General features: G+C 39.1%; 405 protein-coding genes, 3 tRNA genes, 2 other RNA genes, 13 pseudogenes, 1 CRISPR repeat array and 1 riboswitch (1 of these 425 running past the window's edge). Of the genes and pseudogenes, 180 read left to right on the top strand and 243 right to left on the bottom strand.

What is annotated here, in order from left to right; genetic code table 11:
• On the bottom strand, positions 1 to 1,403 hold the 5' portion of the coding sequence (locus AC012T_RS08800) for a type I restriction endonuclease subunit R (RefSeq protein ID WP_487064901.1). 1,330 nt of this gene lie to the left of the window's left edge; only the first 1,403 of its 2,733 coding nucleotides appear in the window; it begins with the start codon at positions 1,401 to 1,403; the stop codon falls past the left edge of the window.
• Positions 1,404 to 1,583: 180 nt separating this feature from the next.
• Positions 1,584 to 2,075: a crossover junction endodeoxyribonuclease RuvC gene (ruvC, locus tag AC012T_RS08795; protein ID WP_487064899.1), complete on the bottom strand. Its 492-nt coding sequence runs from the start codon at positions 2,073 to 2,075 to the stop codon at positions 1,584 to 1,586.
• Between the two features lie 269 nt (positions 2,076 to 2,344).
• Between ruvC and AC012T_RS08790 the strand changes: the two genes are divergently transcribed.
• Genes AC012T_RS08790 through tsaE form a run of 3 tightly spaced genes read left to right on the top strand, consistent with a single transcriptional unit; the run spans position 2,345 to position 4,282 of the window.
• Positions 2,345 to 3,718 carry a gluconeogenesis factor YvcK family protein gene (locus tag AC012T_RS08790; protein ID WP_487064897.1) on the top strand — a complete coding sequence of 458 codons (1,374 nt, stop codon included), beginning with the start codon at positions 2,345 to 2,347 and terminating at the stop codon, positions 3,716 to 3,718.
• Positions 3,696 to 3,830, top strand: a complete 135-nt coding sequence (locus AC012T_RS08785) for a hypothetical protein (protein WP_487064895.1) — start codon at positions 3,696 to 3,698, stop codon at positions 3,828 to 3,830. Before AC012T_RS08790 ends, AC012T_RS08785 begins: the two co-directional genes overlap by 23 nt.
• The gene (gene tsaE, locus AC012T_RS08780; RefSeq protein WP_487064893.1) at positions 3,827 to 4,282 is read left to right on the top strand and encodes a tRNA (adenosine(37)-N6)-threonylcarbamoyltransferase complex ATPase subunit type 1 TsaE; all 456 of its coding nucleotides are present in this window, start codon (positions 3,827 to 3,829) and stop codon (positions 4,280 to 4,282) included. Before AC012T_RS08785 ends, tsaE begins: the two co-directional genes overlap by 4 nt.
• Here the strand turns inward: tsaE and AC012T_RS08775 are convergent.
• The gene (locus AC012T_RS08775; RefSeq protein ID WP_487064891.1) at positions 4,268 to 5,587 is read right to left on the bottom strand and encodes a dihydroorotase; all 1,320 of its coding nucleotides are present in this window, start codon (positions 5,585 to 5,587) and stop codon (positions 4,268 to 4,270) included. The genes tsaE and AC012T_RS08775 overlap by 15 nt on opposite strands.
• A gap of 229 nt (positions 5,588 to 5,816) precedes the next feature.
• On the opposite strand from AC012T_RS08775, the gene lepB reads away from it, so the two are divergent.
• The 5 genes from lepB to rnpB all read left to right on the top strand — a co-directional run bounded on the left by lepB (position 5,817) and on the right by rnpB (position 10,669).
• The gene (lepB, locus tag AC012T_RS08770) at positions 5,817 to 6,470 is read left to right on the top strand and encodes a signal peptidase I (protein ID WP_015213050.1); all 654 of its coding nucleotides are present in this window, start codon (positions 5,817 to 5,819) and stop codon (positions 6,468 to 6,470) included.
• 193 nt (positions 6,471 to 6,663) lie between these two features.
• A complete protein-coding gene (locus tag AC012T_RS08765) occupies positions 6,664 to 7,983 on the top strand; it encodes an IS4 family transposase (protein WP_487066390.1) in 1,320 nt (439 codons plus the stop codon).
• Between the two features lie 280 nt (positions 7,984 to 8,263).
• Positions 8,264 to 9,406: a magnesium/cobalt transporter CorA gene (corA, locus tag AC012T_RS08760; protein WP_487064889.1), complete on the top strand. Its 1,143-nt coding sequence runs from the start codon at positions 8,264 to 8,266 to the stop codon at positions 9,404 to 9,406.
• 66 nt (positions 9,407 to 9,472) lie between these two features.
• Positions 9,473 to 10,192 carry a hypothetical protein gene (locus AC012T_RS08755; RefSeq protein WP_487064887.1) on the top strand — a complete coding sequence of 240 codons (720 nt, stop codon included), beginning with the start codon at positions 9,473 to 9,475 and terminating at the stop codon, positions 10,190 to 10,192.
• 46 nt (positions 10,193 to 10,238) lie between these two features.
• Positions 10,239 to 10,669, top strand: an RNA gene (gene rnpB, locus AC012T_RS08750) — RNase P RNA component class A.
• 60 nt (positions 10,670 to 10,729) lie between these two features.
• On the opposite strand, the gene AC012T_RS08745 is transcribed toward rnpB, so the two are convergent.
• Positions 10,730 to 10,933, bottom strand: a complete 204-nt coding sequence (locus AC012T_RS08745; RefSeq protein ID WP_487064885.1) for a hypothetical protein — start codon at positions 10,931 to 10,933, stop codon at positions 10,730 to 10,732.
• Positions 10,934 to 11,171: 238 nt separating this feature from the next.
• Between AC012T_RS08745 and rnc the strand changes: the two genes are divergently transcribed.
• Entirely contained in the window at positions 11,172 to 11,894 is a 723-nt protein-coding gene (rnc, locus tag AC012T_RS08740; protein WP_487064883.1) for a ribonuclease III, read from the top strand.
• Between the two features lie 35 nt (positions 11,895 to 11,929).
• The gene (locus AC012T_RS08735; RefSeq protein WP_487064881.1) at positions 11,930 to 12,988 is read left to right on the top strand and encodes a Gfo/Idh/MocA family protein; all 1,059 of its coding nucleotides are present in this window, start codon (positions 11,930 to 11,932) and stop codon (positions 12,986 to 12,988) included.
• Between the two features lie 48 nt (positions 12,989 to 13,036).
• Here AC012T_RS08735 and AC012T_RS08730 read toward each other — a convergent pair whose 3' ends face one another.
• Complete coding sequence (locus AC012T_RS08730; RefSeq protein ID WP_487064879.1) at positions 13,037 to 15,037, bottom strand: sensor histidine kinase; 2,001 nt, start codon at positions 15,035 to 15,037, stop codon at positions 13,037 to 13,039.
• Positions 15,038 to 15,956: 919 nt separating this feature from the next.
• Here AC012T_RS08730 and AC012T_RS08725 point away from each other — a divergent pair.
• Both AC012T_RS08725 and AC012T_RS08720 read left to right on the top strand, forming a co-directional pair.
• Positions 15,957 to 17,141, top strand: coding sequence for a GNAT family N-acetyltransferase (locus AC012T_RS08725; protein ID WP_487064877.1), 1,185 nt, complete (start codon positions 15,957 to 15,959; stop codon positions 17,139 to 17,141).
• A gap of 105 nt (positions 17,142 to 17,246) precedes the next feature.
• Positions 17,247 to 17,630 (top strand): DUF4346 domain-containing protein, encoded by a 384-nt coding sequence (locus AC012T_RS08720; protein WP_487064875.1) that lies wholly within the window; start codon positions 17,247 to 17,249, stop codon positions 17,628 to 17,630.
• Between the two features lie 131 nt (positions 17,631 to 17,761).
• Here AC012T_RS08720 and AC012T_RS08715 read toward each other — a convergent pair whose 3' ends face one another.
• Both AC012T_RS08715 and psb32 read right to left on the bottom strand, forming a co-directional pair.
• The gene (locus AC012T_RS08715) at positions 17,762 to 18,547 is read right to left on the bottom strand and encodes a CsgG/HfaB family protein (RefSeq protein ID WP_487064873.1); all 786 of its coding nucleotides are present in this window, start codon (positions 18,545 to 18,547) and stop codon (positions 17,762 to 17,764) included.
• Positions 18,548 to 18,768: 221 nt separating this feature from the next.
• Entirely contained in the window at positions 18,769 to 19,500 is a 732-nt protein-coding gene (gene psb32 / locus AC012T_RS08710) for a photosystem II repair protein Psb32 (protein WP_487064871.1), read from the bottom strand.
• 174 nt (positions 19,501 to 19,674) lie between these two features.
• On the opposite strand from psb32, the gene surE reads away from it, so the two are divergent.
• On the top strand, positions 19,675 to 20,355 hold the full coding sequence (surE, locus tag AC012T_RS08705) for a 5'/3'-nucleotidase SurE (protein WP_487064869.1): 681 nt from the start codon (positions 19,675 to 19,677) through the stop codon (positions 20,353 to 20,355).
• Positions 20,356 to 20,364: 9 nt separating this feature from the next.
• On the opposite strand, the gene AC012T_RS08700 is transcribed toward surE, so the two are convergent.
• Both AC012T_RS08700 and AC012T_RS08695 read right to left on the bottom strand, forming a co-directional pair.
• Entirely contained in the window at positions 20,365 to 20,724 is a 360-nt protein-coding gene (locus AC012T_RS08700; protein ID WP_015213037.1) for a hypothetical protein, read from the bottom strand.
• Positions 20,725 to 21,014: 290 nt separating this feature from the next.
• Positions 21,015 to 21,698, bottom strand: coding sequence for a HupE/UreJ family protein (locus tag AC012T_RS08695; RefSeq protein ID WP_487064867.1), 684 nt, complete (start codon positions 21,696 to 21,698; stop codon positions 21,015 to 21,017).
• Between the two features lie 230 nt (positions 21,699 to 21,928).
• On the opposite strand from AC012T_RS08695, the gene AC012T_RS08690 reads away from it, so the two are divergent.
• The 6 genes from AC012T_RS08690 (at position 21,929) to AC012T_RS08665 (ending at position 26,169) form a co-directional block, all read left to right on the top strand.
• Positions 21,929 to 22,285 (top strand): translation initiation factor, encoded by a 357-nt coding sequence (locus tag AC012T_RS08690; protein WP_015213035.1) that lies wholly within the window; start codon positions 21,929 to 21,931, stop codon positions 22,283 to 22,285.
• A gap of 89 nt (positions 22,286 to 22,374) precedes the next feature.
• Entirely contained in the window at positions 22,375 to 22,533 is a 159-nt protein-coding gene (locus AC012T_RS08685) for a YqaE/Pmp3 family membrane protein (RefSeq protein WP_015213034.1), read from the top strand.
• 81 nt (positions 22,534 to 22,614) lie between these two features.
• Positions 22,615 to 23,265: a methyltransferase family protein gene (locus AC012T_RS08680; protein WP_487064865.1), complete on the top strand. Its 651-nt coding sequence runs from the start codon at positions 22,615 to 22,617 to the stop codon at positions 23,263 to 23,265.
• 65 nt (positions 23,266 to 23,330) lie between these two features.
• On the top strand, positions 23,331 to 23,720 hold the full coding sequence (locus AC012T_RS08675) for a hypothetical protein (RefSeq protein WP_487064863.1): 390 nt from the start codon (positions 23,331 to 23,333) through the stop codon (positions 23,718 to 23,720).
• Positions 23,721 to 23,941: 221 nt separating this feature from the next.
• Positions 23,942 to 24,376 (top strand): hypothetical protein, encoded by a 435-nt coding sequence (locus AC012T_RS08670; RefSeq protein WP_487064861.1) that lies wholly within the window; start codon positions 23,942 to 23,944, stop codon positions 24,374 to 24,376.
• A gap of 113 nt (positions 24,377 to 24,489) precedes the next feature.
• Positions 24,490 to 26,169, top strand: coding sequence for a tetratricopeptide repeat protein (locus tag AC012T_RS08665; protein WP_487064859.1), 1,680 nt, complete (start codon positions 24,490 to 24,492; stop codon positions 26,167 to 26,169).
• On the opposite strand, the gene AC012T_RS08660 is transcribed toward AC012T_RS08665, so the two are convergent.
• Positions 26,147 to 27,487 (bottom strand): transposase, encoded by a 1,341-nt coding sequence (locus tag AC012T_RS08660; protein WP_487059178.1) that lies wholly within the window; start codon positions 27,485 to 27,487, stop codon positions 26,147 to 26,149. The two genes, AC012T_RS08665 and AC012T_RS08660, sit on opposite strands and share 23 nt — an antisense overlap.
• A gap of 78 nt (positions 27,488 to 27,565) precedes the next feature.
• Between AC012T_RS08660 and AC012T_RS08655 the strand changes: the two genes are divergently transcribed.
• From AC012T_RS08655 to AC012T_RS08645, 3 genes are all read left to right on the top strand, one after another.
• Complete coding sequence (locus AC012T_RS08655; protein WP_487064857.1) at positions 27,566 to 28,075, top strand: tetratricopeptide repeat protein; 510 nt, start codon at positions 27,566 to 27,568, stop codon at positions 28,073 to 28,075.
• A gap of 72 nt (positions 28,076 to 28,147) precedes the next feature.
• A complete protein-coding gene (locus tag AC012T_RS08650) occupies positions 28,148 to 28,507 on the top strand; it encodes a DUF433 domain-containing protein (protein WP_487064855.1) in 360 nt (119 codons plus the stop codon).
• A gap of 4 nt (positions 28,508 to 28,511) precedes the next feature.
• On the top strand, positions 28,512 to 28,874 hold the full coding sequence (locus tag AC012T_RS08645) for a DUF5615 family PIN-like protein (RefSeq protein WP_487064853.1): 363 nt from the start codon (positions 28,512 to 28,514) through the stop codon (positions 28,872 to 28,874).
• Between the two features lie 46 nt (positions 28,875 to 28,920).
• On the opposite strand, the gene nifJ is transcribed toward AC012T_RS08645, so the two are convergent.
• Complete coding sequence (gene nifJ, locus AC012T_RS08640; protein ID WP_487064851.1) at positions 28,921 to 32,514, bottom strand: pyruvate:ferredoxin (flavodoxin) oxidoreductase; 3,594 nt, start codon at positions 32,512 to 32,514, stop codon at positions 28,921 to 28,923.
• Positions 32,515 to 32,886: 372 nt separating this feature from the next.
• Here nifJ and AC012T_RS08635 point away from each other — a divergent pair, with 372 nt between their 5' ends.
• The gene (locus AC012T_RS08635) at positions 32,887 to 33,804 is read left to right on the top strand and encodes an AAA family ATPase (RefSeq protein ID WP_487064849.1); all 918 of its coding nucleotides are present in this window, start codon (positions 32,887 to 32,889) and stop codon (positions 33,802 to 33,804) included.
• Between the two features lie 134 nt (positions 33,805 to 33,938).
• On the opposite strand, the gene AC012T_RS08630 is transcribed toward AC012T_RS08635, so the two are convergent.
• The 3 genes from AC012T_RS08630 to AC012T_RS08620 form a co-directional block, all read right to left on the bottom strand.
• Positions 33,939 to 34,379, bottom strand: a complete 441-nt coding sequence (locus AC012T_RS08630; RefSeq protein ID WP_487064847.1) for a YidH family protein — start codon at positions 34,377 to 34,379, stop codon at positions 33,939 to 33,941.
• A 508-nt stretch (positions 34,380 to 34,887) separates the two neighbouring features.
• Complete coding sequence (locus AC012T_RS08625) at positions 34,888 to 35,628, bottom strand: DUF4079 domain-containing protein (protein WP_487064845.1); 741 nt, start codon at positions 35,626 to 35,628, stop codon at positions 34,888 to 34,890.
• Between the two features lie 309 nt (positions 35,629 to 35,937).
• Positions 35,938 to 36,342 (bottom strand): hypothetical protein, encoded by a 405-nt coding sequence (locus AC012T_RS08620; RefSeq protein ID WP_487064843.1) that lies wholly within the window; start codon positions 36,340 to 36,342, stop codon positions 35,938 to 35,940.
• Between the two features lie 191 nt (positions 36,343 to 36,533).
• Between AC012T_RS08620 and AC012T_RS08615 the strand changes: the two genes are divergently transcribed.
• The 4 genes from AC012T_RS08615 (at position 36,534) to AC012T_RS08600 (ending at position 40,528) form a co-directional block, all read left to right on the top strand.
• Positions 36,534 to 37,586: a DMT family transporter gene (locus AC012T_RS08615; RefSeq protein ID WP_487064841.1), complete on the top strand. Its 1,053-nt coding sequence runs from the start codon at positions 36,534 to 36,536 to the stop codon at positions 37,584 to 37,586.
• A gap of 76 nt (positions 37,587 to 37,662) precedes the next feature.
• Positions 37,663 to 38,403 carry a cytochrome c biogenesis protein CcdA gene (locus AC012T_RS08610; protein WP_487064839.1) on the top strand — a complete coding sequence of 247 codons (741 nt, stop codon included), beginning with the start codon at positions 37,663 to 37,665 and terminating at the stop codon, positions 38,401 to 38,403.
• Positions 38,404 to 38,405: 2 nt separating this feature from the next.
• The gene (locus tag AC012T_RS08605) at positions 38,406 to 39,773 is read left to right on the top strand and encodes a cytochrome c biogenesis protein (RefSeq protein WP_487064837.1); all 1,368 of its coding nucleotides are present in this window, start codon (positions 38,406 to 38,408) and stop codon (positions 39,771 to 39,773) included.
• A 53-nt stretch (positions 39,774 to 39,826) separates the two neighbouring features.
• Positions 39,827 to 40,528, top strand: a complete 702-nt coding sequence (locus AC012T_RS08600) for a serine/threonine protein kinase (RefSeq protein WP_487064835.1) — start codon at positions 39,827 to 39,829, stop codon at positions 40,526 to 40,528.
• Between the two features lie 226 nt (positions 40,529 to 40,754).
• Here the strand turns inward: AC012T_RS08600 and queF are convergent, their stop codons facing one another.
• The 5 genes from queF to AC012T_RS08575 form a co-directional block, all read right to left on the bottom strand.
• On the bottom strand, positions 40,755 to 41,183 hold the full coding sequence (gene queF, locus AC012T_RS08595) for a preQ(1) synthase (protein ID WP_487064833.1): 429 nt from the start codon (positions 41,181 to 41,183) through the stop codon (positions 40,755 to 40,757).
• A 65-nt stretch (positions 41,184 to 41,248) separates the two neighbouring features.
• Entirely contained in the window at positions 41,249 to 41,650 is a 402-nt protein-coding gene (locus AC012T_RS08590; RefSeq protein ID WP_487064831.1) for a hypothetical protein, read from the bottom strand.
• A gap of 167 nt (positions 41,651 to 41,817) precedes the next feature.
• Positions 41,818 to 42,201 carry a phasin family protein gene (locus AC012T_RS08585; protein ID WP_438891919.1) on the bottom strand — a complete coding sequence of 128 codons (384 nt, stop codon included), beginning with the start codon at positions 42,199 to 42,201 and terminating at the stop codon, positions 41,818 to 41,820.
• A gap of 25 nt (positions 42,202 to 42,226) precedes the next feature.
• Positions 42,227 to 42,323: signal recognition particle sRNA small type (gene ffs, locus AC012T_RS08580), an RNA gene on the bottom strand.
• A 38-nt stretch (positions 42,324 to 42,361) separates the two neighbouring features.
• Complete coding sequence (locus tag AC012T_RS08575; RefSeq protein ID WP_438891918.1) at positions 42,362 to 42,628, bottom strand: YciI family protein; 267 nt, start codon at positions 42,626 to 42,628, stop codon at positions 42,362 to 42,364.
• Positions 42,629 to 42,942: 314 nt separating this feature from the next.
• Here AC012T_RS08575 and AC012T_RS08570 point away from each other — a divergent pair, with 314 nt between their 5' ends.
• Positions 42,943 to 43,704 carry a glycoside hydrolase family protein gene (locus tag AC012T_RS08570; protein ID WP_487064829.1) on the top strand — a complete coding sequence of 254 codons (762 nt, stop codon included), beginning with the start codon at positions 42,943 to 42,945 and terminating at the stop codon, positions 43,702 to 43,704.
• A gap of 368 nt (positions 43,705 to 44,072) precedes the next feature.
• On the opposite strand, the gene gcvH is transcribed toward AC012T_RS08570, so the two are convergent.
• Complete coding sequence (gcvH, locus tag AC012T_RS08565) at positions 44,073 to 44,462, bottom strand: glycine cleavage system protein GcvH (protein ID WP_015213010.1); 390 nt, start codon at positions 44,460 to 44,462, stop codon at positions 44,073 to 44,075.
• Between the two features lie 81 nt (positions 44,463 to 44,543).
• Positions 44,544 to 45,710 (bottom strand): glycine cleavage system aminomethyltransferase GcvT, encoded by a 1,167-nt coding sequence (gcvT, locus tag AC012T_RS08560; RefSeq protein ID WP_487066515.1) that lies wholly within the window; start codon positions 45,708 to 45,710, stop codon positions 44,544 to 44,546.
• 186 nt (positions 45,711 to 45,896) lie between these two features.
• Here gcvT and AC012T_RS08555 point away from each other — a divergent pair, with 186 nt between their 5' ends.
• Positions 45,897 to 46,403 (top strand): pentapeptide repeat-containing protein, encoded by a 507-nt coding sequence (locus AC012T_RS08555; RefSeq protein ID WP_487064826.1) that lies wholly within the window; start codon positions 45,897 to 45,899, stop codon positions 46,401 to 46,403.
• Between the two features lie 196 nt (positions 46,404 to 46,599).
• Positions 46,600 to 46,758 carry a hypothetical protein gene (locus AC012T_RS08550; RefSeq protein WP_487064824.1) on the top strand — a complete coding sequence of 53 codons (159 nt, stop codon included), beginning with the start codon at positions 46,600 to 46,602 and terminating at the stop codon, positions 46,756 to 46,758.
• Positions 46,759 to 46,870: 112 nt separating this feature from the next.
• Here the strand turns inward: AC012T_RS08550 and AC012T_RS08545 are convergent, their stop codons facing one another.
• The 8 genes from AC012T_RS08545 to hisF form a co-directional block, all read right to left on the bottom strand.
• Positions 46,871 to 47,509, bottom strand: coding sequence for a histidine phosphatase family protein (locus tag AC012T_RS08545; protein ID WP_487064822.1), 639 nt, complete (start codon positions 47,507 to 47,509; stop codon positions 46,871 to 46,873).
• Between the two features lie 129 nt (positions 47,510 to 47,638).
• Positions 47,639 to 48,346, bottom strand: a complete 708-nt coding sequence (locus tag AC012T_RS08540; RefSeq protein ID WP_487064820.1) for a M48 family metallopeptidase — start codon at positions 48,344 to 48,346, stop codon at positions 47,639 to 47,641.
• 1 nt (position 48,347) lies between these two features.
• On the bottom strand, positions 48,348 to 51,398 hold the full coding sequence (locus AC012T_RS08535; RefSeq protein WP_487064818.1) for a type I restriction endonuclease subunit R: 3,051 nt from the start codon (positions 51,396 to 51,398) through the stop codon (positions 48,348 to 48,350).
• On the bottom strand, positions 51,395 to 52,609 hold the full coding sequence (locus AC012T_RS08530; protein ID WP_487064816.1) for a restriction endonuclease subunit S: 1,215 nt from the start codon (positions 52,607 to 52,609) through the stop codon (positions 51,395 to 51,397). Before AC012T_RS08530 ends, AC012T_RS08535 begins: the two co-directional genes overlap by 4 nt.
• A gap of 5 nt (positions 52,610 to 52,614) precedes the next feature.
• A complete protein-coding gene (locus AC012T_RS08525; protein WP_487064814.1) occupies positions 52,615 to 55,026 on the bottom strand; it encodes a type I restriction-modification system subunit M in 2,412 nt (803 codons plus the stop codon).
• Positions 55,027 to 55,147: 121 nt separating this feature from the next.
• Positions 55,148 to 55,220: transfer RNA gene (locus AC012T_RS08520), tRNA-Ala, on the bottom strand.
• A gap of 123 nt (positions 55,221 to 55,343) precedes the next feature.
• The gene (locus tag AC012T_RS08515) at positions 55,344 to 55,535 is read right to left on the bottom strand and encodes a hypothetical protein (RefSeq protein WP_487064812.1); all 192 of its coding nucleotides are present in this window, start codon (positions 55,533 to 55,535) and stop codon (positions 55,344 to 55,346) included.
• Positions 55,536 to 55,633: 98 nt separating this feature from the next.
• Positions 55,634 to 56,407, bottom strand: a complete 774-nt coding sequence (gene hisF / locus AC012T_RS08510; RefSeq protein WP_487064810.1) for an imidazole glycerol phosphate synthase subunit HisF — start codon at positions 56,405 to 56,407, stop codon at positions 55,634 to 55,636.
• A gap of 193 nt (positions 56,408 to 56,600) precedes the next feature.
• On the opposite strand from hisF, the gene ruvB reads away from it, so the two are divergent.
• From ruvB to AC012T_RS08485, 5 genes are all read left to right on the top strand, one after another.
• Positions 56,601 to 57,704, top strand: coding sequence for a Holliday junction branch migration DNA helicase RuvB (gene ruvB / locus AC012T_RS08505; protein ID WP_487064808.1), 1,104 nt, complete (start codon positions 56,601 to 56,603; stop codon positions 57,702 to 57,704).
• A gap of 30 nt (positions 57,705 to 57,734) precedes the next feature.
• Positions 57,735 to 58,526, top strand: a complete 792-nt coding sequence (locus AC012T_RS08500) for a TIGR01548 family HAD-type hydrolase (RefSeq protein ID WP_487064806.1) — start codon at positions 57,735 to 57,737, stop codon at positions 58,524 to 58,526.
• A gap of 399 nt (positions 58,527 to 58,925) precedes the next feature.
• Complete coding sequence (locus AC012T_RS08495; RefSeq protein WP_487064804.1) at positions 58,926 to 60,479, top strand: cytochrome P450; 1,554 nt, start codon at positions 58,926 to 58,928, stop codon at positions 60,477 to 60,479.
• Positions 60,480 to 60,688: 209 nt separating this feature from the next.
• Positions 60,689 to 61,192 (top strand): dihydrofolate reductase, encoded by a 504-nt coding sequence (locus tag AC012T_RS08490; protein WP_487064802.1) that lies wholly within the window; start codon positions 60,689 to 60,691, stop codon positions 61,190 to 61,192.
• Between the two features lie 104 nt (positions 61,193 to 61,296).
• The gene (locus tag AC012T_RS08485) at positions 61,297 to 62,511 is read left to right on the top strand and encodes an RNA-guided endonuclease InsQ/TnpB family protein (RefSeq protein WP_487064800.1); all 1,215 of its coding nucleotides are present in this window, start codon (positions 61,297 to 61,299) and stop codon (positions 62,509 to 62,511) included.
• Positions 62,512 to 62,806: 295 nt separating this feature from the next.
• On the opposite strand, the gene AC012T_RS08480 is transcribed toward AC012T_RS08485, so the two are convergent.
• Complete coding sequence (locus AC012T_RS08480) at positions 62,807 to 63,613, bottom strand: tetratricopeptide repeat protein (protein ID WP_487064798.1); 807 nt, start codon at positions 63,611 to 63,613, stop codon at positions 62,807 to 62,809.
• On the bottom strand, positions 63,606 to 63,755 hold the full coding sequence (locus tag AC012T_RS08475; RefSeq protein ID WP_487064796.1) for a hypothetical protein: 150 nt from the start codon (positions 63,753 to 63,755) through the stop codon (positions 63,606 to 63,608). Before AC012T_RS08475 ends, AC012T_RS08480 begins: the two co-directional genes overlap by 8 nt.
• A gap of 45 nt (positions 63,756 to 63,800) precedes the next feature.
• On the opposite strand from AC012T_RS08475, the gene AC012T_RS08470 reads away from it, so the two are divergent.
• Entirely contained in the window at positions 63,801 to 64,100 is a 300-nt protein-coding gene (locus AC012T_RS08470; RefSeq protein ID WP_013190996.1) for a 30S ribosomal protein PSRP-3, read from the top strand.
• A 365-nt stretch (positions 64,101 to 64,465) separates the two neighbouring features.
• Here AC012T_RS08470 and AC012T_RS08465 read toward each other — a convergent pair whose 3' ends face one another.
• From AC012T_RS08465 to AC012T_RS08440, 6 genes and pseudogenes are all read right to left on the bottom strand, one after another.
• Positions 64,466 to 66,577, bottom strand: a complete 2,112-nt coding sequence (locus AC012T_RS08465; RefSeq protein ID WP_487064794.1) for an SPFH domain-containing protein — start codon at positions 66,575 to 66,577, stop codon at positions 64,466 to 64,468.
• 196 nt (positions 66,578 to 66,773) lie between these two features.
• Positions 66,774 to 67,187 carry an ATP synthase F1 subunit epsilon gene (atpC, locus tag AC012T_RS08460; protein WP_487064792.1) on the bottom strand — a complete coding sequence of 138 codons (414 nt, stop codon included), beginning with the start codon at positions 67,185 to 67,187 and terminating at the stop codon, positions 66,774 to 66,776.
• Between the two features lie 108 nt (positions 67,188 to 67,295).
• Entirely contained in the window at positions 67,296 to 68,744 is a 1,449-nt protein-coding gene (atpD, locus tag AC012T_RS08455; protein ID WP_015212783.1) for a F0F1 ATP synthase subunit beta, read from the bottom strand.
• Positions 68,745 to 68,972: 228 nt separating this feature from the next.
• A pseudogene (locus AC012T_RS08450) lies at positions 68,973 to 69,077 on the bottom strand (PEP-CTERM sorting domain-containing protein); the annotation flags it as partial.
• A 995-nt stretch (positions 69,078 to 70,072) separates the two neighbouring features.
• Entirely contained in the window at positions 70,073 to 70,615 is a 543-nt protein-coding gene (locus AC012T_RS08445) for a DUF2231 domain-containing protein (RefSeq protein WP_487064790.1), read from the bottom strand.
• 145 nt (positions 70,616 to 70,760) lie between these two features.
• Positions 70,761 to 71,621, bottom strand: a complete 861-nt coding sequence (locus tag AC012T_RS08440) for a choice-of-anchor L domain-containing protein (RefSeq protein ID WP_487064788.1) — start codon at positions 71,619 to 71,621, stop codon at positions 70,761 to 70,763.
• 535 nt (positions 71,622 to 72,156) lie between these two features.
• Here AC012T_RS08440 and AC012T_RS08435 point away from each other — a divergent pair.
• Positions 72,157 to 72,981, top strand: a complete 825-nt coding sequence (locus tag AC012T_RS08435; RefSeq protein WP_487064786.1) for a SirB1 family protein — start codon at positions 72,157 to 72,159, stop codon at positions 72,979 to 72,981.
• Positions 72,982 to 73,071: 90 nt separating this feature from the next.
• Here AC012T_RS08435 and AC012T_RS08430 read toward each other — a convergent pair whose 3' ends face one another.
• On the bottom strand, positions 73,072 to 73,521 hold the full coding sequence (locus tag AC012T_RS08430) for an SRPBCC family protein (RefSeq protein WP_487064784.1): 450 nt from the start codon (positions 73,519 to 73,521) through the stop codon (positions 73,072 to 73,074).
• Positions 73,522 to 73,677: 156 nt separating this feature from the next.
• Complete coding sequence (locus AC012T_RS08425; RefSeq protein WP_487064782.1) at positions 73,678 to 75,243, bottom strand: B12-binding domain-containing radical SAM protein; 1,566 nt, start codon at positions 75,241 to 75,243, stop codon at positions 73,678 to 73,680.
• A gap of 194 nt (positions 75,244 to 75,437) precedes the next feature.
• Here AC012T_RS08425 and AC012T_RS08420 point away from each other — a divergent pair, with 194 nt between their 5' ends.
• From AC012T_RS08420 to AC012T_RS08395, 6 genes are all read left to right on the top strand, one after another.
• The gene (locus AC012T_RS08420) at positions 75,438 to 75,737 is read left to right on the top strand and encodes a type II toxin-antitoxin system HigB family toxin (RefSeq protein WP_487064780.1); all 300 of its coding nucleotides are present in this window, start codon (positions 75,438 to 75,440) and stop codon (positions 75,735 to 75,737) included.
• Positions 75,721 to 76,122 carry a helix-turn-helix domain-containing protein gene (locus tag AC012T_RS08415; protein WP_487064778.1) on the top strand — a complete coding sequence of 134 codons (402 nt, stop codon included), beginning with the start codon at positions 75,721 to 75,723 and terminating at the stop codon, positions 76,120 to 76,122. The genes AC012T_RS08420 and AC012T_RS08415 overlap by 17 nt, the downstream gene beginning before the upstream one ends.
• Positions 76,123 to 76,164: 42 nt before the next feature.
• On the top strand, positions 76,165 to 76,509 hold the full coding sequence (locus AC012T_RS08410; protein ID WP_487064776.1) for a helix-turn-helix domain-containing protein: 345 nt from the start codon (positions 76,165 to 76,167) through the stop codon (positions 76,507 to 76,509).
• Positions 76,510 to 76,677: 168 nt separating this feature from the next.
• Positions 76,678 to 77,685 carry a tryptophan--tRNA ligase gene (gene trpS / locus AC012T_RS08405; protein WP_487064774.1) on the top strand — a complete coding sequence of 336 codons (1,008 nt, stop codon included), beginning with the start codon at positions 76,678 to 76,680 and terminating at the stop codon, positions 77,683 to 77,685.
• A gap of 59 nt (positions 77,686 to 77,744) precedes the next feature.
• Entirely contained in the window at positions 77,745 to 78,659 is a 915-nt protein-coding gene (locus tag AC012T_RS08400) for a methylenetetrahydrofolate reductase (protein ID WP_487064772.1), read from the top strand.
• A gap of 93 nt (positions 78,660 to 78,752) precedes the next feature.
• Positions 78,753 to 79,454, top strand: coding sequence for a Uma2 family endonuclease (locus AC012T_RS08395; protein WP_487064770.1), 702 nt, complete (start codon positions 78,753 to 78,755; stop codon positions 79,452 to 79,454).
• 41 nt (positions 79,455 to 79,495) lie between these two features.
• Here the strand turns inward: AC012T_RS08395 and AC012T_RS08390 are convergent, their stop codons facing one another.
• From AC012T_RS08390 to AC012T_RS08365, 6 genes are all read right to left on the bottom strand, one after another.
• The gene (locus AC012T_RS08390; RefSeq protein ID WP_487064768.1) at positions 79,496 to 81,073 is read right to left on the bottom strand and encodes a protein kinase domain-containing protein; all 1,578 of its coding nucleotides are present in this window, start codon (positions 81,071 to 81,073) and stop codon (positions 79,496 to 79,498) included.
• Positions 81,074 to 81,135: 62 nt separating this feature from the next.
• Positions 81,136 to 82,200 carry a serine/threonine protein kinase gene (locus AC012T_RS08385; protein ID WP_487064766.1) on the bottom strand — a complete coding sequence of 355 codons (1,065 nt, stop codon included), beginning with the start codon at positions 82,198 to 82,200 and terminating at the stop codon, positions 81,136 to 81,138.
• Between the two features lie 130 nt (positions 82,201 to 82,330).
• Positions 82,331 to 82,657 carry a DUF5615 family PIN-like protein gene (locus tag AC012T_RS08380; protein WP_487064764.1) on the bottom strand — a complete coding sequence of 109 codons (327 nt, stop codon included), beginning with the start codon at positions 82,655 to 82,657 and terminating at the stop codon, positions 82,331 to 82,333.
• Entirely contained in the window at positions 82,641 to 82,865 is a 225-nt protein-coding gene (locus AC012T_RS08375) for a DUF433 domain-containing protein (protein WP_487066513.1), read from the bottom strand. The genes AC012T_RS08380 and AC012T_RS08375 overlap by 17 nt, the downstream gene beginning before the upstream one ends.
• Positions 82,866 to 82,958: 93 nt before the next feature.
• Positions 82,959 to 84,005, bottom strand: coding sequence for an N-acetyltransferase DgcN family protein (locus AC012T_RS08370; RefSeq protein WP_487064762.1), 1,047 nt, complete (start codon positions 84,003 to 84,005; stop codon positions 82,959 to 82,961).
• On the bottom strand, positions 83,989 to 85,041 hold the full coding sequence (locus AC012T_RS08365; protein ID WP_487064760.1) for a dipeptide epimerase: 1,053 nt from the start codon (positions 85,039 to 85,041) through the stop codon (positions 83,989 to 83,991). Before AC012T_RS08365 ends, AC012T_RS08370 begins: the two co-directional genes overlap by 17 nt.
• Before the next feature lie 140 nt (positions 85,042 to 85,181).
• Here AC012T_RS08365 and AC012T_RS08360 point away from each other — a divergent pair, with 140 nt between their 5' ends.
• Positions 85,182 to 85,736 (top strand): NUDIX hydrolase, encoded by a 555-nt coding sequence (locus AC012T_RS08360; RefSeq protein WP_487064758.1) that lies wholly within the window; start codon positions 85,182 to 85,184, stop codon positions 85,734 to 85,736.
• 275 nt (positions 85,737 to 86,011) lie between these two features.
• On the opposite strand, the gene AC012T_RS08355 is transcribed toward AC012T_RS08360, so the two are convergent.
• Entirely contained in the window at positions 86,012 to 86,935 is a 924-nt protein-coding gene (locus AC012T_RS08355; protein WP_487064756.1) for a nucleoside hydrolase, read from the bottom strand.
• 17 nt (positions 86,936 to 86,952) lie between these two features.
• On the opposite strand from AC012T_RS08355, the gene AC012T_RS08350 reads away from it, so the two are divergent.
• The 3 genes from AC012T_RS08350 (at position 86,953) to AC012T_RS08340 (ending at position 88,250) form a co-directional block, all read left to right on the top strand.
• Positions 86,953 to 87,384 (top strand): nucleoside deaminase, encoded by a 432-nt coding sequence (locus AC012T_RS08350; protein ID WP_487064754.1) that lies wholly within the window; start codon positions 86,953 to 86,955, stop codon positions 87,382 to 87,384.
• A gap of 369 nt (positions 87,385 to 87,753) precedes the next feature.
• Complete coding sequence (locus AC012T_RS08345; RefSeq protein WP_487064752.1) at positions 87,754 to 87,990, top strand: type II toxin-antitoxin system Phd/YefM family antitoxin; 237 nt, start codon at positions 87,754 to 87,756, stop codon at positions 87,988 to 87,990.
• A complete protein-coding gene (locus AC012T_RS08340) occupies positions 87,987 to 88,250 on the top strand; it encodes a Txe/YoeB family addiction module toxin (RefSeq protein WP_487064750.1) in 264 nt (87 codons plus the stop codon). The genes AC012T_RS08345 and AC012T_RS08340 overlap by 4 nt, the downstream gene beginning before the upstream one ends.
• An 83-nt stretch (positions 88,251 to 88,333) precedes the next feature.
• Here AC012T_RS08340 and rbsK read toward each other — a convergent pair whose 3' ends face one another.
• Together rbsK and dapF are read right to left on the bottom strand one after the other, a co-directional pair.
• On the bottom strand, positions 88,334 to 89,248 hold the full coding sequence (gene rbsK / locus AC012T_RS08335; RefSeq protein ID WP_487064748.1) for a ribokinase: 915 nt from the start codon (positions 89,246 to 89,248) through the stop codon (positions 88,334 to 88,336).
• 284 nt (positions 89,249 to 89,532) lie between these two features.
• Positions 89,533 to 90,372 (bottom strand): diaminopimelate epimerase, encoded by an 840-nt coding sequence (gene dapF, locus AC012T_RS08330; RefSeq protein WP_487064746.1) that lies wholly within the window; start codon positions 90,370 to 90,372, stop codon positions 89,533 to 89,535.
• 77 nt (positions 90,373 to 90,449) lie between these two features.
• Here dapF and AC012T_RS08325 point away from each other — a divergent pair, with 77 nt between their 5' ends.
• On the top strand, positions 90,450 to 90,731 hold the full coding sequence (locus AC012T_RS08325) for an Hfq-related RNA-binding protein (RefSeq protein ID WP_487064744.1): 282 nt from the start codon (positions 90,450 to 90,452) through the stop codon (positions 90,729 to 90,731).
• A 231-nt stretch (positions 90,732 to 90,962) separates the two neighbouring features.
• Here AC012T_RS08325 and AC012T_RS08320 read toward each other — a convergent pair whose 3' ends face one another.
• A complete protein-coding gene (locus AC012T_RS08320) occupies positions 90,963 to 93,233 on the bottom strand; it encodes a cation:proton antiporter domain-containing protein (protein WP_487064742.1) in 2,271 nt (756 codons plus the stop codon).
• A 372-nt stretch (positions 93,234 to 93,605) separates the two neighbouring features.
• Positions 93,606 to 94,160 (bottom strand): acireductone dioxygenase, encoded by a 555-nt coding sequence (locus AC012T_RS08315; RefSeq protein WP_487064740.1) that lies wholly within the window; start codon positions 94,158 to 94,160, stop codon positions 93,606 to 93,608.
• 199 nt (positions 94,161 to 94,359) lie between these two features.
• Here AC012T_RS08315 and AC012T_RS08310 point away from each other — a divergent pair, with 199 nt between their 5' ends.
• Positions 94,360 to 95,796, top strand: a complete 1,437-nt coding sequence (locus tag AC012T_RS08310; RefSeq protein WP_487064738.1) for a deoxyribodipyrimidine photo-lyase, 8-HDF type — start codon at positions 94,360 to 94,362, stop codon at positions 95,794 to 95,796.
• Positions 95,797 to 96,086: 290 nt separating this feature from the next.
• Here the strand turns inward: AC012T_RS08310 and AC012T_RS08305 are convergent, their stop codons facing one another.
• Positions 96,087 to 100,448, bottom strand: coding sequence for a PAS domain S-box protein (locus AC012T_RS08305; protein WP_487064736.1), 4,362 nt, complete (start codon positions 100,446 to 100,448; stop codon positions 96,087 to 96,089).
• 516 nt (positions 100,449 to 100,964) lie between these two features.
• On the opposite strand from AC012T_RS08305, the gene AC012T_RS08300 reads away from it, so the two are divergent.
• Positions 100,965 to 104,858 (top strand): DUF2157 domain-containing protein, encoded by a 3,894-nt coding sequence (locus tag AC012T_RS08300; protein WP_487064734.1) that lies wholly within the window; start codon positions 100,965 to 100,967, stop codon positions 104,856 to 104,858.
• A gap of 197 nt (positions 104,859 to 105,055) precedes the next feature.
• On the opposite strand, the gene uvrC is transcribed toward AC012T_RS08300, so the two are convergent.
• The 7 genes from uvrC to AC012T_RS08265 form a co-directional block, all read right to left on the bottom strand.
• A complete protein-coding gene (uvrC, locus tag AC012T_RS08295; protein WP_487064732.1) occupies positions 105,056 to 106,933 on the bottom strand; it encodes an excinuclease ABC subunit UvrC in 1,878 nt (625 codons plus the stop codon).
• A gap of 732 nt (positions 106,934 to 107,665) precedes the next feature.
• A complete protein-coding gene (locus AC012T_RS08290; protein WP_487064730.1) occupies positions 107,666 to 108,682 on the bottom strand; it encodes an NF038130 family PEP-CTERM protein in 1,017 nt (338 codons plus the stop codon).
• Between the two features lie 321 nt (positions 108,683 to 109,003).
• Positions 109,004 to 110,212, bottom strand: a complete 1,209-nt coding sequence (locus AC012T_RS08285) for an LL-diaminopimelate aminotransferase (protein WP_487064728.1) — start codon at positions 110,210 to 110,212, stop codon at positions 109,004 to 109,006.
• A gap of 62 nt (positions 110,213 to 110,274) precedes the next feature.
• Positions 110,275 to 110,610 carry a thioredoxin family protein gene (locus AC012T_RS08280; protein ID WP_487064726.1) on the bottom strand — a complete coding sequence of 112 codons (336 nt, stop codon included), beginning with the start codon at positions 110,608 to 110,610 and terminating at the stop codon, positions 110,275 to 110,277.
• A 321-nt stretch (positions 110,611 to 110,931) separates the two neighbouring features.
• A complete protein-coding gene (locus AC012T_RS08275) occupies positions 110,932 to 111,711 on the bottom strand; it encodes a PspA/IM30 family protein (protein WP_487064724.1) in 780 nt (259 codons plus the stop codon).
• Between the two features lie 233 nt (positions 111,712 to 111,944).
• On the bottom strand, positions 111,945 to 112,646 hold the full coding sequence (locus AC012T_RS08270) for a PspA/IM30 family protein (protein ID WP_487064722.1): 702 nt from the start codon (positions 112,644 to 112,646) through the stop codon (positions 111,945 to 111,947).
• Between the two features lie 280 nt (positions 112,647 to 112,926).
• The gene (locus AC012T_RS08265) at positions 112,927 to 114,114 is read right to left on the bottom strand and encodes a hypothetical protein (protein ID WP_487066511.1); all 1,188 of its coding nucleotides are present in this window, start codon (positions 114,112 to 114,114) and stop codon (positions 112,927 to 112,929) included.
• Between the two features lie 97 nt (positions 114,115 to 114,211).
• On the opposite strand from AC012T_RS08265, the gene AC012T_RS08260 reads away from it, so the two are divergent.
• The gene (locus AC012T_RS08260; RefSeq protein WP_487064720.1) at positions 114,212 to 114,757 is read left to right on the top strand and encodes a DciA family protein; all 546 of its coding nucleotides are present in this window, start codon (positions 114,212 to 114,214) and stop codon (positions 114,755 to 114,757) included.
• 444 nt (positions 114,758 to 115,201) lie between these two features.
• Positions 115,202 to 115,516, top strand: a complete 315-nt coding sequence (locus tag AC012T_RS08255; protein WP_487064718.1) for a hypothetical protein — start codon at positions 115,202 to 115,204, stop codon at positions 115,514 to 115,516.
• 136 nt (positions 115,517 to 115,652) lie between these two features.
• Here AC012T_RS08255 and menB read toward each other — a convergent pair whose 3' ends face one another.
• Positions 115,653 to 116,486, bottom strand: a complete 834-nt coding sequence (menB, locus tag AC012T_RS08250) for a 1,4-dihydroxy-2-naphthoyl-CoA synthase (RefSeq protein ID WP_487064716.1) — start codon at positions 116,484 to 116,486, stop codon at positions 115,653 to 115,655.
• Between the two features lie 172 nt (positions 116,487 to 116,658).
• Entirely contained in the window at positions 116,659 to 116,799 is a 141-nt protein-coding gene (locus AC012T_RS08245; protein ID WP_487064714.1) for a hypothetical protein, read from the bottom strand.
• Here AC012T_RS08245 and AC012T_RS08240 point away from each other — a divergent pair.
• Both AC012T_RS08240 and AC012T_RS08235 read left to right on the top strand, forming a co-directional pair.
• A complete protein-coding gene (locus AC012T_RS08240) occupies positions 116,798 to 116,986 on the top strand; it encodes an RNA-binding S4 domain-containing protein (protein ID WP_015213699.1) in 189 nt (62 codons plus the stop codon). The genes AC012T_RS08245 and AC012T_RS08240 overlap by 2 nt on opposite strands.
• A 248-nt stretch (positions 116,987 to 117,234) precedes the next feature.
• On the top strand, positions 117,235 to 117,495 hold the full coding sequence (locus AC012T_RS08235) for a hypothetical protein (RefSeq protein ID WP_487064712.1): 261 nt from the start codon (positions 117,235 to 117,237) through the stop codon (positions 117,493 to 117,495).
• A gap of 42 nt (positions 117,496 to 117,537) precedes the next feature.
• On the opposite strand, the gene AC012T_RS08230 is transcribed toward AC012T_RS08235, so the two are convergent.
• Positions 117,538 to 118,506, bottom strand: coding sequence for a glycosyltransferase family 2 protein (locus AC012T_RS08230; protein WP_487064710.1), 969 nt, complete (start codon positions 118,504 to 118,506; stop codon positions 117,538 to 117,540).
• On the opposite strand from AC012T_RS08230, the gene AC012T_RS08225 reads away from it, so the two are divergent.
• On the top strand, positions 118,498 to 118,629 hold the full coding sequence (locus tag AC012T_RS08225; protein WP_487064708.1) for a hypothetical protein: 132 nt from the start codon (positions 118,498 to 118,500) through the stop codon (positions 118,627 to 118,629). The genes AC012T_RS08230 and AC012T_RS08225 overlap by 9 nt on opposite strands.
• 236 nt (positions 118,630 to 118,865) lie before the next feature.
• Here AC012T_RS08225 and ctpB read toward each other — a convergent pair whose 3' ends face one another.
• Positions 118,866 to 120,203, bottom strand: a complete 1,338-nt coding sequence (gene ctpB / locus AC012T_RS08220) for a carboxyl-terminal processing protease CtpB (protein ID WP_487064706.1) — start codon at positions 120,201 to 120,203, stop codon at positions 118,866 to 118,868.
• Positions 120,204 to 120,522: 319 nt separating this feature from the next.
• Between ctpB and AC012T_RS08215 the strand changes: the two genes are divergently transcribed.
• Together AC012T_RS08215 and AC012T_RS08210 are read left to right on the top strand one after the other, a co-directional pair.
• Positions 120,523 to 121,257 (top strand): YdcF family protein, encoded by a 735-nt coding sequence (locus AC012T_RS08215; RefSeq protein ID WP_487064704.1) that lies wholly within the window; start codon positions 120,523 to 120,525, stop codon positions 121,255 to 121,257.
• Positions 121,258 to 121,378: 121 nt separating this feature from the next.
• Positions 121,379 to 121,942: an Rpn family recombination-promoting nuclease/putative transposase gene (locus AC012T_RS08210; protein ID WP_487064702.1), complete on the top strand. Its 564-nt coding sequence runs from the start codon at positions 121,379 to 121,381 to the stop codon at positions 121,940 to 121,942.
• Here AC012T_RS08210 and AC012T_RS08205 read toward each other — a convergent pair.
• The 9 genes from AC012T_RS08205 to AC012T_RS08165 form a co-directional block, all read right to left on the bottom strand.
• On the bottom strand, positions 121,935 to 122,153 hold the full coding sequence (locus tag AC012T_RS08205; protein WP_487064700.1) for a hypothetical protein: 219 nt from the start codon (positions 122,151 to 122,153) through the stop codon (positions 121,935 to 121,937). The genes AC012T_RS08210 and AC012T_RS08205 overlap by 8 nt on opposite strands.
• A 36-nt stretch (positions 122,154 to 122,189) precedes the next feature.
• Positions 122,190 to 122,675, bottom strand: a complete 486-nt coding sequence (locus AC012T_RS08200; protein ID WP_487064698.1) for a hypothetical protein — start codon at positions 122,673 to 122,675, stop codon at positions 122,190 to 122,192.
• Complete coding sequence (locus AC012T_RS08195) at positions 122,672 to 122,917, bottom strand: hypothetical protein (protein WP_487064696.1); 246 nt, start codon at positions 122,915 to 122,917, stop codon at positions 122,672 to 122,674. The genes AC012T_RS08200 and AC012T_RS08195 overlap by 4 nt, the downstream gene beginning before the upstream one ends.
• Positions 122,917 to 123,498 carry a hypothetical protein gene (locus AC012T_RS08190; RefSeq protein ID WP_487064694.1) on the bottom strand — a complete coding sequence of 194 codons (582 nt, stop codon included), beginning with the start codon at positions 123,496 to 123,498 and terminating at the stop codon, positions 122,917 to 122,919. The genes AC012T_RS08195 and AC012T_RS08190 overlap by 1 nt, the downstream gene beginning before the upstream one ends.
• Before the next feature lie 108 nt (positions 123,499 to 123,606).
• On the bottom strand, positions 123,607 to 124,422 hold the full coding sequence (locus AC012T_RS08185; RefSeq protein WP_487064692.1) for a hypothetical protein: 816 nt from the start codon (positions 124,420 to 124,422) through the stop codon (positions 123,607 to 123,609).
• Positions 124,423 to 124,424: 2 nt separating this feature from the next.
• Positions 124,425 to 126,470 carry a hypothetical protein gene (locus AC012T_RS08180; RefSeq protein ID WP_487064690.1) on the bottom strand — a complete coding sequence of 682 codons (2,046 nt, stop codon included), beginning with the start codon at positions 126,468 to 126,470 and terminating at the stop codon, positions 124,425 to 124,427.
• Positions 126,471 to 126,486: 16 nt separating this feature from the next.
• Positions 126,487 to 127,323: a hypothetical protein gene (locus AC012T_RS08175; protein ID WP_487064688.1), complete on the bottom strand. Its 837-nt coding sequence runs from the start codon at positions 127,321 to 127,323 to the stop codon at positions 126,487 to 126,489.
• Between the two features lies 1 nt (position 127,324).
• Positions 127,325 to 127,873 (bottom strand): hypothetical protein, encoded by a 549-nt coding sequence (locus AC012T_RS08170; protein WP_487064686.1) that lies wholly within the window; start codon positions 127,871 to 127,873, stop codon positions 127,325 to 127,327.
• Positions 127,873 to 128,193, bottom strand: coding sequence for a hypothetical protein (locus AC012T_RS08165; RefSeq protein WP_487064684.1), 321 nt, complete (start codon positions 128,191 to 128,193; stop codon positions 127,873 to 127,875). Before AC012T_RS08165 ends, AC012T_RS08170 begins: the two co-directional genes overlap by 1 nt.
• A 220-nt stretch (positions 128,194 to 128,413) precedes the next feature.
• On the opposite strand from AC012T_RS08165, the gene AC012T_RS08160 reads away from it, so the two are divergent.
• A complete protein-coding gene (locus AC012T_RS08160; RefSeq protein ID WP_487064682.1) occupies positions 128,414 to 128,992 on the top strand; it encodes a tyrosine-type recombinase/integrase in 579 nt (192 codons plus the stop codon).
• A gap of 129 nt (positions 128,993 to 129,121) precedes the next feature.
• On the opposite strand, the gene AC012T_RS08155 is transcribed toward AC012T_RS08160, so the two are convergent.
• From AC012T_RS08155 to AC012T_RS08145, 3 genes are read right to left on the bottom strand one after another with little or no spacing between them, the layout of a single operon-like run.
• Positions 129,122 to 130,048 (bottom strand): hypothetical protein, encoded by a 927-nt coding sequence (locus AC012T_RS08155; RefSeq protein WP_487064680.1) that lies wholly within the window; start codon positions 130,046 to 130,048, stop codon positions 129,122 to 129,124.
• Between the two features lie 37 nt (positions 130,049 to 130,085).
• Entirely contained in the window at positions 130,086 to 130,274 is a 189-nt protein-coding gene (locus tag AC012T_RS08150) for a hypothetical protein (RefSeq protein ID WP_487064678.1), read from the bottom strand.
• A gap of 19 nt (positions 130,275 to 130,293) precedes the next feature.
• Positions 130,294 to 130,998: a hypothetical protein gene (locus tag AC012T_RS08145; RefSeq protein ID WP_487064676.1), complete on the bottom strand. Its 705-nt coding sequence runs from the start codon at positions 130,996 to 130,998 to the stop codon at positions 130,294 to 130,296.
• Between the two features lie 1,048 nt (positions 130,999 to 132,046).
• On the opposite strand from AC012T_RS08145, the gene AC012T_RS08140 reads away from it, so the two are divergent.
• From AC012T_RS08140 to AC012T_RS08105, 8 genes and pseudogenes are all read left to right on the top strand, one after another.
• Positions 132,047 to 132,280: a hypothetical protein gene (locus AC012T_RS08140; protein ID WP_487064674.1), complete on the top strand. Its 234-nt coding sequence runs from the start codon at positions 132,047 to 132,049 to the stop codon at positions 132,278 to 132,280.
• Positions 132,281 to 132,414: 134 nt separating this feature from the next.
• Positions 132,415 to 132,485 (top strand): annotated as a pseudogene (locus AC012T_RS08135).
• Between the two features lie 24 nt (positions 132,486 to 132,509).
• The gene (locus AC012T_RS08130; RefSeq protein WP_487064672.1) at positions 132,510 to 132,680 is read left to right on the top strand and encodes a hypothetical protein; all 171 of its coding nucleotides are present in this window, start codon (positions 132,510 to 132,512) and stop codon (positions 132,678 to 132,680) included.
• 284 nt (positions 132,681 to 132,964) lie between these two features.
• On the top strand, positions 132,965 to 133,306 hold the full coding sequence (locus AC012T_RS08125) for a hypothetical protein (RefSeq protein WP_487064670.1): 342 nt from the start codon (positions 132,965 to 132,967) through the stop codon (positions 133,304 to 133,306).
• Positions 133,306 to 133,590 carry a hypothetical protein gene (locus AC012T_RS08120; RefSeq protein WP_487064668.1) on the top strand — a complete coding sequence of 95 codons (285 nt, stop codon included), beginning with the start codon at positions 133,306 to 133,308 and terminating at the stop codon, positions 133,588 to 133,590. Before AC012T_RS08125 ends, AC012T_RS08120 begins: the two co-directional genes overlap by 1 nt.
• Before the next feature lie 2 nt (positions 133,591 to 133,592).
• Positions 133,593 to 133,856, top strand: a complete 264-nt coding sequence (locus tag AC012T_RS08115) for a hypothetical protein (protein ID WP_487064666.1) — start codon at positions 133,593 to 133,595, stop codon at positions 133,854 to 133,856.
• Between the two features lie 282 nt (positions 133,857 to 134,138).
• Positions 134,139 to 135,332, top strand: a complete 1,194-nt coding sequence (locus AC012T_RS08110; protein WP_487064664.1) for an IS110 family transposase — start codon at positions 134,139 to 134,141, stop codon at positions 135,330 to 135,332.
• Positions 135,333 to 135,560, top strand: a complete 228-nt coding sequence (locus AC012T_RS08105) for a hypothetical protein (protein WP_487064662.1) — start codon at positions 135,333 to 135,335, stop codon at positions 135,558 to 135,560. It abuts the gene before it with no gap.
• 148 nt (positions 135,561 to 135,708) lie between these two features.
• Here the strand turns inward: AC012T_RS08105 and recJ are convergent, their stop codons facing one another.
• From recJ to def, 5 genes and pseudogenes are all read right to left on the bottom strand, one after another.
• Complete coding sequence (gene recJ / locus AC012T_RS08100) at positions 135,709 to 138,012, bottom strand: single-stranded-DNA-specific exonuclease RecJ (protein ID WP_487064660.1); 2,304 nt, start codon at positions 138,010 to 138,012, stop codon at positions 135,709 to 135,711.
• Positions 138,013 to 138,071: 59 nt separating this feature from the next.
• Positions 138,072 to 138,254 (bottom strand): annotated as a pseudogene (locus AC012T_RS08095) (GNAT family N-acetyltransferase); the annotation flags it as partial.
• Positions 138,255 to 138,354: 100 nt separating this feature from the next.
• Positions 138,355 to 139,158, bottom strand: coding sequence for a PD-(D/E)XK nuclease family protein (locus tag AC012T_RS08090; protein ID WP_487064658.1), 804 nt, complete (start codon positions 139,156 to 139,158; stop codon positions 138,355 to 138,357).
• Between the two features lie 468 nt (positions 139,159 to 139,626).
• Positions 139,627 to 139,833, bottom strand: coding sequence for a hypothetical protein (locus AC012T_RS08085; RefSeq protein WP_487064656.1), 207 nt, complete (start codon positions 139,831 to 139,833; stop codon positions 139,627 to 139,629).
• A gap of 13 nt (positions 139,834 to 139,846) precedes the next feature.
• The gene (def, locus tag AC012T_RS08080; protein WP_487064654.1) at positions 139,847 to 140,410 is read right to left on the bottom strand and encodes a peptide deformylase; all 564 of its coding nucleotides are present in this window, start codon (positions 140,408 to 140,410) and stop codon (positions 139,847 to 139,849) included.
• A 144-nt stretch (positions 140,411 to 140,554) separates the two neighbouring features.
• On the opposite strand from def, the gene AC012T_RS08075 reads away from it, so the two are divergent.
• A complete protein-coding gene (locus tag AC012T_RS08075; protein WP_487064652.1) occupies positions 140,555 to 141,457 on the top strand; it encodes a cell division protein FtsX in 903 nt (300 codons plus the stop codon).
• A 184-nt stretch (positions 141,458 to 141,641) separates the two neighbouring features.
• A pseudogene (locus tag AC012T_RS08070) lies at positions 141,642 to 142,711 on the top strand (anthranilate phosphoribosyltransferase family protein).
• 93 nt (positions 142,712 to 142,804) lie between these two features.
• On the opposite strand, the gene AC012T_RS08065 reads toward AC012T_RS08070, so the two are convergent.
• From AC012T_RS08065 to cas6, 4 genes and pseudogenes are all read right to left on the bottom strand, one after another.
• Entirely contained in the window at positions 142,805 to 143,674 is an 870-nt protein-coding gene (locus AC012T_RS08065; protein ID WP_487064650.1) for an Rpn family recombination-promoting nuclease/putative transposase, read from the bottom strand.
• An 80-nt stretch (positions 143,675 to 143,754) separates the two neighbouring features.
• A CRISPR array of direct repeats spans positions 143,755 to 149,516; the repeat unit is 37 nt; unit sequence GTTTCAATCCCTAATAGGGAGTAATAGAAATTGCAAT.
• A 42-nt stretch (positions 149,517 to 149,558) separates the two neighbouring features.
• Positions 149,559 to 150,008: pseudogene (gene cas4 / locus AC012T_RS08060) on the bottom strand (CRISPR-associated protein Cas4); the annotation flags it as partial.
• Positions 150,009 to 150,034: 26 nt separating this feature from the next.
• Positions 150,035 to 150,403 carry a four helix bundle protein gene (locus AC012T_RS08055; RefSeq protein WP_487064648.1) on the bottom strand — a complete coding sequence of 123 codons (369 nt, stop codon included), beginning with the start codon at positions 150,401 to 150,403 and terminating at the stop codon, positions 150,035 to 150,037.
• 55 nt (positions 150,404 to 150,458) lie between these two features.
• Complete coding sequence (gene cas6, locus AC012T_RS08050) at positions 150,459 to 151,277, bottom strand: CRISPR-associated endoribonuclease Cas6 (protein ID WP_487064646.1); 819 nt, start codon at positions 151,275 to 151,277, stop codon at positions 150,459 to 150,461.
• Positions 151,278 to 151,372: 95 nt separating this feature from the next.
• Here cas6 and AC012T_RS08045 point away from each other — a divergent pair, with 95 nt between their 5' ends.
• Complete coding sequence (locus AC012T_RS08045) at positions 151,373 to 151,792, top strand: hypothetical protein (RefSeq protein WP_487064644.1); 420 nt, start codon at positions 151,373 to 151,375, stop codon at positions 151,790 to 151,792.
• Here the strand turns inward: AC012T_RS08045 and cas5d are convergent, their stop codons facing one another.
• The 6 genes from cas5d to cas3 all read right to left on the bottom strand — a co-directional run bounded on the left by cas5d (position 151,793) and on the right by cas3 (position 160,927).
• Positions 151,793 to 152,500: a type I-D CRISPR-associated protein Cas5/Csc1 gene (cas5d, locus tag AC012T_RS08040; RefSeq protein ID WP_487064642.1), complete on the bottom strand. Its 708-nt coding sequence runs from the start codon at positions 152,498 to 152,500 to the stop codon at positions 151,793 to 151,795. It abuts the gene before it with no gap.
• A 5-nt stretch (positions 152,501 to 152,505) separates the two neighbouring features.
• On the bottom strand, positions 152,506 to 153,516 hold the full coding sequence (gene cas7d / locus AC012T_RS08035; protein WP_487064640.1) for a type I-D CRISPR-associated protein Cas7/Csc2: 1,011 nt from the start codon (positions 153,514 to 153,516) through the stop codon (positions 152,506 to 152,508).
• 176 nt (positions 153,517 to 153,692) lie between these two features.
• Positions 153,693 to 157,151, bottom strand: a complete 3,459-nt coding sequence (gene cas10d, locus AC012T_RS08030) for a type I-D CRISPR-associated protein Cas10d/Csc3 (protein WP_487064638.1) — start codon at positions 157,149 to 157,151, stop codon at positions 153,693 to 153,695.
• Positions 157,152 to 157,167: 16 nt separating this feature from the next.
• On the bottom strand, positions 157,168 to 158,187 hold the full coding sequence (locus tag AC012T_RS08025; protein WP_487064636.1) for a PDDEXK nuclease domain-containing protein: 1,020 nt from the start codon (positions 158,185 to 158,187) through the stop codon (positions 157,168 to 157,170).
• A gap of 12 nt (positions 158,188 to 158,199) precedes the next feature.
• Entirely contained in the window at positions 158,200 to 158,445 is a 246-nt protein-coding gene (locus tag AC012T_RS08020; RefSeq protein ID WP_487064634.1) for a hypothetical protein, read from the bottom strand.
• Positions 158,446 to 158,710: 265 nt separating this feature from the next.
• Complete coding sequence (gene cas3, locus AC012T_RS08015) at positions 158,711 to 160,927, bottom strand: type I-D CRISPR-associated helicase Cas3' (RefSeq protein ID WP_487064632.1); 2,217 nt, start codon at positions 160,925 to 160,927, stop codon at positions 158,711 to 158,713.
• A gap of 154 nt (positions 160,928 to 161,081) precedes the next feature.
• On the opposite strand from cas3, the gene AC012T_RS08010 reads away from it, so the two are divergent.
• Positions 161,082 to 161,948, top strand: coding sequence for a helix-turn-helix transcriptional regulator (locus tag AC012T_RS08010; protein ID WP_487064630.1), 867 nt, complete (start codon positions 161,082 to 161,084; stop codon positions 161,946 to 161,948).
• A gap of 188 nt (positions 161,949 to 162,136) precedes the next feature.
• On the opposite strand, the gene AC012T_RS08005 is transcribed toward AC012T_RS08010, so the two are convergent.
• The 8 genes from AC012T_RS08005 to AC012T_RS07970 all read right to left on the bottom strand — a co-directional run bounded on the left by AC012T_RS08005 (position 162,137) and on the right by AC012T_RS07970 (position 168,796).
• On the bottom strand, positions 162,137 to 163,036 hold the full coding sequence (locus AC012T_RS08005; RefSeq protein WP_487064628.1) for an MBL fold metallo-hydrolase: 900 nt from the start codon (positions 163,034 to 163,036) through the stop codon (positions 162,137 to 162,139).
• A gap of 11 nt (positions 163,037 to 163,047) precedes the next feature.
• A complete protein-coding gene (panD, locus tag AC012T_RS08000) occupies positions 163,048 to 163,431 on the bottom strand; it encodes an aspartate 1-decarboxylase (RefSeq protein WP_015213674.1) in 384 nt (127 codons plus the stop codon).
• Positions 163,432 to 163,737: 306 nt separating this feature from the next.
• Entirely contained in the window at positions 163,738 to 164,250 is a 513-nt protein-coding gene (locus AC012T_RS07995; protein WP_015213675.1) for an inorganic diphosphatase, read from the bottom strand.
• A 154-nt stretch (positions 164,251 to 164,404) separates the two neighbouring features.
• On the bottom strand, positions 164,405 to 164,554 hold the full coding sequence (locus tag AC012T_RS07990; protein ID WP_487064625.1) for a hypothetical protein: 150 nt from the start codon (positions 164,552 to 164,554) through the stop codon (positions 164,405 to 164,407).
• A gap of 94 nt (positions 164,555 to 164,648) precedes the next feature.
• A complete protein-coding gene (locus tag AC012T_RS07985) occupies positions 164,649 to 164,837 on the bottom strand; it encodes a TLTLP motif-containing protein (RefSeq protein WP_438889580.1) in 189 nt (62 codons plus the stop codon).
• Positions 164,838 to 165,780: 943 nt separating this feature from the next.
• A complete protein-coding gene (locus AC012T_RS07980) occupies positions 165,781 to 166,752 on the bottom strand; it encodes an Npun_F2552 family protein (protein WP_487064623.1) in 972 nt (323 codons plus the stop codon).
• Between the two features lie 40 nt (positions 166,753 to 166,792).
• Positions 166,793 to 167,242: a DUF29 domain-containing protein gene (locus AC012T_RS07975; protein ID WP_487064621.1), complete on the bottom strand. Its 450-nt coding sequence runs from the start codon at positions 167,240 to 167,242 to the stop codon at positions 166,793 to 166,795.
• A gap of 126 nt (positions 167,243 to 167,368) precedes the next feature.
• Positions 167,369 to 168,796: an aspartate ammonia-lyase gene (locus AC012T_RS07970; protein ID WP_487064619.1), complete on the bottom strand. Its 1,428-nt coding sequence runs from the start codon at positions 168,794 to 168,796 to the stop codon at positions 167,369 to 167,371.
• Between the two features lie 209 nt (positions 168,797 to 169,005).
• Here AC012T_RS07970 and rseP point away from each other — a divergent pair, with 209 nt between their 5' ends.
• The 3 genes from rseP (at position 169,006) to rpsN (ending at position 171,522) form a co-directional block, all read left to right on the top strand.
• The gene (rseP, locus tag AC012T_RS07965) at positions 169,006 to 170,106 is read left to right on the top strand and encodes an RIP metalloprotease RseP (protein WP_487064617.1); all 1,101 of its coding nucleotides are present in this window, start codon (positions 169,006 to 169,008) and stop codon (positions 170,104 to 170,106) included.
• A gap of 234 nt (positions 170,107 to 170,340) precedes the next feature.
• The gene (nth, locus tag AC012T_RS07960) at positions 170,341 to 170,985 is read left to right on the top strand and encodes an endonuclease III (protein WP_487064615.1); all 645 of its coding nucleotides are present in this window, start codon (positions 170,341 to 170,343) and stop codon (positions 170,983 to 170,985) included.
• Between the two features lie 234 nt (positions 170,986 to 171,219).
• Entirely contained in the window at positions 171,220 to 171,522 is a 303-nt protein-coding gene (gene rpsN, locus AC012T_RS07955; RefSeq protein ID WP_438889585.1) for a 30S ribosomal protein S14, read from the top strand.
• A 253-nt stretch (positions 171,523 to 171,775) separates the two neighbouring features.
• On the opposite strand, the gene AC012T_RS07950 is transcribed toward rpsN, so the two are convergent.
• Positions 171,776 to 172,105: a hypothetical protein gene (locus AC012T_RS07950; protein WP_438889586.1), complete on the bottom strand. Its 330-nt coding sequence runs from the start codon at positions 172,103 to 172,105 to the stop codon at positions 171,776 to 171,778.
• Positions 172,106 to 172,220: 115 nt separating this feature from the next.
• On the opposite strand from AC012T_RS07950, the gene aat reads away from it, so the two are divergent.
• A complete protein-coding gene (gene aat, locus AC012T_RS07945) occupies positions 172,221 to 172,796 on the top strand; it encodes a leucyl/phenylalanyl-tRNA--protein transferase (protein ID WP_487064612.1) in 576 nt (191 codons plus the stop codon).
• Between the two features lie 313 nt (positions 172,797 to 173,109).
• On the opposite strand, the gene AC012T_RS07940 is transcribed toward aat, so the two are convergent.
• The 6 genes from AC012T_RS07940 to AC012T_RS07915 all read right to left on the bottom strand — a co-directional run bounded on the left by AC012T_RS07940 (position 173,110) and on the right by AC012T_RS07915 (position 177,697).
• On the bottom strand, positions 173,110 to 173,928 hold the full coding sequence (locus AC012T_RS07940; protein ID WP_487064610.1) for a DUF3598 family protein: 819 nt from the start codon (positions 173,926 to 173,928) through the stop codon (positions 173,110 to 173,112).
• 240 nt (positions 173,929 to 174,168) lie between these two features.
• Complete coding sequence (locus tag AC012T_RS07935; protein ID WP_487064608.1) at positions 174,169 to 175,110, bottom strand: LysR family transcriptional regulator; 942 nt, start codon at positions 175,108 to 175,110, stop codon at positions 174,169 to 174,171.
• Positions 175,111 to 175,241: 131 nt separating this feature from the next.
• Positions 175,242 to 176,468 (bottom strand): HEAT repeat domain-containing protein, encoded by a 1,227-nt coding sequence (locus AC012T_RS07930; RefSeq protein WP_487064606.1) that lies wholly within the window; start codon positions 176,466 to 176,468, stop codon positions 175,242 to 175,244.
• Between the two features lie 23 nt (positions 176,469 to 176,491).
• On the bottom strand, positions 176,492 to 176,941 hold the full coding sequence (locus AC012T_RS07925; protein WP_487064604.1) for a QcrA and Rieske domain-containing protein: 450 nt from the start codon (positions 176,939 to 176,941) through the stop codon (positions 176,492 to 176,494).
• 78 nt (positions 176,942 to 177,019) lie between these two features.
• Positions 177,020 to 177,211, bottom strand: coding sequence for a PIN domain-containing protein (locus tag AC012T_RS07920; RefSeq protein ID WP_487064602.1), 192 nt, complete (start codon positions 177,209 to 177,211; stop codon positions 177,020 to 177,022).
• A 219-nt stretch (positions 177,212 to 177,430) separates the two neighbouring features.
• Complete coding sequence (locus AC012T_RS07915) at positions 177,431 to 177,697, bottom strand: hypothetical protein (RefSeq protein ID WP_487064600.1); 267 nt, start codon at positions 177,695 to 177,697, stop codon at positions 177,431 to 177,433.
• 318 nt (positions 177,698 to 178,015) lie between these two features.
• Here AC012T_RS07915 and AC012T_RS07910 point away from each other — a divergent pair, with 318 nt between their 5' ends.
• Complete coding sequence (locus tag AC012T_RS07910; protein ID WP_487064598.1) at positions 178,016 to 178,339, top strand: muconolactone Delta-isomerase; 324 nt, start codon at positions 178,016 to 178,018, stop codon at positions 178,337 to 178,339.
• 217 nt (positions 178,340 to 178,556) lie between these two features.
• Here the strand turns inward: AC012T_RS07910 and AC012T_RS07905 are convergent, their stop codons facing one another.
• From AC012T_RS07905 to AC012T_RS07865, 9 genes are all read right to left on the bottom strand, one after another.
• Positions 178,557 to 178,793, bottom strand: a complete 237-nt coding sequence (locus tag AC012T_RS07905; protein ID WP_487064596.1) for a DUF7219 family protein — start codon at positions 178,791 to 178,793, stop codon at positions 178,557 to 178,559.
• Positions 178,794 to 179,000: 207 nt separating this feature from the next.
• A complete protein-coding gene (locus AC012T_RS07900; protein ID WP_487064594.1) occupies positions 179,001 to 179,297 on the bottom strand; it encodes a hypothetical protein in 297 nt (98 codons plus the stop codon).
• A gap of 101 nt (positions 179,298 to 179,398) precedes the next feature.
• A complete protein-coding gene (locus tag AC012T_RS07895) occupies positions 179,399 to 180,364 on the bottom strand; it encodes a chlorophyll a/b binding light-harvesting protein (protein ID WP_487066509.1) in 966 nt (321 codons plus the stop codon).
• A 119-nt stretch (positions 180,365 to 180,483) separates the two neighbouring features.
• Positions 180,484 to 181,518 carry a chlorophyll a/b binding light-harvesting protein gene (locus AC012T_RS07890; RefSeq protein WP_487064592.1) on the bottom strand — a complete coding sequence of 345 codons (1,035 nt, stop codon included), beginning with the start codon at positions 181,516 to 181,518 and terminating at the stop codon, positions 180,484 to 180,486.
• A 304-nt stretch (positions 181,519 to 181,822) separates the two neighbouring features.
• Positions 181,823 to 182,575 carry an alpha/beta fold hydrolase gene (locus AC012T_RS07885; protein WP_487064590.1) on the bottom strand — a complete coding sequence of 251 codons (753 nt, stop codon included), beginning with the start codon at positions 182,573 to 182,575 and terminating at the stop codon, positions 181,823 to 181,825.
• A gap of 112 nt (positions 182,576 to 182,687) precedes the next feature.
• On the bottom strand, positions 182,688 to 183,200 hold the full coding sequence (fldA, locus tag AC012T_RS07880; protein WP_487064588.1) for a flavodoxin FldA: 513 nt from the start codon (positions 183,198 to 183,200) through the stop codon (positions 182,688 to 182,690).
• A gap of 28 nt (positions 183,201 to 183,228) precedes the next feature.
• The gene (locus AC012T_RS07875; protein WP_487064586.1) at positions 183,229 to 184,650 is read right to left on the bottom strand and encodes a chlorophyll a/b binding light-harvesting protein; all 1,422 of its coding nucleotides are present in this window, start codon (positions 184,648 to 184,650) and stop codon (positions 183,229 to 183,231) included.
• Between the two features lie 2 nt (positions 184,651 to 184,652).
• The gene (locus AC012T_RS07870) at positions 184,653 to 185,672 is read right to left on the bottom strand and encodes a chlorophyll a/b binding light-harvesting protein (RefSeq protein ID WP_487066507.1); all 1,020 of its coding nucleotides are present in this window, start codon (positions 185,670 to 185,672) and stop codon (positions 184,653 to 184,655) included.
• 493 nt (positions 185,673 to 186,165) lie between these two features.
• Positions 186,166 to 186,594 carry a hypothetical protein gene (locus AC012T_RS07865; RefSeq protein WP_487064584.1) on the bottom strand — a complete coding sequence of 143 codons (429 nt, stop codon included), beginning with the start codon at positions 186,592 to 186,594 and terminating at the stop codon, positions 186,166 to 186,168.
• A 321-nt stretch (positions 186,595 to 186,915) separates the two neighbouring features.
• On the opposite strand from AC012T_RS07865, the gene AC012T_RS07860 reads away from it, so the two are divergent.
• Positions 186,916 to 187,305 (top strand): hypothetical protein, encoded by a 390-nt coding sequence (locus AC012T_RS07860; RefSeq protein WP_487064582.1) that lies wholly within the window; start codon positions 186,916 to 186,918, stop codon positions 187,303 to 187,305.
• A 50-nt stretch (positions 187,306 to 187,355) separates the two neighbouring features.
• Here the strand turns inward: AC012T_RS07860 and AC012T_RS07855 are convergent, their stop codons facing one another.
• The 3 genes from AC012T_RS07855 to infC all read right to left on the bottom strand — a co-directional run bounded on the left by AC012T_RS07855 (position 187,356) and on the right by infC (position 192,784).
• Positions 187,356 to 188,927, bottom strand: coding sequence for a cation:proton antiporter (locus tag AC012T_RS07855; RefSeq protein WP_487064580.1), 1,572 nt, complete (start codon positions 188,925 to 188,927; stop codon positions 187,356 to 187,358).
• Positions 188,928 to 188,997: 70 nt separating this feature from the next.
• Positions 188,998 to 192,006, bottom strand: a complete 3,009-nt coding sequence (locus AC012T_RS07850) for an MFS transporter (protein ID WP_487064578.1) — start codon at positions 192,004 to 192,006, stop codon at positions 188,998 to 189,000.
• Positions 192,007 to 192,250: 244 nt separating this feature from the next.
• Positions 192,251 to 192,784 carry a translation initiation factor IF-3 gene (infC, locus tag AC012T_RS07845; RefSeq protein WP_015213272.1) on the bottom strand — a complete coding sequence of 178 codons (534 nt, stop codon included), beginning with the start codon at positions 192,782 to 192,784 and terminating at the stop codon, positions 192,251 to 192,253.
• Between the two features lie 367 nt (positions 192,785 to 193,151).
• On the opposite strand from infC, the gene AC012T_RS07840 reads away from it, so the two are divergent.
• Entirely contained in the window at positions 193,152 to 194,105 is a 954-nt protein-coding gene (locus tag AC012T_RS07840; RefSeq protein ID WP_487064575.1) for an alpha/beta fold hydrolase, read from the top strand.
• A 24-nt stretch (positions 194,106 to 194,129) separates the two neighbouring features.
• On the opposite strand, the gene AC012T_RS07835 is transcribed toward AC012T_RS07840, so the two are convergent.
• Positions 194,130 to 194,483 carry a phospholipid-binding protein gene (locus tag AC012T_RS07835; protein WP_487064573.1) on the bottom strand — a complete coding sequence of 118 codons (354 nt, stop codon included), beginning with the start codon at positions 194,481 to 194,483 and terminating at the stop codon, positions 194,130 to 194,132.
• A 364-nt stretch (positions 194,484 to 194,847) separates the two neighbouring features.
• Between AC012T_RS07835 and ilvN the strand changes: the two genes are divergently transcribed.
• Entirely contained in the window at positions 194,848 to 195,366 is a 519-nt protein-coding gene (gene ilvN, locus AC012T_RS07830; protein ID WP_438889249.1) for an acetolactate synthase small subunit, read from the top strand.
• An 82-nt stretch (positions 195,367 to 195,448) separates the two neighbouring features.
• Here the strand turns inward: ilvN and AC012T_RS07825 are convergent, their stop codons facing one another.
• The 5 genes from AC012T_RS07825 to AC012T_RS07805 form a co-directional block, all read right to left on the bottom strand.
• On the bottom strand, positions 195,449 to 197,644 hold the full coding sequence (locus tag AC012T_RS07825; protein ID WP_487066505.1) for a pentapeptide repeat-containing protein: 2,196 nt from the start codon (positions 197,642 to 197,644) through the stop codon (positions 195,449 to 195,451).
• 41 nt (positions 197,645 to 197,685) lie between these two features.
• Positions 197,686 to 198,687, bottom strand: coding sequence for a zinc-dependent alcohol dehydrogenase family protein (locus tag AC012T_RS07820; RefSeq protein WP_487064571.1), 1,002 nt, complete (start codon positions 198,685 to 198,687; stop codon positions 197,686 to 197,688).
• A 754-nt stretch (positions 198,688 to 199,441) separates the two neighbouring features.
• Positions 199,442 to 200,428, bottom strand: a complete 987-nt coding sequence (arsS, locus tag AC012T_RS07815; RefSeq protein WP_487064569.1) for an arsenosugar biosynthesis radical SAM (seleno)protein ArsS — start codon at positions 200,426 to 200,428, stop codon at positions 199,442 to 199,444.
• A 324-nt stretch (positions 200,429 to 200,752) separates the two neighbouring features.
• A complete protein-coding gene (arsM, locus tag AC012T_RS07810) occupies positions 200,753 to 201,721 on the bottom strand; it encodes an arsenosugar biosynthesis arsenite methyltransferase ArsM (RefSeq protein ID WP_487064567.1) in 969 nt (322 codons plus the stop codon).
• 94 nt (positions 201,722 to 201,815) lie between these two features.
• Entirely contained in the window at positions 201,816 to 202,490 is a 675-nt protein-coding gene (locus tag AC012T_RS07805) for a response regulator transcription factor (protein ID WP_042464489.1), read from the bottom strand.
• A gap of 175 nt (positions 202,491 to 202,665) precedes the next feature.
• Between AC012T_RS07805 and AC012T_RS07800 the strand changes: the two genes are divergently transcribed.
• The gene (locus AC012T_RS07800) at positions 202,666 to 202,821 is read left to right on the top strand and encodes a hypothetical protein (RefSeq protein ID WP_487064565.1); all 156 of its coding nucleotides are present in this window, start codon (positions 202,666 to 202,668) and stop codon (positions 202,819 to 202,821) included.
• Positions 202,822 to 202,943: 122 nt separating this feature from the next.
• Here AC012T_RS07800 and AC012T_RS07795 read toward each other — a convergent pair whose 3' ends face one another.
• The 10 genes from AC012T_RS07795 to sixA all read right to left on the bottom strand — a co-directional run bounded on the left by AC012T_RS07795 (position 202,944) and on the right by sixA (position 212,609).
• Positions 202,944 to 204,374, bottom strand: a complete 1,431-nt coding sequence (locus AC012T_RS07795) for a HAMP domain-containing sensor histidine kinase (protein ID WP_487064563.1) — start codon at positions 204,372 to 204,374, stop codon at positions 202,944 to 202,946.
• Positions 204,375 to 204,505: 131 nt separating this feature from the next.
• Positions 204,506 to 204,961 (bottom strand): DM13 domain-containing protein, encoded by a 456-nt coding sequence (locus AC012T_RS07790; protein WP_487064561.1) that lies wholly within the window; start codon positions 204,959 to 204,961, stop codon positions 204,506 to 204,508.
• Positions 204,962 to 205,054: 93 nt separating this feature from the next.
• Complete coding sequence (locus tag AC012T_RS07785) at positions 205,055 to 205,855, bottom strand: GNAT family N-acetyltransferase (RefSeq protein ID WP_487064559.1); 801 nt, start codon at positions 205,853 to 205,855, stop codon at positions 205,055 to 205,057.
• Positions 205,856 to 206,442: 587 nt separating this feature from the next.
• Positions 206,443 to 207,363: an NAD(+) kinase gene (locus AC012T_RS07780; protein ID WP_015212765.1), complete on the bottom strand. Its 921-nt coding sequence runs from the start codon at positions 207,361 to 207,363 to the stop codon at positions 206,443 to 206,445.
• A gap of 6 nt (positions 207,364 to 207,369) precedes the next feature.
• Positions 207,370 to 207,675: an NADH-quinone oxidoreductase subunit NuoK gene (gene nuoK / locus AC012T_RS07775; RefSeq protein WP_006199065.1), complete on the bottom strand. Its 306-nt coding sequence runs from the start codon at positions 207,673 to 207,675 to the stop codon at positions 207,370 to 207,372.
• 134 nt (positions 207,676 to 207,809) lie between these two features.
• Positions 207,810 to 208,421, bottom strand: a complete 612-nt coding sequence (locus AC012T_RS07770; RefSeq protein WP_487064555.1) for an NADH-quinone oxidoreductase subunit J — start codon at positions 208,419 to 208,421, stop codon at positions 207,810 to 207,812.
• Positions 208,422 to 208,500: 79 nt separating this feature from the next.
• Positions 208,501 to 209,085: an NAD(P)H-quinone oxidoreductase subunit I gene (ndhI, locus tag AC012T_RS07765; protein WP_487064553.1), complete on the bottom strand. Its 585-nt coding sequence runs from the start codon at positions 209,083 to 209,085 to the stop codon at positions 208,501 to 208,503.
• 99 nt (positions 209,086 to 209,184) lie between these two features.
• Positions 209,185 to 210,303, bottom strand: coding sequence for an NADH-quinone oxidoreductase subunit NuoH (gene nuoH, locus AC012T_RS07760; RefSeq protein WP_487064551.1), 1,119 nt, complete (start codon positions 210,301 to 210,303; stop codon positions 209,185 to 209,187).
• A gap of 562 nt (positions 210,304 to 210,865) precedes the next feature.
• Positions 210,866 to 212,002, bottom strand: coding sequence for a citrate synthase (locus tag AC012T_RS07755; RefSeq protein ID WP_487064549.1), 1,137 nt, complete (start codon positions 212,000 to 212,002; stop codon positions 210,866 to 210,868).
• A gap of 112 nt (positions 212,003 to 212,114) precedes the next feature.
• Positions 212,115 to 212,609, bottom strand: a complete 495-nt coding sequence (sixA, locus tag AC012T_RS07750) for a phosphohistidine phosphatase SixA (protein ID WP_487064547.1) — start codon at positions 212,607 to 212,609, stop codon at positions 212,115 to 212,117.
• A 380-nt stretch (positions 212,610 to 212,989) separates the two neighbouring features.
• Here sixA and gap point away from each other — a divergent pair, with 380 nt between their 5' ends.
• The 3 genes from gap (at position 212,990) to AC012T_RS07735 (ending at position 216,927) form a co-directional block, all read left to right on the top strand.
• On the top strand, positions 212,990 to 214,015 hold the full coding sequence (gap, locus tag AC012T_RS07745; RefSeq protein WP_487064545.1) for a type I glyceraldehyde-3-phosphate dehydrogenase: 1,026 nt from the start codon (positions 212,990 to 212,992) through the stop codon (positions 214,013 to 214,015).
• 127 nt (positions 214,016 to 214,142) lie between these two features.
• Entirely contained in the window at positions 214,143 to 215,573 is a 1,431-nt protein-coding gene (gene pyk, locus AC012T_RS07740; RefSeq protein ID WP_487064543.1) for a pyruvate kinase, read from the top strand.
• Between the two features lie 352 nt (positions 215,574 to 215,925).
• A complete protein-coding gene (locus tag AC012T_RS07735) occupies positions 215,926 to 216,927 on the top strand; it encodes a transaldolase (RefSeq protein WP_487064541.1) in 1,002 nt (333 codons plus the stop codon).
• Positions 216,928 to 217,033: 106 nt separating this feature from the next.
• Here the strand turns inward: AC012T_RS07735 and AC012T_RS07730 are convergent, their stop codons facing one another.
• The 13 genes from AC012T_RS07730 to AC012T_RS07670 form a co-directional block, all read right to left on the bottom strand.
• Entirely contained in the window at positions 217,034 to 219,475 is a 2,442-nt protein-coding gene (locus AC012T_RS07730; protein WP_487064539.1) for an ABC transporter substrate-binding protein, read from the bottom strand.
• 179 nt (positions 219,476 to 219,654) lie between these two features.
• Entirely contained in the window at positions 219,655 to 220,776 is a 1,122-nt protein-coding gene (locus AC012T_RS07725; protein ID WP_487064537.1) for a DUF1822 family protein, read from the bottom strand.
• 6 nt (positions 220,777 to 220,782) lie between these two features.
• Positions 220,783 to 221,448 (bottom strand): sigma-70 family RNA polymerase sigma factor, encoded by a 666-nt coding sequence (locus tag AC012T_RS07720; RefSeq protein ID WP_487064535.1) that lies wholly within the window; start codon positions 221,446 to 221,448, stop codon positions 220,783 to 220,785.
• Positions 221,449 to 221,525: 77 nt separating this feature from the next.
• Positions 221,526 to 223,181: a tetratricopeptide repeat protein gene (locus tag AC012T_RS07715; RefSeq protein ID WP_487064533.1), complete on the bottom strand. Its 1,656-nt coding sequence runs from the start codon at positions 223,179 to 223,181 to the stop codon at positions 221,526 to 221,528.
• Positions 223,182 to 223,277: 96 nt separating this feature from the next.
• Positions 223,278 to 224,132: a glycine-rich domain-containing protein gene (locus AC012T_RS07710; protein ID WP_487064531.1), complete on the bottom strand. Its 855-nt coding sequence runs from the start codon at positions 224,130 to 224,132 to the stop codon at positions 223,278 to 223,280.
• Positions 224,133 to 224,718: 586 nt separating this feature from the next.
• On the bottom strand, positions 224,719 to 226,302 hold the full coding sequence (locus AC012T_RS07705; RefSeq protein ID WP_487064529.1) for a beta-barrel domain-containing protein: 1,584 nt from the start codon (positions 226,300 to 226,302) through the stop codon (positions 224,719 to 224,721).
• 92 nt (positions 226,303 to 226,394) lie between these two features.
• Positions 226,395 to 229,400 carry a peptidase domain-containing ABC transporter gene (locus tag AC012T_RS07700; RefSeq protein ID WP_487064527.1) on the bottom strand — a complete coding sequence of 1,002 codons (3,006 nt, stop codon included), beginning with the start codon at positions 229,398 to 229,400 and terminating at the stop codon, positions 226,395 to 226,397.
• An 87-nt stretch (positions 229,401 to 229,487) separates the two neighbouring features.
• Positions 229,488 to 230,213, bottom strand: coding sequence for a peptidylprolyl isomerase (locus tag AC012T_RS07695; protein ID WP_487064525.1), 726 nt, complete (start codon positions 230,211 to 230,213; stop codon positions 229,488 to 229,490).
• A gap of 501 nt (positions 230,214 to 230,714) precedes the next feature.
• Complete coding sequence (locus AC012T_RS07690; protein WP_487064523.1) at positions 230,715 to 232,937, bottom strand: FG-GAP-like repeat-containing protein; 2,223 nt, start codon at positions 232,935 to 232,937, stop codon at positions 230,715 to 230,717.
• A 351-nt stretch (positions 232,938 to 233,288) separates the two neighbouring features.
• Positions 233,289 to 234,062, bottom strand: a complete 774-nt coding sequence (locus tag AC012T_RS07685) for a COP23 domain-containing protein (RefSeq protein ID WP_487064521.1) — start codon at positions 234,060 to 234,062, stop codon at positions 233,289 to 233,291.
• Positions 234,063 to 234,215: 153 nt separating this feature from the next.
• Positions 234,216 to 235,349, bottom strand: a complete 1,134-nt coding sequence (locus AC012T_RS07680) for a CO2 hydration protein (protein ID WP_487064519.1) — start codon at positions 235,347 to 235,349, stop codon at positions 234,216 to 234,218.
• A gap of 102 nt (positions 235,350 to 235,451) precedes the next feature.
• Positions 235,452 to 236,951 (bottom strand): NADH-quinone oxidoreductase subunit M, encoded by a 1,500-nt coding sequence (locus AC012T_RS07675; RefSeq protein WP_487066503.1) that lies wholly within the window; start codon positions 236,949 to 236,951, stop codon positions 235,452 to 235,454.
• 220 nt (positions 236,952 to 237,171) lie between these two features.
• Positions 237,172 to 239,028 (bottom strand): NAD(P)H-quinone oxidoreductase subunit F, encoded by a 1,857-nt coding sequence (locus AC012T_RS07670; RefSeq protein ID WP_487064517.1) that lies wholly within the window; start codon positions 239,026 to 239,028, stop codon positions 237,172 to 237,174.
• 657 nt (positions 239,029 to 239,685) lie between these two features.
• Between AC012T_RS07670 and AC012T_RS07665 the strand changes: the two genes are divergently transcribed.
• The 8 genes and pseudogenes from AC012T_RS07665 to AC012T_RS07630 all read left to right on the top strand — a co-directional run bounded on the left by AC012T_RS07665 (position 239,686) and on the right by AC012T_RS07630 (position 247,298).
• Positions 239,686 to 239,994: a carbon dioxide-concentrating mechanism protein CcmK gene (locus AC012T_RS07665; RefSeq protein WP_015212739.1), complete on the top strand. Its 309-nt coding sequence runs from the start codon at positions 239,686 to 239,688 to the stop codon at positions 239,992 to 239,994.
• A gap of 89 nt (positions 239,995 to 240,083) precedes the next feature.
• Positions 240,084 to 240,428, top strand: a complete 345-nt coding sequence (locus AC012T_RS07660) for a carbon dioxide-concentrating mechanism protein CcmK (protein ID WP_015212738.1) — start codon at positions 240,084 to 240,086, stop codon at positions 240,426 to 240,428.
• Positions 240,429 to 240,434: 6 nt separating this feature from the next.
• Positions 240,435 to 240,734 carry a beta-carboxysome shell vertex protein CcmL gene (ccmL, locus tag AC012T_RS07655; protein WP_487064514.1) on the top strand — a complete coding sequence of 100 codons (300 nt, stop codon included), beginning with the start codon at positions 240,435 to 240,437 and terminating at the stop codon, positions 240,732 to 240,734.
• A gap of 115 nt (positions 240,735 to 240,849) precedes the next feature.
• A pseudogene (gene ccmM / locus AC012T_RS07650) lies at positions 240,850 to 242,519 on the top strand (beta-carboxysome scaffolding protein CcmM).
• A 163-nt stretch (positions 242,520 to 242,682) separates the two neighbouring features.
• Positions 242,683 to 243,447, top strand: a complete 765-nt coding sequence (gene ccmN / locus AC012T_RS07645; RefSeq protein ID WP_487064512.1) for a beta-carboxysome scaffolding protein CcmN — start codon at positions 242,683 to 242,685, stop codon at positions 243,445 to 243,447.
• Between the two features lie 52 nt (positions 243,448 to 243,499).
• Positions 243,500 to 244,294 carry a beta-carboxysome assembly protein CcmO gene (gene ccmO, locus AC012T_RS07640; RefSeq protein ID WP_015212734.1) on the top strand — a complete coding sequence of 265 codons (795 nt, stop codon included), beginning with the start codon at positions 243,500 to 243,502 and terminating at the stop codon, positions 244,292 to 244,294.
• A gap of 247 nt (positions 244,295 to 244,541) precedes the next feature.
• Positions 244,542 to 245,483, top strand: coding sequence for a LysR substrate-binding domain-containing protein (locus AC012T_RS07635; protein WP_487064510.1), 942 nt, complete (start codon positions 244,542 to 244,544; stop codon positions 245,481 to 245,483).
• A 186-nt stretch (positions 245,484 to 245,669) separates the two neighbouring features.
• Positions 245,670 to 247,298 carry a mucoidy inhibitor MuiA family protein gene (locus AC012T_RS07630; protein WP_487064508.1) on the top strand — a complete coding sequence of 543 codons (1,629 nt, stop codon included), beginning with the start codon at positions 245,670 to 245,672 and terminating at the stop codon, positions 247,296 to 247,298.
• Positions 247,299 to 247,534: 236 nt separating this feature from the next.
• Here AC012T_RS07630 and AC012T_RS07625 read toward each other — a convergent pair whose 3' ends face one another.
• From AC012T_RS07625 to AC012T_RS07615, 3 genes are all read right to left on the bottom strand, one after another.
• Positions 247,535 to 248,236, bottom strand: coding sequence for a DUF3226 domain-containing protein (locus tag AC012T_RS07625; protein ID WP_487064506.1), 702 nt, complete (start codon positions 248,234 to 248,236; stop codon positions 247,535 to 247,537).
• Positions 248,229 to 249,317 (bottom strand): AAA family ATPase, encoded by a 1,089-nt coding sequence (locus tag AC012T_RS07620; protein ID WP_487064504.1) that lies wholly within the window; start codon positions 249,315 to 249,317, stop codon positions 248,229 to 248,231. Before AC012T_RS07620 ends, AC012T_RS07625 begins: the two co-directional genes overlap by 8 nt.
• A 302-nt stretch (positions 249,318 to 249,619) precedes the next feature.
• Positions 249,620 to 249,754 carry a DUF29 family protein gene (locus AC012T_RS07615; RefSeq protein WP_487064502.1) on the bottom strand — a complete coding sequence of 45 codons (135 nt, stop codon included), beginning with the start codon at positions 249,752 to 249,754 and terminating at the stop codon, positions 249,620 to 249,622.
• Between the two features lie 147 nt (positions 249,755 to 249,901).
• On the opposite strand from AC012T_RS07615, the gene AC012T_RS07610 reads away from it, so the two are divergent.
• Positions 249,902 to 250,612, top strand: a complete 711-nt coding sequence (locus AC012T_RS07610) for a Uma2 family endonuclease (RefSeq protein WP_487064500.1) — start codon at positions 249,902 to 249,904, stop codon at positions 250,610 to 250,612.
• Here AC012T_RS07610 and AC012T_RS07605 read toward each other — a convergent pair.
• The gene (locus AC012T_RS07605) at positions 250,609 to 250,809 is read right to left on the bottom strand and encodes a hypothetical protein (protein ID WP_487064498.1); all 201 of its coding nucleotides are present in this window, start codon (positions 250,807 to 250,809) and stop codon (positions 250,609 to 250,611) included. The genes AC012T_RS07610 and AC012T_RS07605 overlap by 4 nt on opposite strands.
• Positions 250,810 to 251,013: 204 nt before the next feature.
• Between AC012T_RS07605 and mnmE the strand changes: the two genes are divergently transcribed.
• Positions 251,014 to 252,408, top strand: coding sequence for a tRNA uridine-5-carboxymethylaminomethyl(34) synthesis GTPase MnmE (gene mnmE / locus AC012T_RS07600; protein WP_487064496.1), 1,395 nt, complete (start codon positions 251,014 to 251,016; stop codon positions 252,406 to 252,408).
• Between the two features lie 617 nt (positions 252,409 to 253,025).
• Here mnmE and AC012T_RS07595 read toward each other — a convergent pair.
• A complete protein-coding gene (locus tag AC012T_RS07595) occupies positions 253,026 to 254,219 on the bottom strand; it encodes a DUF4336 domain-containing protein (protein WP_487064494.1) in 1,194 nt (397 codons plus the stop codon).
• Positions 254,220 to 254,397: 178 nt separating this feature from the next.
• Between AC012T_RS07595 and AC012T_RS07590 the strand changes: the two genes are divergently transcribed.
• Positions 254,398 to 255,141: a DUF561 domain-containing protein gene (locus tag AC012T_RS07590; RefSeq protein WP_487064492.1), complete on the top strand. Its 744-nt coding sequence runs from the start codon at positions 254,398 to 254,400 to the stop codon at positions 255,139 to 255,141.
• A 122-nt stretch (positions 255,142 to 255,263) separates the two neighbouring features.
• Here AC012T_RS07590 and AC012T_RS07585 read toward each other — a convergent pair whose 3' ends face one another.
• A complete protein-coding gene (locus tag AC012T_RS07585) occupies positions 255,264 to 256,649 on the bottom strand; it encodes a hypothetical protein (protein WP_487064490.1) in 1,386 nt (461 codons plus the stop codon).
• 44 nt (positions 256,650 to 256,693) lie between these two features.
• Positions 256,694 to 257,263: a glycosyltransferase family protein gene (locus tag AC012T_RS07580; RefSeq protein WP_487064488.1), complete on the bottom strand. Its 570-nt coding sequence runs from the start codon at positions 257,261 to 257,263 to the stop codon at positions 256,694 to 256,696.
• Between the two features lie 117 nt (positions 257,264 to 257,380).
• On the opposite strand from AC012T_RS07580, the pseudogene AC012T_RS07575 reads away from it, so the two are divergent.
• Positions 257,381 to 258,458 (top strand): annotated as a pseudogene (locus tag AC012T_RS07575) (IS1380 family transposase).
• Between the two features lie 200 nt (positions 258,459 to 258,658).
• Here the strand turns inward: AC012T_RS07575 and AC012T_RS07570 are convergent.
• The 4 genes from AC012T_RS07570 to AC012T_RS07555 form a co-directional block, all read right to left on the bottom strand.
• Entirely contained in the window at positions 258,659 to 259,213 is a 555-nt protein-coding gene (locus tag AC012T_RS07570) for a glycosyltransferase (RefSeq protein ID WP_487064486.1), read from the bottom strand.
• An 87-nt stretch (positions 259,214 to 259,300) separates the two neighbouring features.
• A complete protein-coding gene (locus AC012T_RS07565; protein ID WP_487064484.1) occupies positions 259,301 to 259,594 on the bottom strand; it encodes a hypothetical protein in 294 nt (97 codons plus the stop codon).
• A 33-nt stretch (positions 259,595 to 259,627) separates the two neighbouring features.
• The gene (locus AC012T_RS07560) at positions 259,628 to 260,680 is read right to left on the bottom strand and encodes a glycosyltransferase family protein (RefSeq protein ID WP_487064482.1); all 1,053 of its coding nucleotides are present in this window, start codon (positions 260,678 to 260,680) and stop codon (positions 259,628 to 259,630) included.
• Between the two features lie 120 nt (positions 260,681 to 260,800).
• On the bottom strand, positions 260,801 to 261,655 hold the full coding sequence (locus AC012T_RS07555; protein WP_487064480.1) for a hypothetical protein: 855 nt from the start codon (positions 261,653 to 261,655) through the stop codon (positions 260,801 to 260,803).
• Positions 261,656 to 261,897: 242 nt separating this feature from the next.
• Here AC012T_RS07555 and AC012T_RS07550 point away from each other — a divergent pair, with 242 nt between their 5' ends.
• Entirely contained in the window at positions 261,898 to 262,923 is a 1,026-nt protein-coding gene (locus AC012T_RS07550) for an IS630 family transposase (protein ID WP_487064478.1), read from the top strand.
• Positions 262,924 to 263,237: 314 nt separating this feature from the next.
• On the opposite strand, the gene AC012T_RS07545 is transcribed toward AC012T_RS07550, so the two are convergent.
• Both AC012T_RS07545 and AC012T_RS07540 read right to left on the bottom strand, forming a co-directional pair.
• Positions 263,238 to 264,578, bottom strand: a complete 1,341-nt coding sequence (locus AC012T_RS07545) for a transposase (RefSeq protein ID WP_487059178.1) — start codon at positions 264,576 to 264,578, stop codon at positions 263,238 to 263,240.
• Between the two features lie 82 nt (positions 264,579 to 264,660).
• Entirely contained in the window at positions 264,661 to 265,365 is a 705-nt protein-coding gene (locus AC012T_RS07540) for a hypothetical protein (protein ID WP_487064476.1), read from the bottom strand.
• 163 nt (positions 265,366 to 265,528) lie between these two features.
• Between AC012T_RS07540 and AC012T_RS07535 the strand changes: the two genes are divergently transcribed.
• Entirely contained in the window at positions 265,529 to 266,776 is a 1,248-nt protein-coding gene (locus AC012T_RS07535; protein WP_487059515.1) for an ISL3 family transposase, read from the top strand.
• Positions 266,777 to 267,033: 257 nt separating this feature from the next.
• Here the strand turns inward: AC012T_RS07535 and AC012T_RS07530 are convergent, their stop codons facing one another.
• From AC012T_RS07530 to AC012T_RS07515, 4 genes are all read right to left on the bottom strand, one after another.
• Positions 267,034 to 268,572, bottom strand: coding sequence for a lipid II flippase MurJ (locus AC012T_RS07530; protein ID WP_487064474.1), 1,539 nt, complete (start codon positions 268,570 to 268,572; stop codon positions 267,034 to 267,036).
• 73 nt (positions 268,573 to 268,645) lie between these two features.
• Entirely contained in the window at positions 268,646 to 269,755 is a 1,110-nt protein-coding gene (locus tag AC012T_RS07525; protein ID WP_487064472.1) for a glycosyltransferase family 4 protein, read from the bottom strand.
• Positions 269,755 to 270,579 carry a CpsD/CapB family tyrosine-protein kinase gene (locus AC012T_RS07520; RefSeq protein ID WP_487064470.1) on the bottom strand — a complete coding sequence of 275 codons (825 nt, stop codon included), beginning with the start codon at positions 270,577 to 270,579 and terminating at the stop codon, positions 269,755 to 269,757. The genes AC012T_RS07525 and AC012T_RS07520 overlap by 1 nt, the downstream gene beginning before the upstream one ends.
• A complete protein-coding gene (locus AC012T_RS07515; RefSeq protein WP_487064468.1) occupies positions 270,533 to 271,900 on the bottom strand; it encodes a GumC family protein in 1,368 nt (455 codons plus the stop codon). Before AC012T_RS07515 ends, AC012T_RS07520 begins: the two co-directional genes overlap by 47 nt.
• A gap of 1,253 nt (positions 271,901 to 273,153) precedes the next feature.
• Between AC012T_RS07515 and AC012T_RS07510 the strand changes: the two genes are divergently transcribed.
• Together AC012T_RS07510 and AC012T_RS07505 are read left to right on the top strand one after the other, a co-directional pair.
• Positions 273,154 to 274,557 carry a sugar transferase gene (locus AC012T_RS07510; protein WP_487064466.1) on the top strand — a complete coding sequence of 468 codons (1,404 nt, stop codon included), beginning with the start codon at positions 273,154 to 273,156 and terminating at the stop codon, positions 274,555 to 274,557.
• A pseudogene (locus AC012T_RS07505) lies at positions 274,554 to 274,829 on the top strand (NAD-dependent epimerase/dehydratase family protein); the annotation flags it as partial. The gene AC012T_RS07510 and the pseudogene AC012T_RS07505, both read left to right, overlap by 4 nt.
• A gap of 268 nt (positions 274,830 to 275,097) precedes the next feature.
• On the opposite strand, the pseudogene AC012T_RS07500 reads toward AC012T_RS07505, so the two are convergent.
• Positions 275,098 to 276,175, bottom strand: a pseudogene (locus AC012T_RS07500) (IS1380 family transposase).
• Between the two features lie 85 nt (positions 276,176 to 276,260).
• On the opposite strand from AC012T_RS07500, the pseudogene galE reads away from it, so the two are divergent.
• Positions 276,261 to 276,986 (top strand): annotated as a pseudogene (gene galE / locus AC012T_RS07495) (UDP-glucose 4-epimerase GalE); the annotation flags it as partial.
• Positions 276,987 to 277,066: 80 nt separating this feature from the next.
• Here galE and AC012T_RS07490 read toward each other — a convergent pair.
• Positions 277,067 to 278,215 (bottom strand): DegT/DnrJ/EryC1/StrS family aminotransferase, encoded by a 1,149-nt coding sequence (locus AC012T_RS07490; RefSeq protein WP_487064464.1) that lies wholly within the window; start codon positions 278,213 to 278,215, stop codon positions 277,067 to 277,069.
• A 200-nt stretch (positions 278,216 to 278,415) separates the two neighbouring features.
• Here AC012T_RS07490 and AC012T_RS07485 point away from each other — a divergent pair, with 200 nt between their 5' ends.
• Entirely contained in the window at positions 278,416 to 279,192 is a 777-nt protein-coding gene (locus tag AC012T_RS07485) for an ABC transporter permease (protein ID WP_487064462.1), read from the top strand.
• Positions 279,193 to 279,270: 78 nt separating this feature from the next.
• On the opposite strand, the gene AC012T_RS07480 is transcribed toward AC012T_RS07485, so the two are convergent.
• Entirely contained in the window at positions 279,271 to 279,633 is a 363-nt protein-coding gene (locus AC012T_RS07480) for a hypothetical protein (RefSeq protein ID WP_487064460.1), read from the bottom strand.
• 351 nt (positions 279,634 to 279,984) lie between these two features.
• Here AC012T_RS07480 and uvrB point away from each other — a divergent pair, with 351 nt between their 5' ends.
• The 3 genes from uvrB to AC012T_RS07465 all read left to right on the top strand — a co-directional run bounded on the left by uvrB (position 279,985) and on the right by AC012T_RS07465 (position 284,799).
• On the top strand, positions 279,985 to 281,982 hold the full coding sequence (gene uvrB / locus AC012T_RS07475; RefSeq protein WP_487064458.1) for an excinuclease ABC subunit UvrB: 1,998 nt from the start codon (positions 279,985 to 279,987) through the stop codon (positions 281,980 to 281,982).
• A 283-nt stretch (positions 281,983 to 282,265) separates the two neighbouring features.
• Positions 282,266 to 282,943, top strand: a complete 678-nt coding sequence (gene cobO, locus AC012T_RS07470) for a cob(I)yrinic acid a,c-diamide adenosyltransferase (protein ID WP_487064456.1) — start codon at positions 282,266 to 282,268, stop codon at positions 282,941 to 282,943.
• Positions 282,944 to 283,458: 515 nt separating this feature from the next.
• A complete protein-coding gene (locus AC012T_RS07465) occupies positions 283,459 to 284,799 on the top strand; it encodes a transposase (protein WP_487064454.1) in 1,341 nt (446 codons plus the stop codon).
• A gap of 33 nt (positions 284,800 to 284,832) precedes the next feature.
• Here the strand turns inward: AC012T_RS07465 and AC012T_RS07460 are convergent, their stop codons facing one another.
• Positions 284,833 to 285,558, bottom strand: coding sequence for a hypothetical protein (locus AC012T_RS07460; RefSeq protein ID WP_487064452.1), 726 nt, complete (start codon positions 285,556 to 285,558; stop codon positions 284,833 to 284,835).
• A 438-nt stretch (positions 285,559 to 285,996) separates the two neighbouring features.
• Here AC012T_RS07460 and AC012T_RS07455 point away from each other — a divergent pair, with 438 nt between their 5' ends.
• The 3 genes from AC012T_RS07455 (at position 285,997) to AC012T_RS07445 (ending at position 287,190) form a co-directional block, all read left to right on the top strand.
• Entirely contained in the window at positions 285,997 to 286,452 is a 456-nt protein-coding gene (locus AC012T_RS07455; RefSeq protein WP_487064450.1) for a hypothetical protein, read from the top strand.
• 202 nt (positions 286,453 to 286,654) lie between these two features.
• Positions 286,655 to 286,858 carry a hypothetical protein gene (locus tag AC012T_RS07450; protein ID WP_487064448.1) on the top strand — a complete coding sequence of 68 codons (204 nt, stop codon included), beginning with the start codon at positions 286,655 to 286,657 and terminating at the stop codon, positions 286,856 to 286,858.
• Between the two features lie 8 nt (positions 286,859 to 286,866).
• Complete coding sequence (locus tag AC012T_RS07445; protein ID WP_487064446.1) at positions 286,867 to 287,190, top strand: hypothetical protein; 324 nt, start codon at positions 286,867 to 286,869, stop codon at positions 287,188 to 287,190.
• 131 nt (positions 287,191 to 287,321) lie between these two features.
• On the opposite strand, the gene AC012T_RS07440 is transcribed toward AC012T_RS07445, so the two are convergent.
• The 6 genes and pseudogenes from AC012T_RS07440 to AC012T_RS07415 form a co-directional block, all read right to left on the bottom strand.
• Positions 287,322 to 287,957: a tetratricopeptide repeat protein gene (locus AC012T_RS07440; RefSeq protein WP_487064444.1), complete on the bottom strand. Its 636-nt coding sequence runs from the start codon at positions 287,955 to 287,957 to the stop codon at positions 287,322 to 287,324.
• Positions 287,958 to 289,217, bottom strand: coding sequence for an ISAs1 family transposase (locus tag AC012T_RS07435; protein WP_487059489.1), 1,260 nt, complete (start codon positions 289,215 to 289,217; stop codon positions 287,958 to 287,960).
• Between the two features lie 144 nt (positions 289,218 to 289,361).
• Positions 289,362 to 292,290, bottom strand: a pseudogene (locus tag AC012T_RS07430) (CHAT domain-containing protein); the annotation flags it as partial.
• Positions 292,291 to 292,548: 258 nt separating this feature from the next.
• On the bottom strand, positions 292,549 to 293,532 hold the full coding sequence (locus AC012T_RS07425; RefSeq protein WP_438889332.1) for an RNA polymerase sigma factor, RpoD/SigA family: 984 nt from the start codon (positions 293,530 to 293,532) through the stop codon (positions 292,549 to 292,551).
• Positions 293,533 to 294,070: 538 nt separating this feature from the next.
• Complete coding sequence (locus tag AC012T_RS07420; RefSeq protein WP_487064442.1) at positions 294,071 to 295,801, bottom strand: helicase HerA domain-containing protein; 1,731 nt, start codon at positions 295,799 to 295,801, stop codon at positions 294,071 to 294,073.
• A gap of 113 nt (positions 295,802 to 295,914) precedes the next feature.
• Positions 295,915 to 296,709, bottom strand: coding sequence for a glutathione S-transferase (locus tag AC012T_RS07415; RefSeq protein WP_487064440.1), 795 nt, complete (start codon positions 296,707 to 296,709; stop codon positions 295,915 to 295,917).
• Between the two features lie 789 nt (positions 296,710 to 297,498).
• On the opposite strand from AC012T_RS07415, the gene AC012T_RS07410 reads away from it, so the two are divergent.
• Positions 297,499 to 298,287, top strand: a complete 789-nt coding sequence (locus tag AC012T_RS07410; protein ID WP_487064438.1) for a fasciclin domain-containing protein — start codon at positions 297,499 to 297,501, stop codon at positions 298,285 to 298,287.
• A gap of 302 nt (positions 298,288 to 298,589) precedes the next feature.
• Here the strand turns inward: AC012T_RS07410 and AC012T_RS07405 are convergent, their stop codons facing one another.
• Positions 298,590 to 299,141 carry a YciE/YciF ferroxidase family protein gene (locus AC012T_RS07405; RefSeq protein ID WP_487064436.1) on the bottom strand — a complete coding sequence of 184 codons (552 nt, stop codon included), beginning with the start codon at positions 299,139 to 299,141 and terminating at the stop codon, positions 298,590 to 298,592.
• A gap of 191 nt (positions 299,142 to 299,332) precedes the next feature.
• Between AC012T_RS07405 and AC012T_RS07400 the strand changes: the two genes are divergently transcribed.
• The 13 genes from AC012T_RS07400 to gshB all read left to right on the top strand — a co-directional run bounded on the left by AC012T_RS07400 (position 299,333) and on the right by gshB (position 315,321).
• On the top strand, positions 299,333 to 300,013 hold the full coding sequence (locus AC012T_RS07400; protein WP_487064434.1) for a HEAT repeat domain-containing protein: 681 nt from the start codon (positions 299,333 to 299,335) through the stop codon (positions 300,011 to 300,013).
• A gap of 73 nt (positions 300,014 to 300,086) precedes the next feature.
• Entirely contained in the window at positions 300,087 to 300,659 is a 573-nt protein-coding gene (locus AC012T_RS07395; protein WP_487064432.1) for a phycobiliprotein lyase, read from the top strand.
• A gap of 200 nt (positions 300,660 to 300,859) precedes the next feature.
• Entirely contained in the window at positions 300,860 to 302,440 is a 1,581-nt protein-coding gene (locus AC012T_RS07390; protein ID WP_487064430.1) for a CPBP family intramembrane glutamic endopeptidase, read from the top strand.
• Between the two features lie 855 nt (positions 302,441 to 303,295).
• Positions 303,296 to 303,571 carry a TM2 domain-containing protein gene (locus AC012T_RS07385; protein ID WP_487064428.1) on the top strand — a complete coding sequence of 92 codons (276 nt, stop codon included), beginning with the start codon at positions 303,296 to 303,298 and terminating at the stop codon, positions 303,569 to 303,571.
• A 43-nt stretch (positions 303,572 to 303,614) separates the two neighbouring features.
• A complete protein-coding gene (locus AC012T_RS07380) occupies positions 303,615 to 303,800 on the top strand; it encodes a hypothetical protein (protein ID WP_487064426.1) in 186 nt (61 codons plus the stop codon).
• Between the two features lie 193 nt (positions 303,801 to 303,993).
• Positions 303,994 to 306,402: a heavy metal translocating P-type ATPase gene (locus tag AC012T_RS07375; RefSeq protein WP_487064424.1), complete on the top strand. Its 2,409-nt coding sequence runs from the start codon at positions 303,994 to 303,996 to the stop codon at positions 306,400 to 306,402.
• Positions 306,403 to 306,861: 459 nt separating this feature from the next.
• Complete coding sequence (locus tag AC012T_RS07370) at positions 306,862 to 307,362, top strand: FHA domain-containing protein (RefSeq protein WP_487064422.1); 501 nt, start codon at positions 306,862 to 306,864, stop codon at positions 307,360 to 307,362.
• Positions 307,363 to 308,104: 742 nt separating this feature from the next.
• Positions 308,105 to 309,679 (top strand): tetratricopeptide repeat protein, encoded by a 1,575-nt coding sequence (locus AC012T_RS07365; RefSeq protein ID WP_487064420.1) that lies wholly within the window; start codon positions 308,105 to 308,107, stop codon positions 309,677 to 309,679.
• 198 nt (positions 309,680 to 309,877) lie between these two features.
• Positions 309,878 to 311,203: an ATP-binding protein gene (locus AC012T_RS07360; protein WP_438889310.1), complete on the top strand. Its 1,326-nt coding sequence runs from the start codon at positions 309,878 to 309,880 to the stop codon at positions 311,201 to 311,203.
• On the top strand, positions 311,200 to 311,787 hold the full coding sequence (locus tag AC012T_RS07355; protein ID WP_487064418.1) for a hypothetical protein: 588 nt from the start codon (positions 311,200 to 311,202) through the stop codon (positions 311,785 to 311,787). The genes AC012T_RS07360 and AC012T_RS07355 overlap by 4 nt, the downstream gene beginning before the upstream one ends.
• A gap of 156 nt (positions 311,788 to 311,943) precedes the next feature.
• Positions 311,944 to 313,680 carry a GTPase HflX gene (hflX, locus tag AC012T_RS07350; RefSeq protein ID WP_487066501.1) on the top strand — a complete coding sequence of 579 codons (1,737 nt, stop codon included), beginning with the start codon at positions 311,944 to 311,946 and terminating at the stop codon, positions 313,678 to 313,680.
• 341 nt (positions 313,681 to 314,021) lie between these two features.
• A complete protein-coding gene (grxC, locus tag AC012T_RS07345) occupies positions 314,022 to 314,285 on the top strand; it encodes a glutaredoxin 3 (protein WP_487064416.1) in 264 nt (87 codons plus the stop codon).
• Positions 314,286 to 314,349: 64 nt separating this feature from the next.
• Positions 314,350 to 315,321, top strand: a complete 972-nt coding sequence (gene gshB, locus AC012T_RS07340) for a glutathione synthase (protein WP_487064414.1) — start codon at positions 314,350 to 314,352, stop codon at positions 315,319 to 315,321.
• Between the two features lie 223 nt (positions 315,322 to 315,544).
• On the opposite strand, the gene ftsZ is transcribed toward gshB, so the two are convergent.
• Positions 315,545 to 316,834, bottom strand: a complete 1,290-nt coding sequence (gene ftsZ / locus AC012T_RS07335; RefSeq protein WP_487064412.1) for a cell division protein FtsZ — start codon at positions 316,832 to 316,834, stop codon at positions 315,545 to 315,547.
• 148 nt (positions 316,835 to 316,982) lie between these two features.
• On the opposite strand from ftsZ, the gene AC012T_RS07330 reads away from it, so the two are divergent.
• A complete protein-coding gene (locus AC012T_RS07330) occupies positions 316,983 to 317,114 on the top strand; it encodes a hypothetical protein (RefSeq protein WP_487064410.1) in 132 nt (43 codons plus the stop codon).
• A gap of 767 nt (positions 317,115 to 317,881) precedes the next feature.
• Here the strand turns inward: AC012T_RS07330 and AC012T_RS07325 are convergent.
• A complete protein-coding gene (locus AC012T_RS07325; RefSeq protein ID WP_487064408.1) occupies positions 317,882 to 318,799 on the bottom strand; it encodes a cell division protein FtsQ/DivIB in 918 nt (305 codons plus the stop codon).
• Between the two features lie 230 nt (positions 318,800 to 319,029).
• Complete coding sequence (locus AC012T_RS07320) at positions 319,030 to 319,338, bottom strand: hypothetical protein (protein WP_487064406.1); 309 nt, start codon at positions 319,336 to 319,338, stop codon at positions 319,030 to 319,032.
• A 412-nt stretch (positions 319,339 to 319,750) separates the two neighbouring features.
• Between AC012T_RS07320 and psbO the strand changes: the two genes are divergently transcribed.
• The 10 genes from psbO (at position 319,751) to AC012T_RS07270 (ending at position 329,199) form a co-directional block, all read left to right on the top strand.
• The gene (gene psbO / locus AC012T_RS07315) at positions 319,751 to 320,581 is read left to right on the top strand and encodes a photosystem II manganese-stabilizing polypeptide (RefSeq protein WP_015212390.1); all 831 of its coding nucleotides are present in this window, start codon (positions 319,751 to 319,753) and stop codon (positions 320,579 to 320,581) included.
• A 612-nt stretch (positions 320,582 to 321,193) separates the two neighbouring features.
• A complete protein-coding gene (locus AC012T_RS07310; protein WP_487064404.1) occupies positions 321,194 to 321,970 on the top strand; it encodes an RNA polymerase sigma factor SigF in 777 nt (258 codons plus the stop codon).
• A 164-nt stretch (positions 321,971 to 322,134) separates the two neighbouring features.
• Positions 322,135 to 323,004 (top strand): hypothetical protein, encoded by an 870-nt coding sequence (locus AC012T_RS07305; RefSeq protein WP_487064402.1) that lies wholly within the window; start codon positions 322,135 to 322,137, stop codon positions 323,002 to 323,004.
• Between the two features lie 165 nt (positions 323,005 to 323,169).
• Positions 323,170 to 323,421 (top strand): hypothetical protein, encoded by a 252-nt coding sequence (locus tag AC012T_RS07300; RefSeq protein WP_487064400.1) that lies wholly within the window; start codon positions 323,170 to 323,172, stop codon positions 323,419 to 323,421.
• A 163-nt stretch (positions 323,422 to 323,584) separates the two neighbouring features.
• Complete coding sequence (locus AC012T_RS07295; RefSeq protein WP_487064398.1) at positions 323,585 to 325,444, top strand: hypothetical protein; 1,860 nt, start codon at positions 323,585 to 323,587, stop codon at positions 325,442 to 325,444.
• A 442-nt stretch (positions 325,445 to 325,886) separates the two neighbouring features.
• Positions 325,887 to 326,141: a SemiSWEET transporter gene (locus AC012T_RS07290; RefSeq protein ID WP_438889261.1), complete on the top strand. Its 255-nt coding sequence runs from the start codon at positions 325,887 to 325,889 to the stop codon at positions 326,139 to 326,141.
• 16 nt (positions 326,142 to 326,157) lie between these two features.
• Positions 326,158 to 327,789: a B12-binding domain-containing radical SAM protein gene (locus AC012T_RS07285; protein ID WP_487064395.1), complete on the top strand. Its 1,632-nt coding sequence runs from the start codon at positions 326,158 to 326,160 to the stop codon at positions 327,787 to 327,789.
• Between the two features lie 140 nt (positions 327,790 to 327,929).
• The gene (locus tag AC012T_RS07280) at positions 327,930 to 328,118 is read left to right on the top strand and encodes a CPXCG motif-containing cysteine-rich protein (protein WP_015212398.1); all 189 of its coding nucleotides are present in this window, start codon (positions 327,930 to 327,932) and stop codon (positions 328,116 to 328,118) included.
• A gap of 19 nt (positions 328,119 to 328,137) precedes the next feature.
• On the top strand, positions 328,138 to 328,584 hold the full coding sequence (locus AC012T_RS07275; RefSeq protein ID WP_487064393.1) for an SRPBCC family protein: 447 nt from the start codon (positions 328,138 to 328,140) through the stop codon (positions 328,582 to 328,584).
• 189 nt (positions 328,585 to 328,773) lie between these two features.
• The gene (locus tag AC012T_RS07270) at positions 328,774 to 329,199 is read left to right on the top strand and encodes a hypothetical protein (RefSeq protein WP_487064391.1); all 426 of its coding nucleotides are present in this window, start codon (positions 328,774 to 328,776) and stop codon (positions 329,197 to 329,199) included.
• A 109-nt stretch (positions 329,200 to 329,308) separates the two neighbouring features.
• Here AC012T_RS07270 and AC012T_RS07265 read toward each other — a convergent pair whose 3' ends face one another.
• Positions 329,309 to 329,971, bottom strand: coding sequence for a DUF2834 domain-containing protein (locus tag AC012T_RS07265; protein ID WP_487064389.1), 663 nt, complete (start codon positions 329,969 to 329,971; stop codon positions 329,309 to 329,311).
• A gap of 301 nt (positions 329,972 to 330,272) precedes the next feature.
• Here AC012T_RS07265 and AC012T_RS07260 point away from each other — a divergent pair, with 301 nt between their 5' ends.
• On the top strand, positions 330,273 to 331,013 hold the full coding sequence (locus AC012T_RS07260; RefSeq protein WP_487064388.1) for a dienelactone hydrolase family protein: 741 nt from the start codon (positions 330,273 to 330,275) through the stop codon (positions 331,011 to 331,013).
• 108 nt (positions 331,014 to 331,121) lie between these two features.
• Positions 331,122 to 331,919, top strand: coding sequence for a Uma2 family endonuclease (locus AC012T_RS07255; protein WP_487064386.1), 798 nt, complete (start codon positions 331,122 to 331,124; stop codon positions 331,917 to 331,919).
• Positions 331,920 to 332,186: 267 nt separating this feature from the next.
• On the opposite strand, the gene rimM is transcribed toward AC012T_RS07255, so the two are convergent.
• Both rimM and AC012T_RS07245 read right to left on the bottom strand, forming a co-directional pair.
• Complete coding sequence (rimM, locus tag AC012T_RS07250; protein WP_487064384.1) at positions 332,187 to 332,894, bottom strand: ribosome maturation factor RimM; 708 nt, start codon at positions 332,892 to 332,894, stop codon at positions 332,187 to 332,189.
• Between the two features lie 5 nt (positions 332,895 to 332,899).
• Entirely contained in the window at positions 332,900 to 334,183 is a 1,284-nt protein-coding gene (locus tag AC012T_RS07245) for a valine--pyruvate transaminase (protein WP_487064382.1), read from the bottom strand.
• A 351-nt stretch (positions 334,184 to 334,534) separates the two neighbouring features.
• On the opposite strand from AC012T_RS07245, the gene AC012T_RS07240 reads away from it, so the two are divergent.
• The 4 genes from AC012T_RS07240 (at position 334,535) to fghA (ending at position 337,915) form a co-directional block, all read left to right on the top strand.
• Positions 334,535 to 335,644 carry an S-(hydroxymethyl)glutathione dehydrogenase/class III alcohol dehydrogenase gene (locus AC012T_RS07240; RefSeq protein WP_487064380.1) on the top strand — a complete coding sequence of 370 codons (1,110 nt, stop codon included), beginning with the start codon at positions 334,535 to 334,537 and terminating at the stop codon, positions 335,642 to 335,644.
• A gap of 384 nt (positions 335,645 to 336,028) precedes the next feature.
• Positions 336,029 to 336,133: a hypothetical protein gene (locus tag AC012T_RS07235; RefSeq protein ID WP_487064378.1), complete on the top strand. Its 105-nt coding sequence runs from the start codon at positions 336,029 to 336,031 to the stop codon at positions 336,131 to 336,133.
• A 155-nt stretch (positions 336,134 to 336,288) separates the two neighbouring features.
• Entirely contained in the window at positions 336,289 to 336,945 is a 657-nt protein-coding gene (locus AC012T_RS07230; protein WP_487066499.1) for a Uma2 family endonuclease, read from the top strand.
• 124 nt (positions 336,946 to 337,069) lie between these two features.
• Positions 337,070 to 337,915, top strand: a complete 846-nt coding sequence (fghA, locus tag AC012T_RS07225; protein ID WP_487066497.1) for an S-formylglutathione hydrolase — start codon at positions 337,070 to 337,072, stop codon at positions 337,913 to 337,915.
• A gap of 128 nt (positions 337,916 to 338,043) precedes the next feature.
• Here fghA and AC012T_RS07220 read toward each other — a convergent pair whose 3' ends face one another.
• Positions 338,044 to 338,253: a hypothetical protein gene (locus AC012T_RS07220; RefSeq protein ID WP_015213621.1), complete on the bottom strand. Its 210-nt coding sequence runs from the start codon at positions 338,251 to 338,253 to the stop codon at positions 338,044 to 338,046.
• Between the two features lie 240 nt (positions 338,254 to 338,493).
• Here AC012T_RS07220 and AC012T_RS07215 point away from each other — a divergent pair, with 240 nt between their 5' ends.
• The 3 genes from AC012T_RS07215 to AC012T_RS07205 all read left to right on the top strand — a co-directional run bounded on the left by AC012T_RS07215 (position 338,494) and on the right by AC012T_RS07205 (position 342,831).
• The gene (locus tag AC012T_RS07215) at positions 338,494 to 339,291 is read left to right on the top strand and encodes a Tab2 family RNA-binding protein (RefSeq protein ID WP_487064376.1); all 798 of its coding nucleotides are present in this window, start codon (positions 338,494 to 338,496) and stop codon (positions 339,289 to 339,291) included.
• Between the two features lie 170 nt (positions 339,292 to 339,461).
• A complete protein-coding gene (locus AC012T_RS07210) occupies positions 339,462 to 339,968 on the top strand; it encodes a DUF2085 domain-containing protein (RefSeq protein ID WP_487064374.1) in 507 nt (168 codons plus the stop codon).
• Positions 339,969 to 340,002: 34 nt separating this feature from the next.
• Positions 340,003 to 342,831 (top strand): helicase-related protein, encoded by a 2,829-nt coding sequence (locus AC012T_RS07205; protein ID WP_487064372.1) that lies wholly within the window; start codon positions 340,003 to 340,005, stop codon positions 342,829 to 342,831.
• Positions 342,832 to 342,853: 22 nt separating this feature from the next.
• Here AC012T_RS07205 and AC012T_RS07200 read toward each other — a convergent pair whose 3' ends face one another.
• Together AC012T_RS07200 and AC012T_RS07195 are read right to left on the bottom strand one after the other, a co-directional pair.
• On the bottom strand, positions 342,854 to 344,605 hold the full coding sequence (locus AC012T_RS07200) for an N-acetylmuramoyl-L-alanine amidase (protein WP_487064370.1): 1,752 nt from the start codon (positions 344,603 to 344,605) through the stop codon (positions 342,854 to 342,856).
• A 149-nt stretch (positions 344,606 to 344,754) separates the two neighbouring features.
• Entirely contained in the window at positions 344,755 to 346,509 is a 1,755-nt protein-coding gene (locus AC012T_RS07195; RefSeq protein WP_487064368.1) for an N-acetylmuramoyl-L-alanine amidase family protein, read from the bottom strand.
• Between the two features lie 311 nt (positions 346,510 to 346,820).
• On the opposite strand from AC012T_RS07195, the gene pyrG reads away from it, so the two are divergent.
• The 3 genes from pyrG (at position 346,821) to AC012T_RS07180 (ending at position 349,230) form a co-directional block, all read left to right on the top strand.
• Entirely contained in the window at positions 346,821 to 348,458 is a 1,638-nt protein-coding gene (gene pyrG / locus AC012T_RS07190) for a CTP synthase (RefSeq protein ID WP_487064366.1), read from the top strand.
• A 161-nt stretch (positions 348,459 to 348,619) separates the two neighbouring features.
• Positions 348,620 to 348,817 carry a hypothetical protein gene (locus AC012T_RS07185; protein WP_487064364.1) on the top strand — a complete coding sequence of 66 codons (198 nt, stop codon included), beginning with the start codon at positions 348,620 to 348,622 and terminating at the stop codon, positions 348,815 to 348,817.
• On the top strand, positions 348,802 to 349,230 hold the full coding sequence (locus AC012T_RS07180) for a hypothetical protein (protein WP_487064362.1): 429 nt from the start codon (positions 348,802 to 348,804) through the stop codon (positions 349,228 to 349,230). Before AC012T_RS07185 ends, AC012T_RS07180 begins: the two co-directional genes overlap by 16 nt.
• Positions 349,231 to 349,279: 49 nt before the next feature.
• Here the strand turns inward: AC012T_RS07180 and AC012T_RS07175 are convergent, their stop codons facing one another.
• From AC012T_RS07175 to trxB, 5 genes are all read right to left on the bottom strand, one after another.
• Positions 349,280 to 350,164, bottom strand: a complete 885-nt coding sequence (locus tag AC012T_RS07175) for an ROK family protein (protein ID WP_487064360.1) — start codon at positions 350,162 to 350,164, stop codon at positions 349,280 to 349,282.
• A gap of 15 nt (positions 350,165 to 350,179) precedes the next feature.
• Positions 350,180 to 350,341, bottom strand: a complete 162-nt coding sequence (locus tag AC012T_RS07170) for a hypothetical protein (RefSeq protein WP_487064358.1) — start codon at positions 350,339 to 350,341, stop codon at positions 350,180 to 350,182.
• 112 nt (positions 350,342 to 350,453) lie between these two features.
• Positions 350,454 to 351,341 (bottom strand): ABC transporter permease, encoded by an 888-nt coding sequence (locus AC012T_RS07165; RefSeq protein WP_487064356.1) that lies wholly within the window; start codon positions 351,339 to 351,341, stop codon positions 350,454 to 350,456.
• A 101-nt stretch (positions 351,342 to 351,442) separates the two neighbouring features.
• Positions 351,443 to 351,598 carry a hypothetical protein gene (locus AC012T_RS07160; RefSeq protein ID WP_487064354.1) on the bottom strand — a complete coding sequence of 52 codons (156 nt, stop codon included), beginning with the start codon at positions 351,596 to 351,598 and terminating at the stop codon, positions 351,443 to 351,445.
• A 116-nt stretch (positions 351,599 to 351,714) separates the two neighbouring features.
• Positions 351,715 to 353,082, bottom strand: a complete 1,368-nt coding sequence (gene trxB / locus AC012T_RS07155) for a thioredoxin-disulfide reductase (protein WP_487064352.1) — start codon at positions 353,080 to 353,082, stop codon at positions 351,715 to 351,717.
• 306 nt (positions 353,083 to 353,388) lie between these two features.
• Here trxB and AC012T_RS07150 point away from each other — a divergent pair, with 306 nt between their 5' ends.
• From AC012T_RS07150 to AC012T_RS07130, 5 genes are all read left to right on the top strand, one after another.
• Positions 353,389 to 354,717, top strand: a complete 1,329-nt coding sequence (locus AC012T_RS07150; protein WP_487064350.1) for a class I SAM-dependent methyltransferase — start codon at positions 353,389 to 353,391, stop codon at positions 354,715 to 354,717.
• A 368-nt stretch (positions 354,718 to 355,085) separates the two neighbouring features.
• Positions 355,086 to 355,286 carry a hypothetical protein gene (locus tag AC012T_RS07145; protein WP_487064348.1) on the top strand — a complete coding sequence of 67 codons (201 nt, stop codon included), beginning with the start codon at positions 355,086 to 355,088 and terminating at the stop codon, positions 355,284 to 355,286.
• 514 nt (positions 355,287 to 355,800) lie between these two features.
• Positions 355,801 to 357,450: a peptide chain release factor 3 gene (gene prfC / locus AC012T_RS07140; RefSeq protein WP_487064346.1), complete on the top strand. Its 1,650-nt coding sequence runs from the start codon at positions 355,801 to 355,803 to the stop codon at positions 357,448 to 357,450.
• A gap of 136 nt (positions 357,451 to 357,586) precedes the next feature.
• Positions 357,587 to 359,809 (top strand): M48 family metalloprotease, encoded by a 2,223-nt coding sequence (locus AC012T_RS07135; protein ID WP_487064344.1) that lies wholly within the window; start codon positions 357,587 to 357,589, stop codon positions 359,807 to 359,809.
• A 597-nt stretch (positions 359,810 to 360,406) separates the two neighbouring features.
• Positions 360,407 to 360,901: an RNA recognition motif domain-containing protein gene (locus AC012T_RS07130; RefSeq protein WP_015212794.1), complete on the top strand. Its 495-nt coding sequence runs from the start codon at positions 360,407 to 360,409 to the stop codon at positions 360,899 to 360,901.
• 57 nt (positions 360,902 to 360,958) lie between these two features.
• On the opposite strand, the gene AC012T_RS07125 is transcribed toward AC012T_RS07130, so the two are convergent.
• On the bottom strand, positions 360,959 to 361,132 hold the full coding sequence (locus AC012T_RS07125) for a hypothetical protein (protein WP_487064342.1): 174 nt from the start codon (positions 361,130 to 361,132) through the stop codon (positions 360,959 to 360,961).
• A gap of 1,017 nt (positions 361,133 to 362,149) precedes the next feature.
• Between AC012T_RS07125 and AC012T_RS07120 the strand changes: the two genes are divergently transcribed.
• The 5 genes from AC012T_RS07120 (at position 362,150) to AC012T_RS07100 (ending at position 369,614) form a co-directional block, all read left to right on the top strand.
• The gene (locus AC012T_RS07120; protein ID WP_487064340.1) at positions 362,150 to 363,421 is read left to right on the top strand and encodes a glycosyltransferase family 4 protein; all 1,272 of its coding nucleotides are present in this window, start codon (positions 362,150 to 362,152) and stop codon (positions 363,419 to 363,421) included.
• Between the two features lie 319 nt (positions 363,422 to 363,740).
• Positions 363,741 to 364,013: a hypothetical protein gene (locus tag AC012T_RS07115; protein WP_015212796.1), complete on the top strand. Its 273-nt coding sequence runs from the start codon at positions 363,741 to 363,743 to the stop codon at positions 364,011 to 364,013.
• Between the two features lie 190 nt (positions 364,014 to 364,203).
• Positions 364,204 to 365,961, top strand: coding sequence for an Rqc2 family fibronectin-binding protein (locus AC012T_RS07110; protein ID WP_487064337.1), 1,758 nt, complete (start codon positions 364,204 to 364,206; stop codon positions 365,959 to 365,961).
• Positions 365,962 to 366,058: 97 nt separating this feature from the next.
• Positions 366,059 to 369,076, top strand: coding sequence for a valine--tRNA ligase (locus AC012T_RS07105; RefSeq protein WP_487064335.1), 3,018 nt, complete (start codon positions 366,059 to 366,061; stop codon positions 369,074 to 369,076).
• A 106-nt stretch (positions 369,077 to 369,182) separates the two neighbouring features.
• The gene (locus tag AC012T_RS07100; protein WP_487064333.1) at positions 369,183 to 369,614 is read left to right on the top strand and encodes a hypothetical protein; all 432 of its coding nucleotides are present in this window, start codon (positions 369,183 to 369,185) and stop codon (positions 369,612 to 369,614) included.
• Positions 369,615 to 369,754: 140 nt separating this feature from the next.
• Here the strand turns inward: AC012T_RS07100 and AC012T_RS07095 are convergent, their stop codons facing one another.
• Positions 369,755 to 371,737, bottom strand: a complete 1,983-nt coding sequence (locus AC012T_RS07095) for an ABC1 kinase family protein (protein WP_487064331.1) — start codon at positions 371,735 to 371,737, stop codon at positions 369,755 to 369,757.
• A 561-nt stretch (positions 371,738 to 372,298) separates the two neighbouring features.
• Positions 372,299 to 372,745 (bottom strand): BON domain-containing protein, encoded by a 447-nt coding sequence (locus tag AC012T_RS07090; RefSeq protein WP_487064329.1) that lies wholly within the window; start codon positions 372,743 to 372,745, stop codon positions 372,299 to 372,301.
• 592 nt (positions 372,746 to 373,337) lie between these two features.
• Between AC012T_RS07090 and AC012T_RS07085 the strand changes: the two genes are divergently transcribed.
• The gene (locus AC012T_RS07085) at positions 373,338 to 374,828 is read left to right on the top strand and encodes a sensor histidine kinase (protein ID WP_487064327.1); all 1,491 of its coding nucleotides are present in this window, start codon (positions 373,338 to 373,340) and stop codon (positions 374,826 to 374,828) included.
• Positions 374,829 to 374,872: 44 nt separating this feature from the next.
• On the opposite strand, the gene AC012T_RS07080 is transcribed toward AC012T_RS07085, so the two are convergent.
• Positions 374,873 to 375,097, bottom strand: coding sequence for a DUF167 domain-containing protein (locus AC012T_RS07080; protein ID WP_487064325.1), 225 nt, complete (start codon positions 375,095 to 375,097; stop codon positions 374,873 to 374,875).
• A 171-nt stretch (positions 375,098 to 375,268) separates the two neighbouring features.
• Between AC012T_RS07080 and AC012T_RS07075 the strand changes: the two genes are divergently transcribed.
• Complete coding sequence (locus AC012T_RS07075; RefSeq protein ID WP_487064323.1) at positions 375,269 to 376,474, top strand: glutathione S-transferase family protein; 1,206 nt, start codon at positions 375,269 to 375,271, stop codon at positions 376,472 to 376,474.
• A 306-nt stretch (positions 376,475 to 376,780) separates the two neighbouring features.
• Here the strand turns inward: AC012T_RS07075 and AC012T_RS07070 are convergent, their stop codons facing one another.
• From AC012T_RS07070 to AC012T_RS07055, 4 genes are all read right to left on the bottom strand, one after another.
• Positions 376,781 to 376,996, bottom strand: coding sequence for a hypothetical protein (locus AC012T_RS07070; RefSeq protein WP_487064321.1), 216 nt, complete (start codon positions 376,994 to 376,996; stop codon positions 376,781 to 376,783).
• A 393-nt stretch (positions 376,997 to 377,389) separates the two neighbouring features.
• Complete coding sequence (locus AC012T_RS07065; RefSeq protein ID WP_487064319.1) at positions 377,390 to 378,526, bottom strand: tyrosine-type recombinase/integrase; 1,137 nt, start codon at positions 378,524 to 378,526, stop codon at positions 377,390 to 377,392.
• Positions 378,527 to 378,704: 178 nt separating this feature from the next.
• Positions 378,705 to 378,777, bottom strand: a tRNA-Phe gene (locus AC012T_RS07060).
• Between the two features lie 81 nt (positions 378,778 to 378,858).
• Entirely contained in the window at positions 378,859 to 379,728 is an 870-nt protein-coding gene (locus tag AC012T_RS07055; protein WP_487064317.1) for a metal ABC transporter permease, read from the bottom strand.
• Positions 379,729 to 379,962: 234 nt separating this feature from the next.
• Between AC012T_RS07055 and AC012T_RS07050 the strand changes: the two genes are divergently transcribed.
• Entirely contained in the window at positions 379,963 to 380,226 is a 264-nt protein-coding gene (locus AC012T_RS07050) for an ArsR/SmtB family transcription factor (RefSeq protein ID WP_371834367.1), read from the top strand.
• A 225-nt stretch (positions 380,227 to 380,451) separates the two neighbouring features.
• Here AC012T_RS07050 and AC012T_RS07045 read toward each other — a convergent pair whose 3' ends face one another.
• Entirely contained in the window at positions 380,452 to 381,213 is a 762-nt protein-coding gene (locus tag AC012T_RS07045; protein ID WP_487066495.1) for a metal ABC transporter ATP-binding protein, read from the bottom strand.
• Positions 381,214 to 381,341: 128 nt separating this feature from the next.
• Positions 381,342 to 382,340: a metal ABC transporter solute-binding protein, Zn/Mn family gene (locus tag AC012T_RS07040; protein WP_487064315.1), complete on the bottom strand. Its 999-nt coding sequence runs from the start codon at positions 382,338 to 382,340 to the stop codon at positions 381,342 to 381,344.
• Positions 382,341 to 382,689: 349 nt separating this feature from the next.
• Here AC012T_RS07040 and AC012T_RS07035 point away from each other — a divergent pair, with 349 nt between their 5' ends.
• The 3 genes from AC012T_RS07035 (at position 382,690) to AC012T_RS07025 (ending at position 386,333) form a co-directional block, all read left to right on the top strand.
• Positions 382,690 to 384,270 carry an iron uptake porin gene (locus AC012T_RS07035; RefSeq protein WP_487064313.1) on the top strand — a complete coding sequence of 527 codons (1,581 nt, stop codon included), beginning with the start codon at positions 382,690 to 382,692 and terminating at the stop codon, positions 384,268 to 384,270.
• A gap of 537 nt (positions 384,271 to 384,807) precedes the next feature.
• On the top strand, positions 384,808 to 385,401 hold the full coding sequence (locus tag AC012T_RS07030) for an L-threonylcarbamoyladenylate synthase (RefSeq protein ID WP_487064311.1): 594 nt from the start codon (positions 384,808 to 384,810) through the stop codon (positions 385,399 to 385,401).
• 26 nt (positions 385,402 to 385,427) lie between these two features.
• Complete coding sequence (locus AC012T_RS07025) at positions 385,428 to 386,333, top strand: sensor histidine kinase (protein ID WP_487064309.1); 906 nt, start codon at positions 385,428 to 385,430, stop codon at positions 386,331 to 386,333.
• Here the strand turns inward: AC012T_RS07025 and AC012T_RS07020 are convergent.
• From AC012T_RS07020 to AC012T_RS06965, 12 genes are all read right to left on the bottom strand, one after another.
• A complete protein-coding gene (locus tag AC012T_RS07020) occupies positions 386,275 to 386,742 on the bottom strand; it encodes a GNAT family N-acetyltransferase (protein ID WP_487064307.1) in 468 nt (155 codons plus the stop codon). The genes AC012T_RS07025 and AC012T_RS07020 overlap by 59 nt on opposite strands.
• Positions 386,743 to 386,863: 121 nt before the next feature.
• Complete coding sequence (locus AC012T_RS07015; RefSeq protein ID WP_487064305.1) at positions 386,864 to 387,070, bottom strand: hypothetical protein; 207 nt, start codon at positions 387,068 to 387,070, stop codon at positions 386,864 to 386,866.
• Positions 387,061 to 387,474 (bottom strand): hypothetical protein, encoded by a 414-nt coding sequence (locus AC012T_RS07010; protein ID WP_487064303.1) that lies wholly within the window; start codon positions 387,472 to 387,474, stop codon positions 387,061 to 387,063. The genes AC012T_RS07015 and AC012T_RS07010 overlap by 10 nt, the downstream gene beginning before the upstream one ends.
• Before the next feature lie 83 nt (positions 387,475 to 387,557).
• The gene (gene secF, locus AC012T_RS07005; protein WP_487064301.1) at positions 387,558 to 388,535 is read right to left on the bottom strand and encodes a protein translocase subunit SecF; all 978 of its coding nucleotides are present in this window, start codon (positions 388,533 to 388,535) and stop codon (positions 387,558 to 387,560) included.
• Positions 388,532 to 389,947, bottom strand: a complete 1,416-nt coding sequence (gene secD, locus AC012T_RS07000) for a protein translocase subunit SecD (RefSeq protein WP_487066493.1) — start codon at positions 389,945 to 389,947, stop codon at positions 388,532 to 388,534. Before secD ends, secF begins: the two co-directional genes overlap by 4 nt.
• A 180-nt stretch (positions 389,948 to 390,127) precedes the next feature.
• The gene (locus AC012T_RS06995; RefSeq protein WP_438891251.1) at positions 390,128 to 391,111 is read right to left on the bottom strand and encodes an alpha-ketoacid dehydrogenase subunit beta; all 984 of its coding nucleotides are present in this window, start codon (positions 391,109 to 391,111) and stop codon (positions 390,128 to 390,130) included.
• Positions 391,112 to 391,630: 519 nt separating this feature from the next.
• Positions 391,631 to 393,313 (bottom strand): hypothetical protein, encoded by a 1,683-nt coding sequence (locus AC012T_RS06990; RefSeq protein WP_487064299.1) that lies wholly within the window; start codon positions 393,311 to 393,313, stop codon positions 391,631 to 391,633.
• 213 nt (positions 393,314 to 393,526) lie between these two features.
• Positions 393,527 to 394,432, bottom strand: a complete 906-nt coding sequence (locus AC012T_RS06985) for a hypothetical protein (RefSeq protein WP_487064297.1) — start codon at positions 394,430 to 394,432, stop codon at positions 393,527 to 393,529.
• A gap of 186 nt (positions 394,433 to 394,618) precedes the next feature.
• Positions 394,619 to 395,059, bottom strand: coding sequence for a hypothetical protein (locus AC012T_RS06980; protein WP_487064295.1), 441 nt, complete (start codon positions 395,057 to 395,059; stop codon positions 394,619 to 394,621).
• A 384-nt stretch (positions 395,060 to 395,443) separates the two neighbouring features.
• A complete protein-coding gene (gene thiC / locus AC012T_RS06975; RefSeq protein ID WP_487064293.1) occupies positions 395,444 to 396,817 on the bottom strand; it encodes a phosphomethylpyrimidine synthase in 1,374 nt (457 codons plus the stop codon).
• An 8-nt stretch (positions 396,818 to 396,825) separates the two neighbouring features.
• Positions 396,826 to 396,922, bottom strand: a riboswitch (TPP riboswitch).
• 261 nt (positions 396,923 to 397,183) lie between these two features.
• Positions 397,184 to 398,821, bottom strand: coding sequence for an alpha/beta hydrolase (locus AC012T_RS06970; RefSeq protein WP_487064291.1), 1,638 nt, complete (start codon positions 398,819 to 398,821; stop codon positions 397,184 to 397,186).
• 11 nt (positions 398,822 to 398,832) lie between these two features.
• A complete protein-coding gene (locus tag AC012T_RS06965) occupies positions 398,833 to 399,699 on the bottom strand; it encodes a phosphodiester glycosidase family protein (RefSeq protein ID WP_487064289.1) in 867 nt (288 codons plus the stop codon).
• 72 nt (positions 399,700 to 399,771) lie between these two features.
• Here AC012T_RS06965 and AC012T_RS06960 point away from each other — a divergent pair, with 72 nt between their 5' ends.
• The 3 genes from AC012T_RS06960 to AC012T_RS06950 all read left to right on the top strand — a co-directional run bounded on the left by AC012T_RS06960 (position 399,772) and on the right by AC012T_RS06950 (position 403,811).
• The gene (locus tag AC012T_RS06960) at positions 399,772 to 400,359 is read left to right on the top strand and encodes an rRNA large subunit pseudouridine synthase E (protein WP_487064287.1); all 588 of its coding nucleotides are present in this window, start codon (positions 399,772 to 399,774) and stop codon (positions 400,357 to 400,359) included.
• 187 nt (positions 400,360 to 400,546) lie between these two features.
• Positions 400,547 to 402,475 (top strand): serine/threonine phosphatase, encoded by a 1,929-nt coding sequence (locus tag AC012T_RS06955; RefSeq protein ID WP_487064285.1) that lies wholly within the window; start codon positions 400,547 to 400,549, stop codon positions 402,473 to 402,475.
• A gap of 94 nt (positions 402,476 to 402,569) precedes the next feature.
• Positions 402,570 to 403,811 carry a protein kinase domain-containing protein gene (locus AC012T_RS06950; RefSeq protein WP_487064283.1) on the top strand — a complete coding sequence of 414 codons (1,242 nt, stop codon included), beginning with the start codon at positions 402,570 to 402,572 and terminating at the stop codon, positions 403,809 to 403,811.
• Positions 403,812 to 403,851: 40 nt separating this feature from the next.
• Here AC012T_RS06950 and AC012T_RS06945 read toward each other — a convergent pair.
• Both AC012T_RS06945 and AC012T_RS06940 read right to left on the bottom strand, forming a co-directional pair.
• Positions 403,852 to 404,172: pseudogene (locus tag AC012T_RS06945) on the bottom strand (Uma2 family endonuclease); the annotation flags it as partial.
• Positions 404,173 to 404,306: 134 nt separating this feature from the next.
• Positions 404,307 to 404,525: a DUF4327 family protein gene (locus AC012T_RS06940; RefSeq protein WP_487064281.1), complete on the bottom strand. Its 219-nt coding sequence runs from the start codon at positions 404,523 to 404,525 to the stop codon at positions 404,307 to 404,309.
• A 637-nt stretch (positions 404,526 to 405,162) separates the two neighbouring features.
• Between AC012T_RS06940 and AC012T_RS06935 the strand changes: the two genes are divergently transcribed.
• Entirely contained in the window at positions 405,163 to 405,558 is a 396-nt protein-coding gene (locus tag AC012T_RS06935) for a tetratricopeptide repeat protein (RefSeq protein ID WP_487064279.1), read from the top strand.
• 101 nt (positions 405,559 to 405,659) lie between these two features.
• Here the strand turns inward: AC012T_RS06935 and AC012T_RS06930 are convergent, their stop codons facing one another.
• The 10 genes and pseudogenes from AC012T_RS06930 to AC012T_RS06885 all read right to left on the bottom strand — a co-directional run bounded on the left by AC012T_RS06930 (position 405,660) and on the right by AC012T_RS06885 (position 418,519).
• Positions 405,660 to 408,959, bottom strand: a complete 3,300-nt coding sequence (locus AC012T_RS06930; RefSeq protein WP_487064277.1) for a glycosyltransferase — start codon at positions 408,957 to 408,959, stop codon at positions 405,660 to 405,662.
• A 37-nt stretch (positions 408,960 to 408,996) separates the two neighbouring features.
• Entirely contained in the window at positions 408,997 to 410,202 is a 1,206-nt protein-coding gene (locus AC012T_RS06925; protein WP_487064275.1) for a DegT/DnrJ/EryC1/StrS family aminotransferase, read from the bottom strand.
• A gap of 116 nt (positions 410,203 to 410,318) precedes the next feature.
• On the bottom strand, positions 410,319 to 411,272 hold the full coding sequence (locus AC012T_RS06920; protein ID WP_487064273.1) for an SDR family NAD(P)-dependent oxidoreductase: 954 nt from the start codon (positions 411,270 to 411,272) through the stop codon (positions 410,319 to 410,321).
• A gap of 22 nt (positions 411,273 to 411,294) precedes the next feature.
• Complete coding sequence (locus tag AC012T_RS06915; RefSeq protein ID WP_487064271.1) at positions 411,295 to 411,918, bottom strand: acyltransferase; 624 nt, start codon at positions 411,916 to 411,918, stop codon at positions 411,295 to 411,297.
• Between the two features lie 124 nt (positions 411,919 to 412,042).
• Positions 412,043 to 412,577: pseudogene (locus AC012T_RS06910) on the bottom strand (DegT/DnrJ/EryC1/StrS family aminotransferase); the annotation flags it as partial.
• A complete protein-coding gene (locus AC012T_RS06905; protein WP_487064269.1) occupies positions 412,574 to 413,608 on the bottom strand; it encodes a Gfo/Idh/MocA family protein in 1,035 nt (344 codons plus the stop codon). The pseudogene AC012T_RS06910 and the gene AC012T_RS06905, both read right to left, overlap by 4 nt.
• Positions 413,605 to 414,084: an acyltransferase gene (locus AC012T_RS06900; RefSeq protein ID WP_487064267.1), complete on the bottom strand. Its 480-nt coding sequence runs from the start codon at positions 414,082 to 414,084 to the stop codon at positions 413,605 to 413,607. The genes AC012T_RS06905 and AC012T_RS06900 overlap by 4 nt, the downstream gene beginning before the upstream one ends.
• Positions 414,085 to 414,228: 144 nt before the next feature.
• Positions 414,229 to 416,442: an O-linked N-acetylglucosamine transferase, SPINDLY family protein gene (locus tag AC012T_RS06895; protein WP_487064265.1), complete on the bottom strand. Its 2,214-nt coding sequence runs from the start codon at positions 416,440 to 416,442 to the stop codon at positions 414,229 to 414,231.
• A 137-nt stretch (positions 416,443 to 416,579) separates the two neighbouring features.
• The gene (locus AC012T_RS06890) at positions 416,580 to 417,143 is read right to left on the bottom strand and encodes a type IV pilin-like G/H family protein (protein ID WP_487064263.1); all 564 of its coding nucleotides are present in this window, start codon (positions 417,141 to 417,143) and stop codon (positions 416,580 to 416,582) included.
• A 1,034-nt stretch (positions 417,144 to 418,177) separates the two neighbouring features.
• A complete protein-coding gene (locus AC012T_RS06885) occupies positions 418,178 to 418,519 on the bottom strand; it encodes a hypothetical protein (protein WP_487064261.1) in 342 nt (113 codons plus the stop codon).
• A 124-nt stretch (positions 418,520 to 418,643) separates the two neighbouring features.
• Here AC012T_RS06885 and AC012T_RS06880 point away from each other — a divergent pair, with 124 nt between their 5' ends.
• Entirely contained in the window at positions 418,644 to 419,003 is a 360-nt protein-coding gene (locus tag AC012T_RS06880; RefSeq protein ID WP_487064259.1) for a DUF4870 domain-containing protein, read from the top strand.
• 270 nt (positions 419,004 to 419,273) lie between these two features.
• Positions 419,274 to 420,251 (top strand): porphobilinogen synthase, encoded by a 978-nt coding sequence (hemB, locus tag AC012T_RS06875; RefSeq protein WP_487064257.1) that lies wholly within the window; start codon positions 419,274 to 419,276, stop codon positions 420,249 to 420,251.
• A gap of 203 nt (positions 420,252 to 420,454) precedes the next feature.
• Here the strand turns inward: hemB and prmC are convergent, their stop codons facing one another.
• The 4 genes from prmC to AC012T_RS06855 all read right to left on the bottom strand — a co-directional run bounded on the left by prmC (position 420,455) and on the right by AC012T_RS06855 (position 423,727).
• Positions 420,455 to 421,375: a peptide chain release factor N(5)-glutamine methyltransferase gene (gene prmC / locus AC012T_RS06870; protein WP_487064255.1), complete on the bottom strand. Its 921-nt coding sequence runs from the start codon at positions 421,373 to 421,375 to the stop codon at positions 420,455 to 420,457.
• 2 nt (positions 421,376 to 421,377) lie between these two features.
• The gene (locus AC012T_RS06865) at positions 421,378 to 422,181 is read right to left on the bottom strand and encodes a Tic22 family protein (RefSeq protein ID WP_487064253.1); all 804 of its coding nucleotides are present in this window, start codon (positions 422,179 to 422,181) and stop codon (positions 421,378 to 421,380) included.
• Between the two features lie 671 nt (positions 422,182 to 422,852).
• Positions 422,853 to 422,926, bottom strand: a tRNA-Pro gene (locus tag AC012T_RS06860).
• Between the two features lie 273 nt (positions 422,927 to 423,199).
• Positions 423,200 to 423,727: a GNAT family N-acetyltransferase gene (locus tag AC012T_RS06855; RefSeq protein WP_487064251.1), complete on the bottom strand. Its 528-nt coding sequence runs from the start codon at positions 423,725 to 423,727 to the stop codon at positions 423,200 to 423,202.
• A 1,096-nt stretch (positions 423,728 to 424,823) separates the two neighbouring features.
• On the opposite strand from AC012T_RS06855, the gene AC012T_RS06850 reads away from it, so the two are divergent.
• On the top strand, positions 424,824 to 425,543 hold the full coding sequence (locus tag AC012T_RS06850; RefSeq protein WP_015212803.1) for a hypothetical protein: 720 nt from the start codon (positions 424,824 to 424,826) through the stop codon (positions 425,541 to 425,543).
• A gap of 120 nt (positions 425,544 to 425,663) precedes the next feature.
• Positions 425,664 to 426,557, top strand: coding sequence for an alpha/beta fold hydrolase (locus AC012T_RS06845; protein WP_487064249.1), 894 nt, complete (start codon positions 425,664 to 425,666; stop codon positions 426,555 to 426,557).
• A 168-nt stretch (positions 426,558 to 426,725) separates the two neighbouring features.
• On the opposite strand, the gene tsaD is transcribed toward AC012T_RS06845, so the two are convergent.
• A complete protein-coding gene (tsaD, locus tag AC012T_RS06840; RefSeq protein WP_487064247.1) occupies positions 426,726 to 427,775 on the bottom strand; it encodes a tRNA (adenosine(37)-N6)-threonylcarbamoyltransferase complex transferase subunit TsaD in 1,050 nt (349 codons plus the stop codon).
• A 247-nt stretch (positions 427,776 to 428,022) separates the two neighbouring features.
• Between tsaD and AC012T_RS06835 the strand changes: the two genes are divergently transcribed.
• From AC012T_RS06835 to AC012T_RS06825, 3 genes are all read left to right on the top strand, one after another.
• A complete protein-coding gene (locus tag AC012T_RS06835) occupies positions 428,023 to 428,517 on the top strand; it encodes a Photosystem I reaction center subunit III (RefSeq protein ID WP_487064245.1) in 495 nt (164 codons plus the stop codon).
• Positions 428,518 to 428,557: 40 nt separating this feature from the next.
• A complete protein-coding gene (psaJ, locus tag AC012T_RS06830) occupies positions 428,558 to 428,704 on the top strand; it encodes a photosystem I reaction center subunit IX (RefSeq protein WP_323358621.1) in 147 nt (48 codons plus the stop codon).
• Between the two features lie 123 nt (positions 428,705 to 428,827).
• Positions 428,828 to 429,349, top strand: a complete 522-nt coding sequence (locus AC012T_RS06825; protein ID WP_487064243.1) for a photosystem I reaction center protein subunit XI — start codon at positions 428,828 to 428,830, stop codon at positions 429,347 to 429,349.
• Between the two features lie 88 nt (positions 429,350 to 429,437).
• Here the strand turns inward: AC012T_RS06825 and gmk are convergent, their stop codons facing one another.
• The 5 genes from gmk to hetZ form a co-directional block, all read right to left on the bottom strand.
• Positions 429,438 to 430,049, bottom strand: coding sequence for a guanylate kinase (gene gmk / locus AC012T_RS06820; protein ID WP_487066491.1), 612 nt, complete (start codon positions 430,047 to 430,049; stop codon positions 429,438 to 429,440).
• 171 nt (positions 430,050 to 430,220) lie between these two features.
• A complete protein-coding gene (gene remA, locus AC012T_RS06815) occupies positions 430,221 to 430,487 on the bottom strand; it encodes an extracellular matrix/biofilm regulator RemA (RefSeq protein WP_012410221.1) in 267 nt (88 codons plus the stop codon).
• A 654-nt stretch (positions 430,488 to 431,141) separates the two neighbouring features.
• Positions 431,142 to 433,439 (bottom strand): transglutaminase TgpA family protein, encoded by a 2,298-nt coding sequence (locus AC012T_RS06810; protein WP_487064240.1) that lies wholly within the window; start codon positions 433,437 to 433,439, stop codon positions 431,142 to 431,144.
• Between the two features lie 301 nt (positions 433,440 to 433,740).
• Positions 433,741 to 434,586 (bottom strand): PatU, encoded by an 846-nt coding sequence (locus AC012T_RS06805; RefSeq protein ID WP_487064238.1) that lies wholly within the window; start codon positions 434,584 to 434,586, stop codon positions 433,741 to 433,743.
• Between the two features lie 150 nt (positions 434,587 to 434,736).
• Positions 434,737 to 435,927 (bottom strand): heterocyst differentiation protein HetZ, encoded by a 1,191-nt coding sequence (gene hetZ / locus AC012T_RS06800; RefSeq protein WP_487064236.1) that lies wholly within the window; start codon positions 435,925 to 435,927, stop codon positions 434,737 to 434,739.
• 176 nt (positions 435,928 to 436,103) lie between these two features.
• Here hetZ and AC012T_RS06795 point away from each other — a divergent pair, with 176 nt between their 5' ends.
• Entirely contained in the window at positions 436,104 to 436,580 is a 477-nt protein-coding gene (locus AC012T_RS06795) for a hypothetical protein (RefSeq protein ID WP_487064234.1), read from the top strand.
• A 63-nt stretch (positions 436,581 to 436,643) separates the two neighbouring features.
• Here the strand turns inward: AC012T_RS06795 and sds are convergent, their stop codons facing one another.
• Complete coding sequence (sds, locus tag AC012T_RS06790) at positions 436,644 to 437,615, bottom strand: solanesyl diphosphate synthase (RefSeq protein ID WP_487064232.1); 972 nt, start codon at positions 437,613 to 437,615, stop codon at positions 436,644 to 436,646.
• A gap of 66 nt (positions 437,616 to 437,681) precedes the next feature.
• Here sds and AC012T_RS06785 point away from each other — a divergent pair, with 66 nt between their 5' ends.
• Positions 437,682 to 437,834, top strand: coding sequence for a hypothetical protein (locus tag AC012T_RS06785; protein ID WP_487064230.1), 153 nt, complete (start codon positions 437,682 to 437,684; stop codon positions 437,832 to 437,834).
• A gap of 681 nt (positions 437,835 to 438,515) precedes the next feature.
• The gene (locus AC012T_RS06780) at positions 438,516 to 438,704 is read left to right on the top strand and encodes a hypothetical protein (protein WP_487064228.1); all 189 of its coding nucleotides are present in this window, start codon (positions 438,516 to 438,518) and stop codon (positions 438,702 to 438,704) included.
• Between the two features lie 141 nt (positions 438,705 to 438,845).
• On the opposite strand, the gene murI is transcribed toward AC012T_RS06780, so the two are convergent.
• Together murI and AC012T_RS06770 are read right to left on the bottom strand one after the other, a co-directional pair.
• Positions 438,846 to 439,703 (bottom strand): glutamate racemase, encoded by an 858-nt coding sequence (gene murI, locus AC012T_RS06775; RefSeq protein ID WP_487064226.1) that lies wholly within the window; start codon positions 439,701 to 439,703, stop codon positions 438,846 to 438,848.
• Positions 439,704 to 439,828: 125 nt separating this feature from the next.
• Positions 439,829 to 441,748 (bottom strand): N-acetylmuramoyl-L-alanine amidase, encoded by a 1,920-nt coding sequence (locus AC012T_RS06770; protein ID WP_487064224.1) that lies wholly within the window; start codon positions 441,746 to 441,748, stop codon positions 439,829 to 439,831.
• Here AC012T_RS06770 and AC012T_RS06765 point away from each other — a divergent pair.
• Positions 441,702 to 441,884: a hypothetical protein gene (locus tag AC012T_RS06765; protein WP_487066788.1), complete on the top strand. Its 183-nt coding sequence runs from the start codon at positions 441,702 to 441,704 to the stop codon at positions 441,882 to 441,884. The two genes, AC012T_RS06770 and AC012T_RS06765, sit on opposite strands and share 47 nt — an antisense overlap.
• Before the next feature lie 212 nt (positions 441,885 to 442,096).
• Here AC012T_RS06765 and AC012T_RS06760 read toward each other — a convergent pair whose 3' ends face one another.
• Together AC012T_RS06760 and AC012T_RS06755 are read right to left on the bottom strand one after the other, a co-directional pair.
• Positions 442,097 to 443,971, bottom strand: a complete 1,875-nt coding sequence (locus tag AC012T_RS06760) for an N-acetylmuramoyl-L-alanine amidase (RefSeq protein WP_487064222.1) — start codon at positions 443,969 to 443,971, stop codon at positions 442,097 to 442,099.
• Positions 443,972 to 444,652: 681 nt separating this feature from the next.
• Positions 444,653 to 446,104 carry a cation:proton antiporter gene (locus tag AC012T_RS06755; RefSeq protein ID WP_487064220.1) on the bottom strand — a complete coding sequence of 484 codons (1,452 nt, stop codon included), beginning with the start codon at positions 446,102 to 446,104 and terminating at the stop codon, positions 444,653 to 444,655.
• Between the two features lie 660 nt (positions 446,105 to 446,764).
• Between AC012T_RS06755 and AC012T_RS06750 the strand changes: the two genes are divergently transcribed.
• A complete protein-coding gene (locus AC012T_RS06750; RefSeq protein ID WP_487064218.1) occupies positions 446,765 to 447,508 on the top strand; it encodes an SIMPL domain-containing protein in 744 nt (247 codons plus the stop codon).
• 97 nt (positions 447,509 to 447,605) lie between these two features.
• Here the strand turns inward: AC012T_RS06750 and AC012T_RS06745 are convergent, their stop codons facing one another.
• Positions 447,606 to 447,968 carry a single-stranded DNA-binding protein gene (locus AC012T_RS06745; RefSeq protein WP_487064216.1) on the bottom strand — a complete coding sequence of 121 codons (363 nt, stop codon included), beginning with the start codon at positions 447,966 to 447,968 and terminating at the stop codon, positions 447,606 to 447,608.
• A 373-nt stretch (positions 447,969 to 448,341) separates the two neighbouring features.
• Here AC012T_RS06745 and AC012T_RS06740 point away from each other — a divergent pair, with 373 nt between their 5' ends.
• The 4 genes from AC012T_RS06740 to ribD all read left to right on the top strand — a co-directional run bounded on the left by AC012T_RS06740 (position 448,342) and on the right by ribD (position 452,037).
• Entirely contained in the window at positions 448,342 to 449,349 is a 1,008-nt protein-coding gene (locus tag AC012T_RS06740) for a rod shape-determining protein (RefSeq protein WP_438892488.1), read from the top strand.
• A 92-nt stretch (positions 449,350 to 449,441) separates the two neighbouring features.
• On the top strand, positions 449,442 to 450,227 hold the full coding sequence (gene mreC, locus AC012T_RS06735) for a rod shape-determining protein MreC (protein WP_487064214.1): 786 nt from the start codon (positions 449,442 to 449,444) through the stop codon (positions 450,225 to 450,227).
• A 23-nt stretch (positions 450,228 to 450,250) separates the two neighbouring features.
• Complete coding sequence (gene mreD / locus AC012T_RS06730) at positions 450,251 to 450,889, top strand: rod shape-determining protein MreD (RefSeq protein ID WP_487064212.1); 639 nt, start codon at positions 450,251 to 450,253, stop codon at positions 450,887 to 450,889.
• A 20-nt stretch (positions 450,890 to 450,909) separates the two neighbouring features.
• Positions 450,910 to 452,037 carry a bifunctional diaminohydroxyphosphoribosylaminopyrimidine deaminase/5-amino-6-(5-phosphoribosylamino)uracil reductase RibD gene (gene ribD, locus AC012T_RS06725; RefSeq protein WP_487064210.1) on the top strand — a complete coding sequence of 376 codons (1,128 nt, stop codon included), beginning with the start codon at positions 450,910 to 450,912 and terminating at the stop codon, positions 452,035 to 452,037.
• A 48-nt stretch (positions 452,038 to 452,085) separates the two neighbouring features.
• Here ribD and AC012T_RS06720 read toward each other — a convergent pair whose 3' ends face one another.
• Positions 452,086 to 452,301 carry a hypothetical protein gene (locus tag AC012T_RS06720; RefSeq protein WP_487064208.1) on the bottom strand — a complete coding sequence of 72 codons (216 nt, stop codon included), beginning with the start codon at positions 452,299 to 452,301 and terminating at the stop codon, positions 452,086 to 452,088.
• Between the two features lie 1,151 nt (positions 452,302 to 453,452).
• Here AC012T_RS06720 and AC012T_RS06715 point away from each other — a divergent pair.
• On the top strand, positions 453,453 to 455,636 hold the full coding sequence (locus AC012T_RS06715) for a DNA phosphorothioation-associated putative methyltransferase (protein ID WP_487064206.1): 2,184 nt from the start codon (positions 453,453 to 453,455) through the stop codon (positions 455,634 to 455,636).
• Between the two features lie 470 nt (positions 455,637 to 456,106).
• Here the strand turns inward: AC012T_RS06715 and AC012T_RS06710 are convergent, their stop codons facing one another.
• The 5 genes from AC012T_RS06710 to AC012T_RS06690 all read right to left on the bottom strand — a co-directional run bounded on the left by AC012T_RS06710 (position 456,107) and on the right by AC012T_RS06690 (position 461,168).
• Positions 456,107 to 456,682 carry a hypothetical protein gene (locus AC012T_RS06710; RefSeq protein ID WP_487064204.1) on the bottom strand — a complete coding sequence of 192 codons (576 nt, stop codon included), beginning with the start codon at positions 456,680 to 456,682 and terminating at the stop codon, positions 456,107 to 456,109.
• Between the two features lie 303 nt (positions 456,683 to 456,985).
• Entirely contained in the window at positions 456,986 to 458,521 is a 1,536-nt protein-coding gene (locus AC012T_RS06705) for a restriction endonuclease subunit S (protein WP_487064202.1), read from the bottom strand.
• Positions 458,522 to 458,928: 407 nt separating this feature from the next.
• Complete coding sequence (gene vapC / locus AC012T_RS06700) at positions 458,929 to 459,330, bottom strand: type II toxin-antitoxin system tRNA(fMet)-specific endonuclease VapC (RefSeq protein WP_487064200.1); 402 nt, start codon at positions 459,328 to 459,330, stop codon at positions 458,929 to 458,931.
• Positions 459,327 to 459,599: a DUF2281 domain-containing protein gene (locus AC012T_RS06695; protein WP_487064198.1), complete on the bottom strand. Its 273-nt coding sequence runs from the start codon at positions 459,597 to 459,599 to the stop codon at positions 459,327 to 459,329. Before AC012T_RS06695 ends, vapC begins: the two co-directional genes overlap by 4 nt.
• Before the next feature lie 99 nt (positions 459,600 to 459,698).
• Entirely contained in the window at positions 459,699 to 461,168 is a 1,470-nt protein-coding gene (locus tag AC012T_RS06690) for a class I SAM-dependent DNA methyltransferase (protein WP_487064196.1), read from the bottom strand.
• Positions 461,169 to 461,373: the final 205 nt, after the last annotated feature.

The following is a 461,373-nucleotide window of genomic DNA, read 5'->3' as shown; positions in this document are numbered from 1 at the left end:
ACAGAAATAGCAATGCGGGGCATATCATCTTTTTTGAAATTCCCTGTTAGCTTGCCTTTGTATTCTGTTTTGTGGGTAATTACTCGCACTAAATCAGAATATTGTGGATACATTTCTTCAAAAGTTTCACATAGCCGTAAAGCGTGTTCTTGAGTCAATGCAAATACAATTGTTTTCGCTGGTAGTTGCCCTGATTCATCCTTATGGCAAACTTCCATGATTTCTTCCCACTGCTTGCGGAGAGTGTCTTTATTACTAACCTTTTTTTCTAAATCTGTACCTGAAAAATCAATATCATCTGGATCATGTCCTTGTGCTATCAATATATTCTGTTCTTCTTCTGAAAGTTTAGCACCTTGAATACCTTCACTTTGAAATTTAGTTTGTGCTTGATAAAGACTAAAATCAACTAAATTTTTCTCTTCAATTGCTTGTTTATAGGTGTAGAGAAAAGTAGGAATCCCATCAAAACAATGAAAAGTATTAAAAGTATTCCTATCAATAAAACCTGCGGGTGTAGCTGTTAAGCCAATCATCCGCCCATCAAAATATTCCATTACCTCTTGAAAGAGATTGAAAATAGAACGATGTGCTTCATCAAAAATAATTAAATCAAAAAAAGCCGGACTAAATTTTTTATAGGAATTCCTCAAAGTCTTTTCCACAACAACATACAGCCGTTTAGTTTTATCTATGTTGTAGCTGAAAATGCGATCGCATGGTTCATGGGGTATATGTTCCATAAAACCATCTTCCAAAGCTTGTTTGACTAAATTATCCCTATCAGCAACAAATAAGATTTTCCGACTTTGATTAGCTTTTAAAAATAAGTCAATAATTGCCATTGCAGTGCGGGTTTTCCCTGTTCCCGTAGCCATTACCAACAAAGTGCGGCGTTTTCCTTCATCAAATGCTTCACAAACCCGACGAATAGCTTCCTGTTGATAATCTCTGCCGGCAATTTGGGTATTAATTGGTAATGAACTTAACGCAATTTGATTTTGACGAATATATAGTAAATTTTCTAAATCTGATGGCGAAAAAAAGCCAGCTACTTGACGTTTTGCAGAATTTCCCACATCCCAAAAATAAGTTTCCTCCCCATTAGTCATAAACGCAAAAGGGCGGAAACTTTGATGCTTTTCTATTTCTTTAACGTAGTATTCTACCTGGGTTTGGGCAATTTGAGGATCACTGCTTTGGCGTTTTGCTTCCACCACTGCAATAACTTCCCCATTGGGTTGGTACAAGCAATAATCAGTAACTCCATTCCAAGGTTCAGCATTATAGCCATCAACAGGAATTTCTAACCCCACTTGGTTAGGGTTTTTGATGTTCCATCCTGCTAGGGTTAAAGCAGGGTCAATAAATTGTTTCCTAGTGTTGGCTTCGTTCGCTGACATTACAGCATCCTTTATTACATTCCGCTTTGCAGAGTATTACTGTGCTTTCAAATTACTCTACTGTAATAGTCTAGTATGCTTTTTAGCTTGACAGACCACTAGGGTAATGTAACAAATCATAACCAATTCTGTGGGTGTTCTCCTTAACCGGACTAGTAATTTTTATTCTCTTTATACATCTCACAACTGAAACGAAGCAGTTAACGCCACCGCTAAAGCATCTGCTGCATCATCAGGCTTGGGAATTTCATCTAAATCCAACTCTCGCGCTACAGCATCTTGGACTTCTGCCTTATCTGCATTACCATAATTTGTTAAAGCTTGCTTAATTTGTCCAGGGGTAAATTCTACATAAGGAAGCTTGCACTGTCCCAAAACCAACATAAGTACGCCTCTGGCCTGTGCAACAACAATAGTACTTGACATACGATAGAAGAATAATTTTTCAATTGCCACCAAATCTGGCTGCAACTCCTTCATCAGGGTGTGTAAATCGTCATATAAAATACATAGCCGCTGTGTCATTTCAGTATTAGAAAAAGTGCGAATCACACCAAAATCGATCATCTTTACTGTCGTATCTTGTACTTTACCTTGACTTTGTTGCCAAGTAATTGCCCCAAACCCTAAAGTTGCTAGTCCTGGATCTAATCCTAAAATTCGCTTTTCCATAAAATTCATTTTCACAAATACAGGGTGTCTTTACATACAAAATAATTACTGATGAAAATGTTTCCCATCTTATGAAACATCCCCATAGACTGAATTACCAAGCTCACATAGAAAATCTCAAACTGATACGACAGGTAATATTAACAACTTTAAAGATCGACTCCAAATATAAAGGAATTGAAAAATATCATGGTTCCACCCTTGGTCTTGAAACCAGGTAGTGTACATTTTCTGTTAAACATTGTTTGTACCACTGTTCCCTATTAGGTATGTCAATCGGTTTTCTCAGACAAGCCCTCAATGCCCTACAACTACAGTCCCACAGCCGCACTTCCCATCGGGTTAACCAGTGGTTTAAGTGGCTATCCCCTGGAATATCGGTGAAACGCTGGTTTTTAATCAGTATTGGGGGTGTTTTCTTGGCTAGTTTGGGGTTGGCTATTTGGATTAAGCTAACCCCCATTTTTTGGGGGATAGAATTGCTGAGGGGTTTTCTGGGATTCCTCGCCAATATTTTACCCAATTACATCAGCGGTCCCTTGGTTTTACTATTCGGTGTGCTATTGGTGTTGTGGGGACAATCCCGCACAGTGGGTTCAATTACTGAAGTTTTAAGACCACAAGGTGATGACGAAGAACTGATAGATGTGCTGTTAGCCCATCGTCGCTTGTACCGGGGTCCCAAAATTGTGGTAGTTGGTGGTGGGACTGGACTTTCTACTTTACTCAGAGGCTTAAAAACCTATAGTGCTAATATTACTGCCATTGTTACCGTAGCTGATGATGGTGGTTCTTCTGGCAGGTTGCGCCAAGAATTTGGTGTTTTACCTCCTGGGGATATTCGCAACTGCTTGGCCGCACTAGCAGATGAGGAAAAGTTATTAACAGAATTATTTCAATATCGGTTTCGGGCTGGGGATGGTTTGACAGGTCATAGTTTTGGCAATTTGTTTTTAACTGCCATGACTGATATTACTGGAGATTTGGAACAGGCTGTTGCGGCTAGTTCCAAAGTATTAGCAGTGAGAGGACAAGTTTTACCTGCAACCCTCAGTGATGTGCGTCTCTGGGCAGAATTGACAGATGGCCGCCGGATTGAGGGGGAGTCTAGCATTCCCAAAGCTGGGGGAAAAATTGTCAGAATTGGCTGTATTCCTGAAAATCCACCAGCCTTACCCGCAGCAATTAAGGCGATTAAAGATGCTGATTATATTATTATTGGGCCGGGTAGTCTTTATACTAGCTTAATACCGAATATGTTAGTTCCAGAAATTGCGGATGCGATCGCTTCCAAAAATGTTCCCCGCATCTATATTTGCAATATCATGACCCAGCCAGGAGAAACTGACAGTTACACAGTTGGCGAACACATTCAAGCAATAGATGCCGCTTGCGGTAACAGAAGGCTTTTTGATGCCGTATTAGTACATAAAAAAACACCTTCCGCCCAAGCACTTATCCGCTATGCCCAACAAAATTCTCATCCGGTTTTCTTAGATCGTGAAGTTATCAGCCAATTAGGTCGGCGTATTATCCCCGCTAATATCATCTATGAAGATGAAAATGGTGCAGTTCGCCACGACCCGCAAAAACTAGCTAAGGTTTTACTGAAATGGTACAGTGGGGCGCATCACGGAAAGTGATGGGGGCAGGAGTTCGGAGTTCGGAGTTCGGAGTTCGGAGTCAGGAGTCAGGAGTCAGGAGTCAGGAGTTCAGGAAGCAGAAGAAGAATCACCAATTACCAATTACCAATGACTAAAATTTTCCTTTCTGATACAGAGGCAACACAGAGATTAGGTATTACCCTGGGAGAAAACCTGACTGCTGGGAGTGTCATTTTACTAGAAGGTGATTTAGGTGCAGGTAAAACTACCTTAGTCCAGGGTATTGGTAAGGGTTTAGGAATAACTGAATCTATTGTCAGTCCTACTTTCACTCTGATTAACGAATACATTGAAGGGCGCATTCCCCTTTACCATCTCGATTTGTATCGTCTAGAACCTCAAGAAGTGACAGGCTTGAATTTAGAAAGTTACTGGGAAGGGATGGAAGTTATACCGGGAATTGTCGCTATTGAATGGGCTGAACGAATGCCATATCTACCAGATAGTTATTTAAAAGTATCTTTAACCTATGGTGAAAATGGCACTCGTCAAGCAGAAATTACTCCTGTAAACTGTACGTTAAATTGTTTACAAGAATGTTAAAGCTTGCCCGCGAATTTCCGTATTTACCTGGCCTTTGTCATAGACAATCTCACCGCCGACAATTGTTGTGACAGGCCAACCTGTCAGGTTCCAACCTTCAAAGGAATTCCAACCGCACTTGCTTAAAACTTCTTCACGTTTAACTTCACGGTAGTTGTTTAAATCTACCAACACTAAATCAGCATCGTAACCAGGGGTAATTTCTCCCTTATTAGGAATACCATAAGCCACAGCTACAGCCTTAGACATCCAATTAGCGACTTGGGCAACAGTACATTTTCCTGCCATAGCAGCCGTTAACATTAAAGGTAGGGAAGTTTCTACACCAGGCATTCCTGAAGGGGTATTGGGGTAAGGTTGAGCTTTTTCTTCTAAGGTGTGTGGTGCGTGGTCGGTAGCGATAAAGTCAATGATGCCATCACGTAAAGCTTGCCACAGTATTTCATTATCGTGGGGCGATCGCAATGGTGGATTCATCTGCGCTAAACTCCCAATAGTTTCATAAGCACTGGTATTTAACAACAAATGTTGTGGTGTCACCTCCGCCGTTACCCAACTTGGTTTATCCTCACGCAGCAACTCTGCCTCCTCAGCCGTTGACATATGTAGAATATGTAACCGTCGGTGGTATTTTTTAGAAAGTTTTAATGCCAATTGGGTTGCTAACAATGCAGCTTGATTATCTTGAATTTGGGAATGAACAGCAGGATCATCAATCCCAGCAAACTCCAGACGGCGTTGCTTAATTCTCTCTTGGTCTTCAGCATGAACAGCAATTAACCGGTCTCCTTGGGCAAAAATAGCCTCTAGCAGCCCTTCTTGGTCAACCAGCAACTGCCCATGCATCGACCCCATAAAAATCTTAATTCCCGGTGTCGGCTGCGCCGAAAGTAATTCTGCTAAATTATCAGCCGTCGCCCCAATAAAAAAGCCATAATTAACTAAGCACTTATCGGCAGCACGTCGTAACTTGTCGTCCAAAGCTGACTGGCTAATTGTCAAAGGCCTTGTATTAGGCATTTCTAAAAAGGAGGTGACTCCCCCCTTAGCACAAGCACAACTAGCAGTGAACAAGTCTTCCTTGTGTTCTAGTCCCGGTTCCCGGAAATGTACCTGTGGATCAATTACCCCAGGCAACAAAGTTAACCCTTGTGCGTCAATTTCTTGAGTTGATGTAGCATGATTAATTTGAGTCCCTACCTCGACTATTTGCCGTCCAGCCGTCAGCACGTCCCCAATCATCAACTCACCATTGGGTAGAATTAGGCGTGCTTGGCGAATCAGTAAACTTTTTGGAGATGACATGGATTTAACAACGTTAGGTATAGAGATTCATTGATAATAGATAAATTTATCTCCAAGGTAAACTTTTTTAGGCTTTATTCTGAATGCTTTCTCCGGCGAAAATTTTACGAAACACGCTCCCCAAATACCATGTTAATGAGGAAAATACGCTTCCCTAGTTAAGATAATAAATAAAGTCTCCCCCAACGAGTTAAGTACTTGCTTCTTACCGTAAAATTTAAGTAATTTCATGCAAAATCAAGTGTCTGATAACAAATCTAGCCAACAACCTGATAACTCCTGGATCTTAGAGCTAGGTAAAACGGTTATCTTGAGTATCTTTCTTGCTCTAGGAATTCGTACCTTTGTCGCTGAAGCACGTTGGATTCCCTCTGGATCAATGGAACCAACTCTGCATGGTGTACCAGACCAATGGAAGGCAGACAAGATTATTGTTGATAAGGTGAAGTACAAATTTGCTACTCCTGAACGGGGAGATATAGTAGTATTTTCACCAACCGAGGAACTACAAAAAGAACAGTACCAGGATGCCTTTATTAAGCGAATAATTGGTTTACCTGGAGAAAAAGTAGAACTTAGGGATGGCAAAGTCTATATTAATAACAACCCTCTCCAAGAAAATAAATATTTATCCCCTTCTGTACGTACAGTTGTCGATGTTTGCACATCAGGGCCGCAACCTCCCTTTTTAGCTACGCCCGAAACCATACCACCCAATTCATACTTAGTGTTAGGTGACAACCGTGGTAGTAGTTATGATGGTCGTTGTTGGGGTCTAGTTCCTCAAAAAAATATTATTGGTCGTGCTGTAGTCAGATTCTGGCCGCTTAATAATATCGGGGCGTTAGACAAGTCACCTTTGTATCCCACTTCCAATCCTTAAACCTACATTCCGCTATAGCTTATGGCTATGGCGGTGAAAATAATTAGAGACTTCCAAATTAAAAAATATATATCCCAAAATTTCCTGTAGAAGGACGGGCAGGATGCCATTGGTGTCAAGTTAAGAAAAATGGATTTGTGTCAAGAGTGGGAAATAAATGGTAAAAGTCAACACAGGGGTGTTGAAAAGAGCCATGAGTAAACCAAGGAAAAAACAAGGGAATCCAGACTTTCGCCATCAAGTTAGCGTACCTGCTCCAGCTAGTGAAGAAATAGAATCACGGTTGATTGGGCTATTAAGTCCAGGGACATTTGCCAACCTCAAAGGGGTAAAAGACAAAGAGCGAAGCTTGCGCTCAAGAGTATTAACCCTACCAGTAATGGCAGCAATAATACTGAGTCTAGTATATCGACAAGTACAACACTTAACAGATGTATTGCGCTGCCTAGAAGTAGAAGGATTAATGTGGGTAGAGGCAACAAAAGTCAGCAAGCAAGCTCTGTCCCAAAGACTCAACAGTTTACCGGCGCATCTATTTGCCAAGATGTTTGAGCAAGTAGTAGAACGTCTAGCAGCAAAAAGGAATGCAAAAGAATTAGCTCCAGCCTGGGCATCAGTGGCGCAGAGATTTTCCGCCATTTGGATTTGTGATGCCTCAACACTCGAAGCCATGAAAAAGCACTTCGGACAATTGCAAGAAAAAACAGGTTCAGTGTTGGCAGGAAAAATGCTGATGGTAGTAGAAGCTTTCACTCATATTCCTGTAGCAGTTTGGTATGATGCTGATGCCAAGCGGAATGAGACTCGTTGGTGGCAAGCATTGTTAGAACTTTTACCTGATGGTGGTTTACTCATAGTAGACATGGGATTTTATGGTTTTGAGTGGTTTGATTCTCTAACTGCTGCCGGCAAGTATGTTCTCACGCGCCAAAAGGAAAAGGTTAGATATAAGGTAGTGCGTGTACTTTCTAGCGGCTCTCACTACAGGGATGAAATTATTCAAATGGGATTGCATCATACCAACCCATGTCGCTATCCCATGCGCCAAGTATCCGTATTATGGGGTAAGACTTGGTATCATTATTTGACTAATGTTCTTGACCCACAACAGCTTTCACCACAGGAGGTTTGTGATTTATACCGCCGACGTTGGCGAATTGAGGACGCATTTTTATTGACTAAGCGTTTATTGGGCTTGTCCTATTTGTGGGTTGGTGGCACTAATGGTGTACAGATGCAAATATATGCTACCTGGATTTTCTACGCTGTCCTCAATGACTTGTGTGCTGATGTCGCTATTGCTTTACAACAACCTTTAGAACGCATTTCTGTGGAAATGGTTTTTCGCAGTTTATATTTTTTCCACCGCGCACTTTTACTCGCTCCTGATTTGCAACTTATTCCTTGGCTTGTCGAACATCATCGTTCTATGGGTTTAGTCAAGGCCGTCCGTCAACGTCACCGACGAACGGCTGCTCGCTCTCTTGACATTTGGGCTGATGCCTTAACTTGACACCAATGGCAGGATGCCCATCCCACAAGATTGGATCATCAGGGACTTGCAATTAAAAATATCCCAATTTGTAGTATGGATGTAGGGGTTTAGCACTGCTAAACCCTTAGTTGTGTGACACACCACTAAAAAAAGTTGGATAAATTATTTTTTGTTACTCCCTAACACACCCTACAATACTTATAATCAAGCTATTCTATTTGATAATTGCTCTCACCAATTTACCCTAACTTAGGGAAGTTTCAATCTGGGAGTCTTCCGTTGCACAAAGTAAAATTTCATGATTAAAAAAATTCACCATCTTCCCAAAGTCATAACCAAACCTTTCAGCAAGTCATACTATCACCAACCTGGAACTTTACCAGGTACAATCATCATTGATGAAAATGCTGAACCACCAAATATTATTTTGATTGACTATAACCAAAGTACTTTAATCCGAGAACAAATAACTAACCCAGAAGATTGCGCCAATTATTTGGATACAGAATCTGTTTCTTGGGTAGATGTCCAAGGTTTAGGGAATCAAGATATTTTAGAAAGATTGGGTAAAGTTTTTGATTTACATCCTCTTGTTTTAGAAGATGTGGTCAATATGGTAGAGCGACCAAAAATAGAAGATTATGAAGACCAGTTAGTGATCATTGCTCGCATGGTAGTACCAAAAGAACGAGGCTATGGTTTTTATAGCGAACAAGTCAGTTTAGTCTTGGGTCAACATTATTTACTTACTGTTCAAGAAGAGCCAGCATATGATTGTTTTGAAGGAGTAAGAACGCGAATTACTAAAGGTAAAGGCATAATTCGTAAACAAGGATCAGATTATTTAGCTTATTGTCTATTAGATGCAATTATTGATGGTTTTTTTCCGATCTTAGAACTTTATGGAGAGCATATTGAAGAATTAGAAGAAGAAGTAATAGTTAAGCCTACTCCACAAACCCTACAAAAAATATATCAAATCCGAAGAGAATTACTGCAATTACGTCGAGCAATTTGGCCTCAACGGGATACAATTAATTTTTTGATTAGAGATAGCAGTGAACTAATTAGTGATGAGGTAAGAATTTATCTGCGAGATTGTTACGATCATACAGTCCAAGTAATGGATATGGTCGAAACTTACCGAGAACTGGCTTCTGGATTAATGGATGTCTATCTTTCAGCAGTAAGTAACAAAATGAATGAAATCATGAAGTTCTTAACAGTGGTTTCATCAATTTTTATTCCCTTAACTTTTGTAGCTGGAATTTATGGCATGAATTTTAATACAGATAAATCTCCATACAATATGCCTGAACTGAATTGGTATTGGGGCTATCCATTGTGCTTGGGGTTAATGGCCATAATTGCCTGTGGATTAATATTCTTCTTTTGGCAACGGGGTTGGCTTTCAAATTCAGTAGGGATGAAACGAGATTAAAAATAATTAATTGGTAATTAAATAAAAATATTCAAAAATATTCAGAGGGAGTTTGTATTTAGGTTTATGGCAGTACAAAATGGCGACCAAAATCTCATTGTTTTAACAGTTTATATTCTGGGTGTGTATTACACATTCAATCGGATGATTGAATCCATTGATGATATGGTGATGCTAAATTTTGAAAAAGGTATCGTTGATCAGCAATTGAAAGAGCAAAATCTCCAAGACCAAGTAGGAATTTCTTTTAAAACTGGGACATATTCTTTAGAAAAGCTGAAAGATGATTTGAAAGAGATGTCTATGAGTATTGAGAATAAGTCAGAAAGTTTAGCTGTATATGTTGATTGGGATAATAGCTCTTGGGTAGTTGAACATACTAAACAATCCCGCCGTGTAATTCGCAAATCACCAGACTTAATCCGCGATTTAGCAATACCACAAGTTCCTACTATTATTGCCCCTAAGAAAACAATTTCTGAGACTATTACCGCAGAAGATGTTTTACAAAGAGATAAAGATACGGGAACATATAAAACAGGTTCACCATTAATTAATATAGTTGGGCTAAAGGATCAGAAGCCTTTCAAGAGTTTGTACAAAGATTTTATGGATGGTAAAAAAAAGGTAGAATTTTCTCTCCAGTTGGTGCTAAGGATATCTGAGTTGCGTGTCGGTTTAGCTCCTGGTATGAATGTTCCACCGATATCAATTATCAATTGTCCCTTCACTATCGAGAAACTACATTGGAGTTATGCCCTACCTTGGAATAAAAAGAAGTCTTAATCATCCGGACAGAAGGGGCTATCAAGGCTTAAACTGGATCTAGGGGAGAGTAGGCGCAGGCAGTTGCAGATCAGTTTTTATGACTGGTTTGAGGAAAGTCCGGACTCCCGAAAGACCAAACTTGCTGGATAACGTCCAGTGCGAGCGATCGTGAGGATAGTGCCACAGAAAGATACCGCCAATATTGGGGACTGGGTACTAGGTACTGGGGACTAGGGAAGAATTTTCCCTATCTCCAATCATTGATGCCTAATTCTCTACGTTGGTAAGGGTGCAAAGGTGCGGTAAGAGCGCACCAGCAACGTTGAGAGGCGTTGGCTCGGTAAACCCCGGTTGGGAGCAAGGCCGGAGGAACTACGGTTGGTCTTTTACCAGTTCCGTAAGTAAAGAGCCGCTAGAGGCGTTTGGTAACAAGCGTCCCAGATAGATAACTGCCCTCGCAAGAGAACAGAACCCGGCTTATGTCCGACTCTCTCTTTAAACGAATTATGGATGTTTATTTTCCATAGTTCGTTTTTTATGGTGGTGGCTTTCGGTTTAGCTATGAATATTTTGAGGATGAATGATGGTAATTCCTGGGATAGCTATAAAATCTTTTGGATTTAAAGTTAAAATATGACTGATATATTGATGATTATTAGATATTAAATATTTAATTGTTTTATCAACTAAATGAAAATCAGGAGAATTGATATCTCTTGAACGTAACAGAATATTTGTATCTAGTAAGTAATTAGTCATTTTCCTCTATCATCATACATATTTTCTCGACGTAGTGCTTCAACTGCAAGAAGAAGCTACAGTTATTGATTCCAACTAGAATACGGCGCTTTTATGAGTGTTCCAACCCCATTGCAAATTCTAAAAATTGATAAAGATGCTGGTACAGTAACTTTGTTAACAAAAAACTGACTTGTATTTATACTTTATAATTAATGTTAAGTTAGGACTTATTAGCCCTTTTTTCTACCCTTACTGAATGTCCCGCGTTTATCCTCGCCGTCAACGGCAACTTGAAAGTTTAGTCCAAAAGTTAGGTTTGTCGAAAGATAGTCCGATAAAGTGGCCATTGCTTGATTTGGCGTTAACTCACGCCACTGTTTCAGACTCGGCAAATTATGAACAGTTAGAGTTTGTTGGTGATGCGGTGGTACGGCTGGTGGCTGCTGTGGTGTTATGGGAACATTACCCAGATTGCTCGGTTGGTGATTTTGCGGCTATTCGTTCGGTGTTGGTGAGCGATCGCATTCTCGCCCAATTAGCAAGAGGATATGGTTTAGAATTATACTTGCTTGTTGCTGGTAGTGCTACTGCTGACCATGTGGGTCAAGAATCACGTCTCGCAGATGCTTTTGAAGCAGTTCTGGGGGCGCTTTATCTCAGCACTCACAATCTTGACCTCATTCGTCCTTGGCTAGATCCCCACTTCCAAGAACTAACCACAGAAATTCGTCTTGACCCGGCTCGACTCAATTATAAAGCGGCATTGCAAGAATGGACTCAGGCTCAATTTAAAGTTTTGCCAGAATATAGAGTTGTGGAAGTTAATCAACCCCACCGTACTCATGAGCGTTTTGTCGCTGAGGTTTGGTTACATGAGAAAATGTTAGGACAAGGCAAGGGACGCTCGATTAAAGCCGCTGAACAGGCTGCTGCTAAAATAGCTTATTCGGCAGTTACGGAAGAGGTGAGTAATGACTAATGACTAATAACTAAATAACTAATAACTAATAACTAATGACTAACATTAAACTTGCAGTTATCGGTGTTGGACGTTGGGGAGTACATTTGCTCAGGAATTTTCTGGCACATCCCCAAGTGAGCGTTGTAGCGGTTGTAGACCCGCATTTAGAACGATTGATGGTTATAAAAGAACAGTTTAATTTAGATGAAAATATATTATTAACAACCAACTGGCAGCAGGTGCAGGAGGTAGCTGGACTAACAGCAGTTGCGATCGCAACTCCAGCTAATACTCACTATGCCTTAATTAAAGACTCTCTCCAACATGGATATCATGTTTTAGCAGAAAAACCCCTCACTCTTGACCCAGAAGAATGCCGGGAACTTTGTCAATTAGCTGAACATCAGCAATTGATACTCGTGGTTGACCACACTTATTTATTTCACCCAGCAGTACAAAAAGGTCAAACTGTAGTTCAAGCTGGTCAGTTAGGCGATTTACGTTATGGCTATGCTACCCGCACTCATTTGGGGCCAGTCCGGCAAGATGTTGATGCACTGTGGGATTTAGCTATTCATGATATTGCCATCTTTAATACTTGGTTAGGTAAGTCACCTGTGAAAGTGCAAGCAACGGGTACTGTGTGGCTACAGGAAACTGCGGAAATAGCAAGAAACACTGCAATATCTGAAACCCAAGGTTTAGCGGATTTGGTGTGGGTAACGCTGACTTATCCAGATAATTTTCAAGCATATATTCATCTCTGCTGGCTGAATCCTGATAAACAGAGACGCTTAGGGATTGTCGGTAGCAAGGGTAGCTTGATTTTTGATGAAATGTCCCCTTCATCACCTTTAACCTTGATACATGGCGAATTTGCTAGGGATGGGAATCAATTTATGCCAGTGAATCAATATCAGGAAGTGCTGGAACTAGAAAAGGGTGAACCATTGGGACGAGTGTGCGATCGCTTTATCACCTCTATTCTCCACAATACACCTTCACAGGTTTCCTCTGGTTGGGTAGGTAGAGAGTTAGTAGAAATTCTCACCGCTTTGACAAAATCTCTGAATCAAGGCGGCCAAATTATCAACATAATTCCTAATTCCTAATTAAGCCCAATAGCCGCTATCATGACCTTTTTAGGCTGATTTTCTGTCTTATTTACTAGCAATGTGCTGTATATCTGGCGTTGTATTCATCTCTCCCTTTGAAGAAGCATAAATATTTGCAGATTGATCTTGCTGCAAGTTAGAATAACTACTTCCTTTCACTTCATTATTACCCAAATCTCCCTTTTTCTCGGCAGTCGGTAATAGAGAAATATCAATTAAAGGTAAGATAATTTGCACAGTTGTACCTTGGAGAGAACCCAAACTTTCCAGAGTAATTTTTCCTCCCATCAATTCGATTAAATTCCGAGAAATCGCCAATCCTAATCCAGTACCTTCAAACTTGCGTGCGCTTGTGCCACCTACCATCACAAAGGGACGGAATAGTTTATGTTGCTGTTCAGGATCAATACCTATACCTGTATCTTTCACCGAAACTATGACATGAAAGCTGCCATTGATCTGCTGAATATCGGTACGAATTATAATGCTACCTTGGTCTGTGAATTTAGTAGCATTACCAATAATATTAATGAGAACTTGTTTGAGTTTTCCCTTATCTGCCTTAACTGGCAACAATTCATTACCTAACTCGCATTTTAATTGTAATCCCTTTTGTTGCACATTAAGCGATTGTAAATTAATCACCTCTAGTAATAATTGCCGCAAATCCAGAGGTGCTGTCACAACGGAAAGTTTACCTGCTTCAATTTTAGAAATATCAAGTAAATCATTAATAATACCTAATAAATGAATTGCCGTGTCATCAGCTCGTTTGAGAAATTCTAATTCTTCTTCTCGACTATCACACAAATCATCTCTAACTAAGCGAACACAGTTAATAATGATATGCAACGGATTTCTCAATTCATGGGAAGTCGTGGCTAAAAATTGACTTTTAACTTGATTGGCTGATTTGGCTTCTTTCCAAGCTATTTCTAATTCTTCTGCCCAAGCTTTGAGTCGTTCAACCATTTGATCTAACGCTTGAGCTAGTTGATTAAACTCCCGGATTTTAAAGTTACGGGGAATTGGTTGTGCAGCGTGGTGACTGTGAATATTTAAAGCATAGTCTCTGAGTTCTTCTACCGGCCCCGCTAAATAAGGAGCTAAATAAAAAGATGCCAATAAAGTAGTGCCAATTAAACCCACTGTTAAGACAATGAGAATAAGTTTGATTTCTTCTAATCCATACAATGCATCTTGAACACTAGCAACAGCTAAAATAATCCATTTTTGTTGCTGCTGTTGTGTTAGGGGATTAGGAATCGCTGTATAGCCGGCAATTGATTCCTTATTTTTTTGTAAATTCAACTTGATTGAATCATTATTGCCCTTAATCGCATTTTTGACCAAATTTTGTAGTTCTTCAGCATCTGAGTAATTTCTAATATTAGTTCCTACTCTTTCTGAAGATGGGTGCGCCATAATAGTACCGTCTTCAGCAATGACTACTAAAGAACCTATCAAAGAGCCTGTCTTATTTTCAATTTGTTGGTGTAATGTAGTTTGAAGAATTAAGGCGTAAGCTAAATTTCCTCGCTTATTATAGACTGGGACTGATAAAACTAATTGCAGTTGATGTTGGTTATTTCTTTTACCAGTTGTTCCTGGTTTAGGTGGTAAAATAGCTGTAATTTGAACTTCATCATTAGTAAAAGATAATGGCAATTTATCAATTGTTTTATCACCACAACTACTAGCAATAATTTCGGCTCTTTGGATATGCTTGAGTTGAATACAATCAATTTGGGTCGGTAGTTGTTGCGCTAACTGATTGAGAAATTTTTGGGCTGGAGTTGATGAACCAGACTGAATAACTCTGGTTTGACTAGCACTCAGTAAATTAGTTTTTAGTGCTGCGATCGCATCAGTAATTTTTTCCCCTTTATGGATAGCACTCTCTGTTAAGTTTTGCCGAGCAGTATTCAAGAGGCTAGAACGAGCTTTATTCAGTGCAGCCATCTCCCCGATTAATAAAACTGGGACAAATAGCAGCAATATTTTGGTTACTAAAATCCGCCGAAATGACGATTGAAAGTTAGGCATCGAGTGTCTCACTTCGCATCTGCAAACCACAACAAAAAATATATGTAATTAGATCGGCTAAATGAGACATTGTATTAGTTTATGAAAACTTTATTGTAACTTTTAGAAAATATCAAACTGTGATTTGCTAAAAAGAAACTTGATATACCAAAACTCTGATTAAGTAGATTTAATAATGATTTGTGTGACATATCCATCCAGGTATGAAATTAACCAACATTTTCTTGTATGCAGGGATTTTTATTCACTTAGAGAACTCCATAAAAAACGTGATCCAATGGAGTATAAATAATTCATGAATTACCCCTACTTTCGCGTGGATAAGCTTGATGGGAATGATATTAAAACAGGATCAATCATTCTATGGAGTTCTCTTACTTAAAAAATCAACACACTGACAAGAGAAAGATCAAAACTATCAAACTAAATAAATGGTTCAATATATTCCTCATACCAGAGTAGTTTTGGCCACAAGTGCAGATGGCAAGATGGTTGATTTGAGGCGAAATCACCTGCTCGGTTTAACTCAGGGACTGACAAAACACACCTGGAAAAACAAATTGCTGTCTCTGATGCCGTTCTATTTGGTGTTGTTACGCTCCATGCCTAAGGTACAACACTTGCAGTACTACGTCCAATACTGCTGCAACAGAGAAAAAAATAAATCTCCTTAGCTAGTTCATATAGTGTTTTCGAGTTCTGAAAACCTCAATCCGGTTAAATTCTTTCCGCAACCAGTTAGTTAAATGCTGGTTAGTTACAACTACGATGGGAAAAATTTTTGGCACTGCGAGAATTTCAGCAGTTGATCAAGAGGTATTTTACATGATCGGCTGCAACAATCAGTGCGATGGATTAGGCTAAAAAAAGCTTTTGCTCACTTCTTGAGATATTCAAAGTAGATATTTAAACCCACACGATGGTCAAACAACTCAAATCTAACTATTCTGTCATTTGGACTAACAAAATTGCCGAAATTCCCCAAGCAGCCTGGGATGATTTGGCTATGCCACTGCAAACCCCATTTTTAGAGTGGGAGTGGCTGAATAATATGGAAACCTCCCAGAGTGCTACGGCAAATGCAGGTTGGTTGCCAAATCACCTGACATTATGGCGAGATAGAAGCTTGGTTGCTGCTGCTCCACTTTACTTAAAAGGGCATAGTCAGGGCGAATTTGTCTTTGATCATCAGTGGGCAGAGTTAGCTTCTCGCATTGGGGTAGAATATTATCCGAAACTTTTGGGTATGGCACCATTTACTCCTGCGGAAGGCTATCGCTTTTTAATTGCACCTGGGGAGGATGAAGAGGAAATAACAGCAGTAATGTTGCATGAAATTGACTCTTTTTGCCTGAGAAATGGCATTTCTGGCTGTCATTTTCTCTATGTTGATCCCCAATGGCGACCTGTGTTAGAACGTCAAGGTTTTACGCCGTGGTTGCACCATAGCTATATTTGGGAAAATTCTGAATTTAAAACTTTTGATGATTATTTGGGAGTGTTCAATGCTAATCAAAGACGGAATATTAAGCGGGAACGCAAAGCTGTAGATAAGGCAGGTTTACGTCTGCAAGCGTTGACTGGTGAAGAAATTCCCAAGTCGCTGTTTCCGTTGATGTATGATTTTTATGCTGATACCTGCGATAAGTTTGGTTGGTGGGGTAGCAAGTATCTCACAAAGCGATTTTTTGAGCAGTTATATACTAATTATCGCCATCGGGTGGCTTTTTTTGCCGCCTATAGTGAACAAGATGATCGCCAACCTGTGGGGATGTCATTTTGTTTGTTTAAGGATGATAAACTATATGGGCGATATTGGGGGAGTTTTCAAGACATAGATTGCTTACATTTTGATGCTTGTTATTATGCACCTATTGAATGGGCGATCGCTCATGGTATCCAATCTTTTGACCCTGGTGCAGGGGGTAGACACAAGAAACGGCGCGGTTTTCCGGCTAAACCCAATTATAGTCTCCACCGCTTTTACAACAATCGTTTGGGGCAAATACTGCGCCCCTATATCCTGGAGGTGAATCAAATGGAAGCAGAGGAAATTAAGGCAATGAATGCAGAATTACCTTTTGCTGCCAAGAGTCCAGAATAAAAATATAGTTCCAGCTTGTAATTTTCAAGGAAAAGGTAGCTTAAGAATTACACTGGAAATGTAATGTAAAAAACTGTTGAAATAATTTCTCTTTTTAGAATTGGTATGGATTTAATAGTTGATGATTTAGCGGCAATTGATAATAAACTTTCTCAGCGTCATATTGATCTTGATCCCGGTGGATATTTCATTATTTATGTGGATGAAAATGCAAGGTTAATTTATGCCAAGCATTTTACAAATGTGATTGATGAACGTGGTTTAGCAGTAGATCCTGAAACAGGTCAGGTAATTCCAGCACGGGGAAAAGTGGAGAGAATTCACACCACTGTATATTGTGCGCGGACGGCAAAAGAATTGTGTGTGAAGATTTTTGAAGAAACTCAACCCTGTCCAGTAACTATGTTCGACCATGCAGCTTATCTGGGGCGGGAATTTGTCCGCGCTGAAGTTGCTTTGGTGACGGGTAAGGAATACGTACAGGATTAGGAACTGGAGATTGGAGTTTAGGGACAGTTATCAGCAATCTCTGGTTACTGTTCACAGCCTCCAATCATGCCAACAGCTTAAAAATAGTTGCCATTGGTAGATAGAGTCTTAGAGGTTGGCAATGATGCCATTTATTCAAGGTCTAAAACTTTTTGGGTGTTATCACGGCGACGCTGTTCTTTCTGTTCAAACTCACTTACACAGCCACCTTTATCAACCATCACACAGCTGAGATAATTCGTTATTTCTATCAACCCTGCTCGGATTGCTTTACCAACAGGGGCTTTACTTGTTTTCTGATTATCACCTCCAATGTTGATACCAGCGATACCCAGACTCCCAGCATTGCTTTCAGATTCACTAGTGGCACGTCCTTCAATAGTACGGGAATGAACTACTTCCCCAGTACTGGAATCCACTACACGCAAGTCAATAGCAACGTAAGCCTTTTCTTTATTTTTGCGGTTGCCACCACCAAAACTGAAGGGGCCTACACGAACTCCTTGCACCCCTACTCCACCGGATTCAGTATCAACGCCTTCTTCATAAGAGCTTACTTTGCCCAAAATAATATACTTCGCCCCAGTGAGTTGTCCTTTCTTTGCGCCGGTGTCTTTGCGAACTAGCCCAAGTTCAGCAAGCTCTTGTTCGGAAATGACTTCTCCTAACTTTTGTCGCTCCACAACAGTGAATTTTCCAGTTGATGTTAATTCATTGCTAAGAACATCTGCCAATTGCCGAGATGTATCACTTTTCCACCACCACCAAGTATTTTCATTCTTGAAGTCTGGTACTGAGATACTAGGTTTTTCTTGAGCAAAAGCATTAACGCTACCGATAGACAAACTTAAAGTTAGGGTTGCTAAAGCAAGTGCAGTATTGCCACTTAATCGCTTATAAAGAGAGGATGCTTTCATAATTAGAGTATTGTTATTACAAAGAAGAGACGTAGTTTTATTTAAACGACAAACACACAGAGAAGTTATCATATTCTCAGGTAAATAACAATACTTTCATTAATTTATTTAGAATGCCCTCATAATTGCGGTATAAAATTTTATTCTTGATTTTTAGAAAATATTGCCAATTTTAGGGAATAGGGAATGATTTTTGTATGCAATCCCCAATCCCCAATTACCTATGCCTCATTTGATGGCTGATTGATTTGATAGATGTAGTAAGTTGCCATTGGGATGACAGTGGCAGCAATTAACAATCCGACTACCCAAGCTGTAGCATTACCTTGATCAGTATCTTCAGCTTTTGTAAATGTACCTTCTACCTGTAGAGTTTCTACTACTTTTGGGGGGCCAGGATCTGGTTGACCAGAGATGACAGCAACCAAGCGATCGCTCACGTCAATAAAGGCTTGGTTATATTTATTACCATTTCTTAATGGAACACCCAAGGTTTCCTCAGCCACACTATAAGCTATAGCGTCAGTTAACACCGACTTGACTTGATTCCCGCTAATCATAGCCGCGTTATTAGTAACAGTATCAATCACTAATAAAGATTGATTTGCTTGCGCTTCTGGGGTAGGAAACCATTTCTCAAATAGTCCTTTAGCAAAACTTTCTGGTGTTTCCCCATAATCAAGACGGTGAACAGTGACTATTCTGACTTCATTACCAGTTTCTTTTGCCAATTCTTTGAAAGCGCCACTAATTTGACCTTCATTAAAACGGCTAATAACATCACCTTGATCTACAATCCAGGTATCTGGTGTCAGGTTTGGTATTTGATAAACACCTGTAGCCAAAGCTGGTACAGCAAACGGAGAACTCACCATCATCATCACCATTAAAGGTAAAATGAGGCGAATAAAGTATTTTTGCATACTAAATAATTGCTTGAATAGCTGTTTCATTGGATGAATCCTAAGACAGTATTGCAATCAAAATACTACAGAACCTATACCAAAAGCATCTTATCTGTGAATAATTAATTCTAAGCTGCTTGAGTCTACCAACGAAAACTAACAGAAAACCTCAGCGTAACTCTGCGCTAACCTCAGCGTTCCTCTGCGTTAAAAAATACAATAATGACCATAATCTTAACTAACGACGACGGCATCGACGCACCTGGTATCCAAGCCTTACTCAAAGCTGTCAACGGTAAAAACGTAATTATTGCTGCACCGCAAGAACATCAGTCAGGTTGCGGACATCAAGTGACAACTACTAGTCCTATTAACCTACAACGTCGTTCTGAAGTTGAATATGCTATTAACGGAACTCCCGCTGATTGTGTGAGAATTGCCATAACACAAATAGATAAAAATGTCAAATATGTCCTCTCAGGTATTAATGCTGGAGGAAATTTGGGAGTTGATGCTTATATATCTGGTACTGTCGCTGCTGTCAGAGAAGCTGCAATGCATGGTATTCCCGGAATCGCTATTTCCCAATATCGTCAAGCCAAGCTTAATTATGATTGGGAATTAGCTGCTAAATGGACATCAGCAATTTTGGCTGATTTACTCCCACGTCCTTTAGAACCTGGTAGTTTCTGGAATGTAAATTTGCCCCATCTTTTACCAGAAAGTCCAGATCCTGAAGTAGTATTTTGTCAACCTTGTACCAAACCTTTACCTGTCAACTATCGGATAGAAGGTGATAATTTTTATTATGTAGGGGAATATGGTAAACGCAGTAGAACTTTAGGCAGTGATGTGGATGTATGTTTTTCTGGAAATATTGCGATTACTCAATTAAGAGTTTGAGTTAAAAGTTTACGTTTCTTCATCTACACTTTGTAGCAAAGACACAATTTTGTTTACAGTTTGTGTCAATTGACTAATTTCTTGTAATGAATCTTTCTGAGATTCAGCCAAACTTTGGACAGCATCACATAGAGCAAAAATTTGATAACCTTGTTGCTGCACCTGTTTTCCTTGAGCTTCCACTTGCAAACTCAGTGCATCTACTCTTTGAGCTAGACTATCAATTGTTTCAGTAGTAGATAGTACCGCTTCACCGATTTGCTCAACAATGGATTCTAATCTACTTATTTTAGCTTCGACTGCTGTTGAAATCATTTCCTGTCCACCCCAATTTTGAGAAATCATCATAGTAATACGGTTAATATTCATCAAATAATTTCATAATCAGCACTAAATTGTGTTAATCGAGATTTAAAAATCAAATGCAAACAGTATTTATAGCCATGCTATTTGATTTGTGAATCTACGAATGATTAAGGATTACTAAAATCCTGTAATTTGTAGTTGTTTGGTAAAAATACTGGCGTTTTTTTCAGAACTAGTTGGGATGTTGAAAAAATAATACTAAGTGGGTAATTGTTTAAACATTTTTACAGACAATTACCAACCTAGTAATTATCGAAGTTGCAAAAACTACGTTAGAAGTATTTTCTTGATCTTTAGATTACTGCGTTGCCCAAAAATACGATACCAATTGCAGAAAAAGTTAACCCAATCCAGCGAATTGTTTTCGGGAACATCTGGTTAATTGCGGATTTGCTGATAATTATGCCTATATTTCTAGCACTCATCACAATTACGGTTTGAGTTAAAGCAACACCAATCACATAAAGTAATAGAGTTACCGTTTCTGCACCGATGATTGCTTGACTATCAACATAACCCTGAGATAAACCAGCGATGCCAGCAGCGATCGCACTAATTATGATACAAGCTAACCTACTGTTTGGAGTAGGCAGGACTAATATTACACCAAAGATGATAGTGCAAATAGCCAGTACTATTCCTGTACCGGGTAAATTTAGTTGACACAGATGCATTAATTGCCCACAGAAAGCCGCTAGTAAAAAAGATACACTTATCCAAATACCACGTACAAATTTGGCAGAGAGTAAACCGATAGCCACCATAGCAGCTAGACGATCTAAGCCAATAACTGGATCTGCAATTCCCCAAATAAACCCTTCCCAACAGTTAGAAATGGTATGCTGCACTGGCGCTCCACCGGATGAACTCAGTAGACTAATTAAGATTAAAGCAGCAATACCACCCAAAAGACGATACTGTTTAGAGATGGGGGGGTTCCCAGAATCAGAAGAAGTTGATAATGCAATTTTGAACATAATTATAGCTCAAATTAATCTTTTCGGTAATTTATATCACTTTAATCCTCTCCTCCTCAAAAAAATTAATGTAGTCACATAGATTTACCAGAATGCTGGTTACAAATGGATAAGGTGGGCGATTGATTGGCTAAAATGACAGAACAGAGTCAATTGAAATGCTAGAAATCAGTCCCATTCTGTAACGCTGACTATTTCCCCAAACGTTTATTTTCCCTGAATTAAATTTTATGTCTTCTTCCAATCCCAAATCGGACAAACGCTTTGTCTACCAAGAATTTGGTAACGGTAGCTCACCCGCACTAGAACGCGCTGTAGAACGCGGAATCCAAGATTTACCCCCAAACCAGCAAAATGTAAGAATACAAGCCACTCGCGCTGGACGCAAAGGTAAAACTGTGACGGTAATTACTGGTTTTCAAACCAAACCAGAAACCTTAGCAGCTTTGCTGAAACAGTTAAAAGCCCAATGCGGTACAGGTGGTACTGTCAAAGAAACCGAAATTGAGATTCAGGGCGATCATAAACAGAAGATTTTGGAGATTTTAATTAAGCTTGGTTACAAAGCTAAAATCAGTGGTGGTTAATGAGTGCGGTTTACCGTATCATTTCAGGAATTGTATTTATAGAACATGATGTTAACTCTAGAGATGTCGAACATTAATAGGAGGCTGAAATGGATTTAGTACGGATTTTATGCGCGGTTTTTCTGCCACCTTTAGGAGTATTTTTGCAAGTAGGTTTTGGTGCAGACTTTTGGATTAATGTTGTCTTGACTTTATTCGGCTATTTCCCTGGTATTATCCACGCAGTTTGGATCATTGCGAAGAAATAATTATTGCAGAGAGGTAGGTTGGATTTGCCTATCTCTCTATTTTTTTCACTAACTTAAAAAATTTCCCCAAAAGACCAGAATATGAAAATAAAGTATCCCATTAATTTTCACAAAGGTCTAACTTTCTTGATTGTGTTGGGACTAATGGTTTTATACCATAATTTTACTATTGGAGCTTGGGTTTATCTTGCCCTTCATAGTACTTATGGTTTCCTTTGGTTAATAAAAGATAGTATCTTTCCAGATAAACAATGGGAGCAAGAAATTCCCACTGTCCAAGGAATAATTACCTTTTTTCTACTTGGCTTGTACTGGGTAGCACCATTTATTCTCATTAGTAGTGGTACTGTTCCACCTTTACCATTAGTAGCTGCTGCTATTTCTTTGAATATTGTGGGTGTGTTTTTACATTTTACCAGTGATGCCCAGAAATACTATACACTCAAGTATAAAACTGGACTAATTACAGAAGGTTTCTTTGCCAGATGTCGTAACACTAATTACCTAGGAGAAGTATTGATTTATTTGGCATTTGCTATGTTAGCTCAACATTGGCTACCTTTCTTAATTCTGGGGTTATTTATAGCCATGATATTTGTTCCTAACATGATCAAAAAAGATAAATCTCTATCTCGATATCCTGAATTTGAGAAATACAAAGAGAGTTCTGGTTTGCTGTTTCCTAAACTATTAATTTCTGGAAATATTCAGGAAAAAGAAACTACAGCATAACGGCAACGAGTTTGTCCACAACTAAATACACAACGATACAATTTATTGTCACCAAAGAGAGTTTTATGAACTACAAAGCTATTACATTAGCTGCAATTTTAGGTATTTCTACACCTGCAATTATTGATATGGCTATTCCTAATCAAGCTGTTGCTGTACAACGATTTGATTACCCAGCCGGGGAATTTAGAGATAAAGATTGGATAGTGAATTTATCCTTTAGCAATAATGTTTATTACTATTATGGAGAGAACCGTAATAATAACTCTAATATCAATTTGTCTGGTGCTGTTGCTTCGGGAAATAAACAACGTCAAGTTTACACATGGAATAATAATGGCTTGAAATATCAAGTTACCTGGCGACCAAGTGATCCAAACTTTATTCGTGTTGAGGTGATTAGACCTAATGGTAAGGTAATTTTAAATCGGGTACTTAAAGCTGTTAGCAATTAAGTTTATTTATTGGTAAATAGGTAATAAGTGAAAACTTATTACCTATTTTTTATGGGGTTTTGTTGGTAAAGCTATCTAACGACTGTAAAGGTGTTTTTATATCTGATTGTAACAAATTATTACCCTGTACCTGTAATATTCCCCTAGCCTTAACCCTCAACCTGTTGGGAATGGGTTAATATACACTTGTATAAATAACAGTAGTTAAACCGCATAAATTCATGGATATTGCTGTAATTGTTAAGTTTCTCGCTCCCTGTCTGCCTTTTCTGCTTACTATGGGTACTAAAGCCGCAGAAGGTGCTTCCCAAAAAATAGGTGAGGATGGTTGGAATAGGGCTAAAGCAATTTGGGCTAAGTTACAGCCGAAGGTAGAAGCCAAGGAAGCTGCAAAAGAAGCCGCAGAGGATGTAGCTAAAAATCCAGATGATGAAGATTTACAAGTAAGTTTTAGAGTCCAACTGAAGAAGATTTTAGAAGCAGATGCAGAATTAGCTAAAGAAATAGCTGAGATTTTGCAAACACAAAACTCTGATAGTGGTGCTGCTGCTGCTGTTAATAATCCTCAATCTTTTGATGAAAGTGTACAAATTAATAAAGCAGGTGGGGTTGATAACGCAACTTATGACTTTAGGAGGTACGACAACCCAAAGTAATTAATATCTATAGTGCTGATATTTCTGAAATACATAAGATAGCAGCATTCATAGAAAGCAGCACCAAACAACAATCACCGGGGATTCTCAAAGCGGGAAACCCACGCAAAAACTTGGACTATTGGCAAGGAAGAACAGAAGAAATTGCCAGTTTAAAACAATGGTTAAATAATCAAAATATTTCTCTAATTGGTATTGAAGGCATTGGTGGTACAGGAAAATCAATGTTAGCGGCTAAGATTTATGAAGATGAAAATATAGGACATTTCCCTAAACGATTTTGGGCAGATGTGAGTTATGGTGTGGTTTTTAGTGATCTAGCTACTCAAGTTTTGCAAGAATTTGGTTTTCGTATCCCAGATCAAGAAACAGAGTTAGTACAATCTTTGGTGAAATGTTTACAGTCAGGTGAATATTTACTGATTATTGATAACTTAGAAAGTCTGTTAAAAACAAATGGATTTTGGGAAAGTCAATTCTATGAAGAATTTTTTACAACTTGGATCGAATGTGGTGGTAAAAGTAAAGTAATTGTCACCACTAGAGAAAGACCAGAATTACCGAAAAGATGGGAATGGCTACCCTTATCAGGTTTAAAGATAGAAGATGGAATTAAATTATTAACAGTATTAGGTATTCAGGGCAATTTAGAGGAATTTGTCAAATTAGTAGATGGCTATCCTTTGCTGCTGCAATTTGTGGCAGATTTATTAAAAGCAGAATATCCCCAAGATTCCAATTTAAACAGGTTAGAAAGTTTAGGTTTAGGAAATTTACAGCAATTATTAATAGATGAAAAAGTTGTAGGTGTACACCGTCGAGAAAATGTGGCGATGGTGTTGGTATTAGATGCCAGTTGGCAGCGGTTGAGTGATTTCCAAAAATCTCTATTAAAAAATATTAGCGTTTATCGTGGTGCAATAAATAGTCAAGCTGCGGTAGCTGTTTTACCTGACACTGCAAAAAAAAAGATGACGACTAGATTTTTTGGTAATGATCACCCTACAAGAGATATTAAAGAAGAATTAAGAAAGGTGATCAAGCGTTCTTTTTTATCAGAAAAACTGATTGATGATTGCAGATGGTTTGAGTTTCAGCCTGTGGTTTTGGAATATGTGCGGTATAAAGCTGGGAATCAGACAGCAGCACATCAAAAAGCTATTAATTATTATCGGTCAATTGCTAAACAACAACCTTGGCAAACTAAAGATGATATTCAGGAATATTTAGAAATCTTTTATCATTTTTACCAATTGGCAGATTATGACTCAGCATTTGCAGCAATTAGACATTGCGATGATTTTTTGACTTTGCGGGGTGATTATGCCAACCAAGTCGAATTATATGGGCAGTTGGTAAATAAATGGTCTGAAATTGATGATAGACAAAATTGGCGTTATTTGGGTTCTCTGAGTTCATTAGGCAATGCTTACTACTCCCTGGGACAGTACGAAAGGGCGATCGCTTCCTTCCAGCAGTCTTTGGAGATAGCTAAGGAGATAGGGCATATTCAGGGGGAAAGTAATTCCTTAATCGGTTTAGGCAATGCTTACTACTCCCTGGGACAGTACGAAAGGGCGATCGCTTTCTACCAGCAGTCTTTGGAGATAGCTAAGGAGATAGGGCATATTCAGGGGGAAAGTGCTTCCTTGGGCAATTTAGGCAATGCTTATGAATCCCTGGGACAGCACGAAAGAGCGATCGCTTTCTACCAGCAGTCTTTGGATATAGATAAGGAAATAGGGCATATTCAGCAATACTGTAGCCAAATTACGAGGGTTCAACGGCTGTAGAAGCATTGTGAATACGACCAAGAGAGGTAAGCTTGGCAAAAATCTGGGATAATAAAATAGGCTCAGGCTGTTGCGGAAGCATTTTTAATATTTCCCGAACATATCGAAAACCCCGACAATAAGCCTGAAGATCAACAATGCCAGCACCGGGATTATCTTCACGAAACTGAGCTAGAAGATAATGAGACAAATTGACCATAAAAAAAGAAAGATTAACAGCATTAGTCACAGCAGTTTGACCTCTGTTCATAAAATCTTCCAATCCCCAAAACTGTTTGGCATCTCGGAAATTAAATTCGATTTGGAAGCGCAACTTATAGTAGTCAATTATTTTTTCAGATGATAAAGTTAAGTCACTAGAAAACAGAATTACGTGACTGCGAGCATTAGTTTTGAGATTGGTTTTCACCAAAATAACTACATTCAGTGGTTGGCCAAATTCTTTGTGCAGTAGAGTAGCTTGATAAGTATCAGTTTTAATATCTTCTTCAAGACTACTTTGACGCAAATATGCCCCAGGAATATTACGCCAGTCCAACTTCTCTCCGTATTTACGACGGGAACGATGATTAGGGTCAGGATTGTGGTAAGGTATATATAATGCCGAATCGTGACGTAACTTGGAAATTATGTGTAACTTTACCTGCCTAGCCATCTGCAAAGCATTATTGTTCCCAAAGTGACCATCTACGACCAAGTAAGTGAGGGGAATAAAGTTAGCTATTAACTTAAATAGCTCATTAATCATCTTCTTAATTCTTAGCAATTCAGGTGTAAAAGTCACCTCCTTTTTATTTTTGTTTTTACTTCCTTTTGGTCGTCCCCGTCCACGTTTTTCTTGAGGTTTTACTTCTGGACTTGGCGAGACACTACTTTTTTCTACATCGCTTTTTATTACCTGTTCTATCTGAATCGGAAATGAGTGTCTTTGTTGAACACTTACTAATGATAATGTAAAGAAAGATAGTCCCAATATTGGTTTACTTATTAGACTGGAAAAGAACCTATCTAATCCATAGGTTTTTTTCCCGGCTTTGCTTATTACTACTTCGTCTCCTGCCAACAAATAAACATCATTTGGGCAGAACAAATGCCGCCGAAAAAACACCCAGAACACCGTTGTCCACGGTATGACTGTACGAAAAAATCTGATTACCGTCCGATAACTACCACCACTAAGCGTCCAACGCGATATTCCCAACATTGTGACTCGCCCGCTCATGGCTAACATGGCCGTGATGATCTGGCTTAACTGCCGCATCGTCGTCACTTTTATTTCTGGTAGTAGGCATTGCAACAGTGCTAGTATGTCAAACATGGGCTGTATGTGGCTTTCGAGTTGTCGTTGTGGAAGACTATAACTCTACTACATCAGCCCTCTTTTTATACTCTTTTTTTGGCTACAGTATTGATTCAGGGGGAAAGTAATTCCTTAAACAATTTGGGACTTGCTTACAACGCCCTGGGACAGTACGAAAGGGCAATTGATTTCCACCAGCAGTCTTTGGATATAGCTAAGGAGATAGGGCATATTCAGGGGGAAAGTAATTCCTTAATCGGTTTAGGCAAGGCTTACAACGCCCTGGGACAGTACGAAAGGGCGATCGCTTTCTACCAGCAGTCTTTGGATATAGCTAAGGAGATAGGGCATATTCGGGGGGAAGCAAATATTTGGTTTAATTTAGGTCTTGCATTAGAAAAAGTGGATAGGGAACAAGACGCAGTTGGTGCTTATCGCAATGCGCGGGAACTATATCAAACAATGGGACTTGATGCCAGTGTGCAAGATTGCAATAATAAAATTGAGGGTCTTTATCAACCAAAAAAACCTGTAGTTTCTCAGCGTGGGTTTTGGGGTTGGTTGCGTCGGTTATGGCGCTGGCTACGTGGTTCGTTTCGGCGATAAATAAAATCTGTTCAGTTATAATTAATCTAACTTGTTAATTTCCAAATCTTTAAAAATCATGGTTTCAAATTTATGAACAGCGAAACTATTCCTCAAATTATTCCTAACAAAGATATCGCAGAATATTTCAACTTTCTCTCTCCTGGAGATATTAGACTAAAAAACTCCAGAATAGGAATTGAAACAATACTTTATGAATATCTTGATTGTGGTCGTTCTCCAGAAGAAATTGCTCAAATATATCAATCAATTTCCTTAGAACAAGTCTATGCGACCATTCTTTACTATTTGCAAAATAAAGCAGTTATCAGCGATTACATGAAAAATTGGATAGAACATGGTCATAAAATGAGAGAACAACAGCGACTTAATCCTCCACCAGTATCAGAAAAACTCCGCCAACTTAGAATAGAAAGACAAGCGAAAATATAAGTAAATGGCAATTAAATATCTGATTGATGAAAATATCAATCCTCTATATCCAAAACAAATTAAGCTCAAAGAACCTGATATTCTTGTTCAGGTAATAGGAGAAACAGGAATACCACCGAAAGGGACACTTGATCCTGAAATTCTCTGTTGGTGTGAGGAGAATAATTTTGTGTTAGTCACAAATAACCGTACTTCTATGCCTGTACATTTAGCTGATCATGTTGCTGTGAATCGTCACATACCGGGAATTTTTATTCTCAATCCTAATTTAAGTGTTGGTGACAATATAGAAGAATTAATCTTAGTTGCTTTAGCTTCAGAAGATGGTGAATATCAAGACCGCATAGTTTATTTACCATTACCATAATAATGTTGGGTTTCCTTGCGTCAACCCAACCTACACCAATTACCAATTACCTACTCGCTAAATATTGATACATTTTCCAACGTGCGTTAACTTCCGCTTGCGCTTGTTCTAGCAACAGTTTCGCAACTTCCGGTTTACTCTTCGTCAACATCTTGAATCGGTTCTCTTGATACATTGACTTTTCCACCGATTCAGAAGGCGCTTTCATATCCAATTGTAAGGGATTTTTACCCTGTTCTTGTAATGCGGGATTATAGCGATATAACAACCATCTTCCTGCGTCTACCAAAGCCTTTTGCTGTTGTAAACCTTTGGTCATATCAATACCGTGAGCAATACAATGACTGTAGGCAATTATGATTGATGGCCCGTCAAAAGCTTCGGCTTCTAAAAATGCTTTGAGTGTATGTTCATCTCGCGCACCTAATGCCACACTCGCTACATAGACATTACCGTAAGTCATGGCCATTAAACCCAAGTCTTTCTTTGGTGCAGGTTTTCCACCAGTTGCATATTTAGCGATCGCACCTTTGGGAGTTGCTTTGGAAGATTGCCCCCCTGTGTTAGAATAAACTTCGGTATCCATGACAAGGATATTGACGTTTTTACCACTGGCTAAAACATGATCAATACCCCCAAAATCTATGTCATAAGCCCAACCATCACCCCCAACTATCCAAACGCTTTTCTTGACGAGATAGTCTGCAAGGGATTTGAGATTTTCAAACGCAGATAAACGCTGATTAACGCGGATATTCTTTTCTTCTATCTGCGTATATCTGTGTGCATCTGCGTTTGTAATTTCTTCTAGCTTTTGTTTGAGAATTGCGACTCTTTCCCGTTGTTCCCAAATGTCAGCTTCATCTTTTTGTTCAGCGTTGAGAATACCGTTGACCAAATTATCCCCTAACTCGCTGCTGAATTGTTGCACTAATTCCGCTGCAAACTGCGCTTGTTTGTCGAGGGAGAGACGATAACCAAAACCAAATTCCGCGTTATCTTCAAACAGGCTATTAGACCATGCAGGCCCTCTGCCGTCAGCGTTTTGACTCCAGGGTGTGGTGGGGAGATTTCCACCGTAAATGGAAGAACAGCCGGTCGCGTTGGCAATGAGAGCGCGATCGCCAAATAATTGTGTTAATAATTTAAGGTAGGGCGTTTCTCCGCACCCAGCACAAGCACCAGAAAACTCAAACAACGGTTCCTGCAATTGCTGCTGACGAATTTGGTTTAACTTCAATTTTGTGCGATCGGGATTTGGTAAACTCAAAAAGAAATTCCAGTTTTCCCGTTCTTGTTCCCGCAATGGTAACTGCGAACTCATATTAATAGCCTTCCGTGTCGGTTCTGCTTTGTTTTTCGCAGGACAGACATTAACGCAGATAGTACAACCTGTACAGTCTTCTGGTGCTACTTGAATGGTAAATTTCTGATTAGCGAAATCCTTATCTTTCGCGTTAGTTGATTTGAAAGTTATCGGTGTGTTAACTAACTCGCTTGGTTGATAAGCTTTAGCACGAATTGCACTGTGGGGACAAACCATCACGCATTTCCCACATTGAACGCAGACATCTTCATCCCATACTGGAATTTCTTCCGCAACGTTGCGTTTTTCCCATTTTGCAGTTCCACTGGGGAAAGTTCCGTCAGCAGGTAAAGCACTGACAGGTAAATCATCACCTTCCCATACCATTATTTTCCCAAGAACATTCTCGACAAATTCGGGTTTGGTGATTGGTAATTGGTGATTGGTGATTGATGATTGGTAATTCTCCTTTTTGGGAATTTCGATTTCATGCAGATTTTCTAGAGTATTATCTACAGCTTGTAGGTTCATGCGGACGATTTCTGCACCTTTTTTACCATAGGTCTTTTCTATGGCTTGTTTGATTTTAGCAATTGCTTCTTTTTCTGGTAAAACTCCCGCTAAAGCAAAGAAACACACCTGCATGATAGTGTTAATTCTTCTACCCATACCGCTATTTTTTGCTACTTGACTAGCATTAATAGCATACACCTTCAGATTTTTGTCAATAATTTGCTGTTGTACTTTTGGTGGTAAATTTTCCCAAACTGTATCAGCTTCATAGGGACTATTTAACAACAAAATTGCCCCCGGTGCAGCAGTCTTTAAAATATCAATACTTTCAACAAATCCCCAATGATGACAACCAATAAAATTAGCTTGATTTATCAGGTAAGTTGAACGAATTTTTCCAGCCCCAAAACGCAGATGAGAAACAGTCATTGAACCAGATTTTTTGGAATCATAGACAAAATAACCTTGAGCGTTATTATCAGTTCCTTCACCAATAATTTTGATAGAATTCTTATTTGCACCAACTGTACCATCAGAACCCAAACCGTAGAACATAGCCCGAACCACATTATCCGGTTCTGTCGAGAAATTGGCATCAAAATTCAAAGAGGTGAAAGTCACATCATCATTAATACCAATGGTAAAATGATTCTTGGGTTTAATTTGGGTGAGGTTATCAAAAATACTCTTCACCATTGCAGGAGTAAATTCTTTAGAAGACAGTCCATATCTGCCACCAACTATTTTTGGAAATGTGGTTTTTTTCCATCCTTCATAAATAGCTGTCACCACATCTAAATATAATGGTTCTCCAGCACTTCCTGCTTCTTTAGTTCTATCCAAAACAGCAATAGATTTAACACTATTAGGTAAAGCTTCTACAAATCTAGATACATCAAAAGGACGATAAAGCCGCACTTTTAAGACCCCGACTTTTTCTCCTTGTTGATTCAGATAATCTACAGTTTCATGTACCGTTTCACACCCAGAACCCATAATCACAATTACTCTTTCTGCATCCGGTGCGCCATGATATTCATAAAGTTTGTAATATCTACCTGTGCGTTCCCCAAATTTATCCATGATATTTTGGACAATATCAGCACAAGCATTGTAATAAAGATTTGCACCTTCACGAGATTGAAAGTAAACATCAGGATTTTGGGCTGTTCCTCGTAATACTGGTTTATCTGGTGTTAAGCAACGCTGACGGTGTGCAGATACTAAAGATAGGGGAATAAAACATTGTAAATCTTCATCTGATAATAACTCAACTTTTTGTACTTCATGGGATGTTCTAAACCCATCAAAAAAGTGCATAAATGGTACTCGTGCTTCTAAAGTTGCAGCGTGAGAAATCAATGCAAAATCTTGACTTTCCTGCACAGAAGCCGAACACAAAAAAGCGAAGCCAGTTGCCCTAGCAGCCATGACATCGCTATGATCACCGAAAATAGATAAAGCGTGTGTAGCTAAAGAACGGGCTGCAACATGAAGTACAAAACTGGTTAATTCTCCCGCAATTTTGTATAAATTAGGAATCATTAATAACAATCCCTGAGAAGCGGTGAAAGTTGTACTTAATGAACCTGTTTGTAATGCACCATGTACCGCAGCAACAGCCCCTCCTTCACTTTGCATTTGAGTAACACTAGGAACAGTTCCCCAAAGATTCGGTTTATTTTCTGACATCCAAGCATCAGCCCATTCACCCATTGCAGAAGATGGGGTAATAGGATAAATAGCAATTACTTCATTTAATTTGTAAGCTACACGCGCAACGGCTTCATTACCATCAATTGTGGCAAAAGATTTGTTCATGATTCTCCTTCCTGTCTCTTCTCTGGTTGTTTAAACTGTATGCAGATAAACCAAAAATATAAGCATTGGAAATAGCTAAAGTCAGGAAGTTATTTTGTGATATTTTCTACATTTTTATGAATTGATAATTATTAATTACGAATTATTTTGACTTTTAGCCAATCTTTTAAATTTTAGCAGGTGGTAAATATCCTATCTATATCAATATTAATGTTGTACTCAATATTTATCGTCTTTGATTTATCAAGGTTTAATGATTGTTATAGGGTAGAGGTGCGGGAAATTTTTGGGGAGAGTAGTTGGGAATTTTTTAGGACTTTGATGTATAATTAGATTCATCTGCTATGCATTTATACCCAAAAAATATAAATTATGACTTACCGAGATCCTGATATTGAAGCTGAACTACAACGGATGAAAAGAGAGTTAAATATCCCTGGAAGTAAGAAGGTTAATAGTACAGGTAATCATGATTCTAAATCGCAAGGATTAGATCATGTTATCAATAAGCTAAATCATCTTGTGGGAATGGAAAATGTCAAAAATGACATCAACACTTTCATCAATTTTCTCAAAGTTCAGAAAATGCGGCAAGAACAAGGTTTACCGAATATTTCTATTTCCCTACATTCAGTATTTTGTGGACCTCCTGGAACTGGTAAAACGACAGTTGCACGTTTAATGGGTGAAATATACAAAGAATTAGGAATACTTTCCCAAGGACATCTTGTGGAAACTGATAGATCAGGTTTGGTTGCAGGATATGTTGGACAAACAGCTTTAAAAGTAGATGAAGTTGTGAAATCAGCATTAGATGGAGTTTTATTTATTGATGAAGCTTACGCACTAGCACCAGCAGGTTCAGGAAAAGATTTTGGACAAGAAGCGGTAGATACTTTATTAAAAAGAATTGAAGACTACCGAGATAGATTAGTTGTAATTGTTGCTGGTTATAGTGATGAAATGTCGCATTTTATTGATGCTAATCCTGGTTTACAGTCTAGATTTAATAGATATTTTTATTTTGATGACTATAAACCAGAAGAACTATTAAATATTTTTGAGGGGATATGTAAGCAACAACATTATAGAATAACTCCACGAGGTAAAGAAAAACTACTGCAACATTTCACCAAGTTGTATAATGAAAAAAACAAGAATTTTGGAAATGGTAGACTTGTCAGGAATATCTTTGAAAAAACAATTGAAAAACAAGCTAACAGATTAGTGAAAATAAAAGAAATTAACAAAGAAATGATGATGACAATTACTTGGGAAGATATAGCGTAAATAATTCAATAAATAAATAATATATCAGTAAATTTTAAATTGTAGGGTGCGTCAGACTTGATAAATCCTACAAACAAACAGATTTTTAAAATCTGACGCACCGTAATAATGTGCCGATTGAGTAATTCCTGAAATTAACGAATATAAAAAGATTGATTTTGTTTAGGTGCAGAAGACGGACGCTGGGGTATTTGATTTCGCATTAAAAGTAAAGGAAGACTGAGTAAACCAAAAACCATAACTACTCCCGTCATAATCAAAACTGGTAAACGTTTAGGTCTATAGTCTCCTTGTTCAATTTGCCAAAAAACTTGATTATATCTCCATGCTGCTAAACCAATAGTAAGAATACCAAATACTACTAAAAAAACGCCTAAGTTTTCAGAATTGATTAAGGGGTTTACAGTAGTTTCTTGTTGTGTAAAAGCAATATTAATTTGACGCAAAAATATACCAAATCTAGAAATTGCAAAACCAAACCCAATTAAGGCAATAGAAGTACGTAACCAAGCTAAAAAAGTTCGCTCATTTGCTTGATGTTCTCGGATACGATCAATATTAGGCAATTTACTCATTAATACCAATTATAGCCTTTCCCACTCTAGTTAGATACAAAATTACCCCTCCCCAACCCTCCCCTTGGTAAGCTACGGTGTACACACAAGTCCTATTTAAGATTAAATCGGCGGTTAGAAACCGCAACTACACAGGCAAAACCCACCTCCGTGGGTTAAAAACCAGTATTGTTTCTTAGTCCACGCAGGTGGACTTTGTTTGTGTAGCCGTGATTTATAATCGCCAGGGCTTGTTTTGGGTAATCAGATCACTTGTGTGTACACCGTAGCCTTGGTAAGGGGAGGGTGCGCGACAGCGCGGGTGGGGTGTATTTCACGAGCTTGGGAATTGCTATATATCCCTTCATTATCTAGTATAGACAAGTAATTATTGCTTGTTCCCAGTTCTCGTTCCCAGACTGGGAATGCTATCAAAGGTTCTACCTCCAGTTAATTTCCCATAATTCCGATTGATCAAGAATCACAGTTTGACAACTACAAGATTGTTTAAAAACTGAATAAATTTGATTCAAGGTTTATCAGGTAAAAGAGGATTAGTAATTACACAAGGATTAGCATCACACTGTTTTTGATATAATTGATTGACATAACTTTTTTGCCAAGCCAGAGGAACTTCTAACAAAGATAAAGTCCCAGTCATTGCCAAACCTAAAAATAATAAGAGTGCAACACAATTAGCAATAATATGTACCCTTCGCCAAACATTGGTTTTATCTTTATAAATTTCCGGTAAAATTGCCAAAGATATAATCATTAATAAAACCGCAGCCATCCCATAATAGTAATGAGACATATACCATTTATTTGTTAGACGATAAACGCCATCTTGGCAACCAAGGACAACTAAACCCATACCTGTCAGAGTAGCAAACACACCACGCCAATTTTTATCCTTGGCTTTAGCTTTATAGAGGAGAATTGCAGAACCTATCGTTGCCGCAAAAAGCAAGACAATAAATACTACTTGAAAAGATGATTGCAGCCAAAGTTTTTTTTCTAAAATATTACTAAAAATAGCAAAAGCTAGTGCTATCAAGACAATACTAATAACAAAACCTGTTAACCAGCGACCTAATTGCACGTGTTCTTGTCCTGCAACTGGTGGAATTTTACTTTTACCAGTAGCTATAGTTTCTAAGCGACGTTGACGTACTTGTAAAGCACGATTTAACACTATACCAATTAACGGAAAAACGACAGTTACAGCAATGACTGGATGCAGGAGTAAGATTATATCTTTGAGTGTCATATCAACTATTCAAAGTATTTATTGAGTTCTGAAAATTGTAAAAAACACATTAGGAATAATACCTAAAATGCCTTGACATTTATATGTGGTAAAAACCACAAAGCTCGGTCTTAAGAAAATAGTAGGTTGGGTTAAGCGACAGCGCAACCCAACAAAACCCCAAAAATTTTGGGTTTCCCTACAGCACATACCATTTGCCACAAACAGGTAAAACCAACGCCCCAACCTATACAGTGTCAGGTTGTTGGATTTAACTGAACTATTTTGTAGTAAAAATGTAAATTAACCACAGTGAAAAAAAGGAAAAAATTATTTGACTTCGCCAGCTTGAAATCTAGTTACTTTACCTTGCTTGATATTTACTACCACATCATAAGTAGCGCAGTAGGCAATTGTCACATTGTTGGCTTTATTGTATAAATTAACTACCATACCTGCACCACCTGGTTGTACAGCAATTGGTTCTAAGTCACCAAAAAAGAAACGACGTAGTTGATCACCGCTACCAAACTGGCCTTTATTCTTCATCAGCATATCAATCTTTTGTTTAGCAGTTAAGCCAGTAGTATCTTTCATTTCGGCTTTCTGCATTTGCTTAACTTCTTGGGCTGACGCTTGAACTAAACTAGGATTAATAGCTTTGAGTGGAGCATCCCAAACTGTCATCATACCAGCTAGAGCCACAGTTGCAAGCAGAGAAGAAGTAAATTTCATTAGCGTTTTCCTGAATTAATTTCAACTATGCAAAGCATCCCATTCAATACTGAACCAGAGATGAAGGCAAACCATAAATTTTCTGAGTTTATCGGAAATAATAATTAAATTTCTACTCAGCATTTTCTCATAAAAACTTTACTTAGCCAATATAGTATGATTTATTGTGGCTGAATAGCATCAGATCTATAGTGAATAAACTCAAAAAATGGCATGATTTAGTTGACAAAATTCCCGGACAAGTATATCTTTGTTTGGCTACTTTGATTTTTGGTATTTCTAGTGCCGTAACTCGCAAGTTAACAGAAATTGGAGCGCAGAATTTAATAGCTGATCGCAATCCCATTTCTTTGTGTAACGTCTTATTTGTAGGGAATCTCTGCGCCTTAATATTTTTAGTCATCATTTATTGGCGACAGTGGACCAAAGCTACTCTCCAGAAACTTTCTCAACGGGATTGGTTTTATCTCACCATAGTAGCCATTCTTTCAGGAGCCTTAGCTCCTAGTTTATTTTTCCAGGCTTTAGCTCTCACCAATGTCAACAACGTCGTTTTAGTTGGACGCTTAGAACCACCTCTGACACTAGCTTTATCAGTCTGGTGCTTAAAAGAAAGGGTAACTCGTTGGCAAGTTATAGGAGCATTTTTAGCTTTTGTTGGTGTTACCTTGAGCATTATCCTTCAGCCACCAGCACAAGCCATGATGAACATGGGAGGTTTTACCATAGGACTAGGCGAAATTCTTACGGCTGTAGCCTCAGTAGCCGTAGCTGTTGCCGCAATTATTGCTAAACAACGTCTTTCCCAAATTCCTTTAGGTATCTATAGCATTTTTCGGACTGCTTTGGGAACGGTGATATTTTTTGTTGTGGCTTTAACACTCTATGGTAAAGAGCATTTTATGGATGTATTCTCACCGTTCCTTTGGCAGTGGATGTTATTGTATAGTGCAGTAATTGTGGTTTTAGGTCAATTACTGTGGCTCAGAGGCTTCAAAACTTCCTCTGTATCCACAACTATTTTAGTTGGCTCAGTGACACCAGTTATCAGTATTTTAGGAGCTTATTTAATCTTGGGTGAAATTCCTACTCAAGCACAATATATTGGTGGTAGCTTGGTTTTAGTTAGTATATTGTTGAGCCAAATCCAAACAAAACGCCAAATTAGTCCGTTTGTATCCCAGATGAATTTAACTCCAATCAAACAAAAAATAGAAGCAGAAATGGGCTTTAAGGGTTTTTAACCACAGCTTGATTCTCACCTGATTATCCAAAATACGCTAAAATTCAAGCAGAGCAAGCATTCCCACACACATATCCATGCTAGAAACTCTCGCTTCCCGAATTTACGAACTTGAACAATTTGCCAACACCCTTGTCACTAACCAACTCACCCACCTCAGCATTGTGAGTATTGGCATCATCTTTGCAGCTGGCTTGCTCACCAGCCTTACGCCATGTATGCTATCTATGTTGCCAATTACCATTGGCTATATTGGTGGTTATGAAGCCAAAAGTCGTTTACAAGCCGCCGCACAATCTACTTGGTTTGCTTTGGGATTAGCAACCACATTAGCAGGCATGGGAATTATAGCAGGTTTAGTTGGAAAAGTCTACGGTCAAGTGGGAATTGGTTTACCAATTATTGTCAGCATTATTGCTATTATTATGGGGCTGAATTTATTAGAAGCCTTACCTCTACAATTTCCATCTTTGAACGAAACAAATTGGATTTCCCAAGATTTGCCTCCCGGAGTCCGTTCCTACTCCATTGGTTTAACATTTGGGTTAGTCGCTTCACCTTGTAGTACACCAGTTTTAGCTAGTTTATTAGGTTGGGTTGCTAATACTCAAGATTTAATTTTAGGTGCTGTTTTATTACTTTCTTACACAGCTGGATATGTAGCCCCTTTAATTTTAGCAGGTACATTTACTGCGTCGATTAAAAAACTATTAGAATTGCGTCGCTGGTCTGGTTGGATTAATCCTATCAGTGGTGCATTATTAGTAGGATTTGGTGTGTTTTCCTTAATTTCTCGCATTCCTCTTAGTAATTTATAGGCATGACTTTAGATAATACAACATCCACAGAATTAAGTTGGTGGTTAATACCTTGGCGATTTATCCGGCGTGAAATTCTGCCTGTATTGACCGATTTACGTTTGGCAATTATCCTATTATTAGTAATTGCCTTATTTAGCATTAGTGGTACGGTAATTGAACAGGGACAGTTGCCAGCATTTTACCAATCTAATTACCCAGAACATCCTGCTTTATTTGGTTTCCTATCTTGGAAAGTAATTCAGGTTGTAGGCTTAGATCACGTATATCGAACTTGGTGGTTTTTATCTTTATTAGTTCTATTTGGAACTAGCTTAACTGCTTGCACTTTTACCCGGCAATTACCAGCTTTAAAAGCTGCACAACGTTGGAAATATTATGAAGAACCTAGACAATTTCAAAAGTTAGCTTTGAGTGCAGAATTAGATGCGAGTTCTTTGCAATCACTCACTCCCATATTACAAGAAAAACGTTATCGCATATTTCAGGAAAAAGATGATCTTCTCTACGCCCGTAAAGGTATAGTCGGACGCATAGGGCCAATTATTGTTCATATTGGCATCGTCGCTATCCTCTTAGGGGGAATTTGGGGTGCCATGACAGGTTTTATGGCTCAAGAACTGATTTCTAGTGGTGAAACTTTTCAAGTTAAAAATATTATTGATGCTGGCCCTTGGTCATCTCAAGATGTGTTGAAAGATTGGTCTGTGCGTGTAAATCGGTTTTGGATTGATTACACTCCTACGGGGGGAATTGACCAATTTTATTCTGATCTATCTGTGTTGAATAATGAGGGTAAAGAAGTTGACCACGAGAAGATTTATGTCAACCAACCTCTGCGTTATCATGGCGTAGTTTTTTATCAAACTGATTGGGGAATTTCTAGTGTCCGTGTGAGATTAAATAAAAGTCCGATTTTTCAATTACCTATGGCGCAATTAGACACCAAAGGAAAAGGACGAATTTGGGGAACTTGGATTCCGACTAAACCTGATTTAAGTGAAGGTGTATCTCTGCTGGCAAAGGATCTGCAAGGCATGGTATTAATTTATGATGCTCAAGGCAAATTAATTAATACTGTTCGTGCAGGAATGTCTGTTCCTGTAAATGGAATCAATTTGAAAATCCTTGATGTTGTTGGTAGCACGGGGTTACAAATTAAATTTGACCCTGGTATTCCCATTGTTTATACAGGGTTTGCTTTGTTGATGTTGGGTGTAGTGATGAGTTATTTTTCCCATTCCCAAGTTTGGGCTTTACAAAAGGGCAATATGCTTTATGTAGGTGGGAAAACTAACCGCGTTCAAGTTGCTTTTGAAAGAGAGGTTTTAGGGATTTTAGATCAACTGACTAACCCAGCACAAAAATAATTTTTTCTTCATCTTTGGGGCATAATAGCAATTGAGTGGTGTATTTTATTGCTATGAATAAATCCAATATTCAATCACTGATTGCAAGTATCCACCAAGAACTGATCCCACAGTTAATTGTGGAAAGTGTCCATCCTCACAACCCAGCACAAGTACGCCATATTCCTGCGCCTTGGCAACTACTAGGTACAGGAAACTACGCAGCAGTAGTTTATCATCCTGAATACCCGGACTTGGTGGTTAAAATTTACGCACCCGGTCGTCCTGGCTTTGAGGAGGAACTAGAAGTTTACGGTCGTCTTGGTTCTCACCCGGCTTTTTCTGAGTGTTTTTATGCCCACGAAGGCTTGTTAGTCTTAAAAAGATTATATGGTGTTACCCTTTATGATTGTCTGCACAAAGGTTTGCGTATTCCTCCCCAGGTAATCAAAGATATTGAGAGTGCTTTGGACTATGCGCGAACTCGTGGGCTTTACCCTCATGATGTTCATGGCAAGAATGTGATGATGTCTGAGGGGAGAGGTTTAGTTGTTGATATTTCTGATTTTCTGCAACAGGAATACTGCTCAAAATGGGATAATTTGAAAAAGGCTTATTATTTGATATATTTGCCTATTTTCTATCCTTTGCGGTTGCGAGTACCTTATCCACTTTTAGATAGGGTTCGCAAAACCTACCGCTTTGTAAATTCTTTTGCAGGTAAGGTATTTAAATTCATTAACAGGTTAATTCGTCGGAAATCTCTCAAAAATTAATGGTGTGGGTTTGAAAAGATGCTCAAATTTCATTTTATACTTCTCAAACATTCTTTTAGAGACTTGTAAATCAACAAATATCCAAAACATTACAGGACTTACGCAAGTATAAAATTTAATATCATTTATTCGGTGCGTCAGATATTGTAAATCTAATAACCAATTTATAGGTCTGACGCACCCTACAAAGCAAGCCAGTTGGGTAAGTCCTCACTAGTAACCTGTGTTAAAAAATCTCGTCTTTTTCTTTTATATGTTTTACCTCAACCACAGTATGTACATTTCCACGGGGAGTAAAATCTGTCTTTACAGTTACTTCCAACGGGTCGCAAGCAGCGACAAAATCATCTAAGATTTGATTTGCTGTTTCTTCGTGGGAAATATAGCGATCGCGATAACTATTAATATACAGCTTCAAAGCCTTTAGTTCTACCACCCTTTCATCAGGGATATAGGTAATATAAATAGTCGCAAAGTCAGGATAACCGGAAAATGGACATTTACAGGTAAATTCCGGCAAGGTAATACTAATATCATAGCGTCTACCCACACGCGGATTAGGGAATGTAATTAATTTCCCTTCTGCAATCTCGCGTTCACCATATTTCATTTCTGGGTTTGCTGAGGTAATAGTCTCAGGTAAAGTATTACTCATAAAATTTAGTCAAAAAAATGCAGAGATTCATAACTACTAACTTAACACTCATTACTCATAACTCGCTACTCAGTACTCTTGTCCCAGTCTGGACAATTCGCATCATCCCAACCGTGGGGATGCATAGCACAAACTAGCAAGTTACCGCTATAAACTTGTCCATGATAGTTGCTACAACCAATACAAGCAGCGTTTTTTTCTATTGTAGGTTCGACTGCATAAGGAAAACCGGGATCTACATCTCCTACCACGTCTTCCAATTCCCAGAAAACTTCCAAAAGCGGTTCGGCTAATTCTTGTAAGTACTGGTCAATATCAGCAGCAATGTTATTGTGTATCTGTTCGGTAATTTCTTCTGTCAGCTCAAAAAATGAATCTACCATGTCATTCATTGCTAGGAAGAAGCTCTCTACTTCATCAGCCACAGTTTCGATGATTTCAACTAAGTCTTTTTGCCACGGTTCCATAAGCTTAACTGCCTTAATGGCTACAAACAGGATGCTTAATATACCTGCTTGTAAGTGCTAGTGTACACAATAGGAAATGCACATAAAACAAGCTGTGCATATAGAATCATTGCCAACTGACAACTTTTGCTGAGTCCTCAAAGTAAAAAGTAATTTTTTGTAATTTTTTACTGATCGCTTTTGAGTTGCTCTAACTTTTGCTGCAATTCTAGTACTTGTTGGCGTAAATGATCAACGTTTCCAGTTGGTTCTTGTTTAACAGTTGGTTCTTCATCTACCTCCAAGATTTCGATGCGACGAGGTTCAGAAGGGGCTGTTTTTTCAGGTGTATCACCAGGTGCTTGGGGCTGTTGGGCTTGCTTCATCATATCTTCGACGAAACGACGAGCTTCTTCTGTATTCATTTCGCCCTTAGCAACCATCTCATCAGCCAATTTTTGGACTTGCGATCGCAGTTCGGCTAATTTCCCCCCTGCTTTCTCACCAGCGTAAGAAGCCAAGCCTACACCGAGGTAAAAAGCTTTTTGAACAATATCTCCAAAACCAGGCATTGCTGCAAAGCGCTCCTAAAAATGGGGCGACCCGGAGACTACGCCTACCACAAGCATCCCTTATTGCTGCTACCTTCCGGTCCTGACAAGATTTGGGCGTTGAAGTTGCATAGATCCAGGTCTAAAAGTAATCATAACATGAAAATTCAGTAATTGTGTGTCATTCCATAACAATTCGCCATTCGTAAAGCTGATAAGTGACACAACCGTTATGTACCAAGGGATCACCAGCAACTATGGCCTGTGCTTCATCCATTGACGCTGCCTCAAACAACATCATTCCCCCTCCTCGTTGCGCCCAATAGCCTGTTTTAGCTTTGTGTCCTTTATCTATCAAGTCTTGTACATAGGCTGTGTGGGCGGGTACATATTGATCAAAGGTGGGTTTATCCACTTTACCTGCTTCAATCTTTACAAACCAAGGCATATCAATTTTAGATTTGGAATTGGCAATAACTTATCATATCCTTGATTTTTGTCCATATTGCATGATCATGACAATGGACATTGACAAAATTAAATATGCCTTCCCCAACACTCTGCTGGAAACGCTACTAATTGACGACGCTAAACACTGCAATATTAAATCAGAGTTTTCTTTTTGGTCTTGTAGATGTTGAGCAAAATATGTTTAAAAAATGGTTACGAATATTTATTTTTATTCAATTATTACAATATACCAATGATGGATAATAGGGAAAATACGGATTTTCCTCAAATTAAATCCACCACGATAGCATCATGATCACCGAACTAATTCTCAATCCCAATCAAGCTCTCAGACTAGGCTCAAAAGGTGAAAAAGTTGAGCAGTTGCAACAAATATTAAAAGCACTCAACCTAGATCCAGGTTTGATAGATGGTGATTTTGGCAACAAGACTTTAGCCGCAGTGCAACAGTTTCAACAACAACAGAAACTTGAAGCTGATGGAATTGTGGGAGTGAATACTCAGAATGCTTTAAATCAGTCTATTGCCAACTTAAATCAAAACCTTTATGGTGGCAAATCTGGAAAACTACCGCTTTCAGGAATTGCTATTATTAAAGAATTTGAAGGGTTGTTTTTAGAGGCCTATCCTGATCCTGATCCTAAAAATGGTGGTAAACCTATCACCATTGGTTGGGGAACCACTCGCAAAAAAGATGGTAGTGAATGGAACTTAGGTGAAAAAATTACCAAAGAAGAAGCAGAAGAACTTTTGATTTCTCAACTAGAAAATAATTATTTACCAAGTCTGCAAAAAATTCCTGTATGGAATGAGTTGAACCCTAACCAACAGGGAGCTTTATTAAGTTTTGGTTACAACTTAGGTGCTAATTTTTATGGTGCTGCTAATTTCCAGAGCATTACTAGAGTCTTAAAAAATAAACAGTGGGATGAAATAGAAGAAACTTTTGTTAAGTACAGAAACCCTGGTAGTCTTGTTGAAGAGGGTTTAAAGCGCAGGAGATTGGCAGAAGCTAAACTATTTTTAACTAATTTGCCGTCAGCCCCCTACTGAACCTAAAAGGTTAGTGGCAAGCCAATACTTGTCGGTTAAGCTCAAAACAATGAAATTATGTAGGTTGGGTTGAACAAAGTGAAACCCAACAAACCCTTGTAAATGTTGGGTTATGCCTCCGGCACACTACGTGTTCACGAAGTGTCCTGTAGGGATAGGTTTCTCAAGCCAACCTACGAAAATCCGTAACCGAACAGTATTGAGTGGCAAGCAATATCTGAAATTTGGTTGGGGAAGGTTCGTCTTTGCTGTAGGAGGGGAGGTAAGACCAAAGCTTAGACTTTCGTCTAAGTTGCGGCACTCCCCATGCTTACAGAAGCCGAAACTGTTCTTGGTACTCCAATTCAGTGTGGGTAGTTCACACTATATTACTCACCTTCGACCAAAGCACGATATTCGTCGGCTGTCATGGCTTCATCAAGCTCACCAGGGTCATTGATACGGACTTTGATCAACCAACCTTCACCATGTGGGTCGTCTGATACTTGTTCGGGAAATTGAATCAAAATCTCATTGCGTTCTATTACTGTACCGCTGATTGGCGCATTGAGTTCCTCAACGGCTTTTACTGATTCGATTGTACCAAATTTGTCGCCCAGGCTGATCGCATCTCCAATGTCTGCCAGTTCTAAATGTACAATATCACCCAATTCATCTACAGCAAATGCGCTAATACCAATAGTAGCAATTTCTCCATCTAGGCGTGCATACTCATGAGAATCTAGATATCGCAAATCTTGCGGATATTCAAAAGACATAAAACTTCCTCTTCCACGTTCAAAAATTAGTGTTACAACAGTAACCCAAAACACATTATTCCTTAAAACCTTCAAAGGTTATCAATTAGTTACACGATTTTTTGAGCGATAAAAGGGACGTTTGATAACTACTGCGGGGTACGCTTTACCCCGAATTTCCACTTCTAGCTGCTGTTTGACGGTTGCTAATTGGGTAGGAACGTAAGCTAAGGCTATGGGATAACCGAGTGTTGGTGAGATAGTTCCACTAGTTACTTCTCCAACAACTTGACTTGAGGATAACACTGGGTAGCCATGACGAGCAATATTCCTGCCTTGGGTTTGTAAACCTATGAGTTTACGCTGCACTCCTTCAGTTTTTTGTTGTTCTAAAACACTACGCCCAATAAAATCGCCTTTGGTATCTAAATGAACTAACCAACCTAAACCAGCTTCTAAGGGTGTGGTATTATCGTCGATGTCTTGACCATAAAGCGCCATTGCTGCTTCTAGACGCAGAGTATCTCTGGCACCGAGTCCACAAGGGATGACACCAAGATTATGGAGATGTTGCCATAATTTTACCCCTACTTCTGGATCTACCATGACTTCAAAGCCATCTTCCCCAGTGTAGCCTGTACGGGCGAGGAAGGCGGGTTGACCGAGAATGTTTGTTTCTAGATGCCCAAAGGCTTTGACTGGTGTTAAATCTGCTGATACTAAGGACTGGAGATGGCTGGTGGCTTTTGGCCCTTGTACGGCAATTAAGACTTTATGCCGTGACAGGTCTTGGAACTGGACTGTATCAGGGTCTAAGTGTGCTAAGATCCATGCTTTATCTTTATCGGTGGTTGAGGCATTGACTATAATGACTACATTTTGTGTATCTGTGGTGTCTTTGCCTAAGTAATAAATAATGATGTCGTCAATAATTCCGGCTTGATCATTTAACAATACTGTGTATTGGGCTTGACCTGGTTGTAAGCGACTCAAGTCTGAGGGAACTAGGTTTTCAAGCTGGTCAATGAGGGTTTTACCTTGAAGGGTAAACTTACCCATGTGGGAGATGTCAAACATTCCAGCGTTGTTTCTGACCGCTGCGTGTTCACTGCTGATACTGCTATATTGTACGGGCATTTCCCAGCCACCAAAATTGGTGAAACGGGCTTTGAGTTCTAGAGCCGTTTGATACAGAGGGGTTCGCGCTGGAGATTGGGAGGTCGAGGTATCATGGAGGGTTCCCCCATGAGTTACTGCCGACGGGGTAATATTTTCTTGATTAGTCACAGGTAGTTAGTTAGGCGTGCGATCGCGGGTACGCTTGCCGGAGGCATCGCACCTCAATATCTATCTATCCTACGAGATGAGTTCTAATTTAGCAGATAATTACTCAACACTCCCTAGTACGGTTTAATAATTAATAGTGGAAGTGTTGAGATTTATTAAGCAGAAATTATGAAGTATTGGCAAATATTGGCTAGTTTTGTTTTAGCTGTGGTGCTGTTTGTGTCTCCCTTACCAGCAGAAGCTGCGAGTTCTTCTAGTGTTAATAGTTCTATTGGTAACATTGATAACAAAGGAGCCAGTGGACAAGACTATTCTGGTCAAAACTTAGCCGGGACTGAGTTTACTAGCGTGAAATTAGAGAATACTAACTTTAGCAATGCTGATTTACGTGGTGGTGTATTTAATGGTGCTTTATTAGAGGGCGTAAATCTACATGGTGTAGATTTTAGGCAGGGTATTGCTTATCTTGCCAGGTTCAAAAATACAGATTTCAGTGATGCGGTGTTGACAGATGCCATGATGTTACGCACAACTTTTGATGATGTTGATGTCACTGGAGCAGATTTTACTAACGCAATTTTAGATATGACACAGGTGAAAAAACTCTGTGCAAATGCTAGCGGTGTCAATTCTCAAACTGGGGTAGACACTCGTGAGTCTTTAGGTTGTAAGTAAATACCAGAATAATTTTATCCCTCTCCCCACTGTTTCCTGTGGAGGGGGATTTTCTCAATTTACAGAAGATTTTGCTAACTCTACAAAAAAGATGATCCAATCTTGTGAGACGGGCATCCTGCCTATTCTTCTTTTAGGTTACTAGGTTACGTAGTTTATTAAACTGGCACTTTAGTATTAATTCTCCATAAAAATAATGCAAGAGCCAGAAAAAGCTGGTTGGTGTTGTTCTAAATGCGATCGCCTTTTACCTTCGGATCAACCAAAAGAATCCCGTACACATACATCTACAAGTACACCACTGGAACAGAAATCCATCGGACAACAGACCCAAAAATTTAGCCCCTCTATATAACCAAGGTGTCATCTTAGTTACCATCGGGGCGGTAGGGGTAATATTTTTGCGGGGCAATTGTCGCTGTTTGATAGTCAAAAGTTGAGAAGTGCTGAATTTTTTGGAGGAGCTATTATGTTCCAGGACGGGAGCGAATATGATCGGGTATATGATAGCGATCGCCTAATATTTCTAACAAAGGACCATTCACGTCAAATTTAACCATACTTACCGAAGCGACCAAAATATTTACCCGATAACGATAGCGTCCCAAATCAATTCCCAGTAAACTACAAAGCATAATCCGAATCGTGGCTTTATGGGCAACTACTAAAACATTACCTTGGGGATGTTTTTCTTGAATTTCCGCAATTACAGCCATAGAACGGTTAGCTATCTCTACCGCAGTTTCTCCTCCTAGTGGTGCATTCCAAGCGGGTTCTGTCAACCATTTTACATAGTTTTCTGGGTAATTTTCTTGAACAAACGATTTACTCTTGGTTTCCCATTCACCGTAACTACCTTCTCTAAGTCCTTCACGCAACTGCATCTCCATACCAGTAGCATTACAAAATGGCTGGGCAGTGGCAATGGTGCGTTTCATGGGACTAGCATAAACTGCTGACCACTTCAAGTTTTGATAAACATCAGCAAAACTCTCTGCCATCTGTATTCCTTCAGAGGTCAATTCTGCATCAGTTGCACCGCAGAAATTACCACTTTGACTAAAAGTAGTTTCGCCATGTCGTAGTAAATATAAATTGAGTGTCATAGCTGGCGATGGGGATAAAAGAGTTTGTGCAAAAATAAAATACCATCAATCTCGCAATCGAGTCTGCTCCCCCAGGACAAAGAAATCCTCCAAAAAAGTCAATTCCCCCACAAACTTTTGTCTGCGAGTTCACCTGAGACTGCTAAGGGGGGAACGGTTCAACTCATCCTTATAAAATTGCCAATTGGGCATAAATTTATTCATTAAAGCCACAAATCTCTCTCCATGATTGCGTTCTAACAAATGCACCATTTCATGAACTACAACATATTCTAAGCAGTGGGGGTATTTTTTGGCTAATTCGAGATTTAGCCAGATGCGTTTGGCTTGGATGTTGCAAGTACCCCATTTGGTTTTCATTAGTTTTATCCCCCAGTCATTCACCTTAACGCTCATGTTGGGTTCCCACTTGGCGATTAATGGGGGAATATCCTTTTTTAACTGCTGTCGATACCAGGACATCATTACTTGTTGTCGTTGGGCTTCATTACTTCCTGCTTTCACATAAAGGTCAATATAAGTATTATTTTTAATTTCTACTTTAGGATTAGCCTGAGAATAGATAACATTTAATAAATAGGATTTACCTTGAAAATAATGACTTTCTCCAGACACAAATTCTCTTGGTGATTGGCGTTCTTGGGTGGCAAAATTAGCTTGATGTTTTTTAATCCAGGCTAGTTTGGAAATAGCAAATAAACGTACAGAATCGTCATCAATGTGTAAGGGTGTGGCGATACGTACCCGCCCATCAGGTGGATAAACTCCCAAGTGTAGGTTTTTAATGTCTTTTCTGGCAACGTCTATGACGAGTTCACCGATTGTTATTTGGTGCATTTTAATACTCGCTTTGGCTTTTGACAATTTCAAAAATTCGCTCTAAATCTGCTGATGAATCTAGATATTTCTTAATAGCATTTTTGACTTGGCGCTCTTTGATGATGTTTCCCCGCCACCCATCTTTTTTGGTTTGACGAATTATATCATCTATCGCTAGAGCTAATACTTCATTTTGATTGAGGTTGTCGTATAACGCCCTTTTCGCAGGAGAGTTCAAAGATTGAGGATACTGAGATGAGTTATTAGGTTGAGCAACTTGTTTACTTAACTCAACAATTTGCTGCAAATAGGCTTTATAATCGTCGGCTGCTGCGTTGCGGGTTTGAATTAATTCATCCAGCAAGATGGACATTTTATCAAAATATTTGGGGTTGGTGGGCTGCTGTTCAATAATCAGTTTGCGGAGGTTGTTTTCGATGGTTTCCGCTACGGCTTTGGGGTTTTGCTGGATGCTTTTGGGTAATGCGTCAACAGCATTTGCTCCACGTTCAACAATTAACTGAATTAGTGTCATGTCGTCAAAGTTGGAAATAACTTCGCTTTCTTCTGCGCCAATATAACTATCAATTAAGTGACGCATGGCGGGTTCATAAGTTTTCAAATCAATATAATCGCTACTGGCTAGTTTTACTTCGGCGCGTACCTGTTCGTAATGTTTAACTTCTTGTTTAATAATTGCGATTTCTGCGGGGGTATATCCGGCTGCTTCCATATCATTGGCAAGATTAGCATAAGCCCGGATAAGTGCAGCGACACTTTTATAAAGAGTTATTCGTTTTGGTTCGTTACTTTTTAAATTTTCGGCGTTTGCAGTGTCACCACAGAAATAGCGAATATAGGCGGGTGTGTCTTGGGGAGGTTCTACCAATTTGCACAAAGCTTGAATAGTTTCTCTGGCAATTTCCAGGTTTTCTCTACCTTTTTCGAGTCTGTCTTTTAATAACCCGACAATATCATTGATATCATAATCTGCAAAGGCTTCTGAGGTATAATCATTAACGGATTTTTCTAAACTTTTAAATAGGTCTTTGTAGTCTATAATATAACCATAATCTTTGTCTTCACTATCTAAGCGATTGACGCGACAAACTGCTTGAAATAATCCATGATCTCGCATGGTTTTATCAATGTAGAGATAGGTAGCAGCAGGAGCATCAAAACCTGTGAGGAGTTTATCTACTACTATCAGCAGTTTCATTTGAGCAGGTGATTTAATAAATGTATTTTTGACATCTTTCTCAAATTGCTCTGAGGTTTTACCATTGAGCATTTTTTGATAAATTTCATATTGTTGAATTTTTTCGGTGTATTCATCTTCTCCTGTACTTTCACCTTTAATACTTTGCAGTGAAGCATCATAAGAGGTGATAATGGCGCATTTTGTAAAGCCTTCAGCTTGGAATAATTCATAATATTTACAAGCTTCGTAAATGCTCCCAGCTACAAGGATGGCGTTACCCCGTCCGCTTTGTAATCGGTCTTTAGTGCCAAAGTCAAATAAGATATCATTGACTATTTGACTAATGCGTGATTTTGAACTGAGGAGTTTTTGCATAGTTCCCCAGCGTTTTTTGAGTTCGGTTTTAGCGTCTTCGGTTAAGCCTTGGGTTTTGGCTTCAAACCATTTATCAATTTTGGTTTGTGAAGTAATATACTGCTCAACATTGCGAGCTTCATAACGCAAATCTAAGACAACTTGATCTGTTACAGCTTCGTCAAATTTGTAATAGTGAATGTAATTACCAAAAATCTCGTTACTATTTTGTTTGTCTTTTTTGAGTAAGGGAGTACCTGTAAAACCGATGAATATAGCCTTGGGCAAAATTTTCTTCATGGCTTTGTGTAAATCACCAGATTGGGTGCGGTGACATTCATCAACAAAGACATAAATATCGCCTTTAGCTTGAAAATTTTGGGGTAAATTGCTTTTAAGTTCGGCAATATAGTTATCGTAATCGGCTTGATTTTTTTCTTTTTTATGATCTTTTCTGCCAAATTTATGGATTAAGGAACAGAGTAACCAAGGGGTAGTTTTATTCAATTGGTTAATTAAGTCTCTCCCGCTTTTGGTGCGATAGATGTTTTCGTTGACTCCGAGAAAGACGTTTTTAATTTGCTCGTCGAGTTCATCCCTATCAGTGATAATTAAGACGCGAGCATTAGGGTTATATTCCCGAATCCATTTGGTAAGCCAAACCATTGTTAAGCTTTTACCACTGCCTTGGGTATGCCAAATGATACCTCCTTCCCGGCGTTGGAGATAAGTTTGGGCAGCTTTGACTCCAAAATATTGGTTATGACGGCAGAGTTTTTTGATGCCACTGTCAAAGACGATAAAGTTGTGAATGAGTTCTAAAAAACGCTCTTTTTCACAGAGTTGCAGTAGATGTTTGTCTAAGGGATTTTCGATGTCGCTGGCTTCTTTCCAGGTGAGATAATATTTTTCTGAGGTTTCAATAGTTCCATAACGAAGTCCTTCGGTGTCGTTACCTGCCATGACTAGCTGCATGGTGTTAAAGAAGGATTTGATAAAAATAGATTTTTGATTGTCGAGGTTTTGGCGAATACCTTCGGAAACTGAGACGGTGCTGCGTTTGAGTTCCAGAACTCCGAGGGCGATGCCGTTGATGTATATAACTATATCTGGGCGTTTGGTGTTTTCACCTTTGACGGTGACTTCTTCGGCAATGGCAAAGTCGTTTTCTAGGGGTGCTTCCCAGTTAATCAGCCAAACGGTTTGGGTGTTTTCTCCTGCTTCTTCTTTGACTTTGACTCCATAGCGCAGGAGGCTATAGACTTCTCTGTTGATGTCGTATAGGTTTTTGCTTTGGTCGCCGGCGACTTTGTTGAGTTCATACAAGGCTTTGGTGATTAGGGTGTCGTTGTAGCCTTGGGTGTCGCGGAGGAAGGTGGTGAGGATGTCGGTTTCGATGTTGCTGTTGTTCGGTCGGTCTTGCCAATTACCCAAATAGCGATAGTTTAATTGATGCTGAAATAGTTGCACGATGCGGTTTTGGGTTTGGCGTTCACGTTGTCCGACTTGATTCATAGCAACCTCGTTTTTCCGGTGAGAAGTTCTTGTATCATCCCCTGTTTTATGGCTTTGTGTTTATCGCGTTTTTGTTCTAAAGCCTCAATCTCTGCGTCCATGTCGCTGAGGATTTGCGTAATGGCTTTTTGTTCTGCTATTACGGGGAGAGGAATTCTATAATTTCTTAAACTTCCTACTAAAACATTTGGCTGACTTGAGGTTGCATTAAATCTTAGCACTTCGTTTAATCCAAGGGGACTCATCAAATAATGAGCCAAATAATATGATGAAAGGATGCCTTTTATTGGAGTTATTTTTGCAATGTTTTGCTGAATATGGTATTTATCATTTTCCTCTATAACAACTGCGTTTCCGATTGTTCCTACGCAAGGATAGATTACATCACCTATATAAAGTCTTGATCTGTTTAACTTCAAAGAAAGTTCATTTGAAATTCTGGCTAAGTCTTTCTCAATAATTCGGTTTTTTCCAATATTAAATCCTCTCAATGCAATTATTTCACCATTGTCGTCCTCCTTCCATACAGAAGAATATTCTGCACCTGCTAGTCTTGTAATTGTCGTTAATTCTTCCAGTCTCTTCACCTCCCACTCACCGCTAAAACCGGGTAGGCGTTTTTTACCCGTGAGTAGTTGCTGCATTGTACCCTGCTTGATGTTGCGTTTTTTGGTGATAAGTCGCTCCAACACTGTAATCAGGGCATCTACATCACTTAGGGATTGTGCGATCGCTTTTTGTTCTTCTATTGTTGGAGGGATAGCACACGGAATTTGGAGCAAAGTATTTTTTGTTAATTTATATCTTCCTGCCCCCTGGCGTGTTAAATACGGCGTGAGTTCTCTATGTCCGAAGTAATAATAAAACCACTCAGTAAGATTTTTAGTTCCTTTAATTAAGTGGGCATGATTGTTAACATTAAATTTTCCTTTTACCAATAATGTCATTGATAATTCACGCCATTTTAGAAAATGGTCTCCATCTTCTCCAATTAAGGCATACTCTCCTTCAACTCTATATTCATCAATATAGCCCTGTATTTTTGTGGGTCCATAGTATGGATAATCTCCAACCTTCTTTTTTCTAACTTCTTCACTAATGGGATAACGAAGGTTATTAACAATCTCAAACGATTCACCAACTGATTGAACTTCCCAATCATCAGGAATAATCCCTACCTCAGTTTGTTTATAGCCTTCTGATATCTTCATTTCCATTACCACACCATCCCCATTTTTTGCAAATGTCCCTCAACCTTCCTTGTCAACTCCTCAACCTCATCAGTCAACTGCGGCAAAGGCCTATCATACCGTTCTCCCAACTCCTGAATCCTTTGCGTCAACCGTTGCGAAATCCGATCCATCTCCGAATTAATCGCCTGTCTTAAAGTCTGCATCCATTTATCATCAACCACCAGAGTTTTAATTTCTTCCTCTGTTAATTCTCCATATTTTTTAATCACCTGATTATGTAAAGATTGAGTTACATCCCTGATTTGTTTACTAACTTCTGCCTCTTTATCAATCAATTTTAAATAACTCTTTAACACCTTTAATTCATCGGCATCTGCAAAAAGTGGATTTTTCTGAATTTCTTTAATGCGAACATTAAGATTAGTTTTGGTGACTTTTCCACTGTCATTAGTCACTTCTGCTAATAAACCCTCTTCTCCACCATATTCTTCTTGTAGTTCTTCCTGCTGGCGGACAATTTCATCTTTTTGAGTTTCCAGCTTATCAATTTCCGCTTGTTCAGCTTGAAAATAGCGGCTAATCATCAACTCCTTGGGAATCAGTTCGCAGACATAATCTATAACTGCACCTTTTTTATTTGTTACCGTTGTTAGTTCTGCCTTCCAACCATCCTCAACCAAAATATAAACATCGTCCCGCATGATTTCCACCCAATAAGTCATCAGGTGCTGATAAACATCATACTTATCAATCAGGCTTTTACCCGTAAATCCTTGCAGTAAATCTTCCGACAGGGCATGAATAATCGCTTTTGGCTTGTCTCCCGGCTGGATAGCCTTTAGCAAAGGCGTGTGTTTTCTTTGCCACGTCTCAAACACCGCTTGAATGTCTTTCCCATAGTTGATAAATTCAGGATGAGCAAAAATACAAGCTTTGACTTCTGACGCTAAAATCTTTAATACCAAGTATCCTGGGCGATTTGCTGGCTCAAATAACGACTGTTGCAGCGTCGGGTAAACTTGCCAGTAATCGCTCAAAGCCTCAATATCTCCCTTGGGTATCCCCCCCAATAAATGCGCCTCAATATCCTGAATATCTTCCTCTTCCTGAGAGTCAATGTAACGGGGGATATTCAGATTGTAGTCATGAGTTTCAATTTCCTGAATTGGAACTAGGCGCGAATATTTCGCCACTTCTAGCTGCTTATTAAAGACATCAACAATTTTATGAATGTCTTGCTCTCGCAAACGGTTTTTATTGCCGTCTTTCACAAACCCCTTGCTGGCATCAATCATAAAAATGCTTTGACGATTCTCGGCATCTTCTTTGTCTAAAACAATAATGCAAGCAGGAATCCCCGTTCCATAAAACAGGTTCGGTGGTAGCCCAATAATCCCTTTAATAATGCCCTTGCAAATCAGATTTTTGCGAATTTCTGCCTCGGCATTCCCCCGAAACAGTACCCCATGCGGCAAAATAATCGCCCCTTTACCATTGCTTTTGAGGGAGCGAACAATGTGCAGCAAAAAGGCATAGTCGCCATTTTTAGCGGGAGGGATGCCATAACCATCAAATCGTTGAAATTCGTCCTTGGCTGGATTTAGTCCATTACTCCAAGCTTTTGAGGAAAAGGGAGGATTAGCTACGGCAAAATCAAAGGTTTTCAGGCTACCATCGTCATCTTTGAAGTAAGGACTTGATAAAGTGTTATCCTGCCAAATTTCGGCGGTATCGTGTCCGTGGAGGATCATGTTCATCCTCGCCAAGGCGCGGGTGGCGTTGTCCATCTCCTGCCCGTAGATAGTTAAACCCCGTTCCGCTTCATCGGCAGACTTTAACAACAAAGAACCACTACCACAGGTAGGATCATAAATTGTTTGCTCCTGGCTTTGGGCGGAATTAACGCCTATCACTTGAGAGATAACACGGGAAACTTCCGCAGGTGTATAAAATTGTCCTTTGCTTTTACCCGATTGGGTGGCAAAATTCCGCATCAGATACTCATAGGCATCGCCTAAAATATCATCACCATCGGCGCGGTTTTTACTAAAATTTAAAGCAGGGGTTTCAAAAATCGCCACTAAGTTGGAAAGCCTGTCCTGCATTTCCTTACCTCTGCCCAGTTTATCGGCATCATTGAAATCAGCGACATCAATAACACCTTTTAAATCATTAGCTTCAGCTAAATTGGCGATAATTTTGTTGATACCATCCCCGATATTTTTCTGTCCTTTGAGGGCGACAATATCCTGAAAGCCTCCACCTTCAGGGACTTCAATCAGGGCATCTGCAACACCAGCATATTTATCAGATACATATTTAACAAATAATAAAACCAATACATAATCTTTATACTGGGAGGCATCCATACCCCCCCGCAATTCATCACAGCTTTTCCATAACGAACTATAAAGTTCACTTTTTTTAATTGCCATTTTGTGTCGCCTTCAAAAGATTCCCCTGATCCAATACTTGTCAGTTAAGCTCAAAAAATAGAATTACGCGGCGACTGTCCCTCAGATTGGTAAAGTTGGACAATAATTATTTAATAGACAATGGAGCTAAGGGGAATCGAACCCCTGACCTCTTGAATGCCATTCAAGCGCTCTACCAACTGAGCTATAACCCCGTGAAACGCATTTACTATAATGCCTTAATTATTGGTGTTTTGTCAAGAAATTGATTGTTAAATATTAAATTTGAAATTATATGTGAGCTATACCCTTTACTTTATTTAGATGTGAGTACTCGCCTAAGAAACTTGCAACAGATAAGTCATGCAATGACCCATCAAAAAGTAGACTACTAACATAGCGGCAGCAGCTACGGCAACCAATGTACCAGCCAACATCAGAGAAAATTCTTTGCTCTCGTAGGCTCTCTCCATCAGGTGCAGCGACCAGGCTACCAGCGCCACATCAAAAAGTAAAATAGGAATCAACATAGTTCTTAATATTTATTCATACTAGTAAACATAATCTTAACATTGTTTTGGGTAACTGTGTCTAACTTAAGATAGATGTGGTTAGTTTCTATTTGGTACTAGCAGGGGATTCTGACTGGAACAGATCGCTCTTGCAAATAATTCTTAATTTGGGCTACGCTTAACTGCCCGTAATGTAACAGCGATGCTAATAATGCGGCTTCTGCTTTACCTGTGGTGAGGGCATCGTGGATATGTTCACAATTTCCTGCACCTCCAGAAGCAATGACGGGAATTTCTACAGATTGAGCGATCGCTCGTGTTAACTCCAAATCATAACCAGCTTGAGTACCATCTGCATCCATACTTGTCACCAACAATTCACCTGCCCCGCGTTGTTCCACTTCCTGCGCCCACAGTAGGGCATCCTTGCCAGTGTTTTCTCTACCCCCTCTTACATAGACATCCCAGCCTGGGTTATTGGGGTCAACTCTTCGCCTAGCATCAATTGCCACAACGATACATTGATTACCAAAGCGATCGCTTGCCCGATTAATTAAGTCTGGGTCACGGACTGCCGCAGAATTAATACTAACCTTGTCAGCTCCGGCTCGTAACAAACCTTTAACATTTTCTAAGGTTTGAATCCCACCCCCCACAGTCAATGGAATAAAGACCTGTTCAGCAGTTCGGTAAACCACATCAATAATCGTGTCCCGGTCTTCATGAGTCGCCGTAATATCCAGAAACACTAACTCATCAGCACCGGCTTCGTTATAAACCTTGGCCAGTTCTACCGGATCACCCGCATCCTTCAAATTTACAAAGTTAACTCCTTTGACAACCCGTCCCGCCTTGACATCCAAGCAAGGTAAAATTCTTTTAGATAACATAACGACTTTCATCCTCCTGGTAATTGCCGGAATTTAAATTGTAAAGGTAATTGGGAAATAGGTGACAAGAGGATGAAAACACTCAAGCTCTCAGAAGATAATGAAGACTGCAAATATCTTATACTGGTTGTAATTCTTGACTGCTGTAACGATTTATCGGTGCTAAACCTCTACTTCTGAATTTCTGAAAATTATGGCGATAATCTCCTCAAGAAAAAGCGGACAAGAACCTAATCAAGAACCTCGACAGCCGAGAGAGTCAGCAAAAGTACCTCCCCAGGAAAATAATATATTGCAACCTGAAGCGGCTATTGATGAAGAAGGTAAGCAAGAAGAGAGTATTCGACCCCAGCGATTTGCAGACTACATCGGGCAAAAAGACTTAAAAGATGTACTAGATATTGCCATTAAAGCTGCTAAGTCTAGGAGTGAAGTGATGGATCATCTGTTGCTGTATGGTCCTCCTGGCTTGGGTAAAACCACAATGGCGATGATTTTAGCCTCGGAGATGGGAGTAAGTTGTAAGATTACCAGCGCCCCAGCATTGGAACGACCAAGGGATATAGTTGGGTTATTGGTGAACCTCAAAGCCGGAGACGTGCTTTTTATTGATGAAATTCATCGCCTGTCGCGGATGACTGAAGAGATTTTGTATCCAGCGATGGAAGATTATCGCTTAGATATTACGGTGGGTAAGGGTTCCAGCGCTCGGATTAGAAGTATACCACTGGTTAAGTTTACCTTAGTGGGGGCGACAACCCGTGTAGGTGCATTAACATCACCTTTGCGCGATCGCTTTGGCTTAGTTCAAAAACTGCGATTTTATGAAGTTGACGAACTCAGTCAAATTGTTCTCCGCACCGCTGAATTATTAAAAACACCAGTCAATGCAGATGGGGCTACAGAAATTGCCAAACGTTCACGGGGAACGCCACGGATTGCGAACAGATTATTAAAACGAGTCCGTGATTATGCTGAGGTGAAAACCTGTGGAGAAATCAATGAAAATGTTGCTGCTGAAGCTTTACAACTCTTCCAAGTAGATCCTTGCGGCTTAGATTGGACAGATAGAAAAATGCTGAGTATGATCATTGAAAACTTCAATGGTGGGCCAGTGGGCTTAGAAACCATCGCCGCAGCAACAGGTGAAGACACCCAAACCATTGAAGAAGTTTATGAACCTTATTTAATGCAAATTGGCTATTTAAGCCGCACCCCTCGTGGTAGAGTTGCCACGCAAGCCGCATATAAACACATGGGATTTAAACCACCCAATGAGCAATTATCATTGCTTTAATTCCCTGCAAACATCAATTCCCCCATTCCCATGACTCAACAAACAAAAGCAATAGTCGTTTTTGATATAGATGGCGTTATCCGTGATGTTGGTGGTTCTTATCGCCGCGCCTTAGCAGATACCGTAGAGCATTTTACCGCTCAAGCTTACCGTCCCACACCAGAAGACATTGATAACCTCAAATCAGAAGGAATTTGGAATAACGATTGGGAAGCCTCCCAGGAATTCATTTACCGTCACTTTGTTACCCAAGGACAAAACCGCGAACAATTACAATTAGATTATCAAAATATTGTTGCTTATTTTCAAACCCGTTACCGAGGTACAGACCCAGAAAATTGGAATGGCTACATTTGTAATGAACCTTTATTAGCCCAACCTAATTATTTTCAAGAACTCACACAAACGGGTGTTGGTTGGGGATTTTTTAGCGGTGCTACTCGCGGTTCTGCGACTTATGTTTTAGAAAAACGCTTAGGTTTGCAATCTCCGATATTAATTGCAATGGAAGACGCACCCGGTAAACCTGACCCCACAGGACTTTTTGCCACTATTAGCTTATTAGAAAATGGTAGTGACAGAAAACCAACAGTAGTTTATGTAGGTGATACGGTTGCAGATATGTACACCGTCGAAAAAGCCAGAAATATAGATGATTCTCGCACTTGGCTGGCTGTAGGAGTTTTACCACCCCATGTGCAAGAAACAGCAACCCGACGTGATGCTTATACTGAAACATTAATTCAAGCAGGGGCAAATATAGTATTTAGTAATGTGCAGGAATTAACTTTCGAGCAGATTCAGAAATTGCAAAAAGGATAATCAGTATTTTAAAATTAATTAAAATCAATCAAGCAATGGGTTCAAAAGCGATCGCTCTATAGAAGTGTGAGAGCGATTCCTACAGATATCTGTACGCTATCGCATTAATAGACATCTGATGAAAACTTGCGGGCATAGTGACGAAATTGAATTATTTATGGATTGGAAGTCCATTAATCTCTCAAGTTTAGACCTAAATCCTTAAAAAAAATCTGTATCCAATACGATCGCATTAATAGACATCTGATGAAAACTTGCGGGCATAGTGACGAAATTGAATTATTTATGGATTGGAAGTCCATTAATCTCTCAAGTTTAGACCTAAATCCTTAAAAAAAATCTGTATCCAATACGGTAGAATCTGGATAAATTAAGTTTTTGTTGGATGAAGGAAAATTTATGTCCCCAGAGATTTCTACTCAGATAGCTTTTTCTTCCTTGCATCTAAATTTAGTCATAGTCTTAGGCGTTACTAGCGCAGCGGGAATACTTGGTGGGCGGCAGTGGAAACAAAAAAACGCTTACAAATCTCTACAGTCACTTCCTTCTCCTCCCAAACATTGGCTATTAGGAAATATTCCTCAAGTATTAGCAGCAGTAAAACAAAAGAAATTTTTCCAATTATTATTTGATTGGAGCAAGCAACTAGGACCGATGTATGTTTATTGGACTGGCCAACCAGTTCTTGTGTTGAGTCAGCCAAAAGTTATAGAAGAAACCATCGTTAATGGAATGAGAGATGGTAGTTTAGTTAGATCCGCACGCGCAAGCAAAGCTTGGAACGACCTCGGTGGACCGATTCTTTTAGGTCAACAGGGAACTGAGTGGCAGTGGCGACGTAAGGCTTGGAACCCCGAATTTAGTTCTAGCAGTTTGTCCAAATATGTGGATATTATTAGCCAAGCTTGCGAACAAGTAATTGAGAAAATTCAGGAAACGGAACCATCAAAAGAACTTCAGGTAGATCCTCTATTTGTAGAACTAACAATGAGGGTGATTTCCTGTCTAGTACTGGGCATTCCTGTGAATAGAAAAACCCCTACTCCAGAAGGTCCACCCCTTGATGTTGCCAAGGTGTACGAGGCGATGTCTATTCTAACCTATCGGTTCTTACGGGTAGCTACTGGTGAGAAGAGTTGGATGAAATATTTACCAACTAAAAATTCACGAGATTATTGGGCAGCAAAGCGATATGTAGAGGATTTTATTACTCCCCGTGTAGACTTAGCTTTGCAGATGAGAGAACAAAATAAAACCGATTTACAACAGGTAAGTTCTTTGTTCCAAGAATCAATGTTAGTGAAAATAGCTGCCAAAGAACCAAACTACAATCGTGAATCACTAATAGGGGAATCTATTGAACTTTTACTAGCTGGTACTGATACAACAGCCCATACTTTATCCTTTGCAGTAGCAGAATTATCCTTAAATCCAAGGGTTTTTCAGCAGGCACAGGTTGTAGTTGACAAAGTTTGGGAAAATCAAGGCGCTATTAATACAAACAGCTTCAAGGAATTGAGTTATATTCGCGCTATTATCAAAGAAACCTTACGTCTTTATTCCGTTGCTTCCGGCTCAACTTCATTGGAGGCTAAACGAGAAATTGTGATTGAGGGTCAAGTGATTCCTAGTGGTACGAAAATATTTTGGTCAATGCTTGCTGCTGGAAGAGATCCAGAAGTTTATTCTAGTCCTGAAGAATTTATGCCAGAGCGTTGGTTAGATAACAGCAAGGAAATTAGTCAACTGCCCATGATAGATTTTGGCTCTGGTTCTCATCGTTGTTTGGGAGAGCATTTATCAATGCTGGAAGCTACGGTAATGCTGGCACTACTGCTGCATCACTTTGAATGGGAATTAGCTGAAGGTCGTTCATCTGTGGAACAATTACAGCAGAACCTTTTGATTTATCCATCTGATGGTATGCCAGTGCGTTTTCGTTCGAGACAGTAGGGAATTTCTGAGTAAATTTTTGGGAATAGTGCAACAGAAAGACAGCTAAAAGTTAAGTATGCTAATACATCTGTAGGAGAAATAAAGCCTCATACTTAGTTTTATGTGAAGTTGCATAAAATAGAAAGATAGTCAGAAGATAATAGCTGAAAAAAATAACCTAACTTGAATTAGCAAAATTTACATTTCAAAAATAAGGATAGTGTTATATGCCTCTAATTAGCCTCATTGCAGCTATTTCTGAAAATCGGATTTTAGCTGACTCAACAAAGGAACATATTCATGTGGGTATTCCTTGGAATATTCCCACGGATGGACATCATTTTCAAGAAATTACCTGGCGGCATCCTGTGATTATGGGTCGGAGAACTTATTCTACTTTTTATCAACCGCTGCCAAATCGTACAAATATAATTGTTACCAGAAATCTTGATTATCAAGCTCCCGGTTGTGTTATTTTTCATTCACTTTTGGAGGCAGTTGAATGGGCTAAAATGAGTGAAACAGAGGAGATATTTATTGCTGGTGGTGGAGAAATTTATGCTGAGGCGATCCAATTTGCAGATAAGCTTTATTTGACAATTGTGGAAGGTAATTTTGAGGGAGATATATATTTTCCTGAGTTTGCAGATTTCGGTAAAGTAACCAAAGAAGAACATTTGCAGGAAAATGGCTTTAAGTTTAAGTTTGTGGAGATGGAAAGGGTTAATTAACAGTAGCTGAAAAGCTAACAATTAATACCAATTACTCACTTATGATTCCAGCCAAAGTCATCAGCTATTGTGACTAGATTGGCATTTGGCTGTAAAATACCTACATGCTACTAGGATTCAAGACCGAACTCAAGGTAAACAAGCAACAACGTCTACTACTGGCACAACACGCAGGAGTAGCCAGACACGCTTGGAATCAAGGATTAGCATTGTGTCAACAGGTTCTCATACATAACAAACTTAATCCTGAAGACAAAATTAAATTTCCCACAGCCATAGATTTACATAAATGGTTAGTAGCAGCAATTAAATCTACCCATCCTTGGTATTATGAAGTATCTAAATGCGCTCCTCAATACGCATTAAAATATTTGTCAGATGCCTTTAAATCCTTTTTCAAAAAAGTTAAAGGGTTTCCTAAATTCAAGAAAAAAGGTAGACATGATTCTTTTACGTTAGATGGTGCAATTCATATTGACCATAAAAAAGTAAAAGTTCCCATAATTGGATGGTTAAAAACTTATGAGATTTTACCTTTTGGATATAAACCCAAATCAGTCACAATCAGTAAACAAGCTGACAAGTGGTTTATCTCTTGGAAAATATCAGTAGAAACCAGTAGTTCGACTTCCTTCGACTTCGCTCAAAACAAGTCGCCCACTAACCATGAAACTCCTGACAAACAAGAGTTTATTGGAGTTGACTTAGGAATAAATCATCTAGCAGTGTTGTCAACAGGAGAGATATTTGATGGAGCAAAAAGCTATAAAAAGTATGAATACTTACTAGCAAGAATACAATACTTGAATCGGCATAAAAAAGTTGGGTCAAGTAATTATAGAAAAGCACAAATCAAAATAGCGAGACTACACCAAAAAATAGCCAACATCAGAAAAGACACATTACACAAAATCACCACCTATATCAGCAAAAACCACGCGGTTATAGGGATAGAAGATTTGAATGTATCCGGGATGTTAGCCAATGGGAAATTATCAAAAGCTATAGCGGATATGGGCTTTTATGAATTTAGAAGGCAGCTAAAATATAAAACCCAACTCTATGGTAGTAAGTTATTGATTGTGGATAGATTTTATCCCAGTAGTAAGACTTGCTCTAGTTGTGGACAGAAGAAAACATCACTGTCATTATCTCAAAGAGTGTTTAAATGTGATAGCTGTGGCTTTGAGTGTGACAGAGATTTAAATGCTGCTTTGAACTTAAAACAAGAAGCGGTCAGATTGACCGTGTTAGCCTGTGGACTAGATAGTGCCGACACTTCTAGGATGAAGCAGGAAGAAAAAGCTGGCTCTTGTTAGCATTTGTTAGCTTTTTTGTATCGGTTTAGTCTAAATTTGTTTGGAGTGTGATGCAAGCATCGCATCCAGTAGAGCTTTTGTTTAACCCTCTATCTTACCACAAAACTTTTTTGCAAGAGGTCTATTGAAACCTATACACAAAACCAGTACAGAGCGATGAGTAACGAGTAACGAGTAATGAGTAAGAAGGAGAGTCAAGCACTCGGTACTTAATACTCACAACTCTTCCGACTCCGTTCGGCTGACGCTCACGGCGAAGCCTGACTCCTGAATTCTGCTGTAATAGCAAATCCATTTACTGTAATTTCAGAAATTTATCCAAGGCTGCTACCATACTGGGAGGCCAACGACGGATATTTTGTACCCAGTTCATATCTTTATAGCGGGTATCAAGTCCATAGGCTGCTACCCAGTTGCTTTCAGCTTCGCCTTTTTGTCCACTTACCCAGTATGCAGCTGTTAAGGCGGCACGCATATCAGCGAATTTGGGATATTTACGGACTATATTTCGCATTTCCCGGATAGCTTTGTCTGTTTGACTAGTTTCATATAAAGCTAGGGCATAATTAGCTCTAGCGAAGGCAAAATTGGGAGCGATTTCTGTGGCTTTTTGGTAATCTGCGATCGCATCTTCCCATTTTCCTAACCCTGTTTTGGCGTTACCCCGATTGTTGTAAGCCATTGCATCATTAGGATCTAGCTCTAAAACATGATTATAATCTGCGATCGCTTCTTCCCATCTCCCCAAACCTTCTAACGCTGTCCCTCGATTTAAATAAGGGTCTGTAACATTGGGTGCTAATTCTACAGCCTTGTTATAATCTGTCAGTGCTGCCGCTAATTTATTCTGGCTAACGCGGGAATTACCCCGATTACTCCAAGCACCGGCATTAGTGGGAAACTTTTCAATAATCTCTGTCCAATAGCTTTCAGCCGTAGCAAAATCACCTTGATTTGTAGCGGCAAATGCCTTAGTTGCTAACTCATCCCCTTGCTGTAACTCTTCTTGGGTAGTACTCCCTATTGAGGATTGTGCCATCACTGGTGTACTCCAGCTAAAGACAATTAACAAACTCAAAAAAATACAGATTATTTTAATCATTGATCGCTCTGTGGTGGGCAATAAAATTAATCATAAAGCATAAATATTCCTTATCGGTTCCATCCTCTTCCAGTCCCAAAGGGCTGGTCAATTGGTCAGAGTTTGCGTTAAAATGAGCCTCTGTGTAGGTTGCCGCAGGCATCGCTAATTTAGTTAAGTAATAGCCGGATTTTTCCCGGAGGTGTAATTGACCAAGTTCATTTTAAAAATTCTCTGGTTAGATGAGAACGTCGCTCTAGCAGTTGATCAGGTTGTTGGTAAAGGTACTAGTCCTTTGACCAAGTATTTTTTCTGGCCCAGAAATGATGCCTGGGAAGAATTAAAAAAAGAGTTAGAATCCAAACACTGGATTACAGATGTTGACCGCGTTGAGTTGCTCAACAAAGCAACAGAAGTAATCAACTACTGGCAAGAAGAAGGCAGAAACCGTCCCATGGCCGAAGCCCAGTTGAAATTCCCAGAAGTTGCCTTCACAGGTAGTGCTTGATCCTTTTAGTAATCGCTAATTGGTGATTGAAGGCAGAAAGAAGGTGACAGGTGACAGGTGACAGGTGACAGGTGACAGAGAGGAAATAGCTAGAACGTTATTTTTCTGATCTCCCTATCCTCCCTAGTCACCTTTTTTGATTGTCGAAGATTATGCTAGCAATCGTTTATTGCTAAAACAATTTTTGCCAATTTCGATTTTGAAGTACAGGAAGCTGAAAATGGAATGGAGAAGATGCGGCACTCAGGCAGCAATGACAACCTTATACGGTTCAATTAAACAGTGGGGGTAGGGAAGCAGTTCCCCACACCCTGTTTTTGGTCAACTGTAGAAATGTTTTATGGAACATCTCTACAAACGGCATATTATTTATCTACTGGCAATTGCACAACTAACTGGGAATTACTGTTGTGATCATCTGGTTCAATTTTAGTCAGCGGTGGAGGTGGTGGTACAGGCATTTTGGTTTCTGGATGTGTTTTGCCTGTTTGATTCCATAAAATCATCGACAGTAAACCATCTACCAAACCGTTGCTATTGCCATTGTTACCGGCAACCATAACATCAGGAATGAGACGCACATTGCGATCGCCTATAATCTGCATTAATTGCATGGCTGTATAACCCTGAGAACCCAAAGCTTGCACACCTGTACGGTAGGTTTCGGCTTTAGCATTACCTGTAGCCCGGATACCTTCTGCTTCCGCTATGGATTTGAGTTTTGTGGCTTCTGCTTCACCATTGGCTTCCTTAATTGCAGCTTGGGCTTTAAGTTCAGCAATTTGGACACTTTGCTCAGATTTGACCATTTCTTGCTGAATATTCGCCAAGGCTGTTTCCCGTACCAGTTGTTGGCGTTGGGTTTGTGCCATTTGCTGAACTTCATAAGTTTTGCGTTCTTCTTCCGCAATTTTCCGGTCTGTCTGTGTCTGCATTAAGGCCGCAGGTGGTTGAATATCACCAATTAAAGTATCAATTGCTTGTACATCATAGGCACGCAAAGCTGCCTTAATAAATTCAGCAGCTTCAGTTTGGCGTTCACTCCGCGCTGTTAAAAAGTCGAGTACAGTGCAGTTTTGAGCAGAGTTGCGGAAATAGTTGCCAATTGTGGGTTCTAGGACATGATCTACCAAATTTTGCATTGCACCAACGCGGGAAATGACCTTTGGTGCATCTAAAGCACCGACATGAATGATTTGTGCTACTTCCAAATCAAATGCGAACCCATCACGCGATCGCACGGTTAAAGATTGTAATTTCTCATCATAGCTATGTCTTTCCGTCCGTCCTGACCAATTTAAAACTATGTTCGTCGTCGGTACTAACTCAATTTTCATAATCCGGGAGTTAGTCGGGTGTTTACCAGGATACAGAGGTTCTACCCAAACGCCTTTATGTCCCTGATGCACCAAATTACCATGAGTGAAAGCTGCACCGCTGATATCTTCCTGCTCTTGCCCCACGAAAGAAATTACCACACCCACATAACCAATGGGTATTTCTGTCATCGGTACTTGTTCTACCTGTACAAACCAAGGATTCAAATTCCAAGAACCAGATAGCAGAATCTGCTCTTGCAAACCCCTTCTACCACCACCATTAATAAATTTCTGTCCATTTTGGAAGTTGTCATGTCCTTCAATCACAACCCCAGCAATTTCTCCTGGTGAAATGGGCAACCCATCCAAAGTGGTGACAATGCCGACTTTATCAGATTTGACACTATATACATTCAATTGTTCTGCACTCATGCCATGACTACTAGCGTTAGCAGCTGTAATCACTTTGAACAAAGCAGTGTTAATCCGGTAACTACCAGCGGTGAGAAAGCCCATTTGCCGTCCTTTTTCCCCACCTTTAGTCAAGAATTTACGGGCATCTTGGAAATTATCACATTCGACAATTTTGCCTAAAATCCGTTCTGGTGGGTTTTGTGCGCCATCTGCGGCAACAATTAAGGCTATTTGACCTTGAGGGACAACAATTATCGGCTCTTTTTTAACTGAATATTGCCAAGGCCAATGTCCCCAATGCCAACCAGGTGCAAGGGTATCTGCTTGTAAACCTGCTTCTCCGTTGAGGGCTATTATCCTACCCGCAGGTAATCCTTTACCAGTCAAGGCGAATTTTTTCACCACAATTCCGACTTCGCGCTCACCGATAACTACCAGTCCCCCAAATATCAGAGGAACACTAATCACGAAACCACCGACTAAAATCAAAGGTATCAGTGCAAAAGGTTCTAGCCCCATTGCTTGATATTGAGGTCTATTATTTGTTAACTGGTTGATGTTAGGTTCTGTTTGACTAGGCTGGACTGAGGCGGAAATAACTTCTGTTGCTGTGGGCGTTTTTATACTTGTCGCATTGGCGGCATTAATACCACTAGCTAAGGCTAAAGCTGCTACAGTCGATGCTGTCAACTTTACAAACTTATTTTGTTTACTCTTACCAAAGGAAGATAGAAAGCTTTTCATATTTTTGCCCCTTTGGGCAATTAATCATCTAAGATATCACTTCACTAAGGCAGAGGTTATTTTCTTAAACTTGATGTAATTTTTTTGAGTATAAATAATAAAGCCAGAATTCTGCTATATACCTTAAAGACAATAGGGGTTTAACACTGTTAAACCCCTACTAGGCAAAATGCCTGTTCTGACAATTTGAATGTTTTTAAACCAAACCACCAGCAGCTTGAAAACGAGCGCGGGCGCGTTTAAAGGCTTGTGTTGCCTGGATTTGTGCTTGACGGTCGCCTGCGGCAACTTGATTCAGAACAGTTTGGGCTTGGTTGTAAGCTGTACGGGCTTCTTCCAGGTTGATTTTGTCGCCACGTTCAGCACCATTGACCAAGATTGTGACTTCATCTTCATCAACTTCAGCAAAACCGCCCAAAAGAGCGATCGCTTGCCAATCTTGATTTTTGTTGGCACGAACACGCATTACACCTGTATCTAAGGCTGATAACATCGGTGCGTGTCCAGATAGGATACCTAATTGCCCAGTCGTGCTAGGTAAAATCACTTCTTCAGCTGGGGCATCCCAAACAGTCTTATCTGGGGCAATTACACGAACAGTTAGGGTCATATTGTTAATTTCTAATTGGTGAAAGGGTGACTGGTAACTGGGAAAAAGGCAATTGGTGATTGGCAAGAATTTCTTACCCATTACCTATTACCTATTACCCATTACCTATTAACCTTTGAGCTTTTCACCTTTAGCGATCGCTTCGTTAATATCGCCTACCAAGTAGAAAGCTTGCTCTGGTAAAGCATCCAACTCACCAGACAGAATTTGTTTGAATCCTTTAATGGTGTCTTCCAACTTCACATACTTACCAGGAGAACCAGTAAATACTTCTGCTACGAAGAATGGCTGAGACAAGAAACGCTCAACTTTCCGCGCCCGTGCCACAATTAGACGGTCTTCTTCAGACAATTCATCTAAACCAAGAATAGCGATGATATCTTGTAGTTCTTTGTAACGTTGTAGGGTTGATTGTACAGCACGAGCAGTGTTGTAGTGGTCTTCACCAACAATGTTAGGTTGAAGCATGGTAGAAGTAGAACCCAGGGGATCAACCGCAGGATAAATACCCTTAGATGCTAAACCACGAGACAATACTGTTGTCCCATCCAAGTGAGCAAATGTAGTTGCAGGTGCGGGATCTGTCAAGTCATCCGCAGGTACATATACAGCTTGAATAGAAGTAATAGAACCCTCTGTAGTTGAAGTAATCCGTTCTTGCAACGCACCTACGTCAGTACCCAATGTAGGCTGATATCCTACCGCAGAAGGCATCCGACCCAACAGTGCCGATACTTCAGAACCAGCTTGTACAAACCGGAAAATGTTATCAACAAACAGCAATACGTCTTGCTTGTTGACATCACGGAAATACTCAGCCATTGTCAAACCAGACAAACCAACCCGCATTCTAGCTCCGGGTGGCTCGTTCATTTGACCATAAACGAGAGCAATTTTGGATTCATTGAGATTATCTTTATTGATAACCCCAGATTCCATCATTTCGTTGTAGAGGTCATTTCCTTCCCGTGTCCGCTCGCCTACACCAGCAAACACAGACACGCCACCGTGTTGAGTAGCGATGTTGTTGATCAATTCCATCATGATCACGGTTTTACCAACACCCGCACCACCGAACAGACCGATTTTTCCACCGCGTCGATAGGGAGTTAGCAAGTCAACAACCTTAATCCCTGTTTCAAACACAGAAGGATTGGTTTCCAAATCTGTGAATTTAGGAGCAGGACGGTGAATGGGTAGAGTTGCTTCAGCATTTACAGGGCCCCGGTTGTCTACGGGTTCACCCAAAACGTTGAAAATTCGTCCTAAGGTAACTTTACCTACGGGTACAGTGATGGGAGCGCCAGTATCAACAGTTTCCAAACCGCGCACTAGGCCATCTGTAGTACTCATAGCCACAGCTCGTACTTGGTTGTCGCCTAGTAGTTGCTGTACTTCAACTGTGAGGTTGATTTCCTGTCCGGCTTCGTTGGTGCCTTTGATGGTCAAAGCGTTGTAGATTTGAGGTAATTTCCCGCTGGGAAATTTAACGTCTACGACTGGACCAATGATTTGAGTAATGTAACCGATGTTTGTTTTTTCTGCGGTGGTGACCATGCTGCGCCTAAATGATTGAAGCTATTTTTGAGAATGGGTCGTAAACGACCTGAGATCAAGCAATGTCATCTTTTAGGTTAGCACCTAACGCCCCCACCTTCGCCTTAAATTCATTATTAAGAGGAGATCCCCGATTTCTTGAACAAGTCCAGGATCTCTGGTATCAAAATTCAAAATGCCATGTCTGGAGTTGACACGGCAAGGATTGAATTATATTTAATGCTAAATTTATGCTTTAACTGCGATCGCTTGTTTACGTTTGCGAAGTGAGGTAACACCAAAAGCACCTAAGCCTAGGATACCAATGAGGGAAGCTGGTTCAGGAACAGACTTAGCTCCGATGGTTAAATTGTCAATTGTAATATATCCAGATTGAGTTGATAGTCCATTTTCAAGACCAACATGAAGTGTTTTAATGCTTTTATCAGAGGTAATACCCCAAAAGTTTTGTCCAGCAAGGGAGAAGTTTTCAGTACTATTATCCCCAAAGGTGACATAAGCATAATAATCAGTCGGATCTAAAATATTAAAGCCTGCACCAAATACCCCTAGCGCATTTCCCAATGCTGTTTGGGTAAAATCTAATAAGAAAGAACCATTACAACCAGCACAGTAAATGTGATTTCCCGGAGTTCTTTCAAATATTAAGTTGTATCCGTTAACACCAAAATTAGTGGTTGTTGTGTATTTGGTTTCGCCAAATACATCGTTCATGGAAGCATTCGTATGAATACTTAGAGAACTAGAATTAAATATATCACCATTCTGGTAGCTGAGACTTTCATAATCATCAATGATGAAATTACTTAGGGAATTCTGAAATAGTGTCTGATCATTAAACAGCGTTGTGGCTTGAGCAGCTTGTAGGGATACACCCAAAGCAATAACCGCTGCTCCTGCGGTAGCCATTGATAACTTTGTCAATACATTTACGTTAGTCATAGTATTTTTCCTGAAAAACAAGTTTTTTTATTGCCTGCGATGCCACTGATACTAATACGGCTATTAAATGCCTGTAAAGCGGTTTTCGGATCTTCACAGAAAATTCACCGTCAGAAAAAATACTCTTTTCGAGAGAGTAGCGTCAAATACTTATGGTGTAAAGCTTTCAAATAGAAGAAGTAGTATACCCAACCGATATCAGTATATAAAGTTATTATGAAGCTAGTAAAAATACTATTTTGTATGCAGTGGAGTATGAGCAAGTGTACTACTTCCCGGTAGTAGCAAATATACAGATATTCTGTCTCCATAATATGAGACATAGAATATCCAACAGAAAATTCCCAGTTTGGAGACTGGAAACTAGAAAACCTGACCTGTTGTGATTATGGATATCTTTTACTACCCGCACCAACTACACCGATTTTATGGCGATAAGAAAGTTCTGCTCCAAACCAACCAGTCATACTCGTTAATGTCCCGACCAGTGCGGAGAGAGCGAAACCCCAAGGGAGTATACGTAACTCAGCATCTCCGTAACGCAGAATAAAGTTTATGGCTGTGAAGATAAGAATAGAAAGGTTAAGAATCAAATGCGCCCAGCCTGCGGAGCGTTTGCGGACTCGTTCAATTTGCAAAAAATCGCTCATGCCAATTATTGAGGCAATGATACCAGTAACTAACCCCGAACCGATTAACCACAGAGAAGCCCTAGCCCAAAAGAAATCACGAGTTAACCAGTAGCCAAAATCGCTACCCAAAGCTGCTGCTAGAAAGGCGATAGGGAAAATTATACTTAAGGGATGTAAGGGATGTCCAGCGATCGCTACTGTACTGGGTACTCCGCTATCTCGATATTCTCTATCATCACTTTCAATAATTGGTGGAACATTCGGGAATGGTGTAGAAGTCGGTTCCGTAGTTTCCATGAATTTAGCTCCTTTTATTTCCCTATTTGAGGAAACTAAACATCAGATTTTATCTATCTAGCGGAGGAATTGGGTATCGTTGGTATTAAAATAAAAAATGCCATGTCCAGAATGAACACGGCAAGAATTAAATTAAATGATAGATTTATGCTTTAAATGTAGCTTGTTGCTTGCGTTTGCGAAGAGAAGTAACGCCAAATGCACCTAAGCCTAAGATACCGATGAGTGAAGCGGGTTCGGGAACTGGCTTAGGTGGTACTACATTAATAGATCCGCCCTTTAAAAACACAGCAGAATCCCAAGCACTATCACCTACATCCTTAATTTTGATGCTGAGAGTATTTACCGCATTTTTATTTACAGCACCCTGAAAAGTAAGATTTGTGGTGTATCCATCTAACTGGGTGTCATTACCAATATTATTGATGTAAGCAGGATCAAAAGGTCCAGTAGGACTATTTGCCAGGTTATTGATACTGACTGGGTTACTATTAGCTAAAAGTGCTAAGTTGGTTCCGTTCAATAAAAGCTCGAAGGAATCGTTGAATCCGCTACCGGCCCACTCTAAAAATTCTTCTGAACCAAATACATATTCAAAGAAGACATTGCTTACTGTATTGTCAGCAAAGAAGGAAATATCTAGTTGAGCTAAGTCGAAAGATCCAGCAGTGTCACCTGCTGTTCCATAATTGGTAGTTTTGCTAGATGTATCATTGGGACCAACTACATCTAAAACATTTCCTGTACTGAGAACAACACCAGAACCCAAACCAAATGGATCATCACTGAACAAGCCAAACGCATTTGCGTTACCTGTAGTGGTGACACTGAAACCACTGAGTCCATTAATATTTGATCCTAGTAATGAGTTGAGTAATGTATTACCATCATTGTTTTGGGTTACAGTAAACGCGAAAGCTGCACCTTGACCACCTAGAGCTACAGTTGCACTCACCGCAGCAGCTGCTACCATTGAGAATTTTTTCAAAACACTTATAGTATTCATTGTGTGATTTCTTTGGAGACTAAGTTTTTATTTGCTGTCTATGCTGTTAATACTAATACTGACTAAAAGTGCCTGTAAAGCATTTTTTAGTAGCTTTACAGAAAATTTACTGAGGGATAGAAATACTATATGTAGAGAGATCACAGGACAAAACACTTGCTTGATATGGATTAAAGACTGATTTTGTAGCAGATTTTACGGTTATTTATACATAAAGAAAATATGAAGTTGGTATCAATATTAGTAAATTGGGTGTGAATTAAAAAGCTATTTTTGACAATTTTTCATACCTTGGATAGATGTGTTAATTTTGAAAATACATAAAAACTTCTTTCGTGTTCATGGTCTAGGTGCGATATTAGGAGGTGTCCATATACGAACTAAGATATGGGAGGTATGACATCCAGAACAGCTTTCTCAGTCTGGAAACGGGTAACGAAAGAATAGACATTTCTAAATCCTCTAAATACCCTAAAATAAGAGTAAGTACAAAAAACCGTTTACTTTTCCCTCAGTCGCTTCATCCCTATTGCTTATGAATTTCTCGTCAGCACGTCAGTATTTTTACCAAGAGATTCAACAATCTGACGAGTCTATCAACTTGGCCAAGGCAGCTTTGTATATTGCTCAAGAAGAATATCCTGATATTGATATAGAAGAATATTTCAACGCCCTTGATACAATGGCTGTTGAGTTACAAGAGCGTTTACCATCTTCCCGCTATCCACTGCGGGTAATTCAAAGTATTAATCAGTATTTATACGATGATTTGGGCTACAAGGGTAATAAAGTCAATTACTATGACCCGCGTAATAGTTTTTTCAATGATGTAATTGAACGCAGAACGGGGATTCCCATTACTTTAGCCCTGGTTTACCTAGAAGTTGCAAAACGTATTGATTTCCCAATGGTGGGGGTGGGAATGCCTGGACATTTCCTGATTCGTCCTGATGTTACTGATATCGAGATTTTTGTTGATGCCTTTAATGGTGGTGAAGTGATGTTTGCACAAGATTGCCAAGAAAGGCTTTCGCAAATTTATCAGCAATCTGTGACTCTACAACCTGAATTTTTGGCCGCAGTTAGTAATAAGCAGATTTTAGCCCGAATACTGGCAAATTTGAAGTATATTTACCTCAAACAGCAGGATTCAGAAAGAAGTCTAGCCGCAGTGGAGCGAATTTTGTTGTTGTTTCCTGGCGTGAGTTTAGAATTGAGAGATAGAGGTTTGCTCTACTATAAACTTGGTCAGTTCACTCAAGCTATAGAAGATTTACAAAGTTATTTAGCCAAGGTTCCCGACGCTGAAGATGCAACTGTAATTCGCCAATTACTGGCACAATTGGGTAGAAAAAACTAAATTAATTCAAAATTACTTATAGAAGGGGGCAGAGGAGCAGAGAAGAATAACTTTCTACCTATTCCCTATTCCCTATTCCCTATTCCTCAATTACGAATTAGCCAGTTCTTCTGCAACTCGTTTGAGACGACGCAGTTGAGCTTGCATATCTGCTTGTGTCCAAGATGCAGCAAAGGTGTTAAATCCCCAACTAACTAAAGGGTTGGGAATCTGAAACTCAAAGCGATTAATTAGAAGTGTGCCTTTTGCTACAGGTTGACATTCCCAGCGATCGCTTCCTTGGAAAAATCCTTTGAATCCCCAGATTACCAAACCTGGTTGCCGTTCGATCACAATTGTGTTCAATGTGGGCTTAATTACAGGAATTTGAATTATAAACCGACTACGACTGCCAATATCTGTACTCCAAACTTTTCCCACAGGTTCGCAACGGAGAACGGGGTTAAGCCAGCGGTGCATTAGTGTTAAATCGGTGACACATTGCTCTACTACTGTAGCAGCGGCTTTAATTTTAATTGATTGTTCTAAAACCTGGGACATTTTTTGGTGGTGATGCTATTGCTATTTTTATAGTAAGCTATAGGCTAACTCTCTGCCAGATGCTATGTTTTGGCGATAGAGGGAGGCAATAGGAACGATAAGCGGTAGATTGGTACGGTGTTTTGAAGGGGTAGAACACAGATCAAAAGCATGAAATTAACGCACAGTTTCTAACTGTAGGCTTGTTTTTTCTTGCTGTTGTAAAGTTTCTAGTTGTTCTTGCAGTTGTGCTTTTACTTCATGACGAAAATTAAAAAAGTGTTCACCTACACCCAAAGCAATCAAATAGTCATACAATAAATTTGGTTTACGAAATGCGATCGCTATCAATTGCCACCAAAATAGAAACCGAGTAGAACGCATCATACCCTGTCTCCAGCAGATAGCAAGGAAAAATCGCAACTCTGCCACAGTCAAAATCCGGTAGTGTTGAGGCCGCCAACCATCCATGATGATAAAATGGCGAAATGTTCGTTTAAGATAAGGCAAGGGTTGATATATATTCCAGAAAGCTTCAATAAACTCGTTGACAATTTCAGACATTGGACGAGTGGGGGCAAAATTCATCAAAGACTTCTGAGTAGTAAAGAATTCACCTACCCCTTCCTGTAACCGTCCTTCTTGTTCCAGACGAGTCCACATTGTTGTATTGGGTAACGCTTGCAATAAACTTAGATGAGCTTGGGGAATACCGGTTTCTTCGATAAACTGCTGAATGCGTTTACCAGCACCTACACGTTCATTATCAAAACCCAAAATAAAACCAGACATTATTTGCAATCCTGCGCGGGTAATTTTGTCGCATGATTCCTGCAAAGATTGACGTGTATTTTGTTCTTTATTAACTCCTACTAAGCTATTAACATCTGGGGTTTCAATTCCCATAAATACAGTTGTGAAACCTGCTTTCACCATCAAATCTATCAGTTCATCATCTTCTGCTAGATTCAGCGAAGCTTCTGTAATAAAAGTGAATGGATATTTGCGTTCCTCCATCCAAGGAATCAAAGCCCGTAAAAATATCTTAGCATTACGTTTATTACCAATAAAATTATCATCTACCAAAAATATATAACGATTCCAGCCCATTTGATAGAGAACTTCCAGTTCAGCTAACATCTGTTCAGGGGTTTTAGTGCGTGGCTTACGACCAAATAAGTTGATAATATCGCAAAATTCACATTGAAAAGGACAACCCCTAGAAAACTGCACCGTGATTGCATAATAAGCATTTAAGTCGAGCAAATCAAACCGGGGGATAGGAGTTTGGGTGACATCCGGTTTTTCTAGAGAACGGAAAATACCTTGTTCTTCCCCCCTTTCCAAAGCCTCCAAGAACATGGGGATAGTGCATTCACCTTCATCTAAAATGAGGTAATTAGCTCCTGCTGCTAAAGCAAATTCTGGGACTGATGTGGGAAAAGGGCCACCCACGGCCACTTTTTTACCTAATGCAATTCCTTTTTGAATTAATTCACCAAAATCTTGTTTTTGGATAATCATTGCAGAGATGATGATGATATCGCACCATTGCCAATCTGCATCAGTTTCAAGATGGACATTGCGATCGCACAATCTAATCTCCCAGTCACTCGGTAACATCGCTGCAACTGTGACTAAACCCAAGGGGGGACTTGTGGCACTTAAACCAGCCAAATCAAGGGTTTCCTGGTAAGACCAGAAGGAATTAGGCATGATTGGCCAGAGTAGTAAAGCTTTCATCAACCATATCCCCCTGATTTGCTTTATTATCAAAACCCATTCAGTTTTGAATTGTAAAATCTGGGTAACTTAGTTTTTATCCATCTGGAGATACAGATTTTTCAATTAATATCTAGACAAGATATGATTAGGGCATTATAATTATCTAACTTAGTTTATTTATTTATTCAACAATCAGGGAGATTCAAAGAGGAGTGAATGTTATTAGTCGGAAAATTTTGCGAGAGTTTTGTTTTACTCATGCTGATGCTTGTGATGCACTTTATAACTGGTATAGAGTAGCTAGTAAGGCTCAATGGCAAAACTTAATTGATGTCCAATCAGTTTATAAAACTGCTGAATCAGTTGGTAATTTTACGGTTTTTAACATTAAAGGAAATAACTATCGCTTAATTGTTGATATTGTCTATTCTAGCCAAAGAATTTATATTAAGTATATTTTCACTCATGCTGAATACGATCAAGGAAAATGGAAACATGACCCTTACTTTTAATCCAGAGTCCTATGCCGCTTTACTTGCTCAGTATCAACCAAAAGTAATCACTACTGAGGAAGAAAATGAAGCAGCAATCGCTATTGTGCAGAATTTAGAACACCGTTCCCATCTAACGCTAGAGGAAAAAGCACTATTGGAATTGTTGGTAACACTCATCTCCAAATTTGAGGAAGAAAATTATCCTATACCTCTAGGAACACAGCATTCTATGTTATTACACTTAATGGAGGCACAAAATATTACCCAAGAAGATTTAGTTGAAGTGATTGGCTCGCCTAATATAGTTTCTGAGATTATTAGTAATCAGTTACCGATAAATGAAACGCAAGCTCAAGCTTTAGCAAATTTTTTTCAGGTAGATGTAGAACTTTTACAACGGTAAAAATCTGATTAGGTGTGCAAAATATAAAGATACTTTCGCAAGATGTTTATTATAAATGAACAAGAATTAATTGCCACCCAAAACCAAATTAATTCTATTTTAGATAAAGTAAATATTACAGAAGATAATCGAGACTATCTCAAAGCTCTTGGTACTCTTGTTTATGATTATGAACAGCAACATGAAATAATACCTACCCTAAAAGGGGTTGCACTTCTTCAAGCTTTGCTAGAAGAATCTAATCTCCAACCAAAAGATTTAGTTTCTATTTTAGAAAGTGAGTCAATAGTTTTAGATATTTGTAATGGTAAACGCCAATTGACAGCGAATCAAATTCAAGACTTAGCGGCTTTTTTTCAAATAGATCCTACTTATTTAGTTGAGTAATGGTTCAGTATTGAAGTAATAGACTTCTTGCAAAAGTCTAGAGAATTTGGGTCTTTTTACTAAGGTTAGATTAACCAATCCCCAATCACTAATTCCCAATGACTACTAAAATGGGTTTTGTGACCGCAACCTAAAAAAGCGGTGATTGGAGATAACTAACTAATAATTATGGGTAAGCAGCGCGTTTTGTCGGGAGTTCAACCAACTGGTAATTTACACTTAGGTAACTACTTAGGTGCGATTCGTAACTGGGTAGAAATTCAAGACCAGTATGAAAATTTCTTTTGTGTGGTAGATTTGCACGCAATCACTGTACCGCATAATCCCGCCACTTTAGCGGCTGATACTTACAATATTGCTGCTTTATATTTAGCTTGTGGTATTGATTTAAGTCATTCTCACATTTTTGTCCAATCTCACGTTTCCGCGCACAGTGAACTTACCTGGTTGCTAAACTGCATTACACCGCTTAACTGGTTACAAGATATGATCCAGTTTAAGGAAAAAGCGGTTAAACAAGGTGAAAATGTCGGTGTTGGTTTGTTAGATTATCCCGTGCTAATGGCTGCGGATATTCTGCTTTATCAAGCGGATAAAGTGCCGGTGGGTGAAGATCAAAAACAACACTTGGAACTAACAAGGGATATCGTCAACAGGTTTAATCACCAATTTGCGAAAGATGCACCTGTGCTGAAGTTACCAGATCCTTTAATTAGAAAGGAAGGTGCAAGGGTGATGAGTTTGACAGATGGAACACGGAAGATGTCAAAATCTGATCCTTCAGAATTGAGTCGAATTAATGTTTTAGATCCACCAGATCAAATTACGAAGAAAATTAAACGCTGTAAAACTGATTTGGTGCGGGGTTTAACCTTTGATGACTCAGAACGTCCAGAATGTCATAACCTGTTAACGCTGTATACTCTGCTGGCTGGAAAAACCAAAGAAGAGGTAGCGGTTGAATGTGCAGATATGGGTTGGGGACAATTTAAACCATTATTGACAGAAACAACAATTAATGCTTTAAAACCAATTCAAGAAAAATATGCGGAGGTAATGAAAGATAAAGGTTATCTAGAGTCGGTGTTGCGAGATGGTAGGGAAAAAGCGGAAGCGATCGCTTGCTCTACTTTAGCAGATGTTAAAGCAGCTTTGGGTTTCTCTGTTCCTCTCTAAGGTTTGCGCTTTTGGGTGTGATTTGTTTTACCCTTTAAGGAAACCGAACTGATAACATTATGCCGGATACCCATAGCTTTAGTGCATTAAATAACTTCCGCAAGGCGGTAGCAGCAGGTGAGTTTCTCGTTACTGCTGAAGTCGCACCTCCCAAGGGAGGAGATCCCACGCAGATGCTGAAAATGGCAGCGACTCTTAAGGGGAGAGTTCATGCTGTCAACATTACTGATGGTAGCAGAGCCGTGATGCGGATGTCTTCGTTGGTTGCGTCAGCGATTTTATTGCAAAATGGAATTGAGCCGATTTGCCAAGTTGCTTGTCGCGATCGCAATCGGATAGGATTACAAGCAGATTTAATGGGCGCTCATGCTTTGGGTATCCGCAACATTTTAGCTTTAACTGGCGACCCTGTAAAAGCAGGTGATCATCCTGATGCAAAGGCTGTATTTGATTTAGAAGCTGTGCGGCTGTTGCAATTAATTAGGAAGATGAATCAGGGTGTTGATTTTAATGAAAAAATTCTCAATGATGGTGCATTAGATTTATTTGCAGGTGCAGCGGTAGATCCTCAATCTAAAAGTTGGTCAGGTTTGCAAAGTCGTTTTGAAAAGAAAGTAGAAGCCGGAGCGCAATTTTTTCAAAGTCAATTAATTACAGATTTTGAAATCCTTGAAAAATTCATGGATAAAATTGCCGCAGGTTATAATAAACCAATTTTGGCGGGAATTTTTCTGTTGAAATCTGCAAAAAATGCCCAGTTTATTAATAAGGCTGTTCCCGGTGTAAATATTCCCCAACATATTATTGATAGGTTAGCAAAAGCGAAAGATCCGCTAGAAGAAGGAATGAAAATTGCAGCGGAACAAGTGCAGATTGCGCGGCAATTGTGTCAGGGTGTGCATATGATGGCGGTGAAACGGGAAGATGCGATCGCACCTATCTTGGATTTAGCAGGGGTGGAGAAGGTTATTTAGAGGGAAATGCGATCGTATTGAGTTAGTTAGGTGCGATCGCTTTCCTTCCCAATATTGCTAAACTAAAACAAACCTCATCCAGCGCGAGGGTATATGACCGCTGCAATCAACCGTCCCTACCTAGAAACCAGCCTTCCAGATCATACGCAACTTCCAGAGTCTGATGGTACTTTTGTAAAAAACTTTCAGGCACATCCCCAAAGCATTTTACTAACCGATTCCATTAAACCTGTATTGCAAAAACTTCATTCAGATGGGCAATATATCATAGGTCAAAATAGTGCTATTTATTGGCGCATTACCGAGCCACCAGAAATTGGCACACTAGCTCCAGACTGGTTTTATATACCCAATGTCCCACCTTTACTAGATGGTAAAATCCGACGTTCTTATGTTCGTTGGTTAGAATGGATTTCGCCATTGATTGTTGTAGAATTTGTTTCTGGGGATGGTGCAGAAGAGCGAGATAAAACTCCTTGGAAAGGGAATTTTTGGATTTATGAACAGGTAATTAAACCTGCTTTTTATGGAATCTATGAAGTAAATAAAGCCAGTTTAGAAGTTTATAAATTTATTGGTGGACAATATCAGCTATTACCAGTAAATGAACAGGGACATTATCCAATTACACCTATGGGTGTTGAGTTGGGTTTATGGCAAGGTGAATATCAGAATATGGAATTACCCTGGTTGCGGTGGTGGGATTTGCAAGGTAATTTATTATTAACTGGTGAGGAAAGAGCGAATCGCTTGACTGCACAGTTGCGGGCTTTGGGAGTTGAACCAGAAGCTTAATATTAGTTACTTTAGTTCTCATTTTTGATCTAGTAGGTAGGTTATTTATTGACTTTCTGAGAAGCGATTTTCCAACGCCCGTCTACAAATTGAAAATTGTAAGTAATATTCATCGTTTCTAGAGTTTTCGTAACAAGTATATTACTCTCGTATAAGAAAATCTCTTCAGTAAGTTTTAATTGAATCACTGCGCTATTACCATTTTGCGAAAATCTGTATACATCGTCAATACGCTGTGTACCATATTTATAATATGAGTTATTTAATTGAAGCCAATCTATATTAGAATTTTTTCCAGCTAATTCTTCATATTTCTGACCTGTAGTCAATTCAGCAGCAAATTGACGATCATAGGGAGGAGCGACCATTAATTGTTTTGCTTTTAGGTAAGTATTAATTAAAGAAACCGCTTGCTCTTGGGTAATTAAAACAGGCTGATTTGATTTAGGAACTGTAGCGTTTTTACTTGAAATTGACGGATTGGATTTAGGGACTGTAGCATTTTTACTTGAAATTGACGGATTGGATTTAGGAAATATATCATATACAGTTGCCAATACAAAAAAAATAAATGTATAAAATACTTTTTTAATTTGAGTTTTATTGAAAGGTATTTCAATTTTGAGAATGTCTAAAAATGAATAATTTCCAATACCCGCTAAAAATTCAACTACATCTAGTGCCATTATTCTAACACTTCTCATAAACAGATTTTCTACAATTTCTATTATTTCAAGAATGATGGATAAATTCTTATCTTGAAAACTTGAAACTTGTGGCTCATAACTTGAAACTTGAGCCTCGTAGTCTAACATTTCTAACCATGCTTGCATTGATTGGGGGCGGTCTTTTGCCTCCAAAGCCATACCGTTGACAATTGCCTGATTTAATCCATCGCTGACACTGGAAATAAGCTGTTGTGGTGGAATCAGAGGATCATTATCTAGCTTACGAGCTAAGGAATTTGTGGGGTTTTGACCAGTGACCCCATAATAAAGACTAGCAGCTAGACAGTAAATATCAACCCGTGGATCTCTACTACCTTTGTATCTCTGTTCATAAGGTGCAAAGCTCTCATGAGCCGCTTTATCCGTTGAACTCTGGGTTGCCGGGATTATTTGTTTGGCAATACCAAAGTCAATCAAAACCGCTCTGCCATTACTCCGCAGCATGATATTTCCAGGGTGAGCATCTCGGTGTACTAATCCCGATTGATGCACCACCATCAAAGCTTCCCCGATTTGGCGAATATAAGGAACGATTTCCTCCTCTGGTAATGCTCCCCTACGCTTGACTACCTGAAATAAATTTTCCCCTGGTACAAATTCCATCACTAAGCAATGGGTGTTACCTTCCTCGAATAGTTCAATTACTCCCACAATGTGAGGATGGGGGTCTTGAGTTAGACGTGCTAGTGTCTGTCCTTCTGTAATAAATCTCTTTATATACTTGTCATACTCTGAGTCATAGTGAAGATATTCATCAGGAGTCTTAATGACAACTTGCCGATTGAGGTTAACCTGCAATGCCCTGTAAGTAATCCCAAATCCCCCTTTTCCCAGAACCTGCTCAATAATATAGTCACCACCTTTCAATTTTTGCCCTATTGGCCAGGTCATGAATACCTCTGATTAAAAAATATTTATTTTCATACCACCTCATAAGAAAAGTTTACTTGATTCTACGGTGTCTTGGTAGGTGAAGAAGTAGGAGAAGGTGACGGTGTGTTGGTAGGTGGAGATTGCTTGAAAAGAGGAATCCAGCCAACTAAGCCTGAGAGTAATGTTCCAATAGCAGCGATCGCACCTATAATCAATGTCCAGAACTGGATTTTTTTATCCCAATTTGGGTTAGTTTGAGGATTTACAGTTGACTTAGGTTTGCTTGCTTCTCCAGGTAATCCCAAAGAATCGAGCCATTCTCTCATTGATTGCGATCGCTCTTGGGGAGATAATTTCATACCGGTTAAAATTGCTTGGTTGACGCGATCGCTAATTTGTGGATTGATTTCTTTTGGTTCTGGTAAATTAATATTATCCACTTTACGTTTGAGAGCATCCACAGGTATTTTTCCTGTCAAAAGTACATAGAGAGTTGCAGCCAAAGAATAAATATCACTTGCAGCAGTTGGTTTAGTACTTTTAGCGTAAAGCTCAGGAGATGTAAATCCTTCGGCGTTTTCCTTCGCCCGTCGCGTCGTTAGTTCATTGCTAAAATCTAGGGCTAAATCAAAATCTATTAATACTGCTTCAGGTCTTCCACCGCGCAGAATAATATTTTCTGGTTGCACATCTCCATGAATCAAATTGTTTTCATGTACAACTGTCAAAGCTTCCCCAATTTGTCGAATATAAACTAATGCTTGTTCTTCAGGAATTTGTAATTGGCTACGTTCATCTAAATTTACTCCGTCCACATACTCCATCACCAAACACGAAGACTCTGCTTCTTTAAAAGGTTCGGCAAATTTAACAATATGCTGGTGCTGACAGCGAGTAAGTTTTACCGCTTCTTGCCAAAACATCGTTTCTACCCGTTCCCGGTCTGATTGGCTCAGGGATGTGAGTAAATTAACATCTAAGGTTTTAATAATTTGGCGATGATTATTTTTGTTTCTCACCAAATAAGTAATACCAAAGCGTCCCCTTCTCAACTCTCTTTCAATGGTGTATTTTCCACCTTGCAATTGATTACCTGCTACCCAAGCCATTTTTGCAACTTCCAAAATACTTGGATCAATTTTCACATAAAAAGCTCGTGTAGCTTAAATCTGTCTTGATGGTGACCGCTATAACTAACCCCGCATCACCGCATCTAAGAACACTGACGACTTTCGCTATTAGACTTAAAATTTATTCTGAGCCGTGCTAAGTAAGTCAGAAGCTTCCAATTTCAATTACTTCTCCTGGAGTAATGCTATTCAAAACATTACGAGCATCTGGTATGAGAGGAAGTAAGTCAGAGAGCTTATTACTGGGTGCTACAAGAACGACGACTGCCACTCCAGCTTGCTGTAAATTTTGCTGATAACGCAAATTTTGATCAGTAGTGAGCAGAATTGTGAAGCCATCCTGACTCATAAGCCGCAGCAATTCACCATTCTTTTTTCCTGACCATCCCATCTCGACAACTGTGCGTATCTTGTAATCAGAAAGTTCACGCTTTAGAGGACGTGGGACACATTCATCAAGCAGGATTCGCATAGGCTGTCAGCATTTCTTTTGCTAATTCTAGGGCTGCAATCGCCTGTTCTCGACTGACGCTGGGAAAATGGTCTAGAAATACTTCTAATGAATCACCCGCTTCAAGATAATCAAGTAGGGTTCTCATTGGTACACGAGTTCCCACAAAAACAGGGATTCCTCCTAGAATGTCTGGGTCGGTATGAACAATACGGGATGTTAATGCCATCACAAATACAGCCATAAGGCTACCAGCTTGTACGGTAATTGTATCTTAAAAGTAAGTTAGTGGAATTTATATAAAGTGAGAAACTTAATATGGTTAACCACGCATGACTGCATCTAACAACACTCCAGCATCAAAACGCACAGGATCTGTACAAGGTAGACCGGTTTCGGCTATAGTTTGAGCGATCGCACTCCTAGCTCCAGCTTCATCTAAATTTCTAGTATTCAAAGCAATACCCACCACCGGAACTTTAGCAAAAGCACCCGCTGCACTAGCCACCATTTCATACATCTTAATTACTTCTGGTAACGGTGGAATTGGCACATGAGGATTATTGCGGTTATGAGTTTGTCCGGCTTGATGAACTAATACCAAATGTGTTGGTTGGGAACCACGAATTAAAGGTAAAGTTGCAGTCGAACCAGGATGCAACAGAGAACCTTGTCCTTCAATTTGCAGAATATCGTAGTGCTTACCAAAACGCATTACCAACTGTTCTACAGCACCCGCAGCAAAATCTACCCGTACAGCATCCAAAGCTACTCCATCACCTTCTAACATTAAACCAGTTTGACCAGTTGCCAAAAACTTAGAACGCCAACCACGCAATTTCGCAGCCCAATGTAATTCTAAACTAGTGGACATTTTACCAATAGCCATATCAGTTCCCACCGTCAACACCCGACGACAGGGAAGAGTCCGCGCTAACCCCGAAGCTACATCTAAATTAGCTGGTTCTTTGCGGACATCCCAAATTAACTGTCCTGGTTTTAATAGTGCATTTAACTCCGGGATATTAGCTAAAGGTGTGTGTAAACCGTTAACCAAAGACATTCCTCCTTTGAGAGCATCTTTAATATCAGGCCAGTAATTATCCGGTACTAAACCACCTTTGGGAGCAATACCAATTACTAATACTTCCGGCATATACCGAAAGGTTTCAGCTACCGATGCCACAATGGGAACATCACGCTTGATACCTGTTAACTCTGATAAAGATTTACCAACAGATTCACGGTCAATAACTGCGACAATTGGGGCTTCACTGTAGCGTAAAATGGACAAACCGGTTTTACCCTGAGTACCACTGAGTCCCTCATGCAGTAAAATTGCTGTTTTTTGATTAAGCGGCAAACGCACTATATTTTACTCCCAAACCAGGTAAATCATTAGGTAAAACTCGTCCTTCATGCACCACTGCACCCATAAAAGGGTCATCAATTAAATTGAGGTGACTATCTAAATCTAAATAATCTGCTAAAGGTGCAAGTTGTAAAGCTGCTGTATTAGCCAGTGAACTATCAGAATAACAGCCAAACATCACTTTTAAACCATGTGCTTTAGCTGTATGTACCATTCGCATGGCTTCACTTAAACCACCAGATTTCATTAGCTTGATGTTGATACCATCTACATAGTCGGCTAATTCAGGAATATCAGCATTTGTAAAACAACTTTCATCTACAAAAATTGGTAAAGGGGAATGCTCCTTCAGGGTAGCTAAATTGTTTTCTTGACCCCGTGGTAATGGCTGTTCTATATATTTTATACCTAAATCAGCTAACCAAAGAGACATTGCGATCGCATCTGCCAAATTCCAACCCCCGTTAGCATCTACAAATAACTCTGTTTCTGGTGCTTCTTTCTGCACAGCTAACAGCATTTTTCGGTCTGCATCTATCCCTGCTGGTGAACCTAACTTCACCTTTAACAGCCGCACATCCATGTATTCTAGCCAGTCTCGCGTCCTCGCTGCTGCTCCTTCTGGGGAATTAATACCAATTGTCACCGAAGTGGGTGCGATCGCATTTTTATCCAGTCCCCAAATTTGCCATAGAGGTAGTCCCAGATGTTTACCCATCCAATCATACAGCGCCATATCTAAAGCCGCCCTCGCTGCCGAAGGAACCTGCTTTTGAGCCAATACCTTCTCTATCTGCTGCCGTTCCCAAGGGCTAAATGTCTGCAAAATAGGCGTAATTTCCTGCAAAGCTGCTCTAATTGTATCAGTAGACTGTTTGCGATCGCCCACACCAAAAGGTGATGCTTCCCCCCAACCTTCAACCCCATCATGGGAAATCTGCACCCACACATTAGTCGTCTGTGCCGTAGTCCCTCTACTAATAGTTAATGGAAATCGTTTGTTAACAGTAAATATTTTGACATTAATTTGCATATATATACTGGATATTGAATTGAGGCAAGCAAACAGTTTAAGTTCAAAGTTTAGGTTTTTTAGTATATCTGTTATACTTTTTTACATTTGCACTTAACCATATAACATTTTAAGTAATTTTTTATCCGCAACTTGAATATATGACTAATTTACAAAAATGGAAAACTCTAACATCAAACATGATCATAGACCATCACTGGTGTAAGGTTAGACAAGATAAAATAGAATTGCCTAATGGGCAAATTATAGATGACTATTTTATCAGTATTAAGCCAGATATTGCACTCATTTTACCGATTACTAATCAACAAGAAATAATTTTTGTTCGTCAATACAGACACGCTGTAGGGGAATTTTTTTTAGAACTACCCGCAGGAAGCTTTAATCCCACCAAAGAAAGTGCAGAAACAGCAGCAATCAGAGAATTAAGAGAAGAAACAGGTTATTCTGTCCAGAACTTACAAAAAATTGGCACTCTTTATGACAAACCGAGCAAAGATACCAATCAAATACATTTATTTTTAGCAGAAAATGCCGTTAAAGTTGGTGAACAAAATCTAGATATTACCGAAGAAATTGAAATTGTTTTAATTCCCATAAAATCAGTATTAGATAAAATTGCTCAAAGAGAAATCTCTGTAGCTGGGACTATAGCAGCCCTTTTCTTAGGTTTAAATTTCCTCAAGCAGGGATAATTACGAATTACAAATATCTCGATCTCGTTCCCAGTCTCCGACTGGGAATGCTATCATATAGGCTCTGCCTAAAGCCTTCATGGGAAGGCAGAGCCTTCTAGAATTCATTCCCATACAGAGTATGGGAACGAGAAAAATTACGAATTATAAATATCTCGATCTCGTTCCCAGTCGGAGACTGGGAATGCTATATATAGGCTCTGCCTAAAGCTTTCATGAAAAGGCAGAGCCTTCTAGAATTCATTCCCATACAGAGTATGGGAACGAGAAATCAATTATCTTGCCCATTGCTGTAAAATATAAGCATAAAAAGCCTCCTTATCTACTTTATCCATCGCGTAGATTTTCCTCCCTCCAGATACTACCTTAGTTCGTCCTTGACTAACACCAGTAGTAATAATTTCTGTTTCCCATTCTCGCAATTCATAAAATTCAGGTTTACCTAAATAAGCCGTTGCTAAAACATCCCAAAAATAATAATCTTGATGGGCAACTAAAGCATAACATTGACCTGCTAAATCAGAAATAGGATATTGGCGTTGTCTAGTAATTTTTTTGAATAACTCTAATGACATAGGTACATTATTAGTTAAATCCAAAGGACACATAATAACTTCAATTTGTGTTTCCCAAACTCGTGCTGCTGAAACTGCATCCCAATAAACATTCCATTCAGCAGAACCATCTTGTCCTGCTTCTATACTTTTTTCCACATTTCCTGGTACATTTAAAGCACCACCCATCCAAGCAATTTTAGCAATTTTTTCTTCAATTTCCGGTGCTTTATCTAAAGCTACAGCTACCGTTGTTAAAGGGCCAGTTACCATCAGCGTGACTGGTTCTTGTGCTTCCCGCAACACCTGCACCATAAAATCTTGACCTGTTTGTGCAACTAAAGGCGTATTAATAGTTTCTTCTTGATTGAGAATAGGTAAACGATCAATAATAAAAGAATCACGACGATAAAGACGAGGAAAAGGATTAATTCCGCGCACAGTACTTTCTGCAACTGGAATATGAGAAAATCCCATTAAATCAAGAATTTTACGAGTAGCGCTAACAGATGCTTGAATATAACAATCTGCGGGAGTTGCAACAATGCCAAGAAGTTGGATATGATCCATTGTCAGCAATAGCATAGTTGCTAAATAATCATCTACACCGCCATCATGATCTAGTAATACCAGTTGTTTTTTCATAACAGGAGAATTTATAAATGGACGAATTTATGCAAGCTGCGATTAGCGAAGCTAAACAAGGCAGACAAGAAGGAGGAATTCCCATCGGTTCTGTTTTGGTCAAAGACGGCAAAATTCTCGGTAAAGGACACAATAAACGGGTACAAGATGGTGATCCTGTCACCCATGCCGAAATTGATTGTTTAAGGAATGCTGGGAGAATCGGTAATTACAAAGGTACAACATTATATTCTACCTTAATGCCTTGTTATTTATGCGCTGGTGCAGTTGTACAATTTGGCATTAAAAAAGTAATTGCTGGAGAATCAAAAACTTTTCCTGGTGCAAAAGAATTTATGGTTTCTCATGGAGTAGAAGTCATTGATTTAAGCCTTGATGAATGCGAAAATATGATGAATGAATTTATTACACAAAAACCAGAATTATGGAATGAAGATATTGGAAATTGAGGATTCTTTAATTCTGCATTCAATATTTATAAAGTAAGTTGGGTTGGTTTATATCAACCCGAAAATCATTATTCTATTGTTAATAAACAATGTCATGCTGAACAAAGTATTTACAAAGGTTATCAAAATTCATAGGGTTATTAATTTTCTATTAATATTTAACTGTCAGAATCAGGATATCCAGGATTAAAGGATTAACAGGATTAATTTTCATATTATAGTAATTACTATTGAAGTGAGGTACAAACTGTAATCATTAAACGCAGATGGACGCAGATAAACGCAGATGATTTTGTACTTCACTAGACTAGGAAACGCTATATTATATTATATTAGATAGAAAGAAGCATAATTGACAGATGGAGGATTATGATTCCAATTAATGAAGCTCAACAGCAGTTACAGGATTTAATTGATTCGGTGAATCAGTCCCATCAACCTATTATTATTGCTGGACAAAATAGCAATGCAGTATTATTATCGGAAGCAGATTGGGCATCTATACAGGAAAGCCTCTATCTTCTGTCTATTCAGGGGATGCGGGAATCAATTAAAGAAGGACTAGCAACACCGATTGAAGAATGTGATCGGGAGTTACAGTGGTGAGTTGGAATTTAGTCTACACCAAACAAGCTCAGAAAGATGCTAAGAAACTAGCTGCTAGTAATTTACGAGATAAAGCACAAAGCTTACTTGATTTAATTCAAATAAATCCGTTTCAAAATCCGCCACCTTATGAGAAATTAGTGGGAGATTTAGAAGGTGCATATTCTCGACGAATTAATATTCAGCATCGGTTAGTATATGAAGTAATTGAATCTGAAAATACGGTAAAAATTTTGCGAATGTGGACGCATTATGAGTAGTATATTTGTTAATGAATTTATGAAAAAACCAGAATTATGGAATGAAGATTTTGGTAATTAAAGTAGGGATATATTCAAAACGCCTACATTAGTAAAAACTTTTCTAAAGTCATTCTATCAGGTAAAGAACTCTGCGCCCCTAATTTTGTTGTTGCTAAAGCACCTGCGGCTGCACCCCAAATCACAGCTTCACGTAAAGGATGTTTGTGAAAAAGTGCTGCTGCTAAAGCTGCATTAAAAGCATCACCAGCAGCGACTGTATCAACTGCTTGAACTGAAAAAGCTGGGATAAAGAAATTTTGGTCAGCAGTGGCACAATAAACTCCTTTTGCGCCTAATTTTATGACTGCACATTTCACTCCTCGTTGCAATAAAATAGTTGCTGCTTTTGCTGCTGTTTCTTCTCCATTTACAGGGAAACCTACTAATTGACTCGCTTCTATTTCGTTGGGTGTAATAATATCTATGAGCGGGTAAAGTTCATCTGGTAATTGAGATTGTGCTGGGGCAGGATCGAGAATAACTGTAATGTTTGCTTTTCTGGCAGATTGGGCTGCTTTAACAACGGTTTCAATAGGGATTTCTAATTGTAAAAGTATGGCTGCTGCTTGTGGTAATAGATGAGATAATCTTTCTATATCATCTTGATTAACTTGTGCGTTTGCGCCGGGTATTACAATTATGTGATTTTCCCCAGCATGATCTACGGTGATGATGGCAACTCCAGAACTGACATTTTCAGAAATTGAGATATTCTCTGTTTTTACACCGGAAATTTGCAAATTGTTGATGAGTTCTTCACCAAAACTATCAGCACCTACACGTCCTATCATGTGGGTAGGAATTCCCAATTTTGCTAATGCTACTGCTTGATTTGCACCTTTACCTCCTGGTGTTTTAAAAAAGGTTTCTCCTAGCAGGGTTTCACCTGCAATTGGTAAGCGGGGGGTTATTGTTACTAAGTCTATGTTGATGCTGCCAAAGACGATTATAGTCATAATATATATAATTTATTCACTAGATAAATTGGATATAATTGGAATCATAGATAATTGGTTATTGCAGGCTTTTAGGACAACTATAGAAAATATGTTACAGCGATTTTCAGGTAAATTAACCACATTTTATATCTCACGCAAAGGCGCAAAGACGCAAAGGAAGAAAGGAATAGAAAAATTAGTGTGTGGTACAAATACATGAAGACTGCTGTAAGCTTTTGTGCTAAGTTATCGAGCCTGAAAATTTTGTAGATTAGGGGCATATTAAAATACGCCCCTACAGGCTAGAATTTACTTGTAAAGACCCGTTCTGCTGGCCCTGTCATGTAAATTCGTTGATCAATTTCTGACCATTCAATTTCTAGGAGTCCTCCTGGTAATTCTATCGTGGCTGTGCGATCGCACTTATCATTCAAAACTCCAGCTACCAAAACAGCACAAGCACCTGTACCACAGGCTAAAGTAATACCTGCACCCCGTTCCCAAACCCGCATTTTTAAATAATTACGGTTAACAACTTCAATAAATTCTGTGTTGATTCTTTGGGGAAAAGCTGGGTGATGTTCAAATTTGGGGCCAATGGTTTCTAAAGGAATAGCCGCAACATCCTCAACAAAAGTTATACAGTGAGGATTTCCCATACTGACACAGGTAACATCCCAAGTTTTTTCTGCGACTTCTAAAGGTTGATTAATGACTTTACTATCAGCTGCAGCGAGGGTAGTAGGAATTTCTTGTGCGAGTAACCGAGGTAAACCCATATCCACCTTAATTTGACCATCATCAGTGAGTTGGGGAGTCATCACACCTGCTAGAGTATGAATGCGATAATAGTCTTTAGTGCGGGATACACCTTCCAACTCAGTTAAAAATGCTGCTAAACAACGAATGCCATTACCGCACATTTCTGGTTCAGAACCATCGGAATTAAAAATCCGCATAGAGTAGTCAGCACCATTTTCACCTGGTAAAGCAAAGATAACACCATCAGCGCCAATACCAAAATGGCGATCGCACCACTTCACAGCTTCCTCTGGTTTAATGACTGGTGTAGAAGCAGAACGGTTATCAATGAGGATGAAATCGTTACCCAGACCATGATACTTAGTAAATTCGATTGCCATTTTTCTCTAGATGAATTATCAAAGATAGATGAGTGCTGATTTAAACATTATCCCTCGTACATATATCATTACCAAAAATGGCAACAACTGACTTTAATACGAGCTTACCTAGCATTCGACAAGTGCAAACTTGGATTAAACAAAAACCAACAGTCGAATTCAAACTAGTGACTGGAGACCTAATCATAGGTCAGGTTTTTTGGCAAGATCACAATTGTGTATGTATTGTAGATAGCAACAACGAGCAGATAATTGTTTGGAAACTAGCGATAGTTTATATGAAATCTCACAGTGAAGCAGTATTAGAAAGGGGATTAGTCCCACGAGAAGCCAGCGTTGAAGTTGCCAATATAGAATAGGAGGCAGGCTCACAGGTGTAGGTTTTTTACATTGTCGTGAGGGCAAGACTTGGGGGACAAGGCTGACAAGGTGACAAGGGAGGAAAACTTGACAAACTCTGTATGATTAGCAACAAGAATAGCCCGTCAACAGACCATTATCCGTATAAAATCTTCCTTGTCTACAATACCTCCTTGTCTTCCTAGTCCTGCCTTCACAGTATTCTTCTTTTGATTTAACATCCCCCACCCCTACGGAATCACAGGTAACTCACAAGCAGGAGTAAAAAATTCTTGGAGTTCCTTCAAACTGGTTAAACTACCGCAAAGCAGCACTTGATCGCCTATTTTCAAATCCATATTGCCACGAGGAAAGCGGATAAATTTGCCATCTCGCCGAATTGCCTGAACCTTGACCCCATAATGTTCATCAACAGTTAAATCTGCCAGAGTCTTACCCAAAATAGGACAATTTGCGGGAACACTTATCCACTGACAAGCATTACTTTCTCCAGGAACAGCGGCTTTTCCCTGAGCAAACTCTGCTAAAGCTGCCAATTCCTCACTTGCTCCCACAACTAACAAGCGATCGCCCGCTTCTAGTTTAATCTGACTATTAGGATAATCAATCTCCTCCCCAGTATGGCGACGAATAGCCATTAAACTGACCCCAATGAGATAGCGCATATCCGCTTCTTCTAAAGTCATCCCAATCAACGGAGAACCAGAAGGTAAGTCATACCAACGACGATTCAAATCGCGGGTTACTTCCTGTAAATATTCAGAAACCTCAGTTGCAGAACGTTCAGGACGCAAATCTAAATAATGGTCTTTGCGGATTTCCTGCATTTGCTGTTGTACCACTTCTGGCAACAAACCAACACGACCCAGTAAGTAAGTAGCCATTTCTAAACTAGCTTCAAACTCAGGTTGGACAACTTCCCTAGCCCCCAATTGATAAAGGATTTCAATATTTTTATCTTGGGTAGCGCGGACAACTAAATCTAATTCTGGGGATAATTCCAAAGACCGTTTCAAGCATAAACGGATACTAGCAGGATCTGGGAGTGCGATCGCCATTCCTTGAGCATCATTGACCCCAGCAGTTTCCAAAACATGAAAACTCACCCCATTCCCATAAACATAAGGTATTCCCGCATCCCGTAATTGCTGAATTCGACTTTCTGCTTGGTCAATAACTACCACCGGTAAATTATTTTGTTGTAACAACTTGACCAAATTCTTACCTATGCGACCATAACCGCAGACTACTACATGGTCTTTGCGTGGTAAATCTTCCGAAACATCACGTACCTGATCTTCTTCTAAGTAAGGTTTCAACCAAGGCATTGATTCCGCAAAATTGAATAAAAATGGTACCAACCGCAAAACAAAAGGAGTCAACATCAGCGTGACTGCGGTAGTTCCTAAAATTAGTAAATATATGCGTCGGGACACCAACCCCAAAGCCTGTCCTTCACTAGCCAGCACAAAGGAAAATTCCCCAATTTGCGCTAGTCCCAACCCCACAATTAACGCTGTTTTCAGTGGATAGCCGAATAATTTAACTAGGGGAGTGATAATTAAAAATTTACCAATAAAAACAAGTCCCACCAAGCCGAGAATCAATTCTAGATTATTCCATAAAAATACTGGGTCGATTAACATCCCAATAGCAGCGAAAAATAAACTAGCGAAGATATCCCGTAAAGGTTCGACAATGGTGAGAGTTTCGTCAGCGTATTCCACCTCAGAAATCATCAAACCGGCAACAAATGCCCCCATTTCAATTGATAAACCCAAATATTCAGTTAGTAGGGCAATACATAAACATAAAGTCACCACCCCTAATAAAAATAACTCCCGGCTTTCAGTGCGAGCTATGAGTCTGAGTAAAGGGGGAATTAACCAAATTCCGGCCACAACTGCACCGGCAGCAAATAGACCAATTCGCACCAAAGCTGTGATTACAGCTATCCCCAGGACTTCTCCGGGTTCATGCAGGGCTGGTAATACTGCTAACATTAGCCCCAAAGCCAAGTCTTGGACTACCAAAATCCCCAACATGACTTGACCGTGAGGTGTTTCTGTTTCGTTGCGTTCCATTAAGCACTTGAGAACAACTGCGGTGGAAGACAAAGACAGAATTGAACCTAAAAATACCCCTTTTGCGGGTAAAGTTCCCCAAGCACCTGTGATCCCACACACCAAAACAGTGATGAGAATGGTGAGGATAATTTGTAGTCCACCTCCTCCCAGTGCGATCGCTTTTACTTTCTTCAGTTCCCCAAAGGAAAACTCCACACCCAAAGCGAATAACAAAAAAGCCACCCCAAACTGAGCCAGAGTTTCTACCTGCACAACCTCTTTAATTACCCCCAGTCCAGCAGGCCCCACGACCATACCGCCAATCAGATACCCCAGCAGTACAGGTTGTTTTAATAAAGCAGCCAGCAGTCCACCACAGGCGGCGACTGCAAGAACCGACACCAAATCAACAATTAACCGAAAATCCTCTTGCACCAGTTTTTATAAGAACTATGAAGAACTATAAGAATCCTAAATCATTTGTGAAAAATTTGGAGTAGTGTCCGATGGACATTACCCACTAAACATCTAGTGACAAAGAACGTAGAGCCGAAAATCTCTACCCATGTCAAGTCTTTACACAAATGGGGATCAACGCATATTTGATTGCTGAATATATCGAATAACCAGGGTGATAAAAATTGGTAGATATTGCAGGTATATGATGTACAACACTTTATCCCCAAGCTATGCTGAAAAAGGCTTTTCCCCCTTGTCCTGAGCAAAGTCGATAGCGTAGCGTGGCATTAGCCATAGGGCTGACTCCATTCGACTGAGGCTCACGGCGAAGCCTGAATTCTACTGTATTTAGCGTGGTTTCTTGAGCAAATCACTCAACTGAGTTCCTGTATAATTTGGCATCCAACCCTCTACAGTTGTGAAATAGCGAATCACCTTAAAATGCAACAATGCAGAAGGACTACTCCAGTGTTCAACTACCGGAGGAATGTGAATATAGTCTTGTGCTTGAATTAATAACTTGACTTGGCTACCATCAGGTTTAACAAAACCATACATCATCTCTCCTGCTAATAAATAAACAGCTTCAGCCGCAGTATGAGTGTGGTAACGTCCATAGGTTGCTATCAGTGTTTCTAGATTGGGTGAACCTGGATGAACATTCAGCAAGTCACACCATAAATAACCATTTTCTTGCTGTAGAAACTCAAACACACTATTATGAAGTCCCACAGCATAACGCTTCTCTGCTTCTGTCACCACATCTTGGTCTAGTAGATGTGGAAACAGCAACGATGTTCCTGGGTCATAATGTCTGATTTTGATTCCTAAAGGTGCTAATTCATCTATAATTCGATTTAAATCAGTTTCAATCGTCCCGTCGTCCAGTAATAGAGTCGCCATGACAAAATCAAAATACTAAATAATCTGTTAAGAATAGTATAGTTAAATTTACATGAAAAAGCCACTATTCCGACCAAGTAAATGGCGTTTTTTATAATACCGAATTTTTATATGTGTATCTAATAAATTTACTCAGTGGAGTGATGCTAAATACTACTTTTAGTTCTAAACTAGTACAAATAAACTGTATAAAGAAAGAATGTCTGACCTAATTTTATTTTGGCATCGCCGCGATTTACGTATTTCTGATCATACAGGACTGGCTAAAGCTAGAGAACAGAGTGCAAAGGTAGTAGGGGTGTTTTGCCTTGATCCTGATATTCTCCAACGAGATGACATAGCACCAGCTAGAGTCACTTATATGATTGGATGTTTACAAGCACTGCAAAAGCGATATGCCCAAGCTGGTAGCCAGTTGTTAATTTTGCAAGGTAATCCAGTCGATGTAATTCCAGCTTTAGCAGCAGCATTACAAGCTAAAGCAGTATTTTGGAATTGGGATGTAGAACCGTATTCTCAAACACGAGATCTGGCTGTCATTGATTCCTTAACAACAAAAGGGATTCAGTTTCTCAACCAAAATTGGGATCAGTTACTTCATTCACCAGCCGAGATTTTTAGTGGTTCTCAAACTCCCTATACTGTTTATACTCCTTTCTGGAAAAATTGGATTAGTAAACCGAAAGCAACTCCAGTAGAAACGCTCCCAAATTTTACAGGTTTAACAGCACAAGAACAAGAAATTGCTCAACAATCAGGTGCAATTAATTTACCTTCTGCTCAAGATTTAGGCTTTGCTTGGGATGGAGAATTAATTATTGAACCAGGGGAAGCAGCAGCACAGGAACGTTTAGAAACTTTTACAAATTCTGCTATTACTGAATATCAAGAACAGCGCAATTTTCCTGCCATTGATGGCACATCGCAATTAAGTGCAGCTTTAAAATTTGGTGTTATTGGTATTCGTACTGTTTGGCAGGCGACAATAGAAGCATTAGAAAATAGTAATAGTGAAGAAGCAACAACAAGTATTCGCACCTGGCAACAAGAATTAGCTTGGCGGGAATTTTATCAACACGCCATGTACTATTTCCCAGATTTGGCTGATGGTGCATATCGAGATAGTTTTAAAAATTTCCCCTGGCAAAATAATGAAAAACATTTTCAAGCTTGGTGTGAGGGAAAAACGGGTTATCCCATAGTTGATGCAGCCATGCGGCAATTAAATGAAACAGGTTGGATGCACAATAGATGTAGAATGATAGTCGCCAGTTTTTTAACTAAAGATTTAATTATAAATCCCCAATGGGGAGAAAAATATTTTATGCAAAAACTCATTGACGGTGATTTATCTGCTAATAATGGTGGTTGGCAATGGAGTGCTTCGAGTGGCATGGACCCGAAACCATTAAGGATTTTTAACCCCGCAAGTCAAGCACAAAAATTTGATGGAGAAGGGGAATATATTCGCCAATGGGTTAGAGAATTAAAATCTGTGGAAACGCAGTTTTTAATAACTGGTAATATTACACCTTTAGAGCGTCGTGCTATTGGTTATCCTGCACCAATTGTAGACCATAAAAAGCAGCAAGCTTTGTTTAAGGAGATATATAAAGAACAGAAAGCTCCGATTTAAAACTACTCCCTACTCTCTTAAATAGGGCTTGCTTAATAAAGCTAAAACTTAGATATATCAAGAGTTTGAAGGTTAAAAAGGTGAATCAGGTGCAAGGAATAAGCGTTGAAACTAGCAAAAACCTATCACTTGACGAGATTCAAGACGATTCTTCTCTTCTTCTAATTCTTCCTCCTGACTCCTGACTCCTGAATTCTGACTCCTAGCCCTCACAGATAACTTTTTCAGCAAACCCTAAATAATAGTTCTGTAATGTGACATAATTAGGGCTTTACAGCAAGTCCTAATTATTAAATTATTCCCGTTAACAGTTTTTGGATCAAATTTGCCATCTGTTTTAGTTTTACAGGTTTACTTAAATACTCATTAGCACCAGCTTGGAGACATTTTTCCTCATCACCGGGCATAGCTAAGGCAGTCAGGGCAATAATTGGCATCGAGACTAGTTGAGGATTAGCGCGAATCTGGCGTATTGCTTCTAAACCGTCCATATCTGGCATCTGGATATCCATGAGAATAAGATCGGGGGTTTGAGTGGTAGCCTGAGCGATCGCTTGATGTCCATTATTGGCCAGGATCAACTGATAGCCACAAGCTTCAAGATAGGCACAGAAAGTCTCAATATTGTCGAAATTATCCTCTGCTAGAAGGATGACTGGTTGCTTAATTACTCGTTCAGGTGTGACGGTTGCAGCCGATGTTTGGGTGACACCCGTTTGCTGTAGTTTCTCTATGGTGTCTGCAAATGGCAATACACTGGAACTAAGCGAGGTTGGTGGGGTAGGACTTACAGACCGTTTGGGGATGTGAGGTAAACGCACAGTAAAGCAACTACCTTGGCCTAGTTGGCTATTGACAGTGATACTAGCACCATGCAGTTCGACGATTTGCTTGACTAAAGTCAGCCCCAACCCTGTACCTGCATACTTACGATTCAAGCTGCTGTCAATTTGCATAAAGGGCTGAAAAAGTTTATCTATATCTGTAGCGGCTATGCCAATGCCTGTATCAATAACGGAAAAGCAGAGGGAATAGAGGAAATTTGGCGGCTCTGGAGGACAACCTCCATCTGCTTGACAGACTTCTAAATATTCTAGACCAACATCCAGTATTACCTGACCACCGGCAGGGGTAAATTTGACTGCATTCATCAGCAAGTTAATCAACACTTGTCGCATCCGTCGTTCATCGACAATGATTTCTCCCAGGTCTTTTTGAAAAGCAGTTTTGAGTTGAATATTTTTCTGCATTGCCTGTTGTTTGACAAAGGCCAGACTGGAGTTGCACAGTTGTAGAACAGAAACGGAAGTCATCTCAAGTTCTACTTTCCCGGCCTCAATCTTCGAGACATCCAGGATATCGTTAATTAATTCAAGTAAGTGTCTACCACTGCGTTCAATCGTCGAGATCGATTTTTTCTGGCGTTCATTGAGGTTTCCAAAAACCTCGTCCTGTAAGCTTTCTGATAAACCCAGAATGGCATTAAGGGGGGTGCGAAGTTCATGGCTCATGTTGGCAAGGAACTCATCTTTGAGACGGGTAGCACGGAGCAATTCAGCATTGGAACGTTCTAATCTCTGTTCGTATTCCTTGCGAACCCGGATATCACGGATAATAGTCGAGAAAAATTCTACTACTCCTTGGGGAGATTTATGGGCGATGACCAATTGTGATACGGGAATTTCTTCTCCTTGGGCGTTCAGTAATGCAGTTTCTCCCATCCAAGTGCCATTAGCGATCGCTCCAGGTAATCCTTCTTCCAGCACCAATTTTAGCGCCCATTGGGGATGGTAATCGGAAACACGTTTGTCTTGTATTGATGCGTTGCTATCTAAACCCAAGAGTCGCCTAAACTCAAGGTTGTTCCAGAGTATATCACCATCTGCGTTGGTCATGCCAATGTAATCGGTAGAGGCTTCTAGGATGGCAATGAGTCGGTTTTGTTCTTGTTCTAAACGTTTGCGTTCGCTCACATCTTTCATGAAACAGTGATTGCCAATGAATTCCCCCTGCTCGTTATAGGTAGAAATCATTGTTACTTGCTTATAAAATACTGTTCCATCTTTGCGAATTCCCCTAGCTTCGGCTTCTATTTTGCCCATTTTCAGCATTTGGTCATAAGCAGCTTCCATGTAGGCAATGTCGTCTGGATGCACAGTTTGTTGCCACATCATACCAATCATTTCCTCTGGTTCATAGCCACAGGTATGAGCATAGGCCGGATTAACAGAAGAATAATGTCCTTGTGTATCTAACCGCGAGATTCCCTCAACAGCATTTTGCATCGCTGTATTCATCTCTCGTAGTGCGGCTGTTCGTTCTGCAACCTTAATTTCTAGTTCCTGGTTTAACTGTTCCAATGCTTTCTCTGTCTGGACACGCACATCAACATCCTGTACAGTGCCAAACAACCGTTTAATTATTCCCTGATCATTAAGTTCGGCTCTAGCTATCACTTCTACGAATCGAAAAGAACCATCAGACTGCAAAACTCTCAACTGTAGTTGATAGGATTCTCCATCATAAATCGTCCGTTCCACTGCTTGGTGGAGTTTTTCAGCGTCTTCTGGATGGTAAAGTTGCAGGTTCTCTACGTAATTGGGTTCTCCCAAAGACGGATCACGTCCTAAAATTCGGAATAGTTCCGTAGACCAGGTAATTTCCTCAGTTTTAATATCAAATTCCCAGTTGCCAATCTTGGCTACCCGTTGGGCTTCTGCTAAACGAGATTGACTTTGGTGTAGGGCAAGTTCGGTTTGCTTGCGTTCAGTAATAGGTGTACTTGTACCCACGATGCGATAAATTCGGGATGAAGCATCTTGGATTGGGGTTAAGGTGGTAATCCACCAAGTGATGTTGCCCTGAAAAGAAATAGATTCTTCATAACAAATAGGGACTCCAGCCTGGACACAATCAGCATAATGCTGTTTTATTGCTGTTTTAGGGGATTTTCCTTGCATTTCTTGAGTCAACATCCCCGTTAAGCGTTCGCAGGCTGGGTTAAATGTCAGAAACTGAAATTCGCCATTTTCTAAAACATCAATGGTAAAAACGGCTTGTTCTATGCCTTCATAGATGCTGCGTAAAAATTCTTCTTTTTCCCGTAGGGCTACTTCTGCTTTTTGTCGTTCTGCTAGTTCGGTTTGCGCTGCTTGGTGAGAGGTGGCTTGTTGAATAGCGATCGCTAGTTGGATGGCTATTTCGTCTAACAAAGTCAAATCGGTAGTATCCCAGTGGCGATAATCTGCACAGTGATGCCCAATTAACAATCCCCAAATCTGTCCCGAAACCAAAATTGGCACAACTAAATTAGCTTTTACTTGATATCGCTCTAAAAGTTGCACGTGACATTCTGTATAGTCGGTTTTGTAGATGTTATCAATAGCAATAGTCTGCCCTGAGCGAAACATTTCTACTACCTGCTCCTGAAAACAGGTATCTTCAATGCGATGGGTGATGGATGCAGTCCAACCTTCACCAACGGACTCAGCGACAACAATACCATTCCCATCTGCTGGAAACTGATAGACAAGGATGCGATCGCACTTTAAGAACTCCCGCACTTCTGTAACGGCTGTGCTGAGTATTTCCTGTAAGTTCAAAGAAGACCGAATTTGAGTAGAAATTTTGGTCAGCAAACGTTCCCGTTCTACTTGCACCTCTAAAGCTGCGGTACGCTCTTTCACCTGACGTTCTAAGTGCTTATTCCGGGCTTGCAGTAACTCTAGTTTTTCAGACTCCAATCGAGATACTTTTTCTTCTAGGGTTTCTACCATGCGGTAGATTTCCATCGGATTCAGCACATTTAATAAACTTGTCTGGGTGACAATGCCCAATAAGCTATTTTCTTCATCTGTCACCACCACCCGATTAATTTGTCGTTCCTGCATCAACATCCGTACTGACCATAGGGAAATATCTCCCCGCACAGAAAACACAGGAGTACTCATGACTGTCTGTGCCTGTATGTTGGCAAAATCTAGCTCTAAGGCTAAAAACTGGACTATATCTCTCTCTGTGATCATTCCTACAGGAATCAACCGCTGCTCGTTGGCGGCTACAATCACTACTGAACTCACCCGATTTGCTGTCATTAATTGAGTTACGTCAACTATGGTAGCGGTGGGTTGAGTGTGAATTACCTCTGTAGTCATCACCTCCGATGCTACACGCAAATGTAACAAGTCAATGGGGCGTAACAGTTGCCGCAAGCTCTCAGGGGTAATCAATCCTAGCACTGTTCCCTGTTTATTTACCAAGGGCAAATGGCGAATATGATGACGCTGAAATAGGTTAAGAGGCACAAATAGGTTAGTGAATTCTGAAGCTTCCAGGGTCAGCACTGGAGATACCATAACTTCAGCAATGGTTAAACCTGCTAGATTAAGTCCTCTAGAACTCAGTCGCACTAAATCGCGCTCAGTGACAATCCCCATCAACTGATTGTTTTCCACGACCAGTACGCAACTACTTTGAGCATGAGCTAGTATTAGTTCTGCTTCTGCGTCAATTTCGCAACTAAAAGAGCAATTTGTACCCCCAGCACTCATCAAAGTGATAGCTTCTACCACACAGGCAGTTGGTGCGATCGTCAGAGGTCGGCGAGAAATTGCAGGTTCTAAATCAATTGCTGTCAGAATAGTTCCAGCCACCTTGTTACCTCATCTAGAAATGGTGGTTTTGCTTCTTACCTGCTAGGATATAGCGGCTTTAATAACTAAACCTTGTCCAAGTTGAGAACTGGAGTTTTTCAAAAGGGAACAGGGAACTCTTAACAGGGAAGAGTATAGGATTTAGGAACAAAAACCGATTAAGCAATACCTTGTCCAAATCGAAAGTCTTGATTTGTAGGTTAGGTTGAGGGACGTTCACGTAGTGTGCTGGAGGCTTAACCCAACCAATGCGTTGGATTGCGCTTTCGCTTAACCCAACCTACAAAAAATGGACAAGGTATTGATTAAGAAAAAACTATTGGTTTCAAAGTAGACGTGGTTTATCAAGACAGAATTAATTATATATTGCTTATTTGCCAATTCTTTGCCAGTCAAAAATTTCCGACCAGATTTTGTGTACTTAATTTTGTACGATTACTTAAGTGTCACAATTTGCGCCAAAATAAACTTTAATTGCCACCATAATTACAGTATCCACTTATACTATTGCGGCTTATGTCACCCCCTTTTGACCGTCCGCCAATTATTACAGTTAGACTACCGTCCTCCCATGCTAATTTATTAGACGGACTCGATGAATTACTGTACTTGGGTTTGATATCTGATGCCCAAGTTAGGCAAATATGTCGAGAGTCTCTTGTTTGTTCTGTGATAGTGCAAACACAAGCTGAACCTGAAACACAGGTTGTATTTCCAACTTCTCAACCTGAGAAAATACCTGTAGTTGCCAGTTTGCCTCCAGAACCGAAACCACCAGCACAACCCAATTTCGTCACCTCAATGTTGCAGTCATTGGGGGAAGAGTTGAGTGTCCGCTGGTTGCTGTTTTTAGGGATATTTTTGGTAGTAGTTTCCTCTGGAGTGCTGGCCGCAAGTCAGTGGGAAAGGTTTCCAGCAGTTGGACAGTATGGGGTTTTATTAGCTTATACTTTGAGTTTTTGCGGTTTTACCTTCTGGGCGGGTAAACAAAGTAATTTAAGATTGACAGCGCAGACTTTGTTGATTGCGACTTTGTTGCTAGTTCCGGTCAATTTTTGGGCAATGGATAGCCTGAAATTGTGGCAAAATCCTATTAATTGGCTGGTAATGGCTTTTGCTGCTGTGTTGTTATCGACAATGACAACTTTACTTTACCGCGATCGCACAATTATTACTAATTTTCCCAGTGCTAAATTACCTTTAGTCAATATTCTGGCTTTGAGTTATCTGCATTGGGGTTGGAATTTAGCTGGATTTCCCCTCATTGCCGTATATTTGGCCATGGTCAGCACAACTATTATTACTGTTTATCAAAACCCACAACAAAATCAAGGTGAACAGGGTTTTAGTGGGAGTTTTGGTATATATGGCTATGTCATCATTTATGCTTTAGCATCTCTGTTAACACGGGCAATTTTTCTGGCTGGGGTAAATGTCACTCAGTTGGGTTTAGCTATTGGTATTTGTGGTGGGTTAGTGATTTGGTTAGCAGAGAAGAACCTCACCCCCAGCCCCTCTCCGCAAGCAGAGGGGGTAAGAAATGTAATAGATTCGACCTCATCTCCTGAACTCAACTTACTTTGGGAAAAGCTAGGGGGAATTTTGCTGTTTTTAGGCTGGTTTGTGTCGGTATGGACACAACCTGCACAAGCTGTAGTTGTCAGTACTATAAGTTTGTGGTTTTGTAGCCGTCGTTTACAAAGGTGTAGTTTTAAAGTTGATGTCGCTGCTATTTTCTTTATTGGTTTGCAAACAACTTGGCTAATTTGGCGGTTAGTACCCGATGAATTGCAGACATTAGCAATTAATACAGCAACTTATCTTACCAATTCCCAAAATCAACCTTGGGCATTATTGAGTATTGCTTTATTTCCTTACATCATTTTGATGTTGGTGTTAACAGATCGTCTTGATCGTGATCAAAAGCCGGAATTAGCAATATTTGGCGAACAGTTAACCCTATTATTAGGGGTTTGTTTAACGATGTTCGCTTTACTAAATCCGACATTACTAACTCTCAATTTACTATTTTCTACCATCACTCTAGCTATCGTCACTAAACGCCATGATTCCCTACCCTTACTGGTTTATTTAACTCATATCACCGGAATTTCGACACTTTTTTCTACTATCAATTGGCTGTCACCAAATTTAAATCAGGAAATTTGGGCAGCAATTTTATTAACTGTAATGGTTGCAGAATGGGTATTTAGTCTGGGTGCAGGAATCTGGAAACGTAGTGCTTGGTATATTGGTTTAGGGCTGGCGGCTTTCAGTTTTGCCTTATTATTTGTAAATCTGCAATCATCTACCTATGGCGTGATTTACAATTACAACCGCTGGGGAGTGATTTGGTTAATTACACCTTTAGCACTAACAGGTTTAGGGATTCGCACTACAGAACAGCGTCGCATTATTAATACTTATTTGAGTGTTATAGCTATTATAGTTGCCCAATTTCTCACTTTACCCCTACCAGAAACCCGATTAATTGGTTTGGGTGTGGGTGTAGGTGTGATGTTTGTGAATACTGGCTATTTGAGAAAAGAAGAAACTGCGAGGTTAACAATTGGTTTTGGGTTGGGTTTGATTGCAGCGTTATTGTGGAGTTTTCACAGTTTAGCAGTATCTACTTGGTTGATAGTGGGAGCTATAACTACCTTAAGTTTATGGTTAGGGCGTACTGTGCTTTTACGAAAAGGTACAGAATTAGCGGTTATTTACGCGGTAGCAAGTGATAATTGGGCGATCGCTCTAACTATCCTAGAATTATTAGGCATCACTGTCCATTCATTCCTGATTTATTCAGGAAATGCGAATGCTGGAATTCCCTATCTTATCGCCACAGCTATTACTTTCACCGCAATTATCTATCGCACTTGGCAACAACCGACAAACTGGGCGTTTTATAGTATCGGGTGGTGTTTAGAATTATTAACCGCCGAAATACTAGGATTTGGAGAACACTCAATTATTAAAATCGGCATTGCCAATATCGCCCTCGGCTTAACAACCCAACTATTCGGGGAATGGTGGCGACGAAAATATCAATTAACAAACTTACCCAGTAGTTTCCACATTTTACCCCTCATTTATGGTGCATTTAGCCTTCTCTTGAGGTTTAACACCTTCACCGACTGGACAGGTTTATATAGTTTAGGTGTAGCCTTGATTCTTATTGGCATAGGACGCAGAAGAGAAGAATTTAAACCCCTGCTTTACTTCGGCATCATCGGAGTATCCATTTCTGCCTACGAACTCCTCTTTTATCAAATGTCCCAAGCCTCAGGAGGCGCATTAGGTGATGGATTAATTGCCATGTCAGCCCTTGGTGCTACCATCATGTATGCTTACCGCATTCTCTCTCCTTGGCTGATTAGTTACTTGTGTCTCACTCCTGGAGAACTCAAAAATATTGCTCATCTACATTGGGTTTGGAGTAGTTGCTTATTCCTAGCTGCCATTACAGTTCCCATTCAAATAAACCTCTCTGTAGGAATAGGCACAGGGTTATTTTTGATGCGCTATGCCATTTGGCAAGGAAGGAAAAACACCCTCAATATTCCTGTACAAAGGTATTGGGGAATAGAAATAGATGAAATCTGGGTTTACCTGGGTTTAATAGAAGCAGCCATCGTAAATATTTACTTGCAGCATTTACCCGTAGTAAGTTTTATAGGCAAACTGTTACTACCTTGGCGTGGTGCATTAGCTTGTATAGTCGCCTACTTCCTTTACATCATACCTTGGGAAAATTGGGGTTGGTCAAAAACACCTTGGCAACGAGCCGCATACATCCTGCCATTATTCATTATTTGGCAAACCCAACAACAAATCTATCCCATTACCCTAGTTCTGTGTGCTGGTTTTTATATCTTTCTAGCTATAGTCACATCACAATTGCGTTTTACATATCTGAGTGTGGCATTAATTGATTGGGCTTTATTTCGTGAATTTAATCATTTAGGCCTTACAGATAGCTTATGGTATGTCACACCCATTGGATTATCTTTCTTATATATTACCCAAATAGATCAACAACTCAGACTACCCGAATCTAAATCACTTCGCCACAGCTTACGAATCCTAAGTAGTAGTTTAATTTGTGGCTGGCCAGTCTTGTTTCATCAAAATCTGCCCTTCATACCTGGAATTTTCAGCCTCATTGCCATTTTTGCCGGATTAGCTTTGCGAGTACGTGCTTTTCTCTATGTTGGTACAGCCGCTTTCTTAATCACCAGCATCTATCAATTAGTGATTTTCAGCCTTAGTTATTCCTTCTTAAAATGGATTGTAGGTTTGCTAGTTGGTATTCTCTTAATTTACATTGCAGCCAACTTTGAAACCCGACGTACCCAAATCAATATTCTAATTCGCAATACCATCAACGAATTTGAAAATTGGGAATAACCTGAGTTCGGAGTTTCTCCTCCGGAGACGCTACGCGAACGGAATTATGATTTTTAAGGGCGAGAGAATAAGGATTTGAGACTCTTAGTGTGAGGGAGTTTTCCACAAATTATCTTATGTCGAACTCAGGTGGGAATAGGTTAATAGGACTTACGCATCGACAAAATCTTATCAAATATGGATTATTACATCTATACTCAAGATGGATGAAAATAATTATAAATCTCCTGTGCTAAATGAGTTCCAATTCCCGAAACTTCAGCAAGTTGTGCAGGTGTCGCTTGACGGATATAATCAACAGAACGAAAATGGGCTAAAAGTAACTTTTGCCGATGTTGTCCTAAACCGGGAATTTCATCTAAACGCGATCGCTTTAGTTTATCACTTCTTTGCTGACGATGGAAACTCACCGCAAACCTGTGTGCTTCGTCCCGTAAGCGTCGCAGCAACTGTACCCCAGGTTGTTCAGCATCTGTTTTTAAGGGTTGAGATGAGCCAGGTAAAAAGATTTCTTCACGCTTTTTCGCTAAACTCACAACCCGTAAATCTGCAAGTAAATCCATTTCTTGCAAAATAGCCACAACAGAAGATAACTGACCTTTACCACCATCAATCATAATTAAATCAGGCCAGTCAGGATTATCTATGCGTGATAATTTTGGATCTTCAATATATTTTCTAAATCGTCTTTGAATAACTTCTGCTAAACTAGCAAAATCGTCAGAGTGTCCGATAGTAACATTGGGATTTTTAATTTTGTAATGACGGTAATATTGTTTTGCTGGTAAACCATCAATAAATACGACTTGAGAAGCTACCGCATTAGAACCTTGAATATGAGAAATATCATAACCTTCAATGCGTTGGGGTAAATCTGGTAAATCGAGAATTGCAGCTAAATCTTGGGTAGCTTGAAGATTACTATTTCCCAATTTTTGCATTCTTTGTAACTCAAATTGGGCGTTACGTTCCACCATCTCAATTAATTCTGCTTTAGTTTGTCGCAAAGGAGCTAAAATTGTGACTTTTTTACCTTTGCGTTGAGTTAAAATATCCGTCAAAATTTCTCCGTCAGATAACTCATGTTGTACCAAAATCTCTGTGGGAATTTCTACACTTTCCGCAGTTTGGTAATGTTCTTCTAAAACTCGTTGTAAAATAGCCCCAGGTTCAGCGTGTGCATCGGCTACAAACCCCAATCTTCCTACTAATTGACCTGCACGAATTTGGAATAATTGAATACAAGCGTGTTGATCATCTGCGGCTAAGGCTATGGCATCTCGTGATACAGTATCATCAGGTAAGGATACTTTTTGTTGTGCATTTAGAGATTTTAGACCAGTAATTTGATCGCGAACTCGCGCTGCTGTTTCAAAATTCAATTCTTCAGCCGCAGTTTGCATTTGTGCTGTCAAAATATCAATTAGTTCCTGTGTCCTTCCTTGGAATACCATTGCTACCTTTTGAACAATTTTGCGATATTCTTCGGTAGAAACTAATTTTTGACAAACACCAGGACAGCGACCAATATCATAATTTAAACAAGTACGGTCTTTAAATAAAGGTTGTGGTCTTTGTCTGAGGGGAAATATGCGTTTACACAAATGAACAATTTCGCGCAATAGGCCAGAATCTGTATAAGGCCCGTAATATTTATCTTTGGCTTTTCCTAATTGGCGTTTGCGGGTAATAAAAATACGCGGATAGTCTTCTGACCAAGTGATGCAGAGATAAGGATATTTTTTATCATCTTTGAGTAAGATGTTAAAATATGGCTGGTGCTGTTTAATTAAATTGGCTTCTAGTGCTAAAGCTTCTACTTCGGTATCGGTGACGATAAATTCAATTTCTGTCACCAGCTTGACCATTGTGTTGATGCGTTCCGTCTTGTTGGTGGAGTCCCGGAAATAGGAACGGACACGCGATCGCAATTTGCGCGATTTACCTATATATATGATGCGATCGCTCCCATCTCGCATCAAATAAACTCCCGGTTCAGCAGGAATCTCCCCAAGACGATTTTCCAGTCTTTCAGGATTTTTAACTAGTGGTAGTGTTTGAGCAGATAGAGTCACGGTTAAAGTTAGGTAATTTGACAGATATACCCTTCTTTATTTTAAGAAATATTTCTAAGAAATTGGCTGCTGCTATCAAGGATATCTAAGAGGTTGTTTGAAAAGTCTCAATCTATACTAACCCTAGCGACTAGAAGTCTCACGCCACTTGCTACAAGTCGGGGAACCCGCCCAAAGCAGTGGCTTGGCTACACAGACAAAACCCACGGAGGCGGGTTTGAAACACCTGTTTTTTGGTTATTCCACGCAGTAGCGAATTATATTTGCCTAAAACTTTTCAAACATCCTCTAAGAGCATGTTTGAAAAGTTTAGGGACGTATAATTTGTCATTCTGAGTGGAGTCTTACGCAACGAAGAATCTGGAGTTTAGCCCACATACTGAGATGCTACCCTGCGGGAACGCTAAAAGCGAACGTTCCTCAGCACGACATGGAAGGAGACTTTTCAAACAACCTCGCCGCAAGCTCTCAGGAGTAATCAATCCTAGCTAAGAGTATTCCAAGTAAAAAAATGCTCAATTTGTAGAGTGGGTTAGCGCAGCGTAACCCACCATTATCCTAGAAATTTATAGTGGGTTACGGACTAGCGTCCTCAACCACCCTACGATTTTTGGATAATTTATGTCTTGCAACACTCTAAAGAATTGTTTGTAATACATAGAAATAGTAGAGGTAAGTAAAATCCTCAACCCCTACCTTCTATATTTATCGTATTGAATTCAAATTTGAGTTTTAAGCAGAAACGTTTTTTAATTTACGTTGTGCAGCTACAATACCAGCGACACCAAATAAACCCAGCATTACAGAAGGTTCTGGTACTGGTGCTGGTTTGTATCCAGGCGTATTCCAGGTATAAATTGCATTGTAAGATACACCATCATCAGAAGCTGTAATTCCAGATGCAGCCGGGTTAAAACTGTAAGCGTAGCGAGTTTGTCCACCTGTTACAACTTTGGCAATTTCACTTGCTTGGAGTAGTCCTTGGTATCCGTTTAATGTTGATTTTAGGGTGAATACATCCTTAAAAGTTTTTAGTCCATCTAGCTTTAATTGCAAAGTTGCTTTTGTAATTCCTGAAGCTGAATTAACCTGTACTTGCAGTTGTGAAATCTTCGTATTAATTACTGTAGTGGTTAGTGAATTTAACGTTGTTCCTGTTGCAAATAATGAACTGACTCCACTATTCCACGCAGTATTGAGTTGACTAGAAACTGTAGTCTTAAGTTTTTCCTTTACATCGAAATGACCAATCAATTTAAGTTCTACACCGCCATTTTGACCGAATGCGAAATTACCAATGTTAGGATCTCCCATACCCAATGCAGGAAAATAACCTGTAACTAATGATTTGGTATTTACCGAAAAACCGTTCCATACCGACTGAAATGGTTGATACGCGTTCAACAAATCACCTAGCCATTGAGAACCAAAAGTATTCCAATCACTAGCTGTAACACTGCTGACGGTAGCACTATATGCTCCTTGTGTAGCGGTAAAGCCAACGTTAGCCGTGGGATTTTCGTCAGTGTACCAAAGTTCCACGTTTGAGGTAACATCAGCATCGGTCAGGGCGTTGGTAGCGGTGGCGGTATTATTGGGAATGAAAACTCCATTTGACCCACCTGTGTAGGTTTTAATTTGATTGGGATTGTTGTAACTAAAGGATACAGCTTGTGCTGGGGTAGCTGCTACAGCACCCAAACCAATCACCATTGCACCGACCAACAATTTTCCAAAAGAGTTTGTCATTGTTTTAGAGTTGAGTTTAAAGTTATTTCTATCTTTGATCCGAGTTAATAATAGACATCTCTGAAAAGTAAAGACGTTTCATAAAGCTTCTCTACAAGGGTTCTAGGAAACGTACATTTAATTTTTTGGAGATGTCTAATAGGGTTGCTAATAAGTAGCAGCTATTGCCGATTTAATAGTGGAACACACAAATATACTGTAAGGTAATTTAGCGCTTTATTTGATAAAGCTAATGTATTTTTTCAATAAAAATATGAAGATTATTACTGTATTTTTCTACGTTTATTTACTTAGAGAACTTAGAGCAGCCTTGATTGACAATTATTTCAGAAACTCTGCAATTCTCTCTACGGCAGTTTCTAAAATATCTGGTTCTTGTACCAAAGCAAAACGCACATAGCCTTCTCCAGCTTTGCCAAAACCTGCACCTGGGGAAGCGGCTACACCAGTTTTTTTAACTAGCTCGGTGCAAAATTTGATGGAATTGTTACACCAAGGTTCAGGTAATTTTGCCCAAATGTACATTGTCGCTTCGGGTGTGGGAACGTTCCAACCAATGCGGTGTAAGGCATTTATAAAAGTATCACGGCGTTGACGGAAGATATCAACGGCAACTTTGACACCAGCTTGATTTCCTGTGAGTGCTGCGATCGCACCGTTTAAAATTCCTAAATACTGATTAAAGTCAACTGCGGCTTTTACTTGCCTTAAAGCTTGAATTAGTTCGGCATTACCGATCGCATAACCTATGCGGAAACCACCCATATTGTAAGATTTCGACAGGGTAAAGAACTCAATAGAAACGCTTTTTTCTGGATCAGCTTGCAAAATTGAAGGGACTAAGGATTTTGGATTTTGGATTTTGGATTTTGGATTAAAAGTTTCTTCTTCGGTAAAGACCAAATCTACGTAGGGGAAATCGTGAACTAGGACGATATTATTTTGCTGACAAAAAGCTACGGCTTCTTTGAAGAAAGATAAAGGTGCGATCGCACTGGTGGGATTATGGGGATAGCTTAATACCATCATCCGTGACTGAGCCAAAACTGAAGCGGGAATATCAGTCAACACGGGTAAAAAATTATTTTCTGCCTTTAATGGCATTGTGTAAATTTGCCCACTAGCTAAATAAACTCCTCCAACATGGGAAGGATAGCCAGGGTCTAATAATAGGGCAAAATCGCCGGGATTGAGAATTGCTAAAGGTAAATGAGCCGTTCCTTCCTGAGAACCAATCAGAGGTAAAACTTCTGTTTCTGGGTCAACTTTAATACCAAACTTTTGTTCATACCATTGTGCCGCAGCTTGACGAAACCCCTTTGTACCCCGAAACAGCAAATAACCGTGAGTACTGGGATCATAGAGAGATTTGGCGATCGCTTCAATGACATGATTTTCCGCCGGTAAATCGGAAGAACCAAGAGATAAATCAATTAATTCTCTTCCAGCAGCCACAGCAATAGCCTTGGCTCTGTCCATATCAGCAAATACATTAGATTGTAGAGGTTGTAACCGATTTGCAAATTGCATTTTATTTATTAGTCGTTGGTCATTAGTCAATGGTCAAATATTATCAACCACTGACTAAAAGATTAATTATTATTTAAATGCTGTTCTAAAAGGCTGAGTAATTTATCTTTGGTAATTACTCCTTCTGTGGATTCTATGAGTTTGGTATCTTTAATTAGCCTTAAAGCTGGGACACCTTCCACCTGATACTGTTTGACAGTTAAAGGATTGGGGTCTATTTCCATTTTCACAATTTTCAAGCGATCGCTGTAAGTATTAGCAGCTAAGTTAATCATTGGCGACATCAATTGACAAGGCCCACACCAGGAAGCCCAAAAGTAAACTAATACAGGCTGCTCGGCTTTTAACACTTCTGTTTCAAAGTCAGCATCAGTGATAGTGATTACACCCTTACTCATTAAAGTCTCCATTAGGTGGCATTGATCAAAGTTGACTCACAAAATACTTTATCCCAATCTGAGGGAACAGGGAACAGGGAATAGGGAACAGGGAACAGGTGACAGGTGACAGAAGGAAGTTTACTAATTACTCATCCCCATTACCAACAGGACTTACGCAAAACAGAACGGAAGTAGGGGTAATTCATGAATTACCCCTACGCAAGAATCAAGTTTTGAGTTTAATCTTGCGTAAGTCCTAACCAATTACCAATTACCAAGGAAACAAAATCCCACAACCAAGAGGTGCGGGATTTTCTCAAGTTTCTTGGGGAGCAAAAGTTACAGATTATCCAATTGCTTGCGTAGAGCTTCCAACTCAGAATCTACTGGTTCAGCAGTTTCAACAGGTTTAGCAGTACTGGTTGGTTGAGAGGGAGGTAATTCTGCTATGGGTGCAGGTGCAGGTGCTAAAGATGCTTTTAGGGCTGCTAATTCATCATCTACATCACTACCAGATTCTAACCGCGCAAATTGGCTTTCTAAATCTGCACCTGCCAACTCTCCCATAGACTGAGCGCGGGCTTCCTGGATCATTACCTTTTCTTCCATGCGCTCAAAAGCGGACATGGCGCTACTGGTATTCATCCCACTGACCATACCTTGCAGTTGCTCTTGGGCTTTAGCGGTAGTAATCCGGGCTTTGAGCATTTCTTTCTTGGTTTTAGCTTCAGAAATTTTGCTTTCTAGTTGGATTAAATTGCGCTTCAGGCTATCTACCTGAGTAACTTGCTGATCTAGGCTGGCTTTGAGGGCTGTACCGGTTTCTGTGTAAGTCTTTTTGCGCTCCAAAGCTTGACGTGCCAGGTTTTCATCACCTTTTTGCAAAGCTAGTTGGGCATTGCGTTGCCATTTGTTGATTTCATTTTGGCCATCATTGTACTGTTTCTCGGTTCGTTTTTGGGCTGCGATCGCTTGAGCCACCCCCTGACGTAGCTGTACCAAGTCTTCCTGCATTTCCAGGATGGCTTGTTCTAGCATTTTTTCTGGATCTTCGGCTTTACTGATCAGATCGTTAACATTAGAACCAATTACTCTTTTAAGACGATCAAATAATCCCATAAGTTTGTTGTTCCTGTTGAGGTTTACGCGCTTTGTTGGAAAGTTAGCTTTTTTATGGTTTAATAGCTACCTATTTAAATTTAATCTTTTCAGTTGGGATTGGTATCCTCTCTCCATTCTGAATCATGAAGCTATAATTCAGCTACATTAACTTAAGTTGCAATTTAGTCATAGGAGTATGGTTTACGCCAAGCTACGTTATCAGTAGTGATGAAACATCTCCCTCATCCTCCTCATCTTCCCATCTCCCCATCTGCTTGGGTTTTTTTATCTACCTCGCCTAACATCTGAGTTTTCATCGCTGTCAGTTCAGCATCAATGTTATTACTAGATTTCAACTTAGCAAATCTTGTTTCCAGATCATCACTACTAAGTTGAGCAATTACTTCTGTTTGCGCTTCCATCTGTAAAACTTTTTCTTCCATTCGTTCCCAAGCGCTCAAGCTAGTTGTGGCAGAAACTCCACTTAGCATTTCCTGGAGTTTATAAGATGCCTGGGCAGAACGAGCGCGAGCAATGTACATATCTTTTTTGGTTTTTACCTCCACAATTTTTAACTCTAGCGTCCGCATATCCTGTTTCAGCTTCCCTACAACTACTTGTTGCTGATCCATTTGCAAAGAGAGAGAAGCACTAGTTTCTTGGTAAGCTTGGCGTTTGGTGAGAGCTTCCCGTGCTAGAGGTTCATTACCTTGTTGCAGAGCTAGTTGGGCCAGACGATACCATTCTTCTACTTTAGATTGAGCAGCGATCGCTTGACGTTCAGTACGTTTTTGAGTTGCGATCGCACAAGCAACCCCTTGCCGCAATTGCACCAAATTTTCCTGCATCTCCAGAAAAGCTCTCTCCATCACTTTTTCCGGATCTTCAGCACCATTCACCAAATCATTAAGATTAGAACGAATTACCCGCAAAATACGCTTCATTACTTCCATCTTGGCTCTACTCCATTAGGGGGGATTGGGGACTGAGGAGATGGGGAGGATGAGGAAGAGTATTTTTCTCCTGCTTCTTTCCTTCTGTCACCTGTTACCTGTCACCTGTCACCTGTCACCTGTCACCTGTCACCTGTCACCTGTCACCTGTCACCTGTCACCTGTCACCTGTCACCTGTCACCTTTCACCTGTCACCTGTCACCTGTTACCTGTCACCTGTCACCTGTCACCTGTCACCTGTTACCTGTCACCTGTCACCTGTCACCTGTCACCTTCTTCTCACTTCTGTACACTAGCTTTAATTCCCTTGGCTTTTAGTTGTTGCAACCTGAGTTTTACTTCCTCTTTAGTCTTCAACGCACCCAGATAAATATACTTTTGGTTAGGGGATAAATAAGCATCAGGAACTACTTGCCGCGCAGCAGTTAAAGCACCAGCGCCTTGATTATCAACTACTACATAATAGAACCCATCTGATGACGGTTGAATTTCTTCATTTAGCGTTGGTGAGGTTGCCGTTGACTGAGGCTGAAGTATTGGAGTGACAGGGGGGACAGGGGGGACTGAAGTTAGGGGAATTACTGGATTTTTTGGAGTTTGGACGGCGATAGGTTGAGGTATTGCTGTCGGAGTTGGTTGGACTTTAGGTTTCAAACCCACTACATCATTAGGATCGTTCACTTCTGGAAATTCACGAGTAGCCAAATTAGGATATTTGGGTATTGGTGTAATTTCTGGTACTGCTATCGGTGGGGTATTACTCTCAGTGATTTCAGGATTTACAGTATTTGGTGAAGAAGTAACGTTAAATAATTTACTTAAATTGAATTGCGGTAAAGTTTTGGGATTGAATACCACATAACCTAAAGTCAGACTAGCCAATAGCAGCAGCAGCATAGAACCAATACCCAAAGGTGATAGCAAGCTGTCACTAGAATTACTTGATTTCTTTGTTGGTGGTTGTTCTTCAGTCAAACTCCGTAGCAGTGCTTCACTAGATTCTAAATAGTCATCTGGCTGTTTAGAAGTATCCTCGGCTGGGAGGAGAGCTTGATGTTCAGAAGCTTTAACCTTTGTCGGTACTATGCTGCTGATGGATTTTGAATCTGTTGGAGTTTCTGTTTTGCTAGACTCTTGGCTAGAAGACAGATGCAAATGATCAATTTCTTCCTGTTTGTCTATCCCTGGGGATGGGCTTTCCTGGGGAATTGGGTTAGTGTTGACTTCTACTGCTGACTGAGTTTTTCCCAGTGTTGCAGTCATGCCATTTTGTTGGGGTTGATTACTCATGTAAGTCTCTACACCAACTTGTTTTGGTGGACGAAATCCACTGCGTGTGCGTCGGTATCGAGTTAACTCTTGATCTAGCTGCACTTCTAAACTCGCCAGTGCTGTGGCTAGTACTGGCTTTAAGCCAGACTGGTTAGGCGGTTGAGTGCCAGAATCGATTATGGGATTTTGACTCATTGCCATGATGCCTCAAACCTAATACTGCTGGATAAATTTTATTAGAATTTTATTAAATTCTATACCAAGCTCAATTTTCGCTTTGTTTGGATAAAAGATGTCATTCAAATCTGTTAATGATATTTTAGGCATTCTGGAACAGAAAGCCAAATGGCAAGAACAACCATTTCAATACGTGCTTAAGTGTTGGGTAGAAGTTGTTGGTGCTAAGGTTGCGGCTCAAACTCGTCCTGTGTCAATTCAGCGAGATGTGTTGTGGGTAGCAACTTCTAGTGCTGCTTGGGCGCAAAATTTAACTTTTGGACGCAATGCCATACTTCTAAAGTTAAATAAAAAGTTACCTGCGCCTTTGATGGATGTTCGGTTCTCAACTGCTGAGTGGAAGCTCACGCCATTAAAAGGAAATCAGCCACCAACGGTTTCACCACCAGAACATCCTAGTTACCTCGGTGCTAAGAGTGGTTCTGAGTCTGAAGTTAGAAAATCTGTTGATGATGTTCAAACTGCGTTTGCTCTTTGGGCTAGGGCGATGCAAGAGCGATCGCACAATTTACCCCTTTGCCCCCAGTGTCAATGTCCCACCCCACCCGGTGAACTCCAGCGTTGGCTTGTTTGTTCTCCCTGTGCGGCTAAACAGTGTTAAAGGGGGATTCGGAGTTCGGAGTTCGGAGGCAGGAGTTCGGAGTTCAGGAGGCAGGAGTCAGGAGGCAGGAGTTGGGAATTTTTTTTAGATATAAGAAAATTATCTGCTATCATATCCAGCCTTGAGATACGAAACTGATGAATTATCCTCCTAAAGAGTGATTTAAGAGTATGTGAAGGAATAGTTTCAAAACCTGGCTAAATGTAAAGTTAAACTTTTAACTTTGATCCCCAATGCTTTTTAGCCAAAAACAAGTATGTAACCACTCTAGTAATTATTTACATATATAACAAGATTCTAAAGACATCCTAAAGTTTATTTTTCATAAAAATAGCTAGAACCCAGATAAAATAATACCTTTTTGGCTCTTATACCTATTTTGTCATAGAAGGAAAATATTTAAGTGTGATAACCAGCCCTAAACGGCACTAAAGATGAACCCAAATGAAACCTAATCACCATTTAACATCTGCCTGTCGATATTGCCGTCATTACCAACCAGAGGGTCGTCGTGGTGGAATGTGTCAGAAATTGGGCGCACCAGTGCAAAGTACTTGGAAAGCGTGTCATTTAGCACTACCAGCCTTTGCACCTCCTTGGGAAACTTTAGAAGATTCTTGGAGTTTACCAGTAGCAAAACCAGTATTACCTGTTGCTCAAACCTTAAATTCAGATTTAGAAGTTCTAGCACTTGCTCCTGTGGAAGAAACATCTGTTTCCACACCACAAGAAGTCAAGACGACAGCAATCCTAATTTAGTTGCTCTTTTTACTGTAATTACTGTAATCAATTTTTTCTTTGTTCAAAATAAAATTTGACTTTAAAATTTTAAGTTTTGCCAATTTTTACTTTTCAAAAATCGCACCTGTCAACAAGGTGCGATTTTGCCATTATTTTAAGGTAACCAAGGAAATTCCCGAAAATTCGGGGGACGTTTTTCGAGAAAGGCTTGTTTTCCCTCAGATCCTTCCTCTGTCATGTAATAGAGTAGGGTGGCATTACCAGCAAGTTCTTGTAAACCAGCTTGTCCATCACAGTCAGCGTTAAATGCAGCTTTGAGACAACGAATAGCAATAGGGCTTTTTTCTAAGATTTCTTGCGCCCATTGTATACCTTCAGCTTCTAGTTGTTCTATGGGGACGACAGTATTAACTAAACCCATTTCTAAAGCTTGTTCGGCATTATATTGACGACAAAGATACCAAATTTCTCGTGCTTTTTTTTGTCCTACTATCCGCGCTAGGTAACTCGCACCAAAACCACCATCAAAACTGCCAACTTTAGGGCCTGTTTGTCCAAAAATGGCGTTATCGGCAGCAATTGTGAGGTCACAAATTAAATGTAAAACGTGACCACCACCAATGGCATATCCAGCAACTAATGCGATTACTACTTTTGGCATGGAACGAATGAGACGTTGCAAGTCCAAAACGTTTAAACGGGGGATACCTGCATCATCAACATAACCAGCTTGCCCGCGTACACTTTGATCACCACCAGAACAGAAAGCATATTTACCATCTGTGTGGGGGCCTGCACCCGTAAATAGAACTACGCCAATGTTAGTATCTTCACGGGCATCACAAAAAGCTTCGTATAATTCAAAAACTGTCTTAGGGCGAAAAGCATTACGTTTATGGGGACGGTTGATGGTGATTTTAGCGATGCCGTCGGTTTTTTGATACAGGATATCTTCGTAGGTTTTGACGGTTTTCCAGTCTATTTGCATGGGTATGAAGTACGTTATTGTGCTAGAGAATTTTATCGCGGAGTTAAGAAAAAGAGATAATTTAAGTTTGTATTTATAGCTTGATAATAAGTGTCTTTTAAGGTATATCAAACTCTATAATTTGGTAACAATCAAGCAATTTTACGCATTTGACGCACCTGACTAACCTTTCTCAGGACATATTCCGTAAGTAAGAACGAAAAAGAAGGTATTTAAGGATAGAATAATCTGCGATCGCTTCTGATGCCGCGTAGCCCATCGCCTTTCTTAAAGGTAAAAAACAATGACAATTACATTCAACAAGTTTTAACATGATTAAGCTCGACCAGTTTTTAAAGTTAGTGGGTATCACTGCAACGGGAGGACAAGCCAAATTGATGATTATTGATGGCGAAATCAAAGTCAATGGCACAATTGAAACCCGACGCGGGCGAAAATTAGAGCCTAACGACCAAGTAACAGTAGCAGGGAAAACTTTCAATGTTGGGGATGTAATTTAAGGCAAGAGGCTTGAGAGGCAAGGGTTTGAGCTTCTTTATTAAAAAATTCTTGATTAGACCACTCGTATTTTCTGTAAATTTGTTGTATCCTAGTTTTCCGCAGGTAGTTTTTTACAACTCTATTTCATAAGAGCTTTTTGCTGATCTTTCTGACTGTTATTGAAAGACTATATTGGTCTGGCTTAAATTTCAGTCTGGAAATTTTTTTCCTTTAATGCCCACTTGTCAAAATTTTAAATACAGAAACTATGAAACTGATTAAAAAATCCGAAAAACTCCTTCTCGATAAAATCAAGAATATGGAGGAAGAAGAGCAAAATCTGCAAAAGGAATCTCTGTATTCTCCAGAAGCATTAATTGATGAAACAACTTTCGCAAGTGAAGCAAATCAAGAACCTCAATATATCCCCTTGCGAGATAATCCGGTAGTTTACTCTATTGGCAACACAGGGTGGCAGGTTTCTGAAATTTGGAAAGATGTGAGATTAGATGATTTCTGTGGTGGTTGAGCCGATTTTTTCAGCATCTCCAATCCTTCGAGTTGGAGACTATCACAACCATTCAATGATTTTGGCATTTTCTGGCAATTTTGCCTTTTTTTGTCCTTCAGAACGCGCCCTAGCAGTAAATAAACCAATGGGAGTTTCTAACAAATCTACAAGACTTGCTTTACCAATGATGTTGTTGAAACTTTCCTTTGGTAATTCTTTGAGTAACCAACGTAGTAGACGATAACCGTAGTCTTGGGGTGTCATTTCACGCATCAAGTCTACGCCATGTAGTTCATGTAAATAGCGATTAGAACGTCCGTAACGTCGCCATTGACTAGCTAATTCTTTTATTGTCAATCGGTGACGGTGTTGGACAATGGCATCTGGAGCAAATTCTAAACGGCCAAGATTAGCTTTGAGAATACGCCAACAAATATCTGCATCTCCACCAGTGGTGAGATAGGGACGAAATAAACCTGCTGTGGTGAAGATGTGACGACGAATTGCTAAATTTGCAGTTTGACCATAAGGACAAAATTTATGGGCTAGGGTATGTTTTTGAGATAAGGTTTCTTGCTTGTCTGCGTGTTGTTCAAGCAGGGTTTTACCTGGTAGTGCCAAAATTTCACCAGCGACAATTACGACTTCTGGGTTAATGAAAGGCTGAATTAATGAATTTAGCCATTGGGGTTGGGGACGACAATCCGCATCGGTAAAGGCAATGATTTCACCTACTGCGGTTCTAATACCTGTGTTGCGTGCGGCGTAAGAACTTTGAATTTTGTTTTCACTTAAGGGCAGGATAGGGATGGGGGAATTTTCAGCAGTTGCTTTGATAATGGAGAGAGTGCGATCGCTGCTATTATTATCCACTAGCAAATACTCTACTTGGTCTTGGGGATAATTTTGCGACAACAGACAATTAAGCAAGTCTGGTAAATCTGCCTCACCATTATAAATAGGTATTACCACCGAAACCTTTGGGAGTAAGCTTTGGCTGGTATTTGCCTCAACTGGCTGATGATTCATAAATCTGAATTTTTCTGGCTGATATCAATAAATATACAGCAGGAGTTAGGAGTTAGGAGTTCGGAGTCAGGAGTTCGGAGTTCGGGGTTTGGAGTCAGGAGTTCGGAGTTCGACATAAGATAATTTGTGGAAAACTCCCCCCAGTAAGAGTCTCAAACCCTTATTCTCTCGCCCTTAAAAATCATAACTCCGTTCGCGTAGCGTCTCCGTTCGGCGAAGCCGTGCCGTAGGCATAGGAGAAACTCCGTTCGGGTAGCGTCTCCGGAGGAGAAACTCCGAACTCAGGTAAAATCCCACCCTGTATTGCCAGAGTGGGAGGAGATTAATCGCAAAAATATATGAACATCTAACAACGAAGCTTAAAATTTCAAGTCTTCGGCACGAACGCTCAGTGGCTGTGAGTTAGGAATTACCAGGGGTTGAGCAAATTTGCTATTAGAGAGAACTGCGATCGCACGGGCATATTGTGGATCACTCAAAGTCCCGATTAAATCTGGATTAGAAGCCAACTGACGCTCTTGTGCTTCTGTCAAATCTAGTTGAATATCAGGAGTAATCCCCTTATGGTTAATATCTGTACCTTTAGGGGTGTAGTAGTGAGCAATGGTAACTGCTAACCCAGAACCATTTGTCAGTTCATGGACTGATTGCACCAAAGCTTTACCGAAGGTTTGACTACCAACAACAACCGCCCGTTTATTATCCTTGAGTGCGCCGGTGAGAATCTCGCTGGCACTAGCAGAATTACCGTCTACTAACACAGCCAAGGGTCGATTTGTCAAGGCTGTACGATTGGCTTTAGTTTCTTCGCTACCTCCCACACGGTCTACAGTCTTGACAATTGCGCCATTGTCATACCACATCCGCGCAATTTCTATGCTTGCTTGCAACAAACCACCAGGATTTCCTCGCAAATCCAAAACATAGGAATCGACTTTTTGACCGTTCAAGTCACGAATAGCCCGACGCATTTGATCAGCTGCATGGGCGCTAAACTCTCTTAAACGAATATAGCCGACCCGACGACCACCTTCTTGCTTGAGGGTATAACGCACTGTGGGGACTTCTATATTTGCCCTTGTCAGCTTTAAATCAAATTCATTTTTTCCCGTTCTTCCCAATCGTAAGGTGATGGCAGTACCAGCTTTCCCTCGAATCAGGTTAGAGGCATCATCCACTTTCATCTTGAGAGTCGGTTTACCGTCAATTGCCAAAATCTCATCGCCTGCTTTTATGCCTGCTTTGAGTGCGGGAGAATTTTCTATAGCCTCAACAACGGTCAATCGCTTGGTTTTTTCGTTTACTTCCATGCGAACACCAATTCCAGAAACTTCCCCTGATGTTTGACTGGTAAGGGTTTCAAATTGTTTGGGGTCCATAAACCGCGTGTAGGGATCTCCCAGTTTTTGCAGGGCTTCGCGGATGGCTACATAAGCTTGTTCATTGGAAGTATAGTCTTTATTTAACAGGCTCTGCCTAGTTGCTAGCCAATCTTGTTGATTAAATTTGCCATCAACATATTCACGATTCACCAGTTGCCATACCTGGTCAACTAACGCCTTGGGACTATCTTGTAGAGCCGCGTGAACGCACCTCGTCCAAGCTTGAGCAAATACAGATAGAGTAGCAGTAGTAGCGATCGCTCCACTAATCAAGGCTACTTGGAGCGGTGAGTGACGTTTCGCAGATTGGTTCATGTATATTCAGATGGAATAGTTGGGTTATTGACAGTTTAGCAATCAGGCTTTCCTGATATTTTTAAGTTTTTATATCCTCATCTTCAGTTATGCTTAATTCATCATTTTTTTCCTTGTAAATGATGTGGGAATTACTGTCTTTTTATTAAGAATAATCTCTTGGATTTTTCTATTTTTCCGTAAAAACAACTACAGGATCAATGTGACACTAGTCACAGGCAGATCTTTACACCCTAAATTCTTTTTCTAAGATAGCACTTTGTTGATTTGATGGCAGTATTTATCAATATTAGACAACAAAGCTTTTATTTTCTATGTTATGAAGCACAAATCTATCATCAATTCATCAATTTACTTGAAGAACAGATTGAGAAAATTCAAGCGGTTGTTACAAAATATTGCTGTCGCTTTGTGCTTGATCTTGGGTATTTGGTTGACTTTCACTACTATAACCTTAGTTTCTGCTTCCTCACAGCCGATAGATGCTTTTTTCGTGCTGGGGGGCAGCATTCGCAGGGAGATTTATGTAGCCCAACTAGCAAAACAGTATCCCCAAATCCCGGTTTTAATTTCTCATGGTTCACTAGATCCCTGTATTTTGCTGATTTTTCAGCGGGAAGCAGCAGACTTAGAACAAGTTTGGTTAGAGAATTGTGCTAATTCCACCTTTGAGAATTTTTATTATGGAATACCAATTTTGAGAAGTTGGGGAGTAAAAAAAGTAAAATTGATTACTTCCGGTACGCATATTTTCCGCGCCAAGTTGATGGCACAGATTATCTTAGGCGCTCATGGCATTTGGGTAGAACCAGAAGTAGTTAAAGAAATTGGTATTCCTGGCAATCGTGAATCTTGGATAAAAACCGTATTAGATATTATACGTAGTTTGTTTTGGGCGCTGTTCAGTCAAGTCATTCAGCCCCAATGCTCACAGGTAACAAAACTAGTAGAAGTAGATATACAAACGTGGGAACAGCGTGGTTTTCAATGTGAACATCAGGGGGGTGTGGGGAAAAAGGGTCAGCCCCAGAGGGCTGTTAAAAATTCAAAATAGTGCAAGCTGACAGCACTCAGCACTGAGTTTGCTCAAAACCCCAAAGCGATTCCTTCGCCAACCAATTGTACGGATGATTATTATTCTATGTAGGCTCGCATAAAATTGGTATAACCAAAGAATGAAGACAGACACAATATTTTATACCCTCCTGCAAAATCTCCCCAGCGTTTTATTTGAACTGCTGGAAAAACCACCCCAACTAGCTGCACACTACGAATTTTCATCAGTAGAAATCAAAGAACTAGCACGTCGCATAGATGGTGTATTTCTACCCAAAGCCGAGTACCCAGATGATCCGATTTATTTTGTTGAAGTCCAATTTCAGCCCGATGAAGATTTATACTGGCGGTTAATTACCGAAGTATTTCTTTACTTAAACCAGTATAAACCTGATAAAAAATGGCAAGCTGTAGTATTGTGGGCTAAACGGAGTCTTGATCCTGGAATACCTTGTGCATATCAAACTTCACTAGCTGCGGGACAAATTCATGTAGTTTATTTAGATGAATTAACTGATACATCATCTTCAATTGGTTTAGGAATTATTCAATTAGTAGTTGCACCAGAAGAGGAAGTAGTACAAACAGCAAGAAGTTTAATTAATTTAGTACAACAAGCAGATGCGGCCAACAGTCGTTATCTTTTAGAATTAGTAGAAAGAATCCCCAATCGGATTAATTAGATGTTTTGGCAGTTCGTAGCCCTTCTAATTTATCCAGGCGATAATTTTGAATTTCGTTTTGGGCCACAACTTCAGACCTAATCAGCTTGATTTCAGCACCCATATCAGAAACCTTGCTACCAATAGAAAAACCACCGGTAATTAAATAAAGTCCTGACTGTGTGGCAATAGTCAGGACTGTGATCAACATCGTCAGTCGTTCGGTACTCATTGAATTTCTGGAAAAGTTAGGATAAGCGATCGCATTCTATGGTGGTGTGAGTGCATCAATTTTGAAATTCAAATTAGCAAACTCTTGGGTAAGTAAAATTTCCTCAGAGGTATCGTCAACACCAGTATATTGCCAAACAATAATTTGAGCGTCTCGGAACCACCGGGGTAAAATAATACTCAAACTGTAACTAGCACTTATTTTTGGAAACATCACCAAATTAATCTGATTCAAAAATAATGCTTGAGATTTGTTGAGCGTGGCATCTTGAGAACCACCCAACACTACACCAGTTGATATCTTTTGATTGACATAACCAGAAAATCTCCAAGTAGCATCTTCCGGAACCGTTGTACTGATGCTAATGGCAAAAATGAAGGATTCCAATAAAAACGGGATAGTTACAGGAGGGATAGGCAAAAGAATAGGTTTACCATCATCTGTGTAAACAGTCCCTCCTGTAACGCTTGTATTGTAAAGACTTTCCCAGTTTGCATTATTGGAAAGTTCGACAACTCTCATAGCAGAAGTAGCGGTGATAGTTGGTTGTTATACACTAATTCTTCTACAGGCTGAACGTGTTCAAAGGGGTTAACCCCGTACTCATCCAAAATGTCAAAGTATGTTCCGGTATCAATTTTGCCCATAAGCCAATCAGCAGAACCCTGATTAATAATGAGCATACCTTCGATACTTCGAGAATCAGTCGCGGAAACGAAAAGTAAATCCCGGTTGTCACCGGGAAGTATTAAGCCATGCTGCATTACACAATCTCAGGGGTGAAGTAAATTCGGTTGCCTGGTGTAGTTAGAAAAGTTTCGACTGCTGTAATGGCTTTGATGGCATCTACCGCAGTGCTGTAAGCTTCACCACCTGTTTGCTGAGATCCAAACGGTGACGAAACAGATTTGTTGTTGTAGCGTGCATATTCAATCTCAGTCACACGAGACTTATTATCAGTTACAGCCGCGCCACGTTCGATAGCACCAAATCTTGCAGCCTTGAACCCAGTCAAGCCATCAAGCAGGACTCCACCTGTAGGAAGGGTGAAACCTACAGCCACAGTTCGTCCAGTTGTTGCAGCAGCAGTCCTGACCAAGCTGATAAGGTCAGTATTTGCCGTTTGAGATGAAGAAAGCAATTTTACAGGTAAATAAATACGACCCGCCAAATTAAAGGATTCTATGTACCCCTTAACTTTATTTGGCTTAACTTTTACAGCAGTACCTCGTTGAGCTTTGTATGCTGCTTGTTTTTGCGCCCTGGTCTGGTCTTCGTAAGCCCGAACTTTAATTAGCGCTGCGTTAAGTTCTGCACCGCGTCTAATGTCAGAATATCTTCCCATACAAAATTCTCCTCTGTGACTGAAACCCAGTCTAGCAGCGCATTTTAAGAAGAATTAAACCAGCGACAAGTTAACTTGTCGAAAAAGAAGTACAGCGTAGTAAAAATCCTAAACCTCTTCGATCGCATTTCTTAAGCGTCCTGCAACGGATACTAGGTTAACTGGCTTGATTTGTCCTGGAATAATTAAGTGAGCGTGGGTAAATTTCACATCAGCCGTTGGTCTTTGGCGTGATTTTTTAACTGTCCTGCCATATACCAGATGAGTGCCTGGTACTGCTGGGTAAGATTTTGTATTTTCTATGAACTGGAAAAAATCATCATTGTAAGTTTTATCTAGGATTTTCAAGACACTTTGGATAGTAGAAATACCTTCAGCCTTGCTAATAGCTAATATTCTTAAATCAAAGCCATTTTCGAGGTCGAGATAGGTGCATTTGTATTTACCTTTTTTCCACACCAGAGGAGGTGTAGCAAATTCAGCTTTTATTTCTCTGGCATACTCCACAGCGTCAGCACGAGTTATGGTTTGCGCGGTTTTATTCATTACACGAAATGTGATTTCACCGCGAACTTGTTCAGCCCCATTACCATGCTTTTCAAAGTCATATGGTTCCTTGAAATAAAGGCATATTTGCGGTTTAAACTTGCTATCTCTTTGGAGTTCTTGTACTGGAATTCCATAAATAGGCACTTGTATGGATTGCGCGTGTCCTGCGGTGATTTCAAAAAGCCACATTCTTAATAGCACCAAAATCACCGTATCTTTTGGCTGGATAATGCAAGCAACTTTTAAAGACCTTTTTTCTGTAGAAATATCATTGTCAGGCTGGTTTTTATAAAATGCTCTCACCCGCCGATTATGAATAAGTTCTACAGTGTCCCGTAAATGTTTCCAACTATTAAAACCTTCAGGTAAAGCCATAATTATTCATCTGCCTCCAAGTCAGCTTCTGGAGTCTCTTTCCCTGCACTTGCTGCGGCTGCGGCTGCTTCATCAGCCTTTAATTTATCCGGCTCAGGAATAGGAATGGCGTTGTTTTCGGCTTTATCATCCTCTTTTACTGACTTCACGAATTCAGTTGAAGCTGTTGTTAATCCCGTGGTTGCATCCACGAAATCCAGAGGCACTTGAGTCACCATTTGTATCGTTGACGCAGCTTGTTGAAAATTTTCTAAAGTTTGCGAAACACGATTAAATTTAGGGCTTGGATTCATCCAGCCATAACTATCATCAAGAACTTGTCCGGCCTTCTTTAAAGCATTCCCAATCTTCCCGGTGTAAGCCGCTATCATTTCAGAAGCTTGCAGCACGATTTGCGTCAGGCTCATGAAGTTATTTAGAACATTAGTTGTAGCCTGGTAGATTCTATTAGCTCTAGCCCAAGCATTTGAGAGATTTACGTAATTATCCTCGCCTACAATTCCCTTAACAACATTCTCCACAGTATTGCCAATTGCTTCACCAATATTGAACGCATTACCAGCATCATCCTTGGGAAGGATTAAGGTAAGTACGTTAGTCAATGCCCCTACTAGAGTTTGAACAATATCATTTGATAACATTGCGGCATTATGAACTGTAGCCGCAAAAGTAAGAATATTTAACGCTCTATCAAGCTGTAACCACTTGAAGCCATCGACCAATTTCCCACCAATTCCTCCTACAATTTGCGCTCCTAACTTATTATCAATTCGGGTAAGTAGTCCCAATTGAACAGCGTTAGCACCTGTATTAAATAGATTGGAAATCTTACTAAATAAATTGTCATTGGCATCATTGATGGCTTTGTGACCACATCCACCCGGCTGCATTGTTTGACAAGTTCCCGCAGCCGCAGCCGCGATAGTCTGCGGTGCGGACAACGGTGTAGGACGTGCGACCAATGCCGGAATAAATGCTGCATTGCCATTGATATTCCTGATCAATGCTTTCATTTCTGCATCCACTTCCAGATCCCTCCCGTCTTTACCGTCTTTACCGTCTTTACCATCACGTCCCGGCGCTCCATTAAATCCTGAAATGCCATTTTTACCATCACGACCTGGGGTTCCATCTTTACCATCACTTCCTTGACTTCCATCGCTGCCATCACGTCCTGGTTTACCTGGTTCACCTTGCTTTCCTGGTTCACCTGGTTCACCTTGCTTTCCTGGTTTACCCGGTTCACCTTGCTTCCCTGGCTGTGATGACTTATTTAAAGCTTGAGTAGCTTTTTCTCCTATTTCTGTCAGCTTTGATTGGATTGTTCCTATTGTTTTTTTTGTTTCATAATTTTCACTGTTCCTATTTTCTGCCTTCTTTTCTAAAGTGTTAATCTGTGCGTCAAAAGTCCTTTTTTGTGTGGCGACTTCTCTTTCTAATTCCAGCAATTCTGTCTGGTTGGAATCAGCTATTTTCCTCGCTGCTCTAACTTCATACAAAGCTTCATTGGCTTTTTCTCTTACTGGTACGGCTTGCTTTTCTAGCGCATAAGTCCTATCCCTCGTTCGCTGGTCTGATTGTTTGAGTTCTTGAATGTCTTTTTTTGATTTGTCAATATTAGATTTATTCGTTTGAATTCCGGTTAATGCTTTCGATAGGTCACGGGAAAGTGAATCATTCATCCCGTCTTGAGCTTTTTGAAGCATAGGACGCAGCCAATATAAATCAGCCAGGATAATTCCATAAGTTGCTGCGCCTACAGCCAAACCGCCAAGTGCCAGGCTTGCCTTACCTGCCTTTTGTATGGTGCTGCCACCGCCCGGCACTTTCTCCAATACTTTGTCTGTGACTTCTTTGGTTTTCTTTGCGACTTTCTCTACCTGGTCAACCTGCTTTTTATAGTTAGCTGTTGACTTCGCGAACTCGTCAAAAGTCCGCACTAATTTACCTTGTTTTGCAAGATATTTCCCCAGCGACTCAGTTTTAGAAAAAGCCTGTTTATATGCCTGCAAAACTTCGGCATTGACTGAAACCATAGCTTGAGACATTTAATCATCCTTTCTCTTAAATGAATTTATCTATAAATGAGGTTACGGTTTTTATAAAATTACTGATAACCAAAACCACTTTTTCAATATCAGAAATATCTTTTTCATGGCGATTTAGCCGCGCTTTTATAGCTGCCAAATCAGGCTTTTCTGGTGATGAATTGCTGCCATCGGCATTCTTACCCGGAACACCCTGCAAGCCTCTATCACCTTTAGCACCAGGCTTTCCAGAAACACCCTGCAAGCCTCTATCACCCTTAGCACCAGGCTTTCCAGAAACACCCTGCAAGCCTCTATCACCCTTAGCACCAGGCTTTCCAGAAACACCCTGCAAGCCTCTATCACCCTTAGCACCAGGCTTTCCAGAAACACCCTGCAAGCCTCTATCACCCTTAGCACCAGGCTTTCCAGAAACACCCTGCAAGCCTCTATCACCCTTAGCACCAGGCTTTCCAGAAACACCCTGCAAGCCTCTATCACCCTTAGCACCAGGTAAACCCGGAATACCCTGTAATCCCCTATCACCTTTGTCCCCCTTGATGCCAGGCTTGCTCATTACCTGCCTAGCTAAATTCAAAGCTTGATTAGCAATAGATTTTACTCCTGTTAGTTGGGATAGAATTGCTGAAACTTGATTTTCTAATTGCGCTACTCTTCTAGCCAAATCATCAGAAGGCTTGAATAGTCCTTCGATATAAGCAAGAATTGCATTGTAAATTTCAGAATAGGCTTTATTTACAGCTTCACGAATAATATTCGCTCTATCAGATTTTGGGATAAATTTATTATTAAGAGCCGCAATTTCTGCACTCAGCGCAGATAATTGATTTGAGATTTCATCACAACTACTCATTTTATTTAATACCTGCTACTAACCTTCTAGCATTAGAAATCCCATTAAAAATATCAGCACAATCCAAACAGCAATCGCCGCAATCAAGAGAGTTTGGCGGGCATCCTTCAATACATTCAACAGAGTAATCATCTGTAGAAAATATTTCCTCATAAAGCACCTCGTTGCTTGCACTATTAACGGTTATGCGATAGTTCGCTGGTGTGATGCTACTAACAAGGCTACCTTCGTAAATAAATCTATTTACCGAACTGATGTCGTCCCACTGGGTGGACGTTCCCGGAGGACAAAGATACAAAGCGCTTTTGACCTCCAGTGATGAACCGGTAAACCGCCAGCCTTCATAAGGGTATTTCCCTATAAACCCCAAGGTTCGATTAGGGAAATTCACACCAGCCTGTATATAGCTGGCTGTAAAAGTAGCTGTAAAAGTAGCGCAAGGGGTAGTATCCGGTTCGGCTGTTATTGTGATCGGCGTATCAGTAAAATCCTGAACGCTACTATCAGGAAAAGTTACGCGGGCTGTATCGCCCGCATTGCAGTAGGACATTAGTAGTCGTTAGGGTCAAGGGTTGCACCAGTATCAACCTTGGATAAGGTTATCGTTAGCTGATCAGTTCTGTACTGGGTGTTATCTTCTCCACGATTGACAAAACCTGGAAAGCCATTGGCGACGACAATCGACTGGTCAATATTCGCGTCGTAGTTAGCCTGCGTCAAATAAGTTTGAGCCTTGAGAGCAGCACCAGTCAAAATTGCTTCGCCTGTGGCTGATGATGCTGTTACGCCAATTTCAGATTTTGTAATAGTTACTGTAGTAGCGTCTTGAGTTGCGCTTGCTCCAAAAACTTGCTGTAGAGTCGGTTCCATGTTAATGGTTTTATTGAAGGTTGTTAAACCATTAATAAATCGCTATCAATTAAATGTAAATATTCCACTTTTATGTAAAATTGGAATGTTGAAGAATCGACTGAAACTATTGCTGTATATAAAATACAAGTTATTATAGATGGTGGGTAACAAAGGTTTTATTCCATTTTTACCAATCCAAAAGGTAAAACCGGAATGCCCAAAGGAAATAATTTTTTGTATGAAAAATGAGCGAAGTGGAAAAGCTGCAATCTTAACCGAGAACGACTACTCTAAGTTAAGAAGAAATATTAGAACTCTTAAATATAAACTTTTTTTAGATTTAGCTTGGTACACGGGAGAAAGGTGGGGCGCTTTGGTTCAGTTGCGAGTGAGTGACGTTTACCTGCCTAACGGAATGCCACGGGATGTAATCACATTCCGAGCGGTCACTAGAAAAAAGAGAAAAGATGGCAGCGCGGACACTCGACAAGTTCCGGTACATCCTACCTTATTTGAAAATCTGAGAAGTTTCGCCCCTGGTGCGAGTCCTTGGCTGTTTCCCAATAGAGAAGGTGATGGGTGCGTGTGCTGGAGAAATCTTTATGACATACTGATGAAAGCTGTAGATAAAGCGGGTTTAGCAGCCAAGGGAATTAGTACTCATAGCACCCGCCGGACGTTTATAACCAAGCTTCATAGTAATGGCGTGTCAATTGCAACAATAAAAAAAATCACGGGACACCGTGACCTAAAATCAGTTGAAGGATATATAGAAATAGAATCAAGTCAGATTCGCGGTGCGATCGCAACTCTCTAGATATGGTATATTTGTACTCGCGGGAAGATTCCAGCCTTGTACTCTGTGAAAACGCCCGCACCCCCATAACTCACAATTACGATGCACATTGATAGGTATAGCCCGGCGCGTGGGAGATACCTATTTTTATTAGGCACTTTTAATCATCTGCTCAATTTGCTGGGGAGTTTTACCCAGTGCGATCGCTTTTTCAATTCCCTGCTTCACCAGTTCGCACCGTTCCGAATTTACCCGCCCGCCTGGAATGTGGACGTGTTTTATCTTCTTCTGGTAGTAGCAATACCTGTAATACCAATACTTTGAGCCGCTGCGACTCACATAGTAAGTCTCAATCCACTGGTTAATTTTGGATTTTTCCTGAACCTCATTTACTTGTTCTGGAAGAGTTGGACTTGGTTTTTCCGGGTAATCCACATCCTCATCAATCGGGTGCAACTCAGAAAGTAGGACTTTCTCCTTGATAATCTCACCAGCAAAATAACCTTGTGCCTTGGAAACGGATGCGAGTAATTTGGTGATTTTGAATTTACAGTTTCTGGAAGAATGCCAGTAAATTTCACCTTCCTCAAAATGAAAACCTTTAATTGGTGTGACGGCAACATCATCAGCAAAATCCTGGGGCAACTCTTCCAGATGTTGAGGAGCAACATCTTTGACCAGTTCCAACTCTGACCAGTGGAAAACTCCAGCCGTTCCCCAAAGTTCGGTGCAGACTGAACACCTCACAATTTTCTTGACTTTGGTAATTACTCCAAAATATTTAGAATCCGGTTTGGTAACTGCGACCTGTTGCCCTGGTTTGAATTTGGTTTTAATTTCTTCAGCAATTTCTGGAAACTGCTTTTCCCAATTTAGCCACGCTTGCTGGAAGTCATAGGGAGTTTCATAATCGTCAGGGTCTGGTGGTTCACTGGACGAGTCGTAAAATAATGTAGCTTGACCGTTCTCGTCAACTCTTCCAGAACAATCTAAAACTACTTCATCCCACGCCGGGTCTGTCACCCTGGGAGACTCTGGTAGTGAGTGGAACTCATCAAGGTTAAATAAGGTATTCATGGTAAACAATTGGTAATTGGTAATTGGTAATTGGTAACTACCTGCCTGATGCTCTAGTAGTTCGGCGACGACGGAATGGTACTATTTCATGCTTGACTGTAGCTGCCACTTCCCTCATAGCATCAGCCCAAGCTAAAGCTAAATCTAAGGGCATATCAAGTAATTCTGCTTCTGTCACAAAGCGGTTACGTATCCAATTCTTGAATAATTCTGTTTGATAATTCATGGCTTTTATTCTGAATTGGCTAAGTCAACACACTCACATCAAGTCCAACAGTTGCGAGGTTTTCTAGCAACCATTCCCTAGCACTAGGTCTAAGATGCCACTCAGAGCGCCATGTTCTTAGGGTTTGTTCTGCGTGTTGGTAAGCAATGCCGAAAATGCCAGAAATACGCTTTATTGTCTTAATTTCTTCCTCTTCATTCTTAACCAAAACCCCTTCGCTCTCTGTCTTTAACTTTGGATGAACTATATTGAACTCTATATTATTCACCGCGCTGGTTTGAGCGCTGGAATCGTCATATTCTTCTAATGGAATTGGCATTACCTCATCTTCGATTTGCTCATCCTGACAAATGAGTGAATTCAATGCTTCCTGGACTTTCTCTACTTCTAATTTGTACTGCCATGTCCGGTCATACTTGATGTGTGGATTATGGCGCTTGCTGATGAATCCAAGGTCATGCAGGATATTAATTGCTTTTCTAATGGAGTGTATGCCGTGTTCACCCATTAGCTCATTGTGTAAGCAGTCCAATGATTTATAAATCCAATCTCGCGCTGTTCTACCCAGTGCGTTTAATTTATTTGTCCAGAATTCAAAGATTGCTAATAATTTGGCAGCACAATGATTGCCAGTAATTTCTAAGTATTCGCTCCTGAGTAAAACTAAGGGGACTTTTTCAGGGTGTTGAATGCAGCTTTTTGGCTTTTTAGTGGTTGTTGTCATGATTTTTGAATGCAGGAATCTATCACCACCTGTTAATTAGGTGGTAGGGTTGTCAATTGCGATCGCGCTCCAGGTCCCAAATCACTTTTTCCCAACACCACTGCTCTGACTTGTCCGGAAACGAATTTCTTACGTGTCGAACTAATCTATATGCGGACTCTTCATCTCCCTGCACCATCTGCAATAGCTGTCTTTTGGTTGATGAACTAACTCGCGTCGGCTGCTCACTCTTGGGACTCTTTCTAGCAGAACGTCTGTAGCCGCGCTGCGCTGATTTATGGGAAGCAACAACCAACCATGCCAGATACAAAGACCCTGCCAGCATTGCCAGTAACAGCATTAGAATTAGATGGCTCATGATGAATTAATAAGGTGAGTGGTATTAATTCATCATGTAGCTTTTAAGTCTTTCTCTTCAGTGATATTGGTCATAAGCATTAAAAAACCGTCCTGACCTGTGGGCATAGGTGGACGGTTTAATCAGTTGATTCTGAAAGTTGCCTTAACTCTTTGATTCTGCTTTTCAGAAGTTGAGACTGTTGATCATGATATGCCAGTTGTTTCTCAGCCTCGTTTATCAGCTGGCTAATTAGTTTCCCAGCGACTCCCTCAATTGACCTTCTTCTGAAGACAGAGATATCTGATTCATGGCTATCTTCTCCACTAGCTCCGACCTGGTAAGTCCCATCCCCTGAGCCAGTTCTTGGAAAAGTTCCCACGCATCCGGGTTGACTTTTAAGCTTACCCCCTTTGTTTCCCGCCCCTTGGGCCGTCCCGTTCTTGCCATAGTTACTAGCCTGCATAATATTTTCTTGCTTCTAATTATTGCATATCCGAAAATCCATAAACTAATATTGACACAGGATATCTGGATATGCAATAGTATGGTTAATCGGATTTTCAGATATCCGATAGCTCTCACCCCACACCGGGGAATACCACGACTAGAGCAAGCACCCACACCTAGACCTTGTGTGGAAACACCCTGAACAACAAATCACCGGAGATTATGCGCTGATCACGAGTTGACAGCGCGGTGATTTCTTCCATGTCTGCAATAACCAATAACCATTACCTATTAACTGATGACCAAAAAAGCATGGCAGTAATGACGGTGGAGGCACTAATCAAACTACTTGAACAGTTCAATGGTCAAGCAGCAGTGCAAGGTTTAACCGCCCAAGGTGACGCTTTCAAACTCACCGGAGTTGAGGAATCCGACACCACAGGCAACGTAATTATCAACATCCAACCCGTTCAAGGATATTTTTTAGAGGATTAAATGATGCAAAAAATTGAAGATTATCTTGTCAGCGTGTACGGGCTACTCATTCGTTACCCGCTAACATTTGCAACTGTTTTTGTACTCTGGTGCATCTTGCTGGCTCTTTTTCTACCTTACCGGTAAACCTCATGGGAGGTGTGGCGAAATTGGTAACGCATGGGTAATGCCAACCAGGTTGTAGGTTCGAGTCCTGCCACCTCCCAGATTTTCACCAAACACAAAAACCATGACAACTACAGTTCAAGAATTAATTATCAAGCTCGACGGTTTTGAAGACGGTGCAACTGTTCAAGTTCAAATTGATGGCGTTGACCTCCATGTCAGCAACATCAAAGAAAAAGACGGTAACGCAATTTTGATTATTAATCCTGAGTATGAAGGAGAGGAAGAAGATTAGACGACAAAACTGAATTGTATTGTTTATTCCCAGTTCTCCCACTGGGTATTTATCCGCTAACTGCTATTTGATGGTCAAGCCAGTATTAGCTGGTGGCTGATACTGGCTTTTTCTCTAGGAGCAAATATGTACAGACAATTGAAACCGTGGGCTGTGTATCGTGTTGGCATTCCGCATCTACTGTTGATTAGATTCAAAAAGCGAACGGATGCAGAGGAATACGCCAAGCTTTTAAAACAAGGTAGCACACCATTCAACTTCGAGATAATTTTTGATAACTAATCATGATTAAAACCATCACCTACAAGCGAGTTTTGAACATAGGCAACTATGAATCAAGACATCTAGAAGCAGCATTTGAATTTCCAGAAAATTCAACTTCTGACTGGGTAGAAGAAGAGACTACTGAATTAATGGAGTTCGTCGAACGCAAAATTAGAGAGGATCATTCAGTCGAAATCAGACAACAAATAGCTTCTCTAGAGAGAGAAGTAGCACAACTCAGAAAAGATAGAAACTCTCTCAAATCTTTACTGGAGTCATCACGAGAAAAACAGCCAGCAACAGAGGAATATTTACCACTTGTGGCTGAAGAATGCGGTGTGGGTGAGGGAGGACTATTTTAATGGAAGAACCAAAATCTTTAATTCCTTATTCTGGCGACTACGTATTAATTCACAAACGCGCATTGTTTGTAAATAATTTTGCAGCTTCGCTCATTGTTCAATACTTGGTACAGGAAGTCCCAAGATTTAAAGGTGCAGATATCAAGGCAGTTATGGATCAATTTTCTCTAATTGCTGTCGGGGAATCAAACAAGATAACGGACGAGAAGATTAACGAAATAATTCTAGAGAGCCTAGCCAAATGCCACGGCACTCAAGACAAGGTAATTCAGGTCAAATTTTAACAATGCACAACAAACCCCAGCAAATTCTCCCTCATGACGACGAATACATTTTGATTCGTAAACGTCGTTTTTTAGCTTCTAATTTAGCGCTGGCTTCGATGGGTAAATATATTTCGGGTGTTAGCAATCGGTCATTGGTTGAAGTTGTTAATAACTTCGCCGAAGGTGCAGCGAGACAGGCTAGAACAATGTCAGATGATGAGGTGGAAAAGCACATAGTGGATGCAATAGAAGCCTCATCTAAATCAAATTCTCAATCCGCCTGATGAGTCTGGGTAGAACTCCCCAGACGAAACACACCGCTCCTGGTGTGTCGCGGTCTGAGTCCAAATCAGTTCCGCACAAAGCACAATCAGCTTAGGGTTTTGAGAAAGAACTAAGCTCTCGGCTTTTTAGCATTCATAAGCTCGGTTGATTGTGTTTTAAAAATGTGTCCACCCAACATTTGCAGTGTTGGGTATTGCTTTGAGACTGAATCAGGCTGTAACGGCCTTTGGGTGATTCACAAGCGTAATTGACACATATTTCACCTACACAGAGAAAACAGAATGACCAGAGTTGTTGGGTTGGATGTTTCCAAGTCAAGCGTTTCTTGCTGCTTACTTACCGAAAAACCAAGCACCCCAAGAGAATTTTACTATGAATGTAGTTTTTATAAGTTCGGGACTGACAGAGCCGGCTTGACTGGGTTGCTGCTGCTAAAGCCAGAAGTGGCCCTACTAGAACCCACTGGAATGAATTACTCTAAGTTTTGGGTGGAACACTTGACCCGTGCAGGTTGTGAGGTGCGATTTGTGGGACACAAGCAGCTGCGAAACTACCGCGAGAATCACTTAGCGTTACCTGACAAAGATGACGATGCTGATTCGTTGGCACTGGCCTGTTATCAGTTCGATTACGGAAATGAGTTGAATCGGTTTGTTCAAGTGCGCGATCGCATAATTTCCAGAATGCGGGAACTAGTGCTGAGACTCAACCACCTTTCCAGAATTCAATCACCTATCATCAATCGCGCCCGTCAGGATTTAGCATGGCAGTTTCCAGAAATTGCACTGGTAACTTCAGTCAGAGGAAATTCTGGAAAAGTACCGCTAATGTGGGGATGGTTAGCCGGTCAACGAGAAAGTAAAAAATACGATCGCATTTATTCCACCACTGCGGGACTAGGATTAACCGATTCGGTAAAGTTCCATGCTCAAAGAATTTGTAGTTTGCAACTAGAAGAACAGGCGATAGAGGATGAATTAGATACACTGCTCACTGATGAAAGGTTTAAAACTTATCGTGAAGTCTTCCAGAAATTCAACTTTGGGAACCGGGTACAGTCTGTAATTCTCTCCCAAATTTTCCCGCTAGAAAACTTCTTAGGTGAAGATGGTAAGCCAGAAATTAAAATTCGCAAGGGTAGAAAGTCTGGTAATCCCACCAAACGCCATTTATCACTGCGGCGGTTTCAGAAGGCTTTGGGTGTTGCACCGTCACAAGAATCAAGCGGTGATATTTCTAAATCTAAAGTTTCCGGTGGTTCTGCACTTTGTCGCCGTTCACTGTGGCAGTGGGTATTCAGTGCAGTGGAACCCGCCCGCCGTCGTACCAATCCCACATTAAATGGCTTGGGAAATTTCCTCGATGTGGAGAAAGCAGCGGGTAAGCCAGTGAAGTTAATCAGAATGCGTGTAGCGGTTAAAGCAGTCAAACTACTGTTCAAGGAACTGGTTTTGTCAAGAAAAGTTGTAGACTGAATGCTAATTTACAAGTTTTCCACCTATAGCCGTCAGGAGTTAGAAGCGATGTTTGGATTAACAGAATGGCGACAAACCAGATTTTATCAAGAAGTTAAGGAAGAAACTGAGCTAAAAACTAAACTAGAAACTATTCCTCGTCTTTTAAAAATGGGGTTGAGTGTAGAACAAATTGCGGAAGCACTAGAATTAAAAATCGAAGTAGTACAACAAGCTATGGAAAAGTAAAGTCCAGAAGAATACCAATACCGCTATTCAAGCGATTGCCGCTTTCCAAATCGGAATGTAGTTAGGGTAATTACTAGCGATTTTCAAAGAAATATTAACCATAACTGCAAATAATAGAGGTAGGTGAATTTATTGTATCTTGCTATTCTCAAAGCAGACTATCAAAAGTGATCATCGCTTGAATAATAGATAGAGGTACTGTGGCAAAATATTCTTGTTGAAATTGTTCTTCACGGACTGCGAATAAAAATTGGTTAATCACAGTATCAGCATTGGTTTCGTTACTCGTTTCTGCATTCCAGGTAATTTGCAAAGAACGGTCTTGTCGTTGAACTGTAAATCCTAAGTATTTTAAAGCTTGAAATCCTAAATGTAAACTCTTATCGCTGATACATAGTTTCTCTAAAAGTTGGATGCGAGTCACAAGTTGATTTGTACGACTGAGGTATTTAGCAATTCCTACTAAAGTGAACCAGATATCTCTGGGTTCAGAGTTTTGAGGTTTCGACCAAGCTAAGGCTAGTTGTTGCTGATTATAAAGTGACTTTCTAAACCATGCGCGTAAATCATCCCAACTTGTTGGAATATTTGGAATCTTCAGGACTGAGTTTTTCTCGGAATAGTCCTGATTTCGCCAGTCTAGAATCATCACTAAGTTTTGAGTTTTTACATCTGCTTCAACACTGGGACGGACAGCAACTAATCTAATTTCATAGCGTTTTTTATAGCTGTTGTAATCTATTTCGGCAATACAATCACATCTACCTAGAGGTAATTCATCTTTATAGTGTCCCCACCAAATACCAGGAAAAGGGTTGTGAGTAGAATCATCCCGAATATCAAACTCTGTTTTAATATACTGTATTTTTTTACCCTGTAAATCTTGCTGATTGCGATGCCAAGAATTTTCAAACCAACAATTTTTAATTAATAGTTTGGGAATTGGGTTTCCCATTCCGCATGGTTCTAAAACTTTGAGTTCTAAAAATAATTCTTTTCCTAAATCTGCAACTTTTACTTCTAAATCTGCTGTTACGGTGGGTGCGAGATTTATTCCTCCTAAAGATTGCCGCAATTTTTGGTTAATGGCATCTGTAAATAAAGGAATATTTTCAACTAATAAACTTAAACCAGCTGCAAAGGGATGTCCACCGAAACGATGCAATAAATGTGCTTGTTCTTTAACTAATTGATATAAATCAACTGAATTAATAGAACGTGCTGAACCTCGTGCAAAAATTGGCTGAGATTCTCCACTTTCTGTACTTAATAAAATCGTGGGACGACCAGTTTCTTGGGCAACTTGACCTGCGACTAAACCTAAAACACCACTAGGCCATTGAGGGTCTTCTAAAACAATTACACTAGTAGTTGATAAATCTAATTGGGAGAGTTTTTTAAATACTTGATTCTGGACATCTTTTTGTAATGACTTGCGTCGGCTGTTAGCTAATTCTGTTTCTTCTGCCAGTTGCTGACAACGTTGAATATCCCGACTTGTTAGTAATTCTACGCAGAAACTAGCATCACCATGAATGCGACTAACAGCGTTAATACGGGGGCCAAGACCGAAAGAAATATCTGTGGGGCGATCGCCATTTTTCTGACATAATTCCAATAATCGCCCTACTCCTGGTCGTCTTCGTTCTGTAACTGGTTTTTTATAATCTGCTTGGAGTTGTTGAATACCTAACTGGGCTAAATAACGACAATCACCACTTAACTGCACTAAATCGGCAATTAATCCCACTGCAACTAAATCTAATAAATCAGTTAATGGATGCTGCGGTATATCAGGTAAAGTTTCATATAGTGCTTCTACCAATTTATAAGCTACTGCAACCCCAGAAAGATGAAATAAAGGATGTTCTTTTGGTAGATAACGAGGGTTGATAATTGCACTGACTGGAGGACGTTCGAGGGGTAAGGTATGATGGTCTGTAACGATGACATCTATACCTAATTGTTGAGCATAAATAATTTCATCAATATTTGTGCTGCCGGTATCACAAGTTACGATTAATTTGCAACCTTGTTCAGCTAAATTATCAATTCCTGCTTGATTCAGTCCGTGAGATTCTTTTAACCGATTAGGAATGTAATAAACTAATTGCTTATTTTGAATAAAAAATTGTCCTAAACCATCCCACAATACAGAGGTTGAGGTAATACCGTCTGCGTCAAAGTCTCCCCAAATAGCCACTTTTTCACTTTTTTCTCCTGCATCTTTAAGGCGTTTTACCGCCAAATGCATTTCTGTTCCAAATTCAAAGGAACTCGCTGGTTGATAATTTTGAAAATTAGCAAATGCGGCTAATTGTAATTCATTTTTTATCCCTCTTTGCCAAAGTAATTGGGCGGCAAAAATTCCATTTGATAGAGGTGTGTAGTTTTTCACTACTTGAATAAACCACTCAGGAGGTTGTTCAGTTGCTGCTAAAATCCACTGCATTTAATTAATAAAAAAAGATAAAACTGATTAAAAACTATTCACCATTCATAATTAAATCTGATGAGGCAATATTCTGGATCTGTGTTATAAAGTCCAATCACTTCCCATTCATCCCAGGTGCGGTATAAATAAGGATATAAATCGCTGGTAAATAGCTTTTCACCTAAGTGATAAACTGGAGCTATATCATCAATTCCTATTTCACGAACATAAATTGTGTCAGTTTCATCAAAGGCTTTCATAATTATTGCTGACTTTGATATAGCAGGGAACTCTTAACAGAAGAGAAAAATATTCCTCTTCCTTCTTCCTTCTTCCTTCTTCCTTCTTTCTCCTGACTTCTTACATTGATACTTCTTGGATATGATCAATGTTTGGTAAATTATTAGAATTTATTGCTAATGGATTATTTGTTTGATTGTAACACAGGAAAGCATATTGACAAGTTTCACAAGATTTTTTAGATGCCGTTTTTTGGGGAAATGGCTGATTTTGGTGATATTGTTCTAAGCAATTAGTTAAATTATTCAATAGTTGATTTAATTCTTGTTGTGTTTGTTGGTGTTGTTGAGTGTCGTAGTTAAACTGAATACTTTTAGGTTTACCCTGAGTTTGAACAAACCAATAAGTCATGGATATATTTTCTGGTAAATATTCACTAGTTTCTGCCAGAACATACATATAAAGACGTGTTTGCCAATTTTTAGCTAAATAGCTTTTATTTGGTGGTTGGGGATAGGTTTTCCAGTCGAGAATTTGTGCTTTTTGAGGATCTGCAATTAATAAATCATAGATAACTGTAAATAGGTAATCTTGAATTTGCAAAATCCGATAGTGTTCACTGTCGTGGAAAGATTGGTTATCAATATCAGGTGTTAATATTTCTGGTGCAACTTTGGCAAAAGATGTCATCCATTTTTGCAGTTGAGTATCTGTTTGGAGAAAGCTATTAATTGGTAAACCCATTTCTTGCTGTTGCATAAGCAAGTGAAAACGACTACCTAGAGTTTGATATTCTTCTTGTTGGGGGTCAGTGGGTGCGGTAATCTGTTCTAAGTAGGTATGCTGGAATTTACGAGGACAAGCTGCGAGCAGGTTGAGATGTCCTTGAGAGAGTCTGAGTAGATGGGTAGAAGTGGGTAGCATTCTTCTATTGGGGGAAATCGGGAAGCGATCGCAAAATTTTTAATCTATTATCTGCTATCTGCTGTGAATTAATTAATACAAAGGCAAAAAATAAAAGGTAAAAGGGTGAAGTTTACATTTTTCTTTCATCCTCTTACCTTTTTTATGTACCTGATGCTTATTTAATGTTAGCCGTTCTACAGCAATTGCACAAAACCAAACAAAGTGTAACATTGCTAGGATTTCTTTCTGCTTCATGCTGGTAGTGTGGAGTACCCACTAGTTACCGTAATTGTACTGTTGAGATTATGAGCAACTTGGCTGCTCTATTCCATTATTTTCACCATTATTAAGGTGTTTTAATTTCTCAACCGTGAGGAAATAGGTGGCCGACTCTGAAAAGTTTTGTACTGAATCTCAAGCCTTGACTTGATTTGCTTGATTTTTGCGTGATCACAAGTATAACAACTTTTGTGTTTGCCTAACTATTTAGTTGGAGTTGTTAGCCCGCGCATCCCTGACTGCGGCAATAAAAAATAATATGGTCAAAGGAATGCTCAAAGCTAAGATAATGGCAGTGGTTGGGACACCTAAATCTGGTTGTCCAGAACTGAGTTCAAATACAGAACCGACAGATGCGATCGCAGTAAAACAAGAACCACCTAAAAATAAACCGCTTTTTGGAGTTAAATACACGCTCTAGATCACCCTATACTACTGGTTTCACTGTTTGATACGAGAAGCCATTTTTAGATAACTCCTGTGCCAAAGTCAAGGAATTTTCTACACGATCTACAAATACCACACCGTTGAGGTGATCCATTTCGTGTAAAATACACCGTCCTAGTAAATCGCCGGCTTTTAATGTTTTGGGACGACCATATTCGTCTTTATAGGCGATTTCTACCACTTGGGGGCGTTTCACATCTAAATAAACTTTAGGGATGCTCAAACAACCTTCTTGAGCTACACATAGTTCACTGCTAACCTGCTTAATAACTGGATTAATTAGTACCAGTGGAGGCGCTTCTGGCTTGTCTGGTTCGCAGTCAATTACAATGAGTTGTTTATTAATTCCCACTTGGGGGGCTGCCAAACCGATGCCATCTTCGCTGTACATAGTTTGCAGCATTTCCCGCACCAGTTGGCGAAGTTCATCATCTATTTTTGTCACACGCTTTGCGGGTTGACGCAAGACGCGATCGCCTAAATAATGAAGCTTCAAAGGTGGATTTTTTAACTTTTTCTTCTCTACAGCTATATCAGAGGGCATGATTCTCGTGGCTTAATAGTGAATGTCTTACTACTCAATTCTATCGTTAGGTGACAGGAAATAGGTGACAGGTGACAGTTGACAGGTGACAGTTGACGGTTGACAGTTGACAGAGAATAATTATTCGCCAATCACCAATTTTCGATGTTTAAATTTTTTACCAAACTAGACTATCTGCTGAAAGAAACTTTCCTGGGGTTGCTGCGGGGGGGATGGATGAATTGGGCAGCTGTGAGTACTGTGACAGTGTTGCTATTTCTATTCGGCTTAAGTCTGCAAACCTCTTGGCAAGTCGAAAGACTTCTCAATCAGTTCGGTAGTCAGTTGGAATTATCGGTTTATCTAGAATCGGGTATTCAAGCGGTTAATATTGAACCATTAATAGCGCAAATGCCGGAAGTAGCGACGGTGCAAGTAATTACCAAAGAACAAGCTTGGACGAAGTTAGTCAAGGACTTGGGAATTGCTGATATTGATGGTGCTACCCAGCAATTAGGGGATAATCCGCTAGTTGATGAAATGAAGGTAAAAGCCTTGAATCCGCAAGTTGTGCCGAGTTTAGCGACACAGTTAGCCAAGTTGCGGGGAGTTGATGTGGTGCAGTATGTAGACGAAGCTGTAAAACGCATTACCCAGTTGCATCGGGGGCTAAATTGGATTACTTTAACAATTACTATAATTTTGACTTCGACTGCGATCGCTGTGACAACAACCACAATAGGCTTGATTGTCATGGCACGACGACGAGAAATTGAAATTATGCAACTAGTAGGTGCAACTTCAGCTTGGATTTACCTACCATTTATTTTACAGGGAATTTCCTTTGGTTTAGTTGGTGGTGCGATCGCTTGGAGTTTTATTTCTCTAACTCAACAATTTCTTAATCGCTTACTAGCCAATCAACCTGAATTTATCCAATTTATCAGCAACGGTTTACAACTAACTGTTTCTCAAACCTTATTATTACCTTTGATTCTTTTAGGATTCGGTGCCACAGTTGGCTTAATGGGTAGCTTATTTGCCGTCCGCAGGTTTGCTAAGAGTTGAAATACCTGAGTTCGGAGTTCGGAGTTTCTCCTTAGGAGACGCTACGCGAACGGAGTTATGATTTTTTAAACGAGATAATAAGGGTTTGAGACTCCTCGTGGAGGCGAGTTTTCCACAAATTATCTTATGTCGAACTCACGTTGGATTAAATGAACCGCAAAGACGCGAAGAGCGCGAAGGAAGAATGAGCAATATATTTAGAGAGTTATTAAAAAAAGTAGGTAGCGGAAGTCATACGTCTGAGAGTTTAACTCGTGGGGAAGCTGCTGCTGCCATGAAAATGATGTTGTTGGGTGAAGCAAAACCGGCGCAAATAGGCGCATTTTTGATTGCCCATCGCATTAAACGTCCCACTGGGGAAGAATTAGCGGGGATGTTGGATGCTTTTGATGAGTTGGGGCCAAGTTGCAACCAATTGATGCTGCACGTCCGGTAATGGTTTTGGGTATACCTTATGATGGCAGAACTCGGACTGCACCAATTAATGTTATTACGGCTTTGTTATTAGCTGCGGCTGGACAACCTGTGGTTATGCATGGGGGCGGTGCCTTTGGCGAGCGAAGCTATCGCTTGCCGACTAAATATGGTTTACCTTTAATAGAGATATGGCAAGGTTTAGGAGTCGATTGGACTACTTTATCACTGGCTCAAACTCAGCAGGTTTTTGCACAAACAGGAATTGGTTTTGTTTACACACCACAGCATTTTCCCCTCACTCAAAAGCTTTGGGAATATCGTGATCAACTTGGTAAGCGTCCACCATTAGCGACTATGGAGTTAATTTGGTGTCCTTACGCTGGGGATACTCATATTATTGCTGGGTTTGTTCACCCCCCTACAGAAGCTATGTTTCAGGTGGCTTTGGGGTTAAGAGGGACAAGAAAATATACTTTTGTCAAGGGTTTGGAAGGTAGTTGTGATTTACCGCGCGATCGCACTGCTATTATCGGTTTATCTTCAACTAATTCACAAGAGTTAGAACGCTTACAACTCGCACCCCGTGAATATGGTTTTACTACCAAAAATGTCCCTCTTGGTACTACGGAAGAATTAATCACCGATTTACAAGCTGTTTTGGCTGGTAAACCAAGTGAACTAATGCAAACTGCCTTATGGAATGGTGGTTTTTATCTCTGGTTGAGTGGTATTTGTCCAGATATGATTTCTGGTATTGCTAAGGCAGAGGAGTTATTTATTAGTGGTGCTGTAGCTAATCAACTTCTCCTACTGCCATTGTCTAATCAAAAAGTTTAATAATGGTCTAAAAGCTATTAGAAATCAGATATTCAATGCTATTTAGCGGAATTTTGGCAAAGGCTTCCAATAGGTTTTGGATACCCTTGGCACTCAATCCCCTGAGTTTGTCGCTTGTAATTGTTGCACCTGTTCAAACGTTAAACCAGTTACTTTTGCCACAAATTCAATAGACATACCCTCCTTAAGCATATTGACAGCAACAAGCTGAACAGCTTCTTCTCGACCTTCTTCTCGACCTTCTTCTCGACCTTCTTCTCGACCTTCTTCTCGACCTTCTTCTCGACCTTCTTCTCGACCTTCTTCTCGGCCTTCTTTCCGACCTTCTTCTCGACCTTCTTCTACCAATAATTGATAAGTTACTGACTCACGCATAATATCTCTCCGCAGCAAACGCTGAATCACTTCTTTTTCTAATACTAACCCAGCTAAAATAAATGCAGATGCAGCCAGGTTACTTTGCATCTGTTTGTCAGGGATGTTATCAATGACAGTTGCTACTTCCTGCAAAGTGTTGACTTTATTACCAGTATTGCTTAAAACTGCAAAAGGCAATAGACCGGGAGTCTGCAAGAATGTTTCTGTCGGTTGTTCCCATAAGCGAATCACTTGGAAACGATGGCACGTTTCTTCTAAGGTAAATGTAGTTTGCTGAACGAGTTCTGAATCAGTCTTTTGCAAGTAAACCACTACTTGACGCATTTGCTTGCTAGGAAAGCGACGATATCCCCGCAAACGGTAATCTGTCATGCGGAAAGGAATGTTTTTGTCTGGTTGAGTCTGAAACTCAATATGCAAGACCATTTCTTCTGATTGTCTAAGAATAAGAGCATCAGCGCGAATTGGTTCTAATGATAGTTCTTTTGGACTTAATTCAGTTAGGATGATAGGTTCACCTAACAACCAAGTAGCGAAGTCGCTAGAAAAGTTTTCTACAAGAAATTTACATAAATTGTCAAACATGAAACAACTTTATCAGAAATTTTGATAAATAAGCAAGATTACCATCTTCTGTAGTGATCAAACCTGCATTTACTTACACGGTTTCAATCCCTAATAGGGAGTAATAGAAATTGCAATCGGTGAGGTCACTATACGGTTTCAGTATCAGTCTAAGGAGTTTCAATCCCTAATAGGGAGTAATAGAAATTGCAATTCCACTGAAATTTGAAACATATTAAATACGTAACCTGAATGTTTCAATCCCTAATAGGGAGTAATAGAAATTGCAATGGATGAAGACCCAAAGCAAGATTCCCAAGATAGTGTTTCAATCCCTAATAGGGAGTAATAGAAATTGCAATGAATGCCAATCAACCAAAATTCCTGTTTTCGTAAGTTTCAATCCCTAATAGGGAGTAATAGAAATTGCAATCTTAAAGCTAAGATGTACACCACTATTAAGACAGGTTTCAATCCCTAATAGGGAGTAATAGAAATTGCAATACCTAGCGTGTATGGTCAAGTTACACATTTTTTCGTTTCAATCCCTAATAGGGAGTAATAGAAATTGCAATTAAGCGTGAGGTTATCTTTGCTGGTGATATTATAATGTTTCAATCCCTAATAGGGAGTAATAGAAATTGCAATATGAGTGTAGTACATTTAGCTAGTTACAAAGTATGAGTTTCAATCCCTAATAGGGAGTAATAGAAATTGCAATTTACCAATAGGCGTAATATTGTTATATAGCAATATGGGAAGTTTCAATCCCTAATAGGGAGTAATAGAAATTGCAATCACTACCGATGAATGGTGGACAATTGATAATGTGGGTTTCAATCCCTAATAGGGAGTAATAGAAATTGCAATTCTTCACTGAGTGCATGGAAATTAATCGTCAATTGTTTCAATCCCTAATAGGGAGTAATAGAAATTGCAATTTTAGTTAAAACTCGCGCTTTTTCATCTTCCGCTAACGTTTCAATCCCTAATAGGGAGTAATAGAAATTGCAATGAGCTATTTATAAAAAAGGTAAATTAACACTATTTAGTGTTTCAATCCCTAATAGGGAGTAATAGAAATTGCAATCCCCTTCTCCCAAAGCTTAAGGAAGTTGTGGGGATTTGTTTCAATCCCTAATAGGGAGTAATAGAAATTGCAATGGGTGTGGGCATATCGGTTAGAGGGTCTACACCAGTGTTTCAATCCCTAATAGGGAGTAATAGAAATTGCAATTTTAGAGTTTTCTTAAAACATGGGCGGAACATACCTGTTTCAATCCCTAATAGGGAGTAATAGAAATTGCAATAGGGATTTCCTGTCGTTTTTAAAGCAGCAGCCATCGTTTCAATCCCTAATAGGGAGTAATAGAAATTGCAATTTACTTTCATGTCTACCTGTTTTGTATTTCTATTAATTAAGTTTCAATCCCTAATAGGGAGTAATAGAAATTGCAATAATTAATGGGGTTCGCGGACAGTTGTTTTTTGAAGGTTTCAATCCCTAATAGGGAGTAATAGAAATTGCAATCCCATAGATCAACAGTTCCCCATTGGTAGTTGGGTGTTTCAATCCCTAATAGGGAGTAATAGAAATTGCAATATGTGACAGAAGAATCTCAACTAGAAAGACGCAATAAATTCGTTTCAATCCCTAATAGGGAGTAATAGAAATTGCAATAGAATATTTATGTCTCGGATGGATTCTCTAGTTTTACGTTTCAATCCCTAATAGGGAGTAATAGAAATTGCAATCAGATCGTGGCTGCTTTAGTGATTAAAGCTAAGGCGTTTCAATCCCTAATAGGGAGTAATAGAAATTGCAATTTTTCGGACTTCTAAATACTGTTATTGAACTGATTAAGTTTCAATCCCTAATAGGGAGTAATAGAAATTGCAATCCATTCATTTTTGTTCTTGCCCGTGGCAGTCATGGTTTCAATCCCTAATAGGGAGTAATAGAAATTGCAATAAGAATAAAAAAAGTTTGAAACTCTAAAGGGTCGTCGTTTCAATCCCTAATAGGGAGTAATAGAAATTGCAATTATCATTTTATCCTTGAGTTTTAGTAAACAAATAAGTTGTTTCAATCCCTAATAGGGAGTAATAGAAATTGCAATAAGCGCTAGAGATTGCGAGACTTCACCCCTATTTCTAGTTTCAATCCCTAATAGGGAGTAATAGAAATTGCAATTTTTAGACAACAAATCATTGTCAAAACAAAGATAGTTTCAATCCCTAATAGGGAGTAATAGAAATTGCAATTACTTTACAACCTGGCTGCCTTGCTCGTGCCACTGCTGGTTTCAATCCCTAATAGGGAGTAATAGAAATTGCAATTTGGAGATAGCAGAGATGAAATTTATTGATATAGTTTCAATCCCTAATAGGGAGTAATAGAAATTGCAATTTATATTGTTATGTAGCGATATAAACATATAGCAAGTTTCAATCCCTAATAGGGAGTAATAGAAATTGCAATGATGCACTGTTTCGGAAGCTGCCAAGTGGCTGCAAGATGTTTCAATCCCTAATAGGGAGTAATAGAAATTGCAATTCAAAATAATCAATCAGTCTTATTATCTGGTTTGGCAAAGTTTCAATCCCTAATAGGGAGTAATAGAAATTGCAATTGGGTAGGATACTAGAGTTAAGTAATGCTGCAAATTGGGGTTTCAATCCCTAATAGGGAGTAATAGAAATTGCAATCTGAATAACTTAATGAATGTAAATGCTGTAATTACAGTTTCAATCCCTAATAGGGAGTAATAGAAATTGCAATGCGTCATCATCTATAAGTCAGGGTGTTTCCGTGCGGTTTCAATCCCTAATAGGGAGTAATAGAAATTGCAATCTACTGAGAAAAATGAAGTTGTTCCACCTGTAGTTTCAATCCCTAATAGGGAGTAATAGAAATTGCAATCTGCAAATTTGCCGATCTTTAGCTCATCAGCGATACGATGGTTTCAATCCCTAATAGGGAGTAATAGAAATTGCAATGAAATTCAATCTCTAGAAAAGCAAGTTAATTTACTCGTTTCAATCCCTAATAGGGAGTAATAGAAATTGCAATGCTCCTGTAGAAGGTCAATACTTTAGTTTAAAAGGTTTCAATCCCTAATAGGGAGTAATAGAAATTGCAATACAATACCGGAGTTGAGGCAGTATCTAGCTGATAGTTTCAATCCCTAATAGGGAGTAATAGAAATTGCAATCAATTCTCGTGTACCGGAATAAAAGACTCTGATATGATACCAGGTTTCAATCCCTAATAGGGAGTAATAGAAATTGCAATCTGATACTACACTCAGAAATATAGTAATGACTATCAAGTTTCAATCCCTAATAGGGAGTAATAGAAATTGCAATTTACTCATTTACATCTAGTAGAAATAATAGATGTAGTTTCAATCCCTAATAGGGAGTAATAGAAATTGCAATTATGCAGTGTTTTTTCATGGAGCGTAAGCTAAGTGTTTCAATCCCTAATAGGGAGTAATAGAAATTGCAATCAATGAAAGACTACCTTGCCTAAAGAAGCGTGGTTGTGGCGTTTCAATCCCTAATAGGGAGTAATAGAAATTGCAATAAATGCTCGATACCCTTCACTTACTAGTAATTTATAGTTTCAATCCCTAATAGGGAGTAATAGAAATTGCAATAATAGAACTCGTCAACTGAATGCAAGAATTGATTTATTGTTTCAATCCCTAATAGGGAGTAATAGAAATTGCAATTTGCAATGCGGCTGGTACAAAAATAGTCGAGGCTATTAACAAGTTTCAATCCCTAATAGGGAGTAATAGAAATTGCAATGGACTAATGGCTTTACCGGATGACTTTAACCCATTTGGTTTCAATCCCTAATAGGGAGTAATAGAAATTGCAATGAGGTGGTGTGAGGAATCGCCCTACTGGGAATTAAGTTTCAATCCCTAATAGGGAGTAATAGAAATTGCAATTAGTAGCTACCCTTGACAACAAGAATTTACTAGGTTTCAATCCCTAATAGGGAGTAATAGAAATTGCAATTTCCCCCAGAAATTGAAATAGATTCCGTTGATGTTTCAATCCCTAATAGGGAGTAATAGAAATTGCAATTTATCTTTTTTAATCCCCATCCAATAAAATCAGGTTTCAATCCCTAATAGGGAGTAATAGAAATTGCAATGCGTGACGCGATTAAATTTAGGTTGTGGATTCATCCGTTTCAATCCCTAATAGGGAGTAATAGAAATTGCAATCATGGAGAAGCTTTTGCACTGGATTGGGCTGATATGTTTCAATCCCTAATAGGGAGTAATAGAAATTGCAATCAAAAACCCTTATTTTTCAAGCCAGACAATACTAAATTTTTGTTTCAATCCCTAATAGGGAGTAATAGAAATTGCAATCTGCATTGGCGGCTCTAGGTTTGTCTCTTGGGTTTCAATCCCTAATAGGGAGTAATAGAAATTGCAATAGAGGTCTGCAAGGCATCCCCGGTACTAAGGGAGGTTTCAATCCCTAATAGGGAGTAATAGAAATTGCAATGAAAAGTACCGCTACTTTGGGGATGGTTAGCAGGTCGTTTCAATCCCTAATAGGGAGTAATAGAAATTGCAATAAGCAAGGCGGGACTTCTTATACTTTCCCCTTCGGTTTCAATCCCTAATAGGGAGTAATAGAAATTGCAATCTGGGAAAATCCTCCAGCGCCTTGAATTAGTAGGTTTCAATCCCTAATAGGGAGTAATAGAAATTGCAATCTCTAGGTTTCCCCTTTCATTTTACCTTTACAAGTTTCAATCCCTAATAGGGAGTAATAGAAATTGCAATCAAAATCATTAAATCTAGCATCAGCGTCTAGTTTTGATGTTTCAATCCCTAATAGGGAGTAATAGAAATTGCAATTAGGGGAAGCTAAAAAAGTGAAAGAAGAAAGAGACGGTTTCAATCCCTAATAGGGAGTAATAGAAATTGCAATTTACTAAGGCTCTTTGAGAATTATCTAAGGCAGTGTTACCGTTTCAATCCCTAATAGGGAGTAATAGAAATTGCAATTTACTCAATACTTCAGGCGTGCCGGGCTGCCATTTAAACCTGTTTCAATCCCTAATAGGGAGTAATAGAAATTGCAATACCATGACTTGATATTTATGGTTTTGCAGGAAATAAATGTTTCAATCCCTAATAGGGAGTAATAGAAATTGCAATTAATAACTATGTGGAACGTTATCTATCAGCGAAAGTTTCAATCCCTAATAGGGAGTAATAGAAATTGCAATAGAAGAGGCGAAACAATAAAAAAGTCTCAGGAGTCGGTTTCAATCCCTAATAGGGAGTAATAGAAATTGCAATCATCAAGCCCGTGAGCCTCAGTACGCCGCAATCCTTAAAGTTTCAATCCCTAATAGGGAGTAATAGAAATTGCAATAAACTGGTTATCGGCTGGTTTACCCGTTCCATCCAGTTTCAATCCCTAATAGGGAGTAATAGAAATTGCAATTAAGCAGCAGTCCCCACAATCTAAAGTGTTTGGAGGTTTCAATCCCTAATAGGGAGTAATAGAAATTGCAATAATCTGGAGTTATCAGCCACTGATAACGCTGTTATCATTCGTTTCAATCCCTAATAGGGAGTAATAGAAATTGCAATACGCAAATTATTTACGGACAATCACAACCAAAGCCGATAAGTTTCAATCCCTAATAGGGAGTAATAGAAATTGCAATCCTTGCTACACGCCGATTGAAGGGCTGCTAATTTCTCGGTTTCAATCCCTAATAGGGAGTAATAGAAATTGCAATTTTGTAGAGAATATTTCCTCGTAGAGTAAATCGCCTGAGTTTCAATCCCTAATAGGGAGTAATAGAAATTGCAATCCGGCTGCATCATTCAATCCCCCCACAGTTAGCCCCGATTGAAGCATAATAGACATAACCAGAATTGATACTTTTCCCCGTCATTTCCTCCAAACACAAAGCCTGAGCGCAAACCTGTAACTCATCATTATCCCATTCTCCCTTCCGTCCGCGTTTATATTCAATTGGATAAAATTCACCATTTTCAAACTCAATTAAATCAGACTTACCAATAAGTTGATATTGATCAGACTTCAAATAAATTGCCCGTGTCTGCCAAGTTTCATCACGATTTACTTCCCCCACAGTGTGAACTCGTTCATGTAAACTTGTACCTTCAATAGTATATTGATTATCAATAAACTCACCAGCACAATGAATTCGCCAACAACGATGATGACAATAGGAATATTGATTTAAAGACGCAATATTCACATAATCATCATCAGAGGTGACAGTTGACAGGTGACAGGTAACAGTGGGAAGAGAGTTAGGTATATTTAGATTATTCATGACAAGTAATGTTATTTAGGATTAATTCAGGGATTATTTAATATTCGATAACGAAGAGAGGTGAGCATTTTGCTAATTTCTATAATCAGCGATAATGTAGAATCTGCTTGTTCTGAAGTTAGATAATTTAATCTAACAGCAAGCATTAAAAAAGTTTCTGTTTCCATTAATGAACCTTTAGCTATAGATAAAAAATGTGCAAAGTCGTTTTTAGTTGCTCCTCGTGCATGACCTTCGGCAATATTGGCTGGAACAGAAGCAGCCGCACGGGTAATTTGTGAAGTAAGACGATAATTTTCTATGGATGGAAATAACGTTGATAATTGATAAATTTGGACTACCATATCCATTGATTTCTGCCACACAATTAAATCTCGATGTGATTCAATCTTCATAAATAACTCCTCTTCTCTTGTTACTTCTTACTTCTTCCCTCTTGACTGTCACCTGTCACCTTCTTCTTACCATTCCCATACCCATAGTTGTTTTACGTCCTATTCCTGCATATAAAGCAAAATTAGCCAAAGCGTTAATTTGCTTAATACCTATTGTTTCCACATTGCCAAGAATGCGATAGCTTATATCACCTAAACAGCCAATAAACTTATTTTCATAGTTGCCAATAACTTCAGTTCTGACATTAAAAGCACTAGGATAAATTGATTCAATGGAAATATTATTCAATTCAATACCACTATATTTATTCCAGCGATTGAGAAGACTATTAAACACAGATTCCCTAGTTGGTAAAGCATTATCAAAAGCACCTTGACGAAAAGCAACAGGCGTAGAAAAAATGAAATTAAGATTGCGGTCTGTTTCACTTGCTTGTTGATAAAGTTGGTTATAACTACAAACATTCGCCCAAGGTTGTATAGATTGGGGAGTACCTTGAATGCTAGTAATATATAAATTAGCTGAACCCAAATGCCAAGGTTGCTCAGGGTTAAGATTCAACCATAAAGGTGTGAGTTGACCAAATAAATTATCATCTAATAACGATATGCGCCACCAACAAGAAGTACCAGCAGCGATAGGATTTTGATGGGCATATTGCAAAATATAAGATTGATTTTTATGTCTGCTTTGTACCTGCAATGGTGAGAGGGTAAAGGCTTTATCGGCGTTTGATTCGTGGAGGTAGTCGCCTAATTTTCTATCAACAGAACTGACCAGGTTAAGGAATAAGGCGTGGTAGTGTCTGCCCGTGAGGAAATTGGGGTAAATGGGAGATTGGGGGGTGATATTGAGAATGAGACTGTGAGGCATATTTTTTGCAGAGTGACACAATTTGTAAATAGATAATGAAAATTAAGAGAGATTGAGAGTATAAATTAATAAAGGTTGCATAAAGAGTAAAACAAATGAAAGTTGATAATTATCTTGAAGCAAAGGCACTCACTAAAAAGTTAGAAACCTGTTTACCAATTAAAGTCAAGGCGGCAAAAGAATTATTGAAAATGCTGAAGACAAGAGGAGACATAATAAATCCAGATAAAGAATTTGAAGTTAATTGGGTAGCATATTCTGGAGATGAAGGCGGGATTATGTGCAGATTAATCAGCAAAAACGATAATCCCGAAGATGAAGATAAAGCGCAATATGTAGTATCTATTACCCATCTCAAAATAGATCCAGATCATCCCCATGCAGAAGAAATAGCTACTTATCAACGCGAGCGAAATCGTAAGTTAATGTTACAAAATCGTGGTAGTTTGATAACTGAATTAATGCCTTCACGCCCTCCTAAAACAAAGAAGAGCAGTAAAGGTTTTGGTAAATAATTAGCTCCGAAAACGGTATTGCATTAGCTTGGGAAGTTTTACATTTTTGACATCATCAAAATAGTAATATTCTCCTCTCATTTGCACATTTTGAATTAGGCTTACTGGAGGCATATTTACCACATCATAGCTAATAACTTGATTAGTAAACATGACATCCAAGGGATTTAAAGGATGAGTACAGGTGAATAAATCAGTTTTTGCTTTTGGTTGTGGTAATTTCTCAACTCTGACTTCTGCTTTACTCATCCATTTACCTAAGCGAATCCATTTAGGTAATTTGATTTCTTTTTGAGCAATTAGAAAAAATTCAAATTGACTTTCTGGGGCAATTTCCTTTGCTCGTCCAAAACTAGGAATATTCTTTTGGGTTTTTTCCATTTCTACATGGTAGTTATTATTTGCATATTTCCATGTATTCAGAATAGCTGCATGATTCAAAGAACGAGCCGGAGTTAAATAGATTCCTTGCTCATTTAAAGGGGTTAAATGTTGCTCATATTTTGGCACTTGTTCGGGGCAGAAATAGCGATAGGAATCTTCTTCAGCGACGGTTGTTGAGTAGATTTGACTATCAACTAAACCAAGTGCGTAACAGAGGGCATAATTATGAATTATTGGCTCTGTTTCGTAGAGTCTGCCAATTTCACGGGTGGCAAAATATAGGCTGTCGTGTAGTTCTAATTGACAACGGTAGATAATTGTCATGGCTGTTACTTAGTCTTAGCAGCAGTTTTCTTTTTGCTGATATGTTTACTGGCATATTCTTTAGCTTCAGTGTCAGCTTTTTGCAAAATTGATTTAATTCCCGCTTCGTTATTCGTGAGGTTTTTAACTTCATTAATTAGAGGTACAAAAGCATTACCAATAAAATCTGTATGCACGATAAATTCATCATTCATTAAATTCTCAATTGCACTTTTAGCAGCAGCAATTACATCATCTTCATCTAAAGGATCAGGTGATTTGAGAGTATTATTAGCTTTCATTTGGTCATAGATTGCTTGAGTCCACCGCAGGTTACTAGTGATCTCACCATCAGCAAATACAACGCCAATTAACTCATTTCTAATTCTACCTGTACGAGTTGTTTGTGCGCCATAATGACGAGTTCTCAGGACGTTATTAAAAACGTAAAGAAAATTAGCCTCTGTGGGATCTTTCAATGTGACAATGCTAGGAAAAAATACCTGTGGTCTAATATGATCTTGTTGATTAATCCTACTGGTGACTTCACCAGGTTTAGAACCACTTTCTCCTTTAGAAGCCATTGTCCCATTTTCAAAAGGAGCATTGAGAGTAAATGTTTCATGAGATTCATCAAAAGCTGTAATAGAAAATGCAGTATCAACAACAACTTTTGATTTTTCAGAACCAGAATCACCAATAGCGAAACCGTAAATAATACAATCAGGATTATCCATTGCAAAAGATACGTTATATTCACATTCTTCTGCTGTCATGAATTCGTATTTACGTAATAATTCTCTACCTACCAATCTTTCTGGAGTGGATTGTTTACGCTTGAACATTGAAAGACGGCTAATGGTGTTTTTGTCTTTGACTCCTGCTCTAACTCTTGCTTTGTTGAGTTCGCTATCTGTTTGGAATAAAGGGTAAGATTCGGTAACGCGAATAGTGAGAAAATGAGCATATTTACCCATTGGTTTGTAAGGAATTTCTGCTTGAAATAATTTAGCGTCAACGGTTTTTAAAAGTGTCATGATGTTTCTCCAAAATGAAATTAATTGACGTAATAAAGTAGATTTATTTTCTCGTTCCCATACTCTGTATGGGAATGAATTTTTGAAGGCTCTGCCTTCTGTAAAATAAGGTAGAGTCAGAGACTCTATTAGGCATTCCCAGTCAGAGACTGGGAACGAGAAAAGGTGTGGTTTGATTATTCATTTTCATCAATTTCAGATTTAGTTTTTCCTGCGTTTTCTTTGTCATCTTCTAAACGGTAAAGAAACTCACAAGTATCTCGAATGAGGTTTAATTGACGACCTGCTAAACGTGCGCGATCTTTTGCAAACGATTTTTCAAATACATCCACAACAAAATAGTTTGCAAACTCTAAAACTGCTTGTCTTTCTTCCTCCCTTTTACTCATGATCCAACGTCCTTCCGCAGTAGAAGAATGTACCCGATCCATCAGTTTAAAAACCTCTGCTGCTACGGCTGAAATTAAAGTTTCTCCATCAAATACAATGGAATCTGCTTTAAGAATAGTTTCCGCAGCAATATCAATGGGTTTTAAAACAGCATTAGCTTTAGGATTAAACCGCTTATTTGCCCGATAAAAACGGCGATATAATTCCGTTAATTTCTTTGGATGATTCAAGGTTGATATTTCTCCCACAATTAATTCCTCCTTAGTAGAATCAAATTTTGTATAAGAGTCAAAACAAGGGTAAAAATGATAGGTGTAAAGTTTGATTTTCTCAATTCTTGCGTTTTCAACTCCTTGGTTACGTACCCATTTATTCAGATAAGCAAAGACATACAGAGGACTGGTTTCAAAATCTTTTGCTAATTCCGTAAATTTCCCCCAATTAGCATCATATCCAGTTTTACCTTGTCTAGCATTCACATCTAAATGAATAGCGTAAGCCGCAGTTAAAACATTTAAAGGTGCAGGATATTGAATACCGTACTCTTCCCAGCCTTCTAGAATGTAATCAAGTCTGAATCTATCTCTTTTTACCAAAGTCCGAAAGGCATGAGGCGCACTATCCAGAAATACGGTTTCTTCAAATTCTGCACCATCATTAAATGGAGGAATAGGAGACTCAGAAACTACAGTTTTCACATCTAAAATCATGGGGAAAGCAAACGCTAACCAACTCGGCATTATCCAAGATTCGGTATCAGTGCTGTCTCTTCCTGGTGGTAAAGCCATGAAGTAAAATGTTAATGGTTGATCTTCAGGATAGGAAAGTTTAAATGTGCGGTCTTTTTCACTATCTAAATTCTCATCAATTAAGAAACTATCCACACTTTGATAATTTTCTTTACCTAAATCAACCTGTAAATCTTTACTTATGAAATGATTACGGATGCTAGTATCAAAGCGAGTTTGAGCAATATTCATGTAAGCTTTTTGTAAAAACTTATTAGTTTCTGGAGTGAAGTAATAAGTTGGATAAAAATAGAGATAGCGATATTTACCATCTTCAAATCTTTTACCTACAGCTTGAGTTTGATTCATGAGAATCTGTCTCAACATCATTTCTACACCAGCAATACTAGAAATATTTCGTTTAGCGTTAGAACCTCCTAACATTTGTTTATTTGTATAAACTTGAGGTGTAAATAAAACTGCTGATTCCATTTGCTCAGTTACAGAATAAGCAGAATGAGAAATTGAACAAATTAATTGTTTACCTCTCCCTGGCTTTTTAGCAGCATTATAATTACTCAACTCATTGATAAAATTATCAATTTCAGTTTTTACAGATGTTTCTGTATTGGTAGTGGGTAACATCACAACTCTTGATACCCACAGTCTTAAATCATCCCAACCATCAGGTAATTGATATTGTGCAAGAATTGGGGAAATTAAATCTGTTAAGTAATAAATTACCTGTTGACAATTTTCGCGGACATCTTCAATACCTGGATTTTTTTCTAAATATTTAGCCGCTAGATAATACCATTCATAAGGTACACCTCCTGTATTACCTTTGAGTTTTTGTTCTTTCAAACTTTCATTGATACATTGAATTTCTCTAACTTGGGGAAGATATTCTGTTAAATTCCAAAATTCCGCGACTTTGTGCGTTAAATCAAAATTGGGAACTTCTGGTAATTTTTTATCTTTCTTTCTTGCTGTTTCAATTCTCTCAACTGTTTCATCCCAAATTTTGCGAGTAATTAAATCTCCAAATTCGGCAATTTGATCAATGCGAATACTATCATCAAAGTTAAAATCATAATCAACAGATAAAACATTCTGTTTTTGGAACTTTACTAAATTCTCACTGCGGCTTTTAGCAACAGATGGTTTATTAGTATTGAGAATTCGTAAAGTAGCATCTAACGCAACTTGCATTAAACCAGGAGATTCAAAAAAGAGGTTGTAATATTCAGCATATTTCATTCCTTTTCCATCTCTACCAAATCCCGTTTGTCTCAGTTTTAATTGATCTCTACAAAGGGATTTAATTTTATTAACTACCAAGTCTGGTAAATCTTCTAGTGAGATAGGAGGAGCATCACGCAACGCTAGATAAATTACCCCTGTTGGTAGATATAATAAGGGTTGATAATATCTATTTTCTTCTGTATTTAAGTTAGTGTGAGCTTCAATTACAGCATTATTAACAACGTTGGTTAAAACACCTCTATTTTCAGCAATGTGATGATAGGTGAATTTTAATTTACCATCGCTGAGACTGTGGAGAATCCCATTTAATGTCTGATTTTCGGCATCTTGAGGATGTTTGATAATTGAAGAAAGTAAATCAGCTAAACAAGTTAAATCAGCAAGACATATCAGTATATTATCATCAATTAGTGGTTGTAACCCATACTCAGAAAGATTGAGATTTGTATCATTTCTACGCTGGGCATTATAGGCAATAAATAACAAATCATCTCGATATTCTAACCATGCTGATGGTTCATCAGGGCTGACAAATTTATCAAGTCCTAATTCACAAACCATAACATCTATAATTTCTCTGTGAGCATCTACAGATAACTTACGAATGTCTTGTTCTTTATCTTGACAAATTTCTTTATAAGCATCTGGCATTTTGGGAAATAGCCGATAATCAAATTTTTCAAAATCATGAAGAATAAATCCAGCAATTAATAAACGCCGTTCTTGTTCTTGAATAACTCTTTTTACAGTTGTATTAAGTTTCTTTAGACGACGTTCTATTAAATTAGCTGGTAGTAACCCATTGAGTAAATGAGTATTTAAGGATTGATCACCTGCATTTCTACGATCAATTTTTTTCGGCTCTTTTAATTTTTGATTCTTTCCTAAATTATTTTGATAGTAATTTTCTATTTCTTCCGCTTTCTTCTGATCGAGATAATCAAAAAATTTACCACCTTTGGCTGTGACTCCAACCGCTACCCGTAAAAGATTAGGTAAAACACAATCACTAAATTCTTGCATGATTAAATCATCAGAATTTTCTGATTTAATTGCATTTTGCAATAACCTGAGTGTGAGTATTGCTCCTGTTTTTGTTTCAATTTTTAGATTAGATGTATATTCAAAATCAGAATCATCACCTGTCATCCAATCATCATCTGATAATTCAGGGTTTGAATTATCTGTTATTTCCACTTCTAAAAGTGATAATTGTTGATGCTCATCTGATTTTTTACTTTTTTTAGCCATTTTCTGCACCTAATGTTTATTCAAATCCTTCTAGCAATTTAGCAACTTGTTCTGGATCTGGAAGTTGATTTTTTAGTTCTTGTGGTAATTTAGAAACTATTTGGTAAGTTGCCACACCAATAGGTTTATTAGATTCTTTTAGTGCATATTCAACAATGGTTCTCTGTTTGGATTTACAAAGAATAATCCCAATAGAAGGGTTTTCATCTGGTAATTTGACAGTTTCATCTAAAACAGCTAAATAAAACTGCATTTTGCCCACATATTCAGGTAAAAATTTACCAATCTTTAATTCTATTGCTACCAAACACTTTAAACGCCGATGATATAATAGGATATCTATAAAATATTCTTCATCATCAACTTCTAAGCGATATTGACTACCAATAAAGGCAAATATACCACCCATTTCTTGTAAGAATGGTTGAACTTTTGCTAAAATTGACTCTTCTAGCTGTCGTTCGCTGTGTTCATCTGCTAATTCCAAAAAATTAAAGGTATATTCATCCTTAACTGCTAGTTTTAATTGGTTACGTATCTCTACTGAAATATTTTGATCAAAGTTAGTTTGATTAAGAAGAGTTTTTTCATAAGTTTGATTTTCAATTTGGTGAATTAAAACATTTTTTGTCCAGCCAAATTTTCGAGTCATTCTAATATAAAACTCTCGTTCTAAATCATCTTTACACCTTTCCAAAATGACTAAATTGTGAGTCCACCCAATTTCTGCAACCAATGGTTGCAGTTTTTCATTTTGGCTATATGTGATGTAAAAATTCCGCATATTCCAGATATTTCTAGCAGAAAAACCACTAATACCAGGAAATTCTGTTTGTAAGTCTTTTGCTAATTTTTCTACTACTGATTTACCCCAAACAGCATCCTGTTGTTTAATAACAATCATCTGTCCAATATCCCAATACAAGTTAATCATTTCCCGATTAACTGCCTTTAATGCTTCATACTGGGCTGAACGAATCCGCTGTTGTACTTCCATAAGTAGATGTGTGTATTCGTCAGAAATGGAATTACTCATAAAAGCAATGTTCTAATCTTTACAGTCAAAATTATTTTTTTCTTCTAGTTCCTGATTTCTACCAATTAGATAATCAAATTGACCGAGTTTTCTAAAGAATAAGTCCATTGATTCCTCCATTTCTTCAATTCGACGGTCATGTTCTGAAATTCGATTATCTTGAATAAGATTGTGTTGCTGCTGCGCTTTAATCCGATCAATTAGATCATTGATGACATAACGAAGTTGATCTAAAGGGTCGAGGTTTTGGCTTTGCATCTCCGTTTTCCCTGTCTAAAGGATTACTTAGAGCCTAGCACACTCTTTTTTATAAGACCAGCAAATATTAGTCAAATTTGTTCTTTCAACAAATAATCTGTGAATATGATTCTGTAACCATAAAAAATCTAGATGGCTTTTTTATGCTATCCTTAGTTCGTAGGGTCTTAGAAATAATCCCTTCTTAGGGATTGAAACACAGACTCATCATTCACTGATGCTGACTCTACCCTGCTTACAAAGCAGCGAACCCCTATTAGGGATATCAACACTGCGCTATCCAGATCTCATCCCCTTTACTCTTAAACCAGTGTGTCAAGGTGTCTAGCAATAGTGCAGACTGCCCAAAGGCGATGCAGTATGGAGGTGTATTATCCAAAACACTATACTGGTCACTAATAGGGTAAATCTGAAAGTGCATGGGTAATCTTCCTTGCTGACGTACTTTCTCCACAGGAAAAGGCAATATATAACTAACTAATGCCTGTTTTTTCAATTGTTTGTTAATTTCACTAATCCAATAATTTACAGGTTGCCAAACTTGAATATCTAATAATACCTGTACATCCCAAGTATCAGCAAAAGGTTTTAAATTCCCAGGATAAGTAAATTTCCAATTTAGTCTTTCTTCACGATAGCGAATTAATTTCATAAACCCTAGACATTGTTTAAATCTACCTTTGGGAATGGCTATATCTGTGCGTTCTGAAATTTCTTTGCGACGACGTTCAAATTCTGTAGCTGTCATTGGTTCAATTTCCAAGTTGCTAAGAATGCCAGGTAAATCGTAGGTTTTGAATTTATCAGTCTCATTTTGTTCTGTAATGTCATAAATTCCGCACAGTAAAGGACTTTTACCGCGAAAACTCACAGCTTCTTCTAAAATAGGATTTCCTTTATCTTTTCCTGAAAGTTCCTGCCATTTTTCTTCCCATTCTTTGCTACGAATAAATGCTGCTTTAAGATTAGCTTTTCTTTTGTCAGTGCCAAAAACTATCTCGCAATCTTTCTTGAGTGATTCCTGACTACCTGCTGCATATTGTTGTTTAATATTAGGATGTCCCAATTGTCGAACCAGTCGCATAGATTGAACAATTCCCCACTTAAAGTAATAGCCTGTAAAATCATTGATTTTGCGGTATTTATCTCTAATTTGATCATGAAAAAATGGACGTTCATAAACTTCACCTGCTTTTAAAGGAGGTGTTTCATCATTTTCATGTTTTTCAAAAAGCCTTTTCACTAGAAAATCTGGGACAAGTGCATAAGCAGTAAAATCATTGAAATTAATCTGCTTTCCATCCCGTTCATAACTATCATGTCTTCCGAGTCTACCTAAACGCTGGATAAAATTACCCGCATCTGCTGATTCAAAAAACAAAAAGTTAATTTTGAAATCTACACCAACATCAATAGTACTAGTCCCTAAAACTAAATCAGCATCAAAAGATTTTTCTTTGGTTTTCTTACCAGATAACCCAGTATTTTCTTCAACTGTGAAATTATAAGGCTGGAAAAAAGTTGTAAAAAAATCCTTTAAGCGTTTTACAGCAGCAATGGAATTTAGAATAATTGCGCCTTTGCTACCTGGATGGTTTTGTAAATGTTTTAATATCAATTCTGCATTATCTTTTAACCAAGTTTCAGAAGCTTTAGACGTAGATTCTAAACTAACAAACTGCAATGATATTTCCCCGACTACTTTTCGCCAATCTTGGTTTTTTAGCTGCTGACAATCATCAATACTATTGGGAAAGTAATATTTTTTCTCTTCCAGTGGGTTAATTTCATGACAGCGAAATTCTGCTGATTTAAGTCTTTCAATTAACTGGGGATTGGGTGTAGCAGAAAGAAATAAAAACTTTTTCCGTCTGTTAGTACGACGAATTAACAACATTGTGTTAATTACGCTGGCAATTTGTGGAGATTGAAATACATGAAATTCATCAAATATGATAACATTAAATCGTTTATCTATTCTATTCCAGAGTTTATCAGGATTATCTTTGTACAGTAAATATGCACCATAATGAAGATAGTGAAAAATATCAGGGTTGGTAAGTAAAATTTCAGATTGTGCAGCGCGAGTTTCTAAGGCTACTCCTTTTTTTAAGTTTTCTTTTTCAGCATAAATTTCTAATTCTTGTCCACTTAAACGATTAACACGTGGTTCATGTTCAGGTTTAAATTTATCAATATATCCCCTAATTTGTTTCTCTTGATCTCTAGCAAGTTCATTTGTAGGATATAGCCCCAAAACCGGAGAATGTCTTTGTAAAATGTCTAAATATCCAGCTAAACTTTTACCATCTCCAGTCATTGCAGTATTGAAAACTACGTCAATATTGGGATCGCGTAATGCTTTTAAAGTCTCTAATTGATGCCAAGATAAAGACCAACCATCTGGCAATTTTACCCCGTCAGGTGTGGGAACCGTTTGCGAATAAACAGGTTTGAGTTGAATACTGTAATTTTCTGACATACCCTTAATAACTTATTTCAATTTCTGCAACCATTGGTTGCAGTTTTTCATTTTTACCTTAAAAACTGTCCGTAACTCGTTGCTAAAACCTATAATGGCACTGAAAATAAAAGTTGGCAAGAGAAAACAAGTATAAAGTATACGGACACTTTTAATGAGTCGTAAAGGTCAGTCTATAACCCTGTCGGTATCAGAACGAGATAAAAGCGAACTAGAAGCGATCGCTCTCGAATTCGGTATGATGTGGGGAGAAGATCCCAATATCTCCAAACTCATCAAAGCGATCGCACAACGTGAATTAATAGTTGGTAAAAATCATGACTGGCAGGATTCACGTATCCGTGCCTTACATCGCTGTATAGCTGTATTAACCGACATCGGACAAGTTGAACAAGCGGAAATTATCGCCCATTTGTTACTAGAACGCAGCGAATTATCCGTACCCATGCGGAAGGAAATTGAAGCTTTCCTCAATAATTCTCTTCCATCATGGCGTTTACAAGTTGATCACTATATATTGCGTCAACAACCCTTTCAACTGGCTTATCAAGATGCAGCAGAACGAGTGTTTAATTTTACAGTTCGTTATGCAAAAATTACTCCTCACGAAAAGCGTCAATATCTTGACTGTTGGTGTGAAGAAACTGAAGGCAATTTTGATATCCCAGAATTACAACATAACTGGTGTTTCCGTTTAGACAGAATTAACGAAGCAGCAGTTACGGAAATTACTGGAAAATGGCGTACTAGCTTAGATCAAATAGATGTGGAAATGCACATATTGAACAACTTAGCTTTTGCATATCAAACCAAACCAGAGGATAAAACAGTGGAATGGATACCAGATAAAACACAAGTGAAGCGAGTCATTAGAAAGGTATCGAATACATTTTGGTTTATTCGGGAAATCATGCAATATTCATCTGATTGTATTGTAGTCTCACCGGATAATGTGCGATCGCTCATCAAAGCCAAACTTATCACCCTATCTCAACATTATGACTTAAACTTTCATTCCTAAAATCCATCAAAAAACGATTCAGGAGTTATAATCTGTCGCAGCGGGAAAGCAAGCCACAGAATAAAACGTCAAATTAACTCCTGAATTTATTTCTAAATTTCATCAAACTCCATTTAGAAACGCATAAATAAAATTACTTAAATATCACTATTTAAGCTAACCCTACCGTCTTAGGTAATTTAAAATTACTAATTTACAAGTAATACCATACCCTCAGAAGCTAATAACACATTAGGAAAAGCAGCTTTAAGTTGGTTTTGAATTTGGTCAAGAAAAACATCATCATCATCTGGATGATGGTGTGAAATCACCAAGCGTTTGACACCAGCACTTTGTGCTAAATCCACGGGAGTTTTCCAGAGTAATTCAGCATATTCATGGTTTTTATTAGTTGGTGGAGTGTAAGTGGCATTAGTAACCAGCAAATCAACACCGTCAATAATTTGTAGAATTTGTTTTTGTTCTTCTAAATCCAGACTTTGATGCAAATCTGTCGCGTAAGCAACACTATAGTCCCCCCAGCTGATACGATAACCAATTGACCTCTGATTTTTATTGATTAATGCCGTTGTAATTTTGACTTCGCCTAACTCTACCAAATTACCAGGAGTCAAATTATAAAAAATCAACTCCGACTGCATCACCTGCAAAGGGTAAGGAAAGTGAGGCTGGAGCATCTGATCACATAAACATTGTTTAATTGACGCACCATTTGAGGCAGCAGTACCATAAATATGAAAGCTGTTGTCGGCAATAAATGCAGGAGAGAAAAAAGGAAATCCTTGGATACGATTTGACTGGCAATTGGTAAAAAATAAATGCGCCTCTAGCGGATTTTCCTGTTGTTGCCAAGTTTTACCTAGTACGCGTAAGCCAGTACCTCCATCAAAAACCAAACGTTTTCCTGCTACATATATTTCTACACAAGCAGTATTACTGCCATACCCGCAAGTATGGCTATTTGGGGTAGGAATTAAACCGCGTACCCCCCAAAATTTAACCCAAAACTCCCCAGCAAGGTTATTTAGCATGGGAGTTACTTCTTGATCGACATAGGTTTGAGAATCAGATAGCTCAAAATTTGGCATTTTTTTTGAAATTAGAGCTTACTGAGCAGATCATCGTAGTTTCTTACTTCTAGCATCCTGTTTATTTCATCCACAATGACGACCGTAGGAGAGTAGTTTTTTAACTCTTCTAAAGTAAACTGCCCGTAAGTCATTATAATCAAACGATCACCAATAATGCCTAGACGTGAGGCCGCTCCATTTAACTCAATTGTTCCTGAGTTAGCGGGGGCAGGAATAGCATAAGTAATAAAACGCTTACCATTAGCATTATTTACTACTTGTACTTGCTCGTAAGGTAAAATACCAGCTTGATCTAAAAGAATTTCATCTATGCTGATACTACCCACATAGTGGAGATTTGCCCCCGTGAGGGTACAGTTATGAATCTTAGCCAAAAGGAGAGTGCGCTGCATTTCGTTTTGGGTTTTTCCGTAACAACCGCGAGTAGTTTAAGTCTCTTTAGTTGATTTATAGGTGCTTGTTGAAATTGTAACATCAGTAATTTGTGAGTCAGCGCGATTGGGTGGGTTCTTCCGCTTCAAGCTACTGCCAAACCCCTAAGGATCGGCTTCCCTATATAGCTGGCTTCTCCACCAGGGTGCGACTGACGAATCCGAAGGGTAATTGGTAATAAGTAAACAGCAGGTTATAGGTAACACAGAACAGTATCTATTCCTTGTTTCCCTTTTACAGTCAACCATTACCCATTACCCCACCATCTATTTTTTAGCAGCTTTGATGAACTTCTCTACTAAGGGTGCAACCCTGTCTACATCTTGCCAACCGAGAATTTCTGTCACCTTTTTTTCCAAATTTTTATAACTACGGAAAAATTCGGCAATTTCGTCCAGACGGTGGGGCGCTATGTCTTTCAAAGATTTTACATGGGCGTAGCGTGGATCTTTGTCGGGTACACAAAGAATTTTTTCGTCGCGATCGCCACCATCAATCATTTCTAAATAACCAATCGGTCTTGCTGGAATGACGCAACCAGGAAAGGTGGGTTCATCCATGATGACCATACCATCTAGCGGATCGCCATCATCAGCTAAAGTGTTAGGTATAAAACCATAGTCGTAAGGATATTGTACGGAAGAAGAAAGTACCCGGTCTAGGGCAAAAGCTTGCAAATCCTTATCAAATTCGTATTTATTTTTACTCCCGCCAGCAATTTCAATCAGAACATTGATCACACCCGGTTTCGGTTGGGCAGGAATAAGAGATAAATCCACAACAAAACTCCTTCGCTAACAGTGAATCAAGGTAGCACGCAGTTCGGCTCCCCGTATCAGATTTTAGGGCAATAGTGGATCTCTTCCCAAGCTATTCATCATAAACTGCAATTTATAGTCCTTTTGTACTATTTCAATAGGGAGAGGACTTACCCTAGATGTGGCTGAAAACCTGATTATTACGTAGTGGTAATTCATGTAGCTTGCTTGCCCGTTGAGGTATTACCCCTACTTTCGTAATGTTTTGCGTCAGTCCTGCTATAAAAAAACGCTGCCAATTTCTAGCAACGCTTTTTTCCGTCATTATTTGAGATTTCGCTGGGACTTATTTACCTTTGGGGGTAATTTTGGTCAATACCAGCTAATTTCTCGCTGGTGGTATTTTCTGGAGTTTATGTTTATTCTTTACCTCTGGCCAGATGATAGGTTAGCTGTTGCTGATTATTTTGAACATCAGGTGAAGAATAGTGTGAAATTATAAACACCGGTAGGATAAGGGTAATGAGAGCGATCGCAGTTCCCACAATGTCTGCCAAACGTTGGGAATATGTGTCGTGAGAATTGGCAGACGGGCTATTTGAATTCATACAAAATTGTGGTTCTTCATATCACTGTAGTTTTGCTCTCCAAAAAAGAGAGTCTCAATACTATTTTAGCTATTTTTCTTCGGTAAAATCTGTAGCTTTAAAGAATTTCATCCAGTTTAAAAAGTGGCACACTCTGTTTTTATACATGGCTATTTTGTTACAAATTAAAGATCAAAGATTTGATGCTTTATTTGGTGACTAATTCTTTCATAAACTTCCTTCTTTCATGTCAGGATTACTTGACTTAGTGATCATGATCACAGCATGATTAATTACCCTGTGGATTTGAATTGAGATTTGAGAATCTAGGGAGATTACTCGCATATTCTATCAGTCTAACACCTCAAAATACTTGTATTTAGGTTAATTGCGCCGATTTCTTGGGGTTTGATACACCAAAAAGTTAGCTAAACCCACTTACAGCATATTTGGTATTTTCGATCGCTCAGATGTAGATACAATCAAAGCTACCAGCATTCCGGAAAATCACTGCCATAATTTTTTTACAAAATATTTCTACGCTGAAAATAAAGTTACTGTGATAAAAATTTTCTACTAACATTCAGTAATTTTAACTAAAAATATGAACAACTAAAAATTGTATATCGTAGTACTTATGACTAATTTTTTAGCAATCTATATATCAGTAGATTAAATAAGTTAGCCCCCTTTATTCCCAAAGCAGGAGGCTAAAGAAGTTAGTTTTAGTTAATGCTTTGAAAGGTTAAGGAAACACAAAAAAATAAATTACCCCAAAATTGTAGCGTGGGTTACATTCCGCTAAGGAACGCAAATTTAATAACCTGCAATTCTGATTTAACGTGGAATGGTGCGTTACGCTGTCGCTAACACACCCTACTTTTGCACTTTATTTAATTCACATTCCTAACCCACCATTATTCCTTCAGTTTAAAGTGAGTTAGGAGAGTAGCCCCGAAATAGCTCAACCTTTGCCATAAGCACTCATTGGTTCTTTGATAAATCGGATATAAAGATGTCTAAATGTAGACTTAATCACACGAGGCATGGCAAAATCAATGGGCATTAATTTTTCTGGTAATTGCCAATCTGCAATTTGGAGTAAATCTGGTGATAAATTAGGAAACTCAATATCGCTTAATTCGGGGCAAATTCCTAATCTTTGGGAAGCTGCAACGGTGGGAACTTGTGCAGGTGAAACTTGGAGAACTTCTAACATTGCTCTATCTAAAGCAAACACATTCTCTGATGCTGCTAAAACTTCTAAATTACGAGGTTCTCCGCCACTTGGACCATTGCCTTCATGACCGATAATACCATCTAAAATAGTTAAAGTGGGATTAATAGCCCTGGCAGTTTCTACCAACATTTCGCCAAATCTTTCAGCATCTTTTCCTGCTTCCATGTGCCACCAGGCTTTCATTTTCCCAGGAACACAACCAAAGAGATTTTTGACTCCTAAAGTAACAGTTAATTGCATATGAGATTTAACTTTGGGTAAGTTAATAATCACATCTGCTTCCATTGCTTCTTTAGAGAGTAGCAGGTGATTAAAATTGTCGTTGACTGTTTGATAACGTTTACCGTGAAACTCCACAATTGGTAAATTTAATGCTTCTAAAATTGGTAATAAACCATTAGCGATAGCGACACCTTTAGCACTACCAAAAGCGGGACTATCTCCTAAAAATGGCTTACCACCAACAGCAATTACCATTTCGGCAACGGCGCGAACTAATTCTGGGCGCGTGGTACACTCTTTAGTAGGACGAGAACCGGTGAGTAGGTTAGGTTTGAGTAAAACGCGATCGCCCTTTTTGACAAAAGCAGCCATTCCCCCATAGGCTTCTAGCAGGGTTTCCAAGGATTCTTTTAAAGCATCTTGTTCGTAAGATTTAGCCCGAATCAGGCTGACAGACGGTTTTTGTGTTTGCATGGTTAATAATTGCGTTATATGAAAATAATATAAACGAAATTTAATTGAGAAACCACTCGATATCAAGTAATTGATCAAGGGAGTAAGGGCATTCTGGTGGAAAATTAACGGAATTTTGAGTTTTAATTTTCACAAAACCTAACGCATCCTTATAAATAGAATTTAATTCTGCTTCTAAATAATTACGAAGATTATTAGTAATCTTGCGTTTTAATTGAATTCTAAAAGTATAAATTTCTCCTTGCCAGTGAACTGAATTACTTTCATATTCACTTGTCCAATATTGAAGTAGTAATAAATGACGTATAATCTGTTCTAGAAGACTGGCTACAGCATTTTTATCTCTTTTTCCCAAATCTTCTAACTCCTCAATTAAATTATCTAAGTCTAATTTTTGAAATTGGTGATTTTTAAGCAATTTGATTGTTTCTTCTAGCCATTGAGAATCATCAATTTCGTAGAGTTGTTTTAAATCGGTAATAGTTTTCATAACTCTGACCTATTGAGAGTATTCTATTTATATAGTAATATGAATTAATTTTTGTGGGGATGATCGCCATAAATTATAAGAATTAAACATTTTTTGAGGGTTTAGCATTGCTAAACCCCTACATCTTTATAAAGGAATGATACCGGAGGTCAGCGCAACGATCGCACTCATTTGCTCTAAATCTAAGACGGTGGCTAATTCTGCTTCCGTCATTAAGCCTTTTTCTAGCACTATTTGACGCAGAGATTTACCTGTTTCCAAAGATTCTTTAGCCACAGCCGCAGCATTTAAATAACCGATGTGAGGATTTAAGGCGGTGACTAATGCTAAACTACCTTCTGCGTAAGCTAAACAACGTTCTTTATTAGCCGTAATACCTTGAATACAGCTGGAAGTGAGAGCAGAAATAGTATTACCTAAAATTTCGATACTGTGAATTAGATTATAGGCAATGAGGGGCATCATCACATTTAATTCTAATTGTCCAGCTTGGGCAGCGAGTGCGATCGCACTATCATATCCCATCACCTGAAAACAGACCATTGAAGTCATCTCTGCCATCACCGGGTTATATTTCCCCGGCATAATCGAAGAACCAGGTTGGACTGGAGGCAGTTGAATTTCCTTAAACCCTGTTTTGGGGCCAGAATCCATTAAACGTAGGTCATGGGAGATTTTCACCAAGTCCTGGGCTAAATTCCGCAACGCCCCGGAAACATTCACAAATGCACCCATACTTTGCATTGCAGCCATTAAATGCGGTGCAGGTTCTAGGGGAAACTCTAATAACTGTGAAAGCACTTCTACCACCCGTTTGCGATATTCAGGATGAGTATTCATACCTGTTCCCGCAGCACTACCACCTAAACCCAACACCATCAAATCTCCAGAAGCGATATAAAGACGGTTTTGATGCTCTGAAAGAATATAAGCCCAAGCCCGGAAATTTTCACCCAAACGCACAGGTACAGCGTCTTGCAGGTGTGTTCTCCCAGATTTGACAATATCTTGAAATTCGGCCGCTTTTGCTTCTAAAACCGAAATTGCCTGTTCTAAAGCTGGGTGTAGAGTTTGGGTAAGTGCCAATAAACCACCAATGCGAATAGCTGTAGGGATAACATCATTGGTAGACTGGCCATAGTTCACATGATCGTTAGGACTAACCCGTTTGTAATTGCCTTTTTCATCCCCAAGAATTTCCAAAGCCCGATTTGCGAGAACTTCATTAACATTCATGTGGTGAGAAGTTCCTGCACCAGCTTGGTAGATATCAACTACAAACTGATCTCGTAACTTACCTGCAAGGATTTCATCAACAGCTTTGATAATAACTTCACTTATATCTGCGGGAATACAACCCAGTTCACCATTGACAATTGCGGTAGCTTTTTTAATATATAAACAAGCATCAACGTAAGTGGGTAAAGGTTTTAAACCGCTAATGGGGAAGTTTTCGATAGCGCGTTGGGTTTGGATACCGTAATAAACATGATTAGGGATAGAGCGATCGCCCATCGAATCCCGTTCAATGCGAAAATCTGTATTGTCAGTCATAGTCTGGTTTGAATAATCTCAAAATAGAGATCATCCCATGCAAGTACACTAAAAGCCTAATTTAGAAATTATATATTTCGCGTCCAGAGGTTGTCGCAGACTCCAAAGCAACCCAGACAGCGCTGATATTGTCGGATAGTTCATCCCTCTAAGCCCATTCCCAAACTACAATAAGAAGATATATGTCAGTATTTTGATTAATTTGCTCTATGTCAGTTTTAGCAGCGATCGCAGTTTTGGCTATTTTGATTTTGGTACATGAGTTTGGACACTTTATAGCTGCCCGTTCTCAAGGCATTTACGTTAACCGCTTTTCCTTGGGTTTTGGGCCGATTCTTTTAAAGTACCAAGGATCACAAACGGAATATACTATCCGCGCTTTCCCTCTAGGTGGCTTTGTCGGCTTCCCTGATGACGATCCTGATAGCCAAATTCCACCCAACGACCCAAATCTGCTGCGGAACCGTCCAGTTTTAGACCGAGCAATCGTCATTAGTGCTGGAGTAATAGCAAATCTCATATTTGCCTATTTAATGCTGGCTCTGCAATTGGGTATCGTTGGCATACCACAAGAATTTAAGTATCAACCCGGTGTCATTGTCAAACCAGTTAATGAACAATCCGTTGCTTACCAAGCCGGTCTGAGAGAAGGAGACATTATACTGGCAGTTAATGGTCAAGAACTCGCAGCTGATAGCAGTTCAACTTTGTTACTCACCAAAGAAATTCAAACCCATCCAAATCAGCAAATCGATCTGAAAGTTCAGCAACAAAACCAACAAATCCCCCTGAAATTAACTCCTCAACAGGGTGCTGACGGTAAAGGCTTAGTTGGGATTGAACTAGGCCCCAATGGCAAAGCAATTTATCGTCGTCCTCAAAATCCTGGGGAGATATTCACCGTTGCAGCTAATCGGTTTCAACAGTTATTGGTGGGTACACTCAAAGGCTTTGGACAATTAGCTACCAACTTTCAACAAACCGTTGGTCAAGTTTCCGGCCCAGTAAATATTGTTAAAATTGGCGCAAAATTAGCTGCTGACAATCTTGCTAATTTGTTCTCTTTTGCAGCAATTATCAGCATTAACTTAGCAGTTATCAATATTTTACCTCTACCAGCCTTAGACGGTGGACAACTGGCTTTTCTGCTCATTGAAGGTTTACGCGGTAAGCCTTTACCTATGAAAATTCAAGAAGGTGTGATGCAAACTGGTTTAGTGTTACTCTTAGGATTAGGTATTTTCCTAATTGTTAAAGAAACAACTCAGTTAACATCCCAGTTAGATTGGGTACAAAAATTGTTCCAGTAGTATATCTCGTTCCTAGTCTCCGGCTGGGAATGCCATGACTGAGGCTCTGCCTCAACTATCCTAAAATTGTTCCAGTAACTGTGATTACAGTAGTATATCTCGTTCCCAGTCTCCGGCTGGGAATGCTATTACTGAGGCTCTGCCTCAACTATCCTATCAGGCAGATTCTAGAATCAGAGACCGAGAAAAACTAGAAAATAAATCCAAAATCGTCAATCTAAAATCTAAAATTTCTTGACTCGTAAATCATTATCAAAAAAGCAACGCGCTTTAGAAATTCTCTCTCGTCTCCAGCATCTTTATCCAGATGCTACTTGCTCTTTAGACTATTCAACTCCTGTACAATTATTAGTAGCAACTATTCTCTCCGCTCAATGTACAGATGAACGAGTCAATAAAGTTACCCCGGCATTATTTGGGAAATTTCCTGATGCGGAAAATTTAGCCAAAGCTGATTTATTAGAGTTAGAAGAATTAGTACGTTCGACTGGATTTTATCACAATAAAGCCAAGAATATTCAAGGCGCTTGTCGGATGATTGTGAATGATTTTAACTCTATTGTTCCTAATCAAATGGAACAACTTTTAAAACTTCCAGGAGTAGCACGGAAAACAGCAAATGTAGTCTTAGCTCATGCTTATGGCATCAATGCTGGGGTGACAGTAGATACACACGTAAAGCGGTTAAGTCAACGTTTAGGATTGACTACAAATACTGAACCTGTGGGGATTGAAAAAGATTTAATGAAGTTATTACCCCAACCAGATTGGGAAAATTGGTCAATTCGTTTAATTTATCATGGTCGGGCTGTGTGTAAGGCTCGTTCTCCTGGTTGTGATGTCTGTGAATTGGCTGATTTATGTGCAAGGAAGTTATAATTTTATACACATAAAGATTCAGGATACAAAACCGCCGGTCTGCGTAGCGTCTCCAAACTCCTGCCTCCTGCCTCCTGCCTCCAAACTCCGAACTCCGTTCGCGAAGCGTCTCCGTTCGGCGAAGCCGTGCCGTAGGCATAGGAGAAACTCCGAACTCCTTATTAGCAATTTCCCTATAATTGTTCTGGACATTGTATGATGGGGAATGGTGTCTTTAACTAGATTAGGGAATTCATGGCAAAAAAGAGCATGATTGAGCGCGAGAAAAAACGCGCCAAGATGGTGGAAAAATATGCTGACAAGCGGGAAGCACTATTAGACGAGTTCAAAAGTGCGGAATCTCCCCTAGATAAGCTGGAAATCCACCGCAAAATTCAACAATTACCTCGTAACAGTGCGCCTAACCGTCGTCGTAATCGTTGCTGGGTTACAGGTCGTCCTAGAGCTGTATACCGTGATTTTGGACTGTCTCGGAACGTACTGCGGGAATGGGCGCACCAAGGGCTTTTACCTGGCGTTGTTAAGTCTAGCTGGTAATCAATGGTCAATCAATTTTGGATTTTAGATTTTAGATTTTAGATTGACCCCACACCTTTATTCTGGGGCTTAGGCAAGAGATTTTGGATTGGCGAGTACAGGATTTTTCCATAGTTGAAGCAGCGGTAGCTCTGAAACCTAGTTTCAATTGAAGATTTTGATGATTCAATCCAAAATCCCAAATTTAAAATCTAAAATTCGGTCATTAGTCATTTACTCTAAATCAATGACCAATGACCAATGACCAAGATAATTATTGACCACAACAACGATCAATTCCCAGACTTTCTAAGAGTAGATCGCTAACGGCGTTGGCGATCGCAAATTCTCCATAAAAGCTCTTGGAAAAATCGAATGCCTGCATCTCTGTCACAATCGCAATTACCAGAGATCCTAAGTCGTTCTCTCCTTCCATACGTTGTCGCACAAAAATCTGTGCTGCCCGTTGAGCGATTTTTTGATTAATTAATTCAGGAAGAAATTCAGCATCTAGCCACCGCAGTAGTCGCTTTTGCAACCATTCACCTTCTAACTGAGGATTCTCAGACGGTGGTAAAGTAATGGACGAAATTGGCTCAGTCATCTTTGTATATCTTAAATAGATTTTGTTTACCAAGGTAATCTCAGAAGAACTTAGAATCTTGCTGATAATAGCAAGGTGCTTTCGTCTGGGGCTTTTTTTGATGATCTGCTGAACTATGCAATATGATGTCGCCGCTATTATTCGAGGTTATGCTCAAGGTTATTTTCTCATGGCTGATGAGAGCAATGGACTGGGATGGTATGGAAGTAAGGAAAGAACTCTAATCCCTTTGGATGAAAAATTTCGCTACCCCAAGTCCTTACAGCGTGTTCTCAACCAAAACAGGTTTACAGTAGCGATTAACCGCGATTTTCTCGGTGTGGTTGCTGGTTGTGCTAACCGTGAAACAACCTGGATTTCTCCAGAATTACAAAAGATTTACTGGTCACTTTACCAGACAGGCTATGCTTATAGTTTTGAAACTTGGCAAGGTGATCAACTTGCAGGGGGAATTTTAGGAATTGTGATTGGTGGTGTTTTCATTGGTGAATCAATGTTCTACCGCATTCCTGAAGGTTCTAAAGTAGCAATGGTGAAATTGGTAGAAAGGTTGCGCCAACAGAAATTTATGCTGTTTGACGCGCAAATGATGAATCCCCATTTAGCCAGATTTGGGGCTTATCCTATTAATAATAAAGAATATGATATTTTGCTTCAGCGAGCTTTACAACTTCCTTGTTCCCTAGAGTGAGTGCGGGGCGGATGGGGAAATGGTCAAATATTGTTCCCTGTTCCCTGCCTCTACGAAAAATATGGCTTACACCTCCCGTAAGGGATACATAAATCAAATCGGATCACTATATCTGTTTCACATAAACCATCAAATATAGGACTTACTCACTGTACAAATTCATCAAACATAGGTCGTTTTAGGGTTTGATTACTCATGACTTTATGGGTAAAGCTCATTCCTAAACCCCTGCGACAGATCCGGTTTTTTCCATAAAATATATTCGGTATGTTCTGTCAATGCGTAAGTCCTATTATCTTTCCTCTGCCTTCAATCACCTGCTGACGCGATTTTCTGTGACTAGGGTAAGGCTAACCCATGCGCCTTTATCGTCATAGCTACGAATTAAGCGTTGGCGTAAATTTGGTTTAATCAGCCACCCTACCTCTAAAAATAAAGGTTGACGCAACTGCATTTGTAAGGGAGAAGTTGCCGAAGCGCCATCAGGTAAGAGTAAAACTTGTACCTGCTTTTGGGGATTTTGATCAAAGATGATGATTGAATCTTTTATAGTAGCGGTGGAGGTGATTGTGCGACCATTAAAACTGGTATTTTGAATTAATTTTCCTGCGGCATCCAATTGTAGGTGCAGTTTTGTAGAGTAGGTATTGGGCTTTTGCAAATCTGGATATATAGTTACTGCTTCACCTTGCCATTCTCCCAATAAGTCATCTATTTGTAAGATTGGGGTTTCTACTGGTGGTTGAGTTCCCCCTAGATATTCACGAATCAGGGTTATTTTATCTAATTGTCCATTTTTATCAAATAATTGGACTAGACGTTTACGTCGATTTTCATAAATCAAACCGAGTTCAGCCCCAAATTCTGTAAATGGTGCTAGTTGAATCGAACCTTGGGAAAAAGCGCCATTTTCAAAAAACAACGTACTCTGCGCCAGGGAACTGTATTCTAAAATTAAATCTTCTTGCCCTTGACGGCTAACAACCTGGCGAATAGTCTGATTATTGTTTAAACCTGCCAAGGAAACTACACTAGGGATATCTGCCAATAGTTTCCCTTGAGGTGAATAACGAGCAAATGAACCTTGCCATTCACCAAGATTTTGCAGCAAGCATTCCCATTGTGATGTCATAAAATAAGTCCTGTAATTTAACCAGACCAGAGGCAATATTACGAATTACAAATTACGAATTACGAATTATTTCACCTGAGTTCGACATAAGATAATTTGTGGAAAACTCGCCTCCGCGAGGAGTCTCAAACCCTTATTATCTCGCCCTTAAAAATCATAACTCCGTTCGCGTAGCGTCTCCTAAGGAGAAACTCCGAACTCCGAACTCACGTTAATCCATATTCTTCTGATAGGAAGTATTTAAGAAACTGAGCGTTTTTCCTCAACTTGCGGAGGAATATTATCCTTAACTAATTGCCAAAAATGCTGAATAGGAGGAATCTGGAGACGGTCGTGAGTTGTTACCATCACTACCCGACGGGTTAAGCTGGAATTATCAGCTAAATTAGTATTGCAGGCTAGAGGACGAACAGCCAGACTAGGATCACATTTTGCTTCCATTAATGCAGACTGTGGTAGTAAAGCAATGAGTTCTCCTTGACGGACTACACCGCGAAAAGCATCTAAAGTGTTTACCTCCAAAGCAGCGATAAGTGTAGCTTCCAGTCGCTCAAATCTATCTTGGATGAGACGTTGCATTCCATATCCATCTTTAAATACCACTTGTGGATAACGAATTAAATCTGACCAAGGGATAGATTCATACTTGGCTAGGGGATGATTAGCTGCGGTTAAAACTTCAATTGGCTCTTCATATAGTACTTCCACCGCCATTTCTCTACCAGTGATTAAAAAGCGATTATGCATAACAATTGCCAAATCTACCAAACCGTCTTTGAGAACTTTCAAAGAGCGATCGCTTCCTAATGATGTTACACGCAACTGTACATCTGGATAACTATGACAAAATTTTTGCAGAACTGGTGGTAAATAAGATGCACATACAGAATGAATAGCTGCAATACATAATTCTGGCTGTTTTCCCGCGACTAAATCGGCTAATTCTGCCGTTGCAGTTTCCCACTCTTGGCAAATTTTGCGGACACGAGGTAACAATCGTTCACCCCCTAGGGTCAGTTTAGCGTGAGTTGTTCTATGAAATAGTTCTACACCTAAATCTGCTTCTAGTGCTTGAATTTGTCTGCTGACAGTCGATTGAGTAACACCACACTTTTTTGCTGCTTGTTGAAAACTGCCAGTTTGTGCGATCGCCAAAAAAGCTTGCAACTGCTCTAAACGCATTTTAATAATTCGTAATTCGTAACTGAGATTGAGACAGCGATACAAAATCTGCTGCTTTATCCTAGTACATTTTGATACAAGTCCATCAATTTTGGATTTTGGATTTTGGATTTAATCCGTACTCTTGTGCGCTAAGTCTCTAACTGCTGTGATTGTTGAAGAGCAATTTCTGGTGAGATATGTTTCAAAGCGGCAATTACGTGCATTCTAACGTGGGCATCAGCATCTACTAACATAAAAATTAGCGGTTCAAGAGATTGGATTTGTCCCAATGTTCCTAAAGAAAGGGCAATAGAACTTTTAAGGCTAGTAATATGGATTGCTGGGTGCTGAAGTTGCAGCAATTTTAATAAAATATCAGTAGCCAAAGTAGTTAAATGCGGTTTTTTCACTCTACCCAAAACCGTCACAATTTCTTGCCACAGCAATGGTAGAGAAACTTGATAAAGTGCTTTTTGTAAACACTCCAAACTTGATTTACTTTCCATCCAACTTAAAGCCCGGATGATTTCTAACTGTAATATTACTGCTGTTTGAGGTAATATTAACGCTTGGAATAAACACTTAGCTGCATTATCACGCCCCATCCGAGAAAGGGCAATTGCCGCTGCACAACAGACATCAATATTAACGTCATGCAAACGGGTTTGCAGTTTTCTAACTGAATCTAAAGAGTCTTGTAAATCAGGACGAAAACCTAAACCCAGCACAGCTAAACGTCTAACTACACTTTCTTCATCTTCTAAAGCATTGAGTAAAATTGGTGGTATCCTTGCATCATGAAAACTGCTCAAAGCCTCAATAGCAGCAGCACGGATAGCAGGTTGGCAATCTTCAACTACACTTAATAAAGGTGCAATTGTTTCTGGAGTAGAAAGCTGGGAAAGCGATCGCACCGCCAAAAGTCTAGAATCTTCCTGTGCTAAAAGTTTTGACAGTGTAGCAACTCCAATTTTACCCATTTGTCCCAAAGCTGCGATCGCAATATCCTTCAATTCCCCATTTTCATTACTACTCAACAACTCCACCAAAGCCGTAACCGCATCTGGGTGTTGAAATTCCCCCAAAGTCCGCGCAGCATACCAGCGTAACTCTTCCTCTGCATTTTCATCTGCTAAAATTTCGATTAACGGTGGTATAGCAATGTTTCCTAAACGTAGCAAAACCTTAGTAATCTGCCAGCGTTCGTGAAAGTCCCCCATTTGTAAAGCTGAAAGTGCTAATTGCAGCAAATATTCTTGATTTTCAACTATTTCTGAATCTGGAGATTCCAAAACTGATGCTTGCAGATATTCAATCAGTGATGAAAAATCTGTGGTTTGCGACTTTAGCAAAACATGGGGGATCTTATGCACCATAACCTGTATAAATTTGTATTAGTTTAAGTTGTTTTCACTAAAACTGAATTTCCCTCAATCTTGGCGCTGAAAGTTTTGAGTGGTTTTTCTGCTGGGCCTGCTTGTACCTTACCATTACCGCTAAATTCTGCATCATGACAGGGACAAACAAAGTTATTTTTATTTGTTTTCCATTCAACTGTGCAACCTTTGTGAGTGCAAGTAGGGTTAACAGCAATCAAATTTCTGGCATTTTTAGATGTACCAACTACCAATATCGTACCCAGAGGAGAATCTTTCACCAAGAGTTGGCCAGTTTTATCTAATTCTGCCACAGTACCAACTTTTTGCCAGTTTGCAGCAGCGGAATTATTTTGAGAAGCTGCGGAAGATGCTGTTGTATTCGTTTCAGGAGAACAAGCAGCAAGCGCTACAGGTAAAGAACTAGCTAAACAACCCAAACCTACCCAATTGATAAAATCACGACGCTTCATAGTTGTTTTAATTTGCTGTCTGTTTTTTGAATATTCATTATTATTACTGATAAATTTCATGCTGTCATTATTTTGACTTTATTCCTGTAACCAATTTTCTAAACTTAACCCCTCAACCCTCAACAAATCACTATCATTAGAAACTACAATAAACCCCTTAATAATAGCAGTCGCAGCAATTAAAATATCTTCTGTTTGTATTGGTAAACCTCTTAATCTGAGATTTGCATGAATTTCTGCTGCTTTTTCCACAATTGCTAAATCATCCAAAAAAAATGATTTGATAATCCTTACAAAAATTATCAAATCTTTCTAATTGTTTAGTTGCGTTAACTGTAAACAAACCTCTTTTAACTTCAAAGTAAGCAATACAACTGATACTCAATAATCCTTATTGCGATTGAAATTGTTTTAGTCTTTTCTTAATTATGGGATTATTTTTTAGTTCTAAGGAGACAATATTGGTATCTAATAAATAAGTCATTTTCTCTATTTACGTTTAATCATTTCATCAAAAATTGCTAATTGTTCGGGAGTTAATACATTTAATGTGCCTGCTACTGCTTCTGTCACCATAATCCCACTACAACGTGCTTTTAATTCCTGGTCTTCCATACTATTAAACTTCTCAATAGGTAAATTTTGCTGAAATAAGTTACATAACTCTTCCACTATTTCCTCTGCCTTTAGTTCTTCCTTAAATAACGGACGTTCTTCCATTAAAATATTGACAACTTTCTCAATTCTGGTTTTCATATATTCGGCTCTTGTATCTCTTTTATGAAGAATTAATACTAAAGTGCCAGTTTAATAAACTACGTAAAACTAGTTGAAGAAGCAAATACAGGAAATCCCAAGTATTTTACTAAAAAAATAAAAGTTATCTTAAATTTGAGGGAAACAACACTAATTTCTGATTTGTCTCAATATGCTGATACACCAGATTGTCTAGTAGATTATTTAGAATCTTTTAGAACTTCTGTGAGTTGAAATTATCATCATACTTTGCGCGAAACATTCATCTGTAGTATTTTATTATTTGTAATTAACAAAACACTCTTAGGAAAATTACCCATGCTATATCACCTAGATTTTCATGTCGAATACCCCGACAACATGACACAGCAAGAACTATTTACAATTTGGAATGAAGAAGCTGATGCAGCATTGCAAGCAAAACAAGCAGGAATTGTTGTAGATTTGTGGAAATGTGTAGGAACTCGTCGAGTAATTGCAATTGTGGATGTTCCCACACCTGACACCCTTGATCAAATTCTCTTGGATTTACCTATCATGAAAAAAATGGGTCAAAATGTGCAAGTAGAAGTAACTCCTTTGAGAAGATATGAAGACTTTGCAGTAGATATCAAAGCTAGGTTAGAGAAAAAAGAAAAGTAGACAAAAATATAATACCCTGACTTAAAAATTCGTTGATTGCAGATTAGTTATACTAAGAACGGGTTAAAAGTGTCATTCTGATAGCGAAGCGTGGCGTTAGCCATACGAAGTGAAGAATCTCCGAGATACTTCTCTACGAGACGCTCCGCGAACGCTGCACTACGTTACGCTCAGTATGACATAAGTCCAGATTTCACCCATTTGCAGTATAGCTAACTTATAGTGTTTTTTTGACAGACTTTAATTGTCTCCAGAGAAGTTGAATCTGCTTGTAAGCTTCCTCTGGAGCAATTTTACCACCAGTTTGTAAACTACAAATATAATTTACTCGTTGAGAAAATTCTTGCAGATGTAAATTAAACTTTAAACACTCCGTCTTCAATTCTCCATGATATGGACTACGAGGATAGAGAAAATCAGATAATTCAGATAAAAAATCAGAGCTTGTATTCATAAGTTTAAGTACTGATTCAAGATGAATATTGATGGTTAAGAAAATCTGATCAGAGGCAATAAATGTATTTAGTTATAGCCTTTCCCACTCTAGTTAGATACAAAATTACCCCTCCCCAACCCTCCCCTTACCAAGGGGAGGGTGCGCGACAGCGCGGGTGGGGTGTATTTCATGAGCTTGGGAATTGCTATATTAAATCTGTTAATTTCAATCATATTGTAAATCACTTTTTCCTATTTTCCATGTTCGACCCTTTTGACAAGCATTACAAGCAGCAGTTTTTGGCTCAAAATCGACACAGCCAATGGCGTGTTCACAACAAGCTTTCTTAGGATGTACAGTACATTTAAGACGATAGTCATTAGTAAAATATTCACAATTATGACAAGGAATTTGATGTAATTTATATAAATAGTTGATTCCTTTTTTTACCGTTAACCAAACACTGCAAAGCAATAAAATCGTCATTATCCAAGCACATAAGGCGCAAAAAATCATAGCCATATATTTATTACTCCCAAAAAAATTGTAAGAAATAGCCCACAGTCAAATGCTATTAACTACAGGCTGAAATTGTGACTAACTGATGTTGAGCAAAGTTTACGTTATGAGGAAATACTACGGGAACGCCAAGCGTGCCAAACATAACCGAAGAAGGCTACTATTCCCAGAAAAAATTGAATATTTGCCATACCTAAACGTTCTGAGCCATAAAATTCTGGTGGAAAAACCGTATTGTTGTAACCGACAAAAGTGGCAGAAATCCAAGACATTAAAGCCAAACCAAGTAAACTATAAGCAAGTATTTCTTCCCCATTTTCTATGGGTAAAATTTTCCTGATCCAATTAAAAGGACTGACAATAATATGCCAAATGCCACCGAAAATCAGAATGCAAGCGATCCAAATATGACCACCAATGACATCTTCTAAATTGTCCACACTGGCAAGTCCTAAAACATTCCAGCTACCATTTTTCATCCCGACTAAGTAGCTAAAAATTATTTCTGGATTCAGAGTAGGGTGAGAAATGAGACGCACATCTTGTAAATGGGTATCATAAATTCCACCAAAAAACATGGCTTTTAGCACTAACAAAAATGCACCTAAACCTAAAATAATCAAGTGGTGTCCCAAAATTAAACCTAATTGTTTGGGATCATTCCATTCATAGTGAAATCTTGCTACTCTGCCACCAGCAGTATATAAAATTGCTGGACTACGAAACACATGAAATAATCCACCAGCACCCAAGACAGCAGAGGCAATTAAATGTAAGATGCCAATGACAAAATAGGGATAAGTATCTACAATTTGACCACTAGTACCCACACCCCAACCTAAAGTTGCTAAATGAGGTAATAAAATCAAACCCTGTTTATACATTGGGATGTTAGGAACATAGCGAAGCACTTCGGAAATAGTAGTAGTTCCTACCCAAAATATAATCAAACCAGCATGGGCAATATGAGCGCCTAATAATTGCCCCGATAAATCTGTTAAACGGGCATTACCAATCAACCAAGATAATTTTGTATTGGCTGCAAAGGTTCTATCAGTAGAAATGGTCACAGTCATACAATTTGGGATTTTAGATTATGTATTTTGGATTTTAGATTGATTAAGCCCTAACAAAAGGCTATCTTTGAGGAAAGTGCCAAGTCTTTAATTAACTCAGCACTAATGATAATTTATGACTCGCTACTGATGGCATTTAATGATTTTTCAATCTGTTTAAAATCAACACCAATTGCCCTGAGTGCGTGCCACAAATGACCTTGCAAAAAGAAGAATGCTAAGAAGAAATGGGCATTGGCTAACCATGCTCTAGCACTATATCCACCATTTGCTAACTTGATGATATCGGCAAAATAGGGACTCACACCCAGTTTTAGTTCCAATATAGAACCATAAAATTCCACTGGATAAGCAAGGGTATTGACTGAACAAAAATAAGCGGCAACAAATCCAGCTAAAGCAATACCTCCTAATGAATAGGAAAGAATAGCTTCACCAGAAAAAATTAACAGTTTTTTTGCCCAAGGTAATGGCTCTATAAGAATGTGCCAAATACCTCCACCAATGAGGGTTAGACCTACATAAATATGACCACCAATGAAATCCTCTAAATTGTTAACAGTGGCGAAATGAGTTTGATAGCCATAGATAATAAAGGGGTTAAGAGTGGGGTCGGTTACAACTCTGACATTATGAATTGTTGCGTCATATATTCCTCCCCAAAACATCGCTTTTCCCACCAATAATAAGGCTGCTATGCCTAAAAATAGGAGGTGATGACCCAAAATCAATCCTAGTTGTTTGTGGTCATTCCATTCAAAGTGAAATTTACGAGCAAAACCAATGCTTTCTTTTAAATTTCGTGGTGCTTTAAAGGTATGAAAGAGCGCACCTGCACCCAAAACGGCAGAGGAGATTAAATGCAAAGCGCCAATGACAAAGTAGGGATAAGTATCTACAACTTGACCACCTGCACCTACACCAAAACCTAAAGTAGCTAAATGGGGTAGTAAAATTAATCCCTGTTCACCCATAGGGATATTCGGGTTATAGCGAGAGACTTCAAACCATGTAAATGCCCCAGCCCAGAGGGTTGTTAGTGCTGCTTGTGCGACGTGAGCGCCAATAAATAAGCCAGAGAGGTTGGCGAAGCGGGCATTACCAACCCACCAATCAAATTTGACCTTGGGATTATCGTATGTCTGCATTGCTTACTAATTTATGACTTGTTGCTAGAAATACTCAAGTAATAGCTATTTAACTTCAATAGATAAAAGTTGATAACATGACTAAAGTCAGTTAAATGATTGAAGTTAATAGCTGATCTAGTGATTACAAATATAGTTTATTGATAAATATTCCTATTTAGTTAGCTCTGTAATAAAGCTTAACAATTAGTAATTCAAACAAATATTGCAACGCAAAATCAGCGACAATAGTTAATTTTATCGCTGTCAAAGGTTTAGATAAATTATTACTAGGGGTGATAAATATGCCCCTAAGAAATACTTGCTAATTTGTTGAATTTTGAGAAATTAGTTGAGATATCAGCATTGGTTGGAGATGATAAAGTCGCCAAAAACTCAATATTTGCTCCCCAACATCTTGAGGATAAAAGTAATGAAAAAAATGATATCCTTGAGGGCATTCCCAGAGATGGTCTTCTGGTTTAAAAAATTTTAACCAATCCTGTAATGCAGGTGGAGCGGCAATGGGATCATTTTTGCTACCACATACCATCATTGGCATCGAAACTCCACCTTTAGGCAAATCAACCAACTTGAAGAGAGAGTGTAATAATGGGGTTTGCTCCAAATCTTGGTCTAAAGCTGCCATTAACTTTTTAGTGGTGTGAGCAGGTTGCTTGCCAAAGAGACTGCGGACGTTATTTGCTAAGACTTGTTCACGACTAACTGAAAATAGTTCTCTTTGAACATAGTAGTGAGTGTGCCAAGTATGGGCAGGTTGAGAAGCCACAGCTAATAAAGTGAGCGATCGCACCTTTTCGGGATAACGACGAGCAAAATTTAAAGCGATCGCACCACCAGCACCATGACCAGCTAAATGTATAGAACCACTACAAGGGGTCAAAAACTCATAGACTAAATCCACCGCTTCATCTATAGAACTACCCTCATCTTTTTCTTGATGGTACTCCCACTGAGCGACCTTCATATACTTACAGAAATATTTAAGCAACGGTTGATCAAACCTTGCCAAAGCGGGACTAGAACTTAACCACAAAACATCAAACATATCAGACATAAATATTCTCACAAAATAGAATAGAGGATGGTAAGGAAGGTGTAGTTAATCAAATTATCCACACCTTGACAACTGACAAATGACTACTAAATAATGGCAAAAACAGAATTTTTTACAAACCAAATTCTGTCTTTAACTGAGCCACCCAAGCCTTGATACGTTGATCAGTTAAATCAGATTGATTATCATCATCAAGTGCCAAACCGACAAACTTACCATTTTTAAATGCCTTAGATTCATTAAAATCATAACCATCCTTTGGCCAATAACCCACAGTTTTACCTCCACGCTCGGAAATTTTTTCTTCTAAAATGCCCATAGCATCCTGAAAATTATCCCCATAGCCAAGCTGATCTCCAGTACCAAAATAGGCAACTAATTTACCCGAAAAATTGATAGTATCCAATTCCGGAAAAAAGCCTTCCCAATCACTTTGTAGTTCACCAATATTCCAAGTAGGACAGCCGATAATCAGGTATTGATACTCCTCTAAATCAGTGGCATCCGCTTGGGAAATATCCTGAAGTGTCACCACATCATCACCAAACTCATCCCGAATCATTTCCGCAGCAGATTCGGTTTTACCAGTTTGAGTACCGTAGAACAAACCAACTTTTTTTGACATTTTCAAACCCCCTTCAATAAAAATCAACTTAGGAAAATAAACTGCTATTAGTTAATAGCAAAAAAGCAAACAAAGCTCCCCCAGAACCACCAACCATCCAACCAATATTAAACTGACCCCAAGACTTAGCTGTGGTTAAATTATCTGGTAGCTCTCCTTGAGGCGATTGGCGTTTTTGGAAAGTTGCCTTACCATACAGCCACAAACAAATTGATAGAATCAACAGCAACCCAATAGTAGCTATTAACCCAGCTTGATTTGCTAACTCCGTATTCCGTAGCGGACCCAATTTTACAAAAGGGCCAAGCAGGAAATAACCATGAGCCATGCCAATTTCTAAACCGCGATAAAAAGGAGACAACCCCGGACGGTAAATAGGAAGATTGCCTAAAAACTTCAGTGTTAAATCAGAAGCATTGACAGGAGTTTGTAAATTGCCAAATTCTGGGGAATCCAAATAATTGACAACCCCTTCCTGAAAGTCCAAACCCGCTGCAATTACACGCACTCTTAGAGCGTGCCAAATATGACCCAATAAAAAGACAACACCTAAAGCAGAATGGCTAGTTGCTAACCAAGTGCGAACCGAAATTACTTCTGATGTGCTACTAAATCCCAAAGGTCCATAGAACTCAGTTGGATAAACGGTATCATTAACAGTCACAAAATATGCTGCTAACAAACCCATGTATGCCAAAGCAGCAAGACTGTAAGATAAATAAGCCTCACCAGACCAAAACAATATCTTTTTTGCCCAGGTGAAAGGAGTAGTGAAAATATGCCAAATTCCGCCACCAATACAAAGCAGTCCTACCCAGACATGGCCACCAATAACATCTTCTAAATTATTGACAGCAGCCATACCTTGACCACCAAACAGATAACCAAAGATCCGCACAGGATTGAGAGTTGGGGCTGTAATTATCCTCACAGATGCCACAGCAGGGTCATAAATACCACCCCAAACCGTGGCTTTTAGCACCAGTAAAAATGCTCCTAAACCCAACAAAACCAGATGAATCCCAATGATGGTGGTCATTTTGTCTTCATCTTCCCAGTTGTAGCCAAAAGAACCAGGAAAATTTTTGTTTTCTGCTAATACCTTGGGTCCTAAAAGAGCGTGATAAATCCCCCCAGCACCAAGTACAGCCGAACTGACCAAATGCAGTACACCAATAACAAAATAGGGATAGATATCAATAATTTTGCCACCATCACCAATACCAAATCCTAAGGTTGCCAAATGAGGTAGTAAAATTAACCCTTGTTCATATATTGGACGGGAAGGGTTGTATTTACTGATTTCAAATAGGGTCATTGCCCCAGCCCAAAGTACAATTAACCCAGCATGGGCAACATGAGCGCCTAAAATTCGACCAGATTGGTTAATAAACCGAGCGTTACCTGCCCACCATCCATACTCAGGTGGGTTAATAGTTGCAGTAGTCATAGTTACATTACCTCACCACGAGTTGGACGTAAAACTTCACCGGTGCGAAAATCAAAACCCGCAGCCCGTAAGGCGTGCCAAAGATGCCCTTGGAGAAAGAAAAAGCCTAGCCAAAAGTGAGCATTTGCCAACCACACACGAGAAGATAATAAATCTCCATTGTGGAAATAGGGAAACCTGTCAAAGCTAATGCTCAAAGGTGTACCGTAAAATTCTACAGGGTAAGCAAGTGTGTTCACGGAGACGAAATAGGCAGCGATAAAACTCATTAAGCTTAAAGCTCCCAAACTGTAGGATAGGTATGCTTCTCCTGACCAAACAAACAGCCGTTTTACAAAGGCAGAAGGCTCAGTGGTAATGTGCCAGATACCCCCCGCTATGCAGATAATACTGACCCATATATGACCAGCAACCAAGTCTTCTAGGTTGTTCACTCCGGCAATCCAGTATTTATGACTGCCTATCAGGTAGCTGAAAATAACCGTAAAGTTCCAGGTAGGGTGATTAATGACTCGTACTTGTCCAAAATTTGAGTCGTACAAACCTCCGAAAAAGATAGCTTTGGCAACGAGTAAACCTGCCCCTAAACCCAGTAAAACTAGATGAATACCAAGAATATTTGTCATTTTATTGGCATCTTGCCAACGATAGCCAAAGAAAGAAAATTTTTCTTCTAGGATAGCTGGACCCCATAAAGCATGGAATATTCCTCCCAGTCCTAGAAAAGCAGAGCTAATAAGATGCAATGCTCCAATGACGAAGTAGGGATAGGTATCTACAATTTGACCACCACTACCTACACCCCAACCCAAGGTTGCTAGGTGGGGTAAGAGAATTAAGCCTTGCTCGTACATTGGTTGTGAGGGCTGGAAATGGGCAAGTTCAAATAAGGTTGTTGCACCAGTCCAAAACACGATTAATCCTGCATGGGCAACATGAGCGCCTAAAAGTCGTCCTGAAAGGTTTGTTAAATGGGCGTTCCCTGACCACCAAGGTATGGACTCCGGGGTTTGCACAGCCATGCTCGTCATGGTGTAATTTCCTGTGAATTGTTAGAAATAGTTGCGAGGCTCATTTTACTTATTGAGATTTATATTCAATAAGTTCTGAGGATATACTACCAGACTTATTGAGATAATTTATCATCTAATAATGATGAATTTTTGTAAAGCATAAGGTGAAAATAGCTGAAAGCCTTTATTTACAAGGATTTTATTTATATTGCTAGAGAATAAATTTATTTTGCTATCTAGATTACTGAAACTAGATTTGCTATTTATTAGTGATAAGCCTGCTTGGATAAAACCCAAGATTATCATCCTTGCTACTTAATTAAATGAAATAAATGTTACAATTTATGCGAAACAGAAACAATGTTAGTATAAAAAACACAAGTATTACACAAATCACCCATATCTCAATGCGGAGTTGCTTCCCACAGAGAGAGGCTTTGATATTCACAAAAATACTTTTAAAATATCCTCTTAGGAAAAAGTCAGATTAGACACAGTTAAATTAGTATTTAATACTAGGAAGAATAAGGATATCTATCATTTCACCAACGGCTAAACCTAAGCCAGCAATGACTGTTAATATCCAAAATGAATCTGTTTTGTTAAAGCCAGAAAAACGCATTTCTAGATCAGCCAACAGCGTAGTTGCCAGAGGTATAATAAATATGCTGAACAAGATTGACCAAATTGCGATTAAAGCGATTGATGAGCTTAAGAATAAGACTACAATTAAGGTTTGAGAACCAAAGACTAAGAGACTTTCTAACCAAGAGTTACTCTTTCTAACTATAGCTATTGCAAGTACTGCAACAAAAGCTCCCACTAACCAAGCGATTTGGTGAGCAGCAAGATACCAACCTAAAAAATCGTAAGCCAACCAAAGTAATACCAGAGATGTTACAGGAACTCTGTAGAAAAATGCTATATTCATACTTTATCAGACCTATGATAATCTTGCAATTAACATATTTAATTTATAAAAATTAATGTTATTTATCCATTTTATATAAACAATTTTGGAAATTATTCCTCTATCTCTAGATCAATTTTAACATTCTAGATTTCGGAATTTCATTTATCTGGCATTTATTAATTAAATTTATTCCTTTAGATATACATTCAAATCATGGCAAGCAAAACTATCGACAGAGATAGCTGAACTTTTGTTTTGTTAAACCTATAATTGAAATATAGTAAATAGTCTGGTTTTCACAAATTACTGAAAAAACATATTATCAAGAAGGTAAATAATATGTATGTTGAACAAATATTACAACAAAAAGCTGCGGATAAAAGAATCTTACATCAGTTAACACAGAGTGACAGTAAACAAGAATATACACAACAGCAGCCTCTAAATATATCCGATCTAGCAATAGCTTTAACTCCCTTGAGTTTTGTTTTTATTTGGGCTATTTTTTTGTTTATTTTACAGAAAATTCGCTCTAATTTAGATAACAAAATAGCTTTTAGTGTAAATACTGTACATCAAGTCCCTTGTAAAAATTGTAAGTTTTTTGCCAATAACCATTATCTTAAATGTGCTGTGAAGCCTGATATCGTTCTTACGGAAGAGGCAATAAATTGTTCTGAATACTGCCCTAAAAAAGGGAAGTTTCCGACCAATAAACTCTTTGGCTAATTTGGTTCTTATTTTCCTGACTCCTGAATTCTTATGTATTGTTTGTGGGTTTAAACTTCCTTCTGTTTCCCGGACTGTAAGAGGTTTTGTAGCATAGGTGCAAGTTCTTTATTTAATCGTCCAGATCGTACAAATTCTGCGTAAGTATCTGCCTCTATCGCCAGTAATTCTCCTCGAAATTGCTCAGTAGAGAATTCCCTGAGATTAGGATATTCATTTTGTAACTGATCAATTTCTCCTTGTAAATCATCAATTTCACCTTTGATTAGTGCTTCTTGATAACGGTAAAATTCAGGGTCAATTCCCGGACGTTGATCTGCTTGGAGGTGTTGCAGAACTCGCTCTAAGGCTACATTCCGAGCAGATAATTCTAAGTATTGCTCACGGAGACCAGCATCGCCCAATAAATTCAATTTTTGTAATAAAGGTTTGATGGTTAATCCCTGTACTAGTAAAGTAAACAAAACTACGCCAAATACAGTAGCGATGATTTTGTCTCGTTCTGGCAGAATTGTCGGTACACTTAAAGCCAGGGCAATGGAAACAGAACCACGTAATCCACCCCACCAAAGGATTGTTTGTTCGGGTAAGGAAATTTCTGATTTAGTAATATTAGTGCTAATAAAGCTCAGAATATAAATTGCTAATGCCCGCATGATTATCATAGCTATGACTGTGACAAAAATGATGCCTAAGTTTTCTTCCAAACTAGCAAAGCGAATTTGATCACCAATCAATAAAAAGACAATTGAGTTGACAAAGAAAGCCAAAAATTCCCAAAATTCGGAAACAATGATCCGAGTCCGAGGATTCATGCCGATACGAGAACCAAAGTTACCTAAAATTAAACCTGTGGTGACAACTCCAATTACTCCAGAACCACCTAAATCTTCAATAATTAAGTAAGTTCCATAAGCTGAAACTAATGTTAACGACTGTTCCACCATTGGTAAATCGAAGCGTTGGGTAAGGTAGGAAATACCAAAGCCAATTAAACTACCGACTGCGACACCGATACCGACGACGGTGAACAACTCGATCAAAAGAGGCTGAAATCCTAATTGGACTTTTCCTAGCGGTAGGGCTACCAAAAAACCAAAAGCTACTACAGCCATGCCATCATTGAATAAGCTTTCCCCTTCCATGAGGGTGACAAGACGCTTACCTACACCTAGTTCCCTAAACAATGCAGTCACAGAAACTGGGTCAGTAGCCGATAGACTAGCACCTATGAGTAAAGCTGTGGTGAGGGAAATTCCAGCGAATTGATTGAGGCCGATAGCTACACCAAGAATAGAAATTACTACTCCGAAGACTGCATATAAACAAATTGGGAAAAAATCTTCCTTTAGTTCCTTCCAGTGCAAATTCCAAGCGGCTTCAAATAAAAGTGGTGGTAAGAAAATGAACAAAATCAAGCCGGGGGAAAGGGTGACAAGACGGACATCAGCGATCGCTAAACCCAAGCCGACAATTACCAATAGTAATGTATAAGGTATTTGGCGAAACCAACTAAATATCTGCGGTAAAGTCGCCACACTTAAGGAAACTGAAAGTACCAAAAGAAATTGCTTGAGATTGGTTGCAATAATCTGCTCACCGATTTCTGATTCAATCATCATAAAAAAATATGGTAAAGTTCTACACTGATTCCTGCTTTCTGCTTCCTGCCTTCTGCCTCCTAACTCCTGCCTACTCCTGAACTCCATCTTGATATTTTGCTATCAACTCTTTCACTTGAGTCATTACAAGTGGGTGCGGATCTGTTTGCAAGTGGGGGAGAATTTCTTGAAGAACACGTCGGGAAACTACGCTCAAGTATGATATTACTGCTTCTCTGACAAAGCCTGTAGGATGGCGCAAATTTGCCAAAATTACCGTAGTTGTGAGTCGGATATAAGCAGCTTGGGAAAAATGAAAACAGCAAGCTAAACACCAGTCAGAGAGCAAATGAGCATTGGTTAACAGCTTACAAAGGCGTTCAGAGACTGAAATATTTTCATATTGCCAAAATCCCGCATCAACAAGATACTTAAGCTTTTCTGCTTCTGGTCGTCGATCTAAAATGTTCAACAACAGAGACTTACAAGGCAAATTGATAGTGTGATCTAAGATTTCTAAACCCCGTGCTAAATTGACCAATGACTGAGATTGGAGGTTGAAAGCTGCGGCTTGCATCTTTTCTGCGGGGTAAAGCAGCTTCAATAACAGTAATAATCTATCTTTGACATCTAATTCTAATTCTAAAAGTGCGCGTTGCAGCAACTTACCGATAGTTAATAGCCGTTCATTTCCTTGATAATTTTCTAGAGAGTCTAGTGTTTGGAAGTCTAGATAAGCGGCATAAATATCCCCAAGCAATCGTATTTCTTGCTCAACTAAAGCTTCGACGCGACTTTCATAGAACTGATCGATCGCACTGATTTTTCCTGGTTGTTGGTGAATTTTCAGTAAACTGCGGAGGATATAATCCCTATTAGTACCCCAGGATGTTTCCAAATGTAGCCATAAAGTTTCTATTGCTTCAAGGGTACCGATTTGAGCAATGGTACGCCAAGCGTACATTCGCACTACTTCCGGTTTGTAAATATTGGTAGCTAGTTTCAATAACATCGGGATAGCTTCATTTTCCATGCTCACTAGGCACTGCATGGCTGTATTCCGAGTTGATTTGTAATAGAGTGCTGCTAAGAGTGTGGGATAGTACTCTTCTAAACGAGTGGCAGTGATCATTTCTAATACGGCACAGCGTACCCGTAATGAATCATCCTGCAATAAATTGGGGATATGAATCCGCAGTGCCTGTAAATAGATGGCTTCTCTGAGCGCTCGAACTCCATTCACCCGCTCTCTTTCTTGTTTATGAGTCAACATCAGGCGCATAGTTTTAGTAGCTGCCAGCTTTTGCATAGGGTTTCCTTGACGCAATAGCAAAGCTGCGGCTGTGGCGCGGATGAGTGGGTGGTGTTTTGGTTGCAGGTAATCTTCTAATAGGCTTAAATCAGGATTGACTCCAGCCAGCCAAACGTAACGCATCGCTAGAGCAAACACTTCAGGATCAACTGTTGCTTGGGGTTGGTCTAACAAGAAACGAACATCAGGGACATAGAGAGGATTTGCACCTGCCAGAAGCATGATTTCTAGACTTTGGGCTTGTAAATCTGGGGGTAACTTAACTAGTAAAGGTGCTAAAACTTCTCCTGATCCGGGCAGATCAATTTGGGTTAAAAGTTCCAAACAAGAGGTTTTATCGGCTGTACTACCTGTTTCTACTAAAGCTTTGACTATTCCCTGTTTGAAGGCTCGCAAGCCCACGGTTGCGGCACTTAGTCCGCCTCGTTCTGCACTTAAGACTAATACGTCAACATAGCGCGATCGCAATTCCCAGACTACTTTTAAACAGGTGGCAGCGACAATCACTGTTTCGCCGATTAATACCCACTTTTGTAGTGGTTCAGGGATATATTTTTGCGAGAGAAAGATAGTTCCAAAAATTACTAATCCTGTGACACCAGATGCGATCGCTTCGGCTGTGCCACTTGATAAGGCCTGCATCCGGCTCCGAATCCGCTCAGGAATCGGTTGGTAAAGCGCTGGGCCGCTACTAATTACAAAGGTATAACGCAGCAGTTCATCACAGAATTTGAGACTAATTAAGCCCCAGAAAAATCCAGGTTGTTCAATGGCTGGAAATAAATTCAGCAGGGAGATGATCCCTGGTAATAAAAAGCCAACGGTAATTGGTAAGAGTGCAGCTGTGAAAAACACACCCACTTTTTCAATCAATCGGCTAGAAATAAACCACTGAGTAACTAATTCACATAGTCCCACAATGCCACCAAACACACCTAAAAAGCCAGCCAGTTCTTGTTGACTTAAATTGGAATTGAGTTCGCGCAGATACTGAAAATCTATTAACAAGCCAATGACTTGCAACAGGGCAAAAAAGGCGAATAACTGCCAAACATACCGTTTAAGAGGAGTTTCTAGGCGGCGGTGTCGAGAGGCTTGTTCTTCGGTGATATGCCGTTGTGGGGTATAGGGGAAAGAGGTGGGATATTTATAAGTTAAATAAAATAAAATTCCTGAGCCTAAGAGAATGACAATACAAGCGATGAGAATGACTGTATTGAGGTCGGCGAATTTGAGTAACCAAGGTAAACTAAAGCCACTAATCACATCGGCCACTAATATGCCACTACTAACTAATGGGTAAGTCCGCTTAATTTCCCGAATGTTGAATAGTTGATTAGCAACAATAGAGGTGTTGAGGTCATTGACTACGTAACAGGCATCTACCCATAACCTGAGCAGAAAGATGATAATTACTGCCAGGTAAGGAATATTTATGCCCCAATGCAAGACAACTAGTAATAATAAAGGCACAACCATGCCCGGTGCGATCGCCACAATCACCGCTCGCAAGGGGAAAACCTTTTGTAACCAAGAATATAAAACCACCAACCCAGCCCCTGTGACTGCACTAGCGATATAAATCCAGGGGAGTTTTCCCGCACCATATTTATCTAAAAACATCGCCACAGTGCTATCTTCAGCCCACCGCAATCCTACAGATACAATGGTGTAGAAGGCAAACATCATCCAAGTGCGTTCAACTTCCTCCGGTCGGAGATTTACCCACTTCAGCAATCTTGCCAGAGCGCCTCTATTGGTAGTCAACCAATGATTTTTAACTTCCATGCAGTTTTAATTTCTGGGGTAATCACAGCGCAACAGCCAAGTAATTAGGATAACAGTTACTGAATAGCAAAAATCCTGAACATCTGAGTATTATCTTTCCCACTCAGCTGCCAGGACTATCGTTTTTAAATAAATTTACAGGGCGGGAATTGGAGATTGGGAACTGGGGACTGATTAAACTTACCCTATCTTCCCCCATCTTGGTATCTATGAGAACCCTCATTCCCGCTATCCGTTCTTGAGCTTACTTCTTGGGTGAGATCAGCATCATCATATTTCGCCCTTCTTTTTTTGGCGCTTGCTGTACTTCACCTAACGCATCCAGGTCAGTTGCCATACGCTTAAGTAAAGTCTCCGCTAAGTCACTGTGTTGAATTTCTCGACCCCGGAACATCACAGTGGCTTTGACTTTATCACCATCTTTGAGAAAGCGTTCTGCTTGCTTGACGCGCACCAGATAGTCGTGTTCTTCTATCTTGTAGCGCATCTTCACTTCCTTCACGTCAGCCGTGTGCTGCTTCTTCCGGGCTTCCCGCGCCTTTTTTTCCTGCTCAAATTTATATTTCCCATAGTCCATGATTCGACATACAGGCGGATCAGCTTTGTCACTGAGTAGCACCAAATCTAGCTCTTTGTCTTCTGCTAGTTGCAGCGCTTCCTGCGGTGGCATAATACCCAGTTGGGCACCATCGGTGTCAATGACCCGAATTTTCGGGAAGCGAATCCGTTCGTTAATTTGGGGCAGATCGCGAGTTCTTTTTTTCTCAATCACAGGCATTATGATTTTTGGGAGCTCTTTAGTTAAGGATTTGGATTGGTCTTGATTTACTTAGTTTTATTTAGTATGCCCAAATAGGCAAAGTTCGGGAATGACTCAAAACTGAAAAAATGAGTCTCTATATTTATGGTAGCTAATCCATACAATAGTTGCATATTCTGTTGTATTTGTTATTCTACTCACTTTGATATAAATTCCCTACAATAGTTAATCTAAATTACACAATTTTGGCTAATATTAACTATTATTACAATCATTCGTCAATGTCTTGACATTTGATGCGATCAACACATATTCGTCACAAGTTAAGTTAAATATACAAGTAATTATAACTAATGTAACACATAAAAATAACTTGGAGGCATCTGTGACGACTACAGCATCTTGGCAGCAACGAGTTGGTAATCAAAGGGATTGGGTTTGGCGAGGTTGGCAAACCCGCTATACTTATATACGCGCTCAATCTAGTCTAGGTCAGGCAGTTAAAGAGAAAAAAGGCTTATCTGCAACAAACCATATCACACCTCTAATTTTGTTACACGGCTTTGGAGCTTCCATTGGTCATTGGCGACATAACTTAGAAGTTTTGGGAGAATATCATACCGTTTATGCCTTAGATATGCTGGGTTTTGGCGCTTCAGAAAAGGCCTCTGTTAATTACAGCGTCGAACTTTGGGTAGAACAGGTTTATGATTTTTGGAAATCATTTATCCGCCAACCAGTAATATTAGTAGGCAATTCCATTGGTTCGCTAATTGCCTTATTTGCAGCAGCTGCCCATCCTGATATGGTAAAAGGTATAGTGATGATGAGTTTGCCAGATCCGACTTTGGAATTAGAACTCCTTCCCGTTTTTTTACACCCAGTTGTGAGAGGAATTAAAAGTATTATCGCTTCTCCTCTACTCCTCAAACCTCTTTTTAACTTGATACGGCGACCAAGTGTGCTGCGACGCTGGGCTGGTCTTGCTTATGCTAATCCAGAAGCTATCACGGACGAACTTATAGATATTTTGGCAGGGCCTCCTCAAGACAGGGGTTCTACCCGTGCATTTATCGCCCTTTTCAAAGCTTCAATTGGTGCAAATTTCAGTACTAGTGTCAAGAAAATATTACCAAACTTGACAATTCCGATGTTATTGATTTGGGGAAAAAAAGATCTATTTGTTCCCCCAGTACTGGCTAGTGAATTTGCTCGCTATAACGAGAAATTAGAACTGCTGCATCTAGAAAATGTTGGTCACTGTCCACAAGATGAATCTCCAGAACAAGTGAACCAATTAATTTTGGATTGGATTGAGCGAAACTGGGTTGAGTGCTGAGTGCTGGAAAAAATCTTCTGATCACTAGCCGACTTCTACTTGAGTCGTATCTACAGATGTAGCGCCATTTACAGAATTAGCCACAGCCATCATCTTATTCAGGATATTTTGATCGGGAACTTTGCCTTTTAGTACCACTTTACTTCCCGTTTGAGCCACCCAAAGGGTATTAACATCATCAAGTTGGGGATCTTGATCAAAAGCCAATGCTACCCGCTTGGCTAAACCGCTTTGGTCGTATTCTCCGCTTAATCCTAGACGTTCTGGAGGGATGGTTTGAGTTGCAGTAGTCGTAGCTTGTGGTACTGGTTGCGGAGTGGGATTTACTTGTGCATTTTCTGGTTTTTCTAATCCAAAAAGTCTTTTTAACCAACTCATAAATACTTTTCTCCTATTTTGTTGAGGGTTTTATAGCAATTCCCAAGCTCATGAAATACACCTCACCCGCCCTTACCAAGGGGAGGGTTGGGGAGGGGTAATTTTGTATCTAACTAGAGTGGGAAAAGCTATATCTTAGCTGAGTATAGAAGTTTAATAAAAAAATTACATCTACCGTTGATAGGATCTGTACTCAAGACAATTTTGAGTTAAGAGTATGATTTCTGCCTAACTTTGATCTCAGGATGCGAAAGATACGTTACAATAAGGGATTAGACCGAAAATTCAGTGTGGTAGTAAGTCTAGCGCAGCCATGAGTTCAGGTCTGCGTTAATCTCATGCTCCCCTAGCCTGTGTTGGCGAAATGAAACATACTCTTTCCGTTCTTGTAGAAGATGAAGCGGGGGTTCTCTCCCGTATTTCCAGTTTATTTGCTCGTCGTGGCTTTAATATTGAAAGCCTTGCCGTTGGCCCTGCTGAACAGGGAGGTGTGTCCCGTATTACAATGGTTGTACCTGGAGACGATCGCGTAATTGAGCAACTCACCAAACAATTATACAAGTTAGTTAATGTCCTCAAAGTACAGGATATTACCGAAACTCCTTGTGTAGAGAGGGAATTGATGCTTTTGAAAGTGAATGCTACTAGCAGCAGTCGCGCCGAAGTAATTGAGATATCTCAGATTTTCCGAGCTAGGGTTGTGGATGTAGCAGAAGATTCTCTAACTTTGGAAGTTGTGGGAGATCCTGGTAAAATGGTAGCGATCGTCCAAGTGTTGCAAAAATTTGGTCTGAGAGAAATAGCCCGTACTGGTAAAATTTCTCTACCTCGTGAATCGGGTGTCAATACTGAATTGCTTAAGTCTTTGGAAGCAAAGGTTTAGCTGTCAATACTACAATCAGCCTCACGCAAAGGCGTAAAGGTTTTTATGTCTTTGCGTCTTGTTGCAGAAATTATTTGAGAAATTATTTTAAATAAATTAGTAAATTTAATCCCGGAATTGTGCGGGAGAGAGTCCACAAAACTAAGGTGATGTAAAGTAAACCTAAACTCCATTGATACCAAGCTAGGGAGGCAATAATTCCCGGAAGGTGTTCATCCCTTAGGCGAATATCATTAAATCCTAATCGCACGAGATTATTTAGACTAAAGTCATAGTAGTTGAGCCAATTCCAACGCCGATTCCATAACAAAGGCATATATCTTTCTCGAAATGTCGGATTTCTTGGTATTACTGGTAAACGTCCAATTAATAATCTTAATTGTCGTAAAGTTCCGTCTTCTGTAAAATAGGAAAAATCCATTAAATCGTGATAACGCCCCTGTTGATAAAGTCGCCATATTAAAATTAATGGCACAGGAACAATAATCATCAAAAGACATCCTAAGGTCAGCCAAGGTTGTTGGGTATTACGAAAGACTGCTAATAAGCTTAAGGACATTAGACAGCTAAAACTAGTCAGTATAGAAATAGTTTCGTAATATGAAGGAATAATGGGTACAGGACGCAGCCGACGGTAACGGTCTATTAACCAAAATAGTAACCCAAAATATGCGATCGCAACTCCCCCAACACCAAATACCAACCAGAAGTTTGTCCCATAGCCACTCAGCAACAACAGTACACTCAATAACAACCAGTTAAAAGCTTGAATTAACCACATACTCAGCGAGAGTGGTTCACTTGCAACCAAGCGATCGCTTAATTTATCATAGGTTTCTAAATCAATATCTGCTAAAGTTAATAACTCGCTACTATTGCGAAATGGTTTTATCTCCCGTTGTTCTCTAATTGCTTGTGCTTGAGTGGGGGAAAAACCCAAGTTGATCAAACTAGAGACAGCAGCATTATTAATATTTGTAGCTACTAAAAGATGACTTAATTGTATTAATTTTAGTCGTTGTTTTAGATATTCTAACTGATTGGCATCAGCAACTTGTTGCTGTTGACGGAAATTTTGCCCCAAATTTCGCAAAATGTTTTGATTACCTTGTAACGTCGGAACAGAAAATTTATTACCAATTTCACCAGGATTACCTAAAATTTTTGCTTGATTAGAATTGAAATTTAACCCAGGTATATTTAAAAATGCTCCTTTGCCAAACCTCACATCACTAAAATCAGCTTGATTAAGAATGCTGGCACCATGAAAATTTACAGATTGGTTAAATTGGGTTTCTCTAAAAATAATATCTTTTTCAAAATTTGTCTCTTTGAAAAAAACAAATTGATTAAAATTTGCTTTATTAAATTGTACTGAATTCATGAAACTAACACCAGAAAAATCAGCATCTTCTTGCCATAAACTATTATTGAATTTAACTAATTGTTTAAACTTTGCTTGGTTAAAATTAGCATTTCTAACAAAAAACTCACCTTGAAAATCTACAGATTCCTGAAATTTAGCTTTTCTGAAATTAGCTTTATCAAAAAAAATACTACCTTGAAAACTACTAGGTTGAATAAAAGCAGCAGCATCAAAGCTAACAGGACGGCTAAATCTAGTTTCATTCCAGTTAGTGGCTTTGAAAAAAGTTGCACCTCCAGCATTTATAGACTGAAGAAAAAATGTATGCGGAAATTGTACTTCACCATTAAAACGAGTTTCCACCAAAGTTAAAGCACCACGAAATACAGCAATTTCGCTGGAAGTAGCTGATAGAGTTCCTAAAAGCGACTTACAGTCTTTAGAATTAGGGAAAGCTATTGATAATGATTGTAAACATACTAAACGGAGACGTTCTAATTGTTCTTGTTCTATCGCCGTAAAAATTGGTGCTATGGCCTGTGCGTAAAGAGGTGTTCTTAAACCCAAGTCGCTACCGATAAAATCCCCTTGCACTAACGAATAACTTAAATCTAAACCCAGCGGTTTTGTACCAGTCTTTTGTAGTTCTTTTCGCACCAATTTATAAAAATTATCCCGAAAGATAGCGTTTTCTGGTCGTAAATCAATTACCATTTCCCGCAAATCTACTGTTAAATTACCTTCGTGGAGTGTTGGTGTCTTGAGTCGTTCTTGTAATAGTTCTAGAGTTAAAGGGGTGCGTTCTGGTTGTGCTGCAAAGGTTGGAAAAGGGAAAAGGAGTAAAACGCAGAGTAACGCTAAGGTCAGCGCAGAGTAACACAGAGAAAATTTCTGAATTACTGCGTTTAATATTTGCGAGATGCTGCGTTTAAAAAACGAATTATGCAAGTTTTCTAGTTATCGCTAATTAGTAAGACAATTTTACCTGTTATAGCGCCATTTTCTAGCAATTGATGAGCTTTTGCTGTTTCTTGTAAGGGGAATTGATGGGTCACTTCAATTTTTAACTTATTTTCATCTATCCAATTAGCACATTGTTGAAGAATTTCACCATGATGTTGCAGACTTTCGACATTTCCTAACATCATTGGTGTTAACATTAATTCTAAGCTAATGCGAAGATTTCTATTTCTGGCAACTTTCCAAACTGTGTTGGAGTTAGGTTCGAGAATGGTGACGATATCACCATAAATTCGGACTGAGGGAAAGGTTTGATCAAAAATTTCACCACCAATAGTATCAAAAGCTAAGTCTACACCTTCACCGTTTGTCCAATCTAAGGTAGCTTGAACAAAGTCTGTTTGTTTGTAGAAAATTACTTGATCAGCACCAAGTTGGGTGACTAAATTCGCCTTTTCTTGAGAACTAACGGTAGTGACGACATCTGCACCTTTGAGTTTAGCTAGTTGAATTGCTACATGACCAACACCACCAGCACCCCCATGAATTAAAACTTTGTCTCCTGGTTGTAGTCTTCCCCGTTCATATAAAGCTTCCCAAGCGGTTATTAAGACTAGAGGTGCTGCTGCTGCTGCTGCGAAGGTAACAGATTTGGGTTTATTGGCTACAAATCGCTCATCAACGGTGGTATATTCTGCGTAATTACCCTGCTTTGCACCTAAACCACCATAGCAAAAATAGACTTCATCTCCAGGGGCAAATTTCTGGACTTCAGCACCGACAGCTTCAACAATACCTGCACCATCGCATCCGAGTATAGCAGGCATTTGTTCAGGGTAAAATGTGCCTCTTTTTCGCAGTTTCGTATCTAAGGGATTAACACCTGCTGCTACTAAGCGGACTAAAAGTTCTCTATTTCCCGGTGTGGGTTTGGGTATATCTCGCAGTTGTAGAACTTCGGGGTTTCCTACTGCTGTCATTAAGACTGCTTTCACAGCTTTTCTCCTGGGTAAAAATGCACGTCTTTTGCAACTTTAGCTTAATTGAGTAGTTAGGGTTGAATTAATCAGGAAATTGATAAAGCGGGGGATAAATTGCTCAAATTCTCCGACGAAAAATAAAAAAAACCGTGTACCAGATGGTTTCACGGCTTTTGATATGGTGTGAGGAGTTTAACTAATATCATCATAGACTACCTGTTTAGTCATGGGATGCTTGTAACAGTTTTGGTAACAGAAATTTTTCAGAATGAAGATTGTTGAATAATTTTTCGGTATTAGGACTTAGGCAACTGACACATTGGTAAGGTGCGTCAGACTGCATAAATCTAGTAAATAAACAAATCTTTGATATCTGACGCACCCTACAATAGATTTCTGGTGTGATACGCAGCTTTAGTTCTATTTAATATGCGTGACCTGAAACCCTTGTAGAAATGTTCTATGGGTAGGGATTCTCAACTCTACAATCTTTACTGATTTTTTTTAACTTAATTAAAAGCTATGTCAACCCAGAATCAAATAAAAGTTCTAAAATCAATTTTTATCTGGGATTAAAAAATAAAAACCGTGGAGATTTCAATCAAGCCACGGTCGTTTCGTGTGGTGTGAGGAGACTTAACTCAAATGTTATTGTAAGCCATCTCACTATTGATAACTCAATTCCCACAACTTTCGTTACAAAATTTTTGTTTCATGACATATATACATTACTTAATAATTAAATTCCCTAATCTCCTAGTGGGTATTTTTACACTAAAGCGCCACCACAACTAGAACCACAACCGGCAGTACAACCATAGCAATAATCAGCAGTTTGTACTTCCCTAATCATATCTAAACTACCAGATTCTAACAATTTGCTAATTGTTAGGGTTTTACCATTGAAAGTTTTTGCAGGTAAGTTCATCATTTGATTGAAGTCACAATCATAGACATTACCTAAATAGTCAACTGAAATCTGATCACGACACATTAAGTTTTCAACTGTATCGGGGTTAAAATTCGATTCTAAAAACTGCAAATAGCTTGAATAAAGTTGTTTTCGTTCTAAGTATAATTTTGTTCTACCTACAGGTAAATTAGTGATGGTAAAGAGATTATGAAACACAATACCAAAATGTTCTTGTAAGAACATTTTATAAGCTATTTCTAGGTTTGTTTGTTCAGGAGTGACTGAAAATTTGTCACTAGTGGGTAAGGGGGGATTATACACTAAATCTAAAATTAAATTTGGATTTTTTCCATATCCCAGTTGATTTAACCATTGCAAGGCGCGAATAGAGTCATCAAACACACCATTTCCCCGCATTTTATCTACATTATCTGCAAGGTAACAAGGTAGGGAAGCGACAATTCTCACTTGGTGTTTAGCGAAGAATTCTGGTAAATCTCCAAATCCATCAACGAAATAAATTGTCAAATTTGAACGAACAATTACTTTTTTTTCTGCTAAAGTTGCGGCTTCTACTAGCGGCTTAAAACCATAATTCATTTCTGGAGCGCCACCAGTTAAATCTACAATTTTAATTTCGGGAAATTTAAAAATGAATTCAATTAATTCCAGTCCAATTTCTAGGTTTAGCTCTTCTATTCTTTTTGGACTGGCTTCAACATGACAATGGTTACAGCTAAGGTTACAGCGTTTACCTAAATTAATTTGTAAAACATTTATTTCCTTTTTTTTTAAAGGTGATGTTAATTTATATTTGAATTGAGTATTTGATGTATTCTGCATTGCTTACTAGTTCCGAAATATGACAAAATTTTTCTTACTTATTATTACACTAATTTAATTTATAAGTGATACCACTAATAATCGCCGCAGTAGGCAAAGTTAATACCCAAGATAGTAGGATTAGGTAGAAAATACGTAAGGATACAGAAGGTTTGATATAGCAGGCAAGAGGGAACAGGATAAAAATATTCTTCTTTCTTCTTTCTTCTTTCTTCTTTCTTCTTCCTTATTCCTTATTCCTTCTTTCTCCTGACTCCTGACTCCTGACTCCTGACTCCTGACTCCTGACTCCTGACTCCTGACTCCTGAATTCTTACCTAAAATCTAACAGCAACCTCCGCCATCATAATGCCATGTGGAATCTGTTACCATAATTTCTGCTGGCTTTAAATCTCCGAGTTTAGTGGCTGTTTTATCACAGACTGCGGCAGGAATTCCACGTTGTAAAATATGACCTGCTTGGTCATCAAAAAATGCTTCTTTCCCTGCATAAATTGCAGTTTTACCTGTGAATATACAAGCTCCATCTTCAGGAATATCAACTTTAAATGAGACGGAATCAAGGCTTTCTAACAGGAGATTTTTTTCTAGTTGATAAGTTTGTTTATCTAATAATCTATAAGGACGACGGGCGCGAATTTCTATTTGCCCAAAACCAGCATTTATAATTAGTTGAGTATACTCTTGATATGTAAGTGCGCCTGATAAACAAATGGCACGCAATCGTTCATCTTGTTGTAAATGGGTGGGAATGGGACTGGTAGCAATGGGGTCACTCATTTGCAATCTTCCACCGGGTTTTAATACCCGATAAGCTTCTTTTAAAGCACGGGTTAAATCTGCTGGTTCAAAAATGTTGAAAAGACAATTCTGTGCTAATACATCCACAGCAGCATCCTCAACGGGTAAATTGAAGGCATCTCCAGGGCGAATTTCAATAAAACTGGTATCAAACCAAGGATTTTGTTGAGCAGCCATTTCCAAGTTACGTGTGGCGGCTTCGCGCATGGCGGCTACTGGTTCAACGGCAATGACAGCACCAGGACGACGGGAAAAGTAAGCAAATTGTAATGCTTCTAAACCACCACCAACACCAACATAAAGGACTGTGGGTTGATTTGTGAGTTCGGTGGGGTGAACTGTTGTACCACAACCATAATTCATTTCCTGCATTGGCAAAGGAATTTTCAATCCTGGTAATTGCAGGGGTGTACTTTGAACACAACACAGTCCTACTTCTGGTGTTTGAGCAACTTCGCTGTAAAATTGGGCTGCGGTTTCTAAATAAGTCATTGTTGCTGTATGGAATTAACTTTGTATATATCAATTGTGGATATTAATATATTAAGGCTTGAATTTAATGAGTTTTCGCTGAGAGTTCATTAATTTATTCGCGTAATACATAGCCGACACCACGCACAGTTTGAACGAGACGCTTTTCATTGTTGGCTTCCAGTTTCAAGCGCAAGTAGCGAATATAAACTTCAATTATGTTGGAATCACCCATGAAGTCATAACCCCAGACTTCTTCTAAAATGCGATCGCGCGTAATTACCTGGCGCGGATGGGCGAGTAGATAGTCTAGCAAGTCAAATTCCTTCGCAGTTAACTCTACTAATCGCTTTCCTCGATAAACTTCCCGCGTGCGACGATTTAAGCTCAGGTCATCAAATGCTAAGATATCTGCGGTATCTGTTTCCCGGTTTCGTCTCAGGTGGGCGCGGACTCTGGCTAATAACTCTTCGACACTGAATGGTTTGACTACGTAATCATCAGCACCAGCATCTAAACCAGCCACGCGATCGCTCACTTCATCTTTAGCGGTTAATAAAATTATTGGTACTTTATCACCCGTACTCCGTAAGCGACGGCAAATTTCTAACCCCGACACACCAGGTAGCATCCAGTCTAAAATTATTAAATCTAGATTTAACTCCCTTGCCGCAGTCAGGGCGGTTAGTCCATCATAGGCTACACTAACTTGATAGCCTTCATAACTCAATTCTAACTCTATAAATCGAGCTAATTTGACTTCATCTTCAACCAGTAAGATGTGCGTCATAATAATATTCAGGATTTCAGCAGGGATGTTAATTATACACAGAATGATAACTATTGAGAATATGTTAAATACTCAATAGCTAGACATCTTATAGATATAATTTAGCTTAGTATAAACATGGATAAGTAACAATAGTAAATCTAAAATTACCTACAGGTTCTGTATAAATTTCAGATTGAACCAGGTATTAGCAATCAGCTTTAACATCTTCACCATATTTACAGCAGAATATGGCTTACGCCACGCTACGCTATCAGGAGTCAGGAGTCAGGATTCAGAAGTAAAACTGGCTTGGTGTCTGGCTTTTAATTTAGATTCTGTACCTTATTGATCTGTAATCCACTGTATATATCAAACTGTAAATTAAAATCAATAAACATAGTAATAATTGCTCACTTAATCATTAAGAAATTTAACGTAAATGATCAAAAACATCCTCTCAGATCCTCTTTTTTACCGCGATGATGAGGCTGGGACAGTAATTGTAAATATACTTCCTTTACCCTGGCGCGATCGCACACTCACATTCCCACCCATACTCTCTACGAGAGTCTTAACAATCGACAACCCTAATCCACAACCCCCAGTCGAAGAAGTACGGGCTTCATCTACACGGTAAAAACGCTCAAAAATTCGTGATTGGTGTTGTAAAGGAATACCATAACCTTGATCACAAACTTGAATAACTGCCTCTTCACCTTGCAGATTTAATTTAATAATTATAGGTGTTTCTGCTGGCGAATACTTCACAGCATTATCAATTAAATTTAACAATACTTGTTTTAGACGATTATAGTCTATCTTCGCCTCAATTAGCTGATTAATTGACTCAATTTTGATTATGCGATCGCTATACTTTTCTGCCATACTCACAACTTCTGCTACCAAGTCATTGAGTAAACACAATTCCCTCCGCAAATGCAAATAACCACTATCAGCCCTTGCTAAATCGAGTAAATCTTGCAAAAGGCGGATAGTGCGTTCAGTTTCTATTGCAGCAGTTTCCAAAGCTTCCTGTTGTGCTGATGTTAAATTATGTTGCCGTCGCAAAACACTTTGTAAATAACCATGAACAATTGTTAATGGTGTACGTAATTCATGGGAAACATTACTAACAAATTGCCTTTCTTGTTCCCAAGATTGGTCAAGACGGGCTAACATCATATTGAAAGTTTGAGTTAATTCTTTGACTTCACTAGGTGCGTGTTCAAGATATAATTGAGCTTGTCCTAAATCTGCTAGAGATATAACAGCAGTCATTTGGTTTAACTGACGTAATGGTTGTAGAGATCGCTGAATGTAAAATGCGATCGCTATCGAAATAACTATAATTACCAAAATACTCACAATAGCCAAACTTCTAACCATTCCCATAAACATTGTTTGTTCACGAGTTACATCTTGTACTAGAAATAAATTACCCAAAGCCTTACCCTTAAGTGGTAACGCACCCCCACATAAAATATAATAGCGTTGACTAACTTTTCTTAATTCTGGTTGAACCGACATTTCAGTTAAAGACATCAACTCACTAGCTGTTATATCTGGAAGCAGATTCCAATTACTAGATTTACCTATAATTTTATTATCAGCACCTTTAATCCATAAAAATGTATTAGTAGTTGTTAAGTTATTTATTGCTTTTTGCAAACTAGTTTCCACAGAATACATTTCACTATAAAGTTGCACATCCTGCGGCAAACGGTCAGCAATTTGAACAATATTATATTTATGACTAGTAATTAAAATCTGCTGCATCTTCCAACTTGTCCAACTAGCAAGTCCTCCTAATCCCAATGCTGAAACTAGAGCAATACCAATAGTCAGACGTAACCGTAAAGAAAATATATCAATTTTTTGCCAAACCTTGCTGATTTGTTTCACATTAATAATGTTGAATTTGATATCAGAAAAATTTTATTTGAAACTTTTAAATGTTAAATGTTAAATTTAAAATTATAATTCGATACAAATTATTAGGAATGAAAACAGCATAATTACCATCACCACTACAACTACTTAGGTAAACCAGCATAACCAAAGCTAACATTAAATCGACGACACCAAATACCAACAGAACCAAAGTCTGATAATTTCACATTTTTAGGTAGAGCATAACGTTGAGAACCTTGAATTTTTTGTAAAGAAGCAATACTTATATAATCTTGGTTTTTAAGATTATATTTTGGTGGTTTATCACCACGATACAAAATTACAACTAAGTCGGGTCCATGATCCGTTTTGAAATTATTGTCTAATGCTAAGTAGCGGTTGCCATTTTCAGTAACAAAGCTCACTTTTCCCTGAGTTTTATGTTCCAAAGTCTTAAAGCTTTCAGACTGTACTACTGAAGCAGTGACATTAGCCACAGACTCAGGCCGATTATTGATGGGAGTCGAGCTTACTTCCCTGGTACAGCCTATGGTTACAATTGCCACAATACCGAAAATAGCTAAATATTTTAACTTCATACTTCAACCTCCTTAAAATTTATCTTTAAGGATAATTTAAAGCCTTATATCATCGAAAAAATTAATTTAACATGAGAATTAGTTTAAGATTTACTAATCTTCAGATGCCAGCTTGACTTCGTTTGAGTAACAGCATCTAGCAAAATCTGCAATATTAGATATTATTAAAAAATCAATAGTTTTAAACTGCTTATCAATAGCTGGTAGGCTGCATACTTTAGCACCAATGCTCAAATATGCTTGTAAAATTTTAGGAATTTCTACATTATTATATATATCTGGGCAGTGTGGAGTCATTTCTATAGAGTACTCTGAATTAGGATGAACCAAAATACTTGGATGCATCCAATCATTATGCTGAAAATAATTATAAGCACAAGTCGCTTGTTTGGGGCATTGTGTTAGTAATGATGCACAGCCAAAAAAATATTGCTTTCCACTCCCAAGTAGATAATTGGCTAATCCTTCCCAAAGTAACAACAGTGTATGACTATTGCGGTATTCTTTAGCTATACAAGCACGTCCAACTTCTACAGATTCCTGAAGCATAAAATCAGGAATTTTATTGAGATTAAATATGTCAGCAGAATCGAAACCTAACCCTTTACCAGCCATTGTATAGGTTTGCATTCTATATGTACCAATCGTCTTACCAGTATGTTTAGCAATAAGTATCAAATGATGGCAAACCTGATCAAACTTATCTTGATCCATTTGAGTAGTGTTAGAACCAGAAAATCCCAAACCTAGTTCTAGATTAAAAACCTCAAAACGTAAGCGGAAGATAGATTCTAATTCTTCTTCAGTTGAAGCAAGTCGTAGGATATACTTTTCATTTTGCAAAACGGGAAACTCAGGAGGATGCAATAAAGAATTGATTTGATGGTAATACATTTACATCTGTTTTCCTACTTGTATTTGCGAAATATCCCACTAGAATTTAGGGCATAAGTAGTCGGACAAAATTAAATTCACTCGTTAAGAGAGAGAATAGGGAACAGGGAACAGGTAACTCTTAACAGGAAAGACAGAATTGATACGTACTAAGTTTTGTATAGCTACGCCACGCAAGCTATCAAAAATCACATAGGAGTCCTATACATGAATATAGCTACACACGATTGCAGAAGAAATAGGAACAACTATTTTCTATTCCAGTATTTCGATGATTATTGGAGATAGATTTCTTTTATTATCGACATTTTTATAAATAAAATCTGGCAATAAGATACAAATTTATCAAATTCACAATTTAATTTTTCTGTCAATAGTAATTATGTTCAGAAAATCAAAATAGTCAGGGCTTAAGCAACTTGCTTGCTTTGTAGGGTTCGTCAGACCTATAAATTGGTTATTATCAACAAATTTTCGACATCGGACGCAGCTTTATTCCTAATAGTCTCAAAAAGCCCCCGAATCGATCCGAGGGCTAATAATTCACCAGTGAACTGCGGTAAAATTCTTGGAAAAATACATTGCAATCAATTGCGGTGATTATTGTTGTAGCGAACTCTAGTACCTGCCCAAAGTAACTTCTCCCGCAGCGTCTGATAATATGAATTGTTATCCCGTAAAACAATAAATTTAGCCAGACAATCAGCCATCCGCACATCAACACGATGGCCTGGCCAAATTGAAGTAGATAACACCCCATCCATCCACAACTTAGTACTTAAATCATAATCCCCCAACGGCCAAATACTGACCACAGAACCAGGAGGTAAAATCAGCGGACGACTAGAAAGACTCATTGGACAAATGGGTGTGATAGTAATCGCTTCCATCCCATCATGCATAATCGGTCCACTGGCAGAAACAGTGTAACCAGTAGAACCAGTGGGAGTAGAGATAATTAACCCATCTCCTACATATTGATCAACTACCTCCCCATCAATTTCCATTTCCAGAATAGAAGTGATCATTCTGTCAGCAGAAGCGGGTTTGACACAAAACTCGTTCAAAGCCAGGTAATGTTCAGTTACTGGTTCTAAATTTGTCCGATGACCTTCATATACTGCCGCTTGCAACATCATCCGTCGCTGGATAGCATAACGATCCTCAAACAGACGATCCCACACACGTTCTGGTTCTTGAAATTCTTCCACAGACTCAGTTAAAAACCCCAAATGGCCTCCAACATTCACTCCCAAAATGGGAATGCCTGCTGAGGCTAAATGTCTAGCACCTGTTAAAACAGTACCGTCACCACCAAGTACTAAAGCTAGGTCTATTGGTTGAGTAGCGGACGCTAAGAAGACCGGATAGGGGTTATCTTTCGGACCGCTAGGCCCCACCAATACTTGGCACTGACGTTCCTCTAGTTGTTTAGCACAGAGTTCTGCCCAGCGTTTGCTCTGAGAGTCTCGCGCTTTATAAGCAATGATTACCTGCTTGAGTTGCACGCACTGTTACCACTTCAGGAGATTAAACTGCTCCATATCGACGGTATCACGGTTGCGATAAATGGCCAGCACGATCGCTAAACCAACCGCCGCTTCAGCAGCTGCCACGGTAATCACAAAAACTGTGAAAACCTGACCTTTAATTAATGTTGAGTCAAGAAAGTTGGAAAATGCCATTAAATTCAGATTAACTGCATTCAACAATAACTCAATTGACATCAGCACCCTTACCGCGTTACGGCTAGTAATTAAGCCATAGATGCCAATGCAAAACAAAGCTGCTGCTAGTAATAAAAAGTACTGAAGTTGCATGATTGGTAATTGATGATTGGTAATTGGCAATTGGGTATTCAATTTTAAATTTTGGATTTTAAATTTTGGATTGTATTTATTCATGTCCAATCTAAAATCTAAAATCTAAAATCTAAAATTTCCCTTCCCAGTATTTAGTCCTCAGTTCCAGTACTGGTTGATACCAGTTCTCTAGGGCGTTCTGGCAAAGTTAAGATAGATTGTTGTAGTTGAGAAGAGTCTGATTCGTCTGGTAAATATTCCCGACGTGCCAAAATAATTGCTCCTACCATTGCCATTAGCAACAAAATAGAAGCCAACTCAAAGGGTAGCAAAAAGTCGGTGAAAAAATGTTCACCAATCACAACTATAGAACTTTCACCAGCCACAGGAACAGAGGAATAAGCCCAAGGCGTTGCTAGTACCATCGTACTCAATAGGGCAAATAATCCTATACTTACAATACCTGTAACTACTTTCCGCAACCCAGCACTGGGTAAAGGTGAGAAATCCTGACGCTTGTTAACCAACATGATGGCAAACAAAATCAGCACATTAATCGCACCAACATAAATCAGAATTTGTGCTGCTGCTACAAAATCAGCATTTAGCAACAGGTACAGTCCCGACATACTAATGAATACACCCCCTAGCAAAAAGGCAGAATAGACGATGTTAGAAAACAGCACTACACCCAGTGCTGCCCCAATCATCATCACAGCCAGTATGCCAAATGAAACAACCTGTACTCCTTCCGCTAGATTCACTTTTTTTGATCCTTTTGATGTTTGATAAATGCTTGCTGGTAATAGGTAATTGGAAAAAATCTTGATTACCCATCACCTATTACCCATTACCATTTTCTACAAGGTCTTCTGGACGGGAACCAGCACGAGGTGCATCTGCGGGTACACCATGAGGTTCCATAACACCTTTGGGTAGGTAAACTAGTTCGCGCAGTGGTGTCACCATTGGATCGTCTGTAACTTTGTAAGGCAGTCGTCCTAATGCTACGTTGTCGTAGTTTAATTCGTGGCGATCATAGGTAGCAAGTTCGTATTCTTCTGTCATTGATAAACAGTTTGTTGGACAGTATTCCACGCAGTTACCACAGAAGATACAAACTCCAAAGTCAATACTGTAGTGATTGAGCTTTTTCTTCTTGGTGGCTTTGTCAAATTCCCAATCAACTACAGGAAGGTTAATGGGACAAACGCGAACACAGACTTCACAAGCGATACACTTGTCAAATTCGTAGTGAATTCTACCGCGAAACCTTTCTCCAGGAATTAATTTTTCATAAGGGTACTGAACGGTAACTGGACGGCGCTGCATGTGGTCAAAGGTGACAGAAAGCCCCTGACCAATATAACGAGCCGATTGTACTGCTTCTTTGGCGTAATCACCAACTTGTTTGAGGAACTTTAGCATTGTTTGTGTCTCTCACTCTTTGTCAATTTTGGATTTTGGATTTTGGATTTTAGATTTCAGATTCAATCTAAAATCTAAAATCTACAATCTAAAATTGGTTTAGCCACCGAAGGCGACGGGAAAGGCTAATTTCAAGGCAGCGGTTAATAGGAGATTAACCAAGCCAACTGGTAGCAAGAATTTCCACCCTAAATCTAATAATTGGTCAATTCTTACCCGTGGAAGTGTCCAACGGATGAGGATGGCGATAAATACCAGGAAGTAAGCTTTGAGTACGGTCATGGTGATACCTAAGGAGGCAGTTACTACCTGTAAAACAGGGTTTGTGTCACTGACTCCCAACCAATCACCTATGAGGCTGACGGGAATAGGAAAATGCCAACCACCTAGATACAAAATTGCTACTAGGAGGGAAGAAAGTATCAAGTTAATGTAAGAACCTAGGTAAAATAGACCGAATTTCATCCCGGAGTATTCAGTCTGATACCCTGCGACTAGTTCTTCTTCTGCTTCGGGTAAGTCAAAGGGTAAGCGTTCGCATTCAGCTAGGGCTGCAATCCAAAAGATGATGAAACCAAGTGGTTGTCGCCAAATATTCCAACCCAAGATGCCAAAATTAGATTGCTGATTGACGATATCAACTGTGCTGAGGCTATTAGACATCATTGCGATCGCTAATACACTCAACGCCAAAGGAATTTCATAACTGATTGACTGTGCTGCTGCCCGCAAACCTCCCAATAGGGAGTATTTATTATTAGATGCGTAACCAGCCATTAATAAGCCAATGGGCTGAATGCTAGACAAAGCAATCCACAAGAATACCCCCATTCCTACGTTGGTAATGACGATATTTTCCCCAAAGGGAACAATCAGAAATGACAAAAATACCGGAATTACTACAATTATCGGTCCGAGGGTAAACAGCCAGCGGTCTGCTTTGGCGGGGACGATATCTTCTTTAAAGATTAGCTTCAGACCATCTGCTACAGGTACTAGCAACCCAAAAGGCCCTTGAAATTCTGGGCCAATCCGTTGCTGTGCAGCAGCAGAAATTTTCCGTTCTAGCCAGGTAGCAACCAGTACTCCCACTGTTGCACCAATCAGCATCAGGATCATTGGTAACGGCATCCAAATCGCTTTGGCCGCCCCTGGTGGTATTCCTAAATCCCTGACAGATTGAATAAAAGTTCCTTGGAGGTCAATTCCTGCATTCATTTTTGCTACTCTTTAAGTCGTCAAGTCACGGTGAATTCCAACTATTAATTGAGTTAATAACTAGAACTAGCTCTATTGAGATGATGCCTGATTGTAGATTTGTTGCCAATTCCCATGTTTAGTATATCCTTGGATGGTTTTTGCCCCGTAAACCAAGAGACAACTTCTGCTTATGGTTGGGATTGAAATTGGCTAATGCTGGGAATTGGTGACACTTCAGCCTACCGTCAGTGACCACTGGAAACTGGAATCAGATTTCTTTTCTTTTTGCCTTTTCCCTGTCACTGGCTCCCTAGACAATACAAATTGGCCGCTTCCCTGATGGTAACGGGTTTCTACTCTATAGAAATTGTCTGATGTTCTAGCAATGGAGGGCTGTGAAAACAGTATCAATTTAAGATTTTCGATTTGAGATTTTTAACTCAAGCCTAATAGAGGAGACAGATGACAGTTATGAATCTGTCCATATATGGGCATGAATCCCAAATCTAAAATCTAGAATTGATTACTTGTCAGCTAATTACAGGAACTTCTTTTTAACTGTCACCTGTTCCCTAGCTAGTTAACGGTTGTCGATAGGAAGGTAAGGAACTTCGTGACGACCGTTGTAAATTTGAGTAGGACGGAAAATCCGGTTTTCTGCGAGTTGTTCTTTCCAGTGTGCTAACCAACCAGCCACGCGTGCGATCGCAAAAACAGGTGTAAACAAGTCCGTCGGAATCCCCATTTTTCTGTACACCAAACCAGAATAAAAGTCAACATTGGGATAAACTCCTTTACTGCCAACCTTTTCTGCCATTACCCGTTCCATTTCTTGGGCAACTTCATAGTACTTGTCGTAGCCAAATTTATCAAACAACTGCTCCGCCAAGTTTTGCAAGATTGTTGCCCGTGGATCTTTCACTTTGTAGACACGATGTCCAAAGCCCATAATCTTCGCTTTCCGTTGCAGAAGATCATCTACATAAGGACGAACATTATCTACACAACCAATTTCTTCCAACATCTGAATTACTTCTTCGTTAGCTCCACCATGCAGGGGGCCGCCTAAAGTACCCACCGCACTAGCAACCACCGCATAGGGGTCAGTTAAGGTAGAAGCCGTCACCCTCGCACTGAAGGTAGAAGCATTCATTGTATGCTCGACGTGAAGAATCAAGCAGATATCAAAAATCTTTGCTGCTAAAGGATCTGGTTCCTTCTCATTCAGCATATACAAGAAGTTTGCGGAATAATCCAAGTCATCCCGTGGCTTTACAGGGTCATTCCCTTGCCGCATTAACTGGAACGCTGCTACCATCGTGGGAATAGTTGCCATTAAGCGCACTACAGCATCACGAATATAGACTGGATTATGTAAGTCACGTCGAGAATAAAATAAACCCAATGCAGCAGCAGAGGCTTGCAGTGCATCCATAGGGTGTCCGCTTTCGGGAAAGCATTTCATCATATCCCGAATGCGATATTTTATCCGTCTGTGGTAGCGAATTTCATGCTCAAACGCTTCCAATTCTTCCTTGTTTGGCAATTCACCCCAGATTAGGAGATAAGCAGTTTCTATAAACGTACTTTTTGCTGCTAATTCCTCAATCCGAATGCCACGATATTCTAGTATTCCCTTTTGCCCATCTACATAACTAATACTCGATTGGGCTGCGGGAATGCCTTCTAAACCAGGCTTGTATTCGCACACCGTCATGGCAACACCATTTGCTTTGTGAAATATCTGATCACGCTAACTTACCAGAGGTTATTTTCACCATAACAGTTGCCGATCTAACAACTATTCTATGCGAAAGGTTGAAAAACTGTTATGGCAGGTACTTGGGTGGTATCAACAAGAACAACTGACTACGACCCAGAGGAGATCCTATTTCTGGTAGTTTTATCCCAATCATACCTGCTTTTTTGAGGACGAAGCGCTCTTTTGCTTCTCCCCAAAGCAGATTTTCTGCCCAATTGCTCAAATTAGGCTCATGCCCCACTAATGCTAGTTGGGTTGAGTGAGTATAATTCCTCGGTTCAAACCATTCTTTTAGCCAACTGTTAATATTACCTTCTGGGCTGAGGTGATGCGATTCTTCTAACTTTGAACTCAGTCTAGCCTCAATGAGAATTTCTGCGGTTTGCTGGGCGCGGACGAGGGGACTAGTAAGGATTAAATCAAAGTGTAAATTTAGTTTGACTAATCTTTGGGCGACTTTCTCGGTTTTTTGTCTTCCTTCTTTGGTTAGCTGACGTTCTTCATCTTTTAGTTCTGCTTGATGTTCTTCAGCAATGCCATGACGAATTAAGTATAATTCCATATTAATTATTTAAATTGTGTTTAATTCTATCACCTAATAAATCTCGACAAATTTTACAAACTAAAAAATATTTCTACCTAATAATAAGAATGCCGTAAAATTCTATATTTTTACTATCAAAAATAGAACGAGATCAGGTCGTATCCTTAAAATCATCAATTTTCCAAAACCAATCAATAATTTGACTGAAACCATACCCAAATCTATGATACCAATCTAATGTATTTATTCCTCCATTGACAAATATACTGTCTAAACCTTAAAAGATGCCAGCTAAATCGACTCTATGCCTCTTGTGACTGTAAGAATCAGCTAAGTGAGATTAGAATTAACCCGGCTAATTATCCTTAGTTGAATCCTCAAAAATAGGAGGTTTAATTGTGACGAAGTTGAAAGTTGGTATTAATGGATTCGGTCGTATTGGCAGACTTGTGCTTCGGGCTGGTCTTGCTAACCCCAACATTGAATTTGTGGGAATTAATGATTTAGTTCCACCTGATAATCTTGCTTATCTCTTAAAGTACGACTCTACACACGGTAAATTAAAGAGCAAGATAGAAGCTAGAGAAGATGGAATGGTCATTGATGGTCGTTTTATCCCTTGTGTGTCAGTGCGAAATCCGGCGGAATTGCCTTGGGCTAAATTGGGTGTAGATTATGTTGTGGAATCTACAGGACTTTTCACAGATTACGCTGGTGCAGAAAACCATCTCAAAGCAGGTGCAAAGCGAGTAATACTTTCTGCACCTACCAAAGAACCAGACAAGGTAAAAACAATGGTGATGGGTGTAAATCATCATTTGTTTGACCCGGCAAAGGATTTAATTGTTTCCAATGCAAGTTGTACTACAAATTGTTTAGCTCCTATTGCTAAAGTTATTAATGATAACTTTGGTTTAACTGAAGGACTGATGACTACAGTCCACGCGACGACAGCCACCCAACCCACGGTAGATGGCCCCAGTAAAAAAGACTGGCGTGGTGGAAGAGGTGCGGCTCAAAATATTATTCCCTCCGCTACAGGGGCTGCTAAAGCGGTGGCTTTGGTTTTACCAGAGTTGAAGGGTAAGTTGACTGGTATGGCTTTCCGGGTTCCTACACCCGATGTCTCGGTGGTTGACTTGACTTTCAAAACTGCTAAAGCTACGAGTTACAAAGAAATCTGCGCGGCGATGAAGAAAGCTGCTGAAGGTACATTGATAGGTGTTTTGGGTTACACCGATGAAGAGGTGGTATCTACTGATTTTCAAGGTGATGCCCACTCTAGCATTTTCGATGCAGGTGCAGGAATTGAACTAAATTCCAATTTCTTTAAGGTTGTCTCCTGGTATGACAACGAGTGGGGCTATTCCAATCGTGTTGTTGATTTGATGTTGTCAATGGCACGAAAAGAAGGATTGATTTAGATGATTGGTCATGGGTGATTGGTAATTGGTAATGGGGAAAATTCCCCCTGCACCCTGCTCCATTCCTCCCTGCTTCTTCTTGGGCTTAACGGGGTGCGCTACTTTACCGTTATTCCCTATTTTTGTTATGCGTCGAACTAAAATTATCTGTACTGTTGGCCCGGCTACTTCTACACCTGAAAAGCTAGAAGCTTTGGTGAGGGCGGGAATGAATGTGGCACGGTTGAATTTTTCTCATGGTGCTTATGAGGCTCACGCTCAAACTTTTCACCATTTGCGGCGCATTAGTAGCGACTTACAAAGACCGATCGCTATTATGCAAGATTTATGTGGTCCGAAAATCCGTCTGGGTAAGTTACCACCGGAAGGACTGATGTTAGAAGCTGGTAGCGAAGTGACTTTTCTGTTGCAAGAAAAGGGTGAAACTATTGATGAATTACCTCTACCGCTACCGACTTTGTTCGCTATGGTGCGTCCTGGTGAACCCATTTTAATTAATGATGGTCGGGTGAAGTTGACTGTAACGAGTCGTGATGCTGATAAAATTCGCGCTCATGTCAATATTGGGGGTTTGGTTTCGACTCATAAAGGTGTGAATTTACCCGCAACTCCTTTACCTGTGAGTTCGATTACAGAAAAGGATTTGATGGATTTGCGGTTTGGGATTCAGTTGGGTGTAGACTGGGTTGCAGTTTCTTTTGTGCGATCGCCTCAAGACTTGGAACCAGCACGCAGAATGATTGAAGCTGCCGGTGCAAAAATTCGCCTCATTGCCAAAATTGAACGCGCAGAAGCTGTACAACAGCTAGACTCTATTCTCGAAGTTGCTGACGCAATTATGATTGCTCGTGGTGATTTAGGAGTGGAAGTCCCTATCCACGAAGTCCCCCTCATTCAAAAAGACATTACTCGTCGCTGTAATCAAGCTGGTAAGCCGGTCATCACTGCTACTCAAATGCTGGAGTCGATGATTAGCGCCCCAGATCCCACCCGCGCAGAAGCTACGGACGTTGCTAACTCTATTTTAGATGGTACGGATGCCGTCATGCTCTCTGGTGAAACTGCTGTGGGGGAATATCCCATTGCAGCTGTGCAGATGATGCATAATATCGCTGTACAAACAGAAACGGCGCTTAAAGCTGGTAGTAGACATTCCTGGAATCATGAAGCCGGTTGTCTGAGTGTAACGGAATCAGTAGCCCAAGCAGTTTGTCGGATTGCCTATGAAACTGGTTCTAAAGCAATTCTTTGTAACACCACTTCCGGGAATACAGCCAGACTGATTTCTAAATATCGTCCTCTGACTCCTATTATTACTCTCACATCTGAGTCCATTGCTTACCGACAATTAGCACTATCTTGGGGTGTGGAACCTTTACTGATTCCACCTGTACATAGTGCGGAAGAAATGTTTATGAAGGTCGTCAACAGCGTTGTGGAAGGGGGTTTTGCCGAGGACGGGGATAAAGTGGTCATTACCTCTGGTATCCCAGTTGGTCAATCAGGAACAACTAGTTTAATTAAAGTGCATTCGATTGGACAGCCAATTACGGCATGAGACATCTAAAATGGGGCTGAGGCCTAAGCCCAGTCACTCGATTTTGGATTTACGATTTTAGATTTTGGATTGACTCCACCAAACAAGTGTAGAAGCTCGAAAATTTGGGATTTGGGATTTACGTTAGCGAAGCGTACGCAGCGCAGCGAGTATTTTTCCGTCAGTAGAGGACGGGGCTTGTACCAAATTTTTTTAATCTAAAATCTAAAATCTAAAATCTAAAATTCCCGGTCAGGAAAATTAGGCAATCGTTAAGAAAAATTGCCAGAATCGGAATTGTGTGGAAGATGAAAGAGTTTAAATAATTGGGGATTGGGTAAATCCTAAACCAAAAAAAATCACGGAGTATGTTATGCCTAAGAATTTACTGGAACAATTGCGGGCAGTAACCGTAGTAGTAGCAGATACAGGTGATATCCAATCTATTGGCAAGTTTAAGCCCCAAGATGCTACCACCAATCCCTCACTGATTACCGCTGCGGCACAAATGCCGGAATATCAGGAAATTGTTGATCAAACTTTACTCAAAGCTAAGAAAGATGCGGGTGCAGGTGCTACCCCATCACAGGTAGTTTCTCTAGCTTTTGATCGGTTGGCGGTATCCTTTGGATTGAAGATTTTGCAAATTATCCCCGGTCGGGTTTCTACAGAGGTAGATGCTCGTTTATCCTACGATACAGAAGCTACTCTGGCTAAAGCACGGGATTTGATTGCTCAATATAAAGCTGCTGGTATTTCTCCCAATCGGGTTTTGATTAAAATTGCTGCTACTTGGGAAGGTATCAAGGCTGCGGAAATTTTGGAAAAAGAAGGTATTCACTGTAATCTGACTTTACTATTTGGTCTTCACCAAGCGATCGCTTGCGCGGAAGCTGGTATCACTCTCATTTCTCCTTTCGTTGGTCGCATTCTTGACTGGTACAAGAAAGATACCGGACGTGACAACTACACCGCAGCAGAAGATCCAGGTGTATTGTCTGTCACCACAATCTATAACTACTACAAGAAATTCGGTTACAAAACTGAAGTTATGGGAGCTAGTTTCCGTAACATCGGCGAAATTACCGAACTTGCTGGTTGTGATTTGCTGACTATTTCTCCTGGGTTGTTAACAGAATTGCAAAACACTGTCGCCGAATTACCCCGTAAACTTGACCCTGCGAAGGTATCAGGTTTGTCTCTTGAAAAAATCTCCGTTGATAAAGCTACCTTTGATAAGATGCACGCCGCTGACCGGATGGCATCTGATAAACTTTCAGAAGGTATTGATGGCTTTACCAAAGCACTCATTGCTTTAGAACAACTACTAGCAGAGCGTTTGGCTCGTCTGGAAAGTCAAAAGGTGACAGCGTAATCATTTGAGATAATTGAGCTACCTTTAACCTTTTTAGGGTTTTGTTCAGAAAATAAATTATCTAATCTTATGGGATGGGCATCCTGCCCGTCCTTTCACCAATTACCTATTTTGGTACAAAGTTGTAGCCAGTGGGTGTACTAGAATCTGGCTGTATTTGGACTAAAACAGCTTTATCGATGCGATCGCCCGTGCGATCGCCCCATGATAAAAATCTAATTGTCCCTGTAACACCTGGAAAAGAGAAATTATTACTTAAAGCTTGTTGAATATCTATTCTCCTACTACCCTTTTTTTGGATAGCAATAGCCACTGTTTTAGTAGCATCAAAAGCCATAGCTGTACGCCAAGTAATTAAGTTTTGTTCACCCCAAAGCCTATTTGCATTTTGTAAAAATTCCTGATTATACAAAACATCAATTTTCCAAGGTACTGCCATAATCATACCATTAACTGCATCGCCAGCAACAAGAGTTTTTCTTGTTTCTAAACTGGGATTTCCTAATAATAAAAACTGGCGTTGATTACTTTTTGCGAGTTCAATAGCTTGATTAATTCTGTCAACTTGAGGATTAAGCAGAATAGTACTGACCTTTTGCTCAATTGCACTTTGAATAATCTTCTCACCTTGGAAGTTATCAGCAGCAAAATCGCATTTAATATCATTAATTAGCTCCAAATTTCTTGTATTCATTGCATTAACAAAAACTTGTTCAAAAGACTGATCTGCGGCTTTAGAATCACTACAAATTAAAATCCTAATTTTTCCAGTTTTTTTCGCATATTCAGCCAACGCTTCCGCAGTTGCAGTGAAACTAATTACAGTTCTATAAATATAATTACCATTAGTTCGGTCTTGACGGTCAGTTAATTTTGTAGAACTACTAGTTGGGGAAATCATCACCAATTTTCCAGCCTGATATATATTAGAAGCTGGTAGACTAGCATCACTACTGTTATGACCAACTACCGCTAAAATATCTGCATTTTTCACAAATTTTTGAGCAACTTGTTGAGCAATTTCTGGGTTATTATCATCATTGGCAATTTGTACTTGTAAAAACTTACCATTCACCCCACCATCATTATTTACCTCTCGTTGCGCTTGTGCGACTCCTCGGAGAATTTCTTGCGCTACCGAAGGATTACTACCTATAGGTACAGCCACACCAATTTTGATTACTTCTTTATAAGCAATTTTTGCATTTTCTAAATATATCCAAGCTTCTGGATCATTGGGATACTCTTGTAAATAAGTAGTAAATTTTTTAATAGCTTGATTGTAATTTTTCCACCAAAATGCCTTTATAGCTTCTTCTTTATCTAAATTATTCACCGAACTAAATAATACTTTTTCCCCATAACTAAACCTATTTTGCAATTTAATTTCCTTTAAACTCAGCCATAAAACAGCACCCATTATTACTAATAACATCGTAGCCATGACTGACTGCAAAGCAATCTTTTGTAAGTTGCAAGGTTGGGGATATTTTAGTAATGCTGCGGCTGGATTTTGAAAAATTATAGGTATCCAAGAAGCACAAGGATATTGATTTTCTAATTCTTCCTGTAAACGCACACGCGCTTGTTGTACAGAAATATATAAAGATTCACCAGATGCAAAAACTGTGAGAAAATATTCTAGAAAATGTTGAGCAACAATATCAGGAACAGGTTCTCGCATCACAATTGTATAAGGAATTCTCAAATCAGCTAAATTGCGTGCTAATCCTAAACCATCACAAGAATTAAAAATTGCTAATTTCAATCCTTTTTTAACAGCATACCCCAGGCTATGACGCAAATCTAAAAGTGATAAACTTTCATTATCATTAATTTGAATTTCTCCCCAACTATCACCTTCTTGACTGCAACTATGACCAGCAAAAAATAAAATATCCCAAGATTTATGCCATAATTTATGAACAATTTCTTGACGTGAAGGTTGCAGCAAAGGTTCAACAATTGCACCTGGTAATTTTGCTGTTAATGCTTGTAAATCTGGTTGAATATTAATTCCTTCACTGTTCCCTAAAATAGCCAGAATTTTCACCGGACTTTTTAATTGGATTTTTGATGGTTTATACTCTGAACTAATCACAACCTCTGGCTGAATATGACTAGTATGAAATATCTCCCATAAATGCCAAGGAAGTCTTCTTAACAGTGAATCTTGTGTTTCTAAAATAAAGCGGACATTATCCCATTCACCAATTTTTTGTAAAAATTGCCTTTCTAATTTTCTTACAGACGGTTGATTTAACCAATCATGAAAACTAGATTGGAATGTCTTAGCAGCAGTATAACAAACTTCAGTATTAGATACATTAGTTATTTGCGTTTCGGGAACTGTAATTAACCAATTACCAGGCAATTTATAATAAGCTGATTGCCATTCATAATAAGTTTGAGGAATTTTTAAATCTGCTGGAAACCTGCCATAAATTTCTGCAAAATGAGGTTTACCGTCTTCCCAAATTCTGATTTTGACAGGAAAACCTTTTTCAAAACTACCTTCCCCAATCTCGAATATTACCAGCTTACCCACTGTTTTACCCTAATTGATTCGTCTATTTAAATGACAAACTTTTTGTGCTAGTTTATGAAGGTTAGGTTGAACAAAGTGAAACCCAATATTTCCGCGAATTGCTGAGGTTCAATTCTATGGCTTCGCAATGCTGACGCGAACAACCCAACTCACATTTTTTTTAACTAAATCGTATTGGTTTAAATTGCAAACTTTTCTGTAATGGTCGCATTATTTAAAGTAACCCGAATTTGGAATTTTTCACTTAATTCAGCACAAAATTTTAATTGGATATAATTATCTTTTTGTTCTCTAGCTTGAACTTCTAAAAATGGCTGTCCATTTTCATATAATCCTGATAATTTTAAATTTGTTGGTAAATAAAATTGATTTCCCATTGGATATACCCGCAGAAGCACAGCAAAACTTTGATCTAGCTTGGGTAAAATAGCCACCATCAAAGCTACAGGATTTCCTGCCAACTGCATTCCTAAATCCATAATCCTTCTAGCAGTAATTACAGGATGATTTGGTGCTATTGTCCATAAAACTTCTGCTAGAGTCCAACGAATTTCTTCATCATTAGTAGTTTGTAAAAGATGAACAATAATATCTGTTACTTCTACATCTGAATTAGGTAATAATGTTGATGGCAAGATTTTTTCCCAACTGCGCTGGGGATATAATTGTTCAATAACTTGCCAAACTTTTTTGGGTGTGTCTATTTCAAAGCCTCGCACTTTTAAAGAACGGAAGGCTAATTGTGGACTTTTTTGTAAAGCTAATTCCTCAATACTTTGCCATTGGGATGTATATATTCCTTCCAACCATTGTCTTAATTGTACACCAGAAAATTGATGGTAATGTTCTATTAAAAATTCTAATGGTTGTAACTGTTCCAATTTAATTTCTGTTGTGGTAACTTCGGGTAGAAAGCCTCTGATTTTACCTTCTTGGCAAGTTTGATTAATTTCTACTATTACATAACCAAAACGATTATTAGAGACTTCAGGAGGAATATAACAAAATTCTTCTCCTGTTCTGATATATCTACATTCTAAATGTCCGATTCCAGTTAATACCAAATCTGCCATATCTCCACCCATTCTTCCCCAACAATCCCAACTATAGCTGGCTTCTAATGCGGTAGAAATATCTAATATTTGCAAATAATTATTTACAACTTGTACAGCTAAAGTATTCAGATATACGAGTTTAGCTTTTTGTTGATTTGGTTGTTCTTGGGCAAATTTTAAGGCTGTATCTCGGAACTTTGCGGAAATAGGAATAGAAATGCTTTGCTGTTCAGTAGGATAATTCATGACTTGCTATATATCAAAGTAACCTTCGCTATCAAAATAAGCTTGGGATTTACCAAAATTGAGGAGACGGGGAAAACATTGACGTTGATAGAAATTGCTAAGAGTTGCTACAGGTATACCAAACTCTTTAGATAAATCTATCCAAGATGTTTCCGGTGGTAAACGACGAGCAATTAAAACGTAACAATTAACATCAGGACGATCTCTTATATGAATACGTTGCAGTTCTAGAGAATTTATTTTTAACCATTCTTGAATTTCATTTAATATTGGTCTTGGTTCTGGTGGTGCAGGAATTAAATTTGCAGGATCTATTTGTTGTTCATTGTCTTCTAGGAGTAAATCAAATTTATTTTTTTGTTCATAATAATTAATTCGTTTATCTTGTAAACGATAACTTAAGTAATTATTAATCCAAGTAATAACGCTACTTTTCTCAGGATTATAAGATTCTTTTGCAGTAGTCGCTTCACAAAGATTTCGGCAAAAAAACCACCAAGTTTCCTGCAAAGCTTCTTCAGCATCAGGTATACCTGTACCGCGCAATAATTTACCTGTTTTTTGAATCATTAAAATAATTTGATTGAGTCCTTTTTGACGGGCAATACTGCCCCTATAATGTTGACAGGTTTCTTGAATAAGTTGGAGGATTTTTGCTTCTAATTCATCCATGTGATTATGTTGATTTAATCGTGATACATAATACCATTCTTTTGAGATTGCTATAAAGTGGCAAAAAACCTTTTTCCCTATTTTCGATCAATGTTTATCTTCTGAATTAAATCAATAATATATTGATATTGGACTATTTCCCCTTGTTGTTGAAATAGTTTAGATGCTTTTTGCAAATCAGCGATTGCACCTTTCTTATCTCTTGATTGAAGGAGAGCAGTACCTCGGTTGAAGTAGGCTATTGCAAGGTTAGGATTAATACGCAGAGCTTGGTTGTAATCTTCTATTGCTCCTTTCATATCTCCCAATTGAGCGCGGGTAAGACCTCTGTTATGGTGGGCTTCTGCCAATTTAGGATTAATATGCAGAGCTTGGTTGTAATCTTCTATCGCCCCTTTTATATCTCCCAATTCATGACGAGCAAAACCTCGATTTTGGTAGGCTTGTGCATAATTAGGATTAAGACGTATAGCTTGGTTATAATCTTCTATCGCCCCTTTCACATCTCCAAATTCACGACGGGAAACACCTCGATTAATGTAAGCTTCTAGATAGTTAGGATTAATACGCAAAGCTTGATCAAAATCTTCAATCTCCGCTTGCTTATCTCCTGAATAATTGTGGGCAAGACCTCGTTTATAGTAAGCTTCTGCAAAGTGGGGATTAATATTTAGGGCTTGATTGTAATATTTAATTGCTCTCTTAATATCACCAGATTTAGCGTAAGTATTACCTTGATTGTAATATTTAATCGCCTCTTTTACATCTCCTGATTCACTGGGGGTATTACCACCATCTTCACGAAAAATACTACTTTCACTATTTCCCGAAATCGCTTTTTCATCCTTGTTATGGTCAGAACAGTTTTTACATTCCTGTATGAATCGGATAACTCTTTGTTTTCCTCTAATGCTTGTAACAATAAACTCTTTATAAGTCCAGTTGAGGGTAAATTTTTTGCAGTGAGGACATTGGCGATTATTAATTGCTAAAATTATTTTTGAAAAAAAAACTAGTACAAATAACCCAGCCAGTATAATTTGCCAATTGTCCCAGAAGTTACCTTGTTGCCAATTAGGTTTAGTGATATTGAGAATGTTGCTAGGAAATGTAATCTGAATTTCTAAGTTTTCTTGTGGTGGAATAGACTGATTAGCAACAAACTCGAATGTTTTCGGATTTATTTGACGGGCTGTAGCCGCAGCACCAAAATTTTTAAATTCCAAGACTTTCCCAGATAAAGATTCCGGTAATTGTACCTGAACTTTTGCTGCTTTAACTGGGGCTTTGCGATCTGCAAAAATCGCTTTCCAGTAAACCTGAGTATTATCATTATTAATTTGTAATCCACCAATTACACGATATTTTAAAACAAATGTATGTGTTTCTGGTGGTTTTAATTGATGTTGCCAACTAATCCAAAACTGATTATTTTTAATTCCGGTTTCACTAGGGATAACTTGATTATTTTCTTCAACTGTTACATCTGTAATTTCATCAACTTTATCTAAGCGAATATAGCGATATCGTTGATTTGAGTAATCTGATTTGAATACATACTTTTGCGTTTCTGTGATCAACATATCTCCGTTTTTCTGCACGTCGATGTTAACGTTGATATAGTTCCAATAAAACGGTAATTCCTGGGCAACAGCATGAGTAAATGTAATCAGAACCGTTACCAAGATAGCAATTAAACAAAACCAAATTCTTCTGATCGAAATTTTCTTCATATTTTCCTTTTCTCCGCGTTCTTTGCGCTACACCAGTTGCTACAACCGCCCAACTGGTCCTCTGCGTGAGACAAAAATCAATAGCCTAGAAAACGATTAACCACCACCACCGCAGCCACCACCACCGCAGCCACCACCACCGCAACCACTACTACTGCAACCACTACTACTGCAACCACTACTACTGCAACCACTACTACTGCAACCACTACTACTGCAACCACTGCTACTGCAACCACTGCTACCACCACCACCACTTCTAGCAGATGTAGATATCACAAAGATCACAGAACCAACTACTATCAAGAAAAACCAGAATCCTATAGAATTTTCGTAACTTTGGGAACTGCTGTTATTTGATGCTAATAAAATCTGAGAATTGGTAAGGATTAATGTCAAGGTAAACAATAATGCTAAATAAAAATGATCGGGAATAAAACGAGAAATATTGATGTTTGGTAAATTAAATACAGGTTTGGGTAAAATCCAATTTTTGTGAGTATCTACACGCTGAAAATTAGCTTCTTTATCAAAACGAATATGAGAATCTGGCCAAATATCTATGGGTGGAGTTTCTCCAAAAAACTGTTCGTAACTGACTATAGTATTCAGATACCAATTATTAAATTTATTATATTCCTTGATACCACCACGAGTCGGACCATGATCTAGTTGTGTACCTAATATTTTACAAAAATCATCCCAATAAGATTGGGTATATGTTAAATGTAAATGCCAAACTTGATCTACTTGATCAGATGGTGTAACTGGATGTCCAGCGAAAACAGCAATAACTGCAAATTTTTTATATTCATCAATTACTCGTTGAGTATATTCAATTGTCCAGTTATTCTCCCTGGCTAATCTCTGACTAAAAGAGAAAGAAACGTTTTGTTCATCTAAAGAAAATTCTTGAAGGCGTTGATACAATTCTGCTTGCTGAAGATTCATAGATATTGGGAATTAATCTTGTTTCTATGAGTTCTTCTATCAACACAGGGTGATGTTATCTATAACTTTACAAAAGTTTACAATTATAGAAAATATCTCCAAAAAAGTAGAGGCGTTGCAAGCAACGCCTCTAAAATAGAGTGAATATAAACTAGATACCGCTTCTTCCCGGTAAATGAGACACAAAATAAGTTAGGACTTACGCACTATACAAACTTCACATAATATGTGTTAGCGAAACTGCCTAGTTTCAGCTTTTTGGAATCACATATTAGTGCGGTGCGTCAGATAAAGAAAATCTGTTAGATGCTCAATTATCAGGTCTGACGCATCCTACAAGAGATAAAATCTATAATACATATTTGATTGATTTTATCAATACGTAAGTCCTATCAGTAGCCCTTTCAAGGTGATGAAATTTGGAACGAAGATTAGTTGTTTAAACCTTCAAAAAACCCAAAATATGGGCGGAGGATTTAAGATGATCTCACGGAAATGACGTATTTCCGTTAGTCACCTTGAAAGGGCTAGTCCTATCAGTTTTTACTGCACAGGCGTATTACAGCCCATTATGAGTACTGTAATATTAACGTACCTCTTTGAGACTCTCAACTTGCTTGGTAAACATCTCAGTAAACAAACTCATGACTGTTCGTTCTTCGCGTACTTTAATGTTGGCAGTAATTGACATACCAGACTGTAAAGAGATGTTTTTACCTGTCATTTCCAGGTATTGTTTATCTAAGCTGATAGTAGCTGGAAATCTATAAAATTGATGAGTCTGATCTGGGGGTAAAGCATCTGAACCAATATCAATTACCTCACCTTTAATATCGCCAAACTGACTGAAGGGGAAGGAGTCAATTCTTACATCTACTTTCATGCCTTTGCGGACAAATCCAATATCTTTATTGGTGATAAATACATCAGCAATATATTTATCATTGGGGACAATTTGCAATAATTTTTGTGTGGGGTTGGCTACAAAACCAGGATTTTTAGCTTGCATATCAAAAACTATACCCGCTACAGGTGCGCGAAGTTCTTGATATCTAATATTTAATTGTGTCTGCGAAATCTTACTCGTAATATCTGCCAATCGCTGCTCGTTATCCAGGATAATTCTCATGAATTGGCTATCGACTTCTGCAATCCGCTTTTTGTTATCAGCTATCTTATCCAACACAGATTTATCAGAAAATGCGACTGTATTAGTTACTTCTTGTTGCCTTTTTTGAATATCAAACTGAAGGCGTTTTTCTTCTTCAATTAATTGGGCTACTTCAGCCTTGAGAGTTTGTACTTGCTGTTGCTGGTTAAGATATTGAAGTTGAGAAATACCACCTTCTTCTGCTAGGATTTTGAGTTTATTTAAAATCCCTTCCTGAATTGCTAAACTACTTTGAGTATCTTGTCGTTTTAATATTGTTTGTGATAATTGTTTTTTTGTTTTTTCTACTTCCAAATTTGCTGCGGCAGATCGGGAATCTAATTCTGTTTTAGCAGCAATAAGACGTTGTTGTTCGTCAATTCCATTCCCTGATTCTGTTCCTGAATTTTTCAATTGAGAACGCAGTAGTTCATTTTCAGCCACTAATGATGCGCGACTTTTGAGGAGAAAAGCAGATTCTGCTGGTAAGCTACTCCGTAAAAAGTCTAATTCTGATGCTGTACCTGTGCTTGCTCCCATCAAGCGCCGATAAATATCGTTTTCTTTGGTTAAAGCCACGCGAATTTTATTTAAGGAGCTTAATTCCGCTAAGGTGGCGATAGAATCAAAAGTTAAGAGTAAGTCTCCAGGTTTTACTTCTTGCCCGTCTTTGACATAAACAGATTTCACCACACCACTAATGGGAGCTTGTACTTCTTTAACTGTTCCTTCTGGCTTTAATTGACCTGTTGCGGGAACGACTTGCTCTATTTTGGCAAAATTAGCCCAAGCAATCCCAAAACAAGCTAACCCCATCAAGGTGATCATGATGGTACGTGACCAAATAGGAGACTGACGTAGGACTACAGATTGTTCAAAACTATCCTGATAAGGGGTAATTAAGGAATTTTTGGCAGCTTTTTTTGGCAGTGTTAGCACTTGGGAATCTTGCTTTTTGCCGTTACCATTACCGTTGCCGTTGCCATTACCGTTTACATGATGTCCATTAAGTAGAGTCATATAATTTTAGATTTGTGATGTTGAATGGAAAATTTAATTTTCAATAGGTTAAATAACTGATTTGCAGGACGGGTTTTAGCCGCCCATACAAATTACAAATTAACTTCTTGTTGTTGATAAAGATAGAAATAATGACCTTTAGTAGCCATTAATTCTTGATGGCTACCTTGCTCTATTACCCTACCACCATCCATGACGATTATCGTATCTGCACTACTGACAGTATTCAGACGGTGAGTAATAAAGAAGACGGTAGTTCCTTGAAATGCTCTGGCTAAATTTAGACCTATTTGTCTCTCTGTGGGATAATCTAAGGCGCTGGTGGCTTCGTCTAAAACTAATAATTTAGGCTTTTGTAAAATCGAACGTGCGATCGCAATTCTCTGTCTTTGTCCACCGGAAAGGGCTGAACCTCTTTCTCCTACTCTGGTGTTGTAACCATTGGGTAGATTCATGATAAATTCATGGGCTACAGCAATCCGCGCCGCTTCGATAATTTCCTCTGTTGTGGCTTCGGGATTAGTTAGCGCAATGTTTTCTTGGACTGTGCCATCAAACAACAACGGATCTTGAGGAACGACTCCAATTTGCCGACGCAGTGAATAAAGTTCTACTTTGCCAATGTCGTAACCATCAATCAAAATTCTGCCTGACTCGACGTTGTAAAGTCTGAGCAGTAATTTCATCATTGTGCTTTTACCTGATCCGCTTTGTCCCACAATACCGACAAATTTACCAGCCGGGAAATCGAGGCTGACATTATTGAGTTGGAGTGGTCCACTGGGGGCAAATCGGAAGGAAACATTTTCGTATTTGACTGCACCAGATATTGCAGGTAAGGGAATGTTGCCTTTGTCTGCTTCTGCTTCTTGTGGGGTATCAACAATATCGCTGAGACGTTCTAAAGATAACCCAGTTTCTTGGAAGTTCTGCCAGATTTGCGCTAAACGTAATATGGGACTAGTTACGTAACTGGAGATAATTCTAAAGGCGATTAATTCTCCTAAAGTTAGCTCTCCTTGCAATACTAAATAAGCTCCTACCCACAACACTAGTAAGCTGCTGAGTTTGTTGAGAAACTGACTGGTAGAATTAGCCAGGGTAGAAGTGATCACGGTTTTAAACCCTGCGGCCACAAACTTAGCGTAACGTTCTTGCCAGGAAAAGCGCGATCGCAATTCAATATTTTGCGCTTTCACTGTTTGAATCCCTGACATGACCTCAACTAAGTAAGATTGAGTTGCAGCGTTACGTTCAGCTTTTACACGTAATTGTCGGCTGACTGTGGGGGCAGCAATTAATGTAATTACCACAAATAAAGGAATTGTCCCTAAACCAACTACAGTCAGTTTCCAACTGTAAAATATCATGACAATGATATACACCACAGAGAATAATGCATCTAACCCCACAGTTAGAGCAGTACCTGTGAGAAACTGACGAATATTTTCTAACTCATTGACACGAGTAGATAATTCGCCTACTGGTCGGCGTTCAAAATAACGGAGTGGCAACCGCAGTAAGTGGTCAATAATTTGTGACCCCAAACTCATATCAATGCGGTTGGTTGTATCCACAAACAAGTATGTTCGCAGTGTAGTGAGTATGGCTTCAAATACACCAACCGCTAATAGTAAAACTCCTAAAATATTCAGAGTACTAATACTATTTTGAACGATGACTTTATCAATAATTAACTGAATAACAAGGGGATTCGCTAAAGCTGCTAATTGTACAAAAAAGGACGCGATGAATACTTCTATGAGGACGCGACGATATTTGGATAAGTAGGGTAAAAACCAGCGCAAACCAAAGCGTTCTTGGGGTGTTTCCTGGGTAGCGCTGAGTAATAAAACTCTGAGTTGCGGCTGTAAATTGTTTTCGTCAGTCTCTAATTCTTCTAATAGTTTGCCTGGTTTGCAGCGGATAATGCCTTTGGAAGGTACACCTAAAACTACTGTATTTGCATCTACTGCATAGATAACAGCAAAACTATCACTATATTGAATTAAGGCTGGTGCGGGAATACGTGCGATCGCAGCAGCGGGAACATCTACTAATTGGGATCTGAGTCCGATTAATTCTGCTAAATAAGCGCAAAGTTGAAAGGATATACTTCCTTGGCGTTTCATTTGCTCATTTAAAATCCGCCGCACTACCTCCTTTCGGAAGGGAATTTCTAGGTGCTTGGCGAGCATTTGGAAGCAAGCAAGGGTGGAATTTAATTCACCCTGGGCGCGAAAAAATGGATAGTTTAGATGTTTTTGTTTAACTTGTGGTGTATCAGATGGTGATGGAAAAACTTCCTCTGTTGATGCGTAAGGAATGTCTAACTCATCTCTAATTTGTAATTGACTACCTGCAAGTTCTTGTTCTACTTGATCATTATTCAGGAATAATAAATCTGTGGGATTTATACCTAGTAACCGTGCGGGAACGTTCCCTGTTACTTCGAGAAAATTTTTGCCATTGCTTGATTCTAATTGAGAACCTGGGGAGAGATTGGTTACTGTACCACCACCACTAAAAAACCAGATGCGATTGTCATCTAGTTGACTGAAGGGGGTTTTTCCTGGTTCTACATAATGGATTTTTGACCCTGATAAAGCTTGTTGGCTAATTTCTTTGAGATTTAAACCTGCGTTGGCTTGCTGGGCTAACTGGGGGCTGAGAACGTCGAATACTTCTATGATGTGACTAGAGTTCTGACGGGTATGAGCAAAAGCTGGGTTTTGGGAAAGCAGATGTAAATAATCTACTGTACTTAAAGTTAAGCAGATGACTTCGGTGGATGCGATCGCTGTTTCACAAGCAATCTGCCTCAATAAACTAATTTCACCGATTATCGCTCCCGGTTCCAGTATTTTTAAGGTAATTGGTAATTGGGTTTGGGGGTCATACGCTAACAGCCGCACTCGTCCTTCATAAAGAATTGCTATCCGGTCAGGTAGTTTTTCTTTACTAATTATTTTTTGACCGATCCGGTAGCGTAAGGCTTGCTGTTGTGATAAAAAACTATTTTTTTCCGCTGCTGATAATTGTTCAAATCCATCAACGGTAGTCAGAAATTCTTCAAAAGCGCTCTTTATATAAGTCATGTTTATGAAAATTAGTTAATTTACTATTGGCTTGGGAAAGTTAATATTTTCAACATCATTGAGCTATTTATTCATCTCGCCGCTAATTCATCCTTCTAATTCTGTAATTTGCCAATTTTGTGCAGATATTTGTGCTTGCAACCAACCCTGAAAACGTTCATTTAACAATCGCTGACGCAGTGGGCGATCCATCTGCACGGGCAGTAATTTCTCTAACCGCACAATCACTATCCACTCTCCTATTTGAGTGGGTGGTGAAATTTGTCGTGGTTGGCTCGTGGATAAAATTCTCACTAGCGATTGATGAAGAGATTGTAATTCTACTGGACCCACTAAACCATCTGTTTGAGCTTCCGGCCCTTGGGCATATTCCCGCGCTAATTGAGCAAAGGACTGTTCTCCTTCTTGGATGCGGAAATATATTTCTTGAGCAATACCGATATCAGCAGTAGTAATTAGGGAATAGATCACCCTATCCAACTGAGGTTTACGCTGGAAGAAGTAAGATTCTAAATCTTGTCCCCATGAAGCTTCTTTGAATTTTTCTAGTTTTAATTGACGAATGGCTGTGCTGTTCAATTGCTCAGAACTGATTTCTTGTCGCCCTTGATATTGTTGAGCTAACTGTTCACAGGCAAGTTGTTCTTCTTGTGGCGTACACTCAATCTGTGCGATCGCTTGATCAATGATCACTTCTTTGAGTAATGGAGGAATTAATTGGTATTTAGCTAGTAATTGTAGAACTTCTGGGGCTGTCAGTAAGCGTGGGCTATGCTCACCAGAGGCATCGCTAAATTGCAGAACTTGATTCATATCACTTGTAAACAAGGTTAACACCGTTATAAATTGTTGTTAAAAACATAGTAGAAACAGATTGTTGATAGTTTATATATGGATTAAGCTTATACAATTCTTTACAATCTCAGCCCTGGTGTTTAGCTCTTTTCGTATGCATCAATAGATGTTACCAAAGGTATTAGTATAAACCGAATATCTTTTGATCACCGTTGGTAACAAAGGCATACATATTTGCAGATATCGTACCAAATTATCATAATTTTTTGAATTTGCAACCTTAAATTGGCAGTCAGGTACAAAAAAGTCGGACAATTGAGTCTGTAGTCACCATAAATCTATAGTTACACCTTTTATAAAATAAATTTTGTATTGTTCTAGAACAAGATTAAAACGCAGAGGGTAAAGAAAAATCACACAATTTTCTCTTTATCCCCTCGCGGTTTCATTTACTATTTCTCATTGTCAGCCAGGAAAAATGCCAGCCCTACAAAAATATTAGCAAGCTGGCTAAGTGTTTTAGGCGATAACAGAAATGTCAGCAGCACTGAGACTAGGTATTGTACTAAGAAGTGCTATTTGAACACTAGCTGCACCACCAACGCCATCAGTATCAAAGAACAAAGCACCATTACTAGTGTTGTAAATAAATCTATGATCGGCAGTAGTACCTGTAGTGCTACCTACACCAGAAAGGAAAGCTGAAGCAGCTAAATTACCTACAACTAATCCACCACCAAATCCACCAGCAGACACCTCAATTAAGTCATCCACAGTTGAAAAGTCTAAAATTTTATCAATTCCTTCATTGGAGGCATTAAATCGGAAAAAATCATAACCAATACCACCATTGAGATTATCATTGCCAAGACCACCAATCAGGGTATCATCACCATCTCCACCCTTGAGATTATCGTTACCATCGTCACCATCAAGGATATTATTGCCACTATTACCTGTGATGTTGTTATTTAGTATGTTACCTGTACCGTCGATATTATTAGTCCCGGTTAACGTCAGATGTTCCAGGTCATTACCTAATGTATAGGTAATAGAAGATTTAACTGTATCTATACCAGCACTGGCGTTTTCGGTAACTGTGTCACCCACATCATCAACAGTGTAAATATCATTACCGTCACCACCAGTTAGACTGTCAGCACCTGTACCACCATTGAGATTATCATTGCCAAGACCACCAATCAGGGTATCATCACCATCTCCACCCTTGAGGTTATCGTTACCATCGTCACCATCAAGGATATTATTGCCACTATTACCTGTGATGTTGTTATTTAGTATGTTACCTGTACCGTCGATATTATTAGTCCCGGTTAACGTCAGATGTTCCAGGTCATTACCTAATGTGTAGGTAATAGAAGAATTAACTTTATCTATGCCAGCACTGGCGTTTTCGGTAACTGTGTCACCCACATCATCAACAGTGTAAATATCATTACCGTCACCACCAGTTAGACTGTCAGCACCTGTACCACCATTGAGATTATCATTGCCAAGACCACCAATCAGGGTATCATCACCATCTCCACCCTTGAGGTTATCGTTACCATCGCCACCATCAAGGATATTATTGCCACTATTACCTGTGATGTTGTTATTTAGTATGTTACCTGTACCGTTGATATTATTAGTCCCGGTTAAAGTTAGACGTTCTATGTTGTCGTCTAAAGTATAGGTAACTGAAGATTTAACTGTGTCTATACCAGCATCAAAGCCTTCGTTGATGGTGTCACCTATACTATCAACAGTGTAAGTGTCATTGCCAGGAGTGCCAATGAAATTGTCTCCTACAGTAGTATTCAACAACACAGAAATATTATTACCGAGTTGGTTAGCTACTAATAAGTCTAGTTTGTGGTCACCATTAAAATCTCCCACAGCTACGGAGCGAGAACCATTTCCTGCGCCATAGTTAGTAGCAGTACCAAAGTTACCTGTGCCATCACCGTAAAGTAATGAAACATTATCATCATCACTGTTGCCTACCAATAAATCAAGGTGTCCGTCACCGTTGATATCTGCTACAGTCACTGATTGAGGTTCTGCTCCTACATTAAAGTCATTCTTAGGGTTAAAGCCACCTAAGCCATTTCCCAGCTGTATTGACACAACTGAAGCACCAGACCTAACAATGGCTATATCTGGAACACCATCTTCGTTGAAGTCCTCTACTGCGATCGCACGAGTATTGTTACCAACTGGATAGGTCTGAACAGATCCGAATGTACCTAAACCAGTTCCAGGGAAGACAGACACATTAGAACTGAGAAAATTACCCGCAGCTACGTCTAGCTTGCCATCTTTGTTGAAGTCTCCCAGGGAGATTGCACTTAGATTTGTTCCAGGGACAGCAACTGTAATGGGAGTGTCAAAATTACCAGTTCCATCTCCCAGTAAAATTGAGATATTGCTATCAGGATTTAGGTTTGGAGGAACGGTTTGGAGATCAGGTAAGTCAAAGTTTGCTGTTGCTAAATCTAAATTACCATCCCCATCGAAGTCTCCTACAACGACTGAAATAGGGTTATATAAGCCTACAGCGGGACTAGAAATCAGGGAAAAACCACCTGATCCATCACCCGAAAGTACTGAGACTGTTTTATCAAGAGAATTTGCTACTGCTGCATCTAGATTACCATCCCCGTCAAAGTCTCCTACAGCTACTGAAAAGGGTTCAGAACCGACGTTAATATCGTTGGGTGTACTAAATGTTATTGTCATTTACTTATTCCTGGATAAAGTTGTAACACTGTATTTATCTAAATTGAAAACTGTCATATTTGTCTGGATCAGGATCACTCCCACCTCCTGACAAATAATGCCTTTTCTGAAATTCTCACCAATCAATGTAAGCTAAAAATCTTGAATAATCGAGAATTCTCACCATATTTTTACGTAAAATTTATATTAATTAAGTCTTAAAATTACCTACAGGCCAAAACTTCCTTGTCAGTACGTACAAGGAAGCCAAGATTCAACGGGAAATATTTAGCTGAGATACATCATCAGTAGTCGGACAAAATGAAGTTCACTCGTTGAGAGTGTGTAATTAATTCTGTCTCATTACTTAAATCAGCGGAATAATCGAGGGTTGAGGATAGTAGTATTTTGTGGTCGAGAAGGACGACCAATTGAGACTCCATTTCGCAAGTTACTTGCTGTACCACCATCTTGGCGATCTAGGAAAGGTTTCAAATTAATGCCATTTTTAGATGAATTAACACGATTATTACCACCACCTAAAAGGCTGCGTCCCAAGTTGTATAATTCATTAGCTCCTCCTTGGTTACGATTAGCATAGGTATTCACAGCTATAGTTTGCTGACCGTTGTCAGCAGTGGCCAAGTTATTGAAAACACTACTGCGGATAGCATAAGGGTCTTGACCACGAGGCACTGTGAGTACAATTCGACAACCTGTGTTAGCTTCTGTGGTGACACAGATAATATTTTCGTTATTTTCTACAGCTATCTGGAGTTCTTGTAAGCCATCTGGGCGATATAATTCTAAACGAGTTGCGATCGCTTCACAACGATTTTGTGGTGTCCAACCACCACCCAAAGCTTGAGGTGCTGCCCAAGCAAAGAATTGACCTGGTTGACTTTGGGGCTGGTACATTACAGTATATCTACCATTATAATATTGACAGCTAAATCTTTTGCTGCTGTCAACGCTGCTTGAAGTCGGTATATTAGTAGATGGTCTGGGTGGTACTGTTGTTGATGAGCCGGATGGTACTGTGGGGACAACAACACCGTCAACTTGGGCGAAGGCTACAGAATTGCTAAGAAGTAAGGATAAGCTAAGACTACTCAAAAATAAAACTTGACGTGGTTGTAATGACATAATTCAACCTTTAAATATTTCACTGATACATCTAGTGACGAAGAATTTTATTTTTTGATTCATCTGAGAAGCTTATTTTTCTTTTTATTGTTGCAATTGTTCTGCCACGTACACCCTTTTTATCAGGTTAAAAGCTGTATAGCCCTGCTTTGCTCAAGATTTATTCACTTCCAATATCTGTGAGTTTTTTAACCTATCCATCCACTTTTCTAAATAAACAAGATTAGCTGTTTGCTCAGATGGATCTTGTGTATCTATAGGATAAGGTGACAATCCCAAAATCGCTGCTGTCGTTACGCAAAACATTGACTTTTGAAAACTCATACAAATTTGTACACGTAAGTCATCTTCACCACGACGACTGCGACGATAAATATCATGTAAATATTCTGGTAAATAATGACGCATATCTTGCATCAACAACGTGGGAGGAATCCCTGCACCACCTATAGGTAAAGGATCTGCATATAATGCACCATATTGAAATCGAGACTGATCTGGGGGAATTTGATAAGCTTGAGCATTGAGGGAAACTGTGCCGGCAAAAGGGGTTCCCCGGAAAAAAATTGCTTCTACATATGGAATAGCTGTATCTGCTAAAAAAGTCAAACCAACTGATTTAGGAATAAGTTCATAGACTTCGTTATCAATTTTGACATCATAAGTAATTGGTTTTAAAGCATCTGCGACTAAACCTGCTTTGATGTGATCTACAACTTGAGGAATAGTTTTGATTTCGCCGTTGTCATAGCGGTCTGATAAACTCAGGAACATATCAGCCATTACTCGCCAAAATTGACCTAAGCCTGTGTAATAAGCTGAGACTCGCAACTGTTCTGTAAGAAAGTCGGGAAACAGTTGGTTAAGTCCTAAAATTAAGGGATTTTTTTGAAATTTAGCGGCAATAACAGCCTGTGTTCTGGTTTTAAATTCTGCGGTATTTAAATATGTGTCTAATCCACCACCACCATGCCACATCATGGCTTTCAGACAATATTCTGCATATTCAAAATTAATTCTGTCATGCCACCAGTGACGAATTAATTTGGCGAAAGACACCTCACCATTAAAATATTTAAAAAATTGAAAAAATACTAAAAATTGATGTTCAGCTATGTAAATTAGATTTTTGGAATAGGCATCTAAAACTACACCATAGCTTTTGAGAATGCCCACTACTTCCATAACATTTTCTGGACTATCAGAGAGTAATGCACCTCCATTTATTAACCGTTGAATATATTCAGATAAGGGCTTATCAACAGGTTTCTTTCTAAGATTAACCATTACTATTTCTCCAGAAAATTAAAAATAAATCACGGTTGAGGGATAAAAAGTTAAGAATTAGCTTGTAGTAGAATTTAAGCTCTACCACAAAACTAATATCTTTTAAGTTTTACCAGCTTTATTTACTTGTGCATTTGCTACTAGGCTTGGTGTATTTACCATTGCGGTGATTGTTGCTTGACTCCAATGCGTTAACCAAGATGGTTGGATGCCGAAAATCACAATTAAGACAGCTAAGATAAATGCAGGAATGCGATCGCTCCAATAAACTCGTGGCAGATTGGTAACTTGTGCAGATAACCGCCCAAAAAAGGCGCGATTGAGAAGAATTAAGAAGTAAACAGCAGTTAAACCTGTACCCAGCATTGATAACAGGGTTTGTACTGGAAAAACCTCGAAACTGCCTCGAAAAATAATAAATTCGGAAATAAAACCTACCATTCCCGGTATCCCAGCACTAGCCATGACTCCCAAAACTATCAAGGTGCCGATCACGGGCATACCCCGTTCTGGGTTCAGCAGTCCGCGAAGAACATCTAAATCACGGCTACCAGCTTTTTTATAGACAACTCCCACCAGTAAAAACATCATGGCAGAAATCAAGCCGTGGCTAATCATTTGCATGACAGCACCTAATACGCTTAGAGGTGTAGCTGCTGCTGCTGCTAACAAAATATAGCCCATATGTCCGATAGAACTGTAGGCTACCATTTTTTTCATATCAGTTTGAGCGATCGCACAAGATGCACCAAACAATACGCTAATTACTGCCCATGTTGCTAAAGTCGGTGCTATATATTCCCACGCTGCCGGCAACAAGTTCATTCCAAATCTGAGTAAACCGTAAGTTCCTAATTTCAACAATACCCCAGCTAATAAAACAGAAATTGGTGTAGAAGCTTCGACGTGGGCATCAGGCAACCAAGTATGAAAGGGAACCAGGGGAATTTTAATTCCAAAACCTATCAAAATGCCTACCAGTAGTAATAATTGAGTCGCTAAAGGTAGATTATGGGCGTTGATTGTTGCTAGTCCAAAGCTTGGAGAATCGCTTAACCAAACCATCCCCAGAAAACTAGCTAAAATCAAGATTCCCGAAACTGCTGTATAAATCAGAAACTTGGTAGCTGCATAACCACGCTTTGCGCCACCCCAAATTGCAATTAGCAGATATAGGGGAATTAGTTCTAACTCATAAAACAGGAAAAATAATAATAAATCCTGTGCCAAAAATGCTCCTATCACCCCAGTACTCAGGAGTAGGATTAACGAGTAATAAAATCTAGGACGCTGAAGAGATTCATCGCTACTGTAGATGGCAATGGCAGTCAAAAGTCCATTTAACAATAATAATGGCAATGATAAACCATCTATTCCTAGATTATAGTTTAATCCCAAGGCTTCTATCCAAGGTAAAGATTCAGAAAATTGTATCCCGACTTCCTCTGAATGAAACTGAATCGCCAGGAAAATTGTCCATAAGAAAATCATTACAGACACGGACAAAGCCATTGCACGGGACACTTTCCCATTGATAGGATAGGGATAGAAACCGATCAAGGCGGCACCAAGTAAAGGCAGCAAAATCAACGTACTCAGCATCATAAGCAGTTCAAGAAATGGGAATGGAGGGACGAAGAAGGGGGAGATGAAAAGAACTCCTTACTCTTAACTGTTTACTTGGTACTCGATACTCGGTACTCGGTAGCAGTTCAAGAAATGGGAATGGGGAGACGAAGAAGATGGGTATGAAGGGGGAGATGAAGAGAACTCCTTACTCTTAACTGTTTACTCGGTACTCGATACTCGGTACTCGGTACTATTAAAAAGGTAATTTATCAAGTAAGCCTAATGACCAACTAATAAAGAAACCAAGGACGCTAATCACTACGAGAATGGTCAGCATATAGGCTTGAGATTGACCAGAAATGCTGTACTTTAAACTTTGACCACTAAAAATGGCAGCAAAACCGACTAAGTTTACGAAACCATCGACTAAATAGCGATCGCTCCAAGAAGAAATCTTTGATAACAGAGCAACAGCACTGACGATGGTGAGACGATAAACTCTGTCAATATAAAAATCGTAACCAAGTAAATCTTGAATAAATCTCCATGCCAGAATCCTGGATCTTGACCAAGCTTTATGTAGGTACATTGTTGCACCAATACCCACCCCCAGTACAGTAGAAGTTAGCAAAGCTAATACCACATACCAATCAATACTTTCCCATCCTGGCAATAAGTACCATTGCTGTAGCATGAGGGGTAATAGTAGGGTCAATATCGTCAATGTCACCATTGGGAAGGCCATCTGCCAGCCAACTTCGGGGGCGCGGCGAGTCTTCTGTTGGGGTTCTCCCCAAAAGATTAAGCGGAAAACCCTGGTCAAATTCAATGCTGTCAACCCATTGACTAATATTAAAACCACAATTACCCAAGGATTAACTTTCACCAAGCCATCAGCCCAAGCCAGCATTGCCCAAAAGCTACCCAGAGGTAATAGTGTCACTAGACCAGCTGAACCAACGACATAGGCTGTGGTAGTGGCTGGCATCCGTGACCATAAACCACCCATTTCTGTTAAATCTTGAGTTTGGGTAGTGTAGATGATAGATCCGGAACTCATGAATAATAATGCTTTGGCGATCGCATGAGTCAACAGCAACATCAAAGCTACACCTCCTTGCTGTAAACCCACAGCCAAAAATACCAACCCCATGTAGGCACTTGTAGAATGAGATAAAGCCCGTTTAATATCAATTTGCGCGATTGACACCAAGGTTGCACCTAATGCCGTCACTGTACCCATCACGACTAAAGCATTTAGTGCCACTGGTGAGAGTGCTAATAAGGGTTGAATTTTGTACAACACATAAGCACCACCTGCAACTACTAAAGAGTTCCGCATCACCGAAGCTGGGTTAGGCCCTTCCATTGCCTCATCTAACCACAGGTGTAGGGGAAACTGAGCGCACTTACCAGCAGGCCCAGCAATCAAAGCAACCCCCAGTAATGTTGATGTTAATGGACTTAAATGAGCAGTTTGCGCCCACTCATACAAATCGGAAAAGTTTAAACTACCAGCTTGGGTGGAAAGGGCAACTACACCCATCAGTAATAATAAATCTCCCACCCGTTTGGTTAAAAACGCATCCCGTGCTGCTGTTACTACCAATGGTTGAGCATACCAAAAACCAACTAGCAAGTAGGTGGAAAGGGTGAGAACTTCCAACAAGGCATAGCTGAGAAACAGAGAATCACTGATCGCTAAACCACTCAAGGCCGCCTCAAAAAATCCCAGTAGTCCAAAAAAACGTGCGATCGACCAGTCCTTTTCCATGTAACCCAAGGCATAAATTTGAGCTAACAGACTCAATCCTGTGATTAAAACTATTGCACCAATACTGATCGGCGACAGTTCTAAAGCAAATGTTAAGTTAAAATCCGCAGCTTGGAACCAAGTGATTACTAAAGTTTCTGGATCTCTATCCCAGATATTTTGAAATACAAACAGGCTATGGACGAAAGCTACTAAAGTCGTCAACAAGTTGAAGTAGGCCGCAGGTCTTGGACCTGTTCTTTGAATTATTCCTATGCTCCAAGGCAAGGTGAAAACTGCCCCTAGTAAGCTATAAAAAGGTACAAACCAACTTGTAAAAAATAGAAACTCATTCATTTAGATTTTCCTTAGACGACTCAGCTTTTAGTTTCTTAGACACCCTAAAAACAATTCTTTGCTTAAAAACGTTAATTTTGAAAAAATCAGGTTTCTTTTAACTATTTTCCAAATAAACTTTAAGCAGCATTTTTACTTTAATGTGCGCTATTTAATGGCAGTTAAATATCAGTTTACAGATTTAACAGCATTTACTTGCCTTTACTAATCATCCGGGTAGAAATTTATATTTCTACTTGGTGCAAAGAATTTTATAGTTTATATTTAAAAAAGTTATATATTTTTCATTTAATACCTGTGCAAATAGCAAAAATTGAGGAAAGACCGAGACGGTAGAATATACAGCCTCTGCTCAATCCTGACCAGATATGGTTAGCCCTGGTTATGAATGTGATTTTCTAAATGTAATAAAGAAATTATAAAGCATAAGCGGTCGCTCTAGGAAACCGTGAACTTTGATCAAATTTAGGAGTGTATTAAGTTTTGTTAAGTTTTCTAAAACTTTTTTATTACAAACTATTATAGTAATTTATGTTGCCAGGGATGCCAAGGTTTTATATGCTTAATTTTAGAAGTATTTTCTTCCCTCAAGATAAGCATCCCCGTCAAAAATTTCAACCCATAGTACTAATTGATTAAATTTTTAGGAGTTCTGCGATGCCAATTGCAGTTGGAATGATTGAGACTAAAGGCTTTCCAGCAGTAGTAGAAGCTGCTGATGCGATGGTGAAAGCAGCCCGTGTAACTTTGGTAGGATATGAGAAAATCGGTAGTGCGCGTGTTACCGTAATAGTCCGGGGTGATGTATCTGAAGTACAAGCCTCAGTAGCAGCTGGAGTTGACGCAGCCAGAAGAGTAAATGGCGGAGAAGTGTTGTCTACTCACATCATTGCTCGTCCTCACGAAAACCTGGAATACGTCTTACCAATTCGTTACACAGAAGCAGTAGAACAGTTCCGCACTTAATAAAGTGTTTAAACAAAGCGATTAACGGTGTTGCTTGCTTGAGTGGAAATTTAGGCTTGTCGGAAAACTTGATTTAAGGATTTACAATAATGTCAATTGCAGTGGGAATGGTTGAAACGCTGGGCTTTCCAGCAGTAGTGGAAGCTGCTGATGCAATGGTGAAAGCTGCTCGCGTTACCTTAGTAGGCTATGAAAAAATCGGTAGTGGTCGGGTGACAGTCATCGTTCGTGGTGACGTTTCCGAAGTACAAGCTTCAGTAGCAGCTGGAGTTGAAAATGTGAAGCGAGTCAACGGTGGACAAGTGCTGTCTACACACATCATTGCTCGTCCTCACGAAAACTTGGAATACGTTCTACCAATTCGTTATACAGAAGATGTAGAGCAGTTCCGGGAAGGTGTAAACGCGATTCGTCCTTTCGGCAGAAGACCATAATTTAGAATGCAAATTGCCAAAGTTCGTGGCACAGTAGTTAGCACGCAAAAAGATCCAAGTCTTAGAGGTGTCAAACTACTGCTGTTGCAATTAGTAGATGAAGACGGAAAACTCCTGCCAGAATATGAGGTAGCAGCCGATAATGTCGGAGCAGGAGTGGAAGAGTGGGTGCTGTTTAGTCGTAATGGTGCCGCTCGTCAAGTTCTTGGCAATGAACAACGTCCGTTAGATGCAGCAGTAGTGGCGATAATAGATACTGTATATGTTGAAGATCGCCTCCTTTACAGCAAAAAAGACCAAATATAGATAGTCAGGAAACAGGGAACAGGGAACAGGAAGCGAGAATAAACTATTGCCTATTGCCTTTTTCCACTGATAACTGAATCACTGACAAAAAGCTTATTTCAGGAGGAATCTCGCGATGGCAGTCCGCAGCACGGCGGCCCCCCAACCCCGTGGTCTAGGAGTTTAGCTGAACCCGATATCCATAAAACCGCATTTGTACACTCTTCTTCTCTCATTATTGGGGATGTACACCTGGGTCAAAATGTGATTATTGCTCCAGGGACTTCGATTAGAGCAGATGAAGGAACACCTTTTTTTATTGGTGAAAATACTAATATTCAAGATGGTGTAGTAATTCATGGGTTGGAGCAAGGCCGAGTAATTGGTGATGATGGTCAAGAATACTCGGTATGGATTGGTAGCAATGCTTCAATTACCCACATGGCGCTCATTCATGGGCCAGCATACATTGGTGACAGTTGCTTTATTGGCTTTCGCTCCACGGTATTTAATGCCAGGGTAGGGGCTGGTTGCATCGTCATGATGCACGCTTTAATCCAAGATGTAGAAATTCCCCCAGGTAAATACGTAGCCTCTGGCTCGATAATTACTACGCAGCAGCAAGCTGACCGCTTGCCAGATGTCCAAGCTCAAGATGAGGAATTTGCTCACCACGTTGTGGGGATTAACCAGGCTTTGCGGACTGGTTATCGCTGTGCGGAGGATCTTAAGTGTATTACCCCAATTCGGGATGAGCTTAATCTGGCTGGGGCTAAATCTTATACAAGAAGTATTGTTGTTGAAGAGTTGGAAAGGAGTAGTGAAGTGGCAAGCAAATTGGGTGCAGAAACAGTAGAACACGTGCGTTATTTACTAAATCAAGGTTATAAAATCGGCACGGAACATGTAGATCAAAGACGTTTTCGCACAGGTTCTTGGCAAAGCTGCCAGCCGATTGAAACTAGGTCTTTAGGAGAAGCGATCGCAGCATTAGAATCTTGTCTAATAGACCACAGTGGAGAGTATGTGCGTTTGTTCGGCATTGATAGCGGTAGAAAACGGGTCTTAGAAACCATCATTCAACGTCCAGATGGTGTAGTTGCAGGTACATCTAGTATTAAAACTCCTGCGGCTACATCTTTCAAGAGCTACAACGGCAATGGCAACGGGAATGGTAACGGTGCTGTGGCTATTGGTGGACTCAGTGCTGAAACTGTTAACCAAATTCGCCAACTCTTGGCTAATGGTTACAAAATTGGTACAGAACACGTAAATGAGCGTCGTTTCCGTACAGGTACTTGGGAAAGTTGTAACCCCATTGAAGCAACCTCAGCTAATGATGTAGTTGCCGCTTTGGAAGAATGCATGGTTAACCACCAAGGCGAATATGTGCGTTTAATTGGCATTGACAGCAAAGCCAAACGTCGGGTACTAGAAACAATTATCCAGCGTCCTAACGGTCAAGAAGTATCTTCAGGTGGTGCTAAAACAGCAGTAGCTGCCAATTATGGTGGTCGAACTGCAACTGCAACTGCAACCAGCACTCGCTTGAGTACGGAAGTAATAGACCAGCTGAGACAGTTGTTAACCGGTGGGTTTAAGATTAGTGTTGAACACGTAGATCAAAGACGTTTCCGAACAGGTACTTGGGCAAGCTGCGGTCAGATTCAGGCTACATCTGAACGAGATGCGATCGCAGCCTTAGAAGCTATCATTTCTGAATATGCAGGTGAATATGTACGCTTGATTGGTATTGATTCCGCAGCTAAACGCCGCGTGTTGGAAGCAATTATCCAACGTCCATAGGAGGCAGGAGGCAGGAGGCAGGAGGCAGAAGGCAGAAGGCAGGAGGTAAATATTTCTCCCCATCTCCCCATTTCCCCATCTCTCCATTTCCCCACCTCCCCACCTCCCTATCTCAAATTAATTCTCAATATTCATTGTTCCGGCTTCCGAGGTAATAAATTCCATGTCTGTGCCGTTGCTTCGCCTCAGCGACAATTTTGATACGTATATCAGTGGCGAGGTGAATATTCATAAGAGCGCGGTACTTGCTCCAGGAGTAATACTCCAAGCAGCTACCAACAGTAAAATTATTATTGGTCCTGGGGTCTGTATTGGCATGGGGTCAATTCTCCAGGTTAATGAGGGTATTCTAGAAGTAGAAGCAGGAGTGAATCTGGGAGCCGGTTTTTTGATGGTTGGTCAAGGCAAAATCGGTGCTAATGCTTGTATTGGTGCAGCAACGACAGTATTCAACTGTTCTGTCGCACCGGGAGAAGTGGTTGCACCTGGGTCGCTTTTGGGAGACACCAGTCGCCAAGTTAAAGAAACCCAACAAATTGAACCATCCATTAATAATTCCACTGCTACAAAAGTTGGAGAAGAAAAGCAAGAAGAAAAAGTAATTTCTTCGACTCATTTTTCAGCTTCAGCCTTTGTGGAGTTCCAACACCAGTCGAATACTGTTTCTCAGCCTTCTCCGACTCCCAAAAGCCAATCTCCCCCAGTTGAGGAACAGGCTCAAGTTGCTGAATCTCACCAAGAAGAACCTAATACCCCAGAATCTGCCGAAATTAGTAATTCAGAAGCAGCACTCGGCCAAGCTGAAACTGAAGCTAATAATACTTTTGGCACTCAAATTTACGGACAAGGTAGCATCAATAGGCTATTGATCACATTGTTTCCCCATAGACAATCCTTGAACGACAAACACTCTGACAATTCCTTGTAGTAAGTGTTAATTGTTAAGTGGAGAGTTTTGTGAGTATCCTGGAGAATTCATGATGGAAACATCTAATCAACGGTCTCTTACCACTATCCAGCCATCACGTCGCCGTCATCGAGACAACTTCAAGGATACTGCCTTGGGTTTAGTATCTACTCTTAGCTTTCCAGCAATAGTTGGAACAGCTGACATGATGTTGAAATCGGCCGGGGTTCACTTGGTTGGATATGAAAAAATAGGTAGTGGTCACTGCACAGCAATTATCCGGGGTGGTATTGCTGATGTTCGATTGGCTGTGGAAGCTGGCGTACAAACTGCTGAACAATTTGGTCAGTTGGTTTCTAGTTTGGTGATTCCCAGACCTTATCCCAACCTTGATATTGTGTTGCCGATTACTAACCGCATTAGCAAATTGATGGAGGAAGGCAGTTATAGCCGATTGAGTAATCAAGCAATTGGTTTAGTGGAAACGCGGGGTTTTCCGGCAATGGTAGGCGCTTGTGATGCCATGCTCAAATCTGCTGATGTTCATTTGGCAGCTTATGAAAAAATTGGTGCGGGTTTGTGTACAGCTATTATTCGTGGTTCTGTGGCTAATGTGGCCGTAGCCGTAGAAGCGGGAATGTTTGAGGCTGAACGCATTGGGGAATTAAACGCGGTGATGGTAATTCCTCGTCCTTTGGATGAAATGGAGCTAACCTTACCGATCGCAAGTTGTTGGATAGAAGAACGTGAACCGTTAAATATCCCCTTGAATATCAGGGATAAAATTGTAGATGCGGAAGCTGTGGAATTGCCAGATTTAGCCAGGTTGCCTGTCAAAATTAAGGAAGAACTATGGAACGATGAATGATGAATTCTAAATAATAAATTATTCAATATTCAGCATTCATCTTGAGTTGGAAGGCATTTTGTCATTTGCTTGTTTTCTGATGATAACTTCTTCACTCCATAAGTCCAATACCGCACTTCTGATAGCGAGCATAGACTTTTGTCTATACTTAGACTCATAACTTGGTATGTGTGCCATTACATAATTGGCTAGTGTTAGGCAATACTGAAATATATGTCTACGAATTGCTATTTAGAGGAGAATCACCTTGAACCAAGCGACGCTGCACCAGTTGAAGGTGTTCGAGGCCGCTGCACGGCACGGTAGCTTTACCCGTGCTGCTGAAGAATTATTTCTCACCCAACCCACCGTATCAATGCAAATCAAGCAGCTGACAAAATCGGTAGGGTTGCCATTATTTGAGCAGGTGGGGAAACGGTTATTTTTGACAGAAGCGGGACGGGAGTTATTTGCTACTTGTCGCCAGATTTTTGAAACTATCAGCCAATTTGAAATGACGGTGGCAGATTTAAAAGGGCTGAAACAAGGTCAATTACGATTGGCTGTGATCACTACGGCTAAATATATTATTCCCCGTTTGTTGGGGCCTTTTTGTCAACTTTATCCGGGAATTGATATATCGCTCCAAGTTACGAATCATGAACGGATTTTGGAACGTATGATTGGTAATTTGGATGATTTGTATATTATGAGCCAAGTTCCAGATCATCTGGATATCAATTTCGAGCCTTTTTTAGAAAATCCTTTGGTAGTTTTTGCACCTGCTAATCATCCTTTGGCAAAGGAAAAAAATATTCCTATAGAACGGTTAGGAGAAGAACCTTTTATTATGCGTGAACCTGGTTCGGGTACACGTCGCGCTGTGCAGAGTCTCTTTGACGAACATGGGGTAAAGGTAAAAGTGAAATTGGAATTGGGTAGTAATGAAGCAATTAAACAAGCAATAGCTGGAGGTTTGGGAATTTCGGTTTTATCTCGTCATACTTTATTGACAGATGCTCATGAATTCAGCATTTTGGATGTGCAGAATTTTCCCATTAAACGCACTTGGTATATCGTTTACCCAGCAGGTAAGCAGTTATCTATTGTTGCACGTACTTATTATGAGTATCTGCTAGAGGCGGCAAAAAAGATTGTAGCGCAAAACCTTACCCCTCTAAGTATTACGGTTGATAAATTTCCAGAATAAACTTTACATCCAAATTTTCCTGTCCGCTTGACGGTGCAACCTCAAACCATTGACAATGAACTAACAGAAACATGAAACCAGTGAACAGTTATCTAGAATCACGGTGAGGAATTTAACTCCAAACGATGAAACTGATAACTGATAACTGATAAATTTATAACTGTTAAACATGAGGCAAAACTGGTAGTGGTGAACCCGGAAATATCATCTTGGCGCAAAACAGTACAAAGCCAAATTGTTGCTGTCACAGTCTATGGTGACAAAGCTTTAGTGACAAGAAGAGGTGTCATATCTTTTACAGGACAAGAACGGGAGTTACTAATTACACCATTGCCTGTAACTCTGGAAACTGAGTCTGTGCGGGTAAGTGGTGCTGGTACGGTAGGAGTGCGGTTACTGGGGGTGAGTTGCGATCGCATTTACACTACTGAACCAGTGGCGGAAAGAGTGGCGCAGTTGACAAGACAAATTCAACAACTAGAAGCAGAAAAACGCCATTTACAAGCCCAAATAGATGCCTTGGCATTGCAATCTCATTTTATTGCCGGCTTGGGTGAAAAGACCGAAGAACCCTTTGCTCAGAGCCTATCTAGGAAAAATTTGAGTTTGAGTGAAACATTGGATTTTCTCAACTTTATTGGTAGTCAGTATAGCGAATATGCGATCGCTTCTGGGGAATGTAAAACCCAACAGCAAGAAATAGAAAAGCAATTACAATCACTCCGCACTGCATTACAAAAAATCCAAACACCCCACCCTAAAGAAAGCTTAAACGTAATTATAGGTATAGAAGTTGGGGGAGAAGGTGAATTTGAGCTAGAGATGTCTTATTTGGTAAATCGTGCTAATTGGAAACCCTTTTATGACTTGCGGGTAGATAGCCTCAGCAAGACTCTACATTTAAGCTATTTGGCAGAAGTTACCCAAAGTACAGGGGAAGATTGGCTAGATGTAGCTCTTACTCTTTCTACCGCTAAACCGGGATTAGGTACACTACCACCTAAATTAAAACCCTGGTATATTGACACTCCACGTATACGCACAGATGATACTCTGACTATGCAGCGTTCCATGTCTCCTCCTCCTGCTATGGCAATACTTTTACCTACTCCAAGTAGTATGTCAAAACCGGTAAAAGAGGAAGATGAAGAAAATTTTATTGACGCAGAAATAGTTGTTACTGAAGTATCTAAACAAGGAAGTGTCGTTACTTTTAAATTGAATAGTGGTGGTAATATTCCTAGTGATGGCGCACCTCATAAAATAACGATTTGGCAAGGTGATTATCCTTGTGATTTCAATTATGTAGGAATGCCTCGTTTAGTTAGTTTTGCTTATTTGCAAGCTACTATAAAAAATAGTCCTAATGGTGCAACTTTATTACCAGGAAAAGCAAATATTTTTCGTGACACTATTTTTGTTGGTGCAACTCAATTAGAAAATATTGCTCCAGGACAAGAACTTAAAATTAATTTAGGTATAGATGAAGGTTTAAAAGTTGAGCGTGATTTAGTTGAACGTCAGGTAGATAAGAAACTGATGAGTAGTCAACGCAGAGTTACCTATGCTTATCGAGTTGTAATTACTAACTTGTTAAATCAAGAAGCACATTTGAAATTAACTGAACAATTACCCGTTAGTCGTAATGAACAAATTAAGGTTCGGCTAAGTCGTTCTCAGCCACAAATTCAATTAGGTGAAATGGGAATTTTGGAATGGGATATTGTGCTTGCACCACAGGAACAACAAGAAGTATATTATCAGTTCACTGTTGAACATCCACCTGAGTTAACGGTGTTGGGTTTGGATATTTAAATTGGTGATTGGGTATGATCACACTACTACGGCAATTAAAATATTATTTCTTTTTTTGCAGTGGAATTAACTAAACGTGAGTTTGACATAAGATAATTTGTGGAAAACTCGCCACAAGTAGGAGTCTCAAACCCTTATTCTCTCGCCCTTAAAAATCATAACTCCGTTCGCGTAGCATCTCCGTTCGGCGAAGCCGTGCCGTAGGCATAGGAGAAACTCCTAACACCGAACTCACGTTAACTAAACATCTGCAAAAACGTCTTCAAATCATTCAAGGTAGGATGTTCAAAGTCCCAAATCCAAGTTTTTTCATTCATTGCCGACTTAAAACTACATTTACGCTCCGCTTGCTTTTTGTCATTTTTTGAGCAAGTATCAAATCTTAGGTATATGGAAACCCAGAATTTATCAAAGTCCTTAATCTTTATTTCTTTACCATGACTGTTCAAGCAATCTTTCCAACTTTCTAAACAATCAGCATAAAATGAATTTTGGCTCTTAATCATTTTTAGAACTGTTTCTAGTTCTCCTTTTCTATCAACATTTGTAAAGTAACAAGCCAGATGGATATTAATATCATCGAAAGTTATATTTACAAATTTATTGACTTCTGCGAGTGACTTTGTTCCTGGAAAAACTTCTTGAAGACACTCATTAATAAAATTAATTCTCTCATTTTCTTCGTTATCATCAATATCAATAACAATACCTACCCTTTCAATCTCACCCTTTTCTATATCTGCTTTTAAGGAATTGAGAGCAGCTATTAGTTTTTTAGCATTTAATCCCTCCATTGATTTATAATCATCCTCTGAAATAATAATTGGAGGTGTAGGTTCTATAGATTCAACTTCTATATTGCAATTGAGGTGACGAATAATTGCCTGTAAAAAATATTTATCATTATTGCTTTCTACAATCAATTTATTACTACTCACCTCTCACCTCCTTATTATGACTTATTCCATACTCTAAAGTATCTAAATCTCGTCTTATAGCAACTATTTTGCTTGTTTTAACATTTCTTGTTAGCTCAAAATGAGCAGCTAAATTATGATAATTTGATCCAGCTTTTATAAAAGCTTCAATCATTTCTAAACTATGTGTTGTTGCAAATATTTGTACATTTAATTCATTAGCTAACTTGTAAATAATATTCCAGAAAGCAGCTTGGTTAGAGTGATGAATACCATTTTCTATTTCATCAATCAGCAAAATACTATTTTCGTTATTCACAATCCTTAAAATAATATCAGCAATGCGATTTATTGCATCACCAAACAATGATAAAGGCAATCTGGTTTCTCCTTTTCTCGTAACAGAAAGATTTGGTTCACCAATACTAAAGCTTTCTACCTTAATAATAGAAGAATCAATACTCTGAAAAGCTCTTAGAAGTTCATTATCTCTCTCATTTAAACGAGCTTTATCAAATTCTTCTGTTAATTCTCTACTAGTAACTCTCAAGAAGGAGGGAATTAAGAAAGCATGATTTATGTCAGGAACTTTGATATCTCTAGCTATGATACCCTTCGCACTAGAAATGATTAATGTTTCAAAAGATTCACCATCATTAATCCTTGTTTTCAAGTGCATTACAGATAATAGAGACTGACTACTTGAAAAAAGACTGATAAGTTTTTCATGATCATCATTATTATCCTGTTGATAGGTATCTTCTAAATTTTGTACAGATTCATCAACAAATAATTCAACTTTTTTTGAATCCCCTTTTTCAAGAGTAGCTTTAATCATTAGGGTGCTATTCTTATTTTCTTGATAAAAGAAGTTGTTCCAGGTTCTTTCCGGTAAAGCTCTACTCAACTTTGACGATTCTCTTCTTACTTGTCGCAACAAAAAAATAGTATCTGGTCTTGGTGTACTATTGAGGAATAATGCTTCTAACAATGCAGTTTTACCAACATTATTTTTCCCACTAATTAAATTAATTTTCTCAAAACCGGATACTTTTAAATTCTCGAAACATCTAAAATTTTTAATCTCAATATTCTTAATCACTGTAACCTCCAGATAAAAATATACTCACTTACATTGCTTAGAGAAATCCACAAAAAAGATGATCCAATCTTGTGGGATGGGCATCTTGCCCGTCCTTGTATTATTAGCAGGCAAGATGCCCGCACCACAAGAAATTTTGGGATATTTTTTTAATTGGAGAACTCTTAATAAAATGTATCCATATTCGATCTTCTTTCACTTTTGTCTAATGAATTAGTAATTTTGGATGCGTAGCCTGCTATAAGAGATTACTAATCTTGTAGTCAAGGAAATTGAGATACTATTTTCATCCTTTTTACACTTCAGTTGGGAAGAAAATTTTGATCTAAGATTTGTTCTATAGATTGAAATTCATGCTCTTGTAATTTTTTTATCGTGGTTTCTAGCCATAAATAATAATCTTGTTCGTATAAAGTTGCTTGAGTTTGAAGTTTCATAGCGGTTTATACTTTAAAATATAACCTTCTTCTGGCATTGAGCTTATTCTATAATCATAATATCATCAGTAAGTTGACAGTATTTAATTGCTGAACTTAGCACAGACTAGTTGGATACATTTATTTATTAATCTGCTACTTATTACCATGACTCTTATCCAAGATATTCCCGTCCCAGAAGATGTTATATTTCCTCCAGGAGATTTATATAGTGACGAACCGCCTTTTGAAACTGATTTACACCGACTACAAATGACGCTGCTCATTCAATGTCTTGAATGGTTGTGGCAAAATAATAATGACTTCTATGCGTCTGGCAATGTTACGATTTATTACAGTCCTCGGCAACTGAAATCTGAATATTTCCGGGGTCCAGATTTTTTTGTCGTGTTGGAGACAGAACGTAAAACCCGTAAAAGTTGGGTGGTTTGGGAAGAAGATGGTAAGTATCCCAATATAATTGTCGAACTGCTATCAGATTCTACAGCTAAAACAGATAAGGGTTTAAAAAAACAAATTTACCAAGATATTTTTAGAACACCGGAATATTTTTGGTTTGATCCTCACAATTTGGAGTTGGCTGGGTTTGTTCTCCTAGCTGGAAAGTATCAACCAATAGAACCTAATGATCAAGGTTGGTTGTGGAGTCAGCAGTTAGAGTTATTTTTGGGAGTTGATCAAAACAAATTACGCTTTTTCACTGCTGAAGGAGAATTAGTTCCCACACCTGAAGAAGTAGCAAAACAGGAATTTGCAAGGGCTGAACAGGAAAAACAACGGGCTGAACAAGAAAAACAATGCAGCGATCGCTTGGCGGCGAAGCTGCGAGAATTAGGTATTGATCCAGATACTATTTAAGGATCTTCAGGAAATACCCATTTTGGCGGTTCTGTCATTTTTTTACGCAGTCTTTCTTCAGCCATTTCTAGCATTTTATCTAAAGAAGTCTCTTCGATAAATTTTGAGGTTGCTTCTCTAAACTCGATATTGGGACATTTATCGCCTAAAATACAACCGTTGACGCAGGCTTCAGCGCAGTTAATTTTCTGCTCCACAGTGAATTCCCTCTCTAAAATACGGCTTTATTACCCTTTAGATAAATATTACTATTATTCTTCAAGTTCAGCCCTGACGACTAGAAGTCGTGGCTATACAAACAAAGTCCGCCTGCGCGGACTAAGATAAAATTAGGTGTTTCAAATGTAGTTGGGGTTTCTCACTTTCGTTTGAACTACTCCTAATTTTTTGAAAAACCCCTCATGTCGGAACTGTTGACTCATACTGGAACGATCGCTGCTATAGCTACTGCTGTTGTCCCTCAACAAGGTAGTGTGGGGATTGTGCGGGTTTCTGGTGATCATGCGATAGCGATCGCACAAACTCTATTTTCTGCACCTGGAAAACAAGTTTGGGAAACTCACCGCATTCTCTATGGTTACATCCGTCAACCCCAAACTAAGCAAGTTGTTGATGAAGCTTTGTTACTAATCATGAAAGCACCTCGTTCTTTTACCCGTGAGGATGTGGTGGAATTCCATTGTCACGGGGGAATTATGGCTGTACAACAAGTATTGCAACTATGTTTAGAAAATGGTGCGAGATTAGCGCAACCAGGGGAATTTACATTAAGAGCATTTTTAAATGGACGTTTGGATTTAACCCAAGCCGAAAGTATCGCAGATTTAGTTGGTGCGAAATCTCCCCAAGCAGCGCAAACGGCTTTAGCTGGGTTACAGGGTAAGTTAGCTCATCCTATTCGTCAATTACGCGCTCAATGTTTGGATATTTTGGCAGAAATTGAAGCCAGGATTGATTTTGAGGAAGATTTACCACCTTTAGATGAGCAAAGGATTATTGCTGAGATTGATCAAGTTACCGCAGAAATAACCAAGTTATTAGCGACAAAAGATAAAGGTGAATTATTGCGAACTGGTTTAAAAGTGGCGATAGTTGGTCGTCCCAATGTGGGAAAATCGAGTTTATTGAATGCATGGAGTCAGAGCGATCGCGCTATTGTCACAGATTTACCCGGTACAACCCGCGATGTGGTGGAATCTCAGCTAGTGGTGGGGGGGATTCCTATCCAGGTTTTAGATACAGCAGGGATTCGGGAAACAGCAGATCAGGTGGAGAAAATTGGGGTAGAGCGATCGCGTCGTGCTGCTAATAATGCTGATTTAGTACTATTCACTATTGATGCTGCCGCAGGTTGGACAGATGCAGATCAAGAGATTTATGAACAGGTAAAACACCGTCCGGTGATTCTAGTAATTAACAAAATAGATTTAATTTCAGTAGAACAGAAACAAACTCTTCAATCTAAAATCCAAAATCCAAAATCTAAAATTGTCACCGCAGCGGCACAAAATCAAGGAATTGATGGTTTAGAAACGGCGATTTTAGAAATAGTCCAAGCAGGAAAAGTACAAGCTGCTGATATGGATTTAGCAATTAATCAAAGACAAGCCGCAGCGTTAACAAAAGCGAAGATTGATTTGGAGCAAGTGCAAATAACAATTATCGAACAGTTACCTTTAGATTTTTGGACAATTGATTTAAGGGGAGCGATTTATGCATTGGGAGAAATTACCGGGGAAGAGGTGACAGAATCCGTTTTGGATAGGATCTTTAGTAGATTTTGTATTGGGAAATAAGTCCACAATTTATGTTTCCATCCCCTTGCGGGGAAGTGGCTTTGGAAAGAGTTAACTTCTGAAAACCTTACAGGGCAAGGGTTTGAAGTACCCCAATCGACACACCTCTGAAAAGCGAGAAAAAAGTTTCTCAAATTCATAAAATTTGTCGTCTGAAATGCTTACTGCGTAAGGCATCGACACAGGTCAACGAAGTTATGCGGTTTTTAAGGTTCGGGCGAGGTGCGTCGATAAAATTTATTTTATACAGAAAATACTATCTTGCTGAAATTGTCAAATAGCCTGAAACGCTTATACCACAATACTTTGACCCAATAGTTAATAACTTAAGTTGCTAGTCATTTAGTTGAGGCTGGTAATAGGTAATATCATGTCCGTTTGAATAGTTATCATATCTGTTTGGGCAGGGGGCAGGGGTTCTTGTATCTCACTCAACCGAGAACCGCTATATAATTGGTGATCAAATACTACTAGGACTTACGCATGGGTTACGGAATAAACGAACCGCAGAGACACAGAGTTCACAGAGAAATGAGGGTTTGAGTTATATTTTGCGTAAGTCCTGACTAGTTTTTATCCTGTAAATCCTTTAATCCTGGAAATCCTGATTCTGACAATTAAACTTTATCCTTAACAGGTGTAGCAATACCACTCTTTAGCAAACCAGCTTCTAGTTCCTGAATAAATCGGAAATCTTCCACGAATAAAGGTTGTTCATCTTTCAATAATGGTTCTTTTTCCAAAAAACTAAACGCTTGCCTAAATTGTTGCGGACTCGCTTTAATTGGTGAATCAAAATGACAAGAAATAATTTGATCAAAATCCCAACTCGCAACTTGATCAGCCCAGTCTAATACGAGTTTTGGTGCTTGGGGAAGAATAAGAACTTGTAAAATCGGTGCTACAAAAGGACGACCGTTTCCACATAATGCATCAAAAGACTGTTGCCAATTATTTTGCCAGTGAAAGGGAAATAAACCAAAATATGCTTTTGGTGAATGGTCTGGTGCTTTTTTAGCATCATGCCACATTTCTTCTATTCCCATAATTTCTAAAGCACTGGGACGAAAATAAATTGCAAATAAAGATATTCTTTGCCATCCTTGACGACGATTATCTGGATTATCTTCTATAATCTGTTGTGCGTTTTCTCTAGCATGAAATAATAAAGGATATGGTTCTAATTGTAAAATTTTTGGTGGTTCTTCGGGAACTGAAAGTATAGTATCTGTAACTAAGAGAGTGCGTGATGGTTTGTGCAATAATGCAACTTCGACAAAAGCACCACGTCCTAAATTTATATCTAAAATTTTATATTCAAATTCATCACCAAAAGGATTTGGATGAATATCCTCTGGTATTTCTAAAGTTCGTTTTTGAGGAAACCCAAGCCAACTCAATGGCAGATTTAAAGGGAAACTCCACTGGTGAGGAGCAACATAAACTAAAGCTTGAGGAAATTTTCTGGCAAAGGGGCCAACAAAGATTTTATGCTCTAAACCAGAACTGGTAGGCAAAATGATATATTTGATTTCACCGTGCTTTGCTGCCAACTCCTGAACTAAACGGATACATTCTGGTGTGGGTGCAATAGGTGCATAAACTAAAAGACCACCTGCTTGTAGCTTGATGATGGTCATCCGAATTGGGACTATGGTATACAGGATGCCTTGTAATTGATCAAATGTCCAAATGGTATCCTTGACTATTTCCCGGCGCAGTGTTCGCCTTCTACCGTAGGGATATAGCGGTAAAACAGGCCAAAAAGGCCATGACCAATCTCGCTGATTTATGCTTCCTGGAGCGTTCATTGTCATTTAACCAAGTAAGTCTTTCCCATTTCTAGTACTAACAGGATTTTTAGTTCTTTGGATAGATGTTTTTAGTGTTATTGTGTTGAATTCTGAAAGTCTCTTGCTCTAGCCTCTAGTTTCCAGAGTCTATATAGTGTAAAAATATTCCTACTTTGATAGCTGTAAAACAAGAATTATGACAATTCATCCTAACTTGCAACGTGCTTTTGCTAACCGCAGTGTCCTGAAGGTGATTAGCGGTTTGAATAACTTCAATGCTGAAAGTGTTGCTGCTACCATTAAAGCGGCTGAATTTGGTGGTGCAACTTTTGTTGATATTGCTGCTGATGTGGCTTTGGTGCAATTAGCTAAAAGTTTAACAAGCTTACCTGTTTGTGTTTCCGCAGTTGAGCCGGAAAAATTTGTCCAAGCTGTAGCTGCTGGTGCTGATTTGATTGAAATCGGTAATTTTGATTCTTTTTACGCTCAAGGACGCAGATTTGAAGCTGAAGAAGTTTTAGCACTAACTCACCAAACTCGCGCCTTGTTACCCGAAATTACGCTATCTGTAACCGTTCCTCACATCCTGGAATTAGATCAACAGGTGCAATTAGCTGAGGAATTGGTGAAAGCTGGTGCTGATATCATTCAAACTGAAGGCGGTACTAGCAGTCAACCTGCTCACGGTGGTACTTTGGGATTGATTGAAAAGGCTGCTCCTACTTTAGCTGCGGCTTATGAAATTTCCCGCGTGGTTTCTGTGCCTGTATTGTGCGCTTCTGGCATTTCTAATGTTACTGCACCTTTAGCGATCGCATCTGGTGCTGCTGGTGTTGGTGTCGGTTCTGCTATCAACCAACTCAATAGCGAAATTGCCATGATTGCCGCTGTCCGTAGCTTAGTGGAAGCTTTGGCAACCACAAAAGTCCTCAGTGCTTAATTCTCCTTGAATTAATATCGTAGGGCAGGTGTATTGCCTGCCCATATAGTGGTATGCACTTGAATGAGATACATCATAGTCCCCTCCTCTTCATTACAAGAGTTAAGTGACAATTCATGGTTTTAATCTAGCGTAATTCCCTTCATAAAATCTGGTTTAGGAACGTTAAATAAATTCAAGATAGTTGGAGCAATGGAAAGCAGAGATACTGTATTTTCATGAACTGAGTGCTGCCTGCTAGGCTTACGAATCCATAAAATGCCATCTGGGTGATGCATTCCGCTTTTTATATCTTCTATTTGGTAAAAAATATCAAAGAATGGTATTGATTTTTTGCTGTTGGCAATATTCAAAATTGCATTTTGTGGTATTTCTTCAAAAATTCCACAGCCACCAAAAATATCTTTACCATTGCGTCTTAATCGCATGATCGGACGCTGATTTATTTGTAAATTTATCAGTTTTTGTTCTGCGTCAGTTGTGTCTTGTTCATTTTCAAACCTGACATGAAATTCTTCAGCCATGACTGGAGAGCAAATATAATTACTCTTCACACCTGCAAAATCTAAGAGACTTTCAAACTTACGCGGCCTACAAAGACGTTTTCCTCCAGTTGCCTCATAGATAAAACAAGGTTGTTGACTTAAAGCTGTAGATAGAAGCAAAGTAGTTTTATCATCTAATAAATTTAGAAATTTACCTATTAGTTTATCCATTTCTTGATAGCCATATAAAATCGCATTTTCATATTCAGTTTGTTCTTTTACTGATGGTTTAACTTGAAATTTATCTGGCTCCATATTCCGCCAGTACATATGTTGAAAATGGGCTGTACTATTAATAAAAAAAGTAGAAAAATGCGGACGAATTTTGTGATAGTAGGAGCGAAATAAATCAAACTGAAGCTTGTCTGCGATAGTTGCACGTTGCCAACGGTATTTTCCTGTGATTTTCTCACTAACTAATTGTTGGATGATAGCACTAATTGTATCTAGTGAAAGTCGATGATTCTTCATAAAGTTCAGAAACCTCAAATAATCTCCAGTACTAAGGGGAACAGAATCATTTGTGTGTTCTTGGACTTGTTTTTGAACAAATCGGAAATATGGCAATAGTTCTTCAGAATTTGGAGTAACTTTTGGACTCCAAAAATCTGGCATTATATAACCATTTAATGGGGAATTGTAGCTAACATTCATACTGCCACAAATCCAAACTCTTAATCCTGCATCTGAAAGAATATCCCAAATTGATTTTGACTTGAGTTTATATCCCTCATCCAGAAGAAATACTTGATGCTCACTGTAAGGGATACCAGAATGTACTGTCACCCATTGAATCCAAGGTTCTAAATATGGTGGTTCTTCTTCTGCATCGGTTGTATAAATTTCTGATTCTTCATAGAGTCGTTGGAAATTCGGCAACTTTTCTTCTTCAAGAAAATGCTGCATTAGTGAAGGAGAAAGCTCGTTAAATTCGAGTGAGATTACAGTTGGTTCTGATTTCATATTTTTTTAAATTTCCTGATATGTCAAGTTTCCTGAAATATCAATCACCAGCCAGTTAATCTCAGAATTTTGTGGCGAAATAATTGATAAGCATAGCCAGTAAAGTGAGCCAAAGGCATAGTCATTAAGGTAATCTCACAGAAAAACCACCTCGTCCATAAAGAAGGAGATTTTCCTTTGCTACCGCGCCAAGTTTCTGCATCAAAATTTCCCCTAAAGTTTAGGGTGACTCGAAGGCTTTCCAGGAAAAGTAACAGTAACCCAGCAATCATCACTAATTCAATATGTAAATCTACCGAAGTAAACAGTAAGTCAATAATGAAGAGCAAAATATTAGTAGATATCACTATGAATGGTAACAAACCTCTTATTTGTAATCTCAGAGGGTGCTTTGTACTTGTTAAATAACGACCTCTACCATATTTAAAATACTGAATAGTTAAAGATTTCCACGTTTTTCGGGGGTAGTACCAAGCACGTATTTTTGAATCTATGTAGATAGCTTTTTTATTCTGACAAATTAATCTTTGATTTAATTCAGCATCTTCATTTGGGGTGGCTTCAATACAATAGCCTTTTAGTTCCAGTAAAACTTGTTTCCAAAAACACCCCAAATAAACTGTATCGCCGTAACCACTATAGTTAGCCCGGATTTCTCACAAAGAAAATAAAAAAAGGGGTCAAAAACTGCGAAAATGTATATTTAGAAAGCATTTCAGCAGTTATAAAGTATGACCCCACTAACAACAGATAGTACACCAAAACAGTTCCAGTTTGAAAGAGAAAAATCAAGACCAATAGTAGTGAATTTCCAGGGTGGTAAAGTAACATCGGATGCAGGTTTAAGTTTAATTGCGGAAATAGACCGAAAATTGCAAATAACATCACGATTAGCTAAATGTTTCCAAGACTACAGAAAGCCAAATAAGACATTACATCCCATAGAAAGCTTATTAACACAACGAATATATGGCTTAATAATGGGATATGAAGACTTAAATGACCATGAAGAATTACGTCATGATCCAATGTTCACACTGGCATTAGGAAAAAGCATTGGTCAAGAGAATGAACCATGTCCATTGGCAGGAAAGAGTACATTAAATCGGATAGAACATTGTCCTGAAAATTTAGAACAAGGAGCAGAAAGTCGCTACCATAAAATTAGTCATTCTCAAGAAGAGATTGAGAAATTATTTGTAGACATATTTTTAGAATCTTATTCATCACCACCAAGACAAATAATCTTAGATTTGGATGTAACTGATGATTTAGTGCATGGGAATCAAGAACAAGTATTTTTCAATACTTATTATGGAGGATATTGCTATGCACCACTTTATATTTTCTGTGGAAAACATTTATTAGCAGCTAAACTTAGGGCTTCCAATGTAGACCCAGCAGAGGGAGCATTATCAGAATTACAGAGAGTCATTTAAGATGCCTCCAAGTGAAGTTTATACCCAGAAATATTGTCCTAGAGGTGAGATGGAAAATCGTTTTAAAGAACAACAATTATAACTATTTAGCGATAGAACCAGTACCCATACATTTGCTGGTAATCAACTACGTTTGTGGTTCTCTTCCATAGCTTATGTTTTAATGAATGCTTTGCGAAATAAATGTTTAGTTAAAACTGAATTACAGAATGCTCAAGTTGGGACTATCCGTACCAAATTGTTGAAGTTAGGAGCTTTGATTACTGTGAGTACCCGGCGAGTTTTAATTGCAATTAATAGTTCTTGTCCCTATCAGCATATTTATGCTACTGCTTACCGTTGTTTGCAGTTGTTACCAAATCCTGGTTAATTCTTTTGTGACGATTATTACTCTCATTTTTAGCTTTAATTTAGGGTGGGGATAAAAGTTTTTTTCTTAACTCTTTTTTGTCATGTCTAATTTTAATACTCAATTATTTATATCAGTATATTTTACCTGAATACTTCTTGATATTTAACAAAATTTATCAAATCTATACTTAGGAGATTTCCTTTTTTCATCTTCCCTACTTATGTAGCAAATAAACTTCCTTTGTTTTGCTCTTTATGAATGTTTTTTTTGGCTTGTGAGAAATCCGGGTTAGGGTTTCTATATTTTGCCCCACCATTACCCAATAAGCTTTTGGATGCCAGGGCAATACCTGCTTGGAAAGCAGTCTCGGCGACAAAGCGCTGTGCCCCACCAACATTAGAGGCGTTGGATTCTAGTAAAGCCTCTACACATCGTTCAAGGTAATCAGGTGCGTAATCTGAATGGGCATCAGCTCTGAGAAAAATATCACCTGTGCATTCGTATAAAATTAAATTAAGCCCAGCAGATTGAATTTTTTGAGGATTGTGTAGTAGCTTGACTCGTGCATCTTCAGTTGATAGTTTTTTGACTATTTCTTGAGTACCGTCATTACTGCCACCATCAGCGACGAATATTTCTATTAAATTAGGGTAGCTATTACGTAAAAAAACACGCAATACCTCCTCTATTTTTTTTGATTCATTGTAGGCTGGGATAGCAATAGAAACTGTAGGTATATTATTCATATAAAAAACGGTTTCAGTTAAGTTCATTGCTTTTCCTAAAGTGTTGTGATTATATAGTGAAGCACAGCGTGAGCCTTTATTGTCTGAATACAGTGTAGATTTTTCATTTCTTGCTTATAAACCAAAATTATAGAGATAAATACTTGCTTGTACACCAAGTATTTTAGATGCAGTTTGGGCAAATTGACCCTGATTCGCATCGACATCAAATACTACGGTAATGAGATGTGAGGGTATAGTTATGGCAAATTTTAATAGTGCGTATTTTTCGCCACTATCTTCTACACCTTCACCCAAGCCAATATTCATTCCATAAAGAGAGAATCTATGTAAATTGCTGAATAGAAGTTGGAAATGCGTTGTTTCAAAAATACCAAATATGTAGCGTTTGACAAAAGATTTCATCATAAGTTTCTACTCTATTGGCTATCGGTTAGAGTCTTATATTAGATTATTCAAAGCTCTTGATAGGTAAGTTTCTGAATGATTTTCTTGGAAGTATTTAATTGCCTCCCAATAGCGCCTTTTATAATCATTTATATCCATCTTAAATAAAACATGGATGCATTTCAATATTGCGTTTTCATCACTAAAATTAATCAGGAAAACAAAATTCAGATTTTTAAGATATGAAAATGCAGGAATATCATTTACAATTAACAATTTTCCATAACTCAAGGCTTCTGCTATCACACCACTCTGAGTCGAAAAGGAGTAAGGTATAACAATAAAGTGTGTCAAACCAAATAAGAATCTTTTAGCATTACTGGAAAGAAAACTAGGAAATCTAATTATTAGGTCTTCATTGTAGTTTAAGTTCATATTTCTATCTTTTCCCCCACGAATAAATTTAGCTCGTTCTGGATAATACTTATAAATAGTTTGTGCCAACGATAAAAATCCTTGAGGATTTTTGTCCACATCGGCTCGACCTAACAATGAGAAAGTTATAGAATAATTCCAACTACACTTGAGTTGTGCCAAATTTTGATGTAAAAGATTGTCAGGATTGGAAACAAAGGATAAGTTTAACTTGTAAAGCTTATCAACTGGGATAAAATATTGAGCTTTAAAAAAAGCTTCATTGCTAGGCAATAAAATCTTATCTGCTAAATAACCAAACAATAAATGATAAATAAATACAAGCGATGCTTTGAAAGGATTAATTCTTCCCTTCTCAAAGCGTGGCTCATGCATCATGTAATAAATTTTCAAATTTTTAGATAAAATTTTGGACAGCACCTTCAAAATTAAAGTTAAAACTAAGTAATCTGATTGAATTAAAAAAAGAAACAGAGATATTGTATCTGCTGAGTTTAACCTTACAAGTTTTTTGGCTAAATCTAAGCTATTCTCAAACTTTACAGAAGTTAGATAATATAAACAATCAGTGTCTCTGTCAGAATCACAATTTAATTTCATTGCTTTATAGAAAGATTCTGAGCAATGATGCAGCATAGGATTTTTTGGTCGAAATAGGTATCTTAAATCCATAATTCAGAAATCCAAAATAAAGGAGACTTGCTAAAAAACAATAAAAAAGGTTGGTTGACTAAAGAATAAATTTGTTCGGCTGAAAAGCAGATACTGGTTTCTTGTATCTGCATACTATAACTACTGTGATTTGTTAGCCGCTATAGTTTTCTTATGAACAGTATTACTCTTCAATATGGAAGTTACTAGATTGATGGATATAATTCTTAATGATGCAGGCTGTCTGTGAATAAAAAAATAAAATAATCTTTTCAAGAGAATCATAAATTCTACTTGTATTGGATTATAATAAAAATCCAAATTATATTTTTTTATTGGTAGATTGTACGTCGAAGTTCTTAACATTTTTCCCCCATCAATAATATGTTCTCCATAATCAAATACATTTCTATAAATACCGTAAAAACTTAATTTTATAGGCGATTTTGATCGAGAACTTCCGTACATTTCAAACTCCCATATACTTTCGTCTTCCACTATTAAGGACAGAAGTGTATTTTTCTTCCATATAGAAGCTTGAAGAGAAAGAAAAAAGGGCATTCTTTCATCATATCTACCAAATAATCTCTTCTCATTGTCTCTATAGAATGGGAACGGACGCGGGACAAGTCTGAGGCAATCAATATTGTTATTTATGACAAAGTCTAGACAATCGTTGATTTCCGAACTAATAACTTGTCTCCGGAGAATAAAGTCATCCAGTGTTAATAGAACATATTCAGTTTCAATTTGATTCAGCCATTCGAGTAAGTATGATGACCAGGTTAGACGATTACGATTACCTCTGGCTACAAGAGTTTTAATTTTTTCAAATTTTAATGAATTTGTTCCTAGATAAACTGGATATGGACAATCTGACCAGTACTTATTTAAAAAATCAAAATGCAGATTCCACAAAGACTTGTATTTATCAGATGAACAGATCAGAATTGACATATTTTGCATATACTGATTTGGCTGTAATTTATCAATCATATTCATTACAATTAAGTAGAATTTGAGCAAAGCCTGTCCTTAGAATACTAAATATCTAGTGATAGAAGGATTCTCATACACTAGAAATGAATAAGCATACATGGAAGCGATTGAGAAAAACATGATTATTTTCACTACGGATTTATTTATCCTTTCACTAGCTATAGCAATCCGGAATCATTCATGAGAAAATACGGAGAGAGCTTAAAAGTAACGTTTGAAACCAAGGTGCAGGTGTGGTGATGTGGATACAATTATTAGAAGATTTTATCAAAAATAATAAAGAGCCACGTGAAATCAAGCGAGCTACAGCAGTAAAAATGCTGTTATGTGGATACAAGCATGAAGAGATAATGCCAATATTAGGTGTCTCATCTGGCTTCATTAGTACCTATAAAAAAGCATTTTTTAAACTGGGGCTGGAAGGGTTAAAACTAGGGCATAAAGGAAGTAAAGGTTTTCTAGATGAGCTTCAACGTGCCGAGGTAATGGAATGGTTGCAAACCAAAGACAGATGGACTTTAAATGAATTAGAGTACTATATTGCCTCAGAATATGGAGTAACATTCTCCTCAAAACAAAGTTACTACGATTTATTTGATGCTGCCAGTATTAGTTGGAAGAAAACTCAAGCAAATAATCCAAAATATAACCAAGAATTAGTAGATTCAAAAAAAAAAGAGATTTGTGAGTTGTTGGAGACGCGACGGCCTCAAATAGAGACAGGAGACCTAGTTGTGTTCATGGTAGATGAATGTCATTTACTTTGGGGGGATATAATAGGGTATGTTTGGGGGAAAACTAGTGAACGAGTAACAATACCAGTAGTAAATGCTCGTGATAAACAAACATATTTCGGTGCATTGGATTATAAAACCAAAGAATTTCTCACGTATAAAGCTGAAAAAGGTGACTCTAAAAACACAATTAATTTTTTAGAATATCTTCAAAAACAGCGACCTGGAGCCAAACTTTTAATAATTTGGAATGGTGCAAGTTATCATCGTTCACAAGAAATTCAAGATTATCTAGATTCATTAAATCGTGAACTTGAAAAAGAACAATGGTGGATTACCTGCTTGAGATTTGCCCCGAATGCACCACAACAGAATCCTGTAGAAGATATTTGGCTACAAGCAAAACGATTAATTAGAGAGTTTTATTTTTTCTGTCATTCTTTTACTGTAGTCAAGGCGTTATTTGAGTTATCCATTCATTGTCAAATTTTTGACTTTCCAAAACTTTATGAGTATGGTGTTTTCTCATGAATGATTTAGGATTGCTATACTAACGAAGCTAACGCTAAGATAATTAAGAAATTAAGATAGTACTCTAAACGTAGAGACATAACAGGGAAAGGATAGTATATCAGGCAGGCTATAAACAGGAAAATACAAATTATGAGTAACAAGTCAAAATTGGTATTCTCAAATTTAATAATGATTTTTTTGGAGATGATTAATATCAAGATAGCAATGGTATCAATAGTTAATTTAGAAAATATTTTGGTCGTGCCTTCTTCATTCACTACATCTTGATATGCGGAATAAATTACTGGGGATAGAGCAATACTGTAGCCAAATTACGAGGGTTCAACGGCTGTAGAAGCATTGTGAATACGACCAAGAGAGGTAAGCTTGGCAAAAATCTGGGATAATAAAATAGGCTCAGGCTGTTGCGGAAGCATTTTTAATATTTCCCGAACATATCGAAAACCCCGACAATAAGCCTGAAGATCAACAATGCCAGCACCGGGATTATCTTCACGAAACTGAGCTAGAAGATAATGAGACAAATTGACCATAAAAAAAGAAAGATTAACAGCATTAGTCACAGCAGTTTGACCTCTGTTCATAAAATCTTCCAATCCCCAAAACTGTTTGGCATCTCGGAAATTAAATTCGATTTGGAAGCGCAACTTATAGTAGTCAATTATTTTTTCAGATGATAAAGTTAAGTCACTAGAAAACAGAATTACGTGACTGCGAGCATTAGTTTTGAGATTGGTTTTCACCAAAATAACTACATTCAGTGGTTGGCCAAATTCTTTGTGCAGTAGAGTAGCTTGATAAGTATCAGTTTTAATATCTTCTTCAAGACTACTTTGACGCAAATATGCCCCAGGAATATTACGCCAGTCCAACTTCTCTCCGTATTTACGACGGGAACGATGATTAGGGTCAGGATTGTGGTAAGGTATATATAATGCCGAATCGTGACGTAACTTGGAAATTATGTGTAACTTTACCTGCCTAGCCATCTGCAAAGCATTATTGTTCCCAAAGTGACCATCTACGACCAAGTAAGTGAGGGGAATAAAGTTAGCTATTAACTTAAATAGCTCATTAATCATCTTCTTAATTCTTAGCAATTCAGGTGTAAAAGTCACCTCCTTTTTATTTTTGTTTTTACTTCCTTTTGGTCGTCCCCGTCCACGTTTTTCTTGAGGTTTTACTTCTGGACTTGGCGAGACACTACTTTTTTCTACATCGCTTTTTATTACCTGTTCTATCTGAATCGGAAATGAGTGTCTTTGTTGAACACTTACTAATGATAATGTAAAGAAAGATAGTCCCAATATTGGTTTACTTATTAGACTGGAAAAGAACCTATCTAATCCATAGGTTTTTTTCCCGGCTTTGCTTATTACTACTTCGTCTCCTGCCAACAAATAAACATCATTTGGGCAGAACAAATGCCGCCGAAAAAACACCCAGAACACCGTTGTCCACGGTATGACTGTACGAAAAAATCTGATTACCGTCCGATAACTACCACCACTAAGCGTCCAACGCGATATTCCCAACATTGTGACTCGCCCGCTCATGGCTAACATGGCCGTGATGATCTGGCTTAACTGCCGCATCGTCGTCACTTTTATTTCTGGTAGTAGGCATTGCAACAGTGCTAGTATGTCAAACATGGGCTGTATGTGGCTTTCGAGTTGTCGTTGTGGAAGACTATAACTCTACTACATCAGCCCTCTTTTTATACTCTTTTTTTGGCTACAGTATTGATAGAGAAGAACCTTTTTCAAAGAAAACTTGTGCTAGTAAAATTAAAGATATAAATGAGACTAATAAGAATTTTTGAAATGTTTTTTTTGATTTAAAAGTATGAGCTAGAAATAAGCATCCTAATAAACATATACTTGATATGTGTGAGAATACCTGACATATCTGAAGAAAAATAAAACTAAATCTATACTCCAGGTTTTTGGTATTTCTCTTTATCAAAAATATGGACAGAGGCATAACATTGACAAATAATCCTAAAGCTAACCCTTGTCTTAAAAAATTACCAAACAATAGTATTCCCGTATTAGTGAATACCAAAAACGCTATAACCAGCAAAACTGAATTAGCACTAAATTTCGTCAGTAATGAAACACCGATAAAAATTAACAGAATTATCGTAGCTTCGATCAGGATGAGTAACAGTGTGTCATCACCTACAAGAGTAAAATAAAACTTCATTATTACTTGTAGTAAAATATCGATTTTGGGAAAATTTACACGCCATAGTTCATTCCAAGATAAAGATTTAGCTTGCTCGTGATAAATACCTGGATCTAAATTAACGTCATAGTATACATCTCTGAACCCCAAAAATACAGAAAAAGCACAGTATAAACAAAATACTATCCACAGTAAAACTGTTTTTGGAAAATCACTATAATTAATTAAAAGGTAAATTATTAAAAAAATCATGGCTCTTCATTACCTATTATGCCAAATTATTAGCAGTAGGCATAAAATACTATTAAAAAACATATTAAAAACTGACTAAAAGTCTTACAGGTATTGACATATGAACAATATATATTGTTAAGTATAAATACAATTAACCGTATTTTTAGATAAAGTTAGAGTTATGACTGGCAAAAGAGATATTAAAATTCTCACAGAGCTTCTTGATTTAGATGATGTAAAAGTCATATCACATCGTCTTCATAGTGGGATTGGAATGATTTTACAAACCGAATCAAAAAAGTCATATGGTACTTGCCCCAACTGTGGCACAAAAAGCCATAAATTACATCAAAACCATCACCACATTATTAAAGACTTACCTTTTGGAGAAAAGCCAGTATTTTTAGAAATTAATAGACGACAGTTCAAATGTGCTGTATGTAAAAAACCGTTTAGCGAAGACCTAGATTTTGTCAGAAAAAAAAGGACTTTTACAAAGCGACTGGCACATAAGACAATACAAGAAGTTTTAGAGAATGATATTCATAGTGTAGCGTCAAAAGGTATAGTGACAACGGAAGAAATAGAACGGATGCTAAAAGATGCATCCGAAACATTACCCAATTTAAAACCTCTGAACTTAAAAAGACTTGGACTTGATGAAATAGCTCTGATTAAAGGCAAAGGTAATTACTGTGCAGTCTTAATAGATTTAGATACATCTCAACTAATTACTATATTAAATGGACGTACGCAAGAAATAATCAAGAAAACTCTTATGGAATGGGGATTTGAGGTTTTAGAACAAATAGAAGAAGTCAGTATAGATTTGTGGCAAGGCTATAAAAATTTAGTCATAGAATTAATGCCAAATGCCCAGGTAGTAGCAGATAGATTTCATGTAATGGCACAGATAAATAAAGAACTAGATACACAAAGAAAAAAAGAAAAGCGCAGCGTAGAAGAGTTAATTAAAAAAGCAAATTCAGCAGAAGAAAAATCTAAATATGAACAAATATTATCAGGTCTGAAAAATAGTAAATATCCCTTACTTAAGAATGAAGAGAATTTAAATGAGGAGCAATTACACAAACTTATTCAAGTTCAAAATGTATCCCCTGTATTGAAAGTAATGCATGAACTGAAAGAGAAAATTAGAACGATTTTTAATAATACTCGTGATTGGTATACGGGAGTCTTTAAACTGGGTATGTGGCTATCAAAAGCTAAAAAATATTTCCCAAATAGTAACAATACTATTATTCGTTGGTTTGATGAAATTATTGCTTACTTTGATAACCGAACAACTAGTGGTACTGTAGAAGGAATTAATAACAAACTTAAGCTGATCAAACGTTCTAGTTATGGGTTTAGAAACTTTGACAATTTCCGAGTTAGATGTTTACTTAATTGGCATCTATATTATTAGTTTAGCATAGCAACTACTGAAGAGCCAAAATCATGAAAGAGAAAGTAGGAAAAAGTTTTACGAATTCTGTCATTTATCGAATTTACCTTTTTGGTGGTTGATTAATTCGGAAAATTGCTAAAGTAGAGTACCGAAGCAATAATGCTCTCTTCAGGATTAGTGGCAGAGATAATATTAAAATGTGTACGGCTCTTTTGAGAAGAAGATTTTATCTTGGTACAAAATACTATTTTCAGTTTTTATTGACAAATCTTTTCTTAGGAAGATGAATTACGACTTACAATTGATTTGTACAAAATTCTTACTTCTGGCATACGAAACACTCCTCCTGTAAGAGATAAAAAAGCGACAACACCGACGCTAGCAGTTATAGATGTGGATAATATCAAATCAATTGTACTATTTTGAGTAAATAAATTAATTAGCAATTTTTTACCTACCTGCATACACACCTCCGAAGCTACTAATGCAGATAACAAACAAATAATAAACCTGATATTTATTGGACTAAACCAATTTTTTAACTCATTTTTCCAAATGCAAAAAATAGAAATTCCTAATGACAACCACCAAGTAATTGCATAGGCAGAAACAATTCCTTGCAGCCCAATTAACTGACTTAATAGTCCAGATAATCCAAAGTAAGATACTGTACAAAAAATACTAATAATTACAGTTAATTTTACCTCTCCACGGGCATGAAGTGCTTTAAAAATCAGGCCAACACTTAACATCGCAACCATCCCAAATAGCATTCCAGGTAAGACTGAAGCAACACCTAAAGTACTAGAAGCATCGAAAGCTCCCCGTTGAAAGAGCAAATGAATTAATGGAATACTGAGGAAAGATACAACTAGCGCCAGCATAGAAGAAAATAAGACCACGATACGTAATGCTTGTGCCAACATACTCTTGAATTGTGTATGTTCACCCATAGCTGCCTGTTCAGCTAAGTAAGGCATCAAAACTAGCGACGGGCCTAAAACGACAAGATTACCGATAGAGATAACCAAGCGTTGACCGTAGCCCAGGTATGATAGATTGCTTGAACCCAACCGCGAAGCCCAAATAGCATCGACTGTTCCATAAATGGTGAAGCACAACATTGAAACCATTACTAATGGAACATTGGCAAATAAAGGTTGTATATCTCGCCAGAGCTTAATGCTAATAAATTTAAACCTTATTTCCCTAACTACCCCAACATATAAGAAAGGGATGGCTACTAAGTAACCTGCTAGTGAACCCCAAAGAAGACTAATTACCCCTAGGTGAGATCCCAGAAAAGTCATGCCTGTCATCATCCCCAAGGTTGGCAAAATGTTAACTAGCACACCAACAATAAATTGTTTTTTTGCATTATGTACGGCTACTAAGTAGTTTACTATCACGACACAAGTTAGAGTTACCCATGAAATTTGTGCCAATAGAGTAGCCTCTGTCAATATTTTTATTGGGAGAGTTGGCGCAAGTATTTGTAATAAATTGGGGGCAAAAAAATAAGCTAAACAAGATACGTAAGCTGATAAGACAATAAATACAAGAAATATCGAGCCGACAAAACATGAATATTCTTCTGGATCTGTTGTCCTGCGTCTAACTAAAATCGGCACAACAGAGTAAGCGAATAGTCCAGATATTATACCCGACATTAAAAATGGTAAAGTTACAGCAATCAGATAAGCATCTAAGTGTATACTCGCTCCAAACATCTTTGCAATTAGTACTTGGTTAACGAAATTCACCAAGCTGGAAAGTAAAGACAGTAAAGAAATAATGGCTGATGAACGTAACATGAATATTTAATCTTCACTATTAAAAACTGAGAATTTACTGAGCAGAGATTCTGTCTGTGAACAATTGATGAATTTAGGTGAGAGCCATCTGACAAACCTCTAATATTTCATTAGCAGTCTGTTCCCAACTAAATTTTTTAACTCTTTCTCGCCCTGCAAGTTGAAGATTTTGTCTTAGTTCGGAGTCAGTTAGTCCCTTGATAATACCGTCTGCTATGCTATCGACCGAATCAGGTTGAATGTATAGGGCAGCTTTTCCGCACACCTCTGGCATAGATGCTGCTTTTGAAGCAATTACTGGAATCCCATGAAACATTGCTTCCAGAGGGGGGATACCAAATCCCTCATATATTGACGGATAAACAAATAAATCTGCACCTTTATAAATTCTTGTTAGTTCATGGTTAGAGAGATTTTCTAGTAACAATATTTTTTTTGCAAGCCCTAATTCAGCAATTTTTGATTTAATCTGTGGAGTAAATCTAGGAACTGATTTTCCTATTACTACCAGTTTATGCGGAAAATTTAGATGAATAGCATGGTAAGATTCAAATAACTTAAGCAAATTTTTATAAGGATAATGAGTGCTAGAAACATACAGAATGTAGGGGTTATCTATATAGCTAAAACCTGAATCACTAATATCATTAAAAGCCGAAAATCCATTAGATACGACAAACACTTTATCCGCAGAAATGTTACAAAAATGCAAGATATCTTGCTTGGTATTTTCTGAAACTGTAATTACAGCCTTAGCATTCTGAATTGTTGGGATATAAAGATATTGCCAGAGACTTGCAGTTATCTTAAAGTCGTCTGGCCATTTGAGCGGAATCAAATCATGCACAGTAATAACCTGAGGGATTTTTCGTGTTGAAAATAAAGCTTCATGATTGTAAGGACAATACAAAACATCAATACTTTGTCTGACTAATTCATTTTCAAGAAATGCCTGTTGGTAAAGCCATGAAGTTATTTTTTTTGTTGATGATTTTTGTAAAAATGGATTTTTCGCATAATGCATTGATAATCCTTGTATATCAGAGAATAAATCAGGACTTTCTGTAAACAGCTTAATGTCAATATGCTTTTCATGTAAGGCTTTGACTAGGTTGGAAGCAAAGGTACGTCCACTTCCGCCTTGATGTCGATTAGAAAGAGAAAATTTTACTGCTACTTTCATTACAATCGCCCTGCGTAGACTTTGTTTCTTTCGTCATACCCCCTAAAGTGGTAGTAACCAGACCCACTTTCAGTAGTAACCCCATTCACCACCATTCCCAAAACTGACTGCCCTGACTGCTCCACCAGCGACTTGGCTGCGATCGCTGTACGCGAATCAACCATTCCAGGACGGACAACTAGCAACATTCCATCCACCAATTTGCCGAGAATTTGTGCCTCCGCATTTATGGCTAGTGATCCAGTATCAATAATAACAAAATCATATTCTTGAGCATATTCTTTAATTAACGAATCCATACGCTGAGAATCAATCAGTGCAACAGGATTAGGTGGAATGGTTCCTGATGTTAATACTTCCAACCCAACCATTACTTGTGCCGTTTTTGTCAATTCACCCTCACCTACCAACAAATTACTCAACCCCATGACATTAGGCAATTTCCAAATTTCATGTTGCCGAGGCCGACGCAGATCTGCATCCAGCAACAGCACTCGGTATCCCATCTGTGCTTTGGCTACTGCCAAGTTAGCCGCAACAAAAGACTTACCTTCCTTCGGAATGGAACTAGTTACTAAAATTACTCTTAATTCTTTGTCCGAAAAGGTGAAATTCAAGTTGGTCATCAGCATCTCAAAGGCAGCACTGGCCAACGAATAGGGATTGTCTCTGATAGGCAGTTCTGATCTAATTCCTTCTTTGTAACTTAGGCTAGGAATACTCCCCAATAAGGGATAACCCAACAACTGTTTAACTTCTTCAACTGTCTTCAGTGATTTATCCGTAGCTTCTAACAGTAGTGCTGTACCAATCCCCAATAGCACTCCTAAAAATCCACCTAAGAGCCAAGTTGAGGATAATCTTAGGAGAAATAGCTTTGTCAGGAATTAAAGCCTCTGAAACTATCTGCACATTACCAACTTTTTGCTTCTCTGCTACTTCCATTTCTTGTAATTGCTTCAAGACTTGCTGATAAGTCATTTGTGCTACTTGCAAGCGTCGTTCTAGCGCTCGCTGTTGTTGTTCCAGTTGGGGTAACATTCTTAATCGTGCTTGGCTGGTCAAGAATGCATTTTGTAAGACTCTGATTTTGTTTCCTAATGCCAACTTATCTACCTGCGATTGCACCAATTCGGCTGTCAGTGTTTGCTTCAATTGTCCAATCTGCAAATTTTTCTCTGGTATAGATTCTTGATTATATACAATTTCTCCAACTCGCTTTTCTAGTTGCTGTCTTAAGGCTTGTTCTTTGCTCATCAAATTCTTGACTGTTGGATTTTCATCTGTCAAGCGAGTTTGTGTTACAGCCAAATCATCCTGTACTTTTTGATATTCTGTTAGCACCTGTTGCACACCAGGTGACTGACTTATATTAGAAAGATTAAATGCTTCCTGAATACTCAAACTTAACTGATTTTGCAAACCCATAGAACGACTTTTGGCGGCTTCTAATTGTGCTTGTTCTTTGGTAATTTCACTTAATAAATTCTTGATTTCTTGTACACCTAAATTTGCTTCTTCTTCTAAGGAAACAACTTGATTGTTATCTTTAAAATGACGTAAAGCAGCTTCTGCTTGTGCCACTCTGTTTTCAATTTGAGGCAATTGCTTACTTAAGAATTCCTTCGCAAATCTAGTCTCTGTTCGGTTAATCAGAATGTTATTTTCCCAATAAGTTTTCATCAGAGTATTAACAACTGCCGCAGTTTCTGTGGCATTATTACTTTGGTAGGCTAACTCCATCACATCTGTGCCACGAATTCCGTTGACTCTTAGCTTTTTGATAAATTCCTCAATTGTTAGAGGTGTACCATGTTTATTTTTTAATTTAAGTGTGTCAATAGTTTTCTGAACGATGGAATTAGAACGAATTATTTGTACTTCTGTATCCACTGGATTGCTTGTATTACTCAGACCTGTCAGCCCTCCCACTTTTTGGTTCAACCCTGCCAAGGAAGAAGCTTCACTTTGCTTTAACAGTAGTTTACCTTTAGCTTCATAAATCGGTTTTTGTGTGAAAGTTAATAACCCTGTCAATCCAAAAACAAAGGCGATTATAGTTACTATCACCAACCAATACTTTTTGAAAACCAGCGAATAATTTTGAACTTCTGATAAATTTTGATCTTCTTGGTTATATTCCATATTAAGATGTTGTTACTGATTGAAATCGAATTTCAATTATTAAAAACAAAGAATTGTCTTTGTATGCAATAACAAAGATTCAGGATATTTATTTTGGCAAAATACCCTATTTTTTAACTACTTAAAACACACTAATTTTTACTCAATTATCCCTACAGCAATCTGTAGCCTAAGAGCATGAATTTTGCTGTCAATAACTTCGATTATAGGTTTAAAAATGGGAGGCTATTCCACGTTGATACCTATAAACCAGTTGGGACTTAATTTGGGCTTATTTTTTTGAAGTGTCGTTAGAGGATGTACTTAAAATACACATACCATAATTCATCTGTCTAGCCCTTATGCAACATCAATTTAAATTTCATAATTACTGGATACTAATCTTGTTAAAAACTTGATATAACACTAATTATTTGCTTTTTGCAGCCAGGAAATTAGTGGATATATGATGAATCAAATTGGCAGGAATTTTAGAACGCCAATTTTTAAAAATATCGTTGCATAAAGCTAGACACATAAGCTCTGATGTGTGTATTTTTAGTATATTCTCTAGAAAAGCTCATTATATCAATTTATAGACTGTGCGTCTCAGCTTTTCTAGATTTGTAGGACAAACCAGACCGTCTAAACTTCCATTAGTTTGCCTTGACGAAATCTGATATTTATTGTTGGAAGAATTTAGCGATATCTTGAAACGTTCTGGCTTAAAGAGTACCTGAGATTTTTGCCCAATAAGGGAAATATATCAAAAGGTATAATACTAATTCTCGTAATGTGTTGTACACCTAATTTATATTAATCTGAATCTTTCGCCTCTTTTATGGTGATTGATGATTGATTATAACCAAACCTTTACTGGGCAAGAGTTATATAGGATTATGCTCTTGTTTTCAATGAAATGCCTGTGGAATAAGGCTTTCAATGATGTTGAACCAGGTTTTCCATATAAATAATCAAAGACCCCTTAATCCTCATTTCTGTCCGTTCGCTACATACAAATCTGAGATTAAAAAAATCCCAGCTTATTATTGACCAATGTTTGAGCATATTCACTAATGTGTTATTTTTTGTGGAGCTTAAATCTTGGCAATATTGTGTGAATCTGGATATCAAAATCAGAAAGTAAATCCTTTTTTGGGGTAATAACAGAAGGATAAAAGGTTTTAACCTCAGTTATATCTAAATCAATGTGTAAGTTCGCATGAAATTTAAACCTTGTACAAAAATGAGTAAAATACAAGCTAATAAAATATATGACTCTTACTAGTTACATTAGTTCTCCAAATAATACCAAATTGCCAAACATACCACGTACTCTGCCTATAATCCTTTTTTTAGGTGATATTTTTGGCTTGTATGTTTGTTTATTATTTGCTTTTTGGTTACGGTTAGGCCAACCAATTAACGGATTTGACCCATTTATTTACTGTTTTGTCTTATTAATGCTAGTAGGACTTTATTTGGCTGATACTTACCATCCAGAGAGACAGATTGCGGGATTAAGGACACCATCTCGCACCCTAATCGGCATTTTAGCAAGTGGTTTTTTTATTTTTGCGCTAATGGCTTGGGTGGATCACACATTGGTTAAACGGGGCGTTTTGCTATCAAGCTTGGGAATTTTTAGCATCTGGGCAGTGATGTTAAGATTATTGGCAGCGAGATGGGTGCGATCGCGCACTGAGCAAAGTCGTTGGTTGATGTTGGGTGCAGGTGAAAGCGCTATCAAATTCACACAAAATCTATTACAGCTGAATCTATTGGGAAAGTTAGTTGTGCTAACTCCTGAAGCTGATCAAAAGCCTACTCGTTCAGAACTGGATAATCTGAATTATGTAGGAGACTTCAATGATTTATCTAAATGGATTCAAGAATCTTGGTCTGCCGTAATCATAGCAACCAATATTCAGTTTTCTGATCTACAGGTACAGCAATTGATGCAAATCCGGCTGCGAGGTATTCCAATTTACAGGCTTCCGGATTTTTATGAAACCTTATGGTATAAACTCCCTTCGTACTTACTACAGGATAAGTGGTTCGCTTTTAGCCCTGGGTTTCACTTGATGCCTGGCTACTTAACTATGAAGTTAAAGCGGTTTGTAGATTTGATTCTGGTAATGGTTTTGCTCGTCATTTTATCCCCACTAATGTTGCTCGTGATACTGGCAATTAAATTAGATAGTTCAGGCCCAGTATTCTACAGCCAGTTACGAACAGGTTTATATGGCAAGTCATTTAGAGTGTATAAATTCCGCTCCATGCATCAAGATTCTGAGAAACACGGGGTACAGTGGGCAGATAAACATGACCCTCGTGTTACTAGAGTAGGACGTTGGCTACGTCTGTTGCGAATCGACGAACTACCGCAGATTTGGAATGTGCTAAGGGGAGAAATGAGCTTGATTGGCCCACGTCCAGAACGTCCAGAGTTTGATGCCAAGCTGAAAGAAGCGATTCCTTACTATGAACTACGTTATTTGGTCAAACCGGGAATAACAGGCTGGGCCCAGGTACTCTATCCCTACGGTGCATCAATTGAAGATGCCTATGAAAAGCTGGCTTACGACCTCTATTACATCAAGAACTATTCCATTTGGTTAGATTTAGCGATCGCTTTCAAAACTATACGAGTAGTTTTTTTAGGTCAAGGTAGATGAGAAAAAAAGTTTTAGTAACTGGTGGTGCAGGCTATATAGGCTCACACGTTGTCCGCCAACTTGGTACGGCAGGTTACGATATTATCGTCTATGACAATTGCTCTACAGGTTCACCAAAATCAGTGCTTTACGGCGATTTGATTATCGGCGATTTAGCAGACCTAGACCATCTTTATCTAGTTTTTGCCCAGCATAAATTTAGTGCTGTGCTGCACTTTGCCGCTAGTTTGATTGTCCCAGAATCAATCATCCATCCCCTTGACTACTACGCCCGGATTTCTCACAAGCCAAAAAAAACATTCATAAAGAGCAAAACAAAGGAAGTTTATTTGCTACATAAGTAGGGAAGATGAAAAAAGGAAATCTCCTAAGTATAGATTTGATAAATTTTGTTAAATATCAAGAAGTATTCAGGTAAAATATACTGATATAAATAATTGAGTATTAAAATTAGACATGACAAAAAAGAGTTAAGAAAAAAACTTTTATCCCCACCCTAAATTAAAGCTAAAAATGAGAGTAATAATCGTCACAAAAGAATTAACCAGGATTTGGTAACAACTGCAAACAACGGTAAGCAGTAGCATAAATATGCTGATAGGGACAAGAACTATTAATTGCAATTAAAACTCGCCGGGTACTCACAGTAATCAAAGCTCCTAACTTCAACAATTTGGTACGGATAGTCCCAACTTGAGCATTCTGTAATTCAGTTTTAACTAAACATTTATTTCGCAAAGCATTCATTAAAACATAAGCTATGGAAGAGAACCACAAACGTAGTTGATTACCAGCAAATGTATGGGTACTGGTTCTATCGCTAAATAGTTATAATTGTTGTTCTTTAAAACGATTTTCCATCTCACCTCTAGGACAATATTTCTGGGTATAAACTTCACTTGGAGGCATCTTAAATGACTCTCTGTAATTCTGATAATGCTCCCTCTGCTGGGTCTACATTGGAAGCCCTAAGTTTAGCTGCTAATAAATGTTTTCCACAGAAAATATAAAGTGGTGCATAGCAATATCCTCCATAATAAGTATTGAAAAATACTTGTTCTTGATTCCCATGCACTAAATCATCAGTTACATCCAAATCTAAGATTATTTGTCTTGGTGGTGATGAATAAGATTCTAAAAATATGTCTACAAATAATTTCTCAATCTCTTCTTGAGAATGACTAATTTTATGGTAGCGACTTTCTGCTCCTTGTTCTAAATTTTCAGGACAATGTTCTATCCGATTTAATGTACTCTTTCCTGCCAATGGACATGGTTCATTCTCTTGACCAATGCTTTTTCCTAATGCCAGTGCGAACATTGGATCATGACGTAATTCTTCATGGTCATTTAAGTCTTCATATCCCATTATTAAGCCATATATTCGTTGTGTTAATAAGCTTTCTATGGGATGTAATGTCTTATTTGGCTTTCTGTAGTCTTGGAAACATTTAGCTAATCGTGATGTTATTTGCAATTTTCGGTCTATTTCCGCAATTAAACTTAAACCTGCATCCGATGTTACTTTACCACCCTGGAAATTCACTACTATTGGTCTTGATTTTTCTCTTTCAAACTGGAACTGTTTTGGTGTACTATCTGTTGTTAGTGGGGTCATACTTTATAACTGCTGAAATGCTTTCTAAATATACATTTTCGCAGTTTTTGACCCCTTTTTTTATTTTCTTTGTGAGAAATCCGGGTACGCTAACAACACACGCAATACTTTAAATTTACTCCGCTGTTGTCATGTGATGGGTGTTAATCAAATCATCTTTTCCAGTACAGCAGCAGTATATGGAGAGGTAGGGGAAAATCCGGTTGCTGAGTTTGCTCCAACCATGCCGATTAACCCCTATGGACGCTCAAAGCTGATGAGCGAATGGCTGATTAAGGACTATGCAATTACTTCTGCTCTGCGTTACGTAATTCTACGTTATTTTAATGTGGCAGGAGCCGATTTTAGTGGCAAGCTGGGGCAAATTTCACCTAAGACAAATCATCTGATTAGATCTGCCTGTGATGCAGCACTTAAACGTCAGCCACAAATACAAATTTTTGGTACTGATTTTCCCACACCAGATGGTACGGGAATTCGGGACTATATCCATGTGGAAGACTTGGCTACAGCACATTTGGAGGCTTTACTCTATCTGGAGATGGGTGGAGAAAGCCAAATTCTTAATTGCGGTTATGGGCAAGGCTACAGCGTGCGTCAAGTTATTGAACGAGTCAAGGCAATTTCTGAGGTGGATTTTCCTGTGATTGAAACTGAGCGTCGTGATGGTGATCCAGCCTGCGTCACAGCTTGTGCCGATCAAATCCACAAGGTGCTGGGCTGGCAACCCAAATATAATGATCTGGATCTCATTGTGTCTACTACTTTGGCTTGGGAAAGACAGCGAGAAATGGTGTCTGGGACGAAATGAGCTTTTTGGCTGTGTCTAAAGTTGATGATCTTTTGCAGACAAAATAATGCTACAGACAGGCAAGATGCCTGCCCTAAATCTTACCCTAAACAATCTTTCAAGGCATAAATTACTTTATCTTGCTGTTCCTGGGTTAGTTCTGGGAACATGGGTAAAGATATCACCTCGTGACAAGCTTGCTCTGATACTGGCAATTGTCCTGGTTGATAACCCAGATGTTCATAAACTGGTTGCAGATGCAAAGGACGGGGATAGTAAAGCATGGAACTCACTTCTTTTTCTTGTAGTTGAGTCCGCACCCAATCCCGATATTTAGCACTTGCACCATTTCTGCCTTCACTAGAAACGCGAATTGTATATTGATTCCAAACTCCAACTCCTCCTAGTAATTCTTGGGGTGTGGTGATACCGGGAACTTGACTGAGGTATTGGTAGTAATAAGCGGCTATTTGCTGCCGTTGTTTGTTCCACGTATCTAGATAGCGCAGTTTAATTTGCAGAATGACGGCTTGAATGGCATCTAAACGGCTATTGACACCTATTTCTTCGTGAATATATCTTTCTTTACTGCCGTGTTCTCGCAATATTCGCAACTTGGCTGCGATCGCACTATCATTAGTTGTAATTGCACCACCATCACCACAACCACCCAGATTCTTAGTTGGGTAAAAGCTAAAACAACCAACGTGTCCAATGCTGCCAACTTTTTGATGATCCCAAGTTGCACCTGTGGCTTGAGCGCAATCTTCAATTACTGCTAAATTGTGAAATTGAGCAACCTCCATCAAAGCTGTCATATCCACAGGTAGTCCAAACAAGTGAACTGGGATAATAGCCTTGGTTTTGGGTGTAATTGCCTCTGTTATTTGTGCTACATCCAAATTAAAGGTAGTGGCATCAATATCAACAAAAACAGGTGTTGCACCTACAGCACTGATAACTTCTGTAGTTGCAAAAAAGGTGAAAGGTGTGGTAATAACTTCATCACCTGCACCAATTCCTAAAGCGCGTAGTGCTAAATACAGCGCATCTGTACCCGAATTACAAGCTACGCATTGACTTACACCATGATAAGCAGCAAATTGTTGCTCAAAGCCTTCAATCGCAGGGCCACCAATATAACGGCCAGATGCAAGAACCTCTAGAACAGCACTACTGACTTCCGCTTCAATGGTGGTGTATTGCTGCTTTATATCAAATGCGGGGATGGAATTTACTCTTTGGATCATAATTTATTATTTTAATCGAGATACAAAAGATACACTTTTACGGGTGCTGTTTGCTAATGGAATTTTGAATTATTCGCGTCTAGGCTGTTTGATAGCAGAAGTCAGAAGTCAGGAGTTAAAAATCAGGAGTAAAAACCTGTTGATGTCCTCACCATCTTGGCCGTTGCTAGAAGTAGAAAATCCCAGGAAGTAGAGAAACCATGCCGGATTTGATTAAACTGGATATTGTAGATTTAGCATTAGCTGTAGCATTAATAGCGATCGCTCTTAGTTTATCTGCCTGGGAAAAATTAGGACTAGAGTTAAACTTAGCCTTAGCTACAGGTAGAACCATCCTCCAACTCATCGTATTAGGATACGTTTTAGACTTCATCTTTGCTGTAGACAATGTTTGGGCAGTTTTAGCGATTTTAACAATCATGCTGACAATTACGGCGATTGTCGCACGAAATCGCATCAGCCAAAAAGTTCCTCAAGTACTACCTTTAGTGTGGGGAGCGATTTTTGTCAGTACCGTCTTAACATTGCTTTATACCAATTTTTTAATTATCCAACCAGATAGATGGTACGAACCCCGTTATCTAATTCCTTTAGCCAGTATATTGATTGGTAATGGCATGAATGCAGCAGCAGTAGCAGGAGAACGTCTTGTCAGTGCGATTAACCAATTTCCCACAGAAATCGAAACTCATTTAAGTTTAGGTGCAACTCCCCAGCAAGCTATTAGTCCTTATCGTCAAGACGCAATTCGAGCCGCAATGCTCCCCACTTTAAATCAAATGATGCTGATTGGTATGGTGACAATCCCAGCTTTCACCAGTGGACAATTATTAGCTGGGGTGACAGCGTTAGAAGCCGTATCCTATGAAATCTTGATTATGTTTATGGTTGTTGTCGCAAATTTGTTGACGACAATTTTAGTTACCAAAGGTTTATGCCGTCAGTTTTTTAATAATGCCATGCAGTTAGTGAGATGAAATTCTTCTTTATATTCATAAAAAACCCAGTTTAGCAATAAAACTGGGTTAATAAAGATATGGGATTAATCTTTGTTCTTAGTCCAGAAATCCCATCAGAATTTCAGAATCGTCAACAATATTGGGTGCAATTGGACGATTACCAAACACCGAATAGTTTTCAGAAACCACTATTGAACTGGAACCAATTGGACGAATACCAGAGAGATTGATACTACTAACCATTTGGAACGTGTTTGCACCTATGGGACGAATTCCCATAGCGTTATAGGTTTCAACCACTTCCAAACTACTTGTGCCAATAGGACGCAATCCAGCGATTGATACTGTTTCTGCGACTTGTAAGCCACTGCTGCCAATGGGACGCTCTCCAGCAACGATGAGTGTCCCTTGAGAACCTTCTTCTGTATTCACATTATTACCCTGGGTATTTTCTTCCATTTTTATGTCTCCTTTGCAGCTGTGGCGCTTTGTAAACTAACACCTTTTACTTATTACGTGAATTTTACAATAATTAAGGAAAGATGTATTTTCTCCTATATATGTGAGTGTAACCTTAAAAAACCTCATATAAATATAAGTTTATTTAATCGCTGTAATACCTTTACCTCAAGGTTTCGTAGGTAGGGGATGTAAATGGGATGCGCTCCTCCTCCCAGCCAGTCAACTCGCAGAACGAGAAAATTTAATCATCTTTGACATCCCCACTTTAATCCCTCTGTTTTACCACTCAGACCCCACAGAGAGAGGCTGTGTCGCTACTATGGAGGTGGGTATCTTCAACAAAACTGTATGACGGAATTTAGTCTTCAAGCTCCCTTTAGTCCCACAGGGGATCAACCGCGAGCGATCGCACAACTTGTCTCTAGCATCCAAGCCGGTAATCGTTACCAAACTTTACTGGGTGCAACGGGAACCGGTAAGACGTTTTCTATCGCCGCAGTGATTGAGAAGGTGGGTAAACCTACCTTAGTCTTAGCGCACAACAAAACCCTAGCTGCTCAGTTGTGTAATGAATTGCGGGAATTTTTCCCCAACAACGCTGTTGAGTATTTTGTCAGCTATTACGATTATTATCAACCAGAAGCGTATATTCCGGTTACAGACACTTATATAGAAAAAACAGCGGCGATTAATGATGAGATAGATATGTTGCGACATTCAGCCACGCGATCGCTCTTTGAACGCAAGGATGTCATCGTTGTTGCTTCTATTAGCTGCATTTACGGCTTAGGAATGCCGGCTGAATACCTCAAAGCTGCCATTCCCCTCCAAATTGGCATGGAAGTTAACCAAAGGCAGATATTGCGCGATTTGACATCTGTGCAGTATAGCCGCAACGATTTAGAAATGGGTCGGGGAAAATTCCGCGTCCGTGGTGATGTCTTAGAAATCGGCCCCGCTTATGAAGACCGCATCATCCGCGTTGAATTTTTTGGTGATGAAATTGACGCAATTCGCTACATTGACCCTGTAACTGGGGAAATTTTGAGCAGTCTCCAAGCAGTTAATATTTACCCTGCGCGTCACTTTGTCACCCCAGAAGAACGTTTAGAAGTCGCTTGTGAAGATATTTCCGCAGAATTAAAACAGCAAAAATTAACATTAGAAGAATTAGGTAAATTAGTAGAAGCGCAACGCATAGACCAGCGTACCCGCTACGATTTAGAAATGCTGCGCGAAGTAGGTTATTGCAATGGTGTAGAAAACTATTCTCGGCATTTAGCAGGTAGACAAGCCGGAGAACCACCAGAATGTTTAATTGATTATTTTCCTAAAGATTGGCTGTTAGTAATTGATGAATCTCACGTTACAGTTCCTCAAATTCGCGGAATGTATAACGGCGACCAAGCACGGAAAAAAGTTTTAATAGATCATGGTTTTCGGCTTCCCAGCGCTGCTGATAACCGTCCTTTAAAAGTAAATGAATTTTGGCAAAAAGCCAATCAATGTATTTTTGTTTCTGCAACTCCAGGACTTTGGGAATTAGAAATTTCTGAAGATAATATAGTTGAGCAAGTAATTCGCCCAACTGGAGTAGTAGATCCAGAAATATTTGTTCGTCCCACAGAAGGACAAATTGATGATTTATTAGGAGAAATCAAAAATAGAGTTGACCGTAAGGAAAGAACTTTGATTACTACTTTAACAAAGCGCATGGCGGAAGATTTAACTGAATATTTGGAAGACAAAGGAATTAAAGTTAGATATTTACATTCGGAAATTAATTCAATTCAACGTATTGAAATTTTACAAGATTTACGTGAAGGAATTTTTGATGTATTAGTGGGGGTAAATTTACTGCGGGAAGGTTTAGATTTACCAGAAGTTTCCTTAGTCGCAATTATGGACGCAGATAAAGAAGGTTTCTTACGTGCTGAACGTTCCTTAATTCAAACTATTGGCCGGGCTGCGCGTCATATTAACGGAAAAGCCATCATGTATGCTGATAATTTAACCAAGAGCATGATTAAAGCCATTGATGAAACCGATAGAAGAAGGGGAATTCAAACAGCACATAATAAACTGCACGGAATTACGCCACAACCAATTATCAAAAAATCTGGTAATGCGATTTTATCTTTTTTAGATGTATCAAGACGTTTAAATGCAACCGATTTAAAAGTCGTAGATGAACATATCAACGATCTACCATTAGAGCAGATTCCAGAATTGATTACCTTATTAGAAGCACAAATGAAAGAAGCATCCAAAAAAATGGAATTTGAAGAAGCCGCAAAATTTCGCGATCGCATTAAGCATCTTCGAGATAAAATGTTAGGAAGGTAAATCATTAGCCGTCAGCTAAAAGCGTAAATACTCACATATTTTCAATAATGTTTAGCGTAACCTGAACAGATATAGGGAAAATCCGATAATTACAATCTTCTTCTTTCTTTCTTCTTCCTTCTTTCTTTCCTTCGGAACGTCTTCGACGAACGCGTCCTTCTCTTCGAGACACTTCGTGAACGCGTCTTCTCTTCGAGACGCTTCGCGAATGCGGTTCATTTAACTCTTCATTCTTCCAGAGCGAAGTAAGTAATCATCCAAACTTAATTTTCTAACAAAGTTTATGAAAAACGACACACCAGAAGATTTAAATTCAGATCAAGAAATTTCGCGTCTGATTGATGAGGTAATGTCATCATCTCTGAATGATGATCAATATCGCCAAAAGATGCAGCGACGCAAAGAAGTACAAGATAAACGCATAGCCAAAGCCATACCCGAAAAAGGGTTAATTATTGTCAATACTGGTAACGGTAAGGGGAAAACTACTGCGGCTTTAGGAATGGTCATGCGATCGCTCGGTCATGGTCATAAAGTAGCAATAGTACAATTCATCAAAGGAGCCTGGGAACCTTCAGAAAAGCGGGTTTTCAGCCATTGGTCAGACCAACTAGAATTCCATGCTATGGGTGAAGGCTTCACCTGGGAAACTCAAGATCGCGATCGCGATTTAGATAAAGCCAGCGCAGCTTGGGAAAAATCATTAGAATTCATCCGCAACCCCGACTTCAAACTCGTACTATTAGATGAAATTAATATTGCACTCAAACTTGGTTACTTAGAAGTTGAACAAGTATTAGCCGGTCTATCCCAAAAACCACCTGATAAGCACGTAATTCTCACAGGTAGAGGCGCACCACCTGCTTTAATTGAAAAAGCAGATTTAGTCACCGAAATGACTTTAGTTAAGCATCCTTTCCGCGATCAAGGCGTTAAAGCCCAAGCAGGAATTGAATTTTGATTAATCCTAATTTACCAGGTTTCAAATCCTTAGATACAGCGGTTTCCAATTATAAGTACCACGACAGAATTAATTACATATTGGTTATTTACCAATTCTTTGCCAATCAAGGATTTCAGACCAGATTTCTGTGTAATTAATTTCGTCCAATTACTTCAGGACTTACGCAAAACAGAATGGAAGTAGGGGTAATTCATGAATTACCCCTACCCAAGAATCAGGTTTTGAGTCCAATCTTGCGTAAGTCCTATACTTATCAAGTATATGAGGTACATCGTAGCCCCCTCATCGCTTGCGGGGAGGGGGTTGGGGGTGGGGTTCTTCTACCTCAGAATATCGGGAAGTGCTGTGTCTCCTAAAAAGAATGTAGAGACGTTCTATGGAAAGTCTCTACAAGGGTTCTAGAATACGCATATTTAAATCAATACTGTAGCCAAAAAAAGAGTATAAAAAGAGGGCTGATGTAGTAGAGTTATAGTCTTCCACAACGACAACTCGAAAGCCACATACAGCCCATGTTTGACATACTAGCACTGTTGCAATGCCTACTACCAGAAATAAAAGTGACGACGATGCGGCAGTTAAGCCAGATCATCACGGCCATGTTAGCCATGAGCGGGCGAGTCACAATGTTGGGAATATCGCGTTGGACGCTTAGTGGTGGTAGTTATCGGACGGTAATCAGATTTTTTCGTACAGTCATACCGTGGACAACGGTGTTCTGGGTGTTTTTTCGGCGGCATTTGTTCTGCCCAAATGATGTTTATTTGTTGGCAGGAGACGAAGTAGTAATAAGCAAAGCCGGGAAAAAAACCTATGGATTAGATAGGTTCTTTTCCAGTCTAATAAGTAAACCAATATTGGGACTATCTTTCTTTACATTATCATTAGTAAGTGTTCAACAAAGACACTCATTTCCGATTCAGATAGAACAGGTAATAAAAAGCGATGTAGAAAAAAGTAGTGTCTCGCCAAGTCCAGAAGTAAAACCTCAAGAAAAACGTGGACGGGGACGACCAAAAGGAAGTAAAAACAAAAATAAAAAGGAGGTGACTTTTACACCTGAATTGCTAAGAATTAAGAAGATGATTAATGAGCTATTTAAGTTAATAGCTAACTTTATTCCCCTCACTTACTTGGTCGTAGATGGTCACTTTGGGAACAATAATGCTTTGCAGATGGCTAGGCAGGTAAAGTTACACATAATTTCCAAGTTACGTCACGATTCGGCATTATATATACCTTACCACAATCCTGACCCTAATCATCGTTCCCGTCGTAAATACGGAGAGAAGTTGGACTGGCGTAATATTCCTGGGGCATATTTGCGTCAAAGTAGTCTTGAAGAAGATATTAAAACTGATACTTATCAAGCTACTCTACTGCACAAAGAATTTGGCCAACCACTGAATGTAGTTATTTTGGTGAAAACCAATCTCAAAACTAATGCTCGCAGTCACGTAATTCTGTTTTCTAGTGACTTAACTTTATCATCTGAAAAAATAATTGACTACTATAAGTTGCGCTTCCAAATCGAATTTAATTTCCGAGATGCCAAACAGTTTTGGGGATTGGAAGATTTTATGAACAGAGGTCAAACTGCTGTGACTAATGCTGTTAATCTTTCTTTTTTTATGGTCAATTTGTCTCATTATCTTCTAGCTCAGTTTCGTGAAGATAATCCCGGTGCTGGCATTGTTGATCTTCAGGCTTATTGTCGGGGTTTTCGATATGTTCGGGAAATATTAAAAATGCTTCCGCAACAGCCTGAGCCTATTTTATCATCCCAGATTTTTGCCAAGCTTACCTCTCTTGGTCGTATTCACAATGCTTCTACAGCCGTTGAACCCTCGTAATTTGGCTACAGTATTGTTAAATTCGGTCGATGTCTACTGATTACCACCATCAACATCTTGACTACACCCTTGCAAAATTTCTCTATCACTAGCACTCACAACGTCTAGCTGATGATAATCCTGCAATGCTACAGAATAAGCATAAGTGACAGCATCTTCATCGCTGAGTCTGGGTATTCTGCTGGTAGTTGACACTTGAGTTGCACCAAGTTCACCAGGTGAACTAGTTACTGTCATTGCCAATTCCCCTGACTTAGCAATTGTCCCCTGAAAACAACTATACTCAGAACTCGGCATATACAATGCACCCATCACCTTACCTTGTTGTTTCTGAAACACAATATAACCTTGTCCTAACTGGTTTGGTGTTGAGGACTGGCCATAGAGATAAATACCATCCCTTTCAGGGAAATTTACTCGTGATTTTACCCCTAGTTGTCCTGTTTTTGTGGGGATTGTATGAATATTTTTGGACAAAATTTCCGATTCTAAGTCGTTACTATCTGTATTGTTAGCGCTGAGTTGACTTCTTTGATCTCTAATTTCTCTCAGTTGCGCCAAAAGAGGAGTTTTATCACCACTCTGAATTTGATTTTGAGAACTTGGTAAATTAGCCGCTATCACAGTAGAAGATTTCAGGTTAATTTTTGTTTGTTCACCGATTACACCCAAGCCTAAAATACCAAAGGTGATCAGCATACTAACAACAGGAAACTTTAACTGACGTGAGGTAATGAATTTAGAAATATTGTTAAGCACCTGATTTCTCCTGTAATAAAGCTAACTAATTCTCTGTAATTTCCTTAAATCTTAACTAAACACTGATACTGCGCGATTCCCTCAAAGGTTTTATATATAATATCTGGTTCAAAAAAGTTCAAAAATGAAGTTTTTATAGATTTTTTGCTAATAATGCGGACAATATTATCATTTGATAAATTTACGCTTCAGCCGATAGATTAACCCATTTGAGGGATGACGAGTATATTCTGAACTATCAATTAAACCTAATATTGATATATAGCAAATTGCGATCATCGAGATTGCTCTCACAGTCCAATTTGCTTGGCTACTTTTATCTACAACAGCAAACCTTGAGATTTCGGACGAGAGATGAAAAATATTAGGTAAGAAAAATATTCATCTCGAAAATGTAGTTAATTTCCACATTACTCAGTAATAACCCATAGATTAGTTATGCAACTCACTAACAACGAAATCCAAGCTATGCGGGAATTAATGCCCGATTATACCCCCGGACTGGAGGCTATGGATAATTTAGAAAAGCACAACGGTAATATGGAAACGGCTTTTCAAGATTTATGGCGAGAAAAAAATGGTTCCGCCATGATGGTGGAAGGTAAGTCTCTGTGGGATATCACCCTCAAAAACTTGCGAAATGAACTTTGCGGCGATGATGGGTTTCGTGGTCAAATCAAGGAATATACGAAAAATCCTGGTAGTTCACCTTTACTCACAGGTTTGATAGTCTCCTTAGTGAGTTTAGCCTCAGCCAACGGTTTACCCCTTGATCCTGCGATCGCTACTGTTATAGTTTTGTATATCCTCAAAATAGGCGTAAATATCTTTTGCGATTACACCGAACCGCCGGCTGCTAGTGGTGGAACTTTACCCCCAGCAAAGCCAAATTAAGATTAGATTGGCGGTTAGAAACCGCATCTACACAGACAAAACCCACCTGCGTGGGTTCCAAACTCTTTATTTTTCATTAGTCCGCGCAGGCGGACATCGTTTGTATAGCTGTATAGCCGTGACTTCTAGTCGCCAGGACTATAAATAGATTTTTAATTTTCAGCTTACAATGTAATCAGAGAGCTAGATTTGAGCTAAAAATATGGAAAAATCAAATATTAAAACCGAAGCCCGAAAATTAATTGATAGATTACCTGATAATTTTACTTGGGATGACTTGATGTATGAGATTTATGTTAGGCAAGTAGTTGAGGCTGGACTTGCTGACAGTCAAGCTGGTAGATTAATTTCTGTACAGGAAGTTAGAGCTAAATTTGGATTACCAGAGTCAAATATTCACAAATAACTCAAGTTATGAATACAGAAGTTTTGCATTTTTTCCAAGAATCACATAAACATGATTTGGAAACAATAACTCAAATTTTGGCTGATATAACTAACTGTAATCCTGAAGAAATTAAACCATATTTAGATAGAATACTAACGCAATTGGTAGAACCTCAACAAGAACGACCAGTTGATGAAAATGCTACTCCAGAAAAACGGATAGCTGCATTTCAAGCATGGGTAGAGAGTCATAGAAATCTGAATTTACCAAACCTTTCTGATGAAGCAATCAGCCGAGAAAGTATTTACGGACCTTTAAGCCAGGGAATAAATTCCCTGTCTGATAGCTAAAGTCGGTTAAAACCGACTATTCAGAATTGATTGATTATAAAAGTAGTGCGTTTTAACGTACTTGTGCTATTAGCCCTGAACTAAAGTTCCGGGCGGTTGTGAAAGCAAACAAAACAACCGTATTCATTTTATCAATCTGGTAATCTCTCTAAAATCTCCCTCGCAATATTCCCCCAATATTCTTCTTTATATTCAACATATATCTCTAACGCTTTTTGTAAATTCACCCTTGCTTCTGCATAATTTTCTTGTGCTTCTGCCAGTGCGCCTAAACAGTGGTATATTCCAGCTTGAGAATAGCGATCGCCAAATTCGACTTTGATAGCTAAAGCTTGTTGATAAAAATCCCTTGCTTGTGCATATTCCCCCATTTCTTGGGCTACTCTTCCCAAATTATGGTAGCTGCTAGCTTGAGACAAGCGTGGGCTTTGCCCGCCGAAGGCATCGCCAAATTCGATATAGATAGATAAAGCTTGTTGATGAAAGTCCCTTGCTTGTGCATATTCCCCCATTTCTTGGGCTACTATTCCCAAATTGTTGTAGGTTTTAGCTTGTTCATAGCGATCGCCAAGTTCGATATTGATAGCTAAAGCTTGTTGATAAAATTCTCGTACTTGTGCATATTCCCGCAAATTTTGGGATACTATTCCCAATTGGTGGTAGTTTTTAGCTTGTTGAGAGCGATCGCTAAATTCGATATAGATAGATAAAGCTAGTTGATAAAAGTCCCGTGCTTGGGCATATTCCCCAGGGTAAGAGCATCTCAATTAGGCTTGACATAAGGGATGTGAGGAATCTAATGTAGAGTCAAGAAAACAACAACTGAGAACTTGAATCATGTAATTGTTGTCCATACCAGTGCGTTTCATTTTTTGGCGGAGACTACGTTTGTAAGTTTGTTCGCGATTGAGAGCATTGAGAGCAATGCGCCGTAAAAGAGCAAAATTACGGGGACTATGGAAAGAGCGAATACGGCAGGAATCCTCAGCAAAAGTGCAATCAAGAGTCCAATGAGCTTGGTTTTCAATCCCCCAGTGTTTACGGATAGCCCGACCTAAAAGTTGAGCATCACTGGGTAAAGAAGAGAGATAAAATTGAACTTCACGAGTAGTTTTATTCCAAAGACGACGCTCCCGAACAACCATGACTACAGTTTGAAGTCCAGCCCAGATTTTGGGTTGGTAAAGTTCACCAACAGCCGAAATAGGAACAGACCAAACTTGACGGATTTCCGTGCGGTGATGTCCTTTCTCAATGCGGTGATCGTAACTGACATCAATGCCTTGAAAATCCTGTGTAGATGATGTTTCAAACCATTGTTTTACCTGATTATAGAGAGTTGGATGATTTGCCTTGAGTGCTAAAACATAATCTGCTTTTTTATCAATAATCTTTTTGGCAATCTCAGTTTGAGTCCCCATTGCATCAATAGTGATAATAGCTCCTGTCATATCCAATAATTCTAATAATGCCGGAATTGCTGTAATCTCATTGGATTTATCTTCCACTTTCATCTGTGCCAAGACCAAATTCTGTTCACTTGCCCAGGCACTAACAACGTGCAGTGCTGATTTCCCTTGATTTCGGTTGTAAGAACCCCTAATGGTCTTCCCATCTATGGGAATTATCTCTCCTCCCATGTTTGTGACTAGGCTTTCTATCCATCTGCTGAAACAACGATTTAATTCTTCAGGGTTAATGAACTCAAATACCCTTCGGAATGTGTCATCTGAGGGGATGCCATTTGGTAGTTCTAAAAACTCTTCCAACCACTCCTGCTTGCTGATGCCGTAGTTCTCTATGTCTTCCCATCCTTGCGCTCCTCCTATCACTGCCAGAATTGCAATCACCAGGATATCTGTAAGTTGATGTTTCTTTGTTCGCTCTACTCTTGGGTCTTTGATGTCTCCAAAATTCTCGACTAAACTCTTTTGAATTGCTTCTATGGATGCCACCTGTACTGGCTTTGACTGACGGCAATTTCTCTTCTTGGAATCACTTGATTTAGTTTCAAATCCTGCCGACATAAAGTTTCTTTCCCGGTGTTTTCAGAGCGATTGCATTGCTTTCATCCCATGTCTTTTGCTCTGCTGTCAAGTGTATTTTTTATCCCTTTGCTTATGCTTATCTTAGTCATTTTGTCAAGTTCATACTATACCAAATTAGATGAGCTTACCCTGGGCATATTCCCGCATTTCTTGGGCTACATATCCCAACTGGTGGTAGGAAACAGCTTTCCAGAGTTGTTTTTGTCTTTCTTCTTTACTAGTTAGAAGATCATAAATTTGTAATGTTTTTTCATAAGATTTTTGAGCTTCCTTGTACTGTTTGGCTTCAAACTGACATCTGCCAAGTCTAGCAATTGCAAATGCTATTTGATGTCCTAACTCACTCTTGATAACTGGAGTTGAATAATTATCCAAATGCTGACAAACTGTTTCTGCTAATTTTAGATTGCTAGAATTATCATTAATCAATTCAAAATATTTATACAAACAGAAATAAATACTAATACTTTCTTGTTTATCTAAAAAAATCTGCAACCCATTATATAAATTCTCATATTCTAGCTTACAGAAAAATATCCCCAATTGTCGCTCTTGGGCATCTTTCGAGTCCATTAACTGCTTGTAAGAATCTGCCAAACCTAAATAATGGTTTTTAAATCCCTCTTGCAATGCTTCACAAGTTGCAGCGTCAACAGTTGCTAATTTAGTCTTCAAAAAGTAGGGAAATACAGGCTGAATTGTTAACATAAGGTGAATCTTTATCCATTGGCGATAATAAACCCCAGTTAATTGCTTCTTGAATAGCATCATCAAGTTTATCAAGTTGATAATTCTGAAAAGGTTCTAATTTCTGCAATTCATTGATATAATTAGGAATATCTGCACGATGAATAAACCCACTAAAAGGAGCTAAACAAATCAGCAATTTTTGCGCTTCTGGTGATAAATTACTGTGAGAATATTCCACACATTTTAAAATACTCTTAGTCTTATCCTCACTAGCAACATCTAAATTTACATCTGCTGCTTGCAAACCCTGTAAAATTTCCTGTGGTGTTTGCTTTTGCAAATTTGCTAACACAACTTCCATCGCTAAGGGATAACCGGCTAACAATTTCATTAACTTCTGAAAATCCCCATCTTGGCGAATCTTCTCAATTTTGTGTGGAGGTATATTTGTTTCTAAAATCTTCTCAGCTAACTCCGTCCGCGCTTCTTGATCTAATCCTTGCAATTCATAAAGATTGAATTTAAAAGTTTGCTGCTGTAACCATTCTTCCCGACTGCGTGAACCTAACACCACCAAAGTTTGACCACCAACCAACCGCCCAATAAAATCGCGGATTTGATTCCGTTCTGTTTCTGGTAAAGTATTTTGAATCGCTAATTGTTGTCCTGTCACTGATTCTAAATTATCTAAAATCACGGCGTAATTTTCAGCCCGTAACTTGGCGACTAATTTCTGTATTTGCGCCGTTTGAATCATTGCTTGAAAATTGGCAAATTCAAACTTTTGATATATCTGTTGCCCAATAAAAAATAAAATTTGGTCGAGTGTCCAGGCTTTTTCATCGTAGCCAAAATAAAAGGTATTTTTAACAAAGTTAGTTTTCTGCCACCATTCCCGCAGATAATTTAATAGAGTTGTTTTTCCTGTTCCTCCCATTCCTTGTAACAGCAAAACATTGTGTTTTAACAACGCTTTCTCAATTTTGAGAATTTCCAAATCTCGCCCTACAAAGCCATAAGTCGGTAAAGGAAAGCGATATTCACTACCAACAGTTTCAAAATATTTCTCCTCTTCTTCTGCTGTAAACTGACGTAAATTAAAATTCACCGACTGGTTATAATAAACCACAGGTAATAACCAATCTTCTAACTTAATCAACTTATTAAAATAGGCTTTCCGTTCCTTATCATTAAACAATTCTCGCCGACTTAATCTAATAGCTTCTGTGATAGGTTTATCAGCAAACAAATGTTTATATAAATGTTCCATCATCAACTTAGCCGCAGTCACGGTGACAGAATAACCCATTGCTACCACCATCTGCATTCCCGCACTCATCAACCGACTTCCTAAACTGGTTTCTCTGACCTCTTCTTCTGTATTTTGTAGAGATGTTGTTGTGTTTTGTAGAGACGTTCCATGGAACGTCTCTACATTATTTTGAGGGAGAGGTGATTTCACCTGTTTACCCGACTGACAAGCATTGAGAATACACACAGGAATACCCTTACCAGTCAGCAAAGCAGCTAATTCCGACGCTTCTACCAAATCAACCTTTCCCTGATTCTCTCCCTCAAAGGCCAAAAACGCCTTTACACCTTCAAAAGGCTGCAAATCATCCCGGCCATAGCGTCCTTTGAACAAATAACGATTAACTGCATTGGGTTGTTGCACCTGTTCATGAGTTAATAACGCCCCGTGCATATCCAAATGAATGATGTGATAAAAATTCGCGCCCTTGGTTTCCAAATGCTGAGATAATGCCTGATATGTTCCCGGACGCAGCAACTCTACATTTACCCGTAACTGACCATTTTCGATTAACTCCAACATGGGACGGGAAATTGTCCGATAACCCACATCCTTTTCTTCATCAGGACGCGCTACGACTACCAGCAAATTAATAACTGGGGAAGTTGGCAAATTTACAGAACCGACAGCAGAGTTAACGCTTTTCCGCACCATTACACAATCTACGGCTAAAGGTCGAGGAAAATCTGGGTCTTGTAATGCTTCCCAATGCAGGGCTTGAAATTCCGGCGTTTTACTAATTATTTCTATTTGTACTTGACTGAGATTATTTTTAAGTTGTTGATATTTGCTGTAAGCTTTCCGATGTTGAAAAACCTGATCAAACAGCTTTTCACCGTAGGTTTTAACGCTATTTTTTGCCCTTTCCGCTTTGACTGTATCCACAATGGGATAAACCAGCCACTCTTCAAAGTACCATTCTAGTTCCTGTTCTTCCTGGGGAGTGAAGGGGTCAGTAATAATAATGTCATATTCACCATCACCAAAACTGAGACTGGCTGCAAACCCTGTTGCTGTTTGCTGTTGTTCCCTAATGGTAATCACTGCCACAGAATCATACTCCCCAATCTAAAAGCAAGTATATACTGTTATATCCTACACAATGATCTTAGTAACTGGTAAGTTGTTATTCTGCACATCAAGGGCGGGCAAGATGCCCACCCCACAAGAGTTACATTAAATGAATGATGGATTATATGCAAATGAGAGGATGTTCAGCTTATTACACGCAAAAAAAATTGCCCCCTGAATTCAGGAGGCGTACAGCCAAAAGTCATTTCCTTAACAAGCGGGTGCTTGTGTATACTTTTAGCTGGCAACGTATTCTTTAACATTGGCGCGACGGCGACGTAAATGTGCAAGAGCTTGATGTTCTAATTGACGGACACGTTCACGGCTGAGGTTCAACCGTTCACCCACTTTTGCTAAAGACATTTCATTGCCATCTTCTAAACCAAAGCGCAGGGCTACAACTTCACGCTGTTGGGGTGTGAGTTCTGCCAACAGGTTATTGAGATCTTGGCGCAAGAATTCCTGAGTGGTGTAATATTCTGGTGATGGCCCATCATCTTCGAGCATTTCTTGCAGTTCGGTATCTTGGTTATCACCAACTCGTACATCTAATGAGACTGGTTGACGTGCCATGTTCAAATATTCACGAATCTGAGCAGGTTCTAGTTCCAGTTCTTTGGCGATTTCTGTTGGTGTTGGGGATCTTCCCAACTTTTGCGCCAATTCCCGTTGCACTTTTTTAATTTTGTTCAGCTTTTCGGTAATATGGATAGGTAAGCGGATTGTTCGACCTTGTTGTGCGATCGCTCTCGTAATTGCTTGGCGAATCCACCAATAAGCATAAGTCGAGAATTTATAACCCCTCATAGGATCAAATTTCTCTACTCCTCTCTCTAACCCCAAGGTTCCTTCCTGGATTAAATCCAGAAATTCCATATTTCGCTTCTGGTACTTTTTCGCAATAGCTACAACCAAACGCAAATTGGCTTCAATCATTTTTTGCTTGGCTCGCTTACCTTGCGCTACCGTCTGCTTAACTTCGTTTTCAGATTGGTTAACATGAGTAGCCCACTCTGCTAAACTAGGTTCATGATCTAGTTTTTTGGATAAAGCTTCTTTCGCATCCAGCAAGGTCATCATTTGTTGCACTTGCTTCCCATATACAATCTCTTGTTCACGGGTTAGCAGCGGCACACGACCAATTTCCCGCAGATAGGTTCTCACCATATCAGCCGTGAATTTGGTGTTGAGGTTTTCATTTTGGGTTTTAACAGTAGGCATTGGTGCGTTGTCCTCTACTCCCTAAACAAAATAAATATTTTCTCAATTAGGGTGGATTGAGAAAGATGGTATACACATCAATGAACATTTGTGCGCTACCATAAGCGATTAATTTATATAGTCTTTTTTAGGACGGTGCTATCTGGGAATGGGTTCCTCTACCCTCCCTTAATTATGGAATCTCTCTCGCAGCACACTGAGTTGTTTTCAAGAATTCTTCTTTCCTTTTACTCACTGTCCGTAACTGTAAAACACGAAGTCAGTATGAGTTCTACTTTTATGTTAAGGCAGATCTGGCGGATAGTAAATAGCAGCAGATTAAAGCTCTCTATTATTAAAGTAAAATAGCCTAGCTGCTAAAGTTTCTTAGGAAGTCCCTGAAAAACGCTGACTATATCTATAGTGACGTTAAAAACCCCTCTTCTGTTGCTTACAAGTAGCCGGATAACCGAACTTATGAAGCTCCTCTAATGGAGGGATGTCACGAAATAGTAATGAGTTTTGAGTCCTGAGTAATTGGTAGATTTGTTGCCAATGGTTAAAAACCTAAGTCAGCTTTAGCTAGTTCTGCGGCTGCAAAAACCTCTGCGTCTGACTTCTCCTCCCAAATTTGGTCGCCAATTTCGGCGTAGAAAGCGGAATCATAAGGACGTGTACGCACAACTACAGGCATAGGCACGGCATGACCCAAAACTAGGGCTTGTTGCTTGGAATCTAACTTTGCTAATACTGATCGCAAAGCTCCAGCACCAGATACACCTGTAAAAATGGCATCAATATCTTTCTCGTCGTTAAGCAAAGCAGTGATGCGAGTACCAATTTGGGACATGACTTCATTATCTATCCCCGACGGGCGTTGATCAACTACCAAAAGTGTTACGAAATATTTCCGCAGTTCTCTAGCTATAGTTCCAAAAATTGTACTTTGTACCACTCCTGGGTCAAGAAAGCGGTGCGCTTCCTCAATTGTAATCATTAATGGCATGGGCCGATCTAAGGGATTTTTACTTTGCAGAAACTTATCTGCTCTTTTGACATAATGTTCGTGAATGCGTCTGGTGATCATATTTGTCACCAACATATAGGAGAGCATATTCGACTGGGAACCAAATTCTACCACAACATTTTTCCCAGCTTCGAGAGATTGTAAAATTTTACTGATATAGTTTTGGGGACAAACTGCCCGCATATATTTTAAACTATCTAAACGTAATAATTTACGCTGTAATGAAGTGATTGATCCTGGGTGTCCTGGCTTGTCATCACAAAAAATTTTAATATCTTCACCAGTCATATTGAATAATTGGGGAATCCAAGATTTACCCAACTCGTTAAATAAGATATTGGCATTATCTAAAGCTGCATCTGAGAGTCCTAAATCTCTGCCACATAATTTAATATCTTCTACTTCAATTTGCTCATAGCTCAGAAACAGTTCTTGAGCGTCCCGTACACCCCTGCGCTTGGTTGATTCGGGGTCAAGGGTATAAACTTCAACTTTACCGGGAAATAACTGTTTTAAACCTTTGACGGTGTTAACTTCTTTGCCTTCAGCTACTGCTTCCCAACCATATTCTGAGTGCATATCAAAGATTAAGTTAACAGCTGCATTTTTGCGAATGACACCTGCTAAAAGTAACCGTGTCAGGAAGGATTTACCGGTTCCCGATTTACCAAAAACGCCGTTACTTCGTTCCACAAACCGATTTAAATCAATACAAATCGGCACATCCATATCTAAAGGTTTACCGATAGAAAAGTTCTTTCTATGAGGGTCATCTTCCCAACCAAACACCTTCCGAAAATCTTCTTCACTGGCTTCGTAAACTTGGCTAAAGTGACTAGGAATAGTTTTAACTGGTAACAATTCCATCGTCGTGCTGGTTTGGGGTTGAAATGATGCTAAACCATTGGTAGAGGGAGTAAAGGGATTGATAGATTTACCATTGGTGGAGAAGGAAGTTTCCTGAGATTCGGGGGTAAACATCAACATTGGTGCGAGGTTGATCATGCCATAAGTACCACTGCCGGCTAAAACTTCTCGCAAAAATGTATCATCCCAACTTGGGGGACTAGCTATAATCCTGGCATTGGCAGCGCTTAATGCTACATCAGTCAGCATACAGAAAAAGCGCGATCGCACCCCTTGTACTACTAAAAATTTCCCCACCCGCATATCTTCTACAGAAATATCTGGGTGTAATCTAACTTCTAATCCACCTGTAAGCGAACCTTGGATGACTGAACCTAGTGGTTGGACTGAATTCATTTTATTAGTTATTCATCATTGGTAGGTAATGGGTGATTGGTGATTGATGATTGGAATTAATTGGTTATAACTCTTCCCTGTCACCTGTCACCTGTCACCTGTCACCTAATTACTTAATCAATTTGAATCGAAGTTGGTGCGCTTCCAGCAGCGGGAGGTTTACCTGATAAAGGTTTTCTAAATTGAGTGTAGATGCGATCGCGCCAAGTGAAAAATGCTTCATAATCAGGATTATCCGCTAAGATGGGCAATCCTTTACCTCTCAGGGCTTCTGGTAAATCCAAATAAGCCCCTTCTGGGAACTTCAAGAATATAGACAAACCGGCGACTGTTAAATCAGCTATGGTTGGTTCATCTCCCAAGAGATAGGGACTATCTGCTAATAATTCTGTCAAAATTTCCACATCTTGTTTTAAACTAGCGATCGCAGAACTAATTACATCTGGACTGAAACCCACCCCAAAACCCAACACACTGAGAAAATCAGCGGGGACACCTTCAACCATGCTTTTGAAAATATCTGGTGTGGAGACGGGTAATAAAGACTTACGAAAACTCTGATCTTGACTAATGGCAGCAAATAGCGCTTTTCTACCCTTAACACCTATAGATTCATCAGCCCAATCTTCTAGCAATAATGCGGTAGCACGTTTCTTGGGACTAGTCGGTATCAGCGGACGATCTGGATATTCAGAATCTAAATATTTAGCGATCGCTGTAGAATCTACAATATATTTATGACCATCCTTCAATACTGGAACTTGTTTCTGTCCGGTTAAACGAAACAGTTCGACTTGTCCAATCCCTGGTGTAACCTCAATTTTGCGATACTCCAACCCTTTATAATCAAGGATTAGACGCACTTTTTCTGAATATTGAGATAGTTCCCACTGATATAATTCCAGCATATTCTATTCCTTGTAACTAACTTATTATTTATTGCTTTTACAATTATATCTTTAGTATAAGTAATTTTTTCATTATGTGGAATCATTTGCTCGTTTTACAATTCAAACTAAAGTTAAAATTTCGCCTTTTTTGGCGCAATCAATAACCACTTCCAAATAAATATATCTAAAAATCATCACACTTTTATAATCATTATTAATATCAATCCACTAGACGAACTCTTAAATCTAATGAGTGAGCTTACATTCCGCCTATCGAACATTTGATTTTATAATGAAGTACACACCAATTTATTCCCTGTTCCCTGTTAAGAGTTCCCTAAAACGAAAAAACTTTGTACCTCACAAGCATGGGAACGGCTATAGTATATGGGGCTAAAGCTGGGCGTGCCATACTCAATATAAGATTTGAGGATGTATCAGATCTAATAGTATCAATAGATATTTCACATCTGAGAAAACTTACGAATATGCCAGTTGCGTAAATCTTGAAATACAATAGAATTGTCAAATTCGGCAATATCAACAACTGATTGACCCAAACTCATTACATAAGCCTTGTATAGAGGTTGTGGGCAAGGTTTCTAGAATATTTGTTACCAAATTTACATTAACTTTTGGATAAATTATGCTGATCATTCAGAGCAAACAATCTATAAAACTTTATCTTAACAGCGCCAACTAAGTTTTGGCAAAAAAAAATAGACTTCCTGTTGTAGTTATATTTTGGGTTGGCAAAATGCTATAAGTTTTTATGTAGCTTGTTAACAATGAAGACAAACCAAATTTATGAAGGCTAATTACAGCAAATTATTGACCAACCTCGCGGGCATACTAGGAGTAACTGGCTTCAGTCTCCTGGTAACTTTACCATCTAGAGCGAATGAAATCCTCAATCCCCATCAAAGCATACAAGCAAATTCTCAATCCATACCTGCTAACCAGGCTTTAACAACAGAAAATGGCAACAGTAAAAGTCAAACACAAATAGCCCAAAGCAAGGGAAGTGGAGTACTCAATCCTAGACCAAATATTTTCAACGAACCTCCCTATAGTGGTCGTACCGTACCCAGTGAAACACCACCAGTCAGACCAACTCAACCTAAAATAGAAGCGCCAACAACTCCTGATACCAAACCACAACCAACCGAGACAACTGAAACTAAAAACGTTATAGAAGTAGCGGAATCAGCGGGTTCTTTTACAATGCTCATCAAGGCTTTAGAAGCCGCTGGACTCACAGAAGTATTGAAAGGACAAGGGCCATTCACTGTTTTTGCTCCCACTGATGCAGCTTTTGCCAAATTACCACAAGATGCTGTAGCGGACTTGTTAAAACCAGAGAACAAGGAAGTATTGGTCAAGGTTTTAACTTATCATGTGGTACCTGGGAAAGTCCTTTCCACCGATTTAAAATCAGGTCAAGTTACTAGTGTGCAGGGTGATCCCATTAGTGTCAAAATCGATCCGGCTAAAGGCGTATTTGTAAATGACGCTCAGGTTACTAAAGCAGATATTCCAGCCAGCAACGGAGTTATTCATGTAATTGATAATTTAATTTTGCCACCTAGTTTGTAGATTGGCAGAATTTTTTTACTAACAACCAACCTGGAAATTGAGTAAAATACAAATTCATCAATAATACAAAAAAGCCACAGTCTTAAGGCTGTGGCCTACCAAGGTTAAAGTATGAATTCAGACTTTATTTAATGTGAGTTCGACTAATTTGTAGAACCTCTCTGGTAAAGCCCTGACCTATGTAGAGGGTGGGTTAAAATGCTTAATTTTTGGATATCTTCACAAAAGATTTAACTGACCCTCTCTTTGTCGGAGAGGAGTTGGAGAGAGGTGCATCGAAGTCACATTTATTTACAGTTAAATTAGCGAGATCTCGCAGTAGTCTTGCCATCACTAGACTTTGTTTCTTGCAGTAATTGTGGCATTAACTGCTCTAGCTTTTGTGCTGTTTGCTCTTCTTGTTGCAAGTTTTGCTGTAATAACTGTACAACTTGTTTTTGTTCCATCTGTTCAGCACATTTTATTAAAGAGCGATAACAGGCAATTTCCAAATGTTCGACTGTTAATTGTCCTCCTACTATCCCCTGTTCCAGAACTTTTTGACTATCTGCTGCCAGTAGCATGAATTTTTGACCATCACTAATCACACCAGCGGCAGCATCACAAGTAATCCGTTGTGGTTGTGTTCCCAAGATATTAAAAACTTGCTCTAGGTTACTAATTTGCTGCTCAGTTTCGCTAATATGAGTCTCAACTAAAGACTGTAACTGATGGTTTTGACAACATTGCCAGATCATCTGCTGGGCTTCTAAGAAGCGATTTTCAGCATCATACATCACACCAACTTCATAGATGAACTTATCTTGTGAATTGGTGATTTTCTTTGTTCCTGGACGTTCAGTAATTTGAACCATTGTGAATCTCCTGAATATTTAACGCTGTGATTGACAGTCGTTCCTCAACCCTACGTTGATTTTTCAGTCTTCTCTTCATACCTGAGTGTTAAATCGGACTGCTAATTTGAATACATCAGCATCGGTCTTGGGGCTTAAGTAGTGAATTACGTTAAAGTTAAAGATAAGTAAAGAAAACGCTTTTAACTATAATGACTGTTCCCAGCTTAGAGATAATTTCTACCCAGTTAGAAAGTCCAAATTTGCGCGATCGCATGGTAGCCTTAGCCAACTTGCGCCACATATCCCCAGAAGATGCCGTACCTTTAATTAAAAAGGTCTTAGATGATGAATCCCTCCAACTGCGCTCAATGGCAGTATTTGCTCTAGGGATCAAACAAACCCCAGAATGCTATCCTATTTTGGTGAAAATTTTGGAAACTGATCCAGATTATGGTATCCGTGCTGATGCCGCTGGCGCTTTAGGATATTTAGGAGATAACAGAGCATTAGAAGCCCTATCACGGGCATTTTATGAAGATACCGACTGGCTAGTAAGATTTAGTGCCGCCGTATCCCTTGGTAACATTAAAGACCCCCGCGCCCGGACAATCCTCATTCAAGCACTGGATAGCAAAGAAGTCGTCATCCAACAAGCTGCTATTTCCGCTTTGGGAGAAATTAAATCCATTGACTCTGTAGATAATATCCTGCGCTTTGCCCAAGCCGAGGATTGGTTAGTGCGGCAACGTCTAGCTGAAGCTTTGGGTAATCTACCCACACCCAAGAGTATCTCAGCTTTGAAATACCTGGAAAAAGACAGTCATCCCCATGTTGCTGAAGCTGCGAGAATTTCTTTGAAAAAACTGGAAGAAATAGATAAGCAAGTTTAAGTTAAAGGACTCCTGCTAGATTTTAATAATAAAAGTAGGATTTTTAGAATTTTGATACAGGATCATTTGATTTATGAATATTGAAGAGTTTTTTGAGTTAAGTGCTGGTAAATGGTTTTCTCATCGCACCAGTCACCATCTGGCTTTTAAGCAATCGGAAGATGGTAAATCAGATATCGTGATTGAGATGCTGGCCGCAGATCATCCAGAAGTGATCAAATTGTGTCAACAGTATGAAATTGAACCTAGTACAGCTTCCTGTGGTGCGCGAGTTACCTGGAACGGAACAATGGAATGGGATGAAGAAAAACACCAAGGTTCTACCGTCTTAGCCACCGTTCCTGATGTAGATAACCCAGACGAAGGTAAATTACTGCGGGAAATGGGTTATGCGGAAAAAGCCCCCGTTGCTGGCAGCTATAAAATGGGCAATGATGGCGCTCTTACCCTCATTACTGAATATGAAACCATGTGGTCTGAAGAACGCTTGTGGTTTGCCAGTCCCAATTTACGGATGCGGGTAAGTGTGCTGAAGCGATTTGGTGGGTTTAGTATGGCTTCTTTTACTTCAGAAATTCGTATGGGTAGTACACCAGCGGCCAAAGCGGCTGAGGCTGCTAATGCAGTTAATGCACCCGCAGGATAAAACCTGAATATTGACATTGGTAATGGGTAATGGGTAATGGGTAATGGGTAATTGTTAATGGATAATTGGTATTTATCCCCTGCACCCTGCACCCTGCCCCCTGCTTCTATCTTCTGAGATCAAATCTACCCAACCAGCCGGACTAGCATATAATTTCCAAGGGGCGTATGCTCTCTACTGGATAAGTCAAAGGGGGATAGATGACACTTAAGCGGTTGCTGTTAATTGGGCTGACATTGTTTGCACTCATGTTGTCCGGCTTGTCTTTATTTGGTAGCTGGCAAAAACCTCAGTTCCAAAGTCGTTTGGAATTATACCAAACCAATATTGTCTTACAAGCCCAAGCATGGCAGCCAGAAGATAGCAACAACGATAATTTTCTCGCAATTCGGGCAGCGATACTGGGTGATAAACCTTTAGAAAGTGCTACCAAGCAATATCAACAAGCGCGTGAGTCTGTCCAAACTAATTTAGATAAAGCTGAAATCAAATTAGCAAAATTGCTCTTGCCTGATATTACTGCTGTCACACCTCCTAAACCCTTACCAAACGACCCTCTAGAAACCAAAACCTCTCTTCAAGAACAGCAGCAACAGTTAAAAAAGTCTGTTCAACAACTGCAAAAATTGCGGGATGAATTAGACTTGCGGCTGGGAATCTTACAAGCCAAACAAGGACAAATAGAAAATGCCCTCACAACTTGGAGTCAAGTACAGCAACGCTCAGATATCAAACCAGAATTTAGCGAAACAGCTAAGGTATTAAATGGAGTTTGGAGTAACCCCCCTCGTCTACTCCCCAATTCTCAACAACTTATTCAAAAAAATTTAGAAGGTTGGTTTCAGTCTACTGCTTTGATTCAGCTATACCAACTCCAACAACGTGAAGATGTTCTCGCAGATGTTCTCGCTGCTCAACAAGCTGCTGCTACTGATGCAGTATGGAAATTAGCAATAATTGCTACTATTCCCAGTTTCACAGCGTTAATTGGTGTCATACTGCTGGTGGCTTTGGTGATTCAGCGTTTACTGAAGGGAAGAGAATCTATATTAGCTGAAAATGGTGAAAAGCCTTGGACTACTCCTTGGAATGCAGAAACAGTTTTACAGGTTTTTGTCCTGGGATTTTTCCTGATGGGACAATTGTTTATACCCGCAATTTTAAACACCTTACCGATTCCTCGTGGCACAGGTAATGCACGAGTCCAGGCTTTTTCTGTGTTGGTGAGTTACTTGCTAGTTGCATTCGGGGCGCTATCCGTGCTTTATTTTTCCATTAGGCGCTATTTACCCCTCTCAGAAGACTGGTTCCGCTTCCGTTTTCAAAGTAATTGGTTTCTGTGGGGATTGGGTGGCTACTGCACTGCTTTACCGATTGTGGTGGTAGTGTCGTTGATTAATCAACAACTATGGAATGGACAGGGTGGAAGTAATCCACTGTTACAACTGGCGTTGGAAAGTAAAGATAACGTCGCATTGGGGATATTTTTCTTTACTGCTGGGATAGCTGCGCCATTTTTTGAAGAATTTCTGTTTCGGGGATTTTTGTTGCCCTCTCTAACTCGTTACATTCCAGTTTGGGCAGCCATTGTCGCCAGTAGCTTGTTATTTGCTGCTGCTCACCTCAGCTTATCGGAAATTCTGCCTCTTACTGCTTTGGGGATGGTATTAGGAATAGTTTACACGCGATCGCGCAATCTCCTTGCCCCTATGCTCCTCCACAGCCTCTGGAATAGCGGCACATTACTCAGTTTATTTCTCTTAGGTAGTGGAAATAATTAATACTAAAATTTACGGTTGTAAAAATTCAAAATATTTGATTACATCAACAATTAAAAAGGATTCCACAAACAGATAATTTTTCTGTGTGCATATGCACTGACAACTCCGCAAAAAAATGTATCCTCATAACTATAGCGAACTCAAAAAAGTCCGGACATAATCTCTATAAGCCTGTAAATACTAGCATAGTATGACAAGTTTTTGCCGATTATTAGGGTTATTCTCCTCACGAGAAATGCTGCGCTTTTGAAACTCTTTTGCCTAAAAAACATCAAACCCTCAAACCAAAAACTTTTTAGGTTTTGATTCTGGGGTTTTCAGCATATTGTCTGATAAATCTGTAAACCTGCTGCACGGAAATTTGTGAGCCAATTTACTAACAACCATCAACGAATATGATATTTTCAGGTGTTGTTGAAATATACAGCAGTTTGCGTAGTTAGGAGTTACAAAATCTAAATTGAAACCTATATACAAAGCCAGTACATAGCGATGAGTAACGAGTAACGAGTAACGAGTAACGAGTAACGAGTAAGAAGGAGAGTCAAGCACTCGGTACTTGGTACTCACAACTCTTCCGACTCCTGACTCCTAGCCCTAACGGAAATACTTTTATGCCTAACGGCACGCTACGCGAACAGCAATTCCTAGCTATTGATATTACAGCATTCAGGAGTAACAGCCTTTTGTCGCATAGTTTTGGGATAAAATTTTTACCCCATGTACTCGAAATATGCTTGAAGGCGTACTTTTACTATCAGAAGAAAAGTATATTTAGTTCCTAAATATATTTAATTATTCTTATTTCATGAATGAATTTAATCATACATCGCACATTCAAGAGTATCAATAAATATGGCTAATCTCAACCCATCTCACGCTACTAAACAACTTTTAGCTGGTTATTGTGGTATTATTTTTGGCGGATTTGGACTACATAAATTTATTCTTGGTTACGCACCAGAAGGTTTTATTATGTTAGTCATTTCTATAGTTGGTGGTTCTCTGACTTATGGATTTACATTAATAATTATGCAACTCATAGGTTTAATTGAAGGTATGATTTATTTGAATAAAAACCATGAGGATTTTGTCAATACCTACTTTGTGAATAAGCAGGGCTGGTTTTAGAATTTATATTTGGCTACTTAATAATTGCCTATTACCTAATAATATGCCAATCCTCAAATCTAAACAAATTACTTGGGTCATATTGTTGCTGGTAAGTATGGCTTATTTCGGCACTACATCTTGTTGGGAAATCAACTATTTTTACAAAAGCCTGATTTTTATGATTCCTGTGCAGATTGCATCTGTGATATATATGACTCATCTGCACTGGAGTCGTCATCGACGATAGTTGACCAAAAAAATGGGTTTAAAGCCTCGCCCACTTCGACAAGCTCAATGCATCGCTTTGAGGGCAGGGAGTATGTCAAAAGCGTAAATATTATAATTGACGCTTGGTCATAGTTTCAGATTTCGTCTACGCTCGAAGTAGACAGGCCTTTTGTCAGGCATTTAATTTTTCGTAGCGAATCTAAAAACCTGCCATGCAACTTCTAAAAGAAACTGAACTTACCCCAGAATCTACCCCAATTACAGAAAAAATTATTTTAGATGTTGGGGGTATGAAGTGTGCTGGGTGCGTGACAGCAGTTGAAAGACAGCTAAATCAACATCCTGAAGTTAAAAACGTCTGTGTCAACCTAGCGACAGAAGTAGCTGTTGTAGAAGCAGAAATTGGTACAGTAGATCCTGATGCACTGGCAAAGGCATTGACAGCAACGGGATTTCCTACTCAAACACGCAAAGCCAACACCACATTAGCAAACCAGAAATCAGCCTTAGAGGCATCAGCAGCTAGACAACGAGAGGAAATGCAAGCTGCATTCAGACAGTTGGTGGTTGCTGGGGTGTTGTTGCTATTTTCAGGAATTGGTCATTTTGGGAATACGATTTTCCCGATTTTAAATAATATCTGGTTCCACTGTGGACTAGCTACGGTGGCGCTACTCATTCCCGGTCGCCCTATTATTATAGATGGTTGGCGCGGTTGGCGACGGGGTGCGCCAAATATGAATACTTTGGTGAGTTTGGGAACTTTGACGGCTTATACTGCCAGTTTGGTGGCGCTGTTGTTTCCGCAAATGGGTTGGGAATGCTTTTTTGATGAACCGGTGATGATGCTGGGCTTTATCCTCCTGGGCAGGACGTTAGAACAACAAGCTAGAGGTCGCGCTGCGGCGGCATTTAGGCAGTTGTTAGCACTTCAACCCCAGATAGCGAGATTGATTGCTAACCCAGATTCACAGAAATTAGTTTCAGGAGCGAATATTGTCGAGATACCTGCGGAACAAGTGCGGGTTGGTGAATGGTTGCAGGTGCTACCAGGAGATAAAATTCCTGTTGATGGTGAGGTGCGCTTTGGACAAACTACTGTAGATGAATCAATGTTAACTGGGGAAGCTGTTCCAGTTATGAAGCAATTAGGAGATGTAGTTGCAGCGGGAACTATTAACCAGTCTGGTGCGATCGCTATTCAAGCCACTAGAACAGGTAATGATACTACTTTGGCGCAAATTGTCGCTTTGGTAGAAGCTGCCCAAACTCGCAAAGCACCTGTCCAAAAATTAGCAGACACTGTTTCTGGTTATTTTACCTATGGGGTTTTAACTGCGTCTTTGTTGACATTTGTGTTTTGGTACTTTTTCGGTACTCACATTTGGCCAGAAATTAACGTTGCTGGTGGGATGGAAATGATGAGTCACTCGACACATCATCAACCAAGTACACATTACTCACCGCTGTTAATTAGTTTAAAATTAGCGATTGCTGTGATGGTCGTCGCTTGTCCCTGTGCTTTAGGTTTAGCCACCCCCACTGCTATTCTCGTCGGTACTGGTATAGGTGCAGAACGGGGTTTATTAATCAAAGGTGGTGACGTTTTAGAACGAGTCCACCAGCTAGATACAATAGTTTTTGATAAAACCGGAACTCTAACTACAGGTAAACCAACAGTTACAGATTGTTTGCTATTGGCAGAAAATGCAGAGGAAAATTTATCCCTGATCCAACTAGCCGCAGCCGTAGAAAGCGGTACACATCACCCTCTAGCTAAAGCAATCCACCAAGCAGCAAAACAACAAAATTTATCAATTCCCCATGCTGTAGACTTTCACACTGAGCCAGGAATGGGAGTTTCTGCTCTAGTAGAAGGCAAAACTGTACTCTTAGGTAACACAGACTGGCTGAACTGGCATGGAATAGCTATCAGCGAAACAGCACAACAGCAAACACAGGAATTAGCAACAGCAGGGAAAACAGTAATTAGCGTTGTCGTTGATGGTACTTTAATCGGATTAATTGCTGTGAGTGATAGCCTCAGACCAGATGCAAAAGCCGCAGTCGAGAAGTTACAACAAATGGGTTTACGAGTAATTCTTCTCAGCGGTGATAGATTAGAAGCCGTGAGTGCGATCGCAGGGCAACTAGGAATACCCAGCACCAATGTCATGGCAGGTATCCTTCCAGCTAAAAAAGCCACTGCTATTAAATCTCTTCAAACTAGAGAAAATCTCAGCCCATCCAAATCTATCGTCGCTATGGTAGGAGATGGCATCAATGATGCACCTGCTTTATCTCAAGCAGATGTCGGCATTGCTTTACACTCCGGCACAGATGTAGCTATGGAAACAGCCGAAATTATCCTCATGCGCGATCAAGTTAGCGATGTTGTTGAATCAATTCAACTCAGTCGTGCCACCTTCAACAAAATACGCCAAAACTTATTCTGGGCTTTTGCATATAATACATTTGGTATCCCGTTAGCAGCAGGTGTTTTATTACCCAGTTTAGGTTTTGTCCTCAGCCCTTCCAGTGCAGCCGCACTCATGGCTTTTAGTTCAGTAAGTGTTGTCACCAACTCAGTTTTATTACGAAGCCTTGCTCATCGACCTTGACATCCCTTGAGGAGGCATACTAGGGAAATAAGTTAAAAAACTGCCAAAACTCGCCTTCTAGCCTAAAACCTCCAGATAAGCCTCAGTATTTCTTTCCTCGAATTCTGTCACCAAGGAGTCTGTGTTTAAACAGACTACTCACCTTTCTTTTGAAATCAACCATTTAGTCTCATCTCCAGCAGATAGATAGTATAGAGGGTTTAAAGCCATAGGCTAGGGAGACGCAAGTGTTGTGAGTCTTAGTTTGTCTACATCTGCTATCATGATTTGAGCAGGTATGGTATTCAACCACCTAGCCTATATCCTCAAACACATTTTTTCTGTAACAATACATAAAAAAATATTAAAGTGTCAGTTTTTTATACAAAAAATTAGTAATTTAAAAAATTAAACTTTAATAATATGTAGTTTTAATACTTATTAAATTCAATATTACAATTACATCCCTTGTCTGGAAAAATGTTAAAAGAAGATACCCCACCAACACTTGCAAATCAAAGTCCAACCAATCTTAGTAACCATCTGTCAATGGCAGCAGAACTCAATGAAAACCATCTACTGATTATAGAAGACGATCAAGGACGCAAAGAGTTTCCTTTAGAAAACCCTGTCTATTCAATCGGTAGAGACCGTAACTGTAATATTCGTTTAATGTCACAATTTGTATCCCGTCATCATGCCACATTGGTCAGATTACCACGCAAAAATAATAGTCAGAGTTATTATTACCGGATTGTGGATGGTGATCCCAAAGGAAAGCCTAGTTCCAACGGTTTAATGATTAATGGACGCAAAATACCAGCCCATGATCTAAAAAATGAAGACGAAATTGTTTTTGGACCCCAAGTAAGGGCCATTTATTATCTGCTAAAGAATACTCACCGCCCTGGGCAAACTGATGCAGTTGAGTATGATATTACACTTATCAACCCTGGCATGACAGAGGATATGGAAGACTAATTCAATAGCATTTAACTTACAAATTCAACGAACACTTGCAAGCATTTACAACAAACAACTAAAGACGCAAGCTAACACCATAATTCCCCTATTTGCTACAGATGGGGGAATAACAATTGCTAAAAGCCTACCTATTCAGACCTTACCCTATAGATATTCTCATCCTTCTATCCTCAACAATTGAGAAGATAGTTGGATTTTGAGCAATTTTAGCTTTTTAAGATAGCGTAATTTTTATTTGCAACCTCAGTAATTAAACTGGAATTAAAGTGTATATTTTTTACTAAATCACAAAACACTCGACACTTAAACATTCTTTCCTTGCTTCTTAAAAATTGTTTTTATAAATCCGATTTAAGCTCTCAAGCCCTTACTGCATCTGAATTAATAGGGAACAGGACATGATCAGTGTGACTTGAATCATAACATGAGCTTTTAGCTCAAGATATACTTCACAAAGTAGATATCCATTTGATGCTTCAGAAATGCAACCAAAGCGGAAAACTAATTTCTCCATAGAAGTAGTTCGGCGTTAAAAATTGTCGTTGGGATCAGGCAAGGGGGCAAGGGGAAAAAGGATTTTAGCCTTGTTTACTTTTATTGACACAGTTTGGTTTTATTCTGCCCACCTGCTTAATACATAGTTAAATTGTTGATTTAACGGTGTATTACATAGAAAGGGTGTTATCCCGAATCATTGCACAGCAACATTTTTTATAAAAGCATTAATGATAGAATTTGCATGACATCAAATTACACTGATTGGGATGATGATTTACCACCAGAACCGGAAGAAGTTTATCAAGACTTACTTCGCGCCCTGGAATGGAAGTCAGGGTTTGGTTTATATTTTGTCCAATGTACTCCTGTGGAATCAGACCGTTTTATTGCGAAGATTCCTAATGATATTCCCCAAAAAAGAATTGCTGTATTACGCTTGCTTGAACCAGTTGATAAGTTATATGAACAAGTAGCTGATTGTATTAAAGATCAACAAATTGATATTTTATTAATTAAAGGTCTAGAGTATTCCCTATATAAATATGAAAAAAGGAACTTTGGTGAAATCACTGAAGGACAATTTATAAATTTAACTAAAGTACCACCAATCCTCAATCATTTCAACCAACAACGAGAAAGATTTAGGGATGATTTTCCATTTCGGTTTGTTTTTTTATTACGCTCATTTTCCCTTAACTATTTAATTCATCGCGCTCCTGATTTTTTTGATTGGCGTTCTGGAGTATATGAATTACCGACCACACCAGAATTAGTTGAAGAAGAATCACGCCGTTTGCTGCTAGAAGGAGATTATGAAAAATATCTGCGACTGACTCCTGAGGAAAAAATTGAAAAAGTTCTAGAAATTCAAGAACTGCTCACAGAAAAACATCAAACAGATAATAATAAAGCCAGTTTACTATTTGAATTAGGAAATTTACTTTATTCTGCAAATGAATACGAAACTGCAATTACATTCTATGAACAAGAACTAAAATTTAAACCGAATGATCACTATGCTTGGTATAACCGGGGTAATGCTCTACGTAATTTAGAAGAACATGAAGGAGCAATTTTATCATACAACCAAGCTCTGAAATTTAAACCTGATGACCATTATGCTTGGTATAACCGGGGCAATGCTCTACGTAATTTAGATCAAAACGAAGAAGCAATTGTATCCTATGAAAATGCATTGAAATTTAAACCTGATGATCATTATTGTTGGTACAATCGGGCTAATGCTCTCAGGAATTTAAAACGTAATCAAGAAGCAATTTTATCCTATGATCAGGCTCTGAAATTTAAACCTAATGACCATTATACTTGGAATAATCGTGGGATTGCATTTCGGAATTTAGGATGTAATGAAGAAGCAATTTTTTCCTATGACCAAGCACTAAAAATTCAACCGGATGATCACTACGCTTGGTATAATAGAGGGATTGCGTTGCGGAATTTAGGACGTAATGAAGAAGCAATTTTTTCCTATGACCAAGCACTAAAAATTAGACCTGATGACCACTATGCTTGGAACAATAGAGGTAACGCTCTCGATGATTTAGGGCGCACTGAAGAAGCAATATTTTCTTATGACCAAGCACTAAAATTGAAACCTGATGATAACTTTGCTTGGTACAATAAAGCTTGTTGTTATGCTCTTCATGGTCATGTTGTGCAAGCGGTAGAAAACTTACAGCAAGCGATTAATCTCAACCCTGAAGAATTTGGAAAAATGGCAAAATCTGATTCTGATTTTGATTTAATTCGGGAAGATATTCGCTTTCAAGCTTTAATACAAGGAACGATTTCTTAATCCCTTCTATCTAGCCATAATTTGGGGTTAATTTTAATTAAAAAAACAAAACTTACTGGACATATTTAATATTTGTGTTTTATCTGTAATAAATTATTTTAATATTCTGACATTTATAATTTTTGCGATTAAAATTATATTGCCTGTTTTGATTAATTTTCAGCATCCCTAATACCATAAATACCAAACTGTTTACCAATGACCAACAATTCTGAATTACTAAAAAATCTCTACAATGCTTTTAACCCCTTTCAACCACTACCCGCAGGAGATCCTAACTATGTAGACTGTCAAGATGTCAGAGGAGATGCAGATATTCTGGAAGAATTAGGAAATCGGATTCAGTTGGCAAATCAATACACTTGCCAATTATATTCCGGCCATAGAGGTGCAGGTAAATCGACAGAATTGCTGAAGTTAAAGAAATATCTAGAAGAAAGACAATTTTATGTAGTTTATTTTGCTGCTGACGAAGAAGATATTGATTCAGAAGATGCTCAATATACAGATATTCTTCTTGCTTGTACTCGACGGCTACTCAAAGATTTGCGAACAATTGGTAATCCTCAACCTGTTCTCAATTGGCTCAAAGACCGTTGGCAAGATTTGAAAGATTTGGCACTGACTGACATTCAAATCGAGAATATGAATGTAGAAATGCAAATTAGTCAGTTTGCTAAATTAACGGCAAATTTAAGGGCTGTTCCCGAATTACGTCAACAAATCCGGGAAAAAGTCAATCCTCATACCGTCACTTTGATTAAAGTTTTAAATGAGTTTCTGGCTGATGTCAGAAAACATCTACCTAAAGATAGAAATAAACTAGCGGTTATAGTGGATAACCTAGACCGTATGGTCTTGGTAAAAGATGGGGAACGTACCAATTATGAAGAAGTTTTTTTAGATCGGTGTGAGCAACTCAAAGCTTTGGAGTGCCATTTGATTTACACTGTTCCCATTGCCATGGTTTATTCTACCAGGGCTACGGATCTTCGGGATGTATATGGTGATCCTCAAATATTGCCAATGGTGATGGTACGAACTCCACAAGGAGAAATTTATCAACCGGGAATAAATAAAGTTAAAGAAGTGATTTACCGGCGAATTAGGCAGTTTGCCCCAGATAAACCCCTAGAAACAGCCATATTCGATAACCGCGAAACTTTAGAAAGGCTTTGTTTAATGAGTGGAGGTCACGTCAGAAATTTGCTATTGTTAACACAGGATGCCATAGGTCGCACTCAAGATTTACCAATTTCTGAAAGAGCAGTTCGACGAGCCATCACTCAAGCTAGAGATACCTACCGCCGCGCAGTAGAAAACCATCAATGGATATTGTTGGCAGAAGTCTCCCGGTCTAAGCGGATCATTAATGATGATCAGTATCGCAATTTGATGTTTAATCGCTGCCTTTTAGAATACCGCTATTTGGATGAAGAAGGAGAGATGCATCGCTGGTATGATATTCATCCATTGATTCAAGGCATTCAGGAATTTAAAGAAGCTATAGAAAAACTCCCATGAATTTAGAGCTTAGTGACTGGGATCAAGATGTACCTGCTGAGGAATACGAAGAATATGAAAACCTCATCACTGCTCTGAAGCGCAAAGAGGGATTTGGCTTATTTTTTGTACAATGTTTAAATCGAGAAGCAGAGCAATTAATTAATAAAATTTCCCTCTTCTTACCTGATAAAAACATTCAAGTTTTACGCTTAACTGAGCCAATTGATACTCTGTATGACCAGTTACTAGATATTTATACTAACAAGCGATTTGATATTTTATTGATTACAGGTCTAGAATATTCGCTTTATAAGTATGAAAAACAGCAATTTGGTGAAATAACGGAAACACATTACAGTGATTTAAGCAATGTCCCGCCAATTCTAGACCATTTAAACCAAAAAAGAGAACTAATTAGGGATAAAATTCCTGTTATTTTTGTTTTTTTGGGACATCCATTTGTAATAGATTATTTCATTCATCGCTCCCAGGACTTTTTTGATTGGAAATCATCAAGTGTATTGAAATTAACAACAATCCCAGAATTAGTCCAGGAACAATCATCTAGCATCAGCAGTAGTGAGGCGTTTAGCTCGTGCTGAGTACTGAAAAAATTAGTATTTTAGGTGAACTCTATCTATTTGGGAAAGCTGGACAAAAGCTTCCTCCCTCAAAAGATAGAGCGTGCAACCCAAAGCTTGTTGTAAAATAGACAATAGAACAATTAGGGGGGGCCAGTTCGCTGGTCATGTACGTCTATAGAGACCATCTTTGGTAATTTGCAAGGTTTGAAGTCCAGCCATCTGAAACAACTACAGCGGCTGTACCATCAGCGTATATCGGGCGATCGCATCACAACATCCGAGTTCGCCCAACGTCTGGCAGCAATTAGCACAGAACTAAATCAGCCTGTATGTGCCTACCTCAACCGTCGCGGACAAGTTATCCGGGTGGGGGTAGGCACTCCGCGTCAAACCCAAATTCCACCGCTAGAACTGCCCCGTTACGGTGCGGAACGTCTGAGTGGTATTCGCTGTATAGCAACCCATCTCAAGCCAGAACCGCCCAATGAATCAGCATTGACAGCAATGGCACTGCAAAGATTAGATGCTTTAGTAGTATTGAATATTACTGGTACGGGATTCACAAAGCGGGGTGGTGGTGCGGCAGGCTATGTGAAAGAAGCTTATTTAGCTCATTTAGTAGCTAATAGTAAACAGCTAGTCTTAACTCAGGCTGGGGGAATTAGTACGCCAGACTCAGCTTCCTATTCCAGCATATCGCCACCTTTGAGTTTAGATGCGATCGCCGAACAAGATTTTCTGGACTTGATAGAAAGTTTAGAAGAGGAATTCCGTCGTGAATACATCGCTCAAGAAGTAGATGCTGATCATGATCGCGTCGTCATTGTGGGTGTAGTCACTGATAGCAGCACTGGCCAAGAATTCCAGGACACCATCGCCGAATTGGTGCGGTTAGTGGATACGGCTGGAGGAGATGTCTTACAAATATTGCAACAAAAGCGATCGCGCATTCATCCTCAAACCGTCATTGGTGAAGGTAAAGTCCAAGAAGTCGCCCTCACAGCCCAAACCTTAGGCGCTAACCTTGTCGTCTTTGATCGTGACCTCTCACCGGCTCAAATCCGTAACCTAGAAGCACAAATTGGGGTCAGAGTCATTGACCGTACAGAAGTAATTTTAGATATCTTTGCCCAACGCGCCCAATCTGGTGCAGGTAAATTACAAGTAGAACTAGCACAGCTAGAATATATGCTGCCACGACTCACAGGTCGGGGTAAAACCATGTCCCGACTAGGGGGTGGGATTGGGACACGAGGCCCTGGTGAAACAAAACTAGAAACAGAACGACGGGCTATTCAAAAGCGGATTTCCCGACTGCAACAAGAAGTTAACCAGTTACAAGCACATCGTTGTCGGTTACGTCAAAGACGACAACATCGAGAAGTTCCGTCTGTCGCTGTAGTGGGTTACACCAACGCTGGCAAGTCTACCCTGCTCAACGCCCTTACTAACGCCGAAGTTTACGCAGCCGACCAACTTTTTGCCACACTCGACCCCACCACACGCCGCTTAATTATTCCCAATGCGGATACCAATGAACCCCAGGAAACCCTAATTACAGATACAGTAGGGTTTATTCACAAGTTACCCCCCTCCTTAATGGATGCCTTTCGCGCCACTTTAGAGGAAGTAACAGAAGCTGATGCCCTATTACATTTGGTGGATTTGTCCCATCCTGCCTGGTTAAGTCATATTCGCGCAGTTAGGGAAATTCTCGCCCAAATGCCCATAACTCCTGGCCCGGCGTTGGTGGCTTTTAACAAAATTGACCAAGTTAGTAGCGAGGCACTAGCTTTAGCGAAGGAAGAATTTCCTCTAGCGATATTTATCTCAGCTAGTCAGCGTTTAGGTTTAGAAAACCTCCGCTATCGCCTATCTCAGTTGATTGAATACGCGGTTGATGATGGGTAAATAGTTTTACCTATGTTTCATTAGACTTAAACCTGGGTGGGGAAGTGGATCATGACCTCTCTGCTCAGGTTTCATTATGATTTATGGGTTTTTCTTCCCACCTAACCCGACGTGAGTTCGACATAAGATAATTTGTGGAAAACTCGCCACAAGTAGGAGTTTCAAACCCTTATTCTCTCGCTCTTAAAAATCATAACTCCGTTCGCGTAGCGTCTCCGTTCGGCGAAGCCGTGCCGTAGGCATAGGAGAAACTCCTAACTCCGAACTCAGGTAACCCGGATTTCTCACTCTCACTAGCAACAGACTAAAATTAAAAAGTATTTGATCAAAGAGATAATGTTATGGCTGCAAAAGTAGAAATTTACACTTGGGCTACTTGCCCATTTTGTATACGTGCTAAAAGCTTACTTAAGAACAAGGGCGTTGATTTTATTGAATACAGCATTGATGGAGATGAGGTAGCGAGAAATCAAATGTCTCAAAAGGCAAATGGAAGACGTTCTGTACCCCAAATTTTTATCAATGATGATCACATTGGTGGTTGTGATGATATTTATGCTTTAGATCGTCAAGGTAAATTGGATGATTTGCTAACTGCGGGGTAGATGCAGTTACGCAAAATTTAGCTGAAAACTAACTATTACATTTTTGGTGATTGAGGTATAAAGGGTGAAACTGGCTTTTATTATTGATCCCATCCATCAACTTGACCCATGTCATGATACAAGTGTTGCGCTCATGGAAGCAGCGCAAATACTAGGTCATGAGGTTTGGATAACTCAGGCTAACTTGCTGAATGTTGTGGATAGCAAAGCTTGGGCTGTTCTACAGCAGGTAGAACTTGTACCAGTGGAATTGGTGGAAAAACGTTGGGTAGCGGCGAATCCCTGGTATCAGTTAAGTTCTAGTGTCTTAACTCCCTTGGAATCAATGGATGCTGTATTTATGCGGACAGATCCACCTGTTAATGATTCTTACCTCTATGCAACCTACATTTTGGATTATATTGACCAAAATAAAACTTTGGTAATTAACAATCCCAATGGTATCCGCAGTGCAAATGAAAAAATGTATGCGCTTCAGTTTACTGAGTGTATTCCTGAAACAATTGTTAGCGCTGACAAGCAAGTTATTCGCCAATTTGTGGAAGCTAAGGGCGCAACAGTCCTCAAACCACTGGGAAATAAAGCCGGAGAGGGGATTTTATTTTTGCAATCAGGCGATCGCAATTTTAACTCTATTGTTGAACTCAGTACCCTCCAAGGTCGGGTTCCAGTCATGGTGCAAAACTATTTACCAGCAGCTAAGGAAGGAGACAAGCGGATTATTTTGCTCAATGGTGAACCTATTGGGGCGCTCAACCGCCTTTCCAGTGGTAGTGATTTTCGCAATAATATGGCCACAGGTGGTACAGTAGCTCAAACCGAAATTACCCCCAGAGAGCAGGAAATTTGCGCCTTAGTAGCCGATAAACTACGTCAAGACGGCTTAATTTTTGTTGGTATTGACGTGATTGGTGGCTACCTAACAGAAGTCAATGTCACCAGTCCGACAGGAATTCGGGAAATTGACCGTTTAGATGGTACACTTCTGGGTCATCAGGTCATTCAATGGCTAGAACAGTCACTGAAAACAAATTGACGCTTACAGGGTATTTTGAGCGAAAATTTGAGTTGTAAACCCCGTCCGTCTAGAACGGCTTTTCTTGGTCTTGAATATACATCTAATGAAATTTGGGGTAGCAATTGAATTGCTTACCCCTACCCTAGTCAAATAAACCCTAAAACTAACTAAGAAATTTTATACAGCACTCAGTCGAAACTGAGACTGCAAATTTAATCTAAAATCTCAAATCTACAATCACTTAATTTTTGGGTGGAGTCCTCCGTCTTTGTAGAAAATCAGGAATATCTAACGAGGGTTTTTCTTTCGGTTCGGGAGTTGGGTTGGGTTGATTTACAGTTGGTTGTGGTGCTGGTTTCCTGGAAGTTGTGGTGGGAGTTACTGCCCTAGCGTTAGCTACAGTTTGTTGTGTTGTGGCTTGGATTTCACCAGTAAACCCAGTGGCAATCACAGTAATTCTCACTTCGCCTTGGAGTCTGTCATCAATTACTGCTCCAAAAATAATATTGGCGTTGGGATCAACCACTTCATAGATTGTTTCCGCAGCAGCATTGACTTCATGTAGGGTCAAGTCGCTACCACCAGTGATATTAAAGACAACTCCTCTAGCTCCTTCAATAGAACATTCTAGCAATGGAGAGGAAATTGCCGCGATCGCAGCTTCTCTAGCTCTAGATTTGCCAGAACTAACACCAATCCCCATCAATGCCGATCCTGCATCTGCCATTACTGCCCGGACATCGGCAAAGTCAACGTTGACCAACCCAGGAATCGTAATAATATCAGAAATACCTTGTACCCCTTGACGCAACACATCATCTGCATAGCGAAATGCTTCTTGTACAGGTGTTTGTTCAGGAATCACTTCCAACAGCTTGTTATTGGGGATAATTATCAGGGTATCCACACGACTTTTTAATCCCTCGACCCCTTGCTCTGCTTGGCTGGTGCGTCTGCGTCCCTCAAACACAAATGGCCGGGTAACTACACCCACAGTCAGAGCGCCCATTTCTTTAGCTATTTCGGCAACAATTGGGGCTGCACCAGTACCAGTTCCGCCCCCCATACCGGCAGTGATAAATACTAAATCCGCACCTTCTAAAGCCGTAGCAATCTCATCACGAGATTCTTCTGCCGCCTTTTGACCAATGGCAGGATTACCCCCTGCACCTAAACCTCTTGTTAGCTTCTGTCCAATTTGCAACCGACTAGGAGCGCCTGCTAAGGTTAGAGCTTGGGCATCGGTATTAATTGACCAAAACTCCACCCCAGAGACATCAGACTCTATCATGCGGTTCACAGCATTGCCGCCGCCACCACCCACACCAATCACTTTAATATTGGCAACTCGGCCGGGAACAATTTCACCAATGCGGTTATTTTCCGTCATCTTCTTACTATCATGATTTTGTCCGAAGTTCAGCCCAGAGCTATTAAAGGGGTTGTTGGAGTTAACTGCTAAAGATAATCCTGGTTGTCCCATAGCTTGGGTATTTTTATAGGTAAATTCTTGGTTATTATCAAGTGTCATTGGATTTATGAGAGATAGATAAACGACTTTTTCCGGTGTGATTCACCTAAGAGTCAACTATGGTTTCATACTGCCACAATCTCTGGCAATGTTTTTATTGTTCTCACTGCTGCCAATCCGGTTTGGTTTGGAAGTGCGATAATTAGCTATGGGAAAAGCTTTAAGCACAGGAGATTTACTAAAAATTAGCACTGCTCTTTCTATGAAAAGCTTTCTCACAGGAGTACGCGATGCTGCGGTCGGGGTAGCGATCGTGCAACTTATTTTTAGAGAAGTATAACTACATTGTCAGAAGATCAATCTATATAACTTGATCTAGAAATATTTTTCAACTAAATCTGACAGGGCTAGTCATCTTTTACCAGAGCAAGGTAATTCTTGCAAGCCTACACTAACCTGAAGGTAGGTACAGTGTAAGCAGTTGACTGCTATGTTGCTGATTTTCGTCCCGGTATGTCCTTAGTCTGCTCAATATCCTCCCACTGTTGCTGCTAAAATTTTTATTAGTAATCAATTTTACAACTTACGTTGCATCTTTCTTAGTTAATTACTAAATATTAGTGAAATGAATGTATATCTTTACCCCCGTTACTAAATTAAAATACGTAAAAAAGCCATTCTATCTGATTTTAGAGTTGATTTCCTAAAGATTATAAAGTAGTTGTTATACACCTTAGCAGAGTAAAAGCAACTCCACACTCAAAATTATCAACAGACCATAAGAGTTGTCAGGATACAAGATTAGGACAGATGATCTGCCTTCATCAGAAGGTATCAATTGAGTATCTGTTACTCTTTAACGATTGTCTATCATTTATCCTGCTATTTTAATCAAAATTTAATACCAATTTTTGTTTCGGTGGCGCAGACTGTGAAAATAACAAATATCTTTAGGGATAGAAAAGTACTTGATTTCTAAATAGTATTTGCTCAGTCAAACAGTCTAGTGCAGGATGGCGAAAATAACTATCCAGTGAGAAAAGTTTAAAAAGCTGATAAAACTTGCTTTTTTACCTCCTAGCTTATGCCTCCTTGCACTAAAGCTGCTTAGGGATTTTGGAGATTGATTTTCATTTTTTGGTTCATTTGTACTAAGGGATAGTCAGGATTTTTGAGATCAATGTACGCTATTTGTCCAGGGTTTAATTTTGTAGGTAAATGCTGCATTTGGACAAGGACTTTGATTTTTTCAGGTAATTGGGTATTGGGAAGACCGAAATGTACATTTCCTAGTTCTGTTTTCAAAATCAAATTTGTGGGATCTTGACAATCAATTTCTGTTACCTTCACAGAACTTTGACTGATAGCTTGATAAAGTTGAGTCCAGTAAGAACGGTATTGTTCTGGTAAACCAATAACTTTGAGACTAGGCAATTTGCTAGTGGGATTAAGTGAAGTGTATTTTTCCAAAGGCATCCAAGCACCACTGGCATCTAGTAAACCCACATCACCTTGTTGGCTCTGGTTACTGCTATTTTGCAGACATGATTGTGGTGTGATTGCGGCAGACCTTTCCGAACTTCTAGACTGAGGATTGCAACTAGTTGTTTTTTGTCCTGAGAAGGTGTATGTCATTGCTACTGGCAATCTTTCCTGAATTTCGATGATCAACCCAGGAGGAAATAAACGACGGCTGACACTTGCTTGTGCAATAGCTGGTTGTTGCTTCAAAGTTGCGGCAATTGCAGATGGTTCCAGTCGCCATAAAGATTGGGGATAGGATAGGGCTAAAAGTGATTGAATTTTCTGCTCCGACAATAATTGGTTGCTTGATGTCATAACTATTTGCGTGGGAGCTTTTAGCACCCACATCGGCTGGATTGTCACCCAGAGTAATCCACCTGCTAGACCACTTGCGGCTAATGTTCGCCAAATGGTTTGAATAATTTTCGTCCGCCGCTGCCGACGTAATTTTTGACGGCGCTGGGCTAAATCCCTACGGGAAACTGAGACTATACCGGCCATTAAAACCCCTTTCTGGTTTCAGTCCAATTCATTTAGATGCGATCGCCTGATCAACTTTGATTTAGAAAATACATATGCTTCCTGGTAAAGGTACGCTTTAATCATGGCATCAACCCCAAGCATTCCCTTGAGAGTTGATTGTAGCCATAAGTTTAGTAACTTCCACCTCAAAACTGATTTTTAATTTGCCATTTCCAGGATTTATCCCAATTCAGCGTGTTCTCAGTGTTTTAAATCACAGGATTTTCCTCCTCAACTTTCACTAAAAATGCTTGTAGTCGCATCCGTTCAATATAAGGCCAACCCCCCTCTGACTCAATATCTTTGAGAAGTGAGTAAAGTCTTTGGCGGTTATCAGGCAAACTATCTTGAAAAATTCCATCACGAATTTCTCGATGTAGCTTTTCTAACTGTCGCAGCAAAGCTAACAGTGAGCTAACATCTCCTTGACAAGCTTGGGCTGAATCTTTCACAGCAGTGGTGATCACCTGTAACTTCTCGGTAAGTTGCTCTGATTCAGAATTCTTATTGTTGCTCATGCAAATCTCTCCATGTATACAGGGTAAACTCAAATTTACCCAAGATCTTGGGTTTTCTTTTGTTTATTGGTCTTAATTTAGTCAGCTGCCACTTTAGACCGAAAGTGAAAGCCCTGCTTTGAAAGTTCTGGTCAGATTGTAGAATCAAGCGGGAAGCCGAGAAGCCACTTGGCTTTTAGATAGTGGAGGAACGGCGACACGAGGGATTTTAGATAGTTTCCGGCAAACGTGCCAAAGGGAAGCGATCGCTTCTAAAACAAAGCAATGAAGTGTAACACAGCCTCTACTGCAACTAAATGGGATCGATAAATTCTTATTTCCAATTAGAGTGCTTTGATTTTGAGTTAAAAAAAATCGTATGATCTGGCTGAGTTGACAACTTTAGATATTAATTTTCACATTGAGGTTGACCATGAGATATCGCGCTTTAATTGTTGCATTCTTGGCTTTATGCTTAGGGCTAATCACTGCTTGCAGTGACGCTCCCTCCTCTAGCACCAGAGATTTACTCACTTACGAACAAATTCGCGGCACTGGCTTGGCGAACAAATGCCCCCAACTGGCAGAAACAAGCCGAGGTTCGATTCCCCTGGATACCAGCAAGTCCTACGCCCTCAAAGAACTGTGCTTAGAACCAACTAGTTACTTTGTTAAAGAAGAACCTGCTAACAAACGACAAGAAGCCGAATTTGTACCTGGCAAATTGTTAACTAGATATACCTCCACCATTGACCAAGTACAAGGTGACATCAAAATCAACCCAGATAATAGTCTCACCTTTGTAGAAACAGATGGTCTTGACTTCCAAGCTATCACTGTCAAACTTCCTGGTGGTGAACTGGTTCCTTTCTTGTTTACAATCAAAAACTTGGTTGCACAAACACAACCTAATCTGACCAGTATCAACACTTCAACGGACTTTGAAGGTACTTTCAAGGTTCCTTCTTATCGTGGTGCGGCTTTCCTAGATCCCAAAGGTCGTGGTGTCGTTTCTGGATATGATAATGCTGTAGCTCTCCCTGCCCAAGCGGATGATGACGATTTGACCCGCACTAACGTTAAGCGTGCAGAAATCCTCAGTGGCAAAATTTCTTTACAAGTTTCCAAAATAGATAGTTCTAGTGGAGAAATCGCTGGTACTTTCGTGAGTGAACAGCCCTCTGATACAGATTTAGGTGCTGGTGAACCCAAAGAAGTGAAGATTCGTGGTTTATTCTACGGTCGAGTTGAAAATCGCGGCTAAATTCTCTTGATTGCAAGAGTTTACATTATAAAGTTTAACCCAACTATCCTCCTTGTTTCAGGGGACAGTTGGGTTTTTTAACGGAGACAGAGAACTTGCATCTACTCCCCAACGCCTCTAGTTTCCTCAGTAAATCAACATAAATGAAATGGGATTGTTTAAAAATCAGATGAATTCAATGGAATTGATTACGTACTATTACACACAAATAACTTTTACTGATTGAGAATAACAATGCTGTTTATGCCGGGATACTTATAAGTAAATATTATATTGCATTTGTTAAATTAAGTACGATCTCGGTTTGACATTGAGGACAGAATTGTATATTTTGATTCTAAAGCTTGATTATTTAATACGATACACCACATACAAAATTCCATTGAGAAATAACAAAAAACCAATTCAGATATAAATCACACTAAATTTTCAACCCATCCCAGATAATGACTGAATCGCCAAAAATTGTTACTTCTGTATCTTAACCAGAAGATTATTGATCTGGACAGAGGGCGATATTCTGCTTACCGCAGGCATCGCTAAGACAAAACGCTACAGCCATATTTGAGAACGATTACTCAAATTAACCATTTATTGAATACCCAATGTGCCATGCCTACCACAGCCACGAACGAACTGAAACATGAAATTTCACAGTTGTTGAGAGAGTATCAGACATCTCCCTCAGAACGCCTTCGCAATCAACTAGTGAAACTAAATTTTGGACTAGTGAGAAAAGAAGCTCACTACTGGATCAATCAATGTCAAGAGAGCTATGACGATTTGCTCCAGGTCGGCTGTTTAGGTTTAATTAGAGCTATTGAAAAATTTGAACTTTCTAAAGGCAACGCTTTTAGTTCTTACGCCGTTCCGTATATCAGAGGGGAAATTCAACACTACCTTAGAGATAAAGGTGTGACTATGCGGATACCCCGACGGTGGTTGGCTCTACAACAGCAAGCAATTGGGGTTTCTCGTTCTCTACGCGAAAAATACAACCGCCAACCTACAGACGCAGAAGTAGCAGCAGGATTAGAAATTTCCCACAGCGAATGGCAAGAGATTAAATTAGCCTGGGTTAATCGTTCTCCTTTAAGCCTAGATGTACCTGTATTGGATGGAGAAGAGGGTGCTACTTGCTTAGGCGAGTTGGTTCCAGATCCTCGTTACCGGAGTTTTCAACTAGCCCAAGAAGACCAAATGCGTCTGCACCAAGCACTAATACAGCTAGAAAACCGGACTCGCGAAGTTGTAGAGTGCGTATTTTTGCAGGATTTAACACAGAAACAAGTTGCTGAACATTTGGGTATTAGTGTTGTTACTGTTTCCCGGAGAGTCAAAAAAGGGCTAGATTTGCTCAAACAACTCATGGGTACAGCAGAAGATTAACTGCCAACAAGCTTAAACTGTGGTTGTGCTGGAATGACAGTGTTAAAAACAACCCTCGAAATGTCAAAATGTAGGTTATAAAGAAACAGACTTCGCCTTTAATGCAAATTGTAGGTGTGTCGATTTCCACAAGTAAACTTTCCTATAGCTTTCGAGAACAGCTAATGGGTATAAAAACACAAATTACAGCTGCGGGTATTTTAAGTTTAGCGATCGCTGGATGTACTATAGGTAGCACGCCTGAAGCTACTAACACTCCTAGCCCCGCTAACTCTGCTAACCCCGCGCCAACTTCTGAAGCGACAGCGCCCAAACCACCGGCAGATTCAGCCTTTATCAATCCGGTGGTGCCTCCCCGACCTAATCAAAATGCGATCGCTAGTGGTGGCATTATTCAATCAACTCAAGTCCAGCCACGTTTGCTAGAGATCCAAAAAGGGCGGACTGACCCCTTTGGCCAAATAGTCACAAATCCAGCGGCTCAAACGCCTAGCAATTCAGTCCCAAAAGCAGTTCCTAAATTGCCTCCCTTACCGACTCCAATCAAACCACAAACAAATCAAAATAGAACTCCAGGGCAAACAAACAATCCATCACAGGTAGGACAACAGGGCAAACCTAATGGCAAAATTGCTATTCAAACAAAGCCCAAACCTATATCAGCCCCAGTTCTGCCTAAGCTACAACCTCAAGTTATAGCCAAAGCACCCATAGTACCTGTATTACCACCACAACCACAACCAGATTCCGCAAAAGCGGTTTTAGTAAGTGGTGTAGTTTTAATTGGTAAACAACCCCAGGCAATTATCAAAGTACCAGATGAACCAACCAGCCGCTATGTACAAAGTGGACAACGCTTGGCAAATGGTGTTTTGATTAAACGCATTGAAATGAACCGAGGATCTGATCCCGTTGTCATTTTGGAACAATACGGTATTGAAGTAGCTAAATCAGTGGGAGAAAAACCAGCCAACGCTGATCCATCAAAGACTGCTGCTGCTGGCAATTCTATTTCAATGGTGACACTGCTTTAAAATTTTGTGATAATCTAAACCCTGACGGTGATTTAAATGCGGCTGTCAATCTGAAAAACAGATTAGCTTAACCGTGTCTCCCTCATTTGGGAGTTCCGTACACGGGTTTTAAAAAAACCAAAAATAAATTTAATTACCGGAAATATCCGGTTTTATATTATTTTTATGGAGCAAACTCAGAAAAAAATTGAATTCACTAATTTACCTTTAGCCGTATATCGGGAAATAGCAGCCCATTTGCGTCAAGTAGAAGGAGTAGAAGTGGATTTAATTCCTCAGACATCTTCACAATTTGATTACAATCAAAGCCAAATTAGTAGTTTGTCTATTTCGTGGAAACTAAATACCAACGAGGAAAGAGTTAAGCAAATTTTGGCTTATTATCAAAACCTCTATGGTGCTTCTTCTTTGTCATAGTATTAGCTGGGAATTTTAAATAATATTAATGGGGTGTTTCTCTGGAACACCCTTTTTTAGTGTTGTAGTTACAGTAGAACATTCTTTTTTCCGTAATCTTTTTTTTCTCACGCAGAGTCGCAGAGGCACGGAGAGGAGGAATTTTATTGTAGGTATGATTAATATGAATCCAGAGTACGAAATTCGCATTAAGCATTTTGCTGTTTTAAAGGAGAAATATCAAGCAAGTAATTATGAGGATTCTTCTCCTTCTAGTCTGCTGTATCTGATTTTGCGAAAAGTTGATTTAGAATTAGAACTTAGTGAATTAGAGTTCAATTGGTTACGAGAAAATCAACTAACACAAACAATTGAAATCATTTGGTTACAGAAATTTAGAAATGGTGAACTCAAAAGGCTAGAAGATGAATTTTTTCAGTTGAAAGCTAAGTATCAAATTACTAAATCTTGTGAATCATCATTAGATAGTTTTCTATATCCTATACTTTGGAAACTTGATCAAGAAGGTAATTTAGATAATCATGAAATTCAATTACTTCAAGATAATAATTTATCTCAAATAGTGGAAATAGCTCAAGATATGAAGGATTTTGCTATTCTAAAACAGAAATATCAAGCTACTAAATATCAAGAGTCATTTCCTGATGAGGTACTCTATCCAATATTCAAAAAATTAGACAAGTCTCAACATTTGGATGATTCTGAATATGAATGGTTGATAGATCATGAATTATTTGAAACTATAGAGATTTTTGAACAACAAGAGTTGAAGAGAGAAGAAGAGTTAAAAAGACAAAAAGAGTTAGAAAGACAAAAAGAGTTGGAAAGACAAGAAGAGTTAGCAAAACAAGCGAAATTCACTCAACTGAAAGAGAAATACAAAGCTAATAAATACTTCGAGGCATCTGTCGCTAGTAGATTATATGAAATATTGCAAAAACTAGAGGAAAATAAAAAGTTAGCTTATTTTGATGAAGATTGGTTGAACAATAGAGGGCTGAAACAAACAATTAAGATTGCTAAAGAGCTTGAATTCAAAAGAGAATTTATTGAACTAAAAGGAAAATACAAAGCAGATAAATATGCAGATTTATCACCTGATAGTGATTTGTATGTTATTCTCAAAAAACTTGAATCAGAGAACAATTTAAGTAAGAATGAGTTGGAATTTCTGCAAAAATATCAATTGACAGATACATTAGTGATAGCTGATAAACAATATGCTGCTAGTTTAAAACACAAAGCAGAATTAGGAGAGTTTTTAAATGATTCAGAAATTGAATGGTTGGAAAATAATGGACATGAAGATGTTATTAATTTTGCTAAACAAAAGCACTTTACAGCACTAAAAAGAAAGTATGCATTAATAGATCCTTCACTTCCTCTAGATCCATTTTATGCGATTATGGTCAAATTAGAGAAAAAAGAACGGCTAGATCCTGTGTTAGTTGTTCAGCTTATAGAAGAAAAGCTTTTATCTCGTGATGGAAAAATTACTGTTGCACATTACAGGCTAGAAGCTGAGTTTTTAGAACAAGAAATTCAACGCACTGGACACAAATGGCATATTCCCACAGCTAGTAGTTATTGGCGGAAAGCAAATGAAGCTGAACAGGCTTTAAAACTTACTAATTTAGATTTAGGTAAAATCAAAGAAAATAATCTAAAATCAGCCATTTCAGTCACTAGAGGAGCAGCATTTAGAGATATTGATAAATTAAATGATGCAGAAGTTTGTGCCAAAAAAGCTATGGAATATCAGCCTGATAGTCATCAACCCTACACCTTAATGGGTGCTATCTGTTATGACAGATATAACTATGAGGAAGGTAATTATTGGTTTGAACAAGCTATTCAGTGTGGTGCTGATATTGAAGATATAGATTCCGAAATCAAGCGCGTTGTGAAAAATGCTAAGGATGAAAATAAACGTCAAGAAGTATTAGAGTATCTCTTGAAAAAAGATTCAATACGCTATGCTTGGGCTAAAGATTATCTAAAAAAGCAGAAGGATAAGAAATAAAAAAAATTGAATTTAAATCATGTAGAGACTTTTCATGGAATGTCTCTACAATGGGGTATATTAACGGACAATTCATTAACCATAGTAATATTCTTTGGTAATCATATTCTTATAGAGGTTTGGTATTTTACATCTTCCCAGGTTTCAACCCTAAATTATAAATTATCTATGTTACTATGTGATATGATTATAATCTTTAAATACAATACAAATACAGCTTAGATCCAGATAAAGGCTTATGAGTATTTTTTATAATGCTTTTTTTATTAAAACACAGAAGTCTACAACGGAGCTAAAAGAAAATTTTGTCGGGTAGATATTATGCCAGAATCAGAATGGATAGTTTGCAATTTTGGAGATAGTTTTCCAAAAGTACTTTTTGAACCTGGAGATTATTTAACTAAAGAAATTTCTGAAAAATTATGTAACTAAATTATTAATTATGGATTTTATCACCCTTTTAGGATTTGCCGCAGGTTTATTAACAACTATCGCCTTTTTACCGCAGATGTTTCAAACCTGGAAGACAAAATCAGCTAAAGATGTTTCTTTCGTGATGCTGATTACTTTTATGACAGGTTTATTTCTGTGGTTAATCTATGGAATTATTCTTGGTGCTGTACCCATTATTATGGCTAATGGTATAACTTTATTTTTCAATTTTATTATTCTCTGGCTTAAAATTAAATATAGATAACTTTTTTGATAAACCTGTGACCTCATCTGTATTTGACTCTGAACGCCTTCTATTCACCCCCGCAAACCCCAATACTGACGCTATTCCGCTGATTTTCGCTTTTCCCAATGAGTACACTGTGGGGATTACTAGCCTTGGCTATCAGGTGGTGTGGGCAACTCTAGCCATGCGTGATGATTTGCAGGTAAGTCGTTTGTTTACCGATATTCAAGAACAACTTCCTAGACAACCAGAAATACTAGGCTTTTCTATGTCTTGGGAATTAGATTATGTGAATATTTTCAATTTATTAGAATCTTTAGGAATCCCCCTGCGGGCTAGTTTGCGTAATAAACAACATCCCTTAGTTTTTGGAGGTGGCCCAGTTCTCACAGCTAACCCAGAACCTTTTGCTGAGTTTTTTGATGTGATTTTATTGGGAGACGGGGAAAATCTATTAGGGAAGTTTATTGATTCTTATAAAGAAGTTAGAAACGCTGAGAGAGAAACTCAATTAAAAAAATTAGCACAAGTTCCAGGAATTTATATTCCTAGTTTGTATCAAGTGGAATATGAAACTAAAGATGGAGAAATAAAATCTATTAATCCCATTTCAGCGGAAATTCCCGAAGTTATTCAAAAGCAAACTTACCGAGGAAATACTCTCTCTGCTTCTACTGTAGTGACAGAAAAAGCTGCATGGGAAAATATTTTCATGGTGGAGGTAGTGCGGAGTTGTCCAGAAATGTGCCGCTTTTGTTTGGCAAGTTATTTAACGTTACCTTTTAGAACTGCAAGTTTAGAAAATTCTTTAATTCCTGCTATTGAACGAGGTTTAACAGTTACTAAACGTCTGGGTTTATTGGGTGCTTCAGTTACTCAACATCCTGAATTTACGGAGTTATTAGATTATATTAGTCAACCAAAATATGATGATGTGCGGTTGAGTGTTGCTTCGGTAAGAACAAATACGGTGACAGTTCAATTAGCTCAAACTTTGGCGAAACGAGACACGCGATCGCTTACGATTGCTATAGAAAGTGGTTCTGATAAGTTACGTCAAATCATCAATAAAAAGTTATATAACGATGAAATTATTCAAGCGGCTATAAACGCTAAAGCTGGGGGTTTATCGAGTTTGAAGTTATACGGAATGGCGGGAATTCCTGGGGAAGAAGAGGAAGATTTAGAGGAAACGGTGTCAATGATGAAGGCTGTTAAAAAAGCAGCACCTGGCTTGCGGTTAACCCTGGGGTGCAGTACTTTTGTACCCAAGTCACACACGCCCTTTCAATGGTTTGGGGTCAATAAGCAAGCGGAGAAACGGTTACAGTTTTTACAAAAACAGCTAAAACCCCAAGGGATAGAGTTTCGTCCAGAAAGCTATAATTGGTCAATTATACAGGCTTTGTTATCGAGAGGCGATCGCAGAATTTCCCATCTGCTAGAATTAACTCGTGACTTTGGCGACTCTTTGGGTAGTTATAAACGTGCTTTTAAACAACTCAAGGGGCAAATCCCCGATTTAGATTTTTACGTCCACGCTAATTGGTCAACTGAGCAGATTTTACCTTGGAGTCACTTGCAAGGGCCTCTACCTCAGTCTACACTACAAAAGCATTTGAGTGACGCTATGGGTCATTTTCGCTCTGGGTTGGAAGTGAAATAAACGCAGAGGAACGCGGAGGTTAACGCAGCGAAAAGTTCCTCGTTCGCGTAAGCGTTCCGCAGGAAAGCCGGGTTTCCCGGCGTAGGAAACTTGTCAAGACAAAGGTACGCAGAGTTATAAAATTGAGATAATATCTAGAAATGCAAAACACATCAGAGTTTTATTGTGCTTATTGTGGTGAACCAAATTTAACTTTTATTGATTTTAGTGCCGGAATGCAACAAAGTTATATAGAAGATTGTCAAGTTTGCTGTCGTCCTAATGTTTTGTATGTCAGAATTGATGAAGATACACTAGATATTGAAATTGATAGTGAATACGAAGGCTAAATTTTAGGTTTTTCTTTCCATGCTGCATTTTAAACATTCTTCAATTATTAACGCACCAGTAGAAGTAGTTTGGAAATTTCATGAAAGATCAGATATTTTACAATTACTAACCCCACCTTGGCAACCAGTTCAAGTAATTCGTCGTGAAGGGGGGTTAAGTGAGGGTGCAATTACTGAATTTAAGTTGTTTGTTGGGCTTTTACCTTTGACTTGGTTAGCGCGTCACACTGAATTTGAGAGATATAAACTGTTTACTGATAAACAGATATCTGGACCTTTTGAGTCTTGGGTACATCGTCATGAATTTGAAACAGAAAATGGCAAGACTAGATTAACTGATAATATTTCCTATTCTATGCCTGGTGGTGATGCTGTGGAATTTGTCAGTGGTTGGTTGGTACAGGTGCAGTTAGAAGCGATGTTTCGTTATCGTCATTTTATAACGAAAAGGGAGTGTGAGTCATGATATGACAATGTGCTGAAAAGCAGATTATTTCTCTCCAAATATTAATTTAAAAATTAATTCTGGTAAAAAATGTTGTCTTAGATTATAATATTAATTATATATTTTTTTGTATCAAAAGCCAGCAGTCCAGATAGGTGCATTTTATCTGCACAATATTTTATTGGCTTCTGAAATTTTCAGGAGGCGCATATGACTTTATCACTAAAAAATCCAAATGTAAATTCAACAATCTCCAATATATTAGACAAGTTGAAAAACCTTCTTGGGTTGACCTGTTCAAAAAGTCAGCCTCAGATGGAAATTATGAATTTGGTACAAAGCCTGTCTGAACTTCATAATGTTGAGCAGGTTAGAGCAATACGTCATCACAAAAACGACCTGCACGACATAACATTTGAAATATTATGTTATGCGGACTTTCATGCAACGAGAAAAGTTGCAGAGGAAGCAACTAGATTAGTAATTGAAACAGAATGGAAACTGTGTGATATTACTAAACAAGATGATTGGGATTTTGGAACTCAGATACTCAGAGAATTTGGGTCAAATGTCAAAAAAGATCAAATAGTTTCTTCTAGTAATGTCAAGTCAGTCCAATTCTCAACAGCAAACTGAAGTAAACCAAAGCATCTACCGAAGACAAGCCATTCTTAATGAAGAAACTGCTATTGCCGCAAAAGACTTTCCTAAGTTTGTGTGATGATTCTTATTGTGTCAATTTTTCTTACTTATTATCTGTTAACTCTACACCAATCTCTTTTACAGACGGACGCACACATAAATAAATCAACGCACCAAATAAAGGAATTAAAGCGAATAACCAAAATAATTGATGATCCTTCCAACCCCGTCGCGCCATATCATCTCCTAATAAAGCTGGAAATAATAGACTCAACATACAAAAATCTAAACTCATGACATGAATAAAACGGCTAGTTTGCCATTGTTGGATAAAATCACTCCAGTTTCCTTGGAAACCATATATAAATAAAATACCTGCACCTAAAGTCAATAAAATTCCAGTTATACGAGAATCAAAGATTTTGATAAATAGATTTTTTTTGCCTATAAACTCTTGATTTGGTTCTCTTAAAGCTAAATATGGTAAAAGCGCAAAAGCCCCAACTGCAAATGAAGCTGTAGCAAACGGCCAAGCCCGGATTTTCTGCCCTCTACCATCTATAAATAATAGGGAACTATAGATTAAAGGCCAAATACCCATGATATTAAATAAGGCAATTATTATAGGATTAATACCTTGCCAATTGCCTGTAGATAGATTTTTAATTAATTCTAAACTCTCTGGGAAATTATCAGGAGGAGCAAATAAAGAGGCATAGGAAATAAATCCTAGCCATAAGAAACCAAAGGCAATTTTTCTCAACATGATTTAGGCAATTTAACTAAAAGCTTCTGAGAGATAGTCTGCTGCTGCGGCTACAACTGCGATTGCTTCATTATAACTTACATATACCCTATTTATTTAGGACTTACGCATAACACAACGAAAGTAGCGGTAATACCCTTCGGGAAGCAAGCTACATGAATTACCGCTACGGAAGAATCAGGTTTTCGGTCACATCTTGCGTAAGTCCTGTTATTAAAAAAATCTGGGAGATATATAAAAATTTACTGATTATTATTAAATCTGAAGAATTACAAATTAACACATTACCAAAAATCGAAAAATGCAAATTGTTAAACGCAATATCGAGTTAAGAGTTGATGATAGTTTAATGCGGGTTTATGTCGCTTCTCCTAAACCAGAGGGTAAATATCCAGGAATTGTTTTTTATGGTGATATTTATCAGTTAGGTGATGCCATAATTCGGTTAGTTAATTATTTAGCTGGATTTGGTTATGTTGTCGCTGCACCAGAGATTTTTCACCGTATTGAACCTGTGGGTTCTGTTATTGAACCGAATGATCTTGGCAGAATGCGTGGTAATGATGATGCACGACGGACGTTAATTTCTGAATATGATGCTGATACTCGTGCTGTGATTGATTTTCTCAAAAATGACAATTCAGTTATTGTCGATAAAATCTGCACTTTAGGTTTTTGCATTGGTGGACATTTAGCTTTTCGTGCTGCTTTTGAAAGTGAAATTAAAGCTTGTGTTTCTTGTTATCCTACAGGTATTCCTAGCGGTAAGTTAGGTAAAGGTGTGGCTGATACTATTGACAGGTTTGAGGAAATTAAAGGAGAAATGTTATTAGTTTTTGGAACTCAAGATCCGCATATTTCTGAAAATGACCGAGAAACGATAATTAACGCTTTAGAAACCGCGAAAATACCTCATCAATTTTTCTCTTATGAAGCGGAACATACTTTTATGAGAGATGATGGTTATCGTTATGATGCTGTTGCGTCAACCTCTGCTTGGGGAGAAATTATCGCTTTCTTGAAACGGAAATTGAAAAATTAATTATAAACATAGATCCTCGCTTTATTTAAAAACGAGGGTCTTATTGTTCGTGGTTCATAATATTTGTTAAACTATGACTTAAGCCAGCAAAATTTATTTAATTTATTTATGACTTTCTCTCCTCCCCTGATTTTTCAATCAGATCCTCCTCTTCCCCCTTGGGAAAACCTACCCACAATGTATGACTTACCGAGTGAAAATCCAGAGGAACCCGGTTTGCCAGACGAATTTCATTTTTTACAACCTTTACTTTTATACCTAACCTTTCAACCTATAAACTGGAGTCCAGAACTTGTTTATAGTGCTGCTGATTTGAATCTTTATTATGATCTAGAATATCCTTTATGGTATAAACGTCCTGATTGGTTTGGTGTGGTGGGAGTTTCTAGGTTATTTCAAGGTAGAGAATTACGTTTAAGTTATGTGACTTGGCAAGAAAAAGTAAATCCTTTTGTAGTAGTTGAATTATTATCTCCCGGAACAGAAGATGAAGATTTAGGTAACAAGGAAACTAAAAAAGATAAACCTCCAACAAAATGGGAAGTTTATGAACGCATTTTACGCATTCCTTATTACATTGTTTTTAGTCGCTATACCAATGAACTCCGCGCATTTCATTTAGTTGGTGGTCATTATGAACCTATGAACCTGATTGAAGGAATTTTACCAATGCCAGAATTGGGGTTAAGTTTAGGATTATGGCAAGGTTCATTTCGAGGTGTTTCTAAGTTGTGGTTAAGGTGGTTTACTCTCGAAGGAGAATTAATTCCTGAACCTACTGAGGAAGTTGCTGCTGCTACAGAAAGGGCTATTTTTGCTGAACAAGAAGCAAGTGCAGCGAAAATAAAAGCGGAAAAATTAGCAGAAAGATTGCGTCAGTTAGGCATTAATCCTGATGAAATTTAGAAGGATTTATAGAGGTTGGAGTTTAGTCATAAAAGCCAGGGAATAAAAGCCAGGGAATTTATTCCCTGTCTGATAGCTAAAGTCGGTTTTAACCGACTATTTTTGTTTTATTTAGGAATACTAAAGCTTCCATAACAAATTATCTAATAATCTCTGTGTTCTCTGTGTCTGGAGTGGTTTTTAAAAAATATTCTGCAAAAATACCAACCAGAAAAACTAAAAATGTTGGGTTTCCTTGCGTCAACCCAACCTACAATTATGACGAAATTAATCGTTAATTGACAATAACCCGGGGGGAGGAGTAATTTCAACTCGACGGGTTTCTAAATCTACAACAGGAACGATTTCCATAACAAAAGGAATCAAAACAGTTTTTTGTTCTTTTTCTGTTTTTGCTTGTTCGTTATTAGTTGCAAAAGATGGATCTAATTTCACTTCTAATAAATCATGACCTGAAGGTAAAATATCTACAACTATTCCCACAAATTGGCCAGATTCGCGCATGAAGACTTGCAATCCTATCAAGTCTAAAACATGATATTCACCTTCGTCTAGTTCTGGTCGATCGCTTATCGGCACAAAAAACCGACAGTCACGCATATTTTCTGCACCAGTGCGATCGCTCACTCCCTCCAATTTAATCACATAGAGATTCTTATTTTCAATATACCGACCCTCTAACAATTCTACTTGTTGCAGTTCTGTTTCCCCTGGACGCAATAACCAGCGTGTTCCCGGTTCCTCAAAGCGTTCGGGAAAGTCGGTATTAGGATAAACCCGCAACTCCCCAGCTAAACCTTGAGGGGAAACAATTTTACCAATCTCCAGCCAATCATCAAGATTGGGAACTGGAGACTGGGGACTGGGGACTGGGTTAAGAGGTTTAGGATTAGGTTTAGTCGGGAGGGGAGACCCCGCCCCTACATTCTTCCTTGCTTTCTTCTTCTTCGTGTTCTTCGCGCCTTCGTGGTTCATTTCTCTTACACACTCACAGCCGCAACTTGATAAACTCGTTCAGCAACCTTAGCTAAACGCTGCATACCGATAGTAATTTCCTCATCACTACCAGTTAAACTGATTCGCAGACATTGATGTTTGTGTTCCCATTCTTCCTTTAAACCGGGGAAGAAACTACTACCAGGGACAACAATTACACCGACTTTCTTTAATTCCTGGTAAAATTCCCAATCAGTCATAGGTAAATCTTGCAACCATAACCAACCAAAAATTGCTCCTTCACCACGATGTAAGAACCAAGGTAAATTTTTAGGCATCGCTGCTTCTAAAGTACTTTCTAATACATCAAACTTTTGCTGATAGAAAGGACGAATTACAGTTTCAGCAATTTGGGCTAATGCACCTGATTCTATCGCACGGGATGCGATCGCTTGACCATATCTGGAAGAATGAATCCCTGTATTAGTTTGGAAACACTCCAAAACTTGAATAAGGCTTTCATCACCAATCGCTATCCCAATTCTTTCCCCTGGTAATCCTGCTTTCGATAAACTCATACAGTGCAGGATATTTTCACCAAATACAGGTGTCATCTCAGTAAAATTCAACGCTGGGAAAGGTGGCGCATAAGCCGAATCTATCAATACAGGCACATTATAAGGTGCAGCCAAATCAGTGATTTTGCTCACCTCATCATTAGTTAAAACATTACCAGTAGGATTGCAAGGACGGGAAAAAATCACGCAACCAGTGTTTTCTGTAATCGAAAGTTGGTTAAAATCAGGACGATATTTAAATCTGTGTGCCGCTGTATCAATATCCAAAGTAGGTTTATAGGCAACCAAAGCCTCTGGAAATAAACACACACCACCATAGCCAGTATAATCTGGACTTAATGGTAAAACGATTTCTTTTAAATCGCCATCATGAGTATATCCACCGAAAGCATTCGCAGCATAAAAGTATATAGTTTGACTGCCAGCAGTAATTAAAACGTTCCGGTCTGTTAAATTTAACCCATAACGCTGGTTAAAATCCTTAACAATCGTATTAATTAATGGTGCATAGCCTTGACTAGAACCATAACGACAAACAACTTCACCATACTCAGAACTAGCTAATAAATCTGCCGTGCAGTCCCGCCATAACTGTTCTACCTCTGGTAAAATCAACGGGTTTCCCGCACTCAAATTATATAATTCCTGCCCCGCACTAGCTCGTAGGGTTTCATTAATATCTTTCATAATCGCTCTCACGCCAGTTAAGTTAGACATTTGAGCGCCAATTTTAGTAAGGGCAGGTTTCATAGGTTTGTTACAGACTAGATTAATCGCAAATGTGGATAAATTATTGGCTGGTTGCAGCTAAGACAAAATTTATTATAGTTGCCAAAACAGCTACTGCCTTTAACCAATCTAAACCAGTGAATGCGATTTTAACAAAATCTGGTAATTACAGAACTCCCAAAAATAATAAAGCCCCACTTGTGAGGTGGGGGGTTTCTCTTGTAATAGGTACTAATGTACTATACATAGAATCACTTGACAAGCAATTATTGAAAATATTCCCCAAAACCTTCCCAAACTCATCTCCTCTCAGTGACTCTGCGCCTCTGCGTGAGATAAAATTACGTAAATCCTCACACGGAGAAATAAATCTTGGAAGTCAAAGCAGCAGTAGCTTACACCGCAGGTAAACCCCTAACTATCGAAACCGTACAATTAGCAGCACCACAAGCCGGAGAAGTATTAATCGAGATTAAAGCCAGCGGGGTTTGTCATACTGATGCTTTCACCCTATCTGGTGATGATCCTGAAGGTTTATTTCCAGCAATTTTGGGACATGAAGGTGCTGGTGTAGTTGTGGAAGTTGGGTCTGGTGTCAAGAGTGTGAAACCAGGTGATCATGTCATTCCTTTATACACGCCTGAATGTCGTCAGTGTAATTATTGCTTAAGCTTTAAAACTAATCTCTGTCAAGCAATTCGCACCACCCAAGGCAGAGGAGTTATGCCTAATGGTACTAGTCGCTTTAGTATTGGTGGAGAAATGATTCATCACTACATGGGTACATCCACCTTCGCTAATTACACAGTATTACCTGAAATTGCCGTTGCTAAAATTCGGGAAGATGCGCCTTTTGATAAGGTTTGTTATATCGGTTGTGGTGTGACAACGGGTATAGGTGCGGTTATCTATACAGCTAAAGTAGAACCAGGTGCAAATGTGGTGGTGTTCGGTTTGGGTGGGATTGGTTTAAATGTCATCCAAGGGGCGCGAATGGTGGGCGCAAATATGATTGTTGGTGTTGATATTAATCCCAATAAACGGGCTTTGGCTGAAAAATTTGGGATGACACATTTTGTGAACCCTCATGAAGTTGAAGGTGATTTAGTTCCTTATTTGGTGGATTTAACTAAAGGTGGTGCTGATTATTCTTTTGAATGTATTGGTAATGTCAATATCATGCGTCAAGCTTTGGAATGTTGTCATAAAGGTTGGGGTGTAAGTGTAATTATTGGTGTTGCTGGTGCGGGTAAAGAAATCAGCACTCGTCCGTTTCAATTAGTGACTGGAAGGGTTTGGAAAGGTTCAGCTTTTGGTGGTGCAAGAGGGCGTACAGATGTGCCGAAAATTGTCGATTGGTATATGGATGGAAAGATTAATATTGATGATTTGATTACTCATGTGATGCCGATTGAAAAAATTAATGATGCTTTTGATTTGATGCACAGGGGGGAGTCTATTCGGAGTGTGGTGACTTTTTAGTTTTTATGTCTCACGCAAAGGCGCAAAGGCGCAAAGGAAGAAAGGAATGACAAGTATTGTAGGGTGTGTTAGAACGGAGTTCGTAACGCACCGTTATCAAAGTTTTAGTGCGTTGCTATCGCTAATATACGCTACATATCTTTTCAGAAATCAAATCGGATTCCCATATCATCTACAGTAAAACTTAGAAAATGATATTTGATAAGATTACGGTAGCAAATTTAGCTAATACTATTAATTAGTGTTATTGCAAGATAATATACATTTTCATATTTAAAATTATAATTAAAAAATAATGAAAATCCTAGTTTACAGTCTTCTCTAGAAGTATCACTTTAAGAAGCTTATGAAAATGCTAGGGATTTAGCATCAGGAGAAACAAATTTGCCGTTGTCAACTTTTCCTCTGCAATGTCCATATATATGGGAAAATTTAGTTAATTTAAGCTATTATCCAGGTGAAATTGCAAGTGATGATTTGATGGAATAATAAATATAGAAATTGTCTAAATCAGGATTTTTGTATTTTTCACATCGGGTAAATTAACCTTGCTGAATCAAACTCTCTGTGCCTCTGCGCCTCTGCGTGAGATAAAATCATATTGACGATATAATTACAATGTTCAAGGATATGTGAAATCTATGATGTTAGATTACAATCCCCTTGCTTGTATGCCTTCCTCTGAGGAACTACCTGATTCAGATGAAACGCCTGTGGATAATGAATTACAAGATTTAATTCCCGGTTTACTCAAAGCTATCTTAGCTATGGCTTGGGCTGAACGCATGGACTGGTTTTTTGGTGTGGATATGGGTGTTTATTATGACCCTTATCAACCAGCTATTGTCCCTGATGGTTTTCTCAGCTTAGGGGTAGAACGGTTTTATGATGAAAATCTCCGCCCTAGTTACGCGATTTGGGAAGAAGAAAAAGTTCCTATTTTGGTTTTGGAAGTTGTTTCTCAAACTTATCGTGGTGAATATTCTACTAAAAAAGATACTTATGCTAATTTAGGTGTTTTATATTATGTGGTTTATAATCCCACTCGTCGCCGTAAACCCCGGTTGGAAGTTCATAAATTAGTTAAGGGTATGTATCAATTACAAGATGGTAATCCTGTCTGGTTGCCAGAAATTGATTTAGGTATTGGTATAGAACGGGGAACTTATCAAGGTATTACACGGGAATGGATGTATTGGTATAATCAACAAGGAAAACGCTTTTTAACACCAGAAGAACGCGCCCAATTATTAGCGGAACGTTTACGGGCTTTGGGTGTAGATCCTGATAGTATAATGTGAAAGGGGTAACTTGAGATTATAGTAGGGGTCAAGTTATTAGCTAACTAACAAAAGCCCTCCGGACATCCAAGAAACAGCGCTTGTGCGATTCCTACGGAGCGCTGAACGCTATCGCTCTTTTAACATGACTAATCTTCACCTAGAATCAGAATTTAAATGCTTTGATGGCATACTGGGCTTCTACTCTCATTTCTCCACTACCTGTAACGGTGAGATGCGTTTTGCAGTCTATCAACCACCACAAGTAAATCAAAAACCCTTACCAGTACTTTATTTTCTTTCTGGCTTGACTTGCAAAGAAGATAATTTTATGGTCAAAGCAGGGGCGCAAAAGTGGGCATCTGAATACGGTTTAATACTAGTTGCACCAGATACGAGTCCTCGTCATACGGGGATTGTGGGTGAAGATGATGAATGGGATATTGGTACAGGTGGGGGCTTTTATGTAGATGCCACAGAGGAACCTTGGCGATCGCACTATCAGATGTATAGTTATGTTATCGAAGAGTTACCATCTGTAATTAATAGCAATTTTCCCACCCAACCTGATAAACAAAGCATTTTTGGTCATTCTATGGGGGGACATGGGGCGCTAGTTTGTGCCATGAGAAACCCAGAACAATATAAATCAGTATCTGCCTTTGCACCTATTGTTGCACCTATGGGCTGTCCTTGGGGTCAAAAGGCATTTAGTCTTTATTTGGGCAATAATCAGGAAAGTTGGCGTGATTATGATGCTAGTGAACTAGTTCAGAAAGTAGGATATCACAGTCCCATTCTGATTGATCAAGGAACAGCGGATAAGTTTTTAACAGCACAATTGTTACCAGATGTATTTGCACAAGCTTGTACTAAAGTCCGGCAACCGCTGAACTTGCGTTATCAACCAGGCTATGACCACAGTTACTATTTTATCTCTAGCTTTATGGGCGATCACATACACCACCATGCGATCGCCCTACATTGGTAACAAGTTAATGCTGAAAGTCTTTTGTCAAGAGGCTTTCGGATAATTTCTTCTTTTTCTTAACTTGTCACCATGCGATCGCTCTAGGGCTGATAGAATAGTTGTCTAGAATTGAGAGCGATATTCTCTACTTAACGCGAAGGATTACCTTGATTAGGACTACCCGCTACAGAATCCTCCCCAGCTGCTTCTGGTGTGGCAGTAGGTCTAGCATCACTTTTTTCAGCATTACCAGTCTTGCGAATATCCTCTTGTAGGGGAGTTTGATAACCACCAGAAGCCGTTGGTGTACTCTCTTGATCATCAGATTTTTTCTCTTGTTTTTTAGCTTTTCCGCTCATGATTAAATTCCTATTATTCTCGACACCATCTTAGTCAGTTAAAAAGTACAAATATATCTATCTACAATCTAGTTATGGTAAATTTATTTATCCGTCTTAAGTAGTGTTCCTAACTCTATCATTCAATAGTTTCAGGAATATACAAAAACCGCAAATTCAAATGTCACTCATGAAAATATAGCAGTGTTTTGTGTTAAGACTTGAATTGCACCACACAAACCCAGAGGAAAAGAGTTGATAATGAGTCTGGTTTGGCAGGCTGATTTTTATCGTAGTCCGCTACGAGATGCCGCAGGGCAGATATTATGGGAGTTGTTGATTTGTGACGCAACTCGTAAATTTGAGTATGTAGCTACGTGTCCCCAGTCACAAGCAAATTCAAATTGGCTAACAGAACAATTTCAAACAGCAAGTGCGGAAAAATTACCTGAAATAATTCAAGTATTTCGACCTCAGTCTTTAGGCTTAATTACCGCTGCTGGAAATAACTTAAGTATTAAAGTTGAAGCCACCCGTCGCACTTTAGCCTTAAAACAATGGTTGCAAGAAAAGCAATATCCTACAGCAGTTGATAAACCACCACCAGCACCATTACCAGAAAACCTCTGGGGAGAAGAATGGCGTTTTGCAACAATTCCCGCAGGTGATATTGTCGATGAATTTACAGAACGTCCAATACCTATTTTACAAATACCAGAATTTTTGCAACCGATTAATCTGGGTTTAGCCTCAACAGTTCCCGTTCCCGGTGTAGTAATTTATGGTGGACGGCAATCTATGCGTTTAGCAAAATGGTTGCAAGAAGCCAATCCTGTAAGTTTAAATTATATTGCCGGTGCGCCAGATGGTTTAATTTTAGAAGCTGGTTTAGCAGATAGATGGATTTTGGCAACTTTTGAAGATGAAGAAGTTGCAGCCGCAGCAAAAGTATATTCACAGCGTAAACAAGTAAGTAAAGGATTGCATTTTTTATTAGTACAGCCAGATGATTCGGGCATGACTTACAGTGGTTTTTGGTTGTTGGGAGGGGAAGATTAAAAGTAAGAATTCAGGAGTCAGGAGTCAGGAAGAAGAATTAGAAGGAGTTAGAAGGAGTTAGAAGGAAGGATAAGAATATTTTTCTCTTCATGTTCCCTCTTCCCTGCTATATCAAACATTCTGTATTCTGAATCCTTACGGTTTTACACAACAAACAAAACAACAAGAAGATGCAAAAAGTTATTTTGTCAAGAGATTTATCGGTTAATTGGGTGAGTTTTGTTGCTGATTTCCTATTAGCTGGGATGGTTTTTGGCCCCCCTATTGCTCCTTTTTTAGCTGCGTCTGGTGTGTTTTTGCTTCCGGGTATTGCGGACATCATTTACTTTATGGGTAATCATGTTTGTCCGCAACCTACCCTTGGTTTGGAGTTAGCACCACCGTTTATTATGGCGGTTTGTATGCGCTGTTATGGGACAGTAACGGGTTTGTTGATAACTCGGATTTTGTATGGTTTAACTGGTGGTAAGGGTTTTTATTGGCTACATCAATACGGCTGGAATGGTGGAGCGTTTGCTAGTGTATTGATGATGGCATACCCACTGGAGTTAGCAGCGCAAATTTTCGGTTTGTGGGATTTTAACAACTACATTGTTACCCCTTTTGGTTTGATTACAGGTTTGGCTTGGGGTTTATTTACTATGCCAATTTTTCATAATTGGGAGAATGGGAAGTAGTTACTCCCAATTTAATTAAACTAGGACTTATGCATTGACAAAATCTATCAAAAATGAAGATTATGAAAGAGGAGTGATTGTGGAACATCAAGTTGGTAAATTTGAAAGTCAACGTAAAAATGAAAATCGTTTAAGTTGGTTTGACTCAGGTAAATCATTAAAGTATATTATTGAATCGCTACAAAAATCTAAACAAGAAATTAGGATTGCTACAGGCTTTTTTACAATTAAAGGATGGAACTTAGTCCGTCGTTACACTACAGGTAAAAAAACCTATCTTTTAGTTGGCTTAGATGATCCTGGTGAAGAACGAGCAAGAATGGCTCTAGTTCAAGAGATAATGAGAGATTTGCGAACAGGATTAGACAGAGATAGAAGAAAAGCAGTTCGTGACCTTGTGGAAAAAATACAGTCTAATCAATTTGAAATTGTTGATGCTAGGGCAAAAGATCACCATAATAAACTTTATATTATTGATGAGAAATTAGCTATTCAAACCTCCTCAAATTTAACTGGAAAAGGATTAATGGAGCAAGTTGAAGGCGGAAATATTATTAATAAAAAATCAGAGGTAATAGCATTAGTTCAGGAATTTGATGATTATTTTATTAATGCTTACGATTTAACCCAAGACCTGTTAGAAATTTTGTTGAAATGGTTAAAATTTGCTACACCTTGGGATATTTATCTAAAAACTATATTAGCTTTAGAACAAATTAAACCTGTTAAAACTACTTATAGTAAAAAGCCTCTCATCTATCAACAAGATATGATTTCTTTAACATTAAGCCAAATTTATGAACATGGTGGCTCAATGTTAGTTGCTTCAACAGGACTAGGTAAAACTGTGATGGGAACTTTAATTGCTGTGCAATTAAAAGCAGAAGATTTTATTGATAAAGTAATTATTATTTGCCCTAATCCCGTTAAAAACAGTTGGCGTAAGGAAATGCGAGATGCTAGTATCCATGCTGATTATTTGACATTAGAAACTTTAGATAAAGAAGATTCAACTCAAGCAGGTGGTCTCGATATTTGGGATGAGTTTATTGAAGATATTATATCAGGAGAAGGACGTTATTTATTAATACTTGATGAAAGTCATAAGCTAAGAAAGCGTTATTCAGATCAATTTGGAAATAAATATTCTAAAATTGAAAAAAGAAGAGAAAGAAAGGCATTTACTAGAATCAATGAACTTGTGAATAAAACTGGAAACTCAGAGAAAATAAAAGTTTTATTATTAACAGGTTCACCCTATGCTACAGATATTGATAATATTAATGTTCAACTTCATTTATTACCTCACACATCCAGAAGTTATGTTTTAACTCCAGATTTTTTTGATGATGCTCGTGCTTGGAAAATTGAAGAACCAAGTCAATTTATACAATTACCTGTTGCTCACCAATTAACAACTCCCCACGTCGCAAAATATTATGGTCAATTAGATGAAAAAGGACGTTATATCAAGTTTGGAAAACAAAAAAAATATTTTCCTGATGTTCATCTTTATACTATTTCTTTTCCTGTAATTTTGGAATCTGATTTAACTTCAGTAATCACTCAAGGTTATTTTGATTTAAACGTATCTCATCCTATATATCGAAAAAATATTGTTACTCAGATCAAAAAAGACTGGGCAAGTTCTCCTTTAGTATTAAAAGAAAGTTTAGAGCGTGTTGTTGATACCCCTGGAGGAAAAAAAGCATTTATTTTGGAGAAGTCTGAATTTTTTATTTCACAAAAAGAACGTCAAGAAGTTTTAAATCCAATTATTAATAAGCTAAATAAATTAGAGCAGTCACAAGATAAAAAACTTCAGAATTTGCTGAAGATTTTAGATTTTCACTGTCCTCAAGAAAAATTAGTTATTTTTTGTGAACGTTATCCTACTGTTTTCTATTTAGAAAAAGCAATTACATCGTTAAAGCCATCTTTAAGAATATTTAGCACGATTGAAAAAACTAAAGATACTGAATATCAAACAAAAAATTTAAAAACTGTAGAAAAAGCAATTCAAAAATTTGCCCCCATTGCCAATAATAGTTTATCAAATGGTGAAGATACTTGTGATATATTTATAACTACTGATAATTATGGCATTGGCGTTAATATGCAAGATGCCTCAGTTGTGGTTAATTATGACATAGCATGGACTCCTATTGAGCCGATTCAAAGAGCCGGAAGAATTTTAAGGCTTTGGGATGATTTTAGGACTGTAAGAATATATACTTTTATTCCAATTCTTGCAGAAACAACGGAAGTCCAAGATGAATTGGTAGATATAGGTAAACGTTGGGATAAGTTAATGCAACGCCATGAAGAATCTCGAAAATTAACTGATTTACCTGTTTTAACATCTGATAATAACCAATTAATTAAGATGCCAGATTTTGCCTCTGATACTAAAGTTGAAACGGTAATTTTGAATTTTGAAGAGGCAGATGACAAAGACGTTTCTCGTTATTATCAACATACTTGTAAACTTGATTCATTTTATCGTGATTATGCAGAAAAACTTGAAAGTGATTTGGTTAGTGCTTTAAATTATTCAGGTAAATCTACTCTTCTATATATTCTTTTAAAAAATCAAGATGACTATGAAATATTACTGTATGATCAAGAAAAAGAAAAATTGCAATTTGCTTCACCTGAGTCTATTCTAAATTTAATTGAATGTACTCCTGACTCTGAAGCTGCTTTAGTAGATATAGAAAAAGTAGAAGAATTAGCTGATATTGCTATTAGAAAATGGTGTGAGCAAAATAATATTCCTGAAGAAGACGTGAGTAGAGAATGCACATTATATTTGAATCCAAAAAACAATGGAAATTCTATCAAAGAATTTTTATCCACATAATTTAAGCTTTCATCAAATAATCCTATTTCGCCATTTTAAACCACTCAGTCACCCCGTCCGCCAACGTTTTAGCCATTTTCTTCTGTTCTTGGGGGTTTACTATCTCCTCAAACTCATAAGGGTTACTCATAAAACCCAATTCCAATAATACCGAAGGTGCAACAGCAGGACGAGTTAAAGCTAAATTATTCCAAAATACGCCATAGGAAGGTTTACGAAGTTTGTTAACTACGTAATTTTGTAAAAATATTGCTAGGCTGTGTGCTTGAGGATGATACCAAAAACTACCAAATCCCTTGGTTTTTTCTGCATCACCATTATCAGGTAGAGAATTATAATGGATGGAAAGAGCGATCGCAGGTTCTTCTTTACTAATTATCTCCTGACGTTCCACTAAAGACACATCCCGATCATCTTCCCTTGTCATCACCACCTTTGCACCACGTTGCACCAACTCATCCCGCAGTAATTTAGAAACCACCAAATTTACATCTTTTTCTGGATACCCCGTTGGACCAATTGCACCAGATTCTTTACCACCATGACCCGGATCAAGTAAGATTTTGATGCCAGATAAGGGTTTTCTATTCTGAATATTAGGTGCATGACGCAAACTCAATACCAGAGTTGTGTTGTCATATCTCAGCTTATAACCCCATTGTTGGAGCTTTTTGAGGTTAAAGGTGTATTTAATCTGGGTAGGAGTCACCTGTTGCCAATCCAGGCGAGAAATGAGGGGATCATCATCCAGACGAATTGTATCTGTTTGGGCAGTAGTATTGTAGAGAGTGAGAGCAAAAGTGCTATTTCCCTGTTCCACACTCACAGGTACAGGCACTTGCAAGGGAAAACGCATCTCCGTCACTCCAGCTAATTGACGATAGCCCACACTGCGGATTACTGTTTGTGGGGGAACTGCACCGGGGATAATTTTGGTTTCTTTACTATTAATCCAAGCCCCATAATCTAACCGTAACCAATCACCTTCTGTACCTGTAACCGTTGCCCTTGTGCCTTGAGGTAGGGGTGTCAGTCGAGAATAATCGGTACTTGTCCCCGTCCGTGCTACACCTGATGCGGCTATTACCTCAGCAACAGCTAACCGTTCTGGGGCTAGAATTTGCACTTTTCCCGAACCAAGTTGGGTGATCGTCTTACCCTTCAATGTCAAACTAAATAGAGGTTGTCCCAAATCCCCAGGATTTGCGATTGTTGTACAACCTTGGTATTTACTAATATTAGAAATAGTAGCCTGATTGCGCCCGGTTAAAATGCTGGAATTAGCGGGTAACTCTGCTTGTGGTGATTGTGGTGACAAGGAAATAGTTTGATTCGCCAACTTCACTGAGATATTACCTTGCGGAGGTGCGATCGCACTAAAACAAATCAGTTCTCCTGGTAGTTTAGCAATATCAACAGCGGGAGTCAGTGAATCTTTAGCAAAACCTAACCCATCTGGTAACTGAGGTTGAGTAGAAAGCCTTGTTACCTTAACCTCGCGTTCTTGATTTTGGTAGCGAACTTTAAATATATTTTCTCCCAACTGCAAGGGGAAACTAGGGGAAAAATGACCAGCCTTGCTACGATTAACAGGTTTACCATTAATCAAAACCTGTCCATTTGCTGGTGCTGTACCGATAAAAAATATTTTTTCTGTACTGGTTTGGTGATTGGCTGGAGGATAAACCACTAAAAGTGATGGTTGTGGTTGTGCCAAAGCCAGGGAGGAGGTGAGAATAAAGCTAAATGATACTAATCCTAAAAGTTTTTTCACAGCAAAAATACAAAATATTTAATGATAGTAACTCAATGAGAAGAAATCTATTTTTAGAAGTTTCTAACTGCTTTTTAACTCTTCCTCCTGAATCCTGAATCCTGAATCCTGACTCCTACTCTTAACCAAAACAACTTTTTCATCAAGCCTCAATTCACCATCTTAAACCACTCAGTCACCCCATCAGCCAAAGTTTTAGCTAATTTATTCTGTTGTTGAGAGTTGACTATCTCCTCTAACTCCAGAGCATTACTCATCAAACGAAATTCTAATAATACCGCAGGTGCAGCAGAGGGACGAGTCAGGGCTAAATTATTCCAAAATACACCAATAGAAGGTTCACGGTGTTTGTTAACTACGTAGTTATGTAAAAATATAGCGGGGCTGTGTGCCTGGGAATGATACCAAAAACTAACCAAACCCCTAGTTTTTTCGGCATTACCATCATCAGCTAAAAAATTGTAATGGATAGAAAGAGAAATGGCAGGTTCTTCATGACTAATTATCTCCTGACGTTCCACTAAAGAAACATCTCGATCATCCTCCCTTGTCATCACTACCACTGCACCACGTTGTACCAACTCATCCCGCAGTAACTTCGATAACACCAAATTTACATCTTTTGCCAAATACCCCTTCACTCCACTTGAACCAGATTCTTTACCACCATGTCCTGGATCGAGTACAATTTTGATGCCAGATAGAGGCAAGCGTTTTCTGTTGTGAATATTAGGTGCATGGCGCAAACTCAACACTAGGGTTGTGTTGTCATATTTCAGCTTATAACCCCACTGTTGGAGCTTTTTGAGGTTCAAGGTGTACTTGACCTGATTGGGAGTCACCTGTTGCCAATCCAGGCGAGAAATGAGGGGGTTATCATCCAAACGAATGGTATCTGTTTGGGCAGTGGTATTGTGGAAAGTGATACTAAAAGTGCGATTATCGCTCTGTTCTATACTCACAGGCACAGCCACTTGTAGGGGAAATAGTATCTCTGTCTTACCTGCACGCTGACGATATCCGACACTACGAATTACTGTTTGTGGCGTAACTGCATCTGGTATAATTCTGGTTTCTTTACTATTAATCCAACCCCCATAATCTAAGCGTAACCAATCGCCCTCTCTACCTGTAACTGTTGCCCTTGTTCCTTTTGGTAATGGTGTCAGTCGAGAATAATCGGTACTTGGCCCAGTACGAGCCACACCTGATGCGGCTATGATCTCAGTAACTGGCAGTTGTGTAGGTGTCAGAATTGAAATTTTGCCCGGACCAAGTTGAGTAGCAGTATTACCATTCAATGTCAAACTAAATAGAGGTTGTCCTAAATCGGCAACTTTGGCCACTGTTGTACAGCCTTGATATTTGCTAGGACTAGAGGTAGTTGGCTGATTTCTTCCTGTCAATACGCTGGAATTAGCAGGTAATTGAGCCTGTGACGGTTGTAGTGACAAGGGAATTGTTTGATTAGCCACCTTGACAGAGACACTAGCTTGAGGAGGTGCAACAGCCCCAAAACAGATCAATTCTCCCGGTAATCTAGCAATATCGACAGCAGGAGTTAAAGAATCTTTAGCAAAGCCTAAACCCTCTGGTAATTCTGGTTGAGTAGCAAGCGTTGTTATTTTAATGTCTCGTTTCTGATTTTGGTAATGAAATTTAAACACATTCTCCCCTAACTGCAAAGGCAAACTGGGAGAAAAATGACCAAAATTGCTGTGTTTAATCGGCTTACCATTGATGAGAACTTGTCTAGTTGCTGATGCTGTACCGATAAAAAAGATTTTTTCTGTACTGGTTTGGTAGTTTATAAGGGGAAAAACTACTAGAAGAGAACTTTGTGCTAAAGCCACGGAGGAAGTGAAGAGAAAGTTAAATACTACTAATCCTAAGACTTTTTTCACGGCAAAACACAGAAGATTTTACGATGGTGACTGTGAGACAATGAGTAATAAAGGATAAAGAATGAAGCATGAAAAAAAAGCCCATAAATCGGAACAAAACACGTCGATTTATCCTGGGGTTACAATTCATCCTTCATACTAATGCAAGTAGGCAGAACGCAAAAGGGATGACAGCTTGTTTGAGCAGCTTTTAAACCTTTTTTAACTAGTTAGTTAGTTACTTGTGCTATGTTTCATTAGCCTTCAGGTATAGGCTTTATCTTTCCACAGACGGGATGTATTTTTAGAAGTTACTAGAAATTGAAAATACTATGACTAAGTTTATCTTTGTAACTGGAGGCGTTGTTTCCAGTATTGGTAAAGGCATTGTAGCAGCAAGTTTGGGACGATTGCTGAAATCGCGGGATTATTCGGTATCTATTCTCAAACTTGATCCCTATATTAACGTCGATCCAGGTACGATGAGTCCCTTTCAACATGGGGAAGTTTTTGTTACCCAAGATGGTGCAGAAACAGATTTGGACTTGGGTCATTACGAACGCTTTACTGATACTTCAATGTCCCGATTAAACAGCGTTACTACTGGCTTGATTTATCAGTCAGTGATTAATAAAGAACGCCGTGGGGACTATAATGGCGGCACTGTACAGGTAATTCCTCATATTACTAATGAAATTAAAGATCGGATTCTGAGAGTTGCTAAAGAAACCAATCCTTCTGCTGTAATTACTGAAATCGGTGGAACTGTGGGTGATATTGAATCACTGCCATTTTTAGAAGCAATTCGCCAGTTACGCAAAGAGGTAGGACGGCAAAATGTATTATATATGCACGTTACCTTGTTGCCTTGGATAGCCTCAGCCGGTGAGATGAAAACCAAGCCAACACAACATTCTGTCAAGGAACTGAGATCAATAGGCATTCAACCAGATATTTTAGTATGTCGGAGCGATCGCACTATCCCTGTCGGCTTAAAACAAAAACTCTCAGAATTTTGTGATGTCCCAGTAGAATGCGTCATCACTTGCCAAGATGCTAGTAGTATCTATGAAGTACCCCTGATTTTAGAACGGGAAGGACTGGCACAGCAAGCTTTAGATTTACTGCAAATGGAACAACGTCAACCCAATTTGACGCAGTGGGAGACAATGGTAGAACGGATGTATAGTCCTAAACACAGCATCGAAATTGCCATTGTTGGTAAATATGTGCGTTTAAGTGATGCTTACCTATCTGTAGTCGAATCCCTACGCCATGCGGCTATTGCTACTCATGGCGATTTGCGTTTGCGGTGGGTAAACTCCGAAGCGTTGGAAAATGAACCACCAGAAAACTATCTTGCAGGTGTTGATGGCATCGTTGTTCCCGGTGGTTTTGGTAGCCGAGGCATAGATGGTAAAATCGCGGCAATTAAATACGCACGCGATCGCCAAATCCCCTTCTTAGGTTTATGCTTAGGAATGCAATGTTCTGTAATTGAATGGGCGAGAAATGTCGAAGGCTTAGTTGATGCTAACAGTGCCGAATTTGACCCCTATACCACCAATCCTGTTATTAACTTGTTACCAGAACAACAAGATGTAGTTGATTTAGGTGGAACAATGCGTTTAGGGCTTTATCCTTGTCGCATTCAACCGGGTACATTGGCCTTTGACCTATATCAAGAAGAAGTAATTTATGAACGCCATCGTCATCGCTATGAGTTTAACAACCTTTATCGCAGTCCATTGTTAGATTCTGGCTATGTTGTTAGTGGAACTTCTCCCGACGGGCGTTTAGTCGAAATTGTCGAATTACCCAATCATCCATTCTTCCTTGCTTGTCAATTTCATCCAGAATTTCAATCCCGTCCCAGCAGCCCCCATCCTTTATTTAAAGGATTCATGCAAGCTACCATTTCCCGCACTCATCCCACCCCAACTACACCAAAACCAGTCCAGGTTTTTTAATCCCTTAGAGCATGTTTGAAAAGTTTAGGGACGTATAATTTGTCATTCTGTTCGCGTTCACGTAGTGTGCCGTAGGCATAGCGTGGCGTTAGCCATGTGGAGTCTTACGCAACGAAGAATCTGGAGTTTAGCCCACATACTGAGATGCTACGTTCCTCAGCATGACATGGAAGGAGACTTTTCAAACACCATCTTACACCCTCACCGGTTTTGAAGCCCCCGCTGCACCGCTTGCAGTGGTGGGTAGTTCACCTAAAAATACAAAATGTAGCAAAAATCAGAATTTGGGTAAAATTACTTTAGGAGATACAAAAAAATATGTAGTCTGTGTTGAGGCAATTTTGTGGCTTACTGGGTAAAAATACAAGATCAAAGGAAAGAATACATAATTAATATTGACCGTGTAAATACTTTTTGCTATGAAAAAAACGGTAGAATTACCTTTTGGTTACCCAATAGTTACATACCTATAGTTATTAACCCGCACAGTAATTGGGAAGATTATCAGAAGATTTCCAAATATATAGAGTACGCCCAAGGAGTAGAATCTGAAAATGCTTATTGGGTAAAAATAACCTACGAAAGAAAAGAATATGTAATTAATCTTAACTACATTAGTTCTTTCTGTCAGGAACAAAATGGCAGGTTAACCTTTTGGCTACCAGATATTAATTTTCCCATTATTATTAACCCCACAAATAATGCAGAATCTTACGAAAAGGTGATCTACTTCCTGCAAAAACACACAGGATTTTATTTTGGTAATGGGTGATTGGTGATTGGTGATTGGTAATTGGGTTAAAGACTTTCACCCCAGTTTCCTAAACCTTCGTCAATGCTAATTTAGCAGCACCTACCATTCCCGCTGAGTTACCAAGTTGTGCTGGTAAAATCTGTAAACCTAGACGCGAAGTAGGTAGAACACGCTTTTCAATTTCGGCTTGCATTGATGGTAGAAAAAATTCAAAACTGGCACTGACACCACCACCAATAATTACTGCTTGTGGTGTGAGAACATAGATTAAACTTGTTAAACCAATTCCTAAATCCTTGCCATATTCTTGCCAAAAATTCAATGCTTCAGCATCTCCAGCTTGGGCAAGTGCGCCTAATTCTGCTGGTTCTTTACCAGTGCGACGACGAATAGCGGATATACACGCATACTGTTCCAAAGAACCTTGATTACCACTACTGCACATTGGTCCATCGGGATTTAAGGTGATTAAACCTAATTCTGCTGCTGCACCTTGATGACCAACAAATAATTTACCATCAAGAATAATTGCACCACCAACCCCAGTCCCTAAAGTTAGTAAAATCAGATTTTCAAAATTACGACCAGTACCTAACCAAGCTTCCCCTAAACCTGCACAGTTAGCATCATTAGCTAAAATGGTTGGTTTTCCAGTTTTTGCTTCTAACCAATCTGCTAAAGGTACATCATGCCATCCTGCTAAATTAATAGCAACTTTAGCAATACGTCCAGTTGCGTCAGCAGGGCCAGGAGTTCCCACACCTATAGCTGTAGTTTGATTATCTGGGTCGATTTGAAATATGGCATCCACCATTGCAGATAATACGGCTTCTGGTGTTGCCGGTTGGGGAGTATCCACAGTTAAAGATTGTAAACAATTACCATCTTCTGTAAATCGCCCTAGTTTAATTGCAGTTCCCCCCAAATCAATACCAATTACTTGATTACCCATTACCCATTACCCAGTCTATTGATTTTTGCTAATAATTCGCACATTCGCTACTGGGTATGGATTATGACTTACCCGTTGCCAATCTGTCACAGGTGCGCCTTTTAAAATACCAGATAAAGCTACAGAAAGCATTAACCCACCTGTGGCAGCAGCAATTAAAGTAATATTATCTTTCACAATAAACTCTTGTATTTGTTAGTTTTCGTTTGCTAGTTGTAGGAGTGTAGTACTGCTGAACCCCTACCGTCAGTTAGTTGTTAGTTCTGTTTAGATGATTAATAACCAATGACTATTGCTTATTTTCTCTTCTTAGACGAGGATTTACAAAGTCGTTTAACCCTTCACCAAGTAGTGATAACCCTACAACCATAATTGTCATTGCTAAACCAGGGAAAAGGGTAGTCCACCAGATGCCTGTGGGTAGTGCTTCGAGAGCTTGTTTTAAATCATATCCCCATTCGGGAACTTCTTCAGGCAATCCTAACCCTAAAAATCCTAAACCGCCTAAAACTAATATGGCATCTGCGGCGTTGAGAGTAAAGAGGACGGGAACGCTTTGAATGACGTTAAAAAATAAATAGCGTGACAGTACAGTCCAGGTAGAAGCGCCCATTGCTTGTGCGGCTTCGATGTAAACTTCGGTTTTGACGCTGACGGTGTGGTTGCGAACTACGCGATAATATTGGGGGATGTAGGCGATACTAATTGCGATCGCAGCATTCAAGATTCCTCTCCCCACTACAAATGCCAGTGTTACGGAAAGTAATAATCCTGGTAGCGTATAAATGCTATCCATCAGGAATAGCAATATTTTATCTAATTTTCCACCCAAATAGCCACTTACCATCCCCAAAGGCACACCAACTACCATACTTAGTGCAGTAGCTAAAATCACTACTTGCAGCGCTGCTTGGACACCAAATATAGTCCGAGAAAAGACATCATAACCTAAACGACTTGTACCAAACCAATGTTTAAGTGAAGGTGCTTCATGAATAGGGTTAGAGAGAAATTCTTTAGGATTTTGTAGCCACCCCCAACCCTGTAATACAGGTGCAAAAAAGGCTAAAAATATAAAAAATAAAGTCATACATAACCCTATCAGCATAAATCGCTGGGATAGGTTAGATTTAGCAAAATTAAAAAAACTTGGTATTCGACGTTTTGTAATGGTCATGGAAAATAGTTGACTGGGGTTTGAGTGAAAATATTAGTCTCCTAGACTCGTTCCCAGTCAGAGACTGGGAATGCAGATGTTGAGGCTCTGCCTCAAATAAGCTAGAGTAGTGGAGGCAGAGCCAAGGAACGAGAGAAAAGCTTCTTTAAACACCAGCTGGAAACATCATGCAATTCATAGCGATATCCTGTATTTGGATACCATTCAAAAAACTCTTCAAAGGTTATTAATTTAGTTTGAGGTAAAGCTTGAACCATAATTTAGATTATTTGGTTTGAATAGTTATCATATCTGTTTGGCTAGTAATTGGTAATTGGTGATTGGTAATTGGGAAGAATGAATTTATTATTACCCATTACCCATTACCCATTACCTACAGATTACTTTCAATCAACTGCCGATACTCGCTTTTTTGCTTGACACCCTTAACTTCCTTCACCAATTCCTGATCTTTAAATAACTGCACCGTTGGAGTTCCTGTCACTCCGGCGTTTTCGGCAATATCTCTATCTTTATCAATGTCGATTTCGACAAAGTGGATTTTACCATCAAATTCATCGACTACTTTATTTAAAATAGGTTTGAGAGTGTGACATGGGCCACAACCAGGAGAAATGTATTTGACTAGAAGCAAGCGATCGCTCTCATGGAATAATTTTCTTAAAGCATAACCACCCTCATGGCGTGTTGCTTGCAAATTAAACTCCGCTGCGGTTTCCGTTGTCTGTGTTTCTGACTGAGGTTCTAATTCATTAACCGCTGTTTCAGGTAGATGATGGAACTCATGGATTAAACCCTTTGATGATAACCATCTTTCCGCTAACATCGCCGCCATACAACCAGTACCCGCAGCTGTAATAGCTTGGCGGAACTCATGATCCTGCACGTCACCGGCGGCAAATACACCATCTACACTAGTTTCCACACCACCATGTTTAGTGATAATGTATCCCACCTCATCCAGTTCTAATTGTCCCTTAAATAAGCCTGTATTGGGCGTATGACCAACAGCATAAAATAACCCTTTAGCATTAATTATGCCTTCTTCCCCAGTTTGATTATTGCGGACTTTCACCCCCGACATGAAATCATTCCCGAACACATCCACCGCTTCTGTGTGCCAATGTATCTGAATTTTCGGGTTACTCAAAACCCGATCTTGCATAGCTTTAGAAGCCCGCATTTCCTCAGAACGCACCAATAAATGTACCGGAGAACCGTATTTAGTTAAATAAATCGCTTCCTCTGCTGCCGAGTCACCCGCACCCACAACCGCTAACTCTGCACCGCGAAAAATGGGAGTTGCACCATCACAAATTGCACAAGCAGAAATACCCCGACTCCAAAATTGTTGTTCCCTAGGTAAACCCAAACGTTTAGCTGTTGCACCTGTAGCGATAACTATACTATGTGCCTTTACTTCCCTTTCTTGGGAACAGATAATAAAAGGACGCTGACTCAAATCAACAGAAATCACATCCTCAGTATACAACTCTGCTCCCCAGCGTTCAGCTTGAGCCTTCATATTATCCATCAAATCCGGGCCTGTTATCCCTTGGGGAAACCCTGGAAAGTTTTCAACCTCCGTCGTTGTCATCAGTTGTCCCCCCGGTAAACCCCCCGCTTGGAACCCTTCAAAGACAACAGGTTTTAAATTAGCACGTCCCGCATAGATAGCCGCTGTGTATCCAGCAGGGCCAGAACCGATAATTACCAAATTTTCTACTGTGGAGTTAGTCATATATTTATCTGAACTCATAACGACTACGCTTAATTAATTTAATATAGCATAAATTGAGAAGTAGTAATAACAACAAGATATAGCGTTTATCTCGTTCCCAGTCTCCGGCAGGGAATGCCATCACAGAGCATAGGAACGAGAAAGTCCTGATGGTGATATAAATTTCAACTATTGGGGCATACTGTTATTGATCTGTATATCTGCCAAAAGACAACTAGAAATGTAGAGACGTTTCCTCAAATATCTCTATATAACCAATAAATATCAGCAAGTGTCATCATCAACAGACTATTAAGAGCAATTACCATGACAAATTCAACATCAGATTTATGGGCAAAAATTCGCCAACAATTTGATAGCTCCCCCTATCCCACAATTCCCTTAGATAAATCTCCTAAAAATGATCTTGATTTACTTTACATTCATAATTTAGTTACACCTTACTACTTAAGGAACCAAAAAGTTATAGATACCAAAGACAAACTAATTTTAGATGCCGGATGTGGTACTGGTTATAAATCTTTAGTTTTAGCCGAAGCCAATCCTGGTGCCAAAATTGTCGGTGTTGATATATCAGAAGAGTCAGTTAAACTGGCACGACAGCGTTTAGAATATCATGGTTTTGACAATGCTGAATTTCATGTTTTGTCAATATATGATTTACCTAAACTAGATTATCAATTTGATTATATTAATTGTGATGAAGTTCTCTATCTTTTCCCTGATATAGCAGTGGCTTTGCAAGCAATGAAAGCCGTATTAAAGCCGGAGGGTATTATTCGCACCAACCTACATAGTTCACTTCAGAGAGTTAATATTTTTCGCGCTCAGAAAGTCTTTACGCTGATGGGTTTAATGGATGGCAATCCCGAAGATTTAGAAATAGACATAGTCACTGATATCATGAAAGCTTTAAAGGATAATGTCAATCTTAAAGCTACAACGTGGAGTCCTGGCTATGAGGGAGAGGATAGAAAAGAGACTATTCTCATGAACTATTTATTCCAAGGAGATAAGGGTTACACCATTAATGATATTTTTTCAGCTTTGAGGGTTGCTGATTTAGAGTTTATCAAGATGACGAATTGGCGACAATGGGACTTGATGAACTTATTCAAAGAGCCAGATGATTTACCTGCTTTTCTAGGAATGAGCTTACCAGAAATCTCCATAGAAGATAGTTTACATTTATTTGAACTTCTCCATCCTATTCATAGGCTGCTAAATTTTTGGTGTGGCCATCCTCAAACAGCAGCAGCTGTTATCCCGTTTTCCGAATGGACTGACTCTGATTGGGAACATGCAACAGTACATATACATCCTCAGTTCCAAAACCCTAAATTCAAAACAGACCTTATTGCTTGCATAAGTATAGGCAAAACTTTTTCTGTCCGTAAATGTCTCGCTTTGACAGAGGAATTTGTTTATATAGATAGCTCAATGGCTCTTTGCTTGCTACCTGTGTTTGACCAACCCCTACCAATGATGTCCCTAGTGGAGCATTGGCAAAAGTTTAGACCTCTTGATCCTCTGACAGCAGAACCTACAGATCAAGTCAAGGTTTTTCAGTTATTACAAAAGCTGCTACAGGTTCTAGAGGATTTTGATTGCATTATGTTAGAGCGTCAATCTTGATTCTATTTCGTAGTGATCGATTTTAAGACTTAAGCATTGATAATAAATACCAAATAGGCATAGCACTAAAAACCATATATTTCGTAGGGGTAAAGCAAAAGCTCATTGGTGTCAACTTAACGTAAAAGCCTTTTTTAATCACTGCAAATACCACCCTTGACAATTTCTCCTTTTCCTTAACTTGTCACCAATGGTCAACAGGTACTGAAATTTAGAAATTCCAAACCTGATGTTGATGTTTGGACAAGTGTAGCTTGTTGATATATAGCCGTTCCCATGCTCGTGAGGTACAAAGTTTTTTCTTTTTAGTGAACTCTTAACAGGGAATAAATTGGTGTGTACTTCATTAGACTGGGAAACGCTGTAATATGTTAACAGGATATTTTCTCTACAATTTTACAGATGATCCTTGGTTGGATGTCTTGCACAATAATCCTGTATCTATTCTGCAACGTGATGGAAATATACCTATAAAATTAGCTGAATTGGTAGATTTAGCTTTAACCGAAAAGCCGCAAATCTATTTTCAGAGATCTGCAAAATTTAAGGAAGCGTTAATTGATATTTAGGGTTTGCTGTAAAGCCCTACGGGCATAGCTTCGCTTACCGCGTAGCGTGCCGTTAGGTATAAAAATTATCTGTGAAGGCTAGGTGACAGTTTCAAGATTTGGATAGGAACGATTTTTCCTTTGAGTAGGAATTAAATGCAAGGTTTTTCAGTTGCCACCTCATAAAAGCTTGCACTTTCTGAAAGTCAAAATAGCTAAAACCCTTTACCTGTGAAGTTTTCAAATTTATTCAGCAACCTCTATTTAGTTGTCTGAATCAGGATTTGCTGGATTTGAGGATTTAATTAGGATGTTAATTGTGGGAAAAGAAAAATAAGACTCTATATGCGCGTACAGATCCCGATTATAATAGAAATATAATGAAAAATGGGGCATTTGTCAACTATTAGACTGATTAATTTCTGAATTGAGTAAGATTAATTTAGATGTGAAGATTAATAGAATTTACAAATGTATTTCCTAGTCCTGGAAAAGATTAGATTACATTAAGTTAGGTAACACACAAATTACAATCATGTCTACAGAAATTCAAGATGAACTGCTGGAAGCGGTGGATTTAAGACGCAATTTTGCGATTATTTCTCACCCTGATGCTGGTAAAACTACGTTAACAGAAAAACTATTATTATACGGGGGTGCTATTCACGAAGCTGGGGCAGTAAAAGCCCGGAGAGCGCAGCGTAAAGCGACTTCTGACTGGATGGCGATGGAACAACAACGGGGTATTTCTATTACTTCAACGGTGTTGCAATTTATCTACCGTAATTGTCAGATTAATTTACTTGATACTCCTGGACACCAAGATTTTAGTGAAGACACCTATCGAACTTTAGCAGCAGCAGATAATGCGGTGATGCTAATTGATGCAGCTAAAGGCTTGGAACCCCAAACTCGGAAACTGTTTGAAGTTTGTAAACTTAGGGGTATACCTATTTTCACATTTGTCAATAAACTCGACCGTCCGGGAAGAGAACCTTTAGAATTGTTGGATGAGATTGAGCAAGAATTAGGATTACAGACCTATGCGGTGAATTGGCCGATTGGAATGGGCGATCGCTTTAAAGGTGTTTTTGATCGCCACCAACAGCAAATCCATCTGTTTGAACGTAGCTCCCACGGTAGCAAAGAAGCTCGTGATACCATCATCAACTTGGGCGATCGCCGAATTGAAGAATTACTAGAAGAAAGCCTTTACCATCAATTAAAAAGTGATTTAGAACTATTAGAAGGAGCGGGAGGAGACTTAGATTTAGATTTGGTGCATCAAGGAAAAATGACACCCGTATTCTTTGGTAGCGCCATGACTAACTTTGGGGTGGAGTTATTTCTCAAGTACTTCTTGGACTATGCCCTTAAACCAGGTACACATAGCAGCAGCCTTGGTGAAGTTCCCCCTAGCTACCCAGAGTTTTCAGGATTTGTCTTCAAACTGCAAGCCAACATGGACCCCAAGCATAGAGATCGGGTGGCTTTTGTCCGGGTCTGCACAGGCAAGTTTGAAAAAGATATGACAGTTAACCATGCTCGCACAGGTAAAGTTGTCCGTCTATCTCGACCGCAAAAACTCTTCGCTCAAGAACGGGAATCCATTGATGTTGCTTATCCTGGTGATGTCATCGGTTTGAATAATCCCGGCGTTTTTGCAATTGGAGATACAATTTATACAGGACAGAAACTGGAATATGAGGGAATTCCCTACTTCTCACCAGAACTGTTTGCCACTCTCAGAAACCCCAATCCTTCCAAATTTAAGCAATTTCAAAAAGGCGTTTCCGAATTACGGGAAGAGGGTGCTGTGCAAATTATGTACTCTACTGATGAAGCCAAGCGTGATCCTATTTTGGCAGCGGTGGGTCAGTTGCAATTTGAAGTGGTGCAGTTTCGGTTACAAAATGAGTACGGTGTAGAAACCATACTAGATTTATTACCCTACAGTGTTGCTCGGTGGGTTGAAGGTGGTTGGGAAGCTTTAAATCAGGTGGGACGTTTATTCAACACAACTACTGTGAAAGACAGTATGGGGAGGCCGGTGTTGCTATTCCGCAATGAATGGAATTGTCAACAGCTAGAGGGAGACCATCCAGAGTTGAAATTAAGTGCGATCGCACCGCCCACGGTAAGTATCGCTCCTGTATTCTCCAGCCAAAAACCTGTGGAGGAATAATTCACTCTTGACACAGCCAACGGAGCAATTGTCAACTTAATTCGTCATTATGAATTACGAATTATCAGAGTATCTCAATTTCGCACTTTTGCACCAACGTGTATCACCTTGAAGAAATTGGAGTGCCAATATTTGTATGCCTTCACATGAAAAATCGTCTTTGGAGGCTGGTTTAGTTGCCCTCAAGCAGGGAAATTACTACGCAGCAGTTACTCAACTTGAACCCATTGCTGGCAGCCAAAATCAGAGCAATACTTGCTTGCAAGCTCAGGTTGGTTTGGTTATGGCTTATGCACGTACAGGAGAGGCTTCTAAAGCGATCGCCCTATGTCAGAATCTGATATCAAGTGGTAATCCAGAAGTTCAAGAGTGGGCAACACGCGCTCTTGAACACCTCAAAAAACGCCAAAAACGCCATCAAAAAGGTAAAAAAACTGAAACTGAGTTTGTCAACTTTGATAATTCTTTAGATACTCCCCCAGTCGATGCTGTGTCAACACACCAGACGCTAGAGGGTGTGATTAAAAAGAATATCCCTGCTGCTTACCCTGAACTATCAAATACTGGTTTAATAGGTTCTGTCGGTCGGACAAAAACTGAACCGATGAACATCTTTTGGCGACAAGCTCGACGCGCTAAGATATGGCAACCTCTACGTAAGCCTAACTTCATACTCTCCATGCTCTCCTGTTTACTAGCAGCAGGAACATTCATGGCGCTATTTTGGATGTTGCGAGCATTCGTCAGGTTGGGAATGGGTTTAATCAACCAGATTTTAGACAAACTTCCCTATTTAAAGCCATTACAATTGTTATATGGCAATCCTAGTTTATTAATACTAGTCTTATTTTTGGTTTTGATCGGTTTGTCGCCTTGGTTGATAGATGGTTTATTGGCAAACTTTTATAGCCAAGAACATCTATCCAAAGAAGTTTTACACACTCACAGTCGTGAGGCATTTCGAGTCATACAACGAACTTGTCAACAGCGACACTGGAAAATTCCTAAATTACGAATTTTGCCAATATCAGCACCAATAATGCTGTCCTATGGAAATCTTCCTAGTACAGCCAGAATTACCGTGAGTCAGGGTCTGTTAGAACAATTAACAGATGATGAAATAGCTACTATCTATGCACTTGCTCTCGGACAAATTGGTCGATGGGATTTTAATGTCATGTCCTTGGCATTGCTAATAACTCTGCCCCTTTATCAACTGTATCAGCAAGTTTCAGTGTGGGGAAACAACAGCAAAAAGAAAATCTGGCGCTGGATTTTTGCCGGTTTGGCTGGACTGACCTACGGAATTTGGTGTTTACTGACTGGTACAACTTTGCTTAATTCCCGGTTTCGGCTTTATTATAGCGATCGCCATGCCGCCGAAATTACAGGAAACCCCAATGGGCTAATTCGTGCCTTACTCAAAATTTCCATTGGTGTTGCTGGTGATATTCAAAAACAAGAACAGACTAGTTGGCAGTTAGAAAGCTTGAATGTCTTAGCTCCAGTCAGCTACCAACAAAGTCTTGCTTTAGGAAGTATGGTCAGGCATCTTTCCTTTGAGTCATTCTTAATGTGGGAAAACTTCAATCCCTATCGGCGATGGTTTACCATTAATAATAGTCACCCTCTCATGGGCGATCGCATCGAACGTCTATGTGAAATAGCCCGTCATTGGCATTTAGAACCTGAACTGCATCTGACCATTGAAGGATCTTGCCAAGTCAAACCTCAGTCATTCCTATTACAAATCGCCCCCTGGTTGGGAATTCCCATCAGTTTTCTATTAGCAGTTCTGTTCTGGTTAATTTGGCAAACCGCATTCGCCATTCATTTATTAAACCTGAAATGGATTTATGATGATTGGAATTTCGTAATCGGGTTCTTCATGATTGGCTTTAGCATCGGTACAGTCATGCGGATTAATGCCTTTTTTCCAGAAATTAAACCCTTTAATTTACACGCCGACGACCATCTCTCCCATTTCTTAACCGATCCCTCCGTTTTACCACTCGATAGCATCAGCGTCCGTCTAGCAGGTAAATTATTAGGTCGTCGGGGTACTGCCAACTGTCTCGGACAAGACCTCATTCTACAATCCAGCACAGGTTTGGTGAAATTACACCACATTCCTTGGTTAGGACAGTCAATCAACCCCACAGAATGGATTGGTCGCCAAATTATCGTTACAGGCTGGTTAAGAAGAGGGGCAACACCTTGGATAGACATTCAAACCTTAGAAACTCAAAGTGGCAAAACCATTAACAGTCCTCATCCCATTTGGTCTACTGTTTTGGCAGTCGTCGCCCAAGCATGGGGGGCATATATCATGTTGACAGCACAATCTCTGGCAAGATAACACTGCAATTTATTGACTGATCACATGAAACGTAAACAAAAGTTGCAGGTTAGTCACAAAAATGTTACATTTATTTACACAATCAGTAATTCAGCCCCCCAAATTTATTATTGGTCTGGCTTTCACCACTAATCCATGCTCTTTTATCCTCCCAACACAGCAGCAAATCAACCAGCCACTGGCTGGTTTTTGTTTCCAACGTCTACACCTTGTCCAAAAATTGTGTTTTATGTTACGATGCATTAATACTATCGGCAAAAATGTAGGTGCTGAACTAGCTACGTAAAAAATACCGTGATAATCTTAAGAGATGGTATTTTGTCCTGCCGATAAAACCTAGAAAGAATTCATTTACTGTGGCGGACGGTGGGCTATTAAATTTACAATTCTTAGAATTAAGGTGGTATTAGCTGGGCGCAGTAGCCCTTTTGTCTTAAATAAGCTTGATCCCAACAAAAAACTGTATTGTATAGGTTGGCAGTTTGGATTAAAAAAATTGGTTTATGGCGATTTTAGTTAATAGCATCTATTTAAAAGCCAAAGCCAAGGTAATTGTTTTGTCAAGACAAGTTCATTTAAACTCTGGAGGTATAGTTCATGTCCGTTCGCCTATACATAGGTAATTTGCCTAAAGAAGAAATAGATCGTCAAGAATTGCAAGCAGTATTTGCAGAAGAAGGCGATGCTGTCACCACTAAACTGATTAAAGACCGCAAAACAGGTAAATGTCGTGGTTTCGGTTTTCTCACGGTGAACAATGACGAACAAGCAGACCAAATTATTGAAAAATATAATGGTCAAATGTTCAAAGACACTGCCATCAAGCTGGAGAAGGCATTGCCTCGCACCAAAGGTGAAGAGGGTGATGAGCAAGCTCCCAAAGTGGCTAGTCAAGCTACTAGTATCCCCACACCTAGCATCAACAAAGAAAGTCGTCGTGAAAAAGGCGCTAAGAAGTCTCGGCGTGGTGGCGGTAGTAGTGTACGTGAAACAACTAGCAATGTTGATTCAGACGCTATTCGTCCAGATCCCCGTTGGGCGGCTGACTTAGAAAAACTGAAACAAATGCTGGCTGCACAAACTACAAACTGATCCTTGAGGCAAAGAGATTAAAAATTAAGAATCGCAAATTATGCTGATTTTTAATTTTTAATTATTTTTTATCTGAGTGAGTTGGCTTGTTTGCTGATGATAAACACCAGCTACTAATCTAAAACTGAAATCACCAGCCCCCATGTGGGACTGTTTTTTGTGCGAACCAACACCAATCAAAAAGGTATTGAGCAGTGTCGAAAGCCAAACTAGGCCTTTTGCACTGCTCATTTTAATTTATTTAGTGTAATTAAATAAGCTCAAATCTTTACTATATCTCGTTATCTCGTTCCTAGTCTCTGACTAGGAATGCTATCACAGAGGCTCTGCCTCTACTCTCATTGAGAGTCTTCCAGAATTTATTCCCATACAGAGCATGGGAATGAGAAGGATGAAACCCAGTGTTTACAAGGCTCTGTTAAGTTGACACTGATGAGACCTGAGTTCGACATAAGATAATTTGTGGAAAACTTGCCCCCAGTAGGAGTCTCAAACCCTTATTCTCTCGCTCTTAAAAATCATAACTCCGTTCGCGTAGCGTCTCCGCAGGAGAAACTCCGAACTCAGGTGATGAGCAATGCTAATCTCCTACTGACTCCTAAATTCTGCTGTATTTTTTGAAAGTTTTTGGAAGCCCCTAAGTCTTCTTTTATTGATATCTACTATTTCGGATAAATTTGATAAGGTTTGATTTTCTTTGTTTCTTAGAGATATTTATAAATTTTTTACAAGAATGTATCTTATTTAACAAAAAATAATATTTTCTCATAATAGTATCTGTTAATACAAACACTAAAAAATAAGTTTGTCGAAAATCCCTCTGTTCTTGACAATTAATGGGAGTAAATCTACAGGTAATTAGCATTATTCATTTGTATGAATAGCTAGTCTAAAATGTGAAATTAAAAAATTTAAAATTCACTTTTTTGTGCTGTGGTATTTCTACAGTAAAGTTCATTTATGGCTAATTGATATGTCATAATTGATATATTTTGCTGTATTTTTTCATATACAAATAGTCTTTTATCTATCAAAATTATTGGATATTTTTACTACAAATAAATCATAAATAAATCAAATGTAAATACTAGAAATAAACTACCTAATTATGAACAATATATAAATTTTTTCTGACATAATTAAATTAAAATAAAAATTACATAATACCTTCTAGATTATTCAGTGCAGCGTGAATAACGCCAGCTTGAAACTGCCTACTACCTTGTGAAAATAAGCAAAACACAACTTATGAATTCTACCACTGACAAACGCATTGCCTTGATTTCAGTTCACGGTGATCCGGCGATTGAAATTGGGAAAGAAGAGGCTGGAGGACAGAATGTTTATGTACTCCAAGTGGGTGAAGCACTATCTCGGCTCGGATGGAAAGTTGATATGTTTAGCCGCAGAGTGAGTGCTGAACAAGAAACGATTGTTCAACATAACTCTCAATGTCGAACCATTCGTTTAACAGCAGGGCCGATTGAGTTTGTCCCACGGGATAATGGTTTTAAATACTTGCCGGAGTTCGTGGAACAGTTATTGCAATTTCAACAAGAAAACGGCATTCAATATGAGTTAGTTCACACTAATTACTGGCTTTCTAGCTGGGTAGGATTGCAGTTGAAACAAATCCAAGGAAGTAAACAGGTTCACACATATCATTCTTTAGGAATAGTTAAATACAACACGATAGAAAGTATTCCTCTTGTGGCTAGTCAACGCCTAGCAGTAGAAAAAGAAGTTTTGGAAACTGCGGAAAGAATTGTGGCGACAAGTCCGCAAGAAAAGCAACATATGCGATCGCTTGTTTCTCATCAAGGAGATATTGAAATTATTCCCTGCGGTACGGATATTCGGCGTTTTGGCTCAGTAAAAAGAGAAGCAGCTAGAACGGCATTGGGAATTGAACCAGAGGCTAAAGTTATATTGTACGTAGGGCGGTTTGACCCACGCAAAGGCATAGAAACCTTGGTACGTGCAGTGCGTGAGTCGCAGTTTTATGGCTCAAAAGACCTGAAGCTAATTATTGGTGGTGGAAGTACTCCAGGTAACAGCGATGGTAGAGAACGCGATCGCATTGAGTCGATTGTCAACGAATTGGGAATGAACGAATGTACTTGTTTTCCAGGTCGTCTTAGTCAAGAAGTTCTACCAACTTACTATGCGGCTGCCGATGTTTGCGTTGTTCCTAGCCACTACGAACCCTTTGGATTGGTGGCAGTGGAAGCAATGGCCAGTGGCACACCAGTCATAGCTAGTGATGTGGGTGGGCTTCAGTTTACCGTCGTCAATGAAAACACTGGTTTATTAGTACCACCCCAAGATGTAGCAGCCTTTAGTAACGCCATTGACCGTATTCTCAGCAATCCCGAATGGCGTGCAGAATTGGGTCAATCAGGACATAGAAGGGTGATGAGTAAGTTTAGCTGGGATGGTGTGGCTAGTCAGTTGGATGCACTTTATACTGAACTATTGCAACCTGTGAGGGAAAAAGAACCTGCTTTGGTTACTAGTTGATAATTTTTGAACTGGTTATTTTTGATATCCCCTACTTTTGCAAGATTTGGGGGATTTTTATTTTTTTCAGAACTTACGCAATTGTCACATTTAATATCTTCTGCCTGTGCGTCAGATATGGTAAATCTGTTGATAATAATCAATTTATAGGTATGACGCACCCTACAAAGTAAGCCAGTTGCGTAAGTCCTGAATAAATTATCTACTTTCCGGGTTTTTCAGGCTTTTTTCTGATCAAATGCAAAAAACTGATGCGTTTAGCTTTGTTCACTCCCAACGCAAAGGGTAAAGTTATATAGAGAGTTAAGCAGGTAAGATAATGGAAGTTCAAGAACTCAAAAAATTTCCTAAGCCCAGAAGAACAGAAGCCGAAGCTACAGCTTCTCAACACATCAGGATACTAGATTGCAATCAACCCGTTAGTCGGGTCATTTTTGAGTGTTGGCATTGTAAACAAGGTCTTTTGAGTGAGGTAGATGTAACTTCTTCAGAGTATCTTGAGATTGAATGCCCCAGTTGTGGTAAAACAGGTCTAAGGCTGATGGCAAAAGAAGTGCTTTCAACCACAGCTATTCCTTCACCCTGGCAATAAGTAGTGAGTACCGAGTAATGAGTACTTAGTACTGTAAAGCTTTCGGGTATGGCTGCGTTTAGAATGGTAGCAGGACGTTGAGCAGTATGTAATTAATTTTATTTTTTACTCAACACTCGGTACTCAATACTCGTTACACTTCCGACTGATTTAATAGAGATAAAACTTTAAATGCCAGTGAGTAATCGTTTTGCAACCAGTTGATTTTACTACTCTCACAGCTGCTTGTAGCGAACTACGCGCCAACTGGCTTCCTTCGCGGACAGAACAGGTATACCAGCGCGATCGCTATACTATTGCCATAGCCTTACGTACTTTAAAACAACGGGTGTGGCTAGAGGTTTCTTGGCATCCCCAAGCGACACGCATTTGTATTGGTGAACCACCTCCAAGAACACCTGATACATTTACCTTTAGTCAACAGTTAATTCATCAGTTGGGTGGTTTGGCCTTAGTGGCAATTGAAGCGATCGCTCCTTGGGAACGTGTGATTGATTTACAATTTGCCCGTCGTCCTGGTGAAAATGCTCTCTATCACTTGTATGTGGAAGTGATGGGCAAGTACAGCAACGCCATTCTCACCGATGCCAGCAATTTTATTATCACTGCTGCCCATCAAGTTAGTCAGCAACAATCCAGCGTTCGTCCTATCCAAACCGGACAGTCTTATGAACCACCACCGAAACAGACTGGCCCTATACCCAGTTTGAGTGAATCCCAAGCACGTTGGCAAGAACGAGTTAGTTTAGTACCAGGTGCAATTAAGCGGCAACTGCTGAAAAATTATCGGGGTTTGAGTGCAGCTTTGCTAGATACGATGTTGCTAGTGGCAGATATAGCACCAGAAACTAGCACTGATACCATGATTGCTGATGATTGGAACAGATTATTTTCCCGTTGGCAAGAATGGCTACAAACTTTAGAAGTTGGTAAATTCCAACCTGCTTGGACAGCAAATGGATATACTGTCATGGGTTGGGGTGTTGTCGCACCAGCCAAAGATATCCAAGAATTACTCAATCAATATTATACAGACGAGTTAAATCAACAGTTATTTGCTCAATTGCGTCATCAGTTAATTCAGAAATTGAGTAATATTTTGGGTAAATTGCGGACTAAAGCCCAAACTTTTAGCGATCGCTTAAAGCAGTCAGATCAAGCCGATGAATATCGCCAAAAAGCCGACTTATTGATGGCATATTTGCAAAATTGGCAACCGGGGATGAAAGAAATTATCCTCTCAGACTTTGAAACTGATAAGCCAATTGCGATCGCACTTCTCCCAGATAAAAACGCCGTTCAAAACGCCCAGAAGCTTTATAAACAACACCAAAAACTCAAACGCGCTCGTGCTGCTGTCGAACCATTACTATTTGAAGTCCAATCAGAAATTGATTATTTGGAACAAGTAGAAGCAGCTATTTCCCAAATCGAAAAATACCAAACAACAGCAGATTTACAAGCTTTAGAAGAAATTCGTGATGAATTAATCGGGCAAAAATATCTAGAAGCCCTAGAATACCGCAGCCGCAGCACCAATGAAACTGCAAATATCAATTTCCATCGTTACCGCACCCCTAGCGGCTTTGAAGTTTTAATTGGTCGTAACAACATCCAAAATGACCAATTAACATTTCGGGTAGCTGGCGATTATGACCTCTGGTTTCACGCTCAAGAAATTCCTGGTAGCCATGTCCTGCTACGTCTTGAACCGGGAACAGTCGCAGAAGAAGCTGATTTACAGTTTACCGCCAATCTTGCCGCCTACTTCAGTCGCGCTCGTCAAAGTGACCAAGTACCAGTAGTTTACACTCAACCAAAGCACGTCTACAAACCCAAAGGCACTAAACCAGGACTTGTGATTTACAAGCAAGAAACAATTATTTGGGGGCAACCAGAAATTATTCGTAATCACCCCTCAAGGGGAGTGGTAGAAACGAAATCATGAGATTATTTTTTTAATTTGAATTAGTTTTATCTTACTTTCATCCTCCAACCCTGTGGCAAAATTGATCAGAGTCCTAAAAAACTGAATTATTCCCAGCATGACCGCAACTATTCCCAATCTCCCCAGCCTGTACGAACCTTTCTCCACAGAAGCCAAATGGCAAAAATTCTGGGAAGACAACCAAGTTTACAAAGCTGACCCCAACCACCAGGGTGAACCTTACTGTATCGTTATTCCTCCCCCAAACGTGACTGGTAGTTTGCACATGGGTCACGCCTTTGAAAGTGCGTTGATTGATACCCTCGTGCGCTATCATCGCATGAAAGGACGTAATACCCTCTGGCTACCCGGAACAGACCACGCCAGCATTGCTGTACAAACGATTCTGGAAAAGCAACTCAAGGCTGAAGGTAAAACTCGCTATGACTTAGGACGGGAAAAATTCCTAGAACGCGCTTGGCAATGGAAAGCCGAATCTGGGGGTACAATTGTTAATCAGCAGCGCCGTTTGGGTGTTTCGGTGGACTGGACAAGGGAACGCTTCACTTTAGATGAAGGTTTATCAAAAGCTGTTTTAGAAGCATTTATTCGTCTCTATGATGAAAAGTTAATTTATCGCGGTAATTATTTGGTGAATTGGTGTCCTGCTTCTCAGTCTGCGGTGTCTGATTTAGAAGTGGAACCAAAGGAAGTAAATGGTAATCTTTGGCACTTCCGCTATTCCTTGAGTGATGGTTCTGGTTTTGTAGAAGTGGCGACAACTCGACCAGAAACAATATTGGGTGATACAGCAGTTGCGGTTAATCCTGATGATGAGCGGTATAAACATTTAATTGGTAAAACCCTGACTTTACCAATTATGAAGCGGGAAATCCCCATTATTGGTGATGAATTGGTTGACCCTGCTTTCGGTACGGGTTGCGTGAAAGTGACTCCAGCCCATGACCCCAATGATTTTGAAATGGGTAAACGTCATGATTTGCCGTTTATCAATATTATGAATAAAGACGGTACTCTGAACGAAAATGCTGGGGAGTTTCAAGGTCAAGACCGCTTTGTGGCTAGGAAAAATGTGATTTCTCGCCTAGAAGCAGACGGTGTTTTGGTGAAGATAGAAGATTATAAACATACAGTACCTTATAGCGATCGCGGAAAAGTCCCCGTTGAACCTCTCCTTTCTACCCAGTGGTTTGTCAAAATTCGCCCCCTTGCTGACAAAACTCTCGAATTTTTAGATAATCAAAATTCACCAGATTTCGTCCCCCAACGCTGGACAAAAGTCTATCGTGACTGGTTAGTAAATCTGCGCGACTGGTGTATTTCTCGTCAACTGTGGTGGGGTCATCAAATCCCGGCTTGGTACGCTGTTAGCGAAACCGGTGGACAAATTACCGACTCAACACCCCATTTTGTAGCACGCAATGAAGCTGAAGCTTGGGAAAAAGCCAAATCACAATTTGGGGAAAATGTCCAATTAGAACAAGACCCTGATGTTTTAGATACCTGGTTTTCTTCTGGACTTTGGCCATTTTCAACTTTAGGCTGGCCAGAACAAACCCCTGATTTAGCAACTTATTATCCCAACGCCACCTTAGTTACAGGTTTTGATATCATCTTTTTCTGGGTTGCGAGAATGACGATGATGGCGGGACATTTCACCGGACAAATGCCGTTTAAAACTGTTTACATTCACGGCTTGGTCAGGGATGAAAATAACAAGAAAATGTCAAAATCTGCCAATAATGGCATTGACCCATTATTGCTAATTGACAAATATGGTACTGATGCCCTTCGTTATACCTTAATTAAAGAAGTAGCAGGTGCTGGTCAAGATATTCGCTTAGAATATGACCGCAAAAAAGATGAATCAATATCTGTAGAAGCATCTCGAAATTTTGCCAATAAGTTATGGAATGCTGCCAGATTTGTAATGATGAATTTGGATGGGCAAACTCCAGCCCAATTGGGTAAACCTGAACCGACAGAACTCAGTGATAAATGGATTGTTTCCCGTTATCATCAAGTAGTTAAACAGACCACTAATTATATCGACAATTACGGTTTAGGGGAAGCAGCAAAAGGACTTTATGAGTTTATTTGGGGTGATTTTTGCGATTGGTATATTGAATTAGTAAAATCTCGCCTCCAAAAAGATGCAGACCCTGAATCTCGCAAAGTCGCCCAGCAAATTCTTGCCTATATTTTAGAAGGGATTTTAAAACTACTTCATCCTTTAATGCCTCATATTACTGAGGAAATTTGGCAAACTCTTACTCAACAACCAGCAGAAAATCCACAAATTATAGCCTTACAGCCCTATCCTGAAGCTGATGAAAAATTAATTGACCAAGCTTTAGAAGAACAGTTTGAATTGTTAATTAATACTATTCGCACAATTCGCAATTTACGAGCAGAAGCTGATATTAAACCTGGAGTAAAAGTCACTGCTAATTTGCAAAGTGAAAATGCCAATGAGCGTTTCATCCTCAATGCTGGCCAGTCTTATATTCAAGATTTAGCAAAGGTAGAAACTTTAACTATTACTGACAAAACGACCATTGATGAACAAAAAAGCCAACCTATTGTCACGAAATCAGCTTTTAAGGGCTTAAAAACTATTGGCTTAATTATTGTCGGGCTGGTCTTGTTAAGAGTTGCTATTATTGTCGGGAATGCTTCACTACGTCTTCCCATTTTTGGCACTTTCTTTGAAACAGTTGGTCTTGGTTATGCCGGTTGGTTTATTGTCTACAATATACTCAATGCTGAAAGTAGACAAAAGTTATTTGCAAATTTGCCCAAAACTGATATCCAAAATCTACCACAACCAGAATCTACCCAAATCGAAGAATCAGACAATTCTATTTCTGGTGTTGTCGGGACTGTTCAAGTTGTAATTCCTTTAAAAGGTGTGGTAGATATTGAAGCTCTCCGTGCCAAACTAGAAAAAAGTATCAACAAAGCCGAAGCCGAAGCTACATCCCTACGTGCTAGACTGAGTAATTCTAAGTTTGTGGATAAAGCTCCCGCAGATGTAGTTCAAGGTGTGCGTGATGCTTTAACAGAGGCTGAGAAACAAGCGGAAATTTTGCGCGAACGCTTGCTTACTTTATAACAAGTGACAGGTAATAGGTAATAGGTGACAGAAATAAATTGACCAATTACCAATTACCAATTACTAACTACTAATTACCTAATTTAAAATTAGGAACGCAGCGACAATGCTATACTTAGCCCAAGTACGTAAAAATGATTTTTTAGACCAGTATCAATTACGCTTATTAGCACGTCAGGAAGGTGAACATTTATGGTCAATTATTTCTGAAGAGGCATTTATTCTCTTGGGAAAAGGAAATACCATGAGTGAAAAAGTGCTGGTGTTAGTTGAGCTTTCCTCTACAGGTGATATAGAAGTTATTGAAGATGCTACTTGTTGGATAGTTTATCTAGTACAAACTTATCTCAAAACTGGTATTACTCCAGAATTTTTACAAAAGGAAGCAGAACAAGCGGAAAATTGGCGACAGGCATTAACTTTGCAAAACCAAGATTTAGCACGTCGTTCCTTAGAATTAGAAGCCCGTCGTGAACAAATTCAAGCCCTAGAAGAAAGTATTAATCGGGAGAAAACAGATCAGCAAGATAATTCGTAATATTTTCTTTTCTGTGGCATACCAGAAAGTTTAATACCTCATCAGCAGTAGCAAAAGTAATAATGGGGTCTAGTGTTTTAGGAGATGGGAGAAACTTTTATGAATCCCTAACCCCCAATCTCCATTACCAATCACCTATTTTATTCTGCTGCTAACAATTGTCTAATTAATTTTGTTACCGCCTTTTGTGTAAAACGACTAGCAATTTGTTGACCTAAATGATGCACTCTAGGATTAACAAGTACCTGTGCTAATTGGGGGGCAATTTGGGCAACATCAAAACCTTTTGTTTCTCTGAGAATACCTAAAATTCGTTTGATATGCTCTAAGTTTTGTTGTTGTTCGACTGTTGCACCAGGAGTTTCATTAACTGCTGTTAATCCTACTCTTTCTCGCAGTAAGTAAGTAAAGTTGTGCAAGACATTTTTACTGACAGCATCAATGCCGTTGACAAACTCATCTACTAACCTGTCACGAATAAATTCACCTCGTTCTGAAGATAGAAATTCTACCCCCTGATTGAGTACTAAACTCAAGTCATAATCTTGACTATTCCGTGCATTTGTTAACAGGTTTTCTAAGCGGTTCCAACGGAATTTACCATCTTTAAATAGCAACTCTTTCAATGATGTTCTTAATTCATCTGCGGGGTCAGTTAATAGGCGTTTAGAAACGTAAGGATAAGCTTCACTGAGAACTTTAAAATTGGGATCTATATAAATAGCAATACCTTCCAATGTCACCAAAGAACGAATAATTAAAGCGTAGTAAGGAGGTACGCGGAAGGGATATTCATACATTAAAGCCGATAAATCATCGGTGATGCTTTTAATGTTAAGTTCGGCGACACTTGCACCTTGGGCGTTAGCAAATACTCTGGAAAATGCGGGAATAATTGGTGTTAAGTCGGTTTCTGGGGTGAGAAATTCTAATTTAACGTAGTCTTTTGCTAATGAGTCAAAGTCACGGTTAACGACGTGAACGATCGCTTCAATTAAACCATAACGCTGTGGTGGCTTAATCTCACTCATCATCCCAAAGTCAAGATAAGCTAATTTACCATCAAAGGTGGCTAACAAATTACCGGGGTGGGGGTCAGCATGGAAAAACCCATGTTCTAGCAATTGACGTAGGGAACACTGTACACCTACTTCAATGAGATAACGAGCATTTATACCCAGATCCTGAAGTTCTTGCGCTTGGGTTAATTTAATCCCGTTGATCCACTCCATCGTCAATACGCGACGATTGGTGAATTCCCAATAAATTTTTGGTACATATACATCTTGCATATGACCGTATAATTCAAAGAATCGCTCGGCATTTTCGCCTTCATGGATGTAGTCCATTTCTTCAAAAATGCGATCGCCCAATTCATCCAAAATCCCAACTAAATCACTTCGTACCCGCTTGACTTTTCTTTGCACCCATCCTGCCAAATAGCGCAAAATATACAAGTCAATGGTGATTCTTTCTCGCAAATCTGGACGCTGGACTTTTATCGCCACTTCTTCCCCAGTTTTCAGTTTACCTTTGTAAACTTGTCCCAAAGAAGCTGCTGCAATTGGTTCTGCCGAAATTTCCGCGTAAATCTCCTCTGGTGGGCTTCCTAACTCTTCTTCAATAAACTGGTAAGCTATTTCATTCGCAAAGGGCGGTAATTGATCTTGGAGTTTAGTTAATTCTTCCAGGTATACCGGAGGCACCAAATCCGGTCTAGTAGACAAAGCCTGACCAATTTTGATGTAAGCAGGCCCCAATTTTGTTAGTAATTCTCGCAATTGAATCGCTCGACGGCGATCGTTTTTAACGACAATTCCCCTTTGTTTATCCGACCACATTCCCAAAACATAGGATAAAGTTGGTCGTAAAACCGCTAAAATCCGTCGCAAAACTTGCAGAGGCTTGTTTGCGTAATGTGCGCGGATCTCTTCAGGATCGTAACCCAGTGTCTCAGGTTCATCTCTAGCTGGTACTGAATGTTCTTGCTCTGCTGATATTCTTGGCGAATGGAGAACCAAGGCTGTTGTCCCATTTTCTGGTACTACTTCAATCACGGACAATTCACCTCCGTGATTGTCCTCCGGAGTTGATTGGAAACTAGGGGGAAATGTCTTAACCATTATGAAAAAAGCCACCGGTTTGATGAACGCTGTTAAGTATTGTAACAATATGTTGCCATTTTCGCATCTGCCTAACAAGTAGAAACTTGAAGAGGAGATGAATTTAAATTTGCTATACTTTGTTTAGCCAGTTTATGCTAATAACAATGCAGGCTGGTGGAAATAATTAACCGCTAAAAACCTGTAAAACCAGGGTAATAATGTAAGTATTATAGCTTCAGGCATAAAAATCCAATTATTTCTAGGGTGCGTTCATCTACATCTGAGGAGATATACCTCTATAGATTAGGCAAGAGAACTCCATAAAAAACATGATCCAATAAAGTAGGGGTAATTCATGAATTACCCCTACTTTAGCGAGGGACAAGCTTTAGGGGAATGATATTAAAACAGGATCAATCATTCTATGGAGTTCTCCAAATAAAAAACAGGACTTACTTTGTAATAAGTCCTGACAATTTCGATATCAATGGGAACTCCAAAAAATAAATAATTCTGTAAAGCAGGTATTTTCAGTGTTAGGAATGCAAGACACCTACCCTACAAAAATCGTAAAAGTCCCTATGGCTTGCTTACAGGTGTAACTTTTGCTTCTACTTTGACACTTTTCACGCCTTTGACTTCTTTAATCAAGGTTTCCGCTTTTTTGAGTTCATCTTGAGAAGTAGCTGTACCTTTGAGAATAATCTCACCTTCTTTATTCTCTACTTGCAACTTATTGCTGGGTAAACCTTCCTTTAACTTTTTGCTAACTTCGGTTTTGAGGTCGCTTTTAGTAGTTTCAGGAGTAATTTTTGTGGTTGTGCTAACTGGTGTAGTGGTAGCTGCTGTGATAGGTTGAGCAGTTTTTTCTGTAGTTTGTGTAGTTTGAGACGCAGGTTTTGCTGGTACTGTAGTAGATTCGTTCGTTGTACCAGGAGTTTCTGAACCGGTTTTAGGAGCTTCTTGGCAACCAAAAACACCAGCTACTAAAATACCGCTAACAAGAAAGGGAATTAGCTTCTTCATGTTTATCTCCAAATCGAATAAGTGAAGCGATGTACTGAATGTGTGTGTGATTCTGAGGAGCGAATCTTAAAAAACAAATTAAATAGACCAAAACATAAATGCTTGTGCAAGCACCTAAGTTGCTGAAAATTGATGCTTGGATAACTTCTCTGACTCAAATCTATAAGTCAGTTCTAACAAAAGTACCAATTCAATTTTCATGATGGTTACAGACGTGTAGTCCCTGGTATATGGGATAAAGACTCTTTACTGAATCTTATCTAGAGTCCTAACAGCCTTCTTAAGGGTAAATGCTGCTGTCCCACATCGATCACTCGATATTATCAGATTTGAAGAAGTTTGACGCAACCTGAATGATAATTTTATAAAAGAAAGGCAGCATGAGTCATGAGAAAGATAAATATTCCCCCCAGTTGTCTCCAATTCCCAGTCCCCAATGACCTTTAAAATTGTAATTACAGGGGAAATTGCGCCTCAATTGTTCGGTTCTACGACTGTCGCTAGTGCAGAAAAAACTATAACCTCGTAAGTATATGGTGCAATGTCTACCTTAGCTGCTGTTAGACGATCTTGAATCAAGGGGTGAAAACCTGTGTACGAATGGATCTTGCCAAGTTTGAGAGAAGTTTTAGCCCAAAGCCAATCAAGTATGGCTGGGTGTTCATCTGCCAAAGCAGAGCAGCAATGGCGTATTAGCCTGGCAGCAACAGAACATCTACTACTCAATAATTTAGCAACAGGTTCGCCCGAAATCACCCAAGGTTTAGTTTTAACTGCACCAGCACCTTTATTTAGTCAACCAAAACTAACTCAAAGTTTACAGACGGTAACTTTTACTGCCAAACCATTTAACCCATTGGCACTGATGCCGTTCCATGTTTCACCAGCGATAAGTGTAGAAAGTGATGAAAAAGAAGCGATGTCTGCTTTCCGAGAAGCTGCGCTCACCACAGGCCATGCCCACGCAGATGCAGAAACTATTTTACCTTTATTACCAGCCGATCCTCTAGGTTTAGAGCAGTTTTGCTTGGTGTTCACAGAAAAATTTAGATTAGTTCTGGTTTTATCAGCCGATAGAAGCGGTAAAAAAGAATTTTTATTTTCCTTTGAGCCAGAAGTAGTGCAGCAAGCTTGGCGATCGCTTGGCGCTAGGGTAATCTTGACTAACCCAGAATTATTCGCTGAGTTGGATATGTTAGTTGAAACATATTCCCCAATCGCACCAAGTTACCATACTATAATTCAATTTAGCCAGTTGTTGCTTCAGGAATTAGCAGAGCCAGAAACGGATAAAGCAACACATACTCCTCCCATTTACCCACATCCCCATATTCCTGTTTCCCCATCACCAAAACCATCTTCCCGTTCTGATGTGGAATTACTACAAGCCTTTGCTCACGAAGTCCGCACCCCACTGACTACTATTCGCACTCTCACTCGTCTGTTACTAAAACGGCGAGATTTGCCTACTACTGTAACTAATCGCTTAGAAGTTATAGACCACGAATGTACTGAGCAAATTGATCGCATGGAGTTGCTGTTTAAAGCAGCCGAATTAGAAACTTGTACAGCCGCGAAATCTGCAAATACCCAACTAACACCGATGTCTTTGGATCAAGTATTGCAGCAAAGTATACCTCGTTGGCAACAAGCAGCCCATCGACGGAATTTAACTTTAGATGTAGCTTTACCCCAGCAACTGCCAACGGTGGTTAGTAATCCCGCTATGCTAGATCGAGTACTCACGGGTTTAATGGAGAATTTTACCCGCAGTTTACCTCCTGGTAGTTCTATTCAGGTTCAAGTTATCCCCGCAGGTGATCAACTCAAATTGCAATTAACACCTCAATTGGATTGTCAAGACACAACCAGAATTACAACACTACCAATTCGTAAATCTCTAGGTCAATTATTAATGTTCCAACCAGAAACAGGAACAATTAGTTTAAACATTGCGGCTACTAAGCATCTTTTTCAAGCAATTGGTGGTAAGTTGATTGTGCGTCAAAGTCCCCATTATGGCGAAGTATTGACAATTTTCTTACCGTTGGAAGTTAGTAAAGAAAAAGTGGTATTTAAATAAGTTTGCTTTGCTCAGAAAACATTTTATCGAACAGAATTCAGGAATCAGGATTCATCAATTTCCACAAGTTTTTGCCGAGAGGTTAAACCGGATTTGATTCTAATAGAGGATTTAGGAACATCAAATTTTTCTGCCAAAAGCTTAATTAACTCTTCATTGGCTTTACCATCTACTGGTGGTGATTTTAAGTTTACAGTTAAACTACCATCTTCTTGTTCGGCAATTTTTTGTTGTTTAGAGTTCGGTTTAACTTTGACTTTTTTTTGCATAACACCAAGTTAGCTAATGGCTGAAAAAATAATTAGTACTGTTAAAATTCAGGTATTTAAACCTGTCTGATTATATCTGTGTAATGTTTTATGATTATTTCAAGTGAGTTACCTAACCACTTAGAAAACCAGATTAAAAAATTCCTGCAATAGCCCATGTTAACTCACCCTATGACTACCGCACCCCTCAGTTGGCAAGAACTAGAAACCCTGACGAACTATCAAATAGATACTGTTAATGGTCTCACTAATGCTAAAGCCCGGTTACGCTTGTTTGGGCATCCCGAATCTGATGTGCGGGTAACGCTGTACCGTGATAACCATGCTTGGTGTCCTTACTGTCAAAAAGTTTGGTTATGGCTAGAGGAAAAACAAATTCCCTACCGCATCGAAAAAGTGACAATGTTCTGTTATGGAGAGAAAGAAAGTTGGTACAAACGTAAAGTACCATCAGGAATGCTCCCTGCGATCGCACTAGATGGGCGGATTATTAAGGAAAGCGATGATATTTTGATCGCTTTGGAAAAAGTTTTTGGTTCATTGAACCAAGGTATGGAAGATCGCACAGTGCTTCCTCTACGTCAATTAGAACGACTTTTATTTAGAGCCTGGTGTACTTGGCTATGCTATCCAGCAAGTTCCTCTCAACAAGAACAACGCAATCGAGAAAAATTTACTGAAGTGGTATCTCTGGTTGAGGAGACGCTGAGTCGCACTCCCAGTCCTTACTTTCTAGATAGCTTCGGCACTGTCGATGTCATCTTTACGCCCTATGTCGAACGGATGAATGCAAGCCTTTACTACTACAAAGGCTATTCTCTGCGGGAGGAAAACCCTCACTTGAAAGCATGGTTTGCAGCCATGGAAAGCCGACCTACTTACTGCGGTACTCAGAGCGACTTTCATACCCACGCACATGATTTGCCGCCTCAGATGGGGGGCTGTTGGGAAAATGGCGAACCCCAAATGTTAATCAATAAAGCGCGAGTGGATAATGGGCCTTGGTTCGGGCTACCAGATGTTACTTATCCAGAACCCGAAAACTCTCGTATGGAAGCTCTGCAAAGAACTATCGAGCATCGCACCAATATTATCCGAGTCAATCCCTTAGATGATCAGTTGTTTGATCAAGCCTTACGTTGTGCCTTAACACAGATGATGACAGGTAAAGACTGTGTACCTCCAGCGGGATCTGATGTCGCTTTACGATATTTGCGCGATCGCATTAATGTACCTAGAGATATGTCTATCTATGCAGCCAAGCGATTGAGGGAATCCTTAGAGAAGACCGCAGCCCTGGCAGGTGATGGACAGCCAGAACCCATTCCCACCAAGCATCGACGAGATCAAGATCCATCTAACTTTGTCAGAAAGTAGGATTTATGAACTTTGCGGTTAGACCACTCACAATACCGTTGGTGTAACCAAAAATTTCAATTTTTAGCATCCTCAAAGGTTAATTATGACGTTCCATTTTTGAGAGAGAATAATGTCAATTATCAACACCTATCGGAACTGTTTAAACTTAAACCCTACATCCGAAATGATCGATAATTGTACTATTTTACAGAATGCCAGGAACGAGACTTGAACTCGTGACACGAAAATTTTCTCCCCTCTGTTTTAATGACTGTAATGACTGATAGTTAAGGATAGTCATTCATCTTCATAGTCAAATCATAGTCAATCTTTTGGTGGTTCTAGTTCTATAGGTAATTCTGGTGGTAAAGGAAGAGTAGCACCATCATAGAAAACAGCAGCTTTATCTTCACTTCTAGTCGCATTAATAGCTTGTCTGGCTTCCTCCCACGATGGGAACGAAAGAAACTCCCATTCACCAGTATTATCATTAGCAACGGCTATAGTGGTTTCCTCTTGTCTCCAATCGTTATCTGACATATATTACATCGTGGCAAGTAGCAGATTAAGTATAGATCATAGTTATCTGAAAACCTATCCAACAAATTTATTAAGCTTTAGCCAATAACCATATCAGCTAACTAATCATGTCATATTCGGCTGTAACAGCTATGTTTTAAGTTTTAGGTACAAATTGCCATACAATGTCATATTCATATCTGCTGTTGTAGAGGCATATAGAAAGAGTTATTTGTAATTGCGTTTAATCAAGTTCATACAAATCTTGTTTGTATAAATGCAAAAACACCGCGCTAGATTTTGTTGACAAGACAAGTGTAATAGTATTACATCACACTAAATTACTACTTTAATCATTCAACTTTATGGAAATCAGATGTCCTAGTGGTGTTAGTGGCAGTCTGATAATTGCAGTTAAAACTCAGGAACTTGAACCTGTCTTATTGTACCCGCGTAATGTTTCATAATTATTTCAGGTGAATTACCTACCCATTTAGCAACCTGTACCACACTCACACCAGTTTCTAAGCAATTTGTGATAAACGTATGTCGTGTATGGTACTGCGGACGGTAAGGAACATTTAACTCAGATAATACAGTTTTCCAGGCTCGATTAAGGAAGTTATGAGCATCAATTAAACCGCCCTTGGGAGCTTTAAAGACTGGTGTATCTGCATTAGGATTACTTGGTTTAATGGAAATTAACAACTCTTTGAGTGATTTATTAATAGGGAATTTACGGCTCTTATGAGTTTTGGTATCTTTACGATTACCTTCTACAACTGCTTCACTGAAGGTAATTAACGTTAGATTACTATTGATGTGTTCCCAAGTTAACCCTATAGCTTCAGAAGTCCTACAACCCGTCATAAACAGAAATCTAACATAATTTGTGTAGTGATTGTAGTACATATTCCTCTCAAAAGCTGCAATAATCTGTTCTTGCTCACCTTTATTAAATGGGTTAATTGTTTCATCTTCATCTTTTACAGCTACTCTTACCTTCTGTGACATCCCCACGAATGGGTTATTACTAATCAACTCAGAATCTATTGCCCAATCACAACAAGCTTTTAATTGAGTTAAAACACGCTTTGTTGCATTAGATGTTAATTTATCTAGCAAGAAATCTCTGATTATTACCGCCTCTGAAAGCTTATGTGTTGGTAAACTGGCAATATGGTTTCTAGTCTTCTTAAAATCCTTATTAATCGTGGTGATACTCAAAGTCTTAGACTTATAAGTTGTGTATTTATCCCATAACTCAATCAATGTTGGTTGTTGTTGACTTTCTGTTGTTGTAACAAGGGTTAAATGAACTTGAGGTTTATATTTAGCTAATGTGGGGTCAAAGCGTTCAAATGCAATATCTGATTCTATCTGTTTCGCTTTAGCCTCAGCAAGCTTGCGATTTTCTGATGTATCTGCCATTCCCAAAGTGAGGTATTTTTGTTTCCCCCTATATAGGTGACGTGGTAAACGCAGTCTGAGTCTGTCTTGGAACGTTTCGACACCGACTGAACCTTTTGATGCTTTTTGTTCCACCTTCATTACCATATCTTTCCATCTTTCTGACTATGTTTTGTCCTCTGCTCTATATCATCATAGTCAATTCATAGTCAAAGTCAAGCCCAAAAATGCAAAAAATCCCACAAGAAATTTACTTAATTCCAGATAGGATTTATCAAAATACCTTTGCTTACAAGGCTTTCAGCTATTTTATTTAATATGCCAGGAACGAGACTTGAACTCGTGACACGAGGATTTTCAGTCCTCTGCTCTACCAACTGAGCTATCCCGGCGCGGGCTTTTTTTATGTTCGCCACGATTACTAACATTAGCAAAGGCATAAGAATTTGTCAAGTGGTTTATGGGAGAAAGTTTTAGGCTGCTTTTATCCCTAACTTTACCCAGGAGAAAACTATGACGAACACCAGGAACTGAACGAGAACGATACTGGGTCCGGAAGCCAGGTTAAACACGCCAGAAACCATAATTCCAAGAATGCTACTGCTAGAACCAACAATGACTGACAGGATGAGAAAGCGACTAAAATGGTGACTCATCAATTTAGCGGTGGAAGCAGGAATTACTAAAAAGGCGTTCACGAGTAAAACACCAACGGCTTTAATTGCTACTGCGACGGCTAAAGATAGTAAAACGACAAACCCATAACGATACAATTGAACAGGAACGCCTTGTACTTGAGCTACATCGGGGTTAAGGGTTAACAAAATTTGCGATCGCAATGTTGATAATAAAAAAATCCCGCTACCTACAAGTATCACCAGTGTCAAAATTAAATCTGTGGTATCAATTGCTAAAATATCGCCAAACAGGACAGCCATCAAGTTACCGCGATACCCCTTAATCATGCTAGTAAGGATGACACCGATTGCTAATGCCCCTGACAGGACTATACTAAGAACGCTATCACTAGCTAAATCTGTTTTGTCAATTAAGTAGAGGACAATTACACCAAAAACTAAGGTAAACGGTAATAACATCCAAGTAGGATTTGTATTTAATAACACGCCCAATGCTACGCCTACTAACGCCGCATGACCCACAGCATGACTGAAAAATGACAATTGGCGCAAAGTGACAAAACAACCCAACAATCCCCCTAGTATTCCCATTAATACAGCACCGATCATGGCACGTTGCATAAAGGGAAACTGTAATAAGTTCACCAAATCGTCACTATTCGTAATAGCTAATAAGATGCTTTGAACATCAGTCAATAAATTCATATCTGCGCTTTTACGATTTTTTTAGCTGTTGTGTAAACAGATTATTTTTATTTCATCAATAAGTACTCCATTCTAGTTCATAATAACTATATGGAAAGCTAAAAACTATATTTTTCTATAAATAAATTGATTTGACAACAACCCATGATTCAATCTAATTCGCACAGCACCTTAGATAGTAATATTATTCAAGCCTTACCGGATGATATTCTGAGTACTGAAAAAGCTCAACGCATGGCAGAATTTTTTAGTTTTCTAGGAGATGCTAATCGCTTGCGGGTTCTCTCTTTATTAGCTAATAAAGAATTTTGCGTGAGCGATTTAGCCGCATTACTAGAAATGAGTGAATCTGCTGTTTCACATCAACTAAGAAATTTACGCGTCATGCGTTTAGTTAGTTACCGCAAACAAGGACGTAATGTATTTTATCGTCTCCATGATAGTCATGTTTTCCATCTTTATCAGTCTGTGGCTGAACATTTAGATGAAAAAGATTAGGTAATTGGTAATTGGTAATTGGTAATTAGTAATTGGTCATTGGTTATTGGTTATTGGTAAATATTTTTCTATCTTCTTCATCTCCCTGGAAAGCAACATACAGCAGATTGCAGATCAACGAGGTACAGAATCAAAATTGAAATCTAGATACCAAACCAGTTTTACTCCTGACTTCTGACTGGTCACTGAGCTTGTCGAAGTGCTGACTCCTGAATCCTGCTGTAATTAGTGATGGTGTTGGTAACGACTAAAACCTGGCCCGTAGGTTGCTAAAAGGTTTTGCGGTGAAAGCGCAATTTCTGGCTTTCCAGTACAAACAAGAGTTTGGTTAAGACAAAGGACGCGATCGCAATGACGGTTTACCATATCAATATCATGGGAAACCTGTAAGACAGTCCAACCCTCTTCCCGTTTTAATTCATTTAGCAAAGCATAAAAATCAGCCGCACCCTGCATATCTACCCCAGCAAAAGCTTCATCAAGTACCAACAATTTTCGTGGTGTTACCAAACAATAAGCCAGTAATACCCGTTTCAGTTGACCACCACTAAGAGTCCCAATAGCTTGATTTTTCAAACGATAAATATCTGTTCTGTGTAAAGCTGTTGCTATTGTTGCCGTTTTTTCCCGGTGATTTTGCCAAAAATTTGCAAATAAGGAATGTTTACTGTCATCTATTCCTAGTCCTACTAATTCACTTACAGAAATAGGAAAACTACGATCAAAAATAAAGTTTTGTGGCATATAGCCCAATAGATGACGTAAATTTCCTAACCTAGAAATTGGGCGACCAAAAATTTCAATATTTCCTGCACTGCGGGGAATCAAATCGAAAATAGCTTTAACTAAAGTACTTTTACCCGCACCATTTGGCCCTACTATAGCTGTATCTGTTCCTGGGAATAATTCAAAGGAAACATCCCGTACAGCTAGAAAATTTCCTTGATAGACAGTTAATCCTTCTACTCTTAATATCGGCAATGTCATTGCTTGCTGGTCGTCAGTCATCGAATTTTAAATTATGAGAAACTGCTCACACTAGTTTTGAACCGAAATACACAGATGTTTAATTCTTAAATTCCGTTGGTGCAACCTGCGGTCGGCACTATTACGAATTACTTACATCCTGTTGATAAATTTTGTAAATTAGTTTTCATTGCCTGAAAATAATACTGCGGATTTGTGTCACCATTTTCTAAAGAATTTAGAGGATACAAAGTTAATTTTAAATCTTGAGAAAGGCTAGTCAGTAGTTTGTTATCTACTCCTGGTTCACTAAATAAGGCTTTAACCTTATATTTTTTCACTGCATTGATGGCTTTCTGCACATCCGCTGGTGAAAGTTGGTCTTCAGGAATTTCCACAACTGCTAGTTGCTTAAGATTATAGCGTGTTGCTAAGTAGGGAAAGGCATCATGAAAAGTGATAAAGGTGCAATTAGGAGTTTCTTGTAAAGTCTGTTTAAATTCATTATTTAAGTTGTCTAATTCCTGAATATAAGCCGCAGCATTGGTCTGGTAAGCCTCTTTATTTACAGGATCAGCAGTGATTAATCCATCTCGAATATTAATGACCTGCTGTTTAGCAAAAACTGGATCTAACCAAACATGAGGATTCCCTTTTGTGTGTTCATGTTTGTGATCGTGGTCATGGTCTTGATCTTTTATTTCCTCTACTGGAGAAATATCATTTATAACTTTAATACTTTTACTGGCATCAATTTCAACTAATTGAGGATTTTGGGCGTTTTTAACTGTATCTGTGAGAAATGTCTCCAACCCTAAGCCATTTTTTACCAACACATTAGCAGTTGCGATCGCTTTTACATTATCCGGTGTGGCCTGATAATCATGTATATCAGTACCTGGCGGCACTAAGATTGCTACATCTGCTACATCCCCAGCAATTGCTTTCGTAAACAAATACACAGGTAAAAATGTTGTCACCACTTTGGTTTTTTCTGACTGTTTTACTGATGACTCTTCAGCACGTTTATCTGTATTATTTCGTGTTTGGCTACAACCAGACGCAATTGATAATAGAAATAGTGTTATTACAAGCAGAATTTGCCTTTTTGGGCTATTGATTCTAAATTTTATACCAGTACTAGTCATTTTACTTTCCGTTATTAAGGATACTTGCTGCATTTGTATCAATATTGTGATTAAAAATCATACTCAATTATACCTTATTATTAGAATAATTATCATTATCACTTGCAGGTGACAACAAATATGATGCAATATTTGCAATTTACTTTTATTTAAGTAATCTAAAATACATTTTTTTTAGAGAGACTACTCTACATTACGTTGTTTAAGTGTTGTAAATTTTTTAACTACATTGTCAAAAAATTTACCTGTTGTTAGTATATCAAGAATAATTTTTGATTAAGCTTTGTTGAAAAGTAAAGCTCAGACGGTTCGTGGTACGGTTGTGAAATGTATATGGGTGTGAGGAAAAATGCATAATAAAATGTGGAATAATCTTGCTAGTCCAGCAATTTGCGGTGTTATACTATGTGTGAATACATCTGTTTGGGCAGGAGAAGCACCTGCAAAAACAGAACCCAGTGAACCTTTAGCAGTTTCTAGTTTAGAGAAAGAAGTCAATAAGTCTTCTCAACAAGATTTAATTTCCCAAGTTACCTCCGTATCCCAGCTATCGGACGTGCAACCCACAGATTGGGCATTCCAAGCTTTACAGTCTTTGGTAGAACGTTATGGTTGTATAGCTGGCTATCCCAACGGGACTTATCGTGGTAATCGTGCCATGACGAGGTATGAATTTGCAGCCGGTTTGAATGCTTGTTTAGATCGGGTGAACGAACTCATTGCTACTGCAACTGCTGATGGGGCGACAAAACAAGATTTAGCGACAATTCAAAAACTGCAAGAAGATTTTGCTGCTGAATTAGCAACCTTACGAGGTCGTGTAGATGCACTAGAAGCGAGGGCTAGTGAGTTAGAAGCAAATCAGTTTTCTACTACTAGTAAATTACAAGGGCAAGTTGTCGGAGTTATTAGTGATGTTGTTGCTGGTGACAACGATGGCAATAAAAATACAACTCTGGGGGCGAGGGCGCGGATAGAATTTGTATCTAGTTTTACAGGTCAAGATACATTATTTACCAGAATTGAGAGCAATAATATTAATAGCCCTATCGAGAGTCCCCAAGAAGGTAATTTATTTTTTGCTGGTCCTAATGGTGACACCAACGCTTATTTAGGTACACTTTGGTACAAATTCCCCCTAGGTGAAAAAACACAGGTTATAGCTATTGCTGAAGGTGGTGCAGCCGACGATGTTACCAGTACCGTTAATATCTTTGATGGTGATGGGGCGTTTGGTGCTTTGTCCACTTTTGGTACACGCAATCCAATTTATGGACAACTAGGCAGTAAAGGACTGGGTGTGAATCACCAGTTTAGTAATAAAGCAGGATTAAGTTTAGCCTATTTGAGTAGTAATGCTAATGATCCCAGTGCGGGAAATGGTTTATTTGATGGTCCCTATGGTGCTTTGGCGCAGTTGACACTCAAACCAAGCGATCGCATTTCCCTTGGTCTAACATACATCAATTCCTACAAACAGCCATTACTCACAGGTAGTAATGCAGCAACGTCTGATATTACCAGTGAAGCATTTTCCAGTAATTCTTACGGTGTGCAAGCATCTGTCGGTATTAGTGAAAAATTTGTTTTAGGTGGTTGGGCTGGATATACCAACAGCAAAGTTTTGACTGGTGCAAAGGGAGACGTTGATATTTGGAACTATGCTGTTACTCTCGGTTTCCCAGATTTGGGCAAAAAAGGTAACTTAGCTGGTGTGATAGTCGGTATGGAACCAAAAGTTACAAGTTCCAGTTTTGCTGGAGTAACTGAAGACAACGATACCTCATATCACATTGAGGCATTTTATCAATACAAAATCAGCGATAATATCACCATTACCCCTGGTGTGATTTGGCTAACAGCACCAAATCATAACAATAATAATGATGATGTGGTCATTGGGGCGCTAAGAACCACCTTCAGTTTCTAAATTTCAAGATCACCAACAATTTAGTGGTAGAGACGTTCCGTGGAACGTCTCTAAAAAGGTTTTTATGAAAAAGCTAACCACAGCGGACGCAAAAAAGATTGATAAATAAGAGTTTGAGAGTTTTCGGTGTAGATCCTAATAGAAAAAGACTAGCCTCCCACAGCTAGTCTTGCTCGAAAAAAATGTTGTTCGCGTTGTCTTCTCAATAGAGTCAAAACCAAATTGCGCGTTCCCAAATTGTAACGGGCAACTTTTCTTAACAAGATTGTAACAGCCAGTACAGTTTTTTCATGAAAATATATCAAAAAATATCTGTCCGCAGGTGGGTAGATTTTTATGCTTTAAGGTAGAAGTCAGAAGCGAGAAGACACAAAGCAGAAGCGATCCAGCTAAATTTATAACTATATTCACGTTCATGTCAGATTATGTCTAGCTAAAGACTTATTATCCAGGGAAGATGGGGAAAAACAACACTTTTCAGGTTTTGTAGAGGAAGAATAAGAGATCAAAAGCAAGAAAAGCCTAAATCATAAATTTATGAATGTTTGTCTAGAAATCTTGATAAATGGTGCTAGAGGTGGGAGTTTAGTGAGTTTTCCCACAGATACAGTTCCCGCATTGGCTACTATCCCAGAAAAAGCAGAGTTGATTTATGCGGCTAAACAACGCAGTTTAGATAAACCTTTAATTTTAATGGCTGCTAGGGCTGATGATTTGTGGGCTTATGTGCAAGGTAGCGAGATAGAACATCAAATCTGGCAAGAGGTAGTTGATAAATATTGGCCTGGTGGGTTGACTTTAGTCTTACCAGCCAGTGACAAAGTTCCTACAGTGATGAATCCTGTTGACCCCACCACCATTGGGATTAGAGTACCAAATAATGCGATCGCTCAAAATATTTTGGCACAAACCGGGCCACTAGCTACTACTAGTGCCAATTTATCAGGTCAGCCACCATTACAAACAGTAGCCGCAATTCAAACCGCCTTTCCAGGGGTGATAACTCTGGAATCGACTACATATCAAGGGCTGAGTGTACCTTCCACCGTTGCTAAATGGACAGGGATAGATTGGCAAATTTTGCGACAAGGTGGCATTAAGTTAGATAATTCAGGCAGTATAAATTTGTAACTTAACAAATTCAAAACTGCGGAAATATGAATTTAGATAACTGGCTATATTTGGGAATAGGAACAGGAATAGGATTACTTGGAGGCTGGTTATTAGCGCGGTTATTAACGCCTACAAGCCCAGAAACAGAGAAACAAGATATCCCCCTACGTTTACAAGAACAGGTCAAGCAAAGCCAACTGGCCTACCAAATGGCGCAGGAAATGAGCCAGTTTAAAGCGGGTTTTTTGGCGCGGATCACCCACGAATTGCGATCGCCCCTGAATGGTTTAATAGGGCTACATCAGTTAATTTTGAACGATTTATGTGAAAATCCAGCAGAAGAGAGGGAATTTGTAGAGCAAGCTTACGAGCGATCGCTAAAACTGCTAAAAATGATAGATGAAATTCTCAGCGTTTCCAGAACAGAACACGGGACGAATAAATTATCTCTTCAGCCCATACAGCTAACCCAAGTTTTACACGAAATTCATCAATTAACTTATATGTTAGCGGCCAATCGGAATTATCCCTTTAGCATCTCACTTCCAGAACCAGAAATTTATGTTCTCGCAGATATACGCTGGCTACGCCAAGTATTAGTAAATTTAGTGAATGCCACAATCTCTCAAATGGAAGAAGGCAGTATTTGTCTTGCCACTAGTGTTATACCTAAAAATAATACTATTCATATCTGGCTAGATGTCCCCACTCACGCTGTCATATCCAGTGAACCAGTAGACTTGATGGCATCGGAACAGATGACAAATCAAGAAAATACCGATCTCTCACCAGGAATGAAGTTATTACTTAATCAAAAGTTATTAGCAGTAATGGGAGGAAAGCTAGAGATTGTAACCTCTCCCACCACAGATTCCACCAGATTTCAGATATCTATGCCCCTAGCGATTCCTGAAGCTGAATTTCTCCAGCCGGAAGCAAACCCAGATTAGATTGATTGTCTAAAACCATCGTCGTTGTGCTATTAACTTGAAAACCAATCTTTTTATAAAACGCTTGTTGATTAGTAGTCATCAAATAAACACGTTCTACCTGCATTCGCGGCTGGCTTAAAACAGTTTCTACCAACTTAATTCCCAGTCCGTTACCTTGATACTCTGGGTGAATGACAACATCCCAAATCGTAGCCCGATAGACACCATCAGAATTGGCTCTAGCAAAGCCAATCAGCTTATCTCCATCCCAAACAGAAACCACGGGTTCACTATTAGCAACAGCAATACCTAAATCTTTTATACTACGTCCTTGCGCCCAAAAAGCGGAAATATTAAATAGATTTTGGAGTTCATAAAGATCAATTGCCCCATGGCCTTCCCTAAAATGAATATGAGAATAGTTCATAGACACCAATTGTCGCAGTATCTTCGCTTCTGTTATGCCATATTTTGCTAGAAATTACTGTAACTGTATATATATATGCAACTAAACAGTTGAAAATTAAATATCTGAAAAAACCGTTCATTTACCCAGATTTGAGAATATTCTGATCTCCTTCTAATTCTTCCTCCTGACTCCTGACTCCTGACTCCGAACTCCGAACTCCGAACTCCGTTCGCGTAGCGTCTCCGTTCGGCGAAGCCGTGCCGTAGGCATAGGAGAAACTCCGTTCGCGTAGCGTCTCCAAAGGAGAAACTCCGAACTCCTGACTTCTAGCCCTAATTAATGACAAACCCACTTCCACAGCGGATGACTAGGCCCCTGTTGACGTATTCTATAAACCTGCTTTTCTAAACGTTGCTTTTCCGGTTGCGGTAGTCCTATTAAAATATTTCGACTTTGCCAAACTAAAACAGAAACAGTCATACCAATACAAAAAGCTAAACCTAGAGTAGCTAATGGATGAAAAAAGAGTCCGTATCTCACCGCTACCCAGGTAAAATATTGTTGCCACAATGCAATTTCTGGACGTAAATCCCATAGGCAAGGAGGTGCAATCAAGAACCACAAACAGCCAGAAAATAACCACCTGCCATATACTGTCAGCTGGTGTAACCTCTGTACTTGGTGAACAAAAGAAGCATCAGAGTTGTCAAAGCTTGAGTCATTAATTGGTAGTTCTTCCTGTTGAGCCATAGGACAATAAAATTACAATATATGGGAAAAGCAATTCAAAATTCAACAAGATGCTTTAATCCCATTTTGGACTAATTTCTAACCTAACTATCCTGGGAACTCACAGAAGTATCAATTGCTGAAAGTGTAGATTTTTCCGTGCGTTCTCGCCACCAAGTTAGAAGTGTACTGGCAATAAAAATACTTGAATATGCCCCCATGATAAAACCGATAATTAGAGCCAAAGAAAAATTATGCAGCGTTTCTCCACCAAATAAGAAAATAGCGGTTAATGTCAACAGCGTTGTTAAAGTAGTGTTGATTGACCTGGTTAAAGTTTGGTTGACAGCATCGTCAACAATTTCTGCAATTGGTCTTTCAGGATTAAATTTGAGAGTTTCCCGAATACGGTCATAAATCACCACCGTATCGTTAACAGAAAAACCTGTAATAGTTAGCAAAGCAACGATGAAGAGGCTATCGACTTCTATACCTGCAACTAAGCCTAAAATGGAGAAAGTCCCAACTGTGACTAAGATATCGTGAAATAGGGCAATTATCGCAAACAGTGCATAGTCTAACTGGAAGCGGAAGGTCATGTAGATAGTAATTAGCACAAAGGAAACTACCAGAGCTAAAACTCCAGATGTAAATAGTTCTCGTCCTAATGTGGGGCCTACCGAGTCAATTTGATTTTTTTGTGGATCGAAAGTACCAATTTTTTCCCTTAATGCAGTTTGCAACTTAGTCCGCTGGTCGGTTTCTAAGTTTTTTGTGCGAATGGTGATGCCATTATCTTTACCATCTTCGGAGATTAATTGAATACTGCTATCTCCAAGTCCCTGTTCTTTAGCAACTTCTCGAACGGCGTTGATATCTATTGGGGTGTCACAGTTATTTGGTAGGTTACAGTCCCTGACTAGCTGCAACCTTGTCCCACCAATAAAATCTAAACTGGGGCGTAGAGGTGCTTTAATACCTGGTGTTTGCCAAGAAATCACCATGGAGATGATACCACTGAGAATGATAGCAGCGGAAATAGTCCACCAAAGACTCCGCGATTTATTAATACTTAGTTTCATTTAGCAACCTCTGCCTTATTTGCTGCCCCTACATTGGGAGAGTAAAATTCTGTTTTCCGCAAGGAGGGAATGGAAATAGCCAAAAACATTAATGTCCGACTACAGGTAATTGCAGTAAACATACTCACAGCCACCCCTAAAGCTAGGGTTAAGGCAAAACCTTTAACTAACCCAGAACCTAACCAAAATAGTGCTGCACAAGCAATCCATGTAGTAACATTACTATCTAAAATGCTAGAAAATGCCCGGTAAAAACCAGACTCTACAGAACGATATAAAGATTTACCTGCTTGTAATTCTTCCCTTGTGCGTTCAAAAATCAATACGTTAGCATCCACAGCCATACCGATACTGAGAATAAAGCCGGCAATTCCAGGTAATGTGAGGGTAACGCCCAACAAAGCAAAAGTAGCCCAGGTGAGAAGGGAGTAAATCACTAGTGAAAAATCAGCAATAACTCCTGGTAGTCTATAGTAAACTACCATAAAGATTAATACTAAAATCAGACCACCGATACCAGCGTAAATGCTGCTTTGAATACTATCTTTACCTAAGGTTGCCCCTACTGTTCGTCTTTCGGCAATTTCTACAGGTACGGGTAACGCGCCACCACGTAATTGCACACCTAAGTTGTTGGCTTCTTCTGCCTGAAAGCGACCTGTAATGACAGCAGAACCGCCAGTAATACCAGTAGCGGCAAATTCTACTCCTACAGTGGGAGAACTAATCAGTTCATTGTCAAGAAAAATACCGATGCCGCGTCCTGTTCCTGCCAGTGTTTTGGTCAAGTCAGCAAATAGTTCCCCACCTTTTTGATCGAAGCGAATGGCAACATTCCAATTGCTACCTTGTTGAGTGGGTTCACCGTAGGCATCCTTGAGGTATTTACCTGTGAGTGGTGGTTTGGTGCTTTCAAATAATTCGACAATCGCCTGATTGTTATTCTGCAACTGTTCCTGATTTTTAGCAATTGCAGCTTGGTCTTTGGCAGTTCTCAACTCTCCCTGTTTGGTTTTTAGTTCTGTTCGTGATACTTGCAGAGCAAATAGTTGAGTTTCTGTATTCGGCTTTTGGATGCGGAACTCTAACTGTGCTGTACCTCCTAGTACCCTTTCGGCTTGCTCTGGGTCATTTACCCCCGGCAGTTGGACTAAGATTTTATCTGTACCCACAGTCTGAATTATGGGTTCGGAAACGCCGAGTCCATTAATCCGACCTTCCACAACTTTCTTCACGGCTTCCAATTCGCGGTCGGTGATTACCTTGATATCTTCTGTTGGTTTCACCTGAATTGTAAGCTGTGAGCCTCCCCGCAAGTCCAGTCCCAAGGGTACGGGAATATTAGCAATCACCGCAACTGCGGCGATTACCAAAACTATAATTAACGCTAATAGCGATCGCTGTCTTTGCATACCATCACTCACAACTGACAAAGGCTATAATAGCGTTCTTTTAGCCAGCTGTGAGTAGAAGTTTTGACAGGAGTTCAGGAGTTTAGGAGTTCAGAAGTCAGGGGAATCATCATCAACTTTTACCTTTTGCCTTATTCTCTCTTCACTGTCACCTGTCACCTGTCAACTGTCACCTGTCAACTAAACTCGCAAAGCTACCATTTTTTGGACTGCTTCCACAATTTGCTCTGGTTGGATAATTGTCAATCGCTCCAAATTACCGTTATAAGGTGTGGGAATATCTTGGGAAGAAAGCCTTAACACAGGTGCATCTAATTCATCAAACAACCTGTCATTAATAGAAGCGGTTAATTCTGCACCAATACCCCCAGTTCTCATACACTCTTCGACGATAATTACACGGTGAGTCTTACGCACAGATGCACCAATAGTATCAAAATCTAGAGGTTTAAGGGATATTAGGTCAATAACTTCTGGATCATATCCTTCTTTTTCAAGAGTTTTTAGGGCTTGCAGGACGTGATAACGCATCCGGGAATAAGTAAGAATTGTCACATCTTTGCCTTGACGTACTACTTCTGCTTTGTCCAGTGGTAGTACATATTCTGTTTCTGGCAGATTTTCTTTTAAGTTATAAAGCAAAACGTGTTCAAAAAATAACACTGGATTGTCATCGCGGATTGCTGCTTTGAGTAGTCCTTTGGCGTTATATGGTGTGGAACAGGCCACAATTTTCAACCCTGGAACAGCTTGGAAATAAGCTTCCAGTCGTTGAGAATGTTCTGCACCCAATTGTCTACCGACACCACCAGGGCCGCGAATCACCATTGGGATTTTAAAGTTTCCACCGGAAGTGTAGCGCAACATCCCAGCATTGTTAGAGATTTGGTTGAAAGCCAAGAGCAAAAAGCCCATGTTCATGCCTTCAATAATAGGTCTTAGCCCCGTCATCGCTGCCCCTACAGCTATCCCAGTAAAGCTATTTTCGGCAATGGGGGTATCTAAAACTCGCAGTTCACCATACTTTTCGTATAGGTCTTTGGTAACTTTATAGGAGCCACCGTACTGTCCTACGTCTTCACCCAGAACAAATACGCTAGAATCGCGTGCCATTTCTTCATCAATGGCTTCCCGCAGGGCGTTAAAAAATAGTGTTTCTGCCATTTAGACCTTTATCACAATTTATTGTTTTAGAATTTTATCGCGCCACCGTCCCTAATACCGTCAGCGATCGCACTAGATTGCAGACTGGCGATTGGTGACTAGGAATAGGGGAAGAGGTTATTAAGCTGCTATACTTAGTCTTCTAGCACTTCATATCAATCTTCAATTAAAACTGCAAACGTCCGTGTCAACTTTTGAAGAGAAGTTATATCCACGTTGGCCAAGCCCTTTTCACCTCGTTTATTCTATTTTATAGCGATTGCTGTGGGGAAGGGTGCGATCGCACTCCCAAAAATCATCCTACAAGCGATCGCACTCCCCAAAATCGCATAAGCACTGATTTATTAGTTCCTTCATTTTTTCTAAACTGGGTTAAATAACATAATTTTTGTACATCAATCACAATAAACCTTGAAAAAATTTGGTGTTCTTGTGTCAACCTGATCTTGTATCTTAATAAGAAATATTATCCTATAACATCCGTACTAACCTATTGTTAGTATTCTTACTCAAGATATTCTAATTAAAATTTTTAAATGCTTCTATCACTATTTCTAAGCTTTCATCACACTCAGAACATATGTATTCAAAGTGCTTATAAAAGCTTCCAAAATTTGCCAATGAAGCTTTCCTAATATTTTCAGCTTCTTGACCAGATGTATGCCCTTTAAGTTTGCTACGTAAATCATGTATTTTGTGAAATGAACTCGTTATTTGTCGAGCATGATCCTCATCAAAATTAACACCAATAAGACACTCCTCAATAAGTTTCAATGATCGAAATTTAGCTTCTGGATTTCTTCCTAAGTTTTTTGCCTTATTCCTCAACCATTTCTCCTCAAAACCTTCAACTAAAAGCTGATCAAGGTTCAATATTTCTTCAGCCCATTCATCTTTCGAGGCTGTATAAGGGTAATGTACTTTGTTGGGAGCATTCCGATCTCTTAATTTCCACCACTGTACATTCAAGCGATCAAGTTCATTGAGTTTATGTTTTAAGCTAGGTAGAGGGTCATATTTTTGATAGAATTGCCCTTCAAAATCTCTCTTGATTGCTCGCTCTGAGAGAAGTGATTTAGGTTTTTCATTGTATTGTTTCCAATGTAACTGTTCTTCATATGGAAGCTGACTAAGATAAATTAAATAAGTATGTACCTGTCCCGCTTCATTAATATCAAAGGTTTTTAGATACCATGCACCTCTACAACTAACAGAATTGCTTTCTAATTGGTATTTCTCTCGATCACTTTTATATTTAGATAATACTTCTGGTCTAAAAAATGCAGGTGTTATCTCAAATGGAACATCTGACTCTGTAAAATAATTCGCTAAACATGATGGATTGCAAGATATCTCCTTTATGACATTGTTTTTCCAATCATGTGCAATATATGTTGCGTATTGTTTTTCACTGTCAGCGACAGGTTCTCCCCAAAACTGCCTAATTATCTCCTCTTGAGGTATTCTAATATCAGCGACCTGAATTCCTCTTGAGTAACTGCCATAGCCAGGATAAACTACAAGCCTGCTAAAAATAGCATCGGATTTTTGCAATAATGATTCATTGTTACCATTCCATCCCGAAAATGTCTTACTTTTATAGCGAGTAAAATCGAACATACGGAGAAGTTTTTTACCTAATAAACTAGCATAATATCCTAGTGCCTTTTTTTGCATAGAAATCAGGATGCCTGTTTCATTTCTAGTTATTTTAACAATATCTTCAATATCTCCAAACCTATCTAACTTGCACCAGGAATTTCTTTCCAACATAAAGTGAATATCTAGAATGTGAGTAATTTTTTGCTCTATTTCATAGTATTTATGTTTTGACTTATCACCATCAAATGAACGTTCAAATATAATTTGCTCACCTTTGTTTAATAATTCACTGCCTGTATTTGACAATGGGGATTCAATCCAAATTTCATCTGATGAGCATACGGAACTCCATAATGAATTAGGAAAGTATTGCCACTTTAATAAATCTTGAATGCTAGAATCGTCCAAGACAACTTCTGGTATAAGAACTGAATTAATAAAAACATAAGGTAATGAAGCATATAAGATAATATGTTCATCCAGGATTTCATGTTCTAAAAAAGGGAAAACGTCTTGCTGTTGAACCCAGCAATTAAACTCATCAGAATCTTCTGGTTCATTTGCCAGAGACAACACTAACTTTGGATTAAAAATATTCATTGCTTATACAATCTATCCCTAATTTATAGCTTTTGATTTCCCAAAAATATCGTTACCAAGTTTAACCCAATAACGATGTTTAACGAAAATGATTTTACCATTGCGCTACAGGTTCTTTCGCTAAAAACTTCTCCAACTCAGTCAAAGCATCAGCATCAAAAAAGTATTCAGCAGTTTGGGAAATCTCCTCAAACTGCCAAAAAATATATTACCCTAACCTTCCTCATTCCCCAATCTTTGTAACAATTCCTCACGGGATAAATTACCCAAAGAAAGAAGTAACTGAGTGCGTTCAGAAATAGGAATATTAGCAATCTTTTCCACCAAACCAGATAACTCAGCATCTAAACTACCAAAACGCCCTTCCAGAAGAGAAGTTATCAAAGAAAGTTGTCCTTCCTGTTTTCCTTCTTGCTTCCAGTCTTCTATTTGTTGTAAATAAGCCGGTGATAAGTTCATAATTACTTCCTCTTCATCCCTACTTAAATTATCTCTCAATTCTAAATTCTTGCGCCAGTCCGCTAAAATTTCTAACAAATTCTCTCGAAAAGGGTTATTTTCTGGTAACTCAGTTAACTCCTCTACTGCTCTTTTCTGCGTCCCTCCTTTCCCTAAAACTCGCAACCATAAGGTATCCTCATTTTCTGGTAATTGATGAATCACAACTATTGCTGTTTTCAGGATATTTGGTAGAAAATAAACACCTTGAACCCAATCTTCTGCAATTTCAGTTGCACCTAAACCTGCAATCATCCGAGATGAAAAAGTTGGTGTTAAAATCCATAAAAGGGGTAATTCTGATTCAACAATATTTTTGTTCTCGCGTTTTGTTTTCCTAACTACATCACCATGAACAGCATATAATTTAAGTAAACAACTACGAATTTCGATTTCTGATGGTGGGTTGCGAAAAGGCTCAATTAAACATTGAGTTTTTGCCATCTTCCCTAATAAACCTAAAGGTAAATTTTCCTGATTTGGAGAAGGAGAAGGTTCAAACCAAACATCAATTTCTTGAACTTCACTTTTTACCTTTTCGCTTTTTTTAATAGTTCCTAGAGGCGTTAATAATTCCTCTAAATATTCTTTTGCAAATTGGTCATGAGATTGACGAGTCATTACTTCTCATCTTCTAATTGATTTGGTTATTCAGTATCTAATATGAAAAATCTAGCAAAAACAATCTCTATCAGAAATGAGGCATATTTTTTAAATCATTGTAAAATATTGCCTCTTTTCCCTGTTACCCGTTCCTTTTTACAGACTGTTAATTTAGTATAACCAGTACGGTAGAGCCATTAATTTTTATTTTCCCAGACTTAAATTACAAACTCGTTGTAACATTTTTTGGCTGGCAACATTATCAACATCAACCCGAAAATATTGAGGCCAATTGTCTATCAAAGAAGTGTAGGTTTTCCAGGATGGATTAGCGGTCAAGTTTCCAGAGTTACAAGATTTGGTGTATGCATTCCTTTTTTTACCATTAATACTGTATTCAAATACAACAACTTTTATTTTGGGAAACTTGTCATTATTGTTATAAAATCCATCTTGATTGTTGAGAGTATCGTCAACCAGTATATTATCAAACTTAACACTTCTTTCGTTGAGCTTGAGTATTTCACCGCTATGAACTTTACCAAAATCTATCCACTGTTCTTTGTCTGTTTGAGCAATGACGGGTGTTGAAAATATAGACAGAGCCGAAATAGTGATTACTGCCGCGTATTTTGTTAATTGCATGATTCTATTGTTACAGATATTTTGCTTGAAATTACCCAGTTTCAAATATATATCAGGTAAATATTTTTTGCAAACTGGTCATTAGATTGACAAGCTACTGAAGTAAAAAATATTTTTATATTATTTAGTAATTACGCATTGACAAAATCTATCAAATCTAGATTATGAATTTTATCTCTTGTAGGGTGCGTCAGACCCGATAATTGAGCATCTAACAGATTTTCTCTATCTGATGCACCGCACTAATATGCTATTGCCAAAGCCTGAAACTAGGCAATTTTGTTCATACATATCATCTGAAGTTTGTACAGTGCGTAAGTCCTATGATTTTATATTTGAAATCCCCGGCTTCTTGAAGAAATCGGGGATTGTGTTGTTCAGTGTTTAAACTTGCGCTACAGGTTCTTTTGCTAAAAACTTCTCCAACTCAGTCAATGCATCAGCATCAACCTTAGTTTGCATTGGACAGAATTTAGGCCCACACATTGAACAGAACTCAGCAGTTTTATAGATATCTGCTGGTAAAGTTTCGTCGTGATATTCCTTCGCTCTTTCTGGGTCTAAAGATAACTCAAATTGACGATTCCAATCGAAATTATATCGAGCTTTTGAAAGTTCATCATCTCTATCTCTAGCACCAGGGCGATGTCTAGCAATATCTGCTGCATGAGCAGCAATTTTATAAGCAATTAACCCATTTCGCACGTCTTCAGCATCAGGTAAACCTAAATGTTCTTTAGGTGTCACATAACACAACATTGCTGTCCCATACCAGCCCGCCATTGCTGCGCCAATCGCTGAGGTAATATGGTCGTAACCAGGAGCAATATCTGTTACTAAAGGGCCGAGAACATAGAATGGTGCTTCTGAACACTCTTCCATTTGCTTGCGGACGTTGAACTCAATTTGATCCATTGGTACGTGGCCGGGGCCTTCCACCATGACTTGGACATCATGTTCCCAAGCTTTGCGGGTGAGATTTCCCAGGGTTTTCAGTTCTGCTAACTGGGCTTCATCGGAGGCATCATGGGTACATCCTGGACGCAGGGAGTCACCTAAACTGAAAGAAACATCATATCTTTTGAAAATCTCAATGATATCGTTGAAATGGGTATAGAGGGGGTTTTGTTTGTGGTGATGCAACATCCACCGCGCTAAAATTCCCCCACCGCGAGAGACGATACCTGTAATCCGGTTTCTGACTAAAGGTAAATGTTCTATCAAAATTCCTGCATGGATGGTTTGATAGTCTACCCCTTGCTGGGCGTGTTTTTCGATGATGTGGAGAAAGTCGTCAGCGGTGAGATTTTCAATTGTGCCGTGAACGCTTTCTAAAGCTTGGTAAACTGGAACTGTGCCAATGGGAACAGGTGAAGCGTTGATAATTGCGGTGCGAATTTCATCTAAATTACCGCCACCTGTGGACAAGTCCATGACGGTATCTGCACCATATTTTACTGCTAAGTTTAGTTTATCTACTTCTTCTTGCAAGTTGGAAGAGTTGGGAGACGCGCCGATATTGGCATTTACTTTACATTTAGAAGCGATACCGATCGCCATCGGTTCTAAGTTAGTGTGATTAATATTCGCAGGGATAATCATCCTTCCCCGTGCCACTTCTGCGCGGATAAGTTCAGCAGGAAGATTTTCCCGCTTGGCTACGTATTGCATTTCTTCAGTGATCACACCCTGACGGGCATAATGCATTTGCGATACGTTAGCTTGTCCACGTCGCTTGGCTACCCATTCTGTACGCATTATGAAATTCCTCAAATAAACAGCTTCCCTCCGCTGGTATTACCCAGACTCAGGTGTTAAGGGTTTGATCTCAGCTTGTTTTTCCAAGCACCCCTAGCATGGTGTAGATTGTAGCATTTTGGTTTTGGATGGGGGGAGGAGTGTTATAAATCGTGAAGATGGGGATAGTGGGTAAGTTAGCAACTACTACGCTATTGCTAGTCCTTTGGCAAAATTAGATGGTTCGCAATAGTTTCTAATTAAGGATTTGGCATTTTCTCGTTTTTCACCTGTGAATAAGTTAAATATTACTTCTTCATTTTGTGAGTAAAGATGTAATAAGCCAAAGTCTTTTGTACAGCGATATCGCTCTTTACGAATTACGAATTATTTAAATGCTTCTTGAAGTTGCTCTAGTGTCAGAGATGTAACTAAACTCAATGGTAGCGGTTGTTGACTAATAGTATTAACGTAATCTGCACTCAAATAAGGCAGGTAACTTTGCTGTTCAGCGACATAGGTTTGCAAGAAAGGAACACTTAAGGCTTTGACATAGCTACGTGCCAATGCGGGATATGAACCAATTACCTCTGTAGGAACAGGCACAACTGTATTCGGTGATTCTGCAATAGTAGAAAAGTGTGTGCCACCATTGATCAGCACTAAATACTTGTTTGGTGTTGTTAACCAGGTAAATGGTATAATTTGCTCTGGCAAAGCTGGAGCAATGGTATCTGCACTGCCAGATATAATCATCACTGGAATTTTAATTTGGCTGAGACTAGCTGACCCCATAATACTGCTATTAATAGGGTCAATGGCAATTACTGCTTTAACTCGTGGGTCGAATAAATTATATTCGGTATTTGGTAGATTTATAGCCAAACATTGAAGTAAAAGGGAAAGATTTAGTGTATTTTTGATATCTGGACAATCTTTTTTTAATTGCTCAAAATTAATCTTTGCCCCTGCTAATGCTAACGCTGTATAGCCACCAAAAGATTGTCCAATAACTCCTATTTTTTGTAGATTTAAACGCCCTTGAAATTCTGGATTATTTTGAGATAACCGAGTTAGTTCGTCTAATAAATACTTCACATCTAATGGTCTGTCAATAAACTCTCTGGGGCTAGTTACTGTCTGTGATTTTCCCGCTAATAGAGCTTGTAATTGTTCTGCATTACTACCAGGATGTTCTGGAACAGCAACTACAAAGCCTGATTGAGCAAGATGTTCCGCCAGGTAAGCAAAACTGTTCCTGTCAGAACCTAGTCCGTGGGAGATGACAATAATTGAACGCGGATTCGAGACATCGGGTAAATAAATATCGGCAGGGAAAGTGCGGTTTCGAGATTGGTCATTAAGCGTGATAATTTGCTTTTTCCAAGTGAAATTTACTGATTTTTTGATATCTGCTGAAAGTCCAGAAGTCAGATTAGGTGTGGTTGCTTTGAGTTGGGATTTTTCATTAATTAGTGCTACTGCATTTTGGGTTTTATTTACTAAATCCTGTAATGTAGCTGCAATTTCTAAGCTCCGGTCTAAATTAATTGAGATTGATCTTGCAGGAAATTTGCGTAATATATTTAAAAGCGTCAAATTATTTGGTTCTGCGGCTGCTAAAATGAGTGCTGCTCGAATTGCGTAGAATCCCGATAAACGAGATTCTGTTTGAATAACTTCTCCCAATCTTTCTAATAATCTCTCACCAATTGACGTATAAAGAAATTGCGAAATATTTACTATATTCAAGGGGATAGAAGTTACTAAAACTTTTCGCAGTTGAGTTAGTTGTGTTTGGTTGGCATACTTCGCATATACAGCTAAATTATCATCTATTTTGCCAGTTTTGGCATATTTTTCCAGTGAATCAATCGGTATAGATTCTTCTAAAATGCCGGCAGAAAGGGTTAGTCGTTCTGCACCGAAAACAGGATAAGCAGTTAGTGTAGGTAATAAACCTATACCAAAAACCCCACAAGCTAATTGAGTCCAAACAATCCGTTTAGTTATGAGATAAGTCATTCAACTCCACCTTAACCGGATACTGTCGAGCCACTTTTTTGAAATCTTTCCCACGCCTGTTTAAGATGAGTTGGTGCGGGATTACTAGCATCATAGACCACAATCACATTTGTTAGCTTCCTCCCCGCAGGAACTAAAATTTTACTATTTGCAGCTAAAGCTCTTGATGCTCCCCCATCTAAATTCATCGCTTCATAGCAGCCTATAGCTTTCATTGCTTGGGCTTCTTGCTGCAAAGTGAGATTAATTTCAAAATTCACTAAAAACAGGCTTTTACCATCTTTAGAAAATCCAACTGCTGTTCTTGCACCATTACCCAAAACATGGGGATCTTTAAAACCTTCAATCGCTGGGTTCAGCCAAATTTGACCCTTTCGCAACAGTCTAGGGCCACAGGTGATAGAAAACCAATGTTGATTCCATTCTGGTTTTCCGTCAACTCGTGCTGTCACCATTTCGGGTTTATTCCCCACACCCAAACCCAAGGTAGTACCAAAGTTTTCCCACTGACTGTATTTGAGAAATTTGCCTCCTGCCACCATATTACCCATAACTGTTTTTTGGGCATTTTTGGCAAAAAATGTACCATTAGCAACGACAGTTGCACGAGAACGGGCAACCATGTTGTTAAATTCTTCATCACCGCTGGCTTTCTGCATGGTGTTAGCCAAAGTTGCATTATTTGCCAAACCAATGGTCATGAAAGTGTTGGGGTCAGTGAGGTCTACAATAGTTTGATAGAAAGGAATTCCGTTGACTTTGCTTTTCTTTACTTGTACAGTTTGGGCTGTGGTAGGTAATGCCAGTGTGAGTCCTTGAGCTAAAGTAGCACCCCCCAGAAATAAAAAAGACCTGCGACCCATTTTAGAAATTGGCATAATTCGTAATTCGTAATTCGTAATTTGTAATTTGTAGTTGATGATGGCAGATTAGGTTTTGACCAATGACCAATGACTAATGACTTTAAGTATATTATTTTTCATAAACCCTATGGAGTTCTCAGCCAATTTACCCAGGAATCTCCCCAACACATTACTCTGAAAGACTATATTGATGTTCCTGATGTTTATGCTGTGGGACGTTTAGATTGGGATAGTGAAGGTTTATTATTGTTAACCAATGATGGACAATTACAGCATCGTCTCTCTAACCCGCAGTTTGGACATAAACGTACTTACTGGGTACAAGTAGAACGCATTCCTGATGCTGAGGCTATCAATAAGTTATGCACAGGGGTAGAGATTCAAAATTATCGGACTCGACCTGCCCAAGTTAAGCTATTTTTAGAAGCACCTGCGGTCAATGAGCGCAACCCCCCGATTAGATTTAGAAAAAATATTCCTACGGCTTGGCTAGAGATGACTCTCACGGAAGGGAAAAACCGTCAGGTGCGACGTATGACTGCTGCGGTAGGGTTTCCTACTTTACGATTGATCAGGGTGAGTATTGCCCAGCTACAATTAAATAGTCTACAACTAGGTGAATGGCGCGACCTCACACCCTCAGAAATACAAGACCTGAAAAAATTTCGGTTTTAACACTTTGCAAAGCTACGATGGTAATCCAGAATTATTCCTGAGAATATCTGTTGGCTATTACAATTGATACTGCCACTAATATTCCCTGGTGAATCCACAGTTTTCAGGGTCAGCTAATTGTCAATTGTGGCACTTTGGATATTAGTGGCTAAAAGCATCTTAGAAGGAAAATCAAGGAATTTCCAATATGCTGATTTGCCCTCACTGCGAATTTGAAAACCCTAATGACAATAAGTTCTGTCAAAAATGTGGCACGTCTTTAATTCATAGGACTTGTCATAAATGTAGCGCAGATGTGCTTTTAGATATGCAATACTGCCAAAACTGTGGTGCTGAATGCGGCACAATTTGGTGGGCAATTATTACCCAAGAAACACCTGTTGCTGTTTCAGAAGTTGAAGATGGGAAATTAATACAACATCAGGGAAGTACAAGCTCTCAGCCACAATTTGCGGTAGGCTCGTTTTTAGACAGGGGGCAACGTTATCAATTATTGGAACCGTTACCAAGTCCAGAGGTTTTTGCTGCCAATACTGAGGTTAAAGTCAGGGTTTTAGATTGCCAACCCTATCAAATCTCACCTATTGAGGCAGTGTTAGATAATGAACCACAGGGGTTGATTGTACCTTCGGTGAGTGTCATTGGCATTCCTCCTTTGGCTCAAGCTTATGTGACATTACAACCGGATCGTCCACCGGGAATACCACTGATTCACGATGCTTGGCAGCAAGATAATATCCAGGTTGTTTTGATTGAAGACCGTTCCCATTGGCAGTTGCTACTAGATGCTTGGCAAGATCAGGAAACCCATCCATTACAGATTTTACACTGGTGTTATCAGATGATTCAACTGTGGGGGATACTGGAACGGGTGAATTGTCGCCAAAGTTTGTTGGAGTTATCGAATCTGCGACTGGATGAAGATCAAACGCTGGGACTACAACGGTTGTATCTGGAAACACCTGGGGATAATTTGTCACCAGATGAGGAAGAGCCTTTAACTATCAAGGCTTTAGGACGGGTTTGGCACACTATATGTAGGGAGTCCCAACGCACACAGTTGGGTTCGGCTATGCAAATCTTGGAGGATTTGGAAGTCGGTAAGATTGAAACTTTGGATGAATTGCGATCGCGTTTACAAGACATAGCTACAGAACTAGAACCACCATCCCAAGCTGATTTTAGTTCGACCGCAACAAATAATACTACTTCGCCAACTATGTTGCAAGATAATTATCGGGAGGATATTGATAAAAACGAAGACGCACCAACCATGATCCTGTCCATGCAGTTAAAGAGTGTAGAAAATACAGGACGCACTGATGTAGGTCGTCAACGCAATCACAACGAAGACTATTTTGGCATTGAAAGCAGCCAGCAAAAACTGGAATTACCCAGAAGTCGCATCTTGCAAGCACGAGGCATATATATTCTATGTGATGGCATGGGGGGACACGCTAGTGGTGAAGTGGCTAGTGAGTTGGCAGTCAAAACTGTACGACAATATCTCCGCCAAAATTGGGTTTCTGAGGAACTACCAACGCTAGAAACTATCCAAGCAGCGGTTTTTTTGGCTAATCAGACGATTTATAATCTCAATCAACAAGATGCCCGTTCTGGTGTTGGACGCATGGGTACTACCTTGGTTATGTTGTTAATGCAAAACACTAAGTTAGCAGTTGCTCATGTGGGAGATAGTCGGCTCTATCGTGTCACTCGTAAGCGCGGACTAGAACAACTTACTGTAGATCACGAAGTTGGTCAACGGGAAATTGCCAAAGGTGTGGAATCTGCCATTGCTTATGCCCGTCCAGATGCCTACCAACTCACCCAAGCTTTGGGACCACGAGATACAAATTTTCTCCATCCTCATGTAGATTTTTTCGAGATTCGTGAAGATACGCTGCTACTGTTGGCTTCGGACGGTTTATCAGATAATGATTTATTAGAAAGTCATTGGCAAACTCACCTGGAACCGCTACTTAGTTCTGGCGTTAATCTGGAATTAGGTCTAAACGACTTAATTGATTTAGCCAACGAACACAATGGTCATGACAACATTACAGGTATACTTATTCGGGTAAAAGTATGCCCTAATCAGCAAAGTTTTCCATAAATTAACTCGTTAGCAATCTCTGTTCCATAACCATCGTGAATTTTCCATTTAAGAAAATTTGTGATTGTGAATTTCTTAACTTTTAGGTTGTACTGTGGTTACTCTGACCCTATTAGACACGCAAAATAAAACTCCACTCAAGCAGTGGTGCTTTGAGGGTTCCACCGTGATTCGCATTGGTCGAGCGGTGGATAATCACGTAGTTTTAAATGATAGCTTGGTTTCACGGTATCATCTCGAACTTAAGCAATTTAGTTCTGGTAGTAAGGGTGATGCTTGGCAGGTAATTAGTCAAGGCACAAATGGCACTTTTCTTAATGGTACTTTGGTAAATAAAAGTACGCTGCCAGATGATTCTTTTCTGGAATTAGCACAGGGAGGGCCTCTACTCAAATTCCAACTTCAAGATACACCAGAACCAACTGCTGCACCTTGGCAGCCAATGCACAAGGAAATTCAAAACCCTGGTGCTGCTTGTACCCATGAAGGTAACTCTCCAGCTAATTTATTTTGTGTTCACTGCGGCCAACCGCTCTCAGTTAAACAGCAAATTCGCCATTATCAGGTTTTAAGAACTCTAGGACAAGGAGGTATGGGTACTACTTACTTGGCTTGGGATGCCACAGGTTTAAGCACGGGTGTACCGCAACTGTTGGTATTAAAGGAAATGAATGCTGATATGGCTAGAATTGCCAAAGCTCAGGAATTATTTGCACGGGAAGCTAATGCGCTAAAATGTCTTAATTATCCGGGAATTCCTAAGTATTACGATTTTTTTGTGGAAAATGGTAAAAAATACTTGGCTATGGAATTAATTCATGGACAAGATTTAGAAAAACGTATATATAATAACGGGCCTGTTACGCCTAATCAAGCGATCGCTTGGATGGTGCAAACTTGTGATATTTTAGAGTATCTGCATGGACAAGAACCGCCATTAATTCACCGTGATATTAAACCTGCTAACTTGATGGTGCGGAGTGCAAATAATCGTGTGGTAGTGTTAGATTTTGGTGCTGTCAAGGAAACCGGCACCGCACCAGGGACAAGAATTGGTGCAGAAGGCTATTGCGCTCCTGAACAAGAACGAGGACAACCTCTGACACAATCAGACTTATATGCTATTGGCCCAACAATGATTTTTTTACTCACCGGGGAAAATCCTTTGAAGTTTTACCGTCAAAGGGGAAGGGCGTTTGGCTTTGATGTCCGAAGTGTTCCTACCATCACGCCCCAACTCAGGGAAGTGATTGAGCGGGTTACGGAAAGTCTACCACGCGATCGCTATCAAAGTGCCAAAGAACTGGCTAAGGCATTAATCTCAGCCACCAGCTAGAAAAATCCGGTTAGCAGTTAAGTTCAATTCTGGGAAAGCAGGTGTATGTTGATTCTTTTTCCCAAAGCAGTTCATTGACTGAGTTTCTGGGGTCTATCAACAAAACATCTGGGGAATAAGCTGATTCGCTTGTCGGTGGTTTAACTAATGCCTGTTTGGGGATAAAGTAGGGAAGATTGAGTCTATCAAACTCCACTGTTAGTTTTCTAGACAAAAACCCAGTACTTCTTTCCTGTTTCCCCAATGGTGGATTCATCTTGAAAATTTCCCCATCATGCAGTTCATAAAACCTACCTTCTGGTTTCCATTGAATAAAATTCTCAAAGGTTACTAGCTTGGTTTTTGGTAAGGCTTGAATCATGATTTACTGCCTTAGTCAAGATGCCTATATTGATGACTTACTAGTTGCAAATATCCCAATTTACTATAATGCCATATCATTACTGTTTTAAATACTTTAGATATAGCTGTTATAGTTTTTAGATATTTAGCGATTTAGTCGTCGTCCCAATTTTCTACCGCTAGTAGGTCAGCAATTGGATCTTGCACACTAAAGCCAAAGTCTTCGAGTTCCTGTTTCCAATGCTGCCAGTCATTGCCATATAGTAAGGCAATTTTCCAGATGCTATCGGTGGGCTTGATAATATTCGATTCTACGAGTGATTGCACGTTACGCTGCAATTTCACCATAGGGTGAATTACTTGCTGAGTCATAACCTCGATGTATTACTGATTTTATTTGGATGAATGCCTAAATTAAAACTACTTTCCGGTTGGCAAATGTTACTGGTGCGTAGGGCGCTTTATATTTGGCAAAGTAAGTCTTAACTTCTTTAGTATACCATAACAAAATCTAGTCAATTACTAGTAAATTCGGTTTTGTACGGTAATCACGACCACAGAACACCAGTTGTACTGAACAGCCATGCCTACGGTTTACCCCTCCAGGGAAGCAAGCATTCGACTAAGCTTACGCAGAAGTCTAAGCGCCATGAGAGAGTGCAGCTATCACCATAGCCAATTTCAGAATTTACTAGTCCTGAGAATTGCCATGATAGCGCAGTCTCAGAGAAATGGGAAGATTTTATTTTGGTAGTAAAACCCATAAGTTATGGGCTACTTCGCAGTTTTTGACAGATGATAATATTTGCAAGTATTGAATTTGAGATGAATTTCAACACTATCTACACGATAGCAAACTTCTGGGGATTTCCCTGTGGTTATTAATTCTTTATATCTTTAACTGCACCTTTAGCTATGGATGATAGTTTTCCTGCGGTTGTGGGTAATCTGAGAGTTAGGAGAGAAAGATTGCGGTTAGTTAAGTATTTGCCGCAGTAAATTTTAACGAATGGCAATTTCTAGCGACGACTACTTGATTAAGCGTGGTAAGCAGATTGAACGTAAGAAAAGAATTGTTACATATATTGGACTAGTTTCATTTTGTGGTTCAATGCTTTTTGGGGGTGTAACTACTATACAAAAGGCTTGGGAAAGTCCCCCAGCATCACCAGTACAATCGGTGGAGACTGAACTACAAAAACAAGTAAAAGGTTATGAGTTGGTTTTGCAGCGAGAACCCAATAATCAAATAGCGCTGGAGAAATTATCTATGATCCGGTTGCAGTCGGGGGATAAGCAAGGTGCGATCGCACTCATGGAGAAATTAGTTAAGCAGCATCCAGATAGGCAGGATTATAAAGTCGTTTTGGGGAATATGAAGAAAGAAGAGAGCAATAATCCCTAGAGTTGGCTGCTATATTCAGCAACTCAACTAACTATCTTTAAATCACTTTAATGCAGAAGTTAGTATAGCAGCCTTAATTATTCTCCATCAGTTATATTTATCTATATTTCAAAATTAGGTAATTGTTCGGCTTGGAATTTAGCGATCGCTTGTTGATTTTCTACTTCTAATACAATTCTGCTGTGCAGATGTGGTAATAGCATTTTCCACTGTTTTTCACTGATTTCTACCACTAGAGAAACCTGCATACTTTCAGTAATATCTATCTCATCTTCCATCATTAAATTCATAGCAATGCTCGATAAGATTAAATCAGCAGTTTCAGGATCGGTATTACTAACATATATTAGTAAGGTTGTTTGATGAGCATTAAAACCAGTAGCTATGGTTTTGATTACTTCCCCAAGTTGCAAATATAAATCATCTTCTGATTGATTCCAATCAGGAAATATGATGAGATTAATAGATCGCAGATTAAAAGGTTCAAGAGTTTGACTAATTAAAATATCGCTGACAATATCGGCCATTTTAGACCAAGAAAACTTTTGAGACCGTTTTAATCCTGCTTCAATTAAATAGCGTCTTAAACTAGGTTTCTGTACTTCACATAAAGCATTAGTCATACTCTCAATATTATTATCCTTAACATAAATTACTGCTTCTCCTCCAACTTCAGGTAAAGAAGCATTAGAAGTAGTAATTACAGGACAGCCACAGGCCATCGCTTCGACTACTGGCATTCCAAAACCTTCATATTGAGAAGGATAGACTAATGCTATTGCTCCAGCATAAGCTAGTCTTAATTCATCATCACTCAACTGCAATCCATGAAAAGTACATCCAGCAGTATACCGTCGCCATTCGGAAGATAATTGATTACCTGCACCAGTAGATACTATATCAAAACTGTGTTTATTACTAAGTTGGGAAAATGCTTTAAAAAATAAAATCGTGTTTTTATATCCCGCCAATCCACTTAATAAGAAATAGGGTTTATTGATGCCATATTTATATTTAAAAGCATTAATTTCACTGTTAGAAGCAGGGGAAAAATGAGGAGAAACTCCACAATGAGCAACGGTAATTGATTCTAATGGTATCTCTGGGAAAAATGTATTTAGGTCTTTGGCTGTATTTTCTGATATAGAAATAAAGGCAGATGCGTGTTTGATAGCGTGATGTTTTTCCAGCCACATTGGTTCATTTAAGTCGCCTCCTAAAACTTCTGGTATCATGTCATAAGCCATAAATACAGATGGTGTATCAATGGGAGTAGTGTAATAAGTGGAAATAAATAATTCTGCTGCTTCTTCATCGCAAATCTTCTGGAGCATCTGGTAATCGCTTTCAGTATTGTTATAGTTATAGGGAGATATATCCCGATAACGAATACCGTCAATTTTGGGAGCAGTGTTAGCCCTATCTAAAACTACGATATGATTAGCAAATTCAGTGTTTGACCATTGTTCTAAAAGAGATTTCCAAACTCTAGCAATTCCGGTTTTATAGAGTTGAAAAAATACGCCATCAATTAGGATAACAGGTGTTTTGATTTCAGGAATATTTGCTGGTTGATTTACATTTAATGAATTATTTATTGTTAGTATTTTACTAACAACTTGGTTGAAATCACGATACAAAAGAGATTCTTTTTGATATGGTATTAATTCACCTATTTTAAGGTTATCAAATAATTTTTCGGGTAGATTTTTGTTTGTAGTTAATAGATGTAAAGAAGCTCCATCACTATATAACTTTAAATTATATTTTTTCGCTAATATTTCTAAGGATTTTATTGTATAAATAGCAATATGCTGACCTTCATGAGGAGTATAATACCACCATTCATCAGGTTTAGGATTATTATCCGGTAATAATGATGTACTAAATAAAATATTAGGGGCTAATTCAAGCATTACCTCTAATTCTTGCAAGGGATCAGTAAAATGTTCAAATAACTCAAATGCGGTAACTAATAACAACTCAGATTTAATTGTCTCTGTTAATTCAAAACCTGTTGCGAAAAGATTTTGACAAAATTTATCTTGCCAATAAAAATTAAACCCCTGGTCTCTCATCAATCTTACAAAAAGACCATAACCACCGCCATAATCTAAAAATTTAGCGTCGTGATCGAAATAATTAAATAGCAACTTAGCTGTAATAGTTGCCATCATATTATTACGATACACTAAACCTACATCACTAGGGGCAATTGCTTCTGAATAAGCCTCATTTAACCAGTAAGGATGTTCTGTTTGCACAAAGCCACAGTGAGAACACTGAAAATAATCAGCATCGTATTTCTGAAGTATTTTTGCTGTAGAGAAGTAATGAGAATCTGAATCACAAATTTTACATTTTTCTGATTTTGTTTGATCGTAGGAGAACTTTGATAAATTAGTTGATATTGCTTCAATTTTTAGTTTAGGAAGAATTTGATTTTCAATTTTTTCACCATCTTGCACAAATTTAATAATTTGCCGGATTCTTTTTTCTATTGTATGATAATTTAAGATTTTTTCTCTAGCTTGTGTAGTTATTTTTTCTAAGTCAAATAAATTATTTAGATTTTGAACAAGATGTAGTAATTGTGGAAAATCGCCAATGTCATAGGGAATATAATCTTCATACTCAACAAATAAACTACTACATATAGGTTGAGATTGTAATCTATATTGCAATAGTGTTGTTCCACAAGACATTGCTTCAAAAACTCTTTGTGTATAACCTCCCATATTAGTAGGCAGGTTAATTATTGCATAAAAATTATTGTAGAGATTAACTAACACATCTGGTGAATTGTGAGTTTCAATCCATCCATTTACAAATACTACTGCCCTTGCTGCTAATAACTGCTGTAATAGTTCTCTTCTTTGGTCATATACACCAGGAATATTAAAATTTGTAATCTGTCCAAAGAAAAACATTTGTTTTTGACGCTGGTCAATAGGAGTTTTGATTTTAAAACTATCTTCATCAACACAAACTGGAGAGAAACAAATATTCTTTCTATTTTTAAAAAAAATCAAGTCTCTTTCATCACAGCAAATAAAATAATCAAAACATAAACTAGCACTTGCCGATTTCTCAATCGTATTAGGAAATTTAGCATTAATTATAGTTTCCCAGCAAAGACAAACAGTAGTCTGTTCTAAATTTTGCCAGAAATCTCGTTTTTGAGGTTGATCATGTAGAAAAGGTAAATAATGATCTCCTCCTATTAGTATTATGATATCACTTGTACTTTTTTTTAAGTTTTGAAATAAAACCTCATAGCTTGATTCATTTACAGAAAATACTTGACCTAATAATTTCATTTTTTCTAAAGTTTGCGACCATCCTTTACCAACATTCCAAGGAAAGGAAGAAGAGTCGAGATAAATTAAGTCTATTTTCATAAATTTTTCTCCTTATTGTGTAGCTATGAATTTGGCTTTATACAGTCTGTATAATCTGTGAGAGACTTTCACATATTTGTTGTTGTTCTTGTATCAGCATTTCTGGAAAAAGAGGTAAGATAAGAGAGCGATCTTGAGCATATTGACTAATATTTAAAGCTTTACATTCTGATTGAGGACAGTTACAAGAATTAGACTTTATACCACAATGCCAAGGTTGACTATGATATGATTCTTCTCTATGAACGCACATTATTCCTCTTCGTGTGGCAATTCCTTGATCTAATAATTTTTGCATTACCGCTGTTTGATTAATATAGTCAGCTAATTTAATACAATAACTTTGCCAATTAGTTTTTGCCCATAATGGTTCTGTTGGCACTTCTATTCCAGAAATATTAGATAATAACTCTTGATATTTTTCCGCTAGTTGTCGTCTTTGAGAGATTATTTCAGGTAATTTCTTCAATTGCTCTCGTCCGATAGCTGCTTGAATATCAGTCATTCTGTAGTTATAGCCTAAAACAGGATAGGTTTCAAAAATGATTTGTTTTGAACCATGACGCACGGTATCTGGTACACTCATACCATGTTGTCGCCATAATCTGAACTTTTTATCCCATTCAGGATTAGAAGTGGTTAGCATTCCACCGTCACCAGTGGTAATCACTTTACGAGGGTGAAAGGAAAAACAGGCAATATCTCCATGAGGTTTACCGATTTTTTCCCATTCTTCCTGCCATAATATCTCACTACCAATCGCACAAGCGGCATCTTCAATGACTGGTAAAGAATATTTTTTTGCAATAGCTAAAACTTCTTTTAAACCACAGGGCATTCCCATTTGATGCACTACTAAAATTGCTTTAGTGCGATCGCTGATTACAGGTTCAATTAATTCAGGATTAATATTATAGGTTTGTGGTTCAATATCCACAAATACGGGAATAGCACCACAGTAGCGAATGCTATTAGCTGTTGCAATGTAAGAATGGGATACTGTAATTACTTCATCACCGTGTTGAACACCTACGGCTAATAAAGCCAAATGTAAGGCCGTAGTGCAACTAGAAACAGCACAAGCATATTTTGCACTTACATAGTCGGCAAACTCTTCTTCAAAAGCCTTAACTTGTGGACCTTGTGTCACCCATCCTGATAAAATTGCTTGACTTGCTGCTTGGGCCTCTTCTTCACCTAGAAAAGGTTTAGCGATAGGAATAAAATAAGATTTTTCGTTCATAATAAATTATTTTGGATAGAAAATAAAGTTAAGATAACTGTGAATTATTAAAAAAAAAGCAAGATTATATTTTAATCAAAAATATGAATTTAAACACTAACTAAAATTTAGATAGGTTATAAAAAATTCTTCGTTGTTTTCCACCAATCAACTAAACGAGTTAAACCTTCTTCTAAAGAAATCTCAGCTTTAAATCCTAGTAATTTTTCAGCTTTGCTAGTATCAGCCAATCTCTTTTGTACAGGATTAACTTTTCTTTCATCTGCATATTCAGGTTTAAGATCAGAGTTCATGACTTTTAAAAGACTAAAAGCTAAATCATTCAAACTAGTTTCTATCCCACTAGCAATATTAAAAACATCATCGCTAATATCACTTTGAGCAGCCAAAATATTTGCTCTAGCAATGTCTTCCACTGAAATAAAATCCATTGTTTGTAATCCATTACCAAAAATAAGCGGTGGTTTTCCCTCTATAATACGATCCATCCATCTAACTAATACTTCGGTATAAACCCCATAAATATCCATCCTCGTACCATAAACGTTAAAATAACGTAACGCCACATAATCCAATCCATACATTTCATTAAATGTGCGTAACATACCCTCATTAAAGGTTTTGGCTGCACCATAAAAAGTCCGGTTATTATAAGGGTGATGAGATTCAGTAGTAGGAAATTCCTCTGCCATACCCAAAACAGAAGCGGAAGAAGCTGCGATAACTTTCTTAACTTGTGACTTAACCGCTGATTCTAAAACATTATAAGTACCATCAACCAATACTTCTAATGCTAATCTTGGATCTTCGGCACATTGAGTAATACGAATTGCAGCTTGATGAAAAAGAACATCAACACCGGGCATAATTTTGTTCAGCAATTTTTGATCTCGAATATCTCCTTCGATAATGTTGATATTCCCATTGGCAATTGCCCATTCCAAATTAGCTTTCTTACCCCTGACAAAGTTATCAAGAATAACAATTTCTGAAACTCCTTGTTTAACTAATTGATCGGCAATATGAGAGCCAACTAATCCTGCACCACCAGTTATTAACACTTTCTTCATGATTTTTCTGTTAATAGTTAAATTATTTGTTTAGTTTCATCATAATTTCCTTGACTTTATCTGAGGGTAGTTCATTAAGAATTTCTTGTAACAAATTTTCGAGTTTATCTAAACGTTTCTCTAATTTCTTCACTGGTCTGTTGCCTCCATAAATAGCGTTGTCGGGAATATCTTGATCTACAAAACTAAGAGGAGATATAATTACCCTATTGCCAATAGTCACTCCAGCAGTTACAACAGAAGGACCTGCTATAAAACAATTTTTACCAATTTTTGTGTGTTTATAAATTATAGAGCTACTATCTATACAAGTTTCAGATTTCAAAGCTTGTTTGTGACTACTATGTGACCAAATCATTGTAGAAAGACCAATTTGTGTATAGTCTCCTATAGTTAATCCACCTTGGGCATCAAGAATTGCACCTTCTCCAATCCAAACATTTTTGCCACAAACCAAATTTTCTGGGGCAAGAATTTTTGCATTTTCACGAATCCGACATCCTTCTGGTAATCCCAATAATTTAGCTCTTTCTCTATCAGTTAAAATTGAAGATAAATGATATGTTAGTATTTGGTGTCTTAATTTAGTATCAGTATCATCATCTAAAGGATTTAGTCCTATAAAAGATTCATCTTCCTTATTCATAATTAAATTCCTTAATTGATTTACTAAGTTAATATTTCATTGATTAAAGTTAATTGGTAATGAATATCGTATTCTTTTAATTCTGCATACATGGGCAAAGATAACTCTTCATTAATCACCTACGACTACCGACCCTTTTGCCTTTATATTCAGCACCATGAGCTTGAGCAGCATCTTCAATTACTTTCAGATTATATTTTTTTGCTATGGCGAGAATAGAGTCCATATCCGCAGGTTGTCCATATAGATGAACAGGAGGTATAGCTTTTGTTCGTTCAGTAATAGCGGACTCAATCTGGTTAACATCTATAGTATAAGAAAGTATAAGAAATGGGATTAATATCTACAAAAACTGGTTTAGCTCCTGTATAACAAATAGCAGCTACAGTTGCCACAAAAGTAAAAGGTACGGTTATGACTTCATCACCAGCACTCATCCCTAAAGCTAACAAGGCTAAGTGCAAAGTACTTGTACCAGAATTTACGCCAATACCATAATCAGCACCACAGTAAGTTGCAAACTCAGTTTCAAATGCTTCTACTTCTTCCCCTAATATAAATTGGGTAAATTGGGTAGTTTCCAGCACTCTAGAAATAGCTTGGTTAATTTCATCTTTGATAGTGGCATACCGTGTTTTTAAATCTACAAATGGAATCATGATGTTCCCCCTACTTCTGTCAAGTTCAATTCCACTAATTTACCCTGGTGTTTCATAGACTCAGTAGCAGCCTCGAGAATTTTTACTACTCGCCACCCTGCTTTACCATCAGTCATAGGGCAATCGCCTGTTTTAATACAGTTAATAAAGTGGGATACCACTCTATTTAGAGCTTCTGTCAGATCCAGTTTTGGACACCACATATCTCCAGTGCGATAACCAATTAGCATTTTATACAGATTATCCTGATTATTATTGATTGTAATTCCTTTGTCATATAATTTGACCTTTTCACTAGGTTCTAGATCATCATAAACAATCATCTTTTGGCTACCACCAATTAGTGTACGTCGGACTTTTACTGGAGCAAGCCAATTAAGATGCAAATGAGCAATTAATTGTTCATTAAAAAATAATGTCATATAGGCAATATTTTCTGGCTCTCCACTTACATGACTTATTCCTGTGGCAGATACAGCACAAGGTTTGGGAGGTAGAACATAATCCATAATTGATAAGTCATGCACTGCTAAATCCCAAATTACATTCACGTCATGCTGAAATAGCCCTAGATTGAGACGAGAAGCATCGTAATAATAAGTATCACCTAGTGTATTAGTTTCTACAATCTCACGGATTTTACGAATTGCACCCGTATAAACAAAGGTGTGATCTACCATGAGAACTAGATTGCGTTTATCAGCTTCAGCAATTAATTGTAATGCTTGTTCAGAGCTTGCGGTCATGGGCTTTTCTATTAAAACGTGCTTTCCAGCCCGTAAAGCTTGCATAGCTATATCGAAATGGGATGAAACTGGAGTTGCAACAGCGATCGCCTCAATCCGATCATCATTGATTAAATCTTGATAATTTGATGTTATACCAATAGTAGGGTAACGGGATTGGACTTGTGTCAATTTATCTAGCCGGAAATCACTAACAGTAATTACTTGGGCTTCTGGTATTTCATAAAAGTTACGTACCAGATTTGGTCCCCAATAACCGTAGCCAATTACACCAATTCCTATCATAGTTTACGCTCCCGCACGTCACCTGTTACTCTGGCGGGTACACCCATAGCGATCGCATATTCAGGTACATTATTAGTTACCACTGCTCCAGCAGCAACCATTGCTCCTTCACCTATTCTTACACCACACATAATCACTGCACCGCTACCTATAGATGCTCCACGTTTGATTTTAACTGGAGTTACATTCCAATCAGTTTCTGTCTTCAAAATACCATTACTTGTGGATCGAGGATAACGATCATTGATGAACATCACACCATGACCAATCAGCACTTCATCCTCTATTTCCACTCCTTCACAAATAAAACTGTGGGAAGAAATTTTACAACGATTACCCACAATTACACCTTTTTGTATTTCTACAAAAGCACCTATTTTAGTATCATCTCCAATTTTACATCCATACAAATTAACTAATTCGGGATGATGGATTGTAACATTGTTACCTAATTTAACATCTTGTGAAATTGCCATGTACAATTCTCTTATTTATTTTATAATTTATCCCTCATTCACTGTAATGCTTGAGGGTAATGATAAGTAACAGTTAATCTTGATCTTTACACAATCAAACTATGCTTTTTTTATGAAAGCAGATAGCTATATCATCATTTATTGTTAACCATCAATATACTTTTGCCACATTTTTTTATAAGCATTCTCCAAATCACAAGTAAATTGCTTACCATTCCATAATGATGCAGTTTGACGAGACTTTAATAATTTCCAATGAATATTTTTCCTGAAATCAGTCTCCTTGCCTAACTTCACACCCCATTCAATATACTCCTCATCACTCCAAGCGATACCTTCAGTAATACCAGCATTTACCATCATGCTGTAACTATTACGAGCCGAAAATTGTTCTCCCACTTTTGTTACTAAGGGTATACCTACCCATAGGGTTTCCATAGTGGTAGTTGCACCATTATAGGGATAGGTATCTAATACCACGTCTGCAATTTGCAAATTAGCACGATGAATCGCTGATGATGACACTTTATTCAAAAAACGTAATCTTTCCTTACTTACTCCCTCCTCTTCGGCAATTTTTTCAAAGAACTGTCTTACTACTCCTACTTCTTTATTAATATCTTTAATTAAAAAATAACTATTGGGTACTTCTTTCAGAATTTTCATTTGTAACCGCACATTATCAGGGTTACGCTTATAACCTGCTTGGGCGCTAAAATAAATTACAGCATCATCGGGAATTTCTAAATTTTTCCTGGTTAAAGTCGGTACACCAATTTCAAAACCATCAACTGCTAAATATGTATTTGGTAAACGCCAAATTTTCTCACGGTAATATTCTTGAGCATATTCTGGTAAAACATAATTGTCTGCAATATAGTAATCTATGGTTGGTATTCCTGAACCATCCCAACCTAACCATGTTACTTGAATTGGTGCTGGTTTCAATGCCATTGCTTCACAACTAATATCCGCAGTCATGCTATCTAAATCTACTAAAATATCAATTTCATCTTGATATATTTGTTCAGCAATTTCGATGCCATCTCTTCCCAATTTTCTAACATGATCTGATTTTTGTTCATACCAATCTTGCAGGAAATCATGGATATGAGAACGATAAGTTACGAAATAGGTATAAATTTCAAATTCTTCCCGATTATGATGTTGATATAACCATCTTGCTAACCAACCTACAGAATGTTCTCTTAAGCAGTGGGACAGATAACCTATTTTCAGTTGTTTTTTTGGTGTTTTAATTCTTTGAGCATGAGATTGAGAATAACGATTAAACTGTTCTTGAGCATAGATTTGAATATTGTTTTGGCAAACTTGCAAGACTTGATTATGCAAAAATCTGTTTTCTCTAGGTGTATCACGAATATAGGGTAAATAATATGTACAGTTTAATAAGCGATAAATTCTAGTTCTCTCTAAGTTTGGTTGTTCTTTAATTAGCTGATGTAAATAACTTTCATATTTCTTAATTATTGGTAAAGCTTCATACCACCTTCCTCCAGAACGTAGAAAACCCTGCAATAACATTACGTAAGCATTAATAAAATCATTAGTCTTTTCAGCTAAATTACATATCTTTTTACTAAGATCAATACCTTGATCAAAATTACCTAGTTCATAATGAAAAGTTGCTAAATGACTCAAAACTTCCGAAATAACTTCCGGGTTAGGATAATTAATTGCTAAAGCTAATTCAGCATATTTAATAGCTAAATCAAACCTATGTCCCGTATAAGCTGCTTCTAAAGCAGTTAACATTACAGTATGAGTAAGTTGTAAATTATCTAGATAAGAAATACAAGCTTGGGGAAAACTTAGTATCCAAGCTTCACTCCAGATTAATTTGAGAGTTTTTTGTAGGACAGTAAATAATAATTCTCTATCTATTTCTGCTAAGTCAGAATTTAAAATCTCAATAATTTCTAATTCTTGAAAATTCTCTTCTGTGAGATTTTCTAATTCTAGTGATAGTTTGATTAATTCTAAAATATTGTTAACATCTTCTGGAATAATTTCTCGAAGATGTTGACGAATAACCCAAGCAAATTTATATTCTTGTAATTCTTCCTGTCTTTGTGCTTCTGTTTGTAAAACTGTAACTAATTCATAAGTCCACTGTTCAATTTCTGCATCTTCTCCATCAAAAACTGCTAACATCCAACTAGTTTGTGCTTCTGCTTCTTTTCCTTGCAACAGTAAGGATAATCCTAAATACCAGTGACATTCTTTAACTTCTGGTTGCTGATTAATTAATTCTTGATAAAGTGTTGAGGCCTGGAGATATTCACCTGTATAGAAATTTGTGAAAGCTTGTTTTTTTAAAGATTCAAAATTATTCATAGTTGTGAAGATTAATAGAGATGTTAAAAAATAAAAAGTAGGTAACAACTTACCTACCTCTTATCTTAGTGAGATGAAATTATTTGCAGCATAGCATCAGAAACCTGACAGTTTTCCAGGAGATTTTATAAACAATCCTACTCAATTGCTTTGAAGGTACCTGCACATTTTGGTGCGGTTGTATCAGCTGAGGTACTAACACTTACACCACTAGCAGCATAAGCACCTGCATCTTTCTTCTGACATAGAATTGCAGTTGTTGTTGTAGCACCACCAGACTGAATCAAGTCAGTAACACCGATAAATGCTCTCAAGTTAACAGCATTCACTGGCTCTGCAACGTTAAGTACAGCAATCAAAGCATCAGCAGTAGTTAAAGCACCACCAGCAGATTTTTCAAGTTTGTAAGTATAGTTAGTGGTGGTAGTAGCAATACCTAGACCCATGAGAGTGATATCAGTAGCAAAGGTTTGGTTCTCTAAGTAATAAGTTTGCTGACCACGGTTCATAGAACCAGCGTATTGTTTACCTTCAGATTCTCTAGCTTTGTTAGCTTGGTTCAAGAAGGAAGGTAAAGCGATCGCTGATAGAATACCAATAATGATGATTACAACTAACAGTTCAATTAAGGTGAAACCTTCGTTGTTATTTTTTTTGCCGAGGAGGTGTTGGATAAATTTAGCTTTCAGTTCAGTTTTCATAGTAGTTTTCCTTGGGGTGAAGTATTGTTTTTTCCCTTGTGCTAATAACTTACCCACATCTGATCAGTTTCATATCACTCTACGGAAAAATATTTTTTACTGGATGGGGAAAATGAGCTAAAAAGCTGACTTATTAAGGATTACAGCTATTTATTCTTGGCGAAATCATCAGGCATGATACAACCAATTTGACTGAAAAGAAGACTTTATGGTATCTAAGAGGATGTTTGAAAACTTCATCGTGTGGTAGAGGTAAAGCAAAAGCTTAATGGTGTCAACTTAAGCTCAAATCCTGATGATATCTCGTTCCCAGTCGGAGAGCATTGGTGACAATTTAAGGAAAAGGCGAAATTGTCAAGGGCGGTATTTGCAGTGATCAAAAATAGTGGGAAACTCTATCTAGACAAGTAATTAAGCGATTGAGACTAGCCACGATCACCAGAAAAAAACCAATAGAGACCATGCTAAAAAGAAACACAGACTAATGGTGGAAGATGAAGTAATTGCAGAGCAACTAGAGAGATGACTGACACCAGCTATTACAAATCAAGAAAATTAGGCTGTTGCGTCTCTTTTATGGAGAATTAATACTAAAGTGCCAGTTTAATAAACTACGTAATCTAAAATTGCTGGTTCTTGCGTCTCTTTTATGGTGATTAAGGATTTTTTATAATAAAACCCTTACGGGGCAAGGATTATAACCAATCATGACCATATTTTCAATAAAATGCCCACACAATAAGGCAGGACTTAGGCAACTGGCACATTGGTAAGGTGCGTCAGATATCAACAATCTGTTTATTTGCAATATTTATGCAGTCTGACGCACCCTACAACAGATTTTTAGTGTGACACTTGCGTAAGTCCTATAAGGCTTTCAATGGTTTTTAATCAGGTTTTCCATAAAAAGAACCGAAGAACCATATATTCTAAAGCCTGTCCTATTTGATCTATATATAAAAGTGCTTCAAATTTTGATAATTATCCCTTGCTTTGGACATACTTAAATAAAATTTCCCCATCAATATATTCCATCACAACCCCAAAAAGTAGACCTTCTTGGATGACTTCATAAACTTTGAGAATATGCTGATATCAAAACTTTTACTTGTCAAGGCTTCGTTAATAAACTTAACCTGTTGTCGGGCAAAATATTCTCTGATTTGCATAGTTGAGTTTAAGGTTTTAATAGCGTATAATTTACCCGTCTTAGGTTCTAAAGCTTTGTAGGTAATCCCAAAACCACCACTACTCAAGGGTTTACCCTGAATGATAAATCTACCCTTATTAATTTCTTGATCTGGTTGCCAAATAATCATACCTTTGATAGTAGATATTGCTGAGATTAATTTAAGTTTTTGTAAAAAATATATCATGACAGCAATCCTATCTAATTTTATCAGATCCCAGAATTCTTCAAGAAGTTATGTATTTTTTAGTCTGAAAATTGTGTCTTCATTCTTGATATAATAAATAACAAGAACTGAATAGGAGGTAATAATGTACGACAGCGATAAACGTAAACTATTATCAGCATTGTGTCACGGAGCAATTTTTTTCAGCACCACAATGATATCTGTTGGTTTGCCTATAGCCATATTATTTGTATCCGATGATCCTGTTGTTAAAGACAATGCGAAAGAATCGATCAACTTCCACTTTAACGTATGGTTTTACGGTGCAATTTTGGGAGCTTTATTTTTTCTAACTGGTTGGTTGGTTTTACCACTAATCGTTTTGTTACCACTGGCAGGCTTAGGATATATCATCCATTGGGGACTGACAATCTGGGCGCTAATTGGTGTTTTTAGCAATCCTGATCAACCTTGTCGTTATCCGTTTATTTTCCGAGTATTTTAAGATCAGATTAGGTGGTTTGATTAATCCAAGCTTTTGATTTAACAATTTACCCAAATTAATTGAATGATTTTTTTAAGATTGTTTTTTGTAAATTTGTTCTAACCAAATGTCAACTAAGTTGTAAAATACAAAATTGCCCCACAGCTTCATCAACAGTAGGGCAAAGACAGTTAAGCACTGTTTCTAGTTTGTCTGAAGGTCACAAGATAAAACTTGACTTTTGTGACGCTTTCTTTTATGTCCATTGAGTTTTTTTGTTGATAAAAAATTATGTTTCCTACACATCGCCCCCGCCGTTTACGTACTCATCCACAATTGCGTCGAATGGTGCGTGAAACCGTTTTAACAACCAATGATTTGATTTATCCACTGTTTGCTGTTCCCGGCGAAAGTATTGCTAAAGAAGTAAAATCTATGCCTGGTGTTTACCAACTTTCGGTAGATAAAATTGTTGAAGAAGCAAAGGAAGTTTATGATTTAGGTATTCCTGCTATTATCTTATTTGGAATTCCGGCAGATAAAGATGTAGATGCTACAGGTGCTTGGCATGATTGTGGTATTGTCCAAAAAGCAGCAACCGCAGTTAAAGAAGCAGTTCCTGATTTAATTGTGATGGCTGATACTTGTTTGTGTGAATATACAAATCATGGACATTGTGGTTATTTACAAGTTGGTGATTTGACAGGAAGGGTTTTAAATGATCCAACTTTGGAATTATTGAAGAAAACGGCAGTTTCTCAAGCTAAAGCCGGTGCCGATATTATCGCACCTTCGGGAATGATGGATGGTTTTGTCCAAGCAATTCGTGCTGGTTTGGATGACGCGGGATTTGAAGATATCCCGATTATGTCTTATGCTGCTAAATATGCTTCGGCTTATTATGGGCCATTTAGAGATGCAGCAGATTCAACACCTCAATTTGGTGATAGACGCACTTACCAAATGGACCCCGGTAATGCTCGTGAAGCAATAAAAGAAATAGAGTTGGATATTGCTGAAGGCGCTGATATGCTGATGGTGAAGCCGGCTTTGGCATATATGGATATTATCTGGCGCGTGAAGGAAGCTAGTAATTTACCTGTGGCTGCTTACAATGTGTCTGGTGAATATGCAATGGTGAAGGCTGCGGCTTTAAATGGTTGGATTGATGAACAGCGCGTTGTGATGGAAACTTTGACTGGGTTTAAACGGGCTGGTGCTGATTTGATTTTGACTTACCACGCTAAAGATGCGGCTCGGTGGTTGTAATTTAAGATATTATCTCACGCAGAGGCGCAGAGGCACAGAGAGGGTTTTTGTGTTTGGGCGTGAGATTTTTAGGATAAAGTACAGGATAATTTTGGACTTGCATAATGGTGGTATGAATTATGTTTCGCGCAAAGGCGCAAAGCTTAAGATTCTGATTGATAGCTTGCGGTTTATCCTGATATGGCTTGCGCCACGCTATGCTATCAGACAATCATTTTTTTATAAGCACAAGCAAAACGTTCAATTCCCGCTAAATCAGCATGAATCTGGATATTTTCATAGCTGCCATGATTTTGTAGCAGATCTCTGACTGTATCTGCCTGTCCTGCCATCATTTCAATCAACCACACCCCACCAGGAAGTAAATACTGAGGGGAAATATCAATTAAATGACGAATGTAGTCTAAACCATCAACACCACCATCTAAGGCTAAATGGGGTTCATGGTTAACTACTTCTGGCTGTAATGTAAGTACGGTATTAGTGGGAATATATGGCGGGTTTGATACCATACCGCTAAACTGACCTTTCAGAGATTTTAGAGGTTCCCACCAAGAACCTTGATAAAATTTAATCCGTTCGGCAAAACCTAAGTTTTTAGCATTAGTTTTAGCAACAGCTAATGCTTCTGGACTCAAATCAACAGCATGGATTGTGGCATTTATAAATATATCAGCTAATCCGAAAGCGATCGCACCACTACCAGTCCCCAAATCCGCCCAATGTCCTTGTTCTAAACCTTCTGTTCGACTATTTTTAGCAGCCACTACCGCTAAATCAATCAAAGACTCTGTTTCTGGTCTGGGAATTAAAACCGCATTGGACACTGCGAGTTTAAAAAATCGCCAAGGTGTCACCCCAGCGATGTATTGTACTGGCAAGCAGTCATGTAATCGCCTTTGCCACAACTGTTCTAACTCATCTAGAGATAACTGCATTTGTATTTGAGTCGATGCTTTAAAAGACTCCAAACGCAGCGCCAAGCGGTCTAAACCAGCAATCTCCTGTAACAGCCAATCTACTTCTAAGGGTAGGATATCGTGAGCGATCGCAGTCTCAATTGCTTGATTGCGCCACTGCCAAAGTTCTAAACCACAAACCACCCTTGGCTGTTGACTCATCATGCTTAAAATTGCTTAGAAGGTAAATTTTTCGGCTTAGGAGCATTCTCTTTTGGTAGAGTCCTGATATATTCTCTAGACTCTGCCGATGGCACCAAGACAACTTGGTTTAACCACGAATCGCTTTTATCTTTTAAAGTTTTAATCACCCCATCCACATCTATAACTTGAATATCAGCCGTGGGAAACTTTGGCTTCACCTGGTTCAATAAACCTTGTGCGTCTTGTTTACTCAAGAATAGAGGAATTAGTTGCTGTTTATTAGCAGTTACTTGAATTGGTACATACCCTTTATCTGGTGCAAATCTCACAGCAAAAACTGGGACGCTTTTAAATTGATCTATTTTTTGACCACTGGCGCGTAGCAACTCTAAAGCCCCTTTGAGTTCTTGGTCTACAGGTTTAAAAGCAAATAAGAGGCGATTTGCCTGATTTTTTGTTTGTTGTAATTGTTGATAAATCACACCTAAAGGCACGGCTGTAACTTGTAGTTTCTTCGCCATGTCTTCCAGTTTTGGATCTTTATTTTTCACATTCCGCAGTTCTTTGATAAAAGCTAAAGCTTCCTGGCGACTCATATATACTCCTGTCACCGATCCACCTTTTTGGCCATTTTGAGCATCAGGTAAGTTACGACTTAGGGGTAAACCTTTCTCGTTAGTAATCAAGTAAACAGGTACTGAGTCTAATTTATCTTTTATCTGTTGTTCTGTTAATGCCTGCACAGGAATATTAATGCCAACGACACTTAAGAGCAACGTACCACCTACTAGACCTAAGGTTGCGCCCAAACGAACTAATGATTTCATAATTACTCCTCACTTCAATTTTAATAGTTGAATTAACTTAGACAATCAAAAAATGGTTTAGATTTATACAACAACACCTGATTTTAGTTATCTATTAAGCTATTTGGTGTCTAAATAACTTATAGATTGAGCTAATTGTTTTTAACTGTCTTGCCATTCAGGACTAAATACTGTATTGGCCTATTATATTTCTTCTCAAGCGGAGAGTGATCTCCCGGACTCTTGATCAGAACAATGCTATTTTATTGTTTTTCTCAACTAGTGGTGAAGCTATGATTAAATTAATTGTTCCCACTGCGATGGTTACGCCCTCAGCAGGCATCGCTTCTCTGGGCAGATCTTAAAAAGATAACACTACTAAATTCATTAGTGAAGGCTTTTCCAGGGAAAAACAAAACAATCTATCTATTTAATGAATTTTATGCAATTACTTGCAGTAATTTTTACAAAAATAAGATAGAGAAAACATTTTATACTAAAAACTGCTGAAAATTCTCATTTTGAGTGAGGCATTCCGAAAATTGATAGATACAGCAATTTCCGGAATGCTTCACTGCTCTTAGGGACGTACCCTACGGAAAGCAAGCTACAGCATGACAAAGGTTAACGCTTTAGCTGCAAGAATTTGATCTACTTATGAAGAAACAAAGAGATTTGATATTTACCAAAAATCGGGATGACAGGATTTGAACCTGCGGCATCCTGCTCCCAAAGCAGGCGCGCTACCAAGCTGCGCTACATCCCGAAGAAATTATTTTGCTGTCGATAGTTTAGCTTTACATAACCGAAATTATGCTTTGCTTTATCATCTCCGCCATCATATCATAAATCAAAGCCGATTGCGAACCCTCTTAGCTGGAAAATAAAATTATTTTTGCAATTAAGAGTTTTTTCACTAACTCACCCTGACAGAAGTGATTTTGATAGAAGAATGCTAATCGCTAAACCATCTTAGCACACTTTGGGTATTTTAGCCGTTTTATAGAAGCAACTTGTTTTGTTTGTTTTCGTTGGAGGATTAATGAGGATACCAAAACATCCCTTTAATACCTTCTGGATCAGGCATAAATCCCATAGTCCTGTAAAAATCTACAACATGGGGATCAGCAAAAAGAGTAACATTGCTAATCTCTTCACTCCTGAGTTTTTTGAGGACATATTTCATTAATGCCTTACCCAGTCCTTGACTTTGGAAGTCTGGGTGAACTACCACATCCCAGATAGTGGCATTAAAAGCATGATCTGAGGTAGCACGGGCAAAACCAATCAACCTTTTGTTATTTCCTCGTACTTGCCACATAGAGGCGACGAGAAAACTATGCTCAATGGCTTTTTTTACTTTTCTCAGAGGGCGACGCGACCAACCAACCGCGTCACAGAGTTCTTCTAGTTCATACAGGTCGATATCTCGCTCAGTACTGAAAACAATGTTATCTTTACTGGCGTTAGAGTTGCCTCTATCTCCTGCTGTATACTCTTCAAATGCGGTTGTTTTATTTGTCGTTCCAGACTCAGAAGTACTAAACCAAGTTTTCCAAAAACCCATGCCAACGTGGTTCGGTTAATATGACTGAATTGTTGCCACTCTTTGAGAGTGTTGATTCACAAGTTAAGATAACTGTATTTATTGTATATCCAGACACATAAATTTGAATTTTTAGTGTTTTGGGTTTTGACAATAGTCACAGCTAGTTAGCGACATACTCCACACACTCCTTTACCCTTCGGGAACACCTTCGGTGAACAGGTGAGTATGGGTTTCTCAGCGACTCTTCTTTGAAGACATTAACTGAGCTTTAAAGTCCTATGCCCTAGGAGCTTTTTTGTAAAATTATTCAACGAAATTTAAATAGGCTGCTTTTCAGCATTTAATTTGGATTACGCCTAATTAATCAAATTATATCAGATTTGATGAGTTCGTGAATACATCAGGGGCTTGGCGATTCGTGGTGACAGATCTGTCTGAAGTATCACCCACTCCCTCAATAAGTGGTATTCATGATAATAGGTCGAGGTGGGACTCCTTACTTCCCAAAAACGTTTCTCATTATTTCCTTCTGGGTGAGTGAGAGGCTTCTTTTTGTTTTAGCTAAATTTTTCACGCTGATCATTTCTAACTTTAGCACTTTGTTTTCACACTCCTCTAGCTAATAAAGCACCGGAGTTTTTTTAGAGATGCATAGCCGTTCCTGGTTTTTAAAAGTGATTGATTGCTTGAGACAGGAACATAACTCCCATATTTATCGCTTACAAAAGTCTTGTCTATACATAAAGTATATAGTTGCGTTTAAACTGCATAAAAGAATTTTCTCCACAGTTGTAGCTTACTTCCTCGAAAGCATATAAGTATAAAATTGTTTCTGTCGGATTTAGCTCAAATCAAGATCCTACATCATAAGGTGTTCTACCTTGCCCAAGTTTATAATTTTGATGCCTTTTCAAGGTAAAGAGACTCAAAGTTTCTTATAAATTATGTATATTGTTCGTTTGCAGCTGGTATGATATCAAACTTCCAACACATTTCTCGCCATTAACTAAAGTCTATGATTAAGTCCTCAAACAGAAAGATATGAGAACAAAGTAGTAGATAACGTAGTTTTTAGCTTTATTTTTAACAAAGCAAGCAAGTCTTACCACCAACAATGACTTCTGGTTTAAAATCTTCGACACTGGAACTCCTAAAGCGCTTTAACCGAGCGTTTCCCCAATTTTATGAGCAATTTGTTAGTAGTGAGATTCAACTGCAAAATTTACGACTGGCTTACCGTCTATATAAAACCAGACGAGCAGTTATAGAGATGAAACCTGAAGGTAGCAAAAGTGCGCTGCACTTTGCATACCGCAATCAGTCTTTTCTCCTTAGCGATATTTTTGGTGTGCTGGCAGCTTATGGTTTGACTATTCATGGATTGAGCCTCTATGGTCAGATCCGACCACCAATGTTAGTGTTTATTAAGCTGTTGGTGTCTCGTGGCAGCAAAGCCTTGACCGAAAAAACCGCAGAAAATGTTTGTCGTGCCATTCGTGAGGCCTTAGGCAATCGGTTTGAGGTAGAAGAGATGTTAGCAGTGGAGTTTAACCTTAATGCTGGTTTAGAGCAGGTACAAACCGAGTTCTATGTAGATCCAGTTTTTCATCTCCCGGCCTTAGTCATTGAAGCCGATAATCAACCAGGATTATTTTATAAAGTCATGTATGGCATCTGGCAGGAAGACCTGCTCGTAGTCAATGCCAATTTGTTGGTTTGGCGCGGACGTACACGATTGATACTCTACTTATTGGGACCAAATGAAAGTCTGATTCCTGAATATCTGGGTAACAAGATTGCTGAAGGCGTGCGACAAAGGTTACTAGGTCGATGAGTATAGAAAAATTCAAAATTTGAATTTTGTAGACATACAGCGCCTTCTGACAGGGGATTTTGAATTTATTTTTCTCTCTCCGTATTTAGTCGCACCCGCCCTTAGCGGTACGATATACGTATGGCAACAATAGAAATCTTAGGCGTTCCACACGCATATGAGCTAACGGCTCCCACGTCTTGCCCTCATGCTTTAGTATTTATCCACGGTTGGCTCAATAGCCGTGGATACTGGCAACCTGTGATTTCTCGCCTATCAGTTGATTTCCAGTGTTTGTCTTATGATTTGCGTGGTTTTGGTGAATCCCAGTCTCAGTCAAAATTTGATTTGGAGCAAGCAGAAACTGTTTTGAAGCTCAATGCTCAAGATACTGCTGATTCTCTTTATTCTCCTTCTGCCTATGCTCAGGATTTAGTCATACTTTTGGAACACTTGAATATTTCTAGTGTTTGGCTAATTGGTCATTCTTTGGGAGGCACTATTGCCCTGTGGGCAGCTGCTCAATTACCTGATTGTGTTAAAGGAGTTATTTGTATTAATGCAGGTGGTGGTATTTATCTTAAAGAAGCATTTGAGCAGTTTCGCTTGACAGGTCAGAAATTTTTACAAGTTCGCCCACGTTGGTTGTTCCAATTGCCTTTGATTGATTTGTTGTTTAGTAGAGCAAGTGTAGCACGCCCTTTGGATCGCTATTGGGCGCGTCAAAGGGTAATTGATTTTGTTGTTGCTGATCCAGAAGCTGCACTGGGAACGCTTTTAGATTCTACTACGGAGGAAGAAGTTAACCGCTTACCTCAGTTAGTATCACAACTAAATCAGCCAGTTTATTTTTTAGCTGGTGCTGACGATAAGGTGATGGAACCTAAGTATGTACGTCACTTAGCCAGTTTTCATCGGCTGTTTCAATACGTTGGCGATAATTTTATGGAAATTCCCGATTGTGGACATTTGGGAATGTTAGAACAGCCGGAGGCAGTTGCTGATCATATCCGGTCATTGGTTATTGGTCAGTAGGCAGGGGAACAAGGGAAGAGTTCTCCCAATTACCAATTACCAACCACCCTAAATTACAGCAGTTTGCGTAGTTAGGAGGTACAAAATCTAAGTTGAAACCTATACACAAAGCCAGTTTTAATTCTGACTCCTGACTCCTGACTCCTGAATTCTGCTGTAGATGACTAGCTACTTGGGTGAATACAATTGCATTACCTGCGTTAAGGGTAGCCGAGAATGAACGCCTAATGTGAGGGGGGATGTGTGTCCACGAGAGAGATGATCCGATGCGGCACAGCCAATCATGGCGGCGTTATCAGTACAAAATTTTAATGGTGGGAAGAGGACTCTTTGTAGATGATGCTGGGCTGCTGCGGCTTGTAAGTTCTTTCTCAGCCCACTGTTAGCTGCTACGCCACCACCGACGGCAATTGTATCTAGTCCATAATCACGGGCGCAAGCGATCGCTCTTTTGGTCAGCGATCGCGCTATAGTTTCCTGAAAGCTGGCCGCTACATCTGCTAAAGGCACTTGCCCACCGTCTTTTTCTAGCTGCTGTACTACACGCAATACCGCTGTTTTAAGTCCGCTAAAACTACTATCGTAGGGATGAAAACCCCCACCCGGTAGAGAAATTTTCCCTTCAGGTAGGGCAAAGGCTTGGGAATTTCCCTCTTGTGCCAGCTTGTCAATAATTGGCCCACCAGGATAACCCAGCTTTAATAACCTCGCCACCTTATCAAAAGCTTCACCCGCCGCATCATCACGGGTTTCTCCTAAAGTTTCGTATATACCACAATCTTTCACATAAATCAAGCTTGTATGTCCGCCTGAAACAAGTAAGCTAAGAAATGGGGGGTCTAAAGTTGACTCGCTCAAATAAGTCGCATAGATATGACCTTCGAGGTGATGAACACCCAAAAATGGTTTTTGATGTACCATCGCTAAAGTCTTGGCAGCTGTTAACCCCACTAACAGCGCTCCTACGAGTCCTGGCGCACAGGTAGCTGCAATTCCATCAATTTGCCCCCATTCCAAATGACTTTCATCCATAGCCTGCGCTATAGCTTGATTAACAATTTCTAAGTGCTGCCGCGATGCGACCTCTGGCACTACCCCACCATATTGCTGATGAATGGGAATTTGAGAGGCTATGACACTGCTGTAAACATGACGATTGTTAACAATTGCGACGGCAGTCTCATCACAACTGGTTTCGATTGCTAAAACGGTTGACATAGGGATTGGTGATTGGTGATTGCTAAAACGGTTGGCATAGAGATTGGTGATTGTGATGAATTTTTCCCAGTTCCCAGACCCCAATTCTTACTTTTGGTTGAGAAGCTTTAACTTTTATTTACTTAAACTTTACTCGGTTCCCGCCCAAGAGTATGATGACTTGCTAGTTATGCAAATTAAAACACTGTACAAGCCGCTTCGTTTTGTACAAAGAACTTCTTGTTTTGTAATAAAAGGAAACAACTCCATGAGACGATTGTTTGCTTTGATTTTAGCGATTGGTCTTTGGTTCAATTTTGCTCCTCAAGCTCAAGCTTTGGGCGCTAACCTTGTACCCTGTAAAGACTCTCCCGCATTTCAAGCACTAGCACAAAATGCCCGTAACACCACCGCTGACCCCGAATCAGGTAAAAAGCGCTTTGAGCGTTATTCTCAGGCGCTGTGTGGACCAGAAGGTTATCCTCACCTGATTGTAGATGGTCGCCTAGACCGTGCTGGTGACTTTTTAATCCCCAGTATCCTTTTCCTCTATATTGCTGGTTGGATTGGTTGGGTTGGTCGCGCTTATCTACAAGCGATCAAAAAAGAATCTGATACTGAGCAAAAAGAAATCCAAATCGATTTGGGTTTAGCACTGCCCATTATTACAACTGGGTTTGCTTGGCCAGCAGCAGCAATTAAAGAACTTCTCTCAGGCGAATTAACAGCGAAAGATTCAGAAATTACTGTTTCTCCACGCTAATTCATCTGAACTCATTCACCTGTTTTTGGAGACTAAATTCATGGCTGACAAAAGCGAATCATCCTATTTGATTAAGTTCATTTCTACAGCACCTGTGGCAGCTACCATTTGGCTGACAATCACAGCTGGCATTTTGATCGAATTTAACCGCTTTTTCCCAGACTTACTTTTCCATCCTCTACCATAGGGTGAAAAACCGGGTCTAAATCAGTTAACAGACTGATGACTGATAAGTAAGGGCGAATTGCAATTCGCCCCTACAAATGAAAATAAATGCCACCATTCTGAATTTTAGAGGCAACATAAAAATATGGCGCAAGCAGTAGATAGATCCAAGAATCTCCCCAGTGACCCCAGAAATCGGGAGACAGTTAGACCCGCTGGACGTGATCCACAAGATGGAAACCTAGAAACCCCAATTAATTCTTCTCCGTTAGTCAAGTGGTTTATTAATAACTTGCCTGCCTATCGCCCTGGTCTAAATCCTTCTAGAAGGGGTCTAGAAGTCGGTATGGCACATGGTTATTTGTTATTTGGACCATTTGCTAAATTGGGACCACTGCGTGATGCACCTAATGCTAATTTAGCTGGGTTGCTGGCTAGTATTGGTTTGGTTGTAATTCTCACAGCCTGCCTATCCCTATATTCCAATAGCAATCCTGACAAAGCACTCCCTAGTGTTACTGTCCCCAACCCTCCAGTAGATGCTTTTAACTCTAAGGAAAGTTGGAATAACTTTGCCAGTGCTTTCTTAATTGGTGGTATTGGTGGTGCAGTAGTTGCTTACTTTTTGACTGGTAATTTGGGACTTATTCAAGGTCTAGTAGGTTAATTTGATTTCCGGTAATGGGTAATGGGTAGTTGTAATTGATTTGTTGCTATTACCTATTACCTATTACCAAACCAAAATAGGTGTGTTCTTAAACAGTTGTTTCTTTAAATAGAAACGTTTCAATCTGATTGACAGCGGTGTCAAAATCGTCATTCATGATTTGAGTATCAAATTCATTTGCAGCTTTAATTTCTGCTTCGGCACGGCGCAGACGACGAGCGATCGCTTCTTCAGAATCTTGTCCTCGTCCGCGTATCCGTTTTTCTAATTCGGAAAATGACGGCGGCAGAATAAAAATACTGAGGGCGCTAGGAAAGGAGTTTCTAATTTGCCTTGCTCCTTCTAGTTCTATTTCTAGTACCACCAACTTACCAGACTGAATATGGTTAAGTACAGCTTCACGGGGTGTACCGTAATAGTTACTAGCAAATTCTGCCCATTCCAAGAATTCCCCTTGAGCAACTAATTCTTCAAACTCCTTACGGCTAATAAAGTAATAGTCTTTGCCGTTGGTTTCTCCTGGACGGGGCGAACGAGTAGTTGCAGATACTGAATAATAGAGTTCTGGATGACGCTGGAGAAGCGATCGCATTAAAGTACCTTTACCGACTCCACTGGGACCCGTTAAAACAATCAGCTTGCCCAGAGACGGGGATTCTTTCGTAGTAGCACCACTAGGGATGGGTAAAACTTGCATTATCCGTTTAACTTGTGAATTAATTCATCAATAGACATTATTCATTAGTCTTGTATTGGTTGCCAGAGCAAGCTGGGACTAAAGAATTTGTAGCAATGGTGACAGAATACCTATCTAATTCATATCCTCATGCCGATATGCTGCAAATAGGGGGGGTGACAGCCCCACCTCTAACTAATTATCTACAGTCTGATGGTCACGGGAAATGACAAAGCGATTTGCTACTGTCTCTGGCTGAATCGCTGATAAAATTACGTGGCTGGAATCAGTGATAATTACAGCCCTAGTCCGACGACCGTAGGTGGCATCAATCAGTTGGCCTCTGTCCCTAGCATCGGTAATGATGCGCTTAATGGGAGCAGATTCTGGACTGACAATGGCAACTACTCGATTGGCGGATACAATGTTGCCAAAACCGATGTTGATTAACTGAATTTCCATAAAAAACTGACGCTAAAGGCGCTAGAAAAAGCTTGTGATAAACTTATTCCCATGTTATATCTAAAGAATCGTAGTTACAACGCCTAAAGTCTAGCTAAATTGAGTTTTTTAATAACAACTGCTTTTTTTTAGCTATTTATTAACTAAATTTGCTAAAAATCTCTCTAAAGATATATTGGAAATTATACTCATAAGAGATAAGAGAAAGCCCCTTTGATACTTACCCTACCTCAATAACTATCGTTACGCTTATCTGCTTCTAAGGATGAGCAACTGTACTATATGGTGCGATACCTTCAGTAGACGCAGCGAACTGACAAAAGCCCTCCGGAAATACAAGAAACAGCGCTGACACATTGCACTTACTCTGCATTATCCCATCATGTAGCTTAATCTGACGTGAGTTCGATAAATTGAAAACCCCTCTCCAAACCTCTCCCCCTTCACGAGGAGAGGCTTTGAAACCCTAATATTTCCGTGGAAACTAAATGCATTTCTACCTCTCTCCGTGTCAGACAGGCCTTAGTATGAGGTTCATCGAACTGACGTTAATTTTTTATCTTGCCTTTACTTTAACTTGGTTTGAATGCGCCCAATTTACCCATTTAGCTTAGTGGGCGCTTAGTTGTAATGGAAATGTGGCTGAAAACTAAATCACTTAGCGCTCTTCGTCTTGTTCAAATCTTGCCATCTTTGCTGTAATTGCTTCCAATTAGGAATATGACCACCATAACGCCAACTAACATATGCTTGGCAAATTTCATCTATTACCTGAGCAGTTTCTCTCGAATGTTGTTGATATGACACTTGGGCATATTCCAGAGGTGTCTGTGCTGGATGTTTACCTAAACCCTTTTCGGCTGTCCATTGTAGCATTTGTTGATACAGGCTTTCCATTGGGGGTAATTTTTTTAACCAACGACGGTTGAGCCATTTTCGCCATTGTACCCAACCCAACCAACTAAAGAAAGCTGTAGTTGTCCCGACAATTAAGCCAGTTAATACTCCTAACCAACCTTGAGAAAATAAAGCTAAAAACCAAGCGATCGCTCTAAAAAACCAGCTAAACAGTGTCCCAAATACATTATTTAGCAACCCTGTCACCGGTGAAGGTAGCCAACCAGCCACCCAACTCCAAAACTGACGCAACACGCTAAAAGTCTGATCTTCTTCAATGGAAGGAGGAATCAAGGGATGATTGGGAATTGGATCAAATGCGAACCAGCCATATTGAGGAAAATAAACTTCCGTCATGGCGTAAGCATCGGTGTTACGGACAATATACATCCCCGTAAATGGATTAAATTCTCCTGGTGCAAACCCCGCTACTAATCTTGCTGGAATACCTATGGAACGCAGCATCACAGTTAACACGGTAGAAAATTGGTCTGGATAGCCTCCTTGATGTTTAAACAAAAAGGATTCTACCAAATCATCTTTTTCATCTAAATAAGGTAATCCTAAAGGGTTTTCAGGAATAGAATAATTTTGTTTGAGATACTGCGCTAGGTAAAGAGCCTTTTCATAAGCGGAATTGAGGTTTCTAGTATCTTCTGTTCGAGAAACCCGTTCATGATTATAGTTAGCGAGAATTTCTTCGGTTTTGTTGCGGACTTTTTCGGCAATTTCCGGTGGGATTTGCAGGTAATGATTTTTAATCTCTGTTGAGTATTTATTTGTAGCTTTACCTAACAAAGTACGATCGCGGGAGGGAACTTCCGAAACCACCGTATAAGTCATCCCTTCTGATAATTGTACAGGCGATCGCAAACCCCCTTCTGGATCAACCGCGATCACAGGCCCAGGAAAGTAGATTTCTTTGGGATAAGACAAAGAAGGTATCAGATTAGGCAAATCTGACACCACATTATAAGTTTGTACTACCTCTTTTGCTAGAGTTTTTATCACAGGGAGATCAACAAAAATTCTGTAATTCCAAGATGCTCTCCTCAAAGTAGTAACTTGATCATTACGAGAAATTTTCCACCCCTTACCGGTATAACTGTCAAAAGCTAGAACTCGCCAAAAACCTTCTGCTTGGGATCTTACCCGCATCACCACCTTGGGTTTCATCTCCCCCCGCAGGTTTTGGTTCATCTCACTATTAAAACCGTAATAAAAATTATTATCTACCTTCCCTGCTTCACCACTGCTTCCCTGTCCAGTGCCATTCCCATTAGCACCATTACCTTGACGGACATAACCAGGGTTATTAATATTGCGACCTGTAAAATTGCCCTTTAATTCAATTGGCGCACTAACAGGAAAAGACTTAAGTTGATAACCGGGAAATCGGGGCAAAATAGCGAAAATACCTAATCCTAACCCCAAAATTACTAAAAAATTGACAACTAAAACTTTTAAATTGGAACTAACAGTATTATTTTTGGTAAACTTCTCTTTTTTTGTTGATTTTAAACCCAACCGCGATCGATAATCTAAAACTAAAGTTGGTAAAGCCAGTCCTAAAAATAACAGCAACACAGGTGCAAACCCCATAGTTTGACTCAATGTTGCAGCTACACCTAAGAGTATTAAACCGATCACAATTGAATACCCCAAATCTTTACGTCGGGGCGTATCATAGCTGTGCAGCACCTGAAGCTCAATTAGTAACTGTGCCAAACTCAGTCGTGTATCATTCCAATCACCCAGGAATCGTCCAAAAAAAGCACCAAGAGCCACTAACATTCCTATGGCGATACAAAACTTGACTGGAATATTAGCATTGCGACGACGGTAGTAACTCCAAATTGCTCCCACTATACTCAGAGGCACTGCCCAAAGACTAAAGGTAGTCTCAGATGCAATATCCGTCGCCACAGTTCCTAAAATTACCAACCCTAACACTAGAAACCGTAAAAGGATTGAATCTTCCACTTCTGCTAAAGATGACCGCTGTCTAGCCGGCAGCCAGTCATCACCTACAGGTACGCGCAAAAACCGATTCATCCTGGAGAAATTTAACATTATTTAGGCAAGTATAACTATGATGTAGACGCTACGGACACAATACTAGGGTAAAAAACTGATTACCTTGTCTTCTATCTTAGCCAAACCCTATCCTAGCCCTAGACTCCTTTGAACCTTCTAAGGGAATCTACGCATTTTTTGCACGTGTCCGGCTCATAGTTACTTCCTAATAGATGCCTTAATTAGTGTGTTTGCAAAGAGGAGTAAATTTGAAAACCAGGATAATCATCTTTTTTTATCAGCGTTAATCAACTGAGAACTCTAGCACCAGTAATTTGGATTACACGGTGAGATTGATCGCCAACAACAATGGCTGTTGTTCTAGTTCTGGGCATTTAACTTCCAGGGTATAATTCTGGTTAGTACGCTCACAGTATAATTCAACACTCGGTTTGGCTAAAACCGAAGATTGTGCAACTATTTCTGGTGTGCCTGAAGCATAACCTTGAGTACCATTCATTTGCAGCTTTAAAACTCCTTGAGTAGGTAACTCACTGTGAATACGTAACTTAGTTAGCTTACCCAAGAACTGTAATTCTACTCTGATACTTAGAGTTCCAGCCGTAGTTTGCCATTGTTTTTCTATCACTGGATTGGTGATAGAAATCGGCAGAGTCAGATTTTCTAGCAGTTGTTTAGCTGCCATTAACGACAACGCCATTTGCTGACGTGGTTGTAAATCTGAGTAATCTCTCTGAATATTGGGTATTGTTTCCAGAGCATCTACGGAACGATAGGCGCTTCTGAGTACCAACCCAGCTAAATCATTTATTAACTGGTAATCTTCAGGAAAAAAGCTCTCTACCGCCTGAACCAATTTAGGGCCTAAGGGCAGAGAAGATGTCAGTAATAACTGACATTTTTCCATCAATTGTTGGAAAATTTTGTCTGGTAAAGTAACTGGCAGATTGAGTTTCGATTGCTGTGCCAACCACCCCCAGGCAGGAACTAAGGCAATCGACGGCTCTTCAACAAATTCTGGATAATCTATTAATTGGCTTTCCCAAGGGAACAAAGGTGGGTGGTCTTGGATTTCGACTTGTAACCGTCGCTTAAGGACGGCTTGGAAACGTTCTTGCACAGTAGGAATTTCTCCTAGTTGAAAGGTTTGGGGTTTTCCTCCCAACTCTGGCTCACCACTTTATAATGTAGTGGCTTCCTTGAGAGGGTCTTCTAACCCATCAATTTTCTCACAATCTACCGAGGGATGCTCGCCGGTTTGACATTATCTGCCAAAAACCAATTGAGCCACTCGGATTGTAAGGGTTGTGAGTCACTATTCATGGGTAGATGCACTAGATCCGGACACTAATGAGTTACGAATTTCCCAAGCTTGTTCCAAAATTTTAAACCACCGTTTTTGTAGTTGTGCCATTGACAATCCTAAAGTTTTGGCAATTGTTTCGTCAGATTGACTTTTTTGCTTCAACTCCAGTAAAGACATATCTTGATCATCCAACTGGGCTGTGTAGACTTGCCATTGGTGGGGGGTTAAGCCTAAATTAGTAGGTAAAGAAGCTTCCAACCATTCATGAACCAATTCCCAACGATGCAAGAGTGCAAACCGAATTAAATGATACTTAAAACGTTGCTGCAAATAGTCTCGCTGACGGGAGGTTAAACCCAAAATCGACTCAATTTCCGGCGCGGATAAATCCTGAAGCCGGAGAGAGAAGTAATCAGCACAGTCTGATTGTTGCCTTTGTTCGAGATAATTCATTAATTCGGTAATCACAACAGAGCGGAGGGTATCTTCTTCAGGTTCAGGTTCAGGTTGCATCGCCATTGCTGATCTCAACTGCTGTATGGCTGGATCTTCCCAAAATCCATCCGATTCACCACTACCACCTTCAGCAGCTTTTTCTATGTCTATACTAGTTTCTGGCGGTTGCTGTTGTGAGAAAGTTTGCGCTCGCAGGATAATTAGCTGTTGTTGTCTTCCTGGTAAAGGAATCCGGCGTTTACCATAGCGCTCGGTAAATGCCATATATTCGGACAATTCTAGTAAAGTTTGGGGGCGGTAGGTCGGTTCTTGTTGATTCTCCCTACGGAAAGCATTCAATGCTTCCAGATAAAAACTCTGGAGAAAATCTTCTATGATAGTCAGCCGCCCTTGATAGCTTAATTGCTTTTGAGGAGGATTAATATAGCGATAGATGATTGCACTTAGAGTACTGTGTAGTTCTACCCTGCCCCGATTGGAACCCAATTGATAGTACCTGAGACACTGTTGCAGCCGATGTCGGGCTAAGGTCATGGCGGCACTTTCTATTTCACCGGAAGCTTGGATGCGTTTACTTTCATTACAAATTCGCAGGACTTCACCAGCAATTCGCAAGGCCACATTGTGGCAATTCTTTTCAGAAGCCTTGGTTGACTGCTGTAGCTCCTTCAATAGGAATTGAAATATAACCTCCACGCCGATAGAATTCTCTCCCTGAGTAGTTGCAGTTGCGGCTGAATTCATAGTCTGAATTTTAAAAAGACCCTAACATACTTAAACACAACCTGTAGGGCTGTGGGTGTTAGCTTGATAGATTTCGTGTATAAGCTACCAGTTATCAGTGGTCAGTTGTAACTGTTCCCTGTTTCCTGTTTCCTGCTTTAATATTTTGGACATTACTCAGGAGCTATTTACAAGTCATGACGGATCTAGAAGTACAAATTCAATTATTGATTGATAATGCACCCCAGGATGGTGTAACACCAAAACTTGTAACTACAATTGCCCCTGTCCTGAGAGCGATCGCCCAAAAGTTACGCTACCCCCAGTACTATATTCTCCAAAATTCGCAGTCAAGCTGGATTTTAACTACATTAAGCAACAAGGCAAATCCAGAATCAGAGAAGCACGTGGTTTACGCCTTTCCTAGATTACAGGATGTTTCTCTGTTTTCGTCTGCTGGGCTTGACCCTCAAGTAGTAGCTAAAACCATTCCAGTAATTCATATTTTGTTTCAACTGGTGGCATTAGCACCAGTAGATAGTATAGTTTTTTTTGAGACTCCTGGCACAACAGGCGACGCTATTGAAGTGCAGCGAGCTGAACTGCAAAAATTGATTCAGCAAAACCTGCAACAACACAGACCCAATCAACCAGTGCCTCCGGATATTGCTTGAATCAATTTTAGATTTTAGATTTTGGATTTGCGATTGAACCTAAAATCTAAAATCCAAAATTCTCTAACAGGGCCGACTCAGTACATAATCGGTCATATTAATTAACGCTTGCAGTGAATCTGAGGGTTCTAGAGTAGCAATATGTTCAGCTGCTACCTTAGCATGGTGAGCAGCTAATTCTCTAGCCCTTTGAATGCCTTGGCTATCTGAAATCAGCCCTAGTGCCTGCTCTAAATCTCCTTCTTGAGCAAACTCTCTTTCAATGAGCGTTTCTAAGTAAGGTTGTTCCTCCAAGGCAAATAATACTGGTGCAGTCAGATTACCGCTTTTGAGATCTGATCCGGCTGGTTTACCTAAAGTATCTGTAGAACTAGTGAAATCTAGAATATCATCTACTATTTGGAATGCTAGACCAATATGCTTACCGTAGTTATACAAATTTTCGGCTCTCTCTGGGGAAACTTCGCTAAGTAACCCAGCCGCTTTAGAACTGTTGGCAATTAATGAGGCTGTTTTGTAATAGCTCTTTTTCAGGTACGTTTCTGTAGCAAGATTAGTGTCAAAATGATTTAACCCTTGTTGGATCTCCCCAGAGGCAAAATCCATGATCACTTCTGAAAGCAGTTTTACTACATCCAAGTTATCTAGATTTGCTAAATACCAGGAGGACTGAGCAAAGAGAAAATCTCCTGCTAGGACAGCAATGCGATTACCAAACAAACTATGAACCGTAGGTACACCACGGCGCACATTGGATTCATCCACTACATCATCATGTACCAAGCTGGCTGTGTGGATCATTTCCGTAATCTCTGCTAGGCGACGATGACGGGGCGTAATATCTTGTTTTAGCATGGTTGCCCTTGATATTAGCAGCACAATAGCTGGCCTGATACGCTTTCCCCCGGCTCCAAACAAGTGTTCGGCTGCTGCATAGAGGATGGGGTGGCGATTTCCAACTAGCTGTGTGAGGTTATCTGCTAGTATTCGCAGGTCTGCTTCCACAGGGGTGAACAGGGAGGTGGCTGGGGTCATGGATGGGTGGACTCTGACTTAGGTTACGAAAGTTTACATATCCTTTACTCATTTTAAGATAACCCAGTGCCAGCGCAAAGTTTTCCTCAGGAATCCCATCCTCAATCAATGGTAAAAACCCTGAAAAAGCTGAAAGTATCTTGGATTACTTGTATTACAGGAATTTCTATCGGCGAGAAAAGATTTATTATTGGTAGTCATTTAGAAGCCTGTTCATGATCTGAACATCAATCAATTGGTTTTTTCTTTACTGATTAACTATTTACACATTACTTATTTCCGGGTGAGACTGGGCAATCTAAAAATTGTGTGTCAACTTGGAGAAAATTTAAAATAAAATTTAAAATTTAGTCTGGAAGTTGGCTGAAAATGCAGGTCTGTTGTGTTACGCTAATGTATAGGAATTTTAAATCTTTGAGATATTCACTCCCAAAAAAAGTAAATCATCATTAGGTGATTTTACTCATTTGAGTCGTGAATCTAAAATAATAGGTCGCCGACAGAATGAAGGGAATGATTCCTGATTGTTTGCTGTGCGATCAGCAGACCTCTTGGGTTAGATTATGTGCCTCCTGTTAGGGAAGCCACTACACATTTTCAGCTAAGGTTGAGCATAAGTGTAGCTCTTACTCAATTGGTGTGAGGGTAAATAACGCAGACTGGGTAGACTGCTGAGGAGCGCAGTTTTAAATTGCTATTGAGTAATTTAACTGCTGTCGGATGTGTGGTCTGCGAAAAAATAAATTAAATAATAAATGGGTTGATCCAGGGTTTTTTTAGATTCTACTGGGTGGCTTTGCATAGCCGACTACAGCAATTAAGAATGTACTTAATTAGCTGGAGTTCTACTATTTTTGTATGCAATTTGAATCTTCCTTTGAAAGCAGAGCTGGTAGAACAATGATTTATGGAAATATGCCTATGATGGTATTTATTTTAGCTGCTGGATATTTATTCACCGTCTACTTATTATTAGCACTGGCAAAACGAACAGGTGGAAATAGTGTGATTAAAAGCGGGTCTAAAGCTATGCAGAAGCAGGAAAGAGGATTAAGAGCAAAGGTGACAGAGGTAGTCAATAGCCAATAAAAAAGTACCGAGTATCGAGTACTGAGTGTTGAGTAAAAAAGTTACCGCAGTTTTCATGTATTTAGACCACACTCTTGATTCCTCGCAATGGCTCCTCTGTCATTAACTATGGACTCTTGACTTTCAACTCGGTACTCGGTACTAGGATACTGTGGCATCAGTCAGGTATACTTGTTCTACCAGAGGGGTATAGCCTAACCAGTGCAGTCCAGACTGAGCAAATTGTTGTGGACAACCGCTAACAGCAAAACGAGTAGGCATGGGGAGATAATTATTTCTAATACTTAATAGATCTAACTCTTGAGCGCAAGCTGCTACGACATGAACAGCTGGGTCAACCAGTTTAACGTGTGAGGGGAGGAGCGATCGCAAGATTGGTGCTAAATGGGGATAATGGGTACAACCATAGACTAAAGTGTCAATTTCTTGTTTGATTAAGGGTTCCAAATAAGATCTTGCCACTTCCATTGTGTAGGGGTCGTGAATGCGATTTTGCTCAATTAGTGGCACAAATTCTGGACAACTAACTTGCCAGACTTGGACATCGGGTTGTATTTCCATAATAGCTTGACGATAGGCATTGCTTTTGGCGGTAGCTGGGGTAGCAATGACACCTATTCGCTTACCTTGCTGTACTGCGGCTTTTGCGCCTGGTAGAACTACTCCTAAAATAGGGAAATTAAATTCTTGCCGGACATTGTCTAGAGCGAGGGCAGAACTGGTGTTACAAGCCATAATCACCATTTTCACCCGTTGCTGTTGCATCCAGTCCAGAATTTCTCTGACATATTGTAAAATTTCTGTTTGTGAACGAATCCCATAAGGAAGGTGAGCTGTATCCCCAAAGTAAATAATTGATTCATTGGGAAGTTGCTTATAAATTTGTTGTAGTACCGTCAGTCCACCTACACCACTGTCAAACACCCCAATGGGAGAGCGTTGAGGTTCTTGATCAGAGAAATCGTTAAGATTACCTTCAAAAATAGAGGATGAATACACAGGCAAATATTGATTTAGATTTTGCTATTTAAAATACAGAATTTAGCAGACAATCTGCTGGTTGACCACTAAATTCTGTTTTTTGTAATTAGTAATTTGGACTACATTATTAACGTAGTATATTCTTATCTTTGCTGTAAGTATTTGAGAATACCACGAGCGATCGCATCAGCCATCTGATTTTGGTATTCTCGTGATCCTAAACGAGGATTATCTTCCCTACCAGTCATATAGCCTGTTTCCACTAAAATCGAGGGCATAGAACTTTTTCTGAGGACATAGAATCTAGCTTTACGAGTTCCTCTATCTTTGATAGTACCAATATCCTGAAGAATCGCCTTGCGAACAGATTCGGCTAGACCATAACCACTGTCGTAATAATATACTTCTAAACCATTAACATCAGGACGATTATCTACTGCATTAGCGTGAATGCTAACAAACAAAGTTGCATTGACTCGTTCTGCTATATCTACCCGCCCTTTTAGTTCTACGAAAAAGTCAGCATCTCGCGTCATCACAGCTTGAACGCCATTTTGCTCCAAAATAGCAGCGACTCTTTTGCCGATGGGGAGAATAACATCCTTTTCTGACAAACCGCCTAAACCAATAGCGCCTGGATCTTTACCACCATGTCCGGGGTCAATTACTACTAGTAATTTCCCTCTGGGAACTGATTGACGTGGTTGAGGCTGAATGCGTATTTGGGAATTGTCTGTACTTGGGTCTGGTAGTTGTCTGCTATTAACTGATGGTAAGGGAGGTAAGCTGATTGGAGGCGTTAACTGACGAGAGCGTTGTAACTGTAGAGCTAAAAGCTTCTCTCCAAACTGATTGAGTTCTCCAATTTGCACACCTGATGCCGGTTGAACAAAGACCAATACAGTATTGTTTGCTTGGGGTTGTAGGCGTACCCTGAGGACGGGACTATTAGCGCTAAAAGCAGGGCCTGTTACCCGATTAGCTAACTTAGCATTAGGAATAGTGATGCGAAATAGACCAGTGCTTCTGTCCCAATTTCCAGTAGCAGATATAGCTTGGTCGGCTCTAATCAGTAGTTGTGTCCCATTACCAGCCAGTTCTACAGATTGAATTGTCGCTGGGGAGTCGCTAACATTTGCTCTAGCATTTGAAATAGAAGGTTGATTTTCTTTAACTCTACCCAAACGATTAGGCAATAGAACAAAACCGTTAGTACCACCGGATGTTGCTCGCCAATCAGGACTGTTGCTATCCACCCGCAAAGTCATGCGAACAGTAGGGGTTTGACTAGAAAGTTGTGTAAATTCGATCCGGTTGACACCATAGCGATTAATCAACTGATCTCGTTGTTTCAGATTTGATGATAAGGCTGCGCCAGTAATGTCAAGATTGATAATGCGGTTATCTTCGCTGCGATTAACTTGAATTTGGGGATTACCACCACTAGTCTGAATGAAAAACCCATCGCCTGTTACCCGCAAGTTCTCAATTTGAACTACTCTCCTTGTAGTGTTAGCTGCTATCTCTTGGTTTGGTAAGGTGACAGGAGTAGTTGTCACCATGTTGTAAATATTTCTGGGGGACGCTGCTGGGGTAAATGGTGATGATGGAGGTATGAGTGCTGGTGTTTCCGCTATTTGCTCACCTATATAGCCGGAGGAAGGTCTAGTCTCGGCTTCTATATTTGGTAGTTGTACTATCCAGCGACTGCTACTAGCCCCGGTAAATTTAACCAGATTGGGGTCTAGGGTATAACCAGGGGTCAATTCTATAACTAAGCGCGTCGTTTGTTTGTCAAACTGCCCGATGCGGATAGCGCGAATTGCACCACCTACTGGTTGAGTTAATTGCGATCGCCCAAATTCGGTGTTTGGTAAATCAATTACTAACCTTGTGGGGTTAAAAATGAGTTGCGCTTGAGGTTGAACAGCGCCCGAAGTATTAATTTCTAGTCGGTTTTGATTGCTATCAAACCGCCAAGATGCCAATTTCGCAGCCATAGCAGGCGACGATAGCATGAAGATGGTTCCAAAAGTGCTGGGTATTAACCAGTGTAGTTTCACAGTCCTTTCTCCTGATTCGCATTCATGGGAGCCGTCAATATCTCAACATCTTGGTAAATCCTCACACCTACCTTATACCGCCCAAACTTTGGCTTTGCGCTGGTATCGAGACACAGCTAATGGCGTAACACTATAGCATAGGCTGTGAATTTTGCCATCCTAATGGGCATAAATTAATTTAGCCTGCAAAGCATCAGATTACACCAAAAAGAGCTATCAAAATTAACCGGAATCAGAAAATTCCATTTCTCCCAGCAGAACAACTGGTCAGGTATCATTGCTAATAAATACAATTTAATATTCAATAAATCATTAAGTCTATTTACTGAATACTGGAAATTAAATTACTTACCTTTGTTTTAGGTACTGGAGAATTCCTTGAGCGATCGCTTTGGCCATTTGATTTTGATAAGCTGAAGTCCTGAGCTTGGCAACATCTTCTCTACCAGTTACATAACCTACTTCCACTAAAATTGAGGGCATAGAGCTTTTTCTCAGGACGTAAAATCTAGCTTTCCGTACTTTCCGATCTCTGACATTGACACTTTGAAGAATTCTATTATGGACAGTTCGAGCTAAACTTAGACCGCTTTCATAATAATAAGTTTCTAAGCCACTAACTTCAGGACGACTCAGACCGACTGAATTAGCATGAATGCTGACAAAAGCATCGGCATTAGCTCTTTCTGCCATTGCTACTCGTCCTGGGAGAGTCACAAAATAGTCAGAATCCCTAGTCATAACTGCTTGTACGCCGTTTTGCTGCAAAATTGCGGCTACCCTTTTGCTAATGGGTAAGATGAGATTTTTTTCCTGTATGCCGCCAATACCAACTGCTCCTGAATCCTTACCACCATGTCCAGGGTCAATCATAACTAATAATTTACCTTTAGGAACTGAGCGGCGGGGTCTGGGCTGAGGAGTCTTTATATTTGGGTCTGGTAATTGTCCGCTATTTGGTGATGGTAAGGGAGGTAAACTAATTGGGGGTCTGACTTGAGCATATCGTTGTAATTGTAAAGCCAGAAGCTGACTACCGACCTGGTTGAGTTCCCCAATTCTCACTCCCGATGCTGGTTGGACAAAAATAACTACCGTGTTAGGTGTTTGTGGTTGTAGACGTACCCGGAGAACAGGACTATTGGCATCAAAAGTAGGGCCTTTGACACTGGGAGCTAATTTAGCATTGGGAATAGTGATGCGAAATAGTCCAGTAGTTCTATCCCAACTACCCTGAGCAGATAAAGTTTGATTAGCTCTAATCAGTAGTTGGGTGTTATTACCAGCTAATTCCACAGACTGAATTGTGGCTGTGGTGTTGGTAACATTTGGGTTGCTAGGGTTGGCAGGAATAGTTGTTGATTGATTACTGCTTTGAGGTAAGCGAACAACACCTTTAATTGGTAGTAGAACTAAACCGCCCACACCACTATTACTTACTCGCCAATCGGGGCTATCTTTATTTACCCGTAATGTCATGCGAACGGATGCTGGTTTAGTTCGCAGCTGGGTGAATTCTATGCGGCTGACACCATGCTTATTTACTGATAAATTTCCTGGGGATAGACTAGGTGATAAAGTTGCACCAGCAATATCCATAAATATGGTAGCGCGATCGCGGCTACGGTTTACCTTAACCTGAGGATTACCACCATTAGTACGAATAAAAAAACCATCTCCTGTGGCTTGTAATCTTTGAATTTGAGTAATCCCTGCTGTAGTGTTGGCCGCTGTGGAAAACTCAGGTTTAGTCTGGGAATCTTGGGAGTCTATGGTGACTAAATTATAAGTATTCTTATTATTATTGTTGCCAGACGGTGCGGCTGCTTGCTCAAATTCTATTTTTGGCAATTGTACTGTCCATCGGTTAGCCGATATACCGACAAATTTAACCAGATTGGGGTCGAGAGTATAACCAGGTGCGAGTTCCACAACTAAGCGCGTCGTTTGTTTGTCAAACTGTCCAATACGAATGGAACGAATTGCACCCCCGACAGGTTGAGTTAATTGTGATCGCCCAAATTCGGTGTTTGGTAAATCAATTACCAACCTTGTGGGGTTAAATATGAGTTGCGCTTGGGGTTGAACAGCACCCGAAGTATTAATTTCTAGTCGGTTTTGATTGCTATCAAACCGCCAAGATTCCAATTTTGCTGCTAAAGTCGGGGAAGATAGAAAAAGAATAGTTCCAACTGTACTGGGTAGTAAGTAGTGTAGCTTCAAAGTTATTTCTCCTGATTTACATTTATGTAAGTCATTAATGTCTCAAAATTTTGGCAAATCTGCACACAATCACCACGTATAATAATTTTGAATTGTCAATTAAAATCTCTTACCACAAGGCTATTATCGAAATTTCAAATTTAATATTAAACTTTGACACTGCTACTGAAATCAAAATACATAATCAATGACTTTTAGATGATAACTACAAAAAGTTAGTCAGAATTAATTACGTTTGGACAACTCTATTTTGTGACACTTATCTGCAAATAAAACTGATTTTTAAGTGCATCATTGAATCTAAATTTACAATAAAGCCCACCGCTGTCAACTGTACAAGTAAAGTTAGTGGGAGCTACTTCTTCATGACTAGAAAACTTTCACACCATCACAAATAAGTAGAGGGAGGATAGAACCCAAGGTCATTCCGAATCCTAACAAGAACGATAAACCAACGAAAATTAACTATCACAGGAGACGGCGATTGAGAAATATAAGTTTCCGTTCAGTATTAACTGGTCGAGGTAACTGCTGTAAACACACCTGTCCTGAACTGAATATGGGGAAATAGCAATTAACTGGACTGAATATTATTGACATATAAGGTACTAAGAAAAAGTAGCCAAAGTATACTTGTCCATATTTGATTATGGACAAGTACAAACTACACAAAGACTACTTCTACTTATTCAAGCTCTCCTGAGAATCTGAAGTGACTTCCAAATGCTTACCGTCATTTACTGTGGCAATTGCTAACAATGTATCCGAGGAACCGTCATCTAAAGTAGCTGCGGTTTTTGATTCGGGAAAGACGAATCGTAGCAGAGGGGGAGCTAAAAAGGTAGTTAGAATTACCATCATAATAATTGCTGCTCCTAGGGGTTTTGAGAGAGCGCCACTAGCTGCACCAACACCGGCAAATACCAAGCCTACCTCACCTCTGGGAATCATCCCCACACCAATTGCCAATCGGTTAATGTTGGGTTGACCAAACACGGCTAAACCTGTGATTACTTTACCAATAATGGCAACTGTAATCAGGAAAATTGCCATAATTAAACCTTCACGATTACTGGGAATTGCTGGGTTTAGAACTCCCAAATCGGTTTTTGCCCCAACGGCGACGAAGAACACAGGTACTAGCATATCGGCAATGGGAATAACTTGCTTTTGCAGTTCCTTGCGTTTGTCAGTTTCTTCTAGGACTAACCCGGCTGCAAAAGCTCCAAGAATTGCTTCTAAGTGGATAACAGCGGCAAGATAGGCCATGACAAAAGCGAAGATAAATGCCGGTATGACCAATTCGCCGCGTGTTTTGAGTTTATCTGCGATCGCAACGAAGGATTTATTGAAAACATTCCCCAACACAATCGCACCAACGAGAAAAGCAGTGGCGCTGATAATCAAATAAATGACATTACCTACATCTACTACGCCGTCTTTCGCTAAACTGGCTACTACAGCTAAGACGATAATTCCCAAAATATCATCTATCACTGCCGCACCGAGAATAATCTGCCCTTCTTTTGAGTTTAAGCGGCCTAGTTCTGAAAGGACTTTGGAAGTAATACCAATACTAGTAGCAGTTAAAGCCGCCCCAGCAAAAATTGCCGGTACAGCACTGATACCAAACAAAGTCATTAAGCCAAATGTACCTGCGGCAAAGGGTACTGCTACCCCTACAATTGCCACAACTACGGCTTGGATACCGACTGCCATTAAGTCTTTTAAATTGGACTCCAAGCCAATTTCAAATAGCAGGATAATCACGCCCAGTTCTGCTAAAACAGATACTACCTCTGACTGTGCAGCAAATACCTGTGGAGTGGCTTCTGGTGTTAAACCAGCAGTGATTTGCAGGAAAGTCATGATTAATGAACTAGAACTGTCTGTACCACCTTCTGGGAATACCAACAGATGTAATACAGAAGTACCAACTATGACACCACCCACAAGTTCACCTAAAACCGGCGGCAAACCTATTTTATTTGATAATTCCCCACCAACTTTGCTGGCGAGGTAAATTACTACTAAGCTCAGTAGCACCGCTGCTACCACCATTGAACTATCTGCTGATTCTGTGGCACTTGCCAACAGAGGAACAGTAAAATTGATTGCACTGAAAAACTGCATTGGTTCTGTGAATATCCTTCTCTTTATTTTTACTCTTTTATCGAAACCATTTCATAGACTAGATATATACCTACTGCTAACAGCAATCATAGGATATTAGATATATATACAATACTGATAATAGGTATAAAGTAATTGATGCCTCCTGCAAAATTCATCAGATGCTACCGATGTAACTTTGATATTGGGACAAATGAATACCCAGACTCTAGTACACCCAGATGACTATTAGAAAACTCTAAAACCATTACTGAGTAGTCATTAAGAACTTGTTATACCTGAGTTCGGAGTTTCTCCTCCGGAGACGCTACGCGAACAGAGACGCTACGCGAACGGAGTTATGATTTTTAAGAGCGAGAGAATTAGGGTTTGAGACTCCTACTGGGGGCAAGTTTTCCACAAATTATCTTATGTCGAACTCAGGTTTATAACTCAAAGTCAGAATAAAGTTCTGGATATGTTTTCAGCAGCTAATTCGCCCTGATCAATTTAGAGTCATTTTTTTAGTTGCCAAAAATGTAACCAAGAAATTTTTTGGTTGAGGGAGTGTCAAAGTATAAATATGCAAATTGACTTGGGTTGTAATTGTGAAAAGTTCTGGGTGAAAGTTAGCTAAAACCTGGAAACTTGGTATAAATTTTCTGAGGAGTGTAGATCTAAATGCATCGAAATACTTTATCTCGTTCTCGTGTTCAGACCAGGAACTTTGGGAAATTACTATCTTTGACTTTAATATTATTTATGATTTTTACTTTACCTGCATCAGCGCAGGAAAAAGAAAAACTATGGCGTACTTTGACGGTGAGTGGTCGTGGTATGGAAGCCATTCCTACAACCTTGTCCCAAGTGAGTTTGGGCGTAGAAATTCAAGGAAAAACGGCTGAGGAAGTCCAAAAAGAGGCAGCCCGCAGGTCATCCGCAGTGGTTGCTTTACTCAAAAGCCGAAATGTAGACAAATTGACTACGACGGGTGTTCGCTTGAACCCAGTTTATAGCTACACCGATAATATACAAAGAATTACTGGCTATGCAGCTAGTAACACGGTGAGTTTTCGCGTACCTACTGATAAAGTAGGAACATTATTGGATGAAGCTGTAAAAAATGGGGCGACACAAATTAGCGGTGTGAGTTTTATCGCTAGCGACGATGCGATCGCCAATGCCCAAAAACAAGCCCTTAAAAAAGCTACCCAGGATGCTCAACAACAGGCTGATGCTGTTTTAAACACTTTAGGATTGCAAGCCAAGGAAGTAGTCAGCATTCAGGTTAATGGTGCAAGTGCGCCCCCACCACCTATGCTTTATCGTAGTGAGGCTAAATTAACTAATGCAGATGCTTCTACCCCCGTAATTGGTGGTGAACAAGAAGTACAAGCATCGGTGACATTGCAAATTAGTTATTAGTTAAAAGAAGGTGACAGGTGACAGGTGACAGGTGACAGGTAAGAGAAAACATTATTTTTCCTGTTCCCTGTTCCCTGTTCCCTTTTCCCTGACTACATTAAAAATTTTCTGGAGACATATCAGCCATACCACCGTCTCCGTCGCGCTTGGAACCTAGTAACTCTAGTTGTTCGACATGGATAACTGGACTAGAACGGTTGACTCCGGTTTGGCGATCGCTCCAAGAATCAAACTTTAAAGAACCTTTAACCCCAATTAGACTGCCTTTGCGTACATAATTGCCTGCAACTTCAGCCGTTTTACCCCACAATTCTAGATTAAACCAATCGGGTTTATCGTTGTTACGCGATCGACGATTAACTGCTAGGGTCAATTTACATTTAACTGTACCAGACTCAAAATACTTCATATCTGGGTCGCCGCCTACACGTCCGACCAGGGTGACAACATTGATGCTCATGGGTGTTACCTTCAAGTACAAGTGTACTTATTTATTATGAATAATATAATAGCTAATTGTAAAATTATTTAAAATATGTTAAGTGTTTAGCAATATAATTAATATCAAACAATGATTCAAAAAATACTTGGCATCATTGCCAAAATTATACGGTTATACTGAGTAACTTTGGAATAGAGAAACTAAGATGCCTGAAACATCCATCAAGATTAACAAAAATTATAGATAAAAATAGTCTAGTGTACTGGAGTCAGGCGGAAAAATATCATCGAATCTAGCACAATTAACTCTCACTGTTATCATTACAAATTAGCGCAAATAGGGGGCAAAGACACGCGTGGGTCTTTTTAGGAACTTTCGCTCATCATGGGATATGGGTATCGACCTCGGTACAGCCAACACCCTAGTTTATGTATCTGGCAAAGGAATTGTACTCCAAGAGCCTTCAGTGGTTGCCATTGATAAAAATGAAAAAATAGCGCTGGCAGTTGGAGAAGATGCCAAAAAAATGCTCGGTCGGACACCAGGTAATGTAATAGCTGTCCGTCCTTTGCGTGATGGTGTTATTGCTGATTTTGATACTGCTGAACTGATGCTCAAAAGTTTTATCCAGCGAGTAAATGAGGGCAGATCCCTGATTTTACCCCGGATTGTCATTGGTATTCCCAGTGGTGTGACTGGGGTAGAAAGACGAGCCGTAATGGATGCAGCCACTCAAGCTGGGGCTAGAGAAGTATATTTAATTGATGAGCCTGTAGCAGCAGCAATTGGTGCAGGCTTACCAGTAGCAGAACCCACTGGTAATATGATCATTGATATTGGTGGTGGGACAACCGAAGTAGCTGTCTTAAGTCTTCAGGGTACAGTGATTAGCGAGTCTGTACGTATCGCGGGAGATGAATTGACGGAAGCAATCATCCAGTATATGAAGAAAGTTAATAACCTGGTAATTGGAGAACGTACCGCCGAAGATATCAAAATTCGCATTGGTTCTGCCTATCCAACCAACGATGATGCTGATGCTATTATGGAAGTCCGGGGATTGCACTTGCTGTCTGGTTTACCTAGAACTGTGACTGTCAAGGGGGGAGAAATCCGTGAAAGTATGTTAGAACCGCTATCAGTAATTATAGAAGCAGTTAAGCGGACACTAGAACGCACACCTCCAGAATTAGCAGCAGACATTATTGATAGAGGAATTATGTTAGCCGGAGGTGGCGCATTACTAAAAGGTTTAGACACCCTAATTAGTCATGAAACGGGCATTGTCACACACATTGCCGCTGATCCTCTCAGTTGTGTTGTCTTGGGGACAGGTCGTGTGCTAGAAAACTTCAAGCAGCTAGAACGAGTCTTCAGTGGTCGTTCTCGCAATATGTAGATAACCAAAAGCGTAAATAAGATGATGGATTCTGTATCTACTAAATATGGCATCCATTATCTCAACAATTTAAAGAATATATACAGGTATCAATGTTTACTGTACGCCGTTGGTGGGAACATAAGGGGTTACAAATAGGTTTGTTAGCTCTAGTCGTTGGCGGTGCTTGGACACTGCGACAAACACAAGGCACGCTGGTGATGGAGATATACCAAGGGATTACCCGTCCGTTACAAACGTTGCAGCCAGGTATAAGTCCTGAAGAACGTATCCGTGATGCTCGACTATTAGAGTTACAAACGCGCATAGTTGATCTAGAAAGTCAAAATCAAAAACTACAAGGTTTACTTGGTTATATAGGAAAAGAACCACTTTCAGCACGCCCAATTGTGGCAAGAGTAGTGGGACGCAGCGCAGACCACTGGTGGCAACAAGTAACTCTAAATAGTGGCACAAACGCTGGTATTCAGGAAGGTTCTATTGTCAAAGCAGATGGTGGCTTAGTGGGTTTGGTCGAAAGTGTTACTCCTAACACTAGTCGCGTATTGTTAGTTAGCGATTTGAAAAGTCAAGTGGGTGTCACTATTAGCCGTACAGCTGCCAAGGGGATTGTGCGGGGTGATTCTTCAGTTGAAGGAGTGCTAGAGTTTTATGAAAAAGTTCCTAATGTTAAGGTAGGTGACTTAGTTTCAACTTCTACTTATAGTCAGAAATTTCCGGCTGGCTTACCAGTGGGAAAAATAAAATCTCTGGATTTAAAGAAACTCCCAGCATCCGTGGCTAAAGTTGAGCTATTCCCACCAATTCGTTATTTGGATTGGGTAACTGTATATCCTAAGCCAGAAAACCTAGATCCGGAAAAACAAAAATCTGAATAGACTCCTGAAAATTTCGCAAAACAATGAAAATTCCTGGATTTCCTGGCAGCAAAAATAAAATAGCAACAAGGCCAGATCGAAAATCCAAATCCTTAATTCCTCAATTGACAAGTTGGCATCCCTGGTTACGTCAACTTCTGGATTGGACAGTAACATCAGGATCTGTGCTGTTATGTTTACTCATGTTGCCAACCCGATTGCCAGGTATGGAATTATTGGGTATTGGGCCGAATTGGTTACTAATTTGGGTGGTAGCTTGGAGTGTGAAACGCTCTGTTTTTGAAGGTGCATTGGCGGGTATTGTTCTCGGTCTACTACAAGATGCGATGACATCACCTAACCCGACTCATGCTATTAGCTTGGGAATAGTAGGAATGCTAACTAGCCTGATTCAGAAGCAGCGTTTTATTCAAGAAGACTTCATTTCTATTGCTTTGATCGTTTTTGGGATGGCGGTGGTGGCAGATACTATTTTTGCTGTGCAATTATCTATATTGGGTGGTAGCTGCGGTGAACAATGCGTCCGCAAAGTTGAAGATATCTGGACATATTATCAGCGTGTTGCTTTAGCTTCTGCTATTCTCAGTAGCCTGTGGGCCCCTGTCGTTTACTATCCCTTAAATCGCTGGTGGCAACAGATGAAATTAATTAATAATTCGTAATTTGTAGGTAGAAAATAGGGATGTTAACCCCAGTAACAGTTTCCTCAAATATGGTAGGTAGTGAATTTGACTCCCTGATGATGCAACGGTGTTTGCAACTAGCCCGGCGTGCTTTGGGACGCACTTCACCAAATCCATTAGTGGGGGCAGTGATTGTTAAAGATGGGGAGATTGTCGGAGAAGGGTTTCATCCCTGCGCTGGTGAACCTCATGCTGAGGTTTTTGCCCTTAGAGCTGCAGGAGAAAAAAGCCGTGGAGCGACAATTTATGTCAGCTTGGAACCTTGTAACCATTATGGACGGACTCCACCCTGTTCTGAAGCGTTGATAGCGGCTCGTGTCTCTAAGGTTGTGGTAGGCATGGTTGACCCCAACCCTTTAGTAGCCGGGGGTGGTATTGCTCGTTTGCGTGCAGCGGGAATAGAAGTGCTAGTAGGGGTAGAAGAAGCTGCTTGTCGTCAATTAAATGAAGGTTTTATTTATCGTATTCTCCACAAACGACCTTTAGGAATTTTGAAATACGCTATGACTTTGGATGGCAAAATTGCTACTAGTTCAGGTCATAGCGCTTGGATAACTAATCAAGAAGCCCGCAGCGAAGTACATCAATTGCGGGCTGCTTGTGATGCTGTAATAGTTGGTGGGAACACCGTTAGATACGATAATCCTTACTTAACTAGCCATCAGCAGGGAAGCAATAATCCTCTGCGAGTGGTAATGAGTCGCAGTCTTAATTTGCCAGAAAATGCTCGGATCTGGGAAGTTGCGGAGGCTCCAACTGTGGTGCTGACTGAAGTGGGTAGTTCACCCGATTTTCACAAGCTGTTGCTCGAAAAAGGGGTGGAAGTGTTGGAGTTTCCATCATTGACACCAGAAAAGGTAATGATTTATTTATATGAGCGTGGTTTTTGTAGTGTACTTTGGGAATGTGGTGGTACTTTAGCAGCAAATGCGATCGCTCAAGGGGCAGTTCAAAAAATCTTGGCTTTTATCGCCCCCAAAATCATTGGTGGTAGTCATGCTCCTACCCCTGTAGGTGACTTAGGTTTTACCACCATGACTGAGGCTTTATCTTTAGAACGTGTTCATTGGCGTGTGGTCGGTTCTGACTGTTTAGTAGAAGGTTATTTGCCAGAAAAAAGTCATTAGTTATGAGGTCATTGGTCATTGGATACTGTCTGGACTTTTCCCTGTTCATCACTGCTGACGTTCATAAGCAATATCACGGATAAGACTTAACCTGGCGCGAATATAGTCACAAAGAAAATCGGTTTCGTTGGGATCTAATAAAGCTTGCTTTGTGGTTTGTTTAACTAACCACTGTACCAAGCTAGCATCGTCAAGCTGCAAAAGAGTCACGGTTTGGGCGGCTTCAACTATAGACCAAAGCTGACGCATAATCGTGGGAGTCATCAGACCTCTATTAAATTATTAGCTTAGTTGTTTCCAGATTACACAATTTCGATCTTAGCTGACGAAATAAATCCACAAGCTGAGACAAGTATTATTAAAAACTTAATAAACAGATTTATATCTTTAGAAAAATTAAGAATCGGCAATCCTGCTCGATTAAGTTAACAAAAATTCACTGAGCTAAAAATGACTTGTAGTTATTCGTCAGCAAAAAGAATTGTATCTAATTATAACTCTTGACATTCATTAGTTTGAACTAGAGCTAACAGCAGGAGTCAAGAGTCGGAAGAGTTGTGAGTATTGCTCTGTACTGGCTTGGTGTCTAGGTTTCAAGTTTGATTTTGTACCTCATGAATCTGCAATCTGCTGTATATAATCTATCTTGTCAAATTTAAGGTGTTTGAGCAAGAATTAACCAGAGTAAAACTACTATAAATACAGATGCTAATTAATTAGCCTTAGTAATTAAATTTACATATTTTATAGTAAAAACGCTTAAATATCAAGGGCAGGCAGAATGCATACCCCACAAGATAAGATCATTTATTTTCTGGAAGTCCCTTAACTTTAAAAATAAATTTTATCAAGCAAAAAAATATCAAATCATAATTATTATTAGAGAATAGGAATTACTCACTGTACAAACTTCATATGATCTGTATGCACGAAATTACCTAGTTTCAGGCTTTTGGAATCCCATATTAGTGCGGTGCGTCAGATAGAGAAAATCTGTATGTGTTCTCAATTAGCGGGTCTGACGCACCCTACAAGAGACAAAATCCATAATTCATATTTGATAGATTTTGTCAATGCGTAAGTCCTAGAGAATTGAAATAAAAACTTCGCTTCTAAGATTATTTAGGGCTTGCTGTAAAGCCCTGCGGGCATAGCTTCGCTTACCGCGTAGCGTGCCGTTAGGCATAAAAGTCTTTCCGTTAGGGCTAGAAGTCAGGAGTCAGGAGGAAGAATTAGAAGGAGATCAGAATATTCTCAAATCTGGGTAAATGAACGGTTTTTGATGATTTCATCGCTTATTTCTTGCACCTTCTTTTACTTTTTCAGCCTGAAACTGTTGATATATATGGTTTTTGGTTTATTCAGCAAGCCCTATTTAATTATTTAAAGCGACCTTTCTCTACATAATAAGTGCAATGGTTAAGCCTGAAGACAATTGGAACACGCTTGAGGAAACTTGCTTAACTCCAGAGCAAATTTCATTGAGTTCAATAGCTGCTTATTGCAACAACAGCCAATTTGGCAAACTTTTACCTGATGCTTTTTACATCCATATTTTGGCGCTGTATAGCTTGGATAGGAAGCTTCAGGAATATGAAAGCCGCGCTCGCAGTGCTGCACCTCAATTAGAGAAAGCAACACTAGTTAAATTTAGCACTAATAAACCCAAAATTTCCTACTTATTTTATCCTGATTTTGATACTGACCCCCATCCTGCTTTACAAGCCAGTATTCAAGTTGATGTCGAAACCCTCACGATTAGCTTTCGAGATTATAGAGATACAGAAAATCCTCCTATTCTTCATCGCAAAGAAACCTTCGTTACTCCTGACTATCCCCTTTATCATGAGTTTGCAGCCTTAACACGCGCTCAAGAAGCGTTAGGGTTATTAGATAACACCAGAGGTATCGGGACAAAATTGGGCTGGGAAAAGCGGTTACAAGCCTATGGTGTAGAAATTCAGGGACATAGCTTGATTCAAAAGCCAATAAGTACTGTTACAGCACCATTTATTCCCAAAATAGAACGACATAAAGCGGCTATTGTGCGCCATGATTTATCCCGTCCTGTACGTTTAGCGATTGAATCTGGCTTATTTACCCCAGAAACGACCTTTTTTGATTATGGGTGTGGACATGGTGGGGATGTAAAGCGTATTGCGGAAGAAGGTTATATTAGTTGTGGCTGGGACCCTTATTACTCACCTGATACTCCCCGCACACCTGCGGGTATTGTTAATATTGGCTTTGTCATTAATGTGATTGAAGACCAAGGTGAACGACGGGAAGCCTTGATTAAAGCCTGGGAATTAGCTCAGAATGTGCTGTTAGTGTCTGCCCAAGTTTTGATAGCTGACAGCAAAAGAGGTGTAGTGGCTTATGGTGATGGCATCATTACTAACCGCAACACATTTCAGAAATATTATGAACAAGAAGAATTAAAAGTTTACATTGACCAAGTGTTAGGAGTTGATGCAATTCCTGTGGCTTTGGGCGTTTACTTTGTGTTTCGAGATGAAGCTGAAGCGGAGTTATTTCGGGCTTCTCATTTTCGTTCTCGCGCTACTACTCCTAGAGTTAGGGCTTGTGTCAAGCGGTTTGAAGAGTATCAGGAACTTTTAGCACCGTTGATGGCTTTTATTACCGAACGGGGAAGACTGCCTAGCAAGGGTGAATTGGCGCAAGAAGGGGAAATTTGTACGGAGTTTGGGAGTTTACGTCGAGCATTTCATGTAATTATACAGGCTACTGACTCTGATGAGTGGGATGCGATCGCAGATAAACGTCGTCAAGATTTGATGGTTTATTTAGCCTTGTGTAAATTTGGCCGTCGTCCCAAATTAGGACAATTAACACCAGCGGTACAAGAAGATATTCTTGGTTTATATAGCAGTTATAAACAAGCTTGCTTAGATGCAGACCAAATGCTCCGCAGCTTGGGAAATACAGAACTAATTATCAAACGTTGTCAAGATAGCAAGATTGGTAAAAAATTACCTAATTCTCTTTGGGTTCATATTTCTGCATTACAAGCCCTTGATCCTTTATTACGACTTTATGAAGGTTGTGCTAGTCGCACTATTGGGAGATTAGAAGCAGCAAATGTGATTAAATTTCATCTCAAAACACCTAAAATTTCCTATTTGTTTTATCCTGATTTTGATACTAATCCCCATCCGGCATTATACAGAGGCATGGAAATTGATTTGCGGGATTTACAAGTTACTTATCGAGAATATGATCTTGATGATGATCCGCCAATATTACATCAAATAGATTTTTTAGTAACTCCTGATTATCCCCAGTATGAAAAGTTTGCTAATTTAACTCGTCAAGAAGAAGATTGGGGACTGTTGGAAAATTGGCGCAGTATTAGTCATATTTCTGGATGGAATAAATGTTTAGAAGACCACTGTGCAGTACTTAAAGGCTATAAGTTATATTGGCGTAAAGATGCAGATGCGTATAAAGTAAAAGTGTTACAGTCTGCTATGAGAAGTCGTAAAAACAAAAGATGTAATTCGGGAAGAATTCAGGAGTCAGGAGTCAGGAGTCAGGAGTCAGGAGGAAGAATTAGAAGAAGAGAAGAATCGTCTTGAATTTGGTCAAGTGATAGGTCAATGAACAGTTTCAACGCTTATTCCTTGCACCTGATTCACCTTTTTAACCTTCAAACTTTTGATATATAGCAATTCCCAAGCTCATAAAATACACCCCACCCGCGCTGTCGCGCACCCTCCCCTTGGTAAGTGGAGGGTTGGGGAGGGGTAATTTTGTATCTAAGAGGGTGTTTGAAAAGTCTCCTTCCATGTCATGCTGAGGAACGTAGCATCTCAGTATGTGGGCTAAACTCCAGATTCTTCGTTGCGTAAGACTCCACATGGCTAACGCCACGCTATGCCTACGGCACACTACGTGAACGCGAACAGAATGACAAATTATACGTCCCTAAACTTTTCAAACATGCTCTAACTAGAGTGGGAAAGGCTATATCTAAGTTTTAGCTTTATTAAGCAAGCCTTATTTGCTCAAAATCATCAAAGTTGACTCAAAAAGCCTTGCTAAATGCCTAAAAGTTGGCTAATTTAACCCAATGTTCAATCCCTTTTTTTGTGGGTTGACCAAGATTACCAAATGTCCAAATATCTCTTTTGTGCTGAAGTCCATAACTAATATGAATTGGTCTTTCGCTACTGTAAAAGTAGAGAGAATCAAAAGGTAATTTGGTTTGTAAAATCCATTCAACAAGGGATTCACTAGGTAAATCTGCAATGATAAAATCACAAGCAGCGCCCAATCTTTCACAATAGTATTTAGAATTTTTATTAATTTCGTGACTCATGTGTTGATCTAAATTTGGTGCAACACGACCATTTTTTTGACCTGTTATTGGATCTTTTTTCTCAAGATATTTTTTTAAATCTGGTGAACAAAAGCCATAGGTGAGATGAAAGTTGGCTATTCCGTAATTGTCGATAATTGGGTCGATGATATATTTATTTAAATCTTGTAATGCGGGAATTACTTCTTTGATATTTTGGGGAAATGGGTTGATATGTTGGGCATATTTATGATATGTCTGAGTGCAGGTACAAAATTCTGATAGTGTAACATATTTGCCTAGTTTTAATTCTTTAATATTCATATACAGCAGAAGTCAGGAGTAAAACTGGCTTTGTATATAGGTTTAAATTTAGAGTTTGTTTGAAAAGTCATGATTGATATATCAAATATTTTTACCCCTCCCTAACCCTCCCCTTGTGAAGGGGAGGGAACTGGATTTTCTGGTTTCCCTCCTTGATAAGGGGGGACTAAGGGGGGTAAAAATGTGATGAAAATTACCCGATACCACTTTTCAAACATCCTCTTAGATGTTGTACCTCCTAACTACGCAAACTGCTGTATTAGGGGTGGTTTAAACTTGGTTAGAGGAGTTGAGATCATCATATTACTCTAGTCCTGGTATAGATACCTGTCCTTTTGGTGTTTGGCTTTTTCTTTTGCTTGTGCTTTTTGGTTTGTTGTTGTTTAATTTTTCTCGTTCTGCGCTAATTCGTTCTAGTAATACTGATGCTGGTTCATCTTCAGGATCTTGGGGAACGAGTTCACCCCGAAAGGCTTTGGATAATATTGATTGATTCAGTTTTTCTAGTTTTTCTGTTGTTTGTTGGTGTTGTTTTTCGATGTTATCAATTATTTTGAAGTATTTTTGAATTAGAGAAACAATTTGTTTTTGTTCTTCTAAAGGTGCAATAGGAATATGTAATTGAGCCATTGATTTTGTATTAAAGTGTATTAAAGCAACGCCTACTTGTTTTTCATTTACATGGGAACGCGCCACAGAATTCATATAATAACAACCATAATAAGAATCAATTGCTTTTGGTTGTTTTACAATCACCAAATCTGAGCAATTAGCTTCCTTTAAATCATTAGGTATTACACAAGAAACTCCTACACTGCCAGAACGCACAACCACTAAATCACCTGGTTGCAAACTTGATTTACTTAATTTATTATGAAATTCTTTTGAAATAAACTGTAGTCCTATTGGATCAAATCTATTTTCACGAACATTTTGAGAACGTAAAAAAGGTATCCCTTCAGTAATATACTCATCTTTCATAGAACCAACATGACCAACTGTTACACGCTCACTTACTTGCTCAAATGTTGCCCAATACCAATTTTTAGGTAATGGTTCTAATTCACTTTCAATTAATATATTTAGCTCCTTATACTTTAGTTTATTTTTTATTCTGTCTCGTTTTTCCTGTAAATTCCTTTCCAATAAAACCGAAGCAGGTTCAACATCAGGATTTTTTTCCCGCCAATCGGCTGTTAAATCGCCTCTAAAGGCTGCTGCGAGGACAGATTGACGAAAGCGATCGCACAACTGCGGTATGGCTTCTAGGGCTTTCTGGGCTTTTTGAGAGCGATCGTTCAACTCCTCAATTTTAGCAACTATCCGCTTTTGTTCGTTGAGGGGTGGTAGGGGGATAGTAAGTGTTTTCAGAATTGATAAATTTAGAATATCCATTGTCCCACCATGAGACAATTTTGAAAAATAATTACGTACTGTAGGTGATTCTAAATATTTTTTTATATATTCCTTATTTATCAATAATTTCTCTAAGCTAAGTTTAACCAATCGAGGATTAATAATTCCTGGTTTAATACCTTCTGGTAAAATCAGAACTTTTCCAATTGTTCCAACTAAACTAATTAATATATCACCAGATTTAACAGTACAAGATTTTAAAGCTTCGTATCGTGTCTCATCAATATAATAATCTCCAAAAAATGGATTTTCATTAATTACCTGCTCTTGTCCATAAATTTTATAGCCAGAATCCACATAAAATGATTTTTTAAGTGCAGAACCAAATGGTCCAGCTTTGAGAGCATTTGGAATCCTTTCTGCTAATTCTTCAAAATTCGTCCATTCCCAACCTTCCGGCAATTCTATTAACTCATCACTCATAATAATTTATCTCTTACCCTTTGCGACTTTGCGCCTTTGCGTGAGAGGTTGTTTGAAAAGTCATGATCGATGTATCAAATATTTTTACCCCACCCTAACCCTCCCCTTATAAAGGGGAGGGAACTGGATTTTCTGGTTTCCCCCTTGTGAAGGAGAGGGAACTGGATTTTCTGGTTTCCCCCCTTTATAAGGGGGGATTAAGGGGGGTAAAAATTACCGAATACCACTTTTCAAACATTCTCTGAAGCATATTTATATCATTAAACCATTAAAATTAAAATTCTAAAAATCCGAGAAATAAAAATTATCTGTGTTCATCTGCTTTCATCCGCGTTCAATAATTTAATTAATATAACCCATCAGCATAGAAATTAATAAATTAATCCAGTAAATCCTGATTCAGACAATTAAACTTCCCAATCTTCAAAATTTAAACCATTTACCCGGCTAAACTCCTTAACATTATGCGTTACCAATATCAAATTATTCGCCATAGCAATAGCCGCAATTTGTAAATCATAGGGACCGATAGGAGTACCAACAGCAGCTAATTCTGCTCTAATTATGCCAAAAATACTAGCAGCAGCATCATCAAAAGGTAAAGACACAAAAAGCTTGAGAAACTTTTCCTGTCCCGCTAATGTTTTAGATGGATTATGACTACGCATTGCACCATAAAATAGTTCTGCTTTCACAATTGAACAAACAGCAACATCATTCGGTGGTATTGTTATTAATCTTTGCCTGACATTAGAAAAAGGACGATTTAGATAAACAATACAGGCATTAGTATCTAATAAATAAATCACTCTAACTGCTTTCGTTCTTCATATTCACCTTGAGGATATCTTTGAATAGGATCATCAGCTAAACAACCAGCAGTTTCTTCAAAAAAACCAGCAGGCCAGCCTAATTCCTCTGGTGATTTTTGCTGAGATTGGCCTTTTGTATCTATATCCTGCTTTTGTGTCTTAAAGTGTAAAAACTCAATAAAATTTAGAACCTCTTCTTGTTGTTGAGGCGTTAGATTTTGTACTATTTCTAAAATAGATTTTTGCCTTTCCACTGCTTGAGTCATAATTAAAAAACCTCGTTATTTGCTAAGAATAAACCTTATAAATTGCATTTTTGTTGCATTCTACCGGGTAACTGTGGAAATGCCTCCTCCCTTCTGTCTCTATTCTAAACCTGCCAACCCCACCGAAGAACTAACAGCCTCTGCCGCTTCTTCCCCTTCCAGCAATATCATCAAAGCTGCCATTTCCTTAGTCGCAATTCGCAACTTTTCCATAATCTCTGCTGCAATTACCTCCGGTTCAGGTAAATTATCCCCAGATTGCAAACTTTCATCCCGTAACCAAGAAATATCTAAATTTTCATTACGTTTTTCAATATACTCTCGTGTAAAACAGCGAAAACGCCCATTTTCACCCAAATCTACACGAAGACTATCACCATTAGCATCATCACCATAACACTGCTCAAACTCAACAAAATGATCACGAGTTAGAGGATAACGCTTACCAAAACTAGGCATATTGGTACGCATATCATAAAACCAAACATTTTTAGTATTACCTTTCTCCGTTGTCCCCCGTTGGAAAAATAACACATTTGTTTTCACACCTTGAGCGTAAAAAATTCCAGTTGGTAGCCTTAAAATCGTGTGTAAATTACACTTATTCATCAAATCAGCGCGGATAGATTTACCCTGTCCATCCTCAAACAGCACATTATCCGGCAAAACCACCGCAGCGCGTCCCCCTGGTTTAAGTGACCTGTAAATGTGCTGCAAAAACCCCAATTGCTTGTTAGAGGTGGGAAAAGTAAAATCATCTCTCGAAGGCAGTCCACCGCCTTTTTTAGTGCCAAAGGGGGGATTTGTGAGAATGACATCAGCCTTAGCTAAACGCTGTCCTGTTGGACTTAGGGTATCACCCAAATCAACAGCCCCTTCAATACCGTGTAACATCATATTCATCAACAGCAAGCGGTGAGCATCCTGCACCAACTCCATGCCATAAAACGCCTGATGCTGCTGAAAAGATTGTAAGGCTTCTGACCATTCAAAAGAGTCATGATTTTGGCGAATATAGCGATCGCTGGCAATTAAAAACCCACCCGTACCCGCAGCCGGATCTTGGATTAATTCTCCTGGTTGGGGTTTAATCAAAGCCACCATGCAATCAATCAATGGTCTAGGGGTGAAATACTGTCCAGCACCAGATTTCTTTTCATCGGCGTTTTTCTGAAGTAACCCTTCATACAAATCCCCAAACTCGTCTCGATGCTCAGAAAACCAGTCTAATTCATCAATACTTGTCACCAGCTTTTTGAGAATGCGGGGTATTTTCAACGAAGTTTGAGCATTAACAAAAATCGCCTGTACCCGTTGAGAGGAACTTTCAGAACCCAACATCAGTAAGAGGGATCTATAAAAAGTCAGTTGTTCCGTTTCACCTTTACTAACCAAATCACCCCAGCGATAACCCTCTGATAATTGCTTTTCAGCCCCCGTCTCCTGCGCCATCTTCAGGAATAGCAGATAGGTTAATTCTGTAACGTATTGTAGGTACGTAACGCCATCATCCCGTAAAACGTCGCATAGTTTCCAAAGCTTTTGAACAATATCAGAAGTAGCAGCCATAAATAGAAATTCATCGTGAGTATATAAGTAATACCCCCCTTAGTCCCCCCTTGGAAAGGGGGGAAATAGAGAATCTTATCCCCTCCCCTTTATAAGGGGAGGGTTAGGGAGGGGTAACTTCTCCTCCTTAGAAAGGGGGAAAATAGAGAATCTTATCCCCTCCCCTTTATAAGGGGAGGGTTAGGGAGGGGTAACTTCTCCTCCT

This window comes from Anabaena sp. EIM26 (genome assembly GCF_057568715.1).
Note: the sequence above shows the minus strand (reverse complement) of the source record. Positions and strands in the feature narration are given on the sequence as shown.

Excerpts from the sequence above, each read along its gene's own strand:
- ruvC (WP_487064899.1), bottom strand. The coding sequence starts at position 2,075 with ATGGAAAAGCGAATTTTAGGATTAGATCCAGGACTAGCAACTTTAGGG.
- AC012T_RS08790 (WP_487064897.1), top strand. The coding sequence starts at position 2,345 with ATGTCAATCGGTTTTCTCAGACAAGCCCTCAATGCCCTACAACTACAG.
- tsaE (WP_487064893.1), top strand. The coding sequence starts at position 3,827 with ATGACTAAAATTTTCCTTTCTGATACAGAGGCAACACAGAGATTAGGT.
- AC012T_RS08775 (WP_487064891.1), bottom strand. The coding sequence starts at position 5,587 with ATGTCATCTCCAAAAAGTTTACTGATTCGCCAAGCACGCCTAATTCTA.
- lepB (WP_015213050.1), top strand. The coding sequence starts at position 5,817 with ATGCAAAATCAAGTGTCTGATAACAAATCTAGCCAACAACCTGATAAC.
- AC012T_RS08765 (WP_487066390.1), top strand. The coding sequence starts at position 6,664 with ATGAGTAAACCAAGGAAAAAACAAGGGAATCCAGACTTTCGCCATCAA.
- corA (WP_487064889.1), top strand. The coding sequence starts at position 8,264 with ATGATTAAAAAAATTCACCATCTTCCCAAAGTCATAACCAAACCTTTC.
- AC012T_RS08755 (WP_487064887.1), top strand. The coding sequence starts at position 9,473 with ATGGCAGTACAAAATGGCGACCAAAATCTCATTGTTTTAACAGTTTAT.
- AC012T_RS08745 (WP_487064885.1), bottom strand. The coding sequence starts at position 10,933 with ATGACTAATTACTTACTAGATACAAATATTCTGTTACGTTCAAGAGAT.
- rnc (WP_487064883.1), top strand. The coding sequence starts at position 11,172 with ATGTCCCGCGTTTATCCTCGCCGTCAACGGCAACTTGAAAGTTTAGTC.
- AC012T_RS08735 (WP_487064881.1), top strand. The coding sequence starts at position 11,930 with ATGACTAACATTAAACTTGCAGTTATCGGTGTTGGACGTTGGGGAGTA.
- AC012T_RS08730 (WP_487064879.1), bottom strand. The coding sequence starts at position 15,037 with ATGCCTAACTTTCAATCGTCATTTCGGCGGATTTTAGTAACCAAAATA.
- AC012T_RS08725 (WP_487064877.1), top strand. The coding sequence starts at position 15,957 with ATGGTCAAACAACTCAAATCTAACTATTCTGTCATTTGGACTAACAAA.
- AC012T_RS08720 (WP_487064875.1), top strand. The coding sequence starts at position 17,247 with ATGGATTTAATAGTTGATGATTTAGCGGCAATTGATAATAAACTTTCT.
- AC012T_RS08715 (WP_487064873.1), bottom strand. The coding sequence starts at position 18,547 with ATGAAAGCATCCTCTCTTTATAAGCGATTAAGTGGCAATACTGCACTT.
- psb32 (WP_487064871.1), bottom strand. The coding sequence starts at position 19,500 with ATGAAACAGCTATTCAAGCAATTATTTAGTATGCAAAAATACTTTATT.
- surE (WP_487064869.1), top strand. The coding sequence starts at position 19,675 with ATGACCATAATCTTAACTAACGACGACGGCATCGACGCACCTGGTATC.
- AC012T_RS08700 (WP_015213037.1), bottom strand. The coding sequence starts at position 20,724 with ATGAATATTAACCGTATTACTATGATGATTTCTCAAAATTGGGGTGGA.
- AC012T_RS08695 (WP_487064867.1), bottom strand. The coding sequence starts at position 21,698 with ATGTTCAAAATTGCATTATCAACTTCTTCTGATTCTGGGAACCCCCCC.
- AC012T_RS08690 (WP_015213035.1), top strand. The coding sequence starts at position 21,929 with ATGTCTTCTTCCAATCCCAAATCGGACAAACGCTTTGTCTACCAAGAA.
- AC012T_RS08685 (WP_015213034.1), top strand. The coding sequence starts at position 22,375 with ATGGATTTAGTACGGATTTTATGCGCGGTTTTTCTGCCACCTTTAGGA.
- AC012T_RS08680 (WP_487064865.1), top strand. The coding sequence starts at position 22,615 with ATGAAAATAAAGTATCCCATTAATTTTCACAAAGGTCTAACTTTCTTG.
- AC012T_RS08675 (WP_487064863.1), top strand. The coding sequence starts at position 23,331 with ATGAACTACAAAGCTATTACATTAGCTGCAATTTTAGGTATTTCTACA.
- AC012T_RS08670 (WP_487064861.1), top strand. The coding sequence starts at position 23,942 with ATGGATATTGCTGTAATTGTTAAGTTTCTCGCTCCCTGTCTGCCTTTT.
- AC012T_RS08660 (WP_487059178.1), bottom strand. The coding sequence starts at position 27,487 with ATGTTTGACATACTAGCACTGTTGCAATGCCTACTACCAGAAATAAAA.
- AC012T_RS08650 (WP_487064855.1), top strand. The coding sequence starts at position 28,148 with ATGAACAGCGAAACTATTCCTCAAATTATTCCTAACAAAGATATCGCA.
- AC012T_RS08645 (WP_487064853.1), top strand. The coding sequence starts at position 28,512 with ATGGCAATTAAATATCTGATTGATGAAAATATCAATCCTCTATATCCA.
- nifJ (WP_487064851.1), bottom strand. The coding sequence starts at position 32,514 with ATGAACAAATCTTTTGCCACAATTGATGGTAATGAAGCCGTTGCGCGT.
- AC012T_RS08635 (WP_487064849.1), top strand. The coding sequence starts at position 32,887 with ATGACTTACCGAGATCCTGATATTGAAGCTGAACTACAACGGATGAAA.
- AC012T_RS08630 (WP_487064847.1), bottom strand. The coding sequence starts at position 34,379 with ATGAGTAAATTGCCTAATATTGATCGTATCCGAGAACATCAAGCAAAT.
- AC012T_RS08625 (WP_487064845.1), bottom strand. The coding sequence starts at position 35,628 with ATGACACTCAAAGATATAATCTTACTCCTGCATCCAGTCATTGCTGTA.
- AC012T_RS08620 (WP_487064843.1), bottom strand. The coding sequence starts at position 36,342 with ATGAAATTTACTTCTTCTCTGCTTGCAACTGTGGCTCTAGCTGGTATG.
- AC012T_RS08610 (WP_487064839.1), top strand. The coding sequence starts at position 37,663 with ATGCTAGAAACTCTCGCTTCCCGAATTTACGAACTTGAACAATTTGCC.
- AC012T_RS08605 (WP_487064837.1), top strand. The coding sequence starts at position 38,406 with ATGACTTTAGATAATACAACATCCACAGAATTAAGTTGGTGGTTAATA.
- AC012T_RS08600 (WP_487064835.1), top strand. The coding sequence starts at position 39,827 with ATGAATAAATCCAATATTCAATCACTGATTGCAAGTATCCACCAAGAA.
- queF (WP_487064833.1), bottom strand. The coding sequence starts at position 41,183 with ATGAGTAATACTTTACCTGAGACTATTACCTCAGCAAACCCAGAAATG.
- AC012T_RS08590 (WP_487064831.1), bottom strand. The coding sequence starts at position 41,650 with ATGGAACCGTGGCAAAAAGACTTAGTTGAAATCATCGAAACTGTGGCT.
- AC012T_RS08585 (WP_438891919.1), bottom strand. The coding sequence starts at position 42,201 with ATGCCTGGTTTTGGAGATATTGTTCAAAAAGCTTTTTACCTCGGTGTA.
- AC012T_RS08575 (WP_438891918.1), bottom strand. The coding sequence starts at position 42,628 with ATGCCTTGGTTTGTAAAGATTGAAGCAGGTAAAGTGGATAAACCCACC.
- AC012T_RS08570 (WP_487064829.1), top strand. The coding sequence starts at position 42,943 with ATGATCACCGAACTAATTCTCAATCCCAATCAAGCTCTCAGACTAGGC.
- gcvH (WP_015213010.1), bottom strand. The coding sequence starts at position 44,462 with ATGTCTTTTGAATATCCGCAAGATTTGCGATATCTAGATTCTCATGAG.
- AC012T_RS08555 (WP_487064826.1), top strand. The coding sequence starts at position 45,897 with ATGAAGTATTGGCAAATATTGGCTAGTTTTGTTTTAGCTGTGGTGCTG.
- AC012T_RS08550 (WP_487064824.1), top strand. The coding sequence starts at position 46,600 with ATGCAAGAGCCAGAAAAAGCTGGTTGGTGTTGTTCTAAATGCGATCGC.
- AC012T_RS08545 (WP_487064822.1), bottom strand. The coding sequence starts at position 47,509 with ATGACACTCAATTTATATTTACTACGACATGGCGAAACTACTTTTAGT.
- AC012T_RS08540 (WP_487064820.1), bottom strand. The coding sequence starts at position 48,346 with ATGCACCAAATAACAATCGGTGAACTCGTCATAGACGTTGCCAGAAAA.
- AC012T_RS08535 (WP_487064818.1), bottom strand. The coding sequence starts at position 51,398 with ATGAATCAAGTCGGACAACGTGAACGCCAAACCCAAAACCGCATCGTG.
- AC012T_RS08530 (WP_487064816.1), bottom strand. The coding sequence starts at position 52,609 with ATGAAGATATCAGAAGGCTATAAACAAACTGAGGTAGGGATTATTCCT.
- AC012T_RS08525 (WP_487064814.1), bottom strand. The coding sequence starts at position 55,026 with ATGGCAATTAAAAAAAGTGAACTTTATAGTTCGTTATGGAAAAGCTGT.
- AC012T_RS08515 (WP_487064812.1), bottom strand. The coding sequence starts at position 55,535 with ATGTTGATTCCTATTTTACTTTTTGATGTGGCGCTGGTAGCCTGGTCG.
- hisF (WP_487064810.1), bottom strand. The coding sequence starts at position 56,407 with ATGTTATCTAAAAGAATTTTACCTTGCTTGGATGTCAAGGCGGGACGG.
- ruvB (WP_487064808.1), top strand. The coding sequence starts at position 56,601 with ATGGCGATAATCTCCTCAAGAAAAAGCGGACAAGAACCTAATCAAGAA.
- AC012T_RS08500 (WP_487064806.1), top strand. The coding sequence starts at position 57,735 with ATGACTCAACAAACAAAAGCAATAGTCGTTTTTGATATAGATGGCGTT.
- AC012T_RS08495 (WP_487064804.1), top strand. The coding sequence starts at position 58,926 with ATGTCCCCAGAGATTTCTACTCAGATAGCTTTTTCTTCCTTGCATCTA.
- AC012T_RS08490 (WP_487064802.1), top strand. The coding sequence starts at position 60,689 with ATGCCTCTAATTAGCCTCATTGCAGCTATTTCTGAAAATCGGATTTTA.
- AC012T_RS08485 (WP_487064800.1), top strand. The coding sequence starts at position 61,297 with ATGCTACTAGGATTCAAGACCGAACTCAAGGTAAACAAGCAACAACGT.
- AC012T_RS08480 (WP_487064798.1), bottom strand. The coding sequence starts at position 63,613 with ATGATTAAAATAATCTGTATTTTTTTGAGTTTGTTAATTGTCTTTAGC.
- AC012T_RS08475 (WP_487064796.1), bottom strand. The coding sequence starts at position 63,755 with ATGCCTGCGGCAACCTACACAGAGGCTCATTTTAACGCAAACTCTGAC.
- AC012T_RS08465 (WP_487064794.1), bottom strand. The coding sequence starts at position 66,577 with ATGAAAAGCTTTCTATCTTCCTTTGGTAAGAGTAAACAAAATAAGTTT.
- atpC (WP_487064792.1), bottom strand. The coding sequence starts at position 67,187 with ATGACCCTAACTGTTCGTGTAATTGCCCCAGATAAGACTGTTTGGGAT.
- atpD (WP_015212783.1), bottom strand. The coding sequence starts at position 68,744 with ATGGTCACCACCGCAGAAAAAACAAACATCGGTTACATTACTCAAATC.
- AC012T_RS08445 (WP_487064790.1), bottom strand. The coding sequence starts at position 70,615 with ATGGAAACTACGGAACCGACTTCTACACCATTCCCGAATGTTCCACCA.
- AC012T_RS08440 (WP_487064788.1), bottom strand. The coding sequence starts at position 71,621 with ATGAATACTATAAGTGTTTTGAAAAAATTCTCAATGGTAGCAGCTGCT.
- AC012T_RS08435 (WP_487064786.1), top strand. The coding sequence starts at position 72,157 with ATGAATTTCTCGTCAGCACGTCAGTATTTTTACCAAGAGATTCAACAA.
- AC012T_RS08430 (WP_487064784.1), bottom strand. The coding sequence starts at position 73,521 with ATGTCCCAGGTTTTAGAACAATCAATTAAAATTAAAGCCGCTGCTACA.
- AC012T_RS08425 (WP_487064782.1), bottom strand. The coding sequence starts at position 75,243 with ATGAAAGCTTTACTACTCTGGCCAATCATGCCTAATTCCTTCTGGTCT.
- AC012T_RS08415 (WP_487064778.1), top strand. The coding sequence starts at position 75,721 with ATGACCCTTACTTTTAATCCAGAGTCCTATGCCGCTTTACTTGCTCAG.
- AC012T_RS08410 (WP_487064776.1), top strand. The coding sequence starts at position 76,165 with ATGTTTATTATAAATGAACAAGAATTAATTGCCACCCAAAACCAAATT.
- trpS (WP_487064774.1), top strand. The coding sequence starts at position 76,678 with ATGGGTAAGCAGCGCGTTTTGTCGGGAGTTCAACCAACTGGTAATTTA.
- AC012T_RS08400 (WP_487064772.1), top strand. The coding sequence starts at position 77,745 with ATGCCGGATACCCATAGCTTTAGTGCATTAAATAACTTCCGCAAGGCG.
- AC012T_RS08395 (WP_487064770.1), top strand. The coding sequence starts at position 78,753 with ATGACCGCTGCAATCAACCGTCCCTACCTAGAAACCAGCCTTCCAGAT.
- AC012T_RS08390 (WP_487064768.1), bottom strand. The coding sequence starts at position 81,073 with ATGACCTGGCCAATAGGGCAAAAATTGAAAGGTGGTGACTATATTATT.
- AC012T_RS08380 (WP_487064764.1), bottom strand. The coding sequence starts at position 82,657 with ATGCGAATCCTGCTTGATGAATGTGTCCCACGTCCTCTAAAGCGTGAA.
- AC012T_RS08375 (WP_487066513.1), bottom strand. The coding sequence starts at position 82,865 with ATGGCATTAACATCCCGTATTGTTCATACCGACCCAGACATTCTAGGA.
- AC012T_RS08365 (WP_487064760.1), bottom strand. The coding sequence starts at position 85,041 with ATGCAAATTAATGTCAAAATATTTACTGTTAACAAACGATTTCCATTA.
- AC012T_RS08360 (WP_487064758.1), top strand. The coding sequence starts at position 85,182 with ATGACTAATTTACAAAAATGGAAAACTCTAACATCAAACATGATCATA.
- AC012T_RS08355 (WP_487064756.1), bottom strand. The coding sequence starts at position 86,935 with ATGAAAAAACAACTGGTATTACTAGATCATGATGGCGGTGTAGATGAT.
- AC012T_RS08350 (WP_487064754.1), top strand. The coding sequence starts at position 86,953 with ATGGACGAATTTATGCAAGCTGCGATTAGCGAAGCTAAACAAGGCAGA.
- AC012T_RS08345 (WP_487064752.1), top strand. The coding sequence starts at position 87,754 with ATGATTCCAATTAATGAAGCTCAACAGCAGTTACAGGATTTAATTGAT.
- rbsK (WP_487064748.1), bottom strand. The coding sequence starts at position 89,248 with ATGACTATAATCGTCTTTGGCAGCATCAACATAGACTTAGTAACAATA.
- dapF (WP_487064746.1), bottom strand. The coding sequence starts at position 90,372 with ATGGCAATCGAATTTACTAAGTATCATGGTCTGGGTAACGATTTCATC.
- AC012T_RS08325 (WP_487064744.1), top strand. The coding sequence starts at position 90,450 with ATGGCAACAACTGACTTTAATACGAGCTTACCTAGCATTCGACAAGTG.
- AC012T_RS08315 (WP_487064740.1), bottom strand. The coding sequence starts at position 94,160 with ATGGCGACTCTATTACTGGACGACGGGACGATTGAAACTGATTTAAAT.
- AC012T_RS08310 (WP_487064738.1), top strand. The coding sequence starts at position 94,360 with ATGTCTGACCTAATTTTATTTTGGCATCGCCGCGATTTACGTATTTCT.
- AC012T_RS08300 (WP_487064734.1), top strand. The coding sequence starts at position 100,965 with ATGTCACCCCCTTTTGACCGTCCGCCAATTATTACAGTTAGACTACCG.
- AC012T_RS08290 (WP_487064730.1), bottom strand. The coding sequence starts at position 108,682 with ATGACAAACTCTTTTGGAAAATTGTTGGTCGGTGCAATGGTGATTGGT.
- AC012T_RS08285 (WP_487064728.1), bottom strand. The coding sequence starts at position 110,212 with ATGCAATTTGCAAATCGGTTACAACCTCTACAATCTAATGTATTTGCT.
- AC012T_RS08280 (WP_487064726.1), bottom strand. The coding sequence starts at position 110,610 with ATGAGTAAGGGTGTAATCACTATCACTGATGCTGACTTTGAAACAGAA.
- AC012T_RS08275 (WP_487064724.1), bottom strand. The coding sequence starts at position 111,711 with ATGGGATTATTTGATCGTCTTAAAAGAGTAATTGGTTCTAATGTTAAC.
- AC012T_RS08270 (WP_487064722.1), bottom strand. The coding sequence starts at position 112,646 with ATGGAAGTAATGAAGCGTATTTTGCGGGTAATTCGTTCTAATCTTAAT.
- AC012T_RS08265 (WP_487066511.1), bottom strand. The coding sequence starts at position 114,114 with ATGAGTCAAAATCCCATAATCGATTCTGGCACTCAACCGCCTAACCAG.
- AC012T_RS08260 (WP_487064720.1), top strand. The coding sequence starts at position 114,212 with ATGTCATTCAAATCTGTTAATGATATTTTAGGCATTCTGGAACAGAAA.
- AC012T_RS08255 (WP_487064718.1), top strand. The coding sequence starts at position 115,202 with ATGAAACCTAATCACCATTTAACATCTGCCTGTCGATATTGCCGTCAT.
- menB (WP_487064716.1), bottom strand. The coding sequence starts at position 116,486 with ATGCAAATAGACTGGAAAACCGTCAAAACCTACGAAGATATCCTGTAT.
- AC012T_RS08240 (WP_015213699.1), top strand. The coding sequence starts at position 116,798 with ATGATTAAGCTCGACCAGTTTTTAAAGTTAGTGGGTATCACTGCAACG.
- AC012T_RS08245 (WP_487064714.1), bottom strand. The coding sequence starts at position 116,799 with ATGTTAAAACTTGTTGAATGTAATTGTCATTGTTTTTTACCTTTAAGA.
- AC012T_RS08235 (WP_487064712.1), top strand. The coding sequence starts at position 117,235 with ATGAAACTGATTAAAAAATCCGAAAAACTCCTTCTCGATAAAATCAAG.
- AC012T_RS08225 (WP_487064708.1), top strand. The coding sequence starts at position 118,498 with ATGATTCATAAATCTGAATTTTTCTGGCTGATATCAATAAATATACAG.
- AC012T_RS08230 (WP_487064710.1), bottom strand. The coding sequence starts at position 118,506 with ATGAATCATCAGCCAGTTGAGGCAAATACCAGCCAAAGCTTACTCCCA.
- ctpB (WP_487064706.1), bottom strand. The coding sequence starts at position 120,203 with ATGAACCAATCTGCGAAACGTCACTCACCGCTCCAAGTAGCCTTGATT.
- AC012T_RS08215 (WP_487064704.1), top strand. The coding sequence starts at position 120,523 with ATGAAGCACAAATCTATCATCAATTCATCAATTTACTTGAAGAACAGA.
- AC012T_RS08210 (WP_487064702.1), top strand. The coding sequence starts at position 121,379 with ATGAAGACAGACACAATATTTTATACCCTCCTGCAAAATCTCCCCAGC.
- AC012T_RS08205 (WP_487064700.1), bottom strand. The coding sequence starts at position 122,153 with ATGAGTACCGAACGACTGACGATGTTGATCACAGTCCTGACTATTGCC.
- AC012T_RS08200 (WP_487064698.1), bottom strand. The coding sequence starts at position 122,675 with ATGAGAGTTGTCGAACTTTCCAATAATGCAAACTGGGAAAGTCTTTAC.
- AC012T_RS08195 (WP_487064696.1), bottom strand. The coding sequence starts at position 122,917 with ATGCAGCATGGCTTAATACTTCCCGGTGACAACCGGGATTTACTTTTC.
- AC012T_RS08190 (WP_487064694.1), bottom strand. The coding sequence starts at position 123,498 with ATGGGAAGATATTCTGACATTAGACGCGGTGCAGAACTTAACGCAGCG.
- AC012T_RS08185 (WP_487064692.1), bottom strand. The coding sequence starts at position 124,422 with ATGGCTTTACCTGAAGGTTTTAATAGTTGGAAACATTTACGGGACACT.
- AC012T_RS08180 (WP_487064690.1), bottom strand. The coding sequence starts at position 126,470 with ATGTCTCAAGCTATGGTTTCAGTCAATGCCGAAGTTTTGCAGGCATAT.
- AC012T_RS08175 (WP_487064688.1), bottom strand. The coding sequence starts at position 127,323 with ATGAGTAGTTGTGATGAAATCTCAAATCAATTATCTGCGCTGAGTGCA.
- AC012T_RS08170 (WP_487064686.1), bottom strand. The coding sequence starts at position 127,873 with ATGTCCTACTGCAATGCGGGCGATACAGCCCGCGTAACTTTTCCTGAT.
- AC012T_RS08165 (WP_487064684.1), bottom strand. The coding sequence starts at position 128,193 with ATGGAACCGACTCTACAGCAAGTTTTTGGAGCAAGCGCAACTCAAGAC.
- AC012T_RS08160 (WP_487064682.1), top strand. The coding sequence starts at position 128,414 with ATGAAAAATGAGCGAAGTGGAAAAGCTGCAATCTTAACCGAGAACGAC.
- AC012T_RS08155 (WP_487064680.1), bottom strand. The coding sequence starts at position 130,048 with ATGAATACCTTATTTAACCTTGATGAGTTCCACTCACTACCAGAGTCT.
- AC012T_RS08150 (WP_487064678.1), bottom strand. The coding sequence starts at position 130,274 with ATGAATTATCAAACAGAATTATTCAAGAATTGGATACGTAACCGCTTT.
- AC012T_RS08145 (WP_487064676.1), bottom strand. The coding sequence starts at position 130,998 with ATGACAACAACCACTAAAAAGCCAAAAAGCTGCATTCAACACCCTGAA.
- AC012T_RS08140 (WP_487064674.1), top strand. The coding sequence starts at position 132,047 with ATGTCTGCAATAACCAATAACCATTACCTATTAACTGATGACCAAAAA.
- AC012T_RS08130 (WP_487064672.1), top strand. The coding sequence starts at position 132,510 with ATGACAACTACAGTTCAAGAATTAATTATCAAGCTCGACGGTTTTGAA.
- AC012T_RS08125 (WP_487064670.1), top strand. The coding sequence starts at position 132,965 with ATGATTAAAACCATCACCTACAAGCGAGTTTTGAACATAGGCAACTAT.
- AC012T_RS08120 (WP_487064668.1), top strand. The coding sequence starts at position 133,306 with ATGGAAGAACCAAAATCTTTAATTCCTTATTCTGGCGACTACGTATTA.
- AC012T_RS08115 (WP_487064666.1), top strand. The coding sequence starts at position 133,593 with ATGCACAACAAACCCCAGCAAATTCTCCCTCATGACGACGAATACATT.
- AC012T_RS08110 (WP_487064664.1), top strand. The coding sequence starts at position 134,139 with ATGACCAGAGTTGTTGGGTTGGATGTTTCCAAGTCAAGCGTTTCTTGC.
- AC012T_RS08105 (WP_487064662.1), top strand. The coding sequence starts at position 135,333 with ATGCTAATTTACAAGTTTTCCACCTATAGCCGTCAGGAGTTAGAAGCG.
- recJ (WP_487064660.1), bottom strand. The coding sequence starts at position 138,012 with ATGCAGTGGATTTTAGCAGCAACTGAACAACCTCCTGAGTGGTTTATT.
- AC012T_RS08090 (WP_487064658.1), bottom strand. The coding sequence starts at position 139,158 with ATGCTACCCACTTCTACCCATCTACTCAGACTCTCTCAAGGACATCTC.
- def (WP_487064654.1), bottom strand. The coding sequence starts at position 140,410 with ATGCCCTCTGATATAGCTGTAGAGAAGAAAAAGTTAAAAAATCCACCT.
- AC012T_RS08075 (WP_487064652.1), top strand. The coding sequence starts at position 140,555 with ATGTTTAAATTTTTTACCAAACTAGACTATCTGCTGAAAGAAACTTTC.
- AC012T_RS08065 (WP_487064650.1), bottom strand. The coding sequence starts at position 143,674 with ATGTTTGACAATTTATGTAAATTTCTTGTAGAAAACTTTTCTAGCGAC.
- AC012T_RS08055 (WP_487064648.1), bottom strand. The coding sequence starts at position 150,403 with ATGAAGATTGAATCACATCGAGATTTAATTGTGTGGCAGAAATCAATG.
- cas6 (WP_487064646.1), bottom strand. The coding sequence starts at position 151,277 with ATGCCTCACAGTCTCATTCTCAATATCACCCCCCAATCTCCCATTTAC.
- AC012T_RS08045 (WP_487064644.1), top strand. The coding sequence starts at position 151,373 with ATGAAAGTTGATAATTATCTTGAAGCAAAGGCACTCACTAAAAAGTTA.
- cas5d (WP_487064642.1), bottom strand. The coding sequence starts at position 152,500 with ATGACAATTATCTACCGTTGTCAATTAGAACTACACGACAGCCTATAT.
- cas7d (WP_487064640.1), bottom strand. The coding sequence starts at position 153,516 with ATGACACTTTTAAAAACCGTTGACGCTAAATTATTTCAAGCAGAAATT.
- cas10d (WP_487064638.1), bottom strand. The coding sequence starts at position 157,151 with ATGGCTAAAAAAAGTAAAAAATCAGATGAGCATCAACAATTATCACTT.
- AC012T_RS08025 (WP_487064636.1), bottom strand. The coding sequence starts at position 158,187 with ATGAGTAATTCCATTTCTGACGAATACACACATCTACTTATGGAAGTA.
- AC012T_RS08020 (WP_487064634.1), bottom strand. The coding sequence starts at position 158,445 with ATGCAAAGCCAAAACCTCGACCCTTTAGATCAACTTCGTTATGTCATC.
- cas3 (WP_487064632.1), bottom strand. The coding sequence starts at position 160,927 with ATGTCAGAAAATTACAGTATTCAACTCAAACCTGTTTATTCGCAAACG.
- AC012T_RS08010 (WP_487064630.1), top strand. The coding sequence starts at position 161,082 with ATGAGTCGTAAAGGTCAGTCTATAACCCTGTCGGTATCAGAACGAGAT.
- AC012T_RS08005 (WP_487064628.1), bottom strand. The coding sequence starts at position 163,036 with ATGCCAAATTTTGAGCTATCTGATTCTCAAACCTATGTCGATCAAGAA.
- panD (WP_015213674.1), bottom strand. The coding sequence starts at position 163,431 with ATGCAGCGCACTCTCCTTTTGGCTAAGATTCATAACTGTACCCTCACG.
- AC012T_RS07990 (WP_487064625.1), bottom strand. The coding sequence starts at position 164,554 with ATGACGGAAAAAAGCGTTGCTAGAAATTGGCAGCGTTTTTTTATAGCA.
- AC012T_RS07985 (WP_438889580.1), bottom strand. The coding sequence starts at position 164,837 with ATGAATTCAAATAGCCCGTCTGCCAATTCTCACGACACATATTCCCAA.
- AC012T_RS07980 (WP_487064623.1), bottom strand. The coding sequence starts at position 166,752 with ATGCAAACACAAAAACCGTCTGTCAGCCTGATTCGGGCTAAATCTTAC.
- AC012T_RS07975 (WP_487064621.1), bottom strand. The coding sequence starts at position 167,242 with ATGAAAACTATTACCGATTTAAAACAACTCTACGAAATTGATGATTCT.
- AC012T_RS07970 (WP_487064619.1), bottom strand. The coding sequence starts at position 168,796 with ATGACTGACAATACAGATTTTCGCATTGAACGGGATTCGATGGGCGAT.
- rseP (WP_487064617.1), top strand. The coding sequence starts at position 169,006 with ATGTCAGTTTTAGCAGCGATCGCAGTTTTGGCTATTTTGATTTTGGTA.
- rpsN (WP_438889585.1), top strand. The coding sequence starts at position 171,220 with ATGGCAAAAAAGAGCATGATTGAGCGCGAGAAAAAACGCGCCAAGATG.
- AC012T_RS07950 (WP_438889586.1), bottom strand. The coding sequence starts at position 172,105 with ATGACTGAGCCAATTTCGTCCATTACTTTACCACCGTCTGAGAATCCT.
- aat (WP_487064612.1), top strand. The coding sequence starts at position 172,221 with ATGCAATATGATGTCGCCGCTATTATTCGAGGTTATGCTCAAGGTTAT.
- AC012T_RS07940 (WP_487064610.1), bottom strand. The coding sequence starts at position 173,928 with ATGACATCACAATGGGAATGCTTGCTGCAAAATCTTGGTGAATGGCAA.
- AC012T_RS07935 (WP_487064608.1), bottom strand. The coding sequence starts at position 175,110 with ATGCGTTTAGAGCAGTTGCAAGCTTTTTTGGCGATCGCACAAACTGGC.
- AC012T_RS07930 (WP_487064606.1), bottom strand. The coding sequence starts at position 176,468 with ATGGTGCATAAGATCCCCCATGTTTTGCTAAAGTCGCAAACCACAGAT.
- AC012T_RS07925 (WP_487064604.1), bottom strand. The coding sequence starts at position 176,941 with ATGAAGCGTCGTGATTTTATCAATTGGGTAGGTTTGGGTTGTTTAGCT.
- AC012T_RS07915 (WP_487064600.1), bottom strand. The coding sequence starts at position 177,697 with ATGAAAACCAGAATTGAGAAAGTTGTCAATATTTTAATGGAAGAACGT.
- AC012T_RS07910 (WP_487064598.1), top strand. The coding sequence starts at position 178,016 with ATGCTATATCACCTAGATTTTCATGTCGAATACCCCGACAACATGACA.
- AC012T_RS07905 (WP_487064596.1), bottom strand. The coding sequence starts at position 178,793 with ATGAATACAAGCTCTGATTTTTTATCTGAATTATCTGATTTTCTCTAT.
- AC012T_RS07900 (WP_487064594.1), bottom strand. The coding sequence starts at position 179,297 with ATGGCTATGATTTTTTGCGCCTTATGTGCTTGGATAATGACGATTTTA.
- AC012T_RS07890 (WP_487064592.1), bottom strand. The coding sequence starts at position 181,518 with ATGCAGACATACGATAATCCCAAGGTCAAATTTGATTGGTGGGTTGGT.
- AC012T_RS07885 (WP_487064590.1), bottom strand. The coding sequence starts at position 182,575 with ATGTCTGATATGTTTGATGTTTTGTGGTTAAGTTCTAGTCCCGCTTTG.
- fldA (WP_487064588.1), bottom strand. The coding sequence starts at position 183,200 with ATGTCAAAAAAAGTTGGTTTGTTCTACGGTACTCAAACTGGTAAAACC.
- AC012T_RS07875 (WP_487064586.1), bottom strand. The coding sequence starts at position 184,650 with ATGACTACTGCAACTATTAACCCACCTGAGTATGGATGGTGGGCAGGT.
- AC012T_RS07870 (WP_487066507.1), bottom strand. The coding sequence starts at position 185,672 with ATGGCTGTGCAAACCCCGGAGTCCATACCTTGGTGGTCAGGGAACGCC.
- AC012T_RS07865 (WP_487064584.1), bottom strand. The coding sequence starts at position 186,594 with ATGAATATAGCATTTTTCTACAGAGTTCCTGTAACATCTCTGGTATTA.
- AC012T_RS07860 (WP_487064582.1), top strand. The coding sequence starts at position 186,916 with ATGTATGTTGAACAAATATTACAACAAAAAGCTGCGGATAAAAGAATC.
- AC012T_RS07855 (WP_487064580.1), bottom strand. The coding sequence starts at position 188,927 with ATGATGATTGAATCAGAAATCGGTGAGCAGATTATTGCAACCAATCTC.
- AC012T_RS07850 (WP_487064578.1), bottom strand. The coding sequence starts at position 192,006 with ATGGAAGTTAAAAATCATTGGTTGACTACCAATAGAGGCGCTCTGGCA.
- infC (WP_015213272.1), bottom strand. The coding sequence starts at position 192,784 with ATGCCTGTGATTGAGAAAAAAAGAACTCGCGATCTGCCCCAAATTAAC.
- AC012T_RS07835 (WP_487064573.1), bottom strand. The coding sequence starts at position 194,483 with ATGAGTTGGTTAAAAAGACTTTTTGGATTAGAAAAACCAGAAAATGCA.
- ilvN (WP_438889249.1), top strand. The coding sequence starts at position 194,848 with ATGAAACATACTCTTTCCGTTCTTGTAGAAGATGAAGCGGGGGTTCTC.
- arsS (WP_487064569.1), bottom strand. The coding sequence starts at position 200,428 with ATGCAGAATACATCAAATACTCAATTCAAATATAAATTAACATCACCT.
- arsM (WP_487064567.1), bottom strand. The coding sequence starts at position 201,721 with ATGACTTATTTAGAAACCGCAGCCCAATTTTACAGCGAAGTTGCTCAA.
- AC012T_RS07805 (WP_042464489.1), bottom strand. The coding sequence starts at position 202,490 with ATGACGCACATCTTACTGGTTGAAGATGAAGTCAAATTAGCTCGATTT.
- AC012T_RS07790 (WP_487064561.1), bottom strand. The coding sequence starts at position 204,961 with ATGAAGTTAAAATATTTAGCTATTTTCGGTATTGTGGCAATTGTAACC.
- AC012T_RS07785 (WP_487064559.1), bottom strand. The coding sequence starts at position 205,855 with ATGTATTACCATCAAATCAATTCTTTATTGCATCCTCCTGAGTTTCCC.
- nuoK (WP_006199065.1), bottom strand. The coding sequence starts at position 207,675 with ATGCAACTTCAGTACTTTTTATTACTAGCAGCAGCTTTGTTTTGCATT.
- ndhI (WP_487064553.1), bottom strand. The coding sequence starts at position 209,085 with ATGCTAAAGTTCCTCAAACAAGTTGGTGATTACGCCAAAGAAGCAGTA.
- nuoH (WP_487064551.1), bottom strand. The coding sequence starts at position 210,303 with ATGAATGCAGGAATTGACCTCCAAGGAACTTTTATTCAATCTGTCAGG.
- AC012T_RS07755 (WP_487064549.1), bottom strand. The coding sequence starts at position 212,002 with ATGACGGTGTGCGAATACAAGCCTGGTTTAGAAGGCATTCCCGCAGCC.
- sixA (WP_487064547.1), bottom strand. The coding sequence starts at position 212,609 with ATGGAATTATACTTAATTCGTCATGGCATTGCTGAAGAACATCAAGCA.
- pyk (WP_487064543.1), top strand. The coding sequence starts at position 214,143 with ATGCGTCGAACTAAAATTATCTGTACTGTTGGCCCGGCTACTTCTACA.
- AC012T_RS07735 (WP_487064541.1), top strand. The coding sequence starts at position 215,926 with ATGCCTAAGAATTTACTGGAACAATTGCGGGCAGTAACCGTAGTAGTA.
- AC012T_RS07725 (WP_487064537.1), bottom strand. The coding sequence starts at position 220,776 with ATGAATTATCCTACTGAACAGCAAAGCATTTCTATTCCTATTTCCGCA.
- AC012T_RS07720 (WP_487064535.1), bottom strand. The coding sequence starts at position 221,448 with ATGGATGAATTAGAAGCAAAAATCCTCCAACTTATTCAAGAAACCTGT.
- AC012T_RS07715 (WP_487064533.1), bottom strand. The coding sequence starts at position 223,181 with ATGAAGAAAATTTCGATCAGAAGAATTTGGTTTTGTTTAATTGCTATC.
- AC012T_RS07710 (WP_487064531.1), bottom strand. The coding sequence starts at position 224,132 with ATGAATCTTCAGCAAGCAGAATTGTATCAACGCCTTCAAGAATTTTCT.
- AC012T_RS07705 (WP_487064529.1), bottom strand. The coding sequence starts at position 226,302 with ATGACTCTACTTAATGGACATCATGTAAACGGTAATGGCAACGGCAAC.
- AC012T_RS07700 (WP_487064527.1), bottom strand. The coding sequence starts at position 229,400 with ATGACTTATATAAAGAGCGCTTTTGAAGAATTTCTGACTACCGTTGAT.
- AC012T_RS07695 (WP_487064525.1), bottom strand. The coding sequence starts at position 230,213 with ATGAATCAAGTTCTGCAATTTAGCGATGCCTCTGGTGAGCATAGCCCA.
- AC012T_RS07690 (WP_487064523.1), bottom strand. The coding sequence starts at position 232,937 with ATGACAATAACATTTAGTACACCCAACGATATTAACGTCGGTTCTGAA.
- AC012T_RS07685 (WP_487064521.1), bottom strand. The coding sequence starts at position 234,062 with ATGTCATTACAACCACGTCAAGTTTTATTTTTGAGTAGTCTTAGCTTA.
- AC012T_RS07680 (WP_487064519.1), bottom strand. The coding sequence starts at position 235,349 with ATGGTTAATCTTAGAAAGAAACCTGTTGATAAGCCCTTATCTGAATAT.
- AC012T_RS07675 (WP_487066503.1), bottom strand. The coding sequence starts at position 236,951 with ATGCTGAGTACGTTGATTTTGCTGCCTTTACTTGGTGCCGCCTTGATC.
- AC012T_RS07670 (WP_487064517.1), bottom strand. The coding sequence starts at position 239,028 with ATGAATGAGTTTCTATTTTTTACAAGTTGGTTTGTACCTTTTTATAGC.
- AC012T_RS07665 (WP_015212739.1), top strand. The coding sequence starts at position 239,686 with ATGCCAATTGCAGTTGGAATGATTGAGACTAAAGGCTTTCCAGCAGTA.
- AC012T_RS07660 (WP_015212738.1), top strand. The coding sequence starts at position 240,084 with ATGTCAATTGCAGTGGGAATGGTTGAAACGCTGGGCTTTCCAGCAGTA.
- ccmL (WP_487064514.1), top strand. The coding sequence starts at position 240,435 with ATGCAAATTGCCAAAGTTCGTGGCACAGTAGTTAGCACGCAAAAAGAT.
- ccmN (WP_487064512.1), top strand. The coding sequence starts at position 242,683 with ATGTCTGTGCCGTTGCTTCGCCTCAGCGACAATTTTGATACGTATATC.
- ccmO (WP_015212734.1), top strand. The coding sequence starts at position 243,500 with ATGGAAACATCTAATCAACGGTCTCTTACCACTATCCAGCCATCACGT.
- AC012T_RS07615 (WP_487064502.1), bottom strand. The coding sequence starts at position 249,754 with ATGAAACTTCAAACTCAAGCAACTTTATACGAACAAGATTATTATTTA.
- AC012T_RS07610 (WP_487064500.1), top strand. The coding sequence starts at position 249,902 with ATGACTCTTATCCAAGATATTCCCGTCCCAGAAGATGTTATATTTCCT.
- mnmE (WP_487064496.1), top strand. The coding sequence starts at position 251,014 with ATGTCGGAACTGTTGACTCATACTGGAACGATCGCTGCTATAGCTACT.
- AC012T_RS07595 (WP_487064494.1), bottom strand. The coding sequence starts at position 254,219 with ATGAACGCTCCAGGAAGCATAAATCAGCGAGATTGGTCATGGCCTTTT.
- AC012T_RS07590 (WP_487064492.1), top strand. The coding sequence starts at position 254,398 with ATGACAATTCATCCTAACTTGCAACGTGCTTTTGCTAACCGCAGTGTC.
- AC012T_RS07585 (WP_487064490.1), bottom strand. The coding sequence starts at position 256,649 with ATGAAATCAGAACCAACTGTAATCTCACTCGAATTTAACGAGCTTTCT.
- AC012T_RS07570 (WP_487064486.1), bottom strand. The coding sequence starts at position 259,213 with ATGAACTTAACTGAAACCGTTTTTTATATGAATAATATACCTACAGTT.
- AC012T_RS07565 (WP_487064484.1), bottom strand. The coding sequence starts at position 259,594 with ATGATGAAATCTTTTGTCAAACGCTACATATTTGGTATTTTTGAAACA.
- AC012T_RS07560 (WP_487064482.1), bottom strand. The coding sequence starts at position 260,680 with ATGGATTTAAGATACCTATTTCGACCAAAAAATCCTATGCTGCATCAT.
- AC012T_RS07555 (WP_487064480.1), bottom strand. The coding sequence starts at position 261,655 with ATGATTGATAAATTACAGCCAAATCAGTATATGCAAAATATGTCAATT.
- AC012T_RS07550 (WP_487064478.1), top strand. The coding sequence starts at position 261,898 with ATGTGGATACAATTATTAGAAGATTTTATCAAAAATAATAAAGAGCCA.
- AC012T_RS07545 (WP_487059178.1), bottom strand. The coding sequence starts at position 264,578 with ATGTTTGACATACTAGCACTGTTGCAATGCCTACTACCAGAAATAAAA.
- AC012T_RS07540 (WP_487064476.1), bottom strand. The coding sequence starts at position 265,365 with ATGATTTTTTTAATAATTTACCTTTTAATTAATTATAGTGATTTTCCA.
- AC012T_RS07535 (WP_487059515.1), top strand. The coding sequence starts at position 265,529 with ATGACTGGCAAAAGAGATATTAAAATTCTCACAGAGCTTCTTGATTTA.
- AC012T_RS07530 (WP_487064474.1), bottom strand. The coding sequence starts at position 268,572 with ATGTTACGTTCATCAGCCATTATTTCTTTACTGTCTTTACTTTCCAGC.
- AC012T_RS07525 (WP_487064472.1), bottom strand. The coding sequence starts at position 269,755 with ATGAAAGTAGCAGTAAAATTTTCTCTTTCTAATCGACATCAAGGCGGA.
- AC012T_RS07515 (WP_487064468.1), bottom strand. The coding sequence starts at position 271,900 with ATGGAATATAACCAAGAAGATCAAAATTTATCAGAAGTTCAAAATTAT.
- AC012T_RS07510 (WP_487064466.1), top strand. The coding sequence starts at position 273,154 with ATGACTCTTACTAGTTACATTAGTTCTCCAAATAATACCAAATTGCCA.
- AC012T_RS07490 (WP_487064464.1), bottom strand. The coding sequence starts at position 278,215 with ATGATCCAAAGAGTAAATTCCATCCCCGCATTTGATATAAAGCAGCAA.
- AC012T_RS07485 (WP_487064462.1), top strand. The coding sequence starts at position 278,416 with ATGCCGGATTTGATTAAACTGGATATTGTAGATTTAGCATTAGCTGTA.
- AC012T_RS07480 (WP_487064460.1), bottom strand. The coding sequence starts at position 279,633 with ATGGAAGAAAATACCCAGGGTAATAATGTGAATACAGAAGAAGGTTCT.
- uvrB (WP_487064458.1), top strand. The coding sequence starts at position 279,985 with ATGACGGAATTTAGTCTTCAAGCTCCCTTTAGTCCCACAGGGGATCAA.
- cobO (WP_487064456.1), top strand. The coding sequence starts at position 282,266 with ATGAAAAACGACACACCAGAAGATTTAAATTCAGATCAAGAAATTTCG.
- AC012T_RS07465 (WP_487064454.1), top strand. The coding sequence starts at position 283,459 with ATGTTTGACATACTAGCACTGTTGCAATGCCTACTACCAGAAATAAAA.
- AC012T_RS07455 (WP_487064450.1), top strand. The coding sequence starts at position 285,997 with ATGCAACTCACTAACAACGAAATCCAAGCTATGCGGGAATTAATGCCC.
- AC012T_RS07450 (WP_487064448.1), top strand. The coding sequence starts at position 286,655 with ATGGAAAAATCAAATATTAAAACCGAAGCCCGAAAATTAATTGATAGA.
- AC012T_RS07445 (WP_487064446.1), top strand. The coding sequence starts at position 286,867 with ATGAATACAGAAGTTTTGCATTTTTTCCAAGAATCACATAAACATGAT.
- AC012T_RS07435 (WP_487059489.1), bottom strand. The coding sequence starts at position 289,217 with ATGTCGGCAGGATTTGAAACTAAATCAAGTGATTCCAAGAAGAGAAAT.
- AC012T_RS07425 (WP_438889332.1), bottom strand. The coding sequence starts at position 293,532 with ATGCCTACTGTTAAAACCCAAAATGAAAACCTCAACACCAAATTCACG.
- AC012T_RS07420 (WP_487064442.1), bottom strand. The coding sequence starts at position 295,801 with ATGAATTCAGTCCAACCACTAGGTTCAGTCATCCAAGGTTCGCTTACA.
- AC012T_RS07415 (WP_487064440.1), bottom strand. The coding sequence starts at position 296,709 with ATGCTGGAATTATATCAGTGGGAACTATCTCAATATTCAGAAAAAGTG.
- AC012T_RS07410 (WP_487064438.1), top strand. The coding sequence starts at position 297,499 with ATGAAGGCTAATTACAGCAAATTATTGACCAACCTCGCGGGCATACTA.
- AC012T_RS07405 (WP_487064436.1), bottom strand. The coding sequence starts at position 299,141 with ATGGTTCAAATTACTGAACGTCCAGGAACAAAGAAAATCACCAATTCA.
- AC012T_RS07400 (WP_487064434.1), top strand. The coding sequence starts at position 299,333 with ATGACTGTTCCCAGCTTAGAGATAATTTCTACCCAGTTAGAAAGTCCA.
- AC012T_RS07395 (WP_487064432.1), top strand. The coding sequence starts at position 300,087 with ATGAATATTGAAGAGTTTTTTGAGTTAAGTGCTGGTAAATGGTTTTCT.
- AC012T_RS07390 (WP_487064430.1), top strand. The coding sequence starts at position 300,860 with ATGACACTTAAGCGGTTGCTGTTAATTGGGCTGACATTGTTTGCACTC.
- AC012T_RS07385 (WP_487064428.1), top strand. The coding sequence starts at position 303,296 with ATGGCTAATCTCAACCCATCTCACGCTACTAAACAACTTTTAGCTGGT.
- AC012T_RS07380 (WP_487064426.1), top strand. The coding sequence starts at position 303,615 with ATGCCAATCCTCAAATCTAAACAAATTACTTGGGTCATATTGTTGCTG.
- AC012T_RS07375 (WP_487064424.1), top strand. The coding sequence starts at position 303,994 with ATGCAACTTCTAAAAGAAACTGAACTTACCCCAGAATCTACCCCAATT.
- AC012T_RS07370 (WP_487064422.1), top strand. The coding sequence starts at position 306,862 with ATGTTAAAAGAAGATACCCCACCAACACTTGCAAATCAAAGTCCAACC.
- AC012T_RS07365 (WP_487064420.1), top strand. The coding sequence starts at position 308,105 with ATGACATCAAATTACACTGATTGGGATGATGATTTACCACCAGAACCG.
- AC012T_RS07360 (WP_438889310.1), top strand. The coding sequence starts at position 309,878 with ATGACCAACAATTCTGAATTACTAAAAAATCTCTACAATGCTTTTAAC.
- AC012T_RS07355 (WP_487064418.1), top strand. The coding sequence starts at position 311,200 with ATGAATTTAGAGCTTAGTGACTGGGATCAAGATGTACCTGCTGAGGAA.
- grxC (WP_487064416.1), top strand. The coding sequence starts at position 314,022 with ATGGCTGCAAAAGTAGAAATTTACACTTGGGCTACTTGCCCATTTTGT.
- ftsZ (WP_487064412.1), bottom strand. The coding sequence starts at position 316,834 with ATGACACTTGATAATAACCAAGAATTTACCTATAAAAATACCCAAGCT.
- AC012T_RS07330 (WP_487064410.1), top strand. The coding sequence starts at position 316,983 with ATGGGAAAAGCTTTAAGCACAGGAGATTTACTAAAAATTAGCACTGCT.
- AC012T_RS07325 (WP_487064408.1), bottom strand. The coding sequence starts at position 318,799 with ATGGCCGGTATAGTCTCAGTTTCCCGTAGGGATTTAGCCCAGCGCCGT.
- AC012T_RS07320 (WP_487064406.1), bottom strand. The coding sequence starts at position 319,338 with ATGAGCAACAATAAGAATTCTGAATCAGAGCAACTTACCGAGAAGTTA.
- psbO (WP_015212390.1), top strand. The coding sequence starts at position 319,751 with ATGAGATATCGCGCTTTAATTGTTGCATTCTTGGCTTTATGCTTAGGG.
- AC012T_RS07310 (WP_487064404.1), top strand. The coding sequence starts at position 321,194 with ATGCCTACCACAGCCACGAACGAACTGAAACATGAAATTTCACAGTTG.
- AC012T_RS07305 (WP_487064402.1), top strand. The coding sequence starts at position 322,135 with ATGGGTATAAAAACACAAATTACAGCTGCGGGTATTTTAAGTTTAGCG.
- AC012T_RS07300 (WP_487064400.1), top strand. The coding sequence starts at position 323,170 with ATGGAGCAAACTCAGAAAAAAATTGAATTCACTAATTTACCTTTAGCC.
- AC012T_RS07295 (WP_487064398.1), top strand. The coding sequence starts at position 323,585 with ATGAATCCAGAGTACGAAATTCGCATTAAGCATTTTGCTGTTTTAAAG.
- AC012T_RS07290 (WP_438889261.1), top strand. The coding sequence starts at position 325,887 with ATGGATTTTATCACCCTTTTAGGATTTGCCGCAGGTTTATTAACAACT.
- AC012T_RS07280 (WP_015212398.1), top strand. The coding sequence starts at position 327,930 with ATGCAAAACACATCAGAGTTTTATTGTGCTTATTGTGGTGAACCAAAT.
- AC012T_RS07275 (WP_487064393.1), top strand. The coding sequence starts at position 328,138 with ATGCTGCATTTTAAACATTCTTCAATTATTAACGCACCAGTAGAAGTA.
- AC012T_RS07270 (WP_487064391.1), top strand. The coding sequence starts at position 328,774 with ATGACTTTATCACTAAAAAATCCAAATGTAAATTCAACAATCTCCAAT.
- AC012T_RS07265 (WP_487064389.1), bottom strand. The coding sequence starts at position 329,971 with ATGTTGAGAAAAATTGCCTTTGGTTTCTTATGGCTAGGATTTATTTCC.
- AC012T_RS07260 (WP_487064388.1), top strand. The coding sequence starts at position 330,273 with ATGCAAATTGTTAAACGCAATATCGAGTTAAGAGTTGATGATAGTTTA.
- AC012T_RS07255 (WP_487064386.1), top strand. The coding sequence starts at position 331,122 with ATGACTTTCTCTCCTCCCCTGATTTTTCAATCAGATCCTCCTCTTCCC.
- rimM (WP_487064384.1), bottom strand. The coding sequence starts at position 332,894 with ATGAACCACGAAGGCGCGAAGAACACGAAGAAGAAGAAAGCAAGGAAG.
- AC012T_RS07245 (WP_487064382.1), bottom strand. The coding sequence starts at position 334,183 with ATGAAACCTGCCCTTACTAAAATTGGCGCTCAAATGTCTAACTTAACT.
- AC012T_RS07230 (WP_487066499.1), top strand. The coding sequence starts at position 336,289 with ATGTTAGATTACAATCCCCTTGCTTGTATGCCTTCCTCTGAGGAACTA.
- fghA (WP_487066497.1), top strand. The coding sequence starts at position 337,070 with ATGACTAATCTTCACCTAGAATCAGAATTTAAATGCTTTGATGGCATA.
- AC012T_RS07220 (WP_015213621.1), bottom strand. The coding sequence starts at position 338,253 with ATGAGCGGAAAAGCTAAAAAACAAGAGAAAAAATCTGATGATCAAGAG.
- AC012T_RS07215 (WP_487064376.1), top strand. The coding sequence starts at position 338,494 with ATGAGTCTGGTTTGGCAGGCTGATTTTTATCGTAGTCCGCTACGAGAT.
- AC012T_RS07210 (WP_487064374.1), top strand. The coding sequence starts at position 339,462 with ATGCAAAAAGTTATTTTGTCAAGAGATTTATCGGTTAATTGGGTGAGT.
- pyrG (WP_487064366.1), top strand. The coding sequence starts at position 346,821 with ATGACTAAGTTTATCTTTGTAACTGGAGGCGTTGTTTCCAGTATTGGT.
- AC012T_RS07185 (WP_487064364.1), top strand. The coding sequence starts at position 348,620 with ATGACATGGAAGGAGACTTTTCAAACACCATCTTACACCCTCACCGGT.
- AC012T_RS07175 (WP_487064360.1), bottom strand. The coding sequence starts at position 350,164 with ATGGGTAATCAAGTAATTGGTATTGATTTGGGGGGAACTGCAATTAAA.
- AC012T_RS07165 (WP_487064356.1), bottom strand. The coding sequence starts at position 351,341 with ATGACCATTACAAAACGTCGAATACCAAGTTTTTTTAATTTTGCTAAA.
- AC012T_RS07160 (WP_487064354.1), bottom strand. The coding sequence starts at position 351,598 with ATGGTTCAAGCTTTACCTCAAACTAAATTAATAACCTTTGAAGAGTTT.
- trxB (WP_487064352.1), bottom strand. The coding sequence starts at position 353,082 with ATGACTAACTCCACAGTAGAAAATTTGGTAATTATCGGTTCTGGCCCT.
- AC012T_RS07150 (WP_487064350.1), top strand. The coding sequence starts at position 353,389 with ATGACAAATTCAACATCAGATTTATGGGCAAAAATTCGCCAACAATTT.
- AC012T_RS07145 (WP_487064348.1), top strand. The coding sequence starts at position 355,086 with ATGTTAACAGGATATTTTCTCTACAATTTTACAGATGATCCTTGGTTG.
- prfC (WP_487064346.1), top strand. The coding sequence starts at position 355,801 with ATGTCTACAGAAATTCAAGATGAACTGCTGGAAGCGGTGGATTTAAGA.
- AC012T_RS07135 (WP_487064344.1), top strand. The coding sequence starts at position 357,587 with ATGCCTTCACATGAAAAATCGTCTTTGGAGGCTGGTTTAGTTGCCCTC.
- AC012T_RS07130 (WP_015212794.1), top strand. The coding sequence starts at position 360,407 with ATGTCCGTTCGCCTATACATAGGTAATTTGCCTAAAGAAGAAATAGAT.
- AC012T_RS07125 (WP_487064342.1), bottom strand. The coding sequence starts at position 361,132 with ATGAGCAGTGCAAAAGGCCTAGTTTGGCTTTCGACACTGCTCAATACC.
- AC012T_RS07120 (WP_487064340.1), top strand. The coding sequence starts at position 362,150 with ATGAATTCTACCACTGACAAACGCATTGCCTTGATTTCAGTTCACGGT.
- AC012T_RS07115 (WP_015212796.1), top strand. The coding sequence starts at position 363,741 with ATGGAAGTTCAAGAACTCAAAAAATTTCCTAAGCCCAGAAGAACAGAA.
- AC012T_RS07105 (WP_487064335.1), top strand. The coding sequence starts at position 366,059 with ATGACCGCAACTATTCCCAATCTCCCCAGCCTGTACGAACCTTTCTCC.
- AC012T_RS07100 (WP_487064333.1), top strand. The coding sequence starts at position 369,183 with ATGCTATACTTAGCCCAAGTACGTAAAAATGATTTTTTAGACCAGTAT.
- AC012T_RS07095 (WP_487064331.1), bottom strand. The coding sequence starts at position 371,737 with ATGGTTAAGACATTTCCCCCTAGTTTCCAATCAACTCCGGAGGACAAT.
- AC012T_RS07090 (WP_487064329.1), bottom strand. The coding sequence starts at position 372,745 with ATGAAGAAGCTAATTCCCTTTCTTGTTAGCGGTATTTTAGTAGCTGGT.
- AC012T_RS07080 (WP_487064325.1), bottom strand. The coding sequence starts at position 375,097 with ATGCAAAAAAAAGTCAAAGTTAAACCGAACTCTAAACAACAAAAAATT.
- AC012T_RS07075 (WP_487064323.1), top strand. The coding sequence starts at position 375,269 with ATGACTACCGCACCCCTCAGTTGGCAAGAACTAGAAACCCTGACGAAC.
- AC012T_RS07070 (WP_487064321.1), bottom strand. The coding sequence starts at position 376,996 with ATGTCAGATAACGATTGGAGACAAGAGGAAACCACTATAGCCGTTGCT.
- AC012T_RS07065 (WP_487064319.1), bottom strand. The coding sequence starts at position 378,526 with ATGAAGGTGGAACAAAAAGCATCAAAAGGTTCAGTCGGTGTCGAAACG.
- AC012T_RS07055 (WP_487064317.1), bottom strand. The coding sequence starts at position 379,728 with ATGAATTTATTGACTGATGTTCAAAGCATCTTATTAGCTATTACGAAT.
- AC012T_RS07050 (WP_371834367.1), top strand. The coding sequence starts at position 379,963 with ATGGCAGAATTTTTTAGTTTTCTAGGAGATGCTAATCGCTTGCGGGTT.
- AC012T_RS07045 (WP_487066495.1), bottom strand. The coding sequence starts at position 381,213 with ATGACATTGCCGATATTAAGAGTAGAAGGATTAACTGTCTATCAAGGA.
- AC012T_RS07040 (WP_487064315.1), bottom strand. The coding sequence starts at position 382,340 with ATGACTAGTACTGGTATAAAATTTAGAATCAATAGCCCAAAAAGGCAA.
- AC012T_RS07035 (WP_487064313.1), top strand. The coding sequence starts at position 382,690 with ATGCATAATAAAATGTGGAATAATCTTGCTAGTCCAGCAATTTGCGGT.
- AC012T_RS07030 (WP_487064311.1), top strand. The coding sequence starts at position 384,808 with ATGAATGTTTGTCTAGAAATCTTGATAAATGGTGCTAGAGGTGGGAGT.
- AC012T_RS07025 (WP_487064309.1), top strand. The coding sequence starts at position 385,428 with ATGAATTTAGATAACTGGCTATATTTGGGAATAGGAACAGGAATAGGA.
- AC012T_RS07020 (WP_487064307.1), bottom strand. The coding sequence starts at position 386,742 with ATGAACTATTCTCATATTCATTTTAGGGAAGGCCATGGGGCAATTGAT.
- AC012T_RS07010 (WP_487064303.1), bottom strand. The coding sequence starts at position 387,474 with ATGGCTCAACAGGAAGAACTACCAATTAATGACTCAAGCTTTGACAAC.
- secF (WP_487064301.1), bottom strand. The coding sequence starts at position 388,535 with ATGAAACTAAGTATTAATAAATCGCGGAGTCTTTGGTGGACTATTTCC.
- secD (WP_487066493.1), bottom strand. The coding sequence starts at position 389,947 with ATGCAAAGACAGCGATCGCTATTAGCGTTAATTATAGTTTTGGTAATC.
- AC012T_RS06995 (WP_438891251.1), bottom strand. The coding sequence starts at position 391,111 with ATGGCAGAAACACTATTTTTTAACGCCCTGCGGGAAGCCATTGATGAA.
- AC012T_RS06990 (WP_487064299.1), bottom strand. The coding sequence starts at position 393,313 with ATGAATATTTTTAATCCAAAGTTAGTGTTGTCTCTGGCAAATGAACCA.
- AC012T_RS06985 (WP_487064297.1), bottom strand. The coding sequence starts at position 394,432 with ATGACTCGTCAATCTCATGACCAATTTGCAAAAGAATATTTAGAGGAA.
- AC012T_RS06980 (WP_487064295.1), bottom strand. The coding sequence starts at position 395,059 with ATGCAATTAACAAAATACGCGGCAGTAATCACTATTTCGGCTCTGTCT.
- thiC (WP_487064293.1), bottom strand. The coding sequence starts at position 396,817 with ATGCGTACAGAATGGGTAGCCAAGCGACGTGGACAAGCTAACGTATCG.
- AC012T_RS06970 (WP_487064291.1), bottom strand. The coding sequence starts at position 398,821 with ATGACTTATCTCATAACTAAACGGATTGTTTGGACTCAATTAGCTTGT.
- AC012T_RS06965 (WP_487064289.1), bottom strand. The coding sequence starts at position 399,699 with ATGCCAATTTCTAAAATGGGTCGCAGGTCTTTTTTATTTCTGGGGGGT.
- AC012T_RS06960 (WP_487064287.1), top strand. The coding sequence starts at position 399,772 with ATGACTAATGACTTTAAGTATATTATTTTTCATAAACCCTATGGAGTT.
- AC012T_RS06955 (WP_487064285.1), top strand. The coding sequence starts at position 400,547 with ATGCTGATTTGCCCTCACTGCGAATTTGAAAACCCTAATGACAATAAG.
- AC012T_RS06940 (WP_487064281.1), bottom strand. The coding sequence starts at position 404,525 with ATGACTCAGCAAGTAATTCACCCTATGGTGAAATTGCAGCGTAACGTG.
- AC012T_RS06935 (WP_487064279.1), top strand. The coding sequence starts at position 405,163 with ATGGCAATTTCTAGCGACGACTACTTGATTAAGCGTGGTAAGCAGATT.
- AC012T_RS06930 (WP_487064277.1), bottom strand. The coding sequence starts at position 408,959 with ATGAAAATAGACTTAATTTATCTCGACTCTTCTTCCTTTCCTTGGAAT.
- AC012T_RS06925 (WP_487064275.1), bottom strand. The coding sequence starts at position 410,202 with ATGAACGAAAAATCTTATTTTATTCCTATCGCTAAACCTTTTCTAGGT.
- AC012T_RS06920 (WP_487064273.1), bottom strand. The coding sequence starts at position 411,272 with ATGAAGAAAGTGTTAATAACTGGTGGTGCAGGATTAGTTGGCTCTCAT.
- AC012T_RS06915 (WP_487064271.1), bottom strand. The coding sequence starts at position 411,918 with ATGAATAAGGAAGATGAATCTTTTATAGGACTAAATCCTTTAGATGAT.
- AC012T_RS06905 (WP_487064269.1), bottom strand. The coding sequence starts at position 413,608 with ATGATAGGAATTGGTGTAATTGGCTACGGTTATTGGGGACCAAATCTG.
- AC012T_RS06900 (WP_487064267.1), bottom strand. The coding sequence starts at position 414,084 with ATGGCAATTTCACAAGATGTTAAATTAGGTAACAATGTTACAATCCAT.
- AC012T_RS06895 (WP_487064265.1), bottom strand. The coding sequence starts at position 416,442 with ATGAATAATTTTGAATCTTTAAAAAAACAAGCTTTCACAAATTTCTAT.
- AC012T_RS06890 (WP_487064263.1), bottom strand. The coding sequence starts at position 417,143 with ATGAAAACTGAACTGAAAGCTAAATTTATCCAACACCTCCTCGGCAAA.
- AC012T_RS06885 (WP_487064261.1), bottom strand. The coding sequence starts at position 418,519 with ATGATATATTTTTTACAAAAACTTAAATTAATCTCAGCAATATCTACT.
- AC012T_RS06880 (WP_487064259.1), top strand. The coding sequence starts at position 418,644 with ATGTACGACAGCGATAAACGTAAACTATTATCAGCATTGTGTCACGGA.
- hemB (WP_487064257.1), top strand. The coding sequence starts at position 419,274 with ATGTTTCCTACACATCGCCCCCGCCGTTTACGTACTCATCCACAATTG.
- prmC (WP_487064255.1), bottom strand. The coding sequence starts at position 421,375 with ATGATGAGTCAACAGCCAAGGGTGGTTTGTGGTTTAGAACTTTGGCAG.
- AC012T_RS06865 (WP_487064253.1), bottom strand. The coding sequence starts at position 422,181 with ATGAAATCATTAGTTCGTTTGGGCGCAACCTTAGGTCTAGTAGGTGGT.
- AC012T_RS06855 (WP_487064251.1), bottom strand. The coding sequence starts at position 423,727 with ATGGGTTTTTGGAAAACTTGGTTTAGTACTTCTGAGTCTGGAACGACA.
- AC012T_RS06850 (WP_015212803.1), top strand. The coding sequence starts at position 424,824 with ATGACTTCTGGTTTAAAATCTTCGACACTGGAACTCCTAAAGCGCTTT.
- AC012T_RS06845 (WP_487064249.1), top strand. The coding sequence starts at position 425,664 with ATGGCAACAATAGAAATCTTAGGCGTTCCACACGCATATGAGCTAACG.
- tsaD (WP_487064247.1), bottom strand. The coding sequence starts at position 427,775 with ATGTCAACCGTTTTAGCAATCGAAACCAGTTGTGATGAGACTGCCGTC.
- AC012T_RS06835 (WP_487064245.1), top strand. The coding sequence starts at position 428,023 with ATGAGACGATTGTTTGCTTTGATTTTAGCGATTGGTCTTTGGTTCAAT.
- psaJ (WP_323358621.1), top strand. The coding sequence starts at position 428,558 with ATGGCTGACAAAAGCGAATCATCCTATTTGATTAAGTTCATTTCTACA.
- AC012T_RS06825 (WP_487064243.1), top strand. The coding sequence starts at position 428,828 with ATGGCGCAAGCAGTAGATAGATCCAAGAATCTCCCCAGTGACCCCAGA.
- remA (WP_012410221.1), bottom strand. The coding sequence starts at position 430,487 with ATGGAAATTCAGTTAATCAACATCGGTTTTGGCAACATTGTATCCGCC.
- AC012T_RS06810 (WP_487064240.1), bottom strand. The coding sequence starts at position 433,439 with ATGAATCGGTTTTTGCGCGTACCTGTAGGTGATGACTGGCTGCCGGCT.
- hetZ (WP_487064236.1), bottom strand. The coding sequence starts at position 435,927 with ATGAATTCAGCCGCAACTGCAACTACTCAGGGAGAGAATTCTATCGGC.
- AC012T_RS06795 (WP_487064234.1), top strand. The coding sequence starts at position 436,104 with ATGACGGATCTAGAAGTACAAATTCAATTATTGATTGATAATGCACCC.
- sds (WP_487064232.1), bottom strand. The coding sequence starts at position 437,615 with ATGACCCCAGCCACCTCCCTGTTCACCCCTGTGGAAGCAGACCTGCGA.
- AC012T_RS06780 (WP_487064228.1), top strand. The coding sequence starts at position 438,516 with ATGATTTATGGAAATATGCCTATGATGGTATTTATTTTAGCTGCTGGA.
- AC012T_RS06765 (WP_487066788.1), top strand. The coding sequence starts at position 441,702 with ATGAAGATGGTTCCAAAAGTGCTGGGTATTAACCAGTGTAGTTTCACA.
- AC012T_RS06755 (WP_487064220.1), bottom strand. The coding sequence starts at position 446,104 with ATGCAGTTTTTCAGTGCAATCAATTTTACTGTTCCTCTGTTGGCAAGT.
- AC012T_RS06750 (WP_487064218.1), top strand. The coding sequence starts at position 446,765 with ATGCATCGAAATACTTTATCTCGTTCTCGTGTTCAGACCAGGAACTTT.
- AC012T_RS06745 (WP_487064216.1), bottom strand. The coding sequence starts at position 447,968 with ATGAGCATCAATGTTGTCACCCTGGTCGGACGTGTAGGCGGCGACCCA.
- AC012T_RS06740 (WP_438892488.1), top strand. The coding sequence starts at position 448,342 with ATGGGTATCGACCTCGGTACAGCCAACACCCTAGTTTATGTATCTGGC.
- mreC (WP_487064214.1), top strand. The coding sequence starts at position 449,442 with ATGTTTACTGTACGCCGTTGGTGGGAACATAAGGGGTTACAAATAGGT.
- mreD (WP_487064212.1), top strand. The coding sequence starts at position 450,251 with ATGAAAATTCCTGGATTTCCTGGCAGCAAAAATAAAATAGCAACAAGG.
- ribD (WP_487064210.1), top strand. The coding sequence starts at position 450,910 with ATGTTAACCCCAGTAACAGTTTCCTCAAATATGGTAGGTAGTGAATTT.
- AC012T_RS06720 (WP_487064208.1), bottom strand. The coding sequence starts at position 452,301 with ATGACTCCCACGATTATGCGTCAGCTTTGGTCTATAGTTGAAGCCGCC.
- AC012T_RS06715 (WP_487064206.1), top strand. The coding sequence starts at position 453,453 with ATGGTTAAGCCTGAAGACAATTGGAACACGCTTGAGGAAACTTGCTTA.
- AC012T_RS06710 (WP_487064204.1), bottom strand. The coding sequence starts at position 456,682 with ATGAATATTAAAGAATTAAAACTAGGCAAATATGTTACACTATCAGAA.
- AC012T_RS06705 (WP_487064202.1), bottom strand. The coding sequence starts at position 458,521 with ATGAGTGATGAGTTAATAGAATTGCCGGAAGGTTGGGAATGGACGAAT.
- AC012T_RS06695 (WP_487064198.1), bottom strand. The coding sequence starts at position 459,599 with ATGACTCAAGCAGTGGAAAGGCAAAAATCTATTTTAGAAATAGTACAA.
- AC012T_RS06690 (WP_487064196.1), bottom strand. The coding sequence starts at position 461,168 with ATGGCTGCTACTTCTGATATTGTTCAAAAGCTTTGGAAACTATGCGAC.